The sequence below is a fragment of the Rhizobium sp. CC1099 genome (assembly GCF_029714385.1).
In the GTDB taxonomy this organism is placed as follows: Bacteria; Pseudomonadota; Alphaproteobacteria; order Rhizobiales; family Rhizobiaceae; genus Rhizobium.
On sequence record NZ_CP121641.1, the window covers coordinates 455,159 to 905,752 of the forward strand.

The window sequence follows — 450,594 nt, forward strand, 5'->3', positions numbered from 1 at the left end:
GCCAGCACTTGCGCTCAGGGGTATTGCGATGGCGCAGCTCGGCGATCTCGTCCGGGCCACGGCTCTCCTCAAGAGTGCGGCGCGTGCGTTCGGCCGCAAGGAGGAGGTGGCGCGCGCAAGGTGTGTCGTCGCCGAGGCCGAGATCGCACTCGTCTCGCGCGATCTCACCTGGCCCGCGAAGGCGCTCGACGCAGCGCGGGCGACCCTCGAAGCCCACGGCGACCGCATCAATGCCGCGCATGCACGAAATGTGGAGGTCCGGCGCCTGCTCCTGATCGGCCGCCTTGACGAGGCCGAGCGTATGCTGGCTACGCTCGACCAAGCACCGCTTCCGCCCGCGTCCAGGGCCGCCCATGAGTTGGTTGTTGCGGGGATCGCCATTCGGCGTCTCCAGACGAAAGCGGCGCGCGAGGCTCTCACGCGGGCCAGACACGCCGCGAGCGAGGCAGACATCCCTGCGCTCACGGCGGAGGTAGAACGAACATCCCTCCTCCTGATAACGCCCGCAGCGCGCCTGATTGCGCGTGGTGAGGAACGCCCGCTCCTGCTCGAGGAGATCGAAGCGCTCCCGGCGTCCGGTGCGCTTGTTGTGGACGCGTGCCGGAATATCGTGCGGGACGAGCGGCTGGCCGTCCCGCTCGCGACGCGCCCGGTATTGTTCGCGCTTGCCCGTGCGCTGGGCGAAGCCTGGCCTGGAGACGTGCCGAGGGGCACGCTCATCGCACGCGCATTCCGGGGAAAACATGCCGATGAATCCCATCGCGCGCGGCTTCGGGTCGAGATCGGGCGGCTGCGCGCGGAAATCCGGACGCTTGCAGATGTGAAGGCGACGAAGCGAGGCTTTGCGTTGGCGCCGCGCCGGGATTGCGAGATCGCTGTGCTGGTGCCGCCTGTCGAAGAGCAGCATCCGGCGGTGCTCGCCTTTCTCGCCGACGGCGAGTCATGGTCGAGCTCAGCACTTGCGATCGCGCTCGGAGCCAGCCCGCGCACGGTACAGCGGGCGCTCGAGCAGCTTGCCGCAGCAGGCAAGGTGCAGTCTTATGGTCGCGGGCGGGCGCGTCGCTGGATGACCCCGCCCGTGCCGGGATTTCCGACAATATTGTTACTCCCCGGTCCGCTGCCGGGTGATTAAGGTCGGTGCCTGAGCTGAGTTGAAAACCTGAACGACAGGGTGGAATCATGAAAAGATCCGCAGCCGAAATTCTCCGTGAATATGGACCTTTTCCGGGTGCCGAGCAGGTGCACGGCGTCACCTTCGACGGCCGGCACGTCTGGTTTGCGTCCGGAGACAAACTGAACGCCCTCGACCCCGCGAGCGGAGAGACAGTGCGCTCTATTGATGTTGCCGCGCACGCAGGGACCGCCTTCGACGGCGAGCACCTGTTTCAGATTGCCGAGGACCGCATCCAGAAGATCGACCCGAAGACCGGCCGTGTGCTCGCCACGATCCCGGCGCCCGGCGGCGGCGACTCTGGCCTTGCCTGGGCCGAGGGCACGCTCTGGGTGGGGCAATACCGGGACCGCAAGATCCATCAGATTGATCCCGAGACAGGAGCGATTCTCCGCACCATCGAGTCCAGCCGCTTCGTCACGGGGGTCACCTGGGTCGACGGCGAACTCTGGCACGCCACCTGGGAAGGTGACGAGAGCGAGGTCAGGCAAATCGACCCTGAAACGGGAGAGGTCCTGGAAGTGCTCGCTATGCCGGCCGCTGTGGGCGTCTCCGGGCTCGAATCCGATGGCGGCGATCGGCTCTTCTGCGGCGGCGGGAGCAGCGGTAAAGTGCGGGCCATCCGCCGGCCGAGGTGAGACGCGCCGCGGTGCCGGGGACATATGCTGACTAACCCGACGAGTGATCGAACCGACCTCACGGACGACAAACATATCGCGTCAAAAACGCGACCCGAAACACCCAGAAACACAAGGATTTAAGTTAACATCTTCCCCCGCTTGAAAGCGGGGGATTTCCGAGGGGGCGCGAAGCTCCGCCGATCGTTATCGCTTCAACGGAGAGCGGCTGCCCTTCCTCCACGATCATAGACGCCGTGTTCCGACGCAGGATGTTGATTGCAGCATTGTGGTCGGCATGGGCGCGCAAGCCGCATTGGCAACAGCGGAAAGACGCTTGGCTTTCGCGGCTTTCCCTGTCCACGGCGGCGCAGGCCGAACAGGTCTGCGAGGTGTGGCGGGGATCGACCTTGCACAGGTATCCGCCCCGTTCTTCGAGCTTGTCGGCCAACACGGTTTCAAAGCCGTGCCAGCCTTGTTCGAGGATCGCCCGGTTCAGGCCGGCCTTCTGGCAGACGTTGGTTGCGGGCGCGTCCACGGTTCCCCTGGCGCTGCGCGTCATGTTGCGCGTGGCGAGGTCTTCCAGCACGACCGTTGCGAAGCGACGGGCGATATCAAGACTGGCCTTGTGCCGCCAATCCTGCCGGATGCGGGCAGCACGGGCCTGCAAGGCTGCAACGCGGCGGCGGGCCTTGGCGTGACGACTCGACCCGCGCTTGCGCCGCGCCAGAACGCGCTGGGCCCGGCGCTTCCTGCGCTCGATCTCCGCAAGGCCGGCAGGCATCCACCAATGCTCCCCGGTCGAAAGCGTCAGCGTGTTCGCCACGCCCCGGTCGATCCCCACGGCGGGCAAATCGTTTTGCGGGACGGCATGGTCGATTTCGCAGGCGAAGGCGATGTGCCAGCCGTTCGCCGCCAGGCTCACCGTCACATTCATGGTCTTGCCACGCAGGCGCCGCGTGTCGCGGAACTTCACCCAGCCGATCTTGGGAAGACGCGCGGCGGACCACTTGCCGTTCAGGCGCTTGACCTCGATCTCCCGCTGAAAGCGGAAGGCGCCGTTCACGCCCTTCTTGCGGCGCGAGGGATATCCTGCGCGCCCGGCCAAGAAGTTGGCATACGCCTTATCCAGATCGCGCAGGGCCTGCTGCTGGGGCGTCACATGCACGGCGGCAATCCAGTCGAACGCGGCCCGCAGTGCGGTCAATTCCCGCGCCTGGGCGATGTCGTTCAAGCGGTTCCCGGTCTGCCGCCGGTAATGCCGCCACCAGTCCCTGCGCTGCTCCAGCGCCAGATTATAGACCAGCCGCACAACACCCGCGAACTGCCGCAACAGGACTTCTTGTTCGGCGGTCGGAGCGAGCTTGTGCGGAAAGCGCGGTGGATCATGTTACGATTCTATCAATTGCTCCAAGGAGCGCAACCGTGGATCGCACCGGCAGGCATGTCGTCTACATGCTCCATGGTCATTTGGTCTTTGTCACGAAATACCGCCATGACGTTCTGTCAGAACCGGCAATCCGCCACCTGCGGCGCATCTTCGCCAAGCTGTGTCGCGACTTCGAGGCCGGATTGATCGAATGCGACGGCGAGGACGATCATGTTCACCTGCGGGTGCATTACCCTCCGAAGATCGCCCTGTCGAAGCTGGTCAACAGCCTCAAAGGCGTATCCAGCCGACGTCTGCGCGAGAGCCGCCCGGAAATCACCGGGCGCTACCACAAGGGCGTTTTGTGGTCGCCGTCCTCCTTTGTGGCAAGCTGTGGCGGCGCACCGCTCTCGGTGATCGCCGAATATGTCAAATCCCAGCGCGAAGTGGCCCAAGGCCGCTCTCGCGTTCCTCCCCGGCCTGAACGCCGGGGTATCCCGCGAGGTTCACGATGATTTAGCGAGAACTGGCTTGGAATCTGGATTCTCACATGATTTCAAATGCTTAAGCTAGAGGTGCTCGCAATTGGTCTGTTTTTCCGATCGTGAGCGACCGTGGATGCCACCTTGCACCTTGGCTTTGGGTCACAGTCACCAGCTACGCAAAACGGCACTCATCTTCGCTTCCGGGGCCCTAATCCGGACCTTCAGCGGTTTTATATCTGCCGCGAAAGCAGCATGCCTTTGCCGTTGCTCAGGAACGTTTCAGCCTGGGCAAGACGAGCTGCATGGCGAAGGGTTGTTCCGGTCCCCTCAACGAAGTTCCTGGCATTCGATCAGTTCAATCCGACCCTTGCCCTTGATTTCTACGAAGCCCAGTGAGCGCCCGCGACCCCGCTCGCGTATGCGATGCCACGTGACCCCGCTGGTCGCTACGGTCCCAGGGTTAGCATGGGCTGCGATCCGGGAGGCCATATTTACCGTGTCGCCCCACAGGTCGAACACGTATTGCCGTTGTCCGATGATTCCCGCCACAACCGGACCGAATTGAACGCCGACTCGCACTTCCCATTTGGGCTCGATGCGGCGTGATGCCGTCACCATGTCGAGCCCGCATTGCAAGCTGGCAAAAACCGGATCTGGCATGCGATCAAACAGGCCGGCCGTAGCCATAAAAGCGTCGCCGATAGTCTTGATCTTCTCCATTCCATGCTGACGGACGATTCGTTCATATTCGCCGATCAGCGCCTGAAGATCCTCCACGACTTTCTCCGGCGGATTCTCATCGCAATAGGCTGTGAAGCCAACGATATCACAGAATAGCACCGCGACTTCATTGTATCGGCGGGGCCGGACCTCATTGGTCGCTTTGAGCTCGCGCACCGCGCCGGCGGGTAGGATGGCGTACAGAAGCTCGTCGGCTCGGCGCTTTTCGTTTTCGATTTGCTGCGTATATACCGCCTCTTGGTCGCGCAGCCTCTTCTTTTCCAGGCACGCGGCCACGCGGGCACGCAGCAGAACCGCGTTGAACGGTTTTGCCAGATAATCCTCGGCGCCGAGGCTGATGCAGCGCGCCACATTGTCGATCTCATCGACCGCCGATATCATGACAACCGGAATGTTGCGCAGCGTTGTGTCGGCTTTCAGGTGCTCGAGCACCTGGTAGCCGTCCATTTCCGGCATCGTAATGTCGAGCAGCACCAGGTCGAACGGTCTCGTTACCAGCATTTCGAGGGCCTCCCGTCCATTGCTGGCGCATGCAACATTCCGGTAGCCTTCTCGCTTCAACCGCTCGGTCAGCGTAAAGCGATTGTCCTCGTTATCATCGACGACAAGCAGGGCAGGTCCAACCTCACTCATGGCATCGACTCCTTTGGGAGCAGGGCCTTGATCTTTCCAAGCAGGCGCGCGAAGTCGACGGGCTTGGTATCGAAGTCATCGCACCCGGCCGCCAGTGCTGCTTCGCGGTCGCCAGCCATCGCGTGCGACGAGAGTGCGATCACGGGAATACCCCGCGTCTCAGCCAATGCCTTGAGACGTCTTGTCGCCTCCCAGCCGTCGAGGACGGGAAGGCTTAAGTCCATCAGGATGAGCGCCGGGGCGTCCGATCGTGCACGCGCCACGCCTTGATCGCCATTGGTGGCGACGACTACCTCGTAGCCTTTGCGTCTTAGCCGCGCGGACAGCATGTAGATGTTGTCCTCATTGTCCTCGACATAGAGGATCCTAACCATCACGGCGATCCTTGTCAGGTGAGCTTCGTTTGACAATGTATCGAGCAACCATCTTGCGCAATTCCTCCAGAAGCTCGTTGCGGCTGAAGGCGGTCTTGGCGAGCACGCGCTCGACGCCACCGTTCAAACGCCGGTGGTCTTCCTTGCCAAGGGTCGCCGCCGTTACAACCACGACCGGCATCGCCTTGAAGGCAGGCTGCTTTCGCAGTTCGACAAGGAACTCGAAGCCGTCCATTTCCGGCATGATGAGGTCGAGAATGATCAGGTCCGGAGGCGCGCGGATGAGCCGTTCCAGCGCGACCCGGCCATTCTCGGCCTCGTCCACATCGCAACCCTCGGTGCTCAATATGCGACGCCATTGCTGGCGCGTGTTCTCATCATCTTCGACGATCAGAACACGAAGCGCCGGGCTGGGCGCGCCCGACCAGAATTTGGCGATCAGTTTCCGGAGCGCGTCGCGGTCGATCGGCTTCATCAAGTAATCGGCGGCACCGAGTGCGTACCCTCGATTCCTCTTATCGGCCATGGTGAGCATCACCACGGGGATACTCGCGAGCTCAGGATCCGCCTTCAGTTCCTGCAGGACGCTCCAGCCGTCGCAACCCGGCATGAGCACGTCAAGGGTGATGAGCGCTGGCTTCACCTGCCGGGCCAGATTAAGGCCTTCGGCACCGTCCCTGGCCGTCACTACATCGCAACCCTCGCGGGCAAGAAAGCGGCGCATCTGGTCCCGCACCGCCTTATCGTCATCAACGACGAGGACCACGTTCGAGACGAGGCCAAGGTTATCGTCAGCGGCGACCCCGGTGCCAAGGGCCGGCTTTTCTTCCAGCGTGGGGCCTGCGTCGATTGCCGACGGCAGCCACACCGTGAACTTGGTACCGGCGCCGGGAGTGCTGTCCACAGTGATCTGGCCATCCATCGCGCGGCACAGGCGTTGGCTGATGGCAAGCCCTAGCCCAGTGCCGCCGTACTTGCGGGTGGTGGAACTGTCGGCCTGACTAAACTCCTGGAACAGGTTCGTCATCTGCTGCGGCGTCATACCGATGCCAGTGTCGGCGACGGTGAATATCACGCCACCGCCTCCATCATGCTTCGCGCAGGTCGCCCCAATCGTCACTTGGCCGTTCTCCGTGAACTTGCAGGCGTTACTCAACAGGTTGAGGAGGATCTGGCGCACCCGAAGCTGATCGGCGCGCATGCTGCCAATGTCATCCGGGCAGTGGATGATGATCCGGTTGTGGTTTTTCTGCGCAAGGGGCTGCGCGGTTGTGGCGGCATCTTGAACCATTCCTGCGATATCGAACTCCTCGATATGCAATTCCAGGCGGCCGGCCTCGATCTTTGACAGATCGAGGACCTCATTAATGAGCTTGAGCAGATGCTTGCCGGCGCGCGAGACCCGCTGAAGCGGTTCGATCAGTTCGTCCTGGCCGGCTTCGCTCGCATCTTCCTGCAGCATTTCGGTAATGCCCAGGATGGCGTTCAGCGGCGTGCGCAACTCGTGGCTCATGCTGGCAAGGAACTTGCTCTTGGCCTGGGTCGCCGCCATGGCCGCGTCGCGGGCAATCTCGAGCTCCGTTTCATGCCTCTTAAGCTTGCTGATATCGGTGTAGACCGCGACCGTGCCGCCGCCGGTAATGCGCCGCTCGTTTACCTGAACCCAGTGGTCATGGCTGCGATGTTGAACCAGCGTCTGCTTAGGGTTGCAGTGCGCCTCAAGCCGCGCGGCGAGCCATTCCTCCTCCCGACCTTTCGCATCCTCGACGAGGCCCTGTTCCACCGCCTTGCGGACAATCGTCTCAAACTGCGCACCCGGCACGACGGCATCGGCTATGCCGGGATAGAGGATTTCCCTATAGCGGCTGTTGCACAGAACAAGTCGGTCCTCAGCATCGTAAAGGGCGAAGCCCTCGGAGATGCTCTCGATTGCATCGACGAGTCGCTGGCGCGCTTCGGCGACCTCACGCAGGTTTTTTTCCTCGACCTCGACCGCAGTGTCACGGAACAACAGAAGCGCCTTGGCCATGCGGCCGATCTCGTCGCGGCCGGTGGCAGGCAGTGGTGCTCGAAGATTGCCGCCGGCGATGGCAAGCATGCTTTGGCTCAGCCCCGACAAGCGGGCAAGAAGATTGCGGTCGACATACAACCATACGATCAGAACCGAACTCAGGAGGCTCAGAACGGCTGAGCCAAGAACAACACCGGTACCGTATCGCTGGACGGTCGCAGCTTCACGACCAGCCTCGGTGATGTCACGGTTAGCCGCAGCAACCAGGCGATCCACGGCAAGGGTCAAATTACGCGAGAGCTGAGCGTTCTCGACCAATAGCTCCCCGCCGTTTGCGAGTAATGCGAGCTCATCCTCACGCGCTTGTGCAATGCTCTTCGGGCCGTCGATCAGCCCCTTGAACTCGTCAACGCGCTGGCGGAACCGCGTCCGCAGCTTCTCATCGATCTCCGATGTTACCGCCGCAAGCGACTCGACCGAGCGGCGCAGCGGAAACGACATCACCGCTAGGTCGCCGGGCGTCGGCGCAACGGCCGTTTTGAGCAGCGCTTCGTTGATCGCGGAAATCTCCCTTTGGGCCTTTTGTTGCGGGATGTAGGCGGAAATTGCCTGCGCAAGCTCTGTTGTTGCCGCCGCGCGTGCTTCGGGTGGTACGGCGGCATCCGCCACGGTTACACGCCACTGGGGGACCTTGGAGTTCATCACGAGGATGCCGGGTGCCACAAGACGCTCGCTTGCGATTGTCGTAGCCGACAAACGGCCCAGCAGTTCCTCTTTGCGTGCAACCACACCGAGGCGAGCGGCGACAAGATCGTTGAGAGCGTTGAGATTGCGCCTCAGGCCAATCACTGCGGCTTCGATCTCAGCCACCGCCGCCGTGCTTGCCGCGGTGCCTTTGAGCGCGGCGAGCAACTCTTCGAGGCGCGACATCTCCACGCCGATCGCAGTCGAGACCTCGTTGTGCTGAACCGTGCTGGTCGTAGCAAGTACGGCCGGCGTAGTGGCGGCGACCCGCTCAGCTTGGCGGGAGAGCTCGAGCGATGCAAGCGCCGACGGGACCCGTCGCTCCGTGATCCTCTCGACGACCTCGCCCACTTGCAGGAAGGCATACACGGCTGCAGCGGTTGCGAGCACCGCGAAGGTGCTGATACCAAAGAAAGCGAAGAGTAAGCGGCCACGTATGCCGAGACGTTCAAACATCGCGGCGACCCATCGATCCGGCTGATGTGGTCAACATGGCCCGCACAGCTTTTTCTCGAACGCGATCCGCAGTGATCAGCGTTGCGTTATTCCAATGGCACGTATTCGCCACCCTTCCAGATATACCATACCCAGCTCTGAACCGTGAGGTCGCCCTTGTCGTCAAAGTCGATACGGCCCAATACCGTATCAAACGAGTGGCCGCGCAATGAAGCAATCACCTTGCGCACCTCCAGCGAACCGGCTTCCTTGAGCGCCTGCGCCCAGGCCTGAACGGCGCCGTAGCTCAGCAGCGTATAGCCTGCGGGTTCGAAGTTTTCTGCACGGAACCGTTCCACCACCGGGGCCGCTTCGGGGGTCCGCCGGGCGTCCGCGGAGAACGTGAAGAGGGTTCCCTCAGCGGCTGGACCGGCGATCAGCGCAAATTCCTCGGTCGCCAGGGCATCGCCTGAGATGAACTGAACCGCGTAGCCTTGATCGTGTGCAGCGCGAACCATCAACGCCACTTCAGCATGATAACCGCCGACATATACCACGGCCACTTTTGCAGCCTTTAGTGCAGCAATTTCAACCGAATAGTCATTCTTCGCAGGACTGTACGCCTCGTAGATCGTGTCGATCACGCCCCGCTTGTTCAACTGCTTTTTGGTCTCATCGGCAAGGCCCCTGCCATAGGTGGTGCCATCATGAAGGATCGCAATTTTCTTGTTGCCCCAATGATCGGCCAGATAGTTGCCGGCGACGACGCCTTGCGCATCGTCGCGACCAATGACGCGAAACACGTTGGCACGGCCTTGCTCGGTCAGCAGCGGATTGGTCGAGCCCGGTGAAATCTGCAGAACTCCCGCCGCCTCATACACCTTTGATGCCGGGATCGAGGCGCCAGAGCAGTAGTGCCCGACGACGAGAACCACACCGTCAGCCACGAGTTTTTTGGCGACGGCCACCGCTTGCTCTGGATCGCAGAAGTCGTCGACCGCGATGAGCCGCACCCGCTGGCCCAGAACGCCGCCCGCCGCATTGATATCGGCCACGGCCATCTCTGCGCCACGCTGCCCCTGTTCGCCGATCCACGCGAGCCGTCCGGTCATCGCGGCTGAAACGCCGATCAGAACCTCAGCGTGCGCGGAATAACTGACCGCGGCTGCAAGCGCGAAAACTGCGACGGCGATTCGGTGCATGAAACAGCCTTCCGCCTTGATACCAATCTTGTGCACGAGAGCGGTACCGCAACTGCGCAGCGGGGCGCCTCTGTCATGATGTGGCACTCGCGACCCGCCGCGATCAGCAATCTGCTGTTCCAGCGGCGCCTAGTCGCCATGCCTCAAAATATACCATGCGGCGCTGAGGAGTGATATGGCCTTTGGTGTCGATGGCGTTGAGCAGGGCACGTTCATGGCGAGCACATGAGCGGCTCCGTCGCAAAGAGGGCCGGCAGCGGGGCTTGCCGAGCGGATTGCCGAAATTCGCGACGTCTGTCGTATGGTGGGCACTTGCATGAAGCGATGAAGTGGAAGCCGCGATGAGGGAGGCGGCGAAAAAGGGACTGCCAAAACCCGCCATTATCTGAGACAATTAGGCGGGGAGGATTACCTCTACAGCTCGCTCAGCCGCAGAGGGCGGTTTCGAATCTGTATCCCGTCGAAACATCCTTAGATCCTGCCCCGTCCGCAGCGATGAGTCGGCTGTCGGCAAGCATCTAGCGAACATCTTTCATTGTTCAGCAAACGCGAGCCAGGAGCACTTCACATGGTAACGTGGAAACCCGATCCAAGTTTTTATCCGTCACCGCGAATGGCCATGAAGGCTGCGCCGGAGACACTTGCCTATGTCGTCGCCTTCGATCCGACGCGAGCGGTTCCCGACGAGCTCACGGTCGTCGATGTCGATCCTCAATCAGCCTCCTATAGTCAGATCATCACATCGCTCGCGATGCCTAATGTCGGTGACGAGCTGCATCATTTCGGCTGGAACGCCTGTTCATCCTGCCTTTGCCCGAATGCGCCGCATCCGCATGCAGAGCGCCGCTATCTGGTGGTGCCCGGATTGAAATCCTCGCGTATCCATATCATCGACACCAAGCCCGATGGCCGCAGGCCATCGATCGTCAAGGTCATCGAACCCGGCGAAGTCGCCGACCGGGCCGGCTACTCCAGGCCTCATACCGTTCACTGCGGACCAGAAGGGATCTATGTCGCAGCACTTGGCAATGCCGAGGGTAAGGGACCGGGCGGCGTGTTCCTCATGGATCACGAGACATTCGAGGTGCGCGGCCAGTGGGAGATGGATCGCGGACCGCAACAGCTTTCCTATGACGTCTGGTGGCATCTGGGCCACGACACACTCGTCACCAGCGAGTGGGGCACGCCGGATACGTTCGAAAACGGCCTGATCCCGGAAATCCTGCTCGGCGCGAAATACGGCCGCCGTCTGCACTTCTGGGATCTGCATAAGCGCAAGCACCTGCAGACGATCGATTTTGGTGACAAGTATCAGCTCGTATTCGAACTTAGACCCGCGCATGACCCGACCAAGGCCTATGGTTTTGTCAACTGCGTTCTCAGTCTTGAGGACCTCTCCTCCTCGATATGGGTCTGGCACCGTGACGGCACCCAGTGGGCGGTGACAAAGGTGATCGACATTCCGGCGGAGCCCGCCGATCCAGACCTGTTGCCGCCGATGCTGAAGGGTTTCAATGCCGTGCCACCACTCGTCACCGACATCGACCTTTCGATGGATGACAGATTTCTCTACGTGTCCTGCTGGGGAACCGGCGACCTGCATCAGTACGATGTTTCCGATCCGTTCAAGCCGAAGCTGACAGGCAAGGTTCGGATCGGCGGCATCGTTTCGCGTGCTTCACATCCAGGATCGAAGAATGGCGCGCTGAATGGCGGCCCGCAGATGGTTGAGATCAGCCGCGATGGTCGCCGTGTCTATTTCACCAACTCTCTCTACGGTGCGATCGACGAGCAGTTCTATCCCGATGGTGTCTCTGGCTGGATGGTGAAGCTTGCCGCGGAGCCTGACGGCGGCATTGCATTCGACGAGAAATTCTTCGTCGAATGGCCAAAATCGCATCGCCCGCACCAGGTCCGCCTCCAGGGTGGGGATTGCTCGTCAGATTCATATTGTTATCCGTAAGAAGCGAAGGTTAGCCGAATGAGGCGCCTATGAACGAACTCTGGCCATGGATATTGCTGGCGGGACTAGGAGCCTTTCATGGTCTCAACCCGGCGATGGGATGGCTGTTTGCCGTGGCGCTTGGCGTTCACCGGCAGAGTTCTGCCGCCGTGGTTCAGGCAGTGCCCGCCATCGCCGTCGGACACGCCGTATCGATAGCACTGGTGGCTGGAGCCCTGGTCGCGGCCGGCCTCTTCGTGGACCAGGCTGCCGTGCGCACGGTTGCTGGAGCCGGCCTCATAGGCTGGGCTGTGTGGCATCATTTCGTCGGACACGGGCGTCGCGTTCGTATCGGCATGCGCACGGGGCTTGCCGGCCTGGCGTTCTGGTCGTTCCTGATGGCGACGGCCCATGGGGCCGGACTGATGATCCTGCCAGCGTTGATACCACTTTGTCTCGCGGATTCACCATTGCGCGAAATCGGTGGGGATGGGTCTGCCGCCATCGCGATCGCCGCGGTCGGCGTCCATACACTTGCGATGTTGGCGGTTACAAGCCTCGTTGCCCTGGCGGTCTATCGCTGGATCGGGCTCGAGATATTGCGCAGCGCCTGGCTCAACGTAGATCTCGTATGGACGCTGGTACTGCTTGGCACCGGTTCCGTGCTGCTGATCGTCTAGCGAAGACGAGAAAGTTCTTCGATCAGCTTCGCATCGCAAGCGGGACCAAGAGGCGAAGATAACTCTACGTCGTTGACATAATTATCTGTCGCGTGCCCTTCGACGCCACCTTCTCGAGCGCACGTGTTTGGACGAGAGGTCGGTTCACGACGTGGGAATAATCAGATAGCGAAATATGATTTACTTGAAAAAGCGTGATTGTCGAGGGAACCTGGATTCTTCCGCTGTCAGTCCGATGAAGATGGACCTTGTGATTCGAACGCGTCGTTGATGGCGTCGATCAGCAAGGCGGCCGGAAACGGCTTCCGTAGATAGGCGATGCAACCTGCTTGTGTCGCCTCAACTTTCAGGGTGTCGTCTTCGAGAGCAGTGATGAAGATCACCGGAACGCCGGAGCCAGACTCCTTCAATCGGCGTTGCAGCTCGATCCCCGACATGCCGCCCAGATCAACATCCAGAACAAGGCATTCCACATTGCTTCCCACATCGCGACCGAGAAACGATTCCGCCGACGTATACTCCTCCGCCAGAATTCCGTGGGCATTCAGCAGCCGCAGGACGCTTCTTCGCATACTTGCATCGTCCTCAACGATCGCCACCGTGCGGCGCAGGCTCTCCAACTTGTGCCTCTCTTTCGCTCGTGTGGAGGATGTTCGGCTCGTGCATATGACTGTAGGCCTTCCACGGTACGTCGGATATTGTCCTAAGGGGAAACGGCACGCTCATGAACGCTGCAGCGGTCTCGCGTCGGGATCGAGGAGGCCGGTTCTCTCGGCGATGGACACCGCTTCGGCCAACGAACGAACCCCAAGTTTTTCCATGATACTGTGCCGATGGGCCTTCACGGTCCTCTCGGAGGTGCCAAGGGCATAGGCGATTTGCTTGTTGAGGTGGCCGCGCACGATCAGGCCGAAGACCTCGGCTTCGCGAGGGGTCAACCCAGCCACCAGAACCTGAAGCGCGCGAATACGGTCGTGCTCTTCACGCCGCTTTTCGTATTTGACCAGCGCTCGTTGGATCACCTCCAACAGAATATTGCCGGACGCCGGCTTCTCCAGAAAATCTTCCGCGCCGGCCTTCATTGCACTGACGCTAGCCCTTATGTCGCCTTGGCCTGTGAGATACACGATCGGCAACAGGGGCGCTTTCTCCAAAAGGCGGTCCTGCAGTTCCCGACCGCTCAACCCAGGCAGTTGGAGGTCGAGGAGGACGCAACCAGGCTCGGTGGCGGGCAACTGCGCGAGAAACTGATCGCCTGATTCGTAGAGAGCCACGCGGAAACCTGACGCCGACAGCAGCCGTCCGACTGCTGTCCGGAAAGATTGGTCGTCATCGACGATGTGAACGACGGCTTCCAATTGATTTATCCGCTTCGGGCAAGAGGCAGCACAACACGAAAAACAGCTCCGCCCTCGGGGCGGTTGTCGGCCCAGATCTTGCCGCCATAGGTTTCGACTATCGCGCGCGCGATGGAAAGGCCGAGCCCTGTCCCGGTCGGCTTTGTAGTATAGAACGGCTCGAAAACACAGGCGAGCTGTTCGTCAGGGATACCGCGGCCCGTATCGGAAATCGACAGCTCGACCTGGGATTCCTTCGTCAGCGTTGTCTCAAGCACGAGCCTTCTTTCAGTCGCTACCATCTCCAGCATCGCGTCCATGGCGTTGGTCGCGAGGTTGAGAATAACCTGCTGGACATGGATCTTGTCGGCTCTGACCGGCAGCTCCCGTGCAGCCCGGTTGGAACTGACAACAACACCCTTCCGCTCGGCTTCGCCGCGGAGGATCAGTATGGCCCTGGTCGTCACTTCATTGAGGTCGAACTCCTGCCAGTCAATCTCGCTTCTTTTCTTAAGCAGGCCTCTCATCCGGGAAATGATATCGCCGGCGCGTTGATCGTCGTCTTGAATGTCTATCAGGATCTGCTCGATCAGCTTGAGATCGGGCCTCTCGGATCGAAGAATGATTGCAGCCGCTTCCGCGTTGCTGCGGATGGCACCCAGCGGCTGGTTGAGTTCGTGCGCGATCGAGGCGGACAGCGCGCCGGCTGTCGCGGACTGATTGAGATGAACCACTTCGAGGAGACGGCGGCGCGATTCGAACTCCGCCTTCCGGCGGCGGCGGCGTTCGATAAGCAGACCGGTGATGACGATCCCCTGTGTCGTGATGACGGCAAGTGCCGCAACCACGGCGAACCAGTATTGCTCCCAGAAGGTCGGTTCCCTGAACATCTGGACCGTGCCTGGAGGAAGTTTCTTCTCCGGCAGTCCCCAGCGCTGTAGTTGCCTCGCGTCTGCGATATAGGTCTGGGGAGACTCGACGTTGGAGATCGGCTTGCCGGCGAGAGCGTCGAGTGCCAGGTCCGCCACGGTCATGCCCAACGACTCGAACGTTACAACGTTGCCACCGACAACGCCGTAATCGATGTAGGTGGGATACGGACCGTATATCGGAGCGCTGGCAGTCCGCGATATTTGTCTGATCGCTTCACGCGGAATGAAATTGCGGCCGGCACTATCTTTGAAAATCGTCAGCGCGAGGACGATGCTGTCACGGGGAAACTCCGCGGCCCGCTTGGTGAATTCGTCGATCGTCAGGTCCTCCAGGTAGGTCGTTTCGTAGTCCTTGGAGAATGCCGCAAGGTCGGCCCGCGCCGTAGCGAGCCACCACCGATCGAATTCTGATGATCCTCCGATAATGAAGAGATAACGCGCCTCGGCCTGAAGTCCGCGCGCCATCTCCGCAGTCTTTAAGATGTCAAACTCGGTGAAGGCACCGATCACATCGCTGGGCAAGTCTATTTTTTCGGCGGTGGAGCTACTGAAGCCTGCGTGGATTATTTTTGCATTCTCTGCAAGCTGCTTGCGGTTTGCAACGATGAACCTTGCCGACTGCTCGCCGAGCGCAACGACCACATCAGGACGACGATCAGCATATTTGGCGGAAAGATATCGAGCCATACGATCAACGTGGGCGCTTTCCGGAAATCTCGAAAGGTCGAGAAATTCGGAGAAAAGATCGATCTTTCCTTGGGTGGCATCCAGCAGTCGCTTTCTCACGGCCTCTCCGGCGGCGGTCGTCGCTGCTATTCGTTCATCGTATGGGTAGAGAACTAGAACACGGGGAACCCGGCTCACGGTCTCCATGGGCACGGATGGCATCGAAGCGACCATTACGAGGAAAAAGCAACAGAGGGCCGCACACCGACCGAGCCGGTCCGATCGAAACGCCCACTTGCGCCCCAAGCCCATAGCCTTCCCCCAGAAAAAGCTAATCGACAAATAGCAGTTAAGCCAAGTCGCATCGACCTTGCAACCGCTTAAATATATTTCAAGAAGCTTATAAAAATCCATGGTTGCCCGAAGGTACAATATCGGCGCGGATTGCCGTTCGGTAAGGTGCGAGCCATGAGTGTGTCCTTGACCATCCACAACGGATGCTCAGGCTGGATGCCATTCCCGCTGAAGGGCGTCCACAAATTGAAATTGCTCCAGTTGTTTCGATTGAATTCAGAGTGAATACGCGACCGGCGGCGCTCGGTTGCCGTCGTGCGTTTGGATGAATCATCGTTCAGCCGGAAATCACACGGGAGGAACTCAAGATGAAGCGCAGGATAAGCTATGGAATTGGAGCAGTGGCTGCTTCAACCGTTTTTTGGTCTACAGCATCGCCCCTGCACGCCCAGGAAGCGCCAGCAAAGCCCAACATTCTGTTCATCGTTTCGGACGACACAGGCTACGGTGATCTCGGGCCCTATGGCGGCGGGGAGGGCCGCGGCATGCCGACGCCGAACATCGACAAGCTGGCGGACGAAGGCATGACCTTCTTTTCCTTCTACGCCCAGCCGAGTTGCACACCTGGCCGCGCCGCGATGCAGACCGGACGTATTCCAAACCGAAGCGGCATGACGACGGTTGCCTTCCAAGGCCAGGGTGGCGGCCTGCCTGCAGCTGAATGGACATTGGCGTCGGTGCTGAAGCGCGGCGGCTACCAGACCTATTTCACGGGCAAGTGGCACCTTGGCGAGGCAGACTACGCGTTGCCGATCGCGCAGGGCTATGACGAAATGAAATATGTCGGCCTCTATCATCTCAACGCCTACACCTACGCCGATCCCACCTGGTTCCCCGATATGGACGCGGAAACTCGGGCCCTATTCCAGAAGGTGACGAAAGGCTCGCTGTCCGGCAAGGCTGGCGGCGAGGTTAAGGAAGATTTCAAGATCAACGGCCAGTACGTCGACAAGCCCGTGATCGACGGCAAGCCGGGTGTCGTAGGCATCCCGTACTTCGATGGTTATGTCGAGAAGGCGGCGATTGAATTCCTCGATGCGGCCGCCAGCAAGCCGGATCAGCCGTTCTTCATCAACGTCAACTTCATGAAGGTGCACCAACCAAACCTTCCAGCCCCGGAGTTCCAGCACAAATCCATCTCGAAGAGCAAGTATGCGGACTCAGTCGTGGAACTCGACACCCGTATCGGCAGGATCATGGACAGGCTGCGCGAAACCGGCATGGACAGGAACACGCTGGTTTTCTATACGACTGACAACGGCGCCTGGCAGGACGTCTATCCGGATGCCGGGTACACGCCCTTCCGCGGCACCAAGGGCACCGTGCGCGAGGGCGGCAATCGTGTTCCCGCGATCGCCGTATGGCCTGGCAAGGTCAAACCTGACGTCAAGAACCACGACATCGTTGGCGGTCTCGATCTGATGGCGACCTTCGCCGCCATCGGCGGGGTGCCGCTGCCCGACAAGGACCGCGAAGACAAGCCCATCATCTTCGATAGTTACGACATGTCGCCGATCCTGCTCGGCAACGGCAAGTCGGCGCGCAAGGAATGGTTCTACTTTACTGAGAACGAATTGACGCCCGGTGCCGCGCGCGTCGGCCACTACAAGGCCGTGTTCAACCTGCGCGGTGACAACGGACAGGCGACCGGCGGCCTGGCCGTCGATACGAACATGGGCTGGAAGGGTGCCCAGTCCTACGTCGCCATCGTACCGCAGGTGTTCGATTTATTGCAGGACCCGCAGGAGCGCTACGACGTATTTATGAACAACTATACAGAGCACACCTGGTCCCTAGTTTCCATTTCCGCGGCGATCAAGGACCTTATGAAGACCTATGTCCAGTATCCGCCGCGCGAGCTGCAGAGCATGGGCTACGACGGCCCGCTCGAGCTCTCCAAGTACCAGATGCTGCAGTCGGTACGGGATCAACTCGAGAAGCAGGGTGTCAACATTTCCGCTCCGACCGGAAACTAGATGCCTTTGGCGGCCCTGGAGAAAGCCGGGGCCGCCGGCAGGACTCTACAGTCCAAGCGACCCGATTGCTGACCGGCTCAGTGCGAAATTGGGCGACGTGGCAGTTGGGCAGTTTCAACGAGGGCGCAGGTCGCCGGTCTGCCTCGGGCAGTTGGGAGGAATTTGAACAATGTATAGATTTAAAGACGCCTGGCTTGGTCTTTTGGGTTCGGCTTTTGCCGCGATAGCAGCGATCGACCCCTTGGCGGCACAGGAAAAACCCAACATCGTCGTCATTATGGCAGACGACGTCGGCATCTGGAACATCGGCGCCTATCACCGCGGCATGATGGCCGGGCGCACGCCGAACCTCGACAAGATCGCCGCCGAGGGCATGCTGTTCACCGACTATTACGCCGAGGCGAGCTGCACGGCTGGTCGCGCGGCCTTCGTTACCGGCGAGCTTCCAATCCGCACCGGCATGACCACTGTCGGTCAAGCCGGTGCCACTGTCGGCCTGCCGGCAGAAGCAATGACCATCGCGACGGCGCTCAAGGACTTGGGCTACGCCACGGGGCAATTCGGCAAGAACCATCTCGGCGACCGCAACGAGTACCTGCCCACGGTCCACGGCTTCGACGAGTTCTTCGGCTATCTCTATCACCTCGATGCCATGGAAGACCCGTCGCACCCGAACTACCCGCAGGATCTGCTGGACAAGGTCGGCCCACGCAACATGATCCACAGCTTTGCCACCGAAACCGACGATGCAACGGTAGACCCGCGCTGGGGCAAGGTCGGCAAGCAGAGGATCGAAGACGCCGGCACTCTCTATCCGGACCGGATGGAGACTGTGGATGAAGAAATCCGCGACATCGCGTTCAAGTGGCTCGACAAGGCGAAGGCGGACAACAAGCCGTTCTTCCTGTGGCTCAATCCCACGCGCATGCATATCGTGACCCATCTGTCGCCCAAATACGAGGCTTTGCGCAATTCAGAGAACGGCTGGTCGCTTCAGGAAGCGGGCATGGCCCAGCTCGACGACATAGTGGGCGCGACCATGCAGAAGTTGAAGGACATGGGCGTGGACGACAACACGATAGTCGTGTTCACGACCGACAATGGGACCGAGACCTTCACCTGGCCCGACGGTGGCAACACGCCGTTCAGGGGGCAAAAAGGCACCGTCTATGAAGGCGGCTTCCGCGCGCCCGCAATGATACGCTGGCCCGGCAAAGTGCCTGCCGGCTCGGTCGAAAATGGCATCATCTCCGGCCTCGACTGGTTCCCCACTTTCGTTGCCGCTGCCGGCAACCCGAACATCAAGGAGGAACTGCTGAAGGGCAAAACTATCGGCGACAAAACCTACAAGAACCATCTCGACAGCTACAATCAGATGGACTTGGTCACCGGCAAGGGACCCTCAGCCAGGCAAGAAGTCTTCTATTTTGGCGAGAGCACTCTCGGAGCGGTGCGCGTGGGCGACTACAAGTATCGTTTCATTGACCAGCCCCATGGTTGGATCGGCGTCAAGAACCAGCTCAACGCACCCAACCTGACAAACCTGCGCCTCGATCCTTTCGAGCGTTTTGGCGATCCGGAAAACGGCACGCTGGATGGCGCGCAAGGCTCTTTCATGGGCTGGTTCGTGTATGAATTCTGGCGGTTCGTGTTCGTCCAGCAAGAGGTGGCTAAGCTCGCCCAGACGGCAATCGAGTATCCGCCGCTGCAGAGGGGCGCAAGCTTCAACCTCGACGCTGTGAAGGCGCAGATCGAGGCAGCAGTCAAGCAACGCCAAGGGCAGTAGCACAGTGTCAATCTGCGCGGCTGATCGCTCCTTGCGATCGGCCGCCAACATAACAATACGGAGTCTCCCATGCTCGCGAAGTATGATCTCCCCCAACTGATCCGCCGCGTCATACTGGCTGCCGCCGCGGCTCTGCTCGTCGCCCCCCTCGCTCTCGCCCAGACCGATCCTCTTCCCTCCTGGAGCGACACCGCCCCGAAGGCGGGCGTCGTCGCCTTCGTCGAGAAAGTGACGAAGGCGGGTTCGCCCGAATTCGTCCCGGAATCCGAGCGCATCGCCGTGTTCGACAACGACGGCACGCTTTGGGCCGAGCATCCGATGTACACGCAGCTCGCCTTTGCGCTCGACCGCGTGAAGGTACTTGCACCGGCGCATCCGGAATGGAAGGACACGCAGCCGTTCAAGGCGGTGCTCGAAGGCGACATGAAGATGCTTGCCGCATCCGGCGAAAAGGGCCTCGTGGATCTCATCATGACGACCCACGCGGGAATGACCAGCGACGACTTTAAGAAGGTCGTTACCGATTGGCTTTCGGGTGCGCGTGATCCGAAGTTCAAGCGCCCCTACACCGAACTCGTTTATCAGCCGATGATCGAACTGCTCGCCTATCTTCGGGCCAACGGCTTCAAGACCTTCATAGTCTCGGGTGGTGGTGTCGAGTTCATACGGCCGTGGGCGGAGCAAGTCTACGGCGTCCCGCCCGAGCAGGTTATCGGCTCGTCGATCAAGACCGAGTTCAGGATGCGCGACGACACGCCGACCTTGTACCGCCTGCCGCAAGTCAACTTCATCGACGATAAGGCAGGCAAGCCAGTTGCGATCAACGAGTATATCGGCCGCCGGCCGATTGCCGCCTTCGGCAATTCCGACGGTGATCTGGAAATGCTGCAATGGACGACGATGGCCGGTGGGCCTGCGCGTTTCGGCATGCTCATTCATCACACAGATGCGGAACGCGAATATGCCTACGACCGTGAAACTGAGTTCGGCCGCCTTGACAAGGCGCTTGATGCGGCAGCGATCACCGGTTGGACCGTGGTCGACATGAAGGCCGACTGGAAGCGGATTTTCCGGGAGAAGTAGCAGTGCGTATCCGCTGATTTTCAGCGGGGCCCTTGTGGGGTGCCATTCACGATGGGAGGTTTGGTGAAGGTAGGTTCGATGAAAGCGGCGCGTTTGTCGGCAAATCCTTCGTCCAACGCCTTTGATCGCGCGTTGTCGCCCGATGCGCGAGTTCTGCCAGGACGGTGGATGCGGAACGTTCGATTGCATTTTCGCATCGGGCGCACTGCAATTCTCCACGCAGCTTTTTCGCTGTGCCTGCCTACGCTCGCCGGACAGACCCTTGCGGAGGAGATGGCTCCGGCATCCGCCGCAGATCCGCGAATTTTCATCCACGACGGATTCGTGGACGAAAAGACCTGTGCATCCTGTCATGGCGCACAGGCTGCCGCCTTCGCCAAGTCGCACCACGCCAAGGCGATGGCACTCGCCAATGACAGAACGGTGCGGGGCAATTTCAACGATGTCCGGTTCCATCACGACGGCATCGTCACGAGCTTTTCTCGCCGCAGCGGCCGCTTCTTCGTCCGGACCGAAGGGCCGGATGGCAAGCAGGAGGAATTCGAGGTCAAATACACCTTCGCCTATGCGCCTCTGCAGCAGTATCTGGTCGATCTGGGCGGCGGCAGGCTGCAGGCTCTCGACATTGCCTGGGATACCAGCAAGCAGGAATGGTTCTGGCTTGGCGAAGGCACGCCGCCAAAACCGGGCTCGACATATCATTGGACAGGTCCGTTCTACCGGTGGAACCGCACCTGCATCGACTGTCATTCGACCGATCCCCGTCGCAACTTCCAGCCGGAGACGAATGACTATAAATCGACCTATGTCGCGACCAGCATCGGCTGCCAGTCCTGCCACGGCGCTGGTGCCAAGCATGTCGAGTGGGCCGGGGCAAGGTCGAAAGGTGCTTCCATGCCCGTCGCTCCCGGCCTGGGGCTATCGCAGGTCGACGTGAACACCTGCTTCGGTTGCCACTCGAGGCGGATCAAGCTTGGTGACGGCTATGCTGCTGGGAAGCCATTTCTTGATTATCTTTCGCCGGCGTTGCTCCGTCCGGACCTCTATTTTCCTGACGGACAGATTCTCGACGAGGTGTTCGAGTATGGCTCCTTCCAGCAGAGCAAGATGGCAAGAGCGGGCGTCACCTGCCTCGATTGCCACAGGCAGCACGAGGCAACGTTGAAGGCGGATGGCAATGCCTTGTGCACGCAATGCCATACCGAAACCGCGCCGGAGCGGTTCGCCAAGAATGACCCGAGCGGCGTGTTCGATACCCCGGCCCACACTCACCATCCGGCCGGTTCGAGCGGCGCGCTGTGCGCCAACTGTCACATGCCGCAGCGCACCTATATGAAGGTCGATCCGAGGCGCGACCACTCCTTCGTGATCCCGCGCCCTGATCTCTCCACCGCTTATGGAACGCCGAATGCATGTACGACGTGCCACGAGGGCAAAACCAATGCCTGGGCGGCGGAGAACATGGACAAGTGGTACGGCACCGGTTGGCGTGCGCGCTCGACGATCGCGCACGCTTTCGCCGCGGCCGCCAGAAGCGATCCGGCTTCGATCCGGGCCCTGCGCAAGCTTGTCGTGGACAAAGAAAATGCTGGCATCGTCAGAGGCAGCGCGATCGCGCAGATGAGCCGCATCGGCGGAGCGGACGTCGTCACTGACATAAAAGTGGCCGCAGGCGACTCCGATCCTCTGGTCCGGCTGGGGGCGGCGGAGGCGGCCGGCAACGTGCCGCCCGAGTTTAGATTGGACGCTATCGGCAAGCTGCTCGGTGATGAAACCCGCGCTGTACGCGTGGCTGCAGCGACGGCACTCGGCAGCACACCGTCGCTGGATCTCCTTGGCGATCAACGAAAGAGCTTCGACGCCGCCGCCGAAGACCTGCGTGCCTATGTCGCGGCCAACGCCGACGTCGCCGAGGCACAGAACAACTACGGAACCTTCCTGTTCGGCCAGCGGCGCGCCGGAGAGGCGGAAAAGGCGTTTCGCCGGGCGATCGTGCTCGACCCGGCGCTTGCGGGTCCGCATATCAACCTCGCCGAACTCTACCGCGCCAAGGGGCAAAACGACAAATCGGAACGCGCCTACGCCGAAGCCATCGCGATCTCGCCTGATCACGCAGATCTGCGCTACGGACACGCGCTGTCGCTCGTTCGCGAGAAAGCAATGCCACAGGCGATCCGGGAACTCGATGAAGCCATACGGTTGGATCCGGGAAATGCCCGGTACAAGACGACGCTTGCGATCGCACTCGACTCGCTCGGTCGGACGCAGGAAGCATTCGACCTGCTCGGTCGCGCGGTTGCGGGTGGAGAGCTCGACGCCGATCTGCTCGGCACCGTAGTCAGGTATGGACTGAAGCTCAGACGTTTCCCGGAGACACTGGAATATGCCGAGGCGCTGGCCCGCCAACGGCCGGACGATCCACAGATTGCAGAGCTGGTCAGACAATTGCGGGATGTAACCGGCACGAAATGATGTAAGGATACATACGGCCGACCAGTCGCCTCCCGCACGACCAAGTATTGCTGCGCTTCGGCCCCAATACTTGCTATTTGAAGAGAGCTGATTTTTCTTTGTAGGCCCGGCCATTCTCCTGATCGAGCTGCCGACCGACACGCGGAACAAACACGCCATCGCTTCATTTCTCTTCCACCAAAGATAAGGAAAGTGGCATGACATACGACCCAAACAACCCGAACGACCCGAACCGCCCGCTTAAACCGACCAGCGAGCCTGACCTACGCACCACACCGGCTCGCAACCGGCCCTCGTGGGGCGCTTGGATCGCCGGTATCGTGGTCTTCGCGATTGCGGCTTTCGCAATCGTAGAGTGGCTCGATGAGCCGGATACGGACCCTGCGACAACGGCTTCAACGACGAATTCGGAGCCTGCACTAGCACCGGCGACGCCGTCCGCGCCGGCTGACAACAATGCAACTCCGGCGCCAGCCACTCCTCCAGCGGCTCCGGCTCAGCAGTAGATTGTCCTTGACGGCTGATCACGCATGTACGGCGGGAATACGGGCCACCTTTTCAGATGGCCCGCTCAGTGCAAACATTTCCCGGTCTTTTGGCGATGGCTGCAGAGAGAGAGATACGGCATTGCGAGATAGTTCGCATGCCTGTCTGTTGCACGCGAGCAAATACGACCATTTACAGCACCGTGCTTTGAGCACATTCTTCGCCACGGGCTGTTTCTGCTCAGAGATGACCATAGCTTACGTCCAGAATATTAAATGCTACACCGATTATTGCTTGACCGATCGGTCAGCGCTATACCGGTTTGGCTTCAGGTCGACGATATACTCCGCCTTCGGTAAGCAAGGCCCAGACTATTCTCGCGGTCATATTTGCAACTGCGACAGCAGCGACTTTATAGGGCCGCCTGGCAACGAGAGTTTTCAGCCAGGGGATTGCGTTCCGGCCTTTTTTCGCCACGCGAACTACTGCCATAGCACCGAGCACGAGTAAGGATCGTAATGTCGGGTTGCCGCGCTTTGAAATTCTCCCGGGTCGGCTCTTGCCGCCGCTATCATGAGCTCTGGGCGTGAGGCCAAGCCATGATGCAAATTGCCTGCTAGATTTGAAAGCAGCAGGATCTGGTACCTATGCCTTGATCGTGGACGCCGTAACTTGTCCCACCCCTGGAATTGTCATCAAACGAATAACGTTGTTGTCTGTCTTGGACAACGAGGTGATGTCGCGTTCCAAGCGGGCAATTTTCTCTGTGAGCGCATCAACCTCATCCAAAATAGCGGAAACTGCATGGCCTACAGCAGAAGGGACGCGACCTGTTTGATCGCCGTCCAGGACCTGGCTAAAGCCTCTAACCGGACTGTACCGGTGCCGACAATCAGTCCGAATTCTGCCAGATGGCTTCGGATGGCATTAAAGGCCTTCGTTCTCTGTCGGATGAACAATGCACGCGTCTTGATCAAAACAGTCAGGGCCTGCTGGTCAGCCGTTTTCACAGGCACGAGACGCATTCCCTCTTGCAGCAACGGCGATGGCCAGGACGCCTTCGCGCCAAAAGCCGGCGACATAGGATCGCGACGGAAAAAACTGAAATATCGGACCGTCGTTTTCACTCGAGCCCGATCCACACAAAGCCGTCCTGCTTTCGGCAGGGGTATACGATCAGCTTTTCGCGGTTTTTCGAAATGTCACCCGTGTGTTCATAGCCCGGCGCAGTACCATCCTGCTGCAACTGCGCCCACTGCCTGATTTCGCCAGTAAACAGGTCGAAACAACTCTGATGCCAGCGGCAGACCAAGCCAAGATCTCCGGTGATCGTGCTCTCCATGTGTGGGAGCTTCAGCTTTTCGACCTGAGCGGAACTTCGGCGTTCGAAGAGCGGCAGATGAAGATGCGGGCAGGCATTGTTGAAGGCGCAATAGCTGTCGGATCCGCGAACGACGACGATATCGTAATCTTCAAAATCGAGAATCCGGCGTTCGTGGGGCTGCAGCTCGTCTTCGGCAAAAGCGCGAACCCAGTTCCTGCCGCCGTGACGGATGGTTTCGCGAGGCCCTTTGGCATTCAGCTTGGCGTCGATTTCGGGCTTCAGCCTGATGATTTCGAACAGGCTTGTGCGCTCGCCGGTACCGCGAAGGCGTACCCTGACGAAGTCCGCGACTTCCACCTGGTCGGCGATCTGGTCGCGGAGAGCCTCGGATATCAGCAGCCGCGTACCGGCATCTTTATTGGCGGCCTCGATCCGGCTGGCCAGATTCACCACGTCGCCGATTGCCGTGAGACGTTCGTGTCCAGCAAAACCCAATGTGCCGATGACGGCTTCGCCATAGTTGAGGCCGATACGAATATCGAAATTGATGCCATACATCGAGGCAAAGAACGGCTTCAAACGATCAACTGTGGCAAGGGTCTGAAGTGCGGCGTTCACGGAGCGGATTGGAGCGTCAGGCTGGTCGTCGACGCCGAATATTGCCATGAGCCCATCGCCGAGAATTTTGTCGATGAAACCGCCATTCTGCTCGATAATGTCACCGACCTGGGCGAAGTAGCGGTTCAGCAGATACATAACGTCATAGGGCGAAAGGCGCTCCGACAGCGCCGTGAAATCGGCGATATCGCTAAAGAAGACTGCAACACGCTTTGACTCGCCAGAACGCGTCCCAGCAGAACTGCAAAGTTGGCTGGTCATTATCATATCGGTTTCGTCCAACACCAGGCGTCGGACGCGAAGCTTGCCTTCCGGCCTAAGCTGACAGGCCAGCCGAACCTCATCCGTCAATCTCAACCGGTCCGCCATCAAGGTTTCATCCGGATTTCGGCCCGGGCAAGCCTCCAGGCCATCGAGAACCCAAACGCGGCATGTCGAGCATTTCGCCCGGCCGCCACATGCGTGGGCAAATGGCACACCCGATCTGAGAGCCGCCTCAAGCAAGGTCTCATCAGCGGCGACGTCGAAATCCACTCCGTCGGGTAAAGCGGTTACTTTGGTCATATTCTCGAACACAGGTGGCCAAGGTCGGCTGGTCCGCAGTGTAGCACGAATCGGCTCCTGCGGCCGAATCACGTACAGTTCCGGGGCCGCCGAAGCCGAGATGGTTCGTTGCCAAGACCACACCTTGAGCCTAGCGCACTCTCTCGGCCGGCCTCGAAGAGCACGACGCAGCGGTGTGATACCGCACCCCCGAGACTCTGACGCGATTATCTTCTGGTGCTATATGTTACAAGTGTTTGCCGCCCTGATGAATGAGCCTGAAATCCCCTATGTAAGTTGGAAACCCAAGGGCAGGAGTAAAATCAAGCTGTAGCTCTTGCCACATGGATGCTACATGCTCCAAAGAACGGCCATAAAACAATAATTTAGAATACGACTCGCAGATAGGTAATCCGCTTGTCTAGGCCATAGCCCGCACGGGAACCGTGCCTGACGCAGGCCCATCAACGCAGGCCCTCCCCAAAAGACCTTTTTGAAGGCTCTGACCCCTACCGGGGGGGTGGGTAAGCCGCTTGGCATGCACAGTGGTCTATAGCCCTTCTGACACTTGGAAGCTTTGGATCAAAACCCAGTAAATGCTGGTTTTATTACCCTTCCTTACCAACATCTTATCCCCGGTTATTTTTGGGAAAGTCGCGCAGTTGCTTGTGGAGAAGTCGGACAACGTGAGCGGCTGTGTGCAAAGCCGAGAATGTTGCCGAACTGCACTTGCGACTCACAGGCGTTCATCGTCATCTTGATGCAACCCAAAAGGAAACGCACATGGCTAGATACGCTGTCTATTTGAGGCGCCCGGTTGAACAGGTCGGACATCTGACAATCGAAGACAATCGTTCGATGGCCGATTTGGCAAACACACTTCAGAGCGTCGGCTATATCCTCACAGAGGAAGTCACGACATTGGGTGGAAGACCGGCCAGAGCGAAGCAGTCAACGATATTCCTCCGCGACGTAAGCCGGATTCACCCAGAATAATGAAAGCCTCTCATGCCGTTCGTTCCTCAGAACCGGCATCGGCAACCTCGGGGGACGAAAGGTGGAGAAACAATTCCGCAGGACTGGGTTGCCACATGGCAACGAGCAGCGCTGCACGCTCTATTTCTATGAAGATGAGGGCCTGCTTCACAGTCCGGATCTACCGGACATCATCCATCAATGGCGTATCGTACGAGGAAGACCCACTTGAAATCTTTCTCAAAGAGGCCCGGCTTCAAAATCGAGAAACGCGCTCTGCGTAGCCTCCTACAAACTATCTCTGGATCAATGCAAAAGTGGGGTTCATCTGTCGGTAGAAAGCCCACTGAGATCGTGTCCATGGAAGTGGTGTAGCTCGCGGCTGATGGCCGTGCTTTCCGACATAGGGCCGGAGGGATATCAGCGTGCCACAGCGGGCAGACTGATTTGGGGATCATCGCTCATTTGCGCCATGGTCTCAAGTGTCAGGTATCTGGCGCGTTGGACGGCCCATTCATCATTCTGTTCGAGCAGCAGTGCGCCGACGAGACGGACGATGGCTTCGTCGTTCGGAAAGATGCCGACGACCTCGGTGCGTCGCTTGATCTCGCCATTGAGACGCTCGATTGGATTCGTCGAATGCAGCTTTGCCCGGTGCTCTTTCGGGAAGGTCATGTAGGCGAGCACGTCCTCTTCGGCATCGTCCATGATGGTGGCGAGCTTCGGCACTTTCGGCCTGATCTGATCGGCGACGCTGCGCCATTGAGCGCTTGCTGCCTCCGGGGTCTCCTGGGCAAAGGCCGTTGCGATGAAAGCGGATACGACCCGCCTGCCGCTCTTTCCGGCATGTGCCAGGACGTTTCTCATGAAGTGAACCCGGCACCTCTGCCAGGTGGCGCTGAGAACCTTGGTGACCGCGGCCTTGAGCCCTTCATGCGCATCGGAGACGACGAGCTTGACGCCCCGCAGACCCCGGCGTGTCAGCCTGCGCAGGAATTCCGTCCAGATCGGCTCAGCTTCGGACGTGCCGACTTCCATACCCAGAACCTCACGCCGCCCGTCGCTGTTGACACCGACGGCGATGATGACGGCGACGGAGACGATGCGACCACCACGCCGGACTTTGAGGTAAGTCGCGTCGATCCAAAGGTATGGCCAATCGCCTTCGATGGGACGATCGAGGAACGCCTTCACCTTGACGTCGATCTCTTCGCACAGGCGGCTCACCTGGCTCTTGGAGATGCCGCTCATACCCATCGCCTTGACGAGATCATCGACTGAGCGCGTCGAGATGCCTTGGATATAAGCCTCCTGGATAACAGCCGTCAGAGCCTTCTCCGCCATCCGACGTGGTTCGAGGAAGCTCGGAAAGTAGCTGCCCTTGCGCAGCTTGGGAATGCGAAGCTCGACCGTTCCGGCTCGCGTCTCCCAATCCCGATCACGGTAGCCATTGCGTTGAGCGAGCCGCATCGGGTTCTTCTCGCCGAAGTCAGCGCCGGTGGCTCCGCCAACCTCCAGCTCCATCAGCCGCTCGGCTGCAAAGCCAATCATCTCGCGCAATAAATCGGCATCGGCGCTCTTCTCAACAAGCGAGCGCACGTTCATCATGTCATTGGTCATCGGTGGTCTTTCCGTCAGGTTGGTCTTGAACAACCCGACCCTACCGGAAAACACTGATGGCCACCTTACTCCTCAAAACCTACACCACGTGCCGGGACACGATCCCCACTTGAGACATGACAAAGCTAACCGTAGCTAAAAGACGCAATCTGATGGGCGAACTCGAAGACTGCCACATCAGCCACGCGCCCTCCTCATCAGTCTATCTCTGCCCCGAGTGCAACCGCTACGTCCGTCCGTACAGCGACTACCGCGGCGCTCCTCGGTCCAAACACATGACGCGATCGCCGAAGTGCAGCTACTCTCGCCCACATGGCCATTGAAGGTAGGGACAACGCAAACGCCAAAACTGCTAGTCTTTTCATCCGATATCCCCCGGTTGCGGTTGATATAGGGCACCGAATCTTGGTGCATCAATCGAAAAGTGGACGGCGGCTTAGAACTATCTGCGAAGATGGTTCAGGAGCGTATGGGCCACAGCAATATCGCTCAGACCCTCGACACTTACTCGCACTTGTTCCCGTCGCAAGACGATTCAGAAGCTCTGGCAGAGGCTGAAAAGGCTTTGTTAGGTGGGTTATGTTCAATTTGATGCGCGACATAAAACGCCAAAAATGCGACACAAAACTGGATGGGGCAGCAACACTGTCCCATGTTTCTATATGTTTTTCAAAGGGTTGATTGGCTGGGGAACCTGGATTCGAACCAAGATCGACGGAGTCAGAGTCCGCTGTTCTACCATTGAACTATTCCCCAGCAGGGCGCGGCCGGCAAAGCGGCTCCGCTGGTGTGCGGCGCTTATAAACAAAAGCCGGAGGAATGCAAATACTGTTTGGAAAAATTTTCTGCACCCTAATCGGGTGAGGTTGAGCGGGTCTCGATTTTTGAATCCAAAAAGAATTTGGCGATTTTGCATCGCGCTGGTATTCTCGCGGCAACGCAAAAATCTAATGAGCGCCTGCTGCATACCGTCATGGACTTGCGCGGCGCGTGGAAAACGAACGTGGAAGACCCCGAAGGCGGCGCAAAGCCGCAATTTGACGGGGCGTCAGCGGCAGTGCGCAGGGACGGCAAGAAATCCCGACGCCGGAAGGGCAAACGGGGCGGTCAGTCCCGCAACGCGCCTCATGCCGCTTCGCAGGCCTCCTCCGAGACATCCGGAGAGGCAGCGCGCCCGATGGAAGCTGCAGCCGGGAACCCGGCCCGCAAGCGCAAACGCCGCCGCCGGGGTAACGGCGGCCAGCGGCATGACGGCGCATCCCCAGCGATCCAGCAGCATGAAAAGCCGGCCTCGGCCGCGCAGGCGGATGGCGACGCTTCATCCAGCCGCCGCAATCGGCGCAAGCATCGCGGAAAGCGCGGCCTGCAGGGCCGTCCGTTGGCGCCTGGCAAGCCGGTCGGCCAGCCGGGGATCGCCGCCCAGCCTGCCGCCATTGCCAGGGATCCCGCCATTGCGAGAGCCCCAACAATAGCAAAGGCCAATGGGCATTCCGAGCCTCGAAACGATGGCTTCAATCGCGGCGGCCGGCCGCCTGAACGCGAGCGTCGCGATCACGCCGCCGAGCACCCCTGGCCGGACGAACTCTATGCCGCGCTCGACCTCGGCACGAACAACTGCCGCCTGCTGATTGCCCAGCCCACCCGGCCGGGCCAGTTCCGCGTCGTCGATGCCTTTTCGCGCATCGTGCGCCTCGGCGAGGGGCTTGCCGCGAGCGGCCGCCTTTCCAACGAGGCGATGGACCGCGCCGTCGATGCGCTGCGCGTCTGCGCCGGAAAGCTGAAAAGCCGCGAGATCCGCCGCATGCGACTGATCGCCACCGAAGCCTGCCGTCAGGCCGCAAACGGCGCCATTTTCCTAAATCGCGTCGTTGCCGAGACCGGCCTCGAACTCGAGATCATCGACCGCGAAACGGAAGCCCGCCTTGCGGTATCCGGCTGCTCGTCACTGGTCGGCCGCGAAACGCGTTCCGTCGTGCTTTTTGATATCGGCGGCGGCTCCTCGGAAATCGCGGTCATCCGCATCGGCGAGAATCGGTTCAGCCGCCTTGCCAATCACATCACTCACTGGACCTCGCTGCCGGTCGGCGTCGTCACGCTTTCCGAGCGCCACGGCGGGCAGCATGTGACGCCGGAGAGCTTCGAGACCATGGTATCGGAGGTGGGGGGCATGCTTGCGCGGTTCGACTGCCCGGAAATCGAGGTCGCACATTCCGGCGATTTTCACCTGATCGGCACGTCCGGCACGGTGACGACGCTGGCGGGCGTCCATCTCGACCTGCCGCGCTACGACCGCCGCAAGGTGGATGGCATCTGGCTTTCGGATGACGAGGTTTCAGCCATGCAGGCGAAGCTTCTCTCGTGGGATTTCGAGAGCCGCGCCGCCAATCCCTGCATCGGGCCGGACCGCGCTGACCTGGTGCTCGCCGGCTGTGCCATTCTGGAGGCAATTCGCCGCCGCTGGCCGAGCCCGCGCATGCGCGTCGCCGACCGCGGCTTGAGAGAAGGCCTCTTGACCGACATGATGGCGGACGACGGCGTCTGGCGGCGCCATCGAAACCGCCGCGGCCAGCGCGCAAGGTAGGGACAGAATGACCAAGGCACCGATCGCGGGCAACCGCACCGGCCGCAAGCTCGGCCAGCGCGTCAAGAAGAAGAAGCTCAAGGCCTCCTCGCGGCAATGGCTGCAACGCCATATCAACGATCCCTACGTGCAGCGCGCGCAGCTTGAGGGCTACCGGGCGCGGGCTGCCTTCAAGCTTCTGGAGATCGACGAGAAGCACAATATCCTCAAAGGCGCGCGCCGCATCATCGACCTTGGCGCCGCACCGGGCAGCTGGTCGCAGATCGCCGCCAAGGTGACGGGCTCGACCGACGAGGATGTCCGCGTCGCGGCCATCGACTTTCTGGAAATGGCGCCGCTTCCCGGCGTGACGATCCTGCAGCTCGACTTTCTCGATCCGGACGCGCCGACGAAACTGATGGAAGCGGTCGGCGGTACGCCGGATCTGGTGATGTCCGACATGGCGGCCCCCACGACCGGCCACCACCGCACGGACCATCTGCGGACGATGCATCTCTGCGAAGTTGCCGCGCATTTTGCCGTCGACGTTCTGGGCGAAGGCGGCCATTTCCTCGCCAAGACCTTTCAGGGCGGCACGGAGCGCGAATTGCTCAACATGCTGAAGCAGCATTTCCGTCAGGTGGTGCACGTCAAACCGGCTTCCTCTCGTGCCGAATCGGTCGAGATGTTCCTGCTGGCGAAGGGCTTCAAAGGCCGCAAGCCGGTCACGGACGCTGTGGAAGCTTGATCTTTGGCTTCGTCTGTGGCGATGATGGCGGCTTGCAGGATTGGAATGCCACTATCTGATGCTACTCTACGTCACTCTCGGAACCAATGACATCGAGCGCGCCCGGCACTTCTATGACGCCGTACTGCCGGTGCTCGGTTACAAGCTTCAGCGTCTCTCCGACGAGGAGATCGGCTACTCCGCCGATGGCGACACCCGCTCGCGACTCTGGATCGTCACGCCGTTCAACCGCCGCCGTGCCGCCGCCGGCAACGGTTCGATGATCGCGCTCAGCGCTGAAACGCGCGCGGATGTCGACGCGTTCTATGCGGCGGCCCTCGCGGCGGGCGGTACTGATGACGGCAAGCCCGGCTTGCGCTCCTATCATGCGAATTTCTACGCCGCCTATATCCGCGATCCCGACGGCAACAAGCTTGCCGCCGTCTGCGAAAAGCCGGAATAGCAGGGCTTATTTCACCGCTTGTTGCTCGGTCTCGATGGCTGGGCCGATCCGCTTGGCGCGATGGCCCGAAACCAGCGCCCCTGCATTCCTGTCCATGCGAATGAAGGGGATGGTCGCCACGACCGTCAGTCCGGCGATGACGTAGAAGGCCAGATGGAAGTCGGCGACCTGCAGTGCCTCGCCGCGGAAATAGATGGATGTCTCGAGGATCGCTGCGGCCACGGCAACGCCGAGCGCGAGGCTGATCTGCTGCATCACCGAGCTCATCGATGTGGCCTGGCTCGCTTCTCGATCCTCAATGTCCGCAAAGGCCAGCGCGTTCACGCCGGTGAACATGAACGAGCGCGAGAAGCCGCCGATGAGCAACACCGTGATGATGACGAGATGCGGCGTTGCGGGCGTGAAGAAGCCTGTCGTGATTGTGACGATCGTTGTGACCGCGGCTGCCGAAAGAAGCGTCGTGCGGAAGCCGGTGGCGGCGAAAACGCGCCGTGCCATGAATTTGGTAGTGATTGCGCCGATTGCGCCGGAAAAGGTGATGAGGCCGGACTGGAACGGTGTCAGGCCAAAGCCGAGCTGCAGCATCAGCGGCGTCAGGAAGGGCATGGCGCCGACGCAGATGCGGAACAGGTTGCCGCCAGTCGTCGCAGTGCGGAAGGTCGGGTTGCGGAAGAGGTTCAGGTTCAGGATCGGGGCTGGGTGGCGCTTGGCGTGACGCACATAAAGATAGCCGCAAAGGAAGCCGGTCAAGGTGGATGTGACACCGATTGCCGGCGGCAGCGCCGGAAGGCTTACGACCGAGAGGCCGAATACGACACCCGCGGCGGAAAGCGAGGTCAGCATGAAGCCGGTGAAGTCCAGTTTCGGCGGCATGGTTGCTTCAACCTCCGGCAGAAAGATTGTTGCAAGCCAGACGCCGATGATGCCGACCGGCACGTTGATCAGGAAGATCCAGTGCCAGCTGAAAAAGGTGGTGATGAAGCCGCCGAGCGGCGGACCGGCGAGCGGACCGACAAGGGCGGGAATCGTCAGCAGCGCCATGGCGGAAACCAGTTCGCTCCGCTGGGTGGTGCGCAGGAGAACGAGCCGGCCGACCGGCGTCATCATCGCGCCGCCCATGCCTTGCAGGAAGCGGGCGAAGACGAACTCGACCAGATTGGAAGATACTGCACAGAAGATCGAGCCGATGACGAAGACGCAAATCGCAAGCCGGAAGATGCGCTTGGCGCCGAACCTGTCCGCCATCCAGCCGCTGACTGGAATGAAAACCGCAAGCGACACCATGTAGGAGGTCAGCGCCAGCTTCAGCGTGATCGGCCCGACATGCAGGTCGCTGGCGATCGCGGGAAGGGCGGTCGAAATGACGGTGGAATCCATCTGCTCCATGAAGAGCGCGACGGCGAGGATCAGCGGAACAATGCGGTTCATAGGCAAAAGCCTTGGGCGACTCTTGGGAGGATGGCTCGGGGGCCCGTGCTGTGTAGTCCCAGTTGCCGCCTCTGCCAATCCCTGAAACTGCGGGAGCTGCGGGTTTGCATCACGTGTGCGTGAGACGGCGGTTCCCGGCAACTTTTCCTTTTAAAATCGACATAGGTTCAAGCCGCCGCAGCAAGAATCCCGGACGGAGAGCGAGAGGGTCTGCGTGGCGCGACCACCGCCGTTATTGGAGAGTGGATATATGGCAGTTTCGTTGGCAATGAAGCGGCTGCGCTTTTTGATGCAGGCATTATCGGCCGTCTATTTTAAGAACGGGCTACCGTTTCGTGCCGAAGACCTACCAGTTGGACATCTGATCCAGGCGCATGGCAGCCATTACGCACCCGGTGCATGCGCCGGCGTTTTGCTATTCCCTTCCTGTCATAGACGTGTTACGAGCCCTCGCCAACTTCCAAAGCAACCCTTGCACACCGCCGGTGCGGACGATTCGTTCCGGGTGGGTCGCATTTTTCTTAATTGAAGGAAATTGGCTATGGCTCGCATCATAGAAACGGCAACCGGAGCGGACGCGCTCACCTTCGACGACGTGCTCTTGCAGCCCGGTCACTCCGAGGTCATGCCCGGTCAGACGAACATCGCAACGCGCATCGCGACCGATTTCGACCTGAACATCCCGATCCTCTCCTCGGCAATGGATACCGTCACCGAAAGCCGATTGGCGATCGCCATGGCGCAGGCCGGCGGTCTCGGTGTCATTCATCGCAATCTGACCCCGATCGAGCAGGCCGAGCAGGTTCGGCAAGTCAAGAAGTTCGAAAGCGGCATGGTCATCAATCCGGTGACGATCGGCCCGGATGCGACGCTTGCCGAAGCGCTGTCTCTGATGAAGACGCACGGCATTTCCGGCATTCCGGTCGTTGAGAAGTCGGGCCGCCTCGTGGGCATCCTGACCAACCGCGACGTCCGCTTTGCCTCCGATCCGGCCCAGAAGGTCCACGAGCTGATGACGCGGGATAACCTCGTCACGGTCAAGGAGAATGTCGATCAGCAGGAGGCCAAGCGCCTGCTGCATTCGCACCGCATCGAAAAGCTGCTGGTCGTCGATCCGCAAGGCCGCTGCGTTGGCCTCATCACCGTCAAGGATATCGAAAAGTCGCAGCTGAACCCGAACGCTTCCAAGGATGCGCAAGGCCGTCTTCGCGCTGCCGCCGCCATCAGCGTCGGCGATGATGGCTTCGAGCGTGCCGAGCGCCTGATCGAAGCCGGCGTCGATCTGCTCGTCGTCGATACTGCGCACGGCCATTCGCAGCGCGTTCTCGATGCCGTCACCCGCGTCAAGAAGCTGTCCAACTCGGTTCGCATCATGGCCGGCAACGTCGCGACCTCGGACGGCACCAAGGCACTGATCGATGCCGGTGCGGATGCCGTCAAGGTCGGCATCGGCCCAGGCTCGATCTGCACGACGCGCATAGTTGCCGGTGTCGGCGTGCCGCAACTCGCCGCCATCATGTCGGCTGTCGAAGCCGCGCGCGCTCAGGATATTCCGGTCATCGCCGACGGCGGCATCAAGTTCTCGGGCGACCTTGCCAAGGCGATGGCTTGCGGCGCTTCTGCCGTCATGATCGGCTCGCTGCTCGCCGGTACCGATGAAAGCCCGGGCGAAGTCTATCTCTATCAGGGCCGCTCCTTCAAAGCCTATCGCGGCATGGGATCGGTCGGCGCCATGGCGCGCGGCTCGGCAGACCGCTACTTCCAGGCGGAAGTCCGCGACACGCTGAAGCTCGTGCCGGAGGGCATCGAAGGCCAGGTTCCTTATAAGGGTCCGGTCTCCGGCGTCCTGCACCAGCTCACGGGCGGCCTGAGGGCAGCGATGGGTTATGTCGGCGGCAAGGATATCAAGGAGTTCCAGGAACGCGCGACCTTCGTGCGCATCTCCGGCGCCGGCCTTCGCGAAAGCCATGCCCATGACGTGACGATTACCCGCGAGAGCCCGAACTATCCGGGCGTAGGCGCCTGATCGTGACTGCGGGCAGCCGGATACCCTCCTGGATGATCGGGCTGCTTGCCATTCTCTGCCTCGCAGTGTTGGCATGGACGACCTTCGGCTTCGTCCTGCCATTCCGGTATGAAACCGGAGAAAGGGTGCTCGACACCTATTTCACCGGCTATGATCAGCCTACGGTTACCGCCATGCAGAATGTGCTGAGCGAAAACGATGTCGCGCGTGCGCTGCTGCGCAGCATGTATCTTGGCCCGGAGCTCGTCCTGCCGGCGCTGGTGACGATGCTTCTCTTCACGATTGTTGTGAAGCTCCAGCCGGGCGGCAGCTATTTCGGCAAACCGATGCATCCAGCGTTCATCAAGGCGATCTACGTTCTGCCGTTCATCTACTGCTTTGCCGATTATGCCGAGAATTTCTCCGGCCTGATTGCTTTCGGTGACAGCAGCGCCGCCGCATCCGCCGCCGCGTTGCTGCCCTGGATGACAAAGCTGAAATTCGCAGCACTCGCCGTTTCGGCAATCGTCATCCTTCGTTTCGTCCTGATCCGTCTGACACCCGGCGGTGTCGACGGGCGATAGGCTGGAAAGTGCCGGAACTTTCCTCTACTGCTTTGAAAAATATGAGAGAAGCCGCAGAGGAGACGCTATGACCGGCTACGAAATGTTCTGGCCCATTATTGCCCACGTCGCGCTGGTCTATGGCCTCTACATGCTGCTCAGCGTCCGCCGCCGGAAGGCGGTGCAAGCCGGCAATGTGAAGCTTTCGGACTATCGCGAAAACCGCAGCGAGCCGCCGGAAAGCCTTTTCGTCAAGAACAGCATCGCCAATCAGTTCGAGCTGCCGGTTCTCTTTTATGTCTGCTGCATCCTGCTTTACATCACCGAGGCCGACAATCTGGGCGCCCTCGTGCTCGCCTGGATCTTCGTGGCGCTGCGGTATGCCCACGCTTTCGTGCATGTGACGAGCAACCGCATGCGCTTCCGCAGTCCGCTCTTTGCTGCCGGATACGTCGTGCTTGGTGCCATGTGGGCGTGGCTTGCCGGCTGGATGGCCTTCAGCGGGTAACGCAGTTTTGTTCCTGCGTTATCGTCGGCTGACCTATCTTCTCTCATCGGGCTTTGGCTCAGCGAGGAAAAGAGGAGGTGCACATGGACAAGCCGGAAATCACGCAGGCGATGATCAACGCCTATGACGAATACACGCATCTGACGCTCGACCGCCGCAGCTTCATGGACAAGCTGACGAAACTTGCAGGATCGGCGGGTGCTGCCGCCGTCATCGCGCCGATGCTTGCGGCAAACAAGGCGAGCGCGGAAATGGTCCCGGCCAACGACGAGCGGCTGAAGGCGCAGGATGTCACTTATCCCGGCGGCAGTGGCGAGATGAAGAGCTATCTGGTCGAACCGAAGGAGGCATCCGGAAAGCTCGGCAGCGTTATCGTCATTCACGAAAATCGCGGCCTCAACCCGCATATCCGCGACGTCGCCCGGCGTATGGCGCTGGAAGGCTTCGTGGCGCTGGCGCCGGATTTCCTCTCGCCGCTCGGCGGTACGCCGGAGAACGAGGATCAGGCGCGGGAAATGTTCGGCAAGCTTGAGCCGGCCGCAACTGTCGCGAATGCCGAAGCAAGCCTCAAATACCTGAAGACGCTTCCCTTCGCCAATGGCAATGTCGGCGCCATCGGCTTTTGCTGGGGTGGCGGGGTCGTCAACAATTTCGCGACGCAATCACCGGAGCTGAAGGCAGGCGTCGCCTATTACGGTGCGCAGCCGAAGGCTGGCGTGCCGAACATAAAGGCGGCGCTGATGCTGCACTATGCCGGTCTCGACGACCGCATCAATGCCGGCATCGACGCCTACAAGAAGGAACTGGAAGCAAACGGCAAGAGCTTCCAGATCTTCGTCTATGACGGCGTCAATCATGCCTTCAACAACGACACGTCCTCGGCGCGCTACGACAAGAAGGCGGCTGATCTTGCCTGGAGCCGCACCGTCGAGTTCTTGAAGAAGAGCCTGGCCTGATCAGGGTGCAACCGCTGCGTTCGTGCTCTTGAAAAACAGCACGGCCACAGGCTCGATGCGATCCGTGCACAGTCGGCGGCTGCCTTAACTGATCCACAGCTTTGAGCGACCAAATCGGGGCTTATCACCACGATTTTCGTATGCTTCTGGCGTCTGTTAAAATGCGAGCTTTTCGATTTACGGCGCATGAATACCTGCATGCCATATCGCTCGGATGCGCCGGTTTGAGCCATCTTCCGCCGCTCAACGATAATTCACGGGAACGATATGAGCGCGCAGGGTATGGATCGCATCGGCCTTCGCCGGAAGCCGAAGCAGGAACGCAGCATCCAGAGACTCGATCTGATCCTCGCCGCCGCCGCAGAGCTGATCGCGCAAAAAGGCGTCAGCGCCATGCGCATGACGGAGCTCGCCGCTGCCGCCAAGGTGCCGATCGGCTCGGTCTATCAATATTTCCCTGAAAAGGCGGCGATCGTCAAAGCGCTCTTCGACCGGCATGCGGCCGCAGTCCAGGCGAAAACGGCCGTCATGTTCTCCAACGTCCAGTCCCTCGATGAAGCACTGGATCTGATCTCGGTGATGATCGACTGGTACTATAACGAATACCGCAACGACGCCACCTATCTCGGCGTCTGGATGGGGACGGAGACCGACCAGGATCTCTTGCAGCTCAACATCCAGCACAGCAATCGCGTGGCCGAAATTTTCCTCGAGGCGATAAAGCGCATCGCCCCGGAGATGCCGGAAGTCGATATGCAAGCGCGCACTTACCTTTTCAGCCACCTGATCGGCGCGTCGATCCGCCTCGCGGTCAAGAGCGAAGAAAAGCTGGCAAAAAGGATGCTGGACGAATGGAAACACGTCATCCGCGCTTCGCTTTTCGCCGAGGCGGCCTGAAGCCTACCAGCTGGGTACCATGTTGGCGGCCTTCAGGCGCGGATACTGCCGCGCATAGGCCGTCTTCACATCCGGTTCCAGATTGTCGTCGACCACCGCAGGCGTGATGTTGTCGAGGCAGGCGGTGATATGCGCCGTGATCGCATTCATCAGCGAGATTGAAACTCCCGGACGCTTCATGATGCCGATCTGCACCGGCGGCAGGGCAGGGAAGCCGTCAGCCTGGCTCAGAACCTTCATGCCTGTCCGCAATGCCGATTCCGGCATCACCGAAACCGCCATGCCGGCAAGCACGGCAGCGGCAACCACCGTGCATGACCAGCTTGTGAAGAGGATCTGATGCTCGCGGCCCACGGCATCGAGCGCCGAACAGGCTAGTTGCCGCCACTGGCAGTCGCGGCGTCCGACAGCAAGCGGCACAGGCGCGTCGTCACGGATCGGGTGGTTGGCGGAGCCGACCCAGCAGAGCGGCTCGGTTCTGACGACGTCGGACATGCGTTCCCGCGGGTTATGCGTCACCAGCGCGATGTCGAGCTCGCCCTTGTGCATGCGTTCTGCCAAATCCACCGAAGGCTCGCACACGATGTAAAGCTCCACATTCGGATGGGTCTTGGCGAAACGGCCGATGATCTCCGGCATGTAGCGGTCGGCGTAGTCGTCCGGCGTGCCGATGCGCAGCATGCCTTCGAGACGGTTGTCGTCGAAAGCGGCGATTGCCTCGTTGTTGAGGCGGATGATACGGCGGGCGTAATTCAGAAGCTTCTCGCCCTCCACCGTCAGGCGGTTGCCGCGGCCGTCCTTGATGAAGAGCTGCTTGCCGATTCGTTCCTCGAGGCGGCGCATCTGCATCGAGACGGCGGATTGCGTCTTGTAGACGCGATCGGCCGCCTTGGTGAAGCTGCCGGAATCTATGATGGCGATGAAAGTCTGCAACTGGTCAATATCAAGAGGCGCGGACATGGGCTCACCTATAACGATTGCTGATAATAACCATTAGAAACATTCGTTGGACTGATCAATAGGTCTTTGGCATCTTCGGGATGCAAATCAAGCAAAGTGACGGACAGACACCCTGCTGTCCTGCCTAGGTTTCAGCCCTCCTTCCCGCTCGACCTCGCGGGAGGGGTGGGCTGTTGCGCCCGAAAGAAAGGAGAGTTCGATGCGCATGATTGACCAGACAGTAGAACTCGACTGTGCCAAGCAGCCCGCGACGTTTTCCCAGCGTCTCGGCGGAACCCTTGCGCCGCTGACGGCTCTCTTTCGCGCATTCCGCAATCGCAGAGCGATCAACGGCCTGAATGACCTCGACGACAATCAGTTGCGGGATATCGGCCTGACGCGGGCCGACGTTACCGCCGCCCTGTTGACGTCGACCTTCTTCGAGGATCCGTCGGCACATCTGACGAACTCGGCGCGCCGCCGCTGGCGCCTCGCGATATTCCGTTCCTACGTCGATTAGGAGCGGCCAGTTTCCCCGCAGGGTGATAGCCAATAGCCCTGCCGCTTGACCCGGTGACCGGCTTTCCCAAGCCGTCTCCGGGTTTTTTTATATCTTGGAGGAAGGCTGGCCCTTCTTAGGCAGATATGTCTCGAAGATCGCTTCCATGCTTTTCTGATAGCCCCTCTGGACCTCAAGCCCGCTGTCGAACATGGTGTTGAGCATCTTCAGATAATTCTCCGCCTGCTCCTTGGCCTCTTCTTTCGGAGGCTCGGGCGCCTTTTGCGCCGCAGGCTGATTGAGGCTTCCCATCATGTCCTGAAAGGCCTTGGCGAAAGGATTGTCGAGGAACGGGTTGGCTGGAGCCTTCTTGGATTCTGGCTGCGGCGTGCTGAACATCAGCTGCATCGCTTGCGTGAACGGATTGTCGAAGATGCTCGGCTCGGGTGCTGTTTTCGGCTTTGGCGCAAAACCGGTGCTTTCCAGCCATTTCTGGATCGTCTCGCCCATCGCGGTATTGATGAAGGGGTTGACGGGCGAGGCCATCTGTCCGGTCGCTTGCTTGAAGAGCCCGCCCATCAGCGTATCAGCCATCACCGGCAGCATCTGCTTGTAGATCTCCTGGCCGATGCCGGTCATCTGCGCGGCCTGTGCGGCGACGGCGCGCGAAACCTCCTTGGAGCCGAAAAGCTGGCCGAGGATATTGTTGCCGTCCGAAATGCCCTCCGGGGTGAAGGCCTTGGTCATGTCCTCGAAATATTTGGCATAGTTGCCGGATGCGACCGCCTGCATCAGGCCCATGAAGTCATAGGGATTGCTCGTGCTGCGCTTCAGCCCGGCGGAAAAGGCGGGCATCAGCGCCGCCATCGCCTTGGTCGCCTGTTCCTGGGCAAGGTTGAACTGCTTGGAGATCGCGTCCATCGCCGCGCCATTCTGCGCCTGCATCATCATGTCGAAGAGTGGCAACATGACAGTCCTCCCCCGCTTTCTAGTGCTTGTGAATCGCCACTATAAACGGAAATCGGAATGCGCAAACGGCTTTTTGCCGAAGGGTTCAGTACTGATATTCCTCGAAGACCGGCTCGACGGAGTGCTGCCAGCGGCCGTTGTAACGCGCCAGCAGGTCCTCGGCGAGCGTGGCTTTTTTCGCCATCACCTCGTCGAGCGGCGATAGGAAGATGCTCTCATCCTGGCCTTCCTTGTTCAGCCGGTTGCGCGACTTCAGACCCGCCTTCGAAATACTGATGACCTCGCGGGCGGTTTCATAAAGGGCGTGGCCGCGGAACTCGGCCTTCAGGCCGGCCGTTGGAACGGCATCGCGCAGCGCGCTGACTTCAGCAAATGTCCAGTTCTTCGTCAGCTGATCGGCCGCATCGAGCGCCGCTTCGTCGTATAGAAGGCCCACCCAGAAGGCGGGCAGGGCACAGATGCGGCGCCACGGGCCGCCGTCTGCACCGCGCATCTCGAGGAAACGCTTCAGGCGAACGTCGGGGAAGAGCGTCGAAAGATGGTTCGTCCAGTCGCCCATCGTCGGCTCCCACGCGGCGACCTTGCCCTTCAGCGCGCCGTTCATGAACTGGCGGAAGGTGACGTGGGTACAGTCATGATAGTGGCCGTCGCGGACGATGAAGTACATCGGCACGTCGAGCGCCCATTCCATGTAATGCTGGAAGCCGAAGTCGTCGCGGAAGGTGAAATCGAGCAGGCCGGAGCGCCGGTTGTCCGTGTCGCGCCAGATGTCGCCACGCCAGGAAAGCATGCCATTCGGCTGACCTTCGGTGAAGGGCGAGGACGCGAAGAGCGCGGTTGCCAGCGACTGAAGCTTCATCGACACGCGCATCTTCTTCTGCATGTCGGCTTCGGAGGAGAAGTCGAGGTTCACCTGGATCGTGCAGGTGCGGTACATCATGTCGAGGCCCTTGGTGCCGACCTTCGGCATGTAGCGGGTCATGATGTCGTAACGGGATTTCGGCATGCGCGGCGTCTCGGCGAGCGTCCATTTCGGGCTGCCACCGATGCCGAGGAAGCGGATGCCCATCGGCTCGGCGATTTCGCGCAGCGTCGCGAGATGCGAATTGGATTCCCTGCAGGTCTCGTGGATCGTTTCCAGCGGCGCACCGGAAAGCTCGAATTGGCCGCCCGGCTCGATCGAGATCGCGCCCATGCCGTGCTGCTCGGCAAGACCGATGATATTTTCGCCGTCCATGATCGGATCCCAGCCGTTCTTTGCCTGCAGGCCCTTCAGAAGGGCTGAGATGCTGGCTTCGCCGGCATAGGGAACCGGGTTGTTGTCCGCACGGAAGAAGGCGAACTTCTCATGCTCGGTGCCGATGCGGAAGCGCTCCTTCGGCTTGTTCCCCGCAGCAATGTAATCGGTCAGCTCCTGCACCGAAGAAATCGGTGTCTGGTCGGTAGTGTCGCGAGCCATTCAACGTAACCTGTATTCTGGGGAACGCCCGGTAGCCCGGGCAATTGGAAGGGTGATTAGTGCCGGTCTCACGTATGTTGCAAGTGAAATTCTTTCAACGACGCATCAAAAAAATAGCAGGCTGTTTCAACGGAGCCTGATTTGAAGGTTAATTCCAGTCGCCGACCGCCGCCTGGATCACCGCCATGGCCGCAACCGCAGCCGTGTCGGCGCGCAGGATACGCGGCCCGAGCGGGATGGCCGTGACAAAATCGAGGCCGCTCAGCCGCGCGCGCTCCTCCTCGGAAAAGCCGCCCTCCGGCCCGACGAGAAGCGCAAGCTGCTTTTCCTCGATCTTCGAAAGCAGTGGCAGCGGGTTTTGCCCCGCATCGCCCTCGTCGCAAAATATGATCCGCCGCTCGTGCGGCCAGTTGTCGAGCAGATCGAAGAGCTTCACCGGCTCGGCAACTTCCGGGATGGCGAGGATGCCGCATTGCTCTGCCGCCTCGACAGCATTGGCCTTCAGTTTATCGAGATTGGTGATCTTGCCCTGCACATGTTGCGTCATGACTGGCTGCAGCACGCCGGCGCCCATCTCGACCGCCTTCTGCACGAGGTAGTCCAGGCGGCCGACCTTCAGCGGCGCAAAAAGATAGTGCAGGTCGGATGGAGCCGGCTGGGGCCGGGTCTGCTCGGTCGGCGTCAGCAGGATGCGCTTGCGGGTCGGAAAGGAAAGGCTCGCCTTCCATTCTCCGTCTCGGCCGTTGAATACCAGGATTTCGGCGCCGTCCGTCATGCGCAGCACATTGGCGAGATAATTGTACTGGTCGGAACTGGCCTCCACCGCGGCGCCCGGCGACAAGGAAGCATCGACGAAAAGCCGCTGCATGCGGAAATTGGCGCGCATCTCAAACAATCCCGATCAAACGAAGAGGGCGAACATAACCCAATAGAGCAACGCCGCAAGCGCCGCCGACGCAGGCACGGTAATGATCCAGGCGGCAATGATGGTCATGAAATGCGAGCGCCGCACAAGATAGCGGCGGCGCGCCTCATGAACGTTCGGATCTTCCGGTTCGTCGATCGCCCAGGCCTCGGCCTTGCTGCGCATATATTCGATGCGGCGCTTGGAATTGCGCGTGTACCATTCGCGGAAGAAACCGACGCCGAAAACGGCGCCAACGGCGATGTGCGTCGTGCTGACCGGCAGTCCGAACCAGGACGCGACGATGACGGTGAAGGCCGTCGAGAGTGCGACACAATAGGCCCGCATCGGATTGAGTTTGGTGATCTGCTCGCCGACAAGGTGGATGAGGCGCGGGCCGAATAGCAGCAGACCGACGGAGATACCGAGGGCACCGATCAGCATCACCCAGAGTGGCGGCGCGTTACCGCCGGATGAAAGGCCCGATATCGAACGCACGATTGCCGAAAGCGGGCCGATGGCGTTCGAAACGTCGTTGGCGCCGTGTGCGAAGGACAGCAGCGCTGCAGAGCCGATCAGCGGGAATTTGAAGAGAATGCGCAGCGAACTGTTGCGGTTTTCGAGGCCTTGCGATTGCCGTGCGACGATCGGCCTTGACGCTGCCCAGGCAACGAGGCCGGCAGATAATCCGAATGCAAGGATCGTCGGTGACGAAAATCGCCCGGCGGGCGTGAGCTGCAAGACCATATAAGCCGCAAAACCGCCGGTCATCATGGCAATCAGCGCCGGAACCCAGCGCCGTGCTGCCGCGATCTTGTCGTCACGGTAGATGATCAAGGTCTTGACGAGGTAGAGCAGGCCAGCGGCGATCACGCCGCCGATCAGAGGCGATGTCATCCAGCTTGAGGTAATCTCGACCATGACGCGCCAGTTGACGGGATCCGGTCCGACAGCGGCAATTCCGGCACCGATCACCGCGCCGACGATCGCATGTGTCGTCGAGACCGGCGCGTTCAGCCAGGTCGCAAGATTGATCCAGAGCGCTGCAGCCATCAGCGCGGCCATCATGATCCAGGCAAGCAGGCCTTCGGGAACCTGTACGGCATCGATGATGCTCGACGAGATCGTTCTGACCACCGCTCCGCCGGCGATTGTTGCTCCGAGAACCTCGAAGGCTGCTGCGATGACGAGTGCCTGTGCCATCGTCATGGCACGCGCGCCGACGGCGGCGCCGACATTATTCGTCACGTCGTTCGCGCCGATGTTCATGGCCATGTAGGCAGCGAGCGCAGCAGCGGCGATGACGAGAACGGCGCCCTGCCGGTCGAAGACGTAGACGCCTGCAGAAAGCATCGCCAGACCGAGGAAGATCAGGCCGAGGCCCGGGGCGACCAGCTTGCGCGCGACGAACTTCGCCGCGTCCTCGGCATGGGTGATTTTGTCGAGGTCCTTGTCGAGCGTTCGTTTCGTAAGAACGGGAGTTCGGCTGGGCATTCTGTTCCTTGGGTCAAATCCTGCTTTAGCGCCCCTTTATCCTAGCAGCGCAAGAAGGCAGGAATCATTCCGCTGGAATCTGCCTGGGCAAGCTTGCCTGAGGCCGCTCGCTCATCCTTCGCTTGAAGAGCAGGAAGAGATCGCGAAGCTCGGGCTCGTTGACGCGCTTGACCGCCTCGTCGCAGGTTACCCACTCGATCCTACGTTCGCCCTTTTCCTTGAAGTTCTTGGCGACATCGGTGACCTCAAGCACATAGACCTGGACCTTGCAGGTTACTTTCAGTCCGTCCTTCAGCATCTTCGGATAGGTGTAGGAGCCGAGCGGCTCGTGTTCGACAGCGCCACGCGCGCCCGCTTCCTCATGGGCCTCACGGGCGGCAACTTCATAGGAGCGCTTGCCATTCATCGGCCAGCCCTTAGGAATGACCCAGCGGCCCGTATCGCGGCTCGTCATCAAGAGAACCTCGACTTCACTGGTCTTCTTCTTCACCCGGTAGCAGAGGGCAGCATATTGCAGTCGCGGCGGGCGACGGAACATCAGCTGCACATCAGAAGCCAGTCGGGCAAGAATCGTCAATTGTCGGGTCACCTTTTAAAGTCTGCCTCAGGAATCACTAATATAAGTTTCGCATGGAAATCTTGCACGGTCCATGCGCCGTTTGACGGTAGAGGACATGATCTCCAACTTCGAATAAGGAAATTCGTTGCCGTTCCGCTTCGGAATTCCGTCAGATCGTGTTCTGATTCCGTCCTTGCACAGCTGTTCAATATGCTCCCGACTGACGTCTCAATCAATGCCGGGGACATTTGTTCCTCCGGATTCTTTCAAGATAGGGTGACTATGCGTCTTGCGCTGCTCAACTCTCGTGCGATGCCTAAAGTTCCCAGTAGGGAACCGGGCCGTAGAGGTCGGCGAGATAGTCGATGAACAGGCGAACCTTGGCCGGTAAAAACTGCCGGCTGGGGTATACTGCGGAGAGCGCCACGTTGCGGGAGCCCTCATAGGCCGGCAGCACCTGCACGAGATTGCCGCTCTTGAGTTCATCGCCGATATCCCAGGTGGAGCGCAGCGCGATGCCGAGCCCCGCGATCACCGTCTCGCGGATCACCTCGCTGGAATTGGTGACGAGCATGCCCTCCGGCCGCAGGCTCATCGCGCCGCCCGGTCCTTCAAGGCGCCATAGGTCGTTGTTGTGCGCCGGCAGGCAGCGATGGTTCTTCAGGTCGTCGATGCTTTGCGGCATCCCGTGCATGTTGAGATAGGAAGGCGCGGCACAAAGCAGGCGCCGGACCGGCGCGAGCCTTCGAGCGACGAGGCTGGAATCGGTGAGCTCGGCAATGCGGATTGCCAGGTCGAAGCCGCCGCCGACGATATCGCTTAATTCATCCGTCAGCACGAGGTTGATCGCAAGCTCCGGGTGTGCGTCCATGAACGCCTTGAGATGCGGCGCAATATGCATGCGGCCGAATGAAGTGGGTGCCGAGATCTTTAGCGTGCCGTGCATCAGCGCCGAGCGACCGGAGATGTAATATTCCGCTTCCTCCAGCCCAGCGAGAATGGCGAGCACGCGATCGTAGAAACCCTGGCCGGCCTCCGTCAACGAAATCTGGCGGGTCGTGCGTTGCAAGAGACGTGTGCCGAGCCTGTCTTCCAATCGTTTGATGCGCTTGGAAACGACGGCCGGCGAAAAGCCGAGCACGCGCCCGGCAAGCGACATGCTGCCGGTCGAAACGACCTTGGCAAATATCTCGAGATCACCCAGATTTGTCATATTGCTTCTAGACTTTTTCCCTTTTGGCATAAATGCCTAGCATTTGCGCCAGTTTCGGGAAAGTGCTAAGCCAAACGAGCCGGTTGTCGTGGAGGACGCGCCGGTTTCGCCGCCATTCGTCCGAAGGAAGCGCGCCATGTCTGACGCCATCTCTTTTCTCGCTCCGCGCGCCGATGTGCTGGCCCGCCGCCGCCAGATCGTCGGCGATCTCGTCGACTTGCTGCCGCCCGAATGTCTCATTCACGAGGCGCGAGAGCTCGTGCCCTTCGAAACAGATGCCTTCGTCGCCTATCGCCGGGTGCCGCTTGCCGTCGCATTGCCAAGCACCACCGTCGAAGTCGCAGCCGTGATGAAATATTGCCATCGCTACGGCATTCCGATCGTGCCTCGCGGGGCGGGCACCTCGCTCTCAGGCGGTGCCATCCCGCAGGAGGATGCGGTCGTGATCGGCCTTTCGAAGATGAACCGCATTCTGGAAATCGATTATCAAAACCGGGCAGCCGTCGTCCAGGCGGGCGTCACGAACCTCAATATTTCCGAATCGGTCTCGGCGGATGGTTTCTTCTACGCGCCCGATCCCAGCTCGCAGCTGGCCTGCACCATCGGCGGCAATATCGGCATGAATTCCGGCGGTGCGCACTGCCTGAAATACGGCGTCACGACCAACAACTTGCTCGGCGTGAAGATGGTGCTGACGGATGGAACGGTGATCGAGCTCGGTGGCAAGGCGCTGGATGCGGGAGGCTACGACTTGCTGGGTCTGGTCTGCGGCCACGAGGGACAGCTCGGCATCGTCACCGAAGCGACGGTCCGCCTGATCGCGAAGCCCGAGGGTGCGCGGCCCGTGCTCTTCGGCTTCGACAGTTCCGAGGAAGCCGGCTCCTGCGTCGCCGATATCATCGCGGCGGGCATCATTCCCGTGGCGATCGAGTTCATGGATAAGCCGGCGATCGAGATATGCGAGGCCTTTGCCCATGCGGGATACCCGCTCGATGCCGGTGCGCTGCTGATCGTCGAGGTCGAAGGCTCCGAGACGGAGATGGACGGCATTTTGAAAAACATCGTCGAGATCGCCCGCCGTCATGGCGTAAGATCCATTCGCGAGAGCCAGTCGGCGACGGAGGCGGCCCAGATATGGAAAGGTCGCAAATCCGCATTCGGGGCCACGGGGAGGATTGCGGACTATATCTGCATGGACGGCACGGTGCCGCTCAGCCAACTTTCCTATGTGTTGAAAAAGACGTCGGAGATCGTCGATCGCTACGGTCTGCGCGTCGCGAACGTCTTTCACGCCGGCGACGGCAACATGCACCCGTTGATCCTTTTCAATGCCAACGATCCGCAGGACGCAGCGCGAGCCGAGGCCGCCGGCAACGACATCCTGAAGCTCTGCGTCGATGCCGGCGGCTGTCTCACCGGCGAACATGGCGTCGGCATCGAGAAGCGTGACCTGATGCGGCATCAATTTTCCGACGTGGATCTCGCTCAGCAGATGGCGGTGCGCTCCGCCTTCGATCCGGGCTGGCTGCTCAATCCGTCCAAGGTCTTCCCGCTTGATGGGCGCGCCGCCGTATGACCGATTTTCTGCCGGAGACGGAAGAGGCCGCAGCCTCGATCATTCGTGAACACGCGGCCGCGGGTATGCCGCTTGCCATATGTGGCGGCAACACCCGCTCGGGCTTCGGCAATGCTGTGGCGAAGGACCGGTTGCGTTCGACCGGACTGACCGGCATCGTCTCGTACAATCCCGGCGAGATGGTCCTGACCGCGCGCGCCGGAACACCGCTTGCAGAGGTCGAGGCGGCGCTTGCGGAAAACGGGCAGATGCTGGCTTTCGAGCCGATGGACCACCGCCCGGTCATGGGCACGTCCGGCGAGCCGACCATCGGCGGTGTCTTTGCCGCCAACGTCTCCGGTCCTCGCCGCTTCGTAGCAGGCGCGGCGCGCGACAGCCTGCTCGGCATCCGCTTCGTCAACGGCAGGGGCGAGATCGTCAAGGCGGGCGGGCGGGTGATGAAGAATGTCACCGGCCTCGATCTCGTCAAGCTTCTCGCCGGTTCGCACGGCACGCTTGGCTTGCTGACGGAAGTCACCTTCCGCGTCCCGCCACGGCCGAAAACGGAAGAGACAATCGTCGTCTCCGGCCTCAATGATGCGGAAGCAGCCGCTGCGATGGCCGCGGCGATGGCACAGCCGGTCGAGGTCTCAGGTGCGGCCCACCTTCCCTTGACCGTCACCTGGAAATTCCTCGGCGGCAAGCTGCCGGAGGGCGAGACGACCGTTCTCAGGATCGAAGGTCTGCCGGGCTCCGTCGAAGCGCGTGCTGAAAAGCTGGCGTCGGCGACGTCGGCCTTCGGCACGGTCGCGAGATTGGACGAGCCCGCCAGCCGCCAGCTCTGGCGCGAAATACGCGATGTGCTTCCTTATGTCGATGAAACGATGCGCCCGGTCTGGCGCATCTCCGTCGCTCCGACCATCGGCCACCAGCTCGTCGCCGCCCTCCGCCTCGAAGCTGGCGTCGATGCGTTCTACGATTGGCAAGGCGGCCTGATCTGGATGCGGATGGAGGCCCATCCGGAGTCGCAGCTCATCCGACGTTTCATCAAGGTGCTGGGCGGCGGCCACGCTACGCTGATCCGGGCAACTGACGCGGCGCGCGCTGCCGTATCGGCGTTCCAGCCGCAGCCCGAAGCCGTCGCGCAGCTGTCGGCGCGGGTGAAGGAGAAATTCGATCCGGCGGGAATACTCAATCAGGGAAAGATGGGGTGATATGATGGCCGTTATTCGCTTGTGGCACCCTCCTGTGTCCCTACGGGACATCTCCCCCACAAGGTGGGAGATTGGCAATGCATGTCGTGCGCTCTTTCCACTCTGGTCCAACTTCGACGGCAAGGCCGTCGCATCCGATCTTCCCCCTTGTGGGGGAGATGTCTGGAAGGACAGAGGGGGGCATGCCTCCTCACGGCCGGGAGTTGCCTGATGCAAACCAACTTCACCGCCGAGCAGCTAACCGATCCGCACGTCGCCGAATCCGAGAAGATTCTGCGCAAATGCGTGCATTGTGGTTTCTGTACCGCGACCTGTCCCACCTATGTGACGCTCGGCAACGAGCTCGACAGCCCGCGCGGCCGCATTTATCTCATCAAGGATATGCTGGAAAACGGCCGGGCCGCGGATGCCAAAGTGGTTACACATATCGACCGCTGTCTCTCCTGCCTGGCCTGCGTGACGACGTGTCCCTCCGGCGTCGACTACATGCATTTGGTCGATCATGCCCGGGCCAATATCGAAAAGACCTATAAACGTCCTTTCATGAACCGGTTGACGCGCGCCATCCTCGCGGCGGTGCTGCCCTATCCGGGCCGCTTCCGCCTGGCGTTGAAGCTTGCGAAGATCGGTAGGCCGCTCCAGGGCCTGATGCGTGCGCCGGCCTTGAAGCCGTTTGCCGCGATGCTGGCACTTGCGCCGAAACATATTCCGGCGCCGTCGCCCTTCTCGCTGCCGGCGGTCCATGCTGCGAAGGCGGAAAAGCGCGGCCGGGTCGCGATTCTGACAGGTTGCGCTCAGCCGGTGCTCGATCCCGCGATCAACGAGGCGGCGATCAGGCTTTTGACCCGCCTTGGCATCGAGGTGGTAGCGCCCGCCGGCGAGGTCTGCTGCGGCTCGCTGGTGCATCACATGGGCCGCGAGGAGCAGGCGCTTGCAAGCGCACGGGCAAACGTCGATGTCTGGACGCGCGAGATCGAGAAGGGTGGTCTGGACGCGATCATCATCACCGCCTCCGGCTGCGGCACCACGATCAAGGATTACGGCCACATGCTCCGTCTTGATCCCGCCTATTCACAAAAGGCGACAGGCGTGGCGGCATTGGCGAAGGACATAACGGAATTCCTGGCCTCGCTCGACCTGCCGGCCAATGTGCCGAAGGGCCTGACGGTAACCTATCATTCTGCCTGCTCCATGCAGCACGGCCAAAAGATCACCATGGCGCCGAAACAACTTCTGAAGGCGGCCGGCTTCACGGTGCGCGATCCGGCGGAAGGCCATCTCTGTTGCGGTTCGGCTGGTACCTACAACATCATGCAGCCGGATATCTCCGCGGCGCTGAAGGTGCGCAAGGTGAAGAATATTGAGGCGACGAAGCCGGATGTGATTGCAACCGGAAATATCGGCTGCATCACGCAGATCGCGACCGGCACAGCGATCCCAATTCTGCATACGATTGAACTGCTTGATTGGGCCTATGGCGGCGATATACCGCAAAAATTAAGAGGTTTTCCGTTAGCGTGAGTCGGGCCGGTTTTCGGCCGGTCACGGAGTTCAGCGCTATGCGGCGTACAATCATAATGCTTGCAGGTCTGCTTGGCGCGGCAGGGGCCGCTCACGCCGACAGCCGCTTCTTTTGCTCAACGGACGATAATAGCGCGCGGTTCACGATCGAAAGCGGCTTTCAGGACGAGGCCGGCCACAGGCTCAATCATTTCCGCGGCGCGCTGATCGTCAAGAACAACTCGGTTCCCGAGGCCTTCAGGAAACGCGTGTTCGATTCCAGCAAACTCACGAACCGCTGGTCGCATGACGGTGAACTCCGCCTCGAGATTTTCGATGATGGCAGCGAAGACGCCAAAGACCAGTCACTGAGCCTCGTCATTATTGCCGAGGGCCGGGGGAAGAATTTTTCGGGCACCTACGGACTGATGGTCAGCGGCGACGGAAAGCCGTTCACCGCCAGCGGCAAGGTCAGCTGCGGCTCCAAGTGAGCCGTAACAGCTTGAACAGGCCGCAACAATCTTACCTGACGTCAATATGAAAAGGGCGGCACAAGGCCGCCCGTCGTTATCAAGTAATCAGCGACGTCAGCCGCCGCCGAAGATGGTGCGCAGCACGTCGATACCCCTGTCCTGGAAGGCGACGTTGCCTTGCTTGTTGCCGGGGCCGATGACGATCACCTTCGTGCCAACCGGAGCGCGCGAATAGAGATGGATGACGTCATTATTCATCATTCGGATGCAGCCGGAAGACATGTTGAGGCCGATCGTCCAGGGTTGATTGGTGCCGTGGATGCGGAAAATGGTGTCGCGTCCGCCCTTATAGAGATACATGGCGCGTGCGCCGAGCGGATTGTCCTCGCCGCCCTCCTGAAAGGCGGGAATGATATGGCCCTTGCGGGCTTCGCGGATGCGCATCTCGGCCGGTGGCGTCCAGCTCGGCCATTCTGCCTTGCGGCCGACCTTGACGACGCCCGACCATCCGAAGCCATCACGGCCGACACCGATGCCGTAGCGCGTGGCGCGGTTCTTCGACTCGACGAAGTAGAGATACTTGTTGTTGGTATCGACGATGATCGCCCCCGGTGCTTCGTCGGTCACGAGCCGCACGAGTTTGCGCTTATACTGCGGCTTGACGAACTTCGACTGCGCGACGCGGACGACCGGCGCAGCATCGTGCGCTGGTTGGGCAACGGCGGGCATTATTGCGACGGAAAACGCAATGCCGGCGGCCACAAGGCCGGAGGCGACTTTCAGCATGATTGATTCCCCTCAAAAGCAAGATCGGGCTGAAGCTACCTGAACTTCAGCCCGATTCAAGATCAGTTGCCGCCGCCATTGCACTTTTCGAGTATGCCGGTCCCGGATGTTCTTGCAGAGCGAAACTAAATCCGGGCGTTACATGACGATAACCCGCGTGCCCACGTTGACGCGTTCGTAAAGGTCGACAACGTCTTCGTTGCGCAGGCGGATGCAGCCGGATGAGACGGCGCTGCCGATCGTCCAGGGTGCGTTGGTGCCGTGGATCCGGTAGAGCGTCGAGCCGAGATACATGGCGCGCGCGCCGAGCGGGTTCTCCGGGCCGCCATCCATGCGCGCAGGCAGATAATGGCCCTTGGCGGCTTCGCGGCTGATCATGTCGGAAGGCGGCGTCCAAGCCGGCCATTCCGACTTACGGGTGATCTTGTGCGCGCCGGCCCACTCGAAGCCCGGCTTGCCAACGCCGACGCCATATCGCCGGGCCTTGCCGTGTGCCATCACGAGATAGAGAAAGCGGTTGTTGGTGTCGATGACGATCGTGCCCGGCTTTTCCTTGGTTTCGTAATCGACCATCTGCGGCAGATATTGCGGCTCGATCTGATGGCGGATCACCGGTACTCCGGGACGAACGGCCGCAACCTGCTGCACGGCCGGTGCCCGGCGGAAGAACCGGCGCTGGAAGAAGCCGCGCGACTGCACGGCCGGGCGCTGATAGACGACGGGACGAACGCCGCCACCGAGCTGGTTGAGCCACGGCGCGGTGAGATCGGGGCTGAGAACGACCGGCGGGCGGCTCGCATAGCGATCGTCGCCGAGCGCCGGCGAGACAAGAAGGCCGATCAGGCCGGCGGCAATCAAGACGGATTTCATCATCGGACGGACTCTCTACAAATGACCGAGAATGCATGAGGGCGGCATTTCTGCCTGACGGAATGCTGCCATCATCCCGCCAGCGAATGGTAAAGATCGATTCATTAAAAGCTGGCCTCCGCAATAAACTTTTCGTCAGGGTTACTCTTCGGTTTGGAAACAAGGTTTCTAAATGGTAAAGCCGGATTTTGAGCGCAGGAGCTGCGGAGAAGAATGAGCGAATCGGGTATCATCACCGGCGACGACGGCAAGAGCCGCTGCCATTGGCACGCGAATCTCCCAGACTACATGCGCTATCACGACGAGGAATGGGGCCGGCCGGTCACCGACGATATCCGCCTCTTCGAGAAAATCTGCCTCGAGGGTTTTCAGTCCGGCCTCTCCTGGCTGACGATCCTGCGCAAGCGCGAGAATTTCCGCGCCGCCTTTGCGGGCTTCGATTTCGAAAAGATTGCGCTCTTCGACGAGCGGGATATCGAGCGCTGCCTTGCCGATCCCGGCATCGTCCGCCATCGTGGCAAGCTCGCCTCGACAATCAACAATGCACAGCACGCGATCGCTTTGAGGGCCGAATTCGGCTCGCTCGCGCATTATTTCTGGAGCTATGAGCCGCAACTCCACGAACGTCCGGCCCTCGTTGACCGCCAGCATGTTGCCGCCAATCCGACGACGCCGGTTTCGGTAAGGATATCGAAGGATTTGAAGAAGCGCGGCTGGACCTTTGTCGGTCCGACCACAGTTTATGCCTTCATGCAGGCAATGGGTCTCGTCAACGATCATATCCAAGGCTGTTTCTGCCGTGCCGAAGTGGAGGCGATGCGCGCGGCATTGGTACGCCCGTGAAAGTGTGGGTCGGAACCGCTGCGGCAGTCCTGTTGTCCACCACGGCGGCATTTGCTCAGGCGCCGCAACTCGACCCTGGCGAAAAGCTCGAGAAGTTGCAGTTTCCGGCCGTTACCATGCAGATCAAAGGCTGGACCAAGTTCGGCAACAGCGATGTCTATACTCTGCCGGTGCGCGCCGGTCAGCGCGTGAAGATCAGCTTCACGACCAAGAGCCAATTCGCCTTTCTTGCGATCTTCGACCTTTCGAAGACGGATGACGAAGCTTTCTTCGGTACGGACGAGGATGGCACGACGCTAGATGTGACCGTAAAGGAAAACACCACGTGGTTTCTGCGGCCCTATTATTCCAAGGTCTCGCCTCGCCGTGGCCTCGGGGCGCCTTATACGCTACTGGTCGAGCCGCAGCCAGTCGGCGAGCCGCAGCCCGCCACACCGCAAGAGCCGGAGCGCCCTTCACTCTTTCCGCCGGCACCCTCGAAATCCGGCACCGGCGAATAGATCAAGATAGTGCGCCGAGCAAGCTGCCAAGCTCGCCAAGGTGGGCGATCTTGCGAAAGCGTGGCGCATCCTTCGGTTCGTCGACGTGCTCCAGAACCCAAGTCATTTCATGCGGCACGAAGACGCCGTAGCTTCCGGCGGCAATCGCCGGCACGATGTCGGATTTCAGTGAATTGCCGACCATCATCGCCCGCTCCGGACCATCGCCGACCTTCGAGAAAATCCGGCGATAGGTGACTGCTGTCTTCTCCGAGACGATCTCGACGGCATCGAAGAAATCGCCGAGGCCGGATTGTGCGAGCTTGCGTTCCTGGTCGAACAGGTCGCCTTTGGTGATCAGCACGAGCAGGTAATTTCCCGACAGCGCTTCAAGCGTCTCGCGCACATGCGGCATGGTCTCGACCGGATGGGACAGAAGTTCGCGGCCCGTATCGAGAATTTGGGCAATCACGCTCGTTGGCACCTTGCCTTCGGTGATTTCGATCGCCGTCTCGATCATCGACAGCGTGAAGCCCTTTATGCCGAAGCCATAGTGGCTGAGATTGCGCTTCTCGGCCTCCAGCAGGCGCTCCGAAATCTTCGGACCCTCGGCGAAATCGGCGAGCAATTCCCTGAAGTGCTCTTCGGTCAGCCGGTAATATTGTTCGTTCTGCCAGAGCGTATCATCGGCATCGAAGCCGATTGTCGTCAGCGCATGTGTGCTCATCTCAAGCTCCTGCAATCCATGAAGCAATCTATTGATGGGCCGCGTCGAGACAAGGGCTTTTGCTTTTTCGTCGCAGCAGGTTGCAGCGGCGTTGAAAAGCAGAGGATCGGCATTAGGTAAAATATTGCCTACCCTGCAGCCAGCCCCGGCTGTGCCTGACACGTGCAGGCCAATAATCAAAAAATAGCGTTCAGCAGTCCGCAAGCGCCGCTTGCGGCCGACACAAGGAAATTTCTCCATGCGATACAATCAACTCGGAAATACGGGACTTTTCGTCTCGGAAATCTGCCTCGGCACCATGACTTTCGGCGAGGCGGTCAGCGGCACCATATGGGGTTCCATTGCCGATGTGGACCAGAAGGCGGCAGACCAGATCGTCGAGCGCTCGCTCGCTGCCGGCGTCAATTTCATCGACACCGCCGATGTATATTCCTCCGGTGAGTCCGAAAGGCTGCTAGGCCAGGCGCTGAAGAACCTCGATGTCCCGCGCAAGGACGTCGTCATCGCCACCAAGGTTTACGGCGTGATGGGTGACAAGCCGAACGATCGCGGCGCATCGCGCGGTCACATCATGGATTCCGTCGAGGCCAGTCTGAAGCGGCTGCAGACGGACCATATCGATCTCTACCAGATCCACGCAACCGATCCCGTCACCCCGATCGACGAGACGCTGCGCGCTTTCGACGATCTCATCTCGCGTGGTCTCGTGCGCTATATCGGCGTTTCCAACTGGCAGGCGTGGCGGATCGCCAAGGCGCTCGGCATTTCCGAGCGCCGCGGCTTCGCCCGCTTCGAAACCGTCCAGGCCTACTACTCGATCGCCGGCCGCGATCTCGAACGGGAAATCGTGCCGCTGATGAATGAGGAGAAGATCGGCCTGATGGTCTGGTCACCGCTCGCCGGCGGTCTGCTCTCCGGCAAGTTTGGCCCCGGTGCGCCTGGCAACGGCGAAGGCCGCCGCGCCAATTTCGACTTTCCGCCAGTGGACAAGGACAAGGCCTGGGCCTGCGTGGCCGTCATGCGCGAAATTGCCGAGAAGCACGGCAGCAACGTCGCAGCCGTTGCGCTCGCTTATGTCCTCGCAAAGCCGTTCGTGACCAGCGTCATCATCGGCGCGAAGCGCATCGATCAGCTCGACCAGAACCTTGCCGCCGTCAAGCTGAAGCTCGATGCCGGCGACATGCAGAAGCTCGACGAGGTCAGTGCGCTGGCGCCGGAATATCCAGGCTGGATGCTGGCCCGCCAGGGTGCCGCCCGCCGCCCGGAACCGTTTGAGCCGAACGCCTGAGAACGGCGAACTGAAAACGCCGGTGCGGGAATGAACTGACCCCCGAAAGTTGGACAACAGCCTTCGGGGGTTTTACTGATGGCCCTACTTGCCGTGGGCTTTCAGCCAGGCGTTCATGTCCGCGATCTCCGCTTCCTGAGCCTTGATGACGGCTTCGGCGAGTTTGCGGATGTTCGGGTCCTTGCCGTATTGCAGCTCGATCTTTGCCATGTCGATCGCACCCTGATGATGCGGGATCATGCTGCGGACAAAATCTGCATCGGCATCGCCGGTCATTTCAATCGCCATATCCTTGTGCATCTTGGCGTTCGCCTCGGCAAAGGCCTGGCTTGAAGGACCCTGGTCGCCCATCGGCTTGCTCATGTCCATCGGCATATTCGTATGCATCGGCATATCTTGATTCATGTGCATCGTCTTATCCTGGGCAAGCGCTTCCTGGACAAGCGCTGGGGCGGCGAAGGCGAAGGCTGCGGTAAGGGCAAGAATTTTCAGAGACATGGGACTTCCTTCCTCTGTCTGACATAAGTGCTTTTGCGCGGCAGATACCGCGCGATCGGTATGCGGAAAGTATTGTCAGACAAGGCGGGGAGGTGGTGCCTGCGGTGCAGGGCGAAGATCGGCGAGCGCATGTGCAGCGGCCGGTGAAGGATAGGCGAAGACAGACTTCGCGCTTGTATCGATCGTGAGCGGCGGAGGCACGATAAGGCATACCGCGCAGAAGGCCATATGAGCCGTGTCGCCTGTTGCGCAGGGATCCTTGGCTGCGCCACTCTCATGCCCGGCCGTATCCATGCCGGCCATATCGTGATGCGTTTCGGCCAGGACGGGCTGTTGCATCGACGCGCACATAGGACAGCCCGCCAGCGCCGACATCGCGCTGTAGAACAGCCAGGCGAAAAGCATCGTCGTGATGGCGAAGACACGCATGCCATCAAGATAGGCACGCCCGGCAAGGAAGCCAAGCGACCCATGTGTGAGTTTCAAAGCTTTGCCGCCTTGCGCAGCGCCTCGTTGATGCGCCCCGCCAGCCCTTGCCAGTCGCCTTGAAGTCGTCTTCGGTCCATTCGGGATTGTCGGAGACGTCTAATTCAGTAGGCGGCAATGACCTTGTGGACGATCTGGTAGTCAGCGCTTTCCTCGCCGATCGGTGCGACCGGCCATGACCAGCTGGCGTTGGCCGCAGGCGGCAAGACGCCATGTAAAAGGTCGGTCTCCTCGTGAGTTTTACCGCAGCGGTCGATGACGGCGTAGGAGATGTCGGTCAGAAGGCAGGTTCGGCAGGGCAAGGCGGCCAGATTGGAAAGATGAGCGTCGATCAGCCGAGCCACGCTGTCATCGGGCATCCTGCCCGGCTCTTCCGCCTCATAGCGCCGTTTCACGCCACGGCCGATTTGCGACAGCAGATTCGCCGAGACCGCGAAATCGAGATAGGGCACCGACCGCAGGAAGCCGAGCGGCTCCACCTCTTTCCCTGCCGCGAGATCGCCATATCCGGAGAGATCGCGCTCGATGAGCCGGACATTGCGGTAGCCCTTCGTCTTCAGCCAAAGGCGCACCGACGCGACGTGCACGAGATCGACAAGAACGACCGTATCGAAGCTCTTCGAAAGCTCCTTGATCGGCACGTCGCAAAGCAGGCCTGAGCCGAGCACGACGACCGTGCGTGTCTCGCGAAGACCGTCCATCGCGCAGAGGATGGCTGTGCGGCTGTTCTCCTCATGCTCCGCCCACGCCCGGCTACAGCGCCTGGCGCGGGACCAGAGGTTGATGGAATAGCGGATGAACCTGCGGTTCGCCTTGCCCGTGACAGGCAACGTCGCGAGATAGTGAAGTGCCTCGATAATCATGGTCGTTCCCGCAATTCGGTGGGCTGCCCTTCGATCTTCGATTCTGGCTTGCGCTTCAAGTCCCTTCGCCCTTGCCGCTATCCTCCCAATCCGCTAGGAAACCGCCACTGTCACGATTGAGCGGAATGCGTTGGAAATGAACGAGAAGCAGAAGAAACCACAAAAGCTCAAGGCTCGCTTGCCGCGCGGCTTCGCCGACCGTTCGGCCGCCGATATCCGCGCCGTCAACGAGATGACCGCGAAGATCCGCGAAGTCTACGAGCATTATGGTTTCGATCCGGTCGAAACGCCGCTCTTCGAATATACCGATGCGCTCGGCAAGTTCCTGCCGGACAGCGACCGTCCGAACGAGGGTGTTTTCTCGCTGCAGGACGACGACGACCAGTGGATGAGCCTGCGCTACGACCTGACGGCGCCGCTCGCCCGCCATGTCGCGGAGAATTTCAACGAGATCCAGCTACCCTACCGCACCTATCGCGCCGGCTACGTGTTCCGCAATGAAAAGCCAGGCCCCGGCCGCTTCCGCCAGTTCATGCAGTTCGACGCCGACACCGTCGGCGCGCCAGGTGTTCAGGCCGATGCCGAAATGTGCATGATGATGGCCGATACGCTGGAAGCCCTCGGCATCAAGCGCGGGGATTATGTTATCCGGGTGAACAACCGCAAGGTTCTGGATGGCGTGCTGGAGGCGATCGGTCTCGGCGACGAGGACAAGGCGGGCCAGCGCCTCAACGTGCTGCGCGCCATCGATAAGCTCGACAAGTTCGGCCCTGAGGGCGTACGGCTTTTGCTCGGCGAAGGCCGCAAGGATGAATCGGGTGACTTCACCAAGGGCGCGGGGCTGACTTCGCAGCAGATTGATCGATTACTTGATTTCATCAATATCTTGCAGACGGCAGAAACGGCACTCGGTTCACATCCGATGGTGCAAAACCCGGTGGCCAGTGCCGAGATTGATGGAGGGGCTATTTTTGACACGCTTCACAACAACTTCAAAGATTCTCCTAAAGGCATTGAAGGGGTTCTTGAGCTAAAGCAGATTTGGCAATTGGTTGAAGCAGCGGACTACGGTCCAGATCGCATCAAGATCGACCCCTCGGTCGTCCGCGGCCTCGAATACTACACCGGCCCGGTCTACGAAGCCGAACTGCTCTTCGACGTGACCAACGAAAAGGGCGAAAAGGTTGTCTTTGGCTCCGTTGGTGGCGGTGGCCGTTATGACGGCCTCGTCTCCCGCTTCATGGGCCAGCCGGTTCCGGCAACCGGCTTCTCGATCGGCGTTTCGCGCCTGATGACGGCGCTGAAGAACCTCGGCAAGCTTGGCCAGAGCGAGGTCATCGAACCGGTGCTCGTCACAGTCATGGATGGCCAGGACATGGATGCTTTGGGCCGCTACCAGCGCATGACGCAAGCGCTGCGCGCCGCCGGCATCCGCGCCGAAATGTTCCAGGGCAACTGGAAGAAGTTCGGCAACCAGCTGAAATATGCCGACCGCCGCGGCTGCCCAATCGCCATCATCCAGGGCGGCGATGAGCGTGCCCAAGGCGTCGCGCAGATCAAGGACCTGATCGAAGGCAAGCGCTTGTCCGGTGAGATCGAGGACAATGCCAGCTGGCGCGATGCGCGCGTGGCGCAGGAGACCGTCGCCGAGGCCGATCTGGTGGCCAAGGTGAAGGAAATCCTGGCGGCTCAGGCGGAGGATCGCGCGAGGGCGGGCGGCAATGGGTGATTTTCCACTCCCCAACCCGTCCCCACAAAGGGGAGGGCCCCTGAGCGCCGCCGTCCTGCCCAACGCAGCATTCGCTTGGTCGACCGCGCTGCTTATCTCTTTCGGCGATCGCCGCGGGTTAGTCCTTCTCCCTTGTGGGGAGGGGTTGGGGAGGGGACTTTATTTGGGAGCCACCCCATGGCCCTGATCAACCTCCCCGATTTCGCCAACGACCTCCTGGACGAATTTACCGCCCGCAAGACGGAGCGGATCGACACGCCGGTCATCCAGCCGGCCGAGCCCTTCCTCGACATTGCCGGCGAAGACCTCCGCCGCCGCATCTTCATGACGGAAAGCGAAACCGGCGCCAGCCTCTGCCTGCGGCCGGAATTCACCATTCCCGTCTGCATCCGCCACATCGAGACGGCAACCGGCACGCCGAAACGCTATTCCTATCTCGGCGAAGTCTTTCGCCAGCGCCGCGAGGGTGGAAACGAATTCTATCAGGCAGGCATCGAAGACCTTGGCGACATCAATATCGCCAGCGCCGACGCCCGCGCGATCGGCGATGCGACCGGCATCCTGGCGCGGCTTCTTCCTGGCGAACGCCTCACGGTCACGCTGGGCGATCAGGCCGTCTTCGAAGCCGTGGTCCAGGCGCTCGGCCTACCGCTTGGATGGCAGAAGCGGCTGATCCATGCCTTCGGCAATATGGGCCAGCTTGAAGCGCTGCTCGCGAGCCTCGTCAGCCCGCAATTTGTGACCGATCTGGATCACGATGTCGCACGGCTGATCGCCGCCGGCGACGAGGCAGCACTCATCGCCCACATCGACGCGACGATGCACAGAACGGGCTATTCCTCGAACGCCAGCCGCTCGCCGGCTGAAATCGCGCGCCGGCTGAAGGAGAAGTTGGTCCTTTCGCAAACGCGCCTCGATGATGCGGCCTTCCGCGTGCTCGAAGAGTTCCTGTCGCTGAGGGTGCCGCTCATCAATGCGTCGGCCGCTCTGGCCGGTTTTGCCGATGCCGCCGGGCTGAAGCTCGGCAATGCGCTCTCTCGCTTCGATGGCCGGGTGGCCGCCCTCGGCAATGCCGGGATCGACCTCGCCTCCATCGATTATCGCGCCGCCTTCGGCCGCCCGCTCGATTATTACACCGGCCTTGTCTTCGAGGTGGGCATCCAGGGTTCGTCCGCCGTGCTCGCAGGCGGCGGACGCTTCGACAGGCTGTTGACGCTGCTGGGCGCCAAGGACCGCATTCCAGCCGTTGGCTTCTCGCTCTGGCTCGACCGCATCGAAACGGAAAGGGCGGCCCCATGACCATCACCATCGCGCTGCCCTCCAAGGGCCGGATGAAGGACGATGCCTCGACACTCTTCGAGCGCGCCGGCATGAGGATCATCGCCGTCGGCAATGACCGCTCCTATCGCGGCCGTGTCGAGGGTTGGGACGACGTCGAGATCGCCTTCCTGTCGGCCTCGGAAATATCGCGCGAACTCGGCAACGGCACCATCGATTTCGGCGTGACCGGGGAAGACCTGGTGCGCGAAGGGCTGGCGGAAGCCGACAGGCGCGTCGAATTCTGCGCCCGCCTCGGTTTCGGCCGCGCCGACGTGGTGGTTGCCGTTCCTGAGATCTGGCTCGATGTCGACACCATGGCCGATCTCGGCGATGTCGCGGCCGACTTCCGCGCCCGCCATGGCCGCCGTTTGACCATCGCAACCAAGTATTGGCGGCTGACGCAGCAGTTCTTCTCCAGCCAGCATGGCATCCAGCTCTACCGCATCGTCGAAAGCCTTGGTGCGACGGAAGGGGCCCCGGCCTCCGGCTCCGCTGATATCATCGTCGACATCACCTCGACGGGCTCCACCTTGAGGGCGAACCATCTGCGGGTGCTGAACGACGGTGTGATCTTGCGCTCGGAAGCCTGCCTCGTCCGCGCCAGCAAGGAGAGCCACGCCGGCGAGCCGTCGGTGGCGAGGATCATAGAGGCGGTGCGCAGCGCCCTTTGATTTCTGCAAAGAACCAAACGAACAACCCGCCGTCTTTCCGACGGCGGGTTTCTTCTGCTTGGGAGGATGTTGCGCGCTTAGGCGGCAACGGCATATGCGCCACGGCGTGCATCCAGCGAATAGGCGCCCGGGCCGAAGGTGGCGAGGAGGATATAGGCGCCGGCAAGCGTCAGGTTCTTCATCAGCATGATCTGGTTGAGCACGTTGATCCAGCCATTGGCCGCAGCCGGAAAATCCGGAACGTTGATCGTGCCGCTGTGGAAGACGAGGCCGGTGAAGGCGCAGAAGAGGGCGAGTGCCCAGCCGACGATACGGGTCTGGAAACCAACGAGGACGGCAAGCCCGGCAACAAGCTCAAAGAGGCCAGCGGCATAGGCGAGAAGTGTTGCGGCAGGAAGGCCGGCACCGCTGATCATCCCGGCCGTACCGGCCGGATCGGTGAGCTTGCCGAAGCCGGACATGATGAACATAAACGAAAGCAGGATGCGGGCGACAAGAAGGACGATGTTGGTGGTATTCGACATGGACGCGATCTCCGTTTGAATTGCTCTGGAGGTCCCCGTGCCCCGGCACCGTTTGAACCCCGATTGGCCGGCGTTGTCGCCTTTTTTGGGCACGATGAAAAGATAAACAAATGAGGATGGTTTGTTCACTAATCTGAAACGATCACTCCGTTGAGCGGCTTGTCTTTTGCGTCGCCGGTCTTCTATGTTCGCCACCAACCCCCAGGAGAAAACGGCATGGCAGACCTTTCCGCATTTCCGATCACCAAGCGCTGGCCGGCGCAGAACCCAAATGTTATTCAGCTTTATTCGCTGCAAACGCCGAACGGCGTGAAGATAGCGATCGCGCTGGAAGAGCTCGGTCTGCCTTACGAGCCGCATTACATCTCCTTTGGAACCAACAATCAGAAGTCTCCCGAATTCCTCTCGCTCAATCCGAATGGCCGCATACCGGCGATCATGGATCCGAACGGGCCGGGCGGGAAGCCGATCGGCCTCTTCGAATCAGGCGCGATTCTCCTCTATCTCGCGGAAAAAACCGGCCAGCTCCTGCCCCCGGATGCTGTGGGGCGCTACGAGACCATCCAGTGGGTGTTCTTCCAGATGGCGGGCGTCGGCCCGATGTTCGGCCAGTTCGGCCATTTCTACAAGTTCGCGGCCGACAAGGTCGCCAACAATTCCTATCCGATGGAGCGTTACCGCGACGAAGCCAAGCGGCTGCTGAGCGTGCTGGAAGCGCGCCTTGAGGGACGGCAGTGGATCATGGGCGACGCCTACACCATCGCGGACATCACCACATTCCCATGGATCCGCGGCGCCGACATCTTCTACGGCGGCCGGGAAGTCCTGGACTACGCGAAGTTCCCCTCCGTCATGGCCTGGCTCGAACGCTGCATCGCGCGTCCGGCAAGTGCCAAGGGTCTGAACATCCCTGTGAAGCCGGAGTAATCCGGCCTAAAGGAAGAGGCCGGTCGCAGGAACGGCCCTTAGAATTAGCGGCTTTGCGGGAAGCTTTTTATGGCGATCGTTCTATATTTGTTCCGTATCTCGTGTAATGTTCGCATCTAACGAGGTGAGTCTGGGAGGTAGCAGATGGAAGACAAGCGCACTGCATTTCGCAAACTGCACGAAGCACCGGGCGCGTTCATTATCCCCAATCCCTGGGATATCGGCACAGCCCGGATTTTAGCTGCCTTGGGTTTTCCAGCGCTCGCCACCACCAGCGCTGGCATGGCGTTCTCTCTGGGCGTCGCGGAGGGCGCCGTCTCACGGAAAGACACCTTGGACCATTGCCGATCCATCGTGGCCGCAACGCCGCTCCCCGTCTCGGCCGACCTCGAAAACGGCTTTGGCGACAGTCCGCAGAGTGCTGCCGAGACGATCCGAGCCGCTGCCGACATCGGTCTCGCCGGGTGTTCGCTTGAAGATCATACCGGCCGGCGCGATGATCCGATCTATGATTTCACGCTGGCGGTAGAGCGTATAGAGGCGGCTGTCGAGGCCCGCCGTTCTCTGCCGCACGATTTCGTGCTGACGGCGCGTTGTGAGAATTTTTTGTGGGACCGCGCCGATCTCGACGACACGATCCGGCGACTGCAAGCATTCGAGAAGGCCGGAGCCGACGTGCTCTATGCACCCGGCCTTCGTGACCTTCGCACGATCCGGTTGGTTTGCAAGGCCGTGACGAAGCCCGTCAACGTTGTGATGGGAATGCCCGGCGCAACGTTCAGCGTGGCAGAGTTGGCGGAGGCGGGCGTCAAGCGGATAAGTGTCGGTTCGGGGCTGGCGAGGCTCGCCTTCGGCACGTTCGTGAACGCGGCGCGGGAAATGCGATCGGCAGGTACCTTCCGTTTCTCAGGCCAGGCTATGGGCTTTGCGGAGCTGGAGGGTTTTTTTACCGGAACGACGAAGACATGAGAATGTCGCAAAACTCCTGCAGACCGTGTGGAAACTAACGTCCTCGATTCAAGATGAGGTGCTACGCCGGTTCCCGTCGCCGAAAAGCCCGAGTATTCTCGGCATGCCGGTCGCAGGATCGGCCTTTCTCTTACGATGCTTGCGCTTGTTGCCGGCTTGCCGTCTGGTTTGCCCCATCCAGCTTGAAGCGCGGAAAGATGAAGACCCCCGCCATACTGCCACTGAATTTTTCCTCCACTCCGCTCGATTCACCCATGCAGAAAACCGGCTGACGCAGGCTGTTCGGCATCATGATCGTGGTGGAAAAGCAGAAGGACGACGAAAGTGTTGTGGCTTGTTCGAAAAGCGCGAGGATATGCCCCCGATCTTTCGGATCATAGCAGCGCAGCAGGCTCAGAAGGCCGCATTCCTGTGCCGAAAGGCCATGCAGCAGGCTGCTCCAGTCGCCGAGGCGGATGATTCCGCTTGAAAAGTCGCCGGCCCAGGCCTCGGAGACCGAAAATTGCGCAATCATATCCTGATTACGATGGGTCAGATCCAGCGAGCCAGGCATCAGGGGGGCGGCAACAGTTGCTTTGGCGATTTTAAACAAGGGGTTCCCCGGTTCGGGCGCAGTCTCCGCTGCGCTGCGGTCAGAGCGAAACAGGGTCATACGGCGCCAGGCATCATGCCTGCGGTCTGGAACCTCGATCGCCGGCGGGGCACTGAGGCTTGCTCTTGCTTGTCGCGCAAACGTTCGTCGCCAAATGTTCGCGCAGGTTGAGACGGCGTTCCGGCCTCGCTGGCGGGTGAAAACGATCCTCGAACACACATCAATTGCAGCGCGGATTTATAGGAGCTTTTCGCCAAACGGCAACGGCTTTTTCGGGGCGGAACCCTCGCCCGGCCAAGACGGTTCAGCCGGCTATTTTGCTGGAAAACGTCGCATGAGAAGTACAAAGAATCAATTTGTGATGGATTGTGCGTGGTTTCGCTTCGCAAAGAAGTGGTTTTGCCCGGCAAATGCCTCTTTAAGCGAAATTCGAATATTTGTTGAAAAATCTGGCGGCGCAAGCCTCGCGAAAGCTCCGGGCTGGTGGCGGCAAGAGAACGGGCCAAGTTAAACGCTTTGGAAAGTCGACGGCTTGCCCTGCGCGTGCGCAGCTGCGAATCGCGCTTCAAAAGAAAAGGGCGGCCCGAAGACCGCCCTTCCTGAACTGAACCGGATGGCTCAGATGCGAGACCTCAGTCTCACATCATGTCCATGCCGCCCATTCCGCCCATGCCGCCCGGCATTGCCGGAGCGTCCTTCTTCGGCAGCTCGGCGATCATCGCTTCCGTGGTGATCAGCAGCGAAGCAACCGAGGCTGCATTCTGCAGAGCCGTACGGACGACCTTGACCGGGTCGACGATACCCATGGCGATCATATCGCCATATTCGCTGGTCTGGGCGTTGTAGCCGTAGTTGTCGTCATTCTTGTCGAGGATCTTGCCGACGACGATCGAAGCTTCGTCACCAGCGTTGTCAGCGATCTGGCGAACCAGCGACTGCAGCGCCTTGCGAACGATGTTGATGCCGGCTTCCTGATCGTCGTTCACGCCCTTGGACGTGATCTTGACGGAGGAACGGAGCAGGGCAACGCCGCCGCCCGGGACGATACCTTCCTGAACAGCAGCGCGCGTCGCATTGAGGGCGTCGTCGATGCGGTCCTTCTTTTCCTTCACTTCGACTTCCGTCGAGCCGCCGACGCGGATGACGGCAACGCCGCCTGCGAGCTTGGCAAGGCGTTCCTGCAGCTTCTCGCGGTCGTAGTCGGAGGTGGTTTCTTCGATCTGCGCCTTGATCTGCGCAACGCGGCCTTCGATGTCGGACTTGGCGCCGGCGCCGTCGACGATCGTGGTGTTTTCCTTGGAGATCGAAACCTTCTTGGTGCGGCCGAGCATGTCGAGGGTAACGGACTCGAGCTTGATGCCGAGATCTTCGGAGATGACCGTACCACCGGTCAGGATCGCGATGTCCTCGAGCATGGCCTTGCGGCGGTCGCCGAAGCCCGGAGCCTTGACGGCAGCAATCTTCAGCCCGCCGCGCAGCTTGTTGACGACGAGCGTTGCAAGTGCTTCGCCTTCGACGTCTTCAGCGATGATCAGCAGCGGCTTGCCGGTCTGAACGACGGCTTCGAGAACCGGAAGCATCGACTGCAGGTTGGAGAGCTTCTTCTCGTGCAGAAGGATATAGGCGTCGTCGAGGTCAGCAACCATCTTTTCCGGGTTGGTCACGAAGTACGGGCTGAGATAGCCGCGGTCGAACTGCATGCCTTCGACGACTTCGAGTTCGGTTTCGGCGGTCTTGGCTTCTTCGACAGTGATGACGCCTTCGTTGCCGACCTTCTGCATGGCTTCAGCAATGTCGCGACCGACCTGGCTGTCGCCGTTTGCGGAGATCGTGCCGACCTGTGCAACTTCTTCCGAAGTGGAGATCTTCTTGGCCTTGGCCTGGAGATCCTTGACGACTTCAGTAACGGCAAGATCGATACCGCGCTTCAGATCCATCGGGTTCATGCCGGCTGCAACGGCCTTGTTGCCTTCGCGAACGATGGCCTGAGCAAGAACGGTTGCGGTCGTGGTGCCGTCACCGGCGATGTCGTTGGTCTTCGAAGCGACTTCGCGGACCATCTGGGCGCCCATGTTTTCGAACTTGTCGTCCAGTTCGATCTCCTTGGCGACCGAAACACCGTCCTTGGTGATGCGCGGCGCGCCGAAGGACTTGTCGATGATGACGTTGCGACCCTTCGGGCCGAGCGTTACCTTGACTGCGTCAGCGAGGATATCGACGCCGCGCAGCATCTTTTCGCGCGCGGTGCGGCCGAACTTAATTTCTTTAGCTGCCATTTTGAAAACTCCTGAGAAGGGTTGTCAGCGATTTCGGGTAAAAAGCGACCGGCTGGATCAGCCGATGATGCCCATGATGTCGGCTTCCTTCATGATCAGAAGGTCTTCGCCGTTGATCTTGACTTCTGTGCCGGACCACTTGCCGAACAGAACGCGGTCGCCAGCCTTGACGTCGAGAGCGACGACCTTGCCGGACTCGTCACGAGCGCCGGAGCCGACGGCGACGATTTCGCCTTCCTGCGGCTTTTCCTTAGCGGTATCGGGAATGATGATGCCGCCTTTGGTCTTTTCTTCGGATTCAACGCGGCGAACGACGACGCGGTCGTGAAGGGGGCGGAAATTGGTGCTTGCCATTGTCTAATCCCTCGATCAAATGACATTCGCAGGCCGGGCGGCCCACATGGATAAGTGTTAGCACTCTCCGTTGAGGAGTGCTAGCGCCGAGCATTTAGGGATGGCTCCAGAAGGAGTCAAGAAGACCCATCACGGAATTTTGCGCCGGAATTGTGAAGAGGGCGGGAATTGTTTGAAGCATCGCCCGATTCGACGCGTGTCGGTTGCTTGAGCTTCGGAGTGCCCGCGCAGGCTGTCAACTGCGTGGCCTTCCTCTCGTGGAAGGTCCGACGGTTTTTCCTAAAGATCGCCCGAAAATCCCTTGCCATCGCGGCATGCCTTTGCAATGTCACGCCTGACTGAAAGCAAATCGGGAAATCGGATGGCCAAGCGGATTAGAAGTTTTGCGGAGATCACCAGCCAGTATGATGCGGTGTTCTGCGATGTCTGGGGCGTGCTGCACAATGGCGTCGATCCCTTCCCGACGGCCGCTGCCGCTCTGGAAGCCGCGCGCGGCGAGGGGCTTGCCGTCATCCTTATCACCAATTCGCCGCGCATCGCGCCTCAGGTGGTCGCCCAGCTTCGCCAGATCGGCATCCAGGACGGCGCCTATGACCGGATCGTCACCTCCGGCGACGTCACCCGCGGCCTGATCGCCGAAGGCCCGAAGAAGGTGTACCTGCTTGGCCCGGATCGCGATCTGGCCATCATCGAAGGTCTCGGCGTCGAGCGCGTCGATGCGAAGGACGCTCAATCCGTGGTCTGCACCGGATTCTTCGACGACGAGACGGAAAAGCCGGAAGACTACACGGATATGCTCAAGGATTTTCAGGCACGCAACGTGCCGATGGTCTGCGCCAATCCGGACCTCGTCGTTGAACGTGGTCACCGCATCATCCCCTGCGCCGGCGCCATGGCTGCCTATTACCACCAGTTGGGCGGCGAGATCCGCATCGCCGGAAAGCCGCACGCGCCGATCTACGACGCCGTGCTGAAAACCGCGCACGAACTCCACGGCGATTTCCCGAAAAGCCGCATTCTTGCCATCGGCGACGGCATGCCGACGGATGTGCACGGCGCTCTCGATTACGGCCTCGATCTCCTCTATATCAGCGGCGGTATCCACGCGAAGGAATACACGCTGAACGGCGAGACCGACGAGGCGATCCTGCATGCCTATCTCGAACGCGAGAAGGCCGCGCCCAAGTGGTGGATGCCGCGCCTCGCATAAGAAGAAGCCCGCCGATGACCGTTTTTCACCGCAATGAAACCCGCGAACCCTTGCCTGCCCACCTGAAGGGCGGGGTGATTGCCATCGGCAATTTCGACGGCGTTCATCGCGGCCATCAATCGGTGCTGAACCGCGCGCTGGAAATCTCGAACGAGCGGGACATCCCGGCGCTGGTGCTGACTTTTGAGCCGCATCCCCGCACGGTCTTCAGGCCGGAAACACCGGTCTTCCGCATCACGCCCGCACCCCTGAAGGCCCGCATCCTGGAAGCGATCGGCTTCAACGCCGTTATCGAATATCCTTTCGACCGCGAATTCTCGCAGCGCTCGCCGGACGACTTCATCCACGGCATCTTGAAGGACTGGCTGGGCGCCTCCGAAGTCGTCACCGGCTTCGACTTCCATTTCGGCAAGAATCGCGAGGGCGGCCCGGCCTTCCTTATGGATGCCGGCCATAAATACGGTTTCGGCGTCACGCTGATCGACGCCTTCCGCGACGAGAATGCCGAGGTCGTCTCATCGAGCCGCATCCGCGAGTTGTTGAAGGAAGGCGATGTCAGCGAGGCCGCCGCGCTGCTCGGCTACCGCTACACAGTCGAGGCTGAGGTGATCGGCGGCGAAAAGCTCGGCCGCGAGCTCGGTTTTCCAACCGCAAACATGCAGCTTCCGCCGGAGGCCGAACTTGCAGCCGGCATCTACGGCGTCCGCTTCCGCCTGGACGACGGCAAGCTCTACGATGCAGTTGCGAGCTACGGCCGCCGCCCGACGGTGATCGAAAACGGTGCGCCGCTGCTGGAGACCTACCTCTTCGATTTCAACGGCGACCTCTACGGCCGGACCTGTTCCGTCTCCTTCTTCGGCCACCTGCGGCCCGAACTGAAGTTCGACGGCCTGGAACCGCTCGTCGAGCAGATCAAGCGTGACGAGCAGGAGGCGAGGGCGCTGCTTGCGGGTGTCCGGCCGCTCGGCGAACTCGACCTTAAGCTTTGTTTCGTCTGACGCCGCGATGCCGGTGGGCACGGCCTCAAATCCCTCTTCCTTTTCCCGGCAAAAACGCCTATGAACCGCCGCTATGAATAAAGTCCGGCTGTCGAGTGCGATGCGAATTATCGGCCCGGCCTTCCGCGCGCGCTGAGCCGCCGGAAGGTCCGGGTTTTTGGCGCTTGGGCAAACGAGCGCTTCCGTCATCAGACATTTTTGAAGCCGTCGCGCCTTGAAGGCGCCCAGAAACGATTGCTGAAACATGACCGACACAGCCGAAAAGATCGACTACTCGAAGACCCTCTACCTGCCCGAAACCGACTTCCCGATGCGCGCCGGCCTGCCGCAGAAGGAGCCGGAAATCGTTGCACGCTGGCAGCAGATGGGCCTCTACAGGAAGCTGCGCGCATCCGCCGCCGGACGCGAGAAGTTCGTCCTCCATGACGGCCCGCCCTATGCGAACGGCAACATCCATATCGGCCACGCGCTGAACAAGATCCTCAAGGACGTCATCAACCGCTCGTTCCAGATGCGCGGCTTTGACGCCAACTACGTTCCCGGCTGGGACTGCCACGGCCTTCCGATCGAATGGAAGATCGAGGAGAAGTACCGCGAGAAGGGCAAGAACAAGGACGAAGTTCCGATCAACGAATTCCGCAAGGAATGCCGCGACTTCGCCGCCGGCTGGATCAAGGTTCAGTCCGAGGAGTTCAAGCGCCTCGGCATCGAGGGCGACTTCGATAATCCCTATACGACGATGAACTTCCACGCCGAATCGCGCATTGCCGGCGAGCTTTTGAAGATCGCAGGAAGCGGCCAGCTCTACCGCGGCTCCAAGCCGGTCATGTGGTCGGTCGTCGAGCGCACTGCGCTGGCGGAAGCCGAAGTCGAATACGCCGATGTCGAAAGCGACATGATCTGGGTGAAGTTCCCCGTCGCGGAAGGCCCCGCCGCTCTGGCCGGCGCCTTCGTGGTCATCTGGACGACGACCCCCTGGACGATCCCGGGCAACCGCGCGGTCGCGTTCTCGTCGCGCTACCCCTATGGCCTCTACGAAGTTGCGACCGCCGAGAACGACTTCGGCCCGCAGCCGGGCGAGAAGCTGATCTTTGCCAGGCGCTTGGCTGAGGAGTCCGCTGCCAAGGCGAAAGTGACCTTCAATTTCGTTCGCGATATTAAAGCGGATGAACTTGCCGCCGTCACCTGTGCGCACCCGCTGCACGGCCTGGGCGGCGGCTATGATTTCCAGGTGCCGCTGCTTGATGGCGAGCATGTGACCGATGACGCAGGTACCGGTTTCGTCCATACCGCCCCCAGCCACGGTCGCGAGGACTTCGATGCCTGGATGGACAATATGCGGGAGCTCGAAGCGCGCGGCATCTCGTCCACGATCCCGTTCCCGGTCGACGATGCCGGCTTCTTCACCATCGACGCGCCCGGCTTCGGCCCGGATGCGGAAGGCGGCGCGGCGCGCGTTATCGACGACAGCGGCAAGAAGGGTGATGCCAATGAGCGCGTCATCAAAGCGCTGATCGCCCGTCACGCGCTCTTCGCGCGCGGCCGCCTGAAGCACTCTTATCCGCATTCCTGGCGCTCGAAGAAGCCGGTCATCTTCCGCAACACGCCGCAGTGGTTCGTCCATATGGACAAGGAGCTCGACGACGGAACGACGCTGCGCTCCCGTGCGCTGAACGCGATCGATGATACCCGCTTCGTACCGGCTGCCGGCCAGAATCGCCTGCGCGCCATGATCGAACAGCGCCCGGACTGGGTGCTTTCGCGCCAGCGCGCCTGGGGCGTGCCGATCTGCGTCTTCGTCGACGAGCAAGGCCAGATCCTGCAGGACGACGAGGTCAATGCCCGCATCCTCGAAGCCTTCGAAAAGGAAGGCGCCGACGCCTGGTTCGCCGAAGGTGCGCGTGAGCGTTTCCTCGGCAAGAAGGCGAACGAGCCGTGGAAGCAGGTCATGGATATCCTCGACGTCTGGTTCGACTCGGGCTCCACGCACACCTTTACGCTGGAAGACCGCCCGGACCTTAAGTGGCCGGCCGATCTCTATCTCGAAGGCTCGGACCAGCATCGCGGCTGGTTTCATTCCTCGCTGCTCGAATCGGCCGCTACCCGCGGCCGCGCGCCCTACAACGCCGTCCTCACCCATGGCTTCACCATGGACGAGAAGGGCGAGAAGATGTCGAAGTCCAAGGGCAACGTCACCGCGCCGCAGGAAGTTATGAAGGATGCCGGTGCGGATATCCTCCGCCTCTGGGTCATGACCTCCGACTACGCGGACGACCTTCGCGTCGGCAAGACGATCATCCAGACGAATGTCGATGCCTACCGAAAGCTCCGCAACACGATCCGCTGGATGCTTGGCACACTCGCCCACGACAAGGGCGAAGTGATCGCGCTCGCCGATCTGCCGGAACTGGAGCAGCTGATGCTCCACCGCCTGGCCGAGCTCGACGAGCTCGTGCGCGAGAACTACGATGCCTTCGACTTCAAGAAGATCGCCCGCGCGCTGATCGACTTTGCCAATGTCGAGCTCTCGGCCTTCTATTTCGACATCCGCAAGGACACGCTCTACTGCGATGCGCCGTCGAGCCAGCGGCGCCGTGCGGCTCTCCATGTCATCCGCAATATCTTCGATAGCATGGTGACCTGGATGGCGCCGATGCTGCCCTTCACGATGGAAGAGGCGTGGCTGTCGCGCGATCCGTCGGCGGTCTCGGTTCATCTCGAGCAGTTCCCGGCGATCCCGCCTGAATGGAAGAACGAGGCGCTGGCCGGCAAGTGGAAGAAGGTCCGTGCGATCCGTTCGGTCGTCACCGGCGCTCTGGAGATCGAGCGCAAGGACAAGCGGATCGGCTCGTCGCTGGAAGCAGCGCCCGTCGTGCATGTCACGGACAGCGTGCTTCGCGCTGCTCTTGATGGGCTGGATTTCTCGGAAATCTGCATCACCTCGGATATTGCCGTCGACGGCGCCGAGGGGCCGGCCGAAGCCTTCCGGCTGCCGGAAGTTCCGGGAGTCAGCGTCGAGCCAGCACTTGCCGAGGGCACCAAATGCGCCCGCTCCTGGCGTATCACCAAGGATGTCGGCTCCGATCCGCAGTATCCGGATGTATCGGCGCGCGATGCCGCTGCATTGCGTGAACTCGGATTGTAATTACTGAAGAAAATTGCCGGATGAATTGCTCTTTTGCAGTTCATCCGGTAAAAGCTGCCTGAAAATGGCCGGATTTTTACGTCAGGGGGACGATCATCCGGTAGGGCGATGATTGCACCGGCATGGCTGGAAGGGTTTTCATGTTAGCGACGCGTTGGTTCCGTGCAGGCGCTTGCCTGGCTGTTGTTGTGGCGGCGGGCTCGATAGCTTCCGGCTGCAGCCCGACCTACGGTACAGGCACGACGGCGATGGAGCAGCTTGGCGACGATATCGGCCAGTCCGTGTCTCTGGCTCCCCGCGAGCCGAAGAACAAGGGCGTCAAGTACACGCCGCGCCCGACGCTCGTCTTGCCTGCCCAGGCTTCCAGGGAAGCGCTGGTCGAGCCGCAGCAGACGATCGCGAGCAAGGAAAATCCGCAGTGGGTCGAATCGCCGGAAGAAACCCGTGCACGCCTCGTCAAGGAAGCCGACGATAACGAAGACAAGTACACCTATGTCTCGCCGCTCGCCAAGAACGGCGTCGAAGGCGGTCGCCAGACGACCGAAGCGCAGACCAAGGCCTACCGCGAAGCCCGTGCCCTGCAGAAGGGGGCCCATCTCGATCAGCGCCGCTACATTTCCGATCCGCCGTCGACCTATCGCCAGGTCGACGATCCCGCCAAGCTGGAAGACCTTGGCGAACCCGAGCTCAAGAAGGCAAAGCAGCGCAAGAAGGATGCCGCAGTTGCCGGCACCGGCAAGAAGTGGTGGAACTTCCTTCAGTAAGTTCAGGCCATCTTAGGCCTGCCGCGCGGCAAACCAGCGGCAAACGAGCGCGATGTGCACAATCCGACACCCGAAAAGAATGCAGCCGGTGAAAGCGATATCGTTTCCGCCGGCCTGCCGCTTACGATCAGCAGGATGAATATGGCGAGGGCAAGTGCCGGCACGAAGCCGAAGGCCATGAGCCGGCGCGCCGACCAGTTCACCTTGCCCCGCAAAGACCATTGCATCGGGATTTTCTCTGCACCCGGCGCGAGCGCCCTGTAAGCCGAGGCGGCGAGCGCGACTATGGCGGCGAGAACAAGAATGCTCGGGGTCATGGAAGCTCTCTCTTTTCGGCAAAGAACGTCCTGAGAATGTCCGCTGATTCCGTTTCGTTCAAACCGGAATAGACCTCCGGCGCGTGATGGCAGGTCGGGTGGGCGTAAAACCGCACACCATTGTCGACTGCCCCGCCTTTGGGATCTTCCGCGCCGTAATAGAGCCTGCGGATGCGCGCGAACGAGATGGCCGCGGCACACATTGTGCAGGGCTCCAGCGACACGTAGAGATCGGCGCCGACCAGACGCTCCTGCCCCAGGACTTCGCAAGCCATGCGGATCGCGGCCACTTCGGCATGGGCCGTGACGTCGTTGAGCTCCCGCGTCCGGTTGCCGGCGCGCGCGACGACGGCGCCATCGAGCACCACCACGGCGCCGATCGGCACTTCGCCGCGCTCGCCCGCTGCTCGCGCTTCGTCAAGGGCCATCTCCATAAACCGATTTGTCTTCACGATCCGGCAATTTCCCACTTAACCGCAAGGGCGCGACCTGATAGACAGGCCCCAAAAGGCAGGCAAACAACAAATGACATTCAAAGACAAGCCAAAACGGCCGGGCGGCAAGCCCTCCGCGCACGATGCGCGGCCGAAAACCGAAGGCAAACCGGCAAGGAGCTCGGCGGCCCCCAAGGCTGCAGCCGCCGAGACCGAAGGCGAAACCAAGGCGGAACGCATCTCCAAGGTCATGGCGCGCGCAGGCGTTGCCTCGCGCCGCGACATCGAGCGCATGATCATGGAAGGCCGCGTCACGCTGAACGGCAAGACGCTCGAGACGCCGGTGGTCAATGTGACGCTTACCGACAAGATCGAGGTCGACGGTGTGCCGATCCGCGGCATCGAGCGCACGCGCCTGTGGCTCTATCACAAGCCGGCCGGTCTGGTGACCACCAATTCCGACCCGGAAGGCCGCTCGACGGTTTTCGACAACCTGCCAGAAGAGCTGCCGCGCGTCATGTCGATCGGCCGGCTCGACATCAATACCGAAGGTTTGCTGCTGCTGACCAATGACGGCGGTCTTGCCCGCGCGCTCGAACTGCCGACCACCGGCTGGCTCCGCCGCTACCGCGTGCGCGCCCATGGCGAGATCGATCAGGAAGCGCTCGACAAGCTGAAGGACGGCATTGCCGTCGACGGCGTGCTCTACGGCTCCATCGAAGCGACGCTTGACCGCACCCAGGGTTCCAACGTCTGGATCACCATGGGTCTTCGCGAAGGCAAGAACCGTGAAATCAAGAATGTGCTCGGCGCGCTCGGCCTCGACGTCAACCGTCTCATCCGCGTTTCCTACGGTCCGTTCCAACTCGGCGATCTGCCAGAAGGCCACGTCGTTGAAGTGCGCGGACGCACGCTGCGCGATCAGCTTGGACCGCGCCTGATCGAGGACGCCAAGGCGAACTTCGATGCCCCGATCTACAACGCGCCTGCCCTTGCTGCCGAGGAAGAGGTGGAAACGAAGCCGGAGAAGCGCGAGCGCTCCTGGAAGCCTGAGGACAAGCGCGAGCGTGCTTTGAGCCGTCTCGACACCAAGCGTGACGATCGCCGTGATGACCGCCGGGATGGCAGGCGCGAAGGCGACCGCGATGTTGGCCGCAGGGAAGACGACCGGCCCAAGCGCCCGGCGCTTGGCAGCCGCAGAAACGCCAACGTCTGGATGGCGCCCGGCGCCCGTCCGCTCGGCGAAAAGGCTGCCGCCAAGGCTGCGAAGAATGCCCAGACCGCCCGCAAGCGTGGCGAGAAGCCGGGCAGCAGTAAGCCGCAGCCCTCCAACTACGGCGACGACCGGCCACGCGTGCAGATCAACCGCGCCCGCGACGAAGAAGGCGAGTGGATCCGCTCCAGCGAAGTTTCGCCGAAGTCCAAGGATGACGGCGAGGGTTTTGGCCGCAAGCGCTCGTTCGGCGATCGTCCTGCACGCCCGGATCGCCGTCCTGGCGATCGTCCGGCTCGTGGCGAGCGCCCGTCCGGCGACCGCCCTCCGCGCGGGGATCGGCCCTTCGGCGACAAGCCCCGTGGCGAGCGCAGACCACGTGCTGAGGGTGACGAACGTCCCCGTTCTTTCGGTGATCGTCCCGCGCGTGGTGACCGCCCGTCAGGTGACCGTCCTCCGCGTGGGGATCGGCCTTTTAGCGACAAGCCCCGTAGCGACCGCAGACCACGCGAAGAAGGTGACGAGCGTCCCCATTCCTTCGGCGATCGTCCGCGCACTGCCCGCAGCGCTCCCGGCGAGGGCCGCTCCGAACGTCCGCGCGGCGAAAGGCCGTTTGGCGATAAACCTGCGGGCGACAAGCCCCGTGGCAAGAGCTTCGGCAAGCCGGGCGGCGGCTCCAAGAATTTCTCAAGCAAGCCTAAGGGCGATCGGCCGGGCGGTGGTGGCAAGCCTTCGGGCGCGCCGTCGCGCGGTGGACCGAAAGGAAAGGGAATGACGCGCGGTGCGGATCGTCGGCGGTGAGTTTCGCGGACGGCCGCTCGCCGTACCGAAGTCGAACGACATCCGGCCGACTGCCGACCGGACGCGTGAGAGCCTGTTCAATATCCTGAGCCACGCCTATTCGGAATGCATCGACGGCACCCGGATTCTCGATCTTTTTGCCGGCACCGGCGCCGTCGGCCTTGAAGCCATCTCGCGCGGCTGCCGTCATGCGCTCTTTGTCGAAAACAGCGTCGAGGGCAGGGGGCTTCTCTGGGAGAATATCGATGCGCTCGGCCTCCACGGCCGCACCCGCATTCTGCGGCGTGACGCCACGGACCTGGGTTCCGTCGGCAATCTCGAGCCCTTCAGCATGCTTTTCGCCGATCCACCCTATGGCAAGGGTCTGGGTGAAAAGGCGATGGCAGCTGCCGCCAAGGGCGGCTGGCTCGTGCCGGGCGCGATTGCCGTTCTCGAAGAGCGATCGGATGTTGCCGTTTCAGTTGATCCTTCCTATCTCTTCCTCGAAGATCGCATCTTTGGCGATACAAGGGTTCATTTCTTCCGCTACCAGCCTGAATAAGGGCGGCGGGTTATCCGGAGTTGGGTTGTGCGGCAGGCGGCGGTTATTGCGAATAACGAAATGCCTGTTGCGAGCCGCATGCCGACGGTGGCCATCGCCTTCGGCGGTGGCGGTGCTCGTGGGCTCGCCCATATCCACGTGATCGAAGCCCTGGACGAGCTCGGCATCCGGCCCGTTGCGATTTCCGGCGCGTCGATCGGCGCCATCATGGGCGCGGGCATGGCGGCCGGCATGAGTGGCGAGGCGATCCGCGAGCACGCGCTGATGACGGTCGGTAACAAGACGGCTGTCGTCAGCCGCATCTGGGGTCTGCGGCCGCAGACGGTCCGGGACGCCGTCGCAAAGGGCATCCGTATCGGCCAGTTCAATCTCGAGCGTATCCTCAAGGCTTTCCTGCCGGCCGGCCTGCCCGATCGCTTCGAAGATCTGCCTATTCCGATGAACGTCATCACGACCGATTACTACGGTCAGAGCGAAGTCATCATTGGCGAAGGAGCGCTGTTTCCGGCGCTTGCCGCATCGTCTTCCATCCCTGCCGTCTTCATGCCCGTTCGCCTCCACGGCCGGGTGATGATCGATGGCGGCATCAGCAATCCGGTCCCATACGAGTGCCTGATGGATATTGCCGACATCGTCATCGGTGTCGATGTCGTCGGTGCGCCGGAAGGCGACGGCACACATATTCCGAACCGCATGGAAAGCATTTTCGGTTCCGGCCAACTGATGATGCAGACGGCAATTACGCTGAAACTCAAGCTCCAGCCGCCGCATATCTTCCTGCGTCCGGCCGTCGGCCGCACTGGCGTGATGGATTTTCTCAAGGCGCGCGAGGTACTGGCGATGTCTGCGGGCGTCAAGGATGAACTGAAGCGCGCACTCGATCAGGAATTTGAAGCCCGCCTCAGAGCTTAGGCATCCGCTCTCACGTCAGCCGTTCCCGCTAGCGGGTCTTCGTCGAAATCCATCGTTCGCTTCGGCCTCACCAGCGGTTCTGGCCGGACCGGCTGGGAAAAGAGCATGTCGCGGCCCGCCTGCAGCCCGCCGGTTACCTGAAGCACCAGCCGCTCCTCGTCGCGCTTGCGGATATCCTCGCCGATCTCCAAGGCGTCCTGATCGTCGACCCCGAGCGCCTCAAGCGTGCGGCGGCCAAACAGCAGGCCGGATTCCAGCGTTTCGCGCAGTTCGTAGTCGACATTGCGATTCCTGAGGGCGATCGAATGGACACGGTCGTAGGAGCGTACGAAGAGTTTCGCGTGCGGATATTCGGCCTGCACCAGGTCCACCACCTTGTCGGTGATTTCCCGCTTCTGCGTGCAGACGACGACGATCTTCGCCTTGTCGATGCCGGCCGAGCGCAGCACGTCCTTGCGCGTTCCGTCGCCGAAATAGATACGGAAGCCGAAGGAGGACGCCTGGCGGATACGGTCCGCGGAGAAATCGATGACCGTCACGTCGCGCCCGCCCGCGAGCAGGATCTGCGCGGCGATCTGGCCGAAACGCGAGAAGCCGACCATCAGTACATCGGCGCCCGCACCCTCGAAGTCCTCATCGAGCTCCTCCTGATCCTCGCCTTTCAGCATACGTTTCGAAAGTGCTGCCCCGAGCGGAGTCAGCGCCATCGACAGTGTAACGATGGCGACCAGAAGCGATGCCGTGCTGAAGGGCATCAGTCCCGCCGCACCGGCAGTCGTAAACAGCACGAAGCCGAACTCGCCGCCCTGCGGCAGCAGGAAAGCGATGCGGATGGCGTCGTCGTGCGAAGAACCGCTCACCCGGCAGAGGCCGTAGATGATCACAGCCTTGACGGCCATCACGATCGGCACCGCGGCGACGATGAAGAGCGCGTTGTCGATCAGCACATCCAGTTCCAGCGACAGGCCGACCGCCATGAAGAAGATAGCGAGAAGCACGCCGCGGAAAGGTTCGATATCCGCCTCAAGCTCATGCCGGTAGGAGGATTCGGCGAGCATGACGCCGGACAGGAACGCGCCCATCGCCATGGAAAGCCCGGCAAACTGCATCAGGCTCGCCGATCCCATGACCACGAAAAGCGCCGCGACGATCATCGCCTCGCGTGCTCCGGTCCTTGCAATCACCTGGAAGAGCGGCGTCAGCAGATAGCGCCCCATGACGATCATCGCGCCGACGGCACCGACCGCGATCGCAAAGTCCAGAAGCGGCGCATTGCTGCCGGATCCACCGTCGAGAATGGTGATCAGCGCCAAGAGCGGCACGATTGCCAGGTCCTGGAAAAGCAGCATCGAAAAGGAGCGCTGCCCGTATTTGGAGTTCACCTCGCCAGCATCATCGAGGATCTGCATCGCAAAGGCAGTGGAAGAAAGCGCCAGCCCAAAGCCCGCAACGACGCTTCCCCGCCAGTCGAGCACGCCGGAGAAATAGGCAAGCCCCGTCAGCGCCAGTCCCGTCAGCATCACCTGCGCGGTGCCGAGCCCGAAGATGTCGCGTCGCATCTGCCAGAGTCGCGAGGGCTTGAGCTCGAGGCCGATGATGAAGAGCAGGAAGACGACGCCGAGCTCGGCAACGCCCAAAATCTGCTCGCCGTCCGTGATGCCATGAAATATCGGACCGATAACGACGCCCGCGGCAAGATAGCCGAGCACCGTGCCGAGCCCGAGCTTCTTGAAGATCGGGGCGGCGACGACCGCGCCGCCGAGCAGCAGGATCGTTTCGGAAAAGAGGGCATTGGGGGCGGACATGTCGCGGAGTTTCTTTCAATGGCGGGAAGCGCGCAAGCCGCGCGAAAAAGAATCGGCGGCCGCGGCCTTGATGCTTTCGGAAGTGCACAATAAATGGAAGCCCAAGGAAAGGCCAAATCATGTCCTCAGAAATAGATTCCTCGACACTTCTTTCCCGTGCAAGCCAGTTGATCGATCTTGCCAGGAAGGCCGGCGCCGATGCCGCCGACGCGGTTGTCGTGCGCTCGCGCTCGCAATCCGTCGGCATCCGCCTCGGCAAGGTCGAAGGCACGGAATCGTCTGAGAGCGACGATTTCTCCCTGCGCGTCTTCGTTGGCCGGAAGGTCGCGAGCGTTTCCGCCAATCCCGGCTTCGACCTGAAGGCGCTCGCAGAACGCGCTGTCGCGATGGCAAAAGTCTCGCCTGAAGATCCCTTCGCGTGCCTTGCCGACGAGCAGAGGCTTGCGAAGTCCTATGCCGATCTTGAGCTTTTCGACTCGACGGAAGTTTCCGCCGACATGCTGCGCGAGGCAGCGCTTGCGACTGAGGCCGCGGCACTTGAGGTCAAGGGCGTCACCAACTCGTCCGGGGGCGGAGCCTCCGCTGGTTTCGGGGGGCTGGTTCTCGTCACCTCGCACGGCTTCCAAGGCAGCTATATGGGCTCGCGCTTCGGCCGTTCCGTCAGCGTCATTGCCGGCGAAGGCACCGGCATGGAGCGCGATTACGATTACGACAGCCGCCTTTATTACGCCGAACTCGACGATGCCGCCGAAATCGGCCGCCGCGCCGGCGAGCGTGCCGTCAAGCGCCTCAATCCGCGTCGGGTCGATACCGGCAAGGGCGTCACCGTCGTCTTCGATCCGCGCATCGCCCGCGGTTTCGTCGGCCACATCGCTGGCGCCATCAATGGCGCGTCGGTCGCGCGCAAATCCAGCTTCCTGCGCGACAAGATGGGCCAGCAGGTGTTGAAATCCGGCCTTTCGATCACCGACGATCCGCTGATCGTGCGCGGCCCGTCCTCGCGTCCTTTCGATGGCGAAGGCATTTCCGGCGAGCGGCTGGTGATGATCGAGGACGGCGTCCTGAAGCATTGGTTCCTTTCGACTGCGACGGCGCGTGAAATCGGCATGGAAACCAATGGCCGCGGCGTGCGCAGCGGCAATTCGGTGACGCCCGCTTCGACGAACCTCGCGCTGGAACCGGGTGATATCTCGCCGGAAGAGTTGATCCGGAGCGTCGGGAACGGCTTCTACGTGACTGAGCTTATCGGCCAGGGTGTCAACATGCTCACAGGCGAATATAGCCGCGGCGCGACCGGCTTCTGGATCGAAAACGGCGAACTGACATTCCCTGTCTCCGAAGTGACGATCGCCTCGAACCTCAAGGAGATGTTCATGCGTGTGACGCCCGCAAACGACATCGATCGCAAGTATGGTGTAGCGGCCCCCACGCTGGCGATCGAGGGAATGACGCTTGCGGGACGCTAGAGCGTCCTGACCTTGTTGGAATTGGATTGTGCAATGTGTGACGTTCGAACGGCCCGCTGGCAAAGCGATCTCGAATTGATCGCCGATGCCGCAAAGCAGGCGGGTGATGTTGCTCTCGGTTTCTTCAATCAGTCGCCGGAGGTCTGGTGGAAGAATGGAGGCCGCTCGCCCGTCAGCGCTGCCGATTTCGCCGCCAACGAAAAGCTGGAATCCATCCTGCGCCTCGCCAGGCCGGATTACGGCTGGCTTTCCGAAGAGACCGAGGACAGCGTCGCCCGTCTGTCGGCCGAGACGCTTTTCGTCATCGATCCGATCGACGGCACGCGCGCCTTCCTCGGCGGCTTGGATCTCTGGTGCGTCAGCGTCGCCGTCGTCCATCGCGGCAGGCCGGTTGCCGGAGTGCTCTACGCTCCCGCCCTCGACGAGCTTTTCGAGGCGGTCGAAGGCGGTGCCGCGATGAAAAATGGCGAGCCCATTGCCGTATCGGCCAACGGACCGGATACCGTCAGTCGTTTTGCGATCGGCGAAGACATCCTGAAGGCGTTCCCCGATCCCTTCCGGCGGAAGATCGAAAGGGTGAAGCATGTGCCCTCGCTCGCCTATCGCATCGCGATGGTCGCGGACGGCCGTCTTGAAGGTACCTTCGTCAAGCGCAATTCGCATGACTGGGATCTTGCGGCAGCCGATCTCATCCTCGAACGCGCCGGCGGCCGGCTGACCGATCTCGATGGACGCTCGGTCCTCTACAACCGTTCTGAGGTTAGTCATGCCGAGCTTTGCGGCGCTGCCGGCCCTCGCGTTGCGGAGTTTCTCGAAGGGCTTGCTGACATACGAAGCAGTTGACGTTTGCGTCAAAATCCCGCAGATGAGAGCGCGGAGGAGACCAGAAGAGAAAAGAGAAGAAAATGACGGAATCTGGCGGCAAAAAGCAGCTCTTGCATCTCGTATTTGGCGGAGAACTGGAAAGCCTGACCGATGTTCAGTTCCGGGATCTGAATGATCTCGATATTGTCGGTATTTTCCCGGATTACGCCTCGGCGCTAGGGGCCTGGAAGGCCAAGGCGCAGTCGACCGTGGACAACGCACATATGCGTTACTTCATCGTCCATATGCATCGCTTGCTCGATCCGCAGGACAAGGCTGGAAATAACTAATTTTTCAGCATTTTACGCGCCGGATGCCGCCCCATTCGGCAGGGCCGTCTTTGCGCATCGTTAGATACGCGCCACAGGCGATTGACGCATTCTGAACAAATTACTCGGTCATTCCGGCCGCAACAATAATTGGGGAATGGGTTTGATGTCGATCATCGCTGATCGGAGGCATTTTAGATGAGTTCGCCAAGAGCGCGGTTCGCGCTGGGCGTCTATCGGACTGCAGGGGTCATCGCCTCTCCGATCGTCGGCGCCTATCTCGCCTACCGGACCGCCAAGGGCAAGGAAGAGCGTGCGCGCCGCACGGAGCGCTTTGGTTATGCCAGCGCAAACCGGCCGCAGGGTCCGCTTGTCTGGTTCCATGCTGCGAGTGTCGGTGAGACCAACGCCGTCATTCCGCTTATCCGCGAAATCCGCCGCCGCGACATTCATGTGATCCTGACGACGGGCACGATCACCTCGGCAAGGCTCGCCGCCGAGCGCATCGGCAATGAGGCGATCCATCAATATGTACCGCTCGACCTGAAGCCCGCCGTCAGCCGGTTCCTCGAATACTGGCAGCCCGATTGCGCCATCATTGCAGAGTCGGAAATCTGGCCGGCGACCGTCATGGAACTCGGCCGCCGCCGCATTCCGCAGATCCTCGTCAATGCGCGCATGTCGGATCGCTCCTTCGCGCGCTGGCAGCGTCGAACGGCCATTGCTGAGGCGCTGTTCGAGAACCTCGCGCTTGTGATCGCGCAGTCGGATATCGATGCCGAGCGTTTTCGCGATCTCGGGGCAAGGCACGTGACGACCTCCGGCAATCTCAAGGTCGATACGGACGCGCCCCCTTACGACGCATCCGTACTCGCCCGCTATAAGAAGCAGATCGGCGATCGCAAGACATGGGCTGCGATCTCCACTTTCGACGGCGAGGAAAATGCCGCGGCGGTCGTTCATCGCACGCTGAAGGAGCGCAACGGCCAGCTGACGATCATCGTGCCGCGCCATCCCGAGCGCTCCGACGAGATCGAAGAAATGCTCGTCAAGCAGGGGCTCAAGGTTGCCCGCCGCACGCGCGACGACCTACTCTCGCCGGATGTCGATATCTTCCTCGGCGATACGATCGGCGAAATGGGTCTTTACCTGCGGATGACCGAAGTCGCCTTCGTCGGCCGTTCGCTCTTTGCCGAAGGCGGGCAAAATCCGCTCGAACCCGCCATGCTGGGCTGCGCTGTGCTTTCCGGCAGCAATGTCCAGAACTTCCGCGACGCCTATCAGAAGCTTGCCCGCCGCGGCAGCGCCCGCATGGTGCGCGATACCGAGATGCTGGCCAAGGGGGTGCATTATCTGCTCATCAACGGCGAGGCGCGGCGTAGTATGATCGAGGCCGGCGTCATGGCTGTGCAGGAAATGCGCGGCGCGCTGACGGCGACGGTGAAGTCTCTTGAGCCTTACATCAATCCGCTGACGGTGAAGGCAAGACTGCTGCCGAGGTCGGTGGCAGAGGGCTGATGGAAAAGATGACGGCTGCGCAAATCAAGGGCATCCTCTTCGACAAGGACGGCACCCTGCTCGATTATGATGAGAGCTGGCTGCCGGTGAACCGTGAATTGGCGCGCATCGCCTCGCAAGACGATCCGGCGCTAGCCGACCATCTGTTGCTGGCGACCGGGATGGACCCGGTGACCGGCCATATCGTGCCCGACAGTCTGCTGGCTGCCGGCAATACCCGGCAGATCGCCGAGGGGCTGGTCGCGGCGGGTTCCAGGGTCGATGTCATGGAACTGACGATCAAGCTCGACGCTCTCTTTTCCCATGCCGCCGACTTTTCGGTACCGGTCACCGATCTTGCCGCCTTCTTCGGCCGCCTGCACCGCCGCGGCTTCAAGCTCGGCATCGCGTCCAGCGACAACGAGCGCTCCATCCGCCAGACAGCGCAGCGCTTCGGTTTCGCTGAGTTCGTGAACTACATCGCCGGTTATGACAGCGGCTTCGGCATCAAGCCGGACGCTGGAATGGTCCTCGGCTTCTGCAAGGCGACCGGGCTGGAGCCGGCGCAAGTGGCGGTCGTCGGCGACAACAATCACGACCTGCACATGGGCCACAATGCCGAGGCCGGCCTCAAGATCGCCGTGCTGACGGGCACCGGCTCGCGGGAATCGTTGGCTGCCGCATCCGACTATTGCCTCAACGATATCACCGAACTCGAAAGCCTGTTGCCGAACCTGCAATTGGCATGATTGCCCACTACGCGCGGCCAATCATTCCTGCCGCGACGGCACTCCCTTACTCTCCCTAATCTCTGTGCGCGTCCAGCCGCGCCATGGACATGGCGCGGAAGGCTCTTTTCCGATGTCGTTGCTTCATTTACGGCGCAGACGACCGTGGCTTGATTCCTGTGACAAGCACGGGAATGAGGACGGTCGGGAGCAAAAGCTTGCTTTTTCTGCAATTTTGCCCTTTCTTTCCCGCCAGTCGAGGGGTAGCCGGTGGCCCGCAAGGCCGGAGGAGCATAGGGTGGCAGTTATGGTATCCGAAGCGCCGCCGTTTTGGTGGACGAAAGCTGATTGGCGGGCATGGGCGCTCTCGCCCTTTTCCTTCCTCTATGGACGGATCGCCGGCTATCGCATGGCGCATGCGCGCCGCGCTTCCGTTCTCGTTCCCGTCATCTGCATCGGCAATTTCACCGTGGGCGGCGCCGGCAAGACGCCGACAGCGCTGACGATCGCTCGGACCGCCAAGGCCAAGGGGCTGCGGCCCGGCTTCCTGAGCCGTGGCTATGGCGGTTCCCTGGACGTCACCGTGGTTGTCGATCCCGCTCATCATCGCGCCGTTGCCGTTGGCGACGAGCCGCTGCTGCTTGCCCGCGAGGCGATGACCGTCGTTTCCCGCCGCCGCGTCGAAGGCGCCGAGCGACTTGTCAGGGAAGGGGCCGACCTCATCATCATGGATGATGGTTTCCAGAGCGCGCGGCTGGCGATCGACTATGCGCTGCTCGTCATCGACACGACGCGCGGCCTGGGCAATGGGCATACGGTGCCGGGCGGTCCCGTGCGCGCGCCGATCTCCGTGCAGATGCGCTATGCCAGCGCGCTCCTGAAAGTGGGAAAGGGCAATGCCGCCGATGCGATCGTCCGCATGGCTGCCCGCGCCGCGAAACCCTATTTCACCGCATCGCTGAGGGTTTGCGGAGAAAACGACCTCGCCGGCCGGAAGGTGCTGGCATTTGCAGGCATTGCCGATCCGGGCAAGTTCTTCCGGACGGTGGAATCACTGGGCGCCGAAATCGCGATCGGCAGATCCTTCGGCGACCACGAACACCTGAGCGACGATGAGATGGCTGACCTGCTGTCGACCGCCGAACGCGACGACCTGCTGATCGTCACGACCTCGAAGGATTTCGTGCGGCTTGCCGGCCACCATGGCAAAGCGGAGGAACTCGCCGCCAAATGCCGGGTCATCGAAGTCGAAATGGCGTTCGAAGACCCGCAGGCACCCGGCCTCATCATCGATCGTGCCATGGAGGCCTGCCGGGAGCGGCGGCTGAGAAAAAGCCGGAAGTCCGGGTGAGTTTGCGGGCGCGACATCGCGTGGAATCCGTCAACGATCACCGCGTCCGCCAGACGCCCTCGAAGCCGTAGCGTGCTGACGCGTGCCGCGATGCGTCGTTTCCCGCGTCTCGCGGCAGCGGGCGCTCTTTCACGAGCGTTTCCTGGATCAGCGCTTCTGGTTCGGCAGAACGCCGGCGCGCTTGTCGGCTTCGAGCGAAGAAACGACGTCGGCATAGGGTTCCTGGCGGGCAACACTCCAGTAGCGTAGCTCGTCGAGCGGGATATGCTTGCCGGTCATGGCGCAGATGACATAGGAACCCGGCGACAGGATCTGGAAATCTGCATCGAGATAGCGGATCTTCGCCTCGCGGTTTCCGTTTCCTTCAAACAAGTTCATCCTGCTCCGTTCCCTGTTGCCTTCGACTGCCAATATCGCGGCGAAGGCATTATTGCCAGCGCTTTCAGCTGCGTCCGAACAGCCGCTCGATATCCGACAGCTTCAGTTCGATATAGGTCGGCCGCCCGTGATTGCACTGGCCGGAGCCCGGCGTCATTTCCATCTGCCGAAGAAGCGCATTCATTTCCTCCGGCCGGAGCCTGCGGCCGGAGCGCACCGAGCCGTGGCAGGCCATGGTCGCGGCGACATATTCGAGCTTGGCCGAAAGGCCGGAGGCCGTATCCCATTCGGCAATCTCGTCGGCAAGCTGGCGGATGAGGCCCTGCGCATCGACCTCGCCGAGCATGGCCGGCGTTTCGCGTACGGCAATCGCCCCCGGCCCGAAGCGCTCGATTGCAAGCCCAAGCCCTTTGAGGCCTTCGGCATGCACCATCAGCCGGTCGCAATCCTCTTCCGGCAGGTCGACGATTTCCGGGATCAGCAGCACCTGTGATGGCAGCTGTTTCGATTGCAGCGCCTTTCGCATTGCCTCGAAGACCAGCCGCTCATGTGCGGCGTGCTGGTCGACGATGACAAGCCCGTCATCCGTCTGCGCGACGATGTAGTTCTCGTGGATCTGCGCGCGCGCAGCGCCGAGCGGGTAACGCGGCGGCGGTTCTTCGGCTGGTCCGGGCTGCTGCCATGCCTGCGCCTGCGGTTCGGCGCGCGCAGCCGGCATGCTCAGTCCGTCGAAGGACGCCTGCGGCCTTGCGCCAAAGCCGCCGTTTGCCGTCTGAAACGGACGCGATGGGGACGTCCCGGCCGACCATGCGGCCTGCGCTGGCCGCTGGTAGCCCGGCTGGAAACCCGACCTGAAGGAGCGCAGCATACCGTCCGCGCCAGTCGTTGCCGCCCGGCTTCCGTCACGCGCCAGCGCCTCGCGCACCGCGCCGACGATCAACCCGCGCACGAGGCCCGGATCGCGGAAGCGCACGTCCGACTTGGCCGGATGCACGTTGACATCCACCAGCGCCGGATCGAGCGACAGCGACAAGACAGCCACCGGATAGCGTCCGGCCGGGATCGTCTCGGCATAGGCGCCGCGGATCGCCGAAAGGATCAGTTTGTCCTGGACCGGCCGGCCGTTGACGAAGGCATATTGATGGGCGGAGTTGCCGCGGTTGAACGTCGGTACGCCGGCAAAGCCGGTGAGAGCGATGCCTTCGCGCTCGGCGTCGAGTTCGATCGCGTTATCGCGGAATTCCTTGCCGAGCACCTGCGCCATGCGCGCCAGATGATCCTCTCCGGTTGCCGGAAATTCGAGCGTGCTGCGATCGGTGCCGGACAGGACGAAGCGCACGCCGGGAAAGGCGATCGCCATGCGCTTGACGACTTCCGTGATGGCCGCCGCTTCCGCCTTCTCTGTCTTCAGGAACTTCAATCGCGCAGGTGTTGCGAAAAAGAGATCGCGCACTTCGACGATCGTGCCCGGATTGGAGGCCGAGGGCCTCAGATGCAGGACCTTGCCGCCCGCCACGGCAATCTCGGTGCCGCCCGCACTATCCTTGCGGCGGCTGGAAATACTGAGCTTCGCCACGGAACCGATCGAAGGCAGCGCTTCGCCACGAAAGCCGAGCGTGCGGATGTCGTCAAGCGTCGTGGAAATCTTCGAGGTACAATGCCGCTTCACGGCAAGTTCGAGATCGGCTGCATCCATGCCGGAGCCGTTGTCGCTGATCCGCAGTAAGCCTTTGCCGCCGCCGGACGTGGCGATCTCGATACGGGTCGCGCCGGCATCCAGTGCATTTTCGATCAGCTCCTTTGCCGCGCTCGCCGGGCGTTCGATGACTTCGCCGGCAGCGATCTGGTTGATGAGCGTTTCGGAGAGTTGTCTGATGGCCATGCGCCATTTTCGTGGATTCGCGGGTCCGAGGGAAGGGCGAAAACGCTGCGCCCGTGGACCATGTGTTTTCCCCGTGAATTGGGGTGCTTAACGTTAAGCCGCCGTTAGGAGAAAGCTGGCATTTTGATCGCACACAACCAGACAGTGCTATGAAATCGGACAGATGTGGGACGTGAAGGAATGAGTGCCGGCTTCGAAAAGGCGGACGCATCATCCGTGAGCGATGAGATGCCGGCCGAAATCGACCTGCAGGCTGCGCTCTTCGATGCCTTTTCGGACGGCCTCTCGGCCGCCCTCATCATCTACGACAAGAACGATCAGATGATCTTCGCGAGCCGCCAGGTGCTCGATTTCTTCCCGATTTCGTCCGTGATGCTGAAGCCTGGAACCCGGCTTCGCGATTTTCTCGGCGCCGTCTACGACACCGGCGTGCGTCAGCAATATGCGGCCAGGCAGGCGGGCATACCGCTCGGTCGCGAGGATTGGCTGTCCCAGAAGATTGCCTCGCATTGGCGCGAGCGCTTCGAAATCGTCGAGCGCCATGGCAGCGACCGCTGGATCCGTCTGGTCAAGCGTCGTCTGCCGAGCGGCTATTGCGTATCGATCATTTCCAATATTTCCGAGGAGAAGAAGCGTGAGGAGCAGTGGCGCGCCGATCTCGAACGTGTGCAGCTGACCGAGGATATACTCGACAATCTGCCGTTCCCGCTCTTCGTCAAGGATCGCAACCTCACCTACGTCGCCGTCAACATCGCCTTCTGCGAGAAGTACCAGACGACTGTCGAGGAGGTGCTCGGCCGCAAGAGCGGGGATCTCTTCTCTCCCGAAGTCGCCAAGCGCTTCGAGGAGAGCGACCGACATGTTCTGGAAACCGGCGAGATGTCCGTCGTGCGGCAGCGGCAGGTCGCCCGCGACGGTTCGGAGCGCGACATCGTCAGCCGCAAGCATCGCATCGGCAAGCCGGGACGCTACTTTATCGTATCCACGATGCAGGATCTGCCGCGCGACGGCGCCGATCTCGACGAGTTCGACCAGGCAACGTCCGTCACCACCTCCAGCAGTCAATCCTATCGCCGCGCGTATGTGCCGCTGAATGGCGATCACGAGCGCCGGCCGCCGGCCGCGATGGAAACGATCGTTCCGGAGAATTTCTCCGGCCGCAAGATCCTCGTCGTCACCGGCGACCTCGCTGCTGAAACCGCCGCCCTCCGCACGCTTTCGAAATACGGCTTCGAGGCCTGCTCCGTTCGCGGCGAAGACGAGGAAGAGCGCTTCCTTGAGATCGCAACCTCGTCCGGCATCGCGCTGGATCTTCTGATCGTCGACAATCAGATGGGCATGCGCTGCCTGGAACTTGCCGGACAATACGGCATCCCGGCGCTGGTCATGGATGGTTTCCAGCTTGCCAACGAGCTCACCTTCCAGATCGCCCGCCACTTCAACCGGAACAACCGCACCGCGCCGGAAGGCGAGGCCGACTGGGAAATCAATACGTCTTCCGAGATGGATTTCCTGGAGGTGCTCGTGGCGGAAGACAACGACATCAACCAGATTGTCTTTTCCCAGATACTGGAAGGACTGGGTTACCGCTACCTGATCGCAGCCAGCGGCGACGAAGCAGTGCGCCTCTGGGCGGAATACAGGCCGCAAATCGTGCTGATGGACATTTCACTGCCGGGATTGAACGGTTTCGAGGCGGCGCGCATGATCCGCCAGATGGAAGACAACCACCCGCAAAAGACGCCGATCGTCGGCGTCCTGACGCAGGCATTCGAGCGGGATCGCGCCGAATGCGCGAAGGCCGGCATGGATGACGTCATCATGAAGCCAGTCAGTCCGGACATACTGGAAACGCTGTTCCAGAAGCATCTCGCTGCCGAGCCGCTGCGGGCGCACGTCTGAGCGCCTTCAACTCCTCAAATCTGGGGCATCATCTGAGCCGAACGGTTTTACTATCGGTTTGTTAAGACTTGCCCGCCATTCTTCCGGGAGGGAGTGACGAAATCTCAGGTTGAATAATGAAGCCGGCGGACATACCCTTCTTGCCTGTGAGCCAGAATGAGCTTCAGGCCATGGCTTACACCGATCCGCTGACCGGGCTCGGCAACCGCCATCGCATGCGCGACAGGGTCAGTCAGATTTCCACGGAACGCGCAAGCGATCCGGCTCCCTTCACCATCGGCATCGCCAACCTGGATTCCTTCAAGCCGATCAACGATCTTTTCGGCTCTGCAGCCGGTGACGAAATTCTATGCCAGGTCGCCCACCGCCTGAAGGCATGTATACCGGATGGCGCGCTGGTCACCCGCCACGACGGCGACGAATTCGCTTTCGTGCTGCCGCTGATCTTCGAGCGCGCAAGCGCTGAAAAGTTCGGCCAGATGATCCGCGAGGTGCTGTCGGCGCCCTATGATCTCGGCGACCGCAACGTGCGGCTTTCCGCCTCCTTCGGCTTTGCCATCTATCCTTTCGCCGGTGCGGAGTTCGATGAGCTTTTGAAAAGCGCCGAAACCGCTCTCTATCGCTCAAAGCGCCGCGGCCGCAGCCAGATCACCGTCTATTCGCGCGAGATCGCGCAGGAGATGAAGCGCGCAACACAGCTCGAGCAGGCGCTTCGAAATGCCATCATCTCAGACGCCATCGACGTGCATTTCCAGCCGATCGTCTCTCTGTCGAACAATCAGGTGGTCGGCTTCGAGGCCCTGGCGCGCTGGAACGATGCGGACCTCGGCTTTGTTTCGCCGGGCGTTTTCGTGCCGCTCGCCGAAGAGCGCGGCTTCATCGACGCGCTGTCGGAAACGTTGCTTCGAAAGGCTGCCGAAGCGGCACTCTCCTGGCCGCGCGAACTATTCCTGTCGTTCAACCTGTCCTCCGCCCAGCTCATGGATCCAGGCACAAGCAGCAACGTGCTCTCCATCCTCGGCCGCGTCGGCTTAGACCCGCACCGTTTGGAGTTGGAAATCACCGAAACGGCGGTTATGAGTTCCACCGATACCGCCCACCGCATCCTTTCCGATCTTCGGCAGGCAGGCGTGCGCATCTCGCTCGACGATTTCGGCACCGGTCAATCGAGCCTCGGGCGCCTTCGCGACTTCATCTTCGACAAGGTGAAGATCGACCGCGCCTTCGTCTCGCGCATCAATTCAGACCGCGCCTCCGAGCATATCATCAAGGCGATCCTGACGATGTGCGAAGGCCTCGATCTCGAAGTGGTTGCCGAGGGCATCGAAGATTATTCGGAGGCCGTGAAGCTGCGGTCGCTCGGCTGCGGCATGGGGCAGGGCTACCATTTCGGCAAGCCCGCCGATGGCATCGCCACATTGCGCTTCCTCCACGAAAACTATTACGACTCGGCCGCTATCGATCGCGTGTCGGCCTGATGCCTCCGCAAGCCGCATCAAAGGCTGTTTTCGCGCCGCCGTCAGACGTCGCAATCTGTCCCGCCTTGCGCCACATGATCTTTTTGCTCAAGCCCCTCACGTTGACGTCCGTGCGGCAATCTAGGCCCTGCGCTTTTTGATCTCTTCTGTAGAAAACGGCGGCGCCCGATCGGGGCACCGCCGCCTACACTATACGCTCCGCGCGGATTATTTATTGGTCGAACCCGTAGCTGTCGGGTCTGACGGCATCGTGCCCGAAGGCGCCGGAGCCTTTTCAGCGGCCAGAGCCTGCAAGGTCTTGAATTCCGGAGCGGCCTTCAGAGAATCTGCCGTTTCCGAGGTCGTCAGCTTCAGGCTGCCGTCCTGCGTGTTCTGAGCAGCGGTGATCTTGTCCATCGGCACTGCAACGTTCTTTTCACCGATACCAATGAAGCCGCCAACACCGATCACAGCAGCAACCAAGCCGCCGTCCTTCTTCATGATCAGGTCGTTGACGTCACCGATGCTTTCGTTCTCGCCGGTATAGACAGACTGGCCAATATAGGAATTGGCGCTGATCTGGTCTGCACCCTGTTCTGTCAGGTATCCGCCTGCCTCGGCCGTATCAGTCGACGGAGCCGGAGCCGGAGCCTGGGCGTCACCAGCCGGAGCGGTTGCATCCGGCATCTTTGGTGCTGCCGGGTCGGCCGGAGCCGTCTGGGTTGCATCGGGGGTGGCCGGCTGCGGTGCAGTCTGCGAGAACGCCGCCGGCGCGAAAGCCGTGGCAAACAAGGCGCCAGCGGCAACGGTCGTCAAAAGTTTGCGTGTCATTTCGAACCTACCTTTGTGTTCCTCGATTGGTCTTAAGCGCGGCCGCCGGTTTTGTTCTTTGGCGTCTTTTTCCGTGCCGCTTCAAAAGGAAAATGACTGGATAGGCTTTTAGTTCCGGGAACGAATACGGAAAGTTCGATGATTTTCGCAAAATTCTATCGAAATGCGTGTGATTTTGACGGCTACAACAAAGCGCGGCGGCTTTTTCGATATTGATCGGAGGCGTTCTCGGTGCGGGCGGTCACATGGCGGCATTCATCGCCGTTCTGATCGCATTTTCTCCCAGGGACGGACCTCAGTTGGACAGGCCATCGAGCAGGCTTGGTCGATGCGCGTCTTTCCATGGCGGATAGGCTCAAAGCACACGGAATTGCCGCAACCGGCGAGCAATCCGTTGGCGATCTATCCCGCCAAATCCGTCATAGACGAAAACCGTTTGCTCGCAATCGTGTTCCGACCGGAATGAAGATGGACTGAAGGCATTTCGCCTTCAGCTTGCTTCAAACGTCCGCGTTGCGTTGTTCAGAGCACGTAGACTGGGTCGAAAACGCCTTTTACCGCCACACCAAGCTCCAGCAGCGCACCAGCTTGCGGCTGCGACGAGCGCGCGGTGTCGTCGAGCCCTTCCCAGGCGGTTGTCACCGCCAGCCGGTCCGCATTGACGCCGATAAAGGCTGGGCAGGAGGGTTGTGCGGCAGGAACCTTGTAACGGGCAATGCGCAGGCCGTCCGGGCTGTACCGGTCGACGACGCCTGCACCCCAGCGTGCGTTCCAGATATAGCCATCCGAATCGCAGACGGAACCGTCGATGCCGCCGGGATCATCCATGCTGTCGACCATGACGATCGGCTCGCCCGTCGGAAGCCCGGTCTGCGGATCGACCATGACGCGCATGAGACGGCTGATGCGCGTGTCCGTGTAATAGCCGATCGTGCCGTCGGGCGAAAAGCAGATCGAATTGGGAATGCTGATGCCGCTGAAGATCTTCGTCACCCTGCCACCGGCGACGTGATAGATCGCGCCTGCCTGGGGTTCCGCCCGTTTGCTCATCGTGCTGATCCACAGTGCGCCGGATGGGTGCGTGCGGCCGTCGTTCGAGCGGTTTTCCGGGTTGTCGTTTTCGAATGCGGCATAGAAGGTCAGATTGCCGCTGCCAATATCGCGGACGAAAAGTCCTTCTTCGGTTGCGAGCAGCTGGCGGTTGGCGTCGATGCGTGCGAGCACGCTCGCCATCATCGGAAGCGGATGCACGTTCTTTTTTTCGGTGCTGAGGTTCAGTTCGTGCAGTTCCTTGCCGAGAATATTGAACCACCAGACGGTGTCGGTATCCGGATCGTAGGTCGGGCCTTCGCCAAGTACCGAACTGGTATTGCAAAGCGTCTTGCCCTCGAACTCGTAAATCTCAGTCATATGCCTACGCTCCTACGGCTGCGTCATAGGCGTAAATGGTGGCCTTGGCGCGCTCGGCAACCTCTGCGGCCGTCATTCCGGGCTTGTAAATGCTGGTGCCGAGGCCGAAGGCCAGAATGCCCGCTTTCGTGTAGTCCGCGAAATTTTTGTCGGAGACGCCGCCGACCGCCGCGATCACCAGTTCGGGCGGCAGAATGGCGCGGATGGCCGTGATGCCCGAATGACCGAGCACGCTGGCGGGGAAGAACTTCAGGCCGGTTGCCCCGGCGCGGGCGGCGGCGAGCGCCTCGGTCGGCGTGAAGACGCCCGGCATCGAGACCATGCCGTAGCTGCGCGCGCGAATGATGACGTCAGGCTCGACATTCGGTGTGACGAGCAGCTTGCCACCGGCATTGTGAAGGCTGTCGACAGCATCGACCGTCAACACGGTGCCCGCGCCGATCAGGCATTCTGGCGGCGCCATTTTCGCAGCGATCTCGATGGATTTGAAAGGGTCGGGCGAGTTCAGCGGGATTTCGATCGCGGCGAGGCCGTTCTCGATCAGCGCGCCGACGACGCTTTCGGTTTCCTCCGGCTTGATGCCGCGGAGAATGGCGATGAGCGGACGCTTCATGGAGGGAAAGGGAATGCGGTTGATCATGAGAATTTCCTCAATTCGGCCAGATAGCTTCGGCGGCGGCCGAAAGCCCACGGCGCGCGGCCGTGTCGGCATCGATGACGGTGTACTTTAGAGACAAGAACTTGAAGGCCGTTTCATAAAGGCCCTGGAGGCGGCCCGACGCGACGAGCGTGACAGGCGTGTCGTTCGGTGCGTCGAAAAGCGCACCGGCGATTTCAAGCCCGATCAGAGTGCCGGAAATCCTTGCCTGTGCACCGGCCGCCGTCAATGCGTGAAGAAGCTGGCCCGAGCGGGCTGTAAAGAGAAGGTTCGACGCCATGGCAGGCTGCCTGAAAGCGGCCGAGACTGCCGCTCTGAAGGCGGAATTGTCTGCTTGCGCCGCCTCGGCGCTCGCAACGGCATGCGAGAGGATCGTATGCTTGCTGATTGCGTCGAAGAGTTCACCAGTCATGAAGGTCGAAAACCCGATCACTTCGCCGTCCTGAACATGAACCCATTTCGAGTGCGTGCCTGGCATGCAGACGGCCTGCAATCCCCTGCTGTCGGGGCCAAGTGCGCCAAGCAGCTGCGTTTCCTCTCCGCGCATGACGTCGGGCGATGCCTTGTCGCGCTGGGCAAGGCCGGGGAGGATACGGACATCCCGGCTTTGGCCCGGAACGGAAACCGCGCCGGTGAGGATCGAGGAGATCGACGCGGGAACGTCGATATAGCCCGCCTCGACCCAGCCCTGCTTGGCGCCGACCATGCCGCAGGCGATGACCGGCACGTTCTGTGGGACCGAGAGTGCGGCAAGATGCGACGCCAAGACATCGGCAAAGCCGGTCTTGGCCGCCGTCGTCATGCCTTCGCCGCTGCGGCGTTCGCCGAGAATACTGCCGTCCTTGCCGATCAGCCAGAGCCTGAAACTGCTCGTACCCCAATCCACCGCGACATAAACGGGATTTGCCATCAGAAAATGCCTCCGTCGACAATCAAGGACTGCGCCGTCACCGCGGCCGCGCAGTCGGATGCAAGAAACAGACAAGGGCCGACGATCGCGTCGCCATGCAGGACCTTCTTCAGGCACTGCCGTTTGATGGTCTGCGCAATGCCTTCTTCGGTCAGCCAGAGCTTCATCTGCCGTTCGGTCACGATCATGCCCGGTAAGATGCAGTTGACGCGGATATTGTCGGGGCCAAGCTTGCCCGCAAGGCTCTTGGTGAGACCGATCACGGCGGCCTTGGCCGTGGAATAGGCCGGGAAGTCCGGCATGTTCAGGAGAAAGGCGATCGACGACATGTTTATGATCGCGCCGCCGCCTGCCGCACGCATGGAAGGCGCTACGGCCTGGGCGGTGAAGAAGACATGGCGGAGGTTTGTCGCCTGGTTGTTGTCCCAGTATTCTTCGGTCACCGTATCGAATTCATGCCGGTCGTCCCAGGCAGCGTTGTTGACGAGAACGGTGATCGGCCCCGATTGCGCGACCACCGCATCAACCGTCTGCCGGATCGCGCCGATATCGCGAAGATCGGCCTTGAAGAAATGCACCGGATGTTCCGAATCGCGGGAAAGCCGCATGGCAAGTTCGCGGCTTTCCGTTTCGGCTATGTCGATGAAGGAAACCTTCGCGCCCTGCCGGGCGAAGCCCTCGACGATCGCGGCGCCGATGCCGGAGCCGCCACCTGTCACGAGCACGCAACGATCCCTGAATTCCGGAAACTGCGCGACTACGCTCGTCACCGTATCCTCCCGATTTTCCATTATTTGGAACTCAATTTGACTATGTGGAATTATCTGATTACGCTGCCATTCGTGTCAAGGCCGACGGTAGGCGATCAATGGCTCCACGAAAAGATATATCGAGAGAAAGTGAAACGGGGACATTGGGTAAGGCGATGGCGCTGCTCGAGCTCGTGACGCATGCCGAACGTCCAATGCGCTTTACCGATATTCTCGCGCTCGTCGGCCAGCCGCGCGGCACGCTGCACCGCCAGCTCGGTCATCTCGTCGAGGAAGGGCTTCTGGAATTCGACGTAGACGGCCGCTATGCGCCGGGGTTGCGGCTTCTCGATTTGGCGTCGCGAAGCTGGGCGAAGAATGAGTTCCGGCTGATTGCCGAACCGCACCTGAGGCACCTGCAGCAGATGAGCGGCGAGACGGTCCATCTCGGCGTCCTGCGCGAAACCTCCATTATCTACCTCGACAAGATCGAAGGCCAGCAGTCTATTCGCATGTATTCCCAGATCGGCAATGCCTCGCCCGTCTATTGCACCGGCGTCGGCAAGGTTGCTCTTTCGATTTTGCCGGATGATGCGCTGGAGACGCTGGTGCGAAGCCTCTCCTTCCATAGCTTCACTCCACAGACATTGGTCTCGGCCGAGGCATTGCTGACCGAGGTGGCGGCAATCCGCAAAGCCGGCTTCGCCTTCGACCGCGAGGAGCATGAGCCGGGTATCCGCTGCGTTGCGGCGCCAATCCGGATGGAGGATGGAAGCTTTACGGGCGGCGTTTCGATCACCGGTCCGGCTTACAGGCTCACGCTTGAGCGTCTCGAAGAATGGGCTGCACCCTTAAAGCAGACGGCAAAATGCATCGCAGATGCGATGCGCGTCCGTCTCGGCCCGCGCCGATAGCAGCCTACGTGGCGATGCAATCGGCTGGACGCTCCCGCAGAGCGCACTTATGATGAGCGCGATATTGAGATTTGGCTGCGAATCACGCCAACTGCGGTAGTTTGTTAAAACGAATAGTCTCTTCGGCCATTGTATTTCGGCCAGGTTGTTTTTTATTTCATGCTGGCGCGTGGTTGGCTTGCAGGCACACATCGATCTGAAACGGCGCCGCCGCTCTTGAGAAGACGAAAAAGTAGATGACAGCACTGTCACGCGCATCTTTCGATGCAGATGGATACATTCAGGAAATCGCGGGCCTGAAGACCCAATTCGATATCTTCCGCTTCATGAAGCGCCTGACGGAAGTCTGCCGAAGCCGCGCGTTCATGGTCCTCAACCTGCCGCCGGTCACGTCATTCGAACTGCAAAGCGCGACGGTGATCACCAGTTGGCCGGCCGAGCTGCTGGCGCTTTATGATCAGGAAAACCTGCTGGTGAGCAGTCCCGTCATACGCCGCCTGCGCACGTCGTCGGTCCCCTTTTTCGTCGACGTGACCAAGGGCCATAGGAGGGATGACGGCAAGACGGCGATGGCCGTGGCGCTTTTCGAGCGTTTCAAGATGATGCGCTGCGCCTTTTTCCCGACGCACGAGCCATCGGGCATGCGCGGCGCAGTCTCGTTCGCCGGTGATCGCGAGCCCTTCGCGTCGGAAGAGATGCGCGATCTTTCCTATATCTCGATCCATGTGTTCGACAGGCTTGCCGAAATCCGCAGTCTCGATACGCGCATGACGGATGCGCTGACGGACCGCGAAATCGATTGTTTGAACTGGACGGCGGCGGGAAAGACCAGTGCGGAAATCGCCGATATCCTCAACCTCTCGGAACATACCGTCAACCACTACCTGAACCGCGCAACGAAGAAGCTCGACACGGTCAACCGGACGCAGGCGGTCGCCAAGGCACTGCGCATCGGCATCATCAAGTAACCCTGCTGAAAATATTGGCAGTTTGGCTCAAAAGATGGGCAGGGCCGTGTCTTTCATCCGTTGCTACTCTCCGTCGCGTTCCGGCCCGTCGCCCCAATTCGCCCGTCGCGCCCATTTGAAGGTGGCGCCGTCGCGTTTGGAGAAGGTGCGCTCGCCCGCCGTCCCGTCGCTTTGACAGAGCTTCAGCCGGATCACTCCGCCCGAGCCCTGAGGCGGTGCGATGATGCGGGCCTGGGGAGCCTCGCCTGCAAAACGGCTTGCGGCGATGAAAATATATTTCTCGTCCTCCCACGGCACGTCCGCATCCTTGACCAAGCGGTGCATTTTCGAGCGGGCGACCCGGCGCGAAAAATGACACCAATCTGGCCGCGCGAGAGGACAGTCCGATGCATGCGGGCAGGGCGCGATCAGATGCGCCCCTTTTGAGAGCAGTAGGTCACGCGCGGCGAGGATGCGGTCCCAACCGGCCGGCGTTCCGGGTTCGATGATGACGATCGTGTCGAGCGTCATCGCCCAGAGCTTATCGATCGACGCGTCGATCTGATGCGGCTCTATCTCATCGAGCACATAGGCGATAGCGACGAGATCGGCGGGCGCAATTTTCGGCAACGCCTTGATAAGATTGCCATCCAGCCATTCCGTCTGAAGGTCGAGCCGCCCCGAGAGGCTTCTTCCGACGTTGCGGATCGCATCGCTTGCCTCCACCATCACGGCGCTTTTGATCTCCGGCCAGCAGTCGGTGGCCGCCCAGAGTGCTGAGCCTGGACCAGCCCCGATATCGACCAAATACTCAGGGGCGAAATCAGGCCGGGCTTGCGAAATCATTTGATAGGCGGCGCGGATCGCGGCATAGGTGGCGGGCAGCCTGGCGGCGAGATAAGCCTTGGCTGCAAGGCTATCGCTGATGTGGAAACTGCCGTCACGCAGTTCCTGGCGATAGCGGCTGGAAAGGCGTGCCGCGGCGCGCTTCAGCCCATCGAGCGGCTGGCCCTCCAGCATCTCCTCCACCTGTTCCCGCAAGATCCTTGGCAATTCCATCGCTGTCGCCCGCATTGATCGATCACGCCATACAGCCGGGTGCGATCCATGCCAAGCGGCATATGAAGCGCTTGCCGATCATCATCTGGCACGAGCCTTGCTTCTTATTCCGCAGAGGTCCAGAGGGGACTTTGAAAGAGCGCCAAAAAAGAACGGCGCCATCGGCAACCCGCCGTCGGCAGCGTAGATGCATGTCTCCTGCATCCGTTGCCGGCGGCGGTTGTTGCCTTTCTGTAACGGCCCTCCCGCGATGTCGCCCCAACCCCGTGGTTTGGGGTGATTTTTCCTCTGGTCATTTCCCCACATTCTTCTACTTCGGCCTGCATTGCGCCGGGTATCGGGCAGACCGTTGCGGCCATCGGGGCGAAAGCCCGGCGGACCAGATGGCCGCAACGGATCTCGATAGAGCGCGATTTCCGTTGCCCTTGATGCCGATTTCGTTTGGCGAAGCCGCAGCCCTCCACTATCTACGTCTCTTCAAAGACTATGCGTGAGGGTGGAATGACGGACGTCACCAAGGAACAAGTTCTCGAAACGCTGAAGACCGTGCGCGGTCCCGATCTCGAACATAATATCGTCGAGCTCGGCATGGTTTCCGATGTCTTCATTGCAGACGGCAAGGTCTATTTCTCGATCACCGTTCCGGCCGAGCGAGCCAAGGAGCTTGAGCCGCTGCGTCTCGCGGCCGAACGCGTCATCAAGGAACTGCCCGGCGTCAAGGGTGCGCTCGTGGCGCTGACCGCCGACAAGAAAGCGGCCCCTGCCTCCGCACCTGCCGCCCGTCCTGCTGCCCATGCCGGGCACGGCCATGAAGGCCATGCGCACGCGCCGCAGCAACAGCCGCCGCGCGCCGGCAAGATCGGCGTTCCCGGCATCAAGTCGATCATCGCGGTTGCATCCGGCAAGGGTGGCGTCGGCAAGTCGACGACGGCCGTCAATCTCGCGCTCGGTCTACAGGCGAACGGTCTGCGTGTCGGGATTCTCGACGCCGACATCTACGGTCCCTCCATGCCGCGCCTTTTGAAGATTTCCGGCCGGCCGACACAGGTCGACGGCCGCATCATCAATCCGATGGAGAACTACGGCCTCAAGGTCATGTCGATGGGCTTCCTCGTCGATGAGGAAACTGCGATGATCTGGCGCGGCCCGATGGTGCAATCGGCGCTGCTGCAGATGCTGCGCGAAGTCGCCTGGGGCGAACTCGACGTGCTTGTCGTCGACATGCCGCCCGGTACCGGCGATGCACAGCTGACGATGGCCCAGCAGGTGCCGCTCGCCGGCGCCGTCATCGTCTCCACGCCGCAGGACCTTGCATTGATCGATGCCCGTAAGGGGCTCAATATGTTCCGCAAGGTGGAGGTCCCGGTTCTCGGTATCGTCGAGAACATGAGCTATTTCATCGCGCCCGATACCGGCACCCGCTACGACATCTTCGGCCATGGCGGCGCGCGCAGGGAGGCCGAGCGCATTGGCGTGACCTTCCTCGGCGAGGTCCCGCTCACGGTGAGTATCCGCGAAACCTCGGATGCCGGCACGCCGCTTGTCGCGTCCGAACCGAACGGCATCGTTGCGGGCATCTATCGCGACATCGCTTCGAAGGTGTGGGAACAACTCGGCGGCCAGCCGCAGCGCCAGGCGCCGGCGATCATTTTCGAATAGCTGTTTCGGCGCGCCGAATACCCCAAATTGTGGGGGAAATGTGGTGATATCGCCCAGTTCACCTAAGATGACTTGATTATTTCACAGCTTTCCGTCATATGGCCCGCCGTCGCCATGATGGCGGTTTCTGCGGATGCTCGATGATGGCCGCCCTTGCTTGAAAAGTTTCGGCCAGCCTGCATGTTCGGAGTTATCTTGTCGATCGAAGGATTGGTGACTGCGATGCGGTTGAGCAGAATGCATGGCCGGGTTCTGACCGGATGCAGCTGGAGTTGTATGAACCTTTTTCCGCGTCCGGTAAGATCGAAGACTATTAGCCTGTACGGCGCCGTGACGGCTGCCATTCCAGTGAAAGGCTCTCGATGAAAAGCTCAGGCATTGCAGGACGTGCCGGCGGCTGGAGCAACGCCCGGTGATCACTGCCTATTGTTCAAATTGCAAGTCGGTCGAAATCCGTGACCTATCGCACGCCGCGGAGTTTCCGGACGATGTGGTATGGATCGATATGCTCGAGCCAACCCGTGAGGAGGAACTCTACGTCGAAAAGATCGTCGGCATCGAGGTCCCGACCCGCGACGATTTGAAGGATATCGAGCCGTCCGCACGCCTCTATACCGAGAATAATGCGGTCTACATGACGGCTTCGCTGGTCTGGAAAGCTGAGACAGAGGCCCCGACGCTGACGGATGTTGCCTTCATCCTCGTTGGGAACCGGTTGATCACCATCCGCTACGCTCATCCAAAATCCTTTGCCCTGTTCATCGCCGCCCTTCATCGCGTGCCGGAAGAGTGGCGCAGCGGTGCCGCTCTCCTTGCCAAGCTGCTCGAGACGATCGCCGACAGGACTGCGGAAATTCTCGAACTCTCGGTCGCCCGCATCGACATCCTTTCGACGCACGTTTTCGGCGACCGCGCCAGAAAGGTTCGCAAGCCTTCGAACTATCTCGAGGAGAAGCTTCGCGATATCGCCGGCCACCACCGCCTTGTCAGCAAGGTGCGCGACAGCCTCGCCTCGCTCTCACGCCTCATGACCTTCTTCTACACCATCCCCGCAGTTCAGAAGGACCAGGCGACGAAGGAACTGTCGCGCACCGTCTCGCGCGATATCCAGTCGCTGACGGAGCATGCGTCCTACATCGCCGGAAACATCACCTTCCTCCTCGACGCCTCGCTCGGCCTCATCAACATCGAGCAGAACTCGATCATCAAGATCTTCTCGATCGCATCCGTCGTCTTCTTGCCGCCCACCCTTGTCGCATCCATTTATGGTATGAATTTCGAATTCATGCCGGAACTGCACTGGGTCGCGGGCTATCCCTCTTCGCTGGGCCTGATGGTGATGTCCGCCATCATTCCGTTTTTCTTTTTCCGATGGAAAGGCTGGCTCTAAGGAGCCTGTTGTCACTTTATGTCCGACGAAAGCCATTCACACGATCGCCACATGACGCCGCGCAAACTCTTCTATCTTACGCTCGGCTCCGTCGGCGTCGTCTATGGAGATATCGGTACCAGCCCGCTCTACGCATTCCGCGAAGCGCTGAAGCCGGTCGCGCACGATGGGATCACCCGTTTCGAGATCATCAGCCTTATCTCGCTGATGCTCTGGGCACTGACGATCATCGTCACCCTCAAATATGTCCTGCTGCTGCTGCGCGCCGATAACGAAGGCGAGGGCGGAACACTCTCCCTGCTTGCCCTGTTGATGAAGACGGCGAACGGGCACACCGCATTGCTGCTTACACTCGGCATGGCAGGTGCGGCTCTGTTCCTGGGCGATGCGATGATCACGCCGGCGCTGTCGGTTCTGTCTGCCGTTGAAGGCGTTAAGTTGATGGCCCCGAGCCTGTCGGCCTACATCGTGCCGATTTCGGCGGCCATTCTTGTCTTGCTGTTCGTTTTCCAATCGCACGGCACCGGCGCCATGGCCCGTTTTTTCGGACCGATCACCGCGCTCTGGTTCATCGTCATGGCGATTGCCGGCATTTCGCATATCTCCGACGACTACGGGATCTTGGCAGCCTTCAATCCGTATTATGCCGTCAGCTTCCTACTCCACGAGGGATTCTTCGGCATCGTTGTTCTGGGTGCGGTCTTCCTGACGGTGACCGGCGCCGAAGCGCTTTACGCCGACCTTGGCCATTTTGGCCGCCGCCCGATTCAGTGGGCCTGGTTCGCGCTGGTCTTCCCTTCGCTCGCGCTGAACTATCTCGGCCAGGGCGCACTCGTTCTCGGCAATCCGGAGGCGATGTCCGACCCCTTCTATCTCATGTTCCCGAAGTGGGCGCTGCCTTTTGCCGTCATACTGGCGACGGCTGCAACGATCATCGCCAGCCAGGCGGTCATTACCGGCGCCTTTTCGCTCGTGCGCCAGGGGATCAACCTCGGCTTCCTGCCGCGCATGGAGATCCTCTTCACATCGGAGACCAATACCGGGCAGATTTTCCTGCCGACGGTCAACACAGTGCTCTTCCTGGGCGTCATGTTCCTGGTCATCACGTTCCAGACGTCGGAAGCTCTTGCAACGGCTTACGGTATCTCGGTCACCGGCGCGATGGTCGTCACCACAATCATGGCCTTCGAATTCGTGCGGACGCGCTGGAACTGGTCGGCTTCGATCGCAACGATCGTTCTGTTGCCGCTGCTTGTGCTGGAACTGATCTTCCTCGGTGCCAACCTGCTCAAAATCCACGACGGCGGCTATATTCCGATCCTCATCGCCACCGCCTTCATCGTTGTCATGTGGACCTGGCGCCGCGGCACGGCGCTCCTCATGGAAAAGACCCGCCACACGGATATTCCGCTGCCTTCCTTTGTCAGTTCCATCGAGCGCAAGAGCGATCATTCGCCTGCCCATGTGCCGGGCACCGCGATTTTCCTCACCAGCGATCCTGAATCGGCCCCCGCAGCCCTGCTTCACAATCTAAAGCACAACCACGTCCTGCATGACCGCAACGTCATCCTGACGATCCGCACGGTCAACAAGCCGCGCGTTGCGAACTCCGAACGCTACAAGGTCGAGCAGGTTTCCGAGCGCTTCTCGCGTGTTGAACTGCTCTTCGGCTTCATGGAAACGCAGAACGTCTCCCAGGCGCTCGCAGCACTTAGAAAGACCGGGCTGAAGTTCGACATCATGACGACCTCCTTCTATCTCGGCCGGCGCAAGCTGGTGCCGGATGCGAAATCCGGAATGCCTTACTGGCAGGACCGGCTCTATATCGCGCTCGCCAACGCGGCAGCGAACCCCTCCGACTACTTCCGTCTTCCGGCGAACCGCGTAGTCGAACTCGGCTCGCACGTCATCATCTGACACGCTTTCCAAACAGTCTTCTCCCCGCGCGGGAGAAGACGAAAAACCGCTCACGGATGCATTCTGGGACACCGCATTAACCAAGCATCAAGGTTAATGGGTGATTTTCGTCTGACTGTTGAAGCGTCCCGTGTCCGGAGTCTGGCGTTGCGTCGAAATCGCGTTGTCCGCAGCAAGCTGCGTTTTCTCCCTCAGAGCTGGATTTCACCCGCCCTCTTCGGCATTTGCGGGTGGCTCGCATTCCCCACCATCGCATCGCATGCCGATCTCGCCGCCATGCTCGCCGGGCTTGATCAAAGCCGCGACAACTGGCGCATGGTGATGACAAATTCTCCGGCGGGCTCCATTCATCAGGCCGAACTCGCTTTCGCGGATCCGATCGTGACGGGAACGATCGCGGCCGGCGCGGGCATGGTTCTTCCCGATGGCCGCAAGGTTGCCTTTGTCGCGAAAGGCAAGGGCCACGAGGAAACGCCGGACGAAGAACGCGTCAACCGCGGTACCAAGAAAGGCCGCATCGTCGCCGTCGAGAAGATGCAGCCGCCGAAGGATTTCTCCGCCGGCTCCATTCTCCAGCGCACGCAGCTCCTTTTCCAACCGAGCTTCGACATCAAGGACAAGTCCGCCTTCGTGAAGCCGAAGATCATGGGCAAGGAAATCGAGATCGCCACCAATTTCTACAGGAAGCAGCCGGTCATGCCGGAACCCGGCGTTCCGGCGATGCTTGCAGGCCTCGTCACAAGCAACAAGGCCGACGTGCTGGCGACCGCCTATGCGCCGGCAACCCCGGACTACGCCCGTCAATCGCCCTTCGACTCGATCCTCGCCGATCAGGCAAATGACGGCCGCTTCGTTCCGCAGATCGGCGCGGGCGATCATGCATGGGCGGCGAGCATCCTGCCTGCCAGCGTGTTTTCGGCGCGCGAGCAGCAGTGCCTTGCATCCGGCATCTATTTCGAAGCTCGCGGCGAATCGGTAAAGGGGCAGGCCGCAGTCGCGCAGGTCATCCTCAACCGCGTCAGGAACCCGGCTTATCCGAAAACCATCTGCGGCGTCGTCTACCAGAACGAAGATTGGCGGAACCGCTGCCAGTTTTCCTTCGCCTGCGACAACATCCGCGATCGCGTGAACTCCGAAAATCACTGGCGCGTTGCCCGCGACGTCGCCATGGCGGTCACGGCCGGCAAGATCTGGCTTCCGCAAGTCGGCTCGGCTACACATTATCATGCCGTCTATGTCCGGCCGAAATGGGCAAGGACCATGGAAAAGGTCGGCCGCATCGGCCTGCACGTCTTCTACCGCACCTATGGCGGTGGCTGGAGCTGAGGAAAAGCCGGTCCGGCAGCGGATTTCCCCGCCGATCATCGGCTTCGAAAGCGGATTCTTTCGCTCGAATTTTCAAGGCGGTGTGAAATTCGGATCAAATCATTGATTCGGAACGATAATTTTATGGCTGGACATAAGCTTCCTACGCCTTGACTATGGTTTCCCCTAAAACTATGTTGCGCGCGACTTCAGAACGGGCCGAAAGGTTTTCAGACCTTGTGTCCGTTGTCCTGAAAACCGGGGTAGCGGGATCGCGGACAGCGGAAGACGAGGAGGAAGCCATGGCGGATGACCGCGAGGAAAGTCTTGAAAAGCGCCGTGCGCAGCTGGGAGCGAAGCTCAAAGCCAAGCGCATAGATGCGGGAGAGGACGAGGCGAACGAAGCCCGCGCCGAGGTAAGCCGCAAAGGCTATGCTGAGGCGATGAAGCTTTCGAGCGAGTTCATTTCCGCCATCGTCGTCGGTGCCCTTCTTGGCTATCTTTTGGACCGTTTTGTCGGCACGGCGCCTTGGGGGTTGATTGTTCTTCTGCTTCTCGGATTCTGTGCCGGTGTTTTGAACGTTCTTCGTGCTGCAGGCAAGGTTGCAAAACCGGAGCCTGGAGAGGCCGAAAACGGCAAGAAATAGGGCAGGGTGCCAGGCGCTTTGTCCAGTGTGATGATCCCGCAATCGCGGGCCAAAGAAGAGAGAACAAGCGGTGTCTAACGATCCGACCCATCAGTTCCTGATCCAGAAGATTGTGCCGATCGAAATCGGCGGAATTGATTTCTCGTTTACCAACGCTTCTCTCTTCATGGCGGCATCCGCTGCCGTTGCCGCAGGCTTCCTTTATTTCTCGACGTCAAACCGCGCGATCGTTCCCGGCCGCTCGCAGTCGGTCGCGGAAATGTCTTACGAATTCATCGCCGGAATGCTGAAGGAAGGCGCAGGAACCAAGGGGATGAAGTTCTTCCCGCTGGTCTTTTCGCTCTTCATGTTCGTGCTGACGGCAAACCTGCTTGGCATGTTCCCGTATTTCTTCACGGTGACGAGCCAGATCATCGTCACCTTGGCCTTGGCGCTGCTCGTCATCGGCACGGTTCTCGTCTACGGCTTCTATAAGCACGGCTTCCATTTCCTGAATGTCTTCGTGCCCTCGGGCGTGCCAGGCATTCTTCTGCCGCTGGTGGTGGCGATCGAGATCATCTCCTTCCTTTCCCGCCCCATTTCACTTTCTGTTCGTCTTTTCGCCAATATGCTCGCCGGTCACATCACGCTGAAGGTGTTCGCAGGCTTCGTCGCCTCGCTTGGAGCCCTCGGTGCAGTCGGTGTCGGCGGTGCCATTCTTCCCCTCATCATGACGGTCGCCCTGACCGGTCTCGAGTTCCTCGTCGCCTTCCTTCAGGCTTACGTCTTTGCGGTGCTGACTTGCATGTACCTCAACGACGCAGTTCACCCGGGTGGCCACTAAGGATACCGACATTGACGTCAAAGGGCGTCAGTCAATTCGCCGCAACAACCATTTCAAAGGAGTTCAACATGGAAGCGGAAGCAGCAAAGTTCATCGGTGCAGGTCTGGCTTGCTTTGGTATGGCCGGTACGGCTCTCGGCCTCGGCAACATCTTCGGCAACTACCTCGCCGGCGCTCTGCGCAACCCGTCTGCTGCTGACAGCCAGTTCGGCCGTCTGGTTTTCGGCTTCGCCGTTACGGAAGCTCTGGGCATCTTCTCGCTGCTCGTCGCTCTCCTTCTGCTCTTCGCCGTCTAATATCGGTGGATTGAGGGATCACGGCCTGCGACCAGCAAGCCGTGATCCTTTGTATTTGCAGTACACCTGGAGGTGAGCATGTTTTTTGTGACCCCGGCCTATGCTCAAGAAGCTCCGGCGGGAACGGCAGAACCGGGTGCAGCGCCCGCCACGGACCCGCATGCCGCTCCGGCGCCCGGCGAGGTCCATACCGAGACCGGCGTTCCCGGTGGCGAGCATGGCGGCGGTGTTTTCCCGCCTTTCGATTCGTCGACTTACGCATCCCAGCTTCTGTGGCTGGCGATCACCTTCGCCGTTTTCTTCTTGCTCATGCAAAAGGTCATTACGCCGCGAATCGGCGGTATCCTCGAGCAGCGCCATAAGCGCATCTCGCAGGATCTCGACGAGGCAAGCCGCCTGAAGGCGGAAGCCGATGCGGACGTTGCAGCCTATGAAGCTGAACTCGCTGCGGCCCGCGCCAAGTCGAACTCGATCGGCTCTGCCGCGCGCGACGCCGCAAAGGCCAAGGCCGAAGAAGATCGCCGCTCCGTCGAAGCGAGCCTCTCCGAGAAGCTGAAAGCTGCCGAGGGCCGCATCGCCGACATCAAGGCGAAGGCATTTGCAGACGTCGGCACGATTGCCGAGGAAACGGCCGCTGCCGTTATCGAACAGCTGATCGGTGGCACAACCGCCAAGACCGACGTTGCCGCTGCTGTCGCAGCCGCCAAGAAGGAGGCTTGATCGATGGAATTTGATGCAACTTTCTTCGCCTTTGTCGGCCTCGTCTTGTTCCTGGCCCTCGTCGTCTATCTGAAGGTTCCGGGCATGATGGCAAAGTCGCTCGACGACCGCGCCGACCAGATCCGCAACGAGCTGGCCGAAGCCAAGCGTCTGCGCGAAGAGGCTCAGCATCTGCTGGCCGAATACCAGCGCAAGCGCAAGGAAGCGGAAGCGGAGGCTGCGCATATCGTCGCCGCCGCCGAGCGCGAAGCCGAGATGCTGACTGCCGAGGCGAAGAAAAAGACGGAAGAGTTCGTCGCCAACCGCACGGCCCTTTCGGAACAGAAGATCAAGCAGGCGGAAGCCGATGCGATGAAAGCCGTCCGTTCGGCTGCCGTCGATCTGGCGATCACCGCGGCCGAAACGGTTCTCGCCAAGAAGGCCGACGGCAAGGTCCAGGCCGACCTCTTCAAGGGTGCCGTCGGCGAAGTGAAGACGCGCTTGAACTGAGCGTTCTTTCATGTTGATCTGGAAAGGCCCCGGCATCGGGGCTTTTTTTATTGGCGGCAGTGCGGCTGCCGGAGTTGCTGATGCTGAAGGAAGAGGCAGGTTCCGGACCGATCTTGCGTGACGGGCTTGTATGGCGCGCCACGCGTCCATGGACTGCGAATGTGCATTCTCTCTTTGGGCACCTGAAGCAGTGCGGCTTCCCTTCAGCGCCGCGATCTGCAGGCTATGATGAGAATTTCGAGCGCGTGACTTTTATTGAGGGCGAGTGCGGCGACCTCGATAGTGTCCAAATGCGCTTGGACACGGTACTGACTTCTGCGGCGCGATTGCTGCGCATCTACCACGATTGCTCGGCATCCTTTCAGGGGGCCGCTGAAGGCGCCTGGCAGCTTAAGCCGAAGCCGCCGTTTGAAGTCATCTGTCATGGCGATTTTGCACCGTACAACGTCGTCATGCGCGACGGCAAAGCGATAGGCATCATCGATTTCGAAGCGGCACATCCCGGTCCGAGGCTCTGGGATATCGCCTATGCTGTCTATCGATGGGCGCCGCTGTCGAGACATATCGCGGTAGAGAGCATTGTCACGATCGAAGAGCAGATCATCCGGGCGCGGGACTTCCTCGACGCTTACGGCTTGCCAGCCGATGAACGCGCCGCTTTGCCTGATCTTGTCATCGAGCGTTTGAAGGGGCTTGTCGCTTTCATGGAAGCGGAAGCGGCGCGGGGATCGGAAAAATACCGCAAGGATATAGACGAGGGCCATCATCGGCTTTTTCGCGATGACATCACATTCATCGGGATCAAATCGCGGCCGGACTCATGGCCACTTGATTGAGCCGGCAACAAGCCGAAGTGGTGAATCCTGCCACAAAGCCGCCGCTCGATGGTCGGCAGATCGCCTTCCTATTGCCGCACCGAAAACGTCTGAGAGTCACATTGTCGCCGGATCGTTCCTCAACCCTAACCGGCGGCCAAGGCAGTATGTCGCCGTCCACGCCACCACAGAGGAATGAATATGATCACTCGTTATACCCCTGTTGCATCGTTGACCGCTGCAGCTCTCAGCTTGATGTTTCTCGGCAACCCCGCGTCCGCACAGCAGGCAGCTCCAGCCCAGCAACCGGTTCCAGCGCAACCAGAAAGCAAAGGCGCGACCGCAGCCGTCAGCGATCAGAAAATCGAGGCCTTTGCGGTCGCCTATCTCCAGGTTGACCAGGTTAGGCAGGAATACTCGGCCAAGATCGGAGCCACACAGGACACGGCAGCGAAGCAACAGCTGCAGACTGAAGCCAGTAAGCAAATGGTTCAGGCCGTGGAAGCCTCTCCAGGCATCTCGCTAGATGAGTATAACTCAATTCTAACCGCCGCGCAGAACGATCCGGCGCTCGTCAAGAGAGTTCAGGAAAAGCTCCAGGAATCTGCGCCCGCGCAGCCGGCGCCCGCGAAGCAGCAGTAAGCCGTGCGCCGGGACTGCACTTCAAACTGGTGCTGTTTTGGTTCCATTGAAGCGGTCTGAATGACCGCTTCAATCATCACGTGCGAACGCGAGATGCTGCTTCGAGTTCGACAGGTCTGCAGCGGCAGCAGTTACTCTTCCAGCATTTCGTCCATCGTGGCGCCTTCGGTGCCGTTCTTCTTCAACGGCCGGAAGCTCATGCGGTGAAGCGAGCAGGGGCCATGCCGCTCGATGCGGGCGCGGTGCTGCGCCGTGCCATAACCCACATGCGCGGCAAAGCCGTAATCGGGGAAGACGGCATCTGCACGCGCCATCATCCGGTCGCGGGTCACCTTGGCAACGATAGAGGCGGCGGCGATCGAGACCGAGCGCGAATCGCCCTTGACCACCGCTTGGCCTGGGCACTCCAGCCCCGGCGGCACGTCGAGGCCATCGGTCAGCACATAGCTTGCAGGGATGGCAAGGCCGCAGATTGCCCGGCGCATGGCGTCGAGGCTCGCCTTGCGGATATCCGTGAGGTCGATGTGTGTGGAACTCGACGATGCGATGGACACCGTCGCGGTTGCGAGGATTTGGGCGAAAAGTTGTTCGCGCCGTTGCGCCGAGAGCTGCTTGGAATCGTTCAGCCCGTCCGGGATACGCCTGGGATCAAGAATGACGGCAGCGGCGACGACAGGTCCGGCCAGAGGGCCGCGCCCTGCCTCATCGGCGCCGGCGACCGGCCAGTGACCGGCCTTGCGTGCCTTCAGTTCCAGCTTGAAGTCCGGGACGAGCGGCACCTCTTCGAAAAGCAGAGGAGAATCGGGTGACGTGCGAGGTTTCATGCGGCTGAACCTCGCACGCCAACCCGATTTCCTGCAAGCCCCCGGATCAGGGCGGCGCACCGGGGGCTCAGGCCGCGAAACGGGCAGGGGAGCCGTTTGCGGCGGCAAGAGGCCAGGGCGGCGGCCTCCTGCGGGGTAACTCGTTATGGCATTCGCCGGGCGGCCTCAGGGAACCCCCGCGTGCGGACGGGCGGCTAAAGCAGCGAAAGCTGCACGCCGCTGCCATCCGGCGGCACGAAAAGATCGTCGCGAAGCGGCATGCTGCGCCTTGTCATGCCGAGCCGTTTCGTCGCCATCTCGAAGCGGCGGGCGAGCTGCCAGGCATAGGGGCCGGCGCCTTTCATGCGCTTGCCGAATTCGGCGTCGTAGTCCTTGCCGCCGCGCATCGAGCGGACCAGCGACATGACGTGCCGGTAGCGATCCGGATAGTTCTGCAACAGCCAGTCGCGGAAGAGCGGAGCGACTTCCAGCGGCAGGCGCAGGATCACGTAGCCCGCCTCCAGCGCACCGGCAACCTTTGCCGCGTCGAGAATGCGTTCCAGCTCGTGGTCGTTCAGCGCGGGGATCATCGGAGCGGCCATCACCGAGGTCGGGATGCCCGCCTCTGTCAGGGCCTGGATCGCCTCCAGCCGGCGCGGCGGCGTTGCGGCGCGCGGTTCCATCGCACGAGCGAGCTTGCGGTCGAGCGTGGTCACCGAAAGCGCGGCACGCACAAGGCTCTTGGCTGCCATCTCCTGCAGGATATCGATATCGCGCAGAATCAGCGCCGACTTGGTGACGATCGAGACCGGATGGTTCGCCTTGTTCAGCACTTCGAGGATCTGCCGCATGATACGCCATTCCTTCTCGATCGGCTGGTAGGGATCGGTATTGGTTCCGATGGCGATGACCCGCGGCTTGTAGCCGGGCTTCGCAAGCTCGCGCTCCAAAAGTTTGGCCGCATCCGGCTTGGCAAACAGCCTGGCTTCGAAATCGAGGCCCGCCGAAAGCCCCAGATAGGCGTGCGTCGGCCGGGCGAAGCAGTAGATGCAGCCGTGTTCGCAGCCGCGATAGGGATTGATCGAACGGTCGAACGGAACGTCCGGCGACTCGTTGCGGGTAATCGCCGTGCGCGGCTTTTCGATCTGCACTTCGGTCTTGAAGGGCGGCAGTTCTTCCAGCGTCTGCCAGGCGTCGTCGAAGGCCTCGCGGTGCATCGGCTCGAAGCGCCCGCTGGGGTTCAGTCCAGCTGCGCGGCCGCGGCGCCGGTCGCCCTCGATGCGAAGGCCGGAAGAGGCGATCAACACTTCGGCAACATCCGCCGTATTGGCAGGCGCAAACGCAGCCTGCCCTGCAAGGGACTGTTCGTTCATCCGATTCTCCCGCGACAAGGCCATTGCCTTCGTCCGTCTTGATGATTAAATTCCTATCGAGAAAAAGAGAACAATGCAAGAACAAAATGAGGAAAGTCACGCTGGCAAATTTTTGTGCGGCGCTTTATAAACAGGCAATGTTGACGGTTGTTCTGGAGTGCCAGGATCAGGAACCTGAGCTGGCGCAGACTTTATCGGTGCTGGTGGCGGGTGCAATCGAAGGGCTCGTAAGCGACGTGGTCGTGCTCGATCACGGCTCGCGCGATGGTACATCCAGAGTGGCGGACGCGGCTGGGTGCCGGTTCCATTCGCAATGGGATATCAAGGATATATTGCGCTCGGCCCGCGGCGAGTGGCTACTTTTTGTCGAACCTGGCGCCCGGCCGCAGACTGGTTGGATAGACGAGATCGCCGAATATGTCGCCCTCAACAAAGTCCCGGCGCGTTTCACCGCCTCGCGCGGATACAGGCGCCCGTTTTTCCAGCGTGTAGGCCGGTCGCTGCCGCCGCTGGAACTCGGCCTTCTCCTGTCGAAGAAACACGCGATTGCCGCCGCAAGAAGCGGAATGCGCCTTTCGGAATTTGCCAAGGGGCAGAAGCTGCGCAAGCTTTCCAGCGAGCTGATTCCCTCCTGGGTCGCCCGCGCCGCACGATAGCGCGCAAACTTTTCAGCACTCGCGCTAAAGATGGCGCCCGATACGATTTCGCGCTATAATTCAGCCATGGCGCCGCCCGAGCGCCCCGCTTCTTGGCGGCCGACCATGGAATGCCGACAGGCGGCAGAACAGGTCACAGCGGAAGTCTCCTCTTCTGCCGGGTTCCGGCGAAAGGAGGTGCGTCATGAAACGCAATATGATCCGCGGCCTGCTGGCCGTCATATTGACGACATTGGTGATCGCGCATCCGCATTCGGCAGCATCGCAGATGATGCGCAGTTGCGCAGGCCGATCCGAGGTCGTCAAGTTCCTGGACAAGAACTTTGCCGAAAAGCTCACCGCGGTCGGACTGATCAACCAGAACGCCATTCTTGAGGTCTATGCCGCCAAGAGCGGCACCTGGACACTCATCATAACGGATGTTCACGGCGTCAGCTGCTTCCTGCTGTCGGGTGACAGCTGGGAAACGATACCCACTTTGCCGGGCTTGGATACATAGCGAACGCAGGCTGCTGCAATGGCGCACCCGGGCAGCAGCGCGCCTTCTACTTCCCCACGCCGCGCTTCATGTGCTCGTCGAGCCGCGGCATGATCTCCACGAAATTGCAGGGCATGTGGCGGTAGTCAAGCTGCGCCTTCAAGATGCCGTCCCAGGCGTCCTTGCAGGCGCCGGGCGAGCCCGGGAGCACGAAGATGAAGGTAGCCTTGGCAACCCCTGCCGTTGCCCGCGATTGGATCGTCGATGTGCCGATCTTGTCGTAGGAGACGCGGTGGAAGACTGCCGAGAAGCCGTCCATGCGCTTTTCGAACAGCGGCTCCAGCGCCTCGGGCGTGACGTCGCGGCCGGTCAAGCCGGTGCCACCGGTGGTGATCACGACGTCGATGCCGTGAGTCTCCGTCCAGGCGTTGACCTGGGCTGCGATGGCCACCTTGTCGTCGCGCACGATGGCGCGGTCCATCAGCTTGTGGCCGGCCTCGGCGATCCGCGCCACAAGCGTGTCGCCGGATTTGTCGTTCTCCAGCGTGCGCGTGTCCGAAACCGTCAGCACGGCGATGCCGACGGGAATGAACGGCCGCTGTTCGTCGATACCTGTCATCACCTGTCTCCCGAAAGCGTTTCCGTCGCCTGGAAATACCAGTCCGGCCGTTCGCTGTGAAGCTTTGCCGCGGCCGCTCCGGCTGTTTCAATCGAGCCGAAGATGCCGAAACAGGTTGCGCCGGAGCCGGACATGCGGACAAGTCTTGCGCCTGCGCCCTTCAATGCGGCCGACACATCTTCGATCTCGGGAACAAGCTTGCGGGCAGGCGGCTCGAGATCGTTCCGGTTGGCCCCGATCGCCGCCAGCCAGTCGCTGCCTCGCAAGGCAAGCGGCGGGTTGTTCTTCGCCGTCAGCAGCCGGAATATCTCGGGCGTCGAGACCGCCTTCAGCGGATTGGCCAGCACGATCGCAAAAGAGGGCAAGGCAACGGGCTCGATCTGTTCGCCAATCCCGCGCGCAATCAGCGGCCGGTTCGCAAGGCACATGGGAACGTCGGCGCCAAGTCTGAGAGCGATCGCTGACAGCCTCCCGCCGGGCAGGCGGAGGCTCCAAAGCCGCATGAGGCCGCGAAGGGCGGCTGCCGCATCCGCGGAACCGCCGCCGATACCAGAGGCGATCGGAAGGTTCTTTTCGAGATGGATATGGACCGGCGGCGCATGGTCGCCCTGCGCCAACGCTGCCTGCCGAAGCATGTCGCGCGCCTTGAGCACCAGATTGCTGCGGGATTCGATGTCGAGAGCGGGGCCGAACCGTCCGCTGATCGTGAATTCGTCCGATGGCGAAGCGGCAAAGCCCAGCCTGTCGCCGTGGCCGGCAAAGGTCACCAGCATGTCCAGCAGATGATAGCCGTCGGCTTTCTGGCCCGTCACGTGCAGGGCAAGATTGATCTTAGCGAGAGCATCTTCGGTAACCGCAAAGCCGCCGCTCATGCCCGCATCAGGCATGGGTTGTCAGGACTTCTTGTCGGCCGGCGGCGGCGTAACAGGCACCGGATCCGGCTGCTTCTTGTCGGCCGCCTTGGCGTCGTCGTTGTCCGTCGTCAGACCGTTCGCGATCTTATTCTTGATTCTCGGAATCTCGGTCTCTTCCGGTGCCGAACTTAGCGCCCGGTTCCACTGATAAACGGCCTCGAGCTTGCGTCCGACGCGCCAGTAGGCGTCGCCCAGGTGGTCGTTGATCGTCGCATCACCGGCCTTGATCTCGGCGGCCTTTTCCAGTTCGGCAACGGCATCGTCGTAACGGTTCAGGCGGTAATAGGCCCAGCCGAGCGAGTCGATGATGTAGCCGTCGTCCGGACGAAGGTCGACGGCCTTCTTGATCATCGTCAGGCCCTCGTCGAGGTTGCGGTTCATGTCGATCCATGAATAGCCGAGATAGTTCAGAACCTGCGGCTGATCCGGATTGAGGTCGAGCGCCTTGCGGAAGTTCGGCTCGGCCTGGTCCCACTTCTTCAGGCGCTCATAGGCGATTCCGCGCTGGAAGAAGACGGTCCAGTCGGCGCGGCGCGGCAGCGGGCCGATCACCTCCACCGCCTTGTCGTAATTCGCCGCCATTTCCGCATAGTCCTTGGCGTCGGAAAGCACGCTGCCATAGGCGAGATAGGAGCGGACGTCCTTCGGGTCAGAAACGATCAGCGCCTTGAGGTGTTTGCGTGCCTCGTCGGTCTTGCCGCCCTGTGCCAGGGCAAGGCCGAGCTGAAGCTCCGAGATGCGTCGCATCGGCGAGTTTTCCGGCACGCGCCTGTAGAATTCGATGGCGCGGTCCGTCTGGTCCTGTTTTTCAGCAATGCCGCCGAGAAGGACCAGCGTATCGGCGCTGTTCGGGTCAAGCGTATTGGCCGTCTGCAGATAGAGCGAGACGATGTCTTCGGCGCCGTCGCGGTTCAACGCGCTGCCGATGGAGAAAAGCACGGCGGCAGCGCCCTGCGCGGCGTTGCGCACCTGCTGTTCCGGCTTTTCGCCCTTCTCGATGCTCTGGCGCAGCGCATTCAGCGGCGCATAGTTCGGCAGCATGTTGTCACCGACCGAGATCGCGTCGAGCGCCTTCTGCTTGTTGCCCTGGGATGCTTCGAGGCGGGCAAGCGCCATGACAGCGCGCATGAAGGTGTCGGGTGCGGTCGCGCCGCCATCCTTGTCCAGCACTGCATCGTTCAGATGTCTGCGCGCGGCCGCCACGTTGCCGGTTACGATCGCAATTGCGCCCGCATGATAGTTCTGGAAGATGCCGAACCATTCCGGGCCCTTCATCTTCTCGACCATCGAAAGAGCTTCCTTGTTGCGGCCGGCGCCGGCGCGCGCCCAGGCGAGCAAAAGGTCGTTCATCATGCGGTCGAGGTCGTTCGGGCCGTCATATTTCAGGATCGCTTCGGCGGTCTTGAACTCGCCGCGGCGCATCGCGTCCATGCTGCGCACGACGGTGGTGATGCGCTCGACGGAAGGATCCTTCTTCAGGTCGTTGGCATATTTCACGCCATCTTCGATATTGCCGTTCAAAAGCAGCGAGATCATCAGGCGCTGGCGGATCTCCGGGTTGCCCGGCTCGATCTGGAGGGCCTTCTTGTAGAGCTCGATCGCCGTCTTGTAGTCATGATCGACATCGGCCGTGCGGGCAGCGAGAAATGCGCCCGCAAAAGTACCGACCGTATCCGGGTCGAAGATCACGTTCTTGCTGGCATCGTCCGTCTTGGCCGCTTCTTCGGCATTCACGCCGCCAAGCGCGCCGAGCGAAATGACCGCTGCAAGGGCTGCGCTCGAAAGAAGACGGATGGCATATCTCTGCCGCATTAGAAAACCTTTCATCAGGGCAGCCGATTCATCCGGCGGCTGCGAAATCAGTTGAAAAGACTGATTCACAATAGGATGGCTTTTTTGAAGCGGCCCTGCAAGAAAATCAGCCCGCGATCAAGGACCTTTGATCAGTTGACCCGCTCGATGCAGAAATCGATCACTTCCATGAGGGCCGATTTCCAGGCCGTTTCGGGGAGCGGCGCCAGCGCGTCGCGGGCGATCGTGCCGTAATGAACGGCCCGCGAGATCGTGTCGTTCAGCGTGCCGTATTTGGTGATCAGGCCGAGGGCCTTTTCCAGGTTGGCATCGGTGCTGTTGTCGCCTTCGATCGCATCACGCCAAAAGGCGCGCTCGTCCTGGGTTCCGCGGCGATAGGCGAGGATGACGGGAAGGGTGATCTTGCCTTCGCGGAAGTCGTCGCCGACATTCTTGCCGAGATCGGCAGCCTTGCCGCCGTAATCCAGCGCGTCATCGACAAGCTGGAAGGCGAGGCCGAGATTCATGCCGTAGGATTTCAGCGCATTGCGGCCTGATTTGCCGGCGTCTGCGACGATCGGGCCGACTTCGGCAGCAGCGGCAAAGAGTGCTGCCGTCTTGGCCCGGATAACGGAAAGATAGTCGTCCTCCGTCGTCTCCATGTTCTTGGCGACCGAAAGCTGCAGCACTTCCCCTTCGGCAATGACGCAGGCGGCGGATGAAAGGACATCGAGCGCATCGAGTGAGCCGACATCCACCATCATGCGGAAGGCCTGGCCGAGCAGGAAATCGCCAACGAGAACGCTCGCCTGGTTGCCCCAGATCGTGCGCGCCGTTGATTTGCCGCGGCGTAGATCGCTTTCGTCGACGACGTCGTCATGCAGCAGCGTTGCCGTGTGCATGAACTCGACGCTGGTCGCGAGTTTGACATGGTTTTCGCCTCGATAGTCGAAGAGACAGGCCGATGCGAGCGTCAGCATCGGGCGCAGGCGCTTGCCGCCGGAAGAGATCAGGTGATTTGCGACCTCCGGAATCATCTGCACGTCGGAACCGGCCTTCGAAAGGATAAGCTGGTTGACCCGCTCCATGTCCGCCCGTGTCAAATCGACCAGCGGCTTGACGGATGCCAGTTTGTTTTTGCTTTCTTCAAGCGGTATGACCACGCCCAACGACCCGGACTCCTGTTCATTCTTTGGAATTGACAATAGAAAGGGGCGATTGAAGCGGCAAGGGGTGAATTGTCGCGCAACACAGAATTGAAAGGGAATTGACCGCAAATGCATGAACTTATCCGCGCCAATGACCCTGTTCTATTATCCTATGCGCAGAGTCTTCTGAAGGATGCGGGAATTCACAGCTTTGTCGCGGATCAGGATATGAGCATTCTCGAGGGCTCGCTCGGCATGCTGCCGCGCCGTCTGCTCGTCGAGGAGGAGCGAGCCGATCAGGCCCGCCGTATCCTGACGGATGCCGGTCTCGCCGGCGAATTGCGTATCGCGAAATAATGTGGCCATGAACGGCGCTTCCGACACGATCGATGCCTTCCATCGCGGCGGCTTTTTCATCGTCCAGCCGAAGGGCAGGGGGCACCGTTCGGGCATGGATGCCATGCTGCTCGCAGCACTCGTTGCCGATGACCGTGCGATCAAGGTTGCCGATCTTGGCGCCGGCGCCGGTGCCGCCGGACTGGCCGTGGTCTGCCGGCTGCAGAAGGCGCAGGCCGTGCTTTTCGAACGCTCTTCGGAAATGGCCGATTATGCCCGCCGAAGCATTGCCTTGCCGGAAAACGCCCATGTGGCAGGCCGCGTTTCGGTCGTCGAGGCGGATGTGACGCTCACGGCAAAGGCGCGCAACGACGCGGGCCTTGCCGACGAGGTCTTCCATCATGTCATCATGAACCCGCCTTTCAACGACGCGGCTGACCGGCGAACGCCGGATGCGCTGAAGGCTGAAGCCCATGCGATGACGGATGGTCTTTTCGAAAGGTGGCTTCGTACCGCGGGCGCGATCATGATCCCCGGCGGGCAATTGTCGCTGATTGCGCGGCCGGAATCGATCGCCGACATCATCACCGGCTGCGGCAGGCGCTTCGGCGGCATCGAGATTACCGCCATCCATCCGCGCAAAGGTGAGAATGCCGTCCGCATCCTGGTGACGGCGATCAAGGGGTCGCGGGCGCGGCTTTCATTGCGCGCACCCCTTATCATGCACGAAGAAGGAACGCATAAGTTCTCCCCCTTCGTCGACGATCTGAACAATGGCCGCGCGGCCTATGCAAGGCTTAGCCGGTCACGAAGTCGATAAGCAGCTTGATGTTCAATCCGGCGATCACGACTGCGATCACATAGGCAATAGTGCTCAGCCAGCGCGGCGCGACGAGCTCACCCATCTTCGCCTTGCTGGCGGTGAACATCACCAGCGGGAAGACGGCGAAGGAAAGCTGCAGGCTGAGCACGACCTGCGTCAGGATCAGCAATTGTGCCGTGCCCTGGTTGCCGTACCAGATCGTCACGATCGCCGCCGGCACGATTGCGATGGCGCGGGTGATCAGACGGCGCACCCATGGCTGAAGCTTGATCTTCAAGAAGCCTTCCATGACGATCTGGCCCGCAAGCGTTGCCGTCACGGTCGAATTCAGGCCGCAACAGAGCAGGGCGATGCCGAAAAGCGTGGGTGCGATCGCAAGCCCGAGCAGCGGTGACAGCAGCGAGTGCGCCTCGCCGAGTTCGACGATGTCCGTCCGGCCGTGGGCGTTGAATGCGGCTGCGGCCAGGATCAGGATCGAGGCGTTGATCAACAGCGCAAAGCAGAGCGCAAAGGTCGAGTCGATCGTCGCATAGGTCAGCGCTTCCCGCTTTTCCGGCACGGTGTGCCCGTAGGCGCGGGTCTGCACGATGCCGGAATGCAGATAGAGATTATGTGGCATGACCGTCGCGCCGAGAATGCCGAGCGCCAGATAGAGCATTTCCGGGTTGCTGACGATTTCCGTCGTCGGGAAGAAGCCCGTGATGACGGCGCCCCACTGCGGGTCGGCGAGGAAGATCTGTACGCCGAAGCACAGCGCAATGACGCCGAGAAGCGTGATGATGAACGCTTCGATCCAGCGGAAGCCGAGCTTTTGCAGATAGAGGATAAGGAAAACGTCGAGCGCCGTAATCAGCACGCCGAGTTCCAGCGGAACGCCGAAGATCAGGTTGAGGCCGATTGCCGTGCCGATCACCTCGGCAATGTCCGTCGCGATGATTGCGATTTCCGCAAAGGCCCAGAGCGGTACGGAAACGAATTTCGGGAAGGCGTCCCGGCAGGCCTGCGCCAGATCGCGGCCAGAAGCAATGGCAAGCCGGGCGCAAAGCGATTGCAGCACGATCGCCATGAGGTTCGAAAGCAGCGCCACAGTCAGCAGCGCGTAGCCGAATTTCGAGCCGCCGGCGAGCGAGGTCGCCCAGTTTCCGGGATCCATATAGCCGACCGCGACCATGTAGCCAGGGCCGGCAAAGGCGGCAATCCGCCGGAGTTTCGATCCCGGGCGGCCTGTGCCGATCGTGCGATAAACGTCTGAAAGCGAGGCTTCTTCGCGGTCGTGCCGCCAGCCGCCTTTTGGAGTACGATTCAAAACATCCATATGATTACCGCTTTTGGGACCAATGCCCCGCACTATGCCCGATTAGAATGATAATGCAAGTCATTCGCAAAATGAAAAATCGGATGCATGTTGGGAAGGTGGCCCATTGCGTTTGCTGCTCCATTGCATACATGGATTGCGATGCCGAGAGCGAGAAGGATTTGAAATGGCCGGATTTTTGAGAAAACTAGTACCGAAGCGTTTCCGCAAGGAAGGGGTGATCATCCCGGTCGTCAGGCTTCAGGGCGCAATCATGAGCGGCGGTGGCCAGTTCCGCCCGATACTCAATCTCGCCAATGTCGCACCGGTGCTGGAAAAGGCCTTCTCTGACAAGGAAGCTCCCGCTGTCGCCATTGCCGTCAATTCGCCGGGCGGTTCGCCCGTTCAGTCGCGGCTCATCTTCACGCGCATCCGGGAGCTTGCCCGTGAGAAGCAGAAGAAGGTGCTGGTCTTCGTCGAGGATGTGGCGGCCTCCGGCGGCTACATGATCGCGCTTGCCGGCGATGAAATCATTGCCGACCCGACCTCTATCGTCGGTTCGATCGGCGTCGTTTCCGGTGGCTTCGGCTTCCCCGAACTCCTCAAGAAGATCGGCGTCGAGCGCCGCGTCTATACGGCCGGCGAAAATAAGGTCATCCTCGATCCCTTCCAGCCTGAAAAAGAGAAGGACATCGAATATCTGAAGACACTTCAGCTCGAGATCCACGAGGTCTTCATCACCATGGTGCGCGAACGCCGCGCCGGCAGACTGAAGGATGACGAAACCGTCTTTTCCGGCCTGTTCTGGAGCGGCACGCGCGGGCTCGAACTCGGCCTCGTCGACAGCCTCGGCGACATGCGCCAGGAACTGAAAAGGCGCTACGGCCCGAAGACCAGACTGCAGCTCGTCACCGCCGCCCGCAGTCTCTTCGGCCGGCGGATTCCCGGTGTCTCGCCCGTCTCGATTGATGGCTTGGCATCAGGTCTCGCGACGGGACTTGTCGAAGCGGCGGAAGAAAAGGCATTGTGGAGCCGCTACGGACTGTGAGAGGAGAAGAAAAAGGGAGATGGCGCAGCTTATAACAATCATAATCCTGGTCGGTGCTGCCTGGTGGCTCTACCGCCGCTTCATCTCCGATGCCAAGCGCCTGCAGGAAAAATCCCGCCGTGCCGAGAAGGAGCGTCAGACCGGCGCCGTCGGCACGCTTGTCAAGGATCCGGTGACCGGCGAATACCGCGTGAAGCGGGATGATGAATGATGGTGACCGCTGAAGAACGCTGAAGAACGCGAGCAGGCTCTCGAATGAATAGGCGCTTTCCGGCTGCAAGTGCCGGCCGACTACTAGTTCGGTCGCGACAAGGCGAGTTCTCGCAATAGAGCGTGCTTAACCCCGCTCGACAGCGAAGCAATAACCGCTTTATCTGAAGCCGGAATTGCCCGGAGCCCGGGGTGAGCGTCGTTTCTTATGGTTCGATATGGGAAAGTCGTGTTCGCCTGCGCTCTCCGCAGGTCGGAATAGTTTGACTTTAAATTGCCGATATTAAGCAGTCGATCGTGAAGAACTCGTTTTCAGGCAGGGAGATACCGCTTTGGTCGGCTCTGGAACGGGAAGAGTAGTGCGGCTAACAGACACAAAAGCTGCCTGAACCATCGCAGCAGGAGGGAGAAGTTGTATCCGGCGGCCGCCAGAACGGCATTGACGGCATCACCCTGTTCGCCAGCGAAATAATTCCGCTCCATTCTGTGTTCGCTCTTGAGGTGTCCGATGACGGGCTCGACCGCCGATCGTCGCCGCATCTGGCGTTTGATGGCGGGCGTGAGGCGGCGCTTCTGGCCGCTGGTGAAGACCCTCAGCTTGTGACTTTCGGGAGCATTATGGCCGCGGTATCCAGCATCGGCCAGAATGCGGGAGAGCTCGTTGCCGATCATCTTTTCCATATCCGGAATGACGGTCGCGAGCGTGTGGCCGTCGTAGGGATTGCCGGGCAGCGCCGTCGCGTGCAGCGCGAACTGCCCGCCCTTTGAACGGTTCAGTGTTGTGGCCACGGACACCTTCACCCCGAACTCATAGGGCTTGTGCGCCTTGCCTTTACCAATGCACTCGACCTCGTCGGCATGCAGGCTGTAGATCTTGCGGCCATGCTGACGTTGCCGCTGTTCCATGACCGTTTTTGCCTGATAGACCGGCCATTTGAAGATCGCGTCGAGTTGTTCGTCGCCCGCGATCTGACGCTCGATGTCGCGAACGGTCCGACCGAGATAGGTCTTCAACTTGCGCAGCGCCTTGCCAGCCCGTTTGAATTGCTTCGCATGAGCATAGCGCTGATGCTGGATCAGGGCGAATTTACCGAGCCGAACATAGGTCTGGCGCAGGTCGAGCCCCATTTTCTTCGCCAGCCGCACCAGCCGTTCGCGCGCCCGGTGAATAAGCTTGGCATCCGTCGGGAACATGACGTTCTTCGGTTGAACGGTCGTGTCCACGATCACTTGCCGCGTATCCTGTGGCTTCATCGCGCCTGTCTTGACTGCCACTGCCAGGCTCTCCTGCAAGAGCGCGGCGATCCGCTCCTCGCCCATGCGCTGCCGCCAGCGCGTCATCGAGGAGCGGTCGAACGATAGTTCGTGCCGGAAGAACTCCTCGCCGCACAGGTACTGAAAATAGGGGTTCTCCACCCAGCGCTCGCACAGGGCCTCGTCCGACAGGTTGAACGTGTGCTTGAGAATGGCCAGCCCCGCCATGAGCCGCGTCGGCAATGGCGGCATGCCCGCTCCGTCCGAATAGACATCACCAAAACGGGCTTCCAGCACTGACCAGTCAATGGCCTGCGCCAGACGCACCAGTTCGTGCTTCATGTTGATGATCTGGTCGAGCCGGGATCGGAATAGATCCTGTTCACCCGTTTCGCGCCGTTCACGTGGTTTGCCCATGCCTGGCTCTCCGATTCACCGCGATAACCCAGTGAATCACGCTTCGCCAGCCAGGGAAACCTCAAACTGATTTTGCAAGGAAACAGCCTGTTCGGCGGCTGTTTCCTGCAACTATAAGATCTGCAGATCATTCAATTCTTACGTCAAATCAGCGGCTTCCGAGTTCTTCACGGCCGACTAAGCAGTCGATCGTGAAGAACTCGTTTTCAGGCAGGGAGATACCGCTTTGGTCGGCTCTGGAACGGGAAGAGTAGTGCGGCTAACAGACACAAAAGCTGCCTGAACCATCGCAGCAGGAGGGAGAAGTTGTATCCGGCGGCCGCCAGAACGGCATTGACGGCATCACCCTGTTCGCCAGCGAAATAATTCCGCTCCATTCTGTGTTCGCTCTTGAGGTGTCCGATGACGGGCTCGACCGCCGATCGTCGCCGCATCTGGCGTTTGATGGCGGGCGTGAGGCGGCGCTTCTGGCCGCTGGTGAAGACCCTCAGCTTGTGACTTTCGGGAGCATTATGGCCGCGGTATCCAGCATCGGCCAGAATGCGGGAGAGCTCGTTGCCGATCATCTTTTCCATATCCGGAATGACGGTCGCGAGCGTGTGGCCGTCGTAGGGATTGCCGGGCAGCGCCGTCGCGTGCAGCGCGAACTGCCCGCCCTTTGAACGGTTCAGTGTTGTGGCCACGGACACCTTCACCCCGAACTCATAGGGCTTGTGCGCCTTGCCTTTACCAATGCACTCGACCTCGTCGGCATGCAGGCTGTAGATCTTGCGGCCATGCTGACGTTGCCGCTGTTCCATGACCGTTTTTGCCTGATAGACCGGCCATTTGAAGATCGCGTCGAGTTGTTCGTCGCCCGCGATCTGACGCTCGATGTCGCGAACGGTCCGACCGAGATAGGTCTTCAACTTGCGCAGCGCCTTGCCAGCCCGTTTGAATTGCTTCGCATGAGCATAGCGCTGATGCTGGATCAGGGCGAATTTACCGAGCCGAACATAGGTCTGGCGCAGGTCGAGCCCCATTTTCTTCGCCAGCCGCACCAGCCGTTCGCGCGCCCGGTGAATAAGCTTGGCATCCGTCGGGAACATGACGTTCTTCGGTTGAACGGTCGTGTCCACGATCACTTGCCGCGTATCCTGTGGCTTCATCGCGCCTGTCTTGACTGCCACTGCCAGGCTCTCCTGCAAGAGCGCGGCGATCCGCTCCTCGCCCATGCGCTGCCGCCAGCGCGTCATCGAGGAGCGGTCGAACGATAGTTCGTGCCGGAAGAACTCCTCGCCGCACAGGTACTGAAAATAGGGGTTCTCCACCCAGCGCTCGCACAGGGCCTCGTCCGACAGGTTGAACGTGTGCTTGAGAATGGCCAGCCCCGCCATGAGCCGCGTCGGCAATGGCGGCATGCCCGCTCCGTCCGAATAGACATCACCAAAACGGGCTTCCAGCACTGACCAGTCAATGGCCTGCGCCAGACGCACCAGTTCGTGCTTCATGTTGATGATCTGGTCGAGCCGGGATCGGAATAGATCCTGTTCACCCGTTTCGCGCCGTTCACGTGGTTTGCCCATGCCTGGCTCTCCGATTCACCGCGATAACCCAGTGAATCACGCTTCGCCAGCCAGGGAAACCTCAAACTGATTTTGCAAGGAAACAGCCTGTTCGGCGGCTGTTTCCTGCAACTATAAGATCTGCAGATCATTCAATTCTTACGTCAAATCAGCGGCTTCCGAGTTCTTCACGGCCGACTAAGCAGATCGGCCATTGACCTGCTCCTCAAGCCGCATCCGGGCGATACCCTCGCCAATGACATCGGATGCGCTTGGAAAACGCCCGTTCTCGACGAGCTCTTCTGCAACGCGTAAATCCTTATGAGACAAGGTGACCGTTGTCTTGACGTTCGTGGAACTCCTTCCAAAACATGGTCCGATCATGCGTTATGTATTGACCCTTGTCCTCTCCCATGGCACCTGTCCGGCAAAATACGCAACCGGTGGCTTGTCTCCATGTCTGCATCGATTCCCGACCATATGAACCCAAAGCGCTCGTTCCAGGCGCTGATCCTGACGCTTCATAACTACTGGGCGGACAAGGGTTGTGCGGTTCTGCAGCCCTATGACATGGAGGTCGGCGCCGGTACGTTCCATCCGGCGACCACGCTGCGCGCGCTCGGCCCGAAGCCGTGGAAGGCTGCCTATGTCCAGCCGTCGCGCCGTCCGTCGGACGGCCGCTACGGTGAAAACCCAAACCGCCTGCAGCATTATTACCAGTATCAGGTCATCCTGAAACCGAACCCGCCGAACCTCCAGGAGCTTTACCTCGGCTCGCTGGCGGCGATCGGCCTCGATCCGCTGCTGCACGACATCCGGTTCGTCGAAGACGACTGGGAAAGCCCGACGCTGGGCGCCTGGGGGCTGGGCTGGGAGTGTTGGTGCGACGGCATGGAAGTCTCGCAGTTCACTTACTTCCAGCAGGTCTGCGGCATCGAATGCGCGCCGGTTGCCGGCGAACTGACCTATGGCCTCGAGCGTCTGGCGATGTATGTGCAGGGCGTCGACAACGTCTACGACCTGAACTTCAACGGCCGCGAAGGTGACGAAAAGATCAGCTACGGCGAAGTCTTCCTGCAGGCCGAACAGGAATACTCACGCCACAACTTCGAATTCGCCAATACCGAGATGCTGCATCGCCATTTCATCGATGCGGAGAAGGAGTGCCAGGCGCTTCTCGCCGCCGGTGCGCCGAGCGACAATGCCAATCAGCTGCTGCACAAGTGCGTATTTCCGGCCTATGACCAGTGCATCAAGGCAAGCCACGTCTTCAACCTCTTGGATGCACGCGGGGTGATCTCGGTCACCGAGCGTCAGAGCTATATCCTTCGGGTGCGCACGCTCGCCAAGGCTTGCGGTGAAGCCTTCCTTTTGACGGATGCCGGCGGCATGAATATCGCCAGGGCCGCCGCCTGAGAATGCCGCTTAGCGGCGGTGGTTGGACCGTACGACGACGCGCCGTGGCGCCGGCCGTGGGGTCTTTCGGAAGACGACAAGAGATGCGATCGCCGACAGGCTCAATAGGAAGATTGCTGCGCTCATTGTCTGATTATTTCCTCGTCATGAGTTGCGAGTGCGCCGTAACCAGCCGGCACAATAAGAAATACAACCGGCTATGTGTGTGCGGTATCGTGATATTTCGCTAGTCGCTGATGTAAGCCGCAGCCCGGAAACGCGGGATGACAATCCAGCGGAAGCCGCATAGTCTCCGTCCAGACTTTGCGTCGTTGCGGGGGATTCGCGATGTATATCGTTCTCGGTGTGATCGTTCTGATCGCGCTTTATCTTGTCTTTATCTATAACGGTCTTGTCCGCGCCCGGCAGATGGCCGAAGAGGCCTGGTCCGGCATCGACGTGCAGCTGAAGCGCCGCGCCGATCTGATCCCAAACCTCATCGAGACCGTCAAGGGCTACGCTACCCACGAAAAGAGCACGCTGGAAGAGGTCGTTGAGCTGCGCAACAAGGCGCAGGCGGTGCCTTCTGGCGATGTAGCGGGCAGGGCGCAAGCGGAAGGCCTTCTCGGCCAGGCGCTCGGCCGTGTTTTGGCGCTAGCCGAAGCCTATCCGGACCTGAAGGCGAACGAGAACTTCTCCGAGCTTCAGGCCTCGCTCGAGACCATGGAAAGCGAAATCCAGATGGCACGCCGGTATTACAACGGCGCTGCCCGTGATCTCAACGTCAAGGTTGAAAGCTTCCCCTCCAATCTGGTCGCCGGGCAGTTCGGCTTCCAGGAGCGGGAATATTTCGAGATCACCAACGAGGCCGACCGCGCCGTTCCGGCCGTCAAATTCTGATATGGGCGTTTGCCTTTGCGCAAAAGCTGCTATGAGCAGGGCCGGTCAAGGCCGCAGGGCGGCTAGCGCAATGGACGGAATAGACAAGCGTCATGAGCAAGGACAAGAAACTCACCATCATCCCGGCTAAGGCTCCGCTCGTGGGGCGCGCCGTGCCGCCGGGCTCGAAGTCGATCACCAACCGCGCACTGCTCCTGGCTGGCCTCGCCAAGGGTATCAGCCGCCTGACCGGCGCGCTGAAGAGCGACGATACGCGCTACATGGCGGATGCGCTGCGCGCCATGGGCGTCGTCATCGACGAACCGGACGATACGAGCTTCGTCGTCACCGGAAGCGGCCAGCTGCTGGCGCCGAAAGCGCCGCTCTTCCTCGGCAATGCCGGCACTGCAACACGCTTCCTGACGGCCGCTGCCGCACTCGTTGATGGCACCGTCGTCGTCGACGGTGATCAGCACATGCGCAAGCGCCCGATCGGCCCGCTCGTTGATGCGTTGCGGTCTCTCGGAATCGATGCGACGGCCGAAACCGGCTGCCCGCCTGTAACCGTGAAGGGCACAGGCCGCTTCGAGGCGAGCCGTATCGGGATCGATGGCGGTCTCTCCAGCCAGTATGTGTCCGCGCTGCTGATGATGGCGGCCGGAGGCGACCGCCCGGTGGATATTGAACTCCTCGGCGAGGACATCGGTGCCCTCGGCTACATCGATCTCACGACCGCCGCGATGCGAGCCTTCGGCGCCAAGGTCGAGAAGACGAGCGCGGTCACCTGGCGCGTCGAGCCGACCGGCTACACGGCGGCCGATTTCGTCATCGAGCCGGATGCGTCGGCGGCAACTTATCTCTGGGCTGCCGAAGTCCTGACCGGCGGCTCCATCGATCTCGGCGTGCCGAACGGCGCCTTCACGCAGCCAGATGCGCGCGCCTATGAGATGATCGCCAAATTCCCGCGCCTGCCGGCTGAAATCGACGGCTCGCAGATGCAGGACGCGGTTCCGACGCTCGCAGTCCTTGCCGCCTTCAACGAAACGCCCGTCCATTTCGTCGGCATTGCCAATCTGCGCGTCAAGGAATGCGATCGCATCCGCGCGCTGTCGACCGGCCTGACGCAGATTCGCCCGGATCTGGCACGCGAGGAAGGCGACGATCTCATCGTCCAGTCTGATCCGTCGCTTGCCGGAAGGCGTCTTCCTGCCGAGATCGACACTTTCGCCGACCACCGCATCGCCATGAGCTTCGCGCTCGCCGGGCTGAAGATCGACGGCATCACGATCCTCGATCCGGACTGCGTCGGCAAGACGTTCCCTGCCTATTGGCGGACGCTGGCAGGACTGGGCGTCAAATATGCGAACGAGGGCTGACATTGTCTGAGGCGGCAGCGCGCCGCCGGCGGGGAGAGGTATGATGATCCGGCGGCATTTCGGCCTTTGCTTCATTCTGTTTCTGGCGCTTGCAGCATATGGGGCAAGTGCCGCGGAGGTCATCAACTCCTTCGCATCGGATATAAGGCTCGAAAAGAGCGGCGCTATGACGGTGACCGAGACAATCACCGTCAATGCCGAGGGCAATCGGATCCGGCGCGGCATCTTCCGCGACTTTCCGCTGACTTTCGTCGATGAAGAAGGTCGCCGCCGCAGCGTCGACTTCGACGTTGTATCGGTGAAACGCGACGGCAAGGACGAGCCGTGGAAGACGGAATCCGTCTCCGGCGGCATCCGTATCTATGCTGGGTCGGAAGACGTCATGCTTCCACCAGGCCGCCATCAATATGCCTTCACCTACACCACCAATCGCCAGATCCGCTATTTCGCCGATCACGACGAACTCTATTGGAATGTGACCGGTAACGGCTGGATCTTCCCGATCATGGCCGCGACCGCGACCGTGAACCTGCCAGATGGTGTCACCGCAACCGATACGAATGTCTTCACCGGTGCGCTTGGCGCAAAGGACAAGAATGCCCGGATTTCAGGCGGCAATGCCCGGCCGGTCTTCTCGACGACCATGCCGCTCGATGCCAACGAAGGTCTGACGATTGCCGTCAAGCTTCCGAAAGGCGCGATCGATCCGCCGAGCGAATCCGATCAGAACATCTGGTGGCTGAAGGACAACCGCGACTATTTCATCGGTTTCGGCGGCCTCCTCCTTGTTTTCCTTTACTACACCCGCTCCTGGCTGAAGGTCGGACGCGACCCTTCCCGCGGCGTCCTTGTGCCGCGCTGGGATCCTCCCGAAGGCATCTCGCCGGCGCTCGTCAACTACATCGACAACAAGGGCATTTCAGGCGGGGGTTGGACGGCGCTTTCGGCAACGGCGCTGGACCTGGCGGTTCGCGGCTATGTCGTACTTGAAGACCTCAGGCAATCGATCATCGTACGCCGCACGGAAAAGCCGGTGGGTAAGGAGAAGCTGGAAGCCGGCGAAACCAGCCTCCTGAGCGCCGTCGCCAACAAGGGCTCGCTGACGATCGACAAGGCAAACGGCGAACGCGTGAAGTCGGTCGGCCAAAGCTTCCGCTCGGCGATCGAGCGGGAACATCGCGGCAAATACTACAATTCAAATACCGGCTATACGACCGGCGGCGTCGCGCTCAGCGCTGCCGCACTTGTCGCGCTCTTCGTTTTCGGCACGCTGGAACCCGATGCGATCGTCTTGATGATCATCCCGATCGTCGTTTCTGTCTTCGTCGCCATCTTCGTGGCCGGCTTTGCACGGTCGTTCCGCCCTGGCCAGTCCCTGGGCGGCAAGATCGCCGCTGTGATCGCGATCGCCGTCATCGTTTTTGTCGGCTTCAGCATCGTTTCATCGCTGGCTCTGGCGCTTTTCTCCACGCTCTTGGAATTCCACGAGACGCCGATGCTCTTTGCCGTCGGCGGCATCGTGCTGCTCAACCTGCTCTATGTCTTCATCATGGGTGCGCCGACGCCGCTTGGTTCGAAGATCATGGATGGCATCGACGGCCTTCGTCAGTATCTGACGCTTGCCGAGAAGGACCGGATGAACATGGCCGGTGCGCCGGAAATGTCGCCCCAACATTTTGAGAGGCTGCTGCCCTATGCGGTTGCGCTGGGTGTCGAGAAGCCCTGGACGCGCACCTTCGAAACCTGGCTCGCGGCGGCCGCTGCCGGTGCGGCTGCGGCCTATGCCCCGTCCTGGTATTCCGGCAACTTCAGCAGCGGCAGCTTCTCCGACCGCATCGGCGGCTTCTCGTCGTCGATGGCGTCCACGATCGCCTCGACCATTCCCTCGCCTGCGCCCTCCAGTTCCTCGTCCGGTTTTTCCGGTGGCGGCGGTTCTTCGGGTGGTGGCGGTGGCGGCGGCGGCGGTGGCGGCTGGTGAGCTTTCCCGCTTGACCTTTGGCTTCCCGCCCCTTAACCGCCAGACAGAAAACGGAAAGGATCAGGCATGAAGGTTCTGTTGATCGGCTCGGGCGGACGCGAGCATGCGCTTGCCTGGAAGCTGGCACAATCGCCGCTGATGACGGAATTCTATGCCGCGCCGGGCAACCCGGGCATTGCGGAACATGCGAGGCTCGTTTCCCTGAAGGTTGAAGATCACGAGGCAGTCGCCGCCTTCTGCGCGCAAAAGGCGATCGACTTTGTCGTCGTCGGCCCCGAGGCGCCGCTGGTTGCCGGCCTTGCCGACCGCCTGCGAGCCGATGGGCTGAAGGTCTTCGGTCCCTCCGCTGCAGCAGCCCAGCTCGAAGGTTCCAAGGGTTTTACCAAGGATATCTGCGCCCGCTACAACATCCCGACCGGTGCCTACCGGCGCTTCAACAACGCCCCGAAGGCAAAGGCCTATATCCGCGAAAAAGGCGCCCCGATCGTCGTCAAGGCGGATGGTCTTGCCGCCGGCAAGGGTGTGACGGTGGCGATGACCGTCGAGGAGGCGCTTGCCGCAGTCGACGATTGCTTCGAGGGTGCGTTCGGCGCAGCCGGCGCCGAGGTCGTCATCGAGGCTTATCTCGACGGTGAAGAGGCAAGCTTCTTCTGCCTCTGCGATGGCAGCAACGCCCTGCCGCTGGCGACCGCACAGGATCACAAGCGTGTGGGCGAGGGTGATACCGGCGTCAACACCGGCGGCATGGGCGCCTATTCGCCGGCTCCGGTGATGACGGCCGAGATGATCGAACGGACGATGAAGGAAATCATCGAGCCGACGATCTGCGGCATGGCCGAAAGCGGCTATCCCTTCTCCGGTGTTTTCTTCGCCGGGCTGATGATTACGGCAAAGGGCCCGGAACTCATCGAATACAATGTCCGCTTCGGCGATCCCGAGTGCCAGGTACTGATGATGCGCTTGAAGAGCGATCTGCTGCCGCTGCTGCTGGCAGCGGCCGAAGGCACGCTCGACAAGGTTACAGCCGAGTGGAGCGACGATCCGGCGCTGACCGTCGTGATGGCCTCTAGGGGGTATCCGGGCTCCTACGAGAAGAACACGCCGATCCTCTCGCTGCCGGAGGCAGGCGATGGCGCGAAAGTATTCCATGCCGGCACGTCTTTGAAGGACGGAGAGCTTGTCGCGACCGGCGGCCGTGTGCTGAACGTGACCGCCACCGGCCGATCAGTCGGGGAAGCGCAGAGCCGCGCCTATGCGCTGCTCGACAAGGTGGAATGGGAAAACGGTTTCTGCCGCCGCGATATCGGCTGGCGGGCGATCGAGCGCGAAAAAGCTTAACTCTGGCCCGAAATCGGGTCAGTTCCCTAAATTTTTACCCTTTCCCCTGACGGGATGGAAATAAAGGCGCGCTATTCTGTTCCCATAGTAAGTCGGAGCAGTTTCCATGCGTCAATTCATTCTCGGTGCGGCAATTCTTCTGGCAGCCGGCTCGGCGATGGCATCCTCGATCGAGGTGATCGGCAAGACACCGCGCACCGGCGGTGAAAGCATCGTGAGCGAGACCTGCACGACCTGCCCGCCGCTGCAATCGACCGAACGCAAGAAGGATTACACAGTCCCGGCCTTGCCGCCCGGCGCCATCCAGGCCAGCGCGCTCCGCGATGTTGCCGGAGAGCAGAAGCTCTACCGTACCGAAGGCTGGATGGGCGGCTCGCCCGTCGTTTTCGTGACCAAGGCAACCCCTGAAGTCCTGGCCGCCTTCAAGGTGACGGTCCCCGTCGAAGGCATCGACCCGACGGCAACTACCTCTGTCATCGGCGGCGATGCGAAGCCTGTTGTTGCAGGTATGTCCGCTCCTGCGGAACAAACCGCGCCGCTCGACGTTTCCGACTTTAAGCTAAGGATGTGATTTTAGTTCCCTGCCCCTGACCCGGCCAAGGTTTTGGTCGTACGGGGTCCGCCGTATGGCGGATTGAATGCGCTCCTGAAGAGAAGCAGGAGCGCATTCTTTATTTCAATTGATTTCAAAGTACTCATGCAACCTGAGTAATCATACAAGAAACATGATTCAGTTTCGTCGGCCGAGCACAAGGACATGCCTTTTGATCAGACGGGCGTCGCGAGGCTTTCCACCAGCCGGTCGATCTCCCGGTCCGAGAAGACCTGGATTCCCGCGCGCTTCAGCAGGGCAGCTGTAACACCATTGCCGTCCCGCCGCGCTCCGCTGAAAGACCCATCATAAATGAAACCGGAACCGCACGAGGGGCTGCCGTCGATGAGTAGCGCATGGGTGCAGCCCGTCTCCTGAGCCAGCCTGAGCGCATTCTGCGCCGCTTCTCGGAATGCAGCCGTCACATCGCCTCCGGTGATCTCCAACACACGTGCTGCTCCCGACAGCACGTCCTTGCCGCTCGCGCCGCCCTCGATTTCCGCCGGCGGCCGCGGCACCGGCATGCCTGCCGACATCTCCGGACAGATCGTCACCAGCCTTCCCTCCGCCCGCCACCGCTCGAGCGCCGGATGTGCCAGGGGCTTCGCCCGGCCGTCATAACGGACGGCATGGCCCATGAGACAGGCGCTGACGAGGATTTTGGTGGTCATGATTGTCTGATAGCGCGCGCGCTGGTGAATGACCAGTGGGATGCGCTTTTCCTCCACCTCATCCCTGTGCCTGTCGCAGGGATCCAGCAGCGCATGTCCATCGCGTGGGAGACCTCATTCAAAGGGCAACAGAACCTGTCACAAGCACAGGAATGAGGTGCCGAGGTTGCCGCCGGGGCCGCGGCTAGTCCGAAACCGTTACCCTGCGATCTTCGAGAAGTCCGCAACCGTCCCCGTCGCTTCGCGGATCAGCCGCAGAAGGGCGAGGCGGTTGGCGCGGATCGCCGCGTCCTCGTCGTTGACGAGCACGTCGTCGAAGAAGCGGTCGACCGGGATGCGGAGCTTCGAAAGCGCCTCCATAGCCGAGCGGAAGTCTTCCCTGGCGATTGCGGCGGAAGCCTCGGTCGAGGCTTTGGCGATGGCGGCAAAGAGCTCCGTTTCGGCATCCAGCCGGAACAGCTTTTCCGAAACGCCGTCGGCGATGACGGTGCCCTTCTTCTCCTCGGCGGCCAGAATCTGCGTGGCGCGCTTGGTGCCGACCAGGAGGTTCTTGCCGTCTTCCGAGGTAATGAAAGCCGTCAGCGCCTCGACGCGGCGGGCGATCATGAGAAGGTCGTCGGCCTCGGATGTGACGACGGCATCGATCAGATCGTAGCGAGCACCCTGGTCGCGGAGATAGACCTTGAGGCGGTCGTGGAAGAAGGAGAGGAGGTTGATTGCCAGCTCATATTCTTCTTCGATTGTCTTTGGATGGCCGTCAGCAAGATAATTCTTGCAATATTTGATAGCTTCGCGCTGTTCTTGTACGAGCCTCTCGTGGTCGAGTCTTTCGTTATCCTGTTGGATTTTAAGCTCGAAGAGGCTTATCGAAGCTTCATGGCTAGCAATGGCCACAGCCCATTCGCTACGAAATGCAGAGCGAAACAGCGGGATGAGGGATGCTCTGATTCCCCGTTCCAACAGCAGCCGTATCGATCCTAGCGCTGCCCTTCTTAACGCGAACGGATCCTTTGAACCGGTTGGTTTTTCGTTTATTCGCCAAAACCATACAAGTGTGTCGATCTTGTCAGCAAGCGCTATGGTTATGGCAACATGGTCGGTAGGCACTCGGTCGGTAGGACCCTGAGGCTTATAATGGTCCTCCAGTGCCGCCGCCACTGTTTCATCTTCACCTTGCAGCAGCGCATATTTCTTCCCCATTGCACCCTGTAGTTCGGGGAATTCGCCCACGACCTCAGTTCGCAGGTCCGCCTTTGCCAACGCTGCGGCCCGACTGACCTTTAGGGGATCTGCATTGACGATTTTACCGATTTCGCCGGCAAGGGTGCGAATGCGTGTTACCCGCTCGCCCTGCGTTCCGATTTTCGCGTGGAACGTCACATGCAGCGCATCGAGCTTCGCCATCCGCTGATCGAGCGGCTTCCTCAGATCAAGCCCGAATTTCTTCGCCGATGCCTCCAGCGTTTCGAGGTCCGGCAAGTTTCCCTGGTCGCGCTTCCAAAAATGTAGCGCGTCTGAAAGGCGGGCGCGGACGACTTTGCCATTGCCGTGGATGATTTCCTTGCCGCCGTCGGTCGCCTCAACATTGGAGACGAGGATGAACTTGTTCGAAAGCGTCTCTTCGCCCTGTTTGCGCGTTACGAAACACTTCTGGTTCGTCTTGATCGTCAGCCGGATGATTTCGGAGGGGATCGAGAGGTAATCCTCCTCGAAGCTGCCCATCAGCACTTGCGGCCATTCGACGAGGCCGGAGACTTCCTCCAGCAGACCGTCGTCCTCGACCAGTTCCAGTCCGCCGGCAAAGGCGATGTCGCGGGCATCATGCAGGATGATGTTCTTGCGCCGCTCGGCATCGAGGATGACCTTCGCCTTTTCGAGGCTCGCGGCATAGTCGTCGAAACGCTTGACGGTGATGGCGCCTGGCGCATGGAAACGGTGCCCGTAAGTCACATTGGAGGCGACGATGCCGTCGATCTCGAAGGGGATGACGGAGGTTTCCTCATGCTCGGTGCCGAAAGTGCAGACGATCGATTGCAGCGGGCGCACCCAGCGCAGCGAGCCAGGTTTGGAGGACGCCTTGCCCCAGCGCATGGATTTCGGCCAGGGGAAATCGCGGATGATGCCGGGCATAACGTCGCTGATGATCTCTTCCGCAGCGCGGCCGGGCCTTGAAATCACGGCAATGTAGAAATCGCCCTTTTTCGGGTCGCTACTCACCTGCGCCTCGGAAATCGAGGAAAGGCCGGCGCCGCGCAAAAAGCCTTCGATCGCCTTTTCGTTGGCATCGGTGCGCGGGCCCTTGCGCTCTTCGCGCACATCGGCGGAGCGGGCAGTCAGTCCGCGGATATCAAGCGTCAGGCGGCGCGGCGTCCAGTATTCGCGCGCGCCCTCATAGGAAAGTCCTGCCTCCACCAGCGCATCGGTGACGAGCTTCTTCAGGTCGCCGGCAGCCTTGCGCTGCATGCGGGCCGGAATTTCCTCGGAGCGAAGTTCTAGAAGCAGATCGGGCATGTCACTTTTCCTTGCCTCCTTTAGGGGGCGGTCCAAAACGGTCGCCTCTGCTACCAAAGAATGCCGCATCTGCACAACCGCAAAAACGGGAAATCCAGGCGCGCCAAGTGAGGAGGCAATCGCCCTTCTGCGTCGCGCGGCCCACGCATCCGCCCTGCCGGGCACCTTGTCCCTCGGGGAGAAGGAAATGAGGCCGCTGCGCTTTGTCGTCCCTTCTCCCCAGCGGGGAAAAGGTGGCCCGAAGGGTCGGATGGCTGCGAGCGCAAACCTGTATGAAGGCGTCAGTCTGCTGTGGAAAGCTCTGCCGGGCATTGCCTTGCCGCTTTTCGCCGCTATGGTCCCGCTACCTTCGTTAGTTCAGGAAATCCCATGGCCGCAGACCTCCGCTCGCTTGCCGCAGTCATCGCCTCCGAAATCAATGCCCGGCCGGACCAGGCCAAAGCCGCGATCGATCTGCTTGACGAGGGCGCGACCGTTCCCTTCATCGCGCGCTACCGCAAGGAAGTGACGGGCGGCCTGGATGATACGCAACTGCGCAATCTGGCAGAACGCCTCGTCTATCTGCGCGAACTGGAAGCCCGCCGCGACACGATCGTCGAATCGATCGCCGGCCAGGGCAAGATGACCGACGAATTGATGGGCAAGATCGTCGGCGCCGCCACCAAGGCAGAGCTCGAGGATCTCTACCTGCCCTATAAACCGAAGCGCCGTACCCGTGCCGAGATCGCCCGTGAGCGCGGCCTCGGACCGCTGGCCGACGCGATCCTCGCCGATCGCTCGAAGGGACCGGCGGTGCTGGCGGAGGGCTATATCACTGCCGATGTGCCGGATGCGAAGACGGCGCTCGAAGGCGCACGCGATATCGTCGCCGAAGGCATTGCGGAAAATGCCGATTTGCTCGGCAAGCTCCGTGCCCATATGCGCAGCGCCGCGTTTGTGAAGGCCAAGGTCGTGGATGGCAAGCAGACGGCCGGCGAGAAGTTCTCCGACTATTTTGACCATTCGGAGCGCTGGGCGACCGCGCCCGGCCATCGCGCACTCGCCATGCTGCGCGGCTGGAACGAGGAAGTGCTGACGCTGACGATCGAGGCCGATGCCGAGACCGCCTCTCCCAACAAACCTGTCGAGCGCATGATCGCTGCTGCCTATGAAATCGGCGCGAGCCGCCCCGGCGACCGCTGGCTGATGGATGTCGCAAGCTGGACCTGGCGCGTCAAACTTTCCATGTCGCTGTCTCTCGACCTGATGCGCGAACTGCGCGAACGCGCCGAAGAGGAGGCGATCCACGTCTTTGCGCGAAACTTGAAGGATCTGCTGCTGGCGGCGCCTGCCGGATCGCGCGCCACGATGGGCCTCGATCCTGGCATCCGCACTGGCGTCAAGGTCGCAGTGGTCGACGGCACCGGCAAGGTCGTTGCGACCTCCACGGTCTATCCCTTCCAGCCGCGGAACGACGTGCGAGGCGCTCAGGCAGAACTCACCGCGCTGATCCTTAAGCACAATGTCGAACTGATCTCCATCGGCAACGGCACTGGAAGCCGCGAAACCGAAAAGCTGGTGGCCGACATGCTGGCCGATCTTCCGGGCGCAAAGCCCACCAAGGTCATCGTTTCGGAAGCCGGCGCGTCGGTCTATTCCGCCTCCGCGACCGCCGCAGCTGAATTTCCGGATCTCGACGTGTCGCTGCGTGGCGCGGTTTCCATCGCCCGCCGCCTGCAGGATCCGCTGGCCGAACTTGTCAAGATCGAGCCGAAATCGATCGGCGTCGGCCAGTATCAGCATGACGTCGACCAACAGAAGCTGTCGCGCTCGCTGGACGCTGTCGTCGAAGACGCGGTGAATGCCGTCGGCGTCGATCTCAACACGGCTTCGGCGCCGCTGCTTTCACGCGTTTCCGGCCTCGGCCCGTCGATTGCCGAAGCCATCGTCGTCCATCGCGACCAGAACGGTCCCTTCCAAAGCCGCCGCGACCTGCTCAAGGTCGCGCGTCTCGGCAACCGCACCTTCGAGCAGGCGGCAGGCTTCCTGCGCATCCCGAACGGCAAGGAGCCCCTCGACGCGTCCTCGGTGCATCCAGAAGCCTATGGCGTGGCAAAGAAGATCGTTGCCGCCTGCGGCCGCGACCTGCGGTCGCTGATGGGCGACAGCGTGGCGCTGAAATCGATTGATCCGCGGCAGTTCATCGACGAGAAGTTCGGCCTGCCGACGGTCAAGGATATCCTCGCCGAACTGGAAAAGCCCGGCCGCGATCCGCGCCCGAGCTTCAAGACGGCAACCTTCGCAGAAGGCGTCAACGAAATCTCCGATCTCAAGCCCGGCATGATGCTGGAAGGCACGGTGACCAACGTTGCGGCCTTTGGCGCCTTCGTCGATATCGGCGTGCATCAGGACGGCCTGGTGCATGTCTCGCAGCTTGCCGACCGCTTCGTCAAAGATCCTCACGAAGTTGTGAAGGCCGGCGATGTCGTTAAGGTGCGGGTCGTCGAAGTCGATGCAAAACGCAAGCGCATCGGTCTTTCGATGCGCAAAGACGATGGCTCCTCGGCTTCAGCGCCCCGCGGCGAGCCCCGTGTAAATCAGGGCGCACGGCCGCAAAACGACCGGCGTCCGGCTGTCCCGAAACAGGAAACCCAAGGCGCCTTCGGCGCTGCCCTTGCCGAGGCCATGAAGCGAAAATAATAGCTTAACGGCAGGCATTGCAAAAATGTCACAGTTCGGCGGCCTTGTTGCGGAACTGCCAAATACGGCGCTTGTGTGGCGGACGAGAGCGACTAAGTTTAACCCATAACATCCTGTCACATATGCGAGGCCTTTCATGGCGTCGGGATTTTTATCAATTGTCCAAAAAATCATCCGCAAGGGTAATCTGAAGCTCACGCTGGCCAATGGCGAGACACATGCGATTGGCGATGGCACCGGGGATCTGGTCGTCGTCCGGGTTGCCGACGAGGAGGCGGAGAAGCTTATCCGCCGCGACCCCACCCTCAAGCTCGGCGAAATGTACATGGACGGCCGGTTCATTCTTGAACAGGGCAACATCTACGACTTCCTTTCGATGGTGAAGCAGAACACCACCAACGAAATTTTCGATATTCCGATGGCCGCACTTCTGGTCGGCCGCATCGCACTGCAGCAGCTGAAGAGCCGGCTGCCGGTCAATCACAACAAGCGCAATGTGGCTCATCATTACGACCTGTCGGAAAAGCTTTTCGAACTCTTCCTTGATGAGGACTGGCAATATTCCTGCGCCTATTTCGACCCGCCGGGCATCAGCCTGGAGGAAGCACAAGTCGCCAAGAAGCGCCATATCGCAGCCAAGCTTCTGCTGGAGCCCAACCAGCGTGTTCTGGAAATCGGCTCCGGCTGGGGCGGCATGGGGATGTATCTGGCGGAATCGACAAAGGGCGTTGACGTCACCGGCATCACGCTCAGCGAAGAGCAACTGAAGATCTCGCGCGAGCGCGCCCAAAAGCGCAGTCTCGCCGATCGCGTCCGCTTCGAGTTGCAGGATTACCGCACGATGACGGGCATGAAGTTCGACCGCATCGTTTCGGTCGGCATGTTCGAGCATGTCGGCATCGGCAATTTCAACAAATACTTCCGCAAGGTGCATGAACTTCTCGCCGACGATGGCGTCATGCTCCTTCACTCCATCGCCCGGCCGAAGCCGAGCTTTGCGACAAATGCTTTCATCGAGAAATACATTTTCCCACAGGGCTACATCCCATCGATCGGCGAGACGGTGCCTGCAATCGAGAAGGCCGGGCTGCTGATCCGGGACATCGAGGTCCTGCCGTTGCATTATGCCTATACGCTCCGCCATTGGCGCGAGCGCTTCATGGCGCGCAAGGCGGAAGCCGTCGCTCTTTACGACGAGCGCTTCTTCCGGATGTGGGAATTCTATCTCGCCGGCTCCGAAATAGGCTTCCGCTGGGACGAACTCTTCGTCATGCAGATCCAGGTTTCCAAGAACCAGTATTCGACACCGGACAACCGCAATTACATTGCCGAGAACGAGGCGAAGCTGAAGGAATTCGAGGCCACGCGGCCTCCCTTGGAAAAGGTTGTCTTCTGATATCGCGGCGCGGCTTCGGCCGCGTTTTTCTACAAGGAAAGGCGTGCAGATGAGCAGTGCATTTTCCGAAATCCATCTTGTCCGCCACGGCGAAACAGAATGGAGCCTCTCCGGAAAACATACCGGCAGGACTGACATTCCGCTGACCCCGAATGGCGAGACGGCCGCCCGCAAACTCGCGGATCGCCTGAAGGGACTGATTGTCTCGGCCGTCTGGTCGAGCCCTTCTCAAAGGGCGACGAACACCTGCGCCCTTGCCAATTTCGGCGCAGATGCCGTGATCAAGCCCGATCTCGCCGAATGGGATTATGGTGCCTATGAGGGCATCACGACGAAGGAAATCCTCGCGGCCCGCCCCGGCTGGCAGCTCTTCCGCGACGGCTGCCCGGACGGAGAAATGGCCGCAGATGTCGGCGCAAGGGCGGACCGTATCGTCCGCGAGCTTCGCCAAGCCGGCGCGTCGATCCTGATCTTCTCCAGCTCCCACTTCCTGCGCGTGCTCGCTGCCCGCTGGCTCGGCCTGCCGCCGGAAGACGGCTCGCGCTTCGTCCTCGATACTGCAAGCATCAGCATCTTAGGCTATGAGCACGACCTGACGGAGCCGGTGATCCGGCGCTGGAACCAGCGGTAAGGGTCTGTTGCGCTTTCGCGCGGCGCGATGAACGATTGAATGTAAAGCTTGTTTCGAGTTCAAGCTTCGGAGCTGCCTATGCGAACACGTCTCGACGATTTCATCAGCAGGATTTCCGCACAGAGGGATATTCTCGATCACATCGCGGCAAGGCAGGCGAGCCTGCCCGGTGGACCGATCCTGGAAATCGGCCTCGGCAATGGCAGGACCTACAGCCATTTGCGGGTGCGCTTCCCGGATCGGCACATCATCGCATTCGACCGCGAAAACGGCGCGCATGGAAGCTGCCGGCCCGATGACGGCGATGTCGTCATCGGCGACATCAGGGAGACTTGCCTGAGTTATGCCGGCACTAGGGCAGCCGTCGTTCATGCCGACATCGGAACCGGTTATCGGGAGCAGGATGCAATCATCCGCGAGTGGTTGCCCTCTCGCGTGGTCGCCGTGCTGACCCTTGGGGGATTTGTAGCAAGCGGCCTGGAATTGCAGCATTCCGAACTGGAGGAAATGCCGCTGCCTGCGTCCGTCGAGAAGGGCCGTTATTTTCTCTATCGGCGAAGATGAACGCGGAGGCAGGCCACGCTGCTATTGACCCGCGCCTTCGCCCGTCGCTAGATGGCCGCATGCAACAGATTGGCGGCTTGAACGGGCGCGTTGCCGATGCGCCTTCGGACAATTGGGTTTACCGGGTTTTGCCCTCATGGCTCTGGCCCTATGCGCAGCTGGCGCGCTGGGACAGGCCGATCGGCTGGCAACTCCTGATGTGGCCCTGCTTCTGGTCGGTGGCGCTTGCCGCGAATGTGGCCGCGGGACAAGGCCTGTTTTCTGGCTCGCAGACGCTGTTTCACCTGGTTCTCTACTTCATCGGCGCCGTCGCCATGCGCGGGGCAGGCTGCACCTACAACGATCTGGTCGATCACAGGATCGACATGGAGGTCGCACGCACCCGCTCGCGGCCCCTGCCTTCGGGGCGCGTCACGCGCACCCAGGCAAAGATATTCATGGTGCTTCAGGCGCTTGCCGGTCTGCTGGTGCTTCTGCAGTTCAACTGGTTTGCAGTCATTCTCGGCGTGCTCTCGCTCGCCATCGTTGCGCTCTACCCGTTTGCCAAGCGCTTCACAGACTGGCCGCAGTTTTTCCTCGGCCTTGCCTTTTCCTGGGGCGCACTGATGGGTTGGGCTGGCATATTCGGCGGCCTGTCTTTCGCTGCGATTGCGCTCTACCTTTCTTCCGTCGCCTGGACGATCGGCTACGACACGATTTATGCGCATCAGGACAAGGAAGACGACGAATTGATCGGCGTGCGTTCCACCGCCCGGCTTTTCGGCGATCGGACGCGGCAGTGGCTGATCGGTCTTTATGGCGCAACACTGGTCCTGATGCTGCTCGCCTTTGTTTTGGCCGGCGTCGGTTTCGCGGCTTATCTCGGGCTGCTGATTGCCACTGGCATGTTCGCCTGGCAGATCGCCAGGCTCGACATCAACGACGCGACGCAATGCCTGGCGCTTTTCAAGTCGAATAACCGTGTCGGGCTGATCATCTTTGCGGGACTGTTCGTCTCGCTGCTCTTTGGGCTTCCCTGATTGAAACGAAAAACCCGGCGCTAGGCCGGGTTTCAGATTGGGTCACTCGCCGAATTCTTAATTGCGGGCGATAATTTCCTTGCCTTCGATCTTCATTGTCACGCCGAGCTTGCCGGTCGTGCGGCGCACGAGGAAGCGCGGACGGCGATTGGCGAAATAGGAATGGCGCCGGCGCGGTTTCATGTGGCTGGTACGCAAATCGCCGAGGTGCTCCTCAAGCGGGCGTGCAATGCCGTCGGCCTCCACCATCAGCATCGGAATGCGGAATGCCTCCGACCAGCCCCGCCAATCGGCCGCGATATCGGACAGATCGTGGGCGACAAGCAGCGGAATGCAGAGATCCGGATCTTCGTGGTGCAATTCCAGCGTTACGGTCACTTCCCCGTTGCCGTGGTCGATCGCCCGGGCTGCAACGCCTTTGAAGGCGCGCTTCGGCAGGGCAACGGAAAGTGGCAGGCCGCTGGAGGGAAGGGTCTTGCGGAGGACGGCGCCGCGTTCATCGATCGTTATGCTGACGTCACTTGTGGAGTCGTGGATGGCGTAGCTGACCTGCTGGGGAAAGCGCGACGGATCGAGACGCAGTGTCGTTCCAGCCCAAGCGGGCTTCATAACGGTGTTGTTCATGTTCATTTCTACCCTTGTCTTACCTGAGAGCCGGTTTCCGGTCTTCTCCTCGGGGCTTTTTCGCCCTCTACGCCTCGACAATAGGCGGGGCCTCTTCCGGACCACTTAAAATTTGCGGTTAAGAAAACTTTGCCTTCCCCGATGGTTATCAAAAACCAATGTGGCAGGGTTTCCGGACCATGAACGGACCGGCGAGGATGGCTGCGCCAAAGCGGGACAGCGTCAGGTAAGTCTCGGGTAAGCTTTGCATGGCAAAATGCGCGCAGGATCCTGCATTATTCTTTTAGGTTGTTTAAGGGCGCACTCATGATTTCCGCCTCCGTTGCCTACGCGATCATAAGTCGCGACCCGAAGACGAGTCTTGATCGCATTGCCTCGCAGGCGACGGTCAAAAGGGACGCCGAATACTACGCCGAGAATATCAACAAGGTGAAGGACGTCGACGACTTCCTCGGCAACTACAAGCTCTACAGCTACGCGATGAAGGCCTATGGCCTCGACGACATGACCTATGCCAAGGCCTTCATGAAGAAGGTGCTGGAAAGCGACCTGACCGACCCCGACAGTTTCGCCAACAAGCTTTCGGACCAGCGCTACAAGCAGTTCGCGGCGGCGTTCAATTTTAATGCGCCCAAGCCCGATGCGCAGACGGATGCGCAGGAAGACGACCTGATCGACAGGTACAGCGCATCCTTCACCGATCAGGAAAAGCAGGCGATCAAGGACACCGACTATTACAGCGCGGAGATCGCTGACGTGCAAACAGTCGATGATCTCGTCAATAATACGCGGCTGCGCACCTATGTGCTGAAGACGTTCGGCATCGATACGACCTACGCGTCCAAGCAGTTTCTGCGGGATGTGCTGACCAGCGATCTCAACGATCCGAACAGCGTGGTGAACCTTCAGGGCGGTGAGAAGTACCAGGCGCTCGCGGCGCAGTTCAATTTCAATGCAGACGGCACCGTGAATGGCTCGGCCCAGACCGCGACCCAGAAAAACACGGTCATGGAGCAGTACAATCTGAATTCGTCGACCGTCATTGTCGACAACGACGTGTTTCCGGATATCGTCTATACGACGAAGGCCGCTGCCGACTACAACAAGGCCTATTACGAATCCAAGATCAAGACGATCACCAATGTTGACAGCCTCATCGCCGATGAGCGCCTGACGGACTACATCAAGGCCGCTTACAGTCTTGGCCCGAGCAGCTTCGGCACGGACCTGAGCGACACGGCCTTGAGGCAAATCCTTGTCGATCCGGCCTATGCCAATACGATGGGTGCCACGGCTGTCCATCAGGCCTTCAGCTTTGAGGCTGATGGAAGCGTCCTCGGGCCTGACGGCCCGCAATCGGATTCCCTCATCCAGGCAACTTCCGTAAACTACATGGCCCGTTACGACGACGAGGCGAAAGCGGCCATCGAGGAAATCGTCGCCAACTACAAGACACGCATGTCCGATACCAGGACGCTGGACAATTTCTCCGACGTCGACAGCATCAACGATTTCCTGAAGACCAACAAGACCGGCGATCTAGACAAGACGAACGACGATCTGCCCGACCTCTATCAGGTTGCGCTTCAGGCCTACGGCTTGACGGAAGAGGAACTGTCGAAATCCGTCATGCGCAGGCTGCTGGCAAGTGATCCTTACGACCCCGAGGGCTATGTCGCGTCCTTCAAGGACGACCGCATCACCCAATTGGCGAGAGCCTTCAATTTCGATGGCGAAGGTAACGCGTCGATCCAGCTGCAGGCACTGTCGCCCGCCGCGATGGCCAAATATGCGACGAACTATAAGTCGCATGTCACAATGCTGATGAAGGACGGTCCCCTGAAGGAGAAGGCATCCAAAGATGCGACCGAGGAAGTCGACTATTTCGCCAAGACCATGGAATCGGTGCAATCTCTCGATGATTTCCTGGAGGACGACCGGTTGACCGGTCTGATTCTCAAGTCTGTCGGTCTCGATCCGAAGGACTACGACGAAGAGACGCTGCGCAAGATTTTCACATCAGATCCCGACGATGCAAACAGTTATCTGAACACCAAGGCGGACTCGAAGTTCAAGAACCTCGTCGCCGACTTCAACTTCGACACGGCCGGCAATCTCACGCGCGCCAAGCTGGGCATCGTCCAGGATCAGGGTGCACTCGATCGCACGCAGGATGCCTATCTGCAGCAGACGCTCGAGACGCAGGAAGGCGAGACGAACGATGGCACGCGCTTGGCGCTTTACTTCGCCCGCAAGGCGCCGGATATCACCTCGCTCTACTCCATCCTCGGCGACAAGGCGCTCTTCCAGGTCATCACCACCGCCTACAACCTGCCGAGCCAGATCTCCAGCATGGATGTCGAGAAGCAGGTTGCGCTTCTCGAAAAGTTTGTGGACCTGAAGGATCTTGGCGACTCGAAGAAGGTCGACAAGTTGGTGAAGCGGTTCACGGCGATGTACGACATTCAGAACGTCACGACCCAATCGCCGGCGCTGCAGATTCTGACCGGTGGCGGTTAAGCCGCCACGTTCTTACTCCACGCTGACCACTTTCCCCGGGTTCATGATGTTCGCCGGATCAAAGGCACGCTTGATGCGGCGCATCAGGTCGATCTCTATGGCGGGGCGGATCGCGGCGAGCTCGTCGCGCTTGAGCTGACCAATGCCGTGCTCTGCCGAGATCGAGCCGCTGTGTGCCAGAACGATGCCGTGCACAATCTCGTTGATCTCATGCCAGCGGGCGATGAAGGCGTCCTTGTCGGCGCCGACCGGCTGGGAAATGTTATAATGGATATTGCCGTCGCCCATGTGGCCGAAGGCGCATATGCGGGCGCCGGGCATTGCCGCCATCACGGCCTCGCCGGCCTCGTGCATGAAATGCGGGATCTTCGAGACCGGCACAGAAACATCGTGCTTGATCGAACCGCCTTCGGGCTTTTGGGCCTCCGACATGCTCTCGCGCATATGCCACAGCGCCTTCTGCTGCGCGACGGATGAGGCAATCGCCGCGTCCTGCACTAGCCCCGCCTCAAAACCCTGTTCGAGCAGCGCATTCATCATCCGCTCGGCGGTTTCCGCCGAATCCGAGGTCGAGATGTCGATCAGCACATACCACGGGTAAGCCGATTCCAGCGGATCGCGCACGCCCTCGATATGTTTGGCGGTGATCTCGACACCGAACCGCGGCATCAGCTCGAAGCCGGTCAGCGAGGTGCCGCAGAGGCTGCTCGCTAGATTGAACAGGGCAAGCGCCTCCTCCACGGAGTTGAGTCCTGCAAAGGCGACCTGATGGCCGAGCGGCTGCGGGTAAAGCTTGAGGACGGCACCGGTGATGATGCCGAGCGTGCCTTCGGCGCCAATGAAGAGATCGCGAAGGTCGTAGCCCGTATTGTCCTTCTTCAGGCGGCGAAGGCCGTCCCAGATTTCGCCGGTCGGCAGCACGACTTCGAGGCCAAGGCAAAGCTGGCGCATGTTGCCATAGGCAAGCACCGCCGTTCCGCCGGCATTCGTCGAGAGGTTGCCGCCGATCCGGCAGGAGCCTTCGGCGCCGAGCGAGAGCGGGAAAAGTTTGCCATGCGCCTCGGCCGCCTTCTGCACCTCGGCGAGGATTGCGCCGCCGTCGGCAACCAGCACGTTCGCCACCGGATCGACGTCGCGGATCCTGTTCATCCGCTCGAGCGAGACGATGATGTCCGACTTGCCCTCGCGCGGCGTCTGGCCGCCGACGAGGCCGGTATTGCCCGTCTGCGGTACGACCGCAGTGCCGGTTTCCGTCGCAAGCTTCAGGATGGCCGAAACCTCCTCGACATTCGCGGGCTTGAGCAGGAGAGGGGAAGAGCCGTGGTAGAGGCCTCGGTTCTCAATCAGGTGCGGGGCAAGCTCGGCCTCGCTGCGCAGCGCGTATTTCTCGCCGACGATTGCGGCGAAGCGGTCGAGAAGTTCGGGCGAGACGCTGGCGCTCATCGATCTCATTCCTTCCTTGTTATTCGCGCGGCGCGGCGGCACGCCGCAAACGGTCGTTGATCGCTTCGCCAAGACCCTCGTCCGGTATCGGCGAAAAGGCGATCGTCGCTGCGCCGCTGGCATCGGCCTTCTTCATGTAGTCGAAAAGATTGGCAGCCGCCTCCGCCAGATCGCCACAGGGGCTGAGGTTGAGCACGATGGCGGCATCGCTCGCACCCGCGACATCGGCCGCGCCGAAGGCAATCAAGGCCTCGTCGCTTCTAACAGCCCCGGCATCGAGACGGACATTGGCACCGGGCGCATAATGCGAGGCGAGCATGCCGGGAGCCTCGATTGCTGCGGATGCCTTGCCGGCACGCCGCAGCCGCTTGCCGGCGACGCGCTCGATCTCGGAAGCGGGAAGCCCACCAGGCCGCAGCAGTTTCAGTTCGCCGTCCTCGACCTTGACGATAGTGGATTCGACGCCGACGGTGCTGGCGCCTGCGTCGACGATGAGCCGGATCTTGCCGCCGAGATCGGCGTCGACATGCGCTGCGCTGGTGGCGCTGATCCTGCCCGATGTGTTGGCGCTCGGTGCGGCGAGCGGTTTGCCGAAGGCGCGGATCAGATCGCCCGCAAACCCCTTCGGCACGCGGATACCAACCGTATCCAGACCGGCAGTTGCCAGCGCATGGATCCGGCTTTCCGCCTTCAAGGACAGGACGATCGTCAGCGGCCCTGGCCAGAAGGCTTGCGCCAATGCGCGCGAGACCGGATCGAACTCCGCATATTCTTCCGCCATCGCCAGATCGCTCATATGGCAGATCAGCGGATTGAAGCGGGGGCGGCCCTTGGTCTCGTAGATACGGGTTATCGCCGCCGCATTGGTGGCATCGGCAGCAAGGCCGTAGACGGTCTCAGTCGGGATGGCGACCGGAAAACCTTCCGAAAGCACGGCGGACGCCATTTGCAGCGCTTCATGTCGATGTTCTGCGATGTCGATTATGCGTGCCATGTGCCGCCCGTTGTTCCAGGCAGTCCCATAGGCCTTTGAAAGCTTGCGATCAATATCAGAGCTGGCGGATGATTTCGCGAAGCTGTTCGTTGCGGGCGCCAAGCAGAAGCACATTCCTGATCGCCACCTGCGGATCATCGGTTCTGAAGAGCACGCCATTGCCGCGAATGGAGCGGTCGATCGTCATTTTCTCCGGCGTATGCTCGCCGGGCTTGATTGCGACGGCGAAATACATGCGGGAATACTTGATATCGATGTGATGGAAGAAATTGTCGTTGTCGCCGATGTCTGCGTAGAAATTGGCGATGTAGAAGGCCCAGCTGACCTCCTCGTAGCGGGCGAATTTCGTCCGCGCCGCCGTGACATGGCAGTAGCCGAGATGCGGGCTGTCGGCGAGCGTCCGGTGGAACACCATCTTTGGGAACTGGATCGTGCGGTGGAAGCCATTGATCTGCTGATGCGCCTTGATGCCTGCCGTGTGCAGTTTTCGGCCGGTTTTTTCGCTTACTTCGCGGTAGCTCAGGTAGCGGCGTTCTTCGGCGAGCCAGTGCGCACGATCGCGGGTGATCTTGCCGGTGCGGAGAAATTCGGAATGCGGCGCTGCAGGCTTCATGTCCTGCGGCCTGGCATCTCCTTTGGCGTCGAAATAGCGAAGTTTCGCCATGGCTCGCATTCCATTTGCTTTGTCCGATAAGGGAAACATAGGAGTTTATGCTTAATGGCCCGTTAAAGCGCCTCTCTTGCGCATGATGGCGGGAGCGTGTGGCGAAAGGGCGTCGCAGATGCGATAATGACGGCGAATGCAGGTGGATTGTGCTGTCAGGTTTGAGTTTGTCGGATGTCGCATTTGAAGGCTCTGGGGCGGAGGCGAAAATCATGTTGCCTCGCCACGCTGTCGTCAATTTCGAAGCCGATGTCGCATTACAACCAAGCGGCAGTCATGGCCGGTGTTTAAATGACGCCATGATAGTTCTCCCGCATGGAGAAGAAGCGGGCGCTTCCATCCCGCCTTCGCGGCGGCAGCCTATGGCACGAGGATAAACAGATGGATATTCGCAGCAACGTTTTGCGGCAGCTCAAGAATCGGCGCGCAGGCTTCAGCCTTGAGCAGCCTTTCTATATCGACGAAGATTATTTCAAGCTCGATATGGAGATGATCTATTATCGCGACTGGCTGTTCATGGGCCATGATTGCGAACTGCCGAAGCCCGGCGCCTATTTCACGGCTCAGATCGGCCAGTATCCCGTAGTCATCGTACGCGGCCGCGACAACGTCATCCGTGCCTTTCACAACAGCTGCCGCCACCGCGGCTCGCGAGTCTGCACCAAGGAACACGGCTCGTCGGTTCGCCTCGTCTGTCCCTATCACCAGTGGGCTTATGACCTCGACGGCAAGCTCGCCTTCGCCCGGCACATGGGCGATGATTTCGACAAGAGCGGCTACAACCTGAAGCCCGTGCACTGCGAGAACTTTGCGGGCTACATCTTCATCTGCCTGGCAGAAAAGGCACCGGACTTCCAGCCGACCCGCGACATGGTCAGCCCCTATCTGCTTCCCCACCGTCTGAACGAAGGCAAGATCGCCTTCCAGAGCACCATTATCGAAAAGGGCAACTGGAAGCTCGTTTGGGAAAACAATCGCGAGTGCTATCACTGCGCTGCCAACCATCCGGAACTCTGCCGCACCTATCCGGAAGCCCCGAGCGTCACCGGCACGGACGGTGGCGCCGACGACCCGGAAATCGCCGGTCACTGGGCGCGCTGCGAGGCGGCGGGCCTTCCGAGCAAGTTCCAGATCTCGCCGGACGGCCAGTTCCGCACCGCCCGCATGCCGCTGATCGAGGATGCCGAAAGCTACACCATGTCCGGCAAGAGTGCCGTCAAGCGCCCGCTTTCGGAGGATGTGAAGATCGACCGCATCGGAACCATGCTGCTCTTTCACTATCCGACGACCTGGAACCACCTGCTCGGCGACCACGCGATCTCGTTCCGCGTCCTGCCGCTCAGCGCCAACGAGACAGCCGTCACGACGAAGTGGATCGTCCACAAGGACGCCGTCGAAGGCGTGGACTACAATCTCGAGGAACTCACGCACGTCTGGACGGAAACAAACGATCAGGACCGCCGCATCGTCGAAGAGAATGCCTTCGGCATCCACTCGCCGGCCTACGAGCCCGGTCCCTACTCGATGCTCCATGAAGGCGGCGTCATGCAGTTCCTCGAATGGTATTCGAACTTCATGGTGAAGCGCCTCCAGGGCGATCAGGCGAAGCTTTCCGACGTCGCCTGACTCTTCCCGTTCCAATTGCGGAAAATGAACCGGTTAATCCCCGGTTCATTTGCGTTCCGGTAGAAACTCAATCCATGCCGAACGGCGCGTGTTGGGAACATTTTCCGCACTCATACGTTACAGGCGAGGCTAGATTCGCGCTGGGGATTGGAGAATACAATGAATGTGCTCAGTAAGAAAATTGCCAGTGCCGTCTTTTCCGCTGCTGTTGTCCTGACGAGCTTCGTGCCGTCCCAGGCCATTCAGATGCCGGCAGCACCGCAGATGGAAAAATCCTCGGACGTGCAGAACGTTCAGTATCGCCGTTACTATCGCCCGGGCTATCGTCCCGGATACTATCCGGGTTACCGTCCCGCATATCGCCCTGGTTACTATGGCGGATATCGCGGCTATCGCTATTCGCGCCCTGGCTATCGTCACTATAACGGCTACTGGTATCCGCTGGCTGCTTTCGGTGCCGGCGCCATAATCGGTGGCGCGATCGCCTCGCAGCCGCGCTACGTTGCCCCGCCGGCCTACAGTGGCGGCGGCGGTCACGTCGCCTGGTGCGCAAACCGCTACCGTTCATATCGGGCTTACGACAATACGTTCCAGCCCTACAACGGCCCGCGTCAGCAATGCTATTCGCCTTACAACTGAGGCTTAATACAATTTTTGAACCGATCAGCCCGGCAACCACTGCCGGGCTTTTCGATATTGAATATAAATGCCGCCAGTTCACCTCGAGAGGACGGCACAATGGCGGCTGCTTTGCGCCAGGGAACGAACGCGCAACACCGCAAAGCCTTCGTCTCGACTCGATGCGGTCATTCTAGAGCTGGTTGGTCACCTCGACGAGGGTGCCGTCCGGATCCTTGAAGTAAACGGACAGGATTTTACCCATCGCTCCGGCCCGCTCGCCCGGCCCGTCGACAATTACTATGCCTTGGCGCCTGATCTGCAGGATGACCGAATCCAGCGGGTTGTGATCTTATGCTTCTGCGGGACGAAGTGCGAGCCGGCACCCAAAGTCTGCGCTATTTCGATATGCGTCCATGGCAGCAGTGCTTTGAACAGCGATTTTTCTTGTCAGAGAATATTGACCCGCTTGAGCAGCCACCAGGCAAGCAGCACCGAAGCGATAAGGAGCGCCACCGCGTATTCCGTACCGCCAGGTCCTTCGGCGAAGGGTAGATTAGCCGTATTCATGCCGAAGAAGCCGGTCACCAGCGTAGGCGGCAGCAGGAAGGCGGTCATGATCGAAAGAATGTAGAGGTGACGGTTGGTCTCGGAGGACTGCTTCGAGTCGATTTCCTCGTGCAGCAAGCGGGCGCGTTCCTGCAATGCATAGATATCGTGGTCGACCGATTCCAGCCTGCTCGTTAGCCGGCCGGCGATATCCTCGAAGCCGAAGGGCATTTCGTCCTCGTCGGAGGCCGAGGCCCGCCGCATGAGCGTCAACACGTTTCTAAGGTGTCGGTGGAGGCGTACGATTGTGCGGCGTGCCGGCGCCAGCCGCCGCCGCTCATCGCGCGAAACGTTGTCGTAGACGAAGTCTTCGATGAGGTTCAGCTCTTCGGTGAGCTCCATGACAACAGAAATCAGCGTGCGCTGAAACTCGATCACCAGCAGTTCGAAGAGGTCCACCGGCCGGGAGAATTTTGCCGGATTCTTTTCGATCATCGCGCGCGCCCGCTCGACACTGCGCAGCGGCTGCAGACGGGTGGTGATGATGAAGCGATCGGCGATGGCGAAATGCAGCCAGCCGAGATCGTTGGTATCCTGATCGAATTCACGCTGGCAATCGATGAGCGTGCCGTAGAGCATCTGCTCGTCCACGGTAAGCGCAGCATGCGTATCGCGCGTTGTGAGAGCCGTCTTGGCATCTTCGGAAAGGCCGTCCAGCGTCTCGAGCAGGGCAGGGACGCGTGCATCGGCGAGATTGAGATGCAGCCAGTAAAAGCCGTTGCCGGACACCAGTTCTGCCGGAAACGCGCTGTTGTGCAGGCGCACTGCCTTACCGCTTCCTGCCGGAAAACTGTAGGCCCAGACGAGGCCGGGTATATTGGCGGGCAATGTATCCATCGGTCTCGATCCTTTCCATGCGATCAGTCTGTTTAGAGATTCTCCATGACGGTTGTTTGTGCAAGTGTGAAGACCTGCGAGCGGCAAGATGTCGTCAATTCTGAAACGCCGAATTCGAAATTGACGTTTACGTAAAAATCAATTAGCTCTTCCACCGGAGGCTTGGAACCACGGTTCCGTTTGAGATGCGAGGAGATGATATGTACAAGGCGCCCGTCGAGGACATCGCGTTTACTCTGAGACATGTCGCAGGGCTGAGCGACGCGATCGATAAAGGCCTGCTCGGTGAGCTCGGCGAGGATCTCGTCGATGCGATCCTGAACGAAGCCGGTCGTTTCGCGACGGAAGAAGTCGCCCCGCTGGCCGAGATCGGCGACAGGCAGGGCGCTCGTCTGGTTGACGGCGAAGTGAAGACCCCGGATGGCTGGGCGAAACTCTATCAGGACTGGATCGCAGGTGGCTGGAACGGACTGACGGCCCCCGAGGAATATGGCGGCCAGGGCCTGCCCAACATGCTGAACGTCGCCGCTCTTGAAATGTGGAATTCCGGCGCCACAGCCTTCGCGCTTTGCCCGACGCTGACGATGGGTGCGGTCGAGGCGCTGAGCGCCCACGGCAGCCCGGACCTTCAGCAGAAATACCTGGCGAAGCTCATCTCCGGCGAGTGGACTGCCACCATGAACCTCACCGAGCCGCATGCAGGGTCGGACGTCGGCGCGCTGAAGAGCCGGGCCGAGCGGCGCGATGACGGCACCTATCGCCTGTTCGGCCAGAAGATATTCATCACCTGGGGCGAGCACGACGCTACGGACAACATCATCCATCTCGTCCTCGCCCGCCTGCCTGATGCACCGGCCGGCACGCGCGGCATTTCGCTATTCCTCGTGCCGAAGTTCCTTGTCAACGACGATGGCTCGCTCGGTCGCCGCAACGACGTCTTTTGCCATTCGCTGGAACACAAGATGGGCATCCACGGATCGCCCACCTGCACGATGATTTATGGCGATGGCAGGTTCGGCGGCGAGAAGGGGGCGGTCGGCTGGCTCGTGGGCGAGGAGAACAAGGGTCTCAACTCCATGTTCACGATGATGAACAACGCCCGCCTGACGGTCGGCATGCAGGGTGTCGCGATCGCCGAAGCCGCGACGCAGAAGGCGATAGCCTATGCCATGGAGCGCACGCAGGGCAGGGCGCCCGGCTGGAGCGGCAGCGGCATGAGCCCAATCATCGAACATCCCGACGTTGCCCGCATGCTGCTGACGATGAAGGCGCTGACGCAAGGCTCCCGCGCCATTTCCTATGCCTGCGCCCACGCGATAGACATGTCGCATCGCGCCAGTGGAGACAAGCAGCATTGGCAGGAACGCGCTGCGCTTCTAACGCCGATCGCCAAGTCCTTCTCGACCGATGCGGGCGTCGACGTCGCCTCGCTCGGAATTCAGGTCCATGGCGGCATGGGCTTCATCGAGGAGACGGGCGCTGCCCGCTACCTGCGCGACGCTCGGATCGCGCCGATCTACGAAGGTACCAACGGTATCCAGGCGATCGATCTCGTCAGCCGCAAGCTGCCGCTTTCGAACGGCGATCACGTAAAAGGCTTCCTCGCCGAACTTCGCGATATCGCCGATCAGGTGCGCAGTTCCAATCTCGATGGCTTTGGCGAAACGGCAGCGCGGCTTGATTCGGCCATCGCCGATCTCGAACAGGCAACCGGCTGGCTTTTGAAGGTGCAGGCAGATGGCAAGGTGGCCGAAGCCCTTTCGGGAGCGACGCCCTATCAGCGCCTCTTCGGGCTCGCCCTGACCGGCTCCTACCTCGCCAAAGGCGGGCTTGCCAGGGTATCTGACGGCGCGAACGAAAGCCGCATTGCGCTTTGCCGCTTTGCCGCCGAAAATCTGTTGTCGGAAACCGCAGCCTTGAAGGATCGCGTCATCAACGGCGCAGATAGTCTCGCCGCCGCCCGCATTGCTCTTGCCTGAGGATCATCATGTCCGACCACATCATCGTCGAACAATCCGCTGCCCATCCCGGTGTACAGATCATTCGCTTCAACCGCCCGGAAAAGAAGAACGCGATCACCCGCGCCATGTATGTGCGGATGACCGAAGCGCTGAAGGCCGCGAATGAGGACATCGCCATCCGGGCGACGGTCTTCCTCGGCACGGAAGGCGCTTTTTCCGCAGGTAACGATATCGGCGACTTCCTTGCGGCGGCGATGGGTGGCTCCCTTGGCCCGGAGCTTCTCGATTTCCTCAATGCGCTCGTCAATGCCGAAAAGCCGCTGGTTTCCGGCGTCGATGGGCTGGCGATCGGCATCGGCACGACGATGCACATGCATTGCGATTTGACGGTCGCCTCCGACCGCAGCCAGTTTCGCACACCTTTCGTCGATCTGGCGCTCGTGCCGGAAGCTGCCTCCAGCTTGCTTGCGCCGCGCATCATGGGTCATCAGCGCGCCTTCGCCCTGCTTGCTGCAGGTGAAGCATTCTCCGCGCAGGAGGTAAAGGATGCCGGGCTGGTCTGGAAGGTTTGCTCCGCGCCGGACGTTGAGCCCCTAACCCTTGCGGCCGCCGCAAAACTCGCCGCCAAGCCGCCGGAAGCCTTGAAGATTGCTCGTGATCTCATCCGCGGCGACCGTGCCGAGATCATTGCGCGCATCGATGACGAGGCCCGGCATTTTGCCGCACAGTTGAAGAGCGCGGAAGCCCGTGCGGCTTTCGAGGCCTTCATGCGACGCTGATGCCGGGGCACAGGATTTTTGCTAAATTTTAAGCCTGTTTTAATTAACCCCTAATAATCAGGGGGTGACGAGTTGATTCCATTCGGTCGTCCGGGCGCATGAGGCGCTTTGCGCATCCTTGTCTCCATGAGCCCTCTGCCCGTTCAGCGCTCCCGCCCCGCGTTCCTGCGCGCCGACGGGACGGCAGATGATCCGAAAGGAACGCATCTTGAAAAAGAAGACGAATTTGATGACGCGCATCCTTGTCGCCGCGTCCGCCGTCGTTCTCGCGGCCTTTGTCGCCTTTTCCTCCTATATCAATTCGGTCCAGCGCAGCGTCACGACGGCCTCGATCGAAGCGAATATCCAGTCCTCCGGCGAGCAGGCTGCACGCAGCCTTGCCAACTGGATGGACGGTCGCGTTACGCTGACCGCGATGGTCGCGAACGCCTCCGCAAAGGCTGTCGATCGCGCCGGCGTTGTCAGCGTGCTGCAGAACGACGTCCTGACGAAGCAGTTCGTCAGTACCTATCTCGGCGACGAACAGGGCGTCTTCACGTCCTGGCCGGACCTGCCGCTCCCGGCGGACTACGATCCGCGCAAGCGCCCGTGGTATCAGGATGCTGTCAAGGCCGATGCGCCCGTCCTGACCGAGCCCTATACCGACGCCTCGAGCGGCGATCTCATCATCAGCGCTGCCGTTCCGGTCAAGCGCGACGGCAAGCTCGCCGGCGTGGTCGGCAGCGATTTCTCGCTCGATACCATGGTGAAGATGATCAAGGAGATCGATCTCGGCGGTCAGGGCATGGCTTTCCTGGTCAACAAGAGCGGCCAGATTCTCATCCATCCGGATGCCAAGCTTGTTACCAAGACGCTTGCCGATGCCTTCCCGGACGCGACTCCGTCGATCGGTCCCGGCCTGGTCGAGAGCGAATTCGACGGCAAGCCGGTTCTCGTCAGCTTCCTGCCGGTTGACGGCCTGCCGACGGTCGAGTGGCATCTCGGCTTCGTCGTTGACGGCGACAAGGCCTTCGCGTCCCTGAACGAATTCCGCATCGCAGCGACCATCGCCACGCTTCTCGCCGTTGGCCTGATGATCGTCGCCATGGCTTGGCTGCTGCACGGTCTCGTCATCCGCCCGGTCACCGCCATGACGGCTGCGATGCAGAACCTGGCAGCCGGCAATCTCTCCGCCGCCATTCCCGGTGAGGAACGCCGCGATCAGATCGGCTCGATGGCCGAAGCGGTCGCCGTCTTCAAGAACAACGCAATCGACCGCGAGCGCCTGGAAGGAGAGGCCGAGACCAGCCGCGCACTGACCGAGCGCGAGCGTCAGGATCGCGAAGCGCAAAAAGCGCTGGAGGCGGCGGAAATCCGTACCGCCGTCGATGCGCTGGCGGGTGCGCTCGGAGCGCTTTCGGAGGGTAATCTCGCCCACCGCATCGAAACGCCGTTCGCCGTGCATCTCGACCGTCTCCGCAGCGACTACAACACGGCCGTCGGCAAGCTGCACGCCGCACTCCAGACCGTCGGCCGCAACGCTCATGCGATCGATGCCGGTGCGTCGGAGATCCGCACGGCTGCCGATGGTCTCGCCCGCCGCACGGAGCAGCAGGCAGCGTCAGTCGAAGAGACTGCAGCAGCACTCGAGGAGATCACGACCACCGTCAAGGACACCGCCCGCCGCGCCGAGGAAGCAGGCAATCTCGTCAACCGCACACGCGCCGGCGCCGAAGAATCCGGCGAGATCGTCCGCAAGGCGGTCGATGCGATGAACGGTATCGAGCAGTCGTCCGAGCAGATTTCGAACATCATCAGCGTCATCGACGATATCGCGTTCCAGACGAACCTTCTGGCGCTCAATGCCGGTGTCGAAGCCGCACGCGCCGGCGAGGCAGGCAAGGGCTTTGCCGTCGTCGCGCAGGAAGTTCGCGAACTGGCGCAGCGTTCCGCCAAGGCGGCCAAGGAGATCGAAAGCCTGATCACGGCCTCGAATTTCCAGGTTCGCTCCGGTGTGACGCTGGTCGGCGATACCGGCAAAGCACTGGAGGGGATCGTTCTACAGGTGCAGGAAATCAGCCGCCATGTCGGCGCGATCGTCACGGCCACCCGTGAGCAATCGACCGGCCTCCACGAGATCAATATGGCCGTCAACACAATGGATCAGGGCACACAGCAGAACGCTGCAATGGTCGAAGAGCAGACAGCGGCAAGCCACGGCCTCGCAACCGAGGCCGCAAAGCTGATGCAGCTTCTGGCGCAGTTCAACCTACAATCCGGGGCGCACGCAATGACGGCTTCGGCTAGCCGCCGCGCCGCCTGATCCCTGCCGCTTCAAACCAAAAAATGCCCGCGTTGGTGCGGGCATTTTCGTTCGCGCGCTGGATCGCAATGGTGGCTCAGCGAGAGCCTGGGGCCTATTTTTCCAGCGTCGCCACCACCTCGACATGCGAGGTCCAGAGAAACTGGTCAATCGGCGTGACGCCGGTGATCCGGTAGCCGCCCTCGATGAGAATGGTGAGGTCGCGCGCCAGTGTCAGCGGATTGCAGCTGACGGCGGCGATCTTCTTCACTGTCGAACGGGCGAGCTCGCGGCACTGGAACTCCGCTCCGGCGCGAGGCGGATCGAAGACTACCGCGTCATAGACTTTCAGTTCGGACGTCATCAGCGGGCGGCGGAAGAGGTCGCGCTTCTCGACGCTGACCGGCTTCAGCCCTTGTGTCTTGCGCGCCGCCTGGTCGAGGGCGGCGAGCGCCTTCTCCTCGCCTTCGACGGCATGCACGCGTCCGATCCGGGCAAGCCGAAGAGAGAAAGTGCCGGCGCCCGCAAAGAGATCGGCGATGCGCTTTGCCTTGCCGACATGGGCAAGCACCAGCTCGGCCATCGTCTCTTCGGCTGGCTTCGTCGCCTGGGTGAAGCTGCCAGCCGGCGGCGAGACCTGCACACCGCCGAAGTCGACGATCGGCTTGGAGGGCTCGACCAGGATTTCGCCATTCAGCGAAACGCGCGCGATGCCGCGAAGGCCAAGCACGGTTTCAATCGCCTTGCGCCGCTGCGGGTCCGGCATTTTCTTGATCCCGTCGACGGCGAGATCGAGCCCGGAAAGTGATTCGAGAACCGAAATGCGAAAGGCCTCGGCGCTGGTGGCAAGCGCTGCGCCAATTGCCTTGATTGCCGGCAGCCGTGCAAGGATCGCTGCCGACGAGATGGGACATTCCTCGATCGCAACGATATGGTGGCTTTCGGCCTGGTTGAAGCCGATCAGCATATCCTTCTCGGTCTTGCGTGCCGCAAAGACGACGCGCCGCCGCTGGCCGGGATGTGCCGGGACGAGTTCGCCGACCTCGGCCGATATGCCCTTCGATTTCAGTGCGTCGATCACCAGCTGCCGCTTGAAGGTCCGGTAGGGCTGATCCGCCATATGCTGCAGCGTGCAGCCGCCGCAAGTTCCGTTGACGCCGTCCGGGCCGAAATGGCGGCAGGGTGGCTCCTGCCGGTCGGCTGAAGGCTTGGCAATCGACATGATCGTGCCGTGGTTCTTGACGCGCGCGATCGCCACGCTTTCGCCGGGCAGCGAGAAGGGCACGTAGATCGGGCCATCTGCGCCGTCGGCAATGCCGTCGCCCTGGCCGCCGAGTTTCTGGATGGTGACTGTTTCGGTGCTCACGGCTTCGTTCCTGCGAGTAGAAATTCCTGATTGCCGTCGCCGCCGGCGATCGGCGAAGCGATGAGCCCGATGCTCTTCCAGCCCATGTCTTCGGCGAACCAGCGCTCGAGTTCCGCCGCGACCGCGGGCGCGGAGGAAGGGTCCTTCAACAGTCCGCCCTTGCCGATCGCTTCGCGCCCGGCTTCGAATTGCGGCTTTACCAAAAGCGCTGCAATGGCGCCAGGCTCGGCGATCTGCAACGCAGGCGCCAGCGCCAGCTTCAGCGAAATGAACGAAACATCCGACACGACGAAGGTTGTTGGCCGGCCGATATCCTCTGCCGTCAAATTGCGGGCGTTCAGCCCCTCGATATTCGTGACCCGCGGATCGCCTGCGATGCGCGGATGCATCTGCCCGTGACCGACATCGATGGCGGTCACATGCGCCGCGCCGCGCTCCAGCAGCACTTCCGTGAAGCCGCCCGTCGAAGCGCCGATGTCGAGACAGTGGTGGCCCGCCGGATAGAGTTGGAAATGATCGAGCGCCGCAATGAGCTTGAGCGCGGCACGGGAGACGTAATCCTGCGCCGGATCATCGACCTCGATTTCGGCCTCCTCGGCAAAGAGCGCGCCCGGCTTTGTCACGACAGCGCCGCCGACCTTCACTGTGCCACGGCTGACGGCATCACGTGCCCGCGAGCGGCTGGAAAAAAGGCCGAGGCTCACGAGAAGCTGGTCGAGGCGCTGGGTATTCTGATCGGACATCGGCTGTCCATGACCGGCAAATCCGCTGCTTGCAAGCCTTTTGTTGCCGTCGCCGCAGATGAGATGAGGGCTTTCGAGGAAATGCAGAGCGCGTGGAAACAATTCCTCCCCCAAATTTTGGACAGGACAGATTAAGTAAATTTAAAGCCGGTGCCCGTAGCGTCGCAGTGATTGCAGCGGTCCGCCCGGGCCGTTCCCTGCCATGATGGCATCATAACCTCCACCTGCAGATCATGATTCAGTTTTATTCGCTCTGCCGCTGCGTCTCGCGCGGCTTGTTTCGCCGTTTTTGTCAGGAGAGTTGACCTGTGTTCGCCAACATGTCCTTGAAGGGAAAGCTTGCCGCAACCTTTGCAGCGCTGATTCTCATCTTCATTTCCGTCTCAGCCCATGTGTACAGCAAGGCGAACGCTTCGGCTGCTGCTGCTGCCGAACAGGAGAAATCGGAGCTCCTCGTCAATCACATCGACGACGCGCTGCAGGCGATGCTGGAGCAGGCCGTCAACCTGCGGGGCTTCATCCTCTTCCGCAGCGACAGCACCTATGGCGATATCTTCGCCAATCGCGAACGCATGCTGAAGGCGATTGCTGCCGCCAAGCAGACAGCTGCAGGCGAGGCGGAACTGATCGGGATGATCGACGGCATGCAGAAGGCGGCCGATCTCTATTTCCACGAACTTGCCGAACCGCAGGCCAAGGCCCGCAAGGAAACCGAGACGCCGATCGCAGACGTCGTCAAGATCGGTGTGAACGCCACGAAAGGACAACTCGACGGCTTCCGTCAGGCCTCCGCCAAGATCAAGGCTGTCGCCCGTGAAAAGTCGGCGGCCTTTGCCACAACCCAGCTCGACGCCAACAAGGATCTGACCTTCACGCTGATCGTCGGTGGCATCGCTGCATCGCTTGCCGCAGCCATGCTCGCCTGGCTTCTATCACGTACCATCGCGCAGCCGATCGTCGGCATGACCGTCGCCATGGGCCGCTTGGCAGCTGGCCACAACGATATCGACGTGCCGGCGCTCGACCGCGGCGACGAAGTCGGCCTGATGGCGAAGTCGGTGCTGGTCTTCAAGGAGGCCGCAATCGAAAAGCAGCGCCTTTCCGGCGAGACGGACCGCATGCGCGACGAGGCCGAGCGCCAGCGCCAGCTCTCCGACGAGGAGAAGGCCCGCGAGGCAGCCGAGATCCGCTTTGCGATCGACAGTCTGGCGGGCGGTCTTTCGAACCTCGCCAACGGCGATGTCGCAAGCCGGATCGCAACGCCGTTCTCCGCTCACTTCGACAGCCTGCGAAACGACTTCAACCATGCCGCTGAAAAGCTTCAGTCGGCACTCCAGGCGGTTGGCCGCAATGCCTCGGCGATCAATGCCGGCGCCGGCGAAATCCGCTCCGCCGCCGACGACCTTGCCCGCCGCACCGAACAGCAGGCTGCTGCCGTCGAGGAAACCGCCGCAGCTCTCGAAGAGGTCACGACGACGGTCCGCGACAGCGCCAAGCGCGCCGAAGATGTCGGCCATCTGGTCGAGCGTGCGCGTCTCGGTGCCGAGCGCTCCGGCGATGTTGTCCGAAAGGCCGTCACCGCCATGCAGCAGATCGAGAAGTCCTCGGGCGAGATCAGCAACATCATCGGCGTCATCGACGACATCGCCTTCCAGACGAACCTGCTTGCCTTGAACGCGGGCGTCGAGGCCGCCCGTGCAGGTGATGCGGGCAAGGGCTTTGCCGTCGTCGCCCAGGAGGTGCGTGAACTGGCTCAGCGCTCCGCCAACGCCGCCAAGGAGATCAAGGCGCTGATCACGACCTCAGGCGACCATGTCAACACCGGCGTCTCGCTTGTCGGTGAAACCGGCAAAGCGCTTGCCGAGATCGTGAGCGAGGTCCAGGAGATAAACCGCCATATCGGCGCGATCGTCACCGCGACGCGCGAACAGTCGATCGGCCTGCAGGAGATCAACACCGCCGTCAACAATATGGACCAGGGCACGCAGCAGAATGCTGCCATGGTCGAAGAACAAACGGCGGCAAGCCATGCGCTGGCTCAGGAAGCCAACGCGCTGGACGCCTTGCTGCAACAGTTCAAGCTCGGCCAGGCCGCACCGGCGGCCGCGCCCCGTGCGACTGCCGCGCAATCCGGCGCCCGCCCTGTTGCATCGCCCGCCCGCGCGCTGACCAACAAGCTCGCCAGCGCCTTCGGCGGCAAGGCGGCAACCGCCGCAGCTGTCCAAGACGATTGGACGGAATTCTGAGATCGCTGATCGATCTGGCATATAAGAGGGGCGGCCGGTTTGGCCGCCCTTCTCGTTGTTGCGTGCTAAATGCCGTCGATGCCGCGCATCCGCTCGACGTCGCGTTTCGGTGGCATATGGGGAACCGGACATAGTCGCCGCTGAACTGGGACGGGCTGTCGTAGCCGACGCGAAATCCCGCTTCGGCCGCCGTCATGCCTTCGACGATCATGATGCGCCGCGCCTCCTGCAGCCTGATCTGCGCACGAAATCGATTGCGCGGCCATCTGGTTCAGTCGGCTTTCGCCATTGGCGATCTGCTCAAGCAGACCCGCCTGCGACCCGCTCAGCAGCGTGTACAGGATCTCGCCTTCGAAAAAGCGGTGCCAGGACCTCCGCATCTTCCGGCGCGCACGCAGCAATCGGACACCTGCGTCGATAAGATGCGGCGTCGCCACGCTGACTCCTGCGGCTGACCTGCCGCCGCCTCGGTGCGGCCGCATACCGGACGGAAAAAGTAGATTGGTAGATTTGGGGCGCCTGAGCGCTGCCGAGGGCTCCGGATGGCGTCAGCCCGCAACCCCCACGGCCGCGCCGTGGCCGAGTGTCCGGAAGACGGTGGAAACGATGCCTGCGCGGTCGAGGCCGGCATGGGCGTTCATCACCTCTGGTTTCGCCTGCTCCATCCAGATATCGGGCATGGTGAGCGAGCGGACCTTCAGGTCGCTTTCGAGCAGGCCTTCCATCGCGAGGAAATGCAGCACATGACTGCCAAAGCCGCCGATGGCGCCTTCTTCGACGGTGATCAGCATTTCGTGGTGGCGGGCGAGCTGGCGGATCAGGCCGTGGTCCAGCGGCTTGGCGAAGCGCGCATCGGCAACCGTGGTCGAAAGGCCGGCAGCCTCAAGATCTTCGGCCGCAAGCAGGCAGTCCGCGAGCCGCGAGCCGAAGGAGAGCAGCGCAACCTTGGTGCCTTCCTTGACGATGCGGCCCTCGCCGATCTGCAGGATTTTGCCGCGAGCCGGCATTTCGACGCCGACACCTTCGCCGCGTGGATAACGGAATGAAATCGGGCCGGCGTCATAAGCCGCGGCCGTACGCACCATGTGCTTCAGTTCCACCTCGTCGGCCGCAGCCATGACGACGAATCCGGGAAGCGTCGCAAGGAATGTCGTGTCGAACGAGCCCGCATGCGTCGGGCCGTCGGCGCCGACGAAACCAGCGCGGTCGATCGGGAAACGGACCGGCAGGCCCTGGATTGCGACATCGTGGACGACCTGGTCGTAGGCGCGCTGCAAGAAGGTGGAATAGAGCGCCGCAAACGGCTTGTAACCCTCGGTGGCGAGGCCGGCCGCGAAGGTGACGGCATGCTGCTCGGCGATGCCGACATCGAAACAGCGGGCAGGGAAGACTTCGGCAAGCTTGTCCAGGCCAGTGCCGTTCGGCATGGCCGCCGTGATGCCGACGATCTTGTCGTCGAGCGTTGCCTCCTGCACCAGCGCCTCGGCGAAGACGCTCGTATAGCTCGGCGCGTTCGGCTTCACCTTGGCCTGCGCCCCGGTGATGACGTCGAACTTGTTGACGCCGTGGTACTTGTCGGCGGCGGCTTCGGCAGGCGGATAACCCTTGCCCTTCTGCGTGACGACGTGGATCAGCACCGGACCTTCGGCGTTGTCGCGCACATTGCGCAGCACTGGGAGCAGATGCTCGAAGGAATGACCATCGATCGGGCCGATATGGTAGAAGCCCATTTCCTCGAACATGGTGCCGCCAGTGACATAGCCTCGCGCATGCTCGACGGCGCGGGTGAGCGCCCGGTCGACTTTCTTGCCGAGATAAGCCGTCAGCTTCTTGCCGAAATCGCGAAAGCCCATATAGGTCCGTCCGGAGGCGAGGCGGGCGAGATAGGCGCTCATGGCACCCGTCGGCGGGGCAATCGACATATCGTTGTCGTTGAGGATGACGATGAGCCGCGCATCGAGCGCGCCGGCATTGTTCAGCGCCTCGTAAGCCATGCCGGCCGACATGGCGCCGTCGCCGATGACGGCAATCACGCGCCGGTCTGTCTCGCTGAGTTCCGCGGCGACCGCCATGCCGAGACCCGCGGAAATCGAGGTCGATGAGTGCGCCGCCCCGAAGGGATCGTATTCGCTCTCGGCGCGCCGCGTGAACCCGGAAAGGCCGCCTTCCTGACGCAGCGTGCGGATCCGCTCGCGGCGGCCGGTAAGGATCTTGTGCGGATAACACTGGTGGCCGACGTCGAAGATCAACCGGTCCTCGGGCGTATCGAAGACGCTGTGGATGGCGATCGTCAGTTCGACGACGCCGAGACCCGCGCCCAGATGTCCGCCGGTGCGCGAGACCGCATCGATCATCTCGTCTCGGACTTCGCGCGCAAGCTGCGGCAGGTCACGATCCTCGAGCTTGCGCAGGTCGGCGGGATATTTGACCTGGTCGAGCAGCGGGGTTTTCGGCTGATGTGTCACGGGCGGGAGCTCTTTCTTATGGTTCTTGCTTTGCTTATTCGATTAGATTGCGGCAAAACAAGTGCATTTCAAGAACCGCAACCCCATAATTCTAAAGGAGTTCATCCTTCAGGCAAAGGCACGAATTCCTCTTCGTCCCCCGGAACGATGTCGAAGCGGCCGGTGCGCCATTCCTCCTTCGCCATCTCGATACGCTCCTTGGAGGAGGAAACGAAGTTCCACCAGATGTACCGCTTCGAATTCAGCGCCGCACCCCCAAAGAGCATCAGGTGACAGCCCGCAGGACCTGCCTCAAGCGTGATCGCGTCGCCTGGCCGGAAGACGAGCAGCTGATCCGCGGCAAAGCGGTCGCCGGCGATGATGACTTCGCCCGAAAGCACATAGGCTGCGCGCTCTTCATGGGCCACGCCGAAGGGGAACCTGGCGCCTGGTTCAATATCGAGGTCGGCATAGAGCGTGTCCGAAAACACCTTGACCGGCGACGTCATGCCTTCGAAGGAGCCGATGACGACGCGCCCTCTGACGCCACGTTCATAGATCAGCGGCATCTCGCTTTTTTCCGTATGGGCAAAGGAGGGATCGATTTCTTCCTTGTCGTCCGGTAGTGCCAGCCAGGTCTGCAGGCCCGACATCAGCAACGGGTGACCACGCAGATTGTCGGGCGTGCGCTCCGAATGCACGATGCCGCGTCCGGCCGTCATCAGGTTGATGTCGCCGGGCCGTATCACCTTCTCGGTACCAAGACTGTCCATATGCCGGATTTCGCCATCGAAAAGGTAGGTGACCGTCGACAATCCGATATGCGGATGCGGCTTCACATCCAGCGCCTCGCCAGGCTTCAGAATCGCCGGTCCCATCCGGTCGAAGAAGATGAACGGCCCCACCAGCCGCCGCTGGCGCGTCGGAAGCGCCCGCCGCACCTGAAAACCGCCGATATCGCTGGTGCGCGGAATGATCAGATTCTCGATGGCGTCGCAGGCGAAGGCGTCACCGGGCAGCGGGTCTTTACCGGGGAAGAAGGACATGGCGGTTCTCCGAGCACGAGGGCGCGACCAGCAATAGCGCCTGGAGGGCCGCCGCGAAAGGGTTCATGTTCGTCAGATGGCTGTGAAGCCGTTATCGACGAAGAGATGGGCGCCGTTGACGAAGCTGGATTCGTCGCTCGCCAAATAGAGCGCCGCCCTCGCCACATCTTCCGGCTCGCCGATCCTCCCCTGCTGCGCAGCAATCGCGGCGTCGGAAACATCGACCCCAAACGCCTGTAAGTCGGCCACCTCACGAAGGCCGTGCGGCGTGCGGATGAAGCCGGGGCAGACAGCATTGCAACGGATGTTGCGGTCGCGGAATTCCACCGCAATCGCTCGCGCGAACATATGCACTGCACCCTTGGTCGTGTCATAGAGCACTTCCATCGGCGTCGCGGCAACGGCGGAGATGGACGAGGTACAGACGATCGATCCGCCGCCTGCCGAAATCATCTTCGGCAACACGGCCTTTGTCATCAGGAACATCGAGCGCACGTTGACGGCATGCAGCCAATCCCATTCCTCAAGCGTCGTTTCCAGGAACGGCTTGATGACGATGGTGCCCGCATGATTGAAGAGCACGGTAACGGCGCCATAGCGCTCCTCGATACCGGCAACGGCCATGTTCACCGCTTTCTCGTCGGAAACGTCGGCAATCCAGTAATCGGCTTCACCGCCTGCATCCCGGATGGCCGTGGCGGTCTGCGCCGCCGCCTCGCCATTGCGGTCTATGATCGCGACACGAGCGCCTTCGGCCGCAAACAGCTTTGACGCTGCGCCGCCCATCCCGGTCGCACCGCCCGAGATGATGGCAACCTTGCTCTTCAGCCTATCCGTCATTCTGAACTGTTCCCTCTGCTGTTGTGTGGGGGATGTTAGGCTGACGATTTGCTTCCGGCCAGAAGTCTTGGGAGAATGTTTTACGGGCTCACGCCCCGTCCAGCGGCTCGGTGCCCTGCGGTTTGCCGGCGCGGTCGAGCCGGATCTTCTCGATGCGGTTTTCGGCCGCCGAAAGCAGCATCTCACAATGCTTCTTCAGCGCTTCGCCGCGCTCGTAGATCTCGATGGATTCATCGAGCGCCACGTCGCCGCGCTCCAGGCGGGCCACGATGCTTTCGAGTTCGGCAACCGCCTTTTCGAAGGAAAGACCGGAAACCTCCGGCTTGGCGCTGTCAGTCATACTCAACCCTTCATCAATCGAAGCACATGCAGGCCTGCCGATTCGGCAAGCCCTTCCAGATCATAGCCGCCTTCCAGCAGGCTGACGACCCGGTTGGAGGCGCTTTTGTCGGCTATCTCCAGCAATCGTCCAGTCGCCCAGTCGAAATCCTCGCCGACGAGATTGATCTGCGCCAAGGGATCGCGGTGATGCGCGTCGAAGCCGGCAGAGATGATGATGAGGTCCGGCCGGAAATCGACAAGCGCCGGCAGCACGCGCGATTTGAATGCCTCGCGGAAATGATCGCTGCCGACATTCGGCGAAAGCGGCGCATTGATGATCGTGCCGTGCTTGCCGCTTTCGTCCTTCGCTCCCGATCCCGGATAGAGCGGCATCTGATGCGTCGAGCAGAAGAGCACGGAGGCGTCGTCCCAGAAGATGTCCTGCGTGCCGTTGCCGTGGTGCACGTCCCAATCGACGATCGCGACACGCTCGGCGCCATGGCGCCTCTGGGCATGGCGCGCGGCGATCGCCGCATTGTTGAAGAAGCAGAAGCCCATCGCCGTCATCTTCTCCGCGTGATGCCCCGGCGGGCGGGCGGCGACGAAGACGTTGTCGGCCTTGCCGGTGAAGACGTCATCCACCGCAGCCATGGCCGCACCGACGCCCGTCAGCGCCGCCTGCAGGCTCTTCGGGCTCGCATAGGTATCGGCCTCGATCTGGTTGATCTCGCCGTCTTCTTCGGGAATCTGGCGCATGACGGCGCGCAGATGTTCCTCGGGATGGGCAAGCAGCACGGCCTCCTCGTTCGCCTGCGGCGCCTCCTTGCGCTCCAGCCGCTCGAAATTCGGATGGCCGAGCGCGACGTTGATTGCCCGCATCCGGTCCGGCCGCTCGGGATGGCCCGCGGGCGTGACATGTTCGAGAAAGATCGGGTGTTCGTAAAGGCGGGTGCTCATGCGGATACTCTTATCGCTTGCCCCAGTCATGATCCACAGCAGATGGCGCGAATGCCGGCAATTTCAACATACGCGCGGTGTCGTGCGCATGTCACCTCCACCGTTTACTTCGGCCTGTGTCGCCATTAGTCTTTCAGCAGGGAAGTGAGGATAGGCAGGCAGATGGCAAAATCAGCGCGCTCGAACGGAGCGGAAATACGTGTGCCGTTTCGGGATGTCGACATGCATGGTGAGATGTTCATCTCGTCCTATATTTCCTATGCCGAATCCGTACTTGCAAATTTCTGGCTGACGCGGCCGGAAGTGGAAGGCGAGCCAATTTATACTGCAAGCAAGATTTCCTGCATCCTGCACCGGCCCTTGCACTACGACGAACTGATGGAATTCACCACTGCGGTCGACAAGATCGGCGTTCGCTCCGTCGGCTTTCTGATTGCCGTCGAGGCGGAAGGCGAACGCGCCGCCGAGGTCGAGATCATCTGGCAGGCGCGCAATCGCGAAGACCTGTCGCCGGCCGCGCTCCCTGAAGAAACGCGCGACTGGCTTTACACCTTCGTTGATTAGGCTCCGATCCTAAGCACGTGCAGGCAGCAGCGGATAGCCGACCATGACGGCGCGGCCGGCGAGCGCTGCGACGAACGCCTTGATGACATCGCCGGGGACGAAGGCCATCGAGCCGACGAACGCCTGTTGCAGGCCGACGCCGGCAGCGACCGCGAGATAGGCGATCCCGAAAGCATAGAGAACGACGATGCCGCCGATCGCGGATGCGAGGAAGAAGCCGACCGTTTGCACGAGGCCGGACTGCTCGGCCTTCACCAGGCGCTCGGCGACATAGCCGGTGACGAAGGCGGCAAAGAGCCAGCCGATGAGGAAGCCGGTCGTCGGTGCGGCAAATGCCGCAAGGCCGCCGCGGCCGCCTGAAAGCACCGGAAGGCCGATCGCAACAAGAACAAGCACGATCAGCACGGCGATCGCGCCGCGGCGCGCGCCGAGCACGACGCCTGCCAGCATGACGCCAAGCGACTGCGCGGTGATCGGCACCGGAATGAAGCCGAGCGTGATCGGCGGCAGAATGCCGAGCGCCACGATGATTGCGGCAAAGAGGGCTGAGAGAACGAGGTCGCGGGTGCTCATCATGGGCTCCGTGTTTACAGAATGTTAACTGACATGCCGCCGAATGCCGCGCGCGTCAATCGCTGCGGCAATATTATCCGCATCTCTGAGCGTGAGGATGATCAGCGGCGCAAGCACCGTGACGGGCCGCACCTTAATGCCGCGGGCTGCATGCGCCTCCTTGATCGCCTGGTAGCGGCCAAGGATTTCCGGCACGAAACGGACGACGAGACCGACCGCAAGTCCGACATCGTTCGCCGCCACCAGGCCGGCCCGTTCCAATGGGCGGGCAAGCAGCGTGATCTCGTCGATGAACTCGCTGATCGTCGTTGTTGCCGTCACCGCCGCCGCAAAGAGCATCAGCGCCGTCAGCCGCAGCAGCGCCTCGACCGCGCCGTGCCAGGGGTTGAAGGCGAGGCTGAAAAGTGCCACGACGAGGATCGTCAGCAGCACGGGCTTCAGCCGTGCAATCGCCTGCCCGAAAGGCAGGCCGAGGCTGAAATAGACGGCCCCTGTTATCAGCACGCCAAGCGAAAGCAGCGGAATGTTGCGGGTGGTGAAGAGAATGACGCCGAGGATCGCAAGAACAAGCAGCTTCGAGCGCGCCGGAAGCCGGTGCATGATGCTGGTTCCCTCGACATAAAGCGATTGCATCAGGCGGTAATCTCCCGGTAGCGCGCGATTGCCTCGGCCGCCGGCGCATCGGCGGCAAGCCTGCCCTCGTGGAAGAGCAGGACGCGGCCGAAATCCGCGACCAGTTCCAGATCATGGCTGATCACGATGGCGTTTTCAGGCAGGCCCTCGATGATCTTCTGCACCAATGCGCGATTCTTGAGATCGAGCTGGTTCGTCGGCTCGTCGAGGATCAGGATATCCGGGCCGGTCACCAGAACCGCACAGAGGGCGGCGATCTGCAGCTCGCCGCCAGAAAGCTCGTGCGCCCGGCGCGCTGCCAGATGGGCGGCATCGAAGCGGCCGAGTGCAGCTTCAACCTTCGCTTCGATCTCGGCCTTCGAGAAGCCGCGGCCCTTCAATCCGAAGGCAATGTCGTCGCGCACGATCGGCAGGATGATCTGGTTCTGCGGCTGCTGGAAGATGAAGCCGACATCCGGAAGGGCCGAATGGGAGTCGGCCGTGTCCCGGCCATTGACGATCACGCGTCCGGCTGTCGGCTTCGTCAGACCATTGATCAGCCGCGCGAAAGTGGTCTTTCCCGAACCGTTGAGGCCGATTACGCCGATGCGGTTTTCCGTGAGAGTGAGGGTCAGCGGCGAGAGCGCTTCGCGCGCGCCATAAGTGACTGCAGCCCCTTCGAAGCGGATCTCCAAATCATTCCCCTGTCACAATCCGATGCTGCTTCTATAGCCGCAGCGTCAAAAGTGCAAAACCGGGTGGCTAGGAACATTTTCCCGAATATGATGTGCCCATGACGAATCTCTTTTCGAACAGCGATGCCCGCCGCGTCTTCCTCGCCAAACAGGGCCTCAGTTCTCCGCCGAACCGCGCCCTGACCAAGGCCGGGCTGCTGCAGCTGATCCATGACATCGGTTTCGTGCAGGTGGACAGCATCCAGACGGTGGAGCGGGCGCATCACCAGATCCTCTTTTCCCGCAACCAGACATACAGACGCGAACACCTGACCGCGCTCCTGGAGAAGGACGGCGCGCTGTTCGAACATTGGACGCACGACGCCTCCATCCTGCCGAGCGCCTTCTTCAAATACTGGAAGCACAAATTCCGGCACCAGGAAGAGGTGCTCGTCGAGCGCTGGCGCAAATGGCGCGGCGAGGGTTTCGAGCATGCCTTCGACGAGACCTACGAGCGCGTGGCGCGCGACGGCGCGATCATGGCGCGCGAGATCAAGGCCGACGGACACACCTCGGGCGGCTGGTGGAACTGGCATCCTAACAAGACCGCGCTCGAATATTTCTGGCACACCGGCAAGTTCGCCATCGCCGGCCGCTCCAACTTCCAGAAGATCTACGATCTGGTCGAGCGTGTCATCCCCGCTGAATTCCGCGATCCGGAAGTAAGCCGGGAGGAGTTTGTCGATTGGGCGTGCCGAAGCGCGTTGAAACGGCTCGGTTTTGCGACACACGGCGAAATCGGCGCCTTTTGGAATCTGCTGTCGCCGGACGAGGCCAAGGCCTGGGTTTCAACCCATCGCGACGAACTGACCGAGATCCTGATCGAACCGGCGCTCGGCGGCAAGCCGCGCCCCTCCTGGGCCTTCGCGGATTTCCTTTCGACGCTGGATGGCTATCTCGAGGCTCCGGCGCGCATTCGCGTCTTGAGCCCCTTCGATCCGACGATCCGCGACCGCAACCGCACCGAACGCCTGTTCGGCTTCTTCTACCGCATCGAGGTTTTCGTACCTGAGCCGAAGCGCGAATACGGCTATTACGTCTTTCCGCTGCTCGAAGGTGACAAACTCATCGGCCGCATCGACATGAAGGCCGACCGAAAGCAGGGGACGCTGGATGTGAAGCGGCTATGGCTGGAGCCCGGCGTGAAGGCTTCTGCGGGACGGATGGAGAGGCTGCGAGCGGAACTGGAGCGCGTGGCGAAGTTTGCGGGGGTGGAGAAGGTCGTGTTTCTCAAGGGGTGGAGGGGTTAGCCGCGTGGCACTTCTCCCCAGCGGGAAGAAGTGCCGGAGCCTAGCTCGGCACGAGATTGTCGGAACGCCCCGCTCATCCGGCCCGCCGGGCTGCCTTTCTCCCCGGGCAGAAGGGAACCTCTCACCAAATCTCCGTCTTTGAAATCTTGATTCCAAATCCCTCCAGGCCGACATAGTGTCGCTCGCGGCTGGTGAGCAGCCTGATCGAACTGACGCCGAGGTCTTTCAGGATCTGCGCGCCCAAGCCGATTTCCAGCCATTCGCTTTCGCGGCTCTTGGCTTCGGCGTGGGCTTCGCGTCCCTGGCTGCGGGCCTTGCGGCCGTTGTCGTAGTGGCCCACGCCCACGGAGCCTTCACGGAGGTATACGATGATGCCGCGGCCTTCCTCGGCGATTTTCTGCATATAGTGGTCGACCGGGCTCTTCTTGCCGAAGAGGTCCTCGGCGACATTTTCCGGGTGCAGGCGCACTGGGATGTCGATGCCGTCGCGTATATCGCCGAAGACAACGGCGAGGTGCTGCATCGGATCCCAGGGGAGCGAGTAGGTGTGCGCCTTGGCCTTGCCGAACGGCGTCTCGATATCGAAGCTGGCGCCGAGTTCGATCAGCGTTTCCTTGCGCTGGCGATAGGCGATGAGGTCTGCGACCGAGACGAGCTTCAGGCCATACTTTTCCGCAAAATCGATGACCTGCGGCCCGCGCGTCACCGTGCCGTCGTCATTAACGAGCTCGCTGATGACGCCGATCAGCGGCAGTCCGGCGAGCCTGCAGAGATCGACGGCCGCTTCCGTATGGCCGGAACGCATCAGAACGCCGCCTTCGCGGGCAACGAGTGGAAAGATGTGGCCGGGCCGGACGAAATCGCTTGCACCGACATTCGGATTGGCGAGATTGCGCACCGTCAGCGTGCGGTCGTCGGCGGAAATGCCGGTGGTCGTGCCGTGCTTGAAATCGACGGACACGGTAAACGCCGTCGTGTGCGCGGAGTCGTTTTCGGCCACCATGGCGTTGAGGTTCAGGCGCTTCGCCTCTTCCTTCGGCATTGGCGTGCAGACGATGCCGGAGGTATGGCGGACAATGAAGGCCATCTTTTCCGGTGTGCAATGGACGGCGGCGACGATCAGGTCGCCTTCGTTCTCCCGGTCGTCGTCATCCATGACGACGACGATTTCGCCGGCTTCGAAGGCCCGGATGGCATCGACGACACGCTTCTGGTCATAAGGCATGGGACAGTTCCTATTTCAGCCGGCCGGTCTGGCCGCGGTCGCGAAGGTAGTGGTCGGCGATGGCGCAGGCGACCATGGCTTCGCCGATCGGCACGGCCCGGATGCCGACGCAGGGGTCGTGCCGGCCCTTGGTGCGGATATCGACATTGTTGCCATCGGCATCAATCGAGCGCCGCTCGGTGAGGATGGAGGAAGTCGGCTTGATCGCAAACCGCGCGATCACCGGCTGACCGGTCGATATGCCGCCTAAAATACCGCCGGCGTGGTTGGAAAGAAACAGCGGCTTGCCGTCATTGCCCATGCGCATCTCGTCGGCGTTTTCTTCGCCGGTGATTTCGGCGGCGCCGAACCCATTACCAATCTCGACGCCCTTCACGGCATTGATCGACATCAGCAGCGAGGCGATGTCCTGGTCGAGCTTGGCATAGATGGGCGCACCAAGCCCGGCCGGAACACCTTCAGCCACGACTTCGACGACGGCGCCGATTGAGGAGCCGTTCTTGCGGATGCCGTCAAGATATTCCTCCCATACGGGAACGATCTCAGCATCCGGCGAGAAGAAGGGATTCTGGTTCACCTGATCCCAATCCCAGTTCTGGCGGTTGATCTTGTGCTTGCCGATCTGCACGAGAGCTCCGTGAACTCTCATGTTCGGCACGACGAGACGGGCAATCCCGCCGGCGGCGACACGTGCCGCGGTCTCGCGAGCGGAGGAGCGGCCGCCGCCGCGATAGTCGCGGATGCCGTATTTGACGTCATAGGTATAGTCGGCGTGGCCGGGGCGGTATTGCCGGGCAATCTCGCCGTAATCTTTGGAACGCTGGTCCGTGTTCTCGATCATCATCGCGATCGGCGTTCCGGTCGTAGTCATCGTCTCGCCGTCGGCATCCAGCATCACGCCGGACAGCACCTTCACGAGGTCCGCCTCGCGGCGCTGCGTCACGAAACGCGACTGGCCGGGCTTGCGCTTGTCGAGCCAGGCCTGAATGTCTTCCAGCTTGAAGCGCAGGCCGGGAGGGCAGCCGTCGACGACGCAGCCGAGCGCCGGGCCGTGGCTCTCGCCCCAGGTTGTTACGCGGAAGAGATGACCGAATGTATTATGCGACATGTGTTCCGACCACGCGCGGCAACCCGCGCCATTCTCCAAAATGCGCGACACTCATAGGCCAAAAAGAGGTTGGGGCAAAAGCCTTTCTTTGCGCGAAATCCACGTGAGGAAGAAATGCTGTTTCCGCAATTTGCAAACGATGCGGGTTTTGGACGTCATCGGCAATGAGAAATGCCGCGGCCCCTTCGTCCGCCACTGCTGGCACCTTCTCCCCGTTCTGACGGGCAGAAGGGGCATGCCCACCCTTCTTCAAATCTCGGCGCTGGTATGGCAAGTTCCCTCGCCCGTTTACGGGGAGAAGCGTTAGGGCGGGGGCAAATCATGCGATGGAGAGCGGCACAAAATCGCAAACAGCTATTTAAAGCCCCTCAGGAAGCGATCCGCCATGCCGCACCATCGGCTGCGGCGGCCGTGAAGTCGTCGAAGGAGAGGGGACGGGAGAAGGCGTAGCCCTGCAGCAGGTCGCAGCCAAGATCGCGCAGCATATCGGCGTGCGAGATCGTCTCGATCCCTTCCGCCACCGTTTCGACGCCGAGCGAGCGGGCGATGTCGATGATCGAGCTTACCAGTGCGCGCTCCTGCGGAGAGTTGAGGATCGGCTGCACGAGCTGGCGGTCGATCTTGAGCCGTTTCGGCTTCAGCTTCAACAGGCTGACGATCGATGTATGGCCGGTGCCGAAATCGTCGATTTCGATGTCGATGCCGAGCGCCTTGATGCGGTCGAGGTTGTGAGCCGCCACATCCTCGCTTTCGTCGAGGAAGATCGATTCCACCAGTTCGAATGAAAGCTCGCCCGGGCGTATCTGCAGGTCGCTCAGCGATTCGAAGAGGGTACCGTCATGCAGCCGCCGCGCTGAAACATTGACGGAGACCTGCGGCACTGAAACGCCGAGTGCTGCCCAGCGCATCTTGTCCTTCAGTGCGGTTTCGAGAACGATGCGGTCCAGCGCCTGCACCACGTTGATCTCGTCGGCGATGCGCAGGAACTTGTCCGGCGTCAGCAGGCCGCGGGCCGGGTGGTTCCAGCGCACCAGCGCTTCGACACCGGTGAGCCGCATTGTCCGCGCGCAAAATTGCGGCTGGTACCAGGCGGTGAATTCGCCATTCTCGATGCCGGCAAGGATCTCGTCGGCGATGCGCTTGCTGTTGATGATGTCGGCCTGGAGGTTCTGGTTGAAGAATTCGTAGCGGTTCCGGCCCAGGCTCTTTGCGCGGTAGAGGGCGATATCGGCGTTGATCAGCACCTTGCGCGCGTCGACATGGATGCCGTTGGCAAGCGCGATGCCGATCGAAACGCCGCAGCGGCAAGGGAAGCCCTGGAAATTGACGGGCTGGCGCATTTCTTCGATGATCCGGCCCGCTAGCGCGGCCATATCCTCGTCGCTGGCATCGAGTGCGAGGATGACGAACTCGTCGCCGCCGATGCGCGCGACGACATCGCTGCCACGGACATTCTTCGAAAGAACCTTCGACGCATGCACCAGCATCGCGTCCCCGGCTGCGTGGCCGAGCGTGTCGTTGATTTGCTTGAAGCGGTCGAGGTCGATGTGGAGGATTGCGAATTTCTGCCGCTGCGACCGGCTGCCGGCCGTCAGGTTTTCGAGCGCGATGTCGAGCTTGCGGCGGTTGGCCAGTGCCGTCAGCGGATCATGCAGCGAATTGTGCTCGATACGATTCTTGGCAAGTTCGAGCTCGATATTCTTGGCAACCGCTTCGTCCTTCGCTGCCTTCAGCTCGGCGGTCAGCAGCGCATCTTCCGTGACGTCGAGCGCGACGCCAATGAGCTTCAGCTGACCTGTCGCCGTCTGGTGCACCTTGCCGGTCGAGCGGACGTAGCGAATGCTGCCGTCCTCGGCCGGCACGCGGCAAATGAGCGTGTGCTTGTCGCCGAGCTGCTTGAAATGCCGTGCGCTTTCCAGCGCAAAAGCACGATCTTCCGGGTGAATGCAGGAAAGCCAAACATCCTGGGGCATGAATCCCTGCCGTGGTTCCAGCCCGTAGAGCTCGTGCATGCGTTCGTCCCAGACCGAGCCGGCAGTGCCGAGCGTCGTTTCCCAGATGCCGCACTGATAGGAATCGAGCGCCAGATCGAGTCGGGTTGAAAGTTCGGCAAGCTGCGTCTCGCGGCGGGAGAGCTCGTCCAGTGCCAGTTCCAGCTCGGCATTCTTGATATCGCTGTTTTCTTTTGCCTTGCGCAGCATATCGGCTGCCTCCGCGTCTGCGGTCACGTCCGCGACGATGCCGATCGTCCTGCCGGTTCCGCCCGCATCCGTGTAGAAGGAGCCCACCGAGCGCAGATACCGGATGCGGCCGTCCGAAAGCCTGATACGGTACTGCGCCGTGCAGGACGTACCTGCCAGGCTGCAGTTGAAAAAGTGCGTCTCGGCGATTGGCCGGTCTGCCGCCACGATTGCCTCGAGCCAGCTTTCAAGCGGATGGCTGCCCTCGCCGGCCGGCTGGCCGTGAAGGCCCGAGGCGCGCGTGTCCCAGTAAAGGCTGTGGCCGTGATCCTGCAGTTCCCAGATGCCGATATTGGAAGAATCCAGCGCCAGGTTCAGCCGCTGCGAAAGTTCGAGCAGCTTCGTTTCGCGGGCCTCGAGTTCGTTGACATTGCGGGTGCGCTCGCCAAGAAGCAGGGTCGCGAGGAAGATCGGCACGATGATGACGCAGCCGGCAGCGATGATGATCAAGCGAAGCTGAAGCTGGTTCGGCGGAGCTTCGTTCCATCCGGTCGTCGGCACGGCCGAAAGCTCCCAGCGCCCGCCCGCGAAGGTGATCTTGCGGCGGAGCGGCTGCTTGTCGAGCACATCGGCGCTGCCGAAGAAGGGAAGGGCGCGTTGCTCGGCCACAGTCCCCAGGTCGCGCACCGCGATCGAAAGATGGTCGAGATGCGGGTAGCGTTCCTGGTTTTCGCTATTGCGCGCGGGTTTGAGGCCAGTGTTCTCGTAGAACATATCCTGGTCGATCGTGACTTCGACCGCACCCCAGATCTTGCGCTGCCCGTTCTCCTTGATGAAGATCGGGAAGAAGATCGCGAAGGCATCCCTTCCGCTGCCGATCTTGACCGGGCCGTAGAAACGCGCCTGCTGGTCTCCCGTATTGCGCCCGACGGACTGGCGCAGCATCAGCTTTTCACGCACGTCCTTGCCGATGCGGCTCTTGCCGGACTGCGGCGGGAAGACGTTGCCGACGACGAAATCAGGTGCGACGGTGATGCTGACGAAATGGGGATTTTGGATGAGCAGCCAATTGATCTGGCGCTCCATTTCTTCATCGTTGGCTTTCGCGCTCACGGAAATCATGTTGGACAGATCGCGGACGACGGTGACGTCCATATTGATCTGTGCCGCCATGCGGGCGCGAATGAGGTTCGTCTCGTTTTCTGTGCGGATCTGCAACTCTCGCAGATAGGCCGCAGTATTCGCACGGTCGAGCGTGAAGCCGACCGCAACGACCACAAATGCGACGAGGGTCGAAACCAGCAGTGAAACCCAGGTATTCTTGAGTACCCGCCGCAATTGAATATTGGCGCCCAGCCGGAAAAGCAAAAATATGTCTCCCTGTTCGGCGGAACTCTAGGAGGAACCGGTTAATTTACGATTTCCCGATGGTTCATCTTTGCGGCTTGCAATTAAGAGCACTCTAATGGTTAGCGGCTGCTCTTGATTGTTGTTAAAATGCTATTCATCAATGAGGCGCGGAAAGCCATTCTTCCGGGCAATTTTCGCCATATTCAGGAGCTTATCTGTGTTTCACCGGATTTTTGCGTCGAGTTTCAAGAGGGTTGCCGCGATGCGTTTTTTTGTTGCCACGCTGCTGGCCACAGCAAGTTTCCTGTCGCCCATCAGCAGCTTTGCGGAAAGCGCCGACGTCGAAGCGACCATCAAGAAAGTCGACATGAGCAGCCTCAGCCTGACACTCGATGACGGCAAGACATATCAGGCGCCCGAGGAGTTCAACTTCGATGGGCTGAAGGCCGGTGTGAAAGTGGTGATCTTCTACACGGAAGTGGACGGCAAGCGGGTGATCAACGACCTCGATATCGTGCAGTAATTAGAGACTATATCCAGCCGATCAGTCTTTTCGCGGTGTCGATCTTCAAGATTCGGTCCTGCGGAATTTCCCCCTCGGCAGCCTCGTGCTTCGGCAGATCGGCGATCATCTTGAAGAGGCTGCGGATGACGCCGCCATGCGTGACGCAAACGGTCGGGCGCTCGACGGAGTTCAACCATGATCGGATGCGCCACGACATGATTTCGTAGCTTTCGGCATAGTCGCCCGGCGGGATGAAATCCCATTTGTTGATATTGCGCTCGATGATGCGTTCGCGCTGGGTCGCCTTCAGTTCCCGGATGGTGAAGCCTTCCCAGTCGCCGAAGGAAACTTCGACCAGCCGGTCGTCGCTGCGGTAGTCCTTGGGCGGCAGGCCCATTGCCGTGCGCATGATCTCCATCGTCTCGCGCGTGCGCTGGAGCGGGCTTGCAACGAAATCGAAGGAAATGGCTTCGACCCTGAGAATCTCGGCCATGTCGATGCCGTTCAGCCGCGCCTGTTCGCGGCCGATGACATTCAGCGGAATATCCTTCTGGCCTTGCAGACGGCGTTCGGCGTTCCAGTCGGTCTGACCATGTCGGACCACATAGATGAGCAAGGCAGATTCCGCTTGAGGACTTCGATCAGTCCTTGATAACTGAAATATCCGGCGCGTCTACCGCCTTCATGCCGATCACATGATAACCGCTGTCGGCGTGGTGTACTTCGCCGGTGACCGAACGCGAGAGGTCAGACAGCATGTAAAGGCCGACATCGCCGACGTCTTCGATGGTGACGGTGCGGCGGAGCGGAGCGTTATACTCGTTCCACTTCAGGATATAGCGGAAATCGCCGATGCCGGACGCTGCCAGCGTCTTGATCGGGCCTGCCGAAATCGCATTGACGCGGATGTTCTTCGGTCCGAGATCGACGGCGAGGTACTTGACGCTCGCTTCGAGCGCAGCCTTTGCAACGCCCATGACATTGTAGTTCGGCATGACCTTCTCGGCGCCGTAATAGGTGAGCGTCAGCAGCGAGCCGCCCTCCGTCATGAGCTTCTCGGCGCGGCGTGCGACGGACGTGAACGAGTAGACGGAAATCTGCATCGTCTTGGAAAAATTGTCCGGCGAAGTATCGACGTAGCGGCCGGTCAGCTCGTCCTTGTCCGAGAAGCCGATCGCGTGAACGACGAAATCGATCTTGCCCCACATCTTTTCGATGTTCTCGAAAACCGCATCGATGCTCGCTTCATCACTGACGTCACAGTGGCCGGCGAGTACGCCGCCAAGTTCGGCAGCCAGAGGCTCGACGCGTTTTTTCAGGGCATCGCCCTGATATGTAAAGGCAATTTCGGCGCCCTGTGTATGAATGGCTTTGGCAATGCCCCACGCAATCGAACGATTGTTGGCGACGCCCATGATGACGCCACGCTTGCCTGACATGAGGCCTGTTGCTTGAGCCATATTTTGCCCCCTAATGAACCAATTGGAAATTGCCTATGGCATAGGCCGTTAATCGGTTCAAGATTGCGGGCAATCATCAACTGTTAGGGATCGTAACAAAGGGTGCGCTTGTCACGAAAATTTCACAGAAACAGCCCTTCGCGCATGCTTCTCATGAGATCCGTGACCTTATCATCCGGCTTTTCCCACAACATAATGCGTAGCTCGACGATCAGATCGCCCTTTCCGCCTGTGTCGTCGGGCAGGCCTTGGCCGGAGATTCGGATCGTCTTGTCGGATCCTGACCAGGGGGGAACGGTGACGTCGACCGGCCCGTTCGGTCCGTCGATGCGCGCTTCGGTTCCAAGGACGGCATTCTCGATCGTCACCGGCAGCACGGTACGCAGGTCGAAGCCGTCGACGGTGAAACGCGCATCGGATGCGATGTGGATGCTGACGACCGCGTCGCCTCGCTGCATGTTCGGCAGCTTGTAGCCTTGGCTCTTCAGCCGGACCTGATGGCCCTCCCGTGTCCCGGCCGACAACGCGAAGCTTGCCTCGCGGCCCTCGGCGAGCTGCACCGTGGTCCAGCTGCCCTTCAATATGTCCTCGATCGTGACCGTTACCTGCGCGAATTGATCCGGGGCCTTTTCCGGTGCGGGCGCGCTGCCGGTAAAGCGGCGCACAAGCGATGTCAGTATGCTCAAGGGCTGAAGTATGCCGCCAGCGGCCGCAACCGTCTCCGTGCTTTCTTCCTCGGGCTTTACAGCTTCCGCTTCGAGTTTGCCTGCCTCCGCCTCTGTCCGCTTGCCGGCATTTGCCTGTGGATGAGCCGTCGCGCCGGCGCTTGCAGCCTTGGCCTGCGCGCCAAAAATGCGCTCGACCATGTCTTCGGCGGATTCCGGGCTGACGTGCTGCTGTTTTGCCGCCTCGGCGGCGGCCTTCGCCGCCTTCTGCGCGTTGGCGCGGGCGAGTTCTTCCATCACGCGTTCGGCATTCGCCTGCGCGGCCTTCGCCCTCACTGCCGCCTCGCGGGCCGCCTGGCGCTGCTGCATGATCGTCTCGCCGTTCATTCGCGCCTCTGCCATCCGTGCGGCCGTATCGAAAAGGCTGCGCTTCTTGGGGTCCTTCAATGTCTCATAGGCACGACCGACCTCGGCGAAACGAGCCGTTGCCGTCGGATCGCCCTGGTTGTGATCCGGATGAACGGACTTGGCCATGTTGCGCCAGGCCGCCTTGATCTCGTCTGTCCCTGCGTTCTGAGGAACGCCCAAAATCTTGTAAGGATCGCGCATTTAATAACCGCCGGTGTTGCGATGCGGCGTGCCTGTCCTTGCCCAGCACCCCGAAGCCCAATGACAACTCTCCGCGCGCCTTCCGGTCCATTTCAGAAAAACCGGAACACGCGTCTATGAGCCGATCGTGCGTCAGAGTTACTAATCAGTCCTTATTTTTCGGGGAGGGGAATGCGGCTTTCGCCGCAAATGGTTAGCTTTCTGCTAAGCATTGCGGCTGCGGTCCGGCTGCGATTAATCATGTCTTGAAGCGGGTCAGCCTTCCGGCTGGAAGCTCAGCAGTTGCCAGTTGCCGCCGCCGACGAGGCAGGTCTTGCCGTAGAATTTGGCAATGCCCGCATAGGAGTGCCGCGTCGTGCGGAACTGGCGGCAGACCTGGCCCTGATCGTTGTTTTCGACGATCGTGTCGATGACGCCGGCGCTGCCGGTGGAGGAATTCGCCCAGGGCAGCTGCTGGCCGGCCATTCTCTGGATGTCGGCAGAGGTGACCGCGTTGCGAACCGTCATTTCGTCGGAAAGCGTATCGGTGCTCGGCGGCGTCTGCGGCACGGTTCCGGTGGCAACCGAACGGTCCACCTTCGAATCGCTCAGGAAGTCAAAACCGCCCGTCATGCAGCCAGAAAGCGGCAGCATCGCCGCGCCGATGACGAACAACATGGCACAACGGGACAGCAGGCCCTTTGTATGGCGATTTGACTTTGCTATGACTTCCACCCTGCGTCCTGTCCAGTCGTGAAAAGCTGGGCATTAAACCAATAAACCCGGGGCATTTGAGCTAATATGTCGTCAAATGAGTTAATAAGCGGTGACTTCACCGAGCGCGACGAGCCGTTCAAGCTTTTCGCGGAATGGCTAAAAGATGCCGAGGGTTCCGAGATAAACGATCCGAATGCGGTAGCGCTTGCGACGGTCGATGAAGATGGCCTTCCCAATGTCCGCATGGTTCTCCTGAAGGGATTCGATAGCGACGGATTCGTCTTCTACACCAATTTCGAGAGTCAGAAAGGCCGCGAAATCTTGGGGCAGAAAAAAGCGGCCATGTGTTTTCACTGGAAAACGCTGCGACGGCAAGTGCGCGTGCGCGGTCCTGTGGAAATCGTGACCGAGGAGGAAGCCGACGCTTATTTCCAGACGCGCGCCCGCGGCAGCCGCATCGGCGCCTGGGCATCCAAGCAGTCCCGTCCGCTGGAAAGCCGTTTTGCGCTGGAAAGAGCCGTGGCCGAATATACGGCGCGTTATGCCATTGGCGAAATCCCGCGGCCGCCCTACTGGTCGGGTTTCCGCATCAAGCCGGTTTCGATCGAATTCTGGAAGGACCAAAACTTCCGCCTGCACGACCGCATCGAATTCCGCCGCAAGGCCCCGGAAGGCGATTGGCAAAAGATCAGGATGTATCCTTAAGCGGTTAACGGCCCATCAGCTTCAGCGGGATGCCGGAGGCGAGTGCCGAGACATAGCGCGGCTTCTGATAAAAGCCATTGAGAGAGAGCCGCGGCAGATAGGTGGTGCTGCCAGGCAGGTCCGGCCGCATGACGCCCGGCCGGGTCGTCACCGCGACCTTGAACCTGAGTTCGGCTGCGATTGCCGCCTCGCGACGGGTTGCTGCTTCGGGTGTGCCATATGGGAATGCGAAGGTTTCCGGCCGTTTACCGGTAATCGCCTCTACATGGTCGGCGGAAAGCGCCATTTCCTCCCGTGCTTCGGCTTCCGGAAGCCGCGCGAGCGCGCGGTGGCTGACCGTATGGGCGCCGATGGAGGCGAGGGGGCTTGCGTCGAGAAGATTGAGTTCCGCCGCGCCCATCACGAGATCGTCGACGAGTTCGGCCGGATCGATCTCATGGTGACGGGCGAGCGCATCGATCTTCGCAACCGCCGAGGCCTCGTCGGTGCCGTGGACATGGGCTGCGAACCGCGAGAATGCCGCATGCTGATCGGCCAATGTGAAAAGCGTGATGCTCTCTTCGCCTCCGCCGAAATCGAAGTGGACCTTTTCGGCCTTCCGCAGGACGGCGGCAAGCGTCTCCCACCAGATCGTGTGCGTGCGCTCCGTCAGGCCCTTTGCCACGAACACGGTAAAGGGTGCCTCGTGCTTCTCGAAGATCGGATAGGCGTGAACGAGGTTGTTGCGGTAGCCGTCGTCCAGGCTAAAGGCTGCAAAGGGCTGGTCGCCGGCCGGTCCGGAAAGCAATGCCGGAATCTCGTCCAGCGCGACGAAACGGTACCCGTCATGCGCAAGCCGCGTCAGTGCCGCATCGAGAAATGCCGGCGTGATTTCGAGGTGTGCATTCGGCTCGAAAGCATGTGGCTCGTGCGGCCTGACGTGATGCAGGGTGAAGATCGCGCCGCGCCCGCGCGCGCTGCGCATGAGCCGAAGAGCAGCGATGAGATGCGCAGCTTCGAGCCCGCCGGTAATGGCGATCCGTTTCGCGCGACTTTTCCACAGCCTGTGCATTCCGCCTCCCTGAAGACGGGCGAACCTATCAATTATGGTGTTAAGCGTTGTTGAACGTTGCATTTTCGGGTGAAATCTTTACGTTCCGTTCACCAAGAGCAAAGAAAACTCAAAAAATCAGTGTCCGTTGCGTCAAAGTCGCGCCAGATTAGCGGCTTCTGTCGCAGAACGGGACATGTTTTGACTTCGCCGCAGTCGGCACTTGTATTGAGGGGACTTCATGAAAAGGTTGTTGGCCGCATTTCTAGCTGTGACGCTTGCCGTTTCGGCACCGATCGCGGCCATGGCCGGCAGCGCCTCCCTCATCCTCGATGCCCGGACAGGCAAGGTTCTCGCGTCCGAGAACGGTGATGTGCTGAACCACCCGGCGTCGCTCACCAAGATGATGACGCTCTACCTCACCTTCGAGGCGCTGAACCGCGGCAAGATCACTTGGGACACGCCGATCGTCATGTCGAAATACGCATCCAGCCGCCCGCCGACAAAGCTCGGCGTGAAGGCGGGCGGAACGATCACCGTGCGCGAAGCCGTCTATGGGATGATCGTTAAATCCGCGAATGATGCCGCGGCCGCGGTGGGCGAAACGCTCGCGGGCTCCGAAAGCAACTTCGCCCGCGTAATGACGCAGAAGGCCCGTCAGCTCGGCATGAACCGTACCGTCTTTTATAACGCTTCCGGCCTGCCGGATAAGCGGCAGGTGACGACGGCCCGCGACATGTCCACCCTTGGCGTCGCGCTGCTCAAACACTATCCGAGGGAATACCGGCTCTTTTCGATGACGGCGTTCACCTTCCGCGGCAAAACCATCCGCGGACATAACAACCTGATGGTTCGCTACCAGGGTATGGACGGCATCAAAACGGGTTACACGAACGCCTCCGGTTTCAATCTCGTGAGCGCCGTGCGCGATGGCAACCGCCGCGTCGTCGGCGTCGTTCTCGGCGGCCGCACGGCCCGCAGCCGCGATGCCCAGATGGCCGCACTACTCGACAAGTATCTCGGCCGCGCTTCCAGCGGCGGCAGGCTGCTTGCAAGCGTCGGCGCCAAGCAGCCGGTCGAAGTCGCCTCCGCCGCCGCCGCCGATACGGATGCACCGCTTGCAGCCGCCGCGCCACGAAGCGAAGGCGAAACCGGCAACGCTCCTTTCGCGCTCGGTTACTCTGACACGGCAGCCGTTCCCTTGGAGCGTCCGGCAGCACTTGAGGAAATGGCCAATGCTGGCAAGCCGCAGCCGTCGACCCGCGGCTGGCAGATCCAGATTTCCGCAGCTCCAAGCGCCGATGCCGCCCGTGCGCTGCTTGCGCAGGCAAAGTCCGCAGGCGGCACGGCGCTGAAATCCGCAACGCCCTATACGGAAGCCTTCGGCACCGGCGCCAACGCCATCTACCGCGCCCGCTTCGTCGGGTTCGAAAGCGAGCAGGCCGCCACCGCCGCCTGCGAAGCCCTCAAGAAGCGCTCCTACGACTGCGTGCTGCTCGCCAACCAAGGCTAAGCTCCGAACACCCTTCGCTGGACAATCCGGACGAATCGGCATTCTCCTGTTTTGGATACAAAAGGAGAACGCCGATGCTTGCCGATCTCGCGGAAAAGTTCGAATCCTCTTCCCGCCGTTATGCTGAAGTGAATGGCATCGAAAGAGATCCGGACTGGTATCTCCTGAAGCTGCAGGAAGAAATGGGCGAACTCACGCAGGCCTGGAACCGCGTGAGCGGCAGAGGGCGCCCGAAAGGCAAGGCGCCGGACGAACTGAAGCAGGACCTCGCCGACGAAACGGCCGACATGCTCGGCCACATCCTGCTTTTCGCCCGCCAAAATGGCATCGACCTCGCACGAGCGATCGAGCGCAAGTGGCTGTTTAGGCCGTGAGCTCTTATGTTCGTTTCAGGGAAGTCGCCTTGCCACGCCGCAAGCTCTCGGCGATCCACCACCCGCACTGTTCTTCGGTATAAGACGGCGCTCCCCTTCGTTCGTCCAGGGCCGCGGCTCGTTCATCAGCTCAATGTAGGCATAAAACCGCCATTCTTCACCCGGCAATGAATAGAGGAACTAAGCGAATTGGACGTTGCTTGCTGTAAGGCACAAGTCGTTCGATGATTGCGCCGCCTTCGACATGCATGCGTCGCTAACCGCTCGATTTCGATCTTCAAAATAGCTGCACTAGCGTCTGGCGAGGTGCCTCGAAGCGCGTTTCCTGCGCCGAACATCCAAGGTGAGGTGATATTCAGCAGGAATTTCTGCCGCCAAACATTACTCCTTCATTAACATCTTCCCCCGCTTGAAAGCGAGGGATTTCCGAAGGGGCGCGAAGCTCCGCCGATAGTTATCGCTTCAACGGAGAGCCGCTGCCCTTCCTCCACGATCATAGACGCCGTGTTCCGACGCAGGATGTTGATTGCAGCATTGTGGTCGGCATGGGCGCGCAAGCCGCATTGGCAACAGCGGAAAGACGCTTGGCTTTCGCGGCTTTCCCTGTCCACGGCTCCGCAGGCCGAACAGGTCTGCGAGGTGTGGCGGGGATCGACCTTGCACAGGTATCCGCCCCGTTCTTCGAGCTTGTAGGCCAACACGGTTTCAAAGCCGTGCCAGCCTTGTTCGAGGATCGCCCGGTTCAGGCCGGCCTTCTGGCAGACGTTGGTTCCGGGCGCGTCCACGGTTCCCCTGGCGCTGCGCGTCATGTTGCGCGTGGCGAGGTCTTCCAGCACGACCGTTGCGAAGCGACGGGCGATATCAAGACTGGCCTTGTGCCGCCAATCCTGCCGGATGCGGGCAGCACGGGCCTGCAAGGCTGCAACGCGGCGGCGGGCCTTCGCGTGGCGACGCGACCCGCGCTTGCGCCGCGCCAGAACGCGCTGGGCCCGGCGCTTCCTGCGCTCGATCTCCGCAAGGCCGGCAGGCATCCACCAGTGCTCCCCGGTCGAAAGCGTCAGCGTGTTCGCCACGCCCCGGTCGATCCCCACGGCGGGCAAATCGTTTTGCGGGACGGCATGGTCGATTTCGCAGGCGAAGGCGATGTGCCAGCCGTTCGCCGCCAGGCTCACCGTCACATTCATGGTCTTGCCACGCAGCCGCCGCGTGTCGCGGAACTTCACCCAGCCGATCTTGGGAAGGCGCGCGGCGGACCACTTGCCGTTCAGGCGCTTGACCTCGATCTCCCGCCCCTGAAAGCGGAAGGCGCCGTTCACGCCCTTCTTGCGGCGCGCGGGATATCCTGCGCGCCCGGCGAAGAAGTTGGCATACGCCTTATCCAGATCGCGCAGGGCCTGCTGCTGGGGCGTCACATGCACGGCGGCAATCCAGTCGAACGCGGCCCGCAGTGCGGTCAATTCCCGCGCCTGGGCGATGTAGTTCAAGCGGTTCCCGGTCTGCCGCCGGTAATGCCGCCACCAGTCCCTGCGCTGCTCCAGCGCCAGATTATAGACCAGCCGCACAACACCCGCGAACTGCCGCAACAGGACTTCTTGTTCGGCGGTCGGAGCGAGCTTGTAGCGGAAAGCGCGGTGGATCATGTTACGATTCTATCAATTGCTCCAAGGAGCGCAACCGTGGATCGCACCGGCAGGCATGTCGTCTACATGCTCCATGGTCATTTGGTCTTTGTCACGAAATACCGCCATGACGTTCTGTCAGAACCGGCAATCCGCCACCTGCGGCGCATCTTCGCCAAGGTGTGTCGCGACTTCGAGGCCGGATTGATCGAATGCGACGGCGAGGACGATCATGTTCACCTGCTGGTGCATTACCCTCCGAAGATCGCCCTGTCGAAGCTGGTCAACAGCCGCAACGGCGTATCCAGCCGACGTCTGCGCGAGAGCCGCCCGGAAATCACCGGGCGCTACCACAAGGGCGTTTTGTGGTCGCCGTCCTCCTTTGCGGCAAGCTGTGGCGGCGCACCGCTCTCGGTGATCGCCGAATATGTCAAATCCCAGCGGGAAGCGGCCCAAGGCCGCTCTCGCGTTCCTCCCCGGCCTGAACGCCGGGGTATCCCGCGAGGTTCACGATGAGACTTTGGTCCGGTGGACGATCGCTAGACTGCCCTCCGGTAGAACTTGTTGTCCACGGCCATCAAGGGGAAGGAGCGAGGAAGGTCGCCGCGCTTGATCTCAGTGAAGCCGTTCTTCTCGTAAAAGCGATGCGCTGCCAGGAACCTGTCGGTCGTGCCGAGGAAAATCTCGAGAATGCCATGTGCTTTGGCATGGGTAAAGAGCGTGTCGAGCAGCCTTGCGGCAACGCCGTGCCGCGGGCCACGCACGGGCGCGGCGACGAACATCTTGCGGAGCGCTGCCCGGTTGTTGCCGATATCCTTGAGGCCGATCGTGCCGACGATGACGCCGTCAAGCTCCGCGACCCAGAACTGGCCTTTGCCGGACTGGTAGAAATCCGGGATGACCTGTAGATCCGGTTGGTCGTCGGCTGTGATCGCGAAGCCGAATTCGTCGCGCTGGATCGGCAGGATGACCGAAAAGACGCCATCGATGTCAGGGGCGGCGAAGGGTCTGATCTCGATCTCGCTCATCGCCACCTCCGGATCGTCAGGCTTTCGTGCCGCCGACGGTCACCTGGTCCATGCGCAGATGCGGCTGTCCGACGCCGACCGGAACCCACTGCCCGGCCTTGCCGCAATTGCCGATGCCGGTGTCGAGCTTCATATCGTTGCCGATCATCGAGACGCGCTTCATCGCATCCGGGCCGTTGCCGATCAGCATCGCGCCCTTGATTGGTGCGCCGATTTTACCGTTCTCGATGAGGTAAGCCTCGGTGCAGCCGAAGACGAACTTGCCGGAGGTGATGTCCACCTGGCCACCGCCGAAGGAGACGGCATAGATGCCCTTCCTCACGGAAGCGATGATCTCTTCGGGCGTCTTGTCGCCGCCGAGCATGTAGGTGTTGGTCATGCGTGGCATCGGCACATGGGCATAGCCCTGGCGGCGGCCGTTGCCGGTCGGCTGCATGCCCATCAGCCGGGCGTTCTGGCGGTCCTGCATGTAGCCGACGAGCTTGCCGTTCTCGATGAGCACATTGTAGCCGGAGGGCGTGCCCTCGTCGTCGATGGTGATCGAGCCGCGTCGGCTGTCGATCGTGCCGTCATCGACCACGGTGACGCCCGGTGCAGCCACCATCTGGCCAAGCAGGCCGGCGAAGGCCGAGGTCCTTTTGCGATTGAAATCGCCTTCGAGGCCATGGCCGACCGCTTCGTGCAGCATGACGCCCGGCCAGCCGGAGCCGAGAACGACATCCATTGTGCCGGCCGGCGCCTCGATCGCTTCGAGATTGACGAGTGCCTGACGAAGCGCCTCGTCGGCACCGTACTGCCAATTGCCCTCCGCAATAAAATCGCCGAAGCCGATGCGCCCGCCGCTGCCATAGGAGCCGCTTTCCTGCCGATCGCCTTTCCCGACGATGACGGAGATGTTGATGCGCGTCATCGGGCGGATATCGCGAACGCGATGACCATCGGCGCGCAGGATATCGACAACCTGCCAGCTTGCGGCGACCGACGCCGTCACCTGGCGCACCTTGTCGTCCTTGCCGCGCAGGTATGCGTCGATATCGGTCAGGACTTTAACCTTCTCTTCGAAGGTTGGCGAGCCGATCGGGTTCTCGTCGCCGTAGAATTTCTTGTTGGTGCGCTGGGGCGCTGCGGCGTAGCTGCCGGAATAGCCCTTCGTGACCGCTCCGACGGCCTCTGCCGCCCGCTTTAGCGCCGCAACCGAAAGATCGCCTGCATGCGCGTAGCCGACCGCTTCGCCGGCGACGGCGCGAAGGCCGAAACCCTGCTCGGTATTGAAGCTTCCGCCCTTGAGGCGGCCATTGTCGAACATCAGCGATTCCGCCTGCGCATGCTCGATGAAGAGCTCGCCGTCATCGGAGCCGGAAAGCGCCTCGGCAACGTGTTTGCGCATCGTCGTTTCGTCGGCGTCGAACAGCGTCAGCAGGTCGGTATTCATAGTCGTATTCTCCGCTTCGAAGCAGAAACGCTTCCAGGCCGATGTAGGTCCGCAGAGCTGTTCGAGCAAGCCCTTATCAGGGCAGGGCGTCGTAGCCTTCTGCAAAGCCCTTGAGGTCGACCGGAATGCCGATGCCTTCTTCGGGCGTCTGGAAGACTATGAAAGTGGCGCTGGTGCCGCTGCGGAATGTCTTCAGCAGCTCGTCCTCGAGCACGACTTCGGCGTAGCAGCCGTCGGCAAAGCAGCGCACGAAATAGGCGCGGCCGATGTCCTTGCCGTCGACATTGAGGCCGAGGCCGTTCGGCAGCAGGACACCGAGCGGGGCCAGAACGCGGAGGATCTTCGACTTGCGGTCGGCGGTCTTCAGCACGACGACCGAGAGGCCGACCTCCGGCCGGTCTTCGGCAATCACGTTTTGCATCAGCGCGCATTGCTCGGCCGAAGCGCCAGCCGGCTTGTCGCAGACGACCGACCAAGCGCCGTGGTTGGACTTCACGGTTCCGGGGGCCTGCGGTTGGCTTTGTCCGGGCGTTGCCTGCTGCGGGCGATCCGCTTGCGCTGGTGCCGTCTGTGCCGGCGCCGGTTGCTGGGCAGGCGGCTTCGGTTGCTGGGCAGGCGGCTTCGGCGCAGGCTGCTGCTGGGCAAATACGGGGGTTGTCGCCGCGGCTGCGATGCTGGTGATCAGAATAAGCGACCGCGCGAGGGAACGGAAACCCATGGAAACCTCTGGAATTCGAATCAGTGCCGCTATTGTTGAAGGCCGCCATCGGAAATGAAAAGCCCCGCCCCGTCAAAACCGGGGGACTACGGCAGAAATAGGACCTTTCGCCGATATTGTCGGGAGGGCGGATTGGTTACAGCCGGTCTTTTTCATATGACCATGAAAATCTTCAGCAATGTTTTGCCCTGGCTGCGGAATTTGACTTTAGGCAAAAATGCCGCATAGACAATCGCTCTGGCCTGTTGCGGTAGATGGCAAACTGTGGTTTGAAGCGCTGAAGATGGCAAGGATTCTGCGTTCGATTTGTGGCAGATCAAGCGCTCGAGGGAGATACTAAGGTGATTAAGAAGGCTTATGCAGCACTGGCCGCGCTGGTCTGTCTGCTTTTTGCTTCCGGCAGTTTTGCCGATCAGCCGCTGCCGTGGCAGGCAACGCTGCAGCCGGCGGCAACGCCGATCATGCGGGAAATCCGCTGGTTCGAACAATATACGCTGTGGTTCATCGTTCCGATCACGCTTTTCGTTCTCGTGCTGCTGATCGTCGCCTGTTTCAAGTTCCGCGCCAGCGCAAATCCGGTGCCTTCGAAGACGAGCCACAACACGCTGATCGAAGTCATCTGGACCGTCGGACCGGTTCTCGTTCTTCTCTTCCTTGCCGTTCCGTCGTTCAACCTTTTGACGGCGCAGCTCACCCTACCGGAAAACCCGGATGTCACGCTGAAAGCGACGGCCACCCAGTGGCAGTGGAATTACGAATACGCAGGCACCGGCGAGACGCCGCTCACCTTCGATTCCTTCCTGCTCAAGGATCCAGATCGCGCAGCTGCCGGCAAGTCCGACCTCGCCACCTATCCGCGTCTGCTCGCCGTCGACAACGAAGTCGTTCTGCCGGTCAACAAGACGGTCCGTGTTCTCGTGACTGCTGCTCCGACCGACGTCATTCACGCTTTCGCCATGCCGTCCTTCGGCATCAAGATCGACGCCGTTCCCGGCCGTTTGAATGAAACCTGGTTCAAGACGGAGCGCGAAGGCCTGTTCTATGGCCAGTGTTCCGAGCTCTGCGGCAAGGACCACGCGTTCATGCCGATCGCGATCCGCGTCGTCTCCGAAGACAAGTACAAGCAGTGGCTGACGGCTGCCGCTTCTGATCTTCCTGGAGCCTACAAGGCTCTCATGGCTGCCACCGACGGTCCTGCAAAGACCGTCGACGTCGCCGAAAACGTTCAGTAACAGAAGGGGCTCGGGACAATGGCTGGACCTTCCGCTCACGATCATTCTCATGATCACTCGCATGACGCTCATGCGCATGACGATCATCACGACCACTCGCACAAGCCGAGCTTCGTCAACCGCTGGTTCTTTTCGACGAACCACAAGGACATCGGCACGCTCTACCTGATCTTCGCGATCATTGCCGGCATCGTCGGCGGCGCGCTCTCTGTTGCCATGCGCATGGAGCTTCAGCAGCCGGGCATCCAGATCTTCCACGGCCTGGCCTCGATGGTCTATGGTTACGAAGGCGACGCCGCCATCGACGGCGCCAAGCAGATGTTCAACATGTTCACGACTGCGCACGCGCTGATCATGATCTTCTTCATGGTCATGCCCGCGATGATCGGCGGTTTCGCCAACTGGATGGTGCCGATCATGATCGGTGCGCCGGACATGGCATTCCCGCGTCTGAACAACATTTCCTTCTGGCTGATCGTTCCTGCCTTCCTTTTGCTCGTGCTTTCGATGTTCGTCGAAGGCCCGGCGGGCGCTTACGGTGCCGGCGGCGGCTGGACGCTCTACCCGCCGCTTGCCACCTCCGGTACGCCCGGTCCGGCGGTCGATCTTGCGATCTTTGCGCTGCATGTCGCGGGGGCCTCCTCGATCCTCGGTGCGATCAACTTCATCACCACGATCCTGAACATGCGCGCTCCGGGCATGACGCTGCACAAGATGCCGCTCTTCGCCTGGGCCGTTCTGATCACGGCTTTCCTGCTGCTGCTCTCGCTGCCGGTTCTGGCAGGCGGCATCACCATGCTGCTCACCGATCGCAACTTCGGCACGTCGTTCTTCGCGCCGGAAGGCGGCGGCGATCCGATTCTTTACCAGCACCTGTTCTGGTTCTTCGGTCACCCGGAAGTCTACATCCTGATCCTGCCAGGCTTCGGCATGGTCAGCCACATCATCTCGACCTTCTCGCGCAAGCCGGTCTTCGGCTACCTTGGCATGGCATATGCCATGGTCGCGATCGGTGCCGTCGGCTTCGTCGTCTGGGCCCACCACATGTATACGGTCGGCCTGTCGCTCGATGCGCAGCGCTACTTCGTCTTCGCAACGATGGTCATCGCCGTTCCGACGGGCGTGAAGATCTTTTCGTGGATCGCAACGATGTGGGGCGGCTCGATCACCTTCCGCACGCCGATGATCTGGGCGATCGGCTTCATCTTCCTGTTCACGGTCGGCGGCGTGACGGGTGTTCAGCTCGCTAACGCCGGTCTCGACCGCTCGCTGCATGACACCTATTACGTCGTGGCTCATTTCCACTACGTTTTGTCGCTCGGTGCCGTCTTCGCCATCTTCGCAGGCTGGTACTACTGGTTCCCGAAGATGACCGGCTACATGTACAACGAGTTCGTCGGCAAGCTGCACTTCTGGGTCATGTTCATTGGGGTCAACCTGGTGTTCTTCCCGCAGCATTTCCTCGGCCTTGCTGGAATGCCGCGCCGTTACATCGACTATCCGGATGCATTTGCCGGCTGGAACTACGTTTCCTCGATCGGCTCCTACATCTCGGCCTTCGGCGTGCTGATCTTCCTCTTTGGCGTTTTCGAAGCCTTCGCCAGGAAGCGCGTCGCCGGCGACAATCCGTGGGGCGAGGGTGCCACGACGCTCGAATGGCAGCTGCCTTCGCCGCCGCCGTATCACCAGTGGGAACAGCTCCCGCGCATCAAGTAAGATGCTGATATTCCGGGCGCCGCATGCAAATGCGGCGTCCGGCCTTGAAGAATGCAGGACGGAAGAATGAGGGTCATAAACAATCACGAGGTACTTGTGAACGACGGCGAACATCTCCTGTCGGAAGCCAGTGCGCGCGATTATTTCGAGCTTCTGAAGCCGCGCGTCATGTCGCTCGTGGTCTTCACGGCTTTTGCTGGCCTCGTGCTAGCACCCGGCCACATCAATCCCGTGCTCGGCCTGATTTCGATCCTCTGCATTGCCATCGGCGCAGGCGCCTCGGGTGCGCTCAATATGTGGTACGATGCCGATATCGACGCCATCATGACCCGCACCGCGCGCCGCCCGATTCCGGCAGGTCGCATCACGCCGAAGGAAGCACTGGCCTTCGGCCTGATCCTCTCCTGTTTTTCGGTTGTCATCCTCGGCCTCGCGGTCAACTGGCTCTCGGCTTCGATCCTCGCCTTCACGATTTTCTTCTACGTCGTCATCTACACGATGTGGCTGAAGCGTTCGACGCCGCAGAACATCGTCATAGGCGGTGCCGCCGGCGCCTTCCCCCCGATGATTGGCTGGGCGTGCGTGACGAATTCGGTGACAATCGAAAGCACCGTCCTGTTTCTCATCATCTTCCTCTGGACGCCGGCGCATTTCTGGGCGCTCGCGCTGTTCAAGATGCGCGATTATGAGGCCGTCGGCGTGCCGATGCTGCCGAACGTATCTGGCGAGCGCGCCACCAAGCACCAGATCGTCGCCTATGCCGTATTGACGGCCGTGTGCGGCGTAGTTCCGTCCTTCCTCGGCTTTGCGAGCGCCGGATACGGTCTTGTCGCTGCATCGCTCGGCGCGGTCTTCATATACTGTTCCATCGCCGTCTGGCGCATGCCGGATGGCGATCCCAAGATGATCCCGGCGAAGAAGCTTTTTGCTTTCTCGATCTTTTATCTCTTCGCCATCTTTTCTGCCCTGTTGATAGACCGGCTCGCTTCCATGCTGGTCTCGCATGCAGGAGGTTTGCTCTGATGGAAACGGTCAAGCTCACTGAAGCGCAGCGCAAGTCGCGCCGCAACCGGAACATCGCTCTCGGCCTCGCGCTTGCTGGCCTTTGCGTTCTCTTCTACGCCATCACCATCGTGAAGTTCACCGGGCACGGAGGCTGAACCGATGAGCGATACCGCAAACGCACACAACAAGCAGGGCCGCAACAACGGCGCCGTCGTCTTCATGTGCCTGAGCTTCGTCATCGGTATGACGGCGATGAGCTATGCCGCGGTTCCGCTCTACCGCATCTTCTGCCAGATGACGGGTTACAACGGCACCACCCAGCGCGTCGATCAGGCGTCGAGCGTCATCCTCGACCGCAAGATGCGCGTGACCTTCGACGCCAATGTGGCGTCGGGCCTGTACTGGGACTTCAAGCCGGTGCAGCGCGAGGTCAATCCGCGCATCGGCGAGACCATCCAGGTCAATTTCGTGGCGGAGAACAAGTCGAACGAGACGCAGCGCGGCCAGGCAGTCTTCAACGTGACGCCGGGCGAGGCGGGGGTCTACTTCAACAAGATCCAGTGCTTCTGCTTTACCGAAACGGATCTGAAGCCGGGCGAGACGCTTGAAATGCCCGTGGTGTTCTATATCGATCCGGATATTACCAAGGCCGTCGAGTCGAAAGACATCCACACGATTACGCTGTCATATACGTTCTACCCGAAAGAGGGACCGAAGCCGGTGGCTTCGAATGAGGGTAGAGCGCAGAAGGTTGAAAAGAAACTTTGATTGAGGATCGTTTCCGGCTATGCCGGAGGCGAAGCGAAGGAAGACATCCGGGGATCTGACATGGCCGATGCGCATCAGAAAAATCACGACTACCACATCATCGACCCAAGCCCGTGGCCGATTCTGGCGTCGCTTGGCGCCTTCATCGTAACATTCGGCGGCGTCGGCTATATGCGCTACCTGAACGGCGGTTCGCTGCACCTCTTTGGTGTCGAATGGGCCCAGCCCTGGCTGTTTTACATCGGCCTCGTACTGATCCTCTATGTCATGTACGGCTGGTGGGCCGATACGGTGAAGGAGGCTCATGAGGGTGCCCATACCCGCGTCGTCTCGCTGCATCTGCGCTACGGCATGATCATGTTCATCGCCTCGGAAGTGATGTTCTTCGTCGCCTGGTTCTGGGCCTATTTCGACGCCAGTCTCTTTGCGAATGAAGCGATCCAGGCGTCGCGCCTCGCATATACTGGTGGCCAGTGGCCGCCGAAGGGCATTGAGGTTCTCGATCCCTGGCACCTGCCGATCTACAACACCGTCATCCTGCTGCTGTCCGGCACGACGGTCACCTGGGCGCATCACGCGCTACTGCACAATGATCGCAAAGGTCTCATTCAGGGCCTGACGCTCACCGTCCTGCTCGGCGTCCTGTTTTCCGGCGTCCAGGCTTACGAGTACATGCACGCGCCCTTCGCATTCAAGAACTCGATCTACGGCGCCACCTTCTTCATGGCGACCGGCTTCCACGGTTTCCACGTGCAGATCGGAACGATCTTCCTGCTGGTCTGCCTGCTGCGCGCGCTGCGTGGCGACTTCACGCCGAAACAGCACTTCGGTTTCGAAGCCGCCGCCTGGTACTGGCATTTCGTCGACGTCGTCTGGCTCTTCCTGTTCTTCTGCATCTACGTCTGGGGCGGCTGGGGCGCTCCTGTCGCGGCAGGCTGATGGACCGAAAGAAAATCAGAAAGGCGGGAGCCATCGGCGCCCGCCTTTTTTCATCGCTACCTTGAAGCAGCGATCCGCTCGAAGGCCGATGGCTCCGCAATTCCGAGATCGAGTTGGTGCCGGATCGCCTCGGCGCATTCATATGGCGTCAACACCGAGGTATCGAGCTCGAGATCGTAGATACCCGGCCTGTGCACCTCTTCCTGCCAGCGCCGCACGGGGTCTGGAACAGGGACCTCGCCATTGCCTCTTTCGTAAAGATTCTCGCGCCCGGGCTCGTCGATGTTGCGGCGCTTCATGATGACGTCGAGCGGGCAGCGCACACCGACGAAGAGAACCGGGAAACCTTCAAGCCGCCGGGCGCAATCGGTGAGAATCCCGAGCGGCTGCGAATAGGCGTCGTGATGACCGAGGTCGGCAACGACATTCAGCCCGAGCCCGGCATGGATGGCGATGGACTCGTAGAGTGCTGCGTAGAAGAACGGCACCAGTTCCTCAAGATCGGGGCGCTCGCCGCCGGGGCGAAGGCCGATGCCCGGCAGGTAGCGCGCCGGCGTCGCGGCATTGTAGATGTCGACGCCGAGGTTCATCCACGGTCCTTCGAACTGCTGCTGAACGGCTCTCGCGATCGTCGTCTTGCCGCTTCGCGGCGCCCCGTTCAGGATCACGATCTGGCCTGCAGGGTTCTCGTTGCTCATCAGCTTCTTCTTCTGTTTGACGCGAATCGCTGACGCGAAATCGCGCAGCTATTTCCTTTCGTCCTGCAGATACTTTATGGGAGAGTTAAGGCGCGGCTGAAAATGATCTCCGGCCGAAAGGAAGACGATGAGCGAAGACAGTGCATATTTTCCCCCTGTGGATCCCGTAAGGACCGGGATGCGGGGCTGCTGCCCGCGCTGCGGACAGGGAAAATTGTTCGATGGCGTGCTCGCGGTGAAGCCACGCTGTGCCGCCTGCGGCCTCGACTATTCCTTTGCCGATTCCGGCGATGGCCCCGCCGTCTTCGTCATTCTCATCGTCGGCTTCATCATCATCGGCTCCGTGCTCTGGCTGGAGGTGAACTATTCGCCGCCGATCTGGCTGCACATTCTGCTGTTCGCTCCGTTGACGGTCGCTCTTTCGCTGGTGGCGCTGCGCTGGTGCAAGGGTATCCTGATCGCCATGCAATACCGCCACAATGCCCGTGAAGGACGCATTTCCAGTGACTGATATCCAGGCCGTGGCTGCACGTCGCAGGCTGCCGGTCTTCACCGGCATTGCCGTGCTGATTGCTCTCGCCATCCTCGTCTCGCTCGGCACCTGGCAGGTGGAGCGCCTGCATTGGAAGGAAGGGCTGATCGCCGATATTGCGCAGCGCCGCGCCTCGGCGCCGATGCCGCTCGCCGATATCGAGCGGATGCTCGCCTCGGGCGGCGACATCGAGTACCGGCCCGTCACGACGTTCGGCCGTTATGTGAACAACAAGGAGCGGCACTTCTTCGCCACCTGGCGCGGCCAGACGGGCTATTACATCTACACCCCGCTTGAGCTTGCCGGCGGACGCTACCTCTTCGTCAATCGCGGCTTCGTTCCTTTTGAGAACAAGGAGCCGGAAATGCGCATGCAGGGCCAACTGACCGGCGAGCAGACGGTCATCGGCCTGACGCGCAACAAGCTGCCTGGAAAGCCTTCCTGGCTCGTACCGGACAACGATGTCGCTAAGAACATCTTCTACTGGAAAGACCTCGACGTGATGGCCGCAAGCACCGGTCTCAACAAGGCGAGCGTCTTGCCCTTCTTCGTCGATGCCGATTCGACGCCCAACCCGAAAGGCCTGCCGATCGGCGGCGTCACCGACGTCGACCTGCCGAACAACCACCTGCAATATGCCTTTACTTGGTATGGCCTGGCGGCGGTGCTGGCCGTGATCGTTGCGATCTCGTGGTTCCGCGGGCGCGGCAAGCCGGCCTCGCAATAGTATCGCTTCAATTCCTTCTTATATTGGGCTAGACAGCCCTATCCCAGATTACCGGACATGACATGAACATAGCGGCGAAACCTCCATTGACGATCAGGCTTTGCGGACCGCGCGGCTTCTGCGCCGGCGTCGACCGCGCCATCCAGATCGTCGTGCTGGCGCTGAAATCCTATGGCGCCCCCGTCTATGTCCGCCACGAGATCGTACATAACCGCTACGTCGTCGAGGGACTGGAGGCCAAGGGCGCGGTCTTCGTTGAAGAACTCGATGAAATACCGGCGGAGCACCGCGCCCAGCCCGTCGTTTTTTCCGCACACGGCGTCCCGAAGTCCGTTCCCGAAGATGCGAACGCCCGCAATCTTTTCTACCTCGATGCCACCTGTCCGCTGGTTTCCAAGGTTCACAAGCAGGCGATGCGGCACAATCGCCTCGGCCGCCATGTCGTGCTGATCGGCCATGCCGGTCATCCGGAAGTCATCGGCACGATGGGTCAGCTTCCCGAGGGCTCGGTCTCGCTGATCGAGACGGTCGAAGACGCCGATGCCTATCAGCCTGCCGATCCCGACAATCTGGGCTACGTGACCCAGACGACGCTTTCGGTTGACGACACGGCCGGCGTGATTGCGCGTCTCGAGCAGCGTTTCCCGAAGCTGACGGCACCCGCCGCCGACTCGATCTGCTATGCCACGACCAACCGCCAGGAAGTGGTCAAGCAGGCCGCACCCGGCTGCGACCTCTTCATCATCGTCGGTGCGCCGAATTCCTCTAACTCCAAGCGCCTTGTCGAAGTCGCGCTGAGGGCAGGGGCAAAGATGTCGATCCTCGTGCAGCGCGCCGCTGAACTGGACTGGAACGAGATAGGTCCGATTTCGACGCTTGGCCTTTCCGCCGGTGCCTCCGCGCCGGAAGTGATCGTCAACGAGATCATCGAAGCCTTCCGGGCACGTTTCGACGCCAGGGTGGAGCTTGCCGAGACCGTGCAGGAAAACGAGCATTTCCTAGTCAACCGGGAACTGCGCAACATCGAGCTGACGACGGCCGACATGGCTTTTGTGAACGGGGATTAGAGGCTTGGATCGTGCCGCTTACCCTCCTCTGCCGTGCCGGGCATCCCCCCGGGGGAGATCGGCAGTAGCACCGTCTCCGGCAATCGCGACGAAGACGATAGATTGCAAGGCAAGACGCATGCTTTTAATCTCCCCCCTTGTGGGGGAGATGTCACGAAGTGACAAAGGGGGTATCCCCATGCGTTTCATCACTCCCCTTAGCGTATTTAATGTGAGAGCCCTCCTTGGCAGTCTATACCGATATTTCAGAAGACGATTTGAAGTGGTTTTTGACGGAGTATGATGCCGGCACCCTGCTTTCCTACAAGGGGATTGCGGAAGGCGTCGAAAATTCCAACTTCCTGCTGCACACCACCAAAAAGCCGCTGATCTTGACGCTCTACGAAAAGCGCGTCGAAAAGGCCGACCTGCCGTTCTTCCTCGGCCTGATGCAGCATCTTGCCGCCCGCGGCGTGTCCTGCCCGCTGCCGCTGCCGCGCAAGGACGGTGCGCTGCTCGGTACGCTTTCGGATCGACCGGCGGCGCTCATTTCCTTCCTCGAAGGCATGTGGCTGAGGAAGCCCGAAGCCAAACATTGCCGCGAAGTCGGCAAGGCCCTGGCGCAGATGCATATCGCCGGCGAAGGTTTCGAACTGAAGCGGCCGAACGCGCTGTCGCTGGAGGGCTGGAAGTTGCTTTGGGATAAGTCCGAGGCGCGCGCCGACGAAGTCGAGAAGGGCTTGTTTGCCGAAATCCGGGGCGAGATCGATTTCCTCTCCGCCCACTGGCCGAAGGACCTTCCGGCCGGCGTCATTCATGCCGATCTCTTCCCCGACAACGTCTTCTTCCTCGGCGATGAGCTGTCCGGCCTGATCGATTTCTATTTCGCCTGCAACGATCTGCTTGCCTACGACGTCTCGATCATTCTCAACGCCTGGTGCTTTGAAAAGGACGGCGCCTACAACATCACCAAGGGCACTGCCATGTTGGAAGGCTACCAGAGTGTTCGGCCGCTCAACAGTGCCGAACTCGCAGCGCTTCCTGTGCTTGCGCGTGGTTCTGCGCTCCGCTTCTTCCTGACCCGCCTCTATGACTGGCTGACGACGCCGGAAGGCGCAATGGTCACCAAGAAGGATCCGCTCGAATACCTGCGCAAGCTGCGCTTCCACCGGCAGGTCGCATCGGCTGCCGAATACGGGCTTTCGGCATGAAGCACGTCGAGATTTTCACCGACGGCGCGTGCTCGGGCAATCCCGGTCCTGGCGGTTGGGGCGCGATCCTGCGTTATGGTGACATTGAAAAGGAACTCTCCGGCGGTGAGGCGGAGACGACCAATAACCGCATGGAGTTGATGGCGGCGATTTCGGCGCTCTCGGCGCTGAAGACGCCCTGCGAGGTCGACCTCTATACCGACAGCGCCTACGTCAAGGACGGGATTTCCAAGTGGATTTTCGGCTGGAAGAAAAACGGCTGGAAGACCGCTGACAAGAAACCGGTGAAGAATGCCGAGCTCTGGCAGGCGCTGGAGGAAGCCCGCAACAAGCATAAAGTGACGCTCCACTGGATCAAGGGCCATGCCGGCCATCCGGAAAACGAGCGTGCCGACGAACTGGCGCGCATGGGCATGGCACCCTTCAAGAAGCGGTAGGGCGGCAAATCCGGGGAGGCGATATTGCGCATCATTTCGCTGAATGCCTGGGGCGGCAAGCTGCATCGGCCGCTGATGGACTATTTCCGGGCTGCTGAGGCGGACGTGCTCTGCCTCCAGGAGGTTACCCGTTCCGTCACCGTCAAGAGCGACTGGCTGGAATATCGCGATGGCAGCCACATCCTGCCGCAGCGCGCCAACCTCTTCGAGGAGATCAAAGCGGTTCTTCCGGAGCATGACGCCTTCTTCGCGCCGACGGCGAGAGGCGAGCTTTTTGATGACGAAAACAGCGTGCCTTCGGAATTCGGTCTTGCGACGTTCGTGCGTCGGTCGGTTGCGGTCATCGGCCACGCCGCAGATTTCGTGCATGGCGATTTCTCAGCAGATAGCTACGGAGAGCATCCGCGCGCCCGCAACGCCCATGCCATCCGCCTTTTCGACTACGGGGCCGGTCAAGCGATCACGATCGCCCACCTGCATGGCCTGCGTGACATGGCCGGCAAGGGCGATACGCCCGCACGCCGGGGTCAAGCCGATGCGCTGGTCAGCCTGATCGGGCAGATCTGGCGCAAGGGCGAGCGTCTCGTCGTCTGCGGCGACTTCAACGTGCTGCCCGGAAGCGTCATGTTCGATGTGTTCGGTGGACTCGGCCTCACCGATCTCGTCACTTCCCGCGGCTTCACGGACACGAGAACATCGCACTATGCCAAAGACGGGCGCTTTGCGGACTATATGCTGGTGACGCCTGAAGTCGGCGTCGTGAGCTTCGACGTCGTAGGGGAACCGGAAGTGTCCGACCATCGGCCGCTCTTGCTGGACATTGGGTAGCCGTCAGCACGGTTGCCTCCAATATCGACGCCTCGTCGTTATTCAGAATATGAAACTGCTTAAATAGCGGGCATTGCAACGGACTGTTTCGCGGTCCAGGTGGGGAAGCCGTTGTAAATGAAGCATTTGCGAAAACTGGCATATGGCTTGCTTACCCGTCTTGTATGCAAGACAGCCATACATCCGAAAGCACACAGAGCAACATCGAAGAGGCCATCGTTTCGGGCATTCTTTCCGCCCGGATCCGGCCCGGCACGCGGCTGAGCGAAAACCAGCTTGCGTCAGTCTTCGGCGTTTCGCGAACCCGTGTGCGCGAGGCAATGATGAGGCTCGAAACGCGCGGCATTGTCACCGTGAGCCCCCGGCGAGGTTGGTTTGTGGTCGAGCCGTCCGCCGAAGAGGCGATGACCGTCTATGAGGCAAGGCGTGCTATCGAATCCGGCCTGCTGCGTGGCATGCGCGCGCTGACGGACGAGGGCCGCACGGTTCTCGTCTCCCACCTCGACGAGGAAAAGGCTGCGATGGCTGCAGGCGACCGCCAGCGCCTCACCTGCCTCATGGGTGACTTCCATATCCGCATCGCCGAACTCGGCGGCAACCCGATCCTTGTCGACATCCTGCGCGATCTCACTGCCAGGACAATCCTGATTTCGATGCTCTATCAGTCGGAATTTCACGCAGTGCAATCTCATGAGGGGCATTGCCGCATCTTCGAGGCCATGGCAGCAGGCGATTTCGTCAAGGCCGCCGAGCTCTCCGTCGAACATCTGGACGAGGTGGAAACGGGCCTGGACCTCACGACCCGCCCGGACCCGCTCTCGGAATTGCGCAGCTCCCTGTCGCTCCCTCCCAGGACCGTGTCTTCCCAACCGGCAGGCACACGAAAAACCGCAACTTCAAAGGAGAAATGAACACATGCTGACAAGAAGAACATTCTTTGCAATCGCAACGCTCGCAGCCGCTGTCGGCTTCGGTTCCGCTTCCCATGCCGATGCGCTTGCCGACATCACCGCGCGCGGCACGCTGCGCGTCGCCGTCCCGCAGGATTTTCCGCCCTTCGGCAGCGTCGGCACCGATATGGCGCCGATGGGCTATGACATCGACATGGCCAATCTGATTGCCGAAAAAATTGGCGTCAAAACCGAACTCGTGCCGGTCACCAGCGCCAACCGCATTCCCTATCTGCAGACGAACAAGGTCGATCTGGTTATTTCCAGCCTCGGCAAGAATCCGGACCGCGAAAAGGTCATCGATTTCTCCGCGGCCTATGCTCCCTTCTATAACGGCGTGTTCGCACCAGGCGATCTTTCCGTCGCCAAGGTGGAAGATCTTGCCGGCAAGACGGTCGGCGTCACCCGCGGCGCCGTCGAAGACCTCGAACTGACGAAGATCGCGTCTGCCGATGTCACGATCAAGCGCTACGAGGATAACAACGGCACGATTTCCGCCTTCCTCTCCGGTCAAGTCGAGGCTGTTGCAACCGGCAACGTGGTTGCCGCCGCCATCCTTGCCAAGAACCCCCCGAAGCGGCCCGAACTGAAGTTCCTGATCAAGAACTCGCCCTGCTACATCGGCCTCAGCAAGGAGCAGCCAGCGCTTCTCGAAAAGGTGAACGGCATCATCGCCGCCGCCAAGGCCGATGGTTCGCTGAACGCCATTGCCCAGAAGTGGCTCGGCGCCGACCTCCCGAAAGACCTCTAAAAACCGGTCCAGTATGGTCATCCCGCGCCGCGGGGTGACCACTCGCCGTCGGTATTCAAAGAGGGGACAGTGTCTTGAGCTACCATTTCGAATTCGGTTGGCTGCTTCAATATTACCCGCAGATCGTCAAGGGCATCGTGATCACCATCGAGCTGATCTCGATTGGCGGCGTGCTCGGCATTTTGCTCGGCACCTTCTGTGCCTGGGTGCGCGCGCTCGGCCCGGCTTGGCTGAAGCCCGTCGTTGCGGCCTATGTCGAGCTGATCCGCAATACGCCGTTCCTAATCCAGCTCTTCTTCATCTTCTTCGGCCTGCCGTCGCTCGGTCTGCAGCTTTCTGAGCTGACGGCCGCCAATCTTGCCATGATCGTCAACCTCGGGGCCTATAGCTGCGAGATCATCCGCGCCGGCATCCAGGCGACGCCGAAGGGGCAGTTCGAGGCGGGCGCAAGCCTCGCCATGACGCCATTCGAAACCTTCCGACATGTCGTTCTCGTGCCGTCGCTCCAGCGCATCTGGCCGGCACTCTCCTCGCAGGTGGTGATCGTCATGCTCGGCTCCTCCGTCGTGTCGCAGATCGCCGCCGAGGACCTGACCTTTGCCGCCAACTTCATCCAGTCGCGAACCTTCCGCGCCTTCGAAGCTTACATCGTCTCGACGGCCATCTATCTGGCGCTGGCGATCCTGCTCCGGCAGCTTTTGGTGTTGGCCGGCGGGTTCATCTTCCCGAGGAGGCTTGTCCGATGATCGAGTTCACACTCTGGGATATCCTGCGTAACCTGCTGCTCGCCACGCGCTGGACGGTTCTGCTCTCGCTCGTTTCCTTCATCGGGGGCGGCGCGGTCGGGCTCGGCCTGCTCTTCCTGCGCATCAGCAAGCGGAAGTCGCTGCGGGCGCTTGCAAAATACTACATCGAGCTTTTTCAAGGCACGCCGCTCCTGATGCAGCTCTTCATCGCCTTCTTCGGTCTCGGCCTTTTCGGCATCGACGTGCCGGCATGGCTTGCCGCCGGCCTGGCATTGATCCTCTGGACCGCTGCCTTCCTCGCCGAAATCTGGCGCGGCTGCGTCGAAGCGGTTGCGAAAGGCCAATGGGAAGCCTCCGCCAGCCTCGGCATGGGAAGGTTGCAGCAGATGCGCTACGTCATCCTACCGCAGGCGCTGAGGGTCGCCGTGCCGCCGACCGTCGGCTTCTCCGTCCAGGTCGTCAAGGGAACGGCACTCACCTCGATTATAGGCTTCGTCGAACTATCGAAGGCAGGCACCGTCGTCACCAACGCCACCTTCCAGCCCTTCACTGTCTACGGGCTCGTCGCTCTTATCTATTTTGCGCTTTGCTGGCCTCTGTCGAAGAGCAGCCAGATCCTCGAAAGGAAGCTCAATGTCGCTCATCGAAATCACTGAAGTCCGCAAGAGCTACGGCACGAACGAGGTGCTGAAGGGCATCGACCTGGATGTGGAGCCGGGCGAGGTCATTGCCATCATCGGCAAGAGCGGCTCGGGAAAATCAACGCTGCTGCGCTGCATCAACGGCCTCGAGGCCATCACCCAAGGCTCGATCTCGGTAGCCGGCGCCCAGCTTCTGGACGACGAATTGCATCTGAAGGCGCTCAGGCTGAAAGTCGGCATGATCTTCCAGCAGTTCAATCTCTTCCCGCACCTGACGGCCGGCGGCAATGTCATGCTGTCGCAGTCGGTCGTCAAGAAGACGCCGAAGGCAGAGGCTGAAGCGGTCGCCCGCAAGATGCTCGACCGCGTCGGTCTCGGCCACAAGTTCGATGCCTATCCCGACGAGCTTTCCGGCGGCCAGCAGCAGCGTGTCGCGATTGCCCGGGCGCTTGCCATGCAGCCGATCGCGCTGCTGTGCGACGAGATCACCTCCGCGCTCGACCCGGAACTCGTCGCCGAGGTTCTGGCTGTCGTGCGCGAGCTTGCCTCCGAGGGCATGACGTTGCTGATGGTGACGCACGAGATGAAATTCGCCCGCGACGTCTGCAGCCGCGTCGTCTTCATGCACCAGGGCCGCGTCCACGAAATCGGCCCGCCGGAAGAAGTCTTCGCCAACCCGAAGACCGCCGAACTCAAGCAGTTCCTCGGCGTGCATTAGGGGGCGGCCAGATCGCGTGTGCTATCCCGCCGCCTCGATGATCAGTTGGGTAATCTCATCCGGATGGGAGATCAGCGAGAGATGGCTGGCCTTCAGTTCGATGGTCTTGGCTCCCATGCGCTTGGCCATGAAGCGTTCGAGGTCTGGATTGATCGTGCGATCTTCCGTCGAAACGGCATACCAGCTTGGCTTCGAACGCCAAGCCGCCTGGGAGGTCTTGCCCGTAAGGAGAGCCTTGTTGAATGGCTCCTGGATTGCATAAAGCACCTTCGCCCTTGCTTCTGGTAGGTCGCCCGCGAAATCATGCAGGAATGCCGCCTCGCTAAGGTGCCCTTCGTCACCATCGAAAACGATGCCTGCGGAGGCCGGCGGCGTGGGAAATGTCTTGGCCAGTGCGGCATAATCCTCGCCCGCATCCGGCGCCCGCGCTGCGACATAAACGAGTGCCGACACGTTCGGATGCATACCAGCTTCAGTTACGATCATCCCCGCGAAGGAATGCCCGACCAGAACCGTCGGGCCATCCTGCCGTGCCAGCACCCGCTCAACGGAGGATACCGCTTCAGGCAGCGTCGTTAGCGGATTTTGCACGGCCGTGGCATTGAACCGCGCTGCCTGCAGTCGGGCAATCACCTCGGACCAGCACGATCCATCAGCGAACAGCCCATGCGCCAGGACGACGTTGCGCGCCTTCACCGCACCAGAGGGCGCGGCCATGCTGCGGGTTGAGAGAAGAGAAGTGGCCGCGCCGGCAACAAAGGCGGCTGAGAAAGTACGTCTTGTCATCATCATGAGATGGCTTCCTTCTGCGTCGAACAGTTTGAAGGCTTACGTACGACGTGTCTCAAGCGTGGCTGCGAGAGCTTTTCCAGCTCTCCAGCTCGCATTCTTAGAAAGTCGATGCGTATGCAAGATATATGATGTCCCGGTGATGTGTACTCTTTAAACGGAAATGTTTCAATAATTGAATGCGTAACTGTTCCGTGATGACTATTTTGTATGCGGTCACTTTTCCGGTTGTGCATATTCGCGTACAAAGGAGCCCGAAGGGTAAGGAAGATTATGCATGGTCAAGGGATCAGACGCTCGAGATGATGTCGATGATCGGGAGCTCCTGTCTGACCGCATTCGCAACGCGCTGACGGATGAGATCGCTGCGGGCACGCTGGTAGCGGGTGCTTCGCTGGACGAACAGCAGCTTGCCGACCGTTTCGGCGCCTCCCGCACTCCAGTTCGAGAAGCGCTGCGTCAATTGGCGGTCAGCGGGCTCGTCGAGGTTCGCGCACGGCGAGGCGTCGTCGTGGCTCGCTTAACCCCCGAGCGCATCATGGACATGTTTGAGACGTCGGCCGAGATCGAGGCCATGTGCGTGCGGCTTGCGACCTACCGTATGACTCCGCTCGAGCGAAGCCACCTGATCGGACTGCACGACATGTCTGACGAGATTGTCGAGAAAGGTGATTTTGACGCGTATGATGCTTTCAACCGCGAATTCCATGAGACGATCTATCGCGCTACCCACAACGGCTTTCTTGCCGAACAAGCGATAGCGGTGCGCACGAGGCTGAACGCCTTTCGGCGCACGCAACTTCGGCAAGGCGATCGGATGCGTAAATCCCGGGATGAGCACGATGCCATCATGCAGGCGATCGCGGAGGGCGACGGCGAAATGGCATCTCGGCGCATGCGAGCACATATGCTGAACGCTGCCACAGCGCTGCGTCGTTTCATTGAAGCGAACAAGTCGGCATAACATTGCTGACGATAATGCATGCCTGCAACCGCTTCGGCTCTCGGCAGGCAACGAGAGCCGGTCGAGCCTTCCGAGCAACCGGGCGCCTTCAGCTTTTGAAGCGCGCTGCCTCTTCAGACCCACGCGTCGCGTCTCCGGCGCTGTAGGAGTGAGCACCGGCGCCGGCGAGTTTGCCGCCGTCGACGATCAGATATTCCTCGCGGATCGGCTTGCCTTCGAACCAGCATTCGAGAATTTCCCGCGTGCCAGCGGCGTAGCGCGCCTGGGCGGAGAGCGACGAGCCCGAAATATGCGGCGTCATGCCGTGATGCGGCATCGACCGCCAAGGATGGTCCTTCGGTGCGGGCTGCGGGAACCACACGTCGCCGGCATAACCGGCAAGCTGGCCGCTCTCGAGCGCCCGCGCGACGGCATCGCGATTGCAGATCTTGCCGCGCGCCGTGTTCACCAGGTAGGCGCCGCGTTTCATCTTGGCGATCATCGCTTCGTCGAAGAGGTTTTCCGTCTCCGGATGCAGCGGCGCGTTGATCGTGACGACATCGCAGACGGGCACCATCTCAGTTGGCGTCTTGTGGAAGGTAACGCCGAGCTCCTTCTCGACTGCATCGGGAAGCCGGTGGCGGTCGGTATAGTGCAGCTTGACGTCGAACGGCTTCAGCCGGCGAAGCACCGCGCTGCCGATCCGCCCGGCACCCACCGTGCCGATCTCCATGCCCTCGATATCGTAAGAGCGCGCGACGCAGTCGGCGATGTTCCAGCCGCCTTTCACGACCCACTGGTAGGAGGGGATATAGTTTCGCGCGAGGCTGAGGATCATCATGACCACATGTTCGGATACGCTGATTGAGTTGCAGTAGGTCACCTCGGCGACGGTGATGCCGCGGTCCATCGCGGCCTGGAGATCGACATGGTCGGAGCCGATGCCGGCGGTGATCGCCAGCTTCAGCTTGGCCGCCTTGGCGATCCGCTCGGCGGTCAGGTAGGCCGGCCAAAAAGGCTGCGAGATCACGATCTCGGCGTCGGCAAGCTCGCGTTCGAAGACGCTGCCGGGACCGTCCTTGTCCGAGGTCACCACCAGATTGTGCCCCTGGCTTTCGAGAAACTTCCTCAAGCCCAGTTCGCCGGAGACGCTGCCCAACAGGGCGCCCGGCTGAAAATCGATGGCTTTCGGGGTGGGAAGCGTCTGGCCGCCGGGATAGTGTTCGAGTTTCGGCAGGCCATCCCGCGCATAGGCGCTCGGATATCCATCGACCGGATCGTCATAGAGGACGCAAACGACCTTTGCCATATCCATCTCCCTTCATTTGAAAACGAAGAGGGAGGGCCTCGAATTCTTCAAAGCTGCCGGTCAATGCGGACGAACAGCAGGGCAATGTGCTCTGTTGAATGATCTGTGGCCAGCAGGCTCGCTCGCAGCGCTCCCGCGTTCGTAATTGGCACCACTCTGGAAAGGTGGAGGAGCCGGACACGGTTTCAAGTAGAGCCGCCGGGAAGTCACCGCAATCCCCTTGCCCTCTGCCTCGTTCCCTCTATTCTGCCGGCAACGCCATAGGAGGCCACCATATGATCCTGCATTGCGTATTGCTGCGGCTGAAGGCTGCTATGACGGGCGAGGAGAAGCAGGCGTTGCTCGAATCGGTCGTCGCGCTGAAGCAGGTGATCCCGGGCATCCTCGATGTCAGATATGGCCCAAACGTCTCGCCGGAAGGGCTGCATGGCGGCTTCGTCGACGGCTTCGTGGTGACCTTCGAAAATGCCGCGGCGCGGGATGCCTATCTCGTGCATCCCGAGCATGTGGCCGTCGGCGAGCGCATCGTCTCCTCGACGGATGGCGGCCTTGCCGGCCTCCTGGTCTTTGATTTCAATCTCTGAGAGAAGCCGCGGCGCCAATCAGCTCGACTTTGCCATCGCCGCGGCGATCTGGTCGACATTGTAGCGGAACATCTTCTCGTAGGTCGGCGCCGGTCCCTTCGCATCCGAAAGCGATTCGACATAGAGCTCGCCGCCGGGTTCCGCACCTGTTGCCTTGGCGACCTGCCTGACGAGGCGGGGATCGTTCGAGTTTTCGAAGAAATAGCTCTTCACGTGCTCGGCCTTGATCTGCTCGATCAGCTTGGCGACGTCTGCGGCAGACGCCTCCGTTTCGGTTGACATGCCCAGCGGCGCTAGGAAGCTGACATTGTACTCGCGGCCGAAATAGCCGAAGGCGTCGTGGCTCGTCAGCACCTTGCGCCGGTCGTCCGGAACCGTGTCGAATTTGGAATGGGCATAGGCGTCAAGCGCGTCGAGCGTCTTCGTGTAGCGCTCGGCATTCGCCTTGAAGATGCTGGCATCCGCCGGATTGGCGGCCGATAGCGCCTTCTCGATATTGGCGACCCAGACCTTCACGTTGACCGGACTGTTCCAGACGTGGGGATCCGTGACAGTCTCGCCGTCCTCTTCCATCGTGCGGGTCTTGATGCCGTCGGAGACGGTGACCGGCGTTCCCTTGTAGCCGGAAGCGGAAATCAGCCGGTCCATCCAGCCCTCCAGGCCTTCGCCGCTGACGAAGGTCACCTGCGCGGCCTTCAGATGTTTGGCGTCGGCAGGCGACGGCTCGAACTCATGGGGGTCGCCATTCGGGCCGACGAGGCTCGTGACGTTCACGTGGTCGCCGCCGACCTGGCTGACGACATCGGCAAGCACGGTAAAGGAGGCAACCACCTTCAGGGTTTCGGCGGAGGCTGGTACGGACGAAAAGGCGATCAGCGCGGGAAGGGCCGCGGAAAGAAGCAGTTTGCGGGAAATCATCGAAGTCTCCTTGAGTTCAGCCCGTAAGACGCGGGCGGGGAAAGAGGCGCCGGGCAAGGCCCGACGGTGCGAAGAGGATGGAAAGCCCGTAGATTGCCGCCGCCGTCATGATGATGGTCGGGCCGGAGGCGAGCTCGAGATGGTAGGAGGCGATAAGCCCGAGATAGCCGGAGAAGGTGGCGCTGATCACCGCGATCGCCATCATCGACGGCAGGCTGCGCGACCAGAGCTGCGCGATTACCGCCGGCAGCATCATCAATCCGACGGCCATCAGCGTGCCGAGCGCCTGGAAGCTGGCGACGAGGTTGAGCACGACGAGCAGCAGGAAAAGCACATGATAGACCGGTCCCCGGCCGCCGACGGCTTTGAGGAACCCCGGGTCGAAGCATTCGGCCACCAGCGGCCGGTAGATCGCGGCGAGAACGACGAGCGTGATCGAGGTGATCGCGCCGATCTGGACGAGGGAAGGAGCGTCGATCGCCAGAATGGTGCCGAAGAGCACATGCAGCAGGTCGATATTCGATCCGCGCAGCGAAACGATCAGCACGCCGAGCGCCAGCGACGCGAGATAGAAACTTGCGAAGCTGGCATCCTCCTGCAGCACCGTCGTCCGGCTGACGATGCCGGAAAGCAGCGCGACGGAGAGCCCGGCGATAAGGCCGCCGATGCCCATGGCGGTCAGCGACAGCGATCCCGCAACGAGGTAGCCGATCGCCGCACCCGGCAGCACGGCATGGCTCATCGCATCGCCCATCAGGCTCATGCGCCGCAGCATCAGGAAGACGCCGATCGGGCCGGCGCCGAGGCCGAGGCAGAGGCAGGCGACGAGCGCGCGGCGCATGAAACCGTAGTCCGCAAACGGCGCGAGGAAGATGTCGTAGGCCGTCATGCCGCAGGCTCGCAGGCTCTCGCATCCTCGTCCCAGCGCTCGGCCATGGCGCGCGCCTTGAGAAGATTGGCGGGCGACATGACGTCGCCGGTCGGCCCCCAGCCGATCAGCGTCCGCGCGATCAGCAGTGTCTCCGGGAAATGCGCCCGCACCTGGTCGAAGTCGTGAAGCACCGCAATGACGGTTCGCCCGTCGCCGTGCCAGCGCGCGACGATATCGAGCAGATCCTTTGTCGTGCGGGCGTCGATGGCCGTGAACGGCTCGTCGAGCAGGATGAGCTTGGCATCCTGCAGCAGCAACCGGGCAAAAAGCACGCGTTGGAACTGCCCGGCCGACAGCGAACCGATATGGCGTTTCTCGAAACCTTCGAGCCCGACTGCGGAAAGTGCTTCGCGAGCCTTGCCGGTCTCATGCGCCAAGACGCGCCCGAAGGCGCCGCTGCTACGCCAAGCACCGAGCAGCACGGCGTCAAAGACCGAGATCGGAAAGCGCCGGTTGATTTCGGCCGCCTGCGGCAGGTAGCCGAAATCGGTGCGCTGCAGCCTATGGGAAATCCGCCCCTCGGCGGGCCGCAGCTCGCCCATAATGGCTTTCAGAAGCGTCGATTTACCTGCACCGTTCGGCCCGGCGATCGCCGTCAGGCTGCCTGCGAGAATGGAGCCGGAAACGTGATGCACCGCTGGGTGACGATCATAGGCGACGGTCAGGTTGTCGAGGGTGATCAGCGCGCCGCTCATGGCAGGACCATTGCCCAATGGATCGCCGTCCAGAGTGCCCCGACGAGAACGAGCACGCAGGCGACGCGGGTCACAGCAGAGGGCAGGAGCAGACCGGACGCGAAAGGCAATCTTTTCATAGGTGATGCTTCTTAAATGTAATAACATTACACGTTATGCTGTAACGAATATGGCAAATTGACGGCGTTGGCGAGCCGGCCGAAAAACAAAGGCCGGATACGGGCTTTACGGGGGCCTGTTTAACAAAAGGCGCATGCAATTTGCGTCCCGACGACCTCATGAAGGGGCCATAATCTGCCCATGCGTATCTGGTGGCAGGAAGCATCTCCTGCGAGCATTCCTGAAATCATTCAGGTTTAACAATGCGTATCGCCCGAGTTCCGATCTTTGCGTTGGTAACACCATCCACGGCGACGGGCTCAATCTCCGTTCCAGTTTCAGCGTCCAGGAACCGTGTCAGCTTGCCGCCGCCACGGTGCTTGCGTCCCCATGCGCCAATCATGAAGAGCACCGGTAGAAAGTCGCGTCCGGCAGCCGTCAGCACGTATTCTTCCCGCGGGGGCCGCTCCAAGTAGCGCCGCTTTTCCAGCAAACCCTCCTCCGCCAGCATGGCGAGACGACGTGTCAGGATCGTGGGCGCAATGCCGAGACTTTTGCGGAACTCGTCAAAACGAGTGAGGCCTGCGTTCGCGTCCCTGAGGATCAAGATGCTCCACGCGTCGCCGACCAATGCCAGGCCGCGCGCGATTGGGCACGGTTCATTTAAAAGATTCTGATTGTTAATATCATTTTGATAGTGACTTACTCTCGAAATGATACTAAGCTCATAGTGACAGACAGTCCACCCCGTAACAGGAGAATTGAAGTTACATGAGCAATACGGAACGTGGCGTAGCCTTGGTCACAGGCGCATCATCAGGCATTGGGCTGGCAACGGCCAAAGCCCTAAAGCGCGCTGGCTATCGCGTGTTCGGAACCAGCCGGAAAGCGGTAGCCGAAACGGCAGACGGTGTTACGATGTTGATCTGCGATGTGACCGATGACGCTTCTGTAGAGAAGATCGTGGATGAGATTCTAAGCAGAGCTGGACGCATCGATTTGCTCGTCAACAATGCCGGCATTGGCTTGCTCGGCGGCGCCGAGGAATCCTCGCCTGCGCAGGCTCAGGCCTTGTTCAATGTGAATGTCTTCGGCGTTCTCCGCGTGACAAATGCGGTGTTGCCGGTCATGAGACGCCAACGCATGGGCAGAATCATCAATATGAGTTCCATCCTGGGCCTGATTCCGTCTCCCTATAACGCTCTTTACGCGTCGACCAAGCATGCGATCGAAGGATATTCGGAATCGCTCGATCATGAACTGCGCACGTTCGGCATTCGGGTTGTGCTTGTCGAGCCTGGCTTCACCCGCACGTCGTTTGAAGAAAACCTCACTAGGCCTGATCGGTTGCTGCCCATTTACGACACGGTTCGCGCTCAGATGGAGGGGCAAATGCGGAGCGGAGTCGAAACCGGCGACGCCCCCGAAGTTGTGGCAGAAGCCGTCGTGAAAGCCGCCGCTGATCCCGCGCCGAAAAGGCGCTACACCGCGGGAAAACTGGCGGGCCAAGTCAGCCTCATGCGTCGTTTCCTGCCGGAATTCCTGGTCGACAAGAACCTACGAAAATACAATAATTTACCGCTCTGAGGCGGCTGGGTTCGGCCGCCTCTCCACGCCTTCTCTGTGGCTCTCTCTCAGAGCTGCTCTATCATCGTGGCCGCACCTGAGATCGTGGCTTGGCCGGGGCTCTCCTCGACGTTCAGCGATTTCACGACGCCGTCTTCGACGAGCATCGAATAGCGCTTGGAGCGCACCCCGAGGCCGCCGGCGGAAAGGTCAGCGTCCAGGCCGAGCGCCTTGGTGAAGCCGGCGTCCCAGTCGGCGAGAAAGTGGATCTTGCCCATGCCGCCGGACTGCTCGGCCCAGGCGCCCATGACGTGCCAGTCGTTGACGGAGAGAACGGCGATATCGTCGACGCCCTTGGCGAGGATGGAATCGCGGTTTTCGAGATAGCCCGGCAGATGGTTCAGCGAGCAGGTCGGCGTGAAGGCGCCGGGTACGGCGAAAAGCACGACGCGCTTGCCTTTGAAGAGCTGATCCGTCGAAACCTCGACCGGTCCGTCGGCCGTCTTTTCCTTGAATGTGGCGGCAGGAAGCTTATCGCCGATCGCGATGGTCATAGGGTTCTCCTTGGTGTTTATGATTGCGGCGGGGGCAGCCGCGGGGTTGCAGCCGACTATAAAAGCCGGTCAGTCAAAGGCAAGCGGCGTCTCCATGGCGCGGCCGCCGTCGATGATCAGAACGCTCCAGCTTTTGCGGGCGATTTCATAGTTCTTCGGCAGCTTGTCGACGGCAATCGACGTTGAAAAATTCTTTCCGTCGCGCTTGCTCATCAGCTTCCTAGTGAAGACATATCCGCTTGGCCCCGTGAGGATCACCTCCGGCGCGGTGTCGCCGCCGTCGGGCAAGGCAACTTGCAGCCAGAGCTCTTTCATGTCCTCAGAGAACTTGTGGGAGATCACCTTGAACTGCGACGACGGCTTTTCCGGCAGGGAGGCCTCGGCATTCTTGAGGATCGCTTCCTCTTCCGGCCGGGACTGATTGGCGGCAGCGATGGGAAGTGAGAATTCGGCCTGGAACGGAATGCAGATATCCTTGCAGATGCCGATGAACGCGCTCGCCTTCAGTTCGAGCGACCCGGAGGCGTCTTTCGCCGAGAAGGTCAGCGGCAGCGAAACGGGCGCGTCATAGGCGATGTCGTCTATCTTGCCGTCGACGAGATGTTTTGGCACGGGATAGCGGATTGCAGTCAGCGTGATGCCGCTTTCCGGCGCGACCGTGATCTGGGGCGGTATTCCGCTGTTGCCGGGCTCGCGCCAATAGGTGATCCAGCCGGGATTCGGCTCGATCTGCAGCGCACCGCGCATCGTGCCGTCGCGGCCGGGCGGCAGTGCGATCAGCCGCATCCGGCCGCCCTCATTGTCGATCCAGCCGCTCATCTCGGCGCGCGCCGGCCCAAGCGAACCGGCCAGCGCGGCGGCGCAGATCGTGGCGTTCAGAAACTTGCGAAACCCGAGAAAAATAATCGTCATGGAACAACGGTTTATCGAAAATCGCCTTTCGCTGCCAGAAGTTCGGCCATCTAATTCTTCATTTTCAGTTGATTGATCTGCCGCATTGCCCCATGTTTCTTTTATAGGGCTGTTGGCAACGGTCTGGCAGCAGGAGGAAGTATGTCCTTATCCACGCTGAAAAACAGACGGGAACGCGGCTTTTTCGACGGGCAGTTCCTGATTGCCATGCCGGGCATGGAAGATAGCAACTTCTTCCGCACGGTCATCTATATCTGCGCCCATTCCGATGCCGGTGCCATGGGCTTCATCATCAATCGCGCCCAAAGCCTCACCTTCACGGACGTGCTGCTGCATCTCGAAATGGTCAACGACCAGGAGCCGATAGTCCTTCCGGAGCATGCCCGGGACTTCCCGATCCAGACAGGCGGTCCCGTGGAAAGCGGCCGCGGTTTCGTGCTGCATTCCGATGATTATATAAGCGACTCCAGCATCCCGATCAGCGATGATATCTGCCTGACGGCGACGCTCGACATCGTCCGCGCGATTTCCAAGGGCGGCGGGCCGAAGAGGGCCACGATGATGCTCGGTTATTCCTCCTGGGGTGCCGGCCAGCTCGAAATGGAAGTTGCCAGCAACGGCTGGTTGACCTGCGCCGCCAATGAGGCGCTGATCTTCGACCGCAATCTGGACGACAAATACGAGCGCGCTCTCGCAGGCATGGGCATCACGGCCGCCATGCTTTCCGCCGAAGCCGGACATGCGTGATATCTAATCCAGGAACGATTTCGTTGACGTGACGTTTTCTTCCGGCAAGCGTGCCAGATGGCGCGCCGCCGAAATGCCTGTTGCGCCGCGCAACAGGCATTTTGGTTCGTCACCATTCGTCGAGGTAATCATGAGGCTCTTCGCCTGCGATAATTGCGACCAGGTCGTCCACTTCGACAACCGCCATTGCGTCCGCTGCAATCATCGCCTGGGCTTCATGCCGGATGATCTCTGCGTGCACGCGCTCGAGCCGCGCGATGAAATGCAGTGGCAGCTCGTCGCACGTCCGGAGCGCAGGATCCGCTTCTGCGCCAATGCCGGTCTCGATATCTGCAACTGGCTGCTTGCGGATGAGGACCCCCATGATTTTTGCATCGCCTGCCGCCACAACAGACTGGTGCCGAACACCGGAACCCAGGACGGCATCGCCCGCTGGCGCCGCATCAGTCAGGCGCAGCGCCATCTGTTCTATTCGCTGCTGCGCTGGAACCTGCCGCATCCGGATCGCGAGGAAGATCCCGTCGGCGGCCTCGTTTTCGATATCCTCGAAGATACGGTTCAGAACGACGGCAATATCCTCCCCGCGATGACCGGACATGAGGAAGGCCTGATCGCCATCCGTGCGGCGGAAGCCGATGACGCCACCCGCGAACAAGCGCGCACCATGATGAACGAGCCTTACCGCACGCTGCTCGGCCACTTCCGCCATGAGGCCGGCCACTTCGTCTGGAACAAGCTGGTGCGGGACAGGAATGGCTTAGATGCCTTCCGCACCGTCTTCGGCGACGAACGACAGGATTACGGCGCAGCCCTTCAGAACCATTATGCCAGCGGTCCGCCCTTCGGCTGGCAGGAGAGCTTCATCAGCGCCTATGCATCCTCACATCCGTGGGAAGATTTTGCCGAGTGCTTTGCGCACTACCTCCATATCGTTGATACGCTGGAAACGGCCCGCGCCTTCGGCATCGCCATCGATCCCCGCGGCCATGAGGAAATGGCCTCGGAAGTGGATTTCAATCCATACAGGGCGGAAAGCGCTGAACAGCTCGTCAGCGCCTGGGTGCCGCTCAGCGTCGCGATCAACGCCATTCAGCGCAGCATGGGCCAGCCGGATTCCTATCCCTTCGTGCTGTCGCGGGCCGTCGTCGCGAAGCTGGAATATCTGCACAAGCTCATTCAGGTCGCGTCTGCGATGTCGCGGAAGGCTGCGGCGTAGCCCCTCATCCGCCTGCCGGCCCTTCTCCCCGACGGGAAGAAGGGCCATGCGGTTGACGCGGGGACAGGACAGGTGAGGGGTAGTCGCCAGCATTGATTTGAAAGGCCTAAGCCCGCTTCGTCAGTGGAAAACGTTCCTTCAGCAGGCGCAGCACGGAATCGGAGCCCATCGGCGGGCCGAAGAGGTAGCTTTGCCCGTAGCTGCAGCCCATCTTGGCGAGCTCGATGGCATCCTCGTTGGATTCGATGCCTTCGGCGACCACCTGCATCCCCAACTCGCGCGCCATGGAGATGACCGACCTTAGAATGGTCGCCTTCTTGTCGCTGTCATCGCGAACGAGCGCTTTGTCGAGCTTGATCGTGTCGAAGGGGAAGCGGGTAAGATAGGCAAGCGACGAGTAGCCCGTGCCGAAGTCGTCGAGCGCCAGTCCGAGGCCAGCTTCCTTGAGCTTCTGCAGCACGAGCCGTGCCTGTTCCGGATTTTCCATGACCATGGATTCCGTCAGCTCCAGCTTCAGGCGCGACGGCTCGCAATGAGTCTTCGAAAGAACTGAGCGCACGTCGTCATAGAGTTCGTTGTTGAGGAGCTGCACGCTCGACAGGTTGATCGAGACGAAGATCGGCAGCTCGCCGGTCTGGTTCTGCCAGGCCATCAGGTCGCTGGTCGCCTGTTCGAGCGCGAACATGCCGAGCGGACCGATGATGTCCGAGGCCTCGGCTATCGGGATGAATTCGGACGGCGGGATGTTGCCGCGCTTCGGATGCTCCCAGCGCATCAGCGCCTCGAAACCGGCAATCTCGACATCCTCCAGCCGCGCGATCGGCTGGTAGACCATCGAGAGCTCCTTGCGCTCGATGGCGCGGCGGAGATCGGATTCGAGCTGCAGGCGGTCGGCGCCGAAATCGCGGAAGGCGGGGCGGAAGGGTTCGACGCGGTTGCCGCCGGCGCGCTTAGCGCGATACATGGCAAGCTCGGCATCGCTCAGCATTCCGGCTGCGTTTTCCTGCTGGTCTACCCAGGAGGCGAGACCGATCGAGGCCGTCAGAATAATTTCGCGATTGCCGAAATTGATCGGCACCATGATCGCCTTGCTGACGGCATCAGCAAAATCGGCGACCTTCGTCGGATCGCGCTCGGAAACGAGAATGAGACCGAACTGGTCGCCCGCAAGGCGCGCCAGCGTATCCTGCGGCTTCAGCAGACGACGCAGGCGGCGGGTCAGCGCGATCAGAATGTTGTCGCCGGCTGCGACGCCAAGCGAATCGTTCACCAGCTTGTAGCGGTCGATATCGATCACCATCACCGTCGGCCTGAGCGTTTCGCCGCCGGGCGCAAGCGCCAGCACCGATTGCAGGCGGTCGATGAAGAGCTGGCGGTTCGGCAGGCCAGTGAGATTGTCGTGCAGTGCATCATGCAGCAGCCGCTCGACGGAATTCTTCTGCTCGGTGACGTCTACAATCGTGCCGACGCAGCGGATGATCTCGCCGTTCGAGCCGAGCACCGGCCGCGCGCGGATCAGCAGCCAATGGAAATGCCCGTCCTCGGCGCGGATGCGGAACTCGTGGTTCAGCCGTCCGCGACGATGTTCGAGCAGCACGTCCAGCGTCGCGCGGAATCGGTCGCGGTCGTCCGGGTGAAGCCGCGGCAGCCAGTTGCGGGCTGCGCCATGCATGGTCCCCGGCGACAAGCCCAGCTTGATGGAAACATCCGGGATGGTGACGACGCGGTCGCGCGCCACGTCCCAGTCCCACACCATGTCGCCGGAGCCGGTCAGCGCCAGAGACTGGCGTTCGAGATCGGAAAACAGACCCTGCTGAAAGGCGCCGCCCGCAAAGGCGTGCTGCATCACCGTAAAACCGATCAGCAGAACGATGAGGACGAGGCCGCCGCCGAGCGCCGGCTGGATGATGTCGTTGTCGAGCCGGCCGGTAACGGTCAGCCAAGCCCCGAATATCCACACCAGGATCAGCGCCCAGGCAGGCACCAGCAGGATGGCGCGGTCGTAGCGGTTGAAGCCGAGATAGATGATGAGCACGATGCCCATCGTCGCCGTCAGCGCGAAGGAGAGTCGCGCAATACCGGAGGCGATCGACGGATCATAGATCGCGACACCGAAGAGCAAAGCCAGGCCGAGCACCCAGGCAAGCGTCGCATAGCCGAGATGCGTGTGCCAGCGGTTGAGGTTCAGATAGGTGAACAGGAAGATCACGAAACTCGACGCCAGCGCCACTTCCGCGCAGGCGCGCCATATTCGTTGGTCCGCCGAGGCGACGCTGACGAGTTTGCCGAGGAAACCGAAGTCGACGCAGATGTAGCCGAGCACCGCCCAGGCAAGTGCCGCCGTTGCCGGCAGCATCGAGGTTCCCTTGACCACGAAGAGGATCGTCAAGAACACGGCCAGAAGTCCGGCAATCCCGAGCACGATGCCGCGGTAGAGCGTGAAGGCGTTGATTGTGTCCTTGTAGGCGTCCGGCTCCCACAGGTAGATCTGCGGCAGGTCGGGCGTCGCAAGCTCGGCCACGAAGGTGATGACAGCGCCGGGGTTCAGAGTGATGCGGAAGACGTCGGCCTCGTCGCTCGGCTGGCGGTCGAGCGCAAAGCCCTCGCTCGGCGTGATCGCCATGATGCGCTGCGAGCCGAGGTCCGGCCAGAAAAGCTTGGAATTCACGAGGCGGAAATGCGGAGCGACGATGACGCGCTCGAGCTGTTCTTCCGAGACGTTGGCGAGCGCAAAGACGGCCCAGTCGCCCTGGTGGTTTTCGGAGCTGGCACGCACCTCGATGCGCCGGCGGATGCCGTCTGCGCCTGCGGCCGTCGAGACCTGGAAGGCCTCGCCCTGATTGGCATAGATTTCCGTCGTCGCGGTCAAATCGAGCGCGGTGTCGTCGCGGGAAATCTTCACGGGTTCCGCCGCCTGCGCAACGCCTGCAGCCAATGCAAGCATCGACAGGAAAAGAGCTGCGATCACCGCGATCAATCGGCCGGACGGTGATTTGGGCAGCATGCGGTTCGTGGTCATCGGCTGTCGGTTTTCCTGCCTGTATCCGTATCGGTGGCAAGCAGTGAATACATCACGTGGTCATGCCACTGACCGTTTATTTTCAAGTATCCGCGCAGATAGCCTTCCCGCTGAAACCCGGCTTTCTCAAGCAGGCGAATGCTTCGTGCGTTCTCCGGAATACAGGCTGCCTCGATACGGTGCAACTCAAGCCCTGCGAAGATATAGGGTATAACCAACTGAAGTGCGGCGAACATATGGCCTTGGCCGGCATGCTTCTCGCCCATCCAGTAGCCGATCATGCAGCTCTGCGCCGCGCCGCGGCGGATATAGCCGATCGTGATCCCGCCGAGCAGTTCCATGTCTGGTTTTAGGAACAGGAACAGCGGGATCGCCTGGCCGGACGCGTACTCCTGCTTGCCGCGGATGACGCGGGCGCGATAGGCGCCCTCTGTCAGCTCGTCGCGACGCCATGTCGGTTCCCAGGGCTCCAGGAACTTGCGGCTGGCGGAGCGCAGCTTGTGCCACTGGTTGAAATCCTGATAGCGCGGAAGTCTCAGCGCATAGCGGTCGTTCTCGAGCTCCACCGCCTCCGGCTGCCGCGACAGGAATCGAAAAACCGATTTTGGCATCGATCACTCCCGGCAGATGGAACGCGGCTCAGCGGCTTGCAGTTTTCGACTGCGGCAGGGGAGCGGACAGCGAGGCGACGATATCTTCCGTCGGTGCCAGTTGCTCCAGCGGGCCGATTGCCGAAAGCGTCGGCACAGTGTCGAAGAACAGTCGGCCGGCGAGGTCGGTGAGTCGCTCGATGGTGATGCCCTCGAGCCGTTCCATCATTTCCTGATTGGAGATCGGGCCGCCGTAGAGCATCATCTGGCGGGCGATCTGGCCGGCACGGGCGGCAGGGCTTTCCTGTCCCATCAGAAGCTGTGCGCGGATCTGCGCGCGGGCACGCTCGATCTCCTTCTGCTCGATGAAGCCGGCCGACTTATGCAACTCGTCGATGATCACCGGTACGAGTTCAGGAAGGTTCTCGCCGCCGGTTGCGGCATGGATGCCGAAGATGCCGGTGTCGGAAAAGCCCCAGTGGAAGGCATAGATCGAATAGCAGAGGCCGCGGATTTCGCGCACTTCCTGGAAGAGGCGGGAGGACATGCCGCCGCCGAGGATGTTGGCAAGGATCTGCGAACAGTAGAAGTCACGGGCATGATAGGCCTTGCCCTCGAAGCCGAGCAGGATCTGCGCGTCCATCAGGTCGCGCGTCTCGCGCACGCTGCCGCCGATATAGCGGGCGGTCTCGATGACCGGCGGCGCGCTCGGCGCGGTCGGCAGGCTCGCGAAGCGCTGTTCCACCATGCGCACGAATTCGTCGTGATCGACTGCACCGGCGGCAACGACGAACATGCGATCGGTCGTATAGTTGCGGCCGAGATAGTTGCGGATCTGTTGCGGCGAGAAGGAGACGACGGTCTCCGGCGTGCCGAGGATGGCGCGGCCGAGCGTCTGATTGCGATAGGCGGTTTCGGAAAACTTGTCGAAGACCACGTCGTCTGGCGTGTCGTTCGCCGCATTGATCTCCTGCAGGATCACCTGCTTCTCGCGTTCGAGCTCGTCTTCCTCGAAGGCCGATTCGGTCAGGATGTCGGCGAGAATATCGACGGCGAGCGGCACGTAATCCTTCAGCACGCGGGCGTAGTAGGACGTCGTTTCGGTCGAGGTGGCCGCGTTCACTTCGCCGCCCACATCCTCGATTTCCTCGGCGATGTCGCGGGCCGAGCGGCGTGCGGTACCCTTGAAAGCCATGTGTTCGAGCAGGTGGGCTATGCCATGCTCGTCTTCCGTTTCGTTGCGCGAACCCGATTTGATCCAGACGCCCAGAGCGACGCTTTCAAGATGCGGCATGGTCTGGGTTACTACTGTCAGCCCGGATTTGAGCCGGGTGCACTCAACTGTCATTGGCTATCTTTCTGCGCCTGCCGCATCACGTCCGGGCGTGCTTGCCGATAAAACCTTCAACGGCCTTAAGTTCCGGATCGACGACTTGGAAGCGCTCCTCCTTAAGCATCAGTCCAGCAAGCCACGTCGGAAGCGCCGGGTCAATACCGGAGGCGGATTTTACCGCGGCGGGGAATTTTGCCGGGTGCGCGGTCGCAAGCGTCACCATCGGCGTGTTCGGCTTGTCGTGCTTGGCGGCAACGAAGACGCCGATTGCCGAATGCGGGTCGAGAAGGTAGCCGGTTTCGGCGTAGGTATTCTTGATCGTCTGCGCCACCTGCTTCTCGCTGGCGCGGCCGGCGCGGAAGTCCTTCTTGATGGCGGCAAGCGCCTTCGGCGCGATCTCGAAGCCATTCGACTGCTTCAGGCTGTCCATCGCATGGCGCACCTTGGAAGCGTCCCGATCGTAGGCTTCGAAAAGCAGGCGCTCGAAATTCGAGGAAATCTGAATGTCCATCGACGGCGAGGTCGTCGCCTTGACCTTCTTCATGTCGTAGCGGCCGGTCTTCATCGTGCGGGCGAGGATGTCGTTCTCGTTGGTCGCGATCACCAGCTTGCCGATCGGCAGGCCCATGCGTTTGGCCGCATAGCCCGCGAAAATGTCGCCGAAATTGCCGGTCGGTACCGTAAACGAAATCTTACGATCAGGCCCGCCGAGTGTGATCGCCGTCGTGAAGTAATAGACGATCTGGGCCATGATGCGCGCCCAGTTGATCGAGTTGACACCGGAAAGGCGAACCTTGTCGCGGAAGGCGGCGTCGTTGAACATCGCTTTGACGAGATTTTGGCAGTCGTCGAAATTGCCCTTGACCGCCAGCGCATGGACATTGGGAGCCGTCGAGGTCGTCATTTGCCGCTGCTGCACCGGCGAGATCTTGCCGTGCGGGAAGAGGATGAAAATATCGGTGCGCTCGCGGCCGGCGAAGGCGTCGATGGCCGCACCGCCCGTATCGCCCGACGTTGCACCAATGATCGTCGCGCGCTCGCCGCGCTTTTCCAGCGCATAGTCCATCAGGCGTGCCAGAAGCTGCATCGCCACGTCCTTGAAGGCGAGCGTGGTGCCGTGGAAAAGCTCCATGACGAAGCTGTTCGGTCCCGTCTGGACGAGCGGGGCGATCGCCGGATGGCGGAAGGTGCCATAGGCCTCGTCGATCATCGCCCGGAATGTGGCGGCGGGGATTTCGTCGTTCGTAAAGGGCGATAGGATCGCAAACGCGATCTCCTGGTAGCTCTTGCCGCGCAGCGCCCGGATTTCCTTCTTGGAGAAATGCGGCCATTGCCGCGGGACATAGAGGCCGCCGTCGCGCGCAAGACCCGTCAGCAACGCATCGCAAAAGCCGAGAGATGGGGCCTCGCCGCGGGTCGAGATATAGTCCACGTTCTTCATCCTTGACGTTATGGCCGGAGGAAATCCGGATAGAGGATCCAGGCGCCGAAGTTGCAGCAGATCGAAATGTGCGTCAAAACGGTGCTTACCCAATCGATTTTTCTTTGCGCCGCTGATATAGACCATCGCAAACTGTCACGAAAGGCCCTGCAAGCAAGACTTCGGGCCTGCCAGAAACTTTGTAAGAGGGTGGAATAATCGTGTTCGGCAAAGTCTCGCGTCTCATCGTTTCCGTATCAGTGGCCGCTCTGCTTGCAAGCTGCAATTCCCTGGGCGTCGGCGGTGAAAGCAAGTCCGCCGAAGCGCCGGCCCAGCCAAACGGCAATGCCCAGATCATGCCGCTTGCGCCCGCCAATCCGTCTTCCAGCGACAAGCCGATCGGCACGGCGACCAACGTCCAAGGTACTGCGCAGCCGGTCGTGCAGGGCTCCTGCCCGCAGATTTTCATGAAGGATCAGGACGCGATCTTCCGCACCTATGCCAAGGGCAAGACGGGTGACAACAGCCAGATCGTCCATCAGGCGGCAATCGGGGACTACACGCGTCAGTGCACGCTGAACGAACAGAACCTGACGATGACTGTCGTGGCGCAGATCCGCCTGATCGCCGGCCCGGCCGGCGGCCCCGGCCGCGTCACGCTGCCGGTCCGGATCACCGCCTTCGACGGGCAGGATGTGGTCACTTCGGAAGTTGTTCCGTTTACTGCCGAAATTCCGGCAGGGCAGACGGCCGCTCAGGTCCTCTTCCGCAAGGACGGCTTCAAGCTGCCCGTCGGCTCCGGCGCCCTGGTTCGCGTCAATATCGGTTTCGATCAGGGCCCGGCCGCGAAGACCAAGAAGAGCAGCTAAGAGCCGGCCTGTCCCTCTTTTAGAGAACGCCAGCCCATTCCGAAAGAGCATCAACGACGCCCGGCAGATCCTTCATCCGCGAGATGACCGTCTCCGCGCCGGCATCCGTCAGGCGGTCGGCGTGCGAGGAATAGGTATGTGATGCGCCGGTGAAGCCGATGACGCGCATGCCGGCATCGCGTGCCGCATGGATGCCATGGACAGAATCTTCCACGACGACCGTCTTCGACGGCGAGCCTCCCATCGTCTCGGCGCCATGCAGGAAGATGTCCGGCTTCGGCTTGACGCGATCCGGCCCGAGATCTTTTGCGGAAAAGACGTTTGGAGCAAATAGCTTCTTCAGTCCCACCTTGCCGAGCATCATGTCGAGTCGGTGCGCGCTGGAATTCGAGCAGACGCAACGCTTCAGATCAAGGCGCGAGATGGCGAACTCGACGCCGGGAATGGCCTGCACGTCCCGTTCGAGGCGCAGGTCGAGCAGCTTTTCGGATTTGTCGAGCAGCGAGGCGGAAAGCGGAATGCTCGCTTCGCGTTCCACCTGCAGAAGAATGTTCTTCCAGGTCATGCCTGCGAAGCGCTCCGCCATCTCTTCGACGCTGATCGGATAGCCTGCGTCGGTCAGAAGCTTGGACTCCACATCCGCCGCTATGATTTCGGAATCGACCAGAACGCCGTCGCAGTCGAAGATAATGAGGTCGAAGCCGTCCATGTACTCTCATGCCTTGTTGGGGGATGATGCGACTTACACGATGGCCGTCGAAAGCTCAACCGGCACGCCGGCATGGCTGGAATGCGCCGCGCGGGCGGCTCGCGGCTGACGTTTGGCGGCTCAGGCTTCCAGCGGAAAGAGCGACAGGAACTGCTGCTCGCCTTCGGGCGAAAAGATCACCGAGCGGCTTCCCGCCGTCCGCCGCGCCCAGCCCCTGTCGAAGAAAGTCGAAAGCAGCGCCTTGCCGAGACTGCCCGCCAGATGCGCGCGGCGCTCGCTCCAGTCGAGGCAAGAGCGGCAGAGCGGGCGGCGGGACGATTTGAGGCCGGAGACATCTATTCCGATGCATTGCAGCCGGCTCTCGCCTTTCGGGGTGACCGACAATCCTTCGCCGATTGCGTCGATCGCACCCGAAGCCATGAGACTGTCGAGGATGCGCACGCCGTAATCGCCGGCCAGATGGTCGTAGCAGATGCGCGCCTTGCGCAGCGCCGGTTCCTTCGGACCCGGCCGGTGGCGCAGATGTCCGCGGCTGGCGGCGAAACCCATCATGCTCTCGATCAGCAGGGCAGTTGCTTCGTCTGCGAGTGTGAAATAGCGGTGGCGGCCCTGCTTTCGCTGAGTAAGCAGGCCGCCGGTTTCGAGCTTGGCGAGATGCGTGCTCGCCGTCTGAAGGGTGATGCCACCCACTTCCGCAAGCTCGGTCGCCGTCAAGGCCCGGCCGCCCGACAGCGCAGCCAGCATGTTGGCGCGGGCAGGATCGCCGATCAGCGCTCCGATCTGGGCAATATCCGGTCCTTCTTTCATACTTCGATCGTAACCGAAGCATTGTCGTCGCACAATGTGCGAAAACGCCTTTCACAAGCAAAGGAGAAAAGTGATGCTGACCTGCTTCATCCGCTACGAGATCGACCCGTTCAAGAAGGATGCCTTTACCGAGTATGCCCGTGCCTGGGGGCAGGCGATACCGCGCAACGGTGCCGATCTCATCGGCTATTTCGGCCCCCACGAGGGGTCCGCGACGACCGCCTACGGCGTCTACAACATCGAAACCCTCGCCGCCTATGAGGCCTATCGCGCCCGCCTCGCAGCCGATCCGCTCGGCAAGGAGAACTACGAATTCGCCAAACGCGGGCGCTTCATCCTGAAGGAAGACCGCATCTTCCTGAAGAACGTGTCCGTCCCTCATTCTCCGCTGGTGCTGCCATGATCGCCGTCATCTTCGAAGTCGTACCCTATATGGGCGAACGCCACAAATACCTCGACCTCGCGGGCGACTTGCGCGCCGAACTGGAAAAGATTGACGGCTTCATTTCAATCGAACGCTTCGAGAGCCTGACGATGCGCGGCAAGCTGCTATCGCTATCCTTCTGGCGTGACGAGGAGGCGGTCAAAGAGTGGCGCAATCTCGAAGCCCACCGCGCCGCGCAGAAGGCCGGCCGCAACGGCATCTTCGCCGACTACCGCCTGCGCATCGGCCATGTGGTTCGAGACTACGGCATGTTCGAGCGGGCGGAAACGCCGGTCGATAGCCGGCAGGTGCATGCAGCTTAGTCAGGCTTCATCATCCACCTGCCCTTGAATGGCCGCGACAGCGATCCGGATTTCGGGACGTTCATCCACGATGACGCCCCAGATGATCCTGCCGGAAAGGCATGATACTCGCCTCAGCACGCTTCCGATCGCCTTGGCGCTGGGCCTGGGCAATTTCCGGCCGCGCGTTCTTGAGATCGTCCGAATGCCGCGGCTGGCTTTCGAGATGATCTCTATGGCGCGCTCCAGAGCGAGGCAGGATTGTCGTTCCGGCAGTCGGCGAACGGCTTGCCGGCGATTGCCGTCTCGATGATGGCAATTGCCCGAAGAGTGTATGTAGAAAGTGCCAGACCTCGCGGGGGCGTCATAAGACCTGCGAGGCGGAATTTTCGATCCTGTCCTTCGACAGGGGATGAAGGTTGTCCCGTGTCGTGAACATCGACGGGCAGATGCAGCTCGTCTTCTAGGAAGAGTTTGATGCCGATGAGGCCGAGGGCGTTGAAGCGGCTTGCCGGATCGGAGTCGATGAAGAGGTCGAGGTCACTCGCCGGGCCTGTCTCGTCACGCGCGACCGAACCGAACAGGTAGAGCGAAGTTGCACCGAGCGCCCGGATGGCGTCGGCCCGTCGCTTCAGTCTTTCAATGGCTTCGTTTCTCTTCACGAAGGAAGTCTAGCGCGGCGGCGACTTTATTTCCGCGTCCTGCATTTATTTCCCGAAATCATCCACCGGTTCAGGCTTTGGTAACCAACTTGAGTAACCATAACGGCGAGTAAAAGCGTAATGTGTATAAGCGAGTATCCATATGGCGTCAGTTTTTCCGCTTGCCGATCTCAAGACCTCCGCAACACCGGGTTCTTGGATCGACACGATCATCAAGGGTGATTGTGTTGCAGCCCTCGAAGCTTTGCCGACCAATTCCGTCGATGTCATATTCGCTGACCCTCCGTACAATCTCCAGCTCGGCGGCACGCTTCATCGTCCGGACCAGTCGCTTGTCGATGCCGTCGATGACGCGTGGGATCAGTTTGCATCCTTCGAAGTCTACGACGCGTTCACCCGCGCTTGGCTGCTTGCCTGCCGCCGCGTGCTGAAGCCTACCGGCACGATCTGGGTCATCGGCTCCTATCACAATATCTTCCGGGTCGGCGCGACCCTGCAGGACCTGAACTTCTGGATTCTCAACGACATCATCTGGCGCAAGACCAACCCGATGCCGAACTTCAAGGGCCGCCGCTTCCAGAATGCCCATGAGACGATGATCTGGGCGAGCCCCGACGCGAAGGCCAAGAGCTATACCTTCAACTACGATGCGATGAAGGCTGCCAACGACGACGTGCAGATGCGCTCCGACTGGTTGTTCCCGATCTGCAGCGGCGGCGAACGGCTGAAGGGCGACGATGGCAAGAAAGTTCATCCGACGCAGAAGCCGGAGGCGCTGCTCGCCCGTGTCATCATGGCGTCGTCGAAACCCGGCGACATCATACTCGATCCGTTCTTCGGCTCCGGCACCACCGGCGCTGTCGCCAAGCGCCTCGGCCGCCACTTCGTCGGCATCGAGCGCGAACAGGGCTATATCGATGCGGCCTCTGCCCGCATTGCCGCCGTCGAGCCGCTCGGCAAGGCAGAGCTGACCGTCATGACCGGCAAGAAGCAGGAGGTTCGCGTCGCCTTCAATGCACTATTGGAAAGCGGCCTCATCAAACCCGGCCAGGTGCTGACTGATGCCCGCCGCCGCTACAGTGCGATCGTCCGCGCCGACGGCACGGTTGCCTCCGGCGGCGAGGCTGGTTCGATTCATCGTCTCGGCGCGAAAGTGCAGGGGCTCGATGCATGCAACGGATGGACATTCTGGCACTTCGACGACGGGCAATCCCTGCGCCCCATCGACGATTTGCGGTCTGTGATCCGCAGTGATCTGGCGAAGGCGGAATGAGCAGCGGCCTGACCTGATCGAGACTACCTTCTTCCGGTTTTTGTACCTCCAGTTGCGGAAGAAGGCCTACGGCGCCCGGGATCAACACCCCGGGCGCCTTTCTTTTCAACGCCAGTCCGTCACCTTGCCCTTACGCCATAGTCGGCAAGATCGCTGCGCAACTGGTCGGCACCGGTGAAAAGCACGGCGTTCCATCCTGCCGCCCTTGCGCCTTCGACATTCGCAGGCGCGTCGTCGATGAAGATCGTCGCCGCCGGCTCGAGGCTGAAGCTCCTCGTATGCGTTTCATAGATCGCGATATCCGGCTTGATTAAGCCGACATCGCCGGAAACGGTGACGCCGCGCGGTTTCGTCAGGAAGGCAAAGCGCTTCTGCGCCTCGCGGAACGTATCGGATGCGAAGTTCGTCAGCATTGTGACATCGCGGCCCTCCGCAATCAGCGCTTCCATGATCGCGACGCTGTCCTCGTAGGAATGCGGCACCATTTCGTGCCAGTACTTGCGGAAGGCGCGGATATGCTCTTCCCGCGTCGGATGGGCTTCAATCAGAAGAGCTTCGGCATCCGCCCAGGTGCGTCCGCGGTCCTGCTCGACGTTCCAATCATGGGTGCAGACATTGTCGAAAAACCACTTGCGTTCGGCCGCGTCGGGAATGAGGCGGCTGTAGGGAATATTCGGATCGTAGTGGATAAGAACTTTGCCAATATCAAAAACGATATGATGGATTGATGCAGTCATATGTCATCCCTTGGGCATTGCAAACACAAGAGGAATAGCGGTGGCGATCGCCTTTTTCATGATGGTCGGCAGCGCCTGCGCTTCAAGATTTGTAACCGGCTCCCACCATTTGTCATCAGTCTGAATTCGCGATGGGATCGCGGCGCGGTAGATCGAAAGCCGGAGTTCGAAATGCGTGAAGACATGGGTGACGCTGCCGCATGGTTCCCATTGTGCCGGGAAGGGCGCTGCATCCGCGGAAGTTTCCCCATCCGCCCGCGATGTCCAAGCGGTCGTCGGCACCTCCGTCATGCCGCCGAGCAGCCCGCTTGCGATCCGCCGCCGCAGGAGGATTTCGCCGTCAGCGGTCACGGCGACGAACGCTGCGCCGCGCCGGACCGGCCTTTCCTTCTTTGCCGCCTTCACCGGAAACTGCTCGGGATCATGCAGGCGAAGCGCCTCGCACGATCCCCTGAACGGACAGAGCGAACATGCCGGCCGTTTCGGCGTACAGATGGTTGCGCCGAGATCCATCATCGCCTGCGCGAAATCGCCGGGTCTGTCGGCTGGCGTCAAGAGCGCCACCTTCTGCTTCATCAGCGGCTTGCCGGCCGGAAGCGGAGTCGCGATCGCGTAGAGCCTGGAGATCACACGCTCGACATTGCCGTCCATGACGGCAGCCTGCCTGTTGAAAGCGATCGCCGCGACCGCCGCTGCCGTATAGTCGCCGATGCCCGGCAGCGATTTCAGGCCGTCCTCCGTGTCCGGAAAGACGCCGTCATGTTGCGTGGCGACCGCTTCTGCGCATTTCTTGAGATTGCGGGCGCGGGCGTAGTAGCCGAGCCCCGCCCAAGCTGCCATGACATCGTCGTTCGGCGCCTCGGCGAGGTCGCGAACCGTTGGCCAGCGCGCCAGGAAATTCGCAAAATAGGGCTTCACGGCCTGCACGGTCGTCTGCTGCAGCATGACTTCCGAAAGCCAGACGCGATAGGGATCGGCCCTCACGCCACGCGCCGCCATCGGCGGGGAGACGCGCCAGGGCAGGTCGCGGTGATGCCGGTCGTACCAGTCGAGAAGAGGCGTTGCGGAAGGGGCGTCGAGTGTCGTTGATGTCATCATTTGCCGCGGGACGGGGAAGTGCCCTATACTTGGCGGAGCAATGCTGCGCGATCAAGGTGGTAGCGCCGATTGGCGGCGGCATCCGAAGGTTTCGATGAGTTATCCACGTAAAGCTGAAAAGCAGATATCCGAACTGGCGAACGGCCTGATCGACCCGGTGCTTGCAAAACGGGCCGGCATCAACACCGCGCTGCTTGGTTCCTGGGATGAAATTGCCGGCGAGGATTTCGCCGACTGCACACGTCCGGAAAAGATCGCCTGGGCGCGCGGCAATGAAGTCGACACCTATAAACCCGGCGTCCTGACGATTGCCTGCGAAGGCGCGCGCGCTCTGTTTTTGACGCACGCGCAGGGCGAACTCATCCAGCGCATCAACAGCTTCTTCGGCTTTGCTGCCGTCCACCAGATCCGCATCGTCCAGAAGCCCGTTTCGCAAGCGGTAAAGCGCTCCCGCACTCCGCCGCCACTGAAGGGCGAGGCTGCCCGAAAGCTTGAAGACATGATGGAAGGCATCGAGGGCGACAAGCTGCGCGAGGCGGTGAAGCGGCTGGGCACTGCGGTGCTGGGCAAGCGGAGCAGATAACGCACTTTGAAAAACCGTCTTCGTTCGCATTCTTGTATTCGAGAAACGGGTCCCCATCGCTTATAGAATTGAGAAAAGCAGCGTTCAAATACTCAAGCTGTTCCATACTGGCAGAAATACGCCTGCCGCTTTTTGGCAAAACTGAAATTGCAGATGCGGCTCGCAACGTCAGCTTTCGTCCCACCAAGGTCACAATTCTTTGAAGAAAGTTGCCGAAGCGTGCCTTGTTCGCGGCCGCGTGCCGTTATATCGCACATTCAGCCGCCACTCTCGATTAGGGGAACCCATGCTGATCTCTGAAATGCAACTGACGAAACGCCAGCTTCTGAGCGGCATGGCCGCCGCGACCGCGACACTTGCGGTTACCGGCACGGCAAACGCAGCAGCCGAACTTCCGCAGCCGGCTGGTGATGTCGACATGGCGGAAGTGCTGAAGCCCGGCCCGCTGCCAGAAATGGGGCTCGGCAAGGAAGATGCGCCGGTGACCATCGTCGAATATATGTCGATGACCTGCCCGCATTGCGCCCACTTCCACAACACAACCTTCGACGAGATCAAGAAGAAGTACGTGGACACCGGCAAGGCGCGTTTCATCATCCGCGAATTCCCGTTCGATCCGGCCGCTGCAGCAGCCTTCATGCTCGCTCGCTGCAACGCTTCCAAGCCGGAAGAATTGAGCACGCCGGAACAGTATTTTCCGATGGTTTCCATGCTTTTCAAGCAGCAGGAAACCTGGGCCGCCGCTGAAGATCGCCGTGCTGCACTTCTCCAGATGGCCAAACTCGCTGGATTTAGTGAGGATAGTTTTACGAAGTGCTTGACGAACCAGAAGCTTCTGGATGAAGTGAACGCCACGCGGGAAAGGGGCTCCAAGGAGTTCGGCATCGATGCCACGCCGACTTTCCTCATCAACGGGAAGCGTTATTCTGGAGACATGCCGGTTGACACCATGTCGGCCCTCATCGACAGCCTGCTTTGATCCGAACCGTTTCAAGATGACGGGCGGCGGCGAAAGCCGTGCGCCCGTTTTTTGTTCTGCGCGCCGTGAGGGCGCCGCATGAAGTTCAACAAGCTCCGCGTCATCGGCTTCAAATCCTTCGTCGAGCCGACGGAATTCATCATCGAGCGGGGCCTGACCGGCGTTGTCGGGCCGAACGGCTGCGGCAAGTCCAATCTTGTCGAGGCGCTGCGCTGGGTGATGGGCGAGAACTCGTACAAGAACATGCGCGCCTCCGGCATGGACGATGTGATCTTCTCCGGTTCGGGAAACCGCCCGGCGCGCAACACGGCCGAAGTCGCGCTCTATCTCGACAACAGCGAGCGTATGGCGCCCGCCGCGTTCAACGACAGCGACGAAATTCAGGTGACCCGCCGCATCGAGCGCGAACAGGGTTCGATCTATCGAATCAATGGCAAGGAAAGCCGTGCCAAGGACGTGCAGCTTCTCTTCGCCGATGCCTCGACCGGCGCGCGCTCGCCGTCGATGGTCGGGCAGGGGCGTATCGGCGAGCTGATTTCGGCAAAGCCCCAGGCCCGCCGCCAGTTGCTGGAAGAGGCCGCGGGCATTTCCGGCCTGCATTCCCGCCGTCATGAGGCCGAACTGCGGCTGCGCGCCGCCGAAGGCAACCTCGAACGCCTTGATGACGTGACCTCGCAGCTTGAAGGCCAGATCGAGAGCCTGAAGCGCCAGGCGCGTCAGGCGAACCGCTTCAAGACGCTGTCTGCCGAAATCCGTGCGCGCGAAGCCACACTTCTGCATATCCGCTGGGTGCAGGCGAAGGAGGCGGAAGCCGAGGCCGACAGCGCCCTTAACCAGGCGACCGTCGTCGTTGCGGAAAAGGCCCAGATCCAGATGGAGGCCGCAAAGGCTCAAGGGGTGGCCAGCCTGAAGCTTCCGGAGCTCCGCGAGAGCGAGGCGCGTGCCGCCGCTGCCCTCCAGCGGCTGCAGATCGCAAAGTCGCAGCTCGAGGACGACGCAAACCGCATCCTGCGCCGCCGCGACGAACTGACTCGCCGCCTGGCGCAACTCGCCGAGGACATTCAGCGCGAGGAGCGGCTGGTGTCGGACAATGCTGCGATCCTTTCGCGGCTCGATGCCGAGGAGGCGGATATTGCGGAGATATTGGCCGATTCTGGCCGCCATGCCGACGAATTGCGCGAGGCTTTCGAAGGTGCTGCGGCAAAGCTTGCCGACAGCGAGCGCGTTTTCGCGGCGCTGACCGCCGAGCGCGCCGAAGCTGCCGCTGGACGCCATCAGCTGGAACGGGCGATCCGCGATCTAGCAGACCGCAAGATGCGCCTCGAACGGCAGATGAACGAAGCAAACCGCGAGTTCTCCAGTGTGGCTGAAAAGATCACTGCGCTGCCCGATCCCGATGAAAAGCGGGCAGTGGTCGAAGCTGCGGAGATGGCTGTCGCCGAGGCCGAAACGGTGATCCAGGCGGTCGAACAAGCGCTCTCCGCAGCGCGAGAGACCGAAGCGCTTTCACGCGCGCCGGTCGATCAGGCGCGCTCGAAGCTGAATGCGCTGGAAACCGAAGGCCGCACGATCTCGCGCATGCTTGCTGCGGGTGCGGCGGCAGGGCAATTCCCGCCGGTTGCCGATGAGCTCCGCGTCGATCGCGGCTTCGAAACGGCCTTGGGCGCCGCACTCGGCGACGATCTGGAATCGCCCCTTGATGCGAAGGCGCCTGCCCACTGGTCGGGAAATGGTGATGGCACTTCCGATCCCGCACTGCCGGCCGGTGTCGTGCCCTTGCTGAACCATGTCGGCGCGCCGGCTGCACTGACGCGCCGCTTGAAGCAGATTGGCCTCGTCGCCGATGGCGACGTGATGCGGTTGATGAACGACTTGAAGCCCGGCCAGCGCCTGGTGACGAAAGATGGCGCCGTCTACCGCTGGGATGGCCATGTGACCGGCGCCGATGCGCCGAGTGCCGCCGCTTTGCGCCTTGCCCAGAAGAACCGCCTCGGCGAGCTGGAAAGCGAAGTTTCGCTCGCTCGCGATGTTCTGGCTGAAGCGGAGGAGCGGCTTGCCATGGCGAGCGAAGCCATTCGCGGCGAGGAACGCAAGCTCAACGAAGCCCGTGACATGAGCCGCCTTTCAGCCCGTCATCTTGCCGAGGCGCGCGACGCGCTGGCTGCCGCCGAACGCGCCTCCGGCGATCTCATCCGCCGTCGCGACGTGGTTGCGGAAGCCGTCAACCAGCTCCAGTCGCAGCAGGAAGACCTCGCCGTTCAGGAAGAGACCGCGCGCATCGAGCTCGAGGATGCGCCGGATCTCACCGCACTCGACGACCGGCTGCGCATGCAGCAAGCCGAGGTCGCGACCGATCGCGGTCTTGCGGCCGAAGCGCGCGCCCGCCACGAAAGCCTGAACCGCGAGAACGAGGCTCGCCAGCGCCGCATCATTGCGATCGGCCAGGAGCGCGAGACCTGGCGCCAGCGCGCCGCAAGCGCCGAGGATCACATCGCGACCTTGCGCGATCGCGAGGAGGAGGCACGCGAGGAAGCGGCCGAACTCGAAATGGCGCCGGATGAATTCGAGGACAAGCGCCAAGCGCTGCTGAACGAATTGCAGAAAGCAGAAGCCGCCCGCCGTGGGGCCGGCGATCTTCTCGCTGCCGCCGAACTCGTGCAGCGCGAAGCCGATCATAAGGCCGCCACCGCGCTTTCCGAACTTGCCGAAAGCCGCGAGCGCCGGGCCCGCGCCGAAGAGCGCCTCGTCTCTGCGCGCGAGAAGCGGCAGGAGAGCGAAAGCCGAATCCGGGAAGTGCTCAATGTTCCGCCACATGAGGCGTACCGTCTGACAGGCCTGCAGGCTATGCAGTCCGTTCCCGACTTGCGCGAGGTCGAGCGTGAGCTGGAGCGGTTGAAGATGGAGCGCGAGCGCCTCGGAGCCGTGAACCTCCGCGCCGAGGAAGAGCAGAAGGAACTCACCGAAAAGCTCGAGGCGCTGATCAGGGAGCGTGACGACGTCATCGACGCCATCCGCAAGCTACGCGGCGCGATCCAGAGCCTCAACCGCGAGGGCCGCGAACGCCTGATCGCCGCCTTCGACGTCGTCAACGGCCAGTTCCAGCGCCTCTTCACCCATCTTTTCGGTGGCGGCACGGCGGAGCTTCAGCTGATCGAATCCGATGATCCTCTTGAGGCGGGCCTCGAAATCCTCGCCCGCCCGCCCGGCAAGAAGCCGCAGACGATGACACTGCTTTCGGGCGGCGAGCAAGCGCTCACGGCCATGGCCCTGATCTTCGCCGTCTTCCTCACCAATCCGGCGCCAATCTGCGTGCTGGACGAGGTGGATGCGCCGCTGGATGATCACAATGTTGAGCGCTATTGCAATCTGATGGATGAAATGGCGGCCTCGACCGAGACCCGATTCGTGATCATTACTCACAATCCAATCACCATGGCGCGCATGAATCGACTTTTTGGTGTAACGATGGCTGAACAAGGTGTATCGCAGCTTGTTTCCGTCGACTTGCAAACCGCCGAACGCCTTCGCGAAACGGCCTGAAAAATAAGCGCTTTCATAAATACCCAAAAAAGGTCACGTCCCAAAGGGCGCGTTAACCCAATTGGGTGATGCTCTTTTTCCAGAATTGAATTAGAAGTTGTTTCTAGATGGCGGACCTGAGATGCGGGCTTATGCGCATGTTGGATCGACCGGGTGGCATACCGAATAAGGGCAGTCGGATTTTCCCGGTTTAATGTACCCCCCGTCCAGTTTCCTGGCTGGACGGAAACAAGGCTTTGCGGGACGGTTGTTGCAGTCCCGCAAAGCTTTTTTTCTTCCCAATTCCAATCAATCGGTTCGAAACGGCGAGCATCCATTGTGCGGTGCAACATTTCGCCGTATTTGTCGATTTTCATTTCAGGACCAAGGGAATAAGCTGGTCCTGATTTTGATCGGGGGGAAGATGACCAAACTGGTCTATACGTTCGGCAACGGGCAGGCGGAAGGTCGCGCACGGGACCATGACGTTTTGGGCGGTAAGGGCGCCAATCTGGCCGAGATGTGCAGCCTGGGCCTGCCGGTGCCGCCGGGCTTCACCATCGTCGCCGATGCATGCAGCGCTTATTACACGCTCGGCAGACGGATCGATGCCGGCCTGAAAGATGAAATCCGCCGCGGACTGGAGACGATCGAGAAGGCGACTGGCCGGCAGTTCGGCGCAAAGGACCGGCCGCTGCTCTTGTCCGTCCGCTCAGGCGCCCGCATTTCCATGCCGGGCATGATGGATACGGTTCTCAATCTCGGCCTCAACGACGAAACCGTGCAGGCGCTGGGACATGATGCGGGCGACGCCCGGTTTGCCTGGGATAGCTACCGCCGCTTCATCCAGATGTATGCGGATGTCGTCATGGGCCTCGATCACGAAATTTTCGAGGAGATCCTGGAAGACCAGAAGGCGCGTCTCGGCCATGAGCTCGAAACCGAGCTGACAGCCAGTGACTGGCAGCATGTCGTTTCGCTGTATAAGGAGCTGATCGAGGAGGAACTCGGCGAGGAATTCCCGCAGGATCCCGAAGAGCAGCTCTGGGGTGCCATCGGTGCCGTCTTCGCAAGCTGGATGAGCGCGCGCGCCGTCACCTATCGCCAGCTCCACAACATTCCGGGAGGCTGGGGCACGGCCGTCAACGTCCAGGCCATGGTCTTCGGCAATCTCGGCAATGCGTCGGCAACCGGCGTCGCCTTTACGCGCAACCCCTCGACCGGCGAAAGGTCGCTCTACGGCGAATTCCTTGTCAATGCGCAAGGCGAAGACGTGGTCGCCGGCATCCGCACGCCCCAAAGCATTACGGAGGAGGGACGCATCAACTCCGGTTCCGACCGTCCATCGCTGGAAAAGCTGATGCCAGAGGCTTTCGAGGAACTCACCCATATCTGCACCGAGCTCGAAGCGCACTACCGCGACATGCAGGACATCGAATTCACCATCGAGCGCGGCAAGCTCTGGATGCTGCAGACGCGCTCCGGCAAGCGCTCGACAAAGGCGGCGATGAAGATCGCCGTCGATATGGTGGATGAAAAGCTGATCACCGAAGAGCAGGCGGTGCTGCGCATCGAGCCGTCAACGCTCGACCAGCTTCTGCACCCGACGATCGATCCGCGCGTAGACCGCCAGGTGATAGGCACCGGATTGCCGGCTTCGCCGGGGGCTGCGACCGGCGCGATCGTCTTCACCGCGGAAGAGGCGGTCGAGGCGGAGGAGGAGGGCCGCAAGGTCATTTTGCTCCGCGTCGAAACGAGCCCGGAGGATATCCACGGCATGCATGCCGCAGAAGGTATCCTCACCACGCGCGGCGGTATGACCAGCCACGCCGCGGTGGTCGCCCGCGGCATGGGCGTCCCTTGCGTGGTCGGCGCCGGAACTATGCGCATCGATCTCCGCAACGAGCGCCTTATCGGTGTTGGGGTGACGCTGAAAAAGGGCGACATCATCACCATCGATGGCTCGGCCGGGCAGGTGCTGAGGGGCGAGGTTCCGATGATCCAGCCGGAGCTTTCCGGGGATTTCGGCCGCATCATGGGCTGGGCCGACAGGCTCCGCCGCATGACGGTGCGCACCAATGCCGATACCCCCGCCGACGCGCGCGCTGCGCGTGCCTTCGGCGCGGAAGGTATCGGCCTTTGCCGCACCGAACACATGTTCTTCGAAGGCGAGCGCATCCATGTCATGCGTGAGATGATCCTTGCCGAAGACGAGAAGGGCAGGCGTGCCGCGCTCGACAAGCTGCTGCCAATGCAGCGGTTGGATTTCACCGGCCTCTTCACCGTCATGCACGGCCTGCCGGTGACGATCCGCTTGCTCGATCCGCCGCTCCACGAATTCCTGCCGAAGACCGAGGAAGAGGTCGTGGATGTCGCGGCTGCCATGGGCATGGAGGCGGCCGCACTCCGCCAGCGTGTCGATGCGCTGCACGAATTCAACCCGATGCTCGGCCACCGCGGCTGCCGGCTTGCCATTTCCCATCCCGAAATCGTCGAAATGCAGGCGCGCGCCATTTTCGAGGCGGCTATTGCCGCCGCGCAGGAAACGGGGGCGGCCGTCGTCCCGGAAATCATGGTGCCGCTCGTCGGCCTTCGTTCGGAATTGGATTATGTCAAGGAACGGATCGACGCGGTTGCCGGGGAGGTGATGACCGAGGCTGGCATGAAGATCGATTATCTCGTCGGCACGATGATCGAGTTGCCGCGGGCAGCCCTGCGCGCGCACAAGATCGCCGAGGCCGCCGAGTTCTTCTCCTTCGGCACCAACGACTTGACGCAGACGACCTTCGGCATTTCGCGCGACGATGCCTCCGCCTTCCTCCCGACTTACCAGCGCAAGGGGATCATCGAGCACGATCCTTTCATCTCGCTGGATTTCGACGGCGTCGGCGAGTTGATCAGCATCGCTGCAGAACGCGGCAGGCGCACACGCAACGACATGAAGCTCGGCATCTGCGGCGAGCACGGCGGCGATCCCGCCTCGATCCATTTCTGTGAGACAATCGGCCTCGATTATGTCTCCTGTTCGCCGTTTCGCGTGCCGATTGCCCGGCTCGCGGCAGCTCAGGCGGTCATCAGCAACGGTCAGCGGCGGTAATAGCGCGGATAGTAGATCGGCCGGGTGAAGTCGTCGAAGTTTTCATCTGCCTGCGCGCGAAATGCCCGCGCGTCGGCGCGCCTGTCGAGATCAATGCGCTGCAGGCAGGTGGCAAACGCGTCGGTGCCGCGCCTGAAGCCGTAGCTGAGGCATCGCCGCTCGTCGGCAGCCCGCTGTTCTTCCGGCGTGAGAGTCTGGCAGGCCGAAAGGCTGATCGCGATGGCGGCGAGGGACAGGGAAAGAGCGGAAAGACGCATAGCACATTCTCCGATGCATGAACCGGGTCGCCAGACAAGAGGCGATTTGCCGGCTCACGTCAACAAACATCGGAAAACGCGGCTGAGTTCAGATTCGTTCCAGCACCTCGATGAAGGCATCGGCGAACTGCACGAGATGTGCGGTCTCCTGATCCGGCGCCTGCACGCGGATTTCCGAGCCATTGGTATCGAGAACGGCAAGCACGACACGCATTTTGGTGCTCGCCGACGGGATGCGCAGAACCGCGATGCGCCGGCAATCCTCGATGAGCCCGGCTGCCGGAAGATCGAACAGGAATTCGCCGTTTGCATTGGCGGCAGCCGCGCGCACGGCCTCGCAGAAGCCCTCTTCGCCGCCGTCGTAGCCTTCGAGCGAAAGCTCGAGCTCAAGAAGCTCCATCGGCAGGAAGGACTCGGATGGATCGCTTGCGCCAAGCGATGATGCCTGTGGTCTTTCGGTTGTTTCCGATGAAAGCATCACTCTTCTCCTGATCCTTCCCGTTATCGGCAAATCCGCCGGAGCCGTCTTTTTAGTGACATATCAGATGTTACTTATTAAAGCCACCACCGCCTTTTGGTGGATTGCGGCCCCTGCGCGGAGACAACAGTTTCAATTTAGGCGAATCTTGCCATAAACAAGTGTGGGTGCTTCTTGCGCCCTCGCAGGCGGTTTGCGCCCGCGAATAACCGGTAAGTTTGATGGCCATCCGCTTTGACCGCCCCGTTTCCAATTCGGCCCGCTTTGCGCGGCGCTTCGGGGCGTTTGCATTGGTCCTCTGGGTCGCGGTGCTGGTCGCGCACCGGTTCGGCGGGCTTGCCACGCCCTATCTCGTGCTCCTGCTGCTTGTCTCCATCGGCTTTGCGCTGCTTGCCGCCATGCTTGCGGCCGTCGGTCTCAGAAGCCTCTGGGCGACCGGAGCGGAAGGCGGCCTCGATGCGTTGAAAGCGCTGATCTTTGCGATCCTTCCCTTGGGTTTCGGCGGTTTTATCGCTGAGCGCTATTTCACGCTGCCGGCCATCTATGACGTGTCGACGGATGTCGTTTCAGCGCCAGACTGGCTTTCGTCGCCACATGCCGATCAGATCTGGATGAAACGCAATCCCGACGTGTCGCCGCAGGAGCGCGAACAGCAGCTCCTCGCTTATCCGGAACTGACCGGCCGGCGTTATGAAGGCGCGATCGACCGCGTGCTCGAAGCGGTCAGGAAAGTGGCGAAGCTGGATGGCATCACGATCACCGGAAGTGCCGGCGAAGGCGAACCGGTCCGCGATCTCGAGGATGCGCCGGCAAGGCCCGAGCCCGATGGCGATGCCGTCGCCGAAGCGCCCGATCAGGTTCCCGTTCCCACGCCGAGGCCCTATGAGGATGATGTCGCAAAGCTTATTCGCGACGCAAACGGCGTGACGCTTCAGGGCGAAACCCGCACGCTCATCACCGGCCTGCACTTCGACGTCGTCATCCGGCTGCGCGAAGAAGCCGAAACCACTTTCGTCGACATCCGCGTCGCCTCCCGCTACGGCCAGCACGACCTCGGCCTCAGCACCGAAATCGCCGACCATTATCTCGAAGCCCTCGATATGGAATTGCTGGGCATTGCGGGGTAAGACGAAGGCTCAACCGCCTTCTTCTTCCAGCCATCCGGCATACCTCACGATCAGCCCGGTCAGCGGCCCGCCGACCTCCACATGAAAATGGAACCGGCTTTCGCGCTCCTCCTCGTAGATATCGCCGCCGGGCGCTAGCACCAAAGGCAGGGGGATGCCGAAAAATCGCCAGCCGCGAACGACGAAACGGAGCTTGGCGCCATCCGGGACCACAGCCATGAGAATCCGGAAAGGCCCGAAATCTTCAGCGAGCAGATGCGCATCGCGCCCATGGCCCTCCAGTTGTACGCTGCGAAACTCTGCACCGCCGAAATCGCGTGTCCAGAACTCTATTCTGCCTTTGGTGGTGAAACATACGCGGACCGCAACATCATCCTGCGCTTTCGGAAAGCCCACGGCGGCAGCGATGATCGAGGCCAGGAAGCCGGTCCCGCGCTCCACGCGTGCACGGCCGGAGAGCCTGTGCCCGCCTTCGCTTGTGTCATGCGTCGCGGCAATTGCACGGGGCAGCCGTTCCCAGGCCGAGCCGAGCAGGCGCCGGTAGAGAGGCAGGTCCACCTCTCCCGGCCGAACGTGGCGCGTGCCGCTGTGGATGGCGAAACGCTCGAAGCATCTTTCGAACGCTTCAAGAAGAAATTCGCCGGCCGCCGACCGCGCACCATCGGCCGGTCGATTGCCATTCGCCAGCTTTCGGATCATGGCCTCCAGCCCGGTGACAGGGATGAACGGCCCGTCATCGCCTTCCGCGACCAGATGCCAGCTTGCTTCGAGCGGCTGGCCGGCCCGATCCGATCCCGAGGCGCGGACGAACATGCCGCCCCTGTGTTCGCCGGAGGCGAGGAGCTTGCTTGCCCGATGCATCAACGGGGCAAATGGCAGTAGGGAGGGAAGAAGCTTGAGCCGCACCAGTTGCGCCGTTGCGGCCAGCAGCCGTTGCAAGCACTGCGGCTTTGTTGCCGCACCGGTGAATATTGATGACAGGCCTTCGAACCGCTGAGGCAGAAGATCGAGGTCCGGTGCGTCAACCAGTCTGAAACGTCCGCTTTTGAGCGGGATGCATCCCGGCGGTGCGACCGTCACCCGATGCCATTCGATCAGCCCAAGGCCGGTCGCGGAAATGCCGTTGCGAAGGACCGGCACGGGCTTTCCGGCATAGCTCGCAATCGCCCGGATGACGTTGGGGCCGATGTCGGCATGCGGCGAGGGCGCGATACCCGATGAAACATGGTCGATCCGCGAAAAATCCTGTGCCAGACGGTCGAGCGCGGCAAAGGAGAGAGCCGGAAAGCTGCTCAGCCCCGACAGAACGAATACGCCTGCCGCCCGCGCTTTCGCGTCGAGCTCTGCGATCCCGCGGACGAATTCGCGGCTGTCTGCCAGATCGGCGTAGTCGATGCCGAGAGATATGCAGGCTCTCGGCACGCGATAGGTGTCGCCGCCCATCGTCTGAAACGGTCCGGAAGCGTCTACGGTCACGGCGGGCGCGACCGCTGACAGCTGCTTGTAAACATCGCCGTTGCGGTCGAACTCCACCGGCTCCTTGCCGGCTTTGCCGCCCAGGCTGGACACGAAAGCAACCGCCTTGGCAAGCGAACGTCCTCCAATCAGCAGGCAGAAGCGCTCGTCGTCGCAAAGAAGCTGCGACAGCCTGGCGCCGAAGGTGCCATAGCCGCCGATGATGAGAATGCGAAGTGCTGCACCGCTCATCCCAGGAAGCGGCTCCGTTCCTCGGGCGAAGGCACATAGCAGGTTGTCCGGCGCCCGGCGATCTTCAGGCGGTTTCTGGCGACGAACTCATAGAGCCGGTCGGCAAACGGGCGCGGCAGGATGTAAAGGATACTGACGAGCGACCAGGGAAAGCCGAGCCGGGCAATCATGCGGATCGAACCCTCGGATTTGAAATGCGCGCGGCCGTCTTCGAGCAGGATATTCGTCTCGTAGTGCCGCTCATCCAGGCCGTAGTGCCGGTAAAGTGCCGTGCCGAGCGGCGATTGCGCGGCAAGGAAGCGGTAACGCCCGGCCTTGTCGTGCTTCAGCGCAAATTTCACCCAGCGGGAGCAGAAGACGCATTCGCCGTCGAAGATGATGAGCGGCTTGTCGTCCGGAAAGGCCGGAACAGCGGCATCGCTCCGATAGCTATAGTCATTCCGTCTCATCGTCCCTCTCCAGCAGACAGTCGATACGCCCCGAAGAGCGAAGGCGGTCCGTCCGCCTGCACGATGCCGCGTTCCACCAAGTCCTCGATATGCGCGAAGACGGAGAGTGCCGCCGCGCCGTGCAGCCTGGGGTCTGTGTCGCGGTAGATCACCTTCACCATGTCGGGGATCAGCCGGTCGCCCGCCTTAATCCGCTCCACGACGGCGCGCTCGCGCATGCGCCGGTGCGTCTTCAGCGCCCGCATGAAGGAGACGGGACGTTTCACCGGCCCGCCATGGCCCGGTAAAAGCAGGTGGTCGCGGCGTGCTATAAGCTTGTCGAGCGAGGCCATGTAATCGGCCATCGAGCCATCCGGCGGCGCAACGATGGAGGTCGCCCAGGCCATGACATGGTCGCCAGAAAAGAGGATGCCGGTGCCTTCGAGCGCGAAAGTCGCGTGGTTTGCGGCGTGTCCCGGTGTCAGCACCGCCGTCAGCGCCCAGCCGTCACCCTTGATGGTCTCGCCGTCGCCAACCGAGATATCCGGCACGAAACGCGTATCGGAGCTTTCGGCAAAGGGATTGACCTCGCCGTCATAGAGCGGCCTTGCTGCGCGGTGCATACCTTCGCCGACGGTGATGGCGCCTGTCTCTTTCTGCAACTTCGCGGCAAGCGGCGAGTGGTCGCGATGCGTATGGGTGATGACTATATGCGTGACCGTCCGGCCGTTGAGCGCCTTGATCAGTGCCTCAAAATGCGCCTCGTTCTCAGGCCCCGGATCGATGACGGCGACGGATGAGGTACCGACGATGTAGCTGTTGGTGCCGTGGAAGGTGAAAGGGCTCGGATTGTTGGCCGTGATGCGCTGGACCCCCGGCGCAACGTCCACCGCGCGGCCATAGTGAGGCTCGAAGGCAAGATCGAATGTCGGGCTGGGCATGGTTTACTTGTATTCTATCTCGATAAAGGACATCGGCTCGCTTCCGGCATTGACGACATTGTGCTCCGCGCCCGCCTCGCGCCGGTAGGCAGCACCCTTGGCCACGTCGACGCGCCGGCTGCCATTCCGATCCTCGAGCAGGAATTTGCAATCAGTCATCGGCACGACGACATAGCCGAGCCCGTGGGTATGCACGCCGGTATCCGCGCCCGGCTCGAAATCCCAGCGCGTGATGCGCACCACGGCATCGTCGAGAAGAAGCGTCGCAAGGGCAGGCGGGCGGGCACGGTACTGGCTCATCATCTCTCCTGAGACTTTGATCGGGCGAACCAAGACGTAGCACGGCGCAGGAAGAAGCGCACAGAAATATGCCGGAAGCGCAAGTTAGTGATTGTGAGGCGGCCGGACCTTTGCTAATCAGGCCTCGCTTCCGGCAAAGCGGGTTTCCGCTCTCAAGCTGTGGTGGGGCGTCGCCAAGCGGTAAGGCACCGGTTTTTGGTACCGGCATTCCCAGGTTCGAATCCTGGCGCCCCAGCCAAGACTGTTCGGGGTCCATACCGGACACATAGGTTACGGTTTATTCCTGAGACATAGTGGACTGCACCCATTTGGTGAGACAGCAACCGGTAACAGTTCTCCCGGCCGTGAATTGCGTCTGGTGTCTCTTGCCGCTGTTGCAAGAGCTTTTGCCACTGATAAAGGCTCTTGCGCGAAATCCCCAACGCGAGCAAGCTTGCTGACATTGGCGCCTGCCTGAACCGCTGCCAGCTTAACCTCGCGACTAAACCGCTGCCCAGGATCGTCCGTCCTCATTAGTTCTCCTAACGGAGAACTGTTACCATGCTTTTGTCTCAAAATCGGGGAGCACTACAGTTTGGACGTTGTTCCAGTCTGCATGTCTCGTCGTCGAAATAGCCAATGAAAGAAAAGGCAACCTGCAGGCTGCCTTCTCCGCACTGATACTGGCCGCGAAACTCGGCTACTGAGCCGTTTCCGGCGCCAGAAACTCCGCACAATAGGACTTGCTGTTTTCGCCCGGGATGTCGCCGACTGTGCGGATGGAGCGGATGGTGTAGCTGGAATCGGCGGTGACTTCGGCCTGGCAGCGGAGATAGAGCGTGCGGGCGGCAGCGATCTGCTTGCCGCGCTTGCCGTTTTCGCCTTCGGCATATTTCGCCGGGACGCGGATCCTCTTGTAGCCGCCCTTCCAAGTATAGACGGTGGCCGAGCCGTTTTCGGTATCTGCGATCGGCGGGCCGTAGGCGGCGAAGAACTTGCCGGCCGACTGGCCGGTCCAGCGTGCGGAAATCGGATCGCCTGCAGAAGGAATGGTCGTGCAGCCGGCAAGCGCAATGGCAAGCCCGACCGCGGCAGTGGTGCGGAGTTTCATCTAATCGTCCCTGAATTTGTCGCGCATTCGACGGCGGGAATCGCTGACTGCCAACGGTTTCCGCTTGTCCCGTGGAGCGCTTTAGCGCGGAACCCGGCAAAAGAAAATTGCCCTGTCTTCGCGATGGCGAAATTTGCCGCGAGTGTGGCTTTTTGTTGCAGTTTTAGGCTGCGCCAGGCCCTGTCACCCCTCTGTCAAAAATGCGCCGGGTTTTGAAATTTGGTGCTTGCGCAATAAGATGGGCCGGTCTATAGAGGCGCCGCTGGTCACGGAGTGTAGCGCAGTCTGGTAGCGCACCACGTTCGGGACGTGGGGGTCGAGTGTTCGAATCACTCCACTCCGACCAGTCGATTTTCCCGAATTTCCCTGATCCCCGGCGAGTATTTGCGCCGCACACTGCGTGCAGCGATCCGTTTGCGCCAGATGCGTAACGCGCGCCTCGACACGGCAAGAAAAAGGGGCCGTCCGGCCCCATCTTCAGTCTCAGATATCGCTTGCGGCGTTTTTCCAGAGTTCCGCCGCTTCCGCTGCGGTCATCCGGTGCACATGCGCCTCGTCGCGGCGGGTTGCGAAGATCTCGCTCGCCATAATCTGCTCGGCGAGGTCGGCGGGAAGCGAGAGGATGACGCGCGCGTCACCGGTGTGAAGTCCGCCGAGTTCCGAGCGCTTGCCGGTCACCATGCCGCCGGCGACCGTATTGTTGGTGTCCGGGTCGATGAGGATGAAGGAGCCGGAGGAGCGGTTCTGCTCATAAGGATCGAAGATCGCCGCTTCATCGAAGGCGAGGCGCACTTTGCCGATGGCATTCATGTAAAGCCGCTCGGCCACGTTCCAGGCGCCGGTCTTCAGCTCCAACTGGCTGAGGGGCTGCACCTGGACCCGCTGGCGGCGGCTGCCGCTCTTCAGCCAGTAGCGCTTACCGGCCTCGATGCCTTCCGGCTGCAGCGCCACGATCTGCGCGTCGAAGGCAAGGCCGACCTGCGGCTGGCTGTCGATCGAGACGATCATGTCGCCGCGCGCGACGTCCACCTGTCGGTCGAGCACGAGGGTGATTGCGTCGCCCGCGACGGCCGCGTTGCGCACGAGGTCGAAGGTGACGATCTTGGAAACATTGGCGACCATGCCCGATGGCAGGATCATGACGCTGTCGCCCGGCTTCACCGAACCGCCGGCAACGGTGCCTTGATAGCCACGGAAGCTTTCGCCGGGACGCGACACGCGCTGCACCGAGAGACGGAAGCCGACGGTCTGCGACGAGCGCACCGTGGCAAGCTCCAGCGTCTCGACCAGCGTCGGTCCCGAGTACCAGGGCATGGCGGCCTGGCCGGAATAGACGACGTTTTCACCCTTCAGCGCCGACATCGGGATCGCGGTGATCTGCTTGACGCCGAGCGACAGGGCAAATTCCTTGAACTCGTGCGTGATCTTCTCGAATCCGGCGCGGTCGTAGCCGGTCAGGTCGATCTTGTTGACGGCAAGCACGAACTGCTTGATGCCGAGCAGCGAGGCGATCGTCGCGTGGCGTCGCGTCTGCTCGAGGATGCCGGCGCGGGCATCGACGAGCAGCACGGCAAGATCGGCGGTCGAAGCGCCGGTTGCCATGTTACGGGTGTACTGTTCGTGGCCGGGCGTGTCGGCGACGATGAAGGCGCGCCTGTCGGTCTGGAAATAGCGATAGGCGACATCGATGGTGATGCCCTGTTCGCGCTCCGCCTGCAGGCCGTCCAGAAGCAGTGCGAAGTCGGGCAGGCCGAGATCGTTTTGCTTGCCGGTGGAATCGCGCTGGAGCGTCGCCGCCTGGTCTTCCTTGACGGCCTTGGTGTCCCAGAGCAACCGGCCGATCAGCGTGGATTTGCCGTCGTCGACGCTGCCGCAGGTGATGAGGCGCAACGGCCGCGTGTCGCGCGTGGCCTTCAGCGGCTCGGCGGCAGGCAAGGCGATGGCGGTTGCAGGTGCTGCTGCAGTCATCTCAGAAATATCCTTCACGCTTCTTCTTTTCCATGGAGCCGGACTGGTCGCGGTCGATGGCGCGGCCCTGGCGCTCGGAAACGGTTGCGATTTCCAGCTCCGCTATGACGTCTTCAAGGGTGGTGGCGGTGGAGCGGATGGCACCCGTCAGCGGGAAATCGCCAAGGGTGCGGAAACGGATCATGCCTTCCTGGCGGACTTCGCCGGGAAGGAGTTCCAACCGCGGGTCTTCCGCAAGGATCATCATGCCGTCGCGCTCAACGTAGGGGCGCTTCTTCGCATAGTAGAGCGGCACCAGCGGAATGTCTTCGGCCTGGATGTAGCGCCAGATATCGACTTCGGTCCAGTTCGACAGCGGGAAGGCGCGCACGCTCTCGCCCTTGCGGATCTGGCCGTTGTAGATGTTCCAGAGCTCGGGCCGCTGGTTGCGCGGATCCCAGCGGTGGTCCGGCGTGCGGAAGGAATAGATGCGTTCCTTGGCGCGGCTTGCCTCCTCGTCGCGGCGCGCGCCGCCGAAGGCTGCGTCGAACTGTCCGGCGTCGAGCGCTTGGCGCAGCCCCTCGGTCTTCATGATGTCGGTGAAGGTCGCGGAGCCGTGGCTGAAGGGTGTGATTCCTTCTGCGGCGCCGCGCGGATTGATGTGCTCGACCAGGTCCAGGTCATACTTCTTCGCGGTCTCGTCGCGAAAGGCGATCATCTCCTGGAATTTCCAGCCGGTGTTCACATGCAGCAGCGGGAAGGGCACGCGGCCCGGATAAAAAGCCTTACGTGCCAGATGCAGCAGCACCGACGAGTCCTTTCCGATCGAATAGAGCATCACCGGACGCTCGAATTCGGCCGCAACCTCGCGGAAGATATGGATGGACTCGTTTTCCAGAGCCTTCAGGTGCGGATCGAGCGGCGGCTTGGCGCTCTGTGGATTGTTGAGTTCCGTATCCGGACGGCTATCGGGCATTTCCTACTCCAGACTTTCGATCATTGGCAAGGAGGCATTTGCCCCTCACCCCAATGCCGCGCTCGGCGGCTCGTTTTCCGTCCCCTCGCCCCGCTTGCGGGGAGAGGGCTAGGGGTGAGGGGCCATGCAGTCCGGCCCGTCAAACTCACCTACCTGGCTATCGTGCTGCAACCGCTGTCGCCTCTTCGCCGACATGCAGGCCGCATTCGCGCTTTTCATCCTGTTCCCACCACCAGCGGCCGGCGCGCTCCGGCTCGCCGGGCTTGATGGCGCGCGTGCACGGCTCGCAGCCGATAGAAGGGTAGCCGCGGGCATGCAGCGGATTAACCGGCACGCTATTGTCGGCGACGTAGGACTTGATTGTCTCGATATCCCAGTCGGCAAGCGGATTGATCTTCAGGAGGTGCCGTTCGGCGTCATATTCCGCAAAAGGCGTTTCCGCGCGGTTGGCGGACTGACCGCGGCGCAGCCCGGTGATCCAGATCGTTGCGCCTGCCAGCGCCCGCGCAAGCGGCTTCAGCTTGCGCACGCCACAACAGGCATGCCTGGCTTCGACGCTCTCGTAAAAGCCGTTCATGCCGTATTTCGCCGCATAGGCGTCGATATCGGCCTGCTCTGGCTCGTAGCGGGTGATGTGGATGTCGTACTGGCTTTCGGTTTCGTCGATCAGCGCCAGCGTCTCGGGGAAGAGGCGGCCGGTCTGCAGCGTTACGACGTCGATCGGTAGGCGATGATTGCCGATTTCGGCGGTGATCACCTGGTCTTCGATACCAAGCGATGTCGTGAAGACGACTCTTACGTCTAGGCCGGCGACAAACGACAGACGTTCGGCCAGGCTCAAGGTCGCAAGTTTCGCATTCAGCGTTTCCGCTTCTTCGATGATATTGACAACAGTCATGGGAAACCCTGTCCTCGATGTTGGCCGGAGTATCGCAGCTTGAGGGCAGATCGCACAGAAAAACGGATTTCGAAAGCGGCGCATACGGGAGCAAATATCTCTCCGAAGCCGCTGCAATGCAGAAAAGCAGCCGCGTCAGGCCAGCAATCTGTCGAGGCTGTTTTAATCTCTATAAAATTAGTAGGGTTACACGCTGCCTGTCAATTCGAAATCTGAAGTGATGTCGAAAAAGATGCAGGAAGCGCAATTCCAGCGTAGAATTCTGTCCGTTGGCCGGGCAAGAAAAACAAGGCCAAAATGCTTGTCTTCCAAGGCTTTCGCGGGCGCGTTCAAATTCCGTTCATGCTGGCTGTGCAATAGGTGATAGGTAAGCTTGTGAAGTGGTGCGGCACGTCGCATCGCTCGTGTGTGTGACGGTCCAAAATGATTACGCAGAAAGCAAAATACGCGCTCCGGGCGCTGACGGTACTGGCGGAAGCCGATGCCGGCGAGCCCGTCATGATTTCGGACATCGCAGCGCAGCAGAAAATTCCGAAGAAGTTCCTCGAGCAGATCCTGCTCGATCTTAAGCATCAGGGCATCGTCGCGAGCCGACGTGGCAAGGCGGGCGGCTATCTGCTGTTGAAGCCCGCCGACATGATCACCTTCGGCGAAATTTTGCGCATCGTCGACGGCCCGATCGCGCCGCTCCCATGCCTTTCGATCACCGCTTATCGCAAGTGCGACGATTGCGACGGCGAGCAGACCTGCAAAATCCGCAGCGTCTTCGCCAAAGTTGCGGATGCAACGCGCAAGGTGCTGTTCTCGACGACGATCGCCGACGCGGTCGCGCCGGCAAAAGGCGCAGAGGTCACCCGCCTTCTCGCCTGACGGGCGGCTTCTTCCCTCTCCATAGGCAGCCGCAGGTTCGCGAAATCATCTCCCTGCTTCAAGATTTGGTGAAAAGCCTTTCAAAGCCGCCGGCATGCGCCAATTCGGACCTGTTCGGAAAAGGGCAGGGAGAACTGAAATGCGTGTCTTATCCACAAAGCAGATCGTCTTGAGCGCGGCCCTCGCGGCAGCTTTCGCGACCGGCGCTGCGGCGCATCACGGCTGGTCATGGGCCGAGGCCGAGCAGATGGAGTTGAGGGGGACGATCCAGAAGATTTCCATGGGCGGCCCGCATCCCGCGCTTGACGTTGCGACCGCCGATGACGGCGTGTGGCGCGTCGAACTCGGCAATCCGCGCCAGACGGAGCGCTCCGGCTTCGTCGAGGGCTCGGCGAAGAACGGCGATCCGATCGTTGCGATCGGAAACCGTTCGCTGGATCGGAATGAAAAGCGCATGAAGGCCGTGCGAATCACGGTCGGCGAGAAGCGCTACGATATCTATCCCGACCGAATCCAGACGAATTGACCGCATGGCGATCGAACTTCTGGAATGGCTTGCCGCAACGCCGCTCGCCGCAGGGTTGCGGCGTTCAGCGCTGCTTTACATGTTCGTCAATGCTTCGCATATCCTGTCTATCGGTTTGCTGCTCGGCGCCATCCTGCCGCTCGATCTCAGGTTGATGGGCTTCTTTCCGTTGGTCCCGCTTTCGGTGGTCGGACCATTCCTGTCGCGCGCAGCGGCGGTCGGTTTGACGGCGGCGATCGTCACAGGCTTCTGCCTCTTCAGCGTCCGGCCGATGGAATATGCCGGAAACCCAGCATTTTTGGCAAAGATCGGATTGCTGGCAGTCGGCGTTGCCAATGCCGCCATCGTGCATGCCAGGGACAGCTGGCGAAAGGCGATTGCCGGAGTGGTCGTTGCAGCGAGCCTGCGCATTGCAGCCATGGTTTCGGCGGCGGTATGGATTACCGCTCTCATCGCCGGGCGGTGGATCGGTTTCATATAGTCTTGATTGCGTGCGTAAAATGATATATGCATATATATATCAAATATAAAGGAGCGTTATGCGTATCCTGGTCGATATCGTCGAATCCGAGTTGAAGGCGCTGGATAAGATGGCGAAGAGCGAGAAGGTTTCCCGCGCCTCGCTCATCCGCAAAGCTGTCAACGATTTTCTGGATCGTCATGATCGGACAAAAGAGGCAGAAGCTTTCGGGCTCTGGGGTAATAGAAAGATCGATGGGCTCGAATACCAGGATAAAGTTCGAAGCGAATGGTGAAAGCGCTCTTCGATACGAACATCCTTATCGACTACCTCAACGCCATACCGGAAGCCCGCGACGAGCTTGACCGCTATGGACGCCGTGCCATCAGCGTCGTCACTTGGATGGAGGTGTTGATTGGCGCTGATCCCGACGTCGAAGCAGCGACGCGAAGCTTCTTGAATAACTTCCAGATCATCGCGGTTGATAATGTGATAGCGGAAGGCGCTGTTCGCTTAAGACAGCACCACCGGATCAAATTGCCGGACGCGATAATCTGGTCGACCGCCGATGCGCATGCGTCGCTCCTGGTGACGCGCAACACCAAGGACTTTCCGGCGGATAATCCTGGAATCCGCGTCCCATATCTGCGTTGATTTGAGGACGTCAAAAAAAGACGGATAAATTGCATCGCAATTGCAACGCATGCGGTCCCATGAAACCGCGTCCCTTCCGTCGCTTCGCTTCGAACCGGTCGTTCCATCGGCTCTGCCGCTACGTCGTCCTGTTCGAGATAGAGGGCGATCACGCCGTGACGGTGCTCGCCGTGCGCCACCAACGCAAGGAAGACGATCACTGAACTTGTGCGAAGGCCGAGGTTGCGGATGCCCACGCTGAAGTTGTTGCGTTCGATCATGAAAATAGCCGAGCGCGCGGTGCATCTGGCAGCTTCATCACATGAAACTGCCAGGTGCCACCATCGGGGCAACTGCGGATATCCAGTCGATTGATATCGGCAATAGGCGCGAACAACATCCCACGAGACTGCTGGGCATTCGTGTGCCCTACCAGCTCTGATTACCGGTCGCTCAGTGCCCAGCGCGGATTGACCCAGGGCTCCTGGTTCGAGCGGGGCAGCGGCTGCTTGCCGAGGATATGGTCCGCCGCCTTCTCGCCGGTCATGATCGAGGGGCCGTTGAGGTTGCCGTAGGTGATGTGTGGGAAGATCGACGAGTCGGCAACGCGCAGGCCGTCGACCCCAATGACGCGCGTCTCCGGGTCGATCACCGCCATCGGGTCGTTCTTAGCGCCCAACTTACAGGTGCCGCAGGGGTGGTAGGCGCTTTCCAGATGCTCGCGCAGGAAGCCGTCGATCTCGTCGTCCGTCTGCACCTTCTCGCCCGGCTGGATTTCCGACCCGCGATAGGCGTCGAAAGCCTGCTGGCCGAAGATCTCGCGGGTGAGGCGCACACAGTGGCGGAATTTCTCCCAGTCATCCGGGTGACTCATATAGTTGAAGCGGATGATGGGGTCGGCCTTCGGATCGGGCGAGCGCAGGGTGACGGATCCGCGCGACTTCGAGAGATTGTAGCCGACATGCACCTGAAAGCCGTGGCTCTTGGCCGCCGCCTTGCCGTCATAGCTGATCGCCACCGGCAGGAAGTGATACTGGATGTCCGGCTGCTTGATGCCGGCTGCCGAGCGCAGGAAGGCGCAGGCTTCGAACTGGTTGGAGGTGCCGAGGCCGGATCTCGTGAACATCCATTGCGCGCCCGCCACGCCCTGCCAGAACCATGGCAGCCAGGAATAGAGCGAAACCGGCTTGGTGCTGACCTGCTGGAAATAGAATTCCATATGGTCCTGCAGGTTGGCGCCGACGCCTGGCCGGTCGGCCTTCACCTCGATGCCGTGCTCCTGCAAATGAGCGCCAGGGCCGATACCGGAAAGCATCAAGAGCTTCGGCGAGTTGAAGGATGAGGCGGAAACAATCACCTCGCGGTTCGCCTTGATGATTTCGACCTTGCCCCGGCGCTCGATCTCGACGCCGGTCGCGCGGCCGTTCTCGATAACGATTCTGCGCGCCAGGCCGTAGGCGATGTCGACATTTGGCCGCCTCAGCGCCGGCTTCAGATAGGCGCTCGCCGCAGACCAGCGACGGCCGCGGAAGATGGTCTGCTCCATCAGCCCGAAGCCTTCCTGCTTCGAGCCGTTGTAGTCGTCCGTCGCCTCGAAACCCGCCTGCTTGCCGGCTTCGATGAATGCATGGAACAGCGGATTGCGAAAGCCGCCGCGTTGCACATGCAGCGGGCCGTCGGTGCCGCGCCAGCCTTCCTCGCCGCCGTGCGAATGCTCCATGCGCTTGAAGTAGGGCAGCACGTCCGCATAGGCCCAGCCGTTGGCGCCGAGCTCTTCCCAACGGTTGTAGTCCTCGGCATGGCCGCGCACATAGACCATGCCGTTGATCGAGGAGGATCCGCCGATCACCTTGCCGCGCGGCGCGGTGATGCGCCGGCCGTTGAGGTTCGGTTCGGGTTCGGAGAGGTAGCCCCAGTTGTAGCGCCTCATGCTCATCGGCCAAGCAAGGGCTGCCGGCATCTGGATGAACGGCCCGAAGTCGCTGCCGCCCGCCTCGATGACGATCACGCTGTTTCTGCCGTCTTCCGAGAGACGATAGGCGAGGGCCGACCCTGCCGAGCCGGAGCCTACGATGACGAAGTCTGCTTGCATGATGTACACTCAGTATGTGTTGGCCTTCCCCTCCCCACAAGCGGGAGGGCTTGGCTCTTCTCAATAAGGCGCCGCTACCGGCCTCATGCCCACGTAAACCGTTTTCAACTCCGAATAATGCTCCAGCGCCGCAAGCGAGTTCTCCCGCCCGAAACCGGATTGCTTCGAGCCGCCGAAGGGAATTTCGACCGGGCAGAGATTGTAGGTGTTGATCCAGAGCGTGCCCGCCTCGAGCTGGTCGGCGACGCGGTGGGCGCGCGTCAGATCGGCGGTGAAGACGCCACCCGAAAGGCCGAATTCGGTGGCGTTCGCACGTCCGATGACTTCGGCTTCGTCGTCGAAATCGAGCACGCACATCACCGGCCCGAAGATCTCCTCGCGGGCAATGGTCATGCCGTCGGTCACGTCGGCAAACACGGTCGGCTGGACGTAATAGCCTTCGCCGGAAACATTGTTCGGAATGCCGCCGCCGGTGACGAGTGTCGCACCCTCGGCCTTGCCCTTGTCGATGTAGCTCAAGACCTTCTGTCGCTGGTCGAAGGAAACCATCGGGCCGAGCTGCGTCGCCTCGTCCATCGGGTCGCCGATCAGGATCGCCTCGGTGCGGGCCTTCAGCCGCTTCAGGAACTCGCCCTTGATCTTCCGCTGCACAAAGACGCGGGTGCCGTTCGAGCAGACCTGGCCCGTCGAATAGAAGTTGCCGAGCATGGCGCCGCCGATTGCGCTGTCGACATCGGCATCGTCGAAGACGATCAGCGGCGACTTGCCGCCGAGCTCCATCGTCACATGTTTGAGCTGGCCTGCCGCGGAGGCGGCGACCTTACGGCCGGTCGGCACCGAGCCGGTGAGCGACACCTTTGCCACGTCCTTATGGTTGACGAGCAGCGGGCCGGTGTCGCGGTCTCCCTGGATCACATTGTAAAGGCCCTTCGGCAGGCCTGCTTCGTGCAGGATTTCGGCAATCTTCAGCGCGCCGAGCGGCGTGTTTTCCGAGGGCTTGAAGACCATCGCATTGCCGGCGATCAGCGCCGGCGCCCCTTTCCAGCAGGCGATCTGCTGCGGATAGTTCCAGGCACCGATGCCGACGCAGACGCCGAGCGGCACGCGCTTCGTATAGGCGAAATCGCCGCCGAGCGGGATATAGGAGCCGTTGAGGCCGGCTGCCGCGATGCCGCCGAAGAACTCGAAGCTGTCGGCGCCCGACGTCGGATCCGCGACGATCGTTTCCTGGATCGGCTTGCCGGTATCGAGCGTTTCGAGCTCGGAAAGCTCGCGATTGCGCTCGCGCATGATCTCGGCGGCGCGCTTCAGGATGCGGCCGCGGGCCGTCGGGCTCATCGCCGCCCATTCCGGCTGTGCGCGCTTGGCAGCCGCGATCGCTTTCTCGACGATGGCAGGCGTTGCCGCATGCAGCCGCGCGATCACTTCGCCGGTTGCCGGATAAATGCTTTCGATGACGCTGCCCGCTTCGTCCTCGACATATTCGCCGTCAATGAAGTGCGACGCTTTCGGCTGGGCTTTCATAATTCAATCCTTTGCTTTGTCCGACAGGGCAAAAATAAGGCTCCTCATTCCTGTGCGGTTGGCCTCATTCGATCCCCCTTAATTGCATCGTCACATAATCCTCCGTCAGCCCGATCGAAGCCTCGATGTTGATCGGCGCCGATTTCAGACTTTGGCGGATATAGAGCCCGTCGATCATCGCAGCAGCGCCTTCGGCGATGCGTCCTGCGGCATCCGGCGGGCAAAGCTTCTTGAGGTTGGCCAGCAGGTTCGAACGCAGCCGGCGGGCATAGATGACGAGGAAATGGCGCGTCTCTTCCGAGCGCTGCGCCTCGGCATAGAAGGCGAGCCATGCGGCGATCGTTTTCGGCGCGAACTGATCGGCCTGGAAGCTGACGCGGATGACGGCAGAGAGCTTTTCGCGTGGTGTCCGGGCAGCCTTCAGCGCCGTCACCGTGTCGTCACGCAACTGCCTGAGCAGCGAACGGACCGTCTCGATCAGCAGTTGCTCCTTGCTGCCGAAATAGTGGTGCGCAAGGGCAGGAGACACGCCGGCCTGGCGGGCGATATCGGACATGGTGACGCTCAGCGTGCCGTGATCCGCGATTACGCGCAGCGCAGCGTCGACGAGCGCCTTTCGGCGTAGAGGTTCCATTCCGATTTTCGGCATGAGGGCAAGCTCCGACAGTTCAGCACATATTATTGTTGATTGACTGATCAATCAACAATAATCTTTTGACGGAGTTTGAGAAGCCTCAACCCTTTCCGGCCCGCGATTCTGCAGCATATCAACACCTATCAGGAGGTGTGTCATGGCTAACGTCTTCGATGGAGCGCCGTCCTCGTCCCTGCAGTCGAAATGGATATGGTTCGTGGGTCTCGGCGTGCTGCTATTGATCTGCGGCCTGATCGCGGTCGGAAATCTGCTTCTCGCCACCGTGGTGTCGGTCTATTCCGTGGGAATGCTGATGGTCTTCGGGGGGATCGTCTATCTCATCCACGCCTTTCAGGTGCGCGGCTGGGAGCACATCCTTTTCTGGGCGCTGAGCGGTGTACTTTACGTCCTCGCAGGCATATGCGCTTTCATCAATCCGATCCTTACCTCCGCTGCTCTGACGCTCTTTCTCGCCGTCGCTCTGCTTGTCGCCGGCGTCTTCCGTGTCTTTATCGGCCGCCGCATGAAGCCGCTCAAGGGCTGGGGCTGGATTGTTGTAAGCGGCGCGGTCACCGCGCTCGCAGGCTTTATCATCGCGCTCGGCTGGCCGGTGAACAGTCTCTGGGTCCTCGGTCTTTTCCTCGCGGTCGATCTTATTCTGCAGGGATGGACGATGATTGCGTTCGGCATCGGCCTTCGAAGCGTGCAATGAGGCTGTCCACAGGCTGTGCTCACGGAATGTTTCTTTTTTGACAAGCATGTGAGGCGGGACTAAAATTCAGATACCAAGGCGCCGGCAGACGACATTGCCGGAACAGATGTCATGAGTGGTCATGCATCCCGCGTAGGGCAGGTTCTGTCCCATAGAAAAACGAAGGGAGGAAGTTCATGCCAATGGTCACAGTTTCCATATCACCGGTCCAGGCAGCAGGCATTCGCGATGCCGTCGATCATGGCGGCTATGCATCGAGCAGCGAGGTTGTCCGTGAGGCGCTGCGCCTCTGGGATGCCGCCCGCAAGCTCGCAGAATATCGCAATGACGTTCTAAATGACGAAGACCGCGCGAGTGGAGGCCGCTGCGTTGCAGATATGTTTGCCGATCACGAAGCGGAGCGCCGCCGATCCGCCTGATAGGGTCGAGACCTAAGCCATTGATCGGAATGCTGAAACATTCCAGTCCGCAACTTTCACAAAAGTTTCACATTGGCGAAAGGGTTCGTTGATGCTTTTTCACCATCTTCGCTGCGGAAAAGAAGACTTCGCAGTGGAGAATTTGGCATGTCTTTGGCTGCCGCCGTCGAACCGGGCGTATTACGCCGTTATGCCAGCGATCAGATCGTGACGCTCGCGAAACTCGTCATCGAAAATGCTTTCCAGCCAATTGTCGAAGCAGGGACGGGCACGGTCTTCGGCTACGAGTCCCTGATGCGCGGGCAGGAACGCCTCGGCTTCGATTCCCCTGTTGAAATCCTCGATGAGGCGCATCGCGCCGCCCAGCTGCTGCAGCTGGAGCAGATGGTCGCCAGCCGCGCGCTCGCCAAGTTCGCGACGCTCGGCAATTATTCGACCTCGACGCTTTTCCTCAATCTCGACGTCCGGCTGATCCCGCACGGCGACCGCCTGGTTGAAACCCTCCTCCAGCACCTGAAGGCCGCCAACATCCCGCCGTCCTCGGTCTGCTTCGAATTCTCCGAGCGTTTCGACAATACCAGCGTGCCGGAATTCGAGGCGTTGGTTTCCAAGCTCCGCAAGACCGGCTTCAAGCTGGCAATCGACGACTTCGGCGTCGGTCACGGCGAAATGAAGCTCCTTTGCGACTATGCCGTCGATTACCTCAAGATCGACCGTCACTTCGTCGCCGACATCGACCGCAAGCCGCGCAAGCGCCACCTGTTGAAGAATATCGTCAACATCGCCCATGTGCTCGGCACCCGGGTGATCGCGGAAGGCATCGAAACCGAAGCGGAATTCCTCGCTTGCCGCGAATATGGCGTCGATCTCGTCCAAGGCTGGTTCATTGCCCGGCCGACGCCGCATACCTCCGAGCTCGTGTCCTCGTTTCCGCATCTGCAGGATCTCGGCAAGAGCAAGCACAACACGCAATCGCTCGATGAAATCCTTATTCGCAAACAGATTGAAGTGCTGCCGACGGTCTATGAGAACGACAGCATCGACACGGTCTTCGAGCTCTTTCGCCGCAATCCGCGCCAGGCGTTCTTCCCGGTGTTGAATGCCAATGGCGAGCCGCGCGGCATCATCCATGAGCACCATATCAAGGAATATATCTACCAGCCCTTCGGCCGCGATCTCCTGAAGAATAAGGTCTATGGCCGCACGATTTCACACTTCGTCGAAATGGCACCGATCGTAGGTCTTGATTCCGACGCCGAGCGGTTGATGACGATCTTCGCCAATATGGAAGGCAGCAACTGCCTGATCCTTACGGACAACATGCGCTATGCCGGCGTCGTCTCCGCCGCCTCGCTCATCAAGGTCATCAACGAAAAGCAGCTGAAGACCGCACAGGACCAGAACCCGCTGACCGGCCTGCCGGGCAACCGCGCCATCCGCGATTTCATGCGCCAGGCCGGTCGCGACGGCGACGAGGTACGGCATTTCTGCTATTGCGACTTCGATAACTTCAAGCCTTTCAACGATGCTTATGGTTTTCATCTCGGCGACCACGCGATCTCGCTCTTCGCCGCGCTGATGCGCCGTTACTTCTTCGCCGAGCGTCATTTCCTCGGCCATGTCGGGGGCGACGACTTCTTCATCGGCGTCATCGGATGGACGAAGGAGGAACTGACCGAGATTCTTGACCGGCTCATCAGCGATTTCCACGAAGACGTCCGCGATCTCTATTCCGACGAGGACCGCGCTGCCGGGCGCATTCGCGGTCATGACCGTGCCGGTGCGGAAGCGCTTTTCCCGCTGATGCGCTGCTCGATCGGTGTCCTTGAACTGCCGGAAGGCTTGGTGATCGACGACATTAATCGTGTCAGCGCCGAAATAGCGCACATCAAGGCCGAAGCGAAGGAAAGCGCCGACGGGCTGATCTTCCATCCGCTGGGCGAGGCGAATTGACGCCTTTGCCACTTCTCTCCTTCCCAAGCACCGGGCGCTGAATTATCTCCTGGGCTTTCGGAAAGAGGAGACCGTCATGCCCTTGCCAGCGAACATGCGTTTCGTCGACCTGCCGAGCTTCGGCGCGCCGGAAGTCATGAGGATCGCGACCGGACCTGTTCCGGTGCCCGGCGAGGGGCAGATACTCGTTCGCATGCAGGCGATCGGCATCAACCGTCCGGATGTGGCGCAGCGCCAGGGAACATACCCGCCGCCGAAGGATGCAAGCCCCATTCTCGGGCTCGAGCTTTCCGGTGAAGTGGCCGCGATCGGTCCGGGCGTTGCCGGATACTCGGTCGGCGACAAGGTCTGCGGCCTCGCCAATGGCGGTGCCTATGCCGAATATTGCTTGCTGCCCGTTGGCCAGGTTTTGCCGTTCCCGAAGGGCTACGATGCGGTGAAATCCGCAGCCCTGCCGGAGACCTTCTTCACCGTCTGGGCGAACCTCTTCCAGATGGCCGGCCTGACGGAGGGTGAAAGCGTTCTCATCCACGGCGGCTCCAGCGGCATCGGCACCACGGCGATCCAGCTCGCCCGCGCCTTTGGCGCCGAGGTCTATGCGACCGCAGGCTCGGCGGAGAAATGCGAGGCCTGCGAAAAGCTCGGCGCGAAACGGGCGATCAACTACAAGAGTGAGGATTTCGCCGAAGTCATCAAGGCCGAGACCGGTGGCGATGGCGTCGATGTCGTACTTGACATGATCGGCGCTGCCTATTTCGAAAAGAATATCGCATCGCTCGCCAGGGACGGCTGCCTGTCGATCATCGCCTTGCTGGGCGGCGCGGTCGCTGAAAGGGTCAACCTCGCGCCGATCATGGCCAAGCGCCTCACCGTCACCGGCTCGACGATGCGCCCGCGCACTGCAGAAGAAAAGCGCGCCATCCGCGACGACCTTTTCTCCCAGGTCTGGCCGCTTCTCGAAGCCGGCAAGGTCGCCCCCGTCATCCACAGGACCTTTGCCTTCGAGGATGTCGTCGAAGCGCACAGGCTGATGGAAACGAGCAGCCATATCGGCAAGATCACGCTGACCGTTTGAGGTCAGCTTCGGACCAGCATCGGTGCACAAGGTAAAACTGATCCTGGCCGTAAGTGAGTCTCCGGGGTCGCTGAACTGTCGTCTGAGCGAAACCCGGCCCCGAACTGCGCATCTTGATGTGGCGTTGATTGCGCGTCGTACGGTCCCCACGAGGAATGCAATGGCTCTATTCCACTCTTGCCCCATCTGCCGCAGCAGGATTCCGCATTTCGTGCCGCTTCCGCGGTATTATATCGACAAGGCGACCGAACATGGCTTTCCTTATGGGGTCGATGAATTCGAAACGATCAATCATCAGGCCTATAGTTGCCCCAACTGTCACTCGAGCGACCGCGACAGGCTCTATGCCCTGTTCCTGACGCCTGTGTTTCAGCGCCTCAACCAGGCGCAGCCGTTCCGGTTTCTGGATATCGCCCCAGGCCGCTCTTTGAGCTTCTGGCTGAAAAGCCATCCGCACATCTTCTATCGCAGCTGCGACATGTATATGCCGGAGGCGGACGACAAGGCGGACATTCACAATCTGCCTTATGCGGACGAGACTTTCGATTTCGTTCTATGCTCGCACGTGCTCGAACACGTCGACGATCCGGTGCGCGCCACCTCAGAAATACGGCGTGTTCTCAAGCAGAACAGCATTGCCATCCTGATGGCGCCGATCTGCCTGTCGATCCAGGACAACTATGAAAATCCCGAAGTGACGACGCCTGAGGGGCGCTGGCAGCATTTCGGCCAGGATGACCATGTACGCATCTTCTCGAAGCCGGGATTCGTCGATGTGATCCGGCGGTCAGGCCTTGCGGTGCAGGAGGTTCCGGTCAGTGAGTTCCTGACGCCCGAAGTCTGCGACACCTACGGCATCGGCCTCCGCTCCGTTCTTTATCTCGGCGTGAAGCAGCAGGCTGTCCAGCAAGAGCCGGAGCGCAGCGTCGCCTGAGATCGCGCGAAGCTCTCAGTCATGGAAGAGGCGCCCCGAGGCGCCTCTTTTCAATTTCGGCCTTCTCTCAGCGTCAGTGCCGCCGCAATCGTGACGATGCCGGGGAGCGCCATGGCGGCGTAGAGCCAGTGGGCCGCCGAGATGCTGCCGGCAATCCCGCCCGGTGTGACGAGCCCGGTGCTGTTGGCAATGACGCCTGCGACCGCCGCGCCGAAAGCGCCGCCGAGCGACTGCACGGTGGAGATCGCTGCCGATGCCTTGTCCTGCTCGGCACTGCTGACAAGGCGCAGCACCTTTGTCACCAGATGCGCCCATCCAAGGCCGACGCCGAAACCCATCATCAGCATTGCGACAGCCGCCGGTCCGAGAATTGCAAGGCTCGCCATCTGGTTGTCTCGGGCGAGAAAGATCGCCAGGAAAACGGTCGCCAGCGCTTCGATGATACAGCCGGCGACGATCGCGTTGCTCGCGCGCCTGCCGGTCAGAGAGCCGCTGAAGAAGGCGGCGATCGTCCATCCGAGCGCGACAAGGGCGGTCAGATAGCCGGAAATCAGCGGCGTCACGCCATGCAGGGCCTGCAGGAAATAGGGAATATAGATGTCGCTGACGAGGATGAACAGCAGCGCGAACATGATGAGGTAGACGCGCGCAACCGGCTTTGCGAGCATGACCGCGCCGGTCGGCAGAAGCCGGTTGTTGCCTCGACGTTCCGTCACCAGCATCAGTGAGATCGAGAGGACGGAAACGGCAATCAGCGCAGCCTTCGTGACCATATGCTCGACGGTGCCCGCGATGCTGACGAACAGCACGGCGACAAGCAGCAGGCAGATCTGCAAGGCCGGCGTCTTGCCGTGGGCGCGGTCGTCCGTCGCTTTCGGTAGCAGCCATGGCGCAAGAACGGCCATCAGCAGACCGAGCGGCACGATGATGATGAAGGCGTATCGCCACGCACTCCCTTGCGAAAACAGGCCGCCTGCACTCGGCCCGAGTAGGGTCGCAACACCCCAGATCGCGGCATAGAGCGTGGAGGCTTTTGGCCAGAGCGGCTCCGGATAGGCGAAGCGGACGAAAGCATAGGCGAGCGCGGCAAGGATGCCGGCGCCGAAACCCTGAACGGCGCGCCCGGCGAGCACTACTTCCATGACAGGTGCGGCGGCGCAGATGAGGCTGCCTGTTGCGAATATCAGGGCGCCGCAGACATAGGCGCCGCGCAAGCCCATACCGCGCGGCCGCATGGCGACGAAGATCGAGCCGAGCACGGCGGCGGCAACGAAGAGCGTCGTCACCCAGGCAAGGAGCGGCAAGCCGCCGATATCGCGGACGATCGAGGGGGCGACTGTGGCGGTGATATAGCTTTCGATTGCATAGAGCGTCACTCCGCCGCCGAGCATCAGCGTGGCGGGCAGCAGGGACGACGTGAAAAGCTGGAAGACGGATGACTGCGGCGCAGCGGCCTGATCGGCACTGGTCATGATAATTACCTTGATGTTTTCGCTAGCGGATCATTATTTTCCAAGTTATAAATTGGAAAATTACATGCCTGTGTCATTAAAGCAAGTAACGACTTGGAAAAATAAATGCGTCAATCGCCTGCCAACCGCATTCTGCTTCTGCTAAAGACCGAAGGGCCGCAGCGCGCAGCGTCGATCGGCGATGTGCTGGGCATTACGTCTGAAGCGGCGCGCCAGCACCTGACGAAGCTTGCCGAGGACGGTCTTGTCGAGCCGCTTACCGAGCCGGGTTCGGGCCGAGGACGGCCAGGCCAGCTCTGGCATCTGACCCTGGCCGGTAACCAGACCTTTCCGGACGGCCACGCGGAATTGACCGCGACCCTTCTGAGCACCATGGTCAAGACGCTCGGCAGGGATGCCCTGGATACCATCATCTCGGCACGCGAGGCAGAAACCGTGAAGCGCTATCGCGAGGAGGTCTCGGCTTCCGATCTCGCTCTGCGCATCCGCCAGCTGACAGCGATCCGGACGCGCGAAGGTTACATGGCCGATAGCTGGATGGAAGAGGACGGCACGTTTATGCTTGTCGAAAACCACTGCGCCATCTGTGCGGCGGCCCGGGCCTGCGCCGGCTTCTGCCGTTCCGAGCTCGAGACCTTCCGCAATGTGCTTGGCGCCAATGTCGAGCGGTCCGAGCACATTCTCCTCGGCGCCCGCCGCTGCGCCTACCGGATCAGTCCTCTTTAGGCTTTCGGGACGAAACGGGAATGCAATTGCGCCGCAGCGCGGCCAAAAGGCGTTGCTTTATCGGCGCAACGCGCTATGGCTTTGCTCTCCCCAAAAACCGATCCGGATTCCTGCCCATGTCCAATCCCGTCACTGTCGAAGTCACTCGCGGCTCGCTCGTCGAAAGCTGCCATCGCGGCACGGTCGTTGCCGTCGACGGCGATGGCAAGGTCGTCTTCGGGCTTGGCGATATCGATGCCGGCGTTTTCCCGCGGTCTTCCTGCAAGGCTATGCAGGCGCTGCCGCTGGTCGAAAGTGGTGCGGCCGATGCCTATGGCTTCGGCAACAAGGAACTGGCGCTCGCTTGTTCTTCACATAACGGCGAGGACGAGCATGTGGCGCTTGCCGCCTCCATGCTGGCGCGCGCTGGAGGGAGCGTCGAAACGCTGGAATGCGGTGTCCACTGGTCATCGGACCGCAAGACTCTGATCCACCAGGCGCGCACGATCACAGCGCCGACGGCGCTCCACAACAATTGTTCCGGCAAGCATGCAGGCTTCGTCTGCGCCTGCTGCCATCAGGATATTGATCCGAAGGGCTATGCCGGCTACGACCACCCGCTGCAGCAAGAGATACGCGGTACGATGGAGAGCCTCAGCGGCGCCCTGCTCGGCCGCGACAATTGCGGCACCGACGGCTGCTCGATCCCGACCTATGCCGTGCCGCTCCGCGGCCTCGCGCATGGCTTTGCCAAGATGGCGACCGGCAATGGCCTTGAACCGCTGCGCGCCAAGGCCTCCCGCCGCCTATTCGACGCCTGCATGGCGGAGCCCTTCTATGTCGCGGGTACGGGCCGCGCCTGCACCGAGCTGATGCAGATCGCGCCGGGCAGGATTTTCGCCAAGACCGGCGCCGAGGGCGTCTTCTGCGCCGCAATTCCCGAAGAAGGGATCTCGATTGCCGTAAAGTGCGAGGACGGGACCACTCGCGCCGCCGAGGCCATGGTGGCGGCAGCGCTCGCCCGGTTCTTCGAAAGGGGCAGCGAGGTTCACGCGAAGCTGATTTCGATGGGCGTCAAGCCGATGCACAATTGGAACGGCATCCATGTCGGCGACATTCGCGTCACGGCTGCGCTTCTCGCATAGGCCGTGCCGTTACGGCACAGGCTGTTTCGGATAATCAGCAATTCCTAATATGCGTTAAACCAAATCCTGCGAGAGGAGATGCGCGGCGGCGCATTTGTCCTACTATGGTGCGCCGTTCAACCCGTGCCGCGAGGGCAGGATATGTTTGCAGGCCGCTATCTCTGGTGGATGCTGATCGCCGTCGCGATCTTCCTGTTCTTTTCCATGTGCTTCGATTACGTGACCTGGGCGATCGTCGCCATGTCCGGCTGCGCCGAGATCGCCGGTTCCTGCGGGCCGATCGTGCTTGCCATGTCCGGCGCGATGAAGCCTTCGGGTGTCGGGCTTGCGGGGGCAATCATGGTGATCTGCACATTCGCCCGTTTGCGTTACCTGTCGGTCAACTGGCTCTGGGGGCCTGTCGCGCTTGTCTGGTTTTCGGCGTCGGCGGCCTTCCCGGGGGTTCTCGCGGGCGGCTGGACGGGCCAGTTGCGGCCGGAAATGGTCGTCGAAAGCCTGCCGGTGGCCTTCCTCTTCGTCACGGTGTTCTGCGGTTATCTCTTCATCGCCTTCGAAGAGGGGAGGATGGTTCCCTTTGGCCAACGGGCCTGGCTGCGGGCCGTCATCTGGATTGCCGCGTGCTACGGCGTGCTTGCGGCAATCGTGGAAACGCCAGGCTTCGGTGCCCTCCCGGCGCGCATGCTCGGCATGCCGTGGATCGCCTCAACGATCGCGGCATTCCAGCCGCTTTTGGCGGCAATCTTCGATCTCGGAACCGGCAGCATGATGCCGGCCTATGCTATGCTGGCGGTCTTCGTGGCGGCTCTCTCCGCAAGCCTACTGCCGCAGGACATCGCGCGGCTCGCCGCGCCCTTCATGCTTCGAGGATCGCGGCATTGAGCGCCCGGTAGGGCGCAAGCCGCTCTTCCGGCACTCCCGCCGAAACGATCAGTCCGGCAACATCGGCAATGCCGAGCACAGCGCAGGGCGAAACGAGATCGAATTTCTCCTCGGTCAGCAGGACATATGTTTCGGCCGCGCAACGGGCGATATGGCGCTTGATCGCCGCCTCCTCGAAATCGCCCGTGGAGAGCCCGTGCACGGGATGGGCGGCGGTGACGCCGAGGAAGAAGATATCGGGTCTGAGCTGCGAGATCGCCGCCATGGCCGCAGCGCCGGTTGCCACCATCGAGTGCTTGTAGAGCCGCCCGCCTGTAAGAATGATGTCGGCGGTCGGGTGATGCTCCAGTTCCGTGGCGATCGTCGGGCTATGCGTTGCGACGGTAAAGGCGATGTCGCGTGGCAGATACCGGGCGATCTCCGCCGTCGTCGTCCCGCCGTCGAGAAAGATCATCTGCCCCGCTTTCACCATTTGCACCGCCCTGGCGCCGAGCCGCTGCTTGGCATCGGACGAAACGCTCCGCCGCGCCGAGAAATTTGGCAGGTCGGGCGCAATCGGCATCGCGCCGCCATGCACCCGCTTCAAGAGCCCGTCAGCCGCCATCTCCCGCAGGTCGCGCCGGATCGTGTCTTCCGACAGCGCTAAATCTTCGGCGACGCGCTTGGCGATGACCTGGCCGTCACGGCGCAGGATGTCGAGGATCAGGGATTTGCGTTGTGTTGTCAGCATCACTCTGCACGAAATTCAACGAATTTTCACGATAATGCCTGAAATGACTCGACATGCAAGCAATTTCACGCATTATCGTGAAATCCCGTGCATGGGGCCGGGAGTGATGGAGTTTGACGATGTTGATCTTGATTGCAGGGCCGTACAGGTCCGGAACCGGCGATGATCCGGGAAAAATGACGGCCAACCTGAAGCGACTGGAGGAACCGGCTTACGCGCTCTTCAAGGCAGGCCATGTGCCGATGATCGGCGAATGGGTGGCCTTGCCGGTCTGGAATGCAGCCGGAGGCAAGTCGATCGGCGATGATCTCTACGAGGAAATCTTCCACCCCGTCGCCCACCGGCTTTTGGAGCTTTGCGAGGGCGTGCTGCGGCTGCCGGGGGACTCCAAAGGTGCCGACAACGACGTCCGCATCGCGCGCGAGCGCGGCATTCCGGTCTGGTACAAGCTGGAAGAGGTGCCGGGCTGCGCGAGAGCCGCGTGATGGCGCTGGGGCCGGCAACGGCCCCGATTTCCGCCATGGGCAGGGTGTGACGGCTGCGCTATATAAAACCCCGAAAGGGAGTCTCGACCATGCTGACATTTTATTTCGCGCCAAGCACCTGTGCGCTGGCAAGTCTCATCGCGCTGGAGGAATCCGGCCTTGCCTATGAAGCAAGGATGATCAGCTTCAAGGACAACGAGCAGCGCTCGCCGGAATATCTGAAGATCAACCCGAAGGGCCGCGTCCCCGCCCTCGTCACCGATCGCGGCATAGTCACCGAAACGCCGGCGATCCTCGCCTATATCGCGCAGACCGCCCCGGCGGCCAGGCTCGCGCCCCTCGACGACTCCTTCGAGTTTGCCCGCCTGCAGGCCTTCAACAGCTACCTCTGCTCGACCGTGCATGTGAACCATGCACACAAGCGCCGCGGGCCCCGCTGGGCCGACGATCCCGCCGCGCACGAAGCCATGCAGGCCAAGGTGCCGCAGACCATGACGGAGAGTTTCGAACTCATCGAGGAGACGATGCTCGCCGGCCCCTGGGTCATGGGCGAGCAGTATTCCGTCGCCGATCCCTATCTCTTCACGATGACCGGCTGGCTGCGCGGCGACGGCGTCGACCCGATGCGTTTCGCCAAGGCCACCGCCCATTACGCCCGGATGATGGATCGCCCGGCGGTGCAGCGGGCGCTGACGATTGAAAAGGGATGAGGGCGCCCCTTACTCCCTCCTTCATCATGTCGGTCGGCGAGAGGAAATGGGGGTGGCTCATGCGGGCAACCCTCGCCGTGGCTGTGTTGCCGTCACAAGGACAGGAATGAGGTGCAAGGAGGGCCGGCGGCATCCAATCCATTGCCGTTGTTTGCGCAAAAGACCCCAGCAGCAATCATGCACATTTCGAAAGCGGCCGCGTCTCATATCGCGTTGGCTTCGGCGCCGGATAGTTTAAAGGCAGATCGGCCATTTGCCGCAGCGACATTGCGGCGATCTCCGGATGCGACAGCGGATCGTCGGCCTCAGGAGCCTTCGCGTCGGATGCCTTACTCAAGAAAAACTTCAGCAATGACATAGCATGCCTCGCTTTCTCTGGTTCGCAAATGCACAGTGTGCGGCGAGAATACCTCGCCGTTACAGGTGCTCCGCCTCAATATCGGAGCCATGAGGAACCTTTTCAATTGAGATTATCAGCGACGCGCTATAGAAAATATATATGCGGAATCTCAACTCGGTGCATTTGAACGGGCTGCGCGCGCTGGAGGCCGTCGGGCGTCTCGGTTCGCTGCAGCTTGCCGCGGAGGAACTCGGGGTCTCGATCGGTGCCGTCAGCCAGCAGGTTATCAAGACCGAAGCGCAGCTCGATCAGCTGATTTTCGAGCGCACGTCGAAGGGCATGGTGGTGACGCAAGCGGGCGCGCCGGTGCTTGCCGCTCTGACGGAGGGCTTCAACCGTATGTCGCAGGCCGTCTCGATCGCGCAGCGCCGGGACGACGCGACGCTGACGATCTCCGTGGCACCCGTCTTCGCCGCCCGCTGGTTGGTGTGGCGGCTCGATCGTTTCGCCGCGCGTTTTCCGGATATCAAACTGCGCATCGATGCGACGACATGTCTCGTCAATCTGTCGACATCCGACGTCGATATCGGCATCCGCGTCGGTGCCGGGCAGTGGCCCGGCGTCACGGCCGAATTGCTTGTGGAGCAGGAAGTATTCCCGGTCTGTGCACCGCAGATGGCGCGCGATCTGAAGGAGCCCGCGGATGTCCGGAAGCTGCCTGCCGTCATCGATGGCCGCGCCATGTTCGGCTGGGAGGTCTGGATGCAGGAGGCGGGCCTCTCAGGTTCGGCGCCGGCGACGCGCCACGTCTTCAACGACGCCTCGCTCTGCCTCGATGCGGCCATCGCCGGGCAGGGCGTCATGCTCGCCTGGCAGACGCTGGCAGACTATTCGCTGCAGGCCGGCCAGCTCGCCGTCCCCTTCGGCATCCGCGCGAAAACCGGTTTCGGCCATTATTTCGTGACAGCCGAAGGCGCGCGCGAGCCGAAGAAGGTGCGGGACTTCAAGGCCTGGATCCGCGAGGAGATGGCCGGAACGGTGAAGCTTTTTTCTTGAGGGCGTGACTGACAGCGGGCTGCGCTTGGCTGGCATTGGCATTGTATAGCTCGTGTGGCAAAGCTGTTTGCTAGAACCACATTCGCAGAGGACGATCCATCACAGTGCCCATCGGCGTCGCACACGCAGAACTGATCGCGGTCCTCGCCGCCGTAACCGACGAAGACCCGCGCATCATGACGGTCAGGACTGGCGAGGCGCTGCCTTCCGGATCCTTCGAGATGGGGCACCGCACGCTGCAGAGCGGGCTGCGGGAGTGGATTCAGGAGCAGACGGCGCATCCGGTTGGCTATCTTGAACAGCTTTATACCTTCGCCGACCGCGACCGGCAGAACGAGATCCTCGGTGGACGGACGATCTCGATCAGCTATCTGGGGCTGGTGCGGGAGCACCCGGCGCCGGGTTGGCATAGCTGGTACGAATATTTTCCGTGGGAGGATCACCGCAAAGGCAAGCCGCCGGTCTTCGATGCGCTTGTCGACCGGCTGCGGCGCTGGGAAGCGACGGATGCCGCTCGCCAGCAGAACCGCAAGCGCCGGATCGCCTTTACCTTCGGCCTGGATGGCGCCGCATGGAACGAAGATCTCGCCCTGCAACGCTACGAACTGCTGTACGAGGCGGGCCTGGTGGGGGAGGCGGGCGCAACCGTGGCGGAGAACCCGGGCCGCCGGATGTTTGCCGATCACCGGCGGATTCTCGCGACCGGAATAGCCAGGCTTCGCGCGAAGATCAAGTATCGCCCGGTCGTCTTCGAGCTCATGCCGGAGAGCTTCACGCTGCTGCAGCTTCAGCGCAGCGTCGAAGCGCTGGCGGGCCTTACGCTTCATAAGCCGAATTTCCGCCGGCTGATCGATCAGCAGCAACTGATCGAGGAAACCGGCGAGATGGCCAGCGAAACCGGCGGCCGCCCGGCGAAGCTCTTTCGCTACCGGCATGCCGTTCTCGAAGAACGCGCGCTGTCCGGCTCGAAACTCCCGCTCTCCCGCGCTTGACATAAACTCAAACTGAGAATAATTAGTTTGTCCTTGAAATACTCGTTTCGAGTATAAAAGGAGCTCGCCGTGAATTCTCCCTTGTCCGCGTCCTCTCTCTATGACCGTGTCAGCCGCGTCATCCCCAAGGCGGAATGGCTGACCTTCCAGGACGATGTCGAAGCGATCCTCGATCTGAAGCGCCGCCGCAACGCCGTCATCCTCGCCCACAATTACCAGACGCCGGAGATCTTCCACGGCGTTGCCGATATCGTCGGCGACAGCCTGGCGCTGGCGCGCAAGGCGATCGAGGTGGATGCCGAGGTGATCGTGCTTGCCGGCGTCCACTTCATGGCCGAGACCGCGAAGCTGCTTAATCCCGGAAAGACGGTACTCATTCCCGACATGGGCGCCGGTTGCTCGCTGGCGGATTCGATCACGCCGGAGGATGTCGCGCTGCTGCGCCAGGCCCATCCCGGCGTGCCGGTGATCACCTATGTCAATACCTCGGCGGCGGTGAAAGCCGCCTCGGATATCTGCTGCACCTCGGGCAATGCGAAGCAGGTGGTCGAATCGCTTGGTGTGCCGCGCGTGCTGATGATCCCGGATGAATATCTTGCCCGCAACGTCGCAAAGGAAACCGATGTTGAGATCATCGCCTGGCATGGCCACTGCGAGGTGCATGAGCTCTTCAACGCAGATGATGTCCGCCAGCTTCGGGAAAATTATCCGGGCGTCACCGTGCTCGCCCATCCGGAATGTCCGCCGGACGTCGTCGCCGAAGCGGATTTCGCCGGCTCCACCGCCATCATGTCCGACTATGTCGGGAAGAAGCGACCGGCGCGTGTCGTACTGCTCACCGAATGTTCGATGAGCGACAACGTCGCCGTGCACCATCCGGATGTCGAATTCATCCGGCCCTGCAATCTCTGCCCGCACATGAAGCGGATCACGCTTTCGAACATCCGCACGGCGCTTCAGGAAAACCGCCACGAAGTCACCGTCGAGCCCGCCGTTGCGGTTGCCGCGCGGCGTGCCGTGGAAAGGATGCTGGCGATATGACCGAAATCCTCACCCATCTTGCCGGCCGCCCGGTCATCGTCGGCAGCGGCATTGCCGGGCTGATGGCGGCGCTCACGCTGGCGCCGCAGCCGGTCGTCCTGATCACGCAAGCCGCCCTGGGCGCCGAGACCTCGAGCGCCTGGGCCCAGGGAGGCATCGCAGCAAGCATCGGCGCGGATGACAGCGCGGACCTGCACCTTGCCGATACGCTTGCTGCCGGTGACGGCCTATGTGACCCTGAGACCGCCGCCGGAATCGTGAGCGAAGCGCCAGCGGTGATCGCGGCGCTTGAGAAATTAGGCGTCCGCTTTGATAGGAATGCCGAAGGTCGGCTAGCGCTCGGGCTGGAGGCCGCTCATTCCCGCCCGCGCATTGTACATGCCGAAGGCGACGGCTCCGGTGCCGCCATCATTCGCGCGCTGGTACGAGCCGTCTCGGCCACGCCGTCGATCACCGTGCTTGCCAATTTCGAAGTCCGGCGTCTGGCGCTCGCAGACGGTGCGATCGGCGGCGTCCTTTGCGCGTCCGGCGGAAAGGCTTTCATCGTGCCGACGCCGTATGTCCTCTTGGCAACCGGCGGCCTCGGCGGCCTCTACGAGGCGACGACCAATCCGGTCATCAATTTCGGCCAGGGCATCGTCCTCGCTGCAAGGGCAGGCGCCGCGCTTGCGGATATGGAATTCGTGCAATTCCACCCGACGGCACTCCGCTCGAAGCGCCGGCCGCTGGCGCTCGTCAGCGAAGCGGTGCGCGGCGAAGGGGCTATGCTGGTCAACGAGCGCGGCGAGCGCTTCATGGCGGATCAGCCTGCTCAGGAACTTGCACCGCGCGACGTGGTGGCGCGCGCGATCAGCGCCGAGATCGCCCGCGGCGGAAAGGTCTTTCTCGATGCCCGCGAGGCCCTCGGCGCTCGCTTTTCAAGCCGCTTTCCGGTGATCGATACTCTCTGCCGCGAAGCCGGGGTCGATCCGGCGCGGCAGCTGATCCCGGTTGCACCGGCCGTGCATTACCACATGGGCGGTGTCGCCACGGACAAGAACGGCCGCAGTTCCCTCCCTAGCCTCTGGGTCGCCGGCGAAGCAGCATCGACTGGCCTGCACGGCGCCAACCGCCTTGCCAGCAATTCGCTGCTCGAAGCCGCGGTCATGGGCATGCGCTCGGCCCGGGATATCGGCGGCACGACCGTATCCCTGCGGCCAACAGTGATCGAAGCGCTGCCGCCGCAACCCGACGCATCGCCGATCCGGCGGATTGTCTCCGCGCATCTCGGCGTGCTGCGGAACGGTGGTACGATCCATGGCGCGATCGGCGCGCTCCTGCCCTTCGTCGAGAAGGAGGGGCCGGCAACGGATCCTGCCACCGTCGCGCTGTTGATTGCCGCCTTTGCGGCGCTGCGGACGGAGTCGCGCGGTGCCCATGCCCGAACCGATTTTCCGCTCAAGCACGTGCATGCAAAGCGCCAAACGATGAATTTTCCTCAGGTTTTAAACTTTGCGCGGGCCGTTGCATCCGACCCCCTTGCCAGGAGTGCCTGACATGACGCTTGTTCCCCTGCCGCGGCTGCTGATCGAGCCGCCCGTCCGCAATGCGCTGCTGGAAGATCTCGGCCTTGCTGGCGATATCACCTCGGCTGCCGTCATTCCGCACGATCACCGCTCCACGGTCGTCATGGTGGCCCGCCAGCCGGGCGTGATCGCTGGGCTCGACGCTGCCGCGCTGGCGTTTGAGCTTGTCGATCCCGCGATCATCATGACCCCTCATGTCGAGGACGGCGCGGCGGTGAAACCCGGGGACGTCATCGCCACGATCGAAGGTCGCTCGCGCGCCATTTTGACCGGAGAGCGGACGGCGCTGAACTTTCTCGGCCATCTTTCGGGCATCGCCACGGTGACGGCCGGGATCGTGGCCGCGATCGGCGGTACGAATGCCTCGGTCGCCTGCACCCGCAAGACGACGCCGGGACTGCGCGCCCTGGAGAAATATGCCGTGCGCGCCGGTGGCGGCGTCAACCATCGCTTCGCGCTTTCCGATGCCGTGCTGATCAAAGACAATCATGTCGCCATTGCCGGCGGCGTCGCCGAGGCCATTTGCCGGGCCAAGGCCGGTGCCGGCCATATGGTGAAGATCGAAGTCGAGGTCGATACGCTCGACCAGTTGCGTGAAGCGATGAAGACCGGCGTGGATGCCGTCCTGCTCGACAATATGACCCCGGACCAGCTTCGCCGGGCGGTTGAAATCGTCGCCGGCCGTGCGATCACCGAAGCTTCCGGGCGGGTGACGCCGGAAACCGCAGGTGCGATTGCCGCTTCCGGCGTCGATCTGATCTCGGTCGGCTGGCTGACGCACAGCGCGCCGACGCTGGACATCGGGCTCGATTGGAAATCCAGCCAATCGGAATAGGGTGATCGAACTGTCGTTGGTTCAGACCGGCTCTTTCGAGCGTATCGCCTGCATGGCGAGATAGGCCGGGCGGGACTGGCAGCGCTTCAGCCAGGCGTTAACCTTCGGATGAGCGTCGAACAGTGCCTGTTCCGTCTGGCCATAGCGCAGCACTTCCGCAACGTTGAGATCGGCAACGGTGAAGCGGTCGCCGACGATCCACTCCCTGTTGGCGAGGTGCTTTTCCAGCACGGCGAGGGGGCGCTTCATGGAGCGGCAGGCGACGTCGATCGTGGCCTTTCCGGCCTCGGTGTTTTCGTGCTCGTTGTCATAGGTCACGACGATCCTTACCGTATGCGGCTCGAGTTCCGCCAGCGCCCAGATGGTCCACATCGTCAGCAAACCGTCCTCCTCGACGGTTTTGCCGGAAATCGGACCGCCGTGCTTGCGCACGAGATAGAGATTGATCGCCAGCGACTCGTGCATCACCAGCTCGCCGTCCTTGATCGAGGGGATCCGCGCCATCGGATTGATGGCGATGAATTCGGGCGAGAGCGTATTGATCGGTGCGTCCGGCGCCAGCGGATTGGCAAGCCGCTTCGCCTGGATCACCGGAACGGAGGTGAAGGCGATGCCGAGTTCCTCTGCCGTCCAGTAGACGCGCGCAGCGCGCGAACGGTAAACTCCGTAGATTGTCAGCATGCTTGTCCCCCTTGAACGTTGCGCGCAAATTAGAGCGCGGCCGGGCGAAGCGAAAGCGGCTGGTCCTGATGGATCAATGAAAGCTTTTGATGCATCCTAGCTGATGCGGTTCCGTTCGATGGTGAGATGCGGGTATCGCTCGCTCCCCGCTTGCGTGAGATCCCCGGAGACCTTTTTTTCCCATTCGAAGCCTAAGACTGCGCCCTCGGTCATTTCCTGGAAGACGTTGTCGGTGATCACCGCCGTGCCTGAACCCTCCGCCACCGAGACCGCACAGCCGACAGGCGCCTTGCGTACGACATTTCCGGTGACAACGAGATTGCGCAGATATGGCCCCCAGCCGAGCTGCATCGCCCAGAGCGGGGCGTTTTCGATGACATTGCCCGAGATGGTCGTGTCGGCTTCCGCGGCAATTCCGATGCCGAAACCGACCTCGGATTTGTAGGGGCCGTCGCGCCTCAGGTTCCGCACGATGTTGCCGATGACGGTGGCTAACCTTCCGCCGTCGTTGAAGTTGGCGATCGAGATGCCGTTCGCAGCACCATCGACGAGGTTGGCGGATAAGACGGCGCCTTGAAAATCGAACTCTGCATAGATCGCCGTCTCGCCGGAGCGCAGGCATTGATTGCCGGTGATCTGCACGTTGTCGGCGGAATTGGCCCGCACGGCGGTAAAGGCGCAATCGGAAATCTGGTTATTTGCCACCATCACGCCGCCGGCGCGGAAGACATTGATGCCGTTGCCGTTCTGCCCCGTGCCGCCGTCATCCGCCCTAATGCGCCTAACGCGGTTGCCGGTAACGACGGTGCCATCCTGGCCCTTTTCCCAGCGGTGCACGAGGATGCCGCCATTGCCGCAATCGGCAACCGTGTTTCCGGTGATCGCAAGCCCGGTGGAATCGACTGCGAAGATACCGGCCTGCGCCACCCCTGAAATACGGCTGCGTTCGATCCGGCCGCCGCAGCGCTCCAGGCGCAGGCCATGCTTGCCGGCCTCGGCAATTTCGCAGTTGTCGATCTGCACGTCGGCAATGCCGGTCAACTGCACGAGGCCGCTATTGTCCTCGCCGCTCATCCCGCCGCCACCCTCGATGACGATGCCGGAAAGCTCGATGCGCCGGGCGCCCTCCGCCGAATTGACACTGCCTTGATGAAGAATCCGCGACGCACCCGGAACGCCGATAATGCGGGCATTGTCCGGTAGGACGAGGTTCGAAGCTTCATAGGTCCCGGCCGGAAGATAAAGAGGCGTGTCGCTGCGTGCCGCCTCGTCGATCAGAGCCTGCAGCCCGCTCTTTGCCGCGCCGGATGCATCCAGCGCCCCGCGCAGTGCGGGCCGTTTTGACGTAGCCAAGGCGCGACCGGCCATCGGCAGGACCAAAGCCGCACCGACAAAGCCGAGCATATCGCGCCGCAGATACATCAAGGAGCCTTTCGCCGTCATCATTCGTGCCAAACGAATATATGTTCTGACACAGAATCCTTGCCGTGAAGTATCTTGGGGAGCCTAATTTTCCCTGAGCTTGCCGATCGCCTCGATCTCGTTCGTCCAGATGCCGCCGGAATAATCGGCAGGCAGCTTTTCCAGCATTTCGGGCGTATCGATCCCCGTCGAAAAATCGCCGCCGCGATAAGGGCCGAGCGCAAAGACCACGCTGTTTCCAGCCTCCATGCGATTGAGGAAACGGTCCGGCCAGCCCCAGAGCCACGGAGCGATATTGACCGGCACCAGCATCATCGTGTTCTTGCAGGCTTGCGGCACCATGCCCGTCCAGCCGTAGCCGATATAGCCGAGCAGGCAGGCTTTGAGGCTTGCGCGCGATGCCGTCTTGATGTCCGGCGCCAGGCGGCGGATGGTTTCGATGGGCTCGTCGCCGCCATAGACCATGATCAGTTCCCGGCGCTCGGCGGGCAGGGCATTGAGGACGACAGCCAGTTTCTCGCCTTCGGACGGATCCCGGCTTTTGACATTGATCAGCAGCCGCCTGTCCGGAAACGTCTGAAGCACCTCGGCAAGCGTCGGCATCTGGCCGATGCCGGTACCTCGGAAAGGAAAGGTCTTCCCGCCGTCGGCCGTATAGCCGTAGCCGATATCGAGGGCCTTCATCTCCGCCATCGCGTGCTCGCGGGTGACGCCGTGCCCGTTCGTGCGGCAGTCGAGCGTCCAGTCGTGGAAGATCGCGAATTCCCCATCCGTCGTCGGATGGACATCGACCTCGACGATATCCGCACCCAGATCGAAGCCTGCGCGCATCGAGCGGATGGTATTTTCCAGATAGTCGTGCTTCGGCGGCAGCATGCGCGCCGCCGTGCAGGTGTCGTTCGTCAAATTGCGCTCGTCGAAACGCTGCGCGATCCCGCGATGTGCCAGCAGCACCGGCTTGCCCTCCCGGTGCGATGCCAAAAGATTGGTATTGTTCAGATAAACGGCTGCGGCGAAGACGGCGATTGCCGCTATGCTATAACGCAATTTCTTTCTCAAAACGGTTCCCTCCCAACGAATGTGGCGAATCGCTAAGGCGAGATTTGGGTCGATCTGCGGCAGCCGGCGGCAGGCAGACGGAATTGCGGGAAGCTACTGGCTCTCCGCCCATTTCCCGCTATCTTCCCGTTGATGATGCGACCCGATGCTCTTCTTTTTCCGGCTCCCGAAGGGCTTTATTGCCCGCAGGGCGGATTCTATGTCGATCCGGTGCGGCCGGTGGAGCAGGCGCTCGTTACTCATGGCCATTCCGATCATGCCCGCCCGGGCCACCGGCATGTTCTCGCGACGCGCCAGACGCTCGACATCATGCGCCTGCGCTGCGGCGACGGGTTCTGTGGCAGCGAGCAGGCCGTCGGCTTCGGCGAAGAGCTGGATTTGAACGGCGTCAAGGTAAGCTTCCATCCGGCAGGCCATGTCCTCGGCTCTGCTCAGATCGCGATTGAAAAGAGCGGCACCCGCATCGTCGTTTCCGGCGATTACAAGCGCCGTCCGGACCCGACCTGTGCGGCCTATGTGCCGGTGCCCTGCGATGTCTTCATCACCGAAGCGACCTTCGGGCTGCCGGTGTTCCATCATCCCGATCCGATGGAGGAGATCGGCAAGCTGCTTGCCTCGCTCCGGCAGTTTCCGGAGCGCACGCATCTGATCGGTGCCTATGCGCTTGGCAAGGCCCAGCGCGTCATCCGTCTGCTGCGCGATGCCGGTTACGGCGAGCCGATCTATATCCACGGGGCCATGGAACGGCTCTGCGAATATTATGTCGGGCAGGGCATCGACCTCGGCGACCTGCGGCCGGCCACCGTTGAAAGCCGCGACAAATCCGCCTTCAAGGGCGCCGTCGTCGTCGGTCCGTCTTCGGCCTTCGCCGATCGCTGGGCGCGCCGCTTCAACGAACCGCTCCCCGCCTTCGCCTCCGGCTGGATGATGGTGCGCCAGCGCGCCAAGCAGCAGGGTGTCGAGCTGCCGCTCGTCATCTCCGACCATTGCGACTGGCCGGAACTCACCCAGACGATTACCGAACTCAGCCCCGCCGAAGTCTGGGTCACCCACGGCCGCGAGGAAGCGCTCGTCCGCTGGTGCGAACTGCAAGGCATCAAGGCGAGGCCGCTGCATCTGGTGGGTTATGAGGACGAGGGGGATTGAGGAAGATGTGTGGGACTATTCGCAACGACCCCTCCCCAACCCCTGACCAGAAGGGGCAGGGGTTACGATGCGGCTCCCTTTCGCCCCAATACAGCGTCGCTTCGTGCTGCATCGTTGCGAATGGGACGCGGTGGGCACGGGGTCTAAGCCCCTCCTCCTTGTTGGGAGGGGTTGGGGAGGGGTCTTCAGAAGAAATGGCTTCTCGACCGGCCGGAGCGGCCCCATGAAACCCTTCGCCGATCTCCTCGACCGTCTCGTCCTGACGCCCAGCCGCAACGGCAAGCTGAAGCTCCTGACCGACTATTTCCGCGACACACCCGACCCGGACCGCGGCTATGGCCTTGCGGCGATCGCCGGCACGCTCGAAGTGCGCAACGTCAAGCCTGCCATGCTCCGCGATCTGACGCTTGAGCGGATGGACGAGGTGCTGTTCCGCTACTCCTACGACTATGTCGGCGACCTCGCCGAAACGATCTCGCTCGTCTGGGACAACGAAAAGGACATCGAGCGCTCCGCCTCCGTCCAGCCGCGCCTCGGCGAGGTCATCACCCGTATGAATTCGCTCGGCCGCACCGAGGTTCGCAGTTTCGTGCGCGATACGCTGGACCGGCTGGATCCGTCTGGCCGCTTCGCCTTCATCAAGCTTGCCACCGGCGCCATGCGCATCGGCGTCTCGGCACGGCTTGCCAAGCAGGCGCTGTCCGATCTCGGTGGAAAGGACGTGATCGAGATCGAGACGCTATGGCACGGTCTGGAGCCGCCCTATGAATCACTTTTCGAATGGCTGGAGGGCAGGGGCGGCAAGCCAGTGCTCGCGACGCCCGCGATCTTCCATTCCGTCATGCTCGCCCATCCGGTGGAAGACAACGATCTCACCAGCCTCGACCCGGCGGATTATGCGGCGGAATGGAAGTGGGACGGTATCCGGGTCCAGCTTTCCCGCTCCGGCGAAACGCGCAAGATCTATTCACGCTCCGGCGACGACATCTCCAATGCCTTCCCGGATATTCTGGAGTCCATCAGCTTCAACGGCGTGCTCGACGGCGAACTGCTCGTCGGCGGAACCGCACGCTCGAACAGCCCGACGAGAACCTTTTCCGACCTTCAGCAGCGATTGAACCGCAAGACGGTGACGGCGAAGATGCTCGACGAATACCCGGCCTTCATCCGTGCCTACGACCTGCTGTTCGACGGCGAAGAGGATGTGCGCGGCCATAGCTTCATCGACCGCCGCGACCGGCTCTCGGAGATTATCGAGCAGGCGCCGCACGATCGGTTCGACCTCTCGCCGCTCGTCGCCTTTTCGACATGGGAGGAATTGGACGAGCTGCGGACTTCGCCGCCCGACCCGGTGATCGAGGGCGTGATGATCAAACGTCGGGACAGCATCTATCAGGCGGGCCGCATGAAGGGCCCGTGGTTCAAGTGGAAGCGCAATCCTTACAACGTCGACGCCGTCTTGATGTATGCCCAGCGTGGCCATGGCAAGCGCTCGAGCTACTATTCCGATTTCACCTTTGGTGTCTGGGCCGAGACGCCGGACGGCGAACAGTTGGTGCCCGTCGGCAAGGCCTATTTCGGTTTCACCGATCAGGAATTGGAGCTGCTCGATAAATTCGTCCGCAACAACACCATCGAGCGTTTCGGTCCGGTTCGTGCCGTGCGCGCAGATCGGGAGTTCGGCTTCGTCGTCGAGGTCGCCTTCGAAGGCATCAACCGCTCGACGCGGCACAAGTCCGGTGTGGCGATGCGCTTTCCGCGCATCTCCCGGCTACGGCCGGACAAGCCTTCCTATGAGGCAGACCGCCTCGAAACGCTGGTCGCGATGATCGACGAAAGCCGTGGAATAGGCCCGCCTGCGCGACAATGACGCAGGGCCGGATTTCAACGCAATGTGTATTGGCCGAAATGCCGTTCTGGTGCAGATATTTGAGTGCCCCGGGGGCTATCGGGTGCTGTGTCATGTCCTTTGACGACGATCGAAATGCCTTTTTCCGCCAACGCCGCGCTGTCCTCGCCGGTATCGCGGGTGCCCTCATGCTCCCCCGCGCCGCCTCCGCCTTTAATGTTCCGGATCAGCCGCGCCTGATCACCCACGATTATGCCAAGGTTCGCCGCCGCTTCCGCACGAAGCTGCTGCAGAAGGGGCCCGCGCCGGACAAATACGAGGCATTGGCCACGCCGCCGGATGGCGAGCAGATATTCTACCGCTCGGGCGCTGGCGGCGAGCTCGAACTGGCGGCCTGGGTCAGCAAATACAAGCGCGGGCACCACGCAAAGCCCGGCGTGCTTTTCCTTCATGGCGGCAATGCCATGGGTGCTGGCCAGTGGCAGCTCCTGAAACCCTATGCCGAGGCGGGTTTCGTGGTGCTGATGCCGTCTGTCCGCGGTGAAAATGGCCAGATGGGCAATTTTTCCGGCTTCTACGACGAGGTGGACGACGTTCTTGCCGCCGCCGACCGGCTGGCGCATCTGCCGGGTGTGGACCCAAGCCGGCTTTTTGTGGCGGGCCACAGCATCGGCGGCACGCTGACTATGCTTGCCGCCATGAGCACGCACCGTTTCCGCGCCGCCGCCCCGATTTCCGGCAATCCGGACGCCTTCCGCTTCTTCAATCGCTACCCGCAGGACATCCGCTTCGACGACGGCAACAAGCACGAATTCGAGGTCCGCTCGGCGCTCTGCTACGCGCAAAGCTTCAAGTGCCCCGTCCACGTCGTTCACGGCACGGAAGAGGATCAATTCAACGACCGTGCCGGCCTGCTCGCTGCCCGCGCCCGTGCGGCCGGTATCCGCATCGAGACCGATAGGGTGGCCGGCAACCACACCTCCGCGCTGCCGGCCGAGATCGAGCAAAGCATCCGTTTTTTCCGTGGGGTGGCCGCTTGAACGCGTCTTCAATTTTCGCCGCGACGGTCTATATTGGACGCATGATGGCGCAAATGGCAGACGAGATCATTCCGAACGACTTCCCGGAGCTGAAATCGCTCCTGATGGATCGCGATCCCCTATGCGCCATTTCCGCAAAGGAAGCCTTCGCCCTTTATGAGCGCAACTGGCGCTTTGTGGATGTTCGCAAGCTCACCGAACATGAAGCGCAGCTTGTGCGCGAACTGGCGACCGTCTACGGCCACGGCGTTGTGCTCGTGTGATGTCCAGTCTCGTGAAGCCGGCAAGTTTTCCGGTGCTGACGCCAGCTTCACGCCAGCCGCAAATGCCATCCTCCCGCCAGATATCGCTCCGCTGACAATGGATAAAGGGTGGCTTTATGGATTTTTCGCGCCGGGTGTTTCCCTTTGCCGGCCTTGCCGTGGCGGTCCTTGGCCTCAGCGGCTGCAACGTTCTTGTTCCTGATACGGGCGCGACCGACCCGGCCCGCTTCGTGCAGGAGACTTCGCCGGTCTTCTATGAGCCGCCGGGCGTTGATCCGCGGAAGGTAAGGGCGATCCCCGATCCGCCGGTGCCGCAGGTGCGCGATCTCTACTCGACGCAATTCAACCAGACCTACGGCCTGCCGGTCACCAATCCGGTGAACGCCGCCTTGTACGGCGAGCTTCGCGATGGCGATTTCCTTTTGCCGGCCATTCCGGTCAGCCGCGTCAGCCCCGAGTATCTCCGTCAGGAAGTCGACTACCCGACGCAGGAGAAGCCGGGCACTGTCATCGTCGATACGCGCGCCCGCCATCTCTATCTCGTCGAGCCGAACGGTAAGGCGATCCGCTACGGCGTCGGCATCGGCCGCGAAGGCTTCGCCTGGTCGGGCCGCGGCGTCATCCAGTGGAAGCAGAAATGGCCGCGCTGGACGCCGCCTGCCGAAATGGTCTCGCGCCAGCCGGATATCCGCCCCTTCTCGGCCGAAAACGGCGGCATGAATCCTGGCCTCGGAAATCCGCTCGGCGCCCGCGCCATGTACATCTTCAACGACGGCCAGGATACGCTCTATCGCGTGCACGGCACACCGGATTGGCAATCGATCGGCAAGGCGACGTCGTCGGGCTGCGTGCGCATGCTCAACCAGGACGTCGTCGACCTTTACGACCGCGTTCCGGCCAAGGCCGAGATCGTTGTGATGTAGCGGCGCAACAGGGCAGGCGATATCGTCTGTCCGCACGGGGACACGACTTCGTGAGGATATGGTTTATTTGGCAGCGGCAGATAGATTTCCGACTCGTCACCGGCGTTGAATGAACCAACCGGGGTGCGTGCCGCATGCCGGCTCTCCCCGCGACAGAAGGAAATCCGTCCCGCGCATGAGTCTCGAAAAATCTCTCTCCCGCCGCAACTTTCTCTCCTTTTCGGCTTTGACGGCGGCCTCCGCGCTCGCCGGCTGCGCTTCCACTTCGGCACCGAGCGTCCAGCCCGTCGGTTTCCGTTTCCCACGCCCTTTCGAGACGACGCCCGCTCCCACGGATGCCGAGCTTGAGGTGATATACGGTCCCATCGAGGACGGCGGCTTCCTGATCCCCGCCGTCCCCTACCAGCAGATCGATCCGCGCTACTATCGCCAGCAGGTCATCGACCCGACAGGCGAGCGTCCAGGCACGATCGTCGTCGATACGCCGTCGCGCTTCCTTTATCTCGTCCAGCCGGGCGGGACAGCGATGCGCTACGGCGTCGGCATCGGACGCGAAGGCTTTGCCTGGTCTGGCAACGGCGTCATCCAATGGAAGCAGAAGTGGCCGCGCTGGAAGCCGCCGAATGAGATGGTTGCCCGCCAGCCGGAACTCGCAAAGTATTCGATCGAACGCGGCGGCATGGAGCCTGGCCTGCTGAACCCGCTCGGCGCGCGCGCGCTCTATATCTTCTCGAATGGCGAGGATACGCTCTACCGCCTGCACGGCAATCCGGAATGGCGGTCGATCGGCAAGGCCGTTTCGTCCGGCTGCGTCCGCCTGCTGAACCAGGATATCATCGATCTCTACGACCGCGTGCCGAACAAGACGCCGATCGTCGTCTGGCAGTGATGATTAACATCTTCCCCCGCTTGAAAGCGGGGGATTTCCGAAGGGGCGCGAAGCTCCGCCGATCGTTATCGCTTCAACGGAGAGCGGCTGCCCTTCCTCCACGATCATAGACGCCGTGTTCCGACGCAGGATGTTGATTGCAGCATTGTGGTCGGCATGGGCGCGCAAGCCGCATTGGCAACAGCGGAAAGACGCTTGGCTTTCGCGGCTTTCCCTGTCCACGGCTGCGCAGGCCGAACAGGTCTGCGAGGTGTGGCGGGGATCGACCTTGCACAGGTATCGCCCCGTTCTTCGAGCTTGTCGGCCAACACGGTTTCAAAGCCGTGCCAGCCTTGTTCGAGGATCGCCCGGTTCAGGCCCGCCTTCTGGCAGACGTTGGTTGCGGGCGCGTCCACGGTTCCCCTGGCGCTGCGCGTCATGTTGCGCGTGGCGAGGTCTTCCAGCACGACCGTTGCGAAGCGACGGGCGATATCAAGACTGGCCTTGTGCCGCCAATCCTGCCGGATGCGGGCAGCACCGGCCTGCAAGGCTGCAACGCGGCGGCGGGCCTTGGCGTGGCGACGCGACCCGCGCTTGCGCCGCGCCAGAACGCGCTGGGCCCGGCGCTTCCTGGGCTCGATCTCCGCAAGGCCGGCAGGCATCCACCAATGCTCCCCGGTCGAAAGCGTCAGCGTGTTCGCCACGCCCCGGTCGATCCCCACGGCGGGCAAATCGTTTTGCGGGACGGCATGGTCGATTTCGCAGGCGAAGGCGATGTGCCAGCCGTTCGCCGCCAGGCTCACCGTCACATTCATGGTCTTGCCACGCAGGCGCCGCGTGTCGCGGAACTTCACCCAGCCGATCTTGGGAAGGCGCGCGGCGGACCACTTGCCGTTCAGGCGCTTGACCTCGATCTCCCGCCCCTGAAAGCGGAAGGCGCCGTTCACGCCCTTCTTGCGGGGCGCGAGGGATATCCTGCGCGCCCCGCGAAGAAGTTGGCATACGCCTTATCCAGATCGCGCAGGGCCTGCTGCTGGGGCGTCACATGCACGGCGGCAATCCAGTCGAACGCGGCCCGCAGTGCGGTCAATTCCCGCGCCTGGGCGATGGAGTTCAAGCGGTTCCCGGTCTGCCGCCGGTAATGCCGCCACCAGTCCCTGCGCTGCTCCAGCGCCAGATTATAGACCAGCCGCACAACACCCGCGAACTGCCGCAACAGGACTTCCTGTTCGGCGGTCGGAGCGAGCTGGTAGCGGAAAGCGCGGTGGATCATGTTACGATTCTATCAATTGCTCCAAGGAGCGCAACCGTGGATCGCACCGGCAGCATGTCGTCTACATGCTCCATGGTCATTTGGTCTTTGTCACGAAATACCGCCGTGACGTTCTGTCAGAACCGGCAATCCGCCACCTGCGGCGCATCTTCGCCAAGCTGTGTCGCGACTTCGAGGCCGAATTGATCGAATGCGACGGCGAGGACGATCATGTTCACCTGCGGGTGCATGACCCTCCGAAGATCGCCCTGTCGAAGCTGGTCAACAGCCGCAAAGGCGTATCCAGCCGACGTCGGCGCGAGAGCCGCCCAGAAATCACCGGGCGCTACCACAACGGCGTTTTGTGGTCGCCGTCCTACTTTGCGGCAAGCTGTGGCGGCGCACCGCTCTCGGTGATCGCCGAATATGTCAAATCCCAGCGGGAAGCGGCCCAAGGCCACTCTGGCGTTCCTCCCCGGCCTGAACGCCGGGGTATCCCGCGAGGTTCACGATGAACTCGACTTCCTTCCGCTTCGGAAGGAAGTCTTTCTGATCGGCCTCAGCCGCCCGCCGGCAGATGGCCGGCAGCGAGTCCTGCGCTGTTGTAGGCGGGGCGGGGCGTCGGCAGTGCGATTGGCGATCCTTCCGGCGGCATGACCGTGCCTGGAGTCGTCGATGCCGGGGGAGCGGCCGGAATGGCGGAGGTCGTGGTGGCATCCGGTATCGATGCCACATCGGGCATGGCCCTCGGGATTGGCCCCTTCTCCGGGAGCAACACGTCGATTTGTGTGGAAGTCGCGAACGGCTGCACGCCTGCGAACTGAACCGGACCCGATAGCCGCGGGTCGGAAACGTAGTTCATTGCGACGTCATAGGCCGGCAGAGGTGCCGGCGTTTGCAAGGCTCCGTCCCTGCCGCGCTTTTCATAAAAGACGTTGCCGCCGGCCTCGACGACATAATGCATGTTGCGATAGGGGAATTTCAGGCCGTCGGTGTGGAAGAACATGGCGTTCTGCACGCCGGGATGCCGTTCCCCGCGCAAGATTCCGTCCACGGCGGAATCAAGTTCCGGTCCGGCCTTCGGGTCGACGACCCTGGTCATGACGCCGGGCGCGAACTGCTTTTCCTGCGCTACGACTTCGCAAATCGTGTCGGGATAGGCGGGCGATGTGAGCCGGTTCATTACCACGGTTCCGACCGCCATATAGCCATCGCGATCCGAGTGTTCGGATTCGAAATACATGGCGCGCTTCAGACAATCGCGGTCCCGTGCCGTGTAATTATAAGTCACTTTGGCTGATGCTGGTTTCGCGGTGGAAGAAGGACGTGCAGTCGGCGGTGGCGCCTTGGCGGCCGTCGTGCACCCTGTTGCAGCCAGTCCGGCGAAGAGAATCCCGGAGATGGTTTTGCCCAATGCGTATCGCGCCCTCAACGGCCGGTGCCTCCTATTGTGATAGTCCAGCCCAAATCACGTCGCGAAAACGTTTTACCTCACGTTCGTAAATATTCCAAACACATTTCGTGAGTTACGGAAAAATCCTTATATTTCAAAGGGAAGATGGGTCTCTAGCGGCTGATTCGCTAGGCGGCCGCCCTGGAAATGCCCATCCGGCAGCCGGATGCTTCGAGTGCAGCGCTGGCAACGTCGATGAAGAGCCGGCGGAACCAGACGGAGCGTCCGTCCGCCCGGTCGACGCGGCGGTAAAGCATGGTGACCGGTTCGGCAGGCAGCGGGATTGGCGGCACTGAAACCGTTAGCCCATGCAATTGCGCCATGCAGCGGGCGATCGATTCCGGGATCGTCGCGATCGCCGGCATCGCCCGCAGCGCCGTCGGCAAGGCGGAAAAGCGGGGCACGGTGGCCACCACCTGCCTGCTGTGCCCCAAGCGGGCAAGCGCGATATCGACATTGGTCGAGCCATTGCTGCCTTCGAACGAGACGCCGACATGGTCTGCCTTGGCGAAGTCCTCAAGGGTCAGCGGGGTCTTCAACCTGAGCTGCTTCTGATCGTAGATCGAGATCGAACACTGGTCGAAGAGCGGATCGCGGATATGCCAGGAGGCGGGCTCGTCGTGGATCGAGACACTGAAATCATAGGCGCCCTCGTCGAGCAAGCGTGCGGCGTCGCGTTTGTGGAAAGCCACACCGACCAGCCGGGCGCCCGGCGCCAGTTCCCGCAGGCGCGCCGCGAGCGGACCGAAGAAGGCTGATTCGAGATTGTCGCACAGGCCGATGCGGAATTCGCCCTTCCAGCTGGCGGGGTCAAAGGCGGCGGGCGGGCGGATGGCCCGCTCGATGCCGGAAAGCGCATCCTCGATTGCCGGCGCGATGACAAGCGCGCGCGGCGTCGGCTGCAGGCCGCGTCCGACGCGGACGAACAATTCGTCGTCGAGTGCTTCGCGCAGCCGCCGCAGCGCCGCCGAAAGTCCCGGCTGGCCAAGCAGCAGCCGCTCGGCCGCGCGGCTGACATTGCGTTCTTGCATCAGCACCGAAAAGGCCAGCAGGAGGTTCAGGTCGATTTTCCGAAGGATCGCGTCATTCATCATTATCAGTAATACCTGGCATGGTTACTATCAATTTGCAATAGGTTTCGGAGATGATCATTTTCTCGTTCCTCTGCCGCTTCCTCCCAACCAGCGCGGCAGCAAAAGGAACGATATCGATGACTCTCACACAATCTCGAAGAGGGGCGGGGCTGGCATTGCTGTTGCTCTGCGCCGCCAATTTCCTTGACGCCATGGACGTTTCGACCATCGGCGTCGCGCTTCCCGCCATTCAGGCCGAACTCGGCATGCAGGCAACTTCGCTGCAATGGGCCGTCAGCGCCTATGTCCTCGGCTACGGCGGCTTCCTGCTGCTCGGCGGTCGCGTTGCCGACGTTTTCGGCCACCGCCGCGTCTTTCTCTGGTCGCTTGCCGTCTTTGCAGCTGCGAGTATCGCGGGCGGCTTTGTCGACAGCGGGCCGACGCTGATTGCCGCCCGTCTGATCAAGGGCATCGCCGCGGCCTTCACTGCACCGGCCGCTTTGGCGCTTCTGCTTTCCGTCTTCGGAGAGGGCAGCGCCCGCGCCAAGGCGCTCGGGGTCTTCTCCTCCACCGGCGCCGCCGGCTTCGTGCTTGGCATGGTGCTCGGCGGTGCGGCCACCATTTTCAGCTGGCGGGCGACACTCGTCATGGGCGCTCCGGTGGCGATCCTCACGCTGGCGATCGCGCCATTCGTCCTGCCCGCAGACGAGCGCCGGGGAGCCGGCCGTCCGCGCTTTGACTGGGCAGGCGCCTTGACCATCACCCCCGGCCTGCTGCTCTTCGTCTTCGGCATCACCAACGCCGCAGCCGACGGCTGGAGCGCCTTTCCCACCTGGGGCGCACTGACTGCGGCCGCCGTCCTGATCCTGCTCTTCCTTGCCGTTGAGGCCCGGCATGCCGATCCGATGGTGCCGCTTGCGATGTTCCGCCGGGCAAAACTCAGCCATGCCAATGCCGTCGCCGCCCTTTTTCAGGGCGTCTATGTCGGCTTCCAGTTCATCGCGACGCTCTATTACCAGAACGAGCTCGGCTGGTCGGCCTTCAGCACCGGCTTCTGCTTCGCTTTAGGCGGCGTCTTCGTCATGTTCCTGGCGCCACGCTTTGCCGCGATCGCGCAGAACCGCGGCACCACTGGCCTCATGGCGCTCGGCGTGGCGCTGCAGGCAGCAAGCTATATCTTCTGGGTCGCGGCTGTCGGTGACATCAATCCGATCCTGCTCGTCGTCCTGTCGCAGGTCCCGCTCGGCCTCGGTTACGCGCTGACCTATCCCTCCGTTCAGGTCGCGGCACTCGCTGATGTCGAGGAAGACAAATCGGGCCTGGCCTCCGGCATGCTCTTTGCGGCCTTCCAGATCGGCGGCGGCATCGTGCTCGCGGCCGCCTCCGCGGTCTTCGGCGCGGCGCCGTCCTTCGGCTGGGATCCTTATGTGGCAGGCGTCGCCTTCACGGCGTTGCTTGCCGTTGCGGTCGTGCTTCTCGCCGCTATCGGTCCGAGGACGTCGCCGTTGCGCGCCGCAGCCTATCAGGCCGCCGAGTAAAATCTGCGAACGCCCGCGCTTAAAGGCGCGGGCGATTTCTCACACGGCTGCATTCAGGTTCCCGCGCAGCTTCTGCAAAGATCCGCGGATTTCCGCCATTTCCTCGAGCGTGCAGCCGGCCGCCTGGCCGATGGCCGTCATGATCGTTGCCGCCTCGCTCTTCATCGACCGGCCCTTCGGCGTCAGCGAAACGATCACCTGCCGCTCGTCGCGTGCGTCCCGGGTGCGCTTGATCAGCCCGGTCTGCTCCAGCCGCTTGAGCAGCGGCGAGAGCGTGCCCGAATCGAGGTCGAGCTGCTCGCCGATCGTCTTCACCGGAAGTTCGGCTTTTTCCCAGAGCACGAGCATCACCAGATATTGCGGATAGGTGAGGCCGACCTTGTCGAGGATCGGCTTGTAGGCACGCGTGAAGGCATGCGCCGTCGCGTAGACCGCGAAACAGAGCTGTTTCTCCAGCCGCCTCTCCTCTTGCGGGATTTCCATCGTCTTTGCCATCTGCGCTTTCATGGTCCTGTTCCTTTGAGGTGCAATTCTCCTCTTTTCAGATTCCGAATGCAATTTGCGAAATTCACTTGCGTACAATTTAATTGTGCAATATATGAAATCCAGCCCCAACGCAAAGGAGACTGACATGCCTATCCTCTATACGACCCAAGCTTCCGCCACCGGTGGCCGCGCAGGCCGCGCCGTTTCCGAAAACGGCGTTCTCGACGTGACGTTGACTGTTCCGAAGGAACTCGGCGGCGATGGCGCCACCGGCACCAATCCCGAACAGCTCTTCGCGGCCGGCTATTCCGCGTGCTTCCTCGGTGCCTTGAAATTTGTCGCGGGCCAGCAGAAGGTCAAGATTCCGGAAGACACGACGGTTTCCGCCAAGGTCGGCATTGGTCCGCGTGAAGACGGCACGGGCTTCGGCATCGACGTGGCGCTCACCGTCAATATCCCCGGCCTGGATAAGGCCGAGGCTGAAAAGCTCGCCGCCGCCGCCCACATCGTCTGCCCCTACAGCCACGCCATGCGCACCTCGACCGAAGTTCCGGTCACGGTGGCCTGATGCGGAATCACCTTCTCCCCGCCGGGGAGAAGGTGGCCCGAAGGGCCGGGATGAGGGAGCGACACGGCAAACGTCGTTTTCGCTTTTGCCTCAGACGCGCGCTCATGGCGTTCTCATCGCCTCGGCTTCGCTCCGGCTTCTCCCCAGCTGCGGAAAGGAAACAAGCGGCACCCTTTTCATCTGAAATATAATCGCTATATTATTTCCAAGGAAAGGATATGCCGATGACCTCGTTGCATCTTCAGGACAGCCGCCGGACATCCGAAGCCGCGGTGATCACCAAGGCGGCGGTCAATGCCGCAGACCGGCTCGGCATCAGCGCCCGCGTGCTTGCCGTCGTTCTCGGCGTATCAGAAGCCACTGTCTCGCGCATGAAGCGGCAGGATCATCTTCTGGAGCCTGGCAGCAAGTCCTTTGAGCTCGCTGTCCTGCTTGTCCGTCTCTTCCGCTCGCTGGATGCGATCGTCGGCGGCGACGAGGCGGTTGCCAGGCAATGGTTGCGCAACGCCAATACCGCGCTCGGTGCCGCACCGCTTGAAAAGATCGCCAGCATTTCCGGATTGACCGATGTCCTTGCCTATCTGGACGCCCGCCGCGCTCTCGTCTGAGGCGCGCGCGATATCCGGCAGTTTCTGGCGCCTGGTGGAGGCACAGCATCATATCTCGACGCTGAAGCTCGTCGATACGCTGGAAGAGCAGGCGCTGCTCGAAACACTGCTCGAGGAGAGCAAGCCGGCGCTGCCGCCCGAATGCGCCGGTCTCGACTATCTGCTCGCCACGCCCTTCCGCTACGGCGCTGTCTACCCGCATGGCTCGCGCTTTCGCAGGGCAGGGCGCACGCTCGGCGTTTTCTACGCTTCGGAAAAGGTGGAGACGGCGCTTTCCGCGATGGCCTTCTACCGCCTGCTCTTCTTCGCGGATTCTCCTGAGACGCCTCTGCCTGCGAATGCAGCCGAATACACCGCGTTTGCGGCTCTCGTCGGGACGAAGGCCGCGCTCGATTTGACTTTGCCGCCGCTCAACCGCGATCGCCCGACATGGACCGATCCTATGAATTGCGAACCCTGCCAGGCGCTTGCCGATACCGCCCGCGCGATCGGCACCGAAGCGATCCTTTATGAATCCGTCCGCGATCCGCATCACGGCAAGAATATCGCGCTGCTGACGGCCAAGGCCTTCAGCGCCCGCGAACCGGCCGAGCGCCAGACATGGCGCATTCGCCTGTCGCCGGCAGGCGTTCAGGCGCTGTGCGAATTTCCGAAGATGCGGATCGGCTTTGCCAGGAGCGATTTCGGCAACGATCCACGCATCGCCCGTTGATCAGGCGAGCGCCTGCAGCTCGCTCCGCAGCCGCTCGCCACTGCCGCCAGGCAGCTTCTCGTCCAGCGCTGCATGCGTCCTTTCCCAGATTGGCAGCGCTGCGGCGAGCACCGCCTTGCCCTCCGGCGTCAGGCTGAGCAGCCGCCCCCGCTTGTCTTTCGGATTTTGCGTTACATTTACCCAGCCACGGCGTTGCAGCGGTTTCAGCGCGGCCGTCAGCGTCGTCTGGTCCATGGCGAGAACATTGGCCACAGGCCCCATCGGCGGCGGCTCCGGCCGGTTGAGGGACATCATCAGCGAGAACTGCCCGTTGGTGAGCCCGACCGGACGAAGCGCATCGTCGAAAAGCCGTGCGAGTGCTCGCGCGGCGCGCTGAACATGCAGGCACAGGCAGGTGTCCCGTACCAACAGTGTCGTCGAAAAGGGAATTTCTATCGCGTTTGACATGCCCTATTTCTATTGATATCAATGTATTTAGTCAAGCGAATGAGAACGAATGCCGGTCTTGCCGGCGGCGCCGGAGGAGGGCGCTCGCGATGCAGAATCAAGTCGTTTCCCGTGAACAATGGCTGGAGGCCCGCCAGGCGCTGCTTTTGAAGGAGAAGGAAGCAACGCATCTCAGAGACAGGATCAATGCCGAGCGCCTGGCCATGCCCTGGGTCAAGGTCGACAAGGACTATGTCTTCAACACGCCGCAGGGAAAGAAGGGCCTATCCGATCTCTTCGACGGCCGCAGCCAGCTGATGATCTACCATTTCATGCTCGGTCCGGATTGGGAGGCCGGTTGCACCGGCTGCTCGTTCCTTTCCGATCACGTGGATGGCGCGCTGCCGCATCTCAACCATCACGACGTCACCTGGGTCGCGGTTTCACGCGCGCCGCTCGCCAAGATCGAGGCCTACAAGAAGCGCATGGGCTGGAAGTTCCCCTGGGTTTCGTCCTTCGGCAGCGATTTCAATTTCGACTACCACGTTTCCTTCAGCCCGGAAGATCTCGCCAAGGATAAGGTTTTCTACAATTTCACCGCGATCGGACCCGCCGAGGCCCATGACGAACTGCCGGGGCTGAGTTCCTTCTACAAGAACGAGCGGGGTGAAATCTTCCATACCTACTCTAGCTATGCCCGTGGGCCGGAGGAACTGATCGGCACGCTGATGATCCTCGACCGCGCGCCGAAGGGCCGCAACGAGGAAGGCACGATGGATTTCGTCAAGCGCCACGACGAATACGAGGGCGCTCGAAAGACGCAATCCCGTCACTGAAATCTGCGAACATCGCCAAGGGAGAAGGATGATGGAAACTGCAAAAGCGTTGGAGGAGCACCGCTTCCTCGAGAGGTTGGTGGGCGTATGGGGTGTCACGGCATCCGAAATGACCGCTGACCAGCAATGGACGGAGATTGTGCGCTCGCTGCACGGCATCTGGTTCGTTGCCGAAGGCAATGGCGAGATGCCGGGCGGCGGGGCTGCCACCACCATGCTCACCCTCGGCTACAATGCGGCCAAGGGCAAATATGTCGGTAGCTGGATCGGCTCGATGATGGACCACATGTGGGTCTACGAGGGTGATGTATCGCCCGACGGCAAGGTGCTCAGCCTCTATACCCGTGGCCCCGATTTCCAGAACCAAGGCGCCGAGCAGGACTACCGCGAGCAGATCATCTTCGCCGATGACGATCACCGCACCTTCAACTCGGCGGCCAAGCAGCCGGACGGCAGCTGGAAGCAGTTTATGGAGGCGCATTACACGCGCAAGCCGTGATCGCGAACCAAACCCGATTCCATAGGCACGAAAAGGAAAAAGATCATGGCTTCCGACACGCATGGAAAATTCATCTGGTGCGAACTGATGACGACGGATACCAAGGCTGCCGCCGGCTTCTACAGCTCTGTCGTCGGCTGGACGACGAAAGAGATGCCGATGGAGGACCTTCCTTCCCCCTATACCATCTTCGAGGCGGACGGCCGCGGCGTCGCCGGCATGATGACCTTTCCGGCCGAGCTCGAAGGGCAGGGCATTCCGCCGAACTGGACAGGCTATGTCTGTGTCGACGATGTCGACCAATCCGCGAAGGATTTCGAGGCGAACGGCGGCCAGATCCGCCGCCCCCCCGAAGACATCCCGACCATCGGCCGCTTTGCCGTCGTCGCCGACCCGCACGGGGCCGTCCTCTGCATCATGACGCCGCTGCCGATGGAGGGCGATAGCGGCTGGGAGCCGGAAATGGGTATGCCCGGCCATATCGGCTGGCACGAACTGATGGCCGGCAACATGGAGGAAGCCTTCGCCTTCTACTCGAAGGTCTTCGGCTGGACCAAGGACCACGATTTCGACATGGGCGAGATGGGCGCTTATCGCATCTTCGCCGAACATGGAAAACAGATCGGCGGCATGATGACCAAACCCGCCGGTGTGCCGATGTGCTATTGGGGCTATTACTTCAACGTGCCGGCGATCGACAGCGCCATCGAACGCGTCAATGCGGGCGGCGGCAAGGTAATCGTCGGTCCGATGGAAGTGCCCGGCGGCAGCTGGATCATCAATGCGACGGACCCGCAGGGCGCTTTCTTCTGCCTCGTCGCGCCGGGCCGCTGACCTCGCAGCAACATCCCGGAAACGCCGAATCGAGATACGGAAAGTGATCGGCGGCGGCCCTTGGAAGCGGGCCGCCCCTTTCATTTGAGCGGCAAAATACGTCCCGCTAATCTCTAAATTTTATGCAAATTTTATCGTTCCCGCCCGAAAAGCGCCCCGCAAGGTTAACCCTTCCTGAACATTTTTGGGTGGATGCATAATCGGCTATATCTGCGTGGTTATATTTCCCGCTACTGACCGACGCATGAAACGAAAAAAGCGGCCGGATCATGCGACCGCTTTGAACGTCATGCGTTTTGGTTTGTCTCAGTGTGCCGCGCCTTCGCCCGGTGCGACCTTTTCCAGCGGCATGCGGGAGGCAACCTGCTTGTTGCCGGCCCGCAGCCCGTGCAGATACCCTTTGCCGCGGGCGATCGAAAAAAGCGGCTGGTAGTCGGGCAAGCGGCTGTCGGGCAGCACCCGGTCGCGCATGTTGTCCAGGATGAAGTAGTTGCCATCGACGGCGACCGAAAGCACCGCATGGTAGAAGTGGCGCTTCTGGCCGGTACGGAGATTACGCTGCTGCTGCCGAGAGGTGCGAGCGGCGTTTACGAGGGTGCCGCCCGCGATGTGCGCGACGGCGCAGCCCTCAGCGTCGGCGACCTCCGCCACGGCCAGGTCTTCATCAAGGTCGTCCATGTTTCGAACGGCGCAGGTGCCGTGCCTGTCGCCGTCAGCGCCGCCATGGGGCGCAATTCGTCGCTGCTCATCAGCCATGCTTCGCCCGCCGTCACATCGGCAATCGCCGCTATGTCTTCCGATCAGCGCCCGCCGTTGGTCAATCTTGGCGACGACGTTCCGGCAACTGCCGGCAATGTCTACAACTTCGCCTCGGACGAACTCGACAGCGCGCTCGAAGGCATCCGGGCGGCTGCCGCGGCGGCCACAAGAAGGTGATGGTTTTCGCGCCGAAGGATTTTCCGCCTGCGTCTGAGATGCGGCTCGCGGATGCCATCCGCGCAGGCGGCGGCACCTATGCCGGGACGCACGTTTCGATCTCAGCGATGCGGCCGCCGCCAATGTCGTGCAGAAGTCGAAGGCCCAGCTTCAGCAGGCCGATACGGTCGTCATCCTCGGCAAGAGCGTCATCGTGCCGACGGTCGCCGGTGCGATCAAAGCAAGCGGCCAGGCGAATCTCGTTCTTGTCGGCACCAGCGCCTGGCCGTCCCATGCCTACGCGGACCCGGCCGTCGCCGGCCATGATCGCCATGGTCGAACCGGATGATGCCAGCCTGATCGCCGACCGCTACAAGCGCCACCATGGCCGCACGCTATCTTCGGACGCCGCTACGGCTACGACTCCTGGCTGCTCAGCCCCTTGGCCAATCATCCCTACCAGATGCCGACGCAAAGAACCTTTCGGGGCTCTCCACTTCCACAAGCCGCCGCTTCTCGATCAGCCAGAAGCGGCTGCCGACGGCGCGCACGAAGCTGCGGTCGTGGGAAACGAGCAGGCAGCTTGCCTGGTGCGCCATCAGCTCGCCTTCCAGCGCTTCCTGCCCGTCGATGTCGAGATGGTTGGTGGGTTCGTCGAGCAGGTAGAAGTTCGGGTTGGAGAGCCGGAGCACCAGCATGCCGAGCCTTGCTTTCTGCCCGCCGGAAAGCTGGCCGATGGGGCGGCCCTGCATCTCGATCGACATGCCGGCGCCGGCCAGCAGTGCGCGCGCCCGCTGGTCACCGACGTCGAAGCGGCGGATGATCGTGTCCATCGGCGTGTCGGCATCGCGCAGATCGGCAAGCGCCTGGTCGCCGTAGCCGAGCGCCAGCGAAGGCGTGGCCTTGATGCCGTTCTCGGCCGTCTCCGGGTTCGCGATCGCCTTGCGCAGCATGGCGATCAGCCGCGTCTTGCCGGCGCCGTTTTCGCCGAGCAGCACGATCCGGTCTCCCTGGCAGATGAACTGCCTGCCGGTCTTGAAGAGCAGCGTGCCTTCCGGCGTCTCAACCGCCGCATCGTCCAGCGTCACCAGCACCTTGGCATGCGTGCCGCGATTGGCAAGCCGGATCGCACCCGCCGAACGCTCCAGATGCGCGGGTTTTGCCGCATCCTCGAGTTTTTCGGCGCGCTGGTTCAGCTGCTTGGTCTTGACGACCAGCAGGTCGCTGCCGGAATTGATGCCGATATTGTTGAGCTTCGCCGCCTGCTTGCGCAGTTGCTCCGCCGTCTTCATGTCGCGCTCGTAGCGGCGCGCATCTGCCGCATCGAGCTCGTCGATCGAAGCCCGCGCCCGGGAATAGGGCAAAGCGAAGATCTGCGATTGCTCCGGCCGCAGGAAGAGCGTGCGGTTCGTCACCGCGTCGAGGAAGGCGCGGTCATGGCTGGCCAGGATCACCGGCACGTCGCGGGGGAGCGCATTCAGCCATTCCTCCAGCCGCGCGATCTTGCCGAGATCAAGATGGTTGGTCGGCTCGTCGAGCATCAAGAGGTCGGGTTCGGTCACCCAGACACGGGCAAGCATCGCCAGCCGCTGCCACCCGCCGCTGAGCGCCGAGAGCGAACGCCGGTGCAACTCCTCCGGCACCTCCAGAGATCCCAGCACGACATCGACGCGCCAGCTCTCGGTTTCCGCCTGCTCCGGAGCGAGCGCATCGAGAACGGCGTCGTAGAATGGCTTGGCGAATAGGGCAGGCGGCACATTCTGCTCGACATAGCCGACCGTCAGCCCGCGCGCCCTGGTGATGTCGCCTTCGGTCGGCTCCAGCGTGCCGGCGATGCAGCGGAAAAGCGTCGATTTCCCGCGGCCGTTGGCGGCCACGATGCCGATGCGGTCGCCGGCATTGACGACGAGATTGAGCCTGGAAAACAAAGGGCTCGACAAGGTGATGCCGAGATTGCGGATATTGAGGAGGGTCATGATCGTTCTCTGGTCTTGCCCGCGCGATCATCCATCGAGGGCTCCTGGGCCATCATCGATGCGATGCGTCAGCGGTGGATCGAAATCGCAGACGCTCAAGCGATAAAGCTCGGTGCTGCAGGCCACAACGGGCAGACCAGAAGAGAGGTTTTGCGAGAAAGGTCTCTGGTCAGCCCTGCAAACGCATTTGCAGGGCGTTGACGGGGCCGCGCTGACGGTTGAACCGGAAATAGTAATTATGCACGCGACCCTCCTTTCTCTTTAGAGTGCACGCATGAAATATCATCACCTATGCAGGAATGCAACCAAAGCGGTCGCATCAGGCCCTTGCTCTTCGCGGCCGAACTTGCGCAGGACAGGCCGGCTGTTATAAGCGGCCCGACCGGGAAATTCTTGATTTAGGAGAGACGACCATGGCGGGCGATGACGACGAATACGTCTATGACGAAGTGACGGGCGAATGGCGTCCGGCTTCGGAATTGGCTGCCGCCGCGCAGGCGGCCGTCGAGGTCCGCGACGCTGCCGGAAATATCCTCAAAGACGGCGATTCCGTCACGCTCATCAAGGATCTGAAGGTCAAGGGTGCCAATCAGACCCTGAAGCAGGGCACGGTCATAAGGTCGATCCGGTTGACGGACAACCCCGAAGAGATCGACTGCCGCCACGACACTATCAAGGGCCTTGTCCTGCGCACGGAATTCGTCCGCAAGCGTTGAGGATACAAATCTCGCCGAGCCAGGCCTGATATACCCCTTTGGCATCCCATCGGCCCGGCATGGCACAGGGAGGTAAGCTGCCGAATGGCCTCACCCTTCAGGCTTGCCTCCGCGACCTACCGCTTCAAACTCCCCAGAATGCCGCGCACCAGCGCCCGGCCGACCTGCGTCGCAACCGTCCGCGCCACGCTTTTCATCGCCGCCTCGACGACCGTCTCTCGCTGATAGCCGGACGAACGCCCGCGCGATTGGCCGCGGTTCGGCTGTTCGTCGTCGCTGCCGCCGAAACCGGGCAGCGTCCAGCCAGAGGTCGTTCCGGCGCTCGTCTGCTGCGCTTCGGCCTCTTCCTGCGCCCGCTTGGTGGCTTCCGCTTCGGCAGCCTTCTTCGCGCGGGCTGTGAGCATTTCGAAGGCAGAGTCGCGGTCGACATCCTCGTCATAGATCCCAAGTACCGGGCTCCGGTCCATGATCTGACGGCGTTCCGCTTCCGTTACCGGGCCGACCCGGCCGGATGGCGGGCGGATCAGCGTGCGCTCGACGATCGATGGCGCGCCCTTGGTCTCCAGCGTCGAAACCAGCGCCTCGCCGGTGCCGAGATTGGTGATCACGGTGGCGCAATCGAAGGTCGGGTTGGGGCGGAAGGTATCGGCGGCTGTCCTGACCGCCTTCTGCTCGCGTGGCGAATAGGCGCGAAGCGCATGCTGCACGCGGTTGCCGAGCTGGGCGAGGACCGTTTCCGGCACGTCGAGCGGGTTTTGCGTGACGAAATAGACGCCGACGCCCTTAGAGCGGATCAGCCGCACGACCTGCTCGACGCGTTCGGTCAAGACACGCGGCGCGTCGTTGAAGAGCAGATGCGCCTCGTCGAAAAAGAAGACGAGCTTCGGCTTGTCCGGATCGCCGACTTCGGGCAACTCTTCGAAAAGCTCGGAAAGCAGCCAGAGAAGGAAGGTGGCGTAAAGCCTGGGGTTCATCATCAGCTTGTCGGCCGCAAGCACCGAAATCTGGCCATAACCGTTATTGCTGGTGCGCATGATATCGGTGATCTTCAGCGCCGGTTCACCGAAGAAATGCTCGGCCCCCTGCTGTTCGAGAACGAGCAGCGCACGCTGGATCGAGCCGATGGACGCCTTGGAGATCAGGCCGAACTGGCTGGAAAGCTCGCTCGCATTCTCGCCCATGTAGTTCAGCAGCGAGGAGAAATCCTTGAGGTCGAGCAGCGGCAGGCCCGCCTGGTCGGCGATCTTGAAGGCGATATTGATGACGCCCTCCTGGGGCTCGGAGGCATCCATGAGGCGGGCCAGAAGCAGGGGCCCCATTTCGGCGATCGTGGTGCGGACCCGGTGGCCCTTCTCGCCGAAGAGGTCCCAGAAGATCACCGGGAACTGGTCGAATTGGTAATCGGCAAAGCCGATCTGCTCGGCCCGCTTGGTGAGGAAATCCTTCGCTTCGCCCTTGGCGGCAATGCCGGAAAGATCGCCCTTGATGTCGGCGGCAAAGACCGGGACGCCAGCCTTGGAAAAACCTTCCGCCAGCACCTGCAGCGTTACGGTCTTGCCGGTGCCGGTCGCGCCCGTCACCAGGCCATGGCGGTTGCCGAATTTCAGGTCGAGATATTCCGGCTTGTTGATGCTGTCGTCCGTATTGCGGCTGGCGCCGATGAAAATCTTGCCTTCCTCGAGCATGAAGCAGTTCTCCCTTCGGCCGATGCCGCCGCTTGCGTTTGAAATGCGGAGATCGCAATAAGCCACATTCATCTTACTATCGTCCACCTGTTATAAACAGGGACCGGGATGCCGACAACTGTTTGCATTGAAAGCAAATCCGGGGAAAATGCCGGCTCTCGGCGGCGCGGCTTGAGTTGCGGACGAAACTCGAATAACGTTGACGTCAACGTCAAATAACAGGAGGCTGACGATGAATGAAGTTGTGACCCAGATTGCCGATCGCGTGGGCATTGCGCCCGATCTGGCGGAGAAGGCGCTGGGCATGATGCTCGGCTTCCTGCAGCGTGAAGGGGATGATGCAGCAGTCGCCAAGATGATAGAAGCCATTCCCGGCGGCGCCGATCTCGTCGCCCAGTATAACGGCGAAGGCGCCGGTGGCGGCGGTCTGCTCGGCGGTTTGATGGGCGCGCTCGGCGGCGGCGGAATCATGGGCCTCGGCCAGCAGCTCATGAGCCAGGGCCTCGGCATGGGCGAAATCACCTCGCTCGCCAAGGAAACCATCGCCATTGCCAAGCAATATGCCGGCGAAGAAGTCGTCGACGAGGTCGTCGCCTCGGTCCCGGGCTTGAGCCAGTTCGTTTGATCCGGCCTCCATGCCGAAACGGAAAGAGCCCCGCTTCCATGGGAAGCGGGGTTTCATTTGTGCTTCGCATGCACCACGTCCAGCGCATGCCATTGCCGCCCGTCGCGTTCGATGAGGCCGTCGGCGCAGACAGGCCCCATGCTGCCGGGGGCGTAGGCTTCCGGCTCGCCGCCCTTCGCCCATAGGTCGAGAAAAGGCTGCACCGCCGCCCAGCCGGCTTCGATGCCGTCGGCCCGCTGGAACAGCGTCTGGTCGCCGATCAGCAGGTCGTAGATGAGGGATTCGTAGCCGGTCATCTTACCGATGTCGAACTGGTCGGCATAGCGGAAGTCGAGCGAAACCGGCACGGTATCGACCGAAAGCCCTGGCGATTTGATGGATATCTCCAGGCTCATGCCTTCGTCCGGCTGCACTTGTATAACCAGCCTGTTCGGCGGCAGCCGGCGCGTGACTTCGGTCTCGCGGAACTGCGCGAACGGCACGGGCTGGAATTCGACGACGATTTCCGTGTCGCGCGCTGTCATCGCCTTGCCGGTCCGCAGATAGAAGGGCACGCCCGCCCAGCGCCACGTATCGGCATAAAGCTTCAGCGCCACGAAGGTCTCGGTCCTGCTGTCAGGCGCCACTTGCGGCGTCTGGTGATAGGCGGGGATTTCAGCCCCGTTCAGCGTCCCGCCGGAATAGACGCCGCGAACGCCGTGTGTTGCCGCCTCCTCGGGCGTGAAGACGCGCAGCGCCTTCAGCACCTTGCTCTTCTCGTTGCGGATCGCTTCGGCGTCGAAGCTGTTCGGCGGCTCCATGGCGATCATGGCGAGCAGCTGGAACAAATGGTTCGGCACCATGTCGCGCAGCGCGCCCGTCGCGTCGTAGAAGGCGCCGCGGCTGCCGACATCGACGGTTTCGGCTGCGGTGATCTGCACATGGTCGATATAGCGGCTGTTCCACAGCGATTCGATCATCATGTTCGCAAAGCGCGCCGTCAGCAGGTTCTGGACGGTCTCCTTGCCGAGGAAATGGTCGAGCCGGTAGATCTGGCTTTCGCCGACCTTGCTCAGGATCTGCGCGTTCAGCGCACGGGCCGAAGCGAGGTCCGTTCCAAAGGGCTTTTCGATGGCGATGCGACGGAAGCTATTTTCACTCTCGGCGGCAAGTCCGTGAGCCGCGAGCTTCTCCACGATACCGCCGAAGAAGCGGGGCGGCACGGCGAGATAGAAGGCCGCATTGCCGCCCGGCGCCGAAGTGAGGCGTTTGGCGATCTCCAGATAAATATCCTCGCCGGTGAAATCGCCGGAAATATAGCTGATCCGCTGCCGCAACCGTGCCCAGGCCGGATCCTTGACGAGCGGTTCGCCGTCGCCGAGGCCGGCCAGGAAATCGTCTAGCCGTTTGAGCAGCATCTCGTCGCCGCCGGGCTCGATGCCGATGCCGAGAATGTCGAGATCGTCGCCAACCATGGCGCCGCGGGTGAGATTGATGATCGCCGGAACGAGAAGCCGCCGGGTAAGGTCGCCGGTCGCCCCGAAGATGACCAGAGTGGTGGGCGGCGTTGGCTTGGCGTCTGGCATAGGGATCGCTCTCCGTGATTGTCAGCGCCGGAATATAAGGCCGCCGGGCGCTACCGCAAGCGTGGCCTGTTGTCACCAGGTCTGCTTCTCCTACCCTCATCAAGTCAGTTGATGGGCAACATTCCAAGCGCTCGATCTCAGGCAAGGCTGCGGCAAGCAAGAGGTTGCCCTCGGCGCTGTCATTTATCCTTCCCTCATTCCTGTGCCTGTCACAGCAATCGAGCGCGCCCAAGTCTTTGGGCGCAGGAGACTCCCTTTAAGGCAAATGAGTCCTTCACGGCGCGGACGCGCAGTGGCTGGATCTCTGTGACAAGCACAAAGATGAGGGAGAGCCGAACCATCCCCCGGGGACGGCGCGGCGACTGCGCGGCACTCCATGAAACGTGCCGCGCTTAACCCTTCACCGCCACCAAGAAAATCCGCGGGAAGCCGAGCAGCACCCGCCCGTCCGCCATCTTCGGATAGGCCTTCTCGACACGCCCAAGATAATCCGCGAGAAACGCCTCGCGATGCTCTTGGCCGGCAGCCGCGAGGTAGGGCATCAGACCCGTTGCCTTCACCCATTCGACGATGGCCGCGGCATCCGCCATCGGGTGGTTGTAGATCGTGTGCCAGATATCCAGGCGCGCGGATTTGCCGATCAGGCGGCTGTAATAGGCCGACGGCTGGGAAAGGGGATTGCGGCGCACGCTCTTCTTTTCGAAGGCCGTCTTCCATGGTCCGGCATGGGCGCTTTCCTCCATCAGCAGATGCGTCGGCTCGCCGAGATTGTCGGGCATCTGCACGGCGAGCACGCCGCCCCTGGTAAGCCCGTCCATCAGCCGGTCGAAGATGTCGAGATGGTTGGGCAGCCACTGGAAGACGGCATTGGCGAAGAGCAGGTCGGAAGGCTCATTCGGCTGCCAGGTGGCAAGGTCAGCCTCGGTGAAGGTGGTGCCCGGAAGCCGCTTGCGCGCTGCCTCCAGCATGTTGAGGTCGCTGTCGAGGCCGGACACGCCATCCTTGCCGTAGCGGTCGATGATGAGTTCGGTCGAGTTTCCCGGCCCGCAACCGAGATCGATCGCCTTGCTGACCCTTTCCAGCGGCACCTGCGCCAGGAGATCGCGCGCCGGGCGCGTCCGCTCATCCTCGAACTTCACATACTGGCTGGCAGACCAGGCCATGGGCACCTCCTGTTTTTCCCGTGTTCCGATACGGCAATGATTCAAAGCGCGTCATGCTAGCAGCAATTCTCGGCCGCTTGTATGCGGCGTGGTGCAGCTGTCTTCGAATTGCCTGCACGAGCGGGTTGCATTATTGATGTCGTTTCTGGGTTGGGGGATTCATGAGAGCCGGTTTCGTCTTTGCCGCAGTCTGCCTATCGGTCGCCGCAATGTCCGCAAGGGCCGAGACGCCGGCCGCTCCGCCGATTTTCCTTGTGGAAGACATGGGCAATGCGCGCGACCAGTATGTGTCCAGCCATCTGGAGCCCTTTGCCGTCTACAGCGGTGCCGACCGTGCCCTCGATGAAGACGATATCGCCAGGCTCCGGCAGGTCGATGCCGCACGCCAAAGGGCGGCCGCCGCAATGCCGTTCTTCACCGGTGATCTCGATGCCGACGGGCGCATGACGCTCGACGAGTACAAGCTCGCCAACCTCTATGAAAGCCGCAACGAGGCCGAACTCGGCATGAAAGCGCGCTTTGCGAATTTCGATCGCAACGGCGACGGTATCGTGACGCTCGACGAAGCGCTGAAATCACCGCCGCTGCCTCGCATGCCGCTCGCTTACGGACTGAGCGATACGGAACGCGTCGCCGCCCTGCTGGCGATCGACCCCAACAAGGACGGCAAACTGACGGAGGATGAGTTCAAGGCGCTCCTCCTTTCCGCCTTCGCCTTCTACGACAAGAACGGCGACGGCGCTCTTTCGAAAGCCGAAAAGACGGAGCGCGCCGCAACCGTCAGGCAATTTAGGGAAGAGCAGGAAAAGTGGGAGAAGCCGTAGAGGGAGACGGCTTCTTGCGGCCCGTCAGGCCGTTGCGGCCCGTTTGACAATCGCCGCTATATCCGGGACGACCGTCGCGAAACGGTCGGCGATCTCCGCCAGCGCCGTACGATGTACGGTCTCGGCCGGGATCATGCCGCCGAGCGGATCCGGCAGATCGCGGCTTAAGGCGGCGGATGCGATGACGGTCGCCTTGATGCCGAGATCGAGTGCCGCACGCGCCGCAGCGCTGACGCACATATGCGTCATGAAGCCTACGAGGATCACATCGGAGCGCCCTGTCTGCTTGGCAATTGCTGCGAGAGCTGCGGCAAGCGTGGTTCCGGCAAAGGCATTGGGAAGCGTCTTCGGGATGACGGCTTCACCGTCAGCCGGCGTCAACGTGGAAATGATCTTCGCGCCATGCGAGCCGATCGCGAAGTGGCCGCTGCCCGGCGCCGCGTGGTGAACGATATGAATAACCGGAACGCCATCACGCCGGGCCGCATCGAGCAACTTGCGAATTTCGCCGACGGGTGCCGCGATGCCATGAAGCGGCAGTCCGCCGTCCACATATTCGTTTTGGGCGTCGATGACGACAACGACCGACTTCGACCAGTCGGCAGCTTTCGGCGTGACGCCCGCATGCTGAAGAAGGGTGAGGGGAACCATTGGCATATCTCCTTGGATGGATCGATGCCAAGGACGCTAACCGCTTTCGTACTGAGCGAATATTCGCTATCAATTCACAATGCCTGAGCAAAAGCGCACAGATATCGATTGGGAGGACCTGCGTTTTTTCGCGGCGCTGGCAAGGCACGGCAGCCTTTCGGCAACGGCGCGTGCGCTGAAGGTCAACCATGCGACCGTCGCCCGTCGCGTTGGCGCGCTGGAAAGTGCTCTCGGCTTCGCGCTCTTCGAGCGGCGCGCCGACGGCTACCAGCTCAGCCGCCACGGAACCGCGATCCTGTCCGAGGCGGGTGCCATGGAGAGTGCCGCTGGGGCGATCCGCGACCGGCTGGCTTATTCGAACGGCCCGAGCGGTCGCGTGCGGCTGACGACGACCCGTTCGATCGCCGATCTCGTCATCGCGCCGCGGCTCGGCGATGTGCTGCGCGGGCTTGCTGACGTCGAACTCGAAATCGTCACCGATATCCGCGTGCAGAGCCTTGCCCAGCGCGAGGCCGATATTGCCCTTCGGCTGGGGCACCCGAAGGACAGTGATCTCACCGGAAAACGCGTGGCGACGATCGGATACGCCTTCTATGCCTCGAAAGCGGCCGCCGAGACTGTTGCGGAAAGCAGGCCAGCCCGCCTGATCGGATTTGACCTGGATAGCGACGGCGTGGCCGAAGCGCGCTGGCTGGAAACGAAATTCGGCCCGGATGCCTTCGTCTTCCGCTCGAGCAGCAATGTCGTGCAGGCAAATGCCGCAGCCGCCGGGCTCGGCATCGCCATGCTTCCGCGCTTCGTCGCGAAACAGAATCCGGCTCTGGTCGAGATCGATTGCGGCGAGGCAATGCCCGATCGCGAACTCTGGATGCTTGCCCCGGCCAATCTGGTCGATATCCCGCGCATCCGCGCGGTATGGGATGGCTTGGCTGAGATATTCGCTGTGTCGAAGGACAGGCTCTAAGCCGATCTTATGCGCATGAGGCGGACGCTGGCAGATGCCTCGATCTCTCCGGGCCCACGGTTGGTCATCCACCAGATCTCTCTATCAGAGGGAAACGTGACTGCTGACCAGCCGGCCATTCCGAAGATCATGGATCATGAGGCCTGGAGGATCGGTGACAGGCGGTTCACGTGTGGGATCGAGCAGCAAAGGATTGGCGGGACAGATCGAGCCGCATATGTAGGCCGGAATGCCTGCGATCAGGCTCGACATCGGCCGATGGACGTGGCCGCTGCAGATTGCGATGGGGCGCCTTATGCCACTCGATAGCAGGTCGCCCAAGGCATCTGCACCCCTGCACATGACATCATCCAGAGGCGATATTCCCGTGGGGAAAACATGGTGATGCGTGAAGAGCAAGGGTATGCCCGATGGACCGCTCGCCAGCGTTTGCCGCAACCACGGAAGATGCTCCGTAACGTCACCATGGGCCTGTCCGTCGACGCATGTGTCAAGGCCGACGATCAAAGCGCCTCCATGGGGTTCGGCAAAATGCATTTTCTCGTCATCGCCCCAATGGCCCGCCTCGGGCATCGCCTCGCGCATGACGGTGCGGTCGTCCACGTTGCCGGGGAGGATCAAGGTGCGGCACGCGAGGCTTTGCAACGCAGAAATGATCTGCCGGTAGCCCTCCCGCCAGCCGCCGTTGACAAGATCCCCGGACACCACGACGATAGCCGGCTGCATCGTGGCGAGCCAGCAAATTGCCCTCTTAAGCCGGGCAAGGCCGTCATTGTCGGGGCTGGCGTGGATATCGCTTATCTGGGCGATGAGCATGGCGCCACCTCATTCAAAACCGCGTAATCACGCTGATCCCGGTTCCTTCCGCCCGGTCCATCGCCATCAGCGCCGGCACAGCCTCTTCCAGGCTGATTGTCCGGCCGATCAGTTTCTGCGGCGCGATCTTGCCGGCGGCAAGCATGGAGAGCATGGCGTCGTAGCGCCATGCCTGCATGCCGTGGCTGCCGTAGATTTCCAGTTCATGGCCGATCACCAGCGCCATCGGGACTTGCGGCGTGGCATATTCGCCGAGCATCAGGCCGATCTGCACATGGCGGCCGCGGCGGCGCAAGTTCTTGATCGAGTTGAAGCAGGTCACGGGATGGCCGAGCGCGTCGATCGAAACATGCGCGCCGCCCTTGGTGATCTCGCGCACGGCTTCCGCGACATCGGCAACCGCCGCCGCATTAATCGTCGCCACCGCCCCGCATTCGCGCGCAAAGGCAAGCTTCTCCTCCGAAATGTCAATCGCGATCGGATTGGCGCCGAGCGCGCTGGCGATCATGATCGCCGAGAGGCCGACGCCGCCCGCGCCATGGATGGCGATCCACTCGCCGGGGCCGGTGCGTGCCTGGTCGGCAACGGCGCGGAAGGAGGTGGCGAAGCGGCAGCCGAGGCTCGCCGCCGTCGCATCGTCGACGCTGTCGGGCAGATGCACGAGATTGGTGTCGGCATAGTCGATCGCGACATATTCGGCGAACGAGCCCCAATGCGTGAAACCGGGCTGGAACTGGTTCGGGCAGACCTGCTGATTGCCGGAGTGGCATTCGCTGCAATGGCCGCAGCCGGAAACGAACGGCACGGTCACCCGGTCGCCCGCCTTGAAGCGCACCACGCCCTTGCCTGTGGCGACGATCTTGCCTGCAAGCTCGTGTCCCGGCACATGCGGCAGGCAGATATCCGGATCATGTCCCATCCAACCGTGCCAGTCGCTGCGGCAAAGGCCGGTCGCGCCGATGGCGATGACGACGCCGTCCTCGGTCGGCGTCGGGTCGGGCACCGTGCGAATGTCGGGTGTCTGCTCGAAGGCTTCGTAATACATGGCTTTCATCGGACGGCCTCCAGCTCTTTTGTTTGAGATTCCGCCGCCATGATGCCACGCGGGAGCCTGCGGTTCCAACACTCCGTTCGATCATTTTCGCTGATGGACCCATCGCTTTCATGCGGGCGAACGCGCATGATTGTTGCGGCGATATGGGCGGTTGCGGCATTTTTCGTGCGTCCCGCTTGAGCGACCGAATTTCCGCTTGACCCTGCCTGCCGGGAAGGATTTTGCTTCTCGGGCTTTGGAAGGAGAAGATCATGCCCGTCGATACATCGCCCCGCACGACCACCTGGACCCATGTCGAGGGCGAGTGGCTTGCCGGCAACCCGCCGCTGATCGGCCCGACCTCGCATGCCATGTGGCTCGCGTCCACGGTCTTCGACGGTGCCCGCTGGTTTGATGGCATCGCGCCGGACCTCGACCTGCATTGCCAGCGTGTCAACCGCTCAGCCGTCAATATGGGGCTGAAGCCCATCAAGACGGCCGAGGAGATCGAGGCGCTCGCCTGGGAAGGCATCAAGAAGTTCGATGGCAAGACGCCGATCTATATCAAGCCGATGTATTGGGGCGAGCACGGTTCGCCGGGCAGCGTCGTCTCCGTCGATGCGGAATCGACCCGCTTTGCGCTCTGCCTTTTCGAAGCGCCGATGGGCGGCCATAGCGGTTCGTCGCTGACCGTTTCGCCCTTCCGCCGCCCGTCGCCGGAAACGGCGACGACGGATTCCAAGGCGGGCGGGCTCTACCCGAACAGCGGCCGCGCGATCGCCGAGGCGCGAAGCCGCGGCTTCGACAATGCCCTGATGCGCGACCTGAACGGCAATGTCGCCGAAACGGCATCCTCCAACATCTTCATGGTGAAGGACGGCGTGGTCTTCACGCCGGTTGCCAACCGCACTTTCCTCGCCGGCATCACCCGCGCCCGCGTCATGGGGTTGCTGGACCAGGCAGGATTCGACGTGCGCGAGGTGACGCTCTCGGTCGAAGACTTCATGAATGCCGATGAGATATTCACCAGCGGCAACTATTCAAAGATCGTCGGCGTCAACCGCCTCGACGGCCGCGATTTCGAAGACGGCCCGGTCACCCGCAAGGCGCTCGATCTCTACATGGATTGGGCCAACGGGCGCAGCCATAGCCAAAGCGGCGAGTAGCGATCCGCGCGCAGGGGAGTGCGAACCGTTGCAGTCTCACGAGAAAGGTACGCGCGGATCCTGCACCAAGTAGAACTCGGTAACCGGCGTGACGTCAGTGATAAAAAAGCCAAACGCCGGTCCGTCGAGGGGATCAACGTGACCGCTGGCGAAGCGCAGCCGGTCGAATTTCTCGAAGTGGTTCTCGAAACGGGCAAACCGGTTGGACGAAATGAGGTCCGGATTGGGGTTGGTCTGATCAAATGACAGACCGTCATAAAAGTCGCTCGGTTTGCCAAGAGTCTCTTGAAGTTCGAATTCGAACTCGATCCAGGCCAATCCGCTCTTGTTGAAAGTGACAACGCGCAGGTGGAAGGCGCCCTCAGGAAACCCGTGATGTTGAATTGGCCTTGCGGCCCTAATCACCAGAGTGACGGGGCTGGCCGAGTTAAGTTCCTCGTGGATTTCGATTGGATCGGCTTTTGTACCTGAGCCTGTAACTGACAGGATGCGGAAGCCGCCAAGCTCATCGGAGAAGGAATAATCCCCAGCATAGAAACGTCCGTCGTCAGCCGGTCCGGCACTGATGAGTGACAGTGTCAGCAACGCAGCCAGGATTCGCAAGTGACGCCTCATCGTGAGTTCCTCTGGGAGCGCGGTCTATCCAGGCAGCGACCAAGTGACCGAAGTACCGGCGAGAGTTTTCCTCAGATGCTCGTTCGCCTCCACGCCCGCAGCATCCGCGGCATATTCCGGTTTCAGCCGGTCGAGGAAATACATCGTCATCTTACCCTTGTTTTTCACGTCAAGGGCACCTCGCGGGGTGCAGTCGAAATATGATTTTACGTGCTGGTAGGTGCTTTCGGAGATGTTCACCCGGTCTGCTTCGTCCGTGCTCTCCATACGAGCCGCGATATTTACAGCGTCGCCCCAGACGTCGTAGGCGAACTTCTTCCGGCCAACGACGCCGGACATCACACTGCCGGTATGCAGGCCGACGCGGAGGTGCCAGGGCCGCTGCCCGACCGCGGCCCAGCGCTGGTTCGACGCCACGACAAAGCGTCGAATCTCGAGAGCAGCAAGGCAGCTGCGGATCGCATGGTCCTTGCGGCCCTGCATCAGACCGCCGGCGCACATGTAGGAGTCACCGATGGTCTTGAGCTTCTCCAGCCCATGTCGCGCGACGATGTTATCGAACTCGGAGAAGTACATGTCGAGGTCATCGACCAACTCCCGAGGGGAGAGTTCAACGGCTGATTTGGTAAAGTCGACGAAGTCAGTAAAGAGGATCGTCGTCGAAGGGTGGTGGCGGGGCTCGACCGAGCCCTTCTCTGTCAATTCCGCGGCTACCTTGAGTGGGAGGATGTTGAGGAGCAGGCTGTCCGCGCGCTGCTTCTCAGCGGCCAGTTCCTGCTGCGAGCGCAGCACCTCGGCCATCCTCAGGCGCAGTTCGAGCTGGGCGATGGTCTGGCGCGCGAGGCGACGGATGCCTTCGGCAGCCTCGAAGGCGAGCTCGCGCGGGGTGAGGTCCAAGATGCAGAGCGTGCCCAGCGCATGGCCGCCTGAATCGATCAGCGGCATGCCTGCATAAAAGCGGAAGAAGGGTTCAGTCGCGATGAACGGCAGTGCCTTGAAGCGATCGTCGGCGTGGGTGTCGGGAACCACCAGCATGTCGCTACGGCAGAGCGCATAGGCGCAGCAGACGCCGCTGCGGGGCACTTCTTCAATGCCGGGAGGAACGCCGTGACGGGATTTGAGCCATATCTTGGTGTCGCCGACGATGTTGACCATCGCGATCGGGGCACTGGCAATCAGGGCGGCGAGATCGGTTAGATCGTCGAATCCGGCTTCCGGGTCGGTGCCGTAAACATCATAGGCCCGTACCGCGGCCAAGCGTTCAGCCTCGTTGTCAGGTAGAGGGAAGTCCATGCCGGCGCCCTCCATTGTGCGAAGCCAAAATGGCCCGCCCGTTCAGATCGGGCGGGCGCGGCTCCGCTCTTGTCGATCATCCGGTGTTGTTCTCGGGCCTTGCCGTGGCGAAGCAGCTCACGCCGCCCATCCGACACCTACTGCCACCCAAAAACTTACTCTCGCTATCTCACTTAATCAATGACGCCGGCCGCTATCCAGAGAAGCTGAGCGCCTTCGATCGCGATCAAGTGGGTCGGGCGCAACCATGCGCGTCTCGCCGCTTCCTGCAAGCGGGGCGAGCTCGGCCCACATTCGTTCCAAGTGTCCGCTTCGCGCGTAGGCGGACGGTGCGCCAGCGCCAACTATGGGCCGAGTCCGGCGGCTAGACTACCTTTCGCCTTACCCGACCGTCATTTCAGGAACATTAGCCCACTGTCCTCGTTTGGCGTCTATCACCCCAAAATGAGGGACGTATCATGTCCGACAACCCGTTCGACACCAGCCGCGGCAATGGCGGCGAGACGCATCAGCATATTCCGGAAAAAGGCCCGCACGAGGGCCTCGACCATCTGACCACCAATCAGGGCATCCGCATTTCCGACAATCAGAACAGCCTGCGCTCGGGTGCGCGCGGCCCGACGCTGCTCGAGGATTTCGTGCTGCGCGAGAAGATCTTCCATTTCGATCATGAGCGCATTCCGGAGCGGATCGTGCATGCCCGTGGTTCGGCAGCGCACGGCTATTTCGAGCTGACGGAAAGCCTTTCCGGCATCACCAAGGCCGATCTCTTCCAGCGCAAGGGCGAGAAGACGCCGGTCTTCGTGCGCTTCTCGACGGTCGCCGGCGGCGCCGGTTCGGTCGACACCCCGCGCGACGTGCGCGGCTTTGCGGTCAAGTTCTATACGAAGGAAGGCAATTGGGATCTGGTTGGCAACAACATCCCGGTCTTCTTCATTCAGGATGCCATCAAGTTTCCCGATCTCGTCCATGCGGTGAAGATGGAAGCTGACCGCGCCTATCCGCAGGCCGCCAGCGCCCATGACACTTTTTGGGACTGGGCGTCCCTGATGCCCGAAAGCACCCACATGCTGATGTGGGCGATGTCCGACCGCGCCATCCCGCGCTCTTTCCGGATGATGCAGGGCTTCGGCGTCCACACGTTCCGCTTCGTGAACGCTGAGGGCAAATCGACCTTCGTGAAGTTTCACTGGAAGCCTAAGCTCGGCCTCCAATCGACCGTCTGGGACGAGGCGCTGAAGCTGCAGGCGGCCGACAACGATTTCCATCGCCGTGATCTTCACGAGGCGATCGAAGCCGGAAACTTCCCGGAATGGGAACTCGGCCTGCAGCTTTTCGACGAGGACTTTGCCAGCAAGCAACCTTACGACGTGCTCGATGCCACCAAAATCATTCCGGAAGAAGTGCTGCCGCTGAAAATCGTCGGCCGCCTCGTGCTGGACCGCAACCCGGACAATTTCTTTGCCGAAACCGAGCAGGTCGCCTATTGCCCCGCCAATATCGTGCCTGGCATCGATTTCACCAATGACCCGCTGCTGCAGGGACGCCTCTTCAGCTATCTCGATACGCAGAAATCGCGCCTCGGCACCGCTAACTTCCACCAGCTGCCGATCAACGCGCCGAAATGCCCGGTCATGAACTTCCAGCGTGACGGGCAGATGCAGATGAACGTGCCGACGGGTCGAGCCAATTACGAGCCGAACAGCCTTGGCGCGCATGGCGAGGGAGGCGGGCCGCGCGAATGTCCCGTCACCGGCTTCCCGACATTCAGCGCCGCGTCCGGAAAAGAGGAGCAGGGCGACAAGCTGCGCATCCGCGCCGAGCTCTTTGCCGACCACTACAGCCAGGCGCGGCTGTTCTGGAAGTCGCAGACGCACTCGGAACAGGCCCATATCGCCTCGTCCTTCGTCTTCGAGCTTTCCAAGGTCGGCCTGAAGCAGGTGCCACCACGCATGGTCGGCAACCTGCTGAACGTCGATCCGGAGCTTGCCAATCGTGTCGCCGAAGGCCTCGGCATCGATCTGCCGCAGAAGAACCCGGCCGCCCGCGAGCCGATCGACATGCCCCCGTCGCCGGCGCTCTCGATCCAGAAAAACATGAAGCAGACGATCGAGGGCCGCAAGATCGGCATCCTGATCGCCGACGGCAGTGACGCTCACGCCCTGCAATCCCTGGTGAACTCGATCGAGGATGCGAATGCCACGGCTTTCGTCGTAGCTCCGAAGGTCGGGAAGGCGAGGCTTTCGGACGGCAGCACGATCAAGGCCGATGGCCAGCTCGCCGGTTCCCCGTCGCAGATATTCGATGCGGTCGCGGTTCTCCTGTCCGGAGAGGGCACCGGGATACTGCTGAAGGAAGGTGCCGCCGTGCAATGGGTGATGAATGCCTTCGTGCATCTGAAGGCGATCGGCCACACGCCGGAAGCCTTGCCCCTGCTTCAGAAGGCCGGCGTCGAACCCGACGAAGGTGTCGTCGCGTTGGACGGCGCTTTCTTCGAGGCCGCCGCCAAGCGCTACTGGTACCGCGAGCCGAATGTGCGCATGCTGGCATAGATGTGTCGCGCCGCGGAGCGCTTCCTGCCATGGACAAGTGCCGGGACGCCACGTCAAATCACCTTCTCCCCCGGGGGAGAAGGTGCCCGAAGGGCGGATGAGCGGCCGCTCCCTCGAGCTTTGCGGTAGGCGACGCACAAGCAGCCAATGGAGCTAGCTCGTTTTCTCCCTCGGCCGCACCATCCACGCATAGGCAGCACCCGCCAACAGCAGCACGCAGGTGCCGAGAAAGACCGCCCGCATGCCGATATGCCCGCCCACGAAGCCGCCGAGCACGGGGCCTGCGACCTGGCCGACATATTGCGTCGAGATGGAGTAGCCGAGTATGCTGCCTGCGGCACTGTCCGGCACGCTGTGGCGGATGACGGCGGTGATGCAGGGCAACAGCCCGCCGAGCGCAATTCCCATCAGCAAGCGCAGCGCAATCAGCTGCCACGAATTGGTGACGAAGGCCTGCGGGATCAGGAGCAGCGCCGCAACAGCAAGCGCACCCGCAATCACCGGCCAATGCCCGATCCTGTCGGCGAGCTTGCCGAGGCGCGACGCCGAAAGGATGCTGCCGAGTGCTGTCGCCGACATGACGATGCCGGCGGTCATCGTTACGCGTCCCTGGTCTTCGACCAGTTGCGCCACGTAGACGGTTATGATCGGTTCGATCGACATGTTGGCGAGCATCAGAAGCAGGCCGGTCGCCAGCATCGCGACCACCGGGCCCTTGTCCGGTATCGCGCGCCAGCCGCCGCTTGCCTTCGCCGCTTGCCTGCCCGCAGGGGACTTCTCCTCCTTGATCAGGAAGGTGGTCGCCAGGAAGGCGAGGAAGATGACGCCGCCCGCCGCCAGGAACGTGCAGCGGATGCCGATGATGGGCGGCAGCGCCCCGCCGATCAGCGGTCCGACGAGATTGCCCGCCATGATGCCCGACGACAGCACGCCGAGTGCCCAGGCCGAGCGGTCCTTCGGCGTCTGCGTCGCGACCAGCACCATGGAGCCCGAGGCGTAGCCGCCTGCAAGTCCGACGAAGAGCCGGAGCGCCACCAGCTGCCAGACGTTCTCCGCCATGCCCATCAGCGAGATTGCGATCGTCATGCCGAGGCTGGCGCGCACCAGCATCAGCTTTCGCCCGTAGATATCGCCGAGCCGGCCCCAGAGCGGCGCGACGAGCGCGGCGGCAAAGAAGGTCGCGCCATAGGCGATGCCCGACCACTGCACGATCGCGGCATGCTCGCTGACGCCGAGTTCCGCGACATAGAGCGGCAGGAAGGGGAGCAGCAGCGTCATCGCCACGATGGTGGTGAAGGAGCCGGTCAGCGAAATCGCGAGGTTTCGTTTCCAGTAGGCGGACCCGGCCGCCGCATCTGCCGCGTCCATCTGCGTCTCTGTCATGTCGGGATCTCTATGGGTACCGGTTTGGAAGAAGCGGAAACTTACGCCCCGCCGGCTACGGTGCCAAGGACGGATCGGGCTTGAACCGTCCGGCAATTTGCGTTTCGCCCTATTTCTTGTTATAAACTGATTGCAATTTGCAATCGGATTTCAAAGGAGAGCGGCAATGACCGCAACGTCCCGCGAAGACACCGTGCGGGGCCTTTACAAAGCCTATGTCGAAGGCCGTAAGGGTATCGTCGGCGGCATGCTGAGCGAGGATTTCACCTTCTCGAGCCCGCGTGACGATCATATCGACCGCAACACCTATTTCGACCGCTGCTGGCCGGAACCGCCGTTCTTTCGCGGCATGGAGATCGAATTCCTGGCGATCGACGGCGACGAGGCCGTCGTCCGCTACCGCGCCGAAAAAGCTGACGGCACCGCCTTCCGTAACATGGAGGCGCTGCGCTTCAAGGACGGCAAGCTTGCGTCGGTGGAGGTCTATTTCGGGCGTGAGGTTGTCTGACCGCATTTGCCTTGGTCAAGGTGGGCTGGGCAGTCGGCAGCCTCGTGTTGCACAACAGGCAACGCGGCCTAAACTGATGGGTTGGATCGGCCCTCAGCGGCAATGTTTTCTTCAGAGCTCTCCGGTGCCCGGAAGCAGGTTGTATCTGCGGTGGCAAGATATGGCCGTGATAATCAACATCGCCTGACTGGTAGCGCCGCGTTGTCAGCCCGAGCCAGGCGCCAACTGAACGCAAAGTTCGGAGGTTTTCTAGCATTGATCGAGGTTTATTTCGGCAACAGCGACCCATAGAATCTTAGGGCTCGCGCTAAAATCGGAAGTGCCGACCGTCGTGTAGTTGATCATGCGCCATTCGTCCCTAGAAAAACCGGATCGCCGACGTCGAGATGATGACGAGCGAGACGGCGATCATCAAGGGCCTCACCGGCAGGCGCTTGACGAGCATCGCGCCGAGCGGCGCGGCGATCACGCCGCCAACGATGAGGCCGACAGCCGAACGCAGTTCCGACCAGCCGAGCGTCAGAACGAAGGTAAGCGAGATGGTGAGCGTCACCGCGAATTCCGTAAGGCTGGTAGAGCCGATTACCTTCTTCGGATCGTGCCCGCGACTGACCAGCGTGCTGGTGACGATCGGCCCCCAACCGCCGCCGCCGATCGCATCGAGCACGCCGCCGCATAGCCCGGCCGGCGGCACGATCCAGTCCTTGACGTCGCGCGGCCAGTGCGGCTGGAATGCCTTGAAGAGGATGACGAGGCCGATGGCGATCAGATAGGCCGAAACGAAGGGCTCGATCGCCTTGCCTTCGACATTGGCGAGGATATAGGCTCCGACCGCCCCGCCGATCATCCCTGCCGGCGCAAGACGCGCCACGAGTTTCCAGTCGACATTGCGGTGATAGACATGCGATGCGCCTGATGCTGCGGTCGTGAAGATCTCCGCCACATGTGTCATCGCGCTGGCATTGGCGACCGGCACGCCAAGCGCCAGCAGGCTCGTCGTCGAAAGCACCCCGAACGCCATGCCGAGCGCGCCATCGACGATTTGCGCGCAGAAACCGACCAGCACGAAAAAGAAGAAATCAAGCGTCATTGAACTCCCCGAACTGGCGGCTTCGCAAGGGAACACGCAAAAGGCGAGAAAAGTTCCTTTCGCAATGTCCGGCAATTGCTTGCTTCAGGCGCCAAGTTTCGCGCGATAACGCCTTTGGAGCAACGGAAGAATCGTATGTGGCTGAAGCGTTCGAAGCGTTCAACTAGCGCTGGCAGGGCCAGGAAGGCGGCCAGTAAAGACCGCTCTTCCTGACGGATCTTTGCGGCCTGGGCCTGCCGCAGGGCGATCCCGCCTCCACGGCCACCGAAGGCAACGGCTACGTCTTCGAAAGGGTCATGCGCGAAACCGGCCAAGAGGGCTCGGTCTTCAGTAAGCGCATCGCTCTTTACAAGCGCGACTGCTTCATTCTCAAAGCCAAAAGAAGCTCGCCGGCCCTCAGGATGCGCCGACGCTGCTGCGGCATCGCTTGAGGCCTCTGCCGCAGTCGCAAAAGCACTTGGCACGAGGGCGGGCAGCATTGGCGGCGGGTAACTGACGACGTGATGACCCGTCGCGCTGATTGCGGGTTCATCCCCGAGGGTTTCACCAGACCAAAGCTGCAATAGTTGCAGAAAATAGAAGGAAGAGGCTCTCTTTCACGCCGCGAGATGAGTTGCCTTGGCGCATGGATTCGACTTGTGGCATTTTGCTACAATATTTTGCGCTTAACCATATCGCTTAGGCTTTCGTTCATCCTCCCGCATCAGTTTGCGCCCCGGTGGCTGGGAACCAACCATTGAGGATCGGAAGCTATGACCCATGCACTCGTGCTTTTCTCGGCCGTAACCGCGATCGTCGTATCGATATCGGCGATCGGCAGTCAGCCGGCGCCGAACAATTCGAAATGGCCGGAAATCCATCCGGCGAAGACCTCGCGCGTTCTGCCCGCGCCTGAGCGTTGATGAACGGGCAGTTCATTATCGGTTCAGGACCGCACGGCTAAATCTCGCTTCGGCTGGATTTATGGAGACTCGCAATGAAGATTATCTCGCTGGCAGCAGCGCTCGTTATCGGAGGCCTTTCGGCAGTTTCCGCCGAAGCGATGCCGATGGCGCCGGCGCGTGCCGATACCGCCGCCCCGTCTGCGATCACGAAAGTCGATTATGCCTGCGGGCCCGGATGGCGCCTGAACCGCTGGGGCGAATGCCGCCCGCGCTTCCACCGTCCGCCGCCGCCGCGCTACTGGCATCGCCCGTCGCCACGTTGGGGCTGGGGCTGGGAGCGCCCGCGCCATCGACGCGACCGCGACTGGGGCCGCTACGACCGTTATGACCGCTACGAGCGCAGCAGCTTTTGAGCGGCGCAGCGATCGGTAGACGCTGAGATTGACGAAGCCGGGACGAAATGTCGCCCCGGCTTTATTTTGCTTTCCGGGTTGCCACCTTCTCCGGCGTCGTCGCTAGCGCGAATTTCTTGATTTCCTCCGGCGTCAGATAGTAGAGCCGGTCGGGTGGCGTCTCCATCGCATGCAGCCAGAGGCCGGGCTTGATGCCCATGTCGCCGAGATGGCGGGTGACGCCGGCGGTCGTGCGCTGCGCCTCCGACATGGCGCGCTCCGGCGAAAGCTTCTCCTTCGAGCCGTTGAAGACCTGATGCACGCCGATGACGGCGCCGTCCTCGGCCTCGCGGGTCACGCCGCCGGCCATGATGATCGGGCAGGACGAGGCGCAGAGCGCGCCGCTTGCCACCCTGGTACCGATCTTCCGTTCGCGAATGAGCTTCGACATCGCCAGCGCATCGCCGACGGCGCCGCCCGGCGAATCCAAAGAAACGGTCTTCACATATTCGCCGCGCGCCGCAATCTCCTGTTCGAAGCGGGCGGCAGCGCCGAGCTCGATTGCCCCCTGCGCCAGAAGCACACCGCCCGGCTGTAGCTCGAAACGGATCGGCTGCTTGAGCAGCTCGATGCTGGTCGTGATCTCGGAAGGTGGCGCCTGCGGTCCACCCTCCGTCAGCGCCGGCGGCAGCACCGGCATGGTCTCCGGCTGTGCCGGATCGAAGCCCGGCAGCTCGGCGTTGGCGGCGCTGATCTCGCGCCAGTCGATAACCGCAAGCACGATCGTAGCGGCAAGCAGGGCGTGGAAGGCGTGCCGTATCAGCGTGCCGTCCTCTGTGGAAAGCACGTAATCCTTCAGCCGCTGCCCTGCCGTTTCCAGCCTCATACAGGCGGCCCCTTCCTCGGTCCCTTGCCGGAGAGATCGAAGCTCGCAATGTTCGATTGGTCCGGCGTTTCCGTTTTCTCTGCCTGAGTGAGCGCGGCTTCGAGATCGACGCCGCGCTGCTGGACGGCCCGCTGCACCTCCAGCGCCTGCAGAAGCTCCGCCGCGGTGATCCGCTCGGCAAACGGCAGGCGCTGTTCCTGGCGCCGCAGCGTCGAGTGGACGATCGACAGCATGAAGACCAGCACCGCCGGCAGGATATCGATCGAGATTGCGCCGGCCCAGCTCGGGATGAAGTCGGAAGCATAGCGCAACACCGCTTCGGCAGAGGAGAGGGGCACGAACCGCCGCTCGGCGACCGGTTCGCGCGAAAGGATCTGGTCGGCTGCCTGCGACAGCACCTTGGATTGCGCCGCAACCGAGGAGCGGATCGTCTCCATGACCTGATCCTGCCGGTTGGCGAGATCGACCTCGCGGCCGTCGGCGACGGGGGCGATGAAGCCGAGCGAAAGGTCTTCGGCCGCACGCTTCACCGAAGGGGCGATGGATGTCTGCTCCAGCGAGGTGATGACGCCGGAAAGCCCGACGGCTTCGGCGGCGAATTGGTCGGCGCGCGGATCGATCGCGCCGGGGGCCGAAACCAGTGTACGCATCGTTTCCAGGTGCTTGCGGCCCTCGTCGAAGAGCGAGGTGACCCGTTCGCGAGAGGCATTGATGCCGTTTTCGAGCTCCGTCAGCTGCGAGGCCATCTGCGAGAGAAGCTGCACGACGCTGCCTGCGCCGGTCGTGCCCGTCAGCGCGCCGGTTTCCCGCTCCTGGTCGGCCAGCCGCTCGAAGCGCTCCTGCGTGCGCTGGATGTCCGGCAGCAGGCTCTGGGCCGCAAGCGCGTTCTGATGCGCCTTGTCGAGGTCGGCGGTGTAATCCTCCAGCGTCTCGGCAAGATGCTGTTCGAGTGCGGCCGATCCTGCAAGGGCAGCCGCATTCAGCCAGCTCGACATGGCGATGATCATCGCGCAGCCGAGCGCCATGACGCCGAGCATCGCGCCGCGTCCTGCCGCACCCGTCACATGCGGATAGAAGCGCGCCATATAGGTCCAGAAGGCATAGATCGCCACCGAAACCGCGCTGGAATAGATGAGGGCGGCGAAGAACACGGCCGTTGCCGAACCGTCGAGGATGCTGCGCACGCCGAGATAGGTGTAGACGCCCGACGCGAGCGCCAGAACGGCGAGCGCGAAACGCGTCATTGTTTCGACGGCGTCGATGCCGTCCTGCAGGCGATGGGATGCGCCGAGCGCCATGGCTTTCCTCCCGGTGGTATTCTCTTAAGAAACCATTAAAATCCCGGCGAAAACAAGGCCCGCAAAAGCAGCGGATCGCTTACGCCGCAGGAGGTATGCCCGGGCAGGCGCCGCACCTTACTCTTCCGGCAGCAGGTTGAGCGTCTGCGTGTCCAGTTCGCTGCCGATTTCCGCGCCTTTCGATTGCTTGTCGTAGACACAGATATGGGTGACGAAGCCGTTGGCGCCTTTCGGCCTGCCGGTGACCAGCGCCAGCCCATAATGCGCGCTGCCGATCGGATCGACGACGGCCCTTGCATCCGCGATGGATCCGGCCGCCGCTTGCCTGCACTTGGCCTCCACATCCGCGGCAAATTCCTTCCATGCCTCGTCGGAGGAGGCAAGTGCACTACCTGCCGTCATAAAAAGGAGGATCGTTGCGTAAAGGCGGATATTATTCCTCTGCATCTTGGTTTCCTTGGGCGTGGTGTCTGCCGCAAGCGCGGTTATATGCCGATGATGGGCGATTTTTGTCACCGAAGCCAGGCCTGCAGGCGAGGCAAATTTTCCTCGCAGGCGGTCGATTTTTGATGTTTCCACCGTTGCCTCCCTACGTTTCCGCTCCTATGTTCCGCCTCACCTGCCGATCCCGCAATCTTTTGCCAAGAGGAGATCTACAATGGCTTTCGAATTGCCCGCACTCCCGTACGACTACGAAGCTCTCGCACCTTTCATGTCGAAGGAGACGCTGGAGTTCCACCACGACAAGCACCACAAGGCTTACGTCGACAACGGCAACAAGCTGGCGGCTGAAGCGGGCCTGGCCGATCTCTCGCTCGAAGAGGTCGTGAAGAAGTCCTTCGGCACCAATGCCGGCCTCTTCAACAACGCGGCCCAGCACTACAACCACGTCCATTTCTGGAAGTGGATGAAGAAGGGCGGCGGCGGCAACAAGCTGCCGGGCAAGCTGGAAGCGGCGTTCAGCTCCGACCTAGGCGGCTATGACAAGTTCAAGGCCGATTTCGCCAATGCCGGCGCCACGCAGTTCGGCTCGGGCTGGGCCTGGGTTTCCGTCAAGAACGGCAAGCTCGAAATCTCCAAGACCCCGAACGGTGAAAACCCGCTCGTGCACGGCGCCACCCCGATCCTCGGCGTCGATGTCTGGGAGCATTCCTACTACATCGACTACCGCAACGCCCGCCCGAAGTACCTGGAAGCCTTCATCGACAGCCTGATCAACTGGGACTACGTCCTGGAGCGCTACGAAGCCGCCACTAAGTAAGCGGTCTATTGCGTTGAAATCCAGCACCCGGCGCCTTGAAACGCCGGGTGTTTTCGTTTCCGCTCCCTGTCACGGCCCTGTCATCCGACGCTCCTAAAGCAACCGCCATGCCTTCCTCGGACACTCTCCTTTTCCGCTTCGGCATCATTGCCGACCCGCAATATGCAGCGATCGCGCCGAATGCCGCGATGGACCGCTATTATGCCAACAGCCTCGCGAAGCTCGCCGAAGCGATCGAGGTTTTCAACGGCGAGGAGCTGAGCTTCGTGATGACGCTCGGCGATCTCATCGACGGGATTTGGGAGAGCTTCGACGATATCCTGCCGGTCTACGAAAAGCTCCGCCACGAAAACCTCTTCCTGCTCGGCAATCACGATTTCGCGGTCCCGGCGGAGCATCTTGCCTCTGTTTCCGCGCGCGTCGGTCTGCCGTCGCCCTATTACGCCTTCTCGTGCCGTGGCTGGCGTTTCGTCGTTTTGAACGGCAACGAAGTCAGCACGTCCGCGCCGCCGGAAGGGCATCCATACCGCGAACTCGCAGCCGAGCGTCTGGCGGCGTTGGCGGCAACGGGCGCGATCAACGCCCATCGCTGGAATGCATCACTGAGCGACGGGCAGTTCGCATGGCTTGCGGCCCAACTGGATGCGGCAGAAGCCGCCCGCGAGCGTGTAATCGTGATGAACCACTATCCCGTCTATCCGCCGAACGAGCACGACATGTGGGATCGGGAACGCATCATCGATCTCATCTCCGGCCATGACAACGCCGTTGCCTATTTCTGCGGCCACAACCACGTCGGCAACTACGGCAAGACCGGCGGCTGCCACTTCGTCAATTTCAAGGGGATGGTCGACACCGAAACGGAAAACACCTTCGCCATCGTCGAGGTCTTCGAAGGCCGCCTCGAAATCCGCGGTTTCGGCCGCGAGGAAAGCCGCACGCTGGCGCTGTAGAGCCGCCATCGTTATCCCCCGGATGGAACCGATGCTGCTCCTGAAAAGTTAGGCATGAGACCCTTCAGGAGGCCATACAGATGTTCCAGGCTCTTGAAATACTGACTGTTCTCATCGTCGCCGTCGCGATGGCACTGGCCCTTGCCCATGCGCTTGAGCTGCCGGGCAAGATGCGGCTTTCGAAGGAGCAGTACCTTGCCGTGCAGCCCATCTATTATCCCGGCTTTACCTTCGGCGGCGTCGCCGCGCCGCTCGGCCTGATCATGATCCTGGCGCTGATCGTGCTGACGCCCCCCTTCAGCGGCACCTATTGGCTGACCGCCGGCGCTTTCGTGGCGCTGCTCGCCATGCATGCGATCTATTGGATCGTGACGCATCCGGTAAACAATTTCTGGCTTAAGGAAAATCAGCCGGAAGGAGCCGGGAAACGCTTTTTCGGCTTCAGGTCCCATGGGGACGCCGAAGCGCGCCGGACTGGACCGTCCTGCGCGACCGCTGGGAGCGCTCCCACCTTCTGCGCGCCGTCTTCGGCCTGGTCAGCCTGATCCTGCTCGTCGCCGCCGTCGCCGCCTGACACATCGCCGGGCAGAGCCCTGCCGTGTTCAGCGTTAGGATGAGACGGCAAGCGGTCTTTCCGCCCAGCCGTTCATCCATTCTTCGCGCAACCCGTCGCCTTCGCCCCGGAAGAAGGCGCCGGCCGCTTCGCAATGCTCGACGCGGTCGCTGCGGAAATTGCGGATGGCCTGGCGCAGTTCGCACCAGCCGACGATATTGGCGTAGTGTGAATAGTAGATCAGCGCGATCGGGCGGATGGTGCGCTCGGTGGCGCGGCCCAGTTCGTCGCGGTAGTTAAGCGCCAGCTTCTGCTCGTCGCGGATCGCCCGGCGCACCATGCCGAGATCAAAGCCCGCAGGCGGCTGCGCGACGGTGCCCCAGGCAAAGAGCGCCTTGTTCTCCATCGCCTGGCGCAGCGGTACCGGCACCGCGCCTGCGATCTTCTGGTTCACCCGCTTTGCCGCCTGCTTCAGCTCCGCGTCGCCGGTGCGCTCCAAAAGCGCCAGCGACAACACGATCGCCTCCAACTCCTCGATAGAAAACATCAGCGGCGGCAGGTCGAAGCCGGGGCGCATGATATAGCCGATGCCGCGCCCGCCCTCGATCGGTACGTGCATCGCCTGCAGTGCGGCGATATCGCGATAGATGGAGCGCACCGTCACTTCCAGCGCGTCCGCCATCGCCTGCGCCGTCACCGGTTTCTTTGCCAACCGCAGGATCTGGATGATCTCGAAAAGGCGTGACGCCTTGCGCATTTTGCCGGTTTCCTCCAAGGCTCCTGACAATACACTGTCAGTTGGGCTTTGGTATAGCACTGCCTATCGAATTGAAATCAAAGGCGGTCCGCCAAAATGGCCGCCGGCTCGAAGGCAGACAACTGACATGACTTATACGGAAAACCTCTGGCTCTACTTCACCCTTCTCTTCGGCATCATCATCGTGCCGGGCATGGACATGCTCTTCGTGCTCGCCAATTCCCTGACCGGCGGCAGGAGCCGCGGTATGGCGGCAACGGCAGGCATCATGGCGGGCGGCGCGGTGCATTCGCTCTATGGCGCAATCGGCGTTGGCATCCTCGCGAGCCTGCTTCCTTCGCTCTTCAACCCGCTGCTTTTCCTGGGCGCTGCCTACATGATCTGGATCGGCTTCACGCTGATCCGCAGCTCGATCACGGTGGATACGGTCGGCGAGGGGAGCCTGCGCTCCGGCTGGCGCGCCTTCCGGCAGGGCGCGATCACCTGCCTCATCAATCCGAAGGCCTACCTCTTCATGCTCGCCGTCTATCCGCAGTTCCTCAAACCCGTCTACGGGCCGATCTGGCTGCAGGGCCTTATCATGGGCGCCATGACGCTCGCGACCCAATTCGCGATCTACGGCGCAGTGGCGCTCACCGCCTCGCGAAGCCGAACGCTGCTGATCTCCAATCCCGGCGCTACCATCATCGTCGGCCGCGCCGCCGGAGCACTGCTGATCGCCGTCTCGCTGCTGACTGCCTGGCATGGCTGGAAGGCGGTGGCATAGTGCGAGGAGAAGATAGGTAGCGAGACTTGACCGAGCGCATCTTATTCCTGTGCCTGTCACGGAAATCCAGCCACGGCGCGGACACGCCATGAATGACCCCTCCTTCTTAAAACGAGTCTCCCGCGCCATGGACATGGTGCTGCTGGAACCCTGCGACAGGCACAGGGATGAGGATTGCGGGTGCATTACCATTTTGAATTCCTTGTCATATCACCCACTTGTTACTTCGCGCCCCGTATAAATTTGCCATCATGCGGCCGCGAATATCAGGCGCCGGGCTCGGAGAGACCTCGGTATCGAGAGGAGTGGACATATGAATTTCAAAACAGTTGCGGCGGCTGTGCTCGTTGCCGGCATGGGGGTGACGGCGGTCTTCGCGCAGCAGGAGGGCACGCATGAAGCGCGCAAAGCGCTGATGAAGAAGGTCGGCGGCTCGGCCGGCGCCATGACGGCAATCGCCAAGGGCGAGAAGCCCTATGATGCCGAGGTGGTGAAGGCAGCGCTGACGACGATCTCTCAAACCGCCAAGGTCTTCCCCGACCAGTTCAAGCCGGGCACGGAAACCGGCGACAAGGCGGCGAGCCCGAAGATCTGGGAAAACATGGATGACTTCAAGGCGCGCGCCGCAAAGCTGAGTAGCGACGCCGAGAAGATCCTCGCGCAGCTTCCAGCCGACGCTGCCGGTGTCGGCGGCGCGTTGAAAACGCTCGGTGCCAATTGCGGCGGCTGTCATGAGAATTACCGCATAAAGACGGATTAAGCGCTCGCCGTCCCCATCCGAATCCATCGGTTCGCGCCTGCCTTGCCGGAGGTGTGGACCGGTTTATCTTAGACCGTTGCAGTCGCTGAAAAGGGGAGCAGCATGGTCCGCAGGTTCATCCGGTTTGTGCTCTGTCTTGTCGGCATTGTCGCCCTCGGCGGTGCGGCCTTTTATTTCGTCACCGCGCCGAACCCGGTGCCGGAAAGCCATTGGGCCAATCTCGGCACGCCGGATGTGACGAACGGCGAAACGGTGTTCTGGGCGGGCGGCTGCGTCGGCTGTCATGCCGCTCCCGGTTCCGAAGGCGATGCCAAGCTCACGCTATCCGGCGGTCTTGCGCTGAAGAGCCCCTTCGGCACTTTCCATGTTCCGAATATCTCGCCGGACGAGAAGGCGGGCATCGGCTCCTGGACGCTGGCCGAATTCGGCAATGCCATGAAGCGCGGCATCACCCCCGGCGGCCAGCACCTCTACCCGTCCTTCCCCTATGGCTCCTATGCGCGCATGAGCGACAAGGACGTCAACGATCTTTTCGGCTACATCAAGACGTTGCCCAAGAGCGGCAATGTCGCGCCGCCGCACCAACTGCCGTTCCCCTATGATATCCGGCTCGCACTTGGCGGCTGGAAGCTCCTCTATTTCAACGACGCGCCCCGTATCGTGCTCGCCAACGCCGACGACAAGCTGAAGCGCGGCCGGTATCTCGTCGAGGGCCCGGGCCATTGCGGCGAATGCCATACGCCGCGTGACGCGCTCGGCGGCTTCGAGCCCGATATGTGGCTCGCAGGCGCTCCGAATCCGGAAGGCCGTGGTCGTATCCCGAACATCACCCCGGGTTCCAAGGACATCAGTTCCTGGAGCGAGGCCGATATCACCAACTACCTCGAAACCGGCTTTACCCCGGACTTCGACACCGCCGGCGGCTCGATGGCCGAGGTCCAGAGGAGTCTCGCGCATCTGCCGAAAAGCGATCTCGAGGCGATCGCCGCGTATTTGAAGGCGGTGCCGAGCCGATGATGCTTGCAAAACGTGATAGCATCTCGTCATGCCAGTATGAACGATCGGCAGCGCAAGACCGTGGAAGCGATCTTTCGTGACCTGGTACCTGGCACGATCGCGCGTTGGGGATGCCGAGAGCATGCCTATCGCAGTCGGATGCGTGGTCATCGAAGGCAACGGTTCGCGCGCGTCCGCTTCGAGAAAGACGGTCAGTGGCATCCGGCGAAGGAGGCGAAGCGCGATCAGATCAAGGACGCATGCCGGCCGTTAACGACTATATCGAAACCTGCCGCAAGCTGGGCAGGAAACCGCATAAGTCATATTCCGGCAAAACGATGTTCCGCGTCGATCCCGAGATCCATGCCCGCGCGGCCACGGCCGCGGAGCTTGCCGGCAAGAGCCTCAACCAATGGGCGGAAGTGATACTGTCGAGAGCGGCCGGAAAGCCGGCCGCCTGAGCCTCACGCAGCCTTCGGCTGGTGCTCTGCGCCAAACATCAAAAGATACTGGTCGAGATCCTCGTTGCGGAAGTCGAGCGCCCGGTAGATTTCGGCGGCAAAGGTGGTCGGGGCGGAACCGGGGGCGGTGACCAGCATCCCGTCGCGCACCGCCGCCGGCGCGTCCTTGTAATGCGCATGCCCGGAATAGCCGGGCAGGTCGGCGATGAAACGCAAGGCATTGCTGGTATGCGCCGCATTGTTCAGCGCGCCCGCCTTGGCAAGCGCCAGCGTTGCGCCGCAGATCCCCGCAACCAGTTTGCCGCGGGCCATGAAATCGGCGATGACGGGCTTTAGATCCGGCGCCTTCTCGGTCTCCCAGATCATGCCGCCGCAAAGCACCAGACCGTCGAACGCCTCCGCCCGCAGCGCTTCGGCCGCCGTATCGGGCGTGACGCGCAGGCCGCCCATGGACCGCACCTCAGCGCCACCGGGCGCCGCCGTCACCACGTCGAAGCCGAATTCGGTGCGGGCGGAAGCCGTCAGCTGCCCGACCTCCCAGTCCGCGAAAGCCTCCGTCAGAACCACAGCAAGCCGTATCATTTGTCTCTCCCTCGTCCGTTGGAGCGGCAGGCGCTCAAGCCAGCGCTTGCATATAGCGCATGCCGGTGACCGGGCGAGGGGTGAAGTCCATATGCTGATAGAAACGGTGTGCCTGGATGTTTCCGGTCGCCGCACTCACCGAAAGGTAATCGCAGCCGGCATTCCTCGCGGTTTCGCGGGCGCGGTTGACGAGGTGCTGGCCGATGCCGTGGCCGCGATGGCCGTCGCGCACGAAGAGGTGGTGCAGGTCCATGCCACGCTTGCCTTCCTGCGCCCTGTAGAGCGGCACCAGGATGGCGTAACCGATCAGCCCGTCGCCGGTTTCGGCCACTAGCGCTGTGATCCATGGAACCGGGCCGAAAAGGTCGCGTTCCAACTGCTCGGACGTGGTGATCGCCGCATCGCCGTGATGGGCGGCAAGCAGGGCGATCATCTCGTTGAGTGCCGGCAGGTCCCGCGGTTTTGCCGTGCGGATCGTCACCACCGGGGGGCGGATCAATGAAATTTCGCTGTCTTCGATTGCAATCATGGCCTTCGCGTCCTTGTTTGGTATTCTGCCGTCAGGACGCTGCCGATTACAACAAAGCCGCCTGACGGCGGCTTGTTGACAATATGATCTGTCCGGCCGCCCTTTACAGGTACAGCCAAAAATACGTGCTGGTGATGTGCGCGTTGTTGATCATGCGCGATAGATTCTCCAGAACGCGCGATTTGTCAATGGGGCGTCATCATCCGTGGATACTATCTGTTAAGTTGCGTAGTGTGGCGCTGCAGCCTTATGTAGAAAATCCCATAATTCCAGACGAACGCTTTTACGGAGGGGCATCATGCGTTTCGTTTCCAAGGAAGTTGAAGGATATCGCATTTTCGCGGTCACGGGCGTCAACACCGTCTCGTTTGCCGTCGACTACCAAAATGCCGATACGAAAGGCCTGCTCGGTTTCGCGGTCGAGCGTTACGACCCCACGGAAAACCAGCGCTATTTCGTCTATGGCATGAAGGTCTTCGCAAGCGTCATCCCGCAGCCGGACGAGAAAACGGTCGTTACGACCTACGATCACCCGGTGCAAAGTTTCGTCTGGGACGACTTCACGGCAAAGCCGGACCGCCGATACGAATATTTCTTCTATCCGCTGAAAGGCAAGCCGAAGAACATCGACCGCAGCGCGCCGCCGGTGAAGATCGTGGTCAGGACTGAGCCGCTCTTTACGGAGCTTGAGCACGATATCTTCTTCAACCGCGGCGTTGCCAGCAGCCAGGCCTATCAACGCCGCTTCGGCAACGAAAAGCCTGACGATCTGCAGCCGGCAGAGAAGCGTCTTGAAGCGTTGCAATGGCTGAGCCGCGACCTCGACGAGGCGCTTTTCAGGTTCATCGATCAGGCGCAGGCCGGCGACACGCTCCTCGGATGCTTCTACGAATTCCGCTATCTGCCGGTCGCCGAGCGCCTGAAGGCCGCCATCGATCGCGGCGTCGTGGTAAAGCTCATCCTCGACGCGAAGATCAACGAACACACCGACGGCAAGGGCAAGTTCCATCCGAGCTTTCCGCGCGAGGACAATAAGGCTATGGTCAAAGACGCCGGGCTTCCGGCGACGGCGATTGTCCGCTGGCGGGAAAACAATCCGAACAATATCCAGCACAACAAGTTCATGGTCCTGCTGAAAGGTGCTGCGCAGAAGCCGGCAGAAGTCTGGACAGGATCGACCAACATGTCGCCGGGCGGCATCCACGGGCAGACGAATGTCGGCCATTGGGTGCGCAATGCGGATGTTGCTGCGGCCTTTGAGTCTTACTGGAAGACGCTCGAAAACGATCCGGGCGCAGTTGAGGGAGAAACGAGAGCCATATCCGATGCCAAGCGAAAGGCCTATCGCGACGCCGTGATGGGGCTGGCGCCGATTCCGGCGGACTGGGAGAATATTGCGAAAGGCGTATCGAGCGTCTTCAGTCCGCGGTCAGGAAGCAAGGTGCTCGACATGTATGTCGACGCGCTCGATTCCTCCACCGATTACGGCGGCATCACGCTTGCGTTCGGCATCGGCAAGAAATTCAAGACGGCGCTGGTCGACAACACGGAAGCCGAGATGCCGCAGCGCCCCGTGATCTTCCTGCTCTTGGAAAAGCAGGACAGGCCCAATCCCCGTGCCAGCGATCCATTCGTGCCGCTGAATGCGAAGCACAACGTCTATCAGGCCTGGGGATCGTTCCTGCGCGATCCGGTCTACCAGTGGACGCGGGAAACCAATGCCCGGGCGCTCGGGCTCAACCAGCATGTGGCTTACGTCCACTCGAAATTTCTGCTGAAGGACCCGCTCGGCGCCGACCCGATCGTCGTGTCCGGTTCGGCGAATTTTTCAGAAGCTTCGACCAACGACAACGACGAGAATATGCTGCTGATCCGCGGCAGCGAACGCGTGGCCGACATCTACTTCACCGAGTTCAACCGGCTCTTCAACCACTATTATTTCCGCTCGATCCAGGAGGTCATGGCGGGGCGGAGCGATGGCCAAGCGAATGCCTCGGCCGATACCAGTGCAAGCCTCTTCCTGGACGAGAGCGAGACCCAGGAGTGGCTGAAGAAATACAAGCCCGGCACGCTGCGCTGGAAGCGCGTGCAGGTGTTCACCAAGATGGCGGGTGCAAAGACGTTGTAGCGTTCCGGAACGGACAGAACATTCTATGCGATGCTTTACAGCCCAAGCGGCGGGCTCATCAAGCCGGTGGATGGGGGACGCAAGGAAAACCGCACCCCATGACCGCCCTCGTCTTTCGAGGCTGCGCCCTGCGGGCTTGCATCTCAGGATAAGGGCTGATCGCCGGCGCCCGCGGCACGGCCCTCATCCTGAGGTGCCCGAAGGCGAAGCCGCAGGGCCTCGAAGGATCACCTCCTCGCACGCCGCCTTGGCGGTATGGATCCGCTGAATGCGTGCCTTTTGCCACCAGCGCCCATCTCATACTCTCCTCATTCCTGTTCCTGCAGCAAGGACAGGAATGAGGGCGGGAAGGATGGGGAAGCGCCAGTCAGCAACGCGGTCTTTGCCGTTCCGCCCGTCGAACATCACATGGAAAGCCAAAGATACGCTTCCCTTTCGCGGTTGCCGCATATACTATAGACCCCTATACTAAAATGGTAGCAGCCCTTGTCGCACACCACCCGTCAGAAGAAAAAGCTCATCGCCCGCGTCAGCCGCCTCAAGGGCCAGCTGGAAGCCGTCGAGCGCGCTCTGGAGGCCGAGCGCCCCTGTGGTGACATCCTGCAGCTGCTGGCCTCGATCCGCGGCGCGCTGAACGGGCTGACCGGCGAGGTGCTGGAGGATCAGCTACACGAGCACGTGCTGCATGCGGCCGACGAGAAGGCCCGCGCCGAGGCGGTCGAGGAAATTTCGCAAGTGCTGCGGACCTACATCCGCTGAAGAGATCGAAGGAGCGCGCGATGAGCACACAAACGCTAGAACACGACCATGTCTTCCTGGGTGCTGGCCACGAGCGCAACGAGCGCCGCGTCTGGTTCGTGATCGCGCTGACGGCGGTGATGATGGTCGTGGAAATCGGCGCCGGCACAATATTCGGCTCCATGGCGCTCGTCGCCGACGGCTGGCACATGTCGACGCATGCCAGTGCGCTTCTGATCTCAGCCGTTGCCTATCTCTATGCCCGCAAGCAGGCCCGCAATCCGCGCTTTACCTTCGGCACCGGCAAGCTAGGCGATCTGGCGGGTTTCGCAAGCGCCATCATTCTTGCCATGATCGCGCTGCTGATGGCCTGGGAGAGCGTCTTGCGCATCGCCAATCCGGTACCCATCAGCTTCACCCAGGCGATCGGCGTTGCCGTCATCGGCCTTGCCGTCAATCTCGTCAGCGCCTGGCTGTTGAAGGATAGCGGCCATCACCACGGGCACGGTCCCCATCATCACCACGGCGATCATGCGCATCACGATCACGGCGACCGTCCCCACCACGGCGGGACCATCGACAACAACATGCGCGCCGCCTACACCCATGTTCTCGCCGATGCGCTGACCTCGGTGCTCGCGATTGCGGCCCTTTCCTTCGGCAGCCTTTACGGCTGGCTCTGGCTCGATCCGCTGATGGGCATCGTCGGCGGCCTCATCATCGCGCAATGGTCCTGGGGCCTGATGAAGTCCTCCGGCCGCGTGCTGCTCGATGCGATCGCGGACGGCGAGGAGCTGCCAGGCGAAATCCGCAAGGTGATCGAAACCGGCAGCGACCGCATCACGGACCTGCATGTCTGGCAGCTCGGCCCCGGCCATCACGCCGCGATCGTCGCCGTCGCGACGTCCGAGCCGCGCGAGCCTGCTTTCTACAAGGCGAAGCTCGAAAGCCTGGACGAGCTCTCGCACGTGACCGTCGAGGTCACGCAATTGCAGGCGGCCTGACGATGCCGCAAAGGCGACGACAAGGCGCCACAATCGCGGCCTAGCTCTTTGGCTTGTTGATTCAGCCGGAGTGATTTCATGAATGACTTTTCAATCCATCGCCGCACGATCTTGAAGACCGCGATGCTCTTTCCCGCACTTTCCCTTGCCTCGTTCGCCCGCGCCTCCGAAACCGATGACGACATTGAGCGCCGGTTGGCGGAGCTTGAAAAGCGCACCGGCGGCAGGCTGGGCGTTTCCGTCATCGACACCGAAACAAAAGTCACGCTCGGCTATCGCGAAACCGAACGCTTCCCCATGTGCAGCACCTTCAAGGTGCTCGCCTCGGCCATGGTGCTTTCGCGCGTCGACAAGGGCGAGGAGAATCTCGAGCGTCGCGTGATCTATGACCAGGACAAGCTTGTCTCCTATTCGCCGGAAACGGAAAAACACGTCGGCGGGGAGGGGATGAGCGTCGGCGACCTTTGCAAGGCGGCAATTACGCTGAGCGACAATACCGCCGGCAACCTGTTGCTTGAAAGCGTCGGAGGCCCGAAGGCGCTCACCAAATGGCTTCGCTCGATCGGCGACCGCGCGACCCGCCTCGATCGCTGGGAGACGGCGCTGAACGAAGGCAAGAAAGGCGATCCGCGCGACACGACGACCCCGGACGCGATGCTCGACACGCTCGGCAACCTCGCGCTCGGCTCGGTGCTGTCCGAGCCCTCACGCGAAAAGCTGATCGAATGGATGCTGGCGAACACCACCGGCGATGCACGTCTTCGCGCCGGTCTGCCGGGAGCCTGGAAGGTGGGCGACAAGACCGGCACTGGCGACAATGGCACCGCTGCAGACATCGCCATCATCTGGCCGAAGGGCCGCGGCCCGATCCTCGTGACGGCCTATATCGCCGAGGCGACGGCGCCGGTGAAGGAGTTAAACCTCGTCTTTGCCGAAGTCGCGAAGATCGTCGCGGGCATGGCGCGATAATCAGCAAATTCAAAAGCATGCGGCGGAGATATGAATCTCCCCCGCATCGTCTTGAATCATTTTGCGAACTTAGGCGGTCTGTTCGCCTTGGGTGTCGGCCGCCTGAGACCCGGAAGCGGTGCCCTCGGTATCGTCTCGGTGATGCCGGGAAGCTCGTTTGATCGCCTCGGCAATCTGCTTTTCGCTTGCGTCGCGTTCCTCAGGCTGTGTGGCGGCAAGGTCATCCTCGCGTATACCGGGTTCCTTGAAAACGCGCTTGCGGATAATCGCGTCCGGCGTCTTGCTGGCATAGTCGTGCAACCCGTCCACCAACTCGGCATGGTGTTTCTTGGGCGGCGAGATCGGCTTCGGTTTCCTCGGCAATCGTCGTGTCTCCCGGCGGGCTGCATCGCCCACATGGCGCTGGAAATGGAAGGCCCTGTATAGCTCAGCTGCAGTCAACCGCCGCTCTCGCTTGGCGCGCTGCTCTCCGGCGAGGTTATTGGGACTGAAAAGGCTTCAAATGTTTCCCCCGATCTCCATGAAAAGACTCCCTTAAAGATTGCAGGCAGACCATGGGCGACAATACATGCGCAAGGCTTTTGCTTCCATTTCAGGTCGTGCTTGAGGAGGCGGCGTTTAAATTTTGCGGCTTGAAGTGGAGGCCGCATTATAGCGGCGCCCAACCCCGGTAACGCCTACGGCAGCGTATAAGCGATCACGTAATCGCCGGGCTTCGTCCCCACCGACCCATGCCCGCCGGCAACCATGACGACATATTGCTTGTTGTCGCTGGCCGTATAGGTCATCGGCGTTGCCTGACCGCCGGCTGGGAGACGCGCTTGCCAGAGCTGGTTGCCGTTGGTGGCGTCGTAGGCGCGCAGGTAGTTGTCGACGGCAGCGCCGAGGAAGGCGAGGCCGCCCTTGGTGAGTATCGGCCCGCCGATACCCGGCACGCCGACCTTGAAGGGTAGCGGCAGCGGCGTCATGTCATGCACGGTGCCGTTCTTGTGCATATAGGCGATCTTGCCGGTCCGGAGATCGACGCCCGCGACATAGCCCCATGGCGGCGCCTGGCAGGGGATTTGGAGCGGGCCGAGGAGCGGTCCCATGAACACGCCGTAGGGCGCCCCGTCATTGCGGTTCAGGCCCTGCTCGCTGCCCTTTTCGTCCTGTCCGCGCGGGGGAATCTCGGCGGCCGGAACGAGCCTCGAGGTGAAGGCGAGATAAGTCGGCATGCCGAACATGATCTGCCGCTCCGGATCGACCGCGACGCTGCCCCAGTTGAAGGTGCCGAAATTGCCCGGATAGACGATCGTTCCCTCCACCGAAGGTGGCGTATAGCGGCCCTCGTATTTGTAGCGGTGAAAGGCGATGCGACAGGCGAGCTGATCGATGAGCGTGATCCCCCACATGTCCTTTTCCTTCAGCGGATCGGGCGAGAAGCTGAGGTCGGAGATCGGCTGCGTGGGCGCCGTATGGTCCTCGGGGATCGCGCCGCCCGGCGCCGGGATTTCCTTGAAGGGAATGATCGCCTCGCCGTTGCGCCGGTCGAGCACGTAGATGTCGCCCTGCTTCGTCGGGGCGACGAGAGCCGGAACGACGCTGCCGTCCGGCTTCGTCATGTCGAAGAGCACGGGCTGCGCCGGCACGTCCATATCCCAGAGGTCGTGGTGGACGAACTGCTGCACCCATTTCAGCTGGCCCGTATTGATGTCGAGCGCCACGACGGAGGAGGAGAACTTTTCGACATTGGCGCTTCGGTTCATGCCGAGCTGGTCCGGCACCTGGTTGCCGAGCGGGATATAGACGGAGCCAAGCCCTTCATCGACACTGAAGACGGACCAGCTGTTCGGCGAGTTGGTGACGTAGGTCTGGCCTTCGGGCAGGGGTGCGGTCTGATCCGGATTGCCGGAATCCCAGTTCCAGAGAAGCGCGCCGGTGTTGATGTCGAAGGCGCGGATGACGCCGGATTGCTCCTGGGTCGAATAGTTGTCGTTGACGGCCCCGCCGATGATAAGCTTGCCGGCGACCGCGACCGGCGGCGAGGTGGAGTAATAATAGCCGGCCGGGTTGTATTTCATGCCGGTCTCCAGATGCAGCACGCCCTTGTCGGCAAAGCTTTCGCAGATTTTGCCGTCGGCTGCATCGAGCGTGATCAGCCGCGCATCGGACGTCGGAAGATAGACCCGTGCGGCGCAGGGCTGGCCGGCCGCGACGGCCGGATCGGCATAGTATGTCACGCCGCGGCAGGTCTGGTGCTGCCGGTCCGGGTTCATGCCGGAATTGGCGTCGTATTTCCATTTCTCCTTCCCGGTCTTGGCGTCGAGCGCGATCGCCCAGTTGTGCGGTGTGCAGAGATAGAGCGTGTCGGCGACTTTGAGCGGCGTCACCTGATAGGTCGTCTCGCCGATATCGTCAGGCCGCTTTACGTCGCCGGTCTGGTACTCCCAGGCGACCTTCAAATCCTTCACATTGTCCTTGTTGATCTGGTCGAGCGGCGAATAGCGCTGGCCGAAAGGCGTGCGGCCATATTGATGCCACTCGCCGTCCGGCACATTGCCGCCGAAGGGCGGCGCGGCCGCCACGACCTCGTTGGGAAGATCGCCGGCAAGATCATGCGGATCGGTCGTCATCGAATAACCGGCAACGAGAATGGAGATGATCACCGGCACGGCGAGCGGCCAGGGATTGGCAGGGTAGGGAAGGCCGCTCGGGCTCGAAAACCCGAGCGGCCTTCGGATCCACGGCGTCAATAGCCAAAGCCCGAGCAGAATGATCAAGCCGCCGCGCGGCCCGAGCTGCCACCAGTCGAACCCGGCTTCCCACACCGCCCAGATGAGCGCCACGGCGACCAGCACCGCATAGACCCAGAGCGCCATGGCCTTGCGCATGAAAAGCAGCGCTGCGGTGATGAGGAACATCAACCCTGCAAACAAATAGAAGACGCTGCCGCCGAGCGTCACGAGCCACAGCCCGCCGCCGCTAAGAACCAGTCCGATGACAAGAAAAAGGATGGAAGTAATGACGATCGCCATAAAGCCGGTCTCCCGCTAAGGTGAGCTGGGCATGGTGGGATGGGGACAATTCCGCCGAATCAGCGACTTAGGGCGAAGGGGCTGTCGTTCAATGGTCACATTTGGCGCAGGGAGGCATGGATGGACGGCGGTATCGCCTCGCATGCAACGCTCCTCGTAGTCCCCGATTCCCTTCGTCCTCCATCATCCCTTTGCTTGTCAGAGAGATCCAAGAGATCCAGCAGCGCCATGTCCCTGGCGCCTGAGACTCCTTCTTGTGAGCTGGTCATGTCACGGCGCAGACGCGCTGTGGCTGGATTCTTGTGACAAGCATAGAAATGAGAAAAAGTGAGGAACACTCACGTTTTTCGAAAAGCGCCTGTAGTACCCGCTCCTTGGCCTCCGTGAAGCTGAAGCAATCGCAAAACCCCGGCTTCCCGCTCGCAAGAAACACGCAGCCGTGGTATGCAACCGCATCATCGGATACAGGGGGATTATGCGATGATTTCTGTTTCCAGGGCGATTGGTGCGGCGGATTTTGAGATTGCCGCGGGATTCTGCGATGCGCTCGCGGCCTGGGATGCGGCCGAGGTGCAGGCCTATGGCGTCGCTGCGGAAGAAGTGCTGGCCATTTACCACGGCGAAACGAGCAGCAGCCTGGCCGCGAAATACAGTTCGGCGGACGCCATGATGTTCATCGCCAGATGGGAGGGCTCGCCCGCGGGATGCCTGGCCTTTGCTCCATTCGATGACGTAACCATGGAGATTCGCAAGTTCTACGTCGATCCCGAATTCCGCGGCAAGGGCGTCGGCAGTGCGCTGATGCGAGTGGTCCTGGCTGAAGTTGAAAAAGGCGATCGCCGCGCAATCGTGGCTCACACGACGGTTTATATGGAGAACGCGATCTCGGTCTACGAAGCTTTCGACTTCACGCGCTGCCCGCCGTTCCGCCAGATGCCGGACAGCATCGCGCATACCGAAGTCTTCATGTCGCGGCCGATCTGAACAGGCGCCGCGCAGAGACATATCACGTCCCGCAAAACGTCTTTAGCACCCGCTCTTCCGGCTTCGGCGGCTCCATGTAGGCTGCAAACATCGGCTGGTCGTCGTAGGGCTTGGAAAGAACCGTCAGCAGCGCCTCGAAGAGCGAGAAGTCGCCGTCCTCGGTCGCGGCAACGATCGCCTGCTCGATGCGGTGATTGCGCGGGATGAAGGCCGGGTTGACCTTGCGCATCGCCTCCGCGCGTTCGGCCGGTGATTGCAGATCGCGCGACAGCCGCTCGCGCCAGCGTGCCAGCCATTCGCCGCAGGCCTCCGGCTCGCGGAAGCTCGCGGTAAAGGCTGTCACCGCCGCATCGTCGCCGGCAAGCGCGCAAAGCCGCCGGAAGGCCAGCGTGAAATCCGCCTTTCCGTCCTGCATCAGCGCCAGCAGCGACTGGATCAGGTCCAGATCGCCGTCCTCTTCCGAGACGAGCCCAATCTTGCGGCGCATGCCGGAAAGCCAATGTGCCTGGAACCGCTTGCCATAGTCCGTAATGACCTCGTTGGCGCGCTCGACGGCCTTGTCCTGATCCGAATCGATCAGCGGCAGCAGCGTCTCGCCGAGGCGCGCAAGGTTCCACTGGCCGATGCCGGGCTGGTTGGCATAGGCATAGCGACCGTGATGGTCGATCGAGGAGAAGACGGTTGCCGGATCATATGCATCCATAAAGGCGCACGGCCCGAAGTCGATCGTCTCGCCGGAGACCGACATGTTGTCGGTATTCATCACGCCGTGGATGAAGCCGACATGCAACCAGCGGGCGATCAGCGCCGCCTGCCGCTCGCAGACCGCTTGGTAGAGCGCAAGATATGGGTTTTCGGCAGCCTTCAGCTCTGGATAGTGCCGTTCGATCACATAGTCGGCGAGCGCCTTGATGCCTTCGGCATCGCCGCGGGCCGCGAAGAACTGGAAGGTGCCGACGCGGATATGGCTTCCCGCAACGCGGGTGAAGACCGCACCCGGCAGCACCTCTTCGCGATAGACGGGCTGGCCGGTGGAAACTGCGGCGAGCGCCCGTGTCGCCGGGATACCGAGGGCATACATCGCCTCGCTGACGATATATTCGCGAAGCACCGGCCCGAGTGCTGCACGCCCGTCGCCGCGGCGTGAGAACGGTGTCTGTCCCGCGCCCTTCAACTGGATGTCCTGCCGCTTGCCGTTCCGGTCGATCACCTCGCCGAGCAGGATCGCGCGGCCGTCGCCGAGCAGCGGCACGAAGCCGCCGAACTGGTGCCCGGCATAGGCCATGGCCAGCGGTTCGGCGCCTTCCGGCAGGAGATTGCCGGAAAAGATCGCGGCACCCTCGCGCCTCAGCAAATCCACATCGAGGCCCAGTTGGGCGGCGAGTTCCTCGTTCAGCTTGATCAGCCAGGGCTCCGCCGCCTGCGACGGCTCCTGCCGCGCAAAGAAGTGCTGCGGCAACCGGGCATAGCTGTTGTCGAACGGAAAGGCGCACACAGGCGCAGCTTTTTCAAGAACAGAGGTCATAGGCCATAGGTAGGGCCGCGCCGCTGCGCATGCAAGCCGCACGGCAGCGGACACATCTGCCGCCATCGGTCACTGAGCATGCACCGGTCGTGGTTTGTCGGTTCCGGTTGGCTGATCGGCGACATGCGCATGATACCCGTTCGGACCGATGCCGATGTCCCGCAACAGGTGACCGTCGAGGCCCTCAAAGGGTATCAGCCCAGCATCGAACAGCTCGAAAACTTCGTGCTGATGCTTGTGTTTGTGGCTGAAAGCATAGCGCACTGCTTGTTGGATCAGGTGGCTCGGCCGCCATTGTTGGATCGTAACCATCATTACACCTCATGCACTCACTGCCTGCGGCGGTAGGCAGGCTTCGCAGATTGCCGTGACATGCCGGTGATCGGTGCCGCAGCAGCCGCCCAGCACGCGCAGCTGCGGCATGCTGGACAATAGCCTCCGGTAGCGGTTGCCGAAATCGATCGGATCGCCGGCGTCCAGCGTCTCGCTATCGTCGAGCTCGGCATGGCTCATCATCGAGGCATTGGCGCGGATGCCGCAAATACGCTTCACCCAGCCGCTATCATCATCGAGTGCGGCCTCGAAATGCGTCGGGTGCGCGCAGTTGATCATGTAATAGGCTGGCGCGCCGCCGGTCGCCGTATCCGTCGTTTCGATCGCATCCTGGATGCTGCGCCCGGTCACGAGCCTGCCGTCCGTTTCCACGGTAAAGGAGATCGCCGACGGCATGCCATGGGCCTTGGCGGCGCGGGCAACCCCGATCGCCTCGTCGATATTGGTGAGCGTGAAGGCCGTCACCATGTCCGCCTCCGTCCCGGCGAAAGCTGCGATCTGCTCGCCGTGGTAGTCCTCGGCTTCCGAAGCGTTCATCGCGCCCGCTTTGTAGCCGTCGCCGCGCGGGCCGATTGCGCCGCTGATGACGATCGGCATCTGCGGCCGCTCGTATTCGCCCCTCAGCCCGGCGAGCAATTCGACGGCATCCTCGTTTGCAGCCTTCAGCGCTTGCGGCGAATAGCCAAGCTTGTTGCCCCAGTCGGCGTTGGCGCGCCAGGTCGCCGTGTCGAGCACGAAGCCGGTGCCGTGCTGCCGCGCGATATCGAGATAGCGCCGGTAGTATTCCTTCAGCTTTCGCCGTCCTTCCGGCGAGGCGAGAAGGACGAAGGAAGCGAAATGCGGAAGCTCCATGCCCTCGTGGAAGATCAGCGTGGTTTCCATGCCGCCGTCGGTGATGAATGTGCCGCCGCTTAACTGCGGCAGTCTGTCTCTGTATCTGCTCATCGGTAGCTCCGCCCCTCGTTTGACCGGTCGGATCGATCGGCCATGTGAGATTTCTCCCCCTTTAGAGCCTGCTAAACTAGCCAGCTTGCGGTATACTAGGGGCGATTTCCAAAGTTGCCGTTTGAAATCAATCGGTTGGGAGGATGAGGCGGCATGGGTGATGCGTTGGGCCGCGATGAAAAACTGTACCGGCGGTACAGGAGGGGCTGATGCGCAAGGGCGAGGAAACGAGAACCCGCATTCTCGATGTGGCGGAGGCGGCCGTACTCCAGAAGGGTTTCGGCGGCACCTCCATCGAGGAGCTGATTGCCGAGACCGGCATCACCAAGAGCGGATTTTTCTATCATTTCAAGGATAAGAACGAACTCGCGAAAGCACTGCTCAACCGCTACATCGAAAACGACGAGCGGATCTACGACGAGATCTTCGGCCGCGCCCGCGACCTAGTGGACGATCCGCTGCAATCCTTCCTGCTCGGCCTCAAGCTTTTGTCCGAACTGCTCTCCGATCTGCCGAACGGCCATCCCGGCTGCCTCGTCGCCACCGTCTGCTACTACGAACGGCTCTTCGACCGCGAGATACGGGAGACGAACAGGAACGCGGTACTGGCCTGGCGCCACCGCTTCCGCGGCATGTTCGAAGAGATCATGGCCGTCTACACGCCGCGCGAGCCGGTGCCTATCGACCACCTCGCCGACATGGTCTCCTCCGTCCTGGAAGGCGGCATCGTGCTGTCGAGGGCCCTCAAGGAACCGAACATGCTTGCCGAGCAGATCCTGATGCTCAGGACCTTCGTCAAGCTGCTGTTCCAGCCTTCCGTGGAGGTCTCGAGGGCGTAGGCTTAGCGCGAGAGGCGGCGGATGCGGCCATGGCGTGGGACTATGCGGCGCAGAAAGTCTCGGCGTCTCCACTTTCTCCCTCATCTGTGTGCTTGTCACAGAGATCCAGGCACGGCGCTTCCGCGCCGTGAATGACGTCTTGTTTGAATGTGTGTCTCCCGCGCTGAAGGACTTGGGCGCGCTGGATTCCTGTGACAGGCAGAGGAATGAGGAGAGTATGGGATGGGCGCTGGTGGCAAAAGGCACGCATTCAGCGGATCCATGCCGCCAAGGCTGCGGCCCTGCGGCTTCGCCCTCGGGCACCTCAGGATGAGGGCTGTGCCGCGGGCGCCAGCGATCAGCCCTTATGCAAGACCGCAGGGCGCAGCCTCGAAAGACGAGGGCGGTGCGTCTTACCCGCTCTCCTCCATCGCCGCCGCCATCTCGGCGAGCTTACGCACGGTGTTGAGGTTGCGCGACGTTCCTGCCTTCAGCGCCGGAAGCTTGAGCTTCGATTTTCCGGAGCCGATCGGATAATGCACGTAGATCTCGCGCCCGGCGACCTTCGCCTCCTCGCCGTCCGGCGCCACCATATTGTCAAGGGCACCCTTGGGGGCAGCCTCGGGCAGGAAGGTCACCAGCAGGAAATTCGGCTTGGCATCGGGAAAGGGCGCCTCGTCGACGATCTTCTGCAGTTCCTTGCGGCTGCGGATCATCACGCCCGGCTTCTTGCCGAATTTCTGGGCCAGGGCCTCGTCCAGCCGCCTCTCGACCGTCGCCTCGGTCTCGTCCGAGCGGAAAAGCACATTGCCGCTCTGGATGTAGGTCTCGACGTTCGTAAAGCTCAGCCGCTCGCAGATCGCCTTGAGCTCCGCCATCGGCAGAGCGCCCGTTCCGCCGACATTCACAGCTCGAAGCAGCGCGACATAGACCGGTATGGGTTTGCTCCTTTCACGATTCTGGTATCCGGGACAGGCGCCAACCCCAGCGACGCTCATTCCTGTGCTCGTCACAGGCGTCCAGCGCACCCAAGTCCTTGGGCGCAGGAACTCCATGAGAATAGTTCACTGCGCGGACGCGCCGCCGCTGGGTTCCTGTCACAAGGACAGGAATGAGGAAAGCCAATTCCCGTGCCGTCTCCCGCTCACACCTTCCCAACCACCTTGATTGCAAATGCATACTCAAACGCGATCTCCTCCAGCCGCTGGAAGCGGCCGGCGGCGCCGCCGTGGCCGGCGTCCATGTTGGTCTTGAGCAGGATCGGCGCTGCGCTTGTGGTCTTGTCACGGAGCTTGGCGACCCACTTTGCCGGCTCCCAATAGGTGACGCGCGGGTCGGTCAGGCCGCCGAGCGCCAGGATCGGCGGATAGGCCTTCTCGCTGATGTTGTCGTAGGGCGAATAGGACGCGATCTGCTCATAATCCTCGCGGCTCTCGATCGGGTTGCCCCATTCCGGCCATTCCGGCGGCGTCAGCGGCAGGCTGTCGTCGAGCATGGTGTTCAGCACATCGACGAAAGGAACGGCAGCGATGATGCCTGCGAACTTCTCCGGCGCCATGTTGGCGACGGCGCCCATCAGCATGCCGCCTGCCGATCCGCCCTCGGCGACGATCTTCGCGTAGGACGTGAACTTCTGTTGATTCAGATAGTCAGCGGCGGCGATGAAGTCCTTGAACGTATTGGTCTTGAAGGCCATCTTGCCGTTCTCGTACCAGGCAAAGCCCTTGTCCTTGCCGCCGCGGATATGGGCGATGGCATAGACGAAACCGCGGTCGGCGAGCGACAGGCAGTTGGTGTTGAAACCGGCCGGAATGCTGATGCCGTAGGCGCCGTAGCCATAGAGCAGACAGGGCGCCGAGCCGTCGAGCGGCGTATCCTTGCGGTAGAGCAGGGTGACCGGCACCTGCTCACCGTCCCATGCCGGCGCGAAGACGCGCCGCGTGACGTAGTCGTCCGGATTGTGGCCCGAGGGCACCTCCTGTGTCTTCAACAGCGTCCGCTCGCGCGTCGTCATGTTGTAGTCGTAGAGCTGCGAGGGCGTCGTCATCGACGAATAGGAGAAGCGGATGACGTCGGTGTCGTATTCCGCAGCGCCTTGCAACCCGAGCGAATAGGCTTCCTCGGCAAAGGCGATCGCATGTTCCTCGCCGGTCTTGCGATCGCGGATGATAATCTGCGGCAGACCGTCCTTGCGCTCCAGCCACAGCAGGTGGCGGGCATAGGCCATGTGGTTGATGATCAGCGTTCCGGGCTTGTGCGGTACGACCTCGCGCCAGCTCTCCTTGGCGGGATTGTCAACCGGCGCTTCCATGATCTTGAAATCCTTGGCGCCGCCGTCATTGGTGAGGATGTAGAAGACGTCGCCGCCTTCCGTCAGCGTATATTCGATGCCTTCCTGGCGCTTGGCGACGAGCTTCGGCTCGGCCGTCAGATCCTTGGTCGAGACCAGCCGGTATTCGCTGGTCTCATGGTCGTGAATGTCGATGAAGATGAAATCGTCGAGCAGCGAGCCGCCGACGCTCATGAAGAAGCCGGCATCCTTTTCCTCGTAGACGAGCCGGTCCTCGCTCGGCGACGTGCCGATGATGTGGTGGAACACCTTGGAGGGGCGGTGGTTCTCGTCGAGCGCCGAATAGAAGAAGCTCTTGCCGTCCGGCGCCCAGACCCCGCCGCCGCCGGTGTTCTCGATCACGTCGGGCATGTCTTCTCCGGTCGCAAGATCGCGCACCCTCAGCGTGAAGAATTCCGATCCCCTGTCGTCATAGCCCCAGATGGCGCGGCTGTGATCGGTCGAGTGGTCGAGGCCGGCGAGCCGAAAATAGGATCTGCCGACCGCCTCTTTGTCGCCGTTGAGCAGAACGGTGCGGATCGTCTCGTCCTTGACGTCGCCGTCGCGCGGGATCCGGAAATAGCGCGGCTGCTCGCCGCCGGTCACGAAGAAGGTGCCATAAGCGTGAGCGCCGTCCTTCATCGGCACCGAGCTGTCGTCCTCCTTGATGCGGCCGCGCATCTCGGCAAAAAGCGTCTTCTGCAGCGGCTTGGTATCTTCCGTTGCCGCGTTCATATAGGTGTTTTCCGCCTCCAGGTGCCTGCGGATTTCGGGGTCGAGGATCGACGGATCCTTGAACATCGCCTGCCAGTTATCGGCGCGCAGCCAGGCATAATCGTCCGACCGGGTAATGCCGTGGCGGGTATCGGAAACGGGCTTCTTGGCGGCTGAGGGCGGGGTCGGCAGGTTCTTGAAAACAGACAAGGAAGGCTCCGGATCGGAATTGCGGGGTGGAGAAGAGATAGAGGTGGAGGCGGGCTGGATCAAGCGCCAAGGCAGGCGCGAGAACCCCTGCGGCAAATCGGAGCCTTCCTCACGTTGCCTTGATGTCACCACATTGTTTAACAAAGTCCGCTACCGTCGCGCGGAATTTACGCTTCGTTTTGGCTTAGGCTGAGGGCCATAGACCGGGCGGATTCTGCCATGAGCATAAAGAGGAATTTGCCCGTAATGCCGAAATGTCTGGTCCTGTCCGTGTGTCTCGTCAGCTTTGCCTCCTGCGCCTTCGCCGTCGATCCCGCCATCAAGAAGCAGCTGGAAAAACTCGATCCCGCCACCCGCCTCGAACAGAGCTGCGACACCGAAGCGATGAGCCGCATCAACAAGGACAAGACCGGCTTCAATCCGGACAAGGTGATCGCCTACACCTTCAAGGACCCGATCCCCAGCGACGACAAGCTCGAAGCCCCCGGCGCCGTCTTCCGCAGCCAGGGCAACTGGTACCACCTCTCCTACACCTGCATCACCGGCCCCCAGCACATCAACGTGCGCGAACTGCAATACGAGATCGGCGAGAAAGTGCCGCGGGAAAAGTGGAGCACATATTATTTGTATGATTGAGATGTGGCGCGGCCCTTGCCGCGGTCTTCGGCCCCTTGCTTTCTCATTCCTGTGCCAGGCACAGGAATGAGGGCGCAAGGAAGGCTCCCGATGCTGAAAGGATATTGGGAGGATGAGGCTTTGAGCGGCCAGCCTCACCCTCATCACTTCGGCAATTGCGGCAGCACTTTCTCCTCGATGAAGAGTTCATCGACGATCGTCATGACGATCAGCGAGAGCGGCAGAGCGAGCATGGCGCCGACGGCACCCCACATCCATGTCCAGAAGATGATGGCGACGAAGACGATGAAGGGATTGATTTCCAGCCGACGGCCCATGACGGCGGGGAACACCAGATTTTCCATGACGAGGTGCACGATGAAGAAGGCGGCCGCCGGCAGGAGGCCGATGATGATGCCGTTATGGGTGAGGATGCCCGCGACCGCGATGGAAAACGTCATCATGGTGATGCCGAGATAGGGAATGAAGCTCGAAAGGAAGGCGAAGAAGCCCCAGAGCGCCGGCGCTGAGAGCCCGCCCGCCCAGGCAATCATCGCCATGACGACGCCGAGCGTCGCATAGATGACCGAGGCGGTTGCGAAATAAAAGCCCAGCACCCGCTCGACGGAGCTGATGACGCGGATGGCCGTGAGCCGCTGCTGGCGGGTGCGGAAGGTCAGGATGATCGTCTTGCGCAGGTTGACGCGCCCGGAGAGGAAAAGCAGCAGGGCGGCAAAGAAAATCAGCGCCTGCACGAGCGCCGGCGTCAGGTTTGTCGTCACCACATGCAGCACGTTTCCGGTGTTTTCGAGCAGCGCATTGATCGAGATCGGCCCGCTCTGGAGGCTTGCGGGGGTAATGCGCAGCCAGCGTATCTGCTCCAGATAGGGCATGATCCGGTTGATCGTCCTTTCGATGAACGCCGGAGCTTCGTTGGTCAGCGTCGTCAAAGGCCCGGAAAGCGAGCTGACGACGAAGAAGATGACCAGCGCAACGGCGCTTGAAAGGATGATGGCAACGGTGACGCGCGGCACGCCGAGCTTGCTCAATTTTTCCGCCGCCATGCCGAGGATCATGCCTACCACTACGGCGAGCGTGATGGGGATCAGGATCAGCGACATCTGGTAGAGGACGGCAAGGCCAAGGATCGCGAAAATCCCGATCATCGCCCAGGCCATGCTGACGTCGAGCGCATCCTTCTGGACGCGGTGCGCCGGCGCCTGCGGCATCTCTTCCGTGGCGGTGGTCAGCGTGTCTTCCCATGCGCTCGTCCGCCGCTCTCCGATTGCGATCTTCTTTGCTTGTTTCCGGATGCCGTTGGCGAAGCCCATCTATGGAATGTCCCCGAAAGCCTCATTGGCTCGAAACGGAAACGCACGGAATGCGTGTTGGTTCCCGGCAGGCTGGCGTGCCGACGGATACTCAGTTTGGGCAAATTGACAATCGCGCGGCCTACTCGGAATAGTTTTGCGGGCTGGTCTTTCCTCGGTGGAAATGGAGATCCCATGGGTGCATGACGGCCGACGTTTTTGCAGAATGAGTGGCCGTAACTTAACGCACTTATTGTGAGGCCCCGATGTTTAAGACCGAAAAAGCCGCGATCGCCATTCACACGAATCTTGGTGCAATCTTCGTTTCACTGGAGCTGAGTCGTTCGACCTGGCTGATCACGTCGCTGTCGCCGGGGAACGGTGAGAGGATGTCGAAACACTCTTTGAGGGCAGGAGACGTCGCCGGATTGTTTGGTCTGCTTTCGAAGTTGCGGGAGAGATGCCGGGCAAAAACCAGGAATGACTATCCTATCGTCACCATTCAGGAAGCCGGGCTCGACGGCTTCTGGATCCATCGCGTGCTTGAGAAGGCGGGGATCGAAAGTCATGTTGTGGATGCAGCGTCGATCGCGACATCACGCCGCCACCGGCGGGTGAAGACGGATCGTATCGATGGCGAGGCGCTGCTTCGGGTCCTGATGGCGTATAAGAGAGGAGAGCCCCGCGTGTGCTCGATGGCACGGGCACCATCGCCTGACGAGGAAGACCGGCGACGGATTGGCCGGGAGCGCAAGGCGCTAACAGCCGAGCGGGTCGCCCATGTCAATCGCATAAAGGGGCTGCTGTTCTCGCAAGGCATCACCAACTATGAGCCAATGAATACGGATCGGCGGCAACAGTTGGAAGACTTGCAGACTGGCGACGGGCGTGCCTTGCCGACGCATATGAGAGCGCAGATTGGTCGGGAACTGGATCGGCTGGAACTTCTGCTCGAACAGATCAGGACAGTCGAGGACGAGCGCGACGCGCTCATCGCTGCGCAGACCGCGGAGACGATGCCCTCGCCGGTCACGATGCTACTTGAGATCAAGGGGATCGGCACTGAGTTTGCAAACATCCTGTGGGTGGAAGGGCTGTTCCGGCATTTTGACAACCGCCGTCAGGTCGCCGCCTATGCTGGACTGGCTCCGACACCTTGGCAAAGCGGAGCCATTGATCGGGAACAGGGCGTTTCAAAAGCGGGCAATCCGAGGCTGCGGGTGACATTGATACAGCTGTCATGGCTGTGGTTACGACATCAGCCGAACTCTGTGCTGAGCCAATGGTTCAATGCACGCGTCCACCGCAACGGTGGACGTATGAAGAAGTCGACCATTGTCGCGTTAGCCCGCAAGCTGCTGGTGGCAATCTGGAAATACGTCGCCTCGGGTGTCGTCATCGAAGGGGCAATCATGAAGAGGGCTTGATTGTCACCACAATCACCCGTTCCGAAATCTACCAGGATCTCTCAATCCTGGCGGATCCGGGTCGACGAACCGAATGTCACCGTGGCGAAATGCCGGTAATGGAGAATGGTCTCGTCGTCCTGAGCCCTACCCGCCGCAAGCGGGATCTTGGTACGGCCGCGACAGCGCCGACCGAATGTGAGGTTGATCAGGCTCGGCAAAACGAGCTGTGTCATGCAGTCGGGCTTGGAACCTGGAGCCGATACCGTGAAAAGGAGTGATTTCTTATGACCGACTTGACGCAGACTTTCCCATGTGAGGGTGACATGCGCGAACCCGATATGCAGAAACTCGATAAGCTGGTCGAACGGCTGGTCGGCGATGTCGGAGCTGCGGTCTCCGGCGCGCTCGTCGTGCTCGGCGATGATCTCGGTCTGTTCAAGGCTCTGGCGGACGGCGAGCCGCGGGATGTGGCGCGGCTTGCGAAGGAGACCGGGCTGAAGGAGCGCTATCTCCGCGAATGGCTCTCGGCGATGGCGGCGGCCGATTACATAACCTATGACGACGGGACGGACCGCTTCCATCTCACGCCCGAGCAGGCGATGGTGTTTGCACAAGAAGACAGCCCCGCCTTCTTCGCCGGCGCCTTTCAGGTGACGCAGTCCATGTGGATGGACGAGCCGAAGATCGCCGAAGCCTTCCGCAGCGGACGGGGCGTCGGCTGGCACGAACATAGTGTCTGCCTCTTCCGCGGCACCGAACGCTTCTTCCGGCCCGGCTACAACACGCATCTGGTTTCAAGCTGGATACCGGCGCTGAATGGCGTTGAGGCAAAGCTCAAGGCTGGTGCCAAGGTCGCGGATGTCGGCTGCGGCCATGGTGCGTCGACAATCCTGATGGCGCAGGCCTATCCCGCCTCGCGATTCTTCGGCTTCGATTATCATGCTCCCTCGATCGAGAAAGCCAGGGCCGCGGCTGAGGAGGCAGGCGTCGGCGACCGCGTCACCTTCCGGCAGGCCACTGCGGCCGAATTCCCCCCGCAGGGATATGACATGGTCGCAATGTTCGATTGTCTGCACGACATGGGAGATCCGGTCGGTGCCGGCCGTCATGTCAAGGAAACGCTGGGCCCCGGCGGCACCTGGCTGATCGTCGAGCCATTTGCCCACGACAATCTGAAGGACAACCTCAATCCGGTGGGACGCGTCTATTACGGCGCTTCGACGATGATTTGCACCCCGGCGTCGCTGTCGCAGGAGGTCGGCCTCGGCCTTGGCGCCCAGGCGGGCGAGATGAGGCTCAGGAAAGTGGCGCTCGACGCCGGCTTCTCGCATTTCCGCCGGGCGACGGAAACGCCGTTCAACATGGTGTTCGAGGCGCGGGCGTAGCGGCTCGAAGGAATGGGGGACGGACCGTTGCCTCAAGCCGAAAGCGTCAGCCCGATGCCCCACGGATCCATGAGGAACACGCCGCCGTCGCGCTTTGCGCTGTCGATCTCCAGCCGGTCGAGTGCCGCCACCGCATTGTCGAGCGCCGCCTTGTCGTTGAAGCGCAGCGTGTAGTCGGAAAGGCCGGTCATACCGTCGGCGCGAGTGCCGGCGCCGCGGCTGTTCCAGATGTTGGCGGCGATGTGATGGTGGTAGCCGCCAGTTGCAAAGAAGCTCGCGCCGGGATAGCGCGCCATCAGCTTCAGGCCGAGGACGTCGCGATAGAAGGCATCGGCTTGCGGAATGTCACCGACCTGCAGATGGATATGCCCGATCGCCGTGCCGTCGGCCATGCCGCCCCAGGCATCCTCGGGCGCACTGTCGTAGAGCGCCTGCAGATCGAGGCGGATCGTTGCCATTTCGACCTGGCCGTCCTGGTGGAATTTCCAGGCTTCGTGCGCCCGGTCGGCGTAAATCTCGATGCCATTGCCTTCGGGATCGGAGAGATAGATGGCTTCGCTGACGAGATGATCGGAGGCGCCGTCGAGCACGACATCGTTATGGGCCGCATGGCGCAGCCAGCGGGCAAGTTCCGTGCGGTTCGGCATCAGGAAGGCGGTGTGAAAGAGGCCGGCCGCATTGCGCGGCGCGATCTGCGCCTTGCTGTCCGTCGTCAGCGTCAGCAGCGGCAGCCCGTTCACGCCGAGCACCTCGCCGCTCGGCGCCTTCTCGATCACCTCGAGGCCGAGCATCGACTGATAGAAGCTCGAGACCAGCGGCAGGTCGGTGACGACCAGATGCGACTGGCCGACATAGGCAGGCCGCGTCAGCGCATAAGAGGTTTCGGTCGTCATATGTCTATCTCCTGCCATGGAAGGGAAAGGCGCACCGGCGGCGGCAGCGAAAGCGCTGCCCGTAGCAAGCTCGAGGAATGTTCGCCGGTCCATTTCGCCTTCAAGTCCTCTCGAGCCGCTGTACTTGTAGTTTATATGGCGGATTCCGATTGTTCACAGAAGATCAGTTTTTGAGGATAAAGCGTTGAGCGAATGTTGACGATCGCTTGTGCCCACTTGAACCTGTCCATCGCGCGTTATCTTCTTTTGTAGGTAAGCCCGATGTGGAGGAAACCATGTACAAGAAGATCATCGTCCCTATCGAGATGGGTACGGTCGAGAGGGGGGAAAGGGCATTCCGCAAGGCTGCGACGCTGCTTGATGCCGGCGGGGAGATCATCCTGCTCAATGTCGTGCAGGACGTGCCGACCTATATCGCCGTCGACCTACCGGCTGAACTGATCGACAATGCGATCGATGATGGACGCGCGCAGCTGGAGCAGCTGCGGCTGAAGACCGGAATTGCGGCGAAGGTGGAGATCGGCCGCGGCCCGCCGGCGCACGGCATACTCGCCGCCGCCGAGGCGCACCACGCCGACCTCATCATCATCGCCTCGCATGTTCCGGATTTCTCGAACTATTTCATCGGTGCGACCGCTGACCGGGTGGTACGCCACGCCAAATGCTCGGTGCTGGTGGATCGGTAAGGATTAAAGCGTTTCATGAAGTTTTACCGCGCGCGGTGCTGCCGGCTGTTGCGCCGCCGGCCGTTCAGTGAGAGCATCGGTAAGGGTCGAGGAATGGGTGCGCATTAATGGGCGAGTTCAACGGCATTCGCTGGGCTTACGACAGATATGAGCTGATCGCCGACGGCATCGTGCACGGCGTCGGCCTGGCGCTTGCGCTCATCGGTGCGACCGTGCTGATCTTCTATGCGACGGTTTGGAGCTCCTACGGCGAGATCGCGGCCGCCTGGATTTACGGCGTCGGCCTTGTGCTGACACTCGGCATTTCCTTTTCCTACAATGCCTGGCCGGTGTCGCCCACCAAATGGTACCTGCGCAGGCTCGATCATTCGGCGATCTTCATCCTGATCGCCGCGACCTATACGCCCTTCCTTGAACGCGGTGCCGACGACCCGCTGCTCTTCGCCATGCTGATTGCCATCTGGGCGATGGCGGCCGCCGGCATCTTCCTGAAATGCGCCTTTCCGGGGCGCTACGACAAGCTGACGATCCTGCTCTATCTCGCCATGGGCTGGAGCGGCATTCTGGTTGCCGGGCCGGTCGCCTCGCGCATTCCCTTCGCTTCGATGCTTTTGATCGTCATCGGCGGCATCATCTATTCGGCAGGTGTGATTTTCCACGTCTGGGAAAAGCTGCGCTTCCAGAACGCCATCTGGCATGGCTTCGTGGTTGCCGCCGCAGCGGTACATTATTCGGCGGTACTCACCTGCTTCAGCATGGGCGCTGCCAGGCTCTGATCGTTCTTTCTTCGCGCAAATTCGCGGTTTACATCGCCGAAGGCCAGGCGTATGCGCTTGGGCCGAACGAACCGGAATGGACATGACATGACCGACGCCGTCCTCGTGCGCGACGCCACCGAAGCCGATCTTGCGGCGATCCGCGACATCTACAACCACGCCGTCGAACACACGACGGCGATCTGGAACGAAACCCTTGTCGATCTCGAAAACCGCGCCGAATGGTTCCGGGCGCGCAAGGCGAGGGGCTTTCCGGTTCTGGTCGCGGAAAAGTCGGGGCAGGTCGCGGGCTACGCCACCTACGGCGACTGGCGGGCCTTCGACGGCTATCGCCATACGGCCGAGCACTCCGTCTATGTCGACAAGGACTGCCGCGGCGGCGGCATTGGCAAGCTTTTGATGCAGGCGCTTATCGAGAAGGCCAAAGAGAACGGCGTCCACGTCATGATCGCCGGCATCGAGTCGGAAAACGTCGCCTCGATCCGCCTGCACGAAAAGCTCGGCTTCCGCATCGCCGGCACCTTCTCCGAGGTCGGCACCAAGTTCGGCCGCTGGCTCGATCTCACCTGCATGGAACTTAAGCTTTCGAAGTGACCCCTCGTCGTTCAAGCGGGCATTCTTGGCACTTCAATCGCAGGCGAGGGAGCGGCAAACGAGGCATCGCTGTCTTGCGCTGCCCTCATCCCTGTGACGGGCACAGGCGGTCGATCGTTTCCCTTACCGGAAAATAGCTGGCGGTGGTGATGAGCGCCCGTGCGTTGCCTATTTCCCCGGCTCGAACACCATCGAATGTCCGTTGATGCAGTAGCGCAGGCCCGTCGGCGGCGGGCCATCGGGGAAGACGTGGCCGAGATGTGCATCGCATCTGCTGCAGCAGATCTCCGTACGGACCATGCCGTAGGAACTGTCGCGATGCTCTGTCACCGCATCCGGCGAGACCGGTTCGAAATAGCTCGGCCAGCCGCAGCCGGCATCGAATTTGGTATCGGAGCGGAAGAGCGGCGCGTTACAGCCGACGCAGCGGTAGAGGCCGGTCTCGAAGCTGTCCCAGTAGGGGCCGGTAAAGGCGCGTTCCGTGCCGTGCTGGCGCGTGATGCGATATTGCTCCGGCGTTAGCTGCTCTTTCCATTCTGCATCGGTCTTGCGGACTTTGGCGGTCGTGGTGTCGGACATCAGGCATGCTCCTTTCGCGCCGGAGGGGCGGTTCCGTCTTGGCCAGAATGTGGGGCGCAAGACAAGCGGGATCAAGACAGGACGGATTAGCCCGGCAATCATGTTCTATCGCGGGCCTTCGAAATATCTGCACAAGGCTCATCGTGAACCTCGTGGGATACCCCGGCGTTCAGGCCGGGGAGGAACGCGAGAGCGGCCTTGGGCCGCTTCCCGCTGGGATTTGACATATTCGGCGATCACCGAGAGCGGTGCGCCGCCACAGCTTTGCCGCAAAGGAGGACGGCGACCACAAAACGCCGTTGTGGTAGCGCCCGGTGATTTCCGGGCGGCTCTCGCGCAGACGTCGGCTGGATACGCCGTTGCGGCTGTTGACCAGCTTCGACAGGGCGATCTTCGGAGGGTAATGCACCCGCAGGTGAACATGATCGTCCTCGCCGTCGCTCGATCAATTCGGCCTCGAAGTCGCGACACAGCTTGGCGAAGATGCGCCGCAGGTTCGGATTGCCGGTTCTGACAGAACGTCATGGCGGTATTTCGTGACAAGACCAAATGACCATGGAGCATGTAGACGACATGCCTGCCGGTGCGATCCACGGTTGCGCTCCTTGGAGCAATTGATAGAATCGTAACATGATCCACCGCGCTTTCCGCTACAAGCTCGCTCCGACCGCCGAACAGGAAGTCCTGTTGCGGCAGTTCGCGGGTGTTGTGCGGCTGGTCTATAATCTGGCGCTGGAGCAGCGCAGGGACTGGTGGCGGCATTACCGGCGGCAGACCGGGAACCGCTTGAACGACATCGCCCAGGCGCGGGAATTGACCGCACTGCGGGCCGCGTTCGACTGGATTGCCGCCGTGCATGTGACGCCCCAGCAGCAGGCCCTGCGCGATCTGGATAAGGCGTATGCCAACGTCTTCGCCGGGCGCGCAGGATATCCCGCGCCCCGCAAGAAGGGCGTGAACGGCGCCTTCCGCTTTCAGCGGGAGATCGAGGTCAAGCGCCTGACCGGCAAGTGGTCCGCCGCGCGCCTTCCCAAGATCGGCTGGGTGAAGTTCCGCGACACGCGGCGGCTGCGTGGCAAGACCATGAATGTGACGGTGAGCCTGGCGGCGAACGGCTGGCACATCGCCTTCGCCTGCGAAATCGACCATGCCGTCCCGCAAAACGATTTGCCCGCCGTGGGGATCGACCGGGGCGTGGCGAACACGCTGACGCTTTCGACCGGGGAGCATTGGTGGATGCCTGCCGGCCTTGCGGAGATCGAGCGCAGGAAGCGCCGGGCCCAGCGCGTTCTGGCGCGGCGCAAGCGCGGGTCGAGTCGCCACGCCAAGGCCCGCCGCCGCGTTGCAGCCTTGCAGGCCCGTGCTGCCCGCATCCGGCAGGATTGGCGGCACAAGGCCAGTCTTGATATCGCCCGTCGCTTCGCAACGGTCGTGCTGGAAGACCTCGCCACGCGCAACATGACGCGCAGCGCCAGGGGAACCGTGGACGCGCCCGCAACCAACGTCTGCCAGAAGGCGGGCCTGAACCGGGCGATCCTCGAACAAGGCTGGCACGGCTTTGAAACCGTGTTGGCCTACAAGCTCGAAGAACGGGGCGGATACCTGTGCAAGGTCGATCCCCGCCACACCTCGCAGACCTGTTCGGCCTGCGCAGCCGTGGACAGGGAAAGCCGCGAAAGCCAAGCGTCTTTCCGCTGTTGCCAATGCGGCTTGCGCGCCCATGCCGACCACAATGCTGCAATCAACATCCTGCGTCGGAACACGGCGTCTATGATCGTGGAGGAAGGGCAGCGGCTCTCCGTTGAAGCGATAACGATCGGCGGAGCTTCGCGCCCCCTCGGAAATCCCCCGCTTTCAAGCGGGGGAAGATGTTAACCAGTGTGCATCCGCGATTTCGCGGAAAGGCTGCGGCGTAGCTGACGGCCCCTCGCGGAGAGGGCAGGGTAAGGGGCAATCGGCGAAATGCCCAGCCTATAGCTAATCCGAATTGATGGTTTGATCCCGACCGCGCCGTTAACGTACTCTTAGCCATGGCGGCTGATGCCAGGCGGGGGATATGGACGTGTTCATCGTTGTTCTGCCGTGGGCCTATTGCCTTGTGGCTGTGCTCTTTCTGACGATGACTTTGCTGGAAGGCTGGGCCAACCACGATGGTTGGACGTTGGCCCGCCTCGCAGGCGCGGTGGCATGCATTCTCTGGCCGCTGACCGTGATTGTCCTGCTGTTTCACATGTTTGCTTCTGCCGCTACGCTCCGCCAGGCCTGATCGGTCCCGCCTCCGATCATTCATCCAAACCTCCTCCGAAATTGCTTGAGGGCGCTTGCCGATTACCCTAAGTTCGCGCCAACGCATCACTTTCTGGCAATGAGGAGGGGACATGGCCGGTGTCACTGGTCTGACATTTTTGGCCTTGTGCCTGCCGCTTCTCGGCGCCTTGCTTTCCCCTTTCGTCATTCGCCGGCTCGGCGCAAGCGGCGTCTGGCTGCTGGCGGCCGTGCCGTTCCTGTCGTTCCTGCACTTCCTTCGCTTCATACCTGGCGTCGCCCGCGGCGAGGTGGTGACCGGCGGATATTCCTGGGTGCCGAGCTACAATCTGAGCTTCTCTTGGTTTTTCGACGGGCTGTCGCTCACCTTTGCGCTGCTGATTACCGGCATCGGCACGCTGATCGTGCTTTATGCCGGCGGCTACCTGAAGGGGCATCCGCAGCAGGGGCGTTTCTTCTCCTTTATCTTCCTGTTCATGGGCGCGATGCTCGGCGTCGTCGTCTCGGACAGTTTCCTGATGTTCTTCATCTTCTGGGAGCTGACCTCCATCACCTCCTTCCTGCTGATCGGCTTCGACCATGAGCGGGAGGCGGCACGACGGGCGGCACTTCAAGCGCTGGTGGTGACCGGCGGTGGCGGGCTTTGCCTGCTGGCCGGCCTGCTCTTTCTCTGGAACATCACCGGCGTCACGCAGATGTCGCTGCTTTCGCCGTTCGGCGATGTCGTCCGCGGCAGCCCGTTTTATCTGGCAACGCTCGGTCTCGTGCTGTGCGGCGCCTTTACCAAATCGGCGCAGTTTCCATTTCACTTCTGGCTGCCGAACGCCATGGAGGCGCCGACGCCGGTATCGGCCTACCTGCATTCCGCAACCATGGTGAAGGCCGGCGTGTATCTCCTGATGCGGCTGAACCCGGTGATGGGCGGCACACCGGCCTGGGAAATCCTGCTGCCGTTCTTCGGCGGCATGACCCTGGTTGCCGGTTCGGCGCTCGCCATTGCCCATGCCGACCTGAAGCTGAAGCTCGCCTATACGACGGTTTCTTCGCTCGGCCTTCTCGTCCTGCTTACCGGTTTCGGTTCGGAATTCGCCATCGAAGCCGCGGTGCTTTACCTGGTGGCGCACTCGCTCTTCAAGGGCGCACTCTTCATGATCGCGGGCGTCCTCGACCACGAGACGGGCACCCGCGATATCACGAAGCTCGGTGGTTTGCTGAGCGCCATGCCGCTGACCTTTGCGATTGCGATACTCGCCGCGATCTCGATGGGCGGCCTTCCGCCCTTCTTCGGCTTCCTCGCCAAGGAGGAGATCTACGCTGCGCTCGCCGGTGGCAACCTGCGCTCGCTGGTGTTCACCGCAGTCGCGATCTTCGGCAATGCGCTGATGTTTGCAATTGCCTTTTCGGTCGGCCTGAAGCCCTTCGTCGGTCAGGCGGCAGAAACCCCGAAACATCCCAACGAGGCGCCCGTCCTGCTCTGGCTCGGTCCCGGCATTCTGGCAGTGCTGGGCCTTGCTGGCGCGCTCTTTTCCGGCATCACGCATCACTACGTCTCGTCGCCGATGGCTTCGGCCGTTCAGGGCGATGCAATCGACGTTGCGATCTCGCCGATGCCGCATCTCGGCCTTCCGCTCGCGCTTTCCGTATTGACCGTGATCCTTGGCGTTGCGGTCTATTGGAAGATTGAGCTGGCCCGGGCGCTGATGGTGTCCTTCCTGCAGGCGGCAGGGCCGGGGCCGGACCGCGGCTTCGATAGCTTCATCGCCGGGCTCGTCCGCCTTGCCTGGCGCGTCACCCGCATCGTCCAGCCGGGACGGCTCGAAATCTACGTGACCTGCACCTTTGTCTGCCTCGCCTTGATTCTCCTCGTGCCGCCGCTGCTTTACGGCGAACTGCCGTCGTTTCCCGTCTGGCCGCGCGGCGTCCAGCTCCATGAATGGGCGATCTTCCTGCTCGCCGTGATCGGCCTTGCGGCCGTGCTTTGCGCCCGCGACCGGCTGACGGCAATCATCTCGCTTGGCATCCAGGGCTTTTCCGTGGCGTTGATCTTCCTGCTCTTCGGGGCGCCCGATCTTTCCTTCACCCAGTTCATGGTCGAGACGCTGTCCGTCGTCATCCTGGCGCTCGTCATGACGAGGCTTCGCCTCTCGCCGACCGACCCGCGTCCGCTGCGTCAGCGGCTTGGCGACGGCTCGATCGCGCTTGCCTGCGGCCTCGGCTTTGCGCTGCTTCTGATGCGGGCGACGGAGGGGCCGTTCAATGCGGCGCTGACGGATTTCTTCAACACCCATTCGAAAACCATTGCCCACGGCGCCAATGTCGTGAACGTCATCATCGTCGATTTCCGCGGCACCGACACCCTCGGCGAGATCGCCGTCGTCGCCATCACCGGCCTCGCCATCATCGCACTGATCCGCATGCGGGCAGGGGGAGAGCGGAAGCTGGTCGCGCCTGATCCGGATCGAGTGGAGGCGACGGAGTGAAACGCGTTCGTTTCCATCTCGGAGGTTTCCATTCCGGCAGGTTTGCAGCGCCCGGTGCTGTTGTCTGGAGACGGCATTGCCTCAACCGCCCTCATTCCCGTGCCTGTCATAGGAATCATTCAAAAGGCGGTTCATTCACGGCGCAGACGCGCCGTGGCCTCATTGCTGCGACGAGCACAGGAATGAGGGAACTATGGGATGAGGGCTGGTGGCAAAGCGCACGCATTCAGCGCGATTCATATCGCCAGGGTGGCGCACGAGGAGGTGATCCTTCGAGGATGAGGGCGGGTGATGAGGTACGGTTGTCCTTGCCTGCCCCATCGACTGACTTGATGGGCGAAGAAGGTAGCCTCGTCCGCCGCTCGCCGCCAAGCGGAGCACCCACCCGATGAACACCCTCATCTTCCGCACCATCGCCCCCTTCCTCGTCGCGCTCATGCTGCTCTTTTCGGTCTTCATCCTGCTGCGCGGCCACAACGAGCCGGGCGGCGGCTTCATCGGCGGGCTTATCGCCGCTTCGGCACTGGCGATCTACGGCATCGCGGCCGGCGTGCCGGCTGTGCGCCGGGCAATCCTCTTTCATCCGCTGTCGATCGCCGGTGCCGGGCTGATGATGTCGGCGGTCGCCGGCCTGGTCTCGATCGCCGCTGCCGTGCCCTTCATGACCGGCCTGTGGGTCTATCCTTCAATCTTCGGCGTCGAGGTGCCGCTCTCGACGGTCATGCTCTTCGATATCGGCGTCTATTTCGTCGTCGTCGGCGCGATCACCGCCATTGCGCTCGCCCTTGAGGAAAGGGAGGTGGAGTGATGGAACCGCTTTTTGCGATCCTCGTCGGCCTGTTCTTTTCCGCCGCCATCTACCTGCTGCTGTCGAAATTCTCGATCCGCATCATGCTCGGTATCGCGATCCTTGGAAACGCCGTGAACCTCTTGCTCTTTACCGCCGGCCGCCTGACGCGCGAGGTGCCGCCGATCATTCCGGCGGGCTTCGACGCGCTGCCCGCCGGTGCAGCCAACCCGCTGCCGCAGGCCCTCATCTTGACGGCGATCGTGATCTCCTTCTCTTTCCTCGCCTTCCTGCTGGTACTGACCTACCGTGCCTATCAGGACATCGGCACGGACAACACCGACGAGATGCGCGTCGCCGAGCCCGACGATCCGCCGCTTCCGCCAGTGGGGTATTGAGATGAGGATGGTGCGGATGATAACCCCCCTCCGTCCTGCCGGGCATCGCCCCCACAGGGAGGGAGATCGGCTGGTGGCGCTGGCTTTTTCCATGGGGGCCCCCTTCTCCCCAGCGGGCGGAAGGGGCCCGGAAGGGTCGGATGAGGGGGTAGGCTCGGCATATGGTATCCGTCGCTTGCGCTCCCGACGCTCGCGGCCTGCGCCGCTCGCCCCGCTCATCGCCTCGCTCGGTGCGGCACTTCTCCCCGCCGGGGAGAAGAGGAGGAAACTTTAAATGGCCGCCCCCATCGGCACCGACCTTTCCGCCGCGCTCCTCACCGCACCCGTCCCCCCAGGCAATTGGCTGGTGATCTTGCCGGTTGTGCATTGCATCGTGCTCGGCGCGCTGATGCTGATGCTTCGCGCCCATGTCCGCCTGCATGCGTTGATCGCCGTTCTCGGCCTTGCGGCCCTGGTGGTGGTCGACGCGGTGTTGTTGAAACGGGTGATCGACGATGGCCCAGTCACGATGGTGATGGGGCGCTGGCTGCCGCCTTTCGGCATTGCCTTCACCGTCGACCTCTTCGGCGCGCTGATGGCGCTTGCAGCCGCGATCGCGGCGCTTGCGGGCAGCCTCTATGCGCTCACCGACATCGACGCGGGCGGGCGGCGCTTCGGCTTCTTCCCCTTCCTGATGCTCCTGATGGCAGGCGTGTCCGGGGCGTTGCTCACCGGCGACATTTTCAATCTCTATGTCTGGTTCGAGGTGTTGTTGATCTCGTCCTTCGGCCTGCTGATCCTCGGATCCGAGCGCGAGCAGATCGACGGTGCGATGAAATATGCGGTGCTGAACCTGATCGGTACGACGCTCTTTTTGATTGCGGTCGGCTACCTCTACGCGATCTTCGGCACGCTCAACATGGCCGACATCGCCCTGAAGGCCGCCGGCCTGCGCGATAGCGCGCCGCTGATGACGCTGGCGGCCCTCTTCCTTTTTGCCTTCGCCATGAAGGCCGCCGCTTTCCCGGTAAACTTCTGGCTGCCGGCCTCCTATCATACGCCACGCATCGTCGTCTCCGCGCTCTTTGCCGGTCTGCTCACCAAGGTCGGCATCTACGCGTTGATCCGGGTGGTGGTGATGCTGCTGCCGGTGGAGCGCGAGGCGCTGAGCCTGATGATCGCGCTTGTCGGCGCCGCAACCGTCCTCATAGGCGCACTCGGCGCGCTGGCGCAGACCGATATCCGCCGCATGCTCGGCTATGTCGTCATCTCCGGCATCGGCAACATGCTTGCCGGTATCGCGATCGGCACGCCGGGTGGCGTCAGCGGCTCGGTTTTTTACGCGCTGCATTCCGTCATGCTGATGATGGCGCTCTATCTCTTGGCGGGGCAGGCGGCCCGCCTCGGCGGCAGCTTCCAGCTCAGCGCGCTTGGCGGGCTCTATCGCGAGTGCGGCTGGTTTGCCGCCGTCTCGCTCATCCTCTTCCTCGCCGCCTGCGGCCTGCCGCCGTTTTCCGGCTTCTGGCCGAAGGTCATCCTCGTCAAGGCCTCGCTCGATATCGGCGCATGGTGGCTTGCCGCCGCCCTTTTGGCCGGCGGGTTCCTGACGACCATCTGTTTCGGCCGCGTCTTCCTGCTCGCCTACTGGCGCCCGGCGCCGGCGCCTGTCGAGGCGGTCGCGATCGGCTGGCAATCGGCGCTGCCGCTTCTGGCGCTGACCGCACTCGTCACCGGTTTCGGCATCCTGCCGGAGCCGTTGCTGTCGCTGGCGCAGGCAGCCGCCGGAAGCCTCGCCGATCCGGGCGCCTACATCCATTCTGTCTTCCCGGAAGGAGCGGCGCAATGATCGCCTTCCTCGTCAATCTGCTGCTTGCCATTGCCTGGGTCGCCGTTTCCGGCAGCGCCTCGCTGCACAATCTCGTCTTCGGCTTCGTTCTCGGGGCCGTCGCTTTGGCGATCGTGCGCGAGCCTTTCGGCAGCAAGGGCTATCTTCACCGCACGCGCCTCGTCCTGTCACTCGCGCTGCTTTTCCTGAAGGAACTGGCGCTTTCGGCTTGGACCGTCGCGCGGACGGTGCTGCGGCCGAGGATGGAGATCCGGCCCGGCATCTTTGCCTTTCCGCTGACCGTCGATCGTGATCTCGAGATCACGCTGCTTGCCAATCTCATCACGCTGACGCCCGGCACGCTCTCTGTCGATGTTTCGGAGGACCGCAGGACGCTTTATGTCCACGCGCTCGACTGCGCTGACCCGGAAGCGACGAAGCGCGCCATTGCGAGCGGCTTCGAACGCAAGATCATGGAGGCTTTCCGATGATCGCGCCGTTTACGCTTGTTTCGGCCGCCGCCGCGGTCACGCTTGCGATCCTCGGGATCGCCTTCGTGCTCACCGCCTATCGCGTGATCATCGGACCGACGCTGCCGGACCGCATTCTCGCTCTCGATACGCTGACCGGCATTGCCATCGGCTTCATCGCGGTGATCGCCGTCAAGACGCGCTTTGCGCTTTACATCGATATCGCGATCGCACTGAGCCTGGTCGGCTTCCTCGCGACGGTTGCCTTCGCCCGCTTCGTCCTCTCGCGCCGTGGGCCGGGAGCCGGGCCGTCGCCGGCCGGGCAAGAACAGGCAGTGACGCCGGCGCCGGGCGATACGGAAGGAAAGGCAGGATGATGGAATACGTTATCGCCACGGCAACCGCCCTCACGATGCTTGCCGGAGCGTTTTTTGCGCTCTCGGCGGCGATCGGCGTCGTCCGTTTGCCGGACCTTTACTCGCGTATGCATGCAGCCTCCAAGGCGGGTTCCGTCGGCTCCGGCCTGCTGCTGCTTGCTGCCGGCCTTTATTCCGGCGAACTTGCAATTTTCGCGCGCGCTGCCGCGGGCGTCGTCTTTCTGCTGCTGACCGCCCCGGTCGCAGCGCACCTCTTGGCCAAGGCGGCGCATGAAACGGGGCATAAATTGTGGGAACTCTCGGTTCGCGACGACATGGAAGGCCGATGAGAGTATAATTTTCAGCGATTTAGCTCGTTTTACGCAAGTTATGCACGCGATTGTGAACTAAAGCCGCAGCCTTGCTTGCAAAATCTTAGTGTTTTGAACTTTTTAAGTAGAAAAACTGCAAATAAGAATTGGACTTTCGGTAAAACAGTGATAATTGAAGTGTAAGTAGAGTTCTGATTTCGAATTAGAATCGTTTCGCCTATTCCATCTCTAGCTTTGATTTCGAATGTCTAATGAAGGCTGTGGTCGAAGAGTGCGGCGATTGTGATTCGTATTCGGGCAGTATTAGAACAGGTTTCGGTCTCAAGAATCTAGGGGTGGATTCGCGTTTTAGGACATGATGCCGCTGTCTGGCCTTTTACTGTTTGCCTCTACGAAGGCGATCCTCCGAAAGAGGGTCATCCACGCATGCGAACAGGAGAAACAGAATATGACGGATACCGCGACCGGCAACGGGCCGGAATTGCTGGTAGAACTGACGGCCGATATCGTAGCGGCTTATGTCAGCAATCATGTGGTCCCGGTCAGTGACCTGGCCAATTTGATTTCCGACGTGCATTCCGCACTGAGCAACACGTCTGCACCGCAACCCGCCGCAGCCACCATCGAAAAGCAGAAGCCCGCCGTTTCGGTACGCAAGTCAGTACAGGATGATCAGATCACCTGCCTGGAATGCGGCGGCAACTTCAAATCTCTCAAGCGCCATCTGATGACCCATCACAGTCTCTCGCCGGAAGAGTACCGCGAGAAGTGGGATCTTCCCGCCGATTATCCGATGGTCGCTCCCGCCTATGCCGAGGCGCGCTCGCGCCTCGCCAAGGAAATGGGCCTCGGCCAGCGCCGCAAACGCGGCTGAGCCTCGCACGCTCTTAAGCGCGAAAGCCGGGCCCCAAGCCCGGCTTTTTCTTTGTGCGGACATGGAGGAAAATAATCCCAGTATATTCAGCCCGTGGCGAAAAAGGCGAATTGAAACAAAAAGGAATTGCACCTGGTGCTTTTCCGGTCGTCCGGATCAAATTTGGCGCCTGCATTATTGCCGGAACCGGTAAATCCCTGTTGACCTCAATCTAAGTTGAGATGCGAACTTGATGCAGTCTGTCAGCCAAGGAGGCGCCGGTGGCCATCATTTTAAGCGACAGTGACCTAGACCGAAGCACGGCTATGCAGATCGCCATCGAGGCGATCGAGGAAGCAATGGCGGCGCGATCAGCAGGGGTATTGATTTCGCCGCCCAGGCATAGCGTGTCCTTTGGCGGCAAAGGCGACCTTGTCTTCACCATCGGCGGCACGATCGGCGAGGATTCCATTGCGGGCTTCAGGGTTTATGAAACATTCAAAGGGCTGCGCCACGAACAGGTCGTCGCGGTCTGGTCGACTGAAACGGCAGAGCTTCAAGGCCTTGTCGTCGGCAGCCGGTTGGGAAATATCCGAACCGGCGCGATTGGCGGCATCGCCATTCGTCATATGTCATCGCCTGGCGTCAGGACGGTAGGCGTCATTGGAAGCGGGCAACAGGCGCGGACACAGTTGGAGGCCGCGGCACTTGTCCGCAGGCTGGATCATGTCCGCGTCTATAGCCGCCACGAACAGAACCGCCGCACATTTTCAGCGGAGATGGAGCAGCGCTTAGGCATCCCCGTGGAGCCTGTGGATTCGCCACGGCGCGCTGTAAGCGAGGCCGATATCGTCATTTGTGCAACGACCAGCCGAACACCGGTGATGGAGGCAGCTTGGCTGAAGCCCGGAGTTCACATCAACACCATCGGTCCGAAGACCGTGGATGAGCATGAGTTGGGCTTGGATATCGCCGCGGCCGCCCATGTTATCGCGACCGACTCTCTGGAGCAGACAGACGCCTATAAGGCTCCATTCTTCCTGCATGGGTCAGAGGAGGACCCGAGAGGGGACGACGACGGCGGCGGGCGAAGCAGATGCAACCCCGACGAAAGGGACCCGATGCCGTGCGCCTGGTGGATTTGGCAGCGATCGTCAGCGGCAGGCTGCCTGTTCGCCAGGCGCACGATCAAACGACGTTGTTTTGCTCGGCGGGCCTCGCAGGCACCGAAGTCCTGGTGGCATCGAAGCTGCTTGCGGCTTCCGGCGGCAAGGCTCCTGCGGCATGAAGTGGGCGGAGAGCCTGGATTATCTCGGGAACAGTAGCCACCTTGGCAATCTTTCCATTCATGTAGACAAGCGAGACCCTTCCATGCTCGGCATCATAGGAATCGATGCATTCCTCCGCCAGCACCACGCGAAGGTCGCGTTGGTAAGCGTCGATAGCGGTCATGCGAATACAAGCGTGCGTGTTGATGCCGCACAATACCAGCTCGCCCACGCCCATCGCCGATAGAATGTCTTCAAGTTCGGTCCGGTAAAACGCACTATAGCGCTTCTTTACGATGGTCGTGTCGCTTGGCTCCCAATTGAGGCCAGCATGAAGATGGGCGCCTGAAGTTCCCTCGATCGCGATCTTCAGGTTCTTGTCCCGCATCTCGAGAAAGGCGTCGCTAAGGTCAGGCCGAAATTCCGGCCGCACCCATATGATGGGCAACGCGGCCTGTCTAAAGGCCACAGCCAGCTTGTTGGTTTCACCGATCAGCCGAGCAGCTTTATCTGCGCTCCAATGGTCGAGGTAGTCATTGATGAGGTCGATGATAACAAGGGCGCGTTTGGTCATTAAGCGATTAAACGTCACAACAGTTGCAGTGTTGTGACGCCACGCGGCATGCCGGTTTGGAACGTTTCTCGTTCATGCCGCGGACATGAAAATGCCGTCAATCACTCCCGAACATCAGCGACTGATGCGCTGCCGTTCCGGCCAGCGCCCCATCACCAACGGCGAGAGCCACGGAGCCTGCGGCCCTTGCTAGATCGCCGCAGGCGAAGATGCCCTTCGCGGTCGTCTGCTTTACGGCATCCGTCCTGATGAACTGGCCGAGCGGCCCCTCTTCGAGCACGCAGCCCAGTTGCTCAGCCCAAGGAATTTGCACTGAAGTCCGCGTCAGGGTGAACAAACCGTCCATTGCGACAATCCTGCCATCGTCCAGACAAACATCCGCACGGTCTCCTGCGATCTCGCGCACTGGTGTCGTCTCGACCTTGACTGCGCGCGCACGCAATTGCGCTGCCTGATCGGCATTCGGGACGACGATACCGTTGGTGAAAAAAGTCGTCTCGCCCCAGTCAGGAAGCATGAAGGCATGATGCATGGAATGCTCCCCGGATGCGATGACGCCGATCCGCCCCTGATTCAGTTCGTAACCATGGCAATAGGGGCAATGGAAGACAGATTTTCCCCAGCGTTCCTGCAGGCCTGGAATGGCGGGCAGTCGATCGGCAACCCCTGCTGCCAGGATCAGACGCCTGCCTTCCTTCATAGGCTTGCCATCGATTTCGATGGCAAATCCATTGCTGGTCCTCTCTGCGGCTTGTGCCTTAGCATTCAGCCAGTGGACAGTCGGATAGCGTTCGAGCTGTTGGCGGGCCTCGGATACGATCAGGCCGGGTTCACGGCCGTCCTGCCCTAGAAAACCGTGCGAGACAGCGGCAAAGCGATTGCGGCGCTCACCGGCATCGATCACCAGGATCTTCCGTCGGGCACGGGCGAGCGGCAGCGCCGCTGAAATGCCTGCAAAGCTGCCGCCGATGATGATGACGTCGAAACTCATAAATAATCCTCTTACGTTCGTTCCGGTTCATCGCCCGGCGGGACAGCCGAACGTTAAGTCATGAAACTTGTTAAGTTACGTGAAATAGCTTGTCAATGATCATGCAACTAATATTGTTGCATGATCATGTATCTGTTACGTCTGTGATCCGCAAACGAGCTGAACCAGGCCATGAGACACGACACCCGCTTATCCCGCATGCTGCATGTGCTTGTTCACATGGATCGCTACGAAGGCGTCGCCACATCCGAAACCATTGCAGCGATGCTGGGCACCAATGCCGTTGTCGTGCGCCGAACCATGGCCGGCCTGCGGGATCAGGGGTATGTCCGGTCCGAGAAGGGGCACGGCGGCGGCTGGATCCTGGCGCGTCCCTTGCGGGAGATCACCCTGCTCGACATCCACAATGCCTTGGGCGCGCCGCAACTCTTCTCGATCGGACTGGCGGGCGACAATCCGAACTGCGTCATCGAACAGGCCGTCAATGCCTCGCTTGCCGGGGCGATGCATGAGGCGGAAGCCATTTTGCTGGCGAAATTTGGCAAGGTCACATTGGCCGCGCTTGCCGAAGAATCCTCCAAGCGATGGGCAAGGCCTGCGCACTGCTCTTTAGCAATGGAGCATTCCTAGAATTGCCCCTTCGAGGCTATTTTCTGGACCAAACATGTTTTCGCGCTTAAGGCCGCTCGAAAGGCAGTCGGGACACTCGCGCCGAAGAATGCAGGCAATAAACAAGGCCGGGCGAAATCGCACGGACCTTCCTCGTCATCGCTTTTCACACCAGTGCAAGTACATCCGTGGTCAATTGTCTGAAGCGACTGAGGGCATCGCGCAGCGGTCCGTTCCGACGCCGCCAACCGCCTGACGATATATAAGGGAATGCGAAAGATATCGTTTGCTTTGTATTCCCTGAAAGCGCACTGTCCAGCCTCCAGCAGCCATTTTCACGGGCGCTGCTGTCTGAGGGCGGTCATGCCCTAGCCCCGACCGAAAGGAGGACTGCATGTCTTCCGAAGTCACCATGAAATACCTGAACAGCGAGGACCTTGGCATACTGCAGCAGGTGCTGAGCGATGCAGGCTATACCGGCGACATTCGTTTCGATCAGCCTCGGACTTTTAATGCTGCAGCACTGCTGCTCATCCAGTTGTTCCAGGCAGGCACGACCTCGCCCGCCGAGCTTGCAAGTGAACTCGACCGCCACTTCGGCAAGGCAAAGCGTGTCGTCGCCATGCCTCCTACCGTTCCGCCGTTTCACCGTTTTGCCATTCAGGGCCTTCCGTCCTCGCTTTCCGCGATCGTCCACTGAACATGAACATAAGGCCACCCACCTTCGACGTCGACGATGCCCGGCGCGCGAACGAGTGCGCCTGCGTCTTCGACCATCTGGCGACGCAGATTGCGATTGAAGCCGCAAACGCGGGGTGGCTGCAGAGCGAGGTTGCATTGGCCCTCGCTGACGCCGCCGAGCGCTACGTCATGCGTGTCGCAGCCTGCACCCACGAGATGCCGATTGCGGCCAACTGCAACGCCGTTCGGGAGGCCTGACGCATGCGGAGCGGCCTTCTCATCGCGTTCTTTTGCACATCCGCGGCTCTTTATCTGGCGTGGGGACAGATCGCTGCCTATCAGGAGCGGGAGCGCATTCAAACCGCCGATGCCGCCGAGCGCCGAACACGACTGGCGGAACTTTCCGCAGACGGCTGCAATGGGGCCGTTGGCTCCCTTTCGGCGATGGAGCATCGGCTCCTCAAGGCCGGAGGCATCGAGATCCCTGAGGCTCTGGCGAGCGACATCACGTTATGTCTCGAAGAGAATATCATGTCCGGCCGTTCACGGCTGCAGATGGAGCGGACGCACTTGATCAGGCTGTTTCCACGCGAGACGAGCGTATTGCCAAACGAATGACGGCGCGCTTAAGCCGCGACCCTCACCCGCGCTTCTTCCCGGATCCGGTTCACCATGGACCTCAGCCCGTTGGAGCGCTGCGACGACAGGTTCTCGACAAGGCCGATCTTCGAGAAGATATCGAAAGCATCGAGGCCCGCGATCTCCGAGGCCCTCTTGCCGGAATAGGTGGCAAGCACGATAGCGACGAGGCCACGCACGATATGCGCGTCGGAATCGCCCTCGAAGATCAGCACCGGATTTTCAGGATCCCCCTCGGGATGCGTCACCAGCCAGACCTGGCTGGCGCAGCCCATCACCTTGTTCGCGGACGTCTTCTTGTCGTCCGGCAGGTCCCGCAGTCCCTTGCCCAGTTCGATGACATAGCGGTAGCGGTCCTCCCAGTCGTCAAGGAAGGAGAAGTCGTCGATGATCTCGTCGAGAGATGCCATAAGTGGGCCTTTCACTATTGTGAATGATATAGGTGAACTGACGCCGCTTTTGAACCATTAAAAAGAAAAACGTCTGCCAGGCGGCAAACGCCATGGGGTCGGCCGCCGCACCGCATCTGCCGCAGCAGCCCATCGCTGCGAATGAACTGGTGATAGAGGGCAGCTTCGCCATGGCACACCAGCAGCGCGACAAGCAGGCGGGCGCCAAGGCCGTGAGGCAGGCGCGAAGGATAGTCGGCGAAGTTCGGCAGCATTGCGGGGGGCCGCGCCGCTCACGATATCATGCCCATGCCGCTGGCGGCCATGCCGAGAATGACGACGCCAACGGCATCCTGATCCTCTTTCCTTGCGCCCTGTTCCTCGCCTCAAGATCAAAGGCGGCCTTCGTCGCCAGCCCGCCTATCCCTCGAACGCATAGAAAAAACGCCGTGAGGGATGGCACCCTCACGGCGCAGCACAATGCTGAAATCAAACAGGGCAGGCACGTCAGGCACGGGCATCTCCGTATCATGCGGATCGCCGGTGCAAGCTTGGGGCGGAGAACTCCGCGGAATTCTTAAAGGACCGGCTTCGGTGTCGGCAAGGGAATGGCGCCGGTTACGACCTTGTCGGAAACCGATTCGTCCTCCACCGGCGGGCGGTAGGGCATCGGCTGGTTCAGTGCGGCAGCCCTGTGCTCTTTTGCGGAAGGAGCATCGGCTGCGACGGGAGAATCGGTAAGCGGTGCGGCCGGGTTCGCCTCCGCAAGAGCCGGTGCCGTCTCGTCCGAGAACTGGCTGTCCAGCAGCTCATAAGCGACGCGGGCGCCTTCGCGGGCCCGGTAGCCGAGGGCGGTGAGCGTTTCCGCGCCCTTGGCGCAGACCTCCGGCTTCTCGTTGCACATGCCGGTGAGATATTCATAGGCGCCGCTTGCGGCGGTGAAGGCGTCGAAGAATTGGATTTGCGGGTCGTTGGCAAGCCGCGTCGAGCTCTCCGAGCTGAAGAGCGGCAAGAGGACCAGCACAAGGCCGAACCAGAACGATCCTTTGATCAGAAGCCACATTGTCGTTGCCCATCCTGTTTTTCCCGTCCGGTCTTCTCGCCGAATCAGGCCCGGTTTTCCGGTGTGCTTTCACCCTAGCGGGGAAATGCGAATGCCACTTTTCGAAACTCGACGGCATTTGCGGCAAATTTAATTCGAATTTTAAATAAAGGCATTCTGAGCGCATTTCAGTCAAATTGTAGCCATCGGGGTTAAGCATAGCGCAGTGGGCTGCCTGGAATTGCAGGGATTCCCTAAGGGCAGCGTGCCGCAAAGGTTAACACAATGCCGAAATGCGAGCGAAATCCATCGCTTACCCCCTATTAACCACAAAAACCAAAGGGCCCTACGGATGGCTCAAAATGGGATTTTTACAGCTTTTGGGCTGTGGAGGGCCGCTTTGCCTTATCCTTTCCTTAAGCCGCCGGGGCCTATTGTCCGCACTGTGTAAAGAGCCTTTTCGGCGGGTATTGCGTGCGCGTATTGAGTGACATTGGCGAACGGGCGGCAGCCCTCGTGGACCGGGCAGCGGCAGGCTGGCTTTCCCGCACGGGAAGCGGCGAAGCTGTTGCCGAGCGCGAGCTTGCGATCCTGCGCCGCCTTGTCTTCCTCTCTTCCGCGGCCTTGATCGCTGCGCCTTTCGGCCTCTCCTTCGTCACCAGCCCCGCCGTGGCACTGCCTGCAGGTGTCGCGACCGTCTGCGCTGCCTTCCTCTTTTCAGCCGTGGGCAGCATCGCGCTTGCCCGCCAGAGCGCTGCTGTGTCGGCCGTCGCCGCGGCGCCCGCGGAAGACTTCTTCCTGGAAAACAGTGCCGGCCTCGTTCTCTTCCTCGATCCGCAAGGCAACGTCACCACCGCCGGTGGCCGTGACCGCCGCGAGTTCCTCGCCTGGATGCGCGATCCGAAGGGAAGGGGCTTCATCGAGCAGGTGCATGTCTCCGACCGCATCTTCGTCCTGCAGGCGCTCGACCGGCTGCGCCAGGGCGAGGAGTGCGCCAGCGTCGACCTTCGCCTCGACCGCCCCTGCGTTTCCCTTGATCTTCGCCAGTTCGCGCATCTCAGAATGGACATGACGGCGCGGCGCGATGAGGACGGCGAGCTCCTGGCCGTCGTCGCCCAGCTCCGCGACGTCTCGGTCGAACAGCAGCTGCGCATGGAAGCCCAAAGCCGGGCGGCCGATGCCGAATCCGCCAACGATGCCAAGTCGCGCTTCCTCGCCGCCGTCAGCCATGAGCTGCGCACGCCGCTGAACGCCATCCTCGGCTTCTCTGATATCCTGCTCGGCGAATATTTCGGCAAGTTCGACAATGAGCGCCAGCGCGAATACGTGACCCTGGTACGCGAGTCCGGCGCGCACCTGCTTTCCGTTGTCAACACCATGCTCGACATGAGCAAGATCGAGGCCGGCCGCTATGAGCTGCTGCTCGAACCGTTCGATATCGGCGCCTCGGTCCGCTCCTGCGAGGCGATGCTTGCGCTGCAGGCCAAGGGCAAGGGTGTGACGCTGACGAGCCGCATCCAGCGCGGTCTCGACGAGGTTGTCGCCGACCAGCGCGCCATCCAGCAGATCCTCATCAATCTCGTCGGCAACGCCGTGAAGTTCACCGATGCCGGCGGCGCCGTCACCGTCGATGCGGCGGTGCGGGACGGCATCCTGCAGATCAGCGTCAGCGACACCGGCATCGGCATTCCCGCCGACAGGCTCGAATCGCTCGGCCAGCCCTTCATGCAGGTGCAGAACGATTATACACGTCATTACGAGGGCACGGGCCTCGGCCTGTCGCTGGTGAAGGGCCTCGTGGCACTGCATGGCGGTCACTTCGCGATTGCCAGCGTTCCCGGCGAAGGCACGATCATCACCATTTCGATCGCGGCGGATGGTTCCGGCGCCGGTGCCGCGCATGCGGAAAAGGACGGGGCGGTCGATTTCCCGCCGCGCCTGAAAATTGCGGCGACGAATGTCGCTGGACTGGAAGAGGGGCTTTTCGATGGCCGCGCGCAAGCGAAAATCGCCTAAGGGAAGGAGAGGCCGGCAGCAGCCGAGCCTGCTTCTCACAGGGGCTGCCGCCCTCGGCGGCGTGGGCATGACGGGCGCATCCGCGCTCGGCGGCGTCATTGCGCGCAATCCGTCGGTCGCGGGCGGGACCACCGCCTTTGTCGTCATCTTCAGCTTCGTCGCCGCCAATGCGCTCTGGTATCAGCCGGGTACGCATCCGCATCCCTTCTTTCGCACCCGCGATGTGCTAGCGCCCTTCTCGATCGGCCGTCCGACCGTGGAAGAGCCGCACCCAGGCGACGTCACGACCTTCAAGATCGAACGTCCGGGCGAGGAGGGCGCTGCCTCGACCACCAATGCGACGCCGCCGGCTGCAGCACCCGGCCAAGAGCCCAGTCAGCTGGTCATGGACATCCAGAAGGAGCTCATCCGCCGCGGCCTCTATAACGGCACGGCCGACGGTATCATCGGCCCGCGCACCAGCGCCGCGATCCTCTTCTTCGAGGAAACCGTCGACATGCCGCCGAGTGGCGATGCGACGCCGGATGTGCTTGCCGCCCTCAGGACCGATTCCATCGGCCCCTCGGCCGTTCCCGCCGAGAAGCCGCGCGAGGATGTGACCTCGAAAGCCTCGGCCGAGGATCCGGTCGCCGCCGCCATCCGCAGCGCCGAAAAGCAGATCAAGACCGCGCCCGCCGGCCCGAAGCAGGTCCCATCATCCGAGCTCACCAATGCCGATCTGGTACTGAAAATCCAGAAGGGCCTTTCCAACATGGCCTACGCCAATGTCGGCGTCGACGGTGTCGCCGGCGAACAAACCCGCACCGCCATCCGCCGCTTCCAAAAGCACTACAACCTGCCGGAAACCGGCGAGCCCAACGAGGCGGTACTGAAGAAGTTGAAGGAAATCGGTGCGATTTGAGGCTGCGTGAGAGCTGGCATCAAAGCTCGTCCAATGTGCATCTTCACTCCGACGACTCTGGTTCCTGGCGCCGTTTGAGGCGCTTTCAGCACCGTTTCACGACGTCGTTCCGCGTGCGGCTCGACGAGGCGATCCGGCGTTGTCAGGAGCGTGGCGCAATACGCTGACCGATGCCGGGCAATCGCGGAGCTCTGCCAGCGCCTCCCTTCGCTGGGAGAGCTTGAACGGCAAGGCTGAGCCGGGAGGAAATCTTGCGGCAAGTGATCGGCGCGGTAGGAAGCCACCTTGCTTCGTGCCAACTGCGAACATTTGCGCTATGCTCAGTCGATGGAACGCCGGCACGCCAAATGGATTGCAACGCTATCGTTGGCCGTGGCCGCAGCGAGCGTCGCTGCGGCGCACCCGGATTCGCGCTGCACCTGCCGCAATCGGGATGGCACGAAGTACGAGCTTGGCCAGACTGCCTGCATCAGGGTGGGCGGGGCGTCGTATCTCGCACGCTGCGAGATGGAGTTGAACGTCACGACATGGCGTAAATTGCGGGACGGTTGCCCGGAGGCCTGAACCGCAACGGCGGGCCGCTCTGCCAAGAGCACATCCAATCACCGAAGCCGGTCCAGCCGGGCCGGCTTCGAAAATCCGGGGGACGGCTATCTGATCACCGGCTCGCCGTGATACCGGCGCTTTGACGGCTTCGATACGCCAAATCCGACTTCCATCATCAGGCGCGGCGTATGTTTGGCGAGCGTTCCCATATGGAAGCCGAAGGGATCTTCGACAAAGCCGGTGCCCGCCTTTCCTGTCAGCGTGACTGCGCTCTCCTTGCCGTAGAAGCCCAGCACGTCCTCGGCCGAATGTCCGACAAGCAGTGTCAACTGGTGCTTCATCCGGCGGCGGTTGTGGCTGCCTTGAACATAGACATGCGGACCGGCATCCGCATCGACGTCGGACAGATAGAAGAAGAATTTCAGCATCCGCCAGTCGTCGAGATCGAAGTGGAACTTGAACGAGGCGCGGCTCAGATCGGCTTCCGAGGCAGACGTCGTGGGGAAACTCCACCATGTCCGCGTGGTGATCAGTTTCGCCTCGCCGCCGAGATAATGCCGCGCGATATTGAGGAGCAGCGGGTCTTGCTGCACGGCGACCGCTGCCTTGCATTGCAGAACCCGCTCGAAATGATGGCCGCTCAATATCGTGCGCTCGAAGCGGCGTTCGGCTTCGGCATGCTCTCCGGCGAGAAACTCGACCTTGCGCTCGAAATTGCCGAAACACGGCGTCTCACGTGCAAAACGGGCGATTTCCTCATGGATGGCTGGCGGCAAAGTGAGGCCGGTGAAGATGCCATTTCTTCGCAATTCCGCAGCGGCTTTCTCCGCCTTGATCGCGCCAAACATTGACGGTGCTGTTGCCGAAGACGGAATGGGTCTGGCGGTCAGCCAATGGGCGCGACGGAAAGGCATCGTGCGCGCCAGCAGGAACATCGGCAGCCAGGCGGGATTTTCCTTGAGATCGGTTAAATAGGTTGGTACGCGCGCTGCCATGCGGCGAAGGGGCCCGCCTGTGCGGGCAATGGCTTCGAGGTCTTTCGGCTTAGATTTTGGCGCATCAAGCATCTGACATCCTTATTCGAACATGGTTTCCCATGGCGTTTTCCCCGTGGCGCCGGGCCTACGGTAGGTGGTTTTGGATCATGATGCAATGCAACATGGGGATTGCAGCCTGCTATATGGTTAATAACCAATTGAATAAATTAAAGAATTTCGGACACTGAGTCCCGCCGGGCAACGAGGCTGCGCCCGTATGTATGTGGCAACAAACGGGCGGCGCGCCGGTTCTAAAGCCGGTTGGGGCGGCGCCTAGAAGAAATGGAAGTCGTCGGCGGCAAGCGATGTGCCGTGGCTCACGGCCGCAAACGCCACCGCGGCCGCATCGCCGCTCCCGTCGGAATCGAAGAGCAGGCGGCCAGAGCATGTGTCGTAGATGATGTGGTCGTCCTTATCCAGCGCGGCTGTGCCCTTCGCGAAGGCCCCAGGGTCGAGCGCGCCCGCCACAACGCCGGCGAACACGGAGCTGTCCAGCCGGAAGACGTCGTCAGCGGAGCTGAAGTCGAGGATTTTGTCGCAATTCGCCCGGCCGGGCTCGGTGTCGAAGACGAAGATGTCGCCGCCCGCTCCGCCGGAGAGTGTGTCGCGGCCGGTTCCGCCGTTGAGAGTGTCGTCGCCGCCGCCGCCGCGTAGGCGGTCCTTGCCAGCGCCGCCATCAACGGTATCGTCGAACCGGCTGCCGGTGATCCGGTCATTGCCGCCCATCGCGGCGACGAGAACCGGGTGATCGTACGCCTCATAGGTGGTGACGTCTTTCGCATCGGTGAGCGTGATCTCTTCGGCCGGCGGCACGATCATGATGGTGATCAACGCCAGATTGCTGTTGCCCTGGCCGTCGGTGGCGTAAACCGTGAAACTGTCGGTGCCGGTGAAGCCGGCCGCCGGAGAATAGTCGAAGAGGTTACCGTTCAGGTAGTCTTGGTGATAGTGCAGGCTGCCCACATATTGGCCCTGATGAAACGGATAGTAGCCTGCTTCATATCGCGTCTCCTGCTGCAGCGTGCCATGGTCCGGCCCGTCCAAGATGACGAAGCTCAACAGGTCGAAATCGGCATCCGACGCGCTGAACTTGATGTCGTCGAGCGATTGGCCAGGAGAAAGCGTGAAGCTCATGTCGACGGCGGTGGGCGCATGGTTGACGAAGGTGTCGGGCTGCAGCGCGCCGCCTTCCAGGATGATCTGATGCGGGCCGTACTGGGTGTTTTCGCCGCCGAAATATTCGTTGGCGCCCTGCCATGTCACCACCATGTCGTCGGGGCTTTCGGCAGTGACGGAGATAATCTCAGTCGAAAGATAGGCCGCCTGGTCGGAGAGCGTGCGGATATAGCGGCCTTCGTTGTCGAAGACGAAAGTTTCCACCGTCGTGAAGATCTCGGTCCTGCCGTCATTGGTGAAGGTGGTGACGGTAAAGAAACCGTCGAACACGTCGACCGAGGCAAGATCGACCCAGCCGTACGGATAATCTGTATGCGCGGCCCCCGGTCCGAGGACGTCGCCGTCCGTTTCCGTTATGCTGAAAAGGATTGCATCGGGGCTCTCGTTGTTGATGTCTTCCCATACGGCAAGCTCACTGCCATTGCTCAAAGTGGGCATCGTATTTTCCTTCGTTGCAGGGAAACGGCACTGCGGACATCTTCACGGAGAGGCAAGATAGGCTGGGATGCGGGCCGATCAAGCTTGGCGATGGGGTTGAGTCTTCCTTCGGCATGCTCGCTCGAAATCTGGTAAACTTTCTTCCTCAAAAAGGAGTGGGTATGTCCACAAGTGACCGGCAAGCCCATTGGCAGACTGTCTACAAGACCAAGGCGGAGAGCGAAGTCAGTTGGTACGAGGATACGCCGGAACTCTCGATGGTTCTGCTGCGTCAGGCCGGGCTGACGCCGGACATGTCGGTGATCGACATCGGCGGCGGGACCTCGCGGCTGGTCGATGCTCTTGTGGCATCCGGCCAGGCCCATATCAGCGTCCTCGATCTGTCTGCCGCAGCCATCGAGACGGCAAAGTCGCGACTGACAGATGCGACGCGTGTGCAGTGGATCGTATCGGATATGACCGCCTGGACGCCCGGCCGCCAGTATGATCTCTGGCACGATCGCGCCGCCTTTCACTTCCTGACGGAGGCGGCCGACCAAAAGGCCTATGTTCGGGTGCTGGGGCAGGCTCTCAAGAATGGCGGCAAAGCCGTGATCGGTACCTTTGCGCCCGACGGACCGGAAAAATGCAGCGGCCTGCCGGTCGCCCGCTACGATGCGCAAAGCCTGCAGGATGTTCTCGGCAGCGGGTTCAAGCTTGCCGCAACGCGCCGGCATGAGCACACGACCCCATGGGGATCGGTGCAGCAATTCCAGTTCAGCACGTTCGAGAAGGTCGCTGGCAAGGAGTCGTTTGCTTGAACGATCCGAAACGCCCGGCACGCCGGCTCCTCCATCGCCGCCCCATCGATCAGATTATTGGTGCGCGCCAATTGCGGCGAGTTGTCGCGTCCCGTTCTTTCGTGCGTGTGAAGCCAACGTGACGGAGCCTCGAAACCTGAAGGAAATTGGGGTGATTTGACCGTGGCGGACCGGCTTTCGCACCGCGGAAAATTGCGAAGGCAATGTGCCTGCAGGGCCTTGAAATTCGTTAGGGCAATATCGAAATGTAATTTTGATTGTCATCGGCCGCTGGTTGGCGAAGAGGTACGTTTTGAGACCGTGGTCAACTTCGCTTGAAAGATACCAGCCGTATGGTATCTTTTTCCTGCCTGATACTGTTGGCCGACGGCCCATGGCCGGCCAGCTCAAAGATTTTTGCCTGCCGGGATAGCCAGAATGTTGTTTGAAGATTCCGGCAGCGCTCTATCCGAAACACATATTTCTGATCGCGCCATGTATAAATCAATCGCCTCCCTGAGCAGCGCGGACAACCCGCGGCTTTACAAGGTTCTTTTCGACCATTTCTCGTCGCTCTATCCGGCAATAGCCAAATCGAGCGTGGCTGAATTTCACTTAGGGGGCGATCAGACTTTTCGGCTCCTTCGAGGGTCGAAGGACCTCACTTTCGAGGTTGTCTACTCCGACATTTCCCGGTTCGCCTCTATCACCCGATCATTGAATTCACGAGCACGAAAATACATCACGGGCTTTGCTCTTCAGTGGAGCACTTCGCGCGTGGCACCTCCGCGCGGACTCCTGCAGCTTCCTCGTCCGCTGGATGAAACGCGGGTTCCTGAAGATGTGCTGATGGTGATCTTCCATCTTGATCAAGCCGATCCGGTCGAAGCCGAACGTAAGATCATGGCATGCATCAGCGCGCTCTATCCCACCGGTCCGAGATTGCAGCGAGAGGCGCACGACTATAACGGCCAAAGAGCAATAACGCAGCTCGCTGACTGGCTGTCGTTCCAGGATGCAAAGCGCGTGCTTGACATCGAAGACCCGGACCACGCGGCAACGATGCTGATCTCGATGATGTTTGGAGGAATGGCATCCTGCATGACCGCAGGTGGCGGCTTGCCGGACAGATCGAGCCTTATTGGCTATCTCAAAGGGTGCATCCACCTCTTCGTGAGAGGTTGCCGCTGCAAAGAGGCCGCCTGACCGGAAGAGCCGGATATGGCACTGCCGACTGCTGTTCACCACCCCATTTTTGCGTGGCGATGGAGCTCGGCTTTCTTTTGTTGGAATCTCTCTCAGCGGCCTCTTTAGCTTGGCCGGGCAGCACAATCTTGACCGCGAATCGGTCGCTCTGGCAGGTCTGATTGTGGCAAAAATACAACGTCCGCTGGTTCGAAACTATTTTTGGTACGAACACGTTTATTAAATAATTGACGGGCTGGCGCATCGCCTGTTCTAAAGGTTGCGTTGCCGGAGCAAATCGCCCCGGCAACTCCTGGCGGACTGAAATTTCAGGGGACCGCATCCATCGCGCTAGCAAGAGCCAACCTTGGGGTTGGCCTCTGGAACGGAGACAAAAATGAACATTAAGAGCCTTCTTCTCGGCTCCGCTGCTGCCCTCGCAGTAGTTTCCGGTGCTCAGGCCGCCGACGCCATCGTCGCTGCCGAACCGGAACCGGTTGAGTACGTCCGCGTCTGCGACGCTTACGGCACCGGCTACTTCTACATCCCGGGCACCGAAACCTGCCTCCAGATCGGCGGCTACGTCCGTTTCGACGTTGGCTTCGGTGCTGGCGACGCATTCAAGAACAACGGCTCTGAGGACTGGGATGCCCGCACGCGTGCGCACATCAACGTCATCGCAAAGAGCGATACGGAATACGGCGTTCTGACGAGTGCGATCATTCTTGAATCCAATTTCCGTCCGAACGAAGTTGACAGCGACGCTCGTTCGGCTGGAGCATCTTCTACGTTCGGCAGTTCTCAGGACAGCACTGGCATCGACGAGGCTTACATCGATCTCGCCGGCTTCCGTGTTGGTAAGTTCGCCAACTGGTGGGATGATGACTTCTCGGGCGAAACCGACGTCATGACGACCCTCGATGGTTCGACGAAGCAGAACTCCATCCGCTATCAGTACGACGCTGGCGACTTCTATGCCGGTATCGCTCTCGAAGAACTGGTTCAGACAGAGGGCGGAAATGCTAACAACCTCGGTATCGACGGTTCCATCGGCGGCAAGGTCGGCGGCTTCACCTATGCGATTATCGGCGCTTACGACACCGACGCCCAGGAAGGCGCCGTGCTCGCAAAGGTCGGCGTTGACGTTGGCCCGGGCACGCTTTCGGTTGCCGGTATCTATTCCACCGGTCTGGGCGATCAGGGCTTCAACGGCTACTACGACGCCGGCGAATGGTCCGTGGCTGCTCAGTACGCGCTCAAGGCAACCGACAAGTTCACGGTCACCCCTGCTGTTCAGTACATCGACAACATCGATGCCGACGCGAGTGGCAGCTGGGACAGCGGTAGCGAGCTGCGTGCTGGCGTTACGCTCGATTACAAGGTTGTAGAGAACCTTTCCACAAAGCTCACTGCAACCTATGTTTCGGACGATCACGACAACGCGGCGGATCAGGACTGGGTCGAAGGCTTCTTCCGCCTGCAGCGCGACTTCTAATCGAACGCGATAAAACTGATCTGAATTGACCTCTGATCAGTTTCGAGGGAAGAGCCCGGTATCCCAGCCGGGCTCTTCTTCAATTCAGGCGGTCAGCCCCTTTGCGAAAATATTAAGGCTCGAACGAAGGTAGGCTCGAGTCCGCTTCGCGCGTTTTTCCAAATCCATTTCCGCCCGGCCGATGCTCAAGCTTCCGAAGACGATGCCGATCAGCATGGTGGCTGCAGCGTCTGCGTCAGCAACCGTTATACGGCCCTTCTGCTTCATCTGCCTGAGCCACTCGGCGAGCTTTGCACGCGCGAGGCTGAAATCGTCCCGCAATTCCGCGACGTGTTCCGCCGCTTCCCAGCCGACCTCTATCATGAAGTAGTCATTCATGCCGGGCGCGTCTGCCGCACCGTCTTCATCGATAAAGAAGATTCTGGCGAGCTGTTCCTCCAGCGGAAGCTGGTCATCAATTTCCGGTACGAAGAAAATGGAATCGCTTCGAGATTTCAGTATATCCCGCAGAAGGTCAGCTTTTCCGTTGAAGAACTCGTAGAAGGTTCGTTTGGAAATGCCGCATCTGGCCGCTATCACATCAACCGTCGTATTGATGTATCCGTATTCGATGAAGACATCGCATCCCACGCCGATTATCTCATCCCGTCGCTGATCGGTGTCCACGCTTTTAGGACGCCCGCGCGGCCTCTTTACATTTTCCCCAGTTTTTGAACTCACGATCCCTCATCGCTTATAATTTTTTTCCACCCCGGCTTCGACTGATACATGAACCGGCCTGGCCGGTACAGGCCGTCTGGACCCGCTCATCCGACGCGCGGCCCTCACGCCCAGCTCACGCATTGTCACCGTTGCGTTACGATCTCAAGCTTCTCAAAAGAATTTGCCCGAAGCAATACAGATGTTATTTTGTGCGACACACATTGCCATCGCGCGGCACGTTCTGATTACGTGCTTGATTGCGTGCCGGGGGCAAGAGATAGACGATGGAAAGTTCGTACAGGCGCAGGAAACAGCCGGAGCTGGTCAAGCGGACCCTGATAGATGAAGCGGCAAAACTTGCCGTGCGGGAAGGGCTTGCCTCCGTGACCGTTCAGGCCGTATCGGACGCAGCGGGCGTGACCAAGGGCGGCTTCATCCATCATTTTCCGAGCAAGAAGGACCTGATCGACGCCGTCTTCGGGGAACTTCTTGAAGCGATCGATGACGATATCGATGCCCGTATGGCCAAGGACCCCGAGCCGTATGGCGCGTTCACGCGCGCCTACATCAACTCGGTCTTCCAAAACAATCTCTGCGCCAAGGGCGGCCAGTGGGCGCCGCTGACGATTTCGGCGCTGACGGATCCGTATCTGCGCGAACTCATGGCAAGCTGGGTCGAGGAACGGGCGCAGCGCCACAATGAGACGGATGGCGATACGCACTTGAAGATCGCGCGCCTGGCTGCCGACGGCATCTGGCTCGCCCATCTTTATAAGATCAAGATCACCGATCCAGAGACGCTGAGGTCTGAGCTTTTGGCAACCACCAGAAAGCCGGATGCGCAGCGCAAGAACTAGGATACTTGCACCGATTCGGGTATGCGCCCTACAACCTAAGTCTAAGCCGCCGCGTTCGTTTGCAACTTATTAACCATATTACCTGAAGCTTTCCTAATTTGCTTGGGGGAGCCGAGGTCATGTATGCGCTGAAGACGGTGGAGGAGGTTGCCGACGAGCCGGATGGGCACAGCGCGGAGGCGTTGCGGCATGTCCTTTCCAGGCTCGCGGAAGAGGCGTCCACGCTCGGCATCGATCTCGTCGATATCGCCGGCGCCATCCAGGACATGGCGGCGATGTCGGCGCGCCATGCGACGGCATTCGACGATGTGACGCGGACAGCACTTTCGATCGCCGAGACGAACCGGGCAGTTGCCGTGTCGCTCAACGAGACGGACCGGACAGCAGCGGAGGCCCGGCACATGCTGAAGGAATCGGCCGGCCGCCTGTCGGGCTCGGTCGAAGAGATCGGCCATATGGTGGAGTCCTCTGAGGAGATCAGCGCCGAGATCAATACCTTCTCCAAATCGCTTGCCGATGTCGACAAGGTTGCCGCAGAGATCAGCACCATCGCGCGGCAGACGAACCTTTTGGCGCTCAACGCCGCAATCGAAGCGGCACGCGCCGGCGAAGCGGGCAAGGGCTTTGCCGTCGTCGCCTCGGAAATCCGCGCGCTGTCGCTACAGACCTCCAAGGCGACTGGCTCCATCCAGGATACGCTGGACGAGCTGCGCATCAGGATCGACCGTCTCTCGGCGGCAGGCAGCGGTGCGCGCGAAAGTGCTGCCGGCGTCAAGGACAAGTCCGAGGCGATGCGCGGCGCATTCACCAAGATGGAGCATGTGATCACCCAGATCCTCGACGGCTCCACGGTCATGGCAAGGACCACCGAGGCTGTCGACCAGCAATGCGCCGGTTTCGTCGCCAAGCTCGGCGAGATGTCGGCCGAAGTGCTGCATTCCAACGTGAAGCTCCAGCACGCCACAAAGCGCGTCGACAGCGTCGTCGGCCTTTCCGAGAAACTGGTGCAGTTGGCAGCGAGCGCCGGTGTGCAAACGGCAGACAGCCTCTGGATCGCCAAGGCGCAAGGTGTGGCCGCCGCAATTTCCGACGTCTTCGAACATGCCGTCGCCGAGGGCCGCATCGGCTTCGAGGCGTTGTTCAACCGGCAGTACCGGCCGATCCCGGGAACCGATCCGGTGCAGCTCATGGCGGCTTTCACGGAACTCACCGACCGCCTGCTGCCGCCGATCCAGGAGCCCGTCGCAGCCTGCGACGAGCGCATCGCCTTTTGCGCGGCGGTCGACGAGAACGGCTATCTGCCGACGCACAACCGGAAATTCTCCGAACCCCAGCGGCCGGGCGATACGGTGTGGAACACCGCCAACTGCCGCAACCGGCGCATCTTCAACGACCGCGTCGGCCTCGCCGCGGGAAAAAGCACAGCACCTTTCCTCGTGCAGACCTATCGCCGCGACATGGGCGGCGGCAGTTTCGTGATGATGAAGGACATCTCCGCGCCGATCACCGTCTGCGGGCGGCATTGGGGCGGGCTGAGGCTGGCGGTAAAGGTCTAGCGTTGCCGCCCGCACTCCGCCGGTCTATACCGCGCCCATGAGATTGCGCACCGACATCTTCGTTTCCGCCCTCCTGCGCCGCGTTTTCGCCAGGGGCGATTTCGCCGCTATTGAGAAGAAGGGCGCGGAGGAAGCAGGTGCCATCTTCATCCGCCAGCATTTCCGCGACGGGCTCGAAACGCTCTACGCGCCTGCGCCGCAAAGCGTCTTCGGTGAGGAGGAGAGCGGCATGCGTCTTTTTGAAATCAGGCTTGACAAAGCGGAAGCCGAGAAGGTGCGCGAACTGCTCGACCGCGAGCGGAAGTTCGATCCGGATCTCTGGATCGTCGAGCTCGAAGCCGACGACGTCGCGGAGATCGTGCCGCTGGCCGACGAGCGGCAGACCCCCCTCTGAAGTTCTTACCGGCGGCCGACGATGCGGCTATCGCGTGCCGGCGGTTCCTGGCGCATGGCGCGCGGGGCGGAAGCGGCGGCTTGCTCGGCCGGCACCTGGTCTTCCGGCTTGTAGGTATAGCTGTCGGCGCGACGCCAGGCTTCGACCCGCTGATGGCATTCGTCCGGATCGAGCCCATCCATCACCATCCAGGCGCGAGTCACGTTGTGCTGCGGCTCGGAAAGATGCGGATACAGTCTCTCCAGCACGAAAACGGCGTCGAGAAAGCCCATGCCGAGGCTGGTCAGGGTCGTTGCGAGCTGCTGGCCGGAGAGATCCAGCATGATGCGCTCGGCAAGCCAGCGGCTGGCCGAAAGCGCGTCGGCAAGCGCCGTTGCGAAGGACCCGGCCTCCCGTGCGCGAGCAAAGCGGACGAGCAGCGCCTCCTGCATGTCGGACAGCGTGCGCAGGCCGAGGCGGTTGCCGTCATTGCGTCCGAGATGTCGTGCCAGCCCCTTGATCCTTTCGCGCATCGCCTCTTCGCTGGCAAGGCGCGCGACGAAATCGGCCGCCTCCATCGAGGCAGCGGTCGGCGGGAGCGCATGCGCTTCTGCCGGCTCTTCGGCAACGGCGGCCGGCGCAGTCTGGCGCGGCTCGGCCTGACGCAGCGCCACAAGCGCATCGATGACCTTCGGCGAAAGGCTGTCGCGGCTGACGATCGCCCGGGCGTGGGCAGCTCCCTGCGACCGGGCGATGACGATCAACGTATCGTCGTCGACCGCCTGCGAAGCCGTCAGAAACGGCGCGGCGATTGCGATCGGCTGGCTGCCGATGAAGAGGGCAACGGCCGATGGTATGGTCTTGCACTGGGAAAGTGCGGCAACCGCCTGGCGGCGAGCTTCGTCGGAAGAGGCCTGAAAAAGCGGCATGAACAGTTCGGCGAACTGGCGCAGCTCGGATCGGGTGGGATGCGCCAATCCTTCGAAACTGCTGACTGTCGCCATCAATACCACATCCTTTTTCCGGATGGCCAGGGGCCCCTCTAGGTCTCGAAACCGGTCACGCACACGAACACCCTGGGAAACGCGGAACTCGGGCCCTCATGCGCTGGCGGAACGCATATCAACCCATACGAAGATGAACAAATCCTACACCGGCACGGTTAACGGTTGCTGAAGATTTTAATCAAATACGAGACGATGATACACGCAAAAAGTGCATCGTGAAGGATCGCCGGCGCAATGAAAAAGCGCCTTGCAGCGGCAAGGCGCTCCCGGACGCATCCGCGGGATGCAGTTCAAAGACCTTTGTGCGAACGCATGGCCTTCAGCAGCTTTTCGCTATCGGTATGGCCTGCCTGGTAAAGATCGAGCGCGGCAGAGGCGGCAAATCGCGCTTCGGCGCTTTTGATATCGATCCGCTTTTCCGCGCACCATGCGTCCAATGCGCATCTCAGCACATCGAGGTCTTCCGGAGAATATGACGAGTTCAACATCAAAGACATCATCTGCCCTCCGTTCTTGCGGCAAGAGCATACATGGTCTCCCAACCGGCCGTTGCCCTAAAACTCGACTGGCAAAAACACGATACGCGCAAATGAGGCGGCTGCAATTAAATATTTTCTGTGGCGCAAATATGCAACAGTCGCCCTTTCCCGGGGTTTGGCCGAGTGGTGATTTTAAGTGATTGAAATCATTGTTAAATTATATTCGTGTTTTTGCTCTCGTCGGATTGAAACCAAACGGCTGGTAACCGCGTTTAATAACCGGTGTCGTGCAGACGCCGCGAACCTGCAATATTAGTAAACTGTTAACTATCGTGTGTCTCAATTCGGATAGGAACGGCGCGATTGAATGCTTCGGTCGTCAAGATTCCGCTTCACGGTATTTCGAATAGGTGCCGTGAGAAAGGCGCGAATGCCCTCGGGCCGGAATATCCGGCGCCGCAGGACGCGCTGGCCCGTGCAGGCGGGCAGGGTGAAATCCGCTCACGTTCATCCGTCTCGGGCAGTGCATGGAGACGAGAATGGCCATAGTAGTCGCATTGGCGGACCGGCGGCCACAGGTGCCACGCCGCAAGGAAAAGGAGCCGGTCAAGGCTCAGATTCTGCTGTTTACGGGCGTACGCTACGAGCGCCTCCCGGAGATGCCGAAGCGCCCGGCGCAGCGCGCATCGCGTGTGGAGAACCGCGTGGAGAACGAGTGAGGCCAGGCCTCAGTCGGCGGGTGCATAGGCCTCACAGCCGGCGCCCGCGAGGAAGCTTCTGGCTGCCTCATCGAAGCTTGCCTGCGGGGCAAGCGTTCTGAGCACTGCATAGCCTTGCGGGTGGCTCATCTCGACAAGAATGGTCGGCTGCAGCTCCGCCGGCAGCGATTTGCGCAAACCGATAAGCTGGATCGGCGTTGCGACGAGAACATCCAGCGCTCCCCCCACAGACGTTCTGTCATTCATGCTGAAGACTTCGTTCGAGGCGCCGTCATAGACGGCGATCGACCAGAACGGCACGTTGCCTTTTGCCGTGAAGCGGACGGGGTTGTCTTCCAGATCGAAGGCGCAGACGGCGGTGCGCAGGAAAGGATCGCTGTTTGCTAGCCCCGCGTCGTCGTTTTGTGCTGAGAGCAGATAGAAATGGTTCGCATCGCCCTCAGCAAGCACCCGCGTCTGGGCGTCCCTGCCGGTGTAGTGCGGCAGCGCGAGAATGATGACGAGATGCAGCAGTGCGGCGCCGAAGAGGCCGGTCAGGATTGAGAATATCAGCCTAAGCATTGCCGCATCCGATCTTCGTAAGCCTCGGCATAGCGAGATCGATGACGCCCGAACTTCCGGCAGTCGGCGTGTCGAACAGCGTCAGCACCAGCCGGAACGTGCCGGCGGCGGGAAGCGCCAGCCAGTTGCCCGGTCTTGCATTGGCGGAAATGTCGATCGTGAAGCTGCTGTCGGCCTGGCGCAGGATCGTCCAGGAATTCAGCGCCGCCGGCAGCCCGGGACGGATGGAGGCGGGATTGCCGCTGTTGTCCGAAGTAAACAGCGTCCACAGCCGGGCAGGCGGCGTCTGGCCGCTGATGCGGTAGCTGCAGGCCGCGTTCAGCCGCTCGCCGCTGTCGTCGACGCTCGCCGTGAATGTCAGCCCCTCGGCGCTGCCATAAAGCAGCTTGCCGGCTCGGGCGCGGTGGGACTTCGCATAAGGATCGGCATCGGCCGTCTGCAATTCGGGAAAGGCTTCCCAGGCGCCGAGCTTGATTGCGCCAAACCCTTGCGTCGCGTCCAGCGCATAGAGCGAAACCACGATTCCGCCGCCGAAAGCGACAATCAGCGTGATCGCGATAAAAAGCGGGAATCGAAACACTGCATGCCCTTGGAAACAAATCAGGTGAAAGGGTTAGCATTGATTCCGGCGGGGTGGAATGGCGCGGGCGCGGGCGCGGCCGAATACGCAGTGGAGGATTGGGGTGATATGTGGAGGAAGGAGAAGCTGCCATGCCAAAGACGAGCGACGATCTGCTGCCAATCCGCATCCGGGCGAAATACTTCGAGAGGAGGTCTTGAAGCCGGCAGCTCGACGGAGATGCATCGGCAGACGCTGTCGCAGTGTCACCGGAGCGGATCGCTGACATTGTGGACGGCAAGTGCGAGATGACATCCAAATTGGGCGACATCTCGCATTACCTGCAAGGTCTTTAACATCTTCCCCCGCTTGCAAGCGGGGGATTTCCGAGGGGGCGCGAAGCTCCGCCGATCGTTATCGCTTCAACGGAGAGCGGCTGCCCTTCCTCCACGATCATAGACGCCGTGTTCCGACGCAGGATGTTGATTGCAGCATTGTGGTCGGCATGGGCGCGCAAGCCGCATTGGCAACAGCGGAAAGACGCTTGGCTTTCGCGGCTTTCCCTGTCCACGGCTGCGCAGGCCGAACAGGTCTGCGAGGTGTGGCGGGGATCGACCTTGCACAGGTATCCGCCCCGTTCTTCGAGCTTGTCGGCCAACACGGTTTCAAAGCCGTGCCAGCCTTGTTCGAGGATCGCCCGGTTCAGGCCCGCCTTCTGGCAGACGTTGGTTGCGGGCGCGTCCACGGTTCCCCTGGCGCTGCGCGTCATGTTGCGCGTGGCGAGGTCTTCCAGCACGACCGTTGCGAAGCGACGGGCGATATCAAGACTGGCCTTGTGCCGCCAATCCTGCCGGATGCGGGCAGCACGGGCCTGCAAGGCTGCAACGCGGCGGCGGGCCTTGGCGTGGCGGCTCGACCCGCGCTTGCGCCGCGCCAGAACGCGCTGGGCCCGGCGCTTCCTGCGCTCGATCTCCGCAAGGCCGGCAGGCATCCACCAATGCTCCCCGGTCGAAAGCGTCAGCGTGTTCGCCACGCCCCGGTCGATCCCCACGGCGGGCAAATCGTTTTGCGGGACGGCATGGTCGATTTCGCAGGCGAAGGCGATGTGCCAGCCGTTCGCCGCCAGGCTCACCGTCACATTCATGGTCTTGCCACGCAGGCGCCGCGTGTCGCGGAACTTCACCCAGCCGATCTTGGGAAGGCGCGCGGCGGACCACTTGCCGTTCAGGCGCTTGACCTCGATCTCCCGCCCCTGAAAGCGGAAGGCGCCGTTCACGCCCTTCTTGCGGCGCGAGGGATATCCTGCGCGCCCGGCGAAGAAGTTAGCATACGCCTTATCCAGATCGCGCAGGGCCTGCTGCTGGGGCGTCACATGCACGGCGGCAATCCAGTCGAACGCGGCCCGCAGTGCGGTCAATTCCCGCGCCTGGGCGATGTCGTTCAAGCGGTTCCCGGTCTGCCGCCGGTAATGCCGCCACCAGTCCCTGCGCTGCTCCAGCGCCAGATTATAGACCAGCCGCACAACCCCCGCGAACTGCCGCAACAGGACTTCTTGTTCGGCGGTCGGAGCGAGCTTGTAGCGGAAAGCGCGGTGGATCATGTTACGATTCTATCAATTGCTCCAAGGAGCGCAACCGTGGATCGCACCGGCAGGCCTGTCGTCTACATGCTCCATGGTCATTTGGTCTTTGTCACGAAATACCGCCATGACGTTCTGTCAGACCCGGCAATCCGCCACCTGCGGCGCATCTTCGCCAAGCTGAGTCGCGACTTCGAGGCCGAATTGATCGAATGCGACGGCGAGGACGATCATGTTCCCCTGCTGGTGCATTACCCTCCGAAGATCGCCCTGTCGAAGCTGGTCAACAGCCGCAACGGCGTATCCAGCCGACGTCTGCGCGAGAGCCGCCCGGAAATCACCGGGCGCTACCACAACGGCGTTTTGTGGTCGCCGTCCTCCTTTGCGGCAAGCTGTGGCGGCGCACCGCTCTCAGTGATCGCCGAATATGTCAAATCCCAGCGGGAAGCGGCCCAAGGCCGCTCTCGCGTTCCTCCCCGGCCTGAACGCCGGGGCATCCCGCGAGGTTCACGATGAGGCTCTTCGCCGCGCGGACGCACCGTGGCTGGGCTCCTGTGACGAGCGCAGGAATGAGGTTCGTGGGGGTGAACACGCAGCCACCCATCGGTCTTGCAGTGAAACCTACCCCGCGCTCGCCACCTTCTGCGCTTCGAGCGGCGGGGCGGATTTCAGCTTTTCGCCGAGGCCCTTGAGGATCCTGGTCGATTCCACCGAGAGCATGCGGGGACGGATGAGCTGTGGGATGCTGTCTTCGGGTTTGGCGGCGGCGGTCTTGGCGGTGTCTTTGGCCGGCGGCGCCGGGTTTTCGACGCCGGGGATGGGACGCAGCACGATGCCCTGGTGGGCGTAATCCATGGCGCGCTTGAAGGTCATGGCGGGAAGCGAGCCGCCGGTCATGTTGTTCGTCGAGGTGTAGTCGTCATTGCCGAACCAGACGGCGCAGGTGTAGTTGCCGGTGAAGCCGACGAACCAGGCGTCGCGATAGGCCTGTGTCGTGCCGGTCTTGCCGCCGGTGAGGATGCCGTTGTCGAGCGCTGCCTTGCGGGCGGTGCCGAAATAGGGGATGCGGGTCAGCATCTGGTTCATGTAGGCATCGGCTTTTTCCGACAGCACGCGCTTGGCCGGCGGCTCGTCGCGGTCGAAATCGTAGAGCACGTCGCCGCCGTAATCGAGGATCTGGGCGATGCCATGGCGACGTGATTGATAGCCGCCCGCCGGAAACACGGCATAAGCCGTCGCCTGGTCGAGAACGGTGACTTCCGACGTTCCGATCGGGATTGTCACGTCGTCGCGCACCGGCGATTCGATGCCCATCGCCTTGGCCATGGCGCGGATCGGCTGGATGCCAAGCTTGTCCTTGGCAAGCCGCACCGGGATCGTGTTGATCGATTGCGCGATCGCCGTTTCGAGCGTAACGCGCCCGGCATAGCGGTTCGCGTAGTTGTGCGGGCTCCAGTTGCCCCAATAGATCGGCGCATCGACGATGGTAGTCTGCGGGGTCATGCCGCTCTCCATCGCCACTGCATAGGTATAGACCTTGAAGGAGGAGCCCGGCTGGCGCAGCGCCCGCGTCGCGCGGTTGAACTGGCTTTCGCCGTAGTCCCGTCCTCCGACCATGGCGCGCACCGCACCGCCGTTTTCAAGCATCACCATCGCGCCCTGCTTGGCGTGAAAGGACTCGCCATATTCGCGCAGCGACGTCTCGACTGCATCTTCTGCCGCCTTCTGGATACCCATGTCGATCGTGGTGCGCACGATCAGTGAATGCTGGTGGAAGCGGGCGGCAAGACGCTGGACCTCCTCGAAGGCCCAGTCGAGGAAGAAATCGGGCGATTCCTGCTCGTTGCGGTCGACGATCGTCGCCGGACTGCGGCGGGCGGCAATCACCTGGCCCTCGGTCATCAATCCGCTCTGGACGATATTGGTAAGCACTTCGTTGGCACGGGCGCGCGCCGCTGGCAAATTGACGTGGGGCGCATATTTCGCCGGCGCCTTGAAGAGGCCGGCAAGCATGGCCGATTCTGCGAGGTTCACATCGGTGATGTTCTTGCCGAAATAGAACTGCGAGGCCGCCGCCGCACCGAAGGTGCCGCCGCCCATATAGGCGCGGTCGAGATAGGTGGAGAGGATCTCCTTCTTCGACAGGTTGGCTTCGAGCCAGAGCGCCAGGAAGGCTTCGGTGATCTTGCGGTCGATCGAGCGCTCGTTGGACAGGAAAAGGTTCTTGGCAAGCTGCTGCGTCAGCGTCGAGCCGCCCTGGACGACTTCGCCGGCGCGGGCATTCTCGCTCATGGCGCGGAACAGGCCGATGAAATCAATGCCGAAATGGTCGAAGAAGCGGCGGTCCTCGGTGGCGAGCACCGCCTTGATCAGCGAATCCGGCAATTCGTCGATAGGCACCGAATTCTGATGGATGACGCCGCGGTGGCCGATGACATTGCCGTAGCGGTCGGTGAAGGTGACGGCGAAATCGCCGCGATTGCGCCAATCTTCCTTGGTAGCCTCGAAGGCAGGCTGGGCGAGGAGGAGCATCAGAACCGACCCGGCAGCGCCGAGCGTCAACGCTTCGCCGCTAAGTTCGAAGACTAAGCGCTTCCAGCCGCGCACGCGGAAGCGGCGGAAAAAGATGGTGACGTCTTCCCAGATCTCGGCGGAGCGGAAACCGGCGTTCCAGAGGGTGGAATCGATCCATGAATCGATCTTCAGCAGGATGTGCCGGCTCCTGCGAGGGCGTTCTTCTGGATTGTCCGGATCCTGCACGTTCTATATTCCCGCCCGATCGCGCTTGACGGCTGGCGAGCCAGGCGTCAGAGCACAGCCATCCTTCGGCATTGCGCTCTTCGATAAACGAAGCATGCTGAATAATTGATTGATTTGGCGGCCGATAACAAGAGAATTGAAGGCGTCTCACGCGGATTTGCGGACGCTGTTGCAAGAAAACGAATGATGAACGAACTACCCTTCTGGAAGCGGAAAACGCTGAACGAAATGAACCGCGAGGAATGGGAAAGCCTCTGCGACGGCTGCGGGCTCTGTTGCCTCAACAAGCTGGAGGAGTGGGATTCGGGCGACGTCTATTTCACCTCCGTTGCCTGCAAGCTCCTTGACGGCCAAAGCTGCCGCTGCTCGAACTACGAGAAGCGGCGGGATTTCGTGCCGGACTGCGTGCAGCTGACGAAGGCGAACGTGCAGGAAATCGCCTGGCTGCCGCCGACCTGTGGCTACCGACTGGTGAACGAGGGGCGCGATCTTTACTGGTGGCATCGGCTGGTTTCCGGCGACCCGGAAACCGTGCACCAGGCCGGCATTTCCGCCCGCGGGCGGACGATCAGCGAGACGGAGATCGATCCCGACCACCTGGAAGATTATATCGTCGATTGGCCGCTGACGGTGGGCGACGGCGAGCGGGCGAAGAAGTAGATCCTAAGCGGCGGCGAAGCTTTCGAACGTGAAGGACGGGAAAGTGGCAGCAGACCTCAAGGGAAAGGCGGCACTCGTTGCCGGACGCACGCGCGGCTCCGGACGCGGGATCGTCGTGGAACTCGGCGCGGCGGGCGCGACCGGTCGCACGACAGAGAGCGGCAATTGGAATACGGAAGGCCGGAAACGATCGAGGAGACGACGGAGTTGGTGACGGCTGCCGGCGGCAAGGGCATTGCCCTGCGCGTCGACGGGCTTTCGGGCGGCTGCTCGCCGGACAGGCTGGATGCGCTCGTCTTGGCGCTGACGGCGCTGATCCTTGACGGCGGCGGCGAGCCGAGGTGCGGGGGATTTGAAGGAATCCGCCGTCTCGCCTTTTGAGTTTTAAGGGTTTATCGCTGCTTGGGCGGCTGTGGCGCCGGGCGCTGCGTTTCGCGCGCCGGGCGGATCTGGCGCCACTCGTTTTCCATCTGGTCGACGAGGTGCTGTGGAATGGTGGGCTGGCTGTTGGCGGGCGTTTGCATTCGGTCTCCTGTCCTTCGGCGAGCTTCGACAGGAAACGCATGACATAGGCCAAATGCGGTGTAAATCAGGGGCTTAAACCCTTTAAACGATTGAAATTATTTTAATCGATTAGGACCAGGTCAGATTTCATGGTTATCCACATCGACCGGATATTCTTCTTCGATGCTGTGCGGCAAAGCCTGTTCAAAGGGACCCTTTCCGAGGGGCAGGTCGAGGGCATGACGGCGATTCTCGACTTCTTCGAGCAACGCATGCCGCAGGCGGACTGGCGGTGGCTGGCCTACATCCTGGCGACGGCTTTCCACGAGACGGCCTTCACGATGCAGCCGGTGCGTGAGACCCTGGCCGGCAGCGACGCAAAGGCGATCGAGATTCTCGACCGCGCCTATGCGGCAGGCAAGCTTTCCTGGGTGAAGACCGTTTACTGGAAGCCGGACGAGGACGGAAAGTGCTGGCTGGGCCGCGGGCTGGTTCAGCTCACCCACAAGCGCAACTACGAGGCGATGAGTGCGATCACCGGCATCGACCTCGTCGCCGAGCCGGACCGTGCGATGGAGATGGCGGCCGCCGTGACGATCCTGATCGAGGGCATGCTGGTTGGCAGTTTCACCGGGCACAGGCTTGCCGACCACCTGAACGCCGAAAAGGAAGACTGGGTGAACGCACGCCGCATCGTCAACGGCACGGACCGGGCGGAGAAGCTCGCCGAATACGGCCGGACCTTCCATGCGGCCCTGCGCCGCAAAGAGGCGCCGGGCATTCTGCAGCGGTTGAAGGGGTGGCTTGCGCGTGCTATCGCGCGGCTTTGTTGAAGATGAGGAGTGCCCCGGTGATCCGCCATATCGTTTTCTTCACCGCAAGCGCGGAAAACCTGGAGACGGTGCGCGCCGGGCTTTCGGTGCTGACGGCGATTCCGCATGCGCGGCTGTTGGAGATCGGCACCAATGTGAAGACCGACCAGCTCGGCACCGATGTTGACCTGGTGGTCTACGGCGAATTCGACGACGAGGCGGCACTTGCGGCTTATAAGGCGCATCCTGATTACCAGCGCTCGATCGAACTCGTGCGGCCGGTTCGGGAAATGCGGATCGCGGCGGATTACGATGTTGAGACAGCGGTAAGGCAGCCGCTCGGCTGATTGCGATTGACGGTTTGCGACGGCCCTGTGGGCCTCCTCACCATGAAAGCGTTTGATTGCGGATCGTTTGAAGTTTCGCGCTTCACCTGAATTTTGCCCCTCACTCCTCACCTCACCCCGCGCGCCTGGGGCGAGGGGACATGGCCCACGCCGGCTGCCGGCCGTGTAAGAGGGCGCGGCATATCCCTTCTCCCCGTGATCACGGGCAGAAGGTGGTGGCAGACGGATGAGGGACAGCGGCAGACTCTCAGGAAAACACCATGAACATCCGATCTTTCCTGCCGTGGGGCTTTACGGCGGACGAAAGACTGTGGCCGACAAGAAGACGGCGTCCGGTTTCCTGAGCTGGCAGCGCAGGGGCGGGCGAACTGGACGGGGTGCTCTTATGCGGCGCTGTCGCGCGAGGGCTTCATGAGAACCCGGTGGGGGCGATCGCTGCGTGCGGCTGACGCGCACGCACCGGGAGGCGAAGGCCAAGCTGCACGAAGCGGAGACGCGGTTCAGGGCTGTGACGGAACCAGCTGCTTTGCCGATCTGACCATTCCCGCCAGCATGAAAACGAAGACCAGGGCGAGGGCGGCGAGCGCTGCGCAGATGGTGAGCGTCAGTCCGGTGTCGACGCGGTCGAGGGTGGCGGTGAATATGACGGGGGCGATGGCGTTGGCAAGGTTTTGCGGCAGCGAGAGGCGGGCGGCTTGCAGGCCGTATTCGCGGGGCGAGAAGAAGGCGAGCGGCAGCAGCGCACGGGCAACGGCAAGCACGCCGGAGCCGAAGCCGTACGTCACGATGAAGGCGACAAGCAGCGGCGTCGAGGTGCCGCATAGCAAAAGCATGAGGAAGCTTACAAGCATGAGGCTGATGCCCATGACCGAGGTGAGGATCGGGTTGCCGCGTTTGCCGAGCAGCATGTCGAGCCCGCGGGCGGAAATGCCGATGACGCCGCGGGCGGAACCGAGCTGCAGGGCAAGCGCCGGCGAGGCACCGGACTGGCGGAAGATTTCGATCAGCGAGGGCGCAATGCCGAAGCTGATGAAGGTGCCGAGCGTCGTCGAGGTGGCAAGCAGCAGGAAGGCCTTGCGGCGCTCACGCGGCGATAGCGCGATCGGTGGGTTATCCGCGGCAGTGCCTTGCGTGTGCGTTGCGGCGGGCTTCGGCAGGGCGAAAAGATGAAGCGGCAGGCAGACGAAAATGTGAAGTGCCGCCGAGAAGATGAAGGCGATGCGCCATCCATAGGCGTCCGTCACCAGCGTCAGGACCGGCCAGAAGAGCGTTGCCGACAGGCCGGTGAAGAGCATGAGGATGGCGATGATCCGCTTGCCGTTCAGGCCTTCTCGCTCGACGACGGCGGTATAGGCGGGCGCTGAAAGGCCAAGCGCGCCGCCAAGACCGATGACGATCCAGGCAGCCGCATAGAGGACGACCCCATGCGTGGCGGCAAGCATCAGCAGGCCCGTCGCGAAGGTGACCGACGATGCGGCAAGCACGCGGGCTGCACCAAAGCGCGCGAGCCAGCGGCCGGTCGCGGGGCCTGCGATGGCGCTGACGACCATCATGACGGTGAGGCCGGCGAAGACCACTTCGTTCGGCAGGCCGAGATCGGGCGCGACGACGCGGCCCATGACGCCGAGCATATCGAAGGTGGTGCCCCAGCCGATGAGCTGGCTGACGGCAAGCACGGCGATCGTCTGCGCCGAGCGCAAGGGGAATTTGAACATTCGTGCTGAAACGGATTTGAGAGCTGAGGACATGGGCCATAGCAGTTTTGCATGTGCGGCGAAAGCCGCGGCAACCATTTGCGGAACGGCGCCTCGCCTGACTGGTAAGAGGTGTGGCTTTGTATCTTCGGCCTTCATCAAGTCGTTTATGAAGGGCGCAAGGAAAACCATACTCATCACCCGCCCTCATCCTTGCAGGCTGCGCCCTGCGATGTCTCGCGGGCCGGCCCTATCTTATGAGCCGATTGGACTGTGGGCCGGCCTGTACGCGACGCCGGACGATGCGTGTGTGGTCTTGGCGCTGGCCGATCTGAAGGCGCAGGGATTGAGGTCTTTCTTTATTCCTTCGTGACGATGGACATGACCGAGGGAAATGCGCTGCCCGATCCTTGACGGCGGCGCAGACCAGGCAGCCTATCCCTTCGCGACCTGCCATCCGGCGGCCCGGCAGGTCGTTCGCGGAGGAAATCTCAGGCGGGACATCTGTGTTTTCACGGCATCCCGCCCTCTCGTCTTTCGGCTGTGGAAGTTCTAGAAAAATACAGTCCAGAATTGTTCTAAACGTCCGGCGTTACAGGGCATTCATTTGCCATTCAGGTCACGTGAGTACATAGTCGGACCAAGTTGGAATTACGTTGGAAGCATGCACATGGCCTCTCCCTTGAGCGTCGTAGTTTTGGCCGCCGGGCTGGCGGTATCGGCGCCCTCACCGGACGAACCGCGCGGTCTGATCGTGCGCGTCGCAGGCGATTGCAGCGCGGCGGCTGAGCAGGTCGTCGAGCAGACGGGCGGGCAGCTTCTTTCCGTGCAGCCATCGGGCAACACCTGCATCATCACCGTTCTCGTCCAGGGCAACGGCCAGCGCCCACGCAAGGTGACCGTCAGGGTTCCGATGTAGGCGGAATCGGCCTATGAAACACCAGTGATACACTTGAGGTGAAAGCGGACCGATGCGCATTCTGGTAGTCGAAGACGATGTCAATCTGAACCGGCAGCTCGCCGATACGCTGAAGGAGGCGGGCTATGTCGTCGATCAGGCCTTCGACGGCGAGGAAGGACATTTCCTCGGTGAAACCGAGCCTTATGACGCGATTATCCTCGACATCGGCCTGCCGGAGATGGATGGCGTGACCGTCCTTGAAAAGTGGCGCGGTGCGGGCCGCGGCGTGCCGGTTCTGATCCTGACGGCCCGCGACCGCTGGAGCGACAAGGTCGCAGGCATCGATGCCGGGGCCGATGACTACGTGACCAAGCCCTTCCATGTCGAGGAAGTGCTGGCGCGCATTCGCGCCCTGATCCGCCGTGCGGCCGGGCATTCCTCCTCCGAGATCATCTGCGGCCCGGTGCGGCTCGACACCAAGACCTCCAAGGCGATGGTCAACGGCGTGACGCTGAAGCTCACCTCGCACGAATACCGGCTGCTTGCCTATCTGATGCACCATATGGGCGAGGTGGTTTCGCGCTCGGAGCTCGTCGAGCACATGTACGACCAGGATTTCGATCGCGATTCCAATACGATCGAGGTATTCGTCGGCCGCCTGCGCAAGAAGATGGGCGTGGACCTGATCGAAACGGTGCGCGGTCTCGGCTACCGCATCCAAGCGCCGAACAATGCGCATTAAGTCGCTCACCGCACGCGTTCTGCTTCTAACGACCGTCTGGTCGACCGTGGCGCTTGTGGTGATCGGCCTGCTGATTTCCACGCTTTACCGCCGCAGCGCCGAGCGCGGTTTCCAGGATCTGCTGCGCGCCCAGCTCTACAACGTCATCAATTCCGTGACGATCGGCGATCAAGGCGCGCTGAGCGGCAGCCCCCAACTCGGCGACCTGCGCTTCGCACAGCCGAGGACCGGCTGGTACTGGGTGGTGGAGCCGCTTGGAACCTACACGGCGGCGCCGCTGGTTTCGCCTTCGCTGGGATCGGCGACGATCCCTGTTCCCTCCGTGCTGGAAGCGCCCTTCGACAAGAATTACGAGCGCTATTACCAGGTGACGGACGCGACCGGAAACCGCGTGCAAGTGGCGGAAACCGAAGTGGTGCTCGACACGGACGGTCGCGCTGCGCGCTTCAGGGTGTCGGGCAATGTCGAGGTCGTCGAGAGCGACGTCAGCAACTTCTCCCACAGTCTCTATCTGGCGCTTGCCGGCTTCGGGGTCGGAAGCCTGATCGTCAATGCGCTTGCCATTCTCTACGGCCTGAAGCCGCTCGACAAGGCGCGCGCGGCGCTGGAGCGTATCCGGGCGGGAGAGAGCGAACTGCTGAAGGGCGATTTCCCGCGGGAAATCCTACCGCTTGCCAACGAGGTGAATGCGCTGATCGACAGCAACCGGCGCATCGTCGAGCGCGCCCGGATGCAGGTCGGCAACCTGGCGCATTCGCTGAAGACGCCGATTGCGGTTCTGCTTAACGAGGCGAGGGTGCTTGAGCGCTCGCACGGCGAGCTGGTGCGCAGCCAGGCAGAAGCGATGCAGGGCCAGGTGCAATCTTACCTCAACCGGGCACGCATCGCCGCACAGCGCGAATCGGTGCTGGCGCGAACCGATGCGGAACCTGCGCTGGAGCGGCTGGTGCGCGTGATGCGGCGGCTCAATGGCGACAAGGAATTCGAGCTCAACGTGACGCCTCAGAACCTCGCGGTTGCCATGGAGCAGCAGGATCTGGAAGAGACCGTCGGCAACCTTTTGGAGAATGCGTCGCGTTTTGCCACGACGAAGGTACGGCTCAGCGCAGCCGAAGCGGCCGAGGATGTAAAGGGTGCCGAAGCAAGCGCGCGGCGGCACTGGGTGGAGCTTGTCATCGAGGACGACGGACCGGGACTGGAGCCCGACCAGATCCGCGAGGCGCTGAAGCGCGGGCGGCGATTGGACGAGAGCAAGCCGGGAACGGGCCTCGGGCTTTCGATCGTCACGGAGATTTCCAACGAGTATCAGGGCCGGCTCGAGCTCTCTCGCGGGGAGTGGGGCGGCCTGAAGGCGCGGCTAATCCTGCCCGGCGTCACAAAGGATGTTGCATGAGCAATTGCTTGATGCCACAAAGACATAGGCAATTGCATAGCATGCTTTGCCTTAATGCCGACATGGGGCGATGCGCATCTGGCGGCACTGATTCACACCCCGATGCTGGTTTGACCGAATGATGTTACGACCGAATGTTTTGATCGTTTCTTCGCTTCTTGTTGCCGTTGCGCTGTCGTCGTGCACGACCTCCAGGCCTTCGGCATCGGCGGCGTTCATCACGGCGCTGCAGGGCGGAATTGCCGGCCGCAGCGGCGTGCAGCTGAGCGACAGCGACAAGCAGCGGGCTCTCGAAGCCGAATACCGGGCGCTCGAAGGGGCTGGTGTCGGCCAGCCGGTCGTCTGGAGCGGGCGCAATGTAAGCGGTAAGGTTGTGGCGGCCGCACCCTATCAGGTGGGTTCGCAGAACTGCCGTCAATACACGCATACACTGACTGCGGACAGCAAGGACACCGTCACGCGTGGCGCGGCCTGCCGCAACAGTGACGGAAGCTGGTCGCCGCTCGGCTGACTTCGACCGGTGCTGCAGATAACGTCCTGCTGATATTGCGGCCAAACGCCTCAAATCTTCGTCATTCCGACTTTGCCAGTTGGAATGGCCCCGCGCTTCAAGTATTTGGGCCGGTATGATGTTCTGGATTCTGGTGGCCACGATGACCGCGGCTGTTGCCGCCTTCCTGCTTTATCCGCTTTTGCGCGGCGCGAAGGCGGTTGACGACGACCGTGCCGGCGAAGCGGCGGTCTACCGCGATCAGCTGCGCGAACTCGATCGCGATTTGGCTGGCGGATTGATTTCGGCCGGCGAGGCGGATTATGCGCGGGCCGAAATCGGCCGCAGGCTGATTGCCGTCTCGGCTGCCGAGCCGAAGACGGAACGCAAGCCCGTTCGCCCGCACCGTTTCAGCGAGGCTTTCGTTCTCCTGCTGCTGCCAGTTCTCGGGCTCTGTCTTTACATCACGCTCGGCCGTCCTGATGTGCCGTCGCGGCCGTTGGCGGATCGGCTGGCGGATCCTGGCAACGACATGGCGATGCTGATTGTGAAGGCGGAGCGGCATCTGGCGGAGGATCCGGAAGACGGCAGGGGCTGGGACGTGCTGGCGCCGATCTATTACAATGCGATGCGCATCGCCGATGCGGAGAAGGCCTACCGCAATGCCATCCGGCTGCTCGGGCCGAACCCGATCCGTCTCGACGGGCTGGCCGAAACGCTGATGGCGGGCGCCAACGGTGTCGTGACCGAGGAGACGCGCAAGGTGCTGGAGCAGTCGCTTTCGCTCGAGCCTGACAATCCGCGTGCGAGGTTCTACGTGGCGCTGAGCCTGGAGCAGGCGGGGCAACCGGGGCAGGCGAAGGCGGCCTTCGAGGCGCTGGCGAAAGAATCGCCCGCCGATGCGCCATGGCTGCCGCTGGTCAACGAGCATATCGCCAAAAACGGCGGCGCTCCGGTGGCGGACGGCAAGGCGCCGGGAAATCCAACAGAGGAAGATGTCGCAGCGGCGCAGGATATGAGCAGTAGTGAGCAGCAGCAGATGATCCGCGGCATGGTTGAAAGCCTCGATGCGAAGCTTGTTGCAGACCCGAACAATTTCGAGGGCTGGATGCGGCTTGTCCGCTCCTATGCCGTCTTGAACGACAAGGATCGTGCCGCAAGCGCGCTGAAGCGCGCCTTGGGGGCCTTTCCTGCCGACGGCGAAGAGGGCAGGCAGCTGATGGCGCTGGCGCGCGAACTCGGCATTGCGGCGGAAGGAGGAACGGAATGACGCGCAAGCAGAAGCGCCTGGCAGTGATTGGCGGCGGCATGGGCTTCATCCTCGCCGCGGTGCTGCTGGTCATGTTCGCCTTCAGCCAGTCGGTCGCCTATTTCTACATGCCGGCCGATCTTGCCAAAACACCGGTGGCGCCGGAGACGCGCATCCGCCTCGGCGGGCTGGTCGGCGAGGGCAGCGTCGTGCGCGGCGCAGGCTCGACGGTGGAATTTGCCGTCACCGACGGCAGCGGCGATGTGGTAAAGGTCAAATATACCGGCATCCTGCCCGACCTGTTCCGCGAAGGGCAGGGGGTCGTGACGGAAGGCAAGTTTGCGGCCGGCAGCCGGGAGTTCCTCGCCGACACGGTGCTTGCCAAGCACGACGAGAAATACATGCCGAAGGACGTTGCCGACCGGTTGAAGGCGCAGGGTCTGTGGCAGGAAGGCGAGGGTACGCAATGATCATCGAGATCGGTCACTACGCACTTGTCCTGGCGCTGGCGGCAGCGATCGTTGTTTCGCTGGTGCCGGCAATCGGCGCGCGCAGGCTTGACCAGGCGATGATGGATGTCGCGCCGCTCGGCTCCGTCGTGCTCTTTGCGCTAGTGACCTTCTCCTTCGGCGTTTTGACCTATGCCCATGTGGTCTCCGACTTTACCGTCAGGAACGTCTGGGAGAACTCGCATTCGCTGGTGCCGCTGATCTACAAATATTCCGGCGTCTGGGGCAATCACGAAGGCTCGATGATGCTGTGGCTGCTGATCCTTGCGCTGTTCAGCGCCCTGGTGGCGCTCTTCGGCCGCAATCTGCCGGACAGGCTGAAGGCCAATGTGCTTTCGGTTCAGGCCTGGATCTCCGCCGCCTTCATCCTCTTCATCCTGTTGACCTCCAACCCGTTCGTCCGCCTCGATCCCGCACCGGCCGAGGGCCGCGACCTCAATCCGGTGCTGCAGGATATCGGGCTCGCCATCCATCCGCCGCTGCTTTATCTCGGTTATGTCGGCTTTTCGGTGTGCTTCTCCTTTGCCGTCGCCGCCTTGATGGAAGGCCGGATCGATGCCGCCTGGGCGCGCTGGGTCAGGCCCTGGACGCTTGCCGCCTGGACCTTCCTGACGCTCGGCATCGCCATGGGCTCCTACTGGGCCTACTACGAACTCGGCTGGGGCGGCTGGTGGTTCTGGGATCCGGTCGAAAACGCCTCCTTCATGCCGTGGCTTGCCGGAACCGCACTGCTGCATTCGGCGCTGGTGATGGAAAAGCGCGAGGCGCTGAAGATCTGGACCGTGCTGCTTGCAATCCTCACCTTCTCGCTGTCGCTGCTCGGCACCTTCCTGGTGCGCTCCGGCGTCTTGACCTCGGTGCATGCCTTTGCCAGCGACCCGAGCCGCGGCGTCTTCATTCTCTGCATTCTCATGTTCTTCATCGGCGGGGCGCTGTCGCTGTTTGCGTTTCGCGCACCGCGTTTGAGTGCGGGCGGCCTGTTTGCGCCGGTCTCGCGCGAAGGCGCCTTGGTGCTGAACAACCTGATCCTCACGGTTGCCTGCGGCACCGTCTTGACCGGGACGCTCTATCCGCTGCTTCTGGAGACGCTCACCGGCGACAAGATCTCCGTTGGCGCGCCGTTCTTCAACATGACCTTCGGGCTCTTGATGGCACCGTTGCTCGTCGCCGTGCCGTTCGGGCCGCTGCTTGCCTGGAAGCGCGGCGACCTTCTGGGCGTGCTGCAGCGGCTCTATGTCGTGGCAGGGGTTGCCTTCGCCGCGGCGATCGCCGTCTTCTACATCGAGCACGGCGGGCCGGTGCTGTCGGTCCTCGGGCTGGCGGCCGGGCTGTTCCTCGTCTTCGGTGCCATTGCCGATCTCTGGTATCGCGCAGGCTTCGGCAAGGTGAAGGCGCATGTCGCCTGGAAGCGGCTGACAGGCCTGCCGCGCTCGGCCTTCGGCACGGCCTTGGCGCATGCCGGACTTGGCGTTAGCGTCATAGGCATCGTTGCGGTGTCGGCCTTTTCGACCGAGCATGTGCTAGAGATGAAGCCGGGCGAGACCACCGAGGCTGGTGGCTACACGCTTTCCTTCGACGGTCTCAGGCCGGCGAAAGGGCCGAACTATAGCGAGGAGCGCGGGCATTTTACCGTGCGGCGCGGCGGCGCCGAGGTCGCCGAGACCTGGTCGGCGAAGCGCCTTTATGCCGCCCGCCAGATGCCGACGACGGAAGCCGGCATCCTGACCTTCGGGGCAAGCCAGCTCTACGTGTCGCTCGGCGATCCGACCAGGGACGGCGGCATCGTCGTGCGCATCTGGTGGAAGCCGTTCATCCTGTTGATCTGGGGCGGGACGCTGCTGATGGCGGTCGGTGGCGTCGTGTCGCTCTCCGACCGGCGGCTGCGCGTCGGCGCCCCGCGCCGCAAGGCAAAACCGGTAAAACCGGTCTTGGAGGCGGCGGAATGATCCGGCCGATCCTCCTCGCCATCGCGCTGTTTCTTTCTGCAGCACCAGCCTTTGCCGTCAATCCCGACGAGGTGCTGGCCGACCCGGCGCTCGAGGCGCGTGCCCGGGCGTTGTCGGCTGAACTGCGCTGCATGGTCTGTCAGAACCAGTCGATCGACGATTCCGATGCCGACCTTGCCAAGGACCTCAGGCTGCTGGTGCGCGAGCGCATCACCGATGGCGACACCGACGAGGAGGTGCTGAACTACATCGTTTCGCGCTACGGCGAATTCGTGCTGCTGAAGCCAAGACTCAGTACCCGCACCGTCCTGCTTTGGGGCGCGCCAGTGCTCCTGATCATCGTAGGTGGCATCTCACTGCTGGTGTTCGCGCGGCGGCGTGCGGGAAAGCCGACCGGTAGCCCGCTGACGGCGGAGGAGCAGGCAAAGCTCGACGAACTGCTTGGCAAGTGATCACGCCCATCTTGCTGACAGCATAATGGCTTCGCCAATCAACCTGCGGTAAGATGCGCGCCCGGGAGCCATCGCAGCATGCGGGGAAGACATGGAGCGCCGTCTTGCAGCAATTCTGATCGCTGACGTCGCCGGTTACAGCCGTTTGAGCCAGATCGACGAAGAGAGCACGCGCCGCTGCTTCCAGGCGGATATGGACGACATCATCCTGCCCAAGATCACCGAACATCACGGCCGGCTGGTGAAGACCATGGGCGACGGCCTGCTTGTCGAATTTCACAGCGTTGTCGATGCCTTGCATTGCGCAATAGACGTACAGCGCGAGAAGGCATTGCGAAAAGCATCCGACGATGGAGCGATGCGGCTCGATTTCCGCATCGGCGTCAACCTTGGAGACATCATTGTCGAGGGCGACGACATTCAGGGTGATGGCGTCAATATCGCGGACCGCATACAGGGGCTGGCCGAGCCGGGCGGGATTGCGATCTCCGGCACGACTTACGATCAGGTAAAAACCAAGCTTGATGTCGGCTACACCTCGCTTGGCAGGCAAAAAGTGAAGAGCATCGTCGAGCCGATCCGCGTCTACCGGGTCGTGCTGGATCCGAATAAAGCCCGGATATTGCCGAGAAGCTTCAAGCGTCTGTTGAGGATGCCTGCCGGCCTAGCGGCTGCCATTGCCGTCCTGCTTTTGGCCGCTGCCACAGCCTACTGGTGGCAGCCGTGGGAGCTTGGCCTGACGCCAACGCTGGTCGAGCGCTTCGCCTATCCCCTGCCGGACAAACCTTCGGTGGCGGTGTTGCCGTTCATCAATGTCGGCGGTGATACGGAGCAGGATCATCTGGCGCAGGGGCTGACCGACGACCTGATCACGGAGCTGTCCAAGGTTTCGGGACTCTTCGTCATCGCCAGGCATTCAGTATTTGCCATTCAGAACGGTGCAGGAAAGATTCAGGATGTCGCCGCGGAGCTCGGCGTCCACTACGTGCTCGAAGGCACGTTGCAGCGCGCGGGGCCGCGGCTGCGGATCAACGTCAAGCTGATCGACGCGCTGAGCGGGCTTTCGGTTTGGGCCGAGCGCTACGACCGCCAATATGCCGATCTATTCGCAATTCAGGACGACGTCACCGGCAAGATCATCTCCGCGCTCGCGGTGGAACTCAGCGAGGGCGAGCGCACCCAGCTGGAGCGGATACCGAGCGACAATCTGGAAGCCTACGATTACTACATGCGGGCAGAGCAGGAGGGCCTCGCCTACAGCGACGTGGAAACCTATCGGCGCACGCTGTCCTATTATCAGAAGGCGATCGATCTCGATCCTAACTTTGCTGATGCGCATGCCGGCATTGCGCGCGTTGCCGTCGACGTCTGGCGCAACGACTACAACTTCCTCTGGTCGGCGGCTGTAGCGCGCAAGATCGCCTATGATGCGGCCGGACAAGCGCTCAAGCTCGACCCCGACAATGCGCGCGCCCACACCGTTCTCGCCCTGCTGCAGCTGGTTGACGGTCGGGCCGCGGAGGCGCGGGACTCGGCAAACCGGGCGGTACAGGCGCAGCCCAACAGTGCGGAGGCCTTCGGCAACCTGGCTTTGATCCTCGTCCATACGGGAAGTCACGAAGAAGCGGTAGCTGAGATGGAAAATGCTTTGCGGCTCGATCCCGCTCCACCGTCGAGCTTCCGGCTGCTGGCCGGAATCGTCTTTTACACCGCGCGGGACAACAGGCGCGCAATTCCGCTCATCGAGGCGGCGCGGGATGCGCTGCCCAACGCAGAGCCTGCGCGCGAGTACCTGACGGCAGCCTATGCGTATGAAGGGGACCGGGTTCGCGGCGCGAAGGAGAAGGCCAAGCTTCTGGAACTGTTTCCGGACGCCAACCTTACCTACTACAACTATCTCTACGACTACTGGCGCGAAGACGACCTGGAGCATCATCTAGCGGGATTGCGCGCGGCCGGGATTCCGGAATGGCCGTTTGGGTTCGTCGGTTCTGAAGCTGATCAGCTTGATGCAGACGCCTTGCGCAACCTGATCCGCGACAAGACGTGGAGCGGAAAACACAAAAACGGAACGGTGTTCGTCCAGTATTTCGACAAGGCCGGCAATACCGCCTACCGCAGCGCCAATACCAACATCACCGGCACGGTGGAGGTGCAGGGTAACAGGCTCTGCGAGCGGTTCGGCGGCTATTTTCTCGATCGCATGGTGTGCGGGCAGGTTTACAGAAACAAGGACGCCGGACAAGCCGGCGCCCAGTATGTTCACGTAACCCCGCAGGCGCTGAAGTTCTTCTCGCTGACCCCGTGAACTCACTCGGCCGACATATGCTGCCAGTCCTTGCGCACCTTGTCGGAAATCAAGGTGCTCTGCACCTCCGACCAGTGCTTTTGGGAGTCGACGACCTTGGTCGGCTTCTTTTCGAAGCCTTCCGCGGCACCGGGATCGTAACTCAGATAGAGCTTGCCATCGATGATCCGCCATGCCTTCGGGTCGATATTGGTCGTGACGGTTCCGAAGGAAACGCCGTCAGCGCAATAGCCGCCGTATTGAGGCGCATATTTGCCGGGTTCGGCAATGAAGCGGTCGCGGTTTTCGGAACTGGTGAAATGCCATTCGGCACCCAGCCACCGATACGAATAGACCGGAGATCCTTCCACGGCCTTGTTCTCGGTGAAATAGGCCACCGGATCGTAGCCCTTGATCGCCACGTCCCCGAAATAGCCGGTATTCACCGGCTCTTCCGCCGATGCCGGCTGCACAAACGCCAAGAGGATCGCGGCGCCAGCGATAATATAGGCGGCAGCGCCGCCTGTCTGCTTGCGATATGACATGTGTCCATTCTCCCAGTTCGGGCGATGAGATGCAGCAAGCGCTATTTCCGCTTCGTGCACTCGCCGTACAGCCAGTCGCCGACCAGGTCGGCCTGCTGGCAAACAGCGCCCGCTTTCAACAGCAGGTCTGCGGCATCCCAGTGGGATCGCCATCCGGCCTGCGTCAACGGCGTGTAGCCGTTGCGTTCCTTCGCCTCTATGTTTGCCTTGTGCGCGACGAGAAAGGCGACGACATCGGCATGACCTTCTTCGGACGCAGCATGAAGCGGCGACATTTGGTAGAAGTTCTTTTCATCATTGATCAGCGCACCCTTCGATACGAGCAGTTCAACGACATCGAGATGCCCGCCATAGGCTGCCGCGTGCAACGCCGTCAGCCCGCCCTTGTTTCTGATCTCGATATCGGCACCTTTTTCGAGCAGAAGTGCGACGATATCCTTGTTTCCGGCAAGTGCCGCGATCAGCAGAGGCGGCTCTCCTGCCGCATCCGGCTCGGCGATATTCGCGCCCTGATCGATAAGCTGGCCGGCATGTTCGCGATTGCCGTCCTTTGCCGCATCGTGCAGAGGACCAGCCCAGGCGAGCGAGATCCCAAGCAAGACACCCAACGCAGATATTCCGACAACCCTCATCGCATGACCCTTGCCCCAAGGCATCCTCGCCGGATCGGAAGAATATTTTAAGATATCATGAATATATCTGGGGGAGCAAGAAGTACGGCGCTCAACCCGTCGAGGCTGCCTCGGACATTGAAATTTATAGAGCGCTTATTCCTACATTACGAATTTTTCATTATGCGGACAGTTCGCAGTAAGGTGCGGCATCCTATATCTTCATCCATCGACCGATCCGGCATTGGCCGGGACGAAGACAAGAAGAAGAGAAGGTGCCTAAAATGTTCAAGACTCCCTCCCTCAAAACGATGCTGAAGGCGTCCACTGTCGCAGGTCTCGCTGCCGCCGTGTTTGCAACCGGTGTGCCGCTTGAGATCACGCGCTCCTACGCCGAAGCTGTCAATGTTCAAGCTCCGTCGGTCCCGAGCTTTGCGAATGTCGTCGACGCCGTTTCACCGGCCGTCGTTTCCGTTCGCGTCGAATCCCGCATCAATCCGGCCTCCGACAGCACCGACGGCTTCGCGTTCGATTTCAACGGCCGCGGTTTCGACGATCTTCCCGACGACCACCCGCTGAAGCGCTTCTTCAGGCAGTTCGGCGAACAAGGCCCGAACGGTCCGCAGGGCGGTCCGAACAGAAGGTTTGGCCCACCGGATGGCAAGGGCCGCCTGCGCCCAGTCGCGCAGGGCTCCGGCTTCTTCATTTCCGAGGACGGCTATGTCGTCACCAACAATCACGTCGTTTCCGACGGCTCGGCCTTCGTTGCCGTCATGACCGATGGGACCGAGTTAGACGCCAAGCTGATCGGAAGGGACCCGCGCACGGACCTCGCAGTGCTCAAGGTTGACGGAAAGGGCCGCAAGTTCACCTATGTCAACTGGGCTGACGACAACAATGTCCGCGTCGGTGACTGGGTCGTGGCGGTCGGCAATCCGTTCGGTCTCGGCGGCACGGTAACGGCAGGCATCATTTCGGCCCGTGGCCGCGATATCGGCTCCGGTCCTTATGACGACTACCTGCAGGTGGACGCAGCCGTGAACCGCGGTAACTCCGGTGGTCCGACCTTCAACCTCAGTGGCCAGGTGGTCGGCATCAACACCGCGATCTTCTCGCCGTCGGGCGGCAGCGTCGGCATCGCCTTCGCGATCCCGGCTTCGACCGCCAAGGACGTCGTTGCCGACCTGATGAAGGACGGTACCGTTTCGCGCGGCTATCTCGGCGTACAGATCCAGCCGGTTACCAAGGACATCGCCGATTCGCTCGGCCTATCGGAAGCCAACGGCGCGCTGGTCGTCTCGGCTCAGGATGGAACGCCGGGCCAGAAGGCGGGCATGAAGGCAGGCGACGTCGTCACTGCCGTCAACGGCGAAACGGTCAAGGATGCCCGCGATCTGAGCCGCCGTATCGGCGCCATGCAGCCTGGCAGCAAGGTCGAAGTGTCGGTCTGGCGCGACGGCAAGGCTCAATCCCTCACCGTTGAACTCGGCACCTTGCCGATTGACCAGAAGGACGCTTCCAACGACGACAATGGTGGTCCGGCACCGCAGCCTGAGGCACCGGCATCCGAAAAGGCGCTTGCCGATCTCGGCCTGACGGTTGGCCCCTCCGATGACGGCAAGGGCTTGACGATCACCGGCATCGACGCGGATTCGGATGCTGCCGACAAGGGCATCAAGCAAGGCGAAAAGATCACCTCGGTGAACAACCAGCAGGTCTCGAACGCCGATGATGTCGTCAAGGTTCTGAACCAGGCGAAGAAGGACGGCCGCACCCGGGCTCTCTTCCAGATCCAGTCCCAGGAAGGCAGCCGCTTCGTTGCGCTGCCGATCAACGGCCAAGGCTGATCCTCCCACCTTGGCCTAAAAAGGGGAGCCGCGATCCGACCTCCGCGCGGCTCCCTTTCTCCATCTTTTCAAGGACGACGGCGATGACCCCACTGCGACAGGATGACGCTTTGAGCCTTGCCCAAACGCAACTGGCAGGTAATGTCGGCCGGATGAAGATTCTCATCATCGAAGACGATCTCGAAGCCGCGGCCTACCTCACGAAGGCCTTTCGCGAGGCGGGCATCATCGCCGATCATGCAAGCGACGGCGAAAGCGGGCTCTTCATGGGGTCCGAAAACAGCTACGACGTGATCGTCATCGACCGCATGCTGCCGCGCCGCGACGGGCTCTCCGTCATCAGCGAGTTGCGGCGCAAGGGCGTCCATACGCCGCTTCTCATTCTTTCCGCCCTGGGGCAGGTCGATGACCGCGTGACCGGCCTTCGCGCCGGCGGCGACGACTATCTGCCGAAGCCCTATGCGTTCAGCGAGCTTCTCGCCCGTGTCGAAGTGCTCGGCCGTCGCAAGGGGACGCCGGAGCAGGACGTGGTCTACCGCGTCGGCGACCTCGAACTCGATCGGCTTTCCCATGAAGTCCGGCGCGGCGGCAAGGAAATTCCGCTGCAGCCGGGCGAATTCCGCCTTCTCGAATATTTGATGAAGAATGCCGGGCAGGTCGTCACGCGCACCATGCTGCTCGAGCATGTCTGGGATTACCATTTCGATCCGCAGACGAACGTCATCGACGTGCATGTCTCGCGCCTGCGCTCGAAGATCGAGAAGGACTTCAGCCGGCCGCTGCTGAAGACGATCCGCGGTGCGGGATACATGATCAAGGACGAGGGATGAGCCGTTTTTGGGTTCTCTTCAAGTCCACCGCAGTCCGCCTTTCGGCCCTTTATATCCTGCTTTTCGCAATCTGCGCCGCAACGCTCGTCTTCTACGTGACGGCGATGTCGCAGCGGCTGCTCAGCGGGCAGATCCGCGAGGCCGTCCAGCAAGAAGTCGATGTGGTCAGGCGTGCGTATGATCTGGGGGGCATAAACGCGCTGCTGCGCGCGATGGAGCGCCGCACGCGTCAGCCGGGCGCCAATCTCTATGTCATCGCCGGCCCGTCGGGCGATATCCTTGCGGGCAACGTCGCCTCGGTGCAGCCGGGCGTCTTTGAGGAAACCGGTTGGACCTCCGTTCCCTTCTTCTATCAACGCTACGCCGACAGCGGGGTCGACCGCCGCCACATGGCGATCGCCAATATCTTTGTGCTCGACAACGGCCTGCGCATTCTCGTCGGCCGCGATCTCGGCGAGCCCGAGCGCTTCCGCGTGCTGGTGCGCCAGGCGCTGATGATCGCGCTTGCGATCATGGGCCTCGGCGCCATCATCATCTGGTTCGGTATCGGCCGCAACGCGCTGAAGCGGATCGATCGCATGTCCGCCGCAAGCAAGAAGATCATGGCGGGCGATCTCTCGCAGCGCCTGCCGGTCGGCGGTTCGGGCGACGAGTTCGACCGCCTGTCGGTTTCGCTGAACACGATGCTGGAGCGCATCGAAAAGCTGAACGAAGGCCTGCGGCAGGTTTCCGACAACATTGCCCACGACCTCAAGACGCCGCTGACGCGCCTGCGCAACAAGGCCGCTGATGCGATTGACACGGCCAATGAGGATCAGCGCCGCCTGGCTCTGGACGGGATCATTTCGGAATCCGATCAACTGATCCGAACCTTCGATGCGCTTTTGATGATCTCGCGCGTGGAAGCGGGTTCTGTCGCCGCGGAGATGTCGCCAATCGAGCTTTCGACGATTGTTGCCGACAGCGCCGAACTTTACGAGCCGGTTGCGGATGAGGCCGGACTGGTGCTGACATCCAGCATCGAACCCGGCATATCCATCCAAGGCAATCGCGAATTGATCGGCCAGGCGATCTTCAATCTGATCGACAACGCGATCAAATATTCCGGGGATGCCAAGGGCGGTGAAATCAGTCTGAAGCTGTTGCGCCGGCCCAACGGCATTTGCCTTTCGGTCGCCGACCACGGGCCGGGCATCCCCGCCGACAAGCGCGAGGATGTCATAAAGCGCTTCGCGCGGCTTGACGAGAGCCGGTCGAAGCCCGGCACGGGGCTTGGCCTTTCGCTGGTCGAGGCAGTGATGGAACTGCATGGCGGCACGCTGGAGCTTTCCGATACAGATCCGGATAAAGAAGACGGTCGTGGCCTTACCGTCAGCGTGATTTTCCCCGTCAAGCCTGCTTAGGGTTGGCCGCCCCGGATTGTGACCCTAGGTTAGGGGCTCGTATGGCAGCGCTTATTCCGGGCGCGGCGGCACCGGGAGGTGAAATGCTGACGAATTCGACACACAGCCTGAAGGACGTGGGTGGCGGTTTATTGCGACCACTGAACCAATCCGAGCTCAAGCTGGCGCTCGCCGACCTTCAGGATATCGGCAGACACGAACCGGCCGTCGCGGCACTGCTGAAGGCAGGTGGACCGCTATCCGACTTCATCGCTGCGGTACTGACGCTTTCGCCCTATCTTCGCGAGATTGCCAATATAGACAATGCGGTTCTCTCTGCTGCGATTTCATCGCCTGTCGAGCCGCAGATCGAAGTGCTGATCGCTGAGGCGCGCGACTGCTGGAAGCCCGAAGACGGGATTTCGCCTGCCGAATCTGCCGTCATGAGCCGGTTGCGTGCCATCAAGCGGAAAGTGGCGTTTCTTGTCGCTCTCGCCGATCTCGCCGGGCTCTTCGACGGGCGGCAGACGACGGCCTGGCTGAGCGCCCTGGCCGAAGCCTCGGTCAAGGCCGCGATCGACAATCTGCTGCTGTCTGCCCATGAGGCCGGCAAACTGCAATTGAAGGACGCCGAAAATCCGAGCGAAGGTTCCGGTCTGGTCGTGCTCGGGATGGGAAAGCTCGGCGCATCGGAACTGAACTATTCATCCGATATCGATCTTGTGGTTTTCTTCGACGAGCATGCCGGCATCGTGCCTGATCCGGATGATGCGATCGACATCTTTCCGCGGATGATGCGGCGGCTGGTGCGAATCCTTCAGGAGCGCACGGCCGACGGATATGTCTTCCGTACCGATCTGCGCCTACGTCCCGATCCCGGTTCGACCCCGCTTGCGATCCCGGTCGATGCCGCGATGATCTACTATGAAGGGCGCGGCCAGAATTGGGAGAGGGCAGCCTTCATCAAGGCGCGGCCCGTTGCCGGGGATATGAAGGCGGGAGAGGGGTTCGTGCGCGGGCTTGCGCCCTTCGTCTTCCGCAAATATCTGGACTATGCGGCGATCGCAGACATTCATTCGATCAAGCGGCAGATCCACGCGCACAAGGGTCACGGCGCAATTGCGGTCAAGGGGCACAATGTCAAGCTCGGCCGCGGCGGCATCCGCGAGATCGAATTCTTCGTGCAGACGCAACAGCTGATCGCCGGCGGGCGCATGCCGGCGCTGCGCAGCCGCGGCACGGAGGAGACGCTTGCCGAACTGACCAAGGCGAAATGGATCGATGCGGAAACCCGCGACGAACTGACAGAGGCCTACTGGTTTCTCCGTGATGTGGAACACCGCATCCAGATGGTGCGCGACGAGCAGACGCATTTGCTGCCGGAAACAGAGGCCGATCTGAAGCGCATCGCCTTCATGATGGGCTTTACGGATACGCCGAGTTTTGCTGAGCGGTTGGTGGAGGTGCTGCGGACCGTGGAGCGGCGCTATGCGCGGCTCTTCGAGCAGGAGACCAGGCTGTCGACCGATACCGGAAATCTGGTGTTCACGGGCCAGGCCGACGATCCGGATACGCTGGAGACGCTGAAGAAGCTCGGCTTCAAGCGCACGTCCGATATTTCCCGCATTATCCGCACTTGGCATTACGGCCGCTATCGCGCGACACAATCCGTCGAAGCGCGGGAGCGGCTGACGGAGCTCGCGCCGGAGCTGCTTCGCGTCTTCGGCGAAAGCAAGCGGGCTGACGAGGCGCTGCTGCGCTTCGACAGCTTCATTTCCGGCCTGCCGGCCGGTATTCAGCTTTTCTCCTTGCTCGGCAGCAATCCGGCGCTGCTTTCGCTGATCGTCAACATCATGTCCTCGGCGCCAAAGCTTGCCGAGGTGATCGCCGCCAAGCCGCACGTCTTCGACGGCATGCTCGATCCGGGACTGATGGCGGAGCTGCCGACGCGTGACTATCTCGGCGAACGTTTGAAGGCATCGCTGGCGCAGGCGGGCCACTACGAGGAGGTGCTGGACCGGCTGCGCATCTTTGCGGCCGAGCAGCGCTTCCTGATCGGCATCCGGCTCTTGACCGGCGCGATCAACGGGCTGATGGCAGCTCGCGCCTTCACCCATCTGGCCGACCTTGCGATCGAAGCCGCGCTCGATGCGGTCAGGCAGGAAATGCGGGCGGCACACGGCGATTTTCCCGGCGGCAAGGTCGCCATTGCCGGCATGGGCAAGCTTGGCAGCTTCGAGCTGACGGCGGGCTCCGACATCGATCTCATCCTGCTCTACGACTATGACGATGCCGCTTCCGAATCCGACGGCGGGAAGCCATTGGATGCCGTGCGTTACTTTACCCGCATGACGCAGCGTCTGATCGCGGCGTTCTCGGCGCCGACCGCCGAAGGCGTTCTCTACGAAGTTGACATGCGGCTTCGCCCCTCGGGAAACAAAGGCCCGGTCGCCACGCGCATCAGGTCTTTCGAGAAATACCAGCGCGACGAGGCTTGGACATGGGAGCATATGGCGCTTAGCCGCGCCCGTTTGATCTGTGGTGATCAAAGCCTGATGAGCGAGGCGGAACGGATCATCCGCGATGTTCTCTCAAAGAGACGCGATGCCGCAAAGGTGAGCCGCGACGTCGCTGAGATGCGCGAACTGATCGACAAGGAGAAAGCGCCGGACGGCATCTGGGATCTGAAACTTATTCCGGGCGGCGTAATCGATATCGAATTCATTGCGCAATATCTGGCGCTGATCGCGCCGGCGAGGAGCGTAACGGCGAAGATCGGCGGGATGAATACCGGCGAGGCGCTGAAGACGCTCGGGGCGAAGCTCCTGCCGGCGGCCGACCTCGACCTCTGCCTGGAGGCGTTCACGCTCTATACGGAGCTGTCGCAGCTGATCCGGCTTTGCATCGACGGGCCTTTCAATCCCGCCGAGGCGCCGTCCGGGCTGACCGAGCTGGTGTGCAGGGCAGGGGACTGCCCGGACGTCAAGACGCTTGAAGGCGAGATCAAACGGCTTTCGAAGGCTGTCCGGAAGATATTCCAGACGACGGTGAATTCCTAACGCGCTCCGTCCGGAATGCGGAACGAGACGACGGTGCCGATCGCCTCACGCGAACGGATACGCATCTTGCCGTCGTGAAGCGCCGTCAGCGAGCGGGAGATGGCGAGGCCGAGACCGGAACCGCCCTTGCTCTTGGCATATTGACTCTGAACCTGCTCGAAAGGTTGGCCAATCTTCGTGAGCGCTTCGTGCGGGATGCCGATCCCGGTATCGGCGATCGTGACGATGACGCCTGCCGCATCGCGGCGGGTGCGGAGCGCGATACGGCCGCCGTCGTTGGTGAACTTCACCGCATTGGAGAGAAGGTTGAGGAGGATCTGCTTCATGGCGCGGCGGTCTGCCGTCAGCGTCATGCCATCACAAACGCGCTGCTCGATGACGATGTTCTTCTGGGCGGCCGGAATGGCGGTGAAGCGCAGGCTTTCCTCGATCAGCGGCGCAAGATCGATCTTCTCGCGGTGCAGTTTCATGTGCCCTGCCTCGATCTTCGACATATCCAGGATATCGTTGATGACGTTGAGCAGGTGCTTGCCGCTGTCATGGATGTCGCGGGCATATTCGTCGTATTTCAGCGAACCGAGCGGGCCGAACATCTGGTTCTGCAGAATTTCGGAGAAGCCGAGGATGGCGTTGAGCGGCGTGCGCAGCTCATGCGACATGTTGGCAAGGAATTCCGACTTCGCCTTGTTCGCCGCTTCCGCGCGTTCCTTCTCGGCCTGGTAGTTGGCGTTTGCGACCGAAAGAGCAGCTTTCTGACTTTCGAGCGTCTGACGCGATGCCTTGAGGTCGCCGATGGTCGCGATGAGACGCCGCTCGGATTCGCGCAGGCGCTCCTGGTTGCGCTTCAGAAGCGTAATGTCGGTGCCGACCGAAACCATGCCGCCGTCGCGGGTGCGGCGTTCGTTGATCTGCAGCCAGCGCTCGTCGGCAAGCTGGACCTCGGTCGTGCGCGAATGGCCGGCGCCATCGGCATCCGCCATGCGGCGCTCGATGACCGGCCGGGCGGCTGCGGCGTTGACCACGCTGCGCTCGGTGCCTGGAACGAGGACGCTGTCTGGGAGCCCGTAGGCCTGCTGGAAGTGGGCGTTGCACATCACCAGGCGGTCATTCTTGTCCCAGAGAACGAAGGCTTCCGACGTGCATTCGATCGCGTCCGCAAGGCGCTGGTCGGCCTCGGCGTAACGCTGCGCGAGGCGATGCTGCTCGGTCACGTCCATCGCGATGCCGATCATGTGGACGCGGCCGGAATTGCTGCGGATCATCTGGGCGCGGGCGCGCATCCACACATAGTGGCCGCCGGCATGGCGCATGCGGAAGATCTGGTCGACCTGGCCGGAACTGCCCTTGGCGATCGAGCGCGCGATTTCGTGCAGCCCACCGTCTTCCGGATGCATCAGCCGCGCCGCGTCGCCGAAGGAAATCGATCTGTCGGAAGCCGGCAGGCCGAGCATGCCGTACATCGAACGCGACCAGAAGAATTCGCGGCTGTCGAAATCGAAATCCCAAAGCCCGCAGCGGCCGCGCGAAAGTGCTGTCTCGACGCGTTGGTTCGATTCGACGAAGATCTCGTCGGCGTCCCGGGCGCGCTTGACCTGCATGTAGTAGGCGTAAAGGATTACCAGCAAGATCGAAGAAATGCCGGCAAACAGCGTCACGTTGAGTGTCAGCTCTTCGCGCCAGAGCCTGCCGATCTCGTCCAGCGAGGTTGCTGCGATGATATAGCCGCCGGTGCTGCCGACCAGGGTGATTTCGGCGTAATGCGGATTGCCGCTGATCGTCGTTTCAATGACGCCGGCCCGATCCCCGAAGCGGCGGATGGCGGAAACCTCGGGAAAGAAATCGCCGGCATTCGATCCGACATAGGCAAGGCCCGCGGTGGATGCGGCGAAGACTTTGCCGCTCGTCTGCACGAGCAGAATGAAGGAGCCGCTGCCGAGACGGTCCTGTGGCAGGAATTTCGCAAGTTTTGCTTGGGCTTCGGCGGCTCTGCCGTTGTCGAAGAGATCGCTGGAATCGGCAAATACGGCCGCGGCGGTCGCCGCCGAAAGTGCGGTCGCATGCCGGGCGGCTGCGCCCATGCGGGTATATTCCGACATCATCCCGAAAAGATGCGAGGCTGCGACGACGGCAAGGAAGGCTACGATCAGTGCCGGGATGGCGCGCTTTAGGATGATTTCGGTGTGCGGAAGGCGGTTTGCTATCGGCTTGGAGATCGCCGCGGTGCGGTTGGAGGCATTGCCGTGCCAGGCACGAAGCCCCTCAAAATCAACACGCAGCCGCCCTCCGGCCGCAGTTGCCCGCCGCACGTTCATCATCACCAGCCTTGATCCCTCGTGTGATTCGCAGCGCCGCTCGCTCGAACCTCACTCAATGAATCATTACTGATTCGCCGTGTCCAGAGGGAAAGGTAAAAATCTGTTAACTATCTATAAGTGCTGTTTTTTTGCCGAGACGTTTCGAAGCGCCGCAGGCTCGCGCGGCGCCTGTGGCGAGCAAATCACCCCTTCAGCGTGCGCTCGACGATGTCGCGAACGTCCGTCGAAAGGGCGGGTGCGTGTTCGATCTCCGTCAGAGCAGCGCGGGCCAAACCGGCGCGCACCGGCTCCAGCGACCGCCATGAACGCATGGATGTCAGGATGCGGGCAGCAAGCTGCGGATTACGCTGGTCGATATCGAGGATCTCGCGCGCCAGGAAGCGATAGCCTTCGCCATCGGCCCGGCCGAAGCCGGTGGGATTGGTGAAGGCAAACGTGCCGACAAGCGCGCGAACGCGGTTCGGATTGGTGCGCTTGAAGAGCGGACTTTCCATCAGCTTGCGGACCCGGTCGAGCGCGCTGGGGCCAGGGATGGTTGCCTGCACGGAAAACCACTTGTCGATGACGAGGGCGTTCTCCGCAAAGTGGTCCCGGAATGTTGAAAGAGCGGCGATCGCTTCACCGCTTTCGGGAAAGCGGTGAGCCAGGACCGTCAGCGCGTGCAGCCTCTCGGTCATGTTGTTGGCGGCGTCGAACGCAGCCTTGGCGCGTGCTGGGCCATTCTCCACATAGGAAAGGTAGGTCAGCGCGGCATTACGGAGCGCCCGGCGGCCGGCGCTCTTTGCGTCAGGGCTGAAGTCGCCCGGCGTGGTCATTTTCTCGAAGAGACCGGTAAAGATTGCGATTCCACGATCTGCAATCTGCTTCATGACGGCCTGGCGCCCGGCATGGATCGCATCCGGATCGTTGTTGCTGCCGAGTTCGCGGGAGATGTCGGATTCGCTCGGCAGGGCGAGCGCCTGGGCGCGGAAGGCGGGCTCAAGGCTCTCGTCGGCGGCGGCATGAAGCAGTGCATCGATGGAGGTCTGTTCGCAGGCAATCGCTTTGCCTTCACGCGCATCGCGCGCAGCCTTCAGCAGGTTCGGCAATGCCAGATCGGTCAGCGCCTGCCAGCGAGCGAAATGGTCCGTCTCGTGACGGGCGAGCAGCGCGAGGTCGGCGGGGCTTTGGTCGAGATGCAGGTTGATCGGCGCCGAAAAGCTGCGGTTGATCGAAACGACTGGCCGCGATCCGATGCCGTGGAGAACAGCAGTCTGCGTTCTGCCGATGAGATGCAGCACCTCTCCGGTATATTCGGCTCCTTCGACGGAGGCCGGCTCGATCTTGCCGCCGTTTTCGCCGAAGAGGGCGAGGCTGAGCGGGATATGCATCGGCTTCTTGTCGGTTTGGCCCGGCGTCGCCGGAACCATCTGCTCCAGAGACAGGCTGAAGGTCTTGGCGGTCGCATCGTAGCTGCCGGAGGCGGTGACGAGCGGCGTGCCGGCCTGGTGGTACCAAAGCGAGAACTGCGCAAGGTCGCGGCCGCTCGCATCCTCGAAGCACTTGACGAAATCCTCGATCGTGACCGCCTGGCCGTCATGGCGATCGAAATAGACGTCCATGCCCTTTTTGAAAGTCTCCTTGCCGAGCAGGGTGGCGATCATGCGGGTGACTTCGCTGCCCTTCTCGTAGACCGTTGTCGTATAGAAGTTATTGATTTCCCGATACTTCGTCGGACGAACCGGGTGGGCGAGAGGGCCGGCGTCTTCCGGAAACTGCTCCGACTTCAGATGCCGGACCTCGGCAATGCGCTTGACCGGACGCGAGCGCTGATCGGACGAGAATTCATGGTCGCGATAGACGGTCAGGCCTTCCTTGAGGCAGAGCTGGAACCAGTCGCGGCAGGTAATGCGGTTGCCGGTCCAGTTGTGGAAATATTCATGCGCGATGATCGCTTCGATATTGGCGTAGTCGGCATCGGTTGCGGTTTGCGGATCGGCGAGAACATATTTGTCGTTGAAGATATTGAGGCCCTTGTTCTCCATCGCCCCCATGTTGAAGTCGGAAACGGCGACGATCATGAAGATATCGAGATCGTATTCGCGTCCGAAGGCCTCCTCGTCCCACTTCATGGAGCGCTTCAGGGCGTCCATGGCATAGGCTGCACGAGGCTCCTTGCCGTGCTCGACGTAGATCTTCAGGGCGACCTCCCGGCCGGACATCGTCGTGAACGTGTCCTCGATGACGCCGAGATCGCCGGCGACGAGCGCGAAGAGATAGCTCGGCTTCGGATGCGGATCGAACCAGGCCGCGAAATGCTTGCCTTCGCCATAGCCGGCGCCGCCGAGGAAGTTGCCGTTGGAAAGCAGAAGCGGATTGGCGGCCTTGTCGGCGATGATGTTGACAGTATAGGGCGCCAGAACATCCGGACGGTCTGGGAAATAGGTGATGCGGCGGAAGCCCTCGGCCTCGCATTGGGTGCAGTAGATACCGCCGGTGCGGTAGAGGCCCATCAGCTGGGTATTGGCTTGCGGATTTATGATCGTTGAGATCGTCAGTTCGAAGGGGTCGGCTGCGGGAAGGTTGTAGACGGCCAGGCTATCGGCTGTCGCCGTATATTGCTCCGGCGGCATTTCCATCTGGTCGAAGAGCAGAGCGGAAAGTGAAAGCTCGTCGCCGTCGAGAACAAGCGGCGCCTTCGGGTCGGCACCTTCGCGGCGATGGAAGATCAATCGCGCTTCGACTTTTGTTTCTGTGGGATCAAGGTCGAAGGTCAGGTCCACGCGTTCCAGAACGAAATCGGTGGGGCGGTAGTCTGCCAGATTGATGACCTGGCCCGTGTCTGTACGCATAGTGTTCCCTGAAGACCTTTATCGATATGGGCTGGGACAGACGCGAATGCTCTGCCGTAGGTTTTGCAGCATCATCACATTAAAGTCTGAACTAAACTTAAAGCGAAATGGAGGGAGTGCAAGTTTGATTGCCGCAATTGGCGGAGATGCTTAGATGACAAGCGGACGAGCGTGCACTATCTGAGATTGAGCGCGGCCCTTATGGCAGCATCGTCTTCTGTCCGCTGGACGACGACGCCGTGCCACCCGAGACCGTCATAATCTTCGTATCCCAAGGTCTTGGCAAATGCGACGATCGATCCGTTGTTGTCGTAGTAGCTGCCGCGGGATTGGCCTGTCTGATTTTGCAGTGCGAAGTGGGTGAAGAGAAGCGCCGGATTGCTTGCGGCGATGATCCTGCTTGCGCCATCGAGTAGCATGACGGTCGTCTTTTCCGCGACCTGCGGCGGCAGGTTGGCCTCTTTGTCGACGATCGCCTGTCCCTGGTTCTGCCAGTCGAAATAGACGCCGAGCGTCCCGACGATCGCCCCGTCGACTTTGCCGCCTTCGCGGACGCCGGTGGCATAGACAAGCGCGGTCCGGCCGTCGTGCAGCGGGCTGGGGCGGACCTCGTCGACGATGTAGTCGTCGCCGCACTTGCAATGCGCCGCCGCCTGGAACCAGGCGTCGCCGGCAAGCGAACGGTTGGTGACTTTGCGCTGGAACTCGGGATTTGCCGAGGCGACGATACGCCCGGAAAGATCGGTCAGCACGAGGTCCAGATAGACCGTGTAGAATCGGTTTATCACGCCGAGCCGCTCGGACGCAAAGCTTGCCTTGTCGCTGCCCGGCTCCTGCAGGGCCTGCCACAATGCGGTATCGGTTGCCCACCATCGCACGTCAGCCGTCCGTTCGAAGAGGTTGCGCACGATAAGCTGGACGAGGGTTTGCGCAAGGTCCGTCAACCTCACGCCTTCCATCTCGTTCACCAGCGATTCCGCCGTCGTCCGCGACAGCCCGATGCGGCCAAGGACGTTGCTCTCGAATTTTCCCGCGATATCGCTTGCAACCTGCGCCAGACGCTGTACCTCGTTGGCAACGACGGCAAAGCCCTTGCCGGTCTCGCCCGCGCGAGCGGCCTCGATCAGTGCGTTGATCGCCAGCAGCTTGATCTGCTTCACCACATGCGTGTTGGCTAAACTGAAATGCTCAAGATCGGTACCGATCCCTTCCGTCACAATGCGCATGGAACGCGGCGTTGCGGTCTGCTGTGTCTGATCGCTTGTCTTAAGCGGCATCATGGAGATGATCCTGGCAACAATTGAAGTGGCGGTTATGAAAGTGACGCTTGCGATACTGCTGAAATCAATGCGAGTTTATGGTTTTCAAAAGATTAAGAGTTGAAATGTTCGACCAAACATTTTTGGGCACATCTCTTTTGTGCTGATTTTTTGTGCAGCCATGCGCCGTAATGCGAGGGAACTGAATGCGCCGGCGCCTTTTTTTCACTTTTGGCCTGTTCTTCGAGCGCAGCGCCTGCCACAGTCATGTTGCGTCGAGTCTGACGTATTTCCCCGCTTCAAATTACTGGCGCACGAGTTTCTGACATGCAGTCGGCTTTCGAAAACCCGATGAGAGGTATCCTGATGAAGGTCTCATCGGTGGTGGTCTTTCTCGGCATGCAGACCTTCATCAAGCTCGCCGGTTCCGATGTCGCGCCGGGGCAGGTGACCTTCTATCGCTCCTTCTTCGCGCTCTTCCCGATCATGGGTTATCTTGCTTATCGCGGACAGTTGCGGGCGGCCTTCCGTACGGCAAATCCGATTGGCCATCTAAAGCGGGGCACGATCGGCATCCTTTCCATGGGCTTCGGGTTTTACGGCCTACTGCATCTGCCGTTGCCGGAGGCGATTGCGCTCGGCTATGCGACACCATTGATCGCGGTCATTTTCGCGGCAGTCTTCCTTGGGGAGACGGTCAGAATATACCGTTGGAGTGCGGTTTTCTTCGGTATAATTGGCGTTGCCATCGTCTCGTGGCCCAAGCTTACGCTTTTCAGGCAGGGCGGCATGGAGGCAGAACAGGGGGTCGGGGCGTTGTGCGTCCTGATGTCCGCCGTGCTTGCCGGCATGGCGATGATCCAGGTCCGCAAGCTCGTCGAAGAGGAAAGGACGGCGACGATCGTTCTCTATTTCTCGATGATCGCATCGCTCTTCTCGCTCGCGACGCTGCCGTTCGGCTGGGCCTCGCTCGATCTCGACACGATGTTTCTGCTGGTCTGCGCAGGCTTTTGCGGCGGCGTCGGGCAAATTCTTCTGACGGAGAGCTACCGTCACGCTGATGTGTCGACAGTGGCGCCGTTCGAATACACGTCGATCCTGCTTGGCGGCATTGTCGCCTATTTCGTGTTTGGCGATGTCCCGGGCGTCCATATGATGGTCGGAACGGCGATCGTCATCGCAGCCGGCATATTCATCATCTACCGCGAGCATCAACTCGGGTTGGAACGCCGCAAAGCCCGGAAAGCCGGCACGCCGCAGCCCTGATCGGATCAAGGCAGAAATCCGCCTGCCGATCGTCCAACCCGGCCGGGAATGCACTGGCGAAATTTAAGGATACCAATCGGCCCCCAAATGTGGTTTCTAAATATGACGAAACTTCATTTATTCAAAGCCTTGCATGTCTGATTGGCCGCTGATGCCGGATCCTGGTCCCCGTGCTTAGCTGCTCCGAACGCTGGCTTGCGAGCGGGACGCCCATGAAATTTACGGCAGAAGAACTGGCGCGGCACCCTGATTTTCTGCTCAGCATCCGTCATCTGGCCGGGACTTTGCGCGGCATGTTCCAAGCCGGTCCGCGCCTTGCGCGTCTGCTCACCTCCCACCAGCGCTGGCTCCTCACCCAGACGGCCTATGCGCTCGCCATGCAGTACGATCCTGGCGATCCCTCTTCGGGGCTTTCCGCAGTTTCGCTGACGACGCTGATAACACGACACAAGGTCGCGAGCCGCAACACGGTTTTGAACTTCATCGAAGAGCTCTTCACCTATCGCTTCATCACCCATGCGCCGGGCGAAGAGCGCCGCCGTCCGCGTCATTTCGAACCGGCCGAAGTCAGCAATCAGGCAATGTACGGCTGGCTCCTCGCCAATCTCGCCGCTCTCGACATGTTGGACCACGGCGATCGCGCCGGCTGCCTGCAGGCGCATCCGGAGCTCCTTCGGATTGCCCAGCCGCTGGTTGCCCGCCGCTGCCTCGAAGATACGGCCTGGCGGGAGCCGCCGCAGCCCATTGCGCTCTTTCTTTGGACGGAAGCGGGCGGTCTGGTAGTGGACTATCTCATGGCTCGAATTGACCTTAACGGTGCCGACACCGAAAGGTTCGACGTCGGCCGCGTCGAAACGCGCAATCTGGCCGGCGATTTCATGATGTCGCGAACGCACCTCCAGCGCCTCTTTGCAAAGGCGGTGCAACAAGGCTGCGTTGGCTGGTACGACGAGCCCAGGAAGACGCAGTTATGGGTGTCGCGCGATTTCGTCAGGGAATATTGCAGCTGGCAGGCCGTTAAGTTTGCCTATGTCGAGGACGCCTTTCACGTTGCCCGGGCAAAACTGGAGTGCGTGCCGGCCAAAGTGCTGGCGCAAGCTTAAAGCGCGATCGCCGCGATTTCTTTGACCAGCGAATCCGGCTTGGCGGTGGAAAGCTCGCGCTGATACTCCTTCGCGGCGCAGACGGCAGCGCGGATATGCTCGATCGTGTCGATATTGCTCAGAAGCGAAACGAGAACTGCAGACATCAAAAAGACTCCGATCGCGCGCCCGATGCCGGGCCGCGCGCTCATCTCAGTATTCCTGGAAATCCACGAAGATTGCGGAGGGCCGCGCCGTGCGGCCGCCGATACCGGTCCCGCGGGCGATCATCTGCTCGTTGGTCGCAAAGCCCAAGCGGCTGTAGCCTTGCGTGGTGCGAGCCGGATCACTTGCCAGGCGGAGGGTTTCAAACCCGCAGTGTATAGGACGAAAACTTGCCTTCATTGCCTTGGTTCCTGTCAGATTCCTCCCAAGACAAGACTATATATTGCAGTGCAGCATCGATTCTGCAATGCGCCAAAATAGGATACAGCCATGCGGGAAATGCATGGGTTGTTTCATAAAAACTTAATGTTTGTCTATTTTCTAATCAGGTCGAGCGACTTAAGGCGTGCCTGAAACGCCAGGAGATCACTCCAAGCCAGCCGCTTGTTGATCGGCGCGGTCAGGAGATCCTGCGGGTGTAGCGTCGCGATTGCCGGTATCGTCAGCGGCCCGGCACCGATCTCTTTCCACTGCCCGCGCAGGCCGTGAATGGTGTCGTTCTCGCCGAAGAAGAAGCGGGCGGCGAAATTGCCGAACAGCAGGATTACCTTCGGTTCGGCAAGCGCGATCTGGCGTTCGATGAAGGGACGGCAGATTTCCATCTCGGCGACAGAGGCGACACGGTTGCCTGGCGGGCGCCAGGGAATGACCTGCGTCAGAAGAATGCCGTCGCGATCGAGCCCAATGGCCGCCAGCATCCTGTTGAGAAGTTCTCCCCCGCGCCCGGCAAAAGGCGTGCCCTCGCGGTCGTCGTCGGCGCCAGGTGCCGACCCGATCACCATAATGCCGCTTGCAGCGTTGCCCGTCGCAAAGATCGTCGAACGCGCACTGTGCTTGAGATTGCAGCCGTTGAAGGCCTCGATCGCGGTCTTGAGCTCTCCGAGCGATCGCGCACTCTCGGCCGCAAAGCGCGCGTGCTGCACGGCTTCGCCATCAGGAATGGCAGGCTGCGGCCGAGGGGCTGCGCGCTCAGCCGGCGCTGCGGCTTGACGTTGCGCCGCCGCTGGCCGCTCGGGCTGGGTCGGGCTTTGCGGGGGAGCGGCGGCGTTGCGCCGCGCCACCTTCATCGCCTCGAACTCGGCGAAGCGATCGACTGCTTCCTCCTCCAGCAGCCATTCGACGCCGGCTTCTGCATGGAAATGCAGAAGCGCGGCAAGCTCGGCCGGGGAAAGTTCGTTGACGGAGACCATACGGCGACCTTAGCGAAGTGGCAGCAGCAATGAAAGGGCGGGTGCCGTGCTCTGCGGCTATTGCACAGTCCATTGCGCGATGTCGTCGCGTTCGCCGATCAGGGCAAGCCCGTGGGCAATGGAGAGAAGCTCGCCGCCGGTCTCGATCTTGCCGGCGTCGAAGCGTTCGGTGAAGATGCGGCGGACGGCAGGCACGAAGGATGTGCCGCCGGTCAGGAAGACCTTGTCGATGTCGCCGGGCTTGGTTTCTGTCTTCTCCAGAACGTCGTTGAGCGTGCCTTCGATACGAGCCAGATCCTCCGCGATCCAGCTTTCGAAGTCCTTCCGGCGAATGATGCGATGGCCGCCGCGGCCGAGCGGGCCGAAATCGAATGGTGCTTCGTCTGCCGAAGACAGTGCCATCTTGGTGGCGGAGATCGCCTGATAGAGCGGATAGCCCTCGTCGTGATCGACGAGATCGATAAAGGTCTCGAGCTTCTCCGGCTCGAGCGCCGTGCGGACCAGTTTCTTCAGATCCTCGAATTCGCGCGAGGTCTTGAAGATCGAAAGCTGGTTCCAGCGGCCGAAGCTCGAATAATAGTTCGACGGCACCTCAAGAATCTTGTCGAAGCTCTTGAAATGACTCCCCTTGCCGATCTGCGGCGCGACGATGTTGTCGATCATCCGGTAGTCGAAATGATCGCCCGCGACGCCGACGCCCGAATGGCCGACCGGCGTTGCCGTCAGCTTGCCGGCAACGGTTTCGAAGCGGATCAGCGAATAGTCCGTCGTGCCGCCACCGAAATCGGCAACGAGCACCGTCGCGTCCGACTTCAGGTTCTGCGCGAAGTAGAAGGCGGCGGCAACCGGTTCGTAGACGTAGTGGATTTCGCGAAAGCCGAAGCGCAAGAGCGCTTTGTTGTAGCGTTCGGTTGCAAGCGCCGGATCGGGATTGGCGCCGGCAAAGTGCACCGGCCGCCCTGTGACGATGCGCGTCACATCCGTCGACCAGTTTTCGCCCGCATAGGCGCGCAGCCGCCGGATGAAGACCTCCATCAGGTCTTCGAAGCTGTGGCGCTTGGCAAAGATCAGCGTGCCCTGGAAGAGGGCGCTTGCCGCAAAGGTCTTGATCGACTGGAGGAAGCGGCAATCGCCGGGATTGTCGATGAACTGGCGGATCGCCGCATGCCCGGCCTCGACCTTCAGGGCCGATGTGCCGAGCTGCGGATCCTTCATGAAGGAAAGCGCCGTGCGCATGCTGTCGGCCGTGCCTTGCGCGCTGGTGAACGCCATAGAATGCGTCGTCCCGCCATGGGCCGTGGCGAGAACCGTATTCGTCGTGCCGAAGTCGAAACCCAGCGCCTGAGCCATGCCCGCACCTCTTCATGCCGATTGTGATTGAGACCGGAGCCTTGCTCCGCATGAAGGACGCGCGCGCGCCCAAAATTTAGGAGGGCGCGTGATGCCATAGAGGGGCGACACATTCAAGAGGGAAGGCGAGGGGCGTCGTGCCAATCTAGTGGTGGGCCCCTCATCCGCCTGCCGGCACCTTCTTCCCGTAAACGCGGCGAAGGGGGATATGCCGCGCTGGCTTGCCCACTTCTCCAACGTCGAGTGAGGCGTGTCCTCATCTCCCCGCAGGCGGGGAGAGGGTTAGGGTGAGAGGCAATGCGCGAAAGCCCGACCGAAAGATCACTCCGCCGCGATCGCCGTCGGCCCCTCTTCGTCCGGCATCGCTTCCTTTCGCTGCCAAAACCTCTGAAGCCAGCTGTTCAGGCGGCCCATCTCGATGAAGATAACGGGTGTGATGAAGAGCGTCAGAGCCTGGGAAACAATGAGGCCGCCGACGACGGCGACACCCAAAGGCTGGCGCAGCTCGGAGCTGGCACCGGTGCCGAGTGCGATCGGAAGAGCGCCGAGAAGCGCACAGAAGGTCGTCATCATGATCGGCCGGAAGCGCCGCACGCAGGCCTCGTGAATGGCCTCCATAGGCGACATCGATGTGGAGCGCAGGTTCTCCAGCGCCACGTCGATCATCATGATCGCGTTCTTCTTCACGATGCCGATCAGCATCAGGAGGCCGATGAGCGCGATGATCGAGAGGTCGAAACCCATCACCTTCAGAGCCAGCAGTGCGCCCAGAGCGGCGGCCGGAAGGCCGGACAGAATGGTGAGCGGGTGGATGAAGCTCTCGTAGAGAACGCCGAGGACCACATAGATCGTCAGCACCGCGGCGAGGATCAGAAGCGGCGTGTTGCCTTGCGACTGCTCGAAGATCTGCGCCGTACCGCCATAGAACGTGAAGACGTCCGCCGGCATGTTGATGTCCTTCTTGATCTGGTCGATCGCGGCTGTTGCGTCACCCAGCGCCTCATCGGCAGGCAGGTTGAACGAAACCGTCGTCGAGACGAGCTGACCTGTCTGGTTGATCGTCACCGGCCCGGTGTTTCGCTCGACCCTCGCGAAATTCGACAACGGGACAAGCGTGCCGTTGGTTGAGGCGACCCGGATATCCTGAAGCTTCTGATCGTCCCAGGGCTTGTTGGTATCGTATTCGACGATGACGTCGTAGCTGTCGCCGGTGGATTGGATTTGCGCTGCCGTATAACCGCTGAACGATTCCTGCAGGGTCGTGCGCAGCTGGCTGTTGTCGATGCCGAAGGCGGCTGCCTTTTCGGAATCGACGACGATATTGGCCTGTAGCGCGTTGTTCTGCGCATCGGTTGTCACGTCGGTGAAGCGCGGATCGCCGCGCATTGCCTGCTGGATATTATTGGCCCAGAGATTGGTCTGGTCGGCGCTGAGTGCCTGAACGACCAGCTGATACTGGCTTGCGGTCTGACGGCCGCCGAAGCGCAGGCTCTGCTGCGGCGTGATGAAGGCTTGCAGGCCGGGCACCTTGCCGATGCTGGCCCGCAATTCGCGCAAGGTCTGGTCAAGCGGCGGACGCTGCTCCTTGTCCTTCAGCTCGACATACATCGTGCCATTGTTGAGCGGGCTCCGCGCGTTGCCGCCGACGATCGACATGACGTGATTGACCGCCGGATTCTGTTTCACGATCGCTGCGGCCTGGTTCTGCAAGGCTACCATCGCCGGATAGGAGATGTCCTGGCGTGCCCTTGTGGAGATGTTCAGCCGGCCGATGTCCTCGGTCGGGAAGAAGCTGGAGGGCAGCGTCATGAACAGATAGGCGTTCAAGCCGACCGAAGCGAGGAACAGGCCAAGGATCGCAGGCCGGTGGCCGAGGCACCAGCCGACCGCCCGATCGTAACCTCTGAGCGTGCGTTCAAAGCCCGCATCGAACCAACGGACGAAGAGGGGCGGGGTGCCCTTACCGCTTGAAAGCCGCGAGCCGAGCATCGGCGTTACCGTCAGCGAGACGATGGCGGATGCGACGATCGCCATTGCGACGACCATGCCGAATTCGTTGAAGATGCGGCCGACGACCCCGCCCATCAACAGGATCGGGATGAAGACCGCAATCAGCGACACCGACATCGAAATGATCGTGTAGCTGACCTCGCCGGCGCCCTTGATCGCCGCATCGAGGACCGGCATTCCCTCTTCGACATGCCTAAGAATGTTCTCCAGCATCACGATCGCATCGTCCACCACGAGGCCGACTGCGAGCGTCAATCCGAGCAGCGAGATGTTATCGACGCTGTAGCCGAGTACGTACATCATGCCGAAGGTCGAGATCAGCGAGAGCGGAACGGCAAGGCCCGGAATGATCGTTGCGGTCAGATGGCCGGTGAAGAGGTAGATAACGAGCACAACGAGGCCGATCGTCAGCAGCAGGGTGAACTTTACATCGGAAATCGCGTCGCGGATCGGCTTGGCGGAATCGTTCATGACCTTGGTGGTGACTGACGACGGGATCTCGGCATGCAGCGTCGGCAGCTTGGCGTTGATCGCATCGACGACCTCAACCGTGTTCGCATCCGGCTGGCGCTGGATGGCGAGGATGATGCTGCGGTTCCCGTCGTACCAGCTGCCGGTATTCTGGTTCTCGACGCTGTCTTCCACCTTGGCGATGTCGCCGAGATGAATCGGCGCCCCGTTCGGGTTTGCGATCACCAGCGAGCGGAATTCCGCTGCGTTGGTGCGTTGCGTGTCGGCGTTGATCGTCATGCTCTGCGCGTCGTTCTGCAGCGTGCCGACCGGCACCTGGCTATTGGCGGCGCTGATTGCCTGGTTGACGGTATCGATGCCGATGTTGCGGGCAAGCAGCTTGTTGGGATCGACCTCGACGCGGACGGCATAAGTCTGTGCGCCGAACACGGTCACTTCGGCCACGCCGGGCAGGGTGGAGAGCGACGGCGAGATGATGTCTTCGGCGATGGCGTCGAGCTTGCTGCGCGGCATCGTATCGCTCTGCACCGCAAGCAGCATCACCGGCGCGTCGGCCGGGTTCGTCTTGCGGTAGCTCGGCGGCGTGGTCATGTTGTCCGGCAACTGCCGGGTCGCATGCGAGATTGCGGCCTGCACGTCGGCCGCGGCCGCATCGATGTTGCGGTCGAGGTCAAACTGCAGAATGATGCTGGTATTGCCGAGCGAATTGGTCGCGCTGATTTCGCTGATGCCGGGGATGGTCTGGAACTGCTTGATCAGCGGCGTTGCGACCGAAGTCGCCATGGTCTGCGGCGAGGCGCCGGTGAGCGCGGCCGAGACGTTGATCGTCGGGAAGTCGACCTGCGGCAAGGCCGCGACTGGCACGAGCCGGTAACCTGCAAGACCTGCAAGGATCACGCCGATGGCGAGAAGGGTCGTCGCAACCGGCCGGCGGATGCAGAAATTCGGGATCATTGTTTTGCCTCCGCCGCCAGGGTTCCGGTCTGGTGAGCCGGCTGGTCGGCGGAGGCGACGTTCAGCGCCTTGTCATCGAATTGCTCGTTGACATGCTGCTGGTCGGCAAGCTGCGCCTGTCCCTCGATGACGACGTGATCGCCTTCCGAGAGCCCGGCGGAAACGGCGGTGAAACCGCCGTTCTCGCGGGCGACGGTGACGGGCGTCATCTGCACCTTTTCATCCTTCACGACATAAGAAAAGAACCCGTTGGCGCCGGGGCTGACGGCGACGGTCGGTACGACGACCTGCTGTTCTTTATTGTTGAAGTGAACGACGAGATTGACGGATTGCCCGGGCCAGAGCGCGCCGGTCGCGTTTTCGAAGCGCGCCTTCGCGAGGATCGTGCCGGAAGCAGTGTCGACCGTATTGTCATAGAAGCTGATCGTCCCGCGGCGCACGCTACCCTTCGTCGAATCCGGTGTGGTCGTGACCTCGACGGGTCCGGTGGCGAGCGATTGCTTCAACTGGCGCAGATCGCGTTCCTGCAGATGGAACTTCACATAGATCGGATCATATTGGGCAATCGTCACGATCGCCGTTCCGGCACCGACGAAAGCTCCAGGGCTGACCGCGATGTCGCCAAGGCGGCCGTCGAAAGGCGCGCGGATTTGCGTGTGTTCGAGCAGAACCTGATCGGAGGCGAGCGAGGCCTTGTCGGCCTCGACGGTGGCGGCAGCCGTGTCGCGAGCGGCCTTGGCCTGGTCGTAGCTCTGCTGCGTGCCGGCCTTTTGCGCCAGGAGATCGGCTGCGCGTGTGAGAGCTGTTTCGGCTTCCAAGAGCGTCGCTGTGTCTCGGATGATCGTCGCTTTGTCCTTGTCGACGGCGGCTTGCGCCGGCCGGTCGTCGAGCTTGACGATCAGGTCGCCTTGCTTGACCGTGGCGCCGTCGGTCGCGACGATCGAAGTGACAAGGCCCTGTTCCTGCGCGGCGATCGTGGTGGTGTTTTCAGCTTCCGCCCACCCCGAGGCCGTGACGTCTCGCGGCAGCACTGTCTTCACGGCGGCGACCGTTTTCACGAGCGTCGGGCCGCTGCCTCCCCGCCGGTTATGCTGCCCGCCGCCTTGCTGGCCCGCTTGCGCGTTGCCGCCTTGTTGCGCAGGCGCCCTGACCAACTGCGAGACGTAGGGAAGCTGGTCGACGAAGGGAATCCTGTTTCCGAATTGCCAAATGCTGACGGCAGTAACTGCAATAATGGCGAAGGTGATCCAAAATTTCTTCATGTGTGAGACCGGTCTTGACGGGTTGCGCGAAGTTTCCGGTCCCGATTGAGCCGCCCATATTGCGGCGCGAAAAAGACATAATCCGCCGGCCGCAATCAATAAGTGGTTATAATGGCTTAAATTTTCGTAATGATCGGCGTGGCGCCTATCTCGCGCTTGCGGTCAAACCGAACGCGCCGCACCGCCGTCGCAACGGATCTGTGAGCCGGTGATGTAACTCGCCGGCTGGCTGCAGAGGAAAGCGGCGGTTGCTGCGAATTCCTCCACCTTGCCATAGCGGCCAACCGGAATGCGCGCTTCCTTGTCGCTGCGGATGTCTTCCATGCTTTTGCCGGTGCGCTTGGCGGCCGCGCCGTCAAGCTCGTCGAGGCGTCCGGTGAGGATGCTGCCCGGCAAGAGCAAATTGGCCGTCACGCCGTGGCTTGCGACTTCCGAGGCGAGCGTCTTCGACCAGCCGGCAAGGGCAGGGCGCAGCGTATTGGAAAGCGCCAAATTGGCGATGGGCTCTATGACGCCGGACGAGGCGACGGTGAGGATGCGGCCCCAACCTTGCGCCTTCATGCCCGGAAGCAGGGCGTTGGTCAGTGAAATGACACGCAGCACCATCGACAAGAAATAAGTCTCGAGCTTCTCAGGCGTCATGTCCTCGGTCGTTCCAGGCGTCGGGCCGCCGGTATTGTTCACTAGAATATCCAGGCCACCGAACTTTTCCTTGACGGCGGCAGTCACCGTATCGACGAATTTCTCGTCAGCCAGATCAGCCCAGATCCAGTCGGCCTTGCCGTTGCCCTCGGCGTTGATCGCCTTGCAGTTGGCCTCCAACTGCTCACCACTGCGGCCGCACAGAAGTACGTTTGCGCCTTCACGTGCGAGTGCGACCGCAATGCCATGGCCAAGCCCGCGCGACGAAGCCAGAACGAGTGCGCGTTTGCCGTTGATTCCGAGATCCATGATGTCCTCCAGATGCTTCGGCTTCTGTATAAGGCGCAGCCGACGGAAAAGGGAAGGGTGCTTCTACCGAAGAACAATTGACGTTAACGTAAGCGTTATATAATCTTGCGGTGGAGGAGATATTCATTGTGCGAATTGGAGGATCGGCTGTCGCTTCCCGGCTCGACAATGCTTTCCGGTTTTGACAAGACAATCACCCGACAAGGGGATTATGGCCGCGTGGGCGGCCGAACGGAGACGGATGAATGACCGAGACGACTGAGCTGCCGGAACGTGAGTCGATGGAATTCGACGTTGTGATCGTCGGTGCCGGACCTGCGGGTCTTTCGGCAGCCATCCGGCTGAAGCAGGTCAATCCGGAGCTTTCCGTCGTCGTGCTCGAAAAGGGGGCGGAAGTCGGCGCGCATATCCTCTCCGGCGCCGTCGTCGATCCGATCGGCATCGACCGGCTGCTGCCGGATTGGCGCAGCCAAAGCGATCATCCGTTCAAGACCGAGGTGACCGCCGATCATTTCCTGGTGCTCGGTCCGGCCGGTTCCGTCCGCCTGCCGAATGTCTTCATGCCGCCCTTGATGAACAACCACGGCAACTACATCGTCTCGCTTGGGCTTGTCTGTCGCTGGCTCGCCACGAAGGCGGAGGCACTCGGCGTTGAAATCTATCCCGGGTTTGCGGCAACCGAGGTGCTCTACAACGACGACGGTGCGGTCATCGGTGTCGCCACCGGCGACATGGGCATCGACAAGAGCGGCGAGCCAGGGCCGAACTATACCCGCGGCATGGCACTTGTCGGCAAGTACACGCTGATCGGCGAAGGCGTGCGCGGCTCGCTCGCCAAGCAGCTGATCGCCAAGTTCGACCTTTCGAAGGGCCGCGAGCCGCAGAAGTTCGGCATCGGCCTCAAGGAGCTCTGGCAGGTCAAGCCGGAGCACCACAAGCCTGGCCTGGTGCAGCATTCCTTCGGCTGGCCGCTCGGCTTCAAGACCGGCGGCGGCTCGTTCCTCTATCATCTGGAAGACAACCTCGTCGCCGTCGGCTTCGTCGTCCACCTGAACTACAAGAACCCCTATCTCCATCCGTTCGAGGAGTTCCAGCGCTTCAAGACGCACCCGGCGATCCGCGGCACCTTCGAGGGGGGCAAGCGGCTCTCCTACGGTGCCCGCGCCATCACCGAGGGCGGCTACCAGTCGGTGCCGAAGCTTTCCTTCCCCGGCGGCGCGCTGATCGGCTGTTCGGCGGGCTTCGTCAACGTGCCGCGCATCAAGGGCAGCCACAATGCCGTGCTGTCGGGCATGCTGGCGGCCGACAAGATCGCCGCGGCGATCGCGGCGGGCCGCGCCAACGATGAAGTCGTCGAGATCGAAAACGACTGGCGCAAGAGTGATATCGGCAAGGACTTGAAGAAGGTCCGCAACGTCAAGCCGCTCTGGTCGAAGTTCGGCACGGCGCTCGGCGTGGCGCTCGGCGGCCTCGACATGTGGACCAACACGCTGTTCGGCTTCTCCTTCTTCGGCACGCTCGGCCACGGCAAGACCGATGCCCAGTCGCTGGAGCCGGCCGCCCAGCACACAAAGATCGACTATCCGAAGCCGGATGGCGTCTTGACCTTCGATCGTCTCTCCTCGGTGTTCCTGTCGAACACCAACCACGAGGAAGACCAGCCAGTCCACCTGCAAGTCAAGGACATGGCGTTGCAGAAATCGTCCGAGCACGACATCTATGCCGGACCGTCGGCGCGCTACTGTCCGGCCGCCGTCTATGAATGGGTGGTGAAGGACGGCAAGGACACCTTCGTCATCAACGCCCAGAACTGCGTGCACTGCAAGACCTGCGACATCAAGGACCCCAATCAGAATATCAACTGGGTCCCGCCCCAGGGCGGCGAGGGGCCGGTCTATCCGAATATGTGAGGTCGAGCAGGCTTGATTTTCAAACACAAGGAGCCCGGCAAACGCTGGGCTCCTTTGTGTCCGGGTCTCATTCAGCGCTGACGGGCGGCGATGCCCGTCGACAATGCTACGCCGATCCCTGTGATGACAGCGGCTGCGATTTCCGCCAGGCCGATTTCCTCGCCCAGCAGGACGCCCCCGCCAAGCGTTGCCAACACCGGCGTGATCGCCGTAAAGGCAGCCGCCTGCGTGCCGCCCAGCGTTTTGACGGCGGTGCCGTAGGCAACCATGGCGACAAGGCCGGACAGGATGCCCTGGCTCAGGACCTGCAGTCCGAGATCTCCAGCACTTGCCCGGGTCAGCGAGGTGCCGAAGCCGGTGGCAAGCGCTGCAATGATCAGGAACGACCAGATGGCGATCAGTGCGCTCGCCTGGATGGCGGTGAGCCCGCTGTGGCGGAAGGCGTGCGTATAGCTTGCCCAAAGAACGGCGCCGGCCGGCAAAAGCACGAAGCTCGTCCACGGCAGCGATGCATCCGAAAGGCTCTGCACAAGCAGGATCAGCACGCCGCAGACGATCGCGGCGAGGCCGAGCTTGCGGGTAATATCCGGCCGCTCCCCGAAGATGAATATGCCGATGAGTGCCGTCGCAAGCGGCATGGAGCCGCCGAGCAGGATGCCCGACGAACCTGCCGGGGTCGCATGGATGGCAAGTGTGGTGACGAGGAAGAAGACAGCACCTGCGCCGGTCACCATCAATGCCAGCAGATGCAGCGGAACGCCCTTCGGCAGCAGGCCGGTCTTGAGCCAAACGGGCGAAAGGGCAAGCGCAGGAATGCCGTAGCGGATCAGTCCGATATCGATCGAGCCGAGCGGCGTTGCTGCGCTGTGGCGGGTCGCAAGAAGCCACGTCGCCCAGATGAGCACCGTGACGGTTGCGCCCGCGTAACCGGCGATGAGGGATGGGGATTTCTCGTTGGCGATGCTGAAGCTGGTCATCGGTCTATCCTTTCTTGTCATTCGGTGTGCTGTCCGACCAAGAAAAAGATAGGCCCGATGGTCAGGGCATGTCCTTGCTATCTGTAGCGCCAAAAACATGCTAGCAGCAATGATCTGCCAACAATGAGGGCTGAAGTTAGAAAATATGCCAAATCTTGATAAATTCGATCTGGCCATCCTCGAATGCCTGCAGGAGGATGCACGCGCCACCAACGTCGAAATCGCCGAAAAGGTAAACCTCTCGCCGTCGCCCTGCCTGCGGCGGATCCGCAACCTGGAAAAAGCGGGTGTGATCCGCGGCTACCGCGCCGATATCGACCGAAAGGAAGTGGGGCTGGGGCTGACGGTCTTAGTCGAGTTCAAAGTGGCCCATCACAGCCGCGAGAATTCGGAATCCCAGCAGGCGGCTCTCCTTGCGATCCCGGAGATCGTTTCCTGTTTCCTGATTTCTGGAAGCGCGGATTTTCTGGCAGAAGTCGTGGTGGAGGACCTTGCTGCCTACGAGCGGCTTCTCACCGATACGTTGCTGACGCTGCCGAACGTCAGCGACATCCGCTCGAACTTCGCCATCCGCAGCATGAAGACCAACGGGCCTTTGAAGCTGCCCAAGGGGAGGTAGATCTGCACGCTCCCCAAGTCAGCCGGTAAAACAGATGGAGGGCAACATGTGAGCGAGCCTTGGTGGTGCCGAGAGCTCACCCTGGATTTTCTCATTCCTGTCCTTGTGACAGGAATCCAGCCATGGGGCGTCCGCCGTGACCCTTTTCATTGAACAGGTCAGGACATGGCGCTGCTGGATCCCTGTGGCAAGCAAGGATGAGGAAGGAGGGTGAAGGCGCTCAACAACACAGCAACGTTGTGCATGCCGCTCGTCTCCTTGCTCGCTCCTTCGTCGCTCAACCCTTACCCGCTCTGAGGACGAGCCACCCAGTCCCCCTTCTCCGCCAGAAGAAGGGGAATAGCCTGCCTAAAGCAACGTCCCGCTAAGGATGAGCAGGGCCACGGAGAAGTAGATCACCAGGCCGCTCACGTCGACCAGCGTCGCGACGAACGGTGCCGACGCGCTGGCGGGGTCCAGCCGAAGCCTTTGCAGCAGGAACGGCAGCATCGAGCCGCAGAGCGAGCCGAAGGTGACGATGCCGATCAGCGCTGCGAAGACGGTGAGGCCGACGAGCAGCCAATGCTCGCCGTAGTCGTAGAGGCCGATTTTCTGCCACAGCACGATGCGGCCGAAGCCGACGAGCCCGAGGATGGTGCCAAGCACGATACCGGTCGGCAACTCGTGCAAGAGCACGCGCCACCAATCCGAAAGCTTGAGCTCGCCGAGCGCCAGGGCACGGATGATGAGCGACGTCGCCTGCGATCCGGAATTGCCGCCCGAGCTCATGATGAGAGGGACGAAGAGCGTCAGCACGATCGCCTTCTCCAACTCCCCTTCGAAATACTGCATGGCGCTTGCCGTCAGCATCTCGCCGAGGAAAAGGGCCGAAAGCCAGCCGGCCCGTTTGCGGATCATGCCGAAAAAACCGATCTTCATGTACGGCTTGCCGAGGGCTTCCATACCGCCGAACTTTTGGGCGTCCTCGGTCGTATCCGCGATCATCGTGTCGATGACGTCATCGACGGTGACGATGCCGAGCATGTGGCCGTCGTCGCTGACGACGGGCAGCGCCAGCAGATTGTGCTTGCGGATCAGCCGGGCGACGTCCTCCTGCGTCATCAGCGGATCGCAGCGAACGAGGCCGCCCTTGTGCGCGACGGAGAAAACCGATGCCTGCGGTTCGCCGGTGATGAGGCGGCGCAGTGTCACGACATTGGTCAGCCGCTGCGTTGCCGCGTCGAGGACGTAGATCGCATAGACCGTCTCGCGCGAGCGCTCGACCTGGCGAACATGGTCGAGCGTCTCGGCAACGGTCCAGGCGTCCGGCACGCTGACGAACTCGGTCGTCATGATGCTGCCGGCCGTGCGCGGCGGATAGCCCATCAGGTGCTTGACGGCGAGCGCCGTCGTGCGGTCGAGCTTCGCGAAAAGGGTCGCGCGGGAATCCTCGTCCAATTCATGGAAGAGATCGGCGACACGATCGTTTGCGGTGGCGTTGAGCAGCCGCGCGGCGTGCTCGACCGGCATCTCGGCGAGAATTGCGGCAGCGTTGTGCAGCTCCGGCCTGCCGAGAATGCGGACGGCCTTCTGCTGCGGAAGCGTGGCGAGGATGGCCGCTGCCTCCGGGATGTCGAGTATGTTGAGACGCTCGACGCGCTCTGCGGTGGTGACCGCTCCGAGGCTGTCGTGGGTGAAGAAACGGGCAGCATGGCCTGCCCGCAGGGGGAAGCGATTGATGTTCACTGGCTCGCCTTTCCGTCGATCCGCCGCAGCGTCCGGCGGGCGAGCCCGACAGGAGTCGGTCAGCGCACGGCGGCCGCGTACGGCAAGGGCAATCGACTGCTACTGTCGCTTGGCATCGGGTTGATGGCTCCGTTGATTTTCCGCGGAAAAGCGCTGTCATCCGCGTGCCGTAAGACCTGCTCCTCCGATCGAGAAAAGTCAAGCGGCGGTGGTTTGTGAGCAAATGCCGCACCCGGGGTGCGGCAATATGCGCGGATTATCGATGCTGGTCAGAAGCCGGCGAGTACTGCCTTGCCCTTCATTCTGCCGCTCTCGACCATCGAATGCGCCTTCTTCATATTGGCCGCATTGATCGCGCCGACGGTTTCGCTGAGTGTCGTGCGGATATTGCCGGCATCGACAAGCTCCGACACCTTGTTGAGGAGGTTATGCTGCTCGATCATATCGGGCGTCGAAAAGAGCGGCCGTGTGAACATCAGCTCCCAATGCACCGATACGGCCTTGCGCTTGAAGGGCACGACGTCGAGGAACTTCGGATCGTCGATCAGCGCGAAACGGCCCTGCGGTGCGATCGCCTCGACGATGTCGGGGATGTGGCTGTCGGTGTTGGTTGTCGAGAAGATGAAGCCTGGAGCCCCGATGCCGAGAGCCGCAACCTGCGGCGCGATCGGCTTGGAGTGATCGACGACGTGGTGCGCGCCAAGTTCCTTCACCCAGACCTGTGTTTCGGGACGGGAGGCGGTTGCGATGACTGTCAGATCGGTCAGCGCCCGGGCGATCTGGATGGCGATCGAACCGACGCCGCCGGCACCGCCGATGACGAGGAGTGCGCGAGCAGCGCCCGGCACCGCGTCCTGAACCTTCAATCGGTCGAACAGTGTTTCATAGGCGGTGATCGAAGTCAGCGGCAGTGCGGCGGCGGCCGCGAAATCGAGGCTCTTCGGCTTGCGGCCAACGATACGCTCGTCGACGAGATGGAATTCTGCGTTCGAGCCCGGGCGATTGATCGCACCGGCATAGTACACCTCGTCTCCGGGCTTGAAGAGCGTGACATCCGGACCCACGGCCTTGACGATGCCGGCTGCGTCCCAGCCGAGAACCTTCACTTCATCTGCCGGTGGTACCGAATGTGCCCGCACTTTCACATCGACCGGATTGACGGAGACGGCCTTGATTTCGACGAGCAGGTCATGCCCGGTCGCCTCCGGAACGGGCAGGTCGACATCGATAAGCGATGTCTCGGCGGAAATGGGCTGCGGGATCTTGTAGGCGACGGCGCGCATGGAAGCCTCCTATGTTCGTTGCACGCAGGCTAGATGCCTCTTATGTTCGGAGACTGCAAGAATGCACAAATTCTGTACGTAGTACCAAAAAGGATACTGTAAAAATGTCGTTGCCCCGCGCCAAGCTGACGAAGAATTTCCCCGGCTGTCCGGTCGAGGCGACGCTGAGCTATCTTGATGGAAAATGGAAAGGCGTCATCCTGTTCCACCTCATGGACGGAACGTTGCGCTTCAACGAATTGCGCCGGAAGCTGCCGGCGGTGACGCAGCGCATGCTGACCAAGCAGCTGCGGGAACTGGAAGAATCCGGCCTCGTCTCGCGCACGGTCTATCCAGTCGTGCCGCCGCGTGTGGAATATGCGCTGACGCCGCTTGGCGAAACGCTGAAGCCGGTCATCCGCGCACTGGCGGCCTGGGGTGAAGAATATGTCTTCTGCCGCCCGGAAGGCCACGAACTGCGCGATCCTTCATGCGCGCCGGCTGCGCTCCAGGCGTAGCGACGCGGCGTAGACGAAGAGGCCGAACAAGGACAGCACGGCGCCGACATAACCCGTTGCCGCAAAGCCGTAGTCCCAGGCGATCACAAGGCCGCCGAGCCAGGCGCCGAGTGCATTGGCGATGTTGAAGGCAGAGTGGTTTGAGGCGGCGGCAAGCGTTTGCGCGTCGGCGGCGACGTCCATCAGCCGCGTCTGCAGCGCAGGACCGGCCGCAAAGCCGCAGCCGACGAGGAACACGCAGATCGCCAGCATAATGGGGCTTGATGCCGTCAGCGAAAACAGCGTCAGCACGACGATGTTGAAGACCAGCGAGCCGCCGATCGTTCCCATGATCGATTTGTCGGCGAGCCATGAGCCGACGATGTTGCCGGCATTCATGCCGACGCCGAAAAGGACCATCATAACGGCAACCATGCTCTCCGGCAGCATCGCGACCTTCATGGTCGTACCGGCGATATAGCTGAACATCGCGAACATCCCGCCATAGCCGACGGCTGCGATGCCGAGCGTCAAGAGCACCTGCGGACGCTTGAAGGCGCCAAGCTCGCGCAGGAAGCTGGCACCGTCCGCGACCTGGTCGCGCGGCACGTAGTACCAGATGAGCGCCACGGTCACGAGGCCGATAACGCCGACGGAGGTGAAGGCGACGCGCCAGTCGAGCGACTGGCCGAAGAAGGTAGCAAGTGGCGTGCCGAGCAGGGTTGCGATCGTCAGACCCAGCATCACCCGGCCGACGGTTCGCGCTCGCTTGTGCACCGGCACCATCGAAGCAGCGACAATCGCGGCGACGCCGAAATAGGCGCCGTGCGGCAGGCCGGTGATGAAGCGCATCACGGTGAAGCTCTCGAAGGTTGGGGCCAGTGCGCTCAAGATATTGCCGACCGCGAAAATGCCCATCAACAGCAGAAGCAGTGAGCGGCGTGTCATCTTGGCGGCGAGGACCGCGATCACCGGTGCGCCGATGACGACGCCGAGCGCATAGGCGCTGATGACATAACCCGCCTGCGGGGTCGTGACCGAAAACGTGTCCGCCACATTCGGCAGCAGGCCCATGATGGCGAATTCGCCGGTGCCGATCCCGAAGCCGCCGCAGGCGAGCGCCAGCTGCACCAGGGCGATCGCCATCGGCGAGGGGGCTTCGCAAGCCGGACTGGAATCGATGGAATCGTCTACGGCGATCTGGCTCACGCGAGCTCCTGAGGCATGTCTGCAGGGCAAACCATCCGAAGTGCGGGCGCTGAGGCGGATGTCGGCCGTTCTATGGCGGGAGACGGAGATCAAGAGTCTCCATCATTGAAATCATGGGTGATCGCGCCGTCAGCGTCGAGTGCGTTTTTCGCAGTGCAGCGTCCTGCTATGTGCATACGTGCATTGCAATATTTGCGCTTGGACGCCTCGCAGATACGTCGGTCACAGGCATGCCGCGCTTGAAAACGAAGAGGGTCCAACCATCTTAAGAGGCACTGATGAGACGCCACGACGCGAGGAACGGCACGCCTGATGAAGCTTGTAGGTTTTTTCAATAGAGACGGTGGTACCTTCCGCACCACCGATATGGAGGCCTACGAAAAGCGGGCAGAGGCGACCTTCCGGGAAGCGGGACATGACTTCGAGGCCATCGTCTTTTCCGGCAAGGAGATCGTTCCCGCGATGGAGCGGGCCGCCCGGCGCGACGATATCGACGGCATCGTCGCGGGCGGCGGTGACGGCACGATTTCGGCAGCGGCCTCGATTGCCTGGAAGAACGGCGTCGCCCTCGGTGTCGTACCGGCCGGAACCATGAACCTCTTCGCCCGCTCGCTGAAAGTGCCGCTCGATATCTGGCAGGCGCTGGATGTGTTGGCCACCGGCGAGGTCGATCATGTCGACATAGCAAGCGCCAACGGCCGGCCCTTTATCCATCAGTTCTCGGCAGGGCTTCATGCGCGCATGGTGCGATACCGCAACTCCTTCACCTATCGCTCCCGTTTCGGCAAGATGCGCGCCAGCGTCCGCGCAGCCTTCGGCGTAGTGCTCAACCCGCCGGAATTCGAAGTCGAATTCCAGGCGCTCGGCGTGCGCGAGACGCGCCGCGTATCGGCCGTTTCGGTCTCCAACAATCCCTTCGGCGAGAACGCGCTTCTTTACGCCGATAACCTGCGCAGCGGCGAGCTTGGCTTCTACACCGCAAAACCGCTGAAGCCGATCGGCGTCGCCCGTCTTGCCGTCGATATGCTGCGGGGCAAGGTGCGCGAAAATGCCGATGTGATGGTCATGCATCCGGCCGAAGTACATCTGCATTTCCCGAAGCTGAGGGCAAAGGCCAATTGCGTCATGGACGGCGAGCTTTTGCCGCTCGAACGCGACATTTCCATCAAGCTGCATCCCGAAGAGCTGAAGGTGCTGGTCAAGCAGGGCCTTGCCGCGCAGGTCAATGAGGCCGAGCGGCGGGAGCCTGCGGCTTAGTTTGCCTCTTCACGCCAGCATCGGCCCAGTCGCATTGGAATGCCAGCACGGGCTTCGAAAATCCTTTCAAACGCCGCCGCGTCGCATGCGTGAAAAGATCAGCGGTGCCGTACTCCCGAAAAATATTCTCCGACACGAGGATATGGTCGCCGGAGGCGGCCGCGCACAAGCGTGCTGCAAGTTGCACAGTGGAGCCGAACAGGTCGTTGCTGTCCTCGACGGGCTCGCCGCAATCCAGTCCGATGCGAACATGAATCGGCTCGGGGTTTCCGCGGTTGTAACGTTTGAATTCCTGCTGGATCGTCCTGGCGCAATCGACGGCTGCGGCTGTCGAGGCGAATGTCGCCATGATGCCGTCACCGGTGTGCTTCACCTCGCGGCCCGAAGAGTGGCTGAGGCATCTGTGCACGATCGAGTCATGCGCCCTGACCAGTTCGGTCGCCATGCGGTCGCCAAGGCGCGATGTCATCGCGGTCGAGCCGACGATGTCGGTGAACAGGATGGCGCGGTGGCCGGAATCCATCTCACCTGAGGCTTGTCCAGGCGCCGGCTCGGGGTCGTGAATTCGGCCAAGAAACGCCTCGACCGCCGACAACGCGACCTCGACAACCTCGCCGGCGACGAAGCCATGCGCTTCACGGTGCACGCATTGAGCGGTTTCCGCGTCGGGCGCGTCCACGAGGCAAAATGCGGTCCCGCGCCGCTGGTCGAACCAGTAGGTGAGGAACTTAACGCCATACCGGTCCTGAATCTCGAGATCCCTGCGATGGGCCTCGGCAACGTCGGCGGCTGTGGTTCCCGTGAGTTCATGCCGGTCCATGAAGATAGCCATTGCGCGCTCCTTTCGGAAACCTCCGCTTATAGAACGTTTCATTCTACGACTTGGACACCGCCCGGTCCACCTTTGAGATGGCTGCCGGCAAGCCTTAGACGCGCGGCAGATAGGTCCGGTAGTCGAAGTCCGAGACCGTGCGCAGATAGGTGATGGCTTCCTTGTATTTGGTGTCGCCGTAGAGTTTCTGATAGCGCTCGCCGAAGAGATCGGCGATGAAGGGCGATGCGCGAAAGGCTTCCACCGCCGTCAGGAAATCATGCGTCAGCCGAGCCGTGTTTTCCGGCACGTGCGACGGCGTCGTCTCCTCGCCGGGGTCGAGATCGTCGTCGAGGCCAAGCAGCATGCCGCCGAGGATGGCGGAAAGCAGCAGGTAAGGATTGGCATCTGCGCCGGCGACGCGATGCTCGATGCGCGCTGCCGGCCCGTACGTATCCGGGATGCGGATCGCCGTGCCGCGATGGCCGGTGCCCCAAGTGAGGTCGATGGGCGCAAAGGAGCCCGGCTGGAAGCGGCGGTAGGAATTGGCGAAAGGCGCAAAGATCAGCTGCGCCTCGCGCATCGTGTTCAGCATTCCGGCGCAGGCGGATTTCAGCCGCTTCGGCTCACCGCCCTTTGCATCGAGGATATTGCGGCCTTCCCTGTCGATGACGCTCGCATGCACATGCAGGCCGGAGCCGGCATGTTCGGAATAGGGCTTGGCCATGCAAGTCGATTTGAGGCCGTGCTTGCGGGCGGCCTGTTCGGCGATGCGCTTCAGGTAAATGCAGTCGTCGGCGGCGGCCAAGGCATCCGGCCGGTGCAGCAGGTTGATTTCGAATTGCCCGGGCCCGAACTCGGCCGTCGTCGCCTCCGCAGGCAGGTTCTGCGCCTTGGCATAGGCGCGCACCGTTTGCAGGTAATCGTCGAGCGCATCGACGGCGCTCATGTCGTAGAGCTGGAAACCGTTCGGTTCGCCGCGATAGGTCAGGCTTTTCGGCGGCGAGGGACGGCCGGTATCGCGCCAGTCCTGTTCCATCACATAGAATTCGAGTTCCGTCGCGACGACCGGCGTGAGGCCGCGCTCTTCGTAGCGCTTCAGCACCGCTGCCAGGATCGCTCGCGGATCCATGAAGCTCGGGCTGCCGTCGAATTCGTGCATGGTTGCCAGCACCTGCATGGAGCCTTCCGGCGCCGCCCAGGGCATCGGCGCAAGGCTGCGCTCATCGGCGATGCAATTGCCGTCCGGATCGCCGATCGTCAGCGACAGGCCGGTGATGTCGTCATTATCGTCGCCCCAGATATCGAGTGACTGCGTCGAGGAGGGGAGACGCACCGCGCCTTCCCAGATTTTCTTCTGGGCATCCAGCGGGATCTGCTTGCCGCGCAAATCCCCGTTCATGCCGACCAGCAGGATTTCGATCCTCGGTTCGCCTGTCGCAGCATTGCCATGCATGATGTCGGCCGTCATGATCTTGAAAATCCCCTCGGACAAGGCCAAGGTCGTAGCTCATTGAGACGGCCCTTTCAATCTCCGCAGGTGTTTTGCAAATCATGTCCGATACTTACCAGCGCTCAAATCTCGCCGCCATCGATGCCGCCCACCATCTGCATCCCTTTTCCGACATGAAGAAGCTGAATGCCGACGGCACGCGCATCATCCAGCGCGGCGAGGGCGTCTACATCTGGGATAACCACGGCAAGAAGTATCTGGATGGTTTTGCCGGGCTCTGGTGCGTCAATGTCGGCTACGCCCGCAAGGAAATCACCGATGCCGTCGCGCGGCAGATGAACGAGCTGCCTTACTACAACACCTTCTTCGGCACCACGAGCACGCCGACGACGCTGCTTGCGGAAAAGGTAACCGCGCATGCCGGCCGGCGCTTCAACCATGTCTTCTTCACCGGCTCCGGCTCAGAGGCCAACGATACCTGGTTCCGCATGGCGCGCGTCTATTGGAGTGCGGTCGGCAAGCCTTCGAAGAGGATCGTGATCGCCCGCAAGAACGGCTACCACGGCTCGACGGTTGCCGGTGCCAGCCTCGGCGGCATGAAATATATGCATGAGCAGGGCGACCTGCCGATTCCCGGCATCGTCCATATCGGCCAGCCTTATTGGTACGGCGAGGGCGGCGACCTCTCGCTCGCCGAATTCGGCCTTAAGGTGGCCCGCGAACTGGAGGCGAAGATCGATGAGCTCGGCGAGGAGAATGTCGGAGCTTTCGTCGCAGAGCCGGTGCAGGGTGCGGCGGGCGTCATCATCCCGCCCGAGACCTATTGGCCGGAGATCGACCGCATCTGCAAGGCGCGCAACATCCTGCTCGTTGCCGACGAAGTCATCTGCGGCTTCGGCCGTCTCGGCGAATGGTTCGGCCATCAGCATTTCGGCGTCGAGCCAGATCTGGCGCCGATCGCCAAGGGTCTCTCATCGGGCTACCTGCCGATCGGCGGCGTGTTGGTCAGCGGTCGCATCGCCGATGTGCTGATCAACGAGGTCGGCGACTTCAACCACGGCTTCACCTATTCCGGCCATCCGGTCTGCGCTGCCGCGGCGCTGGAGAACTTGCGCATCATCGAGGACGAAAAGCTGGTCGAGCGCGTCCGCGGCGACATCGGTCCTTACTTTGCCAAAGCCTGGGGCGCTCTCGGCGACCATGACCTCGTTGGCGAAGCGGTGAGCATCGGCCTGATGGGCGGCCTGCAGCTCACTGCCGATAAGAAGACGCGCACCCGATTCGAAAAGCCCGACGCGGTCGGAGCGCTCGTCCGCAACCATGCACTCGCGAACGGCCTCGTGCTGCGGGCCACCGGCGACCGCATGCTGGCATCCCCGCCACTTGTCATCACTCATGATGAGGTGGACGAAATGGCACGGATCGCAAGGATCGCGCTGGATGCGGCGTGGAAGGAACTGAAAATCTAATCCGCGGGCGCGACCCACGCGTAGCCGAAACGATAGGAATCGCCGTTGCGGGCGTAGTAATACGGAACCTCGATCGTCGAAACCTCGGGCGCGATGCTGCCGAGCTCCGGCACCGATTTTAGCCAATCGGCGGCTTTGGCGGGCAGGGCATTGCCTTGTGCAGTGCTTAGCGGCCAGACAACGAGCAGCGGGCGCTCCTTCGAGATCGAGACCGTAGGCTTGAACCCTGGATAGTCCGTTGAAATCACGGTCGCTGGAAGAAGGTCCTTCCGCAAATTCCCCGCAAGCAGGCTGCCTTCCGCGAGAATAGCGGCAGGCTCGCCCTGTTGCCGGAGCGCTGCGGCGAGCTGCGCGTAGGGAACGTTCAAACGCTCGTAATCGCCGTTCAAAGTGGCAGCTGCAATGCGTCCGAAGAGAATACTTGGAACGGCGATCATGATTATCGCGACGACCGGTACGAGGCGGCGCAAGGGATTTAGAACCGCAACATTCGATGCCTCGATCTTCAGGCAAAGATAAAGCGGGAAGATGAAGAAGAGCGGCACCAGCCAGCGATCCTTGATATGGGCCGCTCCGCCGAAAATGACGAGAAGCAGGATGCCAAGGATGGAAAAAAGCATAATGCGCTCAAGGAGCTGCGTCCACTGCGACCTGCCGGAGAAGGCCGAGAGAAACGGCTTGCCGAACGCGATCGCGAAGACAAGCAACGTGACCGCGCAAAAGCCAATCACTGCCAGAACGAGCAACCCTGAACCCATGGCGACCTGCACGACATAGCTCGCATTGCCGCCGTCGGTCAGCTTTTTCAGTGTCCGGGCCGTTGCGAAACCGAGATTGTCCTTCAGCCAGAAGAGATGCGGCAGTGCGATGACGAGAGCGGTGATTGTGGTCAGAGCCATGCGCCAGTCGAAGACGCGCTTGCGCATCTGCGGATCGAGCAGTGCCGCCAAGAGCGCCGAAGCGGGCAGAAGGGCGAAATTATATTTGGACAGCAGGCCGATGCCGATGCCGATGCCGGTCACGAGATATGAGAGCACATCCGGCTTCTTGAGCGATCGGATAAATCCGTAGAGGAAGACGCAGCCGGAGAAGAACACCGCGACCGTATGCGTCAGGTCGCGCTGCATTTCGAATGCGACTTGCGGAAGCGTCAGGAGCCCGAGCGTTGCGACCACCACAAGCACGCTGTTCTTCAGGACCATCCGTGCCGTCAGGCCGTAAATCACGTAGGATGTGAAGAGCAGCGCATTCTTGACGACGGCAAGCGAAAGCAGCGAGACACCGCTGATCGAAAAGGCGGCATATTGCAGCCAGTTATAGAAAGGCGGCTGCGGGCCATAACCGGCGGCAAGCCATTGCGAGCGGAAGGCCTGCTCGGCTTCGTCGAGCCCGAGTGTCGGCGGCATCGCCACGCGAACGGCGATCTGTATGAGAAAATATGCGGCAAGCACAGCGAAAAACCACCGCATGTCGACGTTGCGGGCCTTGTCCACGTCCTCGTTCATTTCATTTCCGTTCAAGCCAGACATAGCCGAGCGCAAAGATGTTGCCGCTCTTGCCGAAGTGGTACGGGAGCGCCAGCGAGCCGATCGCGTCCGGTTCGATGCCGCAGCGAGCTGCCCCGCCGTCTCTCAAACGTCGCTTCCATCGAAAATCTGCCGCACGATGTAATTAGGCGAAGCGTCGTCGCGATAGTAGGTGCGGGCAATCATCTCGGCCAGAATGCCAGTCGTGATCAACTGCACGGACGAGAGCAGCAGCACGACGCCGACCATGAGCATCGGGCGGGTACCGATATCGTTGCCCAGAACGAACTTGTCGAAGAACAGGTAAAGCAGGATCAGCGTTGCGAGTGCTCCAAGGCCAAGGCCGAGCGAGCCGAAGAAATGGCCGGGCCGCGCCTTGTAGCGCATGAAGAACATCACCGACAGCAGGTCGAGGATAACGCGGAAGGTTCGCGAGATGCCGTATTTCGACTGGCCGTGCTGGCGAGCATGGTGCGTGACGGCCATTTCGCCGATGCGCGAGCTCGGGACGACGCCGGCGACCCAGGCGGGGATGAAGCGGTGCATTTCGCCCATCAGCTTCACCTGCTTGATGATGGAGGCGCGGTAGATCTTCAGGCTGCAGCCATAGTCGTGCAGCTTCACGCCGGTGATGCGGCCGATCAGATAGTTGGCGCACCATGAGGGAATCTTGCGCAGCAGCAGGCCGTCCTTGCGGTTCTTGCGCCAGCCGACCAGGAGATCGAGTTCACGGCGCTCGAGTTCGGAAATCATCGAAGGAATGTCTTTCGGATCATTCTGCAGGTCGCCGTCCATCGTTGCAATTAGCCGGCCTTGCGCCGTGTCGATGCCGGCCTGCATCGCAGCGGTCTGGCCGAAGTTGCGCTGCAACTCCACGATCCTGAGCGCCAGCCCTTCACGCCCTAGATATTTGCGGGCATTGACGAGCGTGGCATCCGTGCTGCCGTCATCGATCAGGATAAGCTCCCACCGGTAAGGATAGGCGACCATCGCATCGCAGATGCGTTCGACAAGCGGGCCGACGCTTTCTTGCTCGTTGAAGACCGGCACCACAAGCGAAAGTTCGAGCGACTGCGTTAGATCATTTGCGCTCTGCAGCGACTCTGACGTTGTCTGCAACTGTTATTGCTCCTAAAAGGCCGTGACGGCCAGTCGAGCGGCGTTTTGGCCGCTGAAGTCAGGAAGCCTAGTACATGAACTCTCCGGTTGGCGCCAGCCGACAATCCTGGTTCGGGCGCAATCGCATGACACTGCTGACGGTCGTAATCGTCGCAGCCTATGCATCCTTCATCGAGTGGTTCTGGGGATGGTCGGCCATCATCGCCCAATGGGCCGCCGTCGGCGTGATGCCGATCCTTGTGGCTCTTGCATTATTGACCAGTACCTATTTCCTGCGGACATGGCGCATTCTCGATTACTTCCCGCGGGAGACGGCGGGCAGTTTCCGCACGCTTTTCCGGGTGACGCAGGTTCATAACCTGCTCAATATCATGATGCCGTTTCGCACCGGGGAGACGAGCTTTCCCGTTCTCATGCGCGCGGAATTCGGCATTCCGTTGACGCGGGCAACCTCTGCCCTGCTTGTCATGCGTCTCCTCGATCTGCACGCGCTGCTTGCCGCAGCCGGCATCGGATTTGCGGCAGCCGCCCCGAGTGCCGTTCTGGCCTGGCTTTTGTGGGCCGCATTCCTGTTCTTGCCGATCACCGCTTTCCTGATCCGCAAGCCATTCCTTCGCTTCGGATTCCGGCTCTTTCCCGCCAAGGCGCAAGGCTTCCTGTCGGAGATCGAAAACGGCCTGCCCGCAAATGCCTCAGCCTTCGCGCGGGCCTGGGCCATGACGGCGGTGAACTGGCTGGTGAAGGTCGTCGTGCTCGCCTGGGCGCTTAGCCTCATGGGCGTTTCGCCGCTCACGGCGAGCTTCGGCGGCGCGCTCGGTGGCGAGCTTTCGTCGGTTCTGCCGGTCCATGCGCCGGGCGGCGTTGGCACCTATCCCGCGGGCATTACCGCAGGCGCCGTTGCCTTGGGTGCACCGGGCGGAAAGGCGGAGCTTGCAGCCCTGGCGCAGGCAAGCATCAACGCACATCTGTTGATCATCGTCTCCGCCTTGACGGGAACGGCAATCTCACTGCCCCTCGGGCGCCGCCGTCAGCTCTGATATCCTCTTGCGCAGGAAAGCCAGCTCAGGCCCTTGCGGACAAAGGGACAGCGCGCGTTCATAGGCGGTGATCGCCTCCGCCGGTCGGCCGAGCTGGCGCAGGAAATCGGCGCGTGCGGCATGGGCAAGGTGATAGGTGCCGAGCTTTCCGGATGCCAGGATGCCGTCGATGATCTCAAGCCCTCTCTGCGGTCCTTCCGACATTGCGATCGCCACTGCGCGGTTGAGTTCGACGATCGGCGAGGGCTGCGCCGTAATCAGCAGATCGTAATAGGCAGCGATGCGCGGCCAATCCGTTGCCTCCGGCGTTCCGGCCTTGGCATGTTCGGCGGCGATGGCGGCCTGGACAGTGTAGAGGCCGACCTCGCTAGGTTCCATCGCCCGCCGCAGCAGATCCAGACCTTCTTCTATCTTCCTGCGATCCCAGGTCGATCGATCCTGCTCTGCAAGCAGGATCAGGCTGCGGTCCTCAGCGCACCGCGCCAGCCTGCGGGAGTCCTGCAGCAGCATCAGCGCCAGCAGGCCCTCGACATCGGGGTGCGGCAGCAAGTCCGCGACCAGCCGCGCCAGCCGGATCGCCTCGGCCGTCAGGTCCGCCCGTACCACTTCTGTGCCCCAAGAAGCCGAATACCCCTCGTTGAAGACGAGGTAGATGACGTGTAGCACGCGGTCGAGGCGCTCCGGCAGTTCGTCGAGGTCCGGAACTTCGTAAGGGATGCGGTCGGAACGTATCTTGATCTTTGCCCGCACGATCCGCTGTGCGACGGTCGGGGCCGGAACGAGGAATGCATGGGCGATTTCCTCGGTCGTCAGGCCGCAGACTTCGCGCAGCGCCATTGCCATCTGCGCGTCGGATGGAATGGCCGGATGGCAGCAGGTGAAGATCAGCCGCAGCATGTCGTCGCCGATAAGCTCCATGTCGCCGATCTCGGTCGCGTCGGCCTCGCCGTATAGGCTGTCTTCGATGTCCTTCAGCGACGCATCGAAGCGCGAGCGCCGCCGGATATGGTCGATTGCCTTGTGGCGTCCGGTGGAAACGAGCCATGAAAAAGGATTGCCGGGAACGCCGTCGCGCGGCCATGCGCGCGCGGCCGCCGCAAAAGCGTCGTGCAGGGCCTCCTCCGCCCGGTCGAAATCGCCGAGCAGGCGGATGAGAGTTGCCAGCACCCGTCTCGATTGCGACCGGTAGATGTCCTCGATCAGTTTCTCCAAATGCTACTCCGGTAAAGTGAGTATCCGCACCGGCCGCAGTTCCACGGCGCCGACGCGTGCGGAGGGGATGCGTGCGGCAATCTCCTTCGCCGCTGCATCGTCCGGTGCTTGGATCACGTAGAAACCCGCAAGATGCTCCTTGGTTTCGACATAAGGGCCATCGGTCGCCTGCAGTGCGTTGTTGCGGACCCGCAGCACGGTTGCTTTCTCCGGCATTTCCAGCGCATCGGAGTGGAGCATGATGCCGTTGCGGCGCAGCCCTTCGTCGAAGCTGAAATGCGCTCTGAGGAGTTCGCCAGTCTCCTTCGGCGTCAGCGTGCCGTCAACGTCTGCGGAATTGTAGATCAGGCAAACATAACGCATCGACTACTCTCCGTCTTTGATGGAATAGGCAGGGCGGATCTCGACAGAGGCATATTTCAGGATCGGGAAGCTCGAAACGATCGATTTCGCTTCTTCCATGTCCCTGGCTTCGAGCAATACGAAGCCGCCGAGGTGCTCCTTGATTTCTGCGAAGGGACCATCCGTGGCAACCGTCGTGCCCTTGCGGATGCGCAGAGTGACGGCTGACGCGGGCTCGCGCAGCGCAAGCGCAACCTGAAGGAAACCGCGCTCGCGCCAGCGATCGTCACTGACGATGCATTCCTGCGTCAGCGCCTCCCATTCTTCCTGCGGGACCAGCTTGCTTTTTTCGGTATCGAACCAGACCTGGCAAAGAAACTTCATGGCGTGCTTCCTCAGCCGAACGTGTAGACAGGACGAACTTCAATGCTGCCGAGCTTTGCCAGTGGAATACCGGCTGCGACACGGATCGCATCATTCAGATCGTTGGCCTCGATCAGGATGAAGCCGCCGAGTTGTTCCTTCGTCTCGGCATAGGGGCCATCTGTCACCGACACCTCGCCATTGCGGACACGGATGGTTACTGCACTCTTCGGCGATTGTAGAGCCTCGGCGTGGATCATGTGGCCGCTTGCGACGAGGTCCTCATCATAACCAAGCGAATCCCTGTCGAGCTTCTTCTTCTCCCCGTTCCTCATGCGCTCGAGCACGGATGGCTCGAACCACACCTGACACAGATATTTCATCGCTTGTCTCCTCCGGGCTGCCTCTCACAGCATGTTGACGACGAGACTAGGCTGAATTCGACAGCAAAGAAAAAAATCTTTGTTCGCCCGGACTGTCGAAATCAGCGGCGCGCATTCGACAAAGCTCCATCGATAACATTGAAGGAGTGAAGGACATGGGAGTTCTGGAAGTCGCCATTGCAAGTCTCATCTGGGCGCGCCGCAAGGAGCAGCCTCGCGATGAGCTTTACGGGACAGATATTGGCCAGTTTCTTGGGCGGATGGTGGTTGCCTTTGCGGTGTTTGCAACGGTCATCACAGGACTGCAGATTGCGGCCGCACGCCATGACGACCCGCAAACGGTTGCGGATCGCACGGTGGCAGAAGCGAATTGAAATGGCCTACTGGAAGGCCGTCTCGAAGAAGCTGCGAAGCTTGCGGGAATGCAGTGCCTCCGGCGGCATTGCCGCAAGCTTCTGGATGGCGCGGATGCCGATCTGCAGGTGCTGGTTGACCTGTGTTCGATAGAAGGCGGTCGCCATGCCCGGCAGTTTCAGCTCGCCATGCAGCGGCTTGTCGGAAACGCAAAGAAGCGTGCCGTAGGGCACACGGAAGCGGAAGCCGTTGGCCGCGATCGTTGCCGATTCCATGTCGAGCGCGATGGCACGGGCCTGGGAGAGCCGCTTCACAGGGCCGCGCTGGTCGCGTAGCTCCCAGTTGCGGTTGTCGATCGTGCCGACGGTGCCGGTGCGCATGATGCGCTTCAGCTCGAAGCCTTCGTAGCCGGTGATTTCGGCGACGGCTGCTTCCAGCGCCACCTGCACTTCGGCAAGCGCGGGGATCGGCACCCAGACCGGCAGGTCGTCGTCGAGAACATGATCCTCGCGCATATAGGCGTGCGCCAGGACATAGTCGCCGAGCCGCTGGCTGTTGCGCAACCCGGCGCAGTGGCCAAGCATCAGCCAGGCATGTGGGCGCAGAACGGCCACGTGGTCGGTGATCGTCTTGGCGTTGGAGGGACCGACGCCGATATTGATCATGGTGATCCCGGCATGGCCCTTTTTCTTCAGGTGATAAGCAGGCATCTGCGGCAAGCGCGGGGCCGTGGCATCGGTTTCCGGCTGGCACGATCCGGCGTGGGTGATGATGTTGCCCGGCTCGACGAAGGCCGTATAGCCGTCCTCGCCGCCGCCCTTGGCTATCGTCGCGCGCGCCCAGGCGCAGAACTCGTCCATATAGAACTGGTAATTCGTGAAAAGCACGAAGTTCTGGAAGTGCTGCGCGCTCGTTGCTGTGTAGTGGGCAAGGCGGGCGAGCGAATAATCGGTGCGCTGCGCCGTGAAAGCGGCAAGCGGCGAGGGCTCGCCCGGCGGTGGGATATATTCGCCGTTGGCGATCTCGTCGTCGGTCGTATTGAGGTCTGGCGTGTCGAAGAGGTCGCGCATCGGAATGTCGATGAAGGTCGAGGCGGACGCTTCGACATGCGCGCCCTCGCCGAAGGCGAAATGCAGCGGGATCGGCGTCGAGGACTCGGACACGACGATTGGAACGTTATGGCTCCTCATCAAGAGCGCCAGCTGTTCCTTCAGGTAGTGACGGAAAAGCTTCGGCCGGGTGACGGTCGTCGTATAGACGCCCGGCGCCGTCACATGCCCGTAGGAGAGGCGGGAGTCGACATGGCCGAAGCTGGTCGTCTCGATGCTGACCTGAGGGTAGAAGGCGCGGTAGCGCGAGGTAATCGGCGCGCCCTTGGCAAGCTCCGAAAAACTGTCGATCAGGAAGGTGGTATTGCGTTCGTAGAGCGCAGTCAGCGCATCGACGGCCTGCGCTGGATCGTCGAAGCTTTGCGGTTCAAAGGCAGGTGGCGAGGAAATATCAAGAGGTAATGGAGAGATTCGTTTGCTCATGGCGCATTATAGGTTGCCCTTTTTAACAAGCAAGCGACGCGCCTTCGGCCGGCGGGAGAATTATTCAGCGGACGCCGGTGCAGAAGGGGCTGGTCACGTTGAGGCAGGTGTAGTTCGCACCGAAATGCGATTGTGCTCCGCCCCCGCCGCCGCGCACGACCGCTGCCGAAAATGTGATCGCGAAAACCGCCGCGAACAGCGTGATGACGGTGAAGCGTCTTGCGAGAATAAGCACGTCCATGTTCCTCGGGCCGATATGCGTCTTATCGTTGAGATAACTCTTGCCACACGCCAGCTGAACGGGTGCTGAGGTTCCGGTTCATTTGGCGTTCACAATGGTCGACGGCTTGAAGGCGGCGCTTCGCAACTTATGTGTCTAGTCCCGCAAAGGAGATTTCATGACCGCACCGATCGAACTTTACTACTGGCCGACCCCGAACGGCTTTAAGATCAGCATCATGCTCGAGGAACTCGGCGTTCCCTACGAGGTGAAGTACATCAACATCGGCAAGGGCGAGCAGTTCGCGCCCGACTTCCTGAAAATCGCGCCGAACAACCGCATGCCGGCGATCATCGATCCGGACGGTCCCGGCCGGGCGCCGATCTCCGTCTTCGAATCCGGCGCCATTCTCCAATATCTCGGCCGCAAATACGGCAAGTTCTATCCACAGGACGAGCGCACGCGCGTGCAGGTGGAAGAATGGCTCTTCTGGCAGGTCGGCGGCCTCGGCCCGATGGCCGGCCAGGCGCACCACTTCCGCAGCTATGCGCCGGAAAAGATCGAATACGGCATCAACCGCTACACGAACGAAGTGAACCGCCTCTACGGCGTGATGAACAGGCGGCTGGAAGGCCGCGGCTACTTCGCCGGCGACTATTCGATCGCCGACATGGCCTGCATCGGCTGGGTGATCCCCTACGAGCGACAGGGACAGAACCTCAATGATTTCCCGAACCTCAAGGCCTGGTTCGAGCGCATGCATCAGCGCCCGGCGGTCTTGAGGGGTATCGAAGTCGGCAAGGAAGAGCGCGAACGCCAGGCGAATCTCGCCGAGGACAAGGAAGCGCAGAAGATTCTCTTTGGCCAGCGCGCCCGCTGAGGGCGGCACCCAAGGATATGGCTTGAATGTCGAATTAAAGGCGAGGTCGCTTAAACCACGTTGTTAGGGCGGCCTTCCTTGTTCAAGTTACTTCAGCCGTGAGTTCGCGGATTTCGATTGTTGCAGAAGGTCGCTTGGCAATGTTGCAAAAGTCAGAAGGCTGCAACAGTTCCTCAACTTGTGAAGCGAAATGATGCCGACTATCGACACGAAGTTAAAAACCGCTCTTCCCGAAATTGCCGATGATCGGTTGTTTTTCAGGGAGACGGCGTTCATCCATGTTGCGCGCGCGTTGTTCAGTCTGCCTTGGTTACTGGACAACGCTTTGACGGTCTCGCAACACCCCGCAGCCGCATCCTCTGGCATCTTGAGTCATCGATTTTTGCATGCGGGCACGCTGGCGTCCGCCCGGCATTTTTTCGGTCCTGACGACCAGGCTCGCGAGACTTCACGAGCGTTGGCCCAATAGCACCTCCTTGGAAACCGATCCCGTGCAGTTTTTGCGGCCGCTTTTGATTCTAAAGCCGCGTCCAGGTCTGCGACTTGCAGAGTACCTTAAGCACGCAGCCCTTCATCTTTAACGAATTGCCGGAGAGGCTTCCCGAGCCGCTGTAGGTCTTGTCGTTTTTAGGGTCGGTGATCTCGCCGTTATAGGTGCCGCCGGTGCCGGCAAGTGTCCCGATCTTCTTGCCCGCGAATTTGCCGGTTTTCAGCGTCACGCAGTAGCTGCCGCCGCAAGAAGCGATTTGGGCGGTTTCGCCCGAGGCCGTCTTCCAGTTGCCGACGATCGGCTCCTCCGCGCAAGCAAGGCTGGCTGAAAGCGCCATGGCGCCGGCGAGAATAAGTGTACGGATCATCCTTTCCTCCCTGATGTCCTGAGCGCGGCGAAATTAACTGACGCGAACGTAAAGGTAAACAGGCGACAATCGTGAAATTTCGCTGATTTCCACGGTGCTTTTTCGCAAAATTGTTTCCAGCTAGCTTTTTGCGGACTGATTTCGTGGTGAACGAAAGGTTGATTTTCAAACGTGAATCTTTCGTAAAATTGTCCGGAAAGTCCTTAATGCGCAGGGACTCCGATGTTTAACGAAAACCCAATTTTACCAAGCGTTTGCACTTTGTTTGTCTCAAATTAATCATGCATTTTAGGCGTTTTTTGAAAGCGTCCCGGCATAGTGGAGCCATCAAACGAGCGGGGCAAACCCGCCGGACCGAAGGGACCGAAAGCTGCGATAGACGGCAGGGCCTGGAAGGTAAAACAGGGCAAATCGATAACAGACTAAACAGGGAATAAACCGATGGCACGCTTTGAAATGCACAATGCTGAAATGGCCACCATGGGTGGCGACAACAACGCCGATATCTTCTGCGAAATGGGCCTGATGTATGCAACAGGCCGCGGCTGCGACGTTGATCTCGTCGCCGCGCACAAGTGGTTGAACATCGCCGCGATCAAGGGCAACGACCGTGCTGCCGAACTTCGCGCCGATGTCGCCGCCACGATGGACAAGATGCAGCTCGCCGCGGCACTCCGCGCCGCCCGTGAGTGGATGACGGTCCACTGAGACCGTCTCCGGCGCGAAGGAACAATTGAGAGAAATAACAACCTCAAAAGCGGGGACTGGCGGGGCGCCTTGGACGGGGCCGGGGCCGGGAGAACGGAAACCGCGACCGGCAGGAACAAGGCCGGCGCGGTCTTTCCATTTAGTCCAGCAAGCGGAGAACCTGCGGCAGGGCTTCCTCGAAGCGGGCCATATCCCGCTCCGGCCCGACGCTGACGCGGACGCAGCGGTTGAGCGGCGCGACACCCGGCATGCGGATGAAGACGCCGTGCTGCATCAGCCCGTCGACGATTGAGCGGGCATAGGTACCGTCGCGTCCGGCGTCGATTGCGACGAAGTTCGTGGCCGACGGCAGCGGCGAAAGCTGGTTGGCGCGGGCGATCGAGGCGATGCGTTCGCGCGCGGCATGGATATTGCCGACGACCTCGGCGAGATAGGCCTGATCCTTGAGCGCGGCAAGTGCCGCCGCCGTCGCCAGCCGGTTCATGCCGAAGTGGTTCCTGATCTTGTCGAAGGCCAGCGCCGTGCCGGGCGTCGAGATGGCATAGCCGACGCGTGCCCCGGCGAGACCATAGGCCTTCGAGAAGGTACGGGTGCGCACGACGTTTGGCAGGCCGATCAGCGCCTCGATCGAGGGAAGTGAGCCGGCAGGGCCGGTTTCGCTATAGGCCTCGTCGAGCACCAGCAGGCAGGTTTCCGGAAGGGCGCGGGCGAAGGCGACGATCCTGTCAGCATCCCACCAGCTTCCCATCGGATTGTCTGGATTGGCGAAGTAAACGAGCGGGGCGCTTTCGCGCTTCACCGCATCGAGCAGGCCGGAGAGATCCTCGCGGTCGTTGACGTAGGGCACTGTCACCAGCCGTCCGCCGAAGCCTGCGACGTGGAAATTGAAGGTCGGATAGCCGCCGAGCGACGTGACGACCGGCATTCCCGGTTCGATCACCATGCGGACGATCTGGCCGAGGAGTTCGTCGATGCCGCCGCCGATCGCGATATTGGCAGCCGTCACGCCGAGATGGGCAGCCAGCGCCTCGCGGAGATCGAAGTTCTCCGGATCGTTGTATTTCCAGATATCGCCGGCCTGCTCGCGCATCGCGGCAAGCACGGAGGGCGCGGGGCCGAAGCCGTTTTCGTTGGCGCCGATGCGGGCCTCGACCTTGAGGCCGCGCTGGCGCTCGATGGCCTCGGGGCCGACAAAGGGAACGGTGGAAGGAAGGACGCTGACCAGCGGCGTGAAGCGCGAGAAGGCGGACATCGAAATGCAGGTTCCAGGGATGATGAAAAATCGCGCCAACAATAGGCACTGCCATCCTCATGGCAAGGAAGATTATTCTATCGCGCGCGTAGCTTACGGTCTGCTTTCGATACGCGGTGCGCGATACGCTTCGATCGCTTCGAGATTGCCGGCCATGAAGTCGGCGCGCACGACGCGCCGAAGCACTTCGGGGTCCAGTGTGTTGATGAAGCGGACACCGATGCGCTCGTTGTTGCGGTGGACCTCCGCGCAGCCGATGCGATAGGCAAGGCCGAGAATATTGAGATAGTAGTGTTTCGGCAGCCCGGCCGCCGACGAGACGACGAAGGTGGCGCCGCCGCGGGAAATATCCAGGATCTCCGCGCTTCGAAGCGAGATGCCGGTCAGGCACGGGCGGATGGCGACGATGCGGGCCGGGCGCCGCACGTTGAACTGTTCCCAGCGTACGTCGTAAACTTCCGATCTGACCGTAGCAAGGTGGGTTGCTCGGAGCATGGACATGACGCGGCTCTCCCTGGGCCAAGCTCATCCTGGCCCTGTTGTCGCATAGCGTCACATGAATGTTTTTCGCATTCGTCAAACGGATCGAGATAATTTTAATGAAAGCTAATTTTGTTTTAAGTGCACAGGCCTGATTTCGTTCGTTCAGGCATCGGATCACATATCCGAATCGATTTATGCGTGGACCCTCCGAACTCTTTCAATTACTGTACGTTTTGCCTCTGTCGATGAAGCATTTCGCTTCGAATTATCATTTAAGAGGAAACGAAAATGGCTGACATCAAAGTGCCGTGGGAATCATGGGTCGTGGTCTGTGATGGTGCGAAGGCTTTGATCATGCGCAATGCAGGCAATGCGCTTCTCATGAACCTGCAGGTGCATGAAACGCTGAGCCAACCAAGCGAGCCCACCCGCGAACTCGGCACCGATAAGCCAGGACGGGCCCATGCTCCGGACGGCACGAGCGGCAGCGCCATGGAGCAAACAGACTGGCAGGAGCAGGCGGAAGCCGATTTTCTGAGGCGGATCGCCGCGAAGTTGGATAAGCTGGTCCGTGAAAGGAACGGTAGCCGCATCATCCTGGTTGCGCCGCCCAAGGCGCTCGGTACTTTGAGACCGAACCTGAGCGCCGAAGCGCAGGCAGCCATCTCCGCGGAAGTCCCCAAGGATTATACCAACATGCCGGTCGATGAGATCGAGCGCCGCCTGGCTGCCTGATCGTATCACCGGAAGAAGAGCGCGGGCAAAAGGCTCGCGCTTTTTTCATCCGCCGCTCTTTCGCCCTGCAAACAAATCCTCGCTCTCGCCGAAAAGCGCCGCAAGCCGGTCGATGACCGTGCGCACCTCCGGACGCTGGCGCTCGTCGTCATGCGCCGTGATCCACATGTCATAGGTGAGCGGCTCGATGATCGGTCCGGCGCGCGTCAGGCCGGGCTCAGCATCGCCTATGAAACATGGCAGCACGCCGCGGCCGGCGCCGCCGCGGATCAGGTGGAAGAGCATATGTGGCGTGTTCGTCCAGCCGGTGATCCAATAGTCCGGCTGCTCGAAGGTCCATTTGTCCGCCGGTGTGATCGCGATGTCGGTGCCCAGCGAAATCCAGTTGCGGTTGTCATCGTCGAAGCTTGCCGCCTGGTAGGCGGCGTGCGCTACCGTTACCGAACGCCGGATCGCGATATTGCCGTTTTCCGGACGGCTGTGCCGGATGGCGATATGCGCTTCGCGATAGGTGAAATCGACGCCCGCGTCGCAGGTCTTGTAGCACATGCGGAACCGGTCTTTCGGCGTCCAGATTCTTGCCAAGTGGTCGGCGATGAAACGCGACGTCCAGCTGTCGGCAGCCGTCGAAACGATCGGCAGGGTCAGCACTTCGCCGCGCCAGTCGGAGATCGACTGCGCGGCCTCCTGCATCAGGCGCACGCGCTCCAGAAGCGCCGTGCCGTCCTTTGCCAGAAGATAGCCGGTTGGCCCACGTGTGAAGAGCGCGCGGCCCGTAGCGCGCTCGAGCGCCAGCATGCGCCGGCCGATTGTCGGCGCGCTGAGGCCGGTCTTTGACGCAGCCGCCGACAGTCCTCCGGCGGTCGCAACATGGAAGAAGAGTTGAAGATCGTCCCAGTTCGCGTCTTTCATTTTTGAAAACCCCCTTTCTTCCGCAGGCTCTACATTCGGCTGCGGCGAAGGCCTAGTTCAAGTGCTCCAACAGATAGATGGAGAACCTGACAATGCTTCTCAACTGGGCTGTTCTCTGGAACGAACTGGAGACAAGAAACAGAAGCCGCCGCCGCGATCCCCTGGCAGACCCGCTCGACGGGCCACAATGGGACGGCCTGCGGTGGCTCCTGCCGTTGATCGTGTGGTTTGCCGCGCGCGACAGTGCCCGCCCTCCCGACCGGGCAGCAAGGCGCGTCAGACGTCCGCTTCGAAGCTCAGGCGCAGCACATGGTGCAGGAATTCGGCATTGATCAGCATGTTGAAGCTGATCGTCACAAGCTCGCCTTCGCGTTTGACGACTGTCGAACCGATCTCGTCGCGGATGCCGAGGATTTCCAGGAAGAAATGGTTTGGAACCTCGAGCGTCGGGCTCACTTCGAGGACGGCGCCGGCGAGATTGATGGTGCGGATCAGGCAGCGGACCTGCGTGCCGGTGCTGAGGTGATGGCCGACGAAAATGATCTTGCCGGGCCGGTCGAGCGAGAAATCCCGGTAGGATTTCTCCCGCTCGTTACTGTCGTCGTTGAGGTGCGTCTGAAAGGCCATTTCAGCCTCCGCTCGTTGTACGATTGAAAGGTAACGCATGAATGCTGACAGGTAATGAACCGGATCAATAGAATTTGAGCCTTATGCGTAGCTGGACGAAAAAACCCTTGATTTCGGCAATGGCGGAAGAGCCGGGCGGTCCATTCTGGGGCAATTCTTGACAGAGCCGGCCGCTTCGCCCATATCAAGCGCCGGTTCGAGGCGCCGGCCGCTCGCGGATGAAAGTCCATGGTGAAGTCCTCGAAGTTCATGTCGCAGCCAATTGGTGCATGCTGACTGACGGCAATGCGAGCTCCCCTTTGCAGTCAAAATGGCATGCCTTCCGAAAGGCTCAGCACATGACGACCTATCTTACCATCTATGAACTGAAGGCTCAGGCAAAGCGGCTTCGCCAGGCGATGGAAACGCGCGGTACTGCGATTTCGCACAGTGCCGCGCTCGAACTCGTTGCCCAGCAACACGGCGTACGCGATTGGAATACGCTTTCGGCTCTCGCAACAAAGCCGAACGCCGATCCCATCGCCGCGCTCTCCGTCGGCTCGCACGTGCGCGGCCGCTACCTGAACCAGCCGTTTACCGGCAAGGTTCTGGCACTCGCAGAGACCGGCGGTGGACTTCACAAGATCACCATCCATTTCGATGAACCGGTGGATGTCGTGACCTTCGAGAGCTTCTCCGCGTTCCGGCAGCGCATCAACGCGCAGATTGAC

At 61.4% G+C, this 450,594-nt stretch carries 439 protein-coding genes, 3 tRNA genes and 7 pseudogenes (2 of these 449 only partly in view); 248 read left to right on the plus strand and 201 right to left on the minus strand.

The annotated features are described in order from the left end of the window. Both QA644_RS02260 and QA644_RS02265 read left to right on the plus strand, forming a co-directional pair. Positions 1-1,132, plus strand: partial view of a helix-turn-helix domain-containing protein gene (locus tag QA644_RS02260; protein ID WP_283070890.1) — the 3' portion only. The gene continues 89 nt to the left of window position 1, outside the view; only the last 1,132 of its 1,221 coding nucleotides appear in the window; its start codon lies off the left edge, out of view; the stop codon is at positions 1,130-1,132. 47 nt (positions 1,133-1,179) lie between these two features. Then, on the plus strand, positions 1,180-1,809 hold the full coding sequence (locus QA644_RS02265; RefSeq protein WP_283070891.1) for a PQQ-binding-like beta-propeller repeat protein: 630 nt from the start codon (positions 1,180-1,182) through the stop codon (positions 1,807-1,809). A gap of 124 nt (positions 1,810-1,933) precedes the next feature. Here QA644_RS02265 and QA644_RS02270 read toward each other — a convergent pair whose 3' ends face one another. Next, positions 1,934-3,121, minus strand: a complete 1,188-nt coding sequence (locus QA644_RS02270) for a transposase (protein WP_283070893.1) — start codon at positions 3,119-3,121, stop codon at positions 1,934-1,936. A 122-nt stretch (positions 3,122-3,243) separates the two neighbouring features. Here QA644_RS02270 and tnpA (QA644_RS02275) point away from each other — a divergent pair, with 122 nt between their 5' ends. After that, complete coding sequence (gene tnpA / locus QA644_RS02275) at positions 3,244-3,672, plus strand: IS200/IS605 family transposase (RefSeq protein ID WP_283072432.1); 429 nt, start codon at positions 3,244-3,246, stop codon at positions 3,670-3,672. A gap of 297 nt (positions 3,673-3,969) precedes the next feature. Here tnpA (QA644_RS02275) and QA644_RS02280 read toward each other — a convergent pair whose 3' ends face one another. The 5 genes and pseudogenes from QA644_RS02280 to QA644_RS02300 all read right to left on the minus strand — a co-directional run bounded on the left by QA644_RS02280 (position 3,970) and on the right by QA644_RS02300 (position 9,782). Next, entirely contained in the window at positions 3,970-5,016 is a 1,047-nt protein-coding gene (locus QA644_RS02280) for an adenylate/guanylate cyclase domain-containing protein (RefSeq protein ID WP_283070895.1), read from the minus strand. After that, a complete protein-coding gene (locus tag QA644_RS02285) occupies positions 5,013-5,390 on the minus strand; it encodes a response regulator (protein WP_074066754.1) in 378 nt (125 codons plus the stop codon). The genes QA644_RS02280 and QA644_RS02285 overlap by 4 nt, the downstream gene beginning before the upstream one ends. After that, positions 5,383-6,903, minus strand: coding sequence for a response regulator (locus tag QA644_RS02290; RefSeq protein ID WP_283072433.1), 1,521 nt, complete (start codon positions 6,901-6,903; stop codon positions 5,383-5,385). Before QA644_RS02290 ends, QA644_RS02285 begins: the two co-directional genes overlap by 8 nt. A 3-nt stretch (positions 6,904-6,906) precedes the next feature. Further along, positions 6,907-8,601, minus strand: a pseudogene (locus tag QA644_RS02295) (PAS-domain containing protein); the annotation flags it as partial. A gap of 86 nt (positions 8,602-8,687) precedes the next feature. Further along, positions 8,688-9,782: a branched-chain amino acid ABC transporter substrate-binding protein gene (locus QA644_RS02300; protein ID WP_283070898.1), complete on the minus strand. Its 1,095-nt coding sequence runs from the start codon at positions 9,780-9,782 to the stop codon at positions 8,688-8,690. 568 nt (positions 9,783-10,350) lie between these two features. Between QA644_RS02300 and QA644_RS02305 the strand changes: the two genes are divergently transcribed. Both QA644_RS02305 and QA644_RS02310 read left to right on the plus strand, forming a co-directional pair. Continuing rightward, on the plus strand, positions 10,351-11,745 hold the full coding sequence (locus tag QA644_RS02305; RefSeq protein WP_283070900.1) for a selenium-binding family protein: 1,395 nt from the start codon (positions 10,351-10,353) through the stop codon (positions 11,743-11,745). 29 nt (positions 11,746-11,774) lie between these two features. Then, the gene (locus tag QA644_RS02310; protein ID WP_194729036.1) at positions 11,775-12,404 is read left to right on the plus strand and encodes a hypothetical protein; all 630 of its coding nucleotides are present in this window, start codon (positions 11,775-11,777) and stop codon (positions 12,402-12,404) included. Between the two features lie 227 nt (positions 12,405-12,631). On the opposite strand, the gene QA644_RS02315 is transcribed toward QA644_RS02310, so the two are convergent. From QA644_RS02315 to QA644_RS02325, 3 genes are all read right to left on the minus strand, one after another. Further along, positions 12,632-13,024, minus strand: a complete 393-nt coding sequence (locus QA644_RS02315) for a response regulator (RefSeq protein ID WP_283070902.1) — start codon at positions 13,022-13,024, stop codon at positions 12,632-12,634. Positions 13,025-13,126: 102 nt separating this feature from the next. After that, positions 13,127-13,771 (minus strand): response regulator transcription factor, encoded by a 645-nt coding sequence (locus QA644_RS02320; RefSeq protein WP_283072434.1) that lies wholly within the window; start codon positions 13,769-13,771, stop codon positions 13,127-13,129. Continuing rightward, positions 13,768-15,546, minus strand: coding sequence for a HAMP domain-containing sensor histidine kinase (locus QA644_RS02325; protein ID WP_283072435.1), 1,779 nt, complete (start codon positions 15,544-15,546; stop codon positions 13,768-13,770). The genes QA644_RS02320 and QA644_RS02325 overlap by 4 nt, the downstream gene beginning before the upstream one ends. Positions 15,547-16,001: 455 nt before the next feature. Here QA644_RS02325 and QA644_RS02330 point away from each other — a divergent pair, with 455 nt between their 5' ends. From QA644_RS02330 to QA644_RS02350, 5 genes are all read left to right on the plus strand, one after another. Further along, positions 16,002-17,669 carry an arylsulfatase gene (locus tag QA644_RS02330; protein WP_283070904.1) on the plus strand — a complete coding sequence of 556 codons (1,668 nt, stop codon included), beginning with the start codon at positions 16,002-16,004 and terminating at the stop codon, positions 17,667-17,669. A 169-nt stretch (positions 17,670-17,838) separates the two neighbouring features. Next, entirely contained in the window at positions 17,839-19,455 is a 1,617-nt protein-coding gene (locus tag QA644_RS02335) for an arylsulfatase (protein ID WP_283070905.1), read from the plus strand. Positions 19,456-19,524: 69 nt separating this feature from the next. Continuing rightward, a complete protein-coding gene (locus QA644_RS02340; protein ID WP_283070907.1) occupies positions 19,525-20,538 on the plus strand; it encodes an HAD family hydrolase in 1,014 nt (337 codons plus the stop codon). A gap of 273 nt (positions 20,539-20,811) precedes the next feature. Next, positions 20,812-23,010 carry a tetratricopeptide repeat protein gene (locus QA644_RS02345; RefSeq protein WP_283072436.1) on the plus strand — a complete coding sequence of 733 codons (2,199 nt, stop codon included), beginning with the start codon at positions 20,812-20,814 and terminating at the stop codon, positions 23,008-23,010. A 197-nt stretch (positions 23,011-23,207) separates the two neighbouring features. Next, positions 23,208-23,516 carry a hypothetical protein gene (locus QA644_RS02350; protein ID WP_283070909.1) on the plus strand — a complete coding sequence of 103 codons (309 nt, stop codon included), beginning with the start codon at positions 23,208-23,210 and terminating at the stop codon, positions 23,514-23,516. A gap of 789 nt (positions 23,517-24,305) precedes the next feature. Here QA644_RS02350 and QA644_RS02355 read toward each other — a convergent pair. The 3 genes from QA644_RS02355 to QA644_RS02365 all read right to left on the minus strand — a co-directional run bounded on the left by QA644_RS02355 (position 24,306) and on the right by QA644_RS02365 (position 28,576). Next, positions 24,306-24,623: a hypothetical protein gene (locus tag QA644_RS02355; RefSeq protein ID WP_283070911.1), complete on the minus strand. Its 318-nt coding sequence runs from the start codon at positions 24,621-24,623 to the stop codon at positions 24,306-24,308. Further along, the gene (locus tag QA644_RS02360) at positions 24,620-25,807 is read right to left on the minus strand and encodes an adenylate/guanylate cyclase domain-containing protein (protein ID WP_283070913.1); all 1,188 of its coding nucleotides are present in this window, start codon (positions 25,805-25,807) and stop codon (positions 24,620-24,622) included. The genes QA644_RS02355 and QA644_RS02360 overlap by 4 nt, the downstream gene beginning before the upstream one ends. Positions 25,808-27,376: 1,569 nt before the next feature. Beyond that, complete coding sequence (locus tag QA644_RS02365) at positions 27,377-28,576, minus strand: IS256 family transposase (RefSeq protein ID WP_283070916.1); 1,200 nt, start codon at positions 28,574-28,576, stop codon at positions 27,377-27,379. Between the two features lie 403 nt (positions 28,577-28,979). Between QA644_RS02365 and QA644_RS02370 the strand changes: the two are divergent. After that, a pseudogene (locus tag QA644_RS02370) lies at positions 28,980-29,168 on the plus strand (site-specific integrase); the annotation flags it as partial. A 90-nt stretch (positions 29,169-29,258) separates the two neighbouring features. Here QA644_RS02370 and QA644_RS02375 read toward each other — a convergent pair. Then, positions 29,259-29,332, minus strand: a tRNA-Gln gene (locus QA644_RS02375). A gap of 247 nt (positions 29,333-29,579) precedes the next feature. Between QA644_RS02375 and QA644_RS02380 the strand changes: the two genes are divergently transcribed. The 3 genes from QA644_RS02380 to QA644_RS02390 are packed head-to-tail and all read left to right on the plus strand — an operon-like array spanning position 29,580 to position 32,326. Then, positions 29,580-31,157: an exopolyphosphatase gene (locus QA644_RS02380; RefSeq protein ID WP_283070918.1), complete on the plus strand. Its 1,578-nt coding sequence runs from the start codon at positions 29,580-29,582 to the stop codon at positions 31,155-31,157. Between the two features lie 7 nt (positions 31,158-31,164). Then, positions 31,165-31,884 carry an RlmE family RNA methyltransferase gene (locus QA644_RS02385; RefSeq protein WP_194729051.1) on the plus strand — a complete coding sequence of 240 codons (720 nt, stop codon included), beginning with the start codon at positions 31,165-31,167 and terminating at the stop codon, positions 31,882-31,884. A gap of 58 nt (positions 31,885-31,942) precedes the next feature. Next, positions 31,943-32,326: a VOC family protein gene (locus QA644_RS02390; RefSeq protein WP_239595391.1), complete on the plus strand. Its 384-nt coding sequence runs from the start codon at positions 31,943-31,945 to the stop codon at positions 32,324-32,326. Positions 32,327-32,332: 6 nt separating this feature from the next. Here QA644_RS02390 and QA644_RS02395 read toward each other — a convergent pair whose 3' ends face one another. Continuing rightward, positions 32,333-33,754, minus strand: coding sequence for a DHA2 family efflux MFS transporter permease subunit (locus tag QA644_RS02395; RefSeq protein ID WP_283070921.1), 1,422 nt, complete (start codon positions 33,752-33,754; stop codon positions 32,333-32,335). A 541-nt stretch (positions 33,755-34,295) separates the two neighbouring features. On the opposite strand from QA644_RS02395, the gene guaB reads away from it, so the two are divergent. From guaB to QA644_RS02420, 5 genes are all read left to right on the plus strand, one after another. Further along, positions 34,296-35,780, plus strand: coding sequence for an IMP dehydrogenase (gene guaB, locus QA644_RS02400; protein ID WP_074066783.1), 1,485 nt, complete (start codon positions 34,296-34,298; stop codon positions 35,778-35,780). 2 nt (positions 35,781-35,782) lie between these two features. Beyond that, complete coding sequence (locus tag QA644_RS02405) at positions 35,783-36,343, plus strand: hypothetical protein (RefSeq protein WP_283070922.1); 561 nt, start codon at positions 35,783-35,785, stop codon at positions 36,341-36,343. 67 nt (positions 36,344-36,410) lie between these two features. Then, a complete protein-coding gene (locus QA644_RS02410; RefSeq protein WP_283070924.1) occupies positions 36,411-36,830 on the plus strand; it encodes an MAPEG family protein in 420 nt (139 codons plus the stop codon). Positions 36,831-36,913: 83 nt separating this feature from the next. Next, on the plus strand, positions 36,914-37,786 hold the full coding sequence (locus QA644_RS02415; RefSeq protein ID WP_283070926.1) for a dienelactone hydrolase family protein: 873 nt from the start codon (positions 36,914-36,916) through the stop codon (positions 37,784-37,786). 267 nt (positions 37,787-38,053) lie between these two features. Continuing rightward, positions 38,054-38,683, plus strand: a complete 630-nt coding sequence (locus tag QA644_RS02420) for a TetR family transcriptional regulator (RefSeq protein ID WP_022717280.1) — start codon at positions 38,054-38,056, stop codon at positions 38,681-38,683. A 3-nt stretch (positions 38,684-38,686) separates the two neighbouring features. On the opposite strand, the gene QA644_RS02425 is transcribed toward QA644_RS02420, so the two are convergent. Further along, entirely contained in the window at positions 38,687-39,643 is a 957-nt protein-coding gene (locus tag QA644_RS02425; RefSeq protein WP_022717281.1) for a LysR substrate-binding domain-containing protein, read from the minus strand. Between the two features lie 199 nt (positions 39,644-39,842). Here QA644_RS02425 and QA644_RS02430 point away from each other — a divergent pair, with 199 nt between their 5' ends. Next, positions 39,843-40,142, plus strand: a complete 300-nt coding sequence (locus QA644_RS02430; protein ID WP_074066787.1) for a DUF1127 domain-containing protein — start codon at positions 39,843-39,845, stop codon at positions 40,140-40,142. An 87-nt stretch (positions 40,143-40,229) separates the two neighbouring features. On the opposite strand, the gene QA644_RS02435 is transcribed toward QA644_RS02430, so the two are convergent. The 6 genes from QA644_RS02435 to QA644_RS02460 form a co-directional block, all read right to left on the minus strand. Then, positions 40,230-41,090: a DUF937 domain-containing protein gene (locus QA644_RS02435; protein ID WP_239595378.1), complete on the minus strand. Its 861-nt coding sequence runs from the start codon at positions 41,088-41,090 to the stop codon at positions 40,230-40,232. A gap of 85 nt (positions 41,091-41,175) precedes the next feature. Next, complete coding sequence (locus QA644_RS02440; protein WP_239595377.1) at positions 41,176-42,549, minus strand: glutamate--cysteine ligase; 1,374 nt, start codon at positions 42,547-42,549, stop codon at positions 41,176-41,178. A gap of 148 nt (positions 42,550-42,697) precedes the next feature. Continuing rightward, positions 42,698-43,435 (minus strand): 16S rRNA (uracil(1498)-N(3))-methyltransferase, encoded by a 738-nt coding sequence (locus tag QA644_RS02445; RefSeq protein ID WP_239595375.1) that lies wholly within the window; start codon positions 43,433-43,435, stop codon positions 42,698-42,700. A gap of 15 nt (positions 43,436-43,450) precedes the next feature. Next, positions 43,451-44,947, minus strand: a complete 1,497-nt coding sequence (locus QA644_RS02450) for an inorganic phosphate transporter (protein WP_283070929.1) — start codon at positions 44,945-44,947, stop codon at positions 43,451-43,453. Positions 44,948-45,011: 64 nt separating this feature from the next. Further along, the gene (locus QA644_RS02455) at positions 45,012-45,524 is read right to left on the minus strand and encodes an NUDIX hydrolase (RefSeq protein WP_074066792.1); all 513 of its coding nucleotides are present in this window, start codon (positions 45,522-45,524) and stop codon (positions 45,012-45,014) included. 298 nt (positions 45,525-45,822) lie between these two features. Next, a complete protein-coding gene (locus tag QA644_RS02460) occupies positions 45,823-46,719 on the minus strand; it encodes a LysR family transcriptional regulator (protein ID WP_074066793.1) in 897 nt (298 codons plus the stop codon). Between the two features lie 136 nt (positions 46,720-46,855). Here QA644_RS02460 and QA644_RS02465 point away from each other — a divergent pair, with 136 nt between their 5' ends. From QA644_RS02465 to QA644_RS02480, 4 genes are all read left to right on the plus strand, one after another. After that, positions 46,856-48,295, plus strand: a complete 1,440-nt coding sequence (locus QA644_RS02465) for an FAD-linked oxidase C-terminal domain-containing protein (RefSeq protein ID WP_239595365.1) — start codon at positions 46,856-46,858, stop codon at positions 48,293-48,295. Further along, the gene (gene glcE / locus QA644_RS02470; protein ID WP_283070932.1) at positions 48,292-49,488 is read left to right on the plus strand and encodes a glycolate oxidase subunit GlcE; all 1,197 of its coding nucleotides are present in this window, start codon (positions 48,292-48,294) and stop codon (positions 49,486-49,488) included. Before QA644_RS02465 ends, glcE begins: the two co-directional genes overlap by 4 nt. A gap of 210 nt (positions 49,489-49,698) precedes the next feature. Next, positions 49,699-51,009: a glycolate oxidase subunit GlcF gene (glcF, locus tag QA644_RS02475; RefSeq protein ID WP_283070934.1), complete on the plus strand. Its 1,311-nt coding sequence runs from the start codon at positions 49,699-49,701 to the stop codon at positions 51,007-51,009. 38 nt (positions 51,010-51,047) lie between these two features. After that, positions 51,048-51,479, plus strand: a complete 432-nt coding sequence (locus QA644_RS02480) for a hypothetical protein (RefSeq protein ID WP_283070935.1) — start codon at positions 51,048-51,050, stop codon at positions 51,477-51,479. Positions 51,480-51,575: 96 nt separating this feature from the next. On the opposite strand, the gene QA644_RS02485 is transcribed toward QA644_RS02480, so the two are convergent. Beyond that, positions 51,576-52,247: a L,D-transpeptidase gene (locus tag QA644_RS02485; RefSeq protein WP_283070936.1), complete on the minus strand. Its 672-nt coding sequence runs from the start codon at positions 52,245-52,247 to the stop codon at positions 51,576-51,578. Between the two features lie 138 nt (positions 52,248-52,385). Then, complete coding sequence (locus tag QA644_RS02490) at positions 52,386-53,120, minus strand: L,D-transpeptidase (RefSeq protein WP_194729069.1); 735 nt, start codon at positions 53,118-53,120, stop codon at positions 52,386-52,388. A 210-nt stretch (positions 53,121-53,330) separates the two neighbouring features. Between QA644_RS02490 and QA644_RS02495 the strand changes: the two genes are divergently transcribed. Continuing rightward, entirely contained in the window at positions 53,331-53,960 is a 630-nt protein-coding gene (locus QA644_RS02495) for a DNA-3-methyladenine glycosylase I (protein WP_283070938.1), read from the plus strand. Then, complete coding sequence (locus QA644_RS02500) at positions 53,957-54,460, plus strand: PPC domain-containing protein (protein WP_239595355.1); 504 nt, start codon at positions 53,957-53,959, stop codon at positions 54,458-54,460. The genes QA644_RS02495 and QA644_RS02500 overlap by 4 nt, the downstream gene beginning before the upstream one ends. A gap of 1 nt (position 54,461) precedes the next feature. Here QA644_RS02500 and QA644_RS02505 read toward each other — a convergent pair whose 3' ends face one another. Continuing rightward, positions 54,462-55,166 (minus strand): HAD family hydrolase, encoded by a 705-nt coding sequence (locus tag QA644_RS02505; RefSeq protein WP_239595353.1) that lies wholly within the window; start codon positions 55,164-55,166, stop codon positions 54,462-54,464. 238 nt (positions 55,167-55,404) lie between these two features. On the opposite strand from QA644_RS02505, the gene QA644_RS02510 reads away from it, so the two are divergent. Further along, complete coding sequence (locus QA644_RS02510; protein ID WP_194729071.1) at positions 55,405-56,454, plus strand: aldo/keto reductase; 1,050 nt, start codon at positions 55,405-55,407, stop codon at positions 56,452-56,454. Between the two features lie 84 nt (positions 56,455-56,538). Here the strand turns inward: QA644_RS02510 and QA644_RS02515 are convergent, their stop codons facing one another. From QA644_RS02515 to QA644_RS02525, 3 genes are all read right to left on the minus strand, one after another. After that, entirely contained in the window at positions 56,539-56,952 is a 414-nt protein-coding gene (locus QA644_RS02515; RefSeq protein WP_283070941.1) for a DUF305 domain-containing protein, read from the minus strand. A 75-nt stretch (positions 56,953-57,027) separates the two neighbouring features. Further along, positions 57,028-57,381: a hypothetical protein gene (locus QA644_RS02520; protein WP_239595350.1), complete on the minus strand. Its 354-nt coding sequence runs from the start codon at positions 57,379-57,381 to the stop codon at positions 57,028-57,030. A gap of 161 nt (positions 57,382-57,542) precedes the next feature. Continuing rightward, on the minus strand, positions 57,543-58,301 hold the full coding sequence (locus QA644_RS02525; RefSeq protein ID WP_283070942.1) for a hypothetical protein: 759 nt from the start codon (positions 58,299-58,301) through the stop codon (positions 57,543-57,545). Positions 58,302-58,437: 136 nt separating this feature from the next. On the opposite strand from QA644_RS02525, the gene hisS reads away from it, so the two are divergent. From hisS to hisG, 3 genes are all read left to right on the plus strand, one after another. Continuing rightward, positions 58,438-60,030, plus strand: a complete 1,593-nt coding sequence (hisS, locus tag QA644_RS02530) for a histidine--tRNA ligase (protein ID WP_283070943.1) — start codon at positions 58,438-58,440, stop codon at positions 60,028-60,030. 177 nt (positions 60,031-60,207) lie between these two features. After that, entirely contained in the window at positions 60,208-61,329 is a 1,122-nt protein-coding gene (locus QA644_RS02535) for an ATP phosphoribosyltransferase regulatory subunit (protein WP_283070944.1), read from the plus strand. After that, on the plus strand, positions 61,326-62,021 hold the full coding sequence (gene hisG / locus QA644_RS02540; RefSeq protein WP_239595339.1) for an ATP phosphoribosyltransferase: 696 nt from the start codon (positions 61,326-61,328) through the stop codon (positions 62,019-62,021). Before QA644_RS02535 ends, hisG begins: the two co-directional genes overlap by 4 nt. Before the next feature lie 77 nt (positions 62,022-62,098). On the opposite strand, the gene QA644_RS02545 is transcribed toward hisG, so the two are convergent. Continuing rightward, the gene (locus tag QA644_RS02545) at positions 62,099-62,545 is read right to left on the minus strand and encodes a DoxX family protein (protein WP_194729077.1); all 447 of its coding nucleotides are present in this window, start codon (positions 62,543-62,545) and stop codon (positions 62,099-62,101) included. 216 nt (positions 62,546-62,761) lie between these two features. Between QA644_RS02545 and QA644_RS02550 the strand changes: the two genes are divergently transcribed. After that, complete coding sequence (locus QA644_RS02550) at positions 62,762-63,472, plus strand: glutathione binding-like protein (protein WP_039844098.1); 711 nt, start codon at positions 62,762-62,764, stop codon at positions 63,470-63,472. 144 nt (positions 63,473-63,616) lie between these two features. Beyond that, positions 63,617-64,441: an isocitrate lyase/phosphoenolpyruvate mutase family protein gene (locus QA644_RS02555; protein ID WP_239595335.1), complete on the plus strand. Its 825-nt coding sequence runs from the start codon at positions 63,617-63,619 to the stop codon at positions 64,439-64,441. A gap of 130 nt (positions 64,442-64,571) precedes the next feature. Here the strand turns inward: QA644_RS02555 and QA644_RS02560 are convergent, their stop codons facing one another. Continuing rightward, the gene (locus tag QA644_RS02560; protein ID WP_239599603.1) at positions 64,572-65,033 is read right to left on the minus strand and encodes a hypothetical protein; all 462 of its coding nucleotides are present in this window, start codon (positions 65,031-65,033) and stop codon (positions 64,572-64,574) included. Positions 65,034-65,187: 154 nt separating this feature from the next. Here QA644_RS02560 and QA644_RS02565 point away from each other — a divergent pair, with 154 nt between their 5' ends. Next, a complete protein-coding gene (locus QA644_RS02565) occupies positions 65,188-65,544 on the plus strand; it encodes a hypothetical protein (protein WP_283070945.1) in 357 nt (118 codons plus the stop codon). Between the two features lie 127 nt (positions 65,545-65,671). Here QA644_RS02565 and groL read toward each other — a convergent pair whose 3' ends face one another. Together groL and groES are read right to left on the minus strand one after the other, a co-directional pair. Beyond that, positions 65,672-67,309 (minus strand): chaperonin GroEL, encoded by a 1,638-nt coding sequence (gene groL / locus QA644_RS02570; protein WP_074066815.1) that lies wholly within the window; start codon positions 67,307-67,309, stop codon positions 65,672-65,674. Positions 67,310-67,366: 57 nt separating this feature from the next. After that, the gene (gene groES / locus QA644_RS02575; RefSeq protein ID WP_004675403.1) at positions 67,367-67,663 is read right to left on the minus strand and encodes a co-chaperone GroES; all 297 of its coding nucleotides are present in this window, start codon (positions 67,661-67,663) and stop codon (positions 67,367-67,369) included. A gap of 361 nt (positions 67,664-68,024) precedes the next feature. On the opposite strand from groES, the gene QA644_RS02580 reads away from it, so the two are divergent. From QA644_RS02580 to QA644_RS02595, 4 genes are all read left to right on the plus strand, one after another. Further along, complete coding sequence (locus QA644_RS02580) at positions 68,025-68,873, plus strand: TIGR01459 family HAD-type hydrolase (RefSeq protein WP_239595329.1); 849 nt, start codon at positions 68,025-68,027, stop codon at positions 68,871-68,873. A gap of 14 nt (positions 68,874-68,887) precedes the next feature. Beyond that, on the plus strand, positions 68,888-69,871 hold the full coding sequence (locus QA644_RS02585; RefSeq protein WP_239595326.1) for a bifunctional riboflavin kinase/FAD synthetase: 984 nt from the start codon (positions 68,888-68,890) through the stop codon (positions 69,869-69,871). 244 nt (positions 69,872-70,115) lie between these two features. Next, positions 70,116-73,016 (plus strand): isoleucine--tRNA ligase, encoded by a 2,901-nt coding sequence (ileS, locus tag QA644_RS02590; protein ID WP_283070958.1) that lies wholly within the window; start codon positions 70,116-70,118, stop codon positions 73,014-73,016. Between the two features lie 140 nt (positions 73,017-73,156). Next, positions 73,157-73,780 carry a hypothetical protein gene (locus tag QA644_RS02595; RefSeq protein ID WP_283070960.1) on the plus strand — a complete coding sequence of 208 codons (624 nt, stop codon included), beginning with the start codon at positions 73,157-73,159 and terminating at the stop codon, positions 73,778-73,780. 2 nt (positions 73,781-73,782) lie between these two features. On the opposite strand, the gene QA644_RS02600 is transcribed toward QA644_RS02595, so the two are convergent. Next, the gene (locus QA644_RS02600) at positions 73,783-74,097 is read right to left on the minus strand and encodes a hypothetical protein (RefSeq protein ID WP_283070962.1); all 315 of its coding nucleotides are present in this window, start codon (positions 74,095-74,097) and stop codon (positions 73,783-73,785) included. Further along, on the minus strand, positions 74,094-74,531 hold the full coding sequence (locus QA644_RS02605; RefSeq protein ID WP_239599601.1) for a nucleoside deaminase: 438 nt from the start codon (positions 74,529-74,531) through the stop codon (positions 74,094-74,096). Before QA644_RS02605 ends, QA644_RS02600 begins: the two co-directional genes overlap by 4 nt. Before the next feature lie 91 nt (positions 74,532-74,622). Between QA644_RS02605 and QA644_RS02610 the strand changes: the two genes are divergently transcribed. From QA644_RS02610 to QA644_RS02620, 3 genes are read left to right on the plus strand one after another with little or no spacing between them, the layout of a single operon-like run. Beyond that, positions 74,623-76,545, plus strand: coding sequence for a pseudouridine synthase (locus QA644_RS02610; protein WP_283070963.1), 1,923 nt, complete (start codon positions 74,623-74,625; stop codon positions 76,543-76,545). Continuing rightward, the gene (gene rsmD, locus QA644_RS02615) at positions 76,526-77,086 is read left to right on the plus strand and encodes a 16S rRNA (guanine(966)-N(2))-methyltransferase RsmD (protein WP_039844108.1); all 561 of its coding nucleotides are present in this window, start codon (positions 76,526-76,528) and stop codon (positions 77,084-77,086) included. The genes QA644_RS02610 and rsmD overlap by 20 nt, the downstream gene beginning before the upstream one ends. A 60-nt stretch (positions 77,087-77,146) precedes the next feature. Beyond that, positions 77,147-77,998, plus strand: a complete 852-nt coding sequence (locus QA644_RS02620) for a patatin-like phospholipase family protein (RefSeq protein ID WP_283070965.1) — start codon at positions 77,147-77,149, stop codon at positions 77,996-77,998. Here the strand turns inward: QA644_RS02620 and QA644_RS02625 are convergent. Then, entirely contained in the window at positions 77,995-79,803 is a 1,809-nt protein-coding gene (locus QA644_RS02625) for a monovalent cation:proton antiporter-2 (CPA2) family protein (RefSeq protein WP_239595311.1), read from the minus strand. The genes QA644_RS02620 and QA644_RS02625 overlap by 4 nt on opposite strands. A gap of 119 nt (positions 79,804-79,922) precedes the next feature. On the opposite strand from QA644_RS02625, the gene QA644_RS02630 reads away from it, so the two are divergent. The 6 genes from QA644_RS02630 (at position 79,923) to lpxK (ending at position 85,978) form a co-directional block, all read left to right on the plus strand. After that, positions 79,923-81,269 carry a TldD/PmbA family protein gene (locus QA644_RS02630; protein ID WP_283070966.1) on the plus strand — a complete coding sequence of 449 codons (1,347 nt, stop codon included), beginning with the start codon at positions 79,923-79,925 and terminating at the stop codon, positions 81,267-81,269. A gap of 33 nt (positions 81,270-81,302) precedes the next feature. Beyond that, a complete protein-coding gene (locus tag QA644_RS02635; RefSeq protein ID WP_239595306.1) occupies positions 81,303-82,112 on the plus strand; it encodes a 3'(2'),5'-bisphosphate nucleotidase CysQ in 810 nt (269 codons plus the stop codon). Between the two features lie 62 nt (positions 82,113-82,174). Further along, entirely contained in the window at positions 82,175-82,423 is a 249-nt protein-coding gene (locus tag QA644_RS02640) for a DUF4170 domain-containing protein (protein WP_028739857.1), read from the plus strand. Between the two features lie 177 nt (positions 82,424-82,600). Then, entirely contained in the window at positions 82,601-83,920 is a 1,320-nt protein-coding gene (waaA, locus tag QA644_RS02645; RefSeq protein WP_283070968.1) for a lipid IV(A) 3-deoxy-D-manno-octulosonic acid transferase, read from the plus strand. An 8-nt stretch (positions 83,921-83,928) separates the two neighbouring features. Further along, complete coding sequence (locus QA644_RS02650) at positions 83,929-84,648, plus strand: HAD family hydrolase (protein WP_194730087.1); 720 nt, start codon at positions 83,929-83,931, stop codon at positions 84,646-84,648. A 286-nt stretch (positions 84,649-84,934) separates the two neighbouring features. Then, complete coding sequence (gene lpxK / locus QA644_RS02655; RefSeq protein WP_283072437.1) at positions 84,935-85,978, plus strand: tetraacyldisaccharide 4'-kinase; 1,044 nt, start codon at positions 84,935-84,937, stop codon at positions 85,976-85,978. A gap of 147 nt (positions 85,979-86,125) precedes the next feature. Here the strand turns inward: lpxK and QA644_RS02660 are convergent, their stop codons facing one another. Continuing rightward, on the minus strand, positions 86,126-86,356 hold the full coding sequence (locus QA644_RS02660; RefSeq protein WP_022716573.1) for a DUF2093 domain-containing protein: 231 nt from the start codon (positions 86,354-86,356) through the stop codon (positions 86,126-86,128). A 64-nt stretch (positions 86,357-86,420) separates the two neighbouring features. Beyond that, positions 86,421-88,238, minus strand: a complete 1,818-nt coding sequence (gene mutL / locus QA644_RS02665) for a DNA mismatch repair endonuclease MutL (protein ID WP_283070971.1) — start codon at positions 88,236-88,238, stop codon at positions 86,421-86,423. Between the two features lie 180 nt (positions 88,239-88,418). On the opposite strand from mutL, the gene QA644_RS02670 reads away from it, so the two are divergent. Then, complete coding sequence (locus QA644_RS02670; protein WP_283070972.1) at positions 88,419-90,140, plus strand: response regulator; 1,722 nt, start codon at positions 88,419-88,421, stop codon at positions 90,138-90,140. 113 nt (positions 90,141-90,253) lie between these two features. Beyond that, positions 90,254-91,618, plus strand: a complete 1,365-nt coding sequence (locus tag QA644_RS02675) for an EAL domain-containing protein (RefSeq protein WP_074066830.1) — start codon at positions 90,254-90,256, stop codon at positions 91,616-91,618. Between the two features lie 207 nt (positions 91,619-91,825). Here the strand turns inward: QA644_RS02675 and QA644_RS02680 are convergent, their stop codons facing one another. The 5 genes from QA644_RS02680 to QA644_RS02700 form a co-directional block, all read right to left on the minus strand. Continuing rightward, positions 91,826-92,428, minus strand: coding sequence for a PRC-barrel domain-containing protein (locus QA644_RS02680; RefSeq protein WP_283070974.1), 603 nt, complete (start codon positions 92,426-92,428; stop codon positions 91,826-91,828). A 522-nt stretch (positions 92,429-92,950) separates the two neighbouring features. Further along, positions 92,951-93,838, minus strand: a complete 888-nt coding sequence (locus QA644_RS02685; protein WP_283070975.1) for an SMP-30/gluconolactonase/LRE family protein — start codon at positions 93,836-93,838, stop codon at positions 92,951-92,953. Between the two features lie 4 nt (positions 93,839-93,842). Beyond that, the gene (locus QA644_RS02690) at positions 93,843-94,475 is read right to left on the minus strand and encodes a 2-dehydro-3-deoxy-6-phosphogalactonate aldolase (protein WP_283072438.1); all 633 of its coding nucleotides are present in this window, start codon (positions 94,473-94,475) and stop codon (positions 93,843-93,845) included. Positions 94,476-94,488: 13 nt separating this feature from the next. Beyond that, positions 94,489-95,406: a 2-dehydro-3-deoxygalactonokinase gene (locus tag QA644_RS02695; protein WP_283070977.1), complete on the minus strand. Its 918-nt coding sequence runs from the start codon at positions 95,404-95,406 to the stop codon at positions 94,489-94,491. After that, positions 95,406-96,176, minus strand: a complete 771-nt coding sequence (locus tag QA644_RS02700) for an SDR family oxidoreductase (RefSeq protein ID WP_246763269.1) — start codon at positions 96,174-96,176, stop codon at positions 95,406-95,408. The genes QA644_RS02695 and QA644_RS02700 overlap by 1 nt, the downstream gene beginning before the upstream one ends. A gap of 98 nt (positions 96,177-96,274) precedes the next feature. Between QA644_RS02700 and QA644_RS02705 the strand changes: the two genes are divergently transcribed. Together QA644_RS02705 and QA644_RS02710 are read left to right on the plus strand one after the other, a co-directional pair. Further along, entirely contained in the window at positions 96,275-97,069 is a 795-nt protein-coding gene (locus tag QA644_RS02705; RefSeq protein ID WP_194729098.1) for an IclR family transcriptional regulator, read from the plus strand. Positions 97,070-97,305: 236 nt separating this feature from the next. After that, positions 97,306-98,037 (plus strand): LuxR family transcriptional regulator, encoded by a 732-nt coding sequence (locus tag QA644_RS02710; RefSeq protein WP_074066836.1) that lies wholly within the window; start codon positions 97,306-97,308, stop codon positions 98,035-98,037. Positions 98,038-98,100: 63 nt separating this feature from the next. On the opposite strand, the gene QA644_RS02715 is transcribed toward QA644_RS02710, so the two are convergent. Beyond that, entirely contained in the window at positions 98,101-99,075 is a 975-nt protein-coding gene (locus QA644_RS02715) for a small ribosomal subunit Rsm22 family protein (RefSeq protein ID WP_283070979.1), read from the minus strand. A 501-nt stretch (positions 99,076-99,576) separates the two neighbouring features. Between QA644_RS02715 and apbC the strand changes: the two genes are divergently transcribed. From apbC to QA644_RS02770, 11 genes are all read left to right on the plus strand, one after another. Beyond that, a complete protein-coding gene (apbC, locus tag QA644_RS02720; protein ID WP_074066838.1) occupies positions 99,577-100,734 on the plus strand; it encodes an iron-sulfur cluster carrier protein ApbC in 1,158 nt (385 codons plus the stop codon). 412 nt (positions 100,735-101,146) lie between these two features. Next, entirely contained in the window at positions 101,147-102,124 is a 978-nt protein-coding gene (locus QA644_RS02725) for a magnesium transporter CorA family protein (protein WP_074066839.1), read from the plus strand. Between the two features lie 18 nt (positions 102,125-102,142). Beyond that, on the plus strand, positions 102,143-104,041 hold the full coding sequence (locus QA644_RS02730) for a potassium transporter Kup (protein ID WP_074066840.1): 1,899 nt from the start codon (positions 102,143-102,145) through the stop codon (positions 104,039-104,041). 147 nt (positions 104,042-104,188) lie between these two features. After that, the gene (locus QA644_RS02735) at positions 104,189-105,367 is read left to right on the plus strand and encodes a cell wall hydrolase (protein WP_283070980.1); all 1,179 of its coding nucleotides are present in this window, start codon (positions 104,189-104,191) and stop codon (positions 105,365-105,367) included. A gap of 281 nt (positions 105,368-105,648) precedes the next feature. Then, positions 105,649-105,993 (plus strand): AtpZ/AtpI family protein, encoded by a 345-nt coding sequence (locus QA644_RS02740; protein ID WP_074066842.1) that lies wholly within the window; start codon positions 105,649-105,651, stop codon positions 105,991-105,993. Between the two features lie 70 nt (positions 105,994-106,063). Next, a complete protein-coding gene (locus tag QA644_RS02745; RefSeq protein WP_283070981.1) occupies positions 106,064-106,816 on the plus strand; it encodes a F0F1 ATP synthase subunit A in 753 nt (250 codons plus the stop codon). Between the two features lie 68 nt (positions 106,817-106,884). Then, complete coding sequence (locus tag QA644_RS02750; protein ID WP_027507791.1) at positions 106,885-107,112, plus strand: F0F1 ATP synthase subunit C; 228 nt, start codon at positions 106,885-106,887, stop codon at positions 107,110-107,112. 78 nt (positions 107,113-107,190) lie between these two features. After that, on the plus strand, positions 107,191-107,832 hold the full coding sequence (locus tag QA644_RS02755) for a F0F1 ATP synthase subunit B (RefSeq protein ID WP_039844133.1): 642 nt from the start codon (positions 107,191-107,193) through the stop codon (positions 107,830-107,832). 3 nt (positions 107,833-107,835) lie between these two features. Further along, entirely contained in the window at positions 107,836-108,321 is a 486-nt protein-coding gene (locus QA644_RS02760) for a F0F1 ATP synthase subunit B (protein ID WP_074066844.1), read from the plus strand. Between the two features lie 80 nt (positions 108,322-108,401). Then, on the plus strand, positions 108,402-109,157 hold the full coding sequence (locus QA644_RS02765; protein WP_283070985.1) for a phosphotransferase: 756 nt from the start codon (positions 108,402-108,404) through the stop codon (positions 109,155-109,157). A 180-nt stretch (positions 109,158-109,337) separates the two neighbouring features. Further along, entirely contained in the window at positions 109,338-109,778 is a 441-nt protein-coding gene (locus QA644_RS02770) for a DUF4168 domain-containing protein (protein WP_283070986.1), read from the plus strand. A gap of 131 nt (positions 109,779-109,909) precedes the next feature. On the opposite strand, the gene QA644_RS02775 is transcribed toward QA644_RS02770, so the two are convergent. Together QA644_RS02775 and QA644_RS02780 are read right to left on the minus strand one after the other, a co-directional pair. After that, a complete protein-coding gene (locus QA644_RS02775; protein ID WP_074066846.1) occupies positions 109,910-110,602 on the minus strand; it encodes a ribonuclease HII in 693 nt (230 codons plus the stop codon). Positions 110,603-110,796: 194 nt separating this feature from the next. Then, positions 110,797-111,954: a PA0069 family radical SAM protein gene (locus QA644_RS02780; RefSeq protein ID WP_283070987.1), complete on the minus strand. Its 1,158-nt coding sequence runs from the start codon at positions 111,952-111,954 to the stop codon at positions 110,797-110,799. Positions 111,955-112,091: 137 nt separating this feature from the next. Between QA644_RS02780 and QA644_RS02785 the strand changes: the two genes are divergently transcribed. Beyond that, complete coding sequence (locus QA644_RS02785) at positions 112,092-112,610, plus strand: glycosyl transferase (RefSeq protein WP_283072439.1); 519 nt, start codon at positions 112,092-112,094, stop codon at positions 112,608-112,610. A 184-nt stretch (positions 112,611-112,794) separates the two neighbouring features. Next, complete coding sequence (locus QA644_RS02790; RefSeq protein WP_074066849.1) at positions 112,795-113,109, plus strand: hypothetical protein; 315 nt, start codon at positions 112,795-112,797, stop codon at positions 113,107-113,109. Between the two features lie 46 nt (positions 113,110-113,155). Here QA644_RS02790 and moaB read toward each other — a convergent pair whose 3' ends face one another. From moaB to QA644_RS02810, 4 genes are all read right to left on the minus strand, one after another. After that, positions 113,156-113,707, minus strand: a complete 552-nt coding sequence (moaB, locus tag QA644_RS02795) for a molybdenum cofactor biosynthesis protein B (protein ID WP_074066850.1) — start codon at positions 113,705-113,707, stop codon at positions 113,156-113,158. Next, positions 113,707-114,594, minus strand: a complete 888-nt coding sequence (locus tag QA644_RS02800; RefSeq protein WP_074066851.1) for a 4-(cytidine 5'-diphospho)-2-C-methyl-D-erythritol kinase — start codon at positions 114,592-114,594, stop codon at positions 113,707-113,709. Before QA644_RS02800 ends, moaB begins: the two co-directional genes overlap by 1 nt. A 6-nt stretch (positions 114,595-114,600) precedes the next feature. Next, on the minus strand, positions 114,601-116,433 hold the full coding sequence (locus QA644_RS02805; RefSeq protein WP_074070180.1) for a tetratricopeptide repeat protein: 1,833 nt from the start codon (positions 116,431-116,433) through the stop codon (positions 114,601-114,603). A gap of 131 nt (positions 116,434-116,564) precedes the next feature. After that, a complete protein-coding gene (locus QA644_RS02810) occupies positions 116,565-117,581 on the minus strand; it encodes a polyprenyl synthetase family protein (RefSeq protein WP_074066852.1) in 1,017 nt (338 codons plus the stop codon). A gap of 108 nt (positions 117,582-117,689) precedes the next feature. Between QA644_RS02810 and QA644_RS02815 the strand changes: the two genes are divergently transcribed. Then, entirely contained in the window at positions 117,690-117,917 is a 228-nt protein-coding gene (locus QA644_RS02815) for a DUF2007 domain-containing protein (RefSeq protein ID WP_194729106.1), read from the plus strand. Between the two features lie 7 nt (positions 117,918-117,924). Beyond that, positions 117,925-118,716, plus strand: coding sequence for a methyltransferase (locus tag QA644_RS02820; protein WP_283070988.1), 792 nt, complete (start codon positions 117,925-117,927; stop codon positions 118,714-118,716). Here QA644_RS02820 and QA644_RS02825 read toward each other — a convergent pair. After that, a complete protein-coding gene (locus QA644_RS02825) occupies positions 118,694-120,034 on the minus strand; it encodes an Nramp family divalent metal transporter (RefSeq protein WP_092583473.1) in 1,341 nt (446 codons plus the stop codon). The genes QA644_RS02820 and QA644_RS02825 overlap by 23 nt on opposite strands. 166 nt (positions 120,035-120,200) lie before the next feature. Here QA644_RS02825 and QA644_RS02830 point away from each other — a divergent pair, with 166 nt between their 5' ends. After that, the gene (locus QA644_RS02830; protein ID WP_022716538.1) at positions 120,201-121,061 is read left to right on the plus strand and encodes a S49 family peptidase; all 861 of its coding nucleotides are present in this window, start codon (positions 120,201-120,203) and stop codon (positions 121,059-121,061) included. Between the two features lie 19 nt (positions 121,062-121,080). After that, on the plus strand, positions 121,081-121,272 hold the full coding sequence (locus QA644_RS02835; protein ID WP_194729108.1) for a hypothetical protein: 192 nt from the start codon (positions 121,081-121,083) through the stop codon (positions 121,270-121,272). 311 nt (positions 121,273-121,583) lie between these two features. Here QA644_RS02835 and QA644_RS02840 read toward each other — a convergent pair whose 3' ends face one another. After that, positions 121,584-122,942 (minus strand): IS5 family transposase, encoded by a 1,359-nt coding sequence (locus QA644_RS02840; protein ID WP_283068614.1) that lies wholly within the window; start codon positions 122,940-122,942, stop codon positions 121,584-121,586. Positions 122,943-123,148: 206 nt separating this feature from the next. Beyond that, complete coding sequence (locus tag QA644_RS02845) at positions 123,149-124,507, minus strand: IS5 family transposase (RefSeq protein ID WP_283068614.1); 1,359 nt, start codon at positions 124,505-124,507, stop codon at positions 123,149-123,151. A gap of 435 nt (positions 124,508-124,942) precedes the next feature. Here QA644_RS02845 and QA644_RS02850 point away from each other — a divergent pair, with 435 nt between their 5' ends. The 6 genes from QA644_RS02850 to QA644_RS02875 all read left to right on the plus strand — a co-directional run bounded on the left by QA644_RS02850 (position 124,943) and on the right by QA644_RS02875 (position 132,023). After that, positions 124,943-125,902: a glycine--tRNA ligase subunit alpha gene (locus QA644_RS02850; protein ID WP_022716535.1), complete on the plus strand. Its 960-nt coding sequence runs from the start codon at positions 124,943-124,945 to the stop codon at positions 125,900-125,902. A gap of 327 nt (positions 125,903-126,229) precedes the next feature. Then, the gene (locus tag QA644_RS02855) at positions 126,230-126,781 is read left to right on the plus strand and encodes a LemA family protein (protein WP_283070992.1); all 552 of its coding nucleotides are present in this window, start codon (positions 126,230-126,232) and stop codon (positions 126,779-126,781) included. A 92-nt stretch (positions 126,782-126,873) separates the two neighbouring features. Further along, positions 126,874-128,136: a 3-phosphoshikimate 1-carboxyvinyltransferase gene (aroA, locus tag QA644_RS02860; protein WP_283070994.1), complete on the plus strand. Its 1,263-nt coding sequence runs from the start codon at positions 126,874-126,876 to the stop codon at positions 128,134-128,136. A 43-nt stretch (positions 128,137-128,179) separates the two neighbouring features. Continuing rightward, the gene (locus QA644_RS02865) at positions 128,180-130,114 is read left to right on the plus strand and encodes a DUF2207 domain-containing protein (RefSeq protein WP_283070996.1); all 1,935 of its coding nucleotides are present in this window, start codon (positions 128,180-128,182) and stop codon (positions 130,112-130,114) included. Positions 130,115-130,180: 66 nt separating this feature from the next. Next, positions 130,181-131,452 carry a phosphoribosylamine--glycine ligase gene (gene purD, locus QA644_RS02870; protein WP_283070998.1) on the plus strand — a complete coding sequence of 424 codons (1,272 nt, stop codon included), beginning with the start codon at positions 130,181-130,183 and terminating at the stop codon, positions 131,450-131,452. 106 nt (positions 131,453-131,558) lie between these two features. Further along, the gene (locus tag QA644_RS02875; protein WP_283070999.1) at positions 131,559-132,023 is read left to right on the plus strand and encodes a plant virulence effector HPE1-like domain-containing protein; all 465 of its coding nucleotides are present in this window, start codon (positions 131,559-131,561) and stop codon (positions 132,021-132,023) included. Positions 132,024-132,220: 197 nt separating this feature from the next. Here QA644_RS02875 and QA644_RS02880 read toward each other — a convergent pair whose 3' ends face one another. Beyond that, a complete protein-coding gene (locus QA644_RS02880) occupies positions 132,221-132,715 on the minus strand; it encodes a DUF523 domain-containing protein (RefSeq protein WP_074070182.1) in 495 nt (164 codons plus the stop codon). A 198-nt stretch (positions 132,716-132,913) separates the two neighbouring features. Next, complete coding sequence (glyS, locus tag QA644_RS02885) at positions 132,914-135,226, minus strand: glycine--tRNA ligase subunit beta (protein WP_283071002.1); 2,313 nt, start codon at positions 135,224-135,226, stop codon at positions 132,914-132,916. Between the two features lie 369 nt (positions 135,227-135,595). Here glyS and QA644_RS02890 point away from each other — a divergent pair, with 369 nt between their 5' ends. The 5 genes from QA644_RS02890 to ubiA all read left to right on the plus strand — a co-directional run bounded on the left by QA644_RS02890 (position 135,596) and on the right by ubiA (position 141,515). Further along, on the plus strand, positions 135,596-137,905 hold the full coding sequence (locus QA644_RS02890; RefSeq protein WP_283071003.1) for a Tex family protein: 2,310 nt from the start codon (positions 135,596-135,598) through the stop codon (positions 137,903-137,905). Positions 137,906-138,041: 136 nt separating this feature from the next. Then, positions 138,042-139,301 (plus strand): cyclopropane-fatty-acyl-phospholipid synthase family protein, encoded by a 1,260-nt coding sequence (locus QA644_RS02895; protein WP_283071004.1) that lies wholly within the window; start codon positions 138,042-138,044, stop codon positions 139,299-139,301. Between the two features lie 49 nt (positions 139,302-139,350). Next, positions 139,351-139,932 (plus strand): histidine phosphatase family protein, encoded by a 582-nt coding sequence (locus tag QA644_RS02900; RefSeq protein WP_283071005.1) that lies wholly within the window; start codon positions 139,351-139,353, stop codon positions 139,930-139,932. 78 nt (positions 139,933-140,010) lie between these two features. Next, a complete protein-coding gene (locus tag QA644_RS02905) occupies positions 140,011-140,496 on the plus strand; it encodes a class I SAM-dependent methyltransferase (protein WP_283071006.1) in 486 nt (161 codons plus the stop codon). A 59-nt stretch (positions 140,497-140,555) separates the two neighbouring features. Next, entirely contained in the window at positions 140,556-141,515 is a 960-nt protein-coding gene (ubiA, locus tag QA644_RS02910; RefSeq protein WP_074070183.1) for a 4-hydroxybenzoate octaprenyltransferase, read from the plus strand. 57 nt (positions 141,516-141,572) lie between these two features. Here ubiA and QA644_RS02915 read toward each other — a convergent pair whose 3' ends face one another. Further along, positions 141,573-142,139, minus strand: a complete 567-nt coding sequence (locus QA644_RS02915; protein ID WP_039846650.1) for a DUF6101 family protein — start codon at positions 142,137-142,139, stop codon at positions 141,573-141,575. Positions 142,140-142,445: 306 nt separating this feature from the next. Here QA644_RS02915 and QA644_RS02920 point away from each other — a divergent pair, with 306 nt between their 5' ends. Next, complete coding sequence (locus tag QA644_RS02920) at positions 142,446-144,659, plus strand: DUF1217 domain-containing protein (protein WP_283071007.1); 2,214 nt, start codon at positions 142,446-142,448, stop codon at positions 144,657-144,659. 12 nt (positions 144,660-144,671) lie between these two features. Here QA644_RS02920 and QA644_RS02925 read toward each other — a convergent pair whose 3' ends face one another. Genes QA644_RS02925 through QA644_RS02935 form a run of 3 tightly spaced genes read right to left on the minus strand, consistent with a single transcriptional unit; the run spans position 144,672 to position 147,760 of the window. Then, positions 144,672-146,102 carry an FAD-binding oxidoreductase gene (locus tag QA644_RS02925; protein WP_283071008.1) on the minus strand — a complete coding sequence of 477 codons (1,431 nt, stop codon included), beginning with the start codon at positions 146,100-146,102 and terminating at the stop codon, positions 144,672-144,674. Positions 146,103-146,121: 19 nt separating this feature from the next. Then, a complete protein-coding gene (locus QA644_RS02930; protein WP_239595233.1) occupies positions 146,122-147,096 on the minus strand; it encodes an L-threonylcarbamoyladenylate synthase in 975 nt (324 codons plus the stop codon). Positions 147,097-147,151: 55 nt separating this feature from the next. Then, positions 147,152-147,760: a DUF6656 family protein gene (locus QA644_RS02935; RefSeq protein WP_239595231.1), complete on the minus strand. Its 609-nt coding sequence runs from the start codon at positions 147,758-147,760 to the stop codon at positions 147,152-147,154. A gap of 381 nt (positions 147,761-148,141) precedes the next feature. On the opposite strand from QA644_RS02935, the gene QA644_RS02940 reads away from it, so the two are divergent. After that, positions 148,142-149,386, plus strand: coding sequence for an aromatic ring-hydroxylating dioxygenase subunit alpha (locus tag QA644_RS02940; RefSeq protein ID WP_283071012.1), 1,245 nt, complete (start codon positions 148,142-148,144; stop codon positions 149,384-149,386). Between the two features lie 159 nt (positions 149,387-149,545). After that, on the plus strand, positions 149,546-150,025 hold the full coding sequence (locus tag QA644_RS02945) for a BA14K family protein (RefSeq protein ID WP_074066870.1): 480 nt from the start codon (positions 149,546-149,548) through the stop codon (positions 150,023-150,025). Positions 150,026-150,454: 429 nt separating this feature from the next. Here QA644_RS02945 and QA644_RS02950 read toward each other — a convergent pair whose 3' ends face one another. Further along, entirely contained in the window at positions 150,455-151,450 is a 996-nt protein-coding gene (locus QA644_RS02950) for a transporter (protein WP_039844162.1), read from the minus strand. Between the two features lie 200 nt (positions 151,451-151,650). Between QA644_RS02950 and QA644_RS02955 the strand changes: the two genes are divergently transcribed. The 3 genes from QA644_RS02955 to QA644_RS02965 all read left to right on the plus strand — a co-directional run bounded on the left by QA644_RS02955 (position 151,651) and on the right by QA644_RS02965 (position 156,492). After that, positions 151,651-153,429, plus strand: coding sequence for an acyl-CoA dehydrogenase (locus QA644_RS02955; RefSeq protein ID WP_283071014.1), 1,779 nt, complete (start codon positions 151,651-151,653; stop codon positions 153,427-153,429). 8 nt (positions 153,430-153,437) lie between these two features. Continuing rightward, on the plus strand, positions 153,438-154,190 hold the full coding sequence (locus QA644_RS02960; protein ID WP_074066873.1) for a crotonase/enoyl-CoA hydratase family protein: 753 nt from the start codon (positions 153,438-153,440) through the stop codon (positions 154,188-154,190). A 208-nt stretch (positions 154,191-154,398) separates the two neighbouring features. Beyond that, positions 154,399-156,492, plus strand: coding sequence for a methyl-accepting chemotaxis protein (locus QA644_RS02965; protein ID WP_283071015.1), 2,094 nt, complete (start codon positions 154,399-154,401; stop codon positions 156,490-156,492). A gap of 94 nt (positions 156,493-156,586) precedes the next feature. On the opposite strand, the gene QA644_RS02970 is transcribed toward QA644_RS02965, so the two are convergent. Both QA644_RS02970 and QA644_RS02975 read right to left on the minus strand, forming a co-directional pair. Further along, entirely contained in the window at positions 156,587-157,837 is a 1,251-nt protein-coding gene (locus QA644_RS02970; protein ID WP_283071016.1) for a class I SAM-dependent RNA methyltransferase, read from the minus strand. Then, the gene (locus QA644_RS02975) at positions 157,834-158,580 is read right to left on the minus strand and encodes a TlyA family RNA methyltransferase (RefSeq protein ID WP_239595217.1); all 747 of its coding nucleotides are present in this window, start codon (positions 158,578-158,580) and stop codon (positions 157,834-157,836) included. The genes QA644_RS02970 and QA644_RS02975 overlap by 4 nt, the downstream gene beginning before the upstream one ends. A gap of 320 nt (positions 158,581-158,900) precedes the next feature. On the opposite strand from QA644_RS02975, the gene QA644_RS02980 reads away from it, so the two are divergent. Beyond that, a complete protein-coding gene (locus tag QA644_RS02980) occupies positions 158,901-160,826 on the plus strand; it encodes a methyl-accepting chemotaxis protein (protein WP_283072440.1) in 1,926 nt (641 codons plus the stop codon). 548 nt (positions 160,827-161,374) lie between these two features. On the opposite strand, the gene dxs is transcribed toward QA644_RS02980, so the two are convergent. From dxs to QA644_RS03005, 5 genes are all read right to left on the minus strand, one after another. Continuing rightward, positions 161,375-163,291 carry a 1-deoxy-D-xylulose-5-phosphate synthase gene (gene dxs / locus QA644_RS02985; RefSeq protein WP_283071018.1) on the minus strand — a complete coding sequence of 639 codons (1,917 nt, stop codon included), beginning with the start codon at positions 163,289-163,291 and terminating at the stop codon, positions 161,375-161,377. 101 nt (positions 163,292-163,392) lie between these two features. Continuing rightward, on the minus strand, positions 163,393-164,316 hold the full coding sequence (locus QA644_RS02990; RefSeq protein ID WP_074066878.1) for a pirin family protein: 924 nt from the start codon (positions 164,314-164,316) through the stop codon (positions 163,393-163,395). Positions 164,317-164,388: 72 nt separating this feature from the next. Further along, on the minus strand, positions 164,389-165,156 hold the full coding sequence (locus QA644_RS02995; protein ID WP_283071020.1) for an SDR family oxidoreductase: 768 nt from the start codon (positions 165,154-165,156) through the stop codon (positions 164,389-164,391). 88 nt (positions 165,157-165,244) lie between these two features. After that, positions 165,245-165,496, minus strand: coding sequence for an exodeoxyribonuclease VII small subunit (locus tag QA644_RS03000; RefSeq protein WP_283071022.1), 252 nt, complete (start codon positions 165,494-165,496; stop codon positions 165,245-165,247). 2 nt (positions 165,497-165,498) lie between these two features. Next, the gene (locus tag QA644_RS03005) at positions 165,499-166,434 is read right to left on the minus strand and encodes a histone deacetylase family protein (protein ID WP_194729130.1); all 936 of its coding nucleotides are present in this window, start codon (positions 166,432-166,434) and stop codon (positions 165,499-165,501) included. A 162-nt stretch (positions 166,435-166,596) separates the two neighbouring features. Between QA644_RS03005 and QA644_RS03010 the strand changes: the two genes are divergently transcribed. Continuing rightward, the gene (locus QA644_RS03010; protein ID WP_074066881.1) at positions 166,597-166,998 is read left to right on the plus strand and encodes a thioesterase; all 402 of its coding nucleotides are present in this window, start codon (positions 166,597-166,599) and stop codon (positions 166,996-166,998) included. A 9-nt stretch (positions 166,999-167,007) separates the two neighbouring features. On the opposite strand, the gene QA644_RS03015 is transcribed toward QA644_RS03010, so the two are convergent. Genes QA644_RS03015 through QA644_RS03025 form a run of 3 tightly spaced genes read right to left on the minus strand, consistent with a single transcriptional unit; the run spans position 167,008 to position 168,878 of the window. Continuing rightward, positions 167,008-167,571, minus strand: a complete 564-nt coding sequence (locus tag QA644_RS03015; RefSeq protein WP_283071024.1) for a biotin transporter BioY — start codon at positions 167,569-167,571, stop codon at positions 167,008-167,010. 24 nt (positions 167,572-167,595) lie between these two features. After that, complete coding sequence (locus QA644_RS03020; protein WP_074066883.1) at positions 167,596-168,204, minus strand: energy-coupling factor transporter transmembrane protein EcfT; 609 nt, start codon at positions 168,202-168,204, stop codon at positions 167,596-167,598. Further along, on the minus strand, positions 168,204-168,878 hold the full coding sequence (locus QA644_RS03025; RefSeq protein WP_194729132.1) for an ABC transporter ATP-binding protein: 675 nt from the start codon (positions 168,876-168,878) through the stop codon (positions 168,204-168,206). The genes QA644_RS03020 and QA644_RS03025 overlap by 1 nt, the downstream gene beginning before the upstream one ends. A 98-nt stretch (positions 168,879-168,976) precedes the next feature. Between QA644_RS03025 and QA644_RS03030 the strand changes: the two genes are divergently transcribed. Further along, the gene (locus QA644_RS03030; protein WP_283071025.1) at positions 168,977-170,167 is read left to right on the plus strand and encodes a winged helix-turn-helix domain-containing protein; all 1,191 of its coding nucleotides are present in this window, start codon (positions 168,977-168,979) and stop codon (positions 170,165-170,167) included. Between the two features lie 121 nt (positions 170,168-170,288). On the opposite strand, the gene ribB is transcribed toward QA644_RS03030, so the two are convergent. The 3 genes from ribB to QA644_RS03045 all read right to left on the minus strand — a co-directional run bounded on the left by ribB (position 170,289) and on the right by QA644_RS03045 (position 176,048). Then, positions 170,289-171,392, minus strand: a complete 1,104-nt coding sequence (gene ribB / locus QA644_RS03035) for a 3,4-dihydroxy-2-butanone-4-phosphate synthase (protein WP_239595207.1) — start codon at positions 171,390-171,392, stop codon at positions 170,289-170,291. 10 nt (positions 171,393-171,402) lie between these two features. After that, positions 171,403-172,500 (minus strand): chorismate synthase, encoded by a 1,098-nt coding sequence (gene aroC / locus QA644_RS03040; protein ID WP_039844176.1) that lies wholly within the window; start codon positions 172,498-172,500, stop codon positions 171,403-171,405. 368 nt (positions 172,501-172,868) lie between these two features. Then, on the minus strand, positions 172,869-176,048 hold the full coding sequence (locus QA644_RS03045) for an EAL domain-containing protein (protein WP_283071027.1): 3,180 nt from the start codon (positions 176,046-176,048) through the stop codon (positions 172,869-172,871). 244 nt (positions 176,049-176,292) lie between these two features. Here QA644_RS03045 and QA644_RS03050 point away from each other — a divergent pair, with 244 nt between their 5' ends. Continuing rightward, positions 176,293-176,553 (plus strand): DUF1344 domain-containing protein, encoded by a 261-nt coding sequence (locus QA644_RS03050; RefSeq protein ID WP_022716492.1) that lies wholly within the window; start codon positions 176,293-176,295, stop codon positions 176,551-176,553. Positions 176,554-176,560: 7 nt separating this feature from the next. On the opposite strand, the gene QA644_RS03055 is transcribed toward QA644_RS03050, so the two are convergent. The 4 genes from QA644_RS03055 to QA644_RS03070 all read right to left on the minus strand — a co-directional run bounded on the left by QA644_RS03055 (position 176,561) and on the right by QA644_RS03070 (position 179,983). Further along, positions 176,561-177,151 carry a histidine phosphatase family protein gene (locus QA644_RS03055; RefSeq protein WP_239595199.1) on the minus strand — a complete coding sequence of 197 codons (591 nt, stop codon included), beginning with the start codon at positions 177,149-177,151 and terminating at the stop codon, positions 176,561-176,563. Positions 177,152-177,176: 25 nt separating this feature from the next. After that, positions 177,177-177,995, minus strand: a complete 819-nt coding sequence (gene fabI / locus QA644_RS03060; RefSeq protein WP_039844179.1) for an enoyl-ACP reductase FabI — start codon at positions 177,993-177,995, stop codon at positions 177,177-177,179. A gap of 122 nt (positions 177,996-178,117) precedes the next feature. After that, entirely contained in the window at positions 178,118-179,269 is a 1,152-nt protein-coding gene (locus QA644_RS03065) for a DnaJ C-terminal domain-containing protein (RefSeq protein ID WP_283071030.1), read from the minus strand. A gap of 255 nt (positions 179,270-179,524) precedes the next feature. Then, on the minus strand, positions 179,525-179,983 hold the full coding sequence (locus QA644_RS03070; RefSeq protein ID WP_283071032.1) for an RT0821/Lpp0805 family surface protein: 459 nt from the start codon (positions 179,981-179,983) through the stop codon (positions 179,525-179,527). 66 nt (positions 179,984-180,049) lie between these two features. On the opposite strand from QA644_RS03070, the gene pdxH reads away from it, so the two are divergent. After that, entirely contained in the window at positions 180,050-180,670 is a 621-nt protein-coding gene (gene pdxH, locus QA644_RS03075) for a pyridoxamine 5'-phosphate oxidase (protein ID WP_283071033.1), read from the plus strand. Between the two features lie 4 nt (positions 180,671-180,674). Here pdxH and QA644_RS03080 read toward each other — a convergent pair whose 3' ends face one another. Then, complete coding sequence (locus tag QA644_RS03080; protein WP_283071034.1) at positions 180,675-181,721, minus strand: polysaccharide deacetylase family protein; 1,047 nt, start codon at positions 181,719-181,721, stop codon at positions 180,675-180,677. A 220-nt stretch (positions 181,722-181,941) separates the two neighbouring features. Here QA644_RS03080 and QA644_RS03085 point away from each other — a divergent pair, with 220 nt between their 5' ends. Both QA644_RS03085 and QA644_RS03090 read left to right on the plus strand, forming a co-directional pair. Continuing rightward, complete coding sequence (locus QA644_RS03085) at positions 181,942-183,213, plus strand: D-alanyl-D-alanine carboxypeptidase family protein (protein WP_239595189.1); 1,272 nt, start codon at positions 181,942-181,944, stop codon at positions 183,211-183,213. Between the two features lie 74 nt (positions 183,214-183,287). Continuing rightward, positions 183,288-183,587 (plus strand): MazG nucleotide pyrophosphohydrolase domain-containing protein, encoded by a 300-nt coding sequence (locus tag QA644_RS03090; protein WP_239595187.1) that lies wholly within the window; start codon positions 183,288-183,290, stop codon positions 183,585-183,587. A 392-nt stretch (positions 183,588-183,979) separates the two neighbouring features. Here the strand turns inward: QA644_RS03090 and QA644_RS03095 are convergent, their stop codons facing one another. Next, the gene (locus tag QA644_RS03095; protein WP_283071036.1) at positions 183,980-185,227 is read right to left on the minus strand and encodes a transposase; all 1,248 of its coding nucleotides are present in this window, start codon (positions 185,225-185,227) and stop codon (positions 183,980-183,982) included. Between the two features lie 66 nt (positions 185,228-185,293). Here QA644_RS03095 and tnpA (QA644_RS03100) point away from each other — a divergent pair, with 66 nt between their 5' ends. Then, positions 185,294-185,722 carry an IS200/IS605 family transposase gene (tnpA, locus tag QA644_RS03100; RefSeq protein WP_283072441.1) on the plus strand — a complete coding sequence of 143 codons (429 nt, stop codon included), beginning with the start codon at positions 185,294-185,296 and terminating at the stop codon, positions 185,720-185,722. 23 nt (positions 185,723-185,745) lie between these two features. Here tnpA (QA644_RS03100) and QA644_RS03105 read toward each other — a convergent pair whose 3' ends face one another. The 3 genes from QA644_RS03105 to QA644_RS03115 all read right to left on the minus strand — a co-directional run bounded on the left by QA644_RS03105 (position 185,746) and on the right by QA644_RS03115 (position 188,384). Then, complete coding sequence (locus QA644_RS03105) at positions 185,746-186,234, minus strand: GNAT family N-acetyltransferase (RefSeq protein ID WP_074066895.1); 489 nt, start codon at positions 186,232-186,234, stop codon at positions 185,746-185,748. 16 nt (positions 186,235-186,250) lie between these two features. Beyond that, positions 186,251-187,666 carry a metalloprotease TldD gene (gene tldD / locus QA644_RS03110; protein WP_194729141.1) on the minus strand — a complete coding sequence of 472 codons (1,416 nt, stop codon included), beginning with the start codon at positions 187,664-187,666 and terminating at the stop codon, positions 186,251-186,253. Positions 187,667-187,742: 76 nt separating this feature from the next. Next, positions 187,743-188,384, minus strand: a complete 642-nt coding sequence (locus QA644_RS03115; protein WP_074066897.1) for an invasion associated locus B family protein — start codon at positions 188,382-188,384, stop codon at positions 187,743-187,745. 341 nt (positions 188,385-188,725) lie between these two features. On the opposite strand from QA644_RS03115, the gene coxB reads away from it, so the two are divergent. The 6 genes from coxB (at position 188,726) to QA644_RS03145 (ending at position 194,044) form a co-directional block, all read left to right on the plus strand. Continuing rightward, positions 188,726-189,616: a cytochrome c oxidase subunit II gene (coxB, locus tag QA644_RS03120; protein WP_194729142.1), complete on the plus strand. Its 891-nt coding sequence runs from the start codon at positions 188,726-188,728 to the stop codon at positions 189,614-189,616. Positions 189,617-189,634: 18 nt separating this feature from the next. Further along, positions 189,635-191,332, plus strand: a complete 1,698-nt coding sequence (gene ctaD / locus QA644_RS03125; RefSeq protein ID WP_283071039.1) for a cytochrome c oxidase subunit I — start codon at positions 189,635-189,637, stop codon at positions 191,330-191,332. Between the two features lie 66 nt (positions 191,333-191,398). Further along, positions 191,399-192,355: a heme o synthase gene (locus QA644_RS03130; RefSeq protein ID WP_022716478.1), complete on the plus strand. Its 957-nt coding sequence runs from the start codon at positions 191,399-191,401 to the stop codon at positions 192,353-192,355. Further along, positions 192,355-192,492 carry a hypothetical protein gene (locus tag QA644_RS03135; RefSeq protein ID WP_022716477.1) on the plus strand — a complete coding sequence of 46 codons (138 nt, stop codon included), beginning with the start codon at positions 192,355-192,357 and terminating at the stop codon, positions 192,490-192,492. The genes QA644_RS03130 and QA644_RS03135 overlap by 1 nt, the downstream gene beginning before the upstream one ends. Before the next feature lie 4 nt (positions 192,493-192,496). Then, positions 192,497-193,105 carry a cytochrome c oxidase assembly protein gene (locus tag QA644_RS03140; RefSeq protein WP_239595182.1) on the plus strand — a complete coding sequence of 203 codons (609 nt, stop codon included), beginning with the start codon at positions 192,497-192,499 and terminating at the stop codon, positions 193,103-193,105. Between the two features lie 60 nt (positions 193,106-193,165). Continuing rightward, a complete protein-coding gene (locus QA644_RS03145; RefSeq protein ID WP_074070190.1) occupies positions 193,166-194,044 on the plus strand; it encodes a cytochrome c oxidase subunit 3 in 879 nt (292 codons plus the stop codon). A 56-nt stretch (positions 194,045-194,100) separates the two neighbouring features. Here the strand turns inward: QA644_RS03145 and QA644_RS03150 are convergent, their stop codons facing one another. Beyond that, positions 194,101-194,742, minus strand: a complete 642-nt coding sequence (locus tag QA644_RS03150; protein WP_283071042.1) for a chloramphenicol phosphotransferase — start codon at positions 194,740-194,742, stop codon at positions 194,101-194,103. A gap of 127 nt (positions 194,743-194,869) precedes the next feature. On the opposite strand from QA644_RS03150, the gene QA644_RS03155 reads away from it, so the two are divergent. The 11 genes from QA644_RS03155 to QA644_RS03205 all read left to right on the plus strand — a co-directional run bounded on the left by QA644_RS03155 (position 194,870) and on the right by QA644_RS03205 (position 203,329). Further along, positions 194,870-195,253: a DUF983 domain-containing protein gene (locus QA644_RS03155; protein WP_283071043.1), complete on the plus strand. Its 384-nt coding sequence runs from the start codon at positions 194,870-194,872 to the stop codon at positions 195,251-195,253. Continuing rightward, a complete protein-coding gene (locus tag QA644_RS03160) occupies positions 195,246-196,001 on the plus strand; it encodes an SURF1 family protein (RefSeq protein WP_283071045.1) in 756 nt (251 codons plus the stop codon). The genes QA644_RS03155 and QA644_RS03160 overlap by 8 nt, the downstream gene beginning before the upstream one ends. 62 nt (positions 196,002-196,063) lie before the next feature. Then, positions 196,064-197,068 carry a 4-hydroxy-3-methylbut-2-enyl diphosphate reductase gene (ispH, locus tag QA644_RS03165; RefSeq protein ID WP_074066905.1) on the plus strand — a complete coding sequence of 335 codons (1,005 nt, stop codon included), beginning with the start codon at positions 196,064-196,066 and terminating at the stop codon, positions 197,066-197,068. 224 nt (positions 197,069-197,292) lie between these two features. After that, positions 197,293-198,258, plus strand: coding sequence for a homoserine kinase (locus QA644_RS03170; RefSeq protein WP_239595175.1), 966 nt, complete (start codon positions 197,293-197,295; stop codon positions 198,256-198,258). Next, entirely contained in the window at positions 198,255-198,695 is a 441-nt protein-coding gene (gene rnhA, locus QA644_RS03175; RefSeq protein WP_092583421.1) for a ribonuclease HI, read from the plus strand. Before QA644_RS03170 ends, rnhA begins: the two co-directional genes overlap by 4 nt. Positions 198,696-198,719: 24 nt before the next feature. Next, on the plus strand, positions 198,720-199,523 hold the full coding sequence (locus QA644_RS03180) for an endonuclease/exonuclease/phosphatase family protein (protein ID WP_283071049.1): 804 nt from the start codon (positions 198,720-198,722) through the stop codon (positions 199,521-199,523). A gap of 164 nt (positions 199,524-199,687) precedes the next feature. Then, positions 199,688-200,434, plus strand: coding sequence for a GntR family transcriptional regulator (locus tag QA644_RS03185; RefSeq protein ID WP_074066909.1), 747 nt, complete (start codon positions 199,688-199,690; stop codon positions 200,432-200,434). A gap of 4 nt (positions 200,435-200,438) precedes the next feature. Continuing rightward, positions 200,439-201,224: a transporter substrate-binding domain-containing protein gene (locus QA644_RS03190; RefSeq protein WP_074066910.1), complete on the plus strand. Its 786-nt coding sequence runs from the start codon at positions 200,439-200,441 to the stop codon at positions 201,222-201,224. 74 nt (positions 201,225-201,298) lie between these two features. Then, positions 201,299-201,970, plus strand: coding sequence for an amino acid ABC transporter permease (locus QA644_RS03195; protein ID WP_239595171.1), 672 nt, complete (start codon positions 201,299-201,301; stop codon positions 201,968-201,970). Next, on the plus strand, positions 201,967-202,626 hold the full coding sequence (locus QA644_RS03200; protein ID WP_074066911.1) for an amino acid ABC transporter permease: 660 nt from the start codon (positions 201,967-201,969) through the stop codon (positions 202,624-202,626). Before QA644_RS03195 ends, QA644_RS03200 begins: the two co-directional genes overlap by 4 nt. After that, the gene (locus tag QA644_RS03205) at positions 202,604-203,329 is read left to right on the plus strand and encodes an amino acid ABC transporter ATP-binding protein (protein ID WP_239595168.1); all 726 of its coding nucleotides are present in this window, start codon (positions 202,604-202,606) and stop codon (positions 203,327-203,329) included. Before QA644_RS03200 ends, QA644_RS03205 begins: the two co-directional genes overlap by 23 nt. A 21-nt stretch (positions 203,330-203,350) precedes the next feature. Here QA644_RS03205 and QA644_RS03210 read toward each other — a convergent pair whose 3' ends face one another. Beyond that, entirely contained in the window at positions 203,351-204,121 is a 771-nt protein-coding gene (locus tag QA644_RS03210; protein ID WP_239595166.1) for an alpha/beta hydrolase, read from the minus strand. A gap of 274 nt (positions 204,122-204,395) precedes the next feature. Here QA644_RS03210 and QA644_RS03215 point away from each other — a divergent pair, with 274 nt between their 5' ends. Continuing rightward, positions 204,396-205,082, plus strand: a complete 687-nt coding sequence (locus QA644_RS03215; protein WP_074066914.1) for a GntR family transcriptional regulator — start codon at positions 204,396-204,398, stop codon at positions 205,080-205,082. Positions 205,083-205,170: 88 nt separating this feature from the next. Here the strand turns inward: QA644_RS03215 and QA644_RS03220 are convergent, their stop codons facing one another. Further along, positions 205,171-206,370, minus strand: coding sequence for an NAD-dependent formate dehydrogenase (locus QA644_RS03220; protein ID WP_028739837.1), 1,200 nt, complete (start codon positions 206,368-206,370; stop codon positions 205,171-205,173). Positions 206,371-206,645: 275 nt separating this feature from the next. Here QA644_RS03220 and QA644_RS03225 point away from each other — a divergent pair, with 275 nt between their 5' ends. Next, positions 206,646-206,954 carry a Dabb family protein gene (locus QA644_RS03225; RefSeq protein ID WP_074066916.1) on the plus strand — a complete coding sequence of 103 codons (309 nt, stop codon included), beginning with the start codon at positions 206,646-206,648 and terminating at the stop codon, positions 206,952-206,954. A gap of 18 nt (positions 206,955-206,972) precedes the next feature. Here QA644_RS03225 and QA644_RS03230 read toward each other — a convergent pair whose 3' ends face one another. From QA644_RS03230 to QA644_RS03250, 5 genes are all read right to left on the minus strand, one after another. Further along, positions 206,973-207,872, minus strand: coding sequence for a metal ABC transporter substrate-binding protein (locus QA644_RS03230; RefSeq protein WP_239595164.1), 900 nt, complete (start codon positions 207,870-207,872; stop codon positions 206,973-206,975). A gap of 16 nt (positions 207,873-207,888) precedes the next feature. Next, the gene (locus tag QA644_RS03235; RefSeq protein ID WP_074066918.1) at positions 207,889-208,761 is read right to left on the minus strand and encodes a metal ABC transporter permease; all 873 of its coding nucleotides are present in this window, start codon (positions 208,759-208,761) and stop codon (positions 207,889-207,891) included. Continuing rightward, a complete protein-coding gene (locus tag QA644_RS03240; RefSeq protein WP_074066919.1) occupies positions 208,758-209,498 on the minus strand; it encodes a metal ABC transporter ATP-binding protein in 741 nt (246 codons plus the stop codon). The genes QA644_RS03235 and QA644_RS03240 overlap by 4 nt, the downstream gene beginning before the upstream one ends. Further along, a complete protein-coding gene (locus QA644_RS03245; protein WP_257788096.1) occupies positions 209,495-209,617 on the minus strand; it encodes a hypothetical protein in 123 nt (40 codons plus the stop codon). Before QA644_RS03245 ends, QA644_RS03240 begins: the two co-directional genes overlap by 4 nt. 227 nt (positions 209,618-209,844) lie before the next feature. Then, positions 209,845-210,282, minus strand: coding sequence for a helix-turn-helix domain-containing protein (locus tag QA644_RS03250; protein ID WP_283072442.1), 438 nt, complete (start codon positions 210,280-210,282; stop codon positions 209,845-209,847). Positions 210,283-210,368: 86 nt separating this feature from the next. Here QA644_RS03250 and QA644_RS03255 point away from each other — a divergent pair, with 86 nt between their 5' ends. Beyond that, positions 210,369-211,184: an oxidoreductase gene (locus QA644_RS03255; protein ID WP_283071056.1), complete on the plus strand. Its 816-nt coding sequence runs from the start codon at positions 210,369-210,371 to the stop codon at positions 211,182-211,184. 47 nt (positions 211,185-211,231) lie between these two features. Here the strand turns inward: QA644_RS03255 and QA644_RS03260 are convergent, their stop codons facing one another. Both QA644_RS03260 and QA644_RS03265 read right to left on the minus strand, forming a co-directional pair. Next, on the minus strand, positions 211,232-211,717 hold the full coding sequence (locus tag QA644_RS03260; protein ID WP_074060477.1) for a peroxiredoxin: 486 nt from the start codon (positions 211,715-211,717) through the stop codon (positions 211,232-211,234). Between the two features lie 69 nt (positions 211,718-211,786). Next, positions 211,787-212,629: a protein-disulfide reductase DsbD domain-containing protein gene (locus QA644_RS03265; protein WP_283071057.1), complete on the minus strand. Its 843-nt coding sequence runs from the start codon at positions 212,627-212,629 to the stop codon at positions 211,787-211,789. Between the two features lie 141 nt (positions 212,630-212,770). On the opposite strand from QA644_RS03265, the gene QA644_RS03270 reads away from it, so the two are divergent. After that, a complete protein-coding gene (locus QA644_RS03270; RefSeq protein ID WP_039844208.1) occupies positions 212,771-213,376 on the plus strand; it encodes a YqgE/AlgH family protein in 606 nt (201 codons plus the stop codon). Positions 213,377-213,506: 130 nt separating this feature from the next. Next, a complete protein-coding gene (locus tag QA644_RS03275; RefSeq protein ID WP_283071058.1) occupies positions 213,507-214,592 on the plus strand; it encodes a putative zinc-binding metallopeptidase in 1,086 nt (361 codons plus the stop codon). A gap of 106 nt (positions 214,593-214,698) precedes the next feature. Here the strand turns inward: QA644_RS03275 and QA644_RS03280 are convergent, their stop codons facing one another. The 4 genes from QA644_RS03280 to thrC are packed head-to-tail and all read right to left on the minus strand — an operon-like array spanning position 214,699 to position 220,975. After that, entirely contained in the window at positions 214,699-217,611 is a 2,913-nt protein-coding gene (locus tag QA644_RS03280; RefSeq protein ID WP_074066922.1) for a sensor domain-containing phosphodiesterase, read from the minus strand. Continuing rightward, complete coding sequence (locus QA644_RS03285) at positions 217,608-218,222, minus strand: GNAT family protein (protein WP_022716447.1); 615 nt, start codon at positions 218,220-218,222, stop codon at positions 217,608-217,610. The genes QA644_RS03280 and QA644_RS03285 overlap by 4 nt, the downstream gene beginning before the upstream one ends. A gap of 28 nt (positions 218,223-218,250) precedes the next feature. Then, positions 218,251-219,549 (minus strand): pitrilysin family protein, encoded by a 1,299-nt coding sequence (locus QA644_RS03290; RefSeq protein ID WP_022716446.1) that lies wholly within the window; start codon positions 219,547-219,549, stop codon positions 218,251-218,253. 25 nt (positions 219,550-219,574) lie between these two features. Further along, the gene (gene thrC, locus QA644_RS03295; protein ID WP_194729161.1) at positions 219,575-220,975 is read right to left on the minus strand and encodes a threonine synthase; all 1,401 of its coding nucleotides are present in this window, start codon (positions 220,973-220,975) and stop codon (positions 219,575-219,577) included. 197 nt (positions 220,976-221,172) lie between these two features. Here thrC and QA644_RS03300 point away from each other — a divergent pair, with 197 nt between their 5' ends. Next, entirely contained in the window at positions 221,173-221,823 is a 651-nt protein-coding gene (locus QA644_RS03300) for a hypothetical protein (protein ID WP_170250151.1), read from the plus strand. Between the two features lie 19 nt (positions 221,824-221,842). Here QA644_RS03300 and QA644_RS03305 read toward each other — a convergent pair whose 3' ends face one another. Both QA644_RS03305 and QA644_RS03310 read right to left on the minus strand, forming a co-directional pair. Next, entirely contained in the window at positions 221,843-222,532 is a 690-nt protein-coding gene (locus tag QA644_RS03305; RefSeq protein ID WP_283071061.1) for an HAD family hydrolase, read from the minus strand. Positions 222,533-222,652: 120 nt separating this feature from the next. After that, positions 222,653-223,339 (minus strand): metalloregulator ArsR/SmtB family transcription factor, encoded by a 687-nt coding sequence (locus QA644_RS03310; protein WP_283071063.1) that lies wholly within the window; start codon positions 223,337-223,339, stop codon positions 222,653-222,655. A 73-nt stretch (positions 223,340-223,412) separates the two neighbouring features. Here QA644_RS03310 and QA644_RS03315 point away from each other — a divergent pair, with 73 nt between their 5' ends. Next, entirely contained in the window at positions 223,413-223,742 is a 330-nt protein-coding gene (locus QA644_RS03315; RefSeq protein ID WP_283071065.1) for an NIPSNAP family protein, read from the plus strand. Further along, positions 223,739-224,086, plus strand: coding sequence for an antibiotic biosynthesis monooxygenase (locus QA644_RS03320; RefSeq protein WP_239595139.1), 348 nt, complete (start codon positions 223,739-223,741; stop codon positions 224,084-224,086). Before QA644_RS03315 ends, QA644_RS03320 begins: the two co-directional genes overlap by 4 nt. Positions 224,087-224,429: 343 nt before the next feature. On the opposite strand, the pseudogene QA644_RS03325 reads toward QA644_RS03320, so the two are convergent. After that, a pseudogene (locus tag QA644_RS03325) lies at positions 224,430-224,727 on the minus strand (nucleotidyltransferase domain-containing protein). A gap of 142 nt (positions 224,728-224,869) precedes the next feature. Here QA644_RS03325 and QA644_RS03330 point away from each other — a divergent pair. Next, a complete protein-coding gene (locus tag QA644_RS03330) occupies positions 224,870-226,000 on the plus strand; it encodes a site-specific DNA-methyltransferase (RefSeq protein ID WP_283071067.1) in 1,131 nt (376 codons plus the stop codon). Positions 226,001-226,119: 119 nt separating this feature from the next. On the opposite strand, the gene QA644_RS03335 is transcribed toward QA644_RS03330, so the two are convergent. Further along, positions 226,120-226,737, minus strand: coding sequence for an HAD family phosphatase (locus QA644_RS03335; RefSeq protein WP_283071068.1), 618 nt, complete (start codon positions 226,735-226,737; stop codon positions 226,120-226,122). Between the two features lie 3 nt (positions 226,738-226,740). After that, positions 226,741-227,832: an A/G-specific adenine glycosylase gene (mutY, locus tag QA644_RS03340; protein WP_283071069.1), complete on the minus strand. Its 1,092-nt coding sequence runs from the start codon at positions 227,830-227,832 to the stop codon at positions 226,741-226,743. Between the two features lie 97 nt (positions 227,833-227,929). On the opposite strand from mutY, the gene QA644_RS03345 reads away from it, so the two are divergent. The 4 genes from QA644_RS03345 to ppdK all read left to right on the plus strand — a co-directional run bounded on the left by QA644_RS03345 (position 227,930) and on the right by ppdK (position 236,013). After that, positions 227,930-228,418, plus strand: coding sequence for a DUF721 domain-containing protein (locus tag QA644_RS03345; RefSeq protein ID WP_074070194.1), 489 nt, complete (start codon positions 227,930-227,932; stop codon positions 228,416-228,418). A 286-nt stretch (positions 228,419-228,704) separates the two neighbouring features. After that, positions 228,705-229,397 (plus strand): DsbA family protein, encoded by a 693-nt coding sequence (locus tag QA644_RS03350; protein ID WP_074066931.1) that lies wholly within the window; start codon positions 228,705-228,707, stop codon positions 229,395-229,397. Positions 229,398-229,475: 78 nt separating this feature from the next. After that, positions 229,476-232,937 (plus strand): chromosome segregation SMC family protein, encoded by a 3,462-nt coding sequence (locus tag QA644_RS03355; RefSeq protein WP_283071072.1) that lies wholly within the window; start codon positions 229,476-229,478, stop codon positions 232,935-232,937. Between the two features lie 403 nt (positions 232,938-233,340). After that, entirely contained in the window at positions 233,341-236,013 is a 2,673-nt protein-coding gene (ppdK, locus tag QA644_RS03360; RefSeq protein ID WP_194729169.1) for a pyruvate, phosphate dikinase, read from the plus strand. On the opposite strand, the gene QA644_RS03365 is transcribed toward ppdK, so the two are convergent. Both QA644_RS03365 and QA644_RS03370 read right to left on the minus strand, forming a co-directional pair. After that, complete coding sequence (locus QA644_RS03365; protein WP_074066934.1) at positions 236,001-236,270, minus strand: hypothetical protein; 270 nt, start codon at positions 236,268-236,270, stop codon at positions 236,001-236,003. The genes ppdK and QA644_RS03365 overlap by 13 nt on opposite strands. A gap of 88 nt (positions 236,271-236,358) precedes the next feature. Next, complete coding sequence (locus QA644_RS03370; protein ID WP_039844224.1) at positions 236,359-236,748, minus strand: hypothetical protein; 390 nt, start codon at positions 236,746-236,748, stop codon at positions 236,359-236,361. A gap of 221 nt (positions 236,749-236,969) precedes the next feature. Here QA644_RS03370 and QA644_RS03375 point away from each other — a divergent pair, with 221 nt between their 5' ends. Next, complete coding sequence (locus QA644_RS03375; protein ID WP_239595125.1) at positions 236,970-237,875, plus strand: DUF1499 domain-containing protein; 906 nt, start codon at positions 236,970-236,972, stop codon at positions 237,873-237,875. 9 nt (positions 237,876-237,884) lie between these two features. On the opposite strand, the gene QA644_RS03380 is transcribed toward QA644_RS03375, so the two are convergent. The 4 genes from QA644_RS03380 to QA644_RS03395 are packed head-to-tail and all read right to left on the minus strand — an operon-like array spanning position 237,885 to position 241,251. After that, positions 237,885-239,582, minus strand: coding sequence for an SDR family oxidoreductase (locus tag QA644_RS03380; protein ID WP_283071075.1), 1,698 nt, complete (start codon positions 239,580-239,582; stop codon positions 237,885-237,887). After that, positions 239,579-240,031 (minus strand): DCC1-like thiol-disulfide oxidoreductase family protein, encoded by a 453-nt coding sequence (locus QA644_RS03385; RefSeq protein ID WP_194729172.1) that lies wholly within the window; start codon positions 240,029-240,031, stop codon positions 239,579-239,581. Before QA644_RS03385 ends, QA644_RS03380 begins: the two co-directional genes overlap by 4 nt. After that, positions 240,028-240,951, minus strand: coding sequence for an MBL fold metallo-hydrolase (locus QA644_RS03390; RefSeq protein WP_283071077.1), 924 nt, complete (start codon positions 240,949-240,951; stop codon positions 240,028-240,030). Before QA644_RS03390 ends, QA644_RS03385 begins: the two co-directional genes overlap by 4 nt. A 3-nt stretch (positions 240,952-240,954) precedes the next feature. Next, positions 240,955-241,251, minus strand: a complete 297-nt coding sequence (locus tag QA644_RS03395; protein WP_194729174.1) for a cupin domain-containing protein — start codon at positions 241,249-241,251, stop codon at positions 240,955-240,957. Between the two features lie 163 nt (positions 241,252-241,414). Here QA644_RS03395 and QA644_RS03400 point away from each other — a divergent pair. Next, a tRNA-Gln gene (locus QA644_RS03400) sits at positions 241,415-241,489 on the plus strand. Between the two features lie 441 nt (positions 241,490-241,930). Here QA644_RS03400 and QA644_RS03405 read toward each other — a convergent pair. Next, a complete protein-coding gene (locus QA644_RS03405) occupies positions 241,931-242,341 on the minus strand; it encodes a hypothetical protein (protein ID WP_074066941.1) in 411 nt (136 codons plus the stop codon). 269 nt (positions 242,342-242,610) lie between these two features. Here QA644_RS03405 and QA644_RS03410 point away from each other — a divergent pair. Then, positions 242,611-242,687 (plus strand) — tRNA-Pro (locus QA644_RS03410). A 137-nt stretch (positions 242,688-242,824) separates the two neighbouring features. Here the strand turns inward: QA644_RS03410 and cysN are convergent. The 3 genes from cysN to QA644_RS03425 form a co-directional block, all read right to left on the minus strand. Further along, positions 242,825-244,309, minus strand: a complete 1,485-nt coding sequence (cysN, locus tag QA644_RS03415; protein ID WP_239595117.1) for a sulfate adenylyltransferase subunit CysN — start codon at positions 244,307-244,309, stop codon at positions 242,825-242,827. Between the two features lies 1 nt (position 244,310). Beyond that, positions 244,311-245,264, minus strand: coding sequence for a sulfate adenylyltransferase subunit CysD (cysD, locus tag QA644_RS03420; protein WP_022716380.1), 954 nt, complete (start codon positions 245,262-245,264; stop codon positions 244,311-244,313). Positions 245,265-245,421: 157 nt separating this feature from the next. Then, positions 245,422-246,162, minus strand: a complete 741-nt coding sequence (locus QA644_RS03425) for a phosphoadenylyl-sulfate reductase (protein WP_074066964.1) — start codon at positions 246,160-246,162, stop codon at positions 245,422-245,424. Between the two features lie 423 nt (positions 246,163-246,585). Between QA644_RS03425 and QA644_RS03430 the strand changes: the two genes are divergently transcribed. The 6 genes from QA644_RS03430 (at position 246,586) to QA644_RS03455 (ending at position 248,875) form a co-directional block, all read left to right on the plus strand. Beyond that, positions 246,586-247,032: an Rrf2 family transcriptional regulator gene (locus QA644_RS03430; RefSeq protein WP_022716377.1), complete on the plus strand. Its 447-nt coding sequence runs from the start codon at positions 246,586-246,588 to the stop codon at positions 247,030-247,032. 139 nt (positions 247,033-247,171) lie between these two features. Next, positions 247,172-247,558: a DUF6152 family protein gene (locus tag QA644_RS03435; protein ID WP_028739821.1), complete on the plus strand. Its 387-nt coding sequence runs from the start codon at positions 247,172-247,174 to the stop codon at positions 247,556-247,558. A 4-nt stretch (positions 247,559-247,562) separates the two neighbouring features. Continuing rightward, a complete protein-coding gene (locus QA644_RS03440) occupies positions 247,563-248,039 on the plus strand; it encodes a DUF6644 family protein (protein ID WP_074066966.1) in 477 nt (158 codons plus the stop codon). A 58-nt stretch (positions 248,040-248,097) separates the two neighbouring features. Then, entirely contained in the window at positions 248,098-248,313 is a 216-nt protein-coding gene (locus tag QA644_RS03445; protein ID WP_194729179.1) for a CopG family transcriptional regulator, read from the plus strand. Continuing rightward, the gene (locus QA644_RS03450; RefSeq protein WP_283071085.1) at positions 248,307-248,672 is read left to right on the plus strand and encodes a type II toxin-antitoxin system VapC family toxin; all 366 of its coding nucleotides are present in this window, start codon (positions 248,307-248,309) and stop codon (positions 248,670-248,672) included. The genes QA644_RS03445 and QA644_RS03450 overlap by 7 nt, the downstream gene beginning before the upstream one ends. 59 nt (positions 248,673-248,731) lie before the next feature. Further along, on the plus strand, positions 248,732-248,875 hold the full coding sequence (locus QA644_RS03455; RefSeq protein WP_283071086.1) for a type II toxin-antitoxin system RelE/ParE family toxin: 144 nt from the start codon (positions 248,732-248,734) through the stop codon (positions 248,873-248,875). Positions 248,876-249,093: 218 nt separating this feature from the next. On the opposite strand, the gene betA is transcribed toward QA644_RS03455, so the two are convergent. From betA to betI, 3 genes are all read right to left on the minus strand, one after another. Beyond that, positions 249,094-250,743 (minus strand): choline dehydrogenase, encoded by a 1,650-nt coding sequence (gene betA, locus QA644_RS03460; protein ID WP_239595110.1) that lies wholly within the window; start codon positions 250,741-250,743, stop codon positions 249,094-249,096. A gap of 60 nt (positions 250,744-250,803) precedes the next feature. Next, entirely contained in the window at positions 250,804-252,267 is a 1,464-nt protein-coding gene (gene betB, locus QA644_RS03465; RefSeq protein WP_283071087.1) for a betaine-aldehyde dehydrogenase, read from the minus strand. A gap of 64 nt (positions 252,268-252,331) precedes the next feature. Then, positions 252,332-252,916, minus strand: a complete 585-nt coding sequence (gene betI, locus QA644_RS03470; RefSeq protein WP_283071088.1) for a transcriptional regulator BetI — start codon at positions 252,914-252,916, stop codon at positions 252,332-252,334. A 142-nt stretch (positions 252,917-253,058) separates the two neighbouring features. On the opposite strand from betI, the gene QA644_RS03475 reads away from it, so the two are divergent. The 5 genes from QA644_RS03475 to QA644_RS03495 all read left to right on the plus strand — a co-directional run bounded on the left by QA644_RS03475 (position 253,059) and on the right by QA644_RS03495 (position 257,994). Beyond that, a complete protein-coding gene (locus QA644_RS03475; protein WP_283071089.1) occupies positions 253,059-253,613 on the plus strand; it encodes an HdeD family acid-resistance protein in 555 nt (184 codons plus the stop codon). Between the two features lie 176 nt (positions 253,614-253,789). Then, entirely contained in the window at positions 253,790-254,032 is a 243-nt protein-coding gene (locus QA644_RS03480) for a type II toxin-antitoxin system ParD family antitoxin (RefSeq protein ID WP_022716366.1), read from the plus strand. 147 nt (positions 254,033-254,179) lie between these two features. After that, entirely contained in the window at positions 254,180-255,985 is a 1,806-nt protein-coding gene (locus tag QA644_RS03485) for an EAL domain-containing protein (RefSeq protein WP_194729183.1), read from the plus strand. 76 nt (positions 255,986-256,061) lie between these two features. After that, positions 256,062-257,060 carry an NAD(P)H-quinone oxidoreductase gene (locus tag QA644_RS03490; protein WP_239595106.1) on the plus strand — a complete coding sequence of 333 codons (999 nt, stop codon included), beginning with the start codon at positions 256,062-256,064 and terminating at the stop codon, positions 257,058-257,060. Positions 257,061-257,271: 211 nt separating this feature from the next. Beyond that, on the plus strand, positions 257,272-257,994 hold the full coding sequence (locus tag QA644_RS03495) for a class I SAM-dependent methyltransferase (protein WP_237361785.1): 723 nt from the start codon (positions 257,272-257,274) through the stop codon (positions 257,992-257,994). 50 nt (positions 257,995-258,044) lie between these two features. Here QA644_RS03495 and QA644_RS03500 read toward each other — a convergent pair whose 3' ends face one another. After that, the gene (locus tag QA644_RS03500) at positions 258,045-259,466 is read right to left on the minus strand and encodes an MFS transporter (RefSeq protein ID WP_283071092.1); all 1,422 of its coding nucleotides are present in this window, start codon (positions 259,464-259,466) and stop codon (positions 258,045-258,047) included. Between the two features lie 105 nt (positions 259,467-259,571). Between QA644_RS03500 and QA644_RS03505 the strand changes: the two genes are divergently transcribed. The 3 genes from QA644_RS03505 to QA644_RS03515 all read left to right on the plus strand — a co-directional run bounded on the left by QA644_RS03505 (position 259,572) and on the right by QA644_RS03515 (position 262,195). Further along, positions 259,572-260,192: a MarR family transcriptional regulator gene (locus tag QA644_RS03505; protein WP_239595103.1), complete on the plus strand. Its 621-nt coding sequence runs from the start codon at positions 259,572-259,574 to the stop codon at positions 260,190-260,192. A gap of 116 nt (positions 260,193-260,308) precedes the next feature. Continuing rightward, the gene (locus QA644_RS03510; protein ID WP_283071094.1) at positions 260,309-261,316 is read left to right on the plus strand and encodes an asparaginase; all 1,008 of its coding nucleotides are present in this window, start codon (positions 260,309-260,311) and stop codon (positions 261,314-261,316) included. 141 nt (positions 261,317-261,457) lie between these two features. Next, positions 261,458-262,195 carry a hypothetical protein gene (locus tag QA644_RS03515; RefSeq protein ID WP_283071095.1) on the plus strand — a complete coding sequence of 246 codons (738 nt, stop codon included), beginning with the start codon at positions 261,458-261,460 and terminating at the stop codon, positions 262,193-262,195. On the opposite strand, the gene QA644_RS03520 is transcribed toward QA644_RS03515, so the two are convergent. Continuing rightward, positions 262,170-262,925 (minus strand): DeoR/GlpR family DNA-binding transcription regulator, encoded by a 756-nt coding sequence (locus QA644_RS03520; protein ID WP_074066979.1) that lies wholly within the window; start codon positions 262,923-262,925, stop codon positions 262,170-262,172. The genes QA644_RS03515 and QA644_RS03520 overlap by 26 nt on opposite strands. A 119-nt stretch (positions 262,926-263,044) precedes the next feature. On the opposite strand from QA644_RS03520, the gene QA644_RS03525 reads away from it, so the two are divergent. Both QA644_RS03525 and QA644_RS03530 read left to right on the plus strand, forming a co-directional pair. Next, positions 263,045-263,410, plus strand: a complete 366-nt coding sequence (locus QA644_RS03525; RefSeq protein WP_194729190.1) for a DUF4406 domain-containing protein — start codon at positions 263,045-263,047, stop codon at positions 263,408-263,410. An 89-nt stretch (positions 263,411-263,499) separates the two neighbouring features. Further along, the gene (locus tag QA644_RS03530; RefSeq protein ID WP_194729191.1) at positions 263,500-264,120 is read left to right on the plus strand and encodes a glutathione S-transferase family protein; all 621 of its coding nucleotides are present in this window, start codon (positions 263,500-263,502) and stop codon (positions 264,118-264,120) included. 175 nt (positions 264,121-264,295) lie between these two features. Here QA644_RS03530 and QA644_RS03535 read toward each other — a convergent pair whose 3' ends face one another. Next, positions 264,296-264,478 (minus strand): hypothetical protein, encoded by a 183-nt coding sequence (locus QA644_RS03535; protein ID WP_074066982.1) that lies wholly within the window; start codon positions 264,476-264,478, stop codon positions 264,296-264,298. Between the two features lie 141 nt (positions 264,479-264,619). On the opposite strand from QA644_RS03535, the gene QA644_RS03540 reads away from it, so the two are divergent. From QA644_RS03540 to nadC, 5 genes are all read left to right on the plus strand, one after another. After that, on the plus strand, positions 264,620-265,516 hold the full coding sequence (locus QA644_RS03540) for a LysR substrate-binding domain-containing protein (RefSeq protein ID WP_283071098.1): 897 nt from the start codon (positions 264,620-264,622) through the stop codon (positions 265,514-265,516). A gap of 104 nt (positions 265,517-265,620) precedes the next feature. Further along, a complete protein-coding gene (locus tag QA644_RS03545; protein WP_239595092.1) occupies positions 265,621-266,508 on the plus strand; it encodes a hypothetical protein in 888 nt (295 codons plus the stop codon). 69 nt (positions 266,509-266,577) lie between these two features. Then, the gene (nadA, locus tag QA644_RS03550) at positions 266,578-267,549 is read left to right on the plus strand and encodes a quinolinate synthase NadA (RefSeq protein ID WP_283071101.1); all 972 of its coding nucleotides are present in this window, start codon (positions 266,578-266,580) and stop codon (positions 267,547-267,549) included. Continuing rightward, a complete protein-coding gene (locus QA644_RS03555) occupies positions 267,546-269,084 on the plus strand; it encodes an L-aspartate oxidase (RefSeq protein WP_283071103.1) in 1,539 nt (512 codons plus the stop codon). The genes nadA and QA644_RS03555 overlap by 4 nt, the downstream gene beginning before the upstream one ends. Before the next feature lies 1 nt (position 269,085). Continuing rightward, entirely contained in the window at positions 269,086-269,949 is an 864-nt protein-coding gene (gene nadC / locus QA644_RS03560; RefSeq protein WP_239595086.1) for a carboxylating nicotinate-nucleotide diphosphorylase, read from the plus strand. A gap of 21 nt (positions 269,950-269,970) precedes the next feature. Here nadC and QA644_RS03565 read toward each other — a convergent pair whose 3' ends face one another. The 3 genes from QA644_RS03565 to QA644_RS03575 form a co-directional block, all read right to left on the minus strand. Beyond that, complete coding sequence (locus QA644_RS03565; protein ID WP_283071106.1) at positions 269,971-270,630, minus strand: glutathione S-transferase family protein; 660 nt, start codon at positions 270,628-270,630, stop codon at positions 269,971-269,973. Positions 270,631-270,726: 96 nt separating this feature from the next. Next, a complete protein-coding gene (locus tag QA644_RS03570) occupies positions 270,727-272,052 on the minus strand; it encodes a TIGR03808 family TAT-translocated repetitive protein (RefSeq protein WP_283072443.1) in 1,326 nt (441 codons plus the stop codon). 84 nt (positions 272,053-272,136) lie between these two features. Further along, positions 272,137-273,111: a glycerophosphodiester phosphodiesterase family protein gene (locus QA644_RS03575; protein ID WP_283071108.1), complete on the minus strand. Its 975-nt coding sequence runs from the start codon at positions 273,109-273,111 to the stop codon at positions 272,137-272,139. 135 nt (positions 273,112-273,246) lie between these two features. Here QA644_RS03575 and QA644_RS03580 point away from each other — a divergent pair, with 135 nt between their 5' ends. From QA644_RS03580 to QA644_RS03605, 6 genes are all read left to right on the plus strand, one after another. Then, on the plus strand, positions 273,247-274,257 hold the full coding sequence (locus tag QA644_RS03580) for a ligase-associated DNA damage response exonuclease (protein ID WP_283072444.1): 1,011 nt from the start codon (positions 273,247-273,249) through the stop codon (positions 274,255-274,257). Positions 274,258-274,480: 223 nt separating this feature from the next. Beyond that, a complete protein-coding gene (locus tag QA644_RS03585; RefSeq protein ID WP_283071109.1) occupies positions 274,481-276,127 on the plus strand; it encodes a cisplatin damage response ATP-dependent DNA ligase in 1,647 nt (548 codons plus the stop codon). Positions 276,128-276,219: 92 nt separating this feature from the next. Continuing rightward, entirely contained in the window at positions 276,220-277,146 is a 927-nt protein-coding gene (locus QA644_RS03590) for an alpha/beta fold hydrolase (protein WP_283071110.1), read from the plus strand. A 41-nt stretch (positions 277,147-277,187) separates the two neighbouring features. Then, positions 277,188-277,409, plus strand: a complete 222-nt coding sequence (locus QA644_RS03595) for a hypothetical protein (protein ID WP_194730093.1) — start codon at positions 277,188-277,190, stop codon at positions 277,407-277,409. 116 nt (positions 277,410-277,525) lie between these two features. Then, entirely contained in the window at positions 277,526-278,332 is an 807-nt protein-coding gene (locus tag QA644_RS03600) for a L,D-transpeptidase (protein WP_074066993.1), read from the plus strand. Positions 278,333-278,507: 175 nt separating this feature from the next. Further along, positions 278,508-279,221, plus strand: a complete 714-nt coding sequence (locus QA644_RS03605; protein WP_074066994.1) for a L,D-transpeptidase — start codon at positions 278,508-278,510, stop codon at positions 279,219-279,221. Between the two features lie 104 nt (positions 279,222-279,325). Here QA644_RS03605 and QA644_RS03610 read toward each other — a convergent pair whose 3' ends face one another. Beyond that, positions 279,326-280,147 (minus strand): transposase, encoded by an 822-nt coding sequence (locus QA644_RS03610; protein WP_283071111.1) that lies wholly within the window; start codon positions 280,145-280,147, stop codon positions 279,326-279,328. After that, the gene (locus QA644_RS03615; RefSeq protein ID WP_283071112.1) at positions 280,144-280,473 is read right to left on the minus strand and encodes a transposase; all 330 of its coding nucleotides are present in this window, start codon (positions 280,471-280,473) and stop codon (positions 280,144-280,146) included. The genes QA644_RS03610 and QA644_RS03615 overlap by 4 nt, the downstream gene beginning before the upstream one ends. A gap of 65 nt (positions 280,474-280,538) precedes the next feature. Here QA644_RS03615 and tnpA (QA644_RS03620) point away from each other — a divergent pair, with 65 nt between their 5' ends. Continuing rightward, positions 280,539-280,967, plus strand: coding sequence for an IS200/IS605 family transposase (gene tnpA / locus QA644_RS03620; RefSeq protein WP_283071114.1), 429 nt, complete (start codon positions 280,539-280,541; stop codon positions 280,965-280,967). A gap of 44 nt (positions 280,968-281,011) precedes the next feature. Here the strand turns inward: tnpA (QA644_RS03620) and QA644_RS03625 are convergent, their stop codons facing one another. Both QA644_RS03625 and QA644_RS03630 read right to left on the minus strand, forming a co-directional pair. Next, a complete protein-coding gene (locus QA644_RS03625; protein ID WP_194729202.1) occupies positions 281,012-281,884 on the minus strand; it encodes a cell wall hydrolase in 873 nt (290 codons plus the stop codon). A 149-nt stretch (positions 281,885-282,033) separates the two neighbouring features. After that, complete coding sequence (locus QA644_RS03630; RefSeq protein ID WP_283071116.1) at positions 282,034-282,999, minus strand: LysR family transcriptional regulator; 966 nt, start codon at positions 282,997-282,999, stop codon at positions 282,034-282,036. 116 nt (positions 283,000-283,115) lie between these two features. Here QA644_RS03630 and QA644_RS03635 point away from each other — a divergent pair, with 116 nt between their 5' ends. Then, positions 283,116-284,516: an MFS transporter gene (locus QA644_RS03635; RefSeq protein ID WP_074070200.1), complete on the plus strand. Its 1,401-nt coding sequence runs from the start codon at positions 283,116-283,118 to the stop codon at positions 284,514-284,516. 39 nt (positions 284,517-284,555) lie between these two features. Here QA644_RS03635 and QA644_RS03640 read toward each other — a convergent pair whose 3' ends face one another. Continuing rightward, positions 284,556-285,023, minus strand: coding sequence for a MarR family transcriptional regulator (locus tag QA644_RS03640; RefSeq protein ID WP_022716337.1), 468 nt, complete (start codon positions 285,021-285,023; stop codon positions 284,556-284,558). Positions 285,024-285,147: 124 nt separating this feature from the next. Here QA644_RS03640 and QA644_RS03645 point away from each other — a divergent pair, with 124 nt between their 5' ends. The 3 genes from QA644_RS03645 to QA644_RS03655 all read left to right on the plus strand — a co-directional run bounded on the left by QA644_RS03645 (position 285,148) and on the right by QA644_RS03655 (position 286,890). Further along, the gene (locus QA644_RS03645) at positions 285,148-285,570 is read left to right on the plus strand and encodes an organic hydroperoxide resistance protein (protein ID WP_074060536.1); all 423 of its coding nucleotides are present in this window, start codon (positions 285,148-285,150) and stop codon (positions 285,568-285,570) included. Between the two features lie 224 nt (positions 285,571-285,794). Next, positions 285,795-286,178, plus strand: a complete 384-nt coding sequence (locus QA644_RS03650; RefSeq protein WP_074070201.1) for an MbcA/ParS/Xre antitoxin family protein — start codon at positions 285,795-285,797, stop codon at positions 286,176-286,178. Next, a complete protein-coding gene (locus QA644_RS03655; protein WP_283071121.1) occupies positions 286,138-286,890 on the plus strand; it encodes an RES family NAD+ phosphorylase in 753 nt (250 codons plus the stop codon). Before QA644_RS03650 ends, QA644_RS03655 begins: the two co-directional genes overlap by 41 nt. Here the strand turns inward: QA644_RS03655 and QA644_RS03660 are convergent, their stop codons facing one another. Then, positions 286,891-287,337 carry a MarR family transcriptional regulator gene (locus tag QA644_RS03660; protein ID WP_283071123.1) on the minus strand — a complete coding sequence of 149 codons (447 nt, stop codon included), beginning with the start codon at positions 287,335-287,337 and terminating at the stop codon, positions 286,891-286,893. Between the two features lie 89 nt (positions 287,338-287,426). Between QA644_RS03660 and QA644_RS03665 the strand changes: the two genes are divergently transcribed. The 3 genes from QA644_RS03665 to QA644_RS03675 are packed head-to-tail and all read left to right on the plus strand — an operon-like array spanning position 287,427 to position 289,485. Then, positions 287,427-288,152, plus strand: a complete 726-nt coding sequence (locus QA644_RS03665; RefSeq protein ID WP_074067002.1) for a thioredoxin family protein — start codon at positions 287,427-287,429, stop codon at positions 288,150-288,152. Between the two features lie 31 nt (positions 288,153-288,183). Further along, positions 288,184-288,651, plus strand: a complete 468-nt coding sequence (locus QA644_RS03670) for a DUF1579 domain-containing protein (protein WP_283071125.1) — start codon at positions 288,184-288,186, stop codon at positions 288,649-288,651. Between the two features lie 45 nt (positions 288,652-288,696). Next, a complete protein-coding gene (locus QA644_RS03675) occupies positions 288,697-289,485 on the plus strand; it encodes a VOC family protein (protein ID WP_283071127.1) in 789 nt (262 codons plus the stop codon). Positions 289,486-289,791: 306 nt separating this feature from the next. On the opposite strand, the gene QA644_RS03680 is transcribed toward QA644_RS03675, so the two are convergent. Continuing rightward, positions 289,792-290,001, minus strand: a complete 210-nt coding sequence (locus tag QA644_RS03680) for a hypothetical protein (RefSeq protein ID WP_239595065.1) — start codon at positions 289,999-290,001, stop codon at positions 289,792-289,794. 3 nt (positions 290,002-290,004) lie between these two features. On the opposite strand from QA644_RS03680, the gene QA644_RS03685 reads away from it, so the two are divergent. Together QA644_RS03685 and QA644_RS03690 are read left to right on the plus strand one after the other, a co-directional pair. Then, positions 290,005-290,421, plus strand: coding sequence for a hypothetical protein (locus tag QA644_RS03685; protein ID WP_283071129.1), 417 nt, complete (start codon positions 290,005-290,007; stop codon positions 290,419-290,421). 127 nt (positions 290,422-290,548) lie between these two features. Continuing rightward, the gene (locus QA644_RS03690) at positions 290,549-290,749 is read left to right on the plus strand and encodes a hypothetical protein (protein WP_283071131.1); all 201 of its coding nucleotides are present in this window, start codon (positions 290,549-290,551) and stop codon (positions 290,747-290,749) included. A gap of 85 nt (positions 290,750-290,834) precedes the next feature. On the opposite strand, the gene QA644_RS03695 is transcribed toward QA644_RS03690, so the two are convergent. Beyond that, the gene (locus QA644_RS03695) at positions 290,835-292,376 is read right to left on the minus strand and encodes an ABC-F family ATP-binding cassette domain-containing protein (protein WP_283071133.1); all 1,542 of its coding nucleotides are present in this window, start codon (positions 292,374-292,376) and stop codon (positions 290,835-290,837) included. A 413-nt stretch (positions 292,377-292,789) separates the two neighbouring features. Here QA644_RS03695 and QA644_RS03700 point away from each other — a divergent pair, with 413 nt between their 5' ends. Beyond that, entirely contained in the window at positions 292,790-293,092 is a 303-nt protein-coding gene (locus QA644_RS03700; protein ID WP_239595005.1) for an alkylphosphonate utilization protein, read from the plus strand. Positions 293,093-293,208: 116 nt separating this feature from the next. Here QA644_RS03700 and QA644_RS03705 read toward each other — a convergent pair whose 3' ends face one another. Then, positions 293,209-294,777: a helicase HerA-like C-terminal domain-containing protein gene (locus tag QA644_RS03705; protein WP_283072445.1), complete on the minus strand. Its 1,569-nt coding sequence runs from the start codon at positions 294,775-294,777 to the stop codon at positions 293,209-293,211. A 232-nt stretch (positions 294,778-295,009) separates the two neighbouring features. On the opposite strand from QA644_RS03705, the gene QA644_RS03710 reads away from it, so the two are divergent. Continuing rightward, positions 295,010-295,402, plus strand: a complete 393-nt coding sequence (locus tag QA644_RS03710) for a hypothetical protein (protein WP_039844279.1) — start codon at positions 295,010-295,012, stop codon at positions 295,400-295,402. Positions 295,403-295,455: 53 nt separating this feature from the next. Here QA644_RS03710 and zwf read toward each other — a convergent pair whose 3' ends face one another. Then, complete coding sequence (zwf, locus tag QA644_RS03715) at positions 295,456-296,967, minus strand: glucose-6-phosphate dehydrogenase (protein ID WP_283071135.1); 1,512 nt, start codon at positions 296,965-296,967, stop codon at positions 295,456-295,458. A 392-nt stretch (positions 296,968-297,359) separates the two neighbouring features. Further along, a complete protein-coding gene (tam, locus tag QA644_RS03720; protein WP_283071137.1) occupies positions 297,360-298,130 on the minus strand; it encodes a trans-aconitate 2-methyltransferase in 771 nt (256 codons plus the stop codon). A gap of 161 nt (positions 298,131-298,291) precedes the next feature. Between tam and QA644_RS03725 the strand changes: the two genes are divergently transcribed. Beyond that, positions 298,292-298,954 (plus strand): EF-hand domain-containing protein, encoded by a 663-nt coding sequence (locus QA644_RS03725; RefSeq protein ID WP_283071139.1) that lies wholly within the window; start codon positions 298,292-298,294, stop codon positions 298,952-298,954. A gap of 24 nt (positions 298,955-298,978) precedes the next feature. Here QA644_RS03725 and QA644_RS03730 read toward each other — a convergent pair whose 3' ends face one another. Next, positions 298,979-299,605 carry an isochorismatase family protein gene (locus tag QA644_RS03730; protein WP_239594996.1) on the minus strand — a complete coding sequence of 209 codons (627 nt, stop codon included), beginning with the start codon at positions 299,603-299,605 and terminating at the stop codon, positions 298,979-298,981. 79 nt (positions 299,606-299,684) lie between these two features. On the opposite strand from QA644_RS03730, the gene QA644_RS03735 reads away from it, so the two are divergent. Further along, positions 299,685-300,569: a LysR family transcriptional regulator gene (locus QA644_RS03735; protein WP_194729214.1), complete on the plus strand. Its 885-nt coding sequence runs from the start codon at positions 299,685-299,687 to the stop codon at positions 300,567-300,569. An 84-nt stretch (positions 300,570-300,653) separates the two neighbouring features. Here QA644_RS03735 and QA644_RS03740 read toward each other — a convergent pair whose 3' ends face one another. Beyond that, positions 300,654-301,385: a phosphodiesterase gene (locus tag QA644_RS03740; protein WP_283071142.1), complete on the minus strand. Its 732-nt coding sequence runs from the start codon at positions 301,383-301,385 to the stop codon at positions 300,654-300,656. 13 nt (positions 301,386-301,398) lie between these two features. Then, entirely contained in the window at positions 301,399-302,439 is a 1,041-nt protein-coding gene (locus QA644_RS03745) for a zinc-dependent alcohol dehydrogenase family protein (RefSeq protein WP_194729216.1), read from the minus strand. Between the two features lie 251 nt (positions 302,440-302,690). Here QA644_RS03745 and QA644_RS03750 point away from each other — a divergent pair, with 251 nt between their 5' ends. Continuing rightward, the gene (locus QA644_RS03750) at positions 302,691-303,584 is read left to right on the plus strand and encodes a branched-chain amino acid aminotransferase (protein ID WP_194729217.1); all 894 of its coding nucleotides are present in this window, start codon (positions 302,691-302,693) and stop codon (positions 303,582-303,584) included. A gap of 36 nt (positions 303,585-303,620) precedes the next feature. On the opposite strand, the gene QA644_RS03755 is transcribed toward QA644_RS03750, so the two are convergent. Both QA644_RS03755 and QA644_RS03760 read right to left on the minus strand, forming a co-directional pair. Continuing rightward, positions 303,621-304,187, minus strand: coding sequence for a hypothetical protein (locus QA644_RS03755; RefSeq protein WP_283071144.1), 567 nt, complete (start codon positions 304,185-304,187; stop codon positions 303,621-303,623). Positions 304,188-304,223: 36 nt separating this feature from the next. Further along, positions 304,224-305,492 (minus strand): adenylate/guanylate cyclase domain-containing protein, encoded by a 1,269-nt coding sequence (locus tag QA644_RS03760; RefSeq protein ID WP_283071145.1) that lies wholly within the window; start codon positions 305,490-305,492, stop codon positions 304,224-304,226. Positions 305,493-305,950: 458 nt separating this feature from the next. On the opposite strand from QA644_RS03760, the gene QA644_RS03765 reads away from it, so the two are divergent. Beyond that, positions 305,951-308,044, plus strand: coding sequence for a catalase (locus tag QA644_RS03765; protein ID WP_283071146.1), 2,094 nt, complete (start codon positions 305,951-305,953; stop codon positions 308,042-308,044). A gap of 153 nt (positions 308,045-308,197) precedes the next feature. Here QA644_RS03765 and QA644_RS03770 read toward each other — a convergent pair whose 3' ends face one another. Next, positions 308,198-309,427, minus strand: coding sequence for an MFS transporter (locus QA644_RS03770; protein ID WP_239594986.1), 1,230 nt, complete (start codon positions 309,425-309,427; stop codon positions 308,198-308,200). 166 nt (positions 309,428-309,593) lie between these two features. Between QA644_RS03770 and QA644_RS03775 the strand changes: the two genes are divergently transcribed. Then, on the plus strand, positions 309,594-309,935 hold the full coding sequence (locus tag QA644_RS03775) for a nuclear transport factor 2 family protein (RefSeq protein ID WP_239594984.1): 342 nt from the start codon (positions 309,594-309,596) through the stop codon (positions 309,933-309,935). 358 nt (positions 309,936-310,293) lie between these two features. Here the strand turns inward: QA644_RS03775 and QA644_RS03780 are convergent, their stop codons facing one another. Continuing rightward, positions 310,294-311,025, minus strand: coding sequence for a sulfite exporter TauE/SafE family protein (locus tag QA644_RS03780; RefSeq protein ID WP_039844291.1), 732 nt, complete (start codon positions 311,023-311,025; stop codon positions 310,294-310,296). A 752-nt stretch (positions 311,026-311,777) separates the two neighbouring features. Between QA644_RS03780 and QA644_RS03785 the strand changes: the two genes are divergently transcribed. Both QA644_RS03785 and QA644_RS03790 read left to right on the plus strand, forming a co-directional pair. Next, the gene (locus QA644_RS03785; RefSeq protein ID WP_022714476.1) at positions 311,778-311,927 is read left to right on the plus strand and encodes a hypothetical protein; all 150 of its coding nucleotides are present in this window, start codon (positions 311,778-311,780) and stop codon (positions 311,925-311,927) included. Positions 311,928-312,001: 74 nt separating this feature from the next. Further along, positions 312,002-312,322 (plus strand): DUF2613 domain-containing protein, encoded by a 321-nt coding sequence (locus QA644_RS03790; protein ID WP_039844293.1) that lies wholly within the window; start codon positions 312,002-312,004, stop codon positions 312,320-312,322. 61 nt (positions 312,323-312,383) lie between these two features. On the opposite strand, the gene QA644_RS03795 is transcribed toward QA644_RS03790, so the two are convergent. From QA644_RS03795 to QA644_RS03805, 3 genes are all read right to left on the minus strand, one after another. Continuing rightward, positions 312,384-313,187, minus strand: coding sequence for a hypothetical protein (locus QA644_RS03795; protein WP_283071148.1), 804 nt, complete (start codon positions 313,185-313,187; stop codon positions 312,384-312,386). Beyond that, the gene (locus QA644_RS03800; RefSeq protein WP_074067022.1) at positions 313,184-314,485 is read right to left on the minus strand and encodes a hypothetical protein; all 1,302 of its coding nucleotides are present in this window, start codon (positions 314,483-314,485) and stop codon (positions 313,184-313,186) included. Before QA644_RS03800 ends, QA644_RS03795 begins: the two co-directional genes overlap by 4 nt. Before the next feature lie 117 nt (positions 314,486-314,602). Further along, positions 314,603-314,932, minus strand: a complete 330-nt coding sequence (locus QA644_RS03805; RefSeq protein WP_194729224.1) for a hypothetical protein — start codon at positions 314,930-314,932, stop codon at positions 314,603-314,605. A gap of 211 nt (positions 314,933-315,143) precedes the next feature. Here QA644_RS03805 and QA644_RS03810 point away from each other — a divergent pair, with 211 nt between their 5' ends. The 3 genes from QA644_RS03810 (at position 315,144) to QA644_RS03820 (ending at position 317,244) form a co-directional block, all read left to right on the plus strand. Next, a complete protein-coding gene (locus QA644_RS03810; protein WP_074067023.1) occupies positions 315,144-315,746 on the plus strand; it encodes a superoxide dismutase in 603 nt (200 codons plus the stop codon). A gap of 107 nt (positions 315,747-315,853) precedes the next feature. Continuing rightward, a complete protein-coding gene (locus QA644_RS03815) occupies positions 315,854-316,699 on the plus strand; it encodes a metallophosphoesterase (RefSeq protein WP_283071151.1) in 846 nt (281 codons plus the stop codon). Positions 316,700-316,779: 80 nt separating this feature from the next. Next, positions 316,780-317,244 carry a DUF1772 domain-containing protein gene (locus QA644_RS03820; protein ID WP_283071153.1) on the plus strand — a complete coding sequence of 155 codons (465 nt, stop codon included), beginning with the start codon at positions 316,780-316,782 and terminating at the stop codon, positions 317,242-317,244. A gap of 63 nt (positions 317,245-317,307) precedes the next feature. Here the strand turns inward: QA644_RS03820 and QA644_RS03825 are convergent, their stop codons facing one another. Then, a complete protein-coding gene (locus tag QA644_RS03825; protein WP_074067025.1) occupies positions 317,308-318,009 on the minus strand; it encodes a YafY family protein in 702 nt (233 codons plus the stop codon). A 127-nt stretch (positions 318,010-318,136) separates the two neighbouring features. Here QA644_RS03825 and QA644_RS03830 point away from each other — a divergent pair, with 127 nt between their 5' ends. The 4 genes and pseudogenes from QA644_RS03830 to QA644_RS03845 form a co-directional block, all read left to right on the plus strand. After that, positions 318,137-318,775, plus strand: a complete 639-nt coding sequence (locus QA644_RS03830) for a LysE family translocator (RefSeq protein WP_194729227.1) — start codon at positions 318,137-318,139, stop codon at positions 318,773-318,775. 313 nt (positions 318,776-319,088) lie between these two features. After that, positions 319,089-319,535: a cytochrome c gene (locus QA644_RS03835; protein ID WP_239594973.1), complete on the plus strand. Its 447-nt coding sequence runs from the start codon at positions 319,089-319,091 to the stop codon at positions 319,533-319,535. Positions 319,536-319,637: 102 nt separating this feature from the next. Then, positions 319,638-320,552 (plus strand): cytochrome c, encoded by a 915-nt coding sequence (locus QA644_RS03840; protein WP_283071155.1) that lies wholly within the window; start codon positions 319,638-319,640, stop codon positions 320,550-320,552. Positions 320,553-320,797: 245 nt separating this feature from the next. Then, positions 320,798-320,992 (plus strand): annotated as a pseudogene (locus QA644_RS03845) (toxin-antitoxin system HicB family antitoxin); the annotation flags it as partial. 3 nt (positions 320,993-320,995) lie between these two features. Here the strand turns inward: QA644_RS03845 and QA644_RS03850 are convergent. After that, positions 320,996-321,574 (minus strand): type 1 glutamine amidotransferase family protein, encoded by a 579-nt coding sequence (locus QA644_RS03850; RefSeq protein WP_283071158.1) that lies wholly within the window; start codon positions 321,572-321,574, stop codon positions 320,996-320,998. 34 nt (positions 321,575-321,608) lie between these two features. After that, complete coding sequence (locus QA644_RS03855) at positions 321,609-322,103, minus strand: GNAT family N-acetyltransferase (protein ID WP_074067031.1); 495 nt, start codon at positions 322,101-322,103, stop codon at positions 321,609-321,611. 298 nt (positions 322,104-322,401) lie between these two features. Here QA644_RS03855 and QA644_RS03860 point away from each other — a divergent pair, with 298 nt between their 5' ends. The 4 genes from QA644_RS03860 to bla all read left to right on the plus strand — a co-directional run bounded on the left by QA644_RS03860 (position 322,402) and on the right by bla (position 326,942). After that, positions 322,402-324,231 carry a phospholipase D-like domain-containing protein gene (locus tag QA644_RS03860; protein ID WP_283071160.1) on the plus strand — a complete coding sequence of 610 codons (1,830 nt, stop codon included), beginning with the start codon at positions 322,402-322,404 and terminating at the stop codon, positions 324,229-324,231. A 486-nt stretch (positions 324,232-324,717) separates the two neighbouring features. Continuing rightward, complete coding sequence (gene dmeR / locus QA644_RS03865) at positions 324,718-324,990, plus strand: Ni(II)/Co(II)-sensing transcriptional repressor DmeR (protein ID WP_074067034.1); 273 nt, start codon at positions 324,718-324,720, stop codon at positions 324,988-324,990. A gap of 20 nt (positions 324,991-325,010) precedes the next feature. After that, positions 325,011-325,973 carry a CDF family Co(II)/Ni(II) efflux transporter DmeF gene (dmeF, locus tag QA644_RS03870; protein WP_239594963.1) on the plus strand — a complete coding sequence of 321 codons (963 nt, stop codon included), beginning with the start codon at positions 325,011-325,013 and terminating at the stop codon, positions 325,971-325,973. A gap of 78 nt (positions 325,974-326,051) precedes the next feature. Then, positions 326,052-326,942 (plus strand): class A beta-lactamase, encoded by an 891-nt coding sequence (bla, locus tag QA644_RS03875; RefSeq protein WP_283071162.1) that lies wholly within the window; start codon positions 326,052-326,054, stop codon positions 326,940-326,942. 69 nt (positions 326,943-327,011) lie between these two features. On the opposite strand, the gene QA644_RS03880 is transcribed toward bla, so the two are convergent. Beyond that, positions 327,012-327,305, minus strand: coding sequence for a hypothetical protein (locus QA644_RS03880; RefSeq protein ID WP_283071164.1), 294 nt, complete (start codon positions 327,303-327,305; stop codon positions 327,012-327,014). A gap of 314 nt (positions 327,306-327,619) precedes the next feature. Then, positions 327,620-329,959 carry a glucose/quinate/shikimate family membrane-bound PQQ-dependent dehydrogenase gene (locus QA644_RS03885; RefSeq protein WP_283071166.1) on the minus strand — a complete coding sequence of 780 codons (2,340 nt, stop codon included), beginning with the start codon at positions 329,957-329,959 and terminating at the stop codon, positions 327,620-327,622. Between the two features lie 480 nt (positions 329,960-330,439). Here QA644_RS03885 and QA644_RS03890 point away from each other — a divergent pair, with 480 nt between their 5' ends. After that, positions 330,440-330,943: a GNAT family N-acetyltransferase gene (locus tag QA644_RS03890; RefSeq protein ID WP_283071168.1), complete on the plus strand. Its 504-nt coding sequence runs from the start codon at positions 330,440-330,442 to the stop codon at positions 330,941-330,943. A 22-nt stretch (positions 330,944-330,965) separates the two neighbouring features. On the opposite strand, the gene QA644_RS03895 is transcribed toward QA644_RS03890, so the two are convergent. The 3 genes from QA644_RS03895 to QA644_RS03905 all read right to left on the minus strand — a co-directional run bounded on the left by QA644_RS03895 (position 330,966) and on the right by QA644_RS03905 (position 333,746). After that, positions 330,966-332,468, minus strand: a complete 1,503-nt coding sequence (locus QA644_RS03895) for a protein adenylyltransferase SelO (RefSeq protein WP_283071169.1) — start codon at positions 332,466-332,468, stop codon at positions 330,966-330,968. Between the two features lie 69 nt (positions 332,469-332,537). After that, positions 332,538-332,780, minus strand: coding sequence for a hypothetical protein (locus QA644_RS03900; RefSeq protein WP_283071170.1), 243 nt, complete (start codon positions 332,778-332,780; stop codon positions 332,538-332,540). A 9-nt stretch (positions 332,781-332,789) separates the two neighbouring features. Further along, on the minus strand, positions 332,790-333,746 hold the full coding sequence (locus tag QA644_RS03905) for a homocysteine S-methyltransferase family protein (protein ID WP_239594948.1): 957 nt from the start codon (positions 333,744-333,746) through the stop codon (positions 332,790-332,792). Between the two features lie 209 nt (positions 333,747-333,955). On the opposite strand from QA644_RS03905, the gene QA644_RS03910 reads away from it, so the two are divergent. After that, positions 333,956-334,585 (plus strand): TetR/AcrR family transcriptional regulator, encoded by a 630-nt coding sequence (locus tag QA644_RS03910; protein WP_283071171.1) that lies wholly within the window; start codon positions 333,956-333,958, stop codon positions 334,583-334,585. A gap of 392 nt (positions 334,586-334,977) precedes the next feature. Here the strand turns inward: QA644_RS03910 and QA644_RS03915 are convergent, their stop codons facing one another. Further along, positions 334,978-335,502, minus strand: coding sequence for a DUF1697 domain-containing protein (locus QA644_RS03915; protein ID WP_074070207.1), 525 nt, complete (start codon positions 335,500-335,502; stop codon positions 334,978-334,980). Positions 335,503-335,708: 206 nt separating this feature from the next. Further along, the gene (locus tag QA644_RS03920) at positions 335,709-337,817 is read right to left on the minus strand and encodes a S9 family peptidase (RefSeq protein WP_283071173.1); all 2,109 of its coding nucleotides are present in this window, start codon (positions 337,815-337,817) and stop codon (positions 335,709-335,711) included. A 246-nt stretch (positions 337,818-338,063) separates the two neighbouring features. On the opposite strand from QA644_RS03920, the gene QA644_RS03925 reads away from it, so the two are divergent. After that, entirely contained in the window at positions 338,064-338,453 is a 390-nt protein-coding gene (locus QA644_RS03925) for a DUF930 domain-containing protein (RefSeq protein WP_283071175.1), read from the plus strand. Positions 338,454-338,596: 143 nt separating this feature from the next. On the opposite strand, the gene QA644_RS03930 is transcribed toward QA644_RS03925, so the two are convergent. Beyond that, complete coding sequence (locus tag QA644_RS03930; protein ID WP_239594945.1) at positions 338,597-339,763, minus strand: AI-2E family transporter; 1,167 nt, start codon at positions 339,761-339,763, stop codon at positions 338,597-338,599. Between the two features lie 245 nt (positions 339,764-340,008). Here QA644_RS03930 and QA644_RS03935 point away from each other — a divergent pair, with 245 nt between their 5' ends. Next, the gene (locus tag QA644_RS03935) at positions 340,009-341,169 is read left to right on the plus strand and encodes an IS110 family transposase (protein WP_283070672.1); all 1,161 of its coding nucleotides are present in this window, start codon (positions 340,009-340,011) and stop codon (positions 341,167-341,169) included. Between the two features lie 41 nt (positions 341,170-341,210). Here QA644_RS03935 and QA644_RS03940 read toward each other — a convergent pair whose 3' ends face one another. Then, the gene (locus QA644_RS03940) at positions 341,211-341,384 is read right to left on the minus strand and encodes a hypothetical protein (RefSeq protein WP_157213370.1); all 174 of its coding nucleotides are present in this window, start codon (positions 341,382-341,384) and stop codon (positions 341,211-341,213) included. 90 nt (positions 341,385-341,474) lie between these two features. Here QA644_RS03940 and QA644_RS03945 point away from each other — a divergent pair, with 90 nt between their 5' ends. After that, the gene (locus QA644_RS03945; RefSeq protein ID WP_194729243.1) at positions 341,475-342,536 is read left to right on the plus strand and encodes a class I SAM-dependent methyltransferase; all 1,062 of its coding nucleotides are present in this window, start codon (positions 341,475-341,477) and stop codon (positions 342,534-342,536) included. A 32-nt stretch (positions 342,537-342,568) separates the two neighbouring features. Here QA644_RS03945 and QA644_RS03950 read toward each other — a convergent pair whose 3' ends face one another. Further along, complete coding sequence (locus QA644_RS03950) at positions 342,569-343,429, minus strand: VOC family protein (protein WP_283071177.1); 861 nt, start codon at positions 343,427-343,429, stop codon at positions 342,569-342,571. Between the two features lie 275 nt (positions 343,430-343,704). On the opposite strand from QA644_RS03950, the gene QA644_RS03955 reads away from it, so the two are divergent. From QA644_RS03955 to QA644_RS03965, 3 genes are all read left to right on the plus strand, one after another. After that, on the plus strand, positions 343,705-344,115 hold the full coding sequence (locus tag QA644_RS03955; protein ID WP_074067048.1) for a universal stress protein: 411 nt from the start codon (positions 343,705-343,707) through the stop codon (positions 344,113-344,115). Positions 344,116-344,222: 107 nt separating this feature from the next. Next, a complete protein-coding gene (locus QA644_RS03960; RefSeq protein WP_074067049.1) occupies positions 344,223-344,891 on the plus strand; it encodes a hemolysin III family protein in 669 nt (222 codons plus the stop codon). An 87-nt stretch (positions 344,892-344,978) separates the two neighbouring features. Further along, complete coding sequence (locus QA644_RS03965; protein ID WP_283071181.1) at positions 344,979-345,485, plus strand: GNAT family N-acetyltransferase; 507 nt, start codon at positions 344,979-344,981, stop codon at positions 345,483-345,485. Positions 345,486-345,653: 168 nt separating this feature from the next. Here the strand turns inward: QA644_RS03965 and msrB are convergent, their stop codons facing one another. Both msrB and tnpA (QA644_RS03975) read right to left on the minus strand, forming a co-directional pair. Further along, on the minus strand, positions 345,654-346,064 hold the full coding sequence (gene msrB / locus QA644_RS03970) for a peptide-methionine (R)-S-oxide reductase MsrB (protein ID WP_074067051.1): 411 nt from the start codon (positions 346,062-346,064) through the stop codon (positions 345,654-345,656). A gap of 210 nt (positions 346,065-346,274) precedes the next feature. Further along, positions 346,275-346,628 (minus strand): annotated as a pseudogene (tnpA, locus tag QA644_RS03975) (IS200/IS605 family transposase); the annotation flags it as partial. 66 nt (positions 346,629-346,694) lie between these two features. Between tnpA (QA644_RS03975) and QA644_RS03980 the strand changes: the two are divergent. From QA644_RS03980 to QA644_RS04030, 11 genes and pseudogenes are all read left to right on the plus strand, one after another. Further along, positions 346,695-347,939, plus strand: a complete 1,245-nt coding sequence (locus QA644_RS03980; RefSeq protein ID WP_283071183.1) for a transposase — start codon at positions 346,695-346,697, stop codon at positions 347,937-347,939. A gap of 187 nt (positions 347,940-348,126) precedes the next feature. Beyond that, complete coding sequence (locus tag QA644_RS03985; RefSeq protein ID WP_283072462.1) at positions 348,127-348,330, plus strand: hypothetical protein; 204 nt, start codon at positions 348,127-348,129, stop codon at positions 348,328-348,330. A gap of 112 nt (positions 348,331-348,442) precedes the next feature. Further along, positions 348,443-350,809: a putative monovalent cation/H+ antiporter subunit A gene (locus tag QA644_RS03990; protein ID WP_283071184.1), complete on the plus strand. Its 2,367-nt coding sequence runs from the start codon at positions 348,443-348,445 to the stop codon at positions 350,807-350,809. Between the two features lie 388 nt (positions 350,810-351,197). Continuing rightward, complete coding sequence (locus QA644_RS03995) at positions 351,198-351,617, plus strand: Na+/H+ antiporter subunit B (protein ID WP_074067053.1); 420 nt, start codon at positions 351,198-351,200, stop codon at positions 351,615-351,617. Continuing rightward, the gene (locus tag QA644_RS04000; protein WP_239594935.1) at positions 351,617-351,994 is read left to right on the plus strand and encodes a Na+/H+ antiporter subunit C; all 378 of its coding nucleotides are present in this window, start codon (positions 351,617-351,619) and stop codon (positions 351,992-351,994) included. Before QA644_RS03995 ends, QA644_RS04000 begins: the two co-directional genes overlap by 1 nt. A 274-nt stretch (positions 351,995-352,268) precedes the next feature. Beyond that, a complete protein-coding gene (locus tag QA644_RS04005) occupies positions 352,269-353,819 on the plus strand; it encodes a Na+/H+ antiporter subunit D (protein WP_239594933.1) in 1,551 nt (516 codons plus the stop codon). Beyond that, on the plus strand, positions 353,816-354,289 hold the full coding sequence (locus QA644_RS04010) for a Na+/H+ antiporter subunit E (RefSeq protein WP_039844328.1): 474 nt from the start codon (positions 353,816-353,818) through the stop codon (positions 354,287-354,289). Before QA644_RS04005 ends, QA644_RS04010 begins: the two co-directional genes overlap by 4 nt. Then, entirely contained in the window at positions 354,286-354,645 is a 360-nt protein-coding gene (locus QA644_RS04015; RefSeq protein WP_283071186.1) for a cation:proton antiporter, read from the plus strand. Before QA644_RS04010 ends, QA644_RS04015 begins: the two co-directional genes overlap by 4 nt. After that, on the plus strand, positions 354,642-354,974 hold the full coding sequence (mnhG, locus tag QA644_RS04020; protein WP_074067058.1) for a monovalent cation/H(+) antiporter subunit G: 333 nt from the start codon (positions 354,642-354,644) through the stop codon (positions 354,972-354,974). Before QA644_RS04015 ends, mnhG begins: the two co-directional genes overlap by 4 nt. A 430-nt stretch (positions 354,975-355,404) precedes the next feature. Beyond that, a complete protein-coding gene (locus QA644_RS04025) occupies positions 355,405-355,830 on the plus strand; it encodes a MucR family transcriptional regulator (RefSeq protein WP_283071188.1) in 426 nt (141 codons plus the stop codon). Between the two features lie 260 nt (positions 355,831-356,090). Beyond that, positions 356,091-357,097 (plus strand): annotated as a pseudogene (locus QA644_RS04030) (ornithine cyclodeaminase family protein). Here the strand turns inward: QA644_RS04030 and QA644_RS04035 are convergent. After that, the gene (locus QA644_RS04035; RefSeq protein WP_283071189.1) at positions 356,998-357,651 is read right to left on the minus strand and encodes an isochorismatase family cysteine hydrolase; all 654 of its coding nucleotides are present in this window, start codon (positions 357,649-357,651) and stop codon (positions 356,998-357,000) included. The pseudogene QA644_RS04030 and the gene QA644_RS04035 overlap by 100 nt on opposite strands. Before the next feature lie 97 nt (positions 357,652-357,748). Then, a complete protein-coding gene (locus QA644_RS04040) occupies positions 357,749-358,642 on the minus strand; it encodes an NAD(P)/FAD-dependent oxidoreductase (RefSeq protein WP_283071190.1) in 894 nt (297 codons plus the stop codon). A 171-nt stretch (positions 358,643-358,813) separates the two neighbouring features. Between QA644_RS04040 and QA644_RS04045 the strand changes: the two genes are divergently transcribed. The 4 genes from QA644_RS04045 (at position 358,814) to QA644_RS04060 (ending at position 360,550) form a co-directional block, all read left to right on the plus strand. Next, positions 358,814-359,272 carry an Rrf2 family transcriptional regulator gene (locus QA644_RS04045; protein ID WP_283071192.1) on the plus strand — a complete coding sequence of 153 codons (459 nt, stop codon included), beginning with the start codon at positions 358,814-358,816 and terminating at the stop codon, positions 359,270-359,272. 373 nt (positions 359,273-359,645) lie between these two features. Beyond that, positions 359,646-359,951, plus strand: a complete 306-nt coding sequence (locus QA644_RS04050) for a hypothetical protein (RefSeq protein WP_194729255.1) — start codon at positions 359,646-359,648, stop codon at positions 359,949-359,951. A gap of 2 nt (positions 359,952-359,953) precedes the next feature. Then, positions 359,954-360,190 carry a hypothetical protein gene (locus tag QA644_RS04055; protein ID WP_074067064.1) on the plus strand — a complete coding sequence of 79 codons (237 nt, stop codon included), beginning with the start codon at positions 359,954-359,956 and terminating at the stop codon, positions 360,188-360,190. A gap of 3 nt (positions 360,191-360,193) precedes the next feature. Continuing rightward, positions 360,194-360,550 carry a hypothetical protein gene (locus QA644_RS04060; RefSeq protein WP_239594926.1) on the plus strand — a complete coding sequence of 119 codons (357 nt, stop codon included), beginning with the start codon at positions 360,194-360,196 and terminating at the stop codon, positions 360,548-360,550. Positions 360,551-360,558: 8 nt separating this feature from the next. Here QA644_RS04060 and QA644_RS04065 read toward each other — a convergent pair whose 3' ends face one another. Further along, a complete protein-coding gene (locus QA644_RS04065; RefSeq protein ID WP_283071194.1) occupies positions 360,559-360,981 on the minus strand; it encodes a SufE family protein in 423 nt (140 codons plus the stop codon). A 556-nt stretch (positions 360,982-361,537) separates the two neighbouring features. Next, positions 361,538-362,023, minus strand: a complete 486-nt coding sequence (locus QA644_RS04070) for a DUF5330 domain-containing protein (RefSeq protein ID WP_283071196.1) — start codon at positions 362,021-362,023, stop codon at positions 361,538-361,540. Positions 362,024-362,476: 453 nt separating this feature from the next. Here QA644_RS04070 and QA644_RS04075 point away from each other — a divergent pair, with 453 nt between their 5' ends. The 3 genes from QA644_RS04075 to QA644_RS04085 all read left to right on the plus strand — a co-directional run bounded on the left by QA644_RS04075 (position 362,477) and on the right by QA644_RS04085 (position 365,483). After that, a complete protein-coding gene (locus QA644_RS04075) occupies positions 362,477-364,018 on the plus strand; it encodes a HAMP domain-containing sensor histidine kinase (RefSeq protein ID WP_283071198.1) in 1,542 nt (513 codons plus the stop codon). Then, the gene (locus tag QA644_RS04080; RefSeq protein ID WP_283071199.1) at positions 363,990-364,919 is read left to right on the plus strand and encodes a peptidoglycan-binding protein; all 930 of its coding nucleotides are present in this window, start codon (positions 363,990-363,992) and stop codon (positions 364,917-364,919) included. The genes QA644_RS04075 and QA644_RS04080 overlap by 29 nt, the downstream gene beginning before the upstream one ends. A 327-nt stretch (positions 364,920-365,246) precedes the next feature. Further along, positions 365,247-365,483: a hypothetical protein gene (locus QA644_RS04085; RefSeq protein WP_074070208.1), complete on the plus strand. Its 237-nt coding sequence runs from the start codon at positions 365,247-365,249 to the stop codon at positions 365,481-365,483. Between the two features lie 86 nt (positions 365,484-365,569). Here the strand turns inward: QA644_RS04085 and QA644_RS04090 are convergent, their stop codons facing one another. Together QA644_RS04090 and QA644_RS04095 are read right to left on the minus strand one after the other, a co-directional pair. Next, positions 365,570-366,532 (minus strand): hypothetical protein, encoded by a 963-nt coding sequence (locus QA644_RS04090; RefSeq protein WP_074067071.1) that lies wholly within the window; start codon positions 366,530-366,532, stop codon positions 365,570-365,572. 243 nt (positions 366,533-366,775) lie between these two features. Next, on the minus strand, positions 366,776-368,116 hold the full coding sequence (locus tag QA644_RS04095) for an Ig-like domain-containing protein (RefSeq protein WP_283071201.1): 1,341 nt from the start codon (positions 368,114-368,116) through the stop codon (positions 366,776-366,778). A 161-nt stretch (positions 368,117-368,277) separates the two neighbouring features. Here QA644_RS04095 and QA644_RS04100 point away from each other — a divergent pair, with 161 nt between their 5' ends. The 3 genes from QA644_RS04100 (at position 368,278) to QA644_RS04110 (ending at position 371,575) form a co-directional block, all read left to right on the plus strand. Further along, entirely contained in the window at positions 368,278-368,916 is a 639-nt protein-coding gene (locus tag QA644_RS04100; RefSeq protein ID WP_283071203.1) for a class I SAM-dependent methyltransferase, read from the plus strand. A 417-nt stretch (positions 368,917-369,333) separates the two neighbouring features. Further along, complete coding sequence (locus tag QA644_RS04105) at positions 369,334-370,101, plus strand: TetR/AcrR family transcriptional regulator C-terminal domain-containing protein (RefSeq protein WP_283071204.1); 768 nt, start codon at positions 369,334-369,336, stop codon at positions 370,099-370,101. A gap of 376 nt (positions 370,102-370,477) precedes the next feature. Further along, positions 370,478-371,575 carry a porin gene (locus QA644_RS04110; protein WP_039844342.1) on the plus strand — a complete coding sequence of 366 codons (1,098 nt, stop codon included), beginning with the start codon at positions 370,478-370,480 and terminating at the stop codon, positions 371,573-371,575. Between the two features lie 84 nt (positions 371,576-371,659). Here the strand turns inward: QA644_RS04110 and QA644_RS04115 are convergent, their stop codons facing one another. Then, the gene (locus QA644_RS04115) at positions 371,660-372,241 is read right to left on the minus strand and encodes a TetR/AcrR family transcriptional regulator (protein WP_194729263.1); all 582 of its coding nucleotides are present in this window, start codon (positions 372,239-372,241) and stop codon (positions 371,660-371,662) included. Positions 372,242-372,561: 320 nt separating this feature from the next. On the opposite strand from QA644_RS04115, the gene QA644_RS04120 reads away from it, so the two are divergent. From QA644_RS04120 to QA644_RS04130, 3 genes are all read left to right on the plus strand, one after another. Beyond that, positions 372,562-373,134: a TetR/AcrR family transcriptional regulator gene (locus QA644_RS04120; RefSeq protein WP_194729264.1), complete on the plus strand. Its 573-nt coding sequence runs from the start codon at positions 372,562-372,564 to the stop codon at positions 373,132-373,134. 119 nt (positions 373,135-373,253) lie between these two features. Then, complete coding sequence (locus QA644_RS04125; protein ID WP_283071206.1) at positions 373,254-374,690, plus strand: methyl-accepting chemotaxis protein; 1,437 nt, start codon at positions 373,254-373,256, stop codon at positions 374,688-374,690. Between the two features lie 37 nt (positions 374,691-374,727). Then, positions 374,728-375,084: a DUF1491 family protein gene (locus QA644_RS04130; protein WP_239594909.1), complete on the plus strand. Its 357-nt coding sequence runs from the start codon at positions 374,728-374,730 to the stop codon at positions 375,082-375,084. 5 nt (positions 375,085-375,089) lie between these two features. On the opposite strand, the gene QA644_RS04135 is transcribed toward QA644_RS04130, so the two are convergent. Together QA644_RS04135 and QA644_RS04140 are read right to left on the minus strand one after the other, a co-directional pair. Then, complete coding sequence (locus QA644_RS04135) at positions 375,090-376,130, minus strand: DUF2336 domain-containing protein (RefSeq protein ID WP_283071208.1); 1,041 nt, start codon at positions 376,128-376,130, stop codon at positions 375,090-375,092. A gap of 230 nt (positions 376,131-376,360) precedes the next feature. Further along, a complete protein-coding gene (locus tag QA644_RS04140; protein WP_283072446.1) occupies positions 376,361-376,567 on the minus strand; it encodes a hypothetical protein in 207 nt (68 codons plus the stop codon). Between the two features lie 521 nt (positions 376,568-377,088). Here QA644_RS04140 and QA644_RS04145 point away from each other — a divergent pair. Beyond that, positions 377,089-377,268 carry a hypothetical protein gene (locus QA644_RS04145; protein ID WP_074067081.1) on the plus strand — a complete coding sequence of 60 codons (180 nt, stop codon included), beginning with the start codon at positions 377,089-377,091 and terminating at the stop codon, positions 377,266-377,268. A 9-nt stretch (positions 377,269-377,277) separates the two neighbouring features. On the opposite strand, the gene QA644_RS04150 is transcribed toward QA644_RS04145, so the two are convergent. The 3 genes from QA644_RS04150 to QA644_RS04160 form a co-directional block, all read right to left on the minus strand. Then, a complete protein-coding gene (locus QA644_RS04150) occupies positions 377,278-377,829 on the minus strand; it encodes a DUF1254 domain-containing protein (RefSeq protein ID WP_283071210.1) in 552 nt (183 codons plus the stop codon). Next, positions 377,822-378,409 carry a DUF1214 domain-containing protein gene (locus tag QA644_RS04155; protein ID WP_074067083.1) on the minus strand — a complete coding sequence of 196 codons (588 nt, stop codon included), beginning with the start codon at positions 378,407-378,409 and terminating at the stop codon, positions 377,822-377,824. The genes QA644_RS04150 and QA644_RS04155 overlap by 8 nt, the downstream gene beginning before the upstream one ends. Positions 378,410-378,740: 331 nt before the next feature. Further along, positions 378,741-379,988, minus strand: a complete 1,248-nt coding sequence (locus QA644_RS04160; RefSeq protein WP_283071212.1) for a transposase — start codon at positions 379,986-379,988, stop codon at positions 378,741-378,743. A gap of 66 nt (positions 379,989-380,054) precedes the next feature. Between QA644_RS04160 and tnpA (QA644_RS04165) the strand changes: the two genes are divergently transcribed. Then, entirely contained in the window at positions 380,055-380,483 is a 429-nt protein-coding gene (tnpA, locus tag QA644_RS04165) for an IS200/IS605 family transposase (RefSeq protein ID WP_283072447.1), read from the plus strand. 105 nt (positions 380,484-380,588) lie between these two features. On the opposite strand, the gene QA644_RS04170 is transcribed toward tnpA (QA644_RS04165), so the two are convergent. Next, entirely contained in the window at positions 380,589-382,727 is a 2,139-nt protein-coding gene (locus QA644_RS04170) for a transglycosylase domain-containing protein (protein WP_283071213.1), read from the minus strand. Between the two features lie 186 nt (positions 382,728-382,913). Between QA644_RS04170 and QA644_RS04175 the strand changes: the two genes are divergently transcribed. After that, a complete protein-coding gene (locus QA644_RS04175; protein WP_194730098.1) occupies positions 382,914-383,387 on the plus strand; it encodes a YcgN family cysteine cluster protein in 474 nt (157 codons plus the stop codon). Positions 383,388-383,430: 43 nt separating this feature from the next. Continuing rightward, a pseudogene (locus QA644_RS04180) lies at positions 383,431-383,684 on the plus strand (short-chain dehydrogenase); the annotation flags it as partial. A gap of 95 nt (positions 383,685-383,779) precedes the next feature. Here QA644_RS04180 and QA644_RS04185 read toward each other — a convergent pair. After that, a complete protein-coding gene (locus tag QA644_RS04185; RefSeq protein ID WP_257788097.1) occupies positions 383,780-383,911 on the minus strand; it encodes a hypothetical protein in 132 nt (43 codons plus the stop codon). A gap of 129 nt (positions 383,912-384,040) precedes the next feature. On the opposite strand from QA644_RS04185, the gene QA644_RS04190 reads away from it, so the two are divergent. Beyond that, positions 384,041-384,724 carry a hypothetical protein gene (locus QA644_RS04190; protein WP_194729270.1) on the plus strand — a complete coding sequence of 228 codons (684 nt, stop codon included), beginning with the start codon at positions 384,041-384,043 and terminating at the stop codon, positions 384,722-384,724. A 17-nt stretch (positions 384,725-384,741) separates the two neighbouring features. After that, the gene (locus QA644_RS04195; RefSeq protein ID WP_194729271.1) at positions 384,742-385,050 is read left to right on the plus strand and encodes a Dabb family protein; all 309 of its coding nucleotides are present in this window, start codon (positions 384,742-384,744) and stop codon (positions 385,048-385,050) included. A gap of 500 nt (positions 385,051-385,550) precedes the next feature. Here the strand turns inward: QA644_RS04195 and QA644_RS04200 are convergent, their stop codons facing one another. Beyond that, positions 385,551-386,798 carry an MFS transporter gene (locus tag QA644_RS04200; RefSeq protein ID WP_283072448.1) on the minus strand — a complete coding sequence of 416 codons (1,248 nt, stop codon included), beginning with the start codon at positions 386,796-386,798 and terminating at the stop codon, positions 385,551-385,553. Here QA644_RS04200 and QA644_RS04205 point away from each other — a divergent pair. The 10 genes from QA644_RS04205 (at position 386,704) to QA644_RS04250 (ending at position 396,734) form a co-directional block, all read left to right on the plus strand. Continuing rightward, positions 386,704-387,117, plus strand: coding sequence for a hypothetical protein (locus tag QA644_RS04205; protein WP_283072463.1), 414 nt, complete (start codon positions 386,704-386,706; stop codon positions 387,115-387,117). The two genes, QA644_RS04200 and QA644_RS04205, sit on opposite strands and share 95 nt — an antisense overlap. 297 nt (positions 387,118-387,414) lie before the next feature. Further along, positions 387,415-387,663, plus strand: coding sequence for a hypothetical protein (locus QA644_RS04210; protein WP_022714559.1), 249 nt, complete (start codon positions 387,415-387,417; stop codon positions 387,661-387,663). Positions 387,664-387,715: 52 nt separating this feature from the next. Further along, positions 387,716-388,387, plus strand: a complete 672-nt coding sequence (locus tag QA644_RS04215; protein ID WP_074067089.1) for a response regulator transcription factor — start codon at positions 387,716-387,718, stop codon at positions 388,385-388,387. After that, the gene (locus tag QA644_RS04220; RefSeq protein WP_022714561.1) at positions 388,377-389,780 is read left to right on the plus strand and encodes a HAMP domain-containing sensor histidine kinase; all 1,404 of its coding nucleotides are present in this window, start codon (positions 388,377-388,379) and stop codon (positions 389,778-389,780) included. Before QA644_RS04215 ends, QA644_RS04220 begins: the two co-directional genes overlap by 11 nt. A 118-nt stretch (positions 389,781-389,898) precedes the next feature. After that, positions 389,899-390,291, plus strand: a complete 393-nt coding sequence (locus QA644_RS04225) for a membrane protein (protein ID WP_039844357.1) — start codon at positions 389,899-389,901, stop codon at positions 390,289-390,291. Positions 390,292-390,406: 115 nt separating this feature from the next. Continuing rightward, the gene (gene ccmI, locus QA644_RS04230) at positions 390,407-391,540 is read left to right on the plus strand and encodes a c-type cytochrome biogenesis protein CcmI (protein WP_283071216.1); all 1,134 of its coding nucleotides are present in this window, start codon (positions 390,407-390,409) and stop codon (positions 391,538-391,540) included. Beyond that, positions 391,537-391,989, plus strand: coding sequence for a cytochrome c maturation protein CcmE (gene ccmE / locus QA644_RS04235; RefSeq protein ID WP_074067092.1), 453 nt, complete (start codon positions 391,537-391,539; stop codon positions 391,987-391,989). The genes ccmI and ccmE overlap by 4 nt, the downstream gene beginning before the upstream one ends. Next, positions 391,986-393,974 carry a heme lyase CcmF/NrfE family subunit gene (locus QA644_RS04240; RefSeq protein ID WP_283071218.1) on the plus strand — a complete coding sequence of 663 codons (1,989 nt, stop codon included), beginning with the start codon at positions 391,986-391,988 and terminating at the stop codon, positions 393,972-393,974. Before ccmE ends, QA644_RS04240 begins: the two co-directional genes overlap by 4 nt. Further along, positions 393,971-394,426: a cytochrome c-type biogenesis protein gene (locus QA644_RS04245; protein WP_074067094.1), complete on the plus strand. Its 456-nt coding sequence runs from the start codon at positions 393,971-393,973 to the stop codon at positions 394,424-394,426. Before QA644_RS04240 ends, QA644_RS04245 begins: the two co-directional genes overlap by 4 nt. Before the next feature lie 91 nt (positions 394,427-394,517). After that, positions 394,518-396,734 (plus strand): adenylate/guanylate cyclase domain-containing protein, encoded by a 2,217-nt coding sequence (locus QA644_RS04250; protein WP_283071221.1) that lies wholly within the window; start codon positions 394,518-394,520, stop codon positions 396,732-396,734. Between the two features lie 2 nt (positions 396,735-396,736). Here QA644_RS04250 and QA644_RS04255 read toward each other — a convergent pair whose 3' ends face one another. Both QA644_RS04255 and QA644_RS04260 read right to left on the minus strand, forming a co-directional pair. Next, entirely contained in the window at positions 396,737-397,258 is a 522-nt protein-coding gene (locus QA644_RS04255) for a YHS domain-containing (seleno)protein (protein WP_074067096.1), read from the minus strand. Positions 397,259-397,299: 41 nt separating this feature from the next. Beyond that, positions 397,300-397,890 carry an ankyrin repeat domain-containing protein gene (locus QA644_RS04260; RefSeq protein ID WP_283071223.1) on the minus strand — a complete coding sequence of 197 codons (591 nt, stop codon included), beginning with the start codon at positions 397,888-397,890 and terminating at the stop codon, positions 397,300-397,302. Positions 397,891-398,153: 263 nt separating this feature from the next. On the opposite strand from QA644_RS04260, the gene QA644_RS04265 reads away from it, so the two are divergent. From QA644_RS04265 to QA644_RS04280, 4 genes are all read left to right on the plus strand, one after another. Next, positions 398,154-399,716, plus strand: coding sequence for a Do family serine endopeptidase (locus tag QA644_RS04265; protein WP_074067098.1), 1,563 nt, complete (start codon positions 398,154-398,156; stop codon positions 399,714-399,716). A gap of 83 nt (positions 399,717-399,799) precedes the next feature. Next, positions 399,800-400,546, plus strand: a complete 747-nt coding sequence (locus tag QA644_RS04270) for a response regulator transcription factor (RefSeq protein WP_283071225.1) — start codon at positions 399,800-399,802, stop codon at positions 400,544-400,546. Beyond that, entirely contained in the window at positions 400,543-401,949 is a 1,407-nt protein-coding gene (locus QA644_RS04275; protein WP_283071227.1) for a HAMP domain-containing sensor histidine kinase, read from the plus strand. The genes QA644_RS04270 and QA644_RS04275 overlap by 4 nt, the downstream gene beginning before the upstream one ends. An 83-nt stretch (positions 401,950-402,032) precedes the next feature. Continuing rightward, positions 402,033-404,987 carry a bifunctional [glutamine synthetase] adenylyltransferase/[glutamine synthetase]-adenylyl-L-tyrosine phosphorylase gene (locus tag QA644_RS04280; RefSeq protein ID WP_283072449.1) on the plus strand — a complete coding sequence of 985 codons (2,955 nt, stop codon included), beginning with the start codon at positions 402,033-402,035 and terminating at the stop codon, positions 404,985-404,987. Here QA644_RS04280 and QA644_RS04285 read toward each other — a convergent pair. The 3 genes from QA644_RS04285 to QA644_RS04295 all read right to left on the minus strand — a co-directional run bounded on the left by QA644_RS04285 (position 404,984) and on the right by QA644_RS04295 (position 411,413). Then, entirely contained in the window at positions 404,984-407,302 is a 2,319-nt protein-coding gene (locus QA644_RS04285; protein WP_239599589.1) for a PAS domain-containing sensor histidine kinase, read from the minus strand. The genes QA644_RS04280 and QA644_RS04285 overlap by 4 nt on opposite strands. Positions 407,303-407,484: 182 nt before the next feature. Further along, positions 407,485-410,133 (minus strand): aminopeptidase N, encoded by a 2,649-nt coding sequence (gene pepN / locus QA644_RS04290; RefSeq protein WP_283071229.1) that lies wholly within the window; start codon positions 410,131-410,133, stop codon positions 407,485-407,487. 176 nt (positions 410,134-410,309) lie between these two features. Next, positions 410,310-411,413, minus strand: coding sequence for a methyl-accepting chemotaxis protein (locus QA644_RS04295; RefSeq protein ID WP_283071231.1), 1,104 nt, complete (start codon positions 411,411-411,413; stop codon positions 410,310-410,312). 306 nt (positions 411,414-411,719) lie between these two features. On the opposite strand from QA644_RS04295, the gene QA644_RS04300 reads away from it, so the two are divergent. Both QA644_RS04300 and QA644_RS04305 read left to right on the plus strand, forming a co-directional pair. Continuing rightward, positions 411,720-412,658 (plus strand): DMT family transporter, encoded by a 939-nt coding sequence (locus tag QA644_RS04300; RefSeq protein WP_194729281.1) that lies wholly within the window; start codon positions 411,720-411,722, stop codon positions 412,656-412,658. A gap of 212 nt (positions 412,659-412,870) precedes the next feature. Beyond that, a complete protein-coding gene (locus QA644_RS04305) occupies positions 412,871-413,761 on the plus strand; it encodes a hypothetical protein (protein WP_283071232.1) in 891 nt (296 codons plus the stop codon). Here the strand turns inward: QA644_RS04305 and QA644_RS04310 are convergent. The 7 genes from QA644_RS04310 to QA644_RS04340 all read right to left on the minus strand — a co-directional run bounded on the left by QA644_RS04310 (position 413,758) and on the right by QA644_RS04340 (position 422,153). Beyond that, a complete protein-coding gene (locus QA644_RS04310) occupies positions 413,758-413,907 on the minus strand; it encodes a hypothetical protein (protein ID WP_167377852.1) in 150 nt (49 codons plus the stop codon). The two genes, QA644_RS04305 and QA644_RS04310, sit on opposite strands and share 4 nt — an antisense overlap. A gap of 46 nt (positions 413,908-413,953) precedes the next feature. Beyond that, a complete protein-coding gene (locus QA644_RS04315) occupies positions 413,954-414,145 on the minus strand; it encodes a hypothetical protein (protein ID WP_283071234.1) in 192 nt (63 codons plus the stop codon). Between the two features lie 134 nt (positions 414,146-414,279). Further along, positions 414,280-415,155: a uracil-DNA glycosylase gene (locus tag QA644_RS04320; protein WP_283071236.1), complete on the minus strand. Its 876-nt coding sequence runs from the start codon at positions 415,153-415,155 to the stop codon at positions 414,280-414,282. A 57-nt stretch (positions 415,156-415,212) separates the two neighbouring features. Further along, positions 415,213-416,505, minus strand: a complete 1,293-nt coding sequence (locus QA644_RS04325; protein WP_283071237.1) for an Hsp70 family protein — start codon at positions 416,503-416,505, stop codon at positions 415,213-415,215. A gap of 321 nt (positions 416,506-416,826) precedes the next feature. Next, positions 416,827-419,940, minus strand: coding sequence for an efflux RND transporter permease subunit (locus QA644_RS04330; RefSeq protein WP_283071238.1), 3,114 nt, complete (start codon positions 419,938-419,940; stop codon positions 416,827-416,829). Beyond that, a complete protein-coding gene (locus QA644_RS04335) occupies positions 419,937-421,202 on the minus strand; it encodes an efflux RND transporter periplasmic adaptor subunit (protein ID WP_283071239.1) in 1,266 nt (421 codons plus the stop codon). Before QA644_RS04335 ends, QA644_RS04330 begins: the two co-directional genes overlap by 4 nt. A 162-nt stretch (positions 421,203-421,364) precedes the next feature. Then, positions 421,365-422,153: an SDR family oxidoreductase gene (locus tag QA644_RS04340; RefSeq protein ID WP_283071241.1), complete on the minus strand. Its 789-nt coding sequence runs from the start codon at positions 422,151-422,153 to the stop codon at positions 421,365-421,367. A 245-nt stretch (positions 422,154-422,398) separates the two neighbouring features. Here QA644_RS04340 and QA644_RS04345 point away from each other — a divergent pair, with 245 nt between their 5' ends. Further along, positions 422,399-424,063, plus strand: coding sequence for an electron transfer flavoprotein-ubiquinone oxidoreductase (locus QA644_RS04345; protein ID WP_283071242.1), 1,665 nt, complete (start codon positions 422,399-422,401; stop codon positions 424,061-424,063). A gap of 71 nt (positions 424,064-424,134) precedes the next feature. Here QA644_RS04345 and QA644_RS04350 read toward each other — a convergent pair whose 3' ends face one another. Next, positions 424,135-425,040 (minus strand): DMT family transporter, encoded by a 906-nt coding sequence (locus QA644_RS04350; protein ID WP_194729288.1) that lies wholly within the window; start codon positions 425,038-425,040, stop codon positions 424,135-424,137. 145 nt (positions 425,041-425,185) lie between these two features. Here QA644_RS04350 and QA644_RS04355 point away from each other — a divergent pair, with 145 nt between their 5' ends. Next, positions 425,186-425,659: an Lrp/AsnC family transcriptional regulator gene (locus QA644_RS04355; protein WP_074067114.1), complete on the plus strand. Its 474-nt coding sequence runs from the start codon at positions 425,186-425,188 to the stop codon at positions 425,657-425,659. Between the two features lie 348 nt (positions 425,660-426,007). Here QA644_RS04355 and mgtE read toward each other — a convergent pair whose 3' ends face one another. Both mgtE and QA644_RS04365 read right to left on the minus strand, forming a co-directional pair. Next, positions 426,008-427,384 carry a magnesium transporter gene (gene mgtE, locus QA644_RS04360; protein ID WP_239594870.1) on the minus strand — a complete coding sequence of 459 codons (1,377 nt, stop codon included), beginning with the start codon at positions 427,382-427,384 and terminating at the stop codon, positions 426,008-426,010. 269 nt (positions 427,385-427,653) lie between these two features. Next, positions 427,654-428,667, minus strand: coding sequence for a zinc-binding alcohol dehydrogenase family protein (locus tag QA644_RS04365; protein ID WP_239594868.1), 1,014 nt, complete (start codon positions 428,665-428,667; stop codon positions 427,654-427,656). A 104-nt stretch (positions 428,668-428,771) separates the two neighbouring features. Here QA644_RS04365 and QA644_RS04370 point away from each other — a divergent pair, with 104 nt between their 5' ends. Continuing rightward, positions 428,772-429,164 carry a helix-turn-helix domain-containing protein gene (locus QA644_RS04370; RefSeq protein ID WP_074067117.1) on the plus strand — a complete coding sequence of 131 codons (393 nt, stop codon included), beginning with the start codon at positions 428,772-428,774 and terminating at the stop codon, positions 429,162-429,164. Here QA644_RS04370 and QA644_RS04375 read toward each other — a convergent pair. Continuing rightward, complete coding sequence (locus QA644_RS04375; protein WP_074067118.1) at positions 429,135-430,352, minus strand: MFS transporter; 1,218 nt, start codon at positions 430,350-430,352, stop codon at positions 429,135-429,137. The two genes, QA644_RS04370 and QA644_RS04375, sit on opposite strands and share 30 nt — an antisense overlap. 312 nt (positions 430,353-430,664) lie before the next feature. Here QA644_RS04375 and QA644_RS04380 point away from each other — a divergent pair, with 312 nt between their 5' ends. After that, complete coding sequence (locus QA644_RS04380) at positions 430,665-431,609, plus strand: diacylglycerol kinase family protein (protein WP_194729292.1); 945 nt, start codon at positions 430,665-430,667, stop codon at positions 431,607-431,609. Here QA644_RS04380 and QA644_RS04385 read toward each other — a convergent pair. Together QA644_RS04385 and QA644_RS04390 are read right to left on the minus strand one after the other, a co-directional pair. Continuing rightward, the gene (locus tag QA644_RS04385) at positions 431,575-432,441 is read right to left on the minus strand and encodes a nickel-binding protein (RefSeq protein ID WP_283071246.1); all 867 of its coding nucleotides are present in this window, start codon (positions 432,439-432,441) and stop codon (positions 431,575-431,577) included. The two genes, QA644_RS04380 and QA644_RS04385, sit on opposite strands and share 35 nt — an antisense overlap. A gap of 94 nt (positions 432,442-432,535) precedes the next feature. Further along, positions 432,536-433,891, minus strand: coding sequence for a glutamine synthetase family protein (locus QA644_RS04390; RefSeq protein WP_283071248.1), 1,356 nt, complete (start codon positions 433,889-433,891; stop codon positions 432,536-432,538). An 83-nt stretch (positions 433,892-433,974) separates the two neighbouring features. On the opposite strand from QA644_RS04390, the gene QA644_RS04395 reads away from it, so the two are divergent. Further along, positions 433,975-435,342, plus strand: a complete 1,368-nt coding sequence (locus QA644_RS04395) for an aspartate aminotransferase family protein (RefSeq protein ID WP_074067121.1) — start codon at positions 433,975-433,977, stop codon at positions 435,340-435,342. Here QA644_RS04395 and QA644_RS04400 read toward each other — a convergent pair. Genes QA644_RS04400 through QA644_RS04410 form a run of 3 tightly spaced genes read right to left on the minus strand, consistent with a single transcriptional unit; the run spans position 435,339 to position 437,987 of the window. Then, positions 435,339-436,847 (minus strand): glycosyltransferase family 39 protein, encoded by a 1,509-nt coding sequence (locus QA644_RS04400; RefSeq protein WP_283071250.1) that lies wholly within the window; start codon positions 436,845-436,847, stop codon positions 435,339-435,341. The genes QA644_RS04395 and QA644_RS04400 overlap by 4 nt on opposite strands. 1 nt (position 436,848) lies before the next feature. Further along, complete coding sequence (locus tag QA644_RS04405) at positions 436,849-436,977, minus strand: hypothetical protein (RefSeq protein WP_283071252.1); 129 nt, start codon at positions 436,975-436,977, stop codon at positions 436,849-436,851. Then, on the minus strand, positions 436,974-437,987 hold the full coding sequence (locus QA644_RS04410) for a glycosyltransferase family 2 protein (protein ID WP_283071253.1): 1,014 nt from the start codon (positions 437,985-437,987) through the stop codon (positions 436,974-436,976). Before QA644_RS04410 ends, QA644_RS04405 begins: the two co-directional genes overlap by 4 nt. Positions 437,988-438,061: 74 nt before the next feature. Between QA644_RS04410 and QA644_RS04415 the strand changes: the two genes are divergently transcribed. Next, on the plus strand, positions 438,062-439,024 hold the full coding sequence (locus QA644_RS04415; protein WP_283071254.1) for a lysylphosphatidylglycerol synthase domain-containing protein: 963 nt from the start codon (positions 438,062-438,064) through the stop codon (positions 439,022-439,024). Here the strand turns inward: QA644_RS04415 and QA644_RS04420 are convergent. The 4 genes from QA644_RS04420 to QA644_RS04435 are packed head-to-tail and all read right to left on the minus strand — an operon-like array spanning position 438,992 to position 441,324. Beyond that, the gene (locus QA644_RS04420) at positions 438,992-440,236 is read right to left on the minus strand and encodes an RNA polymerase sigma factor (RefSeq protein WP_283071256.1); all 1,245 of its coding nucleotides are present in this window, start codon (positions 440,234-440,236) and stop codon (positions 438,992-438,994) included. The two genes, QA644_RS04415 and QA644_RS04420, sit on opposite strands and share 33 nt — an antisense overlap. Positions 440,237-440,239: 3 nt before the next feature. Next, positions 440,240-440,599 carry a YciI family protein gene (locus QA644_RS04425; protein WP_239594854.1) on the minus strand — a complete coding sequence of 120 codons (360 nt, stop codon included), beginning with the start codon at positions 440,597-440,599 and terminating at the stop codon, positions 440,240-440,242. A 3-nt stretch (positions 440,600-440,602) separates the two neighbouring features. Continuing rightward, positions 440,603-440,962 carry a YciI family protein gene (locus QA644_RS04430; protein ID WP_283071259.1) on the minus strand — a complete coding sequence of 120 codons (360 nt, stop codon included), beginning with the start codon at positions 440,960-440,962 and terminating at the stop codon, positions 440,603-440,605. Positions 440,963-440,973: 11 nt separating this feature from the next. After that, complete coding sequence (locus QA644_RS04435) at positions 440,974-441,324, minus strand: YciI family protein (protein ID WP_194729300.1); 351 nt, start codon at positions 441,322-441,324, stop codon at positions 440,974-440,976. A 155-nt stretch (positions 441,325-441,479) separates the two neighbouring features. Here QA644_RS04435 and QA644_RS04440 point away from each other — a divergent pair, with 155 nt between their 5' ends. Continuing rightward, a complete protein-coding gene (locus tag QA644_RS04440) occupies positions 441,480-441,698 on the plus strand; it encodes a hypothetical protein (protein ID WP_283071261.1) in 219 nt (72 codons plus the stop codon). Between the two features lie 6 nt (positions 441,699-441,704). Here the strand turns inward: QA644_RS04440 and QA644_RS04445 are convergent, their stop codons facing one another. Both QA644_RS04445 and QA644_RS04450 read right to left on the minus strand, forming a co-directional pair. Further along, entirely contained in the window at positions 441,705-443,210 is a 1,506-nt protein-coding gene (locus QA644_RS04445; protein ID WP_039844391.1) for an AMP nucleosidase, read from the minus strand. A 64-nt stretch (positions 443,211-443,274) separates the two neighbouring features. Then, positions 443,275-443,445: a hypothetical protein gene (locus QA644_RS04450; RefSeq protein ID WP_167363805.1), complete on the minus strand. Its 171-nt coding sequence runs from the start codon at positions 443,443-443,445 to the stop codon at positions 443,275-443,277. Positions 443,446-443,608: 163 nt separating this feature from the next. On the opposite strand from QA644_RS04450, the gene QA644_RS04455 reads away from it, so the two are divergent. After that, positions 443,609-444,310, plus strand: a complete 702-nt coding sequence (locus tag QA644_RS04455; RefSeq protein WP_283071263.1) for a glutathione S-transferase N-terminal domain-containing protein — start codon at positions 443,609-443,611, stop codon at positions 444,308-444,310. Positions 444,311-444,503: 193 nt separating this feature from the next. Next, on the plus strand, positions 444,504-444,779 hold the full coding sequence (locus tag QA644_RS04460; protein ID WP_283071265.1) for a hypothetical protein: 276 nt from the start codon (positions 444,504-444,506) through the stop codon (positions 444,777-444,779). Positions 444,780-444,828: 49 nt separating this feature from the next. On the opposite strand, the gene QA644_RS04465 is transcribed toward QA644_RS04460, so the two are convergent. Further along, positions 444,829-445,167, minus strand: coding sequence for a DUF2147 domain-containing protein (locus tag QA644_RS04465; RefSeq protein WP_194729303.1), 339 nt, complete (start codon positions 445,165-445,167; stop codon positions 444,829-444,831). 441 nt (positions 445,168-445,608) lie between these two features. On the opposite strand from QA644_RS04465, the gene QA644_RS04470 reads away from it, so the two are divergent. After that, positions 445,609-445,875: a sel1 repeat family protein gene (locus QA644_RS04470; protein ID WP_022714612.1), complete on the plus strand. Its 267-nt coding sequence runs from the start codon at positions 445,609-445,611 to the stop codon at positions 445,873-445,875. Between the two features lie 139 nt (positions 445,876-446,014). Here the strand turns inward: QA644_RS04470 and QA644_RS04475 are convergent, their stop codons facing one another. Then, positions 446,015-447,127 carry a pyridoxal phosphate-dependent aminotransferase gene (locus QA644_RS04475; protein ID WP_239594847.1) on the minus strand — a complete coding sequence of 371 codons (1,113 nt, stop codon included), beginning with the start codon at positions 447,125-447,127 and terminating at the stop codon, positions 446,015-446,017. A gap of 93 nt (positions 447,128-447,220) precedes the next feature. After that, positions 447,221-447,628 carry a PilZ domain-containing protein gene (locus QA644_RS04480; RefSeq protein WP_239594845.1) on the minus strand — a complete coding sequence of 136 codons (408 nt, stop codon included), beginning with the start codon at positions 447,626-447,628 and terminating at the stop codon, positions 447,221-447,223. Positions 447,629-447,898: 270 nt separating this feature from the next. Here QA644_RS04480 and QA644_RS04485 point away from each other — a divergent pair, with 270 nt between their 5' ends. Then, the gene (locus QA644_RS04485) at positions 447,899-448,345 is read left to right on the plus strand and encodes a host attachment family protein (RefSeq protein WP_022714615.1); all 447 of its coding nucleotides are present in this window, start codon (positions 447,899-447,901) and stop codon (positions 448,343-448,345) included. A 45-nt stretch (positions 448,346-448,390) separates the two neighbouring features. Here the strand turns inward: QA644_RS04485 and QA644_RS04490 are convergent, their stop codons facing one another. Both QA644_RS04490 and QA644_RS04500 read right to left on the minus strand, forming a co-directional pair. Beyond that, a complete protein-coding gene (locus tag QA644_RS04490) occupies positions 448,391-449,257 on the minus strand; it encodes a LysR family transcriptional regulator (RefSeq protein ID WP_074067131.1) in 867 nt (288 codons plus the stop codon). 276 nt (positions 449,258-449,533) lie between these two features. Next, complete coding sequence (locus QA644_RS04500) at positions 449,534-449,884, minus strand: hypothetical protein (protein WP_074067133.1); 351 nt, start codon at positions 449,882-449,884, stop codon at positions 449,534-449,536. Between the two features lie 338 nt (positions 449,885-450,222). On the opposite strand from QA644_RS04500, the gene QA644_RS04505 reads away from it, so the two are divergent. Continuing rightward, on the plus strand, positions 450,223-450,594 hold the 5' portion of the coding sequence (locus tag QA644_RS04505) for a glyoxalase superfamily protein (RefSeq protein WP_283071266.1). 63 nt of this gene lie beyond the right edge of the window; 372 of the gene's 435 nt are visible here — the first part of the coding sequence; it begins with the start codon at positions 450,223-450,225; its stop codon lies beyond the right edge, outside the window.

Bases quoted from the DNA above. Each gene is read 5' to 3' on its own strand.
- QA644_RS04205 (WP_283072463.1), top strand. From the start codon at position 386,704: ATGAGCTGGCTGACGGCAAGCACGGCGATCGTCTGCGCCGAGCGCAAG.
- groL (WP_074066815.1), bottom strand. From the start codon at position 67,309: ATGGCAGCTAAAGAAATTAAGTTCGGCCGCACCGCGCGCGAAAAGATG.
- QA644_RS03570 (WP_283072443.1), bottom strand. From the start codon at position 272,052: ATGTATCTGCGGCGCGATATGCTCGGCTTTGTCGGTGCGGCTTTGGTC.
- QA644_RS04470 (WP_022714612.1), top strand. From the start codon at position 445,609: ATGGCACGCTTTGAAATGCACAATGCTGAAATGGCCACCATGGGTGGC.
- QA644_RS04185 (WP_257788097.1), bottom strand. From the start codon at position 383,911: ATGCAAACGCCCGCCAACAGCCAGCCCACCATTCCACAGCACCTCGTC.
- glyS (WP_283071002.1), bottom strand. From the start codon at position 135,226: ATGCCCGATCTGCTTCTAGAACTTCGCTCCGAGGAAATTCCGGCCCGC.
- QA644_RS03135 (WP_022716477.1), top strand. From the start codon at position 192,355: ATGGAAACGGTCAAGCTCACTGAAGCGCAGCGCAAGTCGCGCCGCAAC.
- QA644_RS03930 (WP_239594945.1), bottom strand. From the start codon at position 339,763: ATGGGCTTCGCCAACGGCATCCGGAAACAAGCAAAGAAGATCGCAATC.
- QA644_RS03275 (WP_283071058.1), top strand. From the start codon at position 213,507: ATGAGGCTCTTCGCCTGCGATAATTGCGACCAGGTCGTCCACTTCGAC.
- glcF (WP_283070934.1), top strand. From the start codon at position 49,699: ATGCAAACCAACTTCACCGCCGAGCAGCTAACCGATCCGCACGTCGCC.
- QA644_RS04145 (WP_074067081.1), top strand. From the start codon at position 377,089: ATGGCCATAGTAGTCGCATTGGCGGACCGGCGGCCACAGGTGCCACGC.
- QA644_RS03750 (WP_194729217.1), top strand. From the start codon at position 302,691: ATGCCCGTCGATACATCGCCCCGCACGACCACCTGGACCCATGTCGAG.
- QA644_RS02485 (WP_283070936.1), bottom strand. From the start codon at position 52,247: ATGCTGAAAGTCGCCTCCGGCCTTGTGGCCGCCGGCATTGCGTTTTCC.
- QA644_RS02520 (WP_239595350.1), bottom strand. From the start codon at position 57,381: ATGCGTGTCTTCGCCATCACGACGATGCTTTTCGCCTGGCTGTTCTAC.
- QA644_RS02265 (WP_283070891.1), top strand. From the start codon at position 1,180: ATGAAAAGATCCGCAGCCGAAATTCTCCGTGAATATGGACCTTTTCCG.
- QA644_RS04325 (WP_283071237.1), bottom strand. From the start codon at position 416,505: ATGGCTCAGGCGCTGGGTTTCGACTTCGGCACGACGAATACGGTTCTC.
- QA644_RS03555 (WP_283071103.1), top strand. From the start codon at position 267,546: ATGACCGAAATCCTCACCCATCTTGCCGGCCGCCCGGTCATCGTCGGC.
- QA644_RS02385 (WP_194729051.1), top strand. From the start codon at position 31,165: ATGACCAAGGCACCGATCGCGGGCAACCGCACCGGCCGCAAGCTCGGC.
- QA644_RS02620 (WP_283070965.1), top strand. From the start codon at position 77,147: ATGCCTGTTGCGAGCCGCATGCCGACGGTGGCCATCGCCTTCGGCGGT.
- QA644_RS04040 (WP_283071190.1), bottom strand. From the start codon at position 358,642: ATGAGTTTCGACGTCATCATCATCGGCGGCAGCTTTGCAGGCATTTCA.
- QA644_RS03530 (WP_194729191.1), top strand. From the start codon at position 263,500: ATGCTGACATTTTATTTCGCGCCAAGCACCTGTGCGCTGGCAAGTCTC.
- QA644_RS02600 (WP_283070962.1), bottom strand. From the start codon at position 74,097: ATGACCCCGAGCATTCTTGTTCTCGCCGCCATAGTCGCGCTCGCCGCC.
- QA644_RS04105 (WP_283071204.1), top strand. From the start codon at position 369,334: ATGTTGTTTGAAGATTCCGGCAGCGCTCTATCCGAAACACATATTTCT.
- QA644_RS04340 (WP_283071241.1), bottom strand. From the start codon at position 422,153: ATGGATCTCGGAATCAACGGCAAACGCGCACTCGTTCTGGCTTCGTCG.
- QA644_RS03130 (WP_022716478.1), top strand. From the start codon at position 191,399: ATGAGGGTCATAAACAATCACGAGGTACTTGTGAACGACGGCGAACAT.
- QA644_RS03645 (WP_074060536.1), top strand. From the start codon at position 285,148: ATGCCTATCCTCTATACGACCCAAGCTTCCGCCACCGGTGGCCGCGCA.
- QA644_RS02435 (WP_239595378.1), bottom strand. From the start codon at position 41,090: ATGTTGCCACTCTTCGACATGATGATGCAGGCGCAGAATGGCGCGGCG.
- QA644_RS03730 (WP_239594996.1), bottom strand. From the start codon at position 299,605: ATGGTTCCCCTCACCCTTCTTCAGCATGCGGGCGTCACGCCGAAAGCT.
- tnpA (WP_283072432.1), top strand. From the start codon at position 3,244: ATGCTCCATGGTCATTTGGTCTTTGTCACGAAATACCGCCATGACGTT.
- ccmE (WP_074067092.1), top strand. From the start codon at position 391,537: ATGACGCGCAAGCAGAAGCGCCTGGCAGTGATTGGCGGCGGCATGGGC.
- QA644_RS03630 (WP_283071116.1), bottom strand. From the start codon at position 282,999: ATGATGAATGACGCGATCCTTCGGAAAATCGACCTGAACCTCCTGCTG.
- QA644_RS03900 (WP_283071170.1), bottom strand. From the start codon at position 332,780: ATGGTTACGATCCAACAATGGCGGCCGAGCCACCTGATCCAACAAGCA.
- QA644_RS03290 (WP_022716446.1), bottom strand. From the start codon at position 219,549: ATGACAGTTGAGTGCACCCGGCTCAAATCCGGGCTGACAGTAGTAACC.
- QA644_RS03855 (WP_074067031.1), bottom strand. From the start codon at position 322,103: ATGATTGCAATCGAAGACAGCGAAATTTCATTGATCCGCCCCCCGGTG.
- QA644_RS02930 (WP_239595233.1), bottom strand. From the start codon at position 147,096: ATGGCACGCATAATCGACATCGCAGAACATCGACATGAAGCGCTGCAA.
- QA644_RS02360 (WP_283070913.1), bottom strand. From the start codon at position 25,807: ATGGCGGACCGGTTGAGATTGACGGATGAGGTTCGGCTGGCCTGTCAG.
- QA644_RS03955 (WP_074067048.1), top strand. From the start codon at position 343,705: ATGTACAAGAAGATCATCGTCCCTATCGAGATGGGTACGGTCGAGAGG.
- QA644_RS02460 (WP_074066793.1), bottom strand. From the start codon at position 46,719: ATGACAAATCTGGGTGATCTCGAGATATTTGCCAAGGTCGTTTCGACC.
- QA644_RS03285 (WP_022716447.1), bottom strand. From the start codon at position 218,222: ATGCCAAAATCGGTTTTTCGATTCCTGTCGCGGCAGCCGGAGGCGGTG.
- QA644_RS02980 (WP_283072440.1), top strand. From the start codon at position 158,901: ATGTCCTTGAAGGGAAAGCTTGCCGCAACCTTTGCAGCGCTGATTCTC.
- QA644_RS03210 (WP_239595166.1), bottom strand. From the start codon at position 204,121: ATGATGATGACAAGACGTACTTTCTCAGCCGCCTTTGTTGCCGGCGCG.
- ppdK (WP_194729169.1), top strand. From the start codon at position 233,341: ATGACCAAACTGGTCTATACGTTCGGCAACGGGCAGGCGGAAGGTCGC.
- QA644_RS02280 (WP_283070895.1), bottom strand. From the start codon at position 5,016: ATGAGTGAGGTTGGACCTGCCCTGCTTGTCGTCGATGATAACGAGGAC.
- QA644_RS03990 (WP_283071184.1), top strand. From the start codon at position 348,443: ATGGCCGGTGTCACTGGTCTGACATTTTTGGCCTTGTGCCTGCCGCTT.
- QA644_RS02595 (WP_283070960.1), top strand. From the start codon at position 73,157: ATGTTAGCGACGCGTTGGTTCCGTGCAGGCGCTTGCCTGGCTGTTGTT.
- QA644_RS02495 (WP_283070938.1), top strand. From the start codon at position 53,331: ATGAGCGAATCGGGTATCATCACCGGCGACGACGGCAAGAGCCGCTGC.
- QA644_RS03435 (WP_028739821.1), top strand. From the start codon at position 247,172: ATGCGTGTCTTATCCACAAAGCAGATCGTCTTGAGCGCGGCCCTCGCG.
- QA644_RS02785 (WP_283072439.1), top strand. From the start codon at position 112,092: ATGTTGACGGTTGTTCTGGAGTGCCAGGATCAGGAACCTGAGCTGGCG.
- QA644_RS02925 (WP_283071008.1), bottom strand. From the start codon at position 146,102: ATGAGCGCCAGCGTCTCGCCCGAACTTCTCGACCGCTTCGCCGCAATC.
- QA644_RS02415 (WP_283070926.1), top strand. From the start codon at position 36,914: ATGGACAAGCCGGAAATCACGCAGGCGATGATCAACGCCTATGACGAA.
- tam (WP_283071137.1), bottom strand. From the start codon at position 298,130: ATGGCCTGGTCTGCCAGCCAGTATGTGAAGTTCGAGGATGAGCGGACG.
- QA644_RS03505 (WP_239595103.1), top strand. From the start codon at position 259,572: ATGCGTCAATCGCCTGCCAACCGCATTCTGCTTCTGCTAAAGACCGAA.
- QA644_RS02880 (WP_074070182.1), bottom strand. From the start codon at position 132,715: ATGACCACCAAAATCCTCGTCAGCGCCTGTCTCATGGGCCATGCCGTC.
- QA644_RS03270 (WP_039844208.1), top strand. From the start codon at position 212,771: ATGTCCTTATCCACGCTGAAAAACAGACGGGAACGCGGCTTTTTCGAC.
- QA644_RS03220 (WP_028739837.1), bottom strand. From the start codon at position 206,370: ATGGCAAAGGTCGTTTGCGTCCTCTATGACGATCCGGTCGATGGATAT.
- QA644_RS02840 (WP_283068614.1), bottom strand. From the start codon at position 122,942: ATGGGCAAACCACGTGAACGGCGCGAAACGGGTGAACAGGATCTATTC.
- QA644_RS04260 (WP_283071223.1), bottom strand. From the start codon at position 397,890: ATGAGGGTTGTCGGAATATCTGCGTTGGGTGTCTTGCTTGGGATCTCG.
- QA644_RS02765 (WP_283070985.1), top strand. From the start codon at position 108,402: ATGCTGAAGGAAGAGGCAGGTTCCGGACCGATCTTGCGTGACGGGCTT.
- QA644_RS02960 (WP_074066873.1), top strand. From the start codon at position 153,438: ATGTCCGACCACATCATCGTCGAACAATCCGCTGCCCATCCCGGTGTA.
- QA644_RS02955 (WP_283071014.1), top strand. From the start codon at position 151,651: ATGTACAAGGCGCCCGTCGAGGACATCGCGTTTACTCTGAGACATGTC.
- QA644_RS04355 (WP_074067114.1), top strand. From the start codon at position 425,186: ATGCCAAATCTTGATAAATTCGATCTGGCCATCCTCGAATGCCTGCAG.
- QA644_RS02815 (WP_194729106.1), top strand. From the start codon at position 117,690: ATGCATGAACTTATCCGCGCCAATGACCCTGTTCTATTATCCTATGCG.
- QA644_RS03375 (WP_239595125.1), top strand. From the start codon at position 236,970: ATGGCCATCCGCTTTGACCGCCCCGTTTCCAATTCGGCCCGCTTTGCG.
- QA644_RS02845 (WP_283068614.1), bottom strand. From the start codon at position 124,507: ATGGGCAAACCACGTGAACGGCGCGAAACGGGTGAACAGGATCTATTC.
- mutY (WP_283071069.1), bottom strand. From the start codon at position 227,832: ATGACATCAACGACACTCGACGCCCCTTCCGCAACGCCTCTTCTCGAC.
- QA644_RS03230 (WP_239595164.1), bottom strand. From the start codon at position 207,872: ATGATTTCCCGCAAACTGCTTCTTTCCGCGGCCCTTCCCGCGCTGATC.
- QA644_RS03605 (WP_074066994.1), top strand. From the start codon at position 278,508: ATGAGTCTCGAAAAATCTCTCTCCCGCCGCAACTTTCTCTCCTTTTCG.
- QA644_RS04305 (WP_283071232.1), top strand. From the start codon at position 412,871: ATGAAATTTACGGCAGAAGAACTGGCGCGGCACCCTGATTTTCTGCTC.
- QA644_RS03705 (WP_283072445.1), bottom strand. From the start codon at position 294,777: ATGCTCGAGGAAGGCAAGATTTTCATCGGCGCCAGCCGCAATACGGAC.
- ileS (WP_283070958.1), top strand. From the start codon at position 70,116: ATGACCGACACAGCCGAAAAGATCGACTACTCGAAGACCCTCTACCTG.
- QA644_RS03585 (WP_283071109.1), top strand. From the start codon at position 274,481: ATGAAACCCTTCGCCGATCTCCTCGACCGTCTCGTCCTGACGCCCAGC.
- fabI (WP_039844179.1), bottom strand. From the start codon at position 177,995: ATGGCTCAAGCAACAGGCCTCATGTCAGGCAAGCGTGGCGTCATCATG.
- QA644_RS02830 (WP_022716538.1), top strand. From the start codon at position 120,201: ATGGCCGGATTTTTGAGAAAACTAGTACCGAAGCGTTTCCGCAAGGAA.
- QA644_RS03965 (WP_283071181.1), top strand. From the start codon at position 344,979: ATGACCGACGCCGTCCTCGTGCGCGACGCCACCGAAGCCGATCTTGCG.
- QA644_RS02820 (WP_283070988.1), top strand. From the start codon at position 117,925: ATGAACGGCGCTTCCGACACGATCGATGCCTTCCATCGCGGCGGCTTT.
- QA644_RS03840 (WP_283071155.1), top strand. From the start codon at position 319,638: ATGGTCCGCAGGTTCATCCGGTTTGTGCTCTGTCTTGTCGGCATTGTC.
- QA644_RS03245 (WP_257788096.1), bottom strand. From the start codon at position 209,617: ATGAAAAGATTGCCTTTCGCGTCCGGTCTGCTCCTGCCCTCTGCTGTG.
- QA644_RS02755 (WP_039844133.1), top strand. From the start codon at position 107,191: ATGTTTTTTGTGACCCCGGCCTATGCTCAAGAAGCTCCGGCGGGAACG.
- QA644_RS02395 (WP_283070921.1), bottom strand. From the start codon at position 33,754: ATGAACCGCATTGTTCCGCTGATCCTCGCCGTCGCGCTCTTCATGGAG.
- QA644_RS02975 (WP_239595217.1), bottom strand. From the start codon at position 158,580: ATGTCCGATCAGAATACCCAGCGCCTCGACCAGCTTCTCGTGAGCCTC.
- QA644_RS02630 (WP_283070966.1), top strand. From the start codon at position 79,923: ATGTCCTCAGAAATAGATTCCTCGACACTTCTTTCCCGTGCAAGCCAG.
- QA644_RS03785 (WP_022714476.1), top strand. From the start codon at position 311,778: ATGACCCATGCACTCGTGCTTTTCTCGGCCGTAACCGCGATCGTCGTA.
- QA644_RS03200 (WP_074066911.1), top strand. From the start codon at position 201,967: ATGATCGAGTTCACACTCTGGGATATCCTGCGTAACCTGCTGCTCGCC.
- QA644_RS03445 (WP_194729179.1), top strand. From the start codon at position 248,098: ATGCGTATCCTGGTCGATATCGTCGAATCCGAGTTGAAGGCGCTGGAT.
- QA644_RS03770 (WP_239594986.1), bottom strand. From the start codon at position 309,427: ATGACAGAGACGCAGATGGACGCGGCAGATGCGGCGGCCGGGTCCGCC.
- QA644_RS03830 (WP_194729227.1), top strand. From the start codon at position 318,137: ATGACTTATACGGAAAACCTCTGGCTCTACTTCACCCTTCTCTTCGGC.
- QA644_RS02995 (WP_283071020.1), bottom strand. From the start codon at position 165,156: ATGACGGATAGGCTGAAGAGCAAGGTTGCCATCATCTCGGGCGGTGCG.
- QA644_RS02335 (WP_283070905.1), top strand. From the start codon at position 17,839: ATGTATAGATTTAAAGACGCCTGGCTTGGTCTTTTGGGTTCGGCTTTT.
- QA644_RS04250 (WP_283071221.1), top strand. From the start codon at position 394,518: ATGGAGCGCCGTCTTGCAGCAATTCTGATCGCTGACGTCGCCGGTTAC.
- QA644_RS04475 (WP_239594847.1), bottom strand. From the start codon at position 447,127: ATGTCCGCCTTCTCGCGCTTCACGCCGCTGGTCAGCGTCCTTCCTTCC.
- QA644_RS02365 (WP_283070916.1), bottom strand. From the start codon at position 28,576: ATGACCAATGACATGATGAACGTGCGCTCGCTTGTTGAGAAGAGCGCC.
- QA644_RS04365 (WP_239594868.1), bottom strand. From the start codon at position 428,667: ATGCGCGCCGTCGCCTACAAGATCCCGCAGCCCATTTCCGCCGAGACA.
- QA644_RS04445 (WP_039844391.1), bottom strand. From the start codon at position 443,210: ATGAGCAAACGAATCTCTCCATTACCTCTTGATATTTCCTCGCCACCT.
- QA644_RS04350 (WP_194729288.1), bottom strand. From the start codon at position 425,040: ATGACCAGCTTCAGCATCGCCAACGAGAAATCCCCATCCCTCATCGCC.
- QA644_RS03240 (WP_074066919.1), bottom strand. From the start codon at position 209,498: ATGAGCGGCGCGCTGATCACCCTCGACAACCTGACCGTCGCCTATGAT.
- QA644_RS03395 (WP_194729174.1), bottom strand. From the start codon at position 241,251: ATGAGCCAGTACCGTGCCCGCCCGCCTGCCCTTGCGACGCTTCTTCTC.
- QA644_RS02875 (WP_283070999.1), top strand. From the start codon at position 131,559: ATGCGTCAATTCATTCTCGGTGCGGCAATTCTTCTGGCAGCCGGCTCG.
- QA644_RS02605 (WP_239599601.1), bottom strand. From the start codon at position 74,531: ATGGAGATGGCCCTTGACGAAGCGCGAGCAGCGGGCGAGCGCGGCGAA.
- QA644_RS02345 (WP_283072436.1), top strand. From the start codon at position 20,812: ATGGCTCCGGCATCCGCCGCAGATCCGCGAATTTTCATCCACGACGGA.
- QA644_RS03615 (WP_283071112.1), bottom strand. From the start codon at position 280,473: ATGATCCACCGCGCTTTCCGCTACCAGCTCGCTCCGACCGCCGAACAG.
- QA644_RS03005 (WP_194729130.1), bottom strand. From the start codon at position 166,434: ATGAGCACCCGCCTTTACGAACACCCGATCTTTCTCGAACATGTCACG.
- QA644_RS02505 (WP_239595353.1), bottom strand. From the start codon at position 55,166: ATGAGCACACATGCGCTGACGACAATCGGCTTCGATGCCGATGATACG.
- bla (WP_283071162.1), top strand. From the start codon at position 326,052: ATGAATGACTTTTCAATCCATCGCCGCACGATCTTGAAGACCGCGATG.
- QA644_RS04120 (WP_194729264.1), top strand. From the start codon at position 372,562: ATGGAAAGTTCGTACAGGCGCAGGAAACAGCCGGAGCTGGTCAAGCGG.
- QA644_RS02305 (WP_283070900.1), top strand. From the start codon at position 10,351: ATGGTAACGTGGAAACCCGATCCAAGTTTTTATCCGTCACCGCGAATG.
- QA644_RS04130 (WP_239594909.1), top strand. From the start codon at position 374,728: ATGAGATTGCGCACCGACATCTTCGTTTCCGCCCTCCTGCGCCGCGTT.
- QA644_RS04370 (WP_074067117.1), top strand. From the start codon at position 428,772: ATGTCGTTGCCCCGCGCCAAGCTGACGAAGAATTTCCCCGGCTGTCCG.
- QA644_RS03660 (WP_283071123.1), bottom strand. From the start codon at position 287,337: ATGTCAAACGCGATAGAAATTCCCTTTTCGACGACACTGTTGGTACGG.
- QA644_RS03320 (WP_239595139.1), top strand. From the start codon at position 223,739: ATGATCGCCGTCATCTTCGAAGTCGTACCCTATATGGGCGAACGCCAC.
- QA644_RS03520 (WP_074066979.1), bottom strand. From the start codon at position 262,925: ATGCTGACAACACAACGCAAATCCCTGATCCTCGACATCCTGCGCCGT.
- QA644_RS04300 (WP_194729281.1), top strand. From the start codon at position 411,720: ATGCAGTCGGCTTTCGAAAACCCGATGAGAGGTATCCTGATGAAGGTC.
- QA644_RS03635 (WP_074070200.1), top strand. From the start codon at position 283,116: ATGACTCTCACACAATCTCGAAGAGGGGCGGGGCTGGCATTGCTGTTG.
- QA644_RS04110 (WP_039844342.1), top strand. From the start codon at position 370,478: ATGAACATTAAGAGCCTTCTTCTCGGCTCCGCTGCTGCCCTCGCAGTA.
- QA644_RS02465 (WP_239595365.1), top strand. From the start codon at position 46,856: ATGTCTGACGCCATCTCTTTTCTCGCTCCGCGCGCCGATGTGCTGGCC.
- QA644_RS03835 (WP_239594973.1), top strand. From the start codon at position 319,089: ATGAATTTCAAAACAGTTGCGGCGGCTGTGCTCGTTGCCGGCATGGGG.
- QA644_RS02340 (WP_283070907.1), top strand. From the start codon at position 19,525: ATGCTCGCGAAGTATGATCTCCCCCAACTGATCCGCCGCGTCATACTG.
- QA644_RS03760 (WP_283071145.1), bottom strand. From the start codon at position 305,492: ATGGACTTCCCTCTACCTGACAACGAGGCTGAACGCTTGGCCGCGGTA.
- QA644_RS04315 (WP_283071234.1), bottom strand. From the start codon at position 414,145: ATGAAGGCAAGTTTTCGTCCTATACACTGCGGGTTTGAAACCCTCCGC.
- pdxH (WP_283071033.1), top strand. From the start codon at position 180,050: ATGTCGTCAAATGAGTTAATAAGCGGTGACTTCACCGAGCGCGACGAG.
- QA644_RS04485 (WP_022714615.1), top strand. From the start codon at position 447,899: ATGGCTGACATCAAAGTGCCGTGGGAATCATGGGTCGTGGTCTGTGAT.
- purD (WP_283070998.1), top strand. From the start codon at position 130,181: ATGAAGGTTCTGTTGATCGGCTCGGGCGGACGCGAGCATGCGCTTGCC.
- tldD (WP_194729141.1), bottom strand. From the start codon at position 187,666: ATGAATACCGACCTGCTGACGCTGTTCGACGCCGACGAAACGACGATG.
- QA644_RS03260 (WP_074060477.1), bottom strand. From the start codon at position 211,717: ATGACCATCGCGATCGGCGATAAGCTTCCTGCCGCCACATTCAAGGAA.
- QA644_RS04480 (WP_239594845.1), bottom strand. From the start codon at position 447,628: ATGTCCATGCTCCGAGCAACCCACCTTGCTACGGTCAGATCGGAAGTT.
- QA644_RS03735 (WP_194729214.1), top strand. From the start codon at position 299,685: ATGCCTGAGCAAAAGCGCACAGATATCGATTGGGAGGACCTGCGTTTT.
- QA644_RS02660 (WP_022716573.1), bottom strand. From the start codon at position 86,356: ATGAACTTGTTTGAAGGAAACGGAAACCGCGAGGCGAAGATCCGCTAT.
- QA644_RS02895 (WP_283071004.1), top strand. From the start codon at position 138,042: ATGGCGTCGGGATTTTTATCAATTGTCCAAAAAATCATCCGCAAGGGT.
- QA644_RS04035 (WP_283071189.1), bottom strand. From the start codon at position 357,651: ATGACCAAACGCGCCCTTGTTATCATCGACCTCATCAATGACTACCTC.
- QA644_RS03030 (WP_283071025.1), top strand. From the start codon at position 168,977: ATGACGAATCTCTTTTCGAACAGCGATGCCCGCCGCGTCTTCCTCGCC.
- QA644_RS03655 (WP_283071121.1), top strand. From the start codon at position 286,138: ATGTCCTTGCCTATCTGGACGCCCGCCGCGCTCTCGTCTGAGGCGCGC.
- dmeF (WP_239594963.1), top strand. From the start codon at position 325,011: ATGAGCACACAAACGCTAGAACACGACCATGTCTTCCTGGGTGCTGGC.
- mutL (WP_283070971.1), bottom strand. From the start codon at position 88,238: ATGGCCATCAGACAACTCTCCGAAACGCTCATCAACCAGATCGCTGCC.
- cysD (WP_022716380.1), bottom strand. From the start codon at position 245,264: ATGCCCGATAGCCGTCCGGATACGGAACTCAACAATCCACAGAGCGCC.
- QA644_RS04095 (WP_283071201.1), bottom strand. From the start codon at position 368,116: ATGCCCACTTTGAGCAATGGCAGTGAGCTTGCCGTATGGGAAGACATC.
- QA644_RS03020 (WP_074066883.1), bottom strand. From the start codon at position 168,204: ATGCAATCGCTTTATGTCGAGGGAACCAGCATCATGCACCGGCTTCCG.
- QA644_RS03820 (WP_283071153.1), top strand. From the start codon at position 316,780: ATGTTCCAGGCTCTTGAAATACTGACTGTTCTCATCGTCGCCGTCGCG.
- tnpA (WP_283072441.1), top strand. From the start codon at position 185,294: ATGCTCCATGGTCATTTGGTCTTTGTCACGAAATACCGCCATGACGTT.
- QA644_RS04395 (WP_074067121.1), top strand. From the start codon at position 433,975: ATGTCCGATACTTACCAGCGCTCAAATCTCGCCGCCATCGATGCCGCC.
- QA644_RS04335 (WP_283071239.1), bottom strand. From the start codon at position 421,202: ATGAAGAAATTTTGGATCACCTTCGCCATTATTGCAGTTACTGCCGTC.
- QA644_RS02390 (WP_239595391.1), top strand. From the start codon at position 31,943: ATGCTACTCTACGTCACTCTCGGAACCAATGACATCGAGCGCGCCCGG.
- QA644_RS03370 (WP_039844224.1), bottom strand. From the start codon at position 236,748: ATGCTTTCATCGGAAACAACCGAAAGACCACAGGCATCATCGCTTGGC.
- QA644_RS03895 (WP_283071169.1), bottom strand. From the start codon at position 332,468: ATGACCTCTGTTCTTGAAAAAGCTGCGCCTGTGTGCGCCTTTCCGTTC.
- QA644_RS04080 (WP_283071199.1), top strand. From the start codon at position 363,990: ATGGCCGCGCGCAAGCGAAAATCGCCTAAGGGAAGGAGAGGCCGGCAG.
- QA644_RS04255 (WP_074067096.1), bottom strand. From the start codon at position 397,258: ATGTCATATCGCAAGCAGACAGGCGGCGCTGCCGCCTATATTATCGCT.
- QA644_RS03905 (WP_239594948.1), bottom strand. From the start codon at position 333,746: ATGAGCAGATACAGAGACAGACTGCCGCAGTTAAGCGGCGGCACATTC.
- QA644_RS03825 (WP_074067025.1), bottom strand. From the start codon at position 318,009: ATGCGCAAGGCGTCACGCCTTTTCGAGATCATCCAGATCCTGCGGTTG.
- cysN (WP_239595117.1), bottom strand. From the start codon at position 244,309: ATGACTGCAGCAGCACCTGCAACCGCCATCGCCTTGCCTGCCGCCGAG.
- QA644_RS02805 (WP_074070180.1), bottom strand. From the start codon at position 116,433: ATGCGGCAGAGATATGCCATCCGTCTTCTTTCGAGCGCAGCCCTTGCA.
- QA644_RS03685 (WP_283071129.1), top strand. From the start codon at position 290,005: ATGGTAGAAGTGGCGCTTCTGGCCGGTACGGAGATTACGCTGCTGCTG.
- QA644_RS04125 (WP_283071206.1), top strand. From the start codon at position 373,254: ATGTATGCGCTGAAGACGGTGGAGGAGGTTGCCGACGAGCCGGATGGG.
- QA644_RS04025 (WP_283071188.1), top strand. From the start codon at position 355,405: ATGACGGATACCGCGACCGGCAACGGGCCGGAATTGCTGGTAGAACTG.
- QA644_RS02310 (WP_194729036.1), top strand. From the start codon at position 11,775: ATGAACGAACTCTGGCCATGGATATTGCTGGCGGGACTAGGAGCCTTT.
- QA644_RS02510 (WP_194729071.1), top strand. From the start codon at position 55,405: ATGCGATACAATCAACTCGGAAATACGGGACTTTTCGTCTCGGAAATC.
- QA644_RS03700 (WP_239595005.1), top strand. From the start codon at position 292,790: ATGGCGGGCGATGACGACGAATACGTCTATGACGAAGTGACGGGCGAA.
- ctaD (WP_283071039.1), top strand. From the start codon at position 189,635: ATGGCTGGACCTTCCGCTCACGATCATTCTCATGATCACTCGCATGAC.
- QA644_RS04435 (WP_194729300.1), bottom strand. From the start codon at position 441,324: ATGAAATATCTGTGTCAGGTGTGGTTCGAGCCATCCGTGCTCGAGCGC.
- QA644_RS03745 (WP_194729216.1), bottom strand. From the start codon at position 302,439: ATGAAAGCCATGTATTACGAAGCCTTCGAGCAGACACCCGACATTCGC.
- QA644_RS03670 (WP_283071125.1), top strand. From the start codon at position 288,184: ATGGAAACTGCAAAAGCGTTGGAGGAGCACCGCTTCCTCGAGAGGTTG.
- QA644_RS02425 (WP_022717281.1), bottom strand. From the start codon at position 39,643: ATGTCCGCGCCTCTTGATATTGACCAGTTGCAGACTTTCATCGCCATC.
- groES (WP_004675403.1), bottom strand. From the start codon at position 67,663: ATGGCAAGCACCAATTTCCGCCCCCTTCACGACCGCGTCGTCGTTCGC.
- QA644_RS04190 (WP_194729270.1), top strand. From the start codon at position 384,041: ATGGTTATCCACATCGACCGGATATTCTTCTTCGATGCTGTGCGGCAA.
- QA644_RS04045 (WP_283071192.1), top strand. From the start codon at position 358,814: ATGAGACACGACACCCGCTTATCCCGCATGCTGCATGTGCTTGTTCAC.
- QA644_RS02780 (WP_283070987.1), bottom strand. From the start codon at position 111,954: ATGAACGAACAGTCCCTTGCAGGGCAGGCTGCGTTTGCGCCTGCCAAT.
- QA644_RS04140 (WP_283072446.1), bottom strand. From the start codon at position 376,567: ATGTCTTTGATGTTGAACTCGTCATATTCTCCGGAAGACCTCGATGTG.
- QA644_RS03565 (WP_283071106.1), bottom strand. From the start codon at position 270,630: ATGCTGACAATCTACGGAGTTTACCGTTCGCGCGCTGCGCGCGTCTAC.
- QA644_RS04460 (WP_283071265.1), top strand. From the start codon at position 444,504: ATGCCGACTATCGACACGAAGTTAAAAACCGCTCTTCCCGAAATTGCC.
- betA (WP_239595110.1), bottom strand. From the start codon at position 250,743: ATGCAAGCAGACTTCGTCATCGTAGGCTCCGGCTCGGCAGGGTCGGCC.
- QA644_RS04085 (WP_074070208.1), top strand. From the start codon at position 365,247: ATGGAACGCCGGCACGCCAAATGGATTGCAACGCTATCGTTGGCCGTG.
- QA644_RS04280 (WP_283072449.1), top strand. From the start codon at position 402,033: ATGCTGACGAATTCGACACACAGCCTGAAGGACGTGGGTGGCGGTTTA.
- guaB (WP_074066783.1), top strand. From the start codon at position 34,296: ATGGCTCGCATCATAGAAACGGCAACCGGAGCGGACGCGCTCACCTTC.
- mnhG (WP_074067058.1), top strand. From the start codon at position 354,642: ATGATGGAATACGTTATCGCCACGGCAACCGCCCTCACGATGCTTGCC.
- QA644_RS03695 (WP_283071133.1), bottom strand. From the start codon at position 292,376: ATGACCCTCCTCAATATCCGCAATCTCGGCATCACCTTGTCGAGCCCT.
- QA644_RS02410 (WP_283070924.1), top strand. From the start codon at position 36,411: ATGACCGGCTACGAAATGTTCTGGCCCATTATTGCCCACGTCGCGCTG.
- QA644_RS02555 (WP_239595335.1), top strand. From the start codon at position 63,617: ATGGAAGACAAGCGCACTGCATTTCGCAAACTGCACGAAGCACCGGGC.
- QA644_RS03280 (WP_074066922.1), bottom strand. From the start codon at position 217,611: ATGACCACGAACCGCATGCTGCCCAAATCACCGTCCGGCCGATTGATC.
- QA644_RS02350 (WP_283070909.1), top strand. From the start codon at position 23,208: ATGACATACGACCCAAACAACCCGAACGACCCGAACCGCCCGCTTAAA.
- QA644_RS03595 (WP_194730093.1), top strand. From the start codon at position 277,188: ATGATGGCGCAAATGGCAGACGAGATCATTCCGAACGACTTCCCGGAG.
- QA644_RS03960 (WP_074067049.1), top strand. From the start codon at position 344,223: ATGGGCGAGTTCAACGGCATTCGCTGGGCTTACGACAGATATGAGCTG.
- QA644_RS03405 (WP_074066941.1), bottom strand. From the start codon at position 242,341: ATGAAACTCCGCACCACTGCCGCGGTCGGGCTTGCCATTGCGCTTGCC.
- glcE (WP_283070932.1), top strand. From the start codon at position 48,292: ATGACCGATTTTCTGCCGGAGACGGAAGAGGCCGCAGCCTCGATCATT.
- moaB (WP_074066850.1), bottom strand. From the start codon at position 113,707: ATGACAGGTATCGACGAACAGCGGCCGTTCATTCCCGTCGGCATCGCC.
- QA644_RS04050 (WP_194729255.1), top strand. From the start codon at position 359,646: ATGTCTTCCGAAGTCACCATGAAATACCTGAACAGCGAGGACCTTGGC.
- QA644_RS03910 (WP_283071171.1), top strand. From the start codon at position 333,956: ATGCGCAAGGGCGAGGAAACGAGAACCCGCATTCTCGATGTGGCGGAG.
- QA644_RS02750 (WP_027507791.1), top strand. From the start codon at position 106,885: ATGGAAGCGGAAGCAGCAAAGTTCATCGGTGCAGGTCTGGCTTGCTTT.
- ribB (WP_239595207.1), bottom strand. From the start codon at position 171,392: ATGCCTTATGACCAGAAGCGTGTCGTCGATGCCATCCGGGCCTTCGAA.
- QA644_RS03000 (WP_283071022.1), bottom strand. From the start codon at position 165,496: ATGACTGACAGCGCCAAGCCGGAGGTTTCCGGTCTTTCCTTCGAAAAG.
- QA644_RS03010 (WP_074066881.1), top strand. From the start codon at position 166,597: ATGGCAAAATCAGCGCGCTCGAACGGAGCGGAAATACGTGTGCCGTTT.
- QA644_RS02905 (WP_283071006.1), top strand. From the start codon at position 140,011: ATGCGAACACGTCTCGACGATTTCATCAGCAGGATTTCCGCACAGAGG.
- QA644_RS03640 (WP_022716337.1), bottom strand. From the start codon at position 285,023: ATGAAAGCGCAGATGGCAAAGACGATGGAAATCCCGCAAGAGGAGAGG.
- QA644_RS03775 (WP_239594984.1), top strand. From the start codon at position 309,594: ATGACCGCAACGTCCCGCGAAGACACCGTGCGGGGCCTTTACAAAGCC.
- QA644_RS04500 (WP_074067133.1), bottom strand. From the start codon at position 449,884: ATGGCCTTTCAGACGCACCTCAACGACGACAGTAACGAGCGGGAGAAA.
- QA644_RS04000 (WP_239594935.1), top strand. From the start codon at position 351,617: ATGGAACCGCTTTTTGCGATCCTCGTCGGCCTGTTCTTTTCCGCCGCC.
- QA644_RS03540 (WP_283071098.1), top strand. From the start codon at position 264,620: ATGCGGAATCTCAACTCGGTGCATTTGAACGGGCTGCGCGCGCTGGAG.
- QA644_RS04070 (WP_283071196.1), bottom strand. From the start codon at position 362,023: ATGTGGCTTCTGATCAAAGGATCGTTCTGGTTCGGCCTTGTGCTGGTC.
- QA644_RS03345 (WP_074070194.1), top strand. From the start codon at position 227,930: ATGAGTTATCCACGTAAAGCTGAAAAGCAGATATCCGAACTGGCGAAC.
- QA644_RS02445 (WP_239595375.1), bottom strand. From the start codon at position 43,435: ATGCGCGCCAATTTCCGCATGCAGCGGCTTTTCGTCGATGCTTCCTTG.
- QA644_RS02680 (WP_283070974.1), bottom strand. From the start codon at position 92,428: ATGACACGCAAACTTTTGACGACCGTTGCCGCTGGCGCCTTGTTTGCC.
- QA644_RS03810 (WP_074067023.1), top strand. From the start codon at position 315,144: ATGGCTTTCGAATTGCCCGCACTCCCGTACGACTACGAAGCTCTCGCA.
- QA644_RS03950 (WP_283071177.1), bottom strand. From the start codon at position 343,429: ATGACGACCGAAACCTCTTATGCGCTGACGCGGCCTGCCTATGTCGGC.
- QA644_RS03485 (WP_194729183.1), top strand. From the start codon at position 254,180: ATGTCTTTGGCTGCCGCCGTCGAACCGGGCGTATTACGCCGTTATGCC.
- QA644_RS03330 (WP_283071067.1), top strand. From the start codon at position 224,870: ATGGCGTCAGTTTTTCCGCTTGCCGATCTCAAGACCTCCGCAACACCG.
- QA644_RS03665 (WP_074067002.1), top strand. From the start codon at position 287,427: ATGCAGAATCAAGTCGTTTCCCGTGAACAATGGCTGGAGGCCCGCCAG.
- QA644_RS04160 (WP_283071212.1), bottom strand. From the start codon at position 379,988: ATGATCCACCGCGCTTTCCGCTACAAGCTCGCTCCGACCGCCGAACAA.
- hisS (WP_283070943.1), top strand. From the start codon at position 58,438: ATGAACGAGAAGCAGAAGAAACCACAAAAGCTCAAGGCTCGCTTGCCG.
- QA644_RS02800 (WP_074066851.1), bottom strand. From the start codon at position 114,594: ATGCCTGATGCGGGCATGAGCGGCGGCTTTGCGGTTACCGAAGATGCT.
- QA644_RS03535 (WP_074066982.1), bottom strand. From the start codon at position 264,478: ATGTCATTGCTGAAGTTTTTCTTGAGTAAGGCATCCGACGCGAAGGCT.
- QA644_RS02480 (WP_283070935.1), top strand. From the start codon at position 51,048: ATGCGGCGTACAATCATAATGCTTGCAGGTCTGCTTGGCGCGGCAGGG.
- QA644_RS02715 (WP_283070979.1), bottom strand. From the start codon at position 99,075: ATGGAATTGCCAAGGATCTTGCGGGAACAGGTGGAGGAGATGCTGGAG.
- QA644_RS03145 (WP_074070190.1), top strand. From the start codon at position 193,166: ATGGCCGATGCGCATCAGAAAAATCACGACTACCACATCATCGACCCA.
- QA644_RS04015 (WP_283071186.1), top strand. From the start codon at position 354,286: ATGATCGCGCCGTTTACGCTTGTTTCGGCCGCCGCCGCGGTCACGCTT.
- QA644_RS03235 (WP_074066918.1), bottom strand. From the start codon at position 208,761: ATGACGGCCTACGACATCTTCCTCGCGCCGTTTGCGGACTACGGTTTC.
- QA644_RS02940 (WP_283071012.1), top strand. From the start codon at position 148,142: ATGGATATTCGCAGCAACGTTTTGCGGCAGCTCAAGAATCGGCGCGCA.
- QA644_RS02775 (WP_074066846.1), bottom strand. From the start codon at position 110,602: ATGAAACCTCGCACGTCACCCGATTCTCCTCTGCTTTTCGAAGAGGTG.
- QA644_RS03265 (WP_283071057.1), bottom strand. From the start codon at position 212,629: ATGACGATTATTTTTCTCGGGTTTCGCAAGTTTCTGAACGCCACGATC.
- QA644_RS03600 (WP_074066993.1), top strand. From the start codon at position 277,526: ATGGATTTTTCGCGCCGGGTGTTTCCCTTTGCCGGCCTTGCCGTGGCG.
- QA644_RS04465 (WP_194729303.1), bottom strand. From the start codon at position 445,167: ATGATCCGTACACTTATTCTCGCCGGCGCCATGGCGCTTTCAGCCAGC.
- QA644_RS03725 (WP_283071139.1), top strand. From the start codon at position 298,292: ATGAGAGCCGGTTTCGTCTTTGCCGCAGTCTGCCTATCGGTCGCCGCA.
- QA644_RS02330 (WP_283070904.1), top strand. From the start codon at position 16,002: ATGAAGCGCAGGATAAGCTATGGAATTGGAGCAGTGGCTGCTTCAACC.
- aroA (WP_283070994.1), top strand. From the start codon at position 126,874: ATGAGCAAGGACAAGAAACTCACCATCATCCCGGCTAAGGCTCCGCTC.
- QA644_RS04430 (WP_283071259.1), bottom strand. From the start codon at position 440,962: ATGAAGTTTCTTTGCCAGGTCTGGTTCGATACCGAAAAAAGCAAGCTG.
- ispH (WP_074066905.1), top strand. From the start codon at position 196,064: ATGAACATAGCGGCGAAACCTCCATTGACGATCAGGCTTTGCGGACCG.
- QA644_RS03805 (WP_194729224.1), bottom strand. From the start codon at position 314,932: ATGCAGAGGAATAATATCCGCCTTTACGCAACGATCCTCCTTTTTATG.
- QA644_RS03475 (WP_283071089.1), top strand. From the start codon at position 253,059: ATGGCTAACGTCTTCGATGGAGCGCCGTCCTCGTCCCTGCAGTCGAAA.
- QA644_RS04005 (WP_239594933.1), top strand. From the start codon at position 352,269: ATGGCCGCCCCCATCGGCACCGACCTTTCCGCCGCGCTCCTCACCGCA.
- QA644_RS02900 (WP_283071005.1), top strand. From the start codon at position 139,351: ATGAGCAGTGCATTTTCCGAAATCCATCTTGTCCGCCACGGCGAAACA.
- QA644_RS03080 (WP_283071034.1), bottom strand. From the start codon at position 181,721: ATGCACAGGCTGTGGAAAAGTCGCGCGAAACGGATCGCCATTACCGGC.
- QA644_RS02300 (WP_283070898.1), bottom strand. From the start codon at position 9,782: ATGCACCGAATCGCCGTCGCAGTTTTCGCGCTTGCAGCCGCGGTCAGT.
- QA644_RS03155 (WP_283071043.1), top strand. From the start codon at position 194,870: ATGAGCGAAGACAGTGCATATTTTCCCCCTGTGGATCCCGTAAGGACC.
- QA644_RS04390 (WP_283071248.1), bottom strand. From the start codon at position 433,891: ATGACGGCCGACATCATGCATGGCAATGCTGCGACAGGCGAACCGAGG.
- QA644_RS04490 (WP_074067131.1), bottom strand. From the start codon at position 449,257: ATGAAAGACGCGAACTGGGACGATCTTCAACTCTTCTTCCATGTTGCG.
- QA644_RS02855 (WP_283070992.1), top strand. From the start codon at position 126,230: ATGTATATCGTTCTCGGTGTGATCGTTCTGATCGCGCTTTATCTTGTC.
- QA644_RS02685 (WP_283070975.1), bottom strand. From the start codon at position 93,838: ATGACTGAGATTTACGAGTTCGAGGGCAAGACGCTTTGCAATACCAGT.
- QA644_RS03890 (WP_283071168.1), top strand. From the start codon at position 330,440: ATGATTTCTGTTTCCAGGGCGATTGGTGCGGCGGATTTTGAGATTGCC.
- QA644_RS03315 (WP_283071065.1), top strand. From the start codon at position 223,413: ATGCTGACCTGCTTCATCCGCTACGAGATCGACCCGTTCAAGAAGGAT.
- QA644_RS02440 (WP_239595377.1), bottom strand. From the start codon at position 42,549: ATGGCTCGCGACACTACCGACCAGACACCGATTTCTTCGGTGCAGGAG.
- QA644_RS03205 (WP_239595168.1), top strand. From the start codon at position 202,604: ATGTCGCTCATCGAAATCACTGAAGTCCGCAAGAGCTACGGCACGAAC.
- QA644_RS03790 (WP_039844293.1), top strand. From the start codon at position 312,002: ATGAAGATTATCTCGCTGGCAGCAGCGCTCGTTATCGGAGGCCTTTCG.
- QA644_RS04060 (WP_239594926.1), top strand. From the start codon at position 360,194: ATGCGGAGCGGCCTTCTCATCGCGTTCTTTTGCACATCCGCGGCTCTT.
- QA644_RS03335 (WP_283071068.1), bottom strand. From the start codon at position 226,737: ATGACTGCATCAATCCATCATATCGTTTTTGATATTGGCAAAGTTCTT.
- QA644_RS02890 (WP_283071003.1), top strand. From the start codon at position 135,596: ATGGCCGCAGACCTCCGCTCGCTTGCCGCAGTCATCGCCTCCGAAATC.
- QA644_RS03815 (WP_283071151.1), top strand. From the start codon at position 315,854: ATGCCTTCCTCGGACACTCTCCTTTTCCGCTTCGGCATCATTGCCGAC.
- QA644_RS03925 (WP_283071175.1), top strand. From the start codon at position 338,064: ATGCCGAAATGTCTGGTCCTGTCCGTGTGTCTCGTCAGCTTTGCCTCC.
- QA644_RS03860 (WP_283071160.1), top strand. From the start codon at position 322,402: ATGCGTTTCGTTTCCAAGGAAGTTGAAGGATATCGCATTTTCGCGGTC.
- QA644_RS04245 (WP_074067094.1), top strand. From the start codon at position 393,971: ATGATCCGGCCGATCCTCCTCGCCATCGCGCTGTTTCTTTCTGCAGCA.
- QA644_RS04270 (WP_283071225.1), top strand. From the start codon at position 399,800: ATGACCCCACTGCGACAGGATGACGCTTTGAGCCTTGCCCAAACGCAA.
- QA644_RS03430 (WP_022716377.1), top strand. From the start codon at position 246,586: ATGATTACGCAGAAAGCAAAATACGCGCTCCGGGCGCTGACGGTACTG.
- QA644_RS02740 (WP_074066842.1), top strand. From the start codon at position 105,649: ATGGCGGATGACCGCGAGGAAAGTCTTGAAAAGCGCCGTGCGCAGCTG.
- QA644_RS04425 (WP_239594854.1), bottom strand. From the start codon at position 440,599: ATGCGTTATGTTTGCCTGATCTACAATTCCGCAGACGTTGACGGCACG.
- QA644_RS03455 (WP_283071086.1), top strand. From the start codon at position 248,732: ATGAAACCGCGTCCCTTCCGTCGCTTCGCTTCGAACCGGTCGTTCCAT.
- QA644_RS03140 (WP_239595182.1), top strand. From the start codon at position 192,497: ATGAGCGATACCGCAAACGCACACAACAAGCAGGGCCGCAACAACGGC.
- tnpA (WP_283072447.1), top strand. From the start codon at position 380,055: ATGCTCCATGGTCATTTGGTCTTTGTCACGAAATACCGCCATGACGTT.
- QA644_RS02285 (WP_074066754.1), bottom strand. From the start codon at position 5,390: ATGGTTAGGATCCTCTATGTCGAGGACAATGAGGACAACATCTACATG.
- QA644_RS03940 (WP_157213370.1), bottom strand. From the start codon at position 341,384: ATGACACAGCTCGTTTTGCCGAGCCTGATCAACCTCACATTCGGTCGG.
- QA644_RS02610 (WP_283070963.1), top strand. From the start codon at position 74,623: ATGACATTCAAAGACAAGCCAAAACGGCCGGGCGGCAAGCCCTCCGCG.
- QA644_RS03850 (WP_283071158.1), bottom strand. From the start codon at position 321,574: ATGATACGGCTTGCTGTGGTTCTGACGGAGGCTTTCGCGGACTGGGAG.
- QA644_RS03225 (WP_074066916.1), top strand. From the start codon at position 206,646: ATGATCCTGCATTGCGTATTGCTGCGGCTGAAGGCTGCTATGACGGGC.
- QA644_RS03675 (WP_283071127.1), top strand. From the start codon at position 288,697: ATGGCTTCCGACACGCATGGAAAATTCATCTGGTGCGAACTGATGACG.
- QA644_RS04225 (WP_039844357.1), top strand. From the start codon at position 389,899: ATGATGTTACGACCGAATGTTTTGATCGTTTCTTCGCTTCTTGTTGCC.
- QA644_RS02670 (WP_283070972.1), top strand. From the start codon at position 88,419: ATGAGTGCCGGCTTCGAAAAGGCGGACGCATCATCCGTGAGCGATGAG.
- tnpA (WP_283071114.1), top strand. From the start codon at position 280,539: ATGCTCCATGGTCATTTGGTCTTTGTCACGAAATACCGCCGTGACGTT.
- QA644_RS03650 (WP_074070201.1), top strand. From the start codon at position 285,795: ATGACCTCGTTGCATCTTCAGGACAGCCGCCGGACATCCGAAGCCGCG.
- QA644_RS03800 (WP_074067022.1), bottom strand. From the start codon at position 314,485: ATGGCGCTCGGCGCATCCCATCGCCTGCAGGACGGCATCGACGCCGTC.
- QA644_RS04055 (WP_074067064.1), top strand. From the start codon at position 359,954: ATGAACATAAGGCCACCCACCTTCGACGTCGACGATGCCCGGCGCGCG.
- pepN (WP_283071229.1), bottom strand. From the start codon at position 410,133: ATGCGTACAGACACGGGCCAGGTCATCAATCTGGCAGACTACCGCCCC.
- QA644_RS02935 (WP_239595231.1), bottom strand. From the start codon at position 147,760: ATGGCGAAACTTCGCTATTTCGACGCCAAAGGAGATGCCAGGCCGCAG.
- QA644_RS02640 (WP_028739857.1), top strand. From the start codon at position 82,175: ATGACGGAATCTGGCGGCAAAAAGCAGCTCTTGCATCTCGTATTTGGC.
- QA644_RS03980 (WP_283071183.1), top strand. From the start codon at position 346,695: ATGATCCACCGCGCTTTCCGCTACAAGCTCGCTCCGACCGCCGAACAG.
- QA644_RS02920 (WP_283071007.1), top strand. From the start codon at position 142,446: ATGATTTCCGCCTCCGTTGCCTACGCGATCATAAGTCGCGACCCGAAG.
- QA644_RS02705 (WP_194729098.1), top strand. From the start codon at position 96,275: ATGGCTCCACGAAAAGATATATCGAGAGAAAGTGAAACGGGGACATTG.
- QA644_RS03885 (WP_283071166.1), bottom strand. From the start codon at position 329,959: ATGGCGATCGTCATTACTTCCATCCTTTTTCTTGTCATCGGACTGGTT.
- QA644_RS02525 (WP_283070942.1), bottom strand. From the start codon at position 58,301: ATGATTATCGAGGCACTTCACTATCTCGCGACGTTGCCTGTCACGGGC.
- QA644_RS02565 (WP_283070945.1), top strand. From the start codon at position 65,188: ATGTTCGCGCAGGTTGAGACGGCGTTCCGGCCTCGCTGGCGGGTGAAA.
- QA644_RS04285 (WP_239599589.1), bottom strand. From the start codon at position 407,302: ATGATGAACGTGCGGCGGGCAACTGCGGCCGGAGGGCGGCTGCGTGTT.
- rnhA (WP_092583421.1), top strand. From the start codon at position 198,255: ATGAAGCACGTCGAGATTTTCACCGACGGCGCGTGCTCGGGCAATCCC.
- QA644_RS02585 (WP_239595326.1), top strand. From the start codon at position 68,888: ATGACCGTTTTTCACCGCAATGAAACCCGCGAACCCTTGCCTGCCCAC.
- thrC (WP_194729161.1), bottom strand. From the start codon at position 220,975: ATGAAGAACGTGGACTATATCTCGACCCGCGGCGAGGCCCCATCTCTC.
- QA644_RS02550 (WP_039844098.1), top strand. From the start codon at position 62,762: ATGGCAGACCTTTCCGCATTTCCGATCACCAAGCGCTGGCCGGCGCAG.
- nadC (WP_239595086.1), top strand. From the start codon at position 269,086: ATGACGCTTGTTCCCCTGCCGCGGCTGCTGATCGAGCCGCCCGTCCGC.
- QA644_RS02625 (WP_239595311.1), bottom strand. From the start codon at position 79,803: ATGTCCGCCCCCAATGCCCTCTTTTCCGAAACGATCCTGCTGCTCGGC.
- QA644_RS03390 (WP_283071077.1), bottom strand. From the start codon at position 240,951: ATGCCCAGCCCGACATTCGATCTTGCCTTCGAGCCTCACTATGGCCGC.
- QA644_RS03765 (WP_283071146.1), top strand. From the start codon at position 305,951: ATGTCCGACAACCCGTTCGACACCAGCCGCGGCAATGGCGGCGAGACG.
- QA644_RS03385 (WP_194729172.1), bottom strand. From the start codon at position 240,031: ATGAGACGGAATGACTATAGCTATCGGAGCGATGCCGCTGTTCCGGCC.
- QA644_RS02835 (WP_194729108.1), top strand. From the start codon at position 121,081: ATGGCGCAGCTTATAACAATCATAATCCTGGTCGGTGCTGCCTGGTGG.
- QA644_RS02545 (WP_194729077.1), bottom strand. From the start codon at position 62,545: ATGTCGAATACCACCAACATCGTCCTTCTTGTCGCCCGCATCCTGCTT.
- QA644_RS03215 (WP_074066914.1), top strand. From the start codon at position 204,396: ATGGTCAAGGGATCAGACGCTCGAGATGATGTCGATGATCGGGAGCTC.
- QA644_RS03945 (WP_194729243.1), top strand. From the start codon at position 341,475: ATGCGCGAACCCGATATGCAGAAACTCGATAAGCTGGTCGAACGGCTG.
- QA644_RS03350 (WP_074066931.1), top strand. From the start codon at position 228,705: ATGCTGATCTCTGAAATGCAACTGACGAAACGCCAGCTTCTGAGCGGC.
- QA644_RS03305 (WP_283071061.1), bottom strand. From the start codon at position 222,532: ATGGACGGCTTCGACCTCATTATCTTCGACTGCGACGGCGTTCTGGTC.
- QA644_RS04100 (WP_283071203.1), top strand. From the start codon at position 368,278: ATGTCCACAAGTGACCGGCAAGCCCATTGGCAGACTGTCTACAAGACC.
- QA644_RS04150 (WP_283071210.1), bottom strand. From the start codon at position 377,829: ATGCTTAGGCTGATATTCTCAATCCTGACCGGCCTCTTCGGCGCCGCA.
- QA644_RS03015 (WP_283071024.1), bottom strand. From the start codon at position 167,571: ATGAGCACCCGCGACCTCGTTCTCTCAGCCCTCTTTGCCGCAATCATC.
- betI (WP_283071088.1), bottom strand. From the start codon at position 252,916: ATGCCGAAAATCGGAATGGAACCTCTACGCCGAAAGGCGCTCGTCGAC.
- QA644_RS03365 (WP_074066934.1), bottom strand. From the start codon at position 236,270: ATGCGTCTTTCCGCTCTTTCCCTGTCCCTCGCCGCCATCGCGATCAGC.
- QA644_RS03115 (WP_074066897.1), bottom strand. From the start codon at position 188,384: ATGGGTTTCCGTTCCCTCGCGCGGTCGCTTATTCTGATCACCAGCATC.
- QA644_RS02325 (WP_283072435.1), bottom strand. From the start codon at position 15,546: ATGGAGACCGTGAGCCGGGTTCCCCGTGTTCTAGTTCTCTACCCATAC.
- QA644_RS03710 (WP_039844279.1), top strand. From the start codon at position 295,010: ATGAATGAAGTTGTGACCCAGATTGCCGATCGCGTGGGCATTGCGCCC.
- zwf (WP_283071135.1), bottom strand. From the start codon at position 296,967: ATGCCAGACGCCAAGCCAACGCCGCCCACCACTCTGGTCATCTTCGGG.
- QA644_RS03310 (WP_283071063.1), bottom strand. From the start codon at position 223,339: ATGAAAGAAGGACCGGATATTGCCCAGATCGGAGCGCTGATCGGCGAT.
- QA644_RS03580 (WP_283072444.1), top strand. From the start codon at position 273,247: ATGCGACCCGATGCTCTTCTTTTTCCGGCTCCCGAAGGGCTTTATTGC.
- QA644_RS02915 (WP_039846650.1), bottom strand. From the start codon at position 142,139: ATGAACAACACCGTTATGAAGCCCGCTTGGGCTGGAACGACACTGCGT.
- QA644_RS03105 (WP_074066895.1), bottom strand. From the start codon at position 186,234: ATGAGCGAGATCGAGATCAGACCCTTCGCCGCCCCTGACATCGATGGC.
- QA644_RS03095 (WP_283071036.1), bottom strand. From the start codon at position 185,227: ATGATCCACCGCGCTTTCCGCTACAAGCTCGCTCCGACCGCCGAACAA.
- QA644_RS03795 (WP_283071148.1), bottom strand. From the start codon at position 313,187: ATGAGGCTGGAAACGGCAGGGCAGCGGCTGAAGGATTACGTGCTTTCC.
- QA644_RS03510 (WP_283071094.1), top strand. From the start codon at position 260,309: ATGTCCAATCCCGTCACTGTCGAAGTCACTCGCGGCTCGCTCGTCGAA.
- hisG (WP_239595339.1), top strand. From the start codon at position 61,326: ATGACCATCACCATCGCGCTGCCCTCCAAGGGCCGGATGAAGGACGAT.
- QA644_RS03590 (WP_283071110.1), top strand. From the start codon at position 276,220: ATGTCCTTTGACGACGATCGAAATGCCTTTTTCCGCCAACGCCGCGCT.
- QA644_RS03380 (WP_283071075.1), bottom strand. From the start codon at position 239,582: ATGAGCGGTGCAGCACTTCGCATTCTCATCATCGGCGGCTATGGCACC.
- QA644_RS03500 (WP_283071092.1), bottom strand. From the start codon at position 259,466: ATGACCAGTGCCGATCAGGCCGCTGCGCCGCAGTCATCCGTCTTCCAG.
- QA644_RS04400 (WP_283071250.1), bottom strand. From the start codon at position 436,847: ATGAACGAGGACGTGGACAAGGCCCGCAACGTCGACATGCGGTGGTTT.
- QA644_RS03050 (WP_022716492.1), top strand. From the start codon at position 176,293: ATGCGTTTTTTTGTTGCCACGCTGCTGGCCACAGCAAGTTTCCTGTCG.
- QA644_RS03740 (WP_283071142.1), bottom strand. From the start codon at position 301,385: ATGCTCATCGCCCAGATAAGCGATATCCACGCCAGCCCCGACAATGAC.
- QA644_RS02770 (WP_283070986.1), top strand. From the start codon at position 109,338: ATGATCACTCGTTATACCCCTGTTGCATCGTTGACCGCTGCAGCTCTC.
- apbC (WP_074066838.1), top strand. From the start codon at position 99,577: ATGACGGACGTCACCAAGGAACAAGTTCTCGAAACGCTGAAGACCGTG.
- QA644_RS03995 (WP_074067053.1), top strand. From the start codon at position 351,198: ATGAACACCCTCATCTTCCGCACCATCGCCCCCTTCCTCGTCGCGCTC.
- QA644_RS04175 (WP_194730098.1), top strand. From the start codon at position 382,914: ATGAACGAACTACCCTTCTGGAAGCGGAAAACGCTGAACGAAATGAAC.
- QA644_RS03450 (WP_283071085.1), top strand. From the start codon at position 248,307: ATGGTGAAAGCGCTCTTCGATACGAACATCCTTATCGACTACCTCAAC.
- QA644_RS02490 (WP_194729069.1), bottom strand. From the start codon at position 53,120: ATGATGAAATCCGTCTTGATTGCCGCCGGCCTGATCGGCCTTCTTGTC.
- QA644_RS04065 (WP_283071194.1), bottom strand. From the start codon at position 360,981: ATGGCATCTCTCGACGAGATCATCGACGACTTCTCCTTCCTTGACGAC.
- waaA (WP_283070968.1), top strand. From the start codon at position 82,601: ATGAGTTCGCCAAGAGCGCGGTTCGCGCTGGGCGTCTATCGGACTGCA.
- QA644_RS02635 (WP_239595306.1), top strand. From the start codon at position 81,303: ATGTGTGACGTTCGAACGGCCCGCTGGCAAAGCGATCTCGAATTGATC.
- QA644_RS04090 (WP_074067071.1), bottom strand. From the start codon at position 366,532: ATGCTTGATGCGCCAAAATCTAAGCCGAAAGACCTCGAAGCCATTGCC.
- QA644_RS03185 (WP_074066909.1), top strand. From the start codon at position 199,688: ATGCAAGACAGCCATACATCCGAAAGCACACAGAGCAACATCGAAGAG.
- QA644_RS02450 (WP_283070929.1), bottom strand. From the start codon at position 44,947: ATGCCCAGCCGAACTCCCGTTCTTACGAAACGAACGCTCGACAAGGAC.
- QA644_RS04295 (WP_283071231.1), bottom strand. From the start codon at position 411,413: ATGATGCCGCTTAAGACAAGCGATCAGACACAGCAGACCGCAACGCCG.
- QA644_RS02710 (WP_074066836.1), top strand. From the start codon at position 97,306: ATGACAGCACTGTCACGCGCATCTTTCGATGCAGATGGATACATTCAG.
- QA644_RS02945 (WP_074066870.1), top strand. From the start codon at position 149,546: ATGAATGTGCTCAGTAAGAAAATTGCCAGTGCCGTCTTTTCCGCTGCT.
- QA644_RS04330 (WP_283071238.1), bottom strand. From the start codon at position 419,940: ATGATCCCGAATTTCTGCATCCGCCGGCCGGTTGCGACGACCCTTCTC.
- QA644_RS02695 (WP_283070977.1), bottom strand. From the start codon at position 95,406: ATGGCAAATCCCGTTTATGTCGCGGTGGATTGGGGTACGAGCAGTTTC.
- QA644_RS03065 (WP_283071030.1), bottom strand. From the start codon at position 179,269: ATGCGCGATCCTTACAAGATTTTGGGCGTTCCTCAGAACGCAGGGACA.
- QA644_RS04310 (WP_167377852.1), bottom strand. From the start codon at position 413,907: ATGTCTGCAGTTCTCGTTTCGCTTCTGAGCAATATCGACACGATCGAG.
- QA644_RS04380 (WP_194729292.1), top strand. From the start codon at position 430,665: ATGAAGCTTGTAGGTTTTTTCAATAGAGACGGTGGTACCTTCCGCACC.
- QA644_RS04265 (WP_074067098.1), top strand. From the start codon at position 398,154: ATGTTCAAGACTCCCTCCCTCAAAACGATGCTGAAGGCGTCCACTGTC.
- ccmI (WP_283071216.1), top strand. From the start codon at position 390,407: ATGATGTTCTGGATTCTGGTGGCCACGATGACCGCGGCTGTTGCCGCC.
- QA644_RS02865 (WP_283070996.1), top strand. From the start codon at position 128,180: ATGATCCGGCGGCATTTCGGCCTTTGCTTCATTCTGTTTCTGGCGCTT.
- QA644_RS04275 (WP_283071227.1), top strand. From the start codon at position 400,543: ATGAGCCGTTTTTGGGTTCTCTTCAAGTCCACCGCAGTCCGCCTTTCG.
- QA644_RS04345 (WP_283071242.1), top strand. From the start codon at position 422,399: ATGACCGAGACGACTGAGCTGCCGGAACGTGAGTCGATGGAATTCGAC.
- QA644_RS04010 (WP_039844328.1), top strand. From the start codon at position 353,816: ATGATCGCCTTCCTCGTCAATCTGCTGCTTGCCATTGCCTGGGTCGCC.
- QA644_RS03425 (WP_074066964.1), bottom strand. From the start codon at position 246,162: ATGACTGTTGTCAATATCATCGAAGAAGCGGAAACGCTGAATGCGAAA.
- QA644_RS04240 (WP_283071218.1), top strand. From the start codon at position 391,986: ATGATCATCGAGATCGGTCACTACGCACTTGTCCTGGCGCTGGCGGCA.
- QA644_RS03525 (WP_194729190.1), top strand. From the start codon at position 263,045: ATGTTGATCTTGATTGCAGGGCCGTACAGGTCCGGAACCGGCGATGAT.
- betB (WP_283071087.1), bottom strand. From the start codon at position 252,267: ATGAAAGCCCAGCCGAAAGCGTCGCACTTCATTGACGGCGAATATGTC.
- QA644_RS02825 (WP_092583473.1), bottom strand. From the start codon at position 120,034: ATGGATGTTTTGAATCGTACTCCAAAAGGCGGCTGGCGGCACGACCGC.
- msrB (WP_074067051.1), bottom strand. From the start codon at position 346,064: ATGTCCGACACCACGACCGCCAAAGTCCGCAAGACCGATGCAGAATGG.
- QA644_RS02950 (WP_039844162.1), bottom strand. From the start codon at position 151,450: ATGGATACATTGCCCGCCAATATACCCGGCCTCGTCTGGGCCTACAGT.
- QA644_RS04455 (WP_283071263.1), top strand. From the start codon at position 443,609: ATGACCGCACCGATCGAACTTTACTACTGGCCGACCCCGAACGGCTTT.
- QA644_RS03780 (WP_039844291.1), bottom strand. From the start codon at position 311,025: ATGACGCTTGATTTCTTCTTTTTCGTGCTGGTCGGTTTCTGCGCGCAA.
- QA644_RS02790 (WP_074066849.1), top strand. From the start codon at position 112,795: ATGAAACGCAATATGATCCGCGGCCTGCTGGCCGTCATATTGACGACA.
- QA644_RS02515 (WP_283070941.1), bottom strand. From the start codon at position 56,952: ATGTCTCTGAAAATTCTTGCCCTTACCGCAGCCTTCGCCTTCGCCGCC.
- QA644_RS04210 (WP_022714559.1), top strand. From the start codon at position 387,415: ATGGCCTCTCCCTTGAGCGTCGTAGTTTTGGCCGCCGGGCTGGCGGTA.
- QA644_RS02430 (WP_074066787.1), top strand. From the start codon at position 39,843: ATGCGCATGATTGACCAGACAGTAGAACTCGACTGTGCCAAGCAGCCC.
- QA644_RS03090 (WP_239595187.1), top strand. From the start codon at position 183,288: ATGCTTGCCGATCTCGCGGAAAAGTTCGAATCCTCTTCCCGCCGTTAT.
- aroC (WP_039844176.1), bottom strand. From the start codon at position 172,500: ATGTCGCATAATACATTCGGTCATCTCTTCCGCGTAACAACCTGGGGC.
- QA644_RS03355 (WP_283071072.1), top strand. From the start codon at position 229,476: ATGAAGTTCAACAAGCTCCGCGTCATCGGCTTCAAATCCTTCGTCGAG.
- QA644_RS03935 (WP_283070672.1), top strand. From the start codon at position 340,009: ATGTTTAAGACCGAAAAAGCCGCGATCGCCATTCACACGAATCTTGGT.
- lpxK (WP_283072437.1), top strand. From the start codon at position 84,935: ATGGTATCCGAAGCGCCGCCGTTTTGGTGGACGAAAGCTGATTGGCGG.
- QA644_RS02290 (WP_283072433.1), bottom strand. From the start codon at position 6,903: ATGAGCCACGAGTTGCGCACGCCGCTGAACGCCATCCTGGGCATTACC.
- QA644_RS04220 (WP_022714561.1), top strand. From the start codon at position 388,377: ATGCGCATTAAGTCGCTCACCGCACGCGTTCTGCTTCTAACGACCGTC.
- QA644_RS03515 (WP_283071095.1), top strand. From the start codon at position 261,458: ATGTTTGCAGGCCGCTATCTCTGGTGGATGCTGATCGCCGTCGCGATC.
- QA644_RS02535 (WP_283070944.1), top strand. From the start codon at position 60,208: ATGGCCCTGATCAACCTCCCCGATTTCGCCAACGACCTCCTGGACGAA.
- QA644_RS03480 (WP_022716366.1), top strand. From the start codon at position 253,790: ATGCCAATGGTCACAGTTTCCATATCACCGGTCCAGGCAGCAGGCATT.
- QA644_RS03085 (WP_239595189.1), top strand. From the start codon at position 181,942: ATGAAAAGGTTGTTGGCCGCATTTCTAGCTGTGACGCTTGCCGTTTCG.
- QA644_RS02730 (WP_074066840.1), top strand. From the start codon at position 102,143: ATGTCCGACGAAAGCCATTCACACGATCGCCACATGACGCCGCGCAAA.
- QA644_RS03490 (WP_239595106.1), top strand. From the start codon at position 256,062: ATGCCCTTGCCAGCGAACATGCGTTTCGTCGACCTGCCGAGCTTCGGC.
- ubiA (WP_074070183.1), top strand. From the start codon at position 140,556: ATGCAACAGATTGGCGGCTTGAACGGGCGCGTTGCCGATGCGCCTTCG.
- QA644_RS03255 (WP_283071056.1), top strand. From the start codon at position 210,369: ATGAGCAATACGGAACGTGGCGTAGCCTTGGTCACAGGCGCATCATCA.
- QA644_RS04215 (WP_074067089.1), top strand. From the start codon at position 387,716: ATGCGCATTCTGGTAGTCGAAGACGATGTCAATCTGAACCGGCAGCTC.
- QA644_RS04200 (WP_283072448.1), bottom strand. From the start codon at position 386,798: ATGTCCTCAGCTCTCAAATCCGTTTCAGCACGAATGTTCAAATTCCCC.
- QA644_RS02990 (WP_074066878.1), bottom strand. From the start codon at position 164,316: ATGTCCTTCTTCCCCGGTAAAGACCCGCTGCCCGGTGACGCCTTCGCC.
- QA644_RS02420 (WP_022717280.1), top strand. From the start codon at position 38,054: ATGAGCGCGCAGGGTATGGATCGCATCGGCCTTCGCCGGAAGCCGAAG.
- QA644_RS02580 (WP_239595329.1), top strand. From the start codon at position 68,025: ATGGCCAAGCGGATTAGAAGTTTTGCGGAGATCACCAGCCAGTATGAT.
- QA644_RS02760 (WP_074066844.1), top strand. From the start codon at position 107,836: ATGGAATTTGATGCAACTTTCTTCGCCTTTGTCGGCCTCGTCTTGTTC.
- QA644_RS03190 (WP_074066910.1), top strand. From the start codon at position 200,439: ATGCTGACAAGAAGAACATTCTTTGCAATCGCAACGCTCGCAGCCGCT.
- QA644_RS04385 (WP_283071246.1), bottom strand. From the start codon at position 432,441: ATGGCTATCTTCATGGACCGGCATGAACTCACGGGAACCACAGCCGCC.
- QA644_RS04415 (WP_283071254.1), top strand. From the start codon at position 438,062: ATGAACTCTCCGGTTGGCGCCAGCCGACAATCCTGGTTCGGGCGCAAT.
- QA644_RS03150 (WP_283071042.1), bottom strand. From the start codon at position 194,742: ATGAGCAACGAGAACCCTGCAGGCCAGATCGTGATCCTGAACGGGGCG.
- QA644_RS02650 (WP_194730087.1), top strand. From the start codon at position 83,929: ATGACGGCTGCGCAAATCAAGGGCATCCTCTTCGACAAGGACGGCACC.
- QA644_RS03440 (WP_074066966.1), top strand. From the start codon at position 247,563: ATGGCGATCGAACTTCTGGAATGGCTTGCCGCAACGCCGCTCGCCGCA.
- QA644_RS04440 (WP_283071261.1), top strand. From the start codon at position 441,480: ATGGGAGTTCTGGAAGTCGCCATTGCAAGTCTCATCTGGGCGCGCCGC.
- QA644_RS04320 (WP_283071236.1), bottom strand. From the start codon at position 415,155: ATGGTCTCCGTCAACGAACTTTCCCCGGCCGAGCTTGCCGCGCTTCTG.
- QA644_RS02850 (WP_022716535.1), top strand. From the start codon at position 124,943: ATGTCTGCATCGATTCCCGACCATATGAACCCAAAGCGCTCGTTCCAG.